Here is a 457,716-nt window from a genome sequence, read left to right as displayed (position 1 = left end):
CGTCTTGAGTAAATCCTCGCGCCTTAATCGGCTGAACCCTGATGACACAGCGCGTAGCTCACCTCCGGTATCTCGAACAAGGTCAAAAAGCCTGTCATACCCAGCATCAGTCCTGCTGTATCGGTATGCGCAGAACGAAGCGGGCCCCGACGTCCGAATCCTCGATCTTGAGAGTGCCCTGGTGGAGTCGCGCGATCTCGCGCGCGATCGACAGGCCGAGTCCGGTGCCGCCGGCGTCGCGGCTGCGCGAGGCGTCCAGCCTGGTGAAGCGCCTGAAGACGACCTCGCGCTGCTCGGGCGCGATGCCCGCGCCGTCGTCGAGGACCTCCAGCACGGCCTCGCTGTTCCGCCGCACGGTCACGAGGATCGTGCTGTCGGCGTGTCGCTCGGCGTTGTCCAGCAGGTTCGTCAGCAGGCGAGCCAGCCTGAGCCGGTCGCCCATGACGACCACGCCGGGCTGCAGGCTCGTGATGACCTTCTTCGAGCGCGGCCGGGTGGTCTCGCCGGCGATCAGCTCCGCCAGGTCGACGGGTTCGAACGCTCCGGGGGCGCCCGCGTCGAGCTTGGCCAGGGCCAGCAGGTCGGTGACGATGTTCTGCAGCCGGTTGAGGCTGGCCATCAGCCTGTCGCCGGTGTCGCACCAATCGGTCTCCTGAGGGGCGAGCATGGCCGCCTCGAGCTCGGCCCGCATGGCCGTGATCGGGCTGCGCAGGTCGTGTGAGGCGTCGGAGGCGAACCTGCGCTGCTGCTCGATCGCGGCCTCCATCTGCGCCAGCATCCGGTTGGCGGCCTCCGCGAGCGCCTTGACCTCGTCGGCGTTCTCCGGGACCGGCACGCGCATGGCCTCCTCGCGCTGGGTGATCTCGATCAGCCGCTCGGTGATCTCGTTCACCGGCGCGAGCGTCCTGGCCACGACCTTGGACACGCCGAACCAGGTGATCATGATCAGCAGCACGGACATGCCGGTCGCGAAGCCGATGGCGGCCGGGCTGACGTACCAGGGCACAGTGGGATTGAAGGCGTAGACGAGCCACTCGCCGTCGGCCCGGTCGACGCGGGAGACGACCATGATCTGGCACTGGCCGCGGAACTGCGGCAGGCCGCACGCCTCGTCCACGCGTTCGCTCCTGACCGGGTCCGGCAGCGTCCGGGACAGGCGCGGCGAGCCCGACAGGTTGGGCGTCGAGGCCGCCACCTGCCCGGCCGGGCCGATGACCTGGGCGCCCTTCAGGGGGAGGTCGAAGACGGGGGTCAGCTCGTACTGCTTGATCCAGTGGATCGGGCGCCGGGAGACGGTGATCAACTCTCTCGTGCGGAGGTCGGTCGTCGCGTCGTGTGCCACCCACAACATGGCCGAGCCGGCCATCAGGCACAGCAGGGCCATCGCGACGCTGGCCCACAGAGCCAGCCGCGCGCGAATGGACTTACCCAGCCGTGCGATCACCTCAATCCCCTCGTAATCAGGTGATCACAGTACGTGCCTCTATCTCCAATTATGGGAGATTCGACGGCAAATCACGCTATGGGTCCCTAGAACGGCGCTCTATGCGTCGTTCTAGCCGCCTGGTTAGAGTAAGTGGGCCAAAAGTAAGTGGGCGCTGATGCCAAGGAGCCGATGTGAACCTTGCTGACTACCGGCGCGCCGCCAGAGCCTGGTTGCAGGAGAACGCTCCGACGGACGACGCGCCGGAGACGGACGCGATCGCCAGGGCCAAGGAGTTCATGGCCAGGCTCCACGACGCCGGCTACTCCGGCATCACCTGGCCCAGGCAGTGGGGCGGCCAGGGGCTGACGCAGGCGGAGGAGCGCGCGTTCGCCGCCGAGGCCCGCAGCTACGCGCTCCCCACGTACGTCTTCTCGATCGGTCTCGGCATGACCGGGCCGACGCTGGTCGACCGGGGCACCGACGCGCAGCGCGAGCGGTTTCTCCGGCCGCTGCTGCGCGGCGAGGAGATCTGGTGCCAGCTGTTCTCCGAGCCTGGCGCCGGCAGTGACGTGGCCAGTCTGCAGACGAGGGCCGAGCGCGACGGAGACCACTGGATCGTCAACGGGCAGAAGGTGTGGACCTCGGTCGCCCATCACGCCGACTGGGGCCTGCTGCTGGCCCGCACCGACGTGAACGTGCCCAAGCACAAGGGCCTGACCATGTTCGTGGTGGACATGCACCACCCGGGGGTGACGGTCAGGCCGCTGAAGGACATGAGCGGCAGGTCCGGCTTCAACGAGATCTTCTTCGACGACGTCCCCATCCCCGACGAGCACCGCGTCGGCGAGGTGAACGACGGCTGGAGCGTGGCCGTCACGACGCTGCTGCACGAGCGGCTGTCGATCTCGGCGGGCGTCGGCATGGGCGGCCAGAAGGACGACCCGACCGCGCTGGAGGCGCTGCGCCAGGTGGTCGACACCGAGGACCCGCTGGTCCGGGACGAGCTCGTGGAGCTGCACATCCGCAGCCGTGCCCTGGCGCTGTTCAACCAGCGGCTGGCGCAGGAGACCGAGGCAGGGATCTTCCCCGGCGCGCGGGGCAGCGTCGCGAAGCTGCTGCTGGCCGAGCTGACCATGTTCCGGGCCGACCTGGCCACCCGGCTCGTGGGGCCCGAGGCCGTGCTGGGCGACCACCCGCTCGCGCACGCGATCTCCCTGGCCCCCGCCATGTCGCTGGGCGGCGGCACCAACGAGATCATGCGTAACATCGTGGGCGACCGCGTGCTCAACCTGCCGCCGGAGCCGAGGGTGGACAAGAACGTGCCGTTCAAGGATCTGAAGGTGGGGACGCAGGGGTGAAGCTCGTACTCGATGAGGAGCAGCGGCAGCTCCGCGACGCCGTGCGTGACTTCCTGCGCACCGCCTCGCCGCTGCCCAAGGCGCGCGACGGCTACGACCCGCAGGTGTACGCCAGGCTCAACGGCGAGCTCGGCCTGCCAGGGCTGATCATCCCCGAGGAGTACGGCGGCGCGGGCGCGGGCATGGCCGAGCTGGCGGTCGCGCTGGAGGAGACGGGCGCGGCCCTGCTGCCGGGTCCGTTCCTGGCCACCGCCTTCGCCACGATCGCCCTGGCGGGCACGCCCGACAAAGAGCTGCTCGCCGCGATCGCCGAGGGCCGGATCACGGCCACCCTCGCCCGCGACACCCTCGACCACGACGGCACTGCCGTGCGCGGCACGCCGGCGCAGGTGCTCAGCGGCATGGAGGCGGACGTGCTGGTGGCGCCCGCCCGCAGCGGCGAGGAGACCGTACTCGTGGCCGTGGAGCTGGCCGGGCCCGGCGTCACCAGGACCGCGCTGGAGACGCTCGACCTGACGCGCGGCCAGGCGCGGGTGGCGCTGGAGGGGGCGCCCGCCCGCGTGCTGGGCCCGGCGCCGCAGGTCGGCGACCGGCTGTGCGTCGCGCTGGCGGCCGAGCAGCTCGGCGTGATGCGGGCGGCGCTGGACGCCATCGTGGCCTACGCCAAGATCCGCGTCGCGTTCGGCCGGTACATAGGCTCGTACCAGGGCGTCAAGCACAAGCTCGCCGACATGCACGCCAAGCTCGAACAGGCCGAGTCCATCGTCAGATTCGCCGCCTGGGCCGCCGACGAGTCGCCGGACGAGCTGCCCGAGGCCGCCGCCCTCGCCCAGGCGTACGTCGGCCGCGCCTGCTTCGAGGTGGCCCGCGACCACCTGCTGCTGTACGGCGGCATCGGTTTCACCTGGGAGCACGACGCGCATCTCTACTACAAGCGGGCCAAGGCGGACGAGGTGCTGCTCGGCCCGCCCCGCATCCACCGCGCCCGCCTTGCGCAGCTGTTGGAGCTCTAATGGACGTCGATCAGTTGCCCGGCTTCTACGCCATCGCCGCCGCCGACCCCGGCCGCCGCGCGGTGATCGACTCCGACGGCACGGAGACGTCCTACGGCGAGCTGCTCGCCCGGGTCAACCAGGTGTCGCACGGCCTCAGGGCGCGCGGGCTCGTTCCCGGTGACGTGGTGGCGGGCGTGCTGCCCAACGGCATCGACGCCATCATCATGATCACGGCGACCGCGCAGATCGGCCTCTACTACGTGCCGATCAACTGGCATCTGACGGCGTCCGAGGTGGCGTACATCCTGGACGACTGCGACGCCAAGCTCGTGGTCACCGGCCCCGGCTTCGCCGTGCAGGGAGCCGAGATCGGGACGGCGGGGCTTGCCGAAGGCCAGTCCGCCGACGCGCCCGGCGAGCGGACGTCCGGGGCGGTCATGTGGTATACCTCCGGCACCACCGGCTTCCCCAAGGGCGTGCAGCGGCCGCTGCCCGGGGTGGCGCCCGAGCAGATGATCCCGGCGTACAGGTGGTTCCTCGGCGAGGTCGTGGACCTGCGGCCGGGCGACGACGTGCATCTCGTGACCTCGCCGATGTACCACTCGGCGCCGTGCGCGCACACCCAGTTCGCGCTCCACCTCGGGCACACCGTGGTCATCGCGCCCAAGTTCGACCCGGTGACCATCCTCGAGCTCATCGAGCGGCATCGGGTGACCAACGCGATGATGGTGCCGACCATGTTCCACCGCATGCTGCAGCTGCCGGAGGAGGTCCGGGGCACGTACGACGTGTCGAGCCTGCGCCAGGTCATCCATACCGGCGCCGCCTGCCCGGTCTCGGTCAAGCAGCAGATCATGGACTGGTGGGGGCCGGTGCTGTACGAGTACTACGGCTCCACCGAGTCGGCCATCGCGTTCGCGGTCAAGCCGAAGGAGTGGCTCGCCAGGCCGGGCACCGTGGGCAGGCCCGTGCCCATGTTCGAGGCCAAGATCGTCGATGAGGCGGGCGTGGAGCTGCCGCCCCGCGAGCCGGGCATGATCTACGTCAAGTCCGGCATGGGCACGTTCGCGTACCACAAGGACCCGGAGAAGACCGCCGCCAGCATGCTGGGGGAGTGGTATTCGCCGGGCGACATCGGCTTCATGGACGAGGACGGCTATCTGTTCCTGTGCGACCGGCGGACCGATCTGATCGTCTCCGGCGGGGTCAACATCTACCCCGCCGAGATCGAGGCCGCCCTGCTCGAGCACCCGGCGGTGGCGGACGTGGCCGTCATCGGCGTGCCCGACGAGGAGTGGGGCCACAACGTGGTCGCCCTCGTCCAGCCCGCCGAAGGCGTCACGCCCGGCCCTCAGCTCACCGCCGAGCTGCTGGAGCACTGCGGGCCGCGCATCGCCAGGTTCAAGCACCCGAAGGTGATCGAATACCGCTCACCGCTGCCGCGCACGCCCACGGGCAAGATGTCACGCACCAAGGTGCGCGAGGACTACCTGTCGGAGCTGTGAAGCCGGGGACCCGCCGCCCGCCGGTAGCGCTCGGCCAGCTTCAGCACGGCCTCGGCCAGCTCCGGCGGGTCGAGCACCTCGAAGTCCACGCCGACCATCCCGATCCACACGGCCATCCCCTCCAGGTCGTCGCCGCCCAGCCTGAGCAGGCAGGTGGACTCGTCCACCGGCTCCACCTCCAGCCCCAGCGGCAGCACCTTCACCTGCTCGGCCGGGGCGTGCAGCAGCACCGTGCCGCGGTGGCGCCACATCGCCGTGTTGACGCCCCGCTCCACGAACGCCGCCACGTCGCCGTTCCCGGGCAGCTCGCGTGGGGTGAACCTGGGCCCGGCCGGCGTGCGCGGGCGCACCCTGTCCACCCTGAACGTGCGCCAGCCCTGCCGTTCGACGTCGTATCCCACGAGGTACCAGCGGCCGCGCCGGTGCACCAGGCGGTGCGGCTCCACGTTCCGCACGGTCGTCTCACCATCGTGGCCGGTGTAGTCGAAGCGGAGCCGCTCGTGGTCGCGGGCCGCGTTCGCGATCGTGGTCAGCACCTCGGGCGCCACCGACGGGGCGGTGCCGGGGATCTGCCCTGGTATCTGAACGGTGTAGGAGTTGAGCGCGCTCACCCGGCGGCGCAGCCGGGACGGGAGCACCTGCTCGAGCTTGGCCAGCGCGCGTACGGAGGTCTCCTCGATGCCCTCCACGCCGCCACCCGCCGCCCTGCCGAGCCCGACCGCGACCGCGACGGCCTCCTCGTCGTCGAGCAGCAGCGGCGGCAGCGCGGCCCCCGCCCCCAGCCGGTAGCCGCCCGCGACCCCCGGCGTGGCGTGCACGGGATAGCCGAGCGAGCGCAGGCGCTCGACGTCGTTGCGGATCGTCCTGGTGGAGACCCCGAGCCGGGTGGACAGCTCGGGGCCTGTCCATTCCCGGTGCGCTTGGAGGAGGGAGAGGAGTTTCAGCAGGCGGGCCGAGGTTTCCAGCATGGAGACCAGTGTGCCCGCTATCGCGGCAAGGTGGCTTCCGTGTTCACCACGATCTTGCCGAGCAGGTGGCCTTCCTCGCTGCGCCGGTGCGCGTCGGCGATCCGCTCCAGGGGGAAGACCTCCGCGATCGGGATTCGTACCGCATGGGCCGGGATGGGGCCTTTCGTGCCGCCGTGGGAGAACCGTACGCCCAGCTTCGGCGCGTTGACCGGGTCCGCGATGGAGACCACCTTGGCCGGGTCGCCGGTGAGCCGCACCGACAGCTCCAGCTCGCCCCTGCCCGAGGCGTCCAGCACCCGGTCGACGGGCCCCGGGAGGCGCTCCTCCAGGCCCTCGCCGTAGGTGACCGGCTGGACGCCGAGGTCGCGGAGGTAGGGGTGGTGGCGTTCGCTCGCCGTTCCGACGACCTTGGCTCCCCTGGCGATGGCGAGCTGCGCGGCGGCCAGCCCCACACCGCCCGCGACCGCGTGGATCAGCAGCGTCTGTCCTGGCTGGAGGTCGAGCAGGTGGAGCGTGCGCTCGGCCGTCTCGACGGCGACCGGCAGCGCGGCGGCCTCCTCGTACGTCAGCTCGTCCGGCTTCGGCGTCAGAGCGGCGGCGTCGGCGATCGCGTGCGTGGCCGCCGCCCCCGGCTCGACCTGCCCGAACACCGGCTGGCCGAGCCGCCACCCGGTGACCTCCGGGCCGATCGCGTCGATCGTCCCGGCCAGCTCGAGGCCGGTGCCTTGAGGGCCGTCGACGGGGGCGCCGCGGCGGAGCTTCCAGTCGATGGGGTTCACCCCGGCCGCCCTGACCGCGACCCGCACCTGTCCGGGGCCCGGCTGGGGGAGGGGGACCTCGTCCAGTGTCAGCACCTCGGGGCCGCCGTTGGCCCGATAGCGGGCGGCCTGGGCGGTGACGAGCAGGAGTGCCTTCCCGACCAGCTCGCGCCTGTCCAGCGCCGCGTGCGCCTCGCTCGCCCGCTCCAGCGGCACGGCCAGCCCGACGACGGTGGCGATCCTGTCATCCTCCATGACTCTCCGGGCCAGCCGCCCGAACTCGTCCGGGGCGAACTGGACCTGCTCCATGCCGACCACCCTCGCCGTGCCGGGCTTGATCTGGGCGGTCGAACCGCTGGGCGCGCCGTAGGCGAAGAACGTCCCGCCGGGCTCGACCAGTTCGTACGCGGCGCCGCCGACCTCACCGCCGACCCCGTCGAACACCACGTCGAACCGCCCGCCGAGGCCGGCGTAGTCGACGGCCTCCGCCGCGCCCATGTCCAGGGCCGCCTGCCGCTTCGCCGCGCCGTGGGCCGCGGCCGTCACGTGGGCGCCGGCCGCGCTCGCGAGCCGCACGATCGGCAGTCCCAGCGCGCCTCCCGCCCCGGTGACCAGCACGCGGGCCCCGGCCTTCAGTCCGGCCGCCTCCACCAGGCTCAGTGCGGCGGGTCCCACCTGGATGAGCGAGGCCGCCCGCCACAAGGGCACCTCGCCGGGCACCTCGACCACCGTCTCGACGCCGGCCACGACCTGCTCGGCGTACCCGCCGCCGCCGGGGAGGAACGCGGCCACCCGCCGCCCCGCCCACCCGGGGTCCACGCCTTCGCCCACCGACAGCACCCGCCCGGCCACCCCGGTGCCGGGCACGAACGGCGGCTCGTTCGGGAACCACTCGCGCCCCCACCCGGTCCGCAACTGGGCGTCCAGCGACATCACGTCCACCACGGACACGCCGATGAGCACCTGGCCGGGACCGGGCTGGGGCTCCGGCGCCTGCCGGAGCTCCAGCACCTCGGGACCGCCGAACTTCGTCACCTCGATCACGTTCATGCGACCGAGTCTGATACCTCAAGTGCGGTTGAGGTCAAATTCGGGCTCCTGCTCACCCACCGCCGAAGAGCTTCTGCGCCTGCTGGATGACGACCATCACGGTCAGCGCGCCGAAGAAGGCCACCGACCACACCAGCGCGCCCAGCCGGTACGAGCGCACCTTGATGGCCTCGGGCAGCGACCGCCGGTTGAGGATGATCAGCAGGATCGAGTACACGAACATCATCACGGCCGCGAAACACGCGGAGAACACCAGCAGGATGAGCGGCTGGTCGAGGCCCGCCAGCAGGACCGCGATCCCGATCAGCGCCATGGCCCAGACCGTGTAGAAGTAGACCTGGTTCACCGAGACGGGCTTGTCACGCAGGTAGACCGTCTTGATCGTGTCGGAGGCCAGCCGTGAGGTGTAGTCGACGATGCCCATGGCCGAGGCGAACAGGGCCAGCGCCCCGATCACCCAGAACAGCACGCCGAACCACGGGGCGACGACGTCCTGCAGCACCTTGCCCTCGACCTGCAGGAACTGGATGCCGTTGGCCAGCCCCTCCCGGCCGAACACGGTGGAGTAGGCCAGCATCGACATGAACGCGATGGTCAGGAACGACACCACGGCGAACGTCCAGGCCTGCTCGATGTTCGCGAAGCGCCACCACTGCTTCCACCGGGCCAGGTTCTCCTTGGTGGGCGGGAACTGGAAGCCCGTCGAAGCGGCCGCCTCCTCCTGGCCGGTCACCGGGCTGACCAGGCGCGGCACGTACTGGCCCATGCCGAAGCCCTTGTCGCGGATCCAGTTGCTCTGGCAGAGGTTCTGGCCGCCGCCCGCGCCGGCGTACGCGATGGCGCCCATCAGCACCGAGAACTCCAGCGGCGGCACGGGGAACCTGGCCCCGACCGTCATGCCCTTGCCCAGCTCGACCCAGCTGTCGGCATTGATCGCGAACAGGACCGCGACCACGATCAGCGTCACCACCAGGGCGATCTTCACGAAGATGACCCGTTCGAGCATGGTGTAGATCACCGGCGCCAGCGTCAGGCCGAGCGCGATCACGAGGAGCATGCCGATGGCGATCCACCGCACGCTGCCCGCACCCGACCCGGTCAGGTACGTCACCATGGTCGCGGACGTGGTGACCCAGCCCGGCCAGAGGTTGGAGCAGAGCGTCATCACGACGAAGACCAGGCCCCAGTGTTTCCACATCCGGCTGAACCCGGTGAGCGCCGTCTCGCCGGTCGCCAGCGTGTAGCGCTCGATCTCCATGTTCAGGAACCACTGCGTGATGATCCCGATCGCGGCTCCCCAGATGAAGATGAGCCCGACCTGGGAGGCGATGTACGGCCAGAGGATGAACTCGCCCGACGCCAGCCCCACACCCGCGCCCACCAGCCCAGGGCCGATGATGCGCCATTTCGATCGAGGAGGTTCGGGCAGGTCGCGGATGGTGACGGACGGTAGGACTCGCGCAGGAACGGTCGGGGTGTACTCCGCCATGCGGATCTCCTTGCTCAGCGTTGCCTGACCGCCACATTACAGAGACATGACATGCGGGTGGAATAGCTGGTTAAGTCGCTTTACCACGTATTCGCCCCGGTCAGTGAACCCCACGACTCTCCCGCCGTCCTTCATCGACCCGCCAAGGGCGTCGCGTACGGCCAGCCGCCACGCCTTGGCCGCCGCCGGATCCTCCCGCCGCAGCCGCTCGACGTCGGCCGGCGTCCCCACCAGCACCGCGTCGCCCCGCGCGGCCCTGGTCACCGGCCACCCGCACTCGTCGGCGAGCAGGACCTCGCCGGGCGGCGGCTCCTCGCGCCGCTCGGGCTCGGTTATCCGCCACACCGCCAGCAACCGGTCGGAGGCGTCCCCCTCGTTGATCGCGTCGGCCATGTCCCCGTAGAAGTCCTCCAGGTACTCCTCCGGCAAGGCGCCCAGCTTGACCAGATTGAACCAAGCGTTCCTGCGTACGAGCGGGTCGAACGTCCACGTGATCCGCTCCAGCCCCCGCGCCAGGCACCAGTCCCGCTGGTGCGACTTCAACGCGTACCCGATGCCCCGCCCGACGGCGGCGCCGGTCACGTGCGAGTGCAGCGCCCCGCCGGCCGCCCTGAACCCGACGGAGGCGCCCACCAGCGTGCCTGCCTCGTACGCGCCCACCACGTAGTTGCCCGTGTGCGCGAAGCCGATCATCAGCTCCATGGTCACGGGCGGGTTGTGCGGCGCGGGATGCCAGATGTCGTCGAAGAGCCGGTAGACCTCCTGGAACTCGTCGATCTCCCGCAACTCCCTGATCACCAAACCACCACTCACCCCTCCATTTACGCACGGCGGGGCGCAGCCCGTTACGTGTGCCCTGGCGACTACTCTCAGTAGTCATTCGGATATCCGTTGACCTCGGAGGTTCCCATGACGCTCGTGCTCACCGCCGCTCGCGGACTGGCCGTGCTCGGACTGTGCGCGACGCCGTTCCTCGCCCCGCTCCCCGCCACCGCCGACGACGACGAGCCGGGCGCGGAGCTGTTCATCACCGTCAGACCGGCGTCGGGCGGCGAGTACGCGAGAACCCTCACCTGCGATCCGGACGGGGGCCTGCATCCGCGACCGGTGGAGGCGTGCGACGCGCTGCGCGAGGTGGACGGGCACGTCGAGGACCTCGACGTGGATCCCGGGCCGTGCCCGATGATCTGGGACCCGGTGACGGTCGACATCGCCGGCCACTGGCACGGCGAGGACATCTCGTTCCACCGGCAGTTCTCCAACAGCTGCGTCGCGGAGCGGAAGCTCGGCCCCCTCGTGTAGGCGTACAGCCCCCGCTCAGTGCCTGCCTGCGCAGCCCTTGCAGCCGGGCGGCGGCACGGGTCGGGCATCGCTCCAACCGGCCTTCCTGACGACCGAGGCGGACCACGGCACGCCCTGCGGGAGGCCGGGCATGGGCGCCATGTGCTGCACCGCGAGCAACTCGCCGCTCCGGGGGTCGATGACGAGCTGGACGCGGTCAGCCCCGCGGGTGGGGAGCTGCAAGGCCACCCCTTCGCGCCCCATCGGATCGCGGACGTCGTCGAGCACGCCGACGCCGGGCATGGTGGCCAGCATGCGGTAGACCGCCGCCCGGGTGCCCGGGGTGGCCGGCACATCCCGGACGAGCCGGGCACCCACCTGCATCACCCAGTCGTCCGGGCTGATCGTGGAATGGGCGGAACGGTGTCGCAGGAGCTCGGTCTTGAGCGCCTTCGCCTTCCGCGGGAGCGCGAGCAGCTCCTTCACGGTCGGCTCCCAGCCTTCCGCCAGGACCAGCATCTGCTCCGGGTCGCGGCGCGGGTAGAAACGCAGGTTCTTGTCGCAGCCTCGGGCCGGGCAGAGCCGCGGGGAGCCCGACCGCTTCCAGGCCTCGGTGTCCTCGGTGCTGTACGGCTTGGCGGAGGCGGATTCGTACCAGGTGTACCCGGTGTTGTCGCGCCCGAGGGCCAGCACGTCCCGGCCGCGTTCCTCGACGACGTAACCGCCCTCGCCCTTCCCCCGGGTGATCTCCTCGATCTCCAGCCGCCAGTAGCGTCCGGCACCCTGCGGCTGAGCCGCCAGCCTGGCGGCGGCCAGGTCGAGGAGCCGTTCGGGGGTGGACGCGACCGGCGTTGGGCTCGATCTGGGCACCATGACCACGACCGCGGCGATCACGAGAGCGACGGCCGCCGCGACGAGCACGATGCCCCTCCAGCCGCGTGCGCGTACCGCCGGAGCCGTGCGACGGGTGGCGACGGCCTCCGTGAGCCGGGCCCGCACCGCGGCGACCTGCGCGGGAGAGGGCGGCGGGACATCCGGCATCACCCGGTCGATGAACTCGAACTCCTTCATCACGCCTCCATCCCCAACGCGCCACGCAACTTGGTCCTGGCCCTGCTCAGCCGCGAGGCGACGGTCCCCTCGGCGACCCGCAACGCGCTGGCGACCTCGGCGTAACCCAGATCGCCGTACGCCACCAGCAGCACCACGTCCCGTTCTCCGGCCGAGAGCCTGGCCGGCGCCTTCGCCAGCCGCTCCACCGTCACCCCGGCCGTGAGCCGGTCGACCACCTGCTGGTCGAGCCCGTCGTCGTCAGGAGGCGGTCCCGTCCTCGCCAGCGCCCGGTAGCGGCGCAGCTCCGCACGCCGGTGCCGCCCGATCAGGTTGGTGGCGATGCCGTACAACCAGGGTTTGACCTCGCCGAACGAGGGGTCGAACCTCTCGCGCCGGTCGAACGCGATCAGAAAGGTCTCGGCCGCGAGATCCTCGGCCACGTCGAGGCCGACCCGGCGGCCGATGTAGCGGCGGATCTCCTCGTAGTGGGCGTCGAAGACCGCTTCGAACGCGTCAGGGGCAGTGATCACTCAAGGACTCCCGAATGAGGTGGACACCTCTGCTTGCCCGCCGGGAGCCGTTCCTGCCGCGAATTTCGCCCAATGTGATGCTATGAGGGCTGCGAACCCTGTCACGCACGAGGTGCCAGGCCGTGCCGCCACACGTCGAACACCAGCTCACTCCGATGGGCGCTGAACGCCTGGACGAGATCGCGGGGAAATTCGCGCAGGACGCGCCGAATAAACCTGGAGACAAGGAACTCTGAATATCGCCACCGCACCGGACGCCACTCGACGTGCGACGGAAACAATCCGACCCACCGAGAGCGTCCGGGCTCGGCTCTAATTGCGGATAGTGCGCGAAAGGAATACCGTCAGCGAACGGTCAGGCCCACAACGCCCATTTCGACCCATAGGCTTCCGTGTAGACACAGTTGTAGGAGGTCCACCATCCCCACTGGATGCCGAGGTTCCCCCCATTGAGGCAGTCGGAGTACAGGTAGTAGACGTACCTGATGCTGTCGGCCTGAGCAGGAGCGGTCCCCACCGATAGTGTCAGACCAGCGGCCAACGCCGCGGTGACGGCCAACGATCGAGCTTTGCCCATTGACTCTCCTTCGGGATTCGCGACGGACATCCCGGAAATCATGACAGCGCGGCCCGCCTCCGACGAGCCCCGGAGTTCCCGCGGCGCTCTCACAGAATCGTGAGCTTGTCAGAGATCTCCCTACGCTTTCGAGATCTCTGAAACTTTCACGTGTCGAATGCCAATCCGCCACGACGAGCACCCGAGCCGATGATCGTAACCAAAGGAGATCTGACCGACGCCGATCCGGGGGGACGCCATTCCCGGCACGGTGTACGGCGACGTTTGATGGTGATCTCAGACATGGCCGCGGAGAGTAGCGTGGGCGGCCGGCTACTGTCCGCGGCCGATCATGGACGCTAGATGTGCTCGGCCGGGTTTGCCGGGAGGTAGAAGTTCCAGCTCCCGTGTCCCTCGTGCGCACCACCCCCGGCGCAGTGGCCGTTGTCGGGCCGGCCGTTCCACCAGAGGCAGTAGCACTTGTTGCAGAACCGCCAGTTGTCCTGCTGCGTCGTCGGCGCCATGTCTCCTCCTGTGTTGTCGCGACCGGTGTGCTGTCCGGCCACCGTCAGTGTCGGACGGGACGCAGAGCGTGCGTATCCCCAGAATTGGGGGGATGACGCCGACCGGTTTCCGTGCGTACCAGGCGAGCACGGACACGCGCCTGTAACTGCCTCATGCACCGCGGCCCACGTCGTGAGGCTCTGTGGTTCGCGACAGACAGGGAGACTGGCGTGGCAGCTGTGATACAGAACTAGTGGCTCGTCTCGCATCGTTGACCGAGTAATCGACGTGCCGCCCGGCGGCCAGCAGACTATCTCCAGTGATCGATCTTGGAGGTGGTCGTGGGGCGTCGACCGAGTGTGTTCGTCCGGCCGGTCAGCATGGAGGAGGGCCGCAGGCTGCAGCGGGTCAGGGCAAGGTCTCCTGGCAGACCACGACCACCTGGAAAGCCTCCACCGACCCGGACTTCATCGCCAAGATGAACCGGATCCTGGCCTTATACGACACTCCGCCCACCGACTGCCGGGTGATATCCGTCGATGAGTTCGGCCCGCTGAACCTCCAGCCGCGCAAAGGCAAGGCCTGGCGCCCGGCCGGCAGGCCCCGCCGCCTGCGGGCGACCTACAACCGTTACGGCGGGGTGATGCACATGCTCGCCGCCCTCGACCTGGCCACCGGCAAGATCTACTACCGGATCCGCAAGCGCAAACGGTGGCGCGAGTTCCTCGGCCTGCTCAAGGCCCTGCGAGAGCGCTGGCCTGGGGAGAAGCTCTACATCGTGCTCGACAACTTCTCCCCGCACCGGCACGCCGAGGTACGCGCCTGGGCCGCCGACAACGACGTCGAGCTGGTCTTCCTGCCGACCTACGGATCCTGGCTGAACTGGATCGAATCCGAGTTCGCAGCCCTGCGCTACTTCGCGCTGAACGGCACCGATCATCGCACCCACGACGAGCAGAACGCCGCCATCGCCGCCTACATCCGCTGGCGGAACAGCCGGGCCGAGCCGAAGCCCCGCTTCGCGCCCGAGTCATCGATCCGTCAGTGGACCGAATACCCGGCCAAGGCTGCCTGACAAGCCACGAGCTCAGCCGATTGCCCCACCGCGGCAACGTGCGCCTTGCCACGGCGAAGGGGCCGATAGTCTCAGGGAATCTTGGTTCGGATATCGCTACGCACGGAGGCCATGATGATGCGGTTGGCGCGGGGTTCAAGCCGACTGTACGGCGTGATGCTCATACTGGCGGCGGTAGTCCTGCTCGCGGACCAGCTCACCAAACTGTGGGCGGTCTCCGCGCTGTCCGACAGCGAGCGCGTCGCCGTGATCCCGCCTCTGATCTACTTCCGGCTGCTGTACAACCCTGGCGCCGCGTTCTCCATAGGCATCGAGGCGACATGGGTGTTCACCCTGGCAACGGCAGCGGCAGTGGTCGGCATTCTCTACACCGCACGCCGACTGGCCTCGGCGGGCTGGGCGCTCGTGCTGGGCGTGCTGCTCGGCGGTGCGGTATCCCACCTGGGCGACCGACTCTTCCGCGAGCCCGGCCTGGGCCGCGGGCATGTTGTGGACTTCATCGACTACGGCCCATTCGTGGGTAACGTCGCCGACATCGCGCTCGTCTGCGGGTGCGCTGGATTGGTGCTGCTCAGCCTGCGTGGTGTGCAACTCGCTAAGGTGCCGGGCGAAGAATCCGCCTAGCCTCCCTGTTTCGCTTCGAGTGGCTGAGCCGGTCTGAGCTGGTGTGCAGTGGTGGTTCGGTTGCTTTTCGTCGGCAGGCATGGCCGTGGCCCGACGCGCGGGTCGGGTTCTCCAGGGTTCCTCGGGTGGTGGGCGGGCAGGGGCGCTGTCATGCTTCAGGTGGCTGGCCGGGGCAGGGCTGTGAGGCCTACGAATGCGCTGGTCAGCTCGTTTCGCCAGGGCCAGTGGTTTCGTCCGCGTCTAGCAGCAACGTTTGTCGATGAGTTTGGGCAACGCCGCTGATCGTCGGGTTGCTGTGTTGATGAGTTTCAGCAACGCTCCGGGGCTTGCGGTGAGAGTATCTGCTGTGTCACCCACCGTGAGGGGCACTTCTCATGCCACCTTGATGACAACCTTGCCCGAGGTGTGACCGTTCTCGACAGTGGCGAGGGCGGCCGGGGCGTCGGAGAGCGGGTGGACCGCGGTGATCACGGGTTCGAGAACTCCGTCGAGGGCCAGCCGGGCGGACCGCTCCAGGTTCTCGCGGTCGAGGCGACGCTCGACGAAACGCCCACCGAGATCGGGCACAGACATATCACCCACGGCGATGACGTTGCGGGGATCCCGGGCCAGCGGAGCGACCGTCCGCAGCGAGGCGCCTCCGACCAGGTCGACGATCCCGTCGAAGCCGTCTGGAACCAGCTCGCGTGCTGCGGCGACGACGTCTCCGGCGGCGTAGTCGATGAACCGCACCCCGATGGCTTCGGCGTGCTCGCGTTTGGCGGTACTCCCGGTACCGATCACACGCAGCCCGCGCCCGACGGCCAGCCGGGCGACGGCGAGGCCGACCCCGCCCCCGACCCCGTTGACCAGGACCGTGGCACCGGCCGGGAGGCTGAGCTGGTCGAGCGCATCCACCGCGGTCGTCCCGGCCACTGGCAGCGTTGCCGCCACGGTCGCGGACAGACCCACCGGGATGCGCGCGGTGTTCTGCGCGGACAGCACCGTCGTCTCGGCGTAGGTGCCGCCACCAGTGAGTGCGAAGCCGAAGACCGCGTCACCCACCTCGAGCCCGTCGACGTCCTCACCCCGGGCGAGAACGGTTCCCGCTGCCTCCATGCCCAGCACGCGGGGAAACGGACGCCCGCCGTCGAGCCCGGGGACCAGACCCGAACGCACAAGGTGGTCGAGGGGGTTCACGCCGACCACGGTGACCCGGATCAGCACCTCCCCGCGACCAGGGACGGGATCGGGACGATCGAAGAACTCCTGCACCTCGGGCCCGCCAAACCTACCGAAACCCCACGCCTGCCCCATCTTCTGCCGCCTCCCGGGTAACCGACCCGGTGGTTCCGGGCTCTGTCGCCATCCTCACCGCTCACACCGATGTCAGGGGCAACCGACTGTGGTGCAGGTCACAGCATCAGGCCGACTGTGCCACCGGTTCCAAGGTCGTGGACAGCTCCGCCCGGTGCCGGCTGTTGGCCTTGATCAGCACGTCGAGTGCATCCCGGGTCTCGATCAGGTGCGCGATGTCGGCATCGATCCGGTCGCGCTCGCGCATCATCGCCGTGAACGTCTCCTCGGCGACACCCAGGTCACCCGGGACGTCCACACACGGCAGCACAGTCGCGATCACCCGGCTGGACATACCCGCGTCGAACAGCTGTCGGATGAGCGACACGCGCTGGACCGCAGCATCGGGATAGTGACGCTGCCCCGCGTCGGAGCGTGAGCTGGTCAGCAGGCCCTGCTCTTCGTAGTACCGCAGTGAGCGCGGACTCACGCCCGTGCGCTTGGACAGTTCGCCGATCCGCATCCCTGAGAGCCTACGCCCGCGTACTCCAGGTTCAGACCCCTCCGGCGAGTCATGGACGCTCGCGGACACCGCCACGGCCGCAGGGTTGTCGTCCCGGTCCCACGACTGAGCACGTTCGTCTGTACGCGCCTGAGCACTTTTCTCAGTACGCCGGCACCACCCCACCGTCGCTGAATCTCATCGACATCACCACCCCCGCGAACCCCGGAGCCGTCGCTCAAACCGACGCACAAACGTTGCCGCTTCTCACGGTCGCAACCAGGCCAGGTTGCGGAGATGCGCAGATGGAAGCGGCGACCGCCCCGGGTGATGCGAGCGGCTGCAGGCAGCAGCCGGTAGCGGAGCTTCTTCGGCTCGGCGAGATAGTCTGCTGGCCGCCGGGCGGCACGTCGATTACTCGGTCAACGAAGCGAGACGAGCCACTAGCTCGCTCAAGGTGGGCCTGGAGCGGACGACGGACACCTTCGCCTCGCTGCTGATCGCCAAGAACGTCTCCCCCTGGTCATCCAGGCCCGCATGGGGCATGCGCCGATCACGGAGACGATGGACACGTACGGCCACCTCTACCCCGAGTCGGAAGAGGTGACCAGGAGCGCGTTCGATGACGCGTTGGGCGCGTCCGAGATCGGCTCTGTTGACACATTGATGACACGAGAGCAGTCCGCCTGACCTTCGGGAGACTGTTCTCGCTGGTAGACACCAGGGATGGGTGACGAGTCGGCCTGTAGGCCGGGTTCTAATCCGGCATGATCGTGACCTGTGGCAAAGCATGCGAAGGGCTGCCTGACCTGCAGAAACGCCGTGGTTACTTGTCGTTGTCTGACGTCATCTTGCGGTGCGATGTGCCCTGGCTGCGCCCTGCGGAGAAGCTGCGTCGTCTGGAGTCTCACGATAGGACTCGAACCAGACTTGCAGCGTGTTGATCGATTGACATTGGTTCACGTGTGAGATCGGGCCGATCCATCGAGTCCAGAGCCTTACGGCTCGCACAATGATTGCGACGACGATTGCGCCGTCCACGTGCCGGGGACAAATCGGAGGCGTTTCATGGCCGCCAGTGATGACCACCACGCCGCGCTCGATCGACAGACGGGGCCCTTCGACACACTGACCGCGGCGCTCGGGGGCCTGTTTGTCGGGCACTGTCTGGCCTCCGTGGCCAGGTTCAGCGTCGCCGACGCGCTCGACGACACGCCGCGGACGGCCCAGGAGCTGGCCGAAGTTACCGGGGCGAATCCCGAGGCCCTCAGCCGTGTGCTTCGCCTCCTCGCTGCCCATGGCGTCTTCGCGGCCAGCGACGACCGCTTCACCCACACCGGCGCGTCGCGAATGCTCCGTTCCGACCATCCCCAGTCTTGGCGTGACTTCGTGGCAACATTCGGAACCGAACGTACTGCAAAGCAACTGGGTTACTTCGACTACTCACTCCAGACTGGACTCCCGGCCACGAACAAGCTGAATCCGGACGGGTTCTTCGCCATCCTTCAGAGTGATCCCGAGGCGGGCCGGGTCTTCGACGCCGCGATGGTCTCAAAGGCGCGTATCCAGGTCGCGAGTGTCCTGGCCGCCTACGACTTCTCGGACTGCGCAACGATCGCCGACATCGGCGGCGGCCAAGGACACCTACTGCAGGCGGTGGTGGACGCGGCCGAGCGAACCACGGGCATCCTTTTCGACCTGCCACCGGTGATCGAGCGTGCCGCGGAGATCGCCTCCGATCGGCTCACGCTGCAAGCTGGCGACTTCTTCAAGGACCCGCTGCCGGTCTGCGACACCTACATGCTCATGGACGTGATCCACGACTGGGACGTCGAGCGGGCCACGGCGATCCTGGCTGCCGTACGGAAGGCCGCTCCGCCGCATGCGCGGCTGTTGTTGGTGGAGAGCGTCATCCCCGACGACCCTGGGCCCGACTGGTCTAAAGCCATGGACATCATGATGCTCATCCACACCGGGGGCAGGCAACGCACCCACAGCGAACACGAGTCGCTGTTGCAGACCTGCGGTTTCCGGCTCGAGCGGGTCGTTGCGACGACATCAGATGTGTCGATCCTCGAGGCGGTGTGTGCCTGACCGGGCACTGATTTCGGGTCCGCGTCGAGCGGGATCCTGGCCGATCCCTTGGGAGGGTCGAAAACAGCCAGATCGGGGTGTTCCTCGGCTACGCCTGCGCGGCCGGTCGGGCGCTGCTGGATGTCCGGCTTTACCTGCCGCGGTCCTGGGTCGCCGACCGGGCCGGTGTGCGGCCGCCGGTATCCCCGCCGGTATCGAGTTCGCGACCAAGCCGCAACTGGCGTTGCAGATGATCGCCGCGGCGCTGCGTGCGGGTATCACCACCACCGCCGCCGCTCCGACCCGGCCACCAGCACATAGATCACAAGTGCCGCACCGCGGAGCGGCAGCGGGCCGGCGACGGAGGTGGAAGCCCGGCTTGACGTGTCCCTTCGCCTGTGCATCTTCCAGGGTCATTGGATGCCAACGGTCACAGCCGGGCTTGCGGCGGAGGAGGCGGTCTGCTGGGCTTGCCTGGGGTCGATGGCAGACGGGATGGTTCCCAGCTATCCCACAACCCGTACGCATGTTCGAGGCCATCCCGGAGCTGGAGCGCCCCCCCGCCGGAGGCACCAACCACGCACCGGTGAGGTACGGCCGCTGGTCCACCTTGGCCCCCCGCCGCCCTGACACGAGATCTGTACCGTCGCACGGCGGCCCCCCACTTCACTCGTCCGCGCCAGCCGTCCGGCGTGGTTTTAGCCGACCGCCGGGAGCGCCAGCGGGAGGCGGCGGCGTTGCCGAGACGGCGGCGCGTGCGGCCCGGTTAGGGCCGCCTTGAAGACGTACAGAAAGTTCTCACAGAGGCGCTTCGTGCAGCGCTGTGCGACCGACGTTGATCGTTTACGCCTGGGTCTGAGCTTGAGTCTTCTGCTTGAGGCGTTCGTAGGGGGTTTGGCCACCGAGGCCGCCGTGGGGTCGATCGTAGTTGTAGTAGTCCTCCCATTCGCGGAGTTTGTCGTTGAACACCTCGGCATCGTCGATCACCACGCCGTCGAGCATGCTGTAGAACTCTTCGGCGTCGATGCGGTGTGAGCGCTCGACCTTCCCATTCAGCCGCGGGGTGCGGGGCTTGATGTAGGTATGGGCGATGCCCTTGTCCAGGACATGCCAGTGGAAGGCCGATTGGAACTCGGCGCCGTTGTCGGTCTGGATGACCTCGACCTGGAACGGCAGCCGAGACAGCACGTAGTCGAGGAACTGGATGGCGGTCTTCTGGTTGAGCTGGGGATAGATGCGCAGCACGCGCAGCCGGGTGCAGTCGTCGATGGCGGTGAACTGGTAGTACTTGTTGCGCCCGCCACGCCGGCCGGTGACGCCGGCGATGGGCTCGATGAACTTCACATCGATCTGGACGCGGTGGCCGGGCAGCTGCTTCTCATACCGCTTCCAGCGCCGGTCGTGCCGCTTGTAGCGCTGTGAGGCTGGCAGCCGGCCCATGTCCAGCCGCTTGAGGATGCGCCACACGCCCGACTTGCTGATGGTGACGTCGTGGTACCGCTTCAGGTACATCGCGATCTTCTCGGGTCCGAAGTGGTAGTTCTTCCGCAGATAGATGATCTTCCCGACGACCTCGACGTGGGTGGCGTTGGGGCTGGTCTTGGGCCGCTTGGACCGTGTGCGCAGGCCGTCGATGCCCTCGGCTTGATAGCGCCGGTACCAGATGTAGTAGGCCTGCCGGCTGATGCCGAAATACCGGCACGTCATCGCGACGTTGCCGGTGACCTCCTCGACGTGCCGGATAACCGCCAGGCGCCGCTTGGCCTCACGATCGAGCGGGGGGCTGGGCTGAGACATGTGGATCTCCGTAGTCGGTCGGAGACCCAGGTGTCAACGATGATCGTCAGTTTTAGACGCTTCGTGCAGGGCTTCCTCAGCGGTCTCGCTGTCCCGGTTTCGAGGTCGAGCTGCACGGATGATCTGGGCAGCGCGGGTCTTGCTGACGCCCCATCGCTTAGCTAGGACGCCAAAAAACTGGACTTCTCGGTCTCATAGATGCGCACGGCTACTTGCGACCTCAGGGCGGTCAGATCCTCGTAGAGCTTCCGTACATGGTCGCTGACTTGATCTACGCGGTGGAACGCTCGGTGTTGATGCCCGACACGACCTATCACGACCTGCGTCACACCTTCGCCAGCACAGCTCTTGCTTCCGGCGTCCCGATCTCGGAAGTCTCCAAGTGGCTCGGCCATGAGTCGATCACGACCACCGTGGACCTGTACGGCCACCTCGTCCCTGAAGCCTCCGCCAGGGCCAGAGAAGCGCTCGACAGGGCGTTTGGATCATCACTGGATGTGCCCTGAGCGTGCCCTGATCTTGGAGGGTGCCCGTTCCCTCCCAGGTCAGAGAGGGAACGGGCGACGAGTCGGCCTGTAGGCCGGGTTCTGTCCTTCGTGAGAAGGGGCGACCATCCATCTAGGGCCGCCGTTGCCGGCGGCCTCGAGCGGTCTACCCGCGCGGCTCGGGCGGGCAGCCCTCGAACGTCGCGCGCGGGACGCTCCGGAGAGCGTCCCTTCTTGACCTTGCTCCGGGTGGGGTTTACCTAGCCGCCCACGTCGCCGTGGGCGCTGGTGGTCTCTTACACCACCCTTTCACCCTTACCTCCCGTCAACCGGGAGGCGGTCTGCTTTCTGTGGCACTGTCCCGCGGGTCACCCCGGGTCGGCGTTACCGACCACCCTGCCCTGTGGAGCCCGGACCTTCCTCGGCGGGCCGTGAGGCCCGACGCGGTCGCCCGGCCGACTCGTCTGCAAAACTGTATCAAGACCTACGTTATCCCCGGCGCAAGTGCCCAGTGTCGTTGAACGACTTCACCACGGCCGGGCCGTCCGCGTAGTACTCGATCAGCGACAGGCACGCCAGGTCGAGGTGCATGCGGTAGAGGGACTCCAGAGGGGCCATGAGGGCCAGTCTCAGCAGCATCTTGATGGGCGTCACGTGCGAGACCGCGAGGACGGTCTTGCCCTCGTACCGCTCGATCAGCCGCTCTCCCGCAGCCTGGACGCGGCGGGCGGCCGAGGCGAAGCTCTCGCCGCCCGGTGGCGCGGTCTCGGGGTCGGCGAGCCAGGCGGCGAGCTCGGCCGGCCAGCGGCGCTGCACCTCCGTGAACGTCTGGCCTTCCCAGGCGCCGAAATCGAGCTCCCTGAGATCTTCGTCCACCTCGACGTCGAGCCCGGTCCGCTGGGCGACCGCCTCCGCGGTCTGCCTGGCGCGCTTGAGCGGCGAGGAGACGATCACATCCGGTCGGTACGGCTCGCGCGACAGCCTCTCGGCGGCGGCCGCCGCCTGGGCCAGGCCGTTGGGCGTGAGCTCGACCTCGCCCCTGCCCGAGAACCTGCGTTCGAGGGAGAGCTCGGTCTCGCCGTGCCGGAGCAGGAGCAGTGACGTGGCCACGCGGGTGGGAGGGCGCCAGCCGGTGCCCTTGCCGGTGCGCTGCTGGGCAGCGGCGATGGAGGCGGCGGGGGCGGATATTTCGGAAATGGCGCTCCCCGCGTCGAGGAGGTCCGTCTGCTGGGCGACGCGCGGAGGGGACGCGGCGGCGGAGCGGGCCGTCGCCCCAGAGGCCTTCACAGCCGGCCCCTCTGCCCCTGAGGCCCCCGATCGGGCCGGTGTGTCCCCAAGTGCGCCCGGCTCGGTCGTCCCCCCGGCCTTCCAGGTCAGCCCCTTGGCGGCGGCGTCCATGGCCTCGTTGGCCAGGCGGTCGGCGTGCTTGTTGCGCTCGCGGGGGATCCAGGTCCACTCCGTCACGCGCAGCCGCCTGACCAGCGACCCGGCCTCCATGGCGAGCGGGCGCAGCCCCTCGTTCTTGATCTTCCAGCGGCCCGCCATCTGCTCGACGACCAGCTTCGAGTCCATCCGGACGGCGACCGACGCCCCCTCGCCGCCCAGCCGGAGCGCGGCCTGGAGGCCGGCGATCAGGCCGCGGTATTCGGCGACGTTGTTGGTCGTGACGCCGATGGCCTCGGCCGCCTCCGCCAGAACCTGTCCGTCGGAGGCGTCCTTGACCACCGCGCCGTAGCCGGCGGGCCCCGGGTTGCCGCGCGAGCCGCCGTCCGCCTCGATGATGTAGGAGGTCACAGCCCTGACTCTGCCGTACGTACGAGGATGCGGCGGCACTCGTCGCAACGGAGCACCTCGTCGTGGGGCGCGGCCTTGATGCGGTTCATCTCGGCGATGGACAGGGCCACCTTGCAGCCCTGGCACCGGCCGCCGCGCAGCATCGCGGCGCCCACGCCGTACTGGCCCTTGAGCTTCTCGTAGAGCCCCAGGAGGTCGGCGGGGATGTCGGCGGCGGCGGTGGCGCGGCGGCCCTGGACCTCGCCCGACTCCTTGTCGATCTCCTTGAGCGCCTCGTCGCGGCGGGCCTCGGCGGTGGCGAGGGCGGCGGCGATCTCGTCGCGCTGGGCGACCAGGTCGGTGACCTTGGTGTCGGCCGCCTCCTTGCGCTCCATGATCTCCAGAACGACCTCTTCCAGGTCTCCCTGGCGCTTGTGCAGCGAGGCGATCTCCGACTGCAGGCCGGCCAGGTCGCGCGGCGAGGTCACGGCGCCGGAGTCGAGGCGCTTCTGGTCACGGTCGGCACGGGTGCGCACGGCGTCGACGTCGCTCTCGGCCTTGGCCTGCTCGCGCGCCAGGTCGCCGGCCTCGGTCTCGGCCTCGATCACCTGCGTGGCGAGTCTGGCGAACGACTTGGACCGCTCGTCGATCTCGGCAAGCTCGGGCAGGGTGCGGCGGCGGTGCGCCAGCCGATCAATCACGGAGTCGAGCTCTGCCAGGTCGAGCAGTCTCTTCTGGGCCTCAGGGGCTGCTTTCATGATCAATATCCTCTTGTCCAAGCATCGGTGACCGTGGCGGAGACACGCGTTTCAACGGTAACGCCACTGGAGCGCAGGATGGACGCCGCGCTCTCCAGCCAGGGCCACTCCGTCGCCCAGTGCGCGGCGTCGATCAGCGCGGGCCCGCCCGATTCCACGAACTCACTCGCCGGATGATGCCGTAGGTCCGCCGTGAGGAACACATCGACCCCCGCGGCCTTCGCCGTACCGAGGAGCGAATCGCCCGCGCCTCCGCTGACCGCCACGCGCGTGACGGGGCGGGACAGGTCGCCCGCCACACGGATGCCCCCTGACGTGCGGGGCAGGCCCTTGGCCGCCTGCGCGGCGAACTCGCCCAGCGTCATCTCCGAGGGCAGCTCGCCGATGCGGCCCAGCCCGCGCCACGGGTCGTCGGGGAACGGCTGGAGCGGCACCAGGTCGTCGACCAGGCCGACGGTTCGGGCCAGGGCGTCGGACACGCCGGGGTTGGCCACGTCGGCATTGGTGTGGGCGGTGTAGAGGGCGATGTCGTTCTTTATCAGGGTGTGGATCAGGCGGCCCTTGGGCGTGGTCGCGGCCACGCTGGTGGTGCCGCGCAGGTAGAGCGGGTGGTGGGTGACGATCACGTCGGCCTCCCACTCCAGGGCCTCGTCGGCCACGGCCGCGACCGGGTCGACCGCGAACAGCACCCGCCGCACCTCCTGCGCCGGGTCTCCGCTCACCAGCCCCACGGCGTCCCACGACTCGGCCCGGGCGGGCGGGTAGGCCGCCTCCAGCACCTCGATCACGTTCGTCAACGTCACAGCAGCCACGTGCGCAGACTATCGGCCTGGGGGAGGGTGTCGTCGGAACGGCGTTCGGCGTACTGTAAGTGGACCCTGACCTGCGGAGGGCGGCATGTCACCCAGCGTGGCGATCATCGGAGCGGGGTTCGGCGGGCTGTGCATGGCGATCCAGCTCGAACGCGCCGGGATCCGCTCGTACACGGTCTTCGAGAAGGCCGACAGTCTCGGGGGCACGTGGCGGGACAACAGCTATCCGGGGGCAGGGTGCGACATCCCCTCGCATCTCTACTCGTACTCATTCGAGAAGTACGTGAGCTGGACGCGCCGTTACCCGGAGCAGCCCGAAATTCTTGAATATCTTGAACATTGCGCTGATAAATACGACGTCAGGCGAAAAATCCGGTTCGGCACCGAGGTCGAGCGGGCCGCCTTCGACGGCACGAAGTGGCAGGTGACGAGCGGCGGCCGTACCGAGGCGTTCGACGTGGTGGTCATGAGCGTGGGCCAGCTCAACCGCCCCCGCCTCCCCGACATTCCCGGAATGTCGGATTTCGAGGGCGTCTCCTTCCACTCCGCGCGCTGGAACCACGATCACGACCTCACCGGCCGGCGCGTCGCCGTGATCGGGAACGGGTCGTCGGCGGCCCAGTTCATCCCGCGCGTCGCCGAGCAGGCCGGCCATATGTACGTCTTCCAGCGCACGCCCAACTGGGTGATCCCGAAGCCGGACACCGCGTTCGGGCCGCTGACCAGGCTCGCGTTCCGCTTCGTCCCCGGCCTCCAGCGCGTCTACCGCGAGTTGATCTACCGGTATGCCGAGGCCACTCTCTATCCCGCCCTCGCCCAGGGGTGGAGCGCGGAACTGCTCAAGAAACGTGCCCTGCGGCACCTGCACGACCAGGTGCCCGACCCGGCGCTGCGGGCCAAGCTCACCCCCGGCTACCCGCCGGGCTGCAAGCGGGTCGTCATCGACAGCACCTTCTATCCGGCGCTGACCAGGGCCAATGTCGATGTGGTGACGGACGGGATCGTACGGATCACGCCGAAGGGCATCGAGACCACCGAGGGCCGGTACGAGGTCGACACGACGGTTTACGCCACCGGCTTCAGGAGCACCGAGTTCCTGGCGCCGATGGAGGTCGTGGGCCGCGAGGGACGCACGCTCGATGAGCAGTGGAAGGGCGGGTCCGAGGCGTACCTGGGCATATCCATGCCGAACTTCCCGAACCTCTTCCTCCTGTACGGCCCCAACACGAACCTCGGCCACAACTCCATCGTGTTCATGATCGAGTGCCAGGTGAGGCATGTCATGTCCTGCCTGCCGTACCTGTCGGCCACCGGGCCGATCGAGGTGCGCCCCGAGGTCATGGCGGCGTGGCGCAGGCAGCTCGACGCGGCGATGACACGGATGGTGTGGGGCGGCGGGTGCCGGAGCTGGTACAAGACGCCGGAGGGCCGCGTGACGAACAACTGGCCCGGCACCACCACGCTCTACCGCAAACTCACCTCCAGGCCTCCTGCCCCCGCCTACCGCCCGGTCTAGCCTCCTGTTTGTCCAGCCCCGGGGCATTGGAGCAGTCCTGTCCGCGCGATAACGTCCAACTCATGACCCTTTCCCTGCACCGGCGCGCGGTCGTGGCCGACACGCACAACGACCTGCTGATGGCCGTCTCCGCGCGGCCGCATGAGCAGTGGGCCTCGTTCTTCCGCCAGAGGTGGCTGCCCCAGCTCATCGACGGCGGGGTGAATCTGCAGATCCTGCCGGTCTTCATCGACGACCAGTACCGGCCGGAGGGCGCGCTGCGGCAGACGCTGCGCATGATCGAGTGCGCGCACGTGCTGGCCGAGGGAAACTCTGACTACGTCCGCATCTGTCTGGACGCCGCCGACATCGACCGGGCACTCGACGAGGGCAAGATCGCACTGGTGATCGCGCTGGAGAGCATGCCGGGGATCGACGCCAACGTGGAGCTGATCTCGACCGTCCACCGGCTGGGCGTGCGGGTGGCGTCCATCGCCCACTTCGGCCGCACGCCGCTGGCCGACGGCAGCGGCGAGGACGCCACGGGCAGCGGCCTGACGTCCCACGGCGTGGCGGCGCTGCAGGAGATGGAGCGGCTCGGCATCGTCTTCGACATCTCCCATCTGGGCGCCTCCGGCGTGGCGCACGTCCTGGAGCTGGCCACCAAACCGGTCATGGCCACCCACTCCTCCGCCCGGGCGCTGCGCGACCACCACCGCAACCTCACCGACGACCAGCTCCGCGGGGTGGCCGCCACGGGCGGCGTGATCTGCGTCAACTTCCTGGCCCCCTTCCTCGCCGAGCGCGAGGAGGACATGACGCTCGACCGCCTGCTCGACCACATCGAGCACATCGCGTCCGTGGCCGGGATCGACCACGTCGGCCTGGGTCCGGACTTCATCCGGGAGGTCATGGACGACCTGACGCCGCCGTGCTGCGAGGGCGTCAACGCGAGAGGCGTCAACCCGAAGCTGGCCGTCGCCGGCCTGGAGGGGCCGTCGGGGCTGCCCATGGTCACCGAGGGCCTGATCGCCCGCGGCGTCCCGGAGAAGGACATTTTGAAGATCATCGGCGGCAACGTGTACCGCTTCCTCGGCGAACGACTGGTGTGACCGCCGACAGATCGGCACTTGACGGCCACGGCATCTCACCGGTCGTCGGTCGTGGTCGCGGCCTTGGCGAGGGTCTTGGCAACGAGGGCGGCGACGTGCTCCACCGCCCTCACTCCTGCTCCCATCGAGGGATGACGATCGGAGATGACGGCGATCAGGTACGTGTGCCCGTGGCCGCGTACCCGGCCGATGCTGTTGACGGTCCACCGTCCCCCGTCCCGCCGCCGGGGCAGCCAGCCGTTCTTGAGCGCGGCGTCGTGCCCGGCCGCGCTGACACCCCACGACTGCCCCCGCGCCACATGGCTCATCAGGCCCAACACGTACCGGCGGTTCCTGACGGAGAGGGGGCTCCTGGCGGAGGTGAGGGCGGTCAGCAGGCGGACCTGGTCGGCGGCGCTCGTCGTGGTCGCGCCCCACGACCCTCCAGGGCCGGGCGTGGTGCTGCGCAGCCCGAGTCTCCGGTTGGCGGCGGCCAGGCCGGACGCGCCGCCGATCGCCCGCCACAGCGCCGACGCGGCGGCGTTGTCGCTGACCCTGATGGCCCGCGCCGCCCAGCGCCGCTCCCGGGCCGTGAGGCCGCGGTGCCGGCGCTGGGCCTTGAGCAGCAGCGTGACCACGATGTCGACCTTGACGATGCTGGCCGTGGCCGTCCTGAGGCCGCGGTGGTAGGTGTAGGACAGCCCCGAGGAGAGATCGCGTACGGACACCGAGAGCCGGCCGGGGAGGTGGCTCACGTAGCGGTCGAGAGCCCTGGTCAACGCCTTCTTGTCCGGCTTACGCGCAACCGCGACGGCCGAGGACGCGGCGGCCGGACGGCCGGCGGGAAGGACGGCGGCAGGAGAGGGACCGTTCGGGAAGAGCAGGAGGAGGAGCAGGGCTACGTACGTAAGGGACAAAAGCGATAAGGAGCGCAAAGTCATACGACGCAGCATTACGACCCGGCTGTTTACTCCTTGTTGAGCCCAGGTAATTCCTCCGTATGAGCCGAGGTAAAGAGGTAAAGGTGAGGGGCGGAGGCAACCGCACAGCCTCCGCCCCTCCGGCCCCTGGGAGTCAGGACCGTCGCCGCGAGAACCTCGCCGGCGCCCGCGACACTAATCCGCCCCCATGCGCCACGTCTGCGGAGGATTACTCAGAACGGGCGGCCCACGCCGCGAGGATGGCGTCCTCCTTCTCCGGCGCCATCCCGTGCGTGCTCTTGACGCCGTAAACGCGCTGCTCCTCCGGGATCTCCCGGAGCCAGGCCCACGTGTCGCGCACGGTCTCCGCCACCGGACGGGTGCGCAGCCCCGCCGCCTGCGCCTCGGCCGTCGGCACGCTCCAGAAGTTGGCGGTCTCCTCGGACGGCGGCCCGCCCCACAGCGGCAGCTCCACCCACAACCCCGCGCCCTGCTCCACCAGGAACTCGTTCTCCACCCAGACGAACTCCGCGTCCGAGCCCGTCACCTCCTTGCAGAGACCGAGCCACCCGCCATAGGTGGCGTTGCCGGCGGGCCCCGTCACCACATGGGTGCCGGACGCGCCCCGCTCCGCCTGGTCGAGGGTGAAGATCGCCACGTCGCGCACGTCCACGAGCTGCATCGGCGTGTCCGGGTCGCCGGGCGCGAGCACCCGGCCGCCGCGCGCGATCCTGCTCAGCCACCACGGCAGCCTGCCCACCTCCTCGTACGGCCCCAGGATCAGGCCGGGGCGGACGATCAGCGCGTTGCCGTCGAACCCCTGCTCGACCGCGCGCTCGCAGCCCGCCTTCAGCACGCCGTAGTCGCCGTCGTCGGGCCCGGCGTCCGGCGCGCACGGCCACCCTGGCTTGTCCTCGGTGGCGGGCTTGCCGGGGAAGCCGTCGACGGCCGAGACGCTGGAGACGAAGGCGTACGTGCCGGCATGCCCGGACAGCGCCTCCACCGACTCGCCCACGACCCGCGGCACGTAGCCGCATGTGTCGACCACGGCGTCCCACGACCGGCCGGCGGTCAGCCGGTCGAGGTCGGCGCGCACCTCACGGTCGCCGCGCACGACCTCGACGCCGGGCACGTCGGCGTGGCTCACCCCTCTGTTGAACGTCGTCACCTCATGCCCCCGGGCCAGCGCCTCGACGACGACGGCACGCCCCAGGAACCTCGAACCACCAATAACCAGAAGTTTCACGCACTCATTGTTCGCCCATCGTCGGCCTGGGAGCCGCGTTCTTCACCCAGAGCGGAGAAGCCGGGGCGCAGCGGCGGCACGATGTGCACCCTCGCCGCGCCGATGTCGAAGAAGAGCCCCACCAGCGCCAGCTTCCCGGCGCGGACCTGTTCGTCGACCTTGCGGTAGGTGCGCAGGTTCTCCAGCTGCTGCTGGACGTTGACCCGGCACAGCACGTCCAGAGCGCCGCTGTGGAGCCGGTCGCCCTCGGTCTCGATGAACCTGGCCAGGCTGTGGTCTCCGTGCCGCAGCCACCGTCTCAGCCCCGGCAGGCTGCCTGCCTGCACGCCCGCGCTGAGCACCCCCGCCATCGCGCCGCACCCGGAATGGCCGCACACCGTGATCGTGTGCACGCCGAGGACCTGCGTGGCGTACTCGATCGCCGCCACCACCGAGTCGTCGTGCGGCTCGGAGCCCCTGCGCGGCACCAGGTTGCCGATGTTGCGCACGGTGAACAGGTCGCCGGGGCCGCTCGCGGTGATCAGGCTGGGCACGATCCGCGAGTCGGCGCACGTGATGAACAGGTGCGACGGCTGCTGCTTGCGGGCCAGCTCGGTGAAGATGGGCCGGACCAGGGGCGCCGTACGCCGGTGGAACTCCCGCGCACCGGCTGTCAGCCGGCACTCCGCCCCGGCCGTGTCCGGAGCCGCGGCGGGACGGGGCCGATGGGCCCACGGCAGCCACCAGCGGTCCGGCGCCTTGGGCGGCGACTTGACCGGGAACATGCGCGCGCCGCTGGCCGCCAGCGAGTACCACTCGTCGTGCAGTTCGTCGATGTCGACCGTGCCGCCCATGCGCTCGTGGTCGAGCCGCCAGGAGTGGATGGCCTCGAAGGCGGCGTTGTCCATGAAGTCGATGTTCAGGTCGAGGTCCACGGTGGCGCCCGAGGCGATGGTCCGCAGCTCGCGGGTCAGCCTGGGCACGCCCAGGAACGTCAGCGAGCCGGAGATCGTCACGTGCACCCGGCCGTCGTGGTCCTGCCGCTTGGTCACCGTGACCCAGGTCAGGCGGCGCAGCGCGAGCAGCGCGGCCAGCGCCAGTCCCGCCAGCACGCCTTCGGCGAGTCCGAGCAGGATCACGGCGAGCATCGTCACCACGTAGACGGGCACCTCGCCGTGGCCGTGGACTTTCTTGATGTGACCCAGGTTCACCATCTGCACGCCGATGAACACCAGCAACGCCGCCAGGGCCTCCAGCGGGATCAGCTTGATCGTCCAGCCGAACCCGATCGCGAACACCAGCACCCACACCCCGTGCAGGATCGCCGACCAGCGGGTACGCGCGCCCGCCTGGACGTTCGTGGTGCTGCGCACGATCACGCCGGCCACCGGCAGGCCGCCGAGCGCGCCGCTGACCATGTTGGCGACGCCCTGGCCGGTCAGCTCCTGGTCGAGGTCGGCGCGGCGGCCCGCGTGCTGCCCCTCGACCGCCACGCAGCACAGCAGCGACTCGCACCCGGCCAGCAGCGCCACGAGCAGCACCGCCGCCACCACCATGTGCCAGTCGCCCTGCGGCAGCACGGGGAACGCCCACGAGACGACGCTGTCGGACAGGTCCACGCGCGTGACGTCCCAGCCGAACGCCCAGGCCGTACCCGCCGCGACGAGCAGCGCCGCCAGCGGCGCGGGCACGGCCCTGATCTGCTTGGGCATCCGCGTCCACAACGCGAGCACGGTGATCGTGAGGATGCCGACGGCGACCTTGTGCCCGTGCAGGTCGGCGATCTGGCCGGGCAGCTCGATCAGGTTCGCCACGGCCGAGCGCTGCGAGCTGCCGCCGAGGACCACGTGGAGCTGGGAGAGCGCGATGATCACGCCGACGGCCGCCAGCATCCCGTGGATGACCGCCGGCGACACCGCGAGCGCCGCCCTGGCCGCCTTGAAGACGCCGAGCAGCAGTTGCACGACGCCCGCCAGCAGGGTGATCATGCAGGTGGCCCGCCACCCGTACGTCTGCACGAGATCCACGACCACCAGCGACAACCCGGCGGCGGGCCCGCTCACCTGAACGGCGGAGCCGCCCAGCGAGCCGGCCACGATCCCGCCCACCACGGCGGCGATCAGCCCGGCGGCCAGCGGGGCGCCCGAGGCCATCGCGATGCCCAGCGAGAGGGGCACCGCGACGAGGAAAACCACGAGCGAGGCGGGCACATCATGCCTGAGTGTGCCCAGCCAGTTACTCTTCGTGTCGGGGATCATGGAGCAAACCCTATTGCTCCGTCGACCCCGCTTTAAGGGTGTGTCACGCGGGTTTTACCCATTAATGGGCGCCTGAGATCACCGGTAGTAGTCGTGGGGGTGGTCCTGGTCGGCGGGCGAGCGGCGGTGGCTGCCGCTGTTGCCGTTCTGGGAGCCGTACGTCGGGCGCTGGGTCGCGCTCGACGGCGGCTCCGGCCAGGCGGCGGAGGCGAAGTCGCCGGTCTCGTAAGCGAACGAGGCAGGCGCCGGGGCCGGGGCCGGCTTCGGCGTGGGGGCCGCCAGCACGTCGTCGTAGGCCGAGACCGCCCTGCTGGGCGCGGTCGGGGTGCCGGTGGCGGGGGACGGGCCGGTGAGCGGGTCGGTGTCGTCGGCGACCGCCCAGCCGGAGCGCACCTCGTACGAGGCGGGGTACGACGAGCGCGCGGCGGGCTGCTCGAAGGCGGGCCAGGAGGGGCCCGAGACGGGGGAGGGGTCGTCGAGGATGTCGGGCTGGGCGGGCCAGGAGCCGGACGACGACGGCGTCGCGGGCAGGTTGCCGTTGACCCAGGTGGTCTCGGCGGCGTTGGTGTAGGCGGGGAACGGGTCGCTCGTGGGCGCGCCGTGGATGGCGGCGGGCTGGACGGGGAAGGAGCCGCTGGAGTTCGCCGCGGGGGTCGCCGGGTAGGAGCCGCTGCCGAATGAGCCGCCGCTCGGCGTGCTCAGAGGGTTGGGCTGGGTCACGGGAGTCGCGGAATAGGAGCCGCCGGCGGCCGGAGCGGCCGGGAAGGAGCCCGAGGCGTTGCCGGTCCCGTTGGACGACAGGGAGTCGGGGCGGGAGGGAGGCACCGGCTTGGCGCCCGCGCCGAGGATGCTCATCACGTCGGCCGTCGGCGCCGCGAACGTCATCGTACGCTGGTCCGCCATGTCCGCCTGGGACGGAGTGGCGCGCTTGGCCGGCTCCACCAGGTCGGCGAGGTTGGCGGCCGCGGCGGCCGGCTGGCGCTGCGGCAGGGGGGACTGGACGGTGGTCGCGTTGGGGTCGGCCGAGGCCGAGGCCGAGGCGGCGGCGGGCTGCGCGGTGCGTTCCCGGCGCTTGGCGGCGGGCCGCTCGGCGGGCTGCTCGGTGGGCCGCTCACGCTCGACGGGGCGGGAGGCGCCCTTCCTGGCCGCGACGGTGCCACCCGCACCGAAACCGCCCTCTTCCGCATCGCTGCGGATGTTGGCCCAGAACTCCTCGTCCTCGTCATCGGAGGTCGGGTTGCCCCACTCGTCGACGCCACGCCTGCCACGCTGACCGGTGCGCACCGGTTTGGGCTGGCGCTCCCCGATGGGGCTGAAGTCAGGGGTGAAGTTGGTCATGCGAGGCTCGTGCGAGGCGAACTCGTCAGTGGAGCGCGTCTGAGTCCTCTCCTCCTTCTCGGCCATCTCCTTCAGCCGTTCCGGAGGGAGAGAGCTCTCCCTGCGGCTCATCGAACGCATGCCCAGTGCCACGACGACGAGCACGAGGAGCACGACGGCGACCAAGCTCACTACGACCGCGATCATTGCACCACCCTCAAAGCCATGGCCTCTCTTCGGCACCGGTGAGATCGCGCGGCCATCGACGCGATCTGCCCCCTTTGATCACCAGTACCTAACAATTGGATCTGATTGTGTCGGACCACTATGAGCGTTGTCACACCCTACGTGAAGAATTGGTACACCGTATTACCTGCTGTGTTCGGGGTCTCACTGGATGTTGACCGCCGTGAGTCTGCCCCGGGCGATGGTCTTGTTGGCGATGTCCTTGAGAATGTCGGGGAGCCCGCCATCCTCCGGGACGACCACCTTGTCGTTCAGCGTGTAGACGGTGAAGCGGTAGGTGCCGCCGTCCTTGCAGGGCGGGTCGTAGCCCACCTTGCCGCTGGTCACCTTCGCCTGGCCGGAGCCCGCAGGGGGCTCGGCCGCGGCGTTGGGTCCCAGCTCGGTCGTGGTCGCAGGGATGTTGTAGAGCACCCAGTTGACGGCCGACTCCGACGGTGTATGAGAATCGACCACTATCGCGATCGACTTCGCCTGGGTCAGCGGCTGGCTCGACCAGCGCAGCGGAGGGCTGCCCTGGTCGCCTCGGCAGGAGTAGTCGGCGGGCAGCGGTTTGCCCTCGCGCAGCTCCGGGCTCGAGACGTTGATCTCCGAGATGTCCTGGGCCTGAGATCTACCGATGAGGCTGCCGCAACCCGCCGAAGCGAGCGCGGCGGTCACCACCGTCACAGTGACGGTGATGTGTCGCATGCGTGATGCCGCGTTACACAGCCCCATGCCGGATGATGCTACGCGGCTCCCGGCCATGCGCAGACCGTTTCTCGATGGTCGGTCATCGGTAAAGGATCCGAAACGAGGCAGAATCGCGGGATCCGGGTAGTGAGCTTCGACACATCGCTGCCTTTGCCGACGGCGGGGACCCGCATGGCGCCGTACTGGTGGACCCTTTGTGGCCTGCTGGTTCGCCGCGGCCGGACTTCTGGCGGGATCTCGTACGGCGCCCTGACAAAACGGACATGAGTTTCGGTCGCGGCCCTTCACCGCCGTCCGCAAAAAACATGCGCGCCGGATACGACGGGAACCGGAGGGGACGGCGGCAGACACGCCGGGCGTCCGGCGCCGGAGCCTCCGGATCCGGGCGCCCGCTGACAGATCGCCTTCGGCGGTTCGCGCCCTAAGCTGGCCTTGTGACGTCAAATGGCCCGCTGCGCGATCCGGCGAATCGCGTCTCCCCCAAGGCCGTCCGCCTCTGGCTGCTCGAGTCACTGGTCGCGTTCGTGCTCTTCCTCGGTGGCTCGCTCCTGGTGGCGCGGTGGGTCGGCGGGAGCGGGTGGTCGTGGGTGCCGGGCTGGTTCGCGGACCACTCCTGGACGCTGCCTGCCGCGGTCGTGGTCCTGATGGGGCCGTTCCTGGTGGCCGAGCCCTTCATACGGTACGCCGTGCACCGCTGGGAGCTCTCTGGGGACGTCGTCTACGCCAGGTCGGGGTTCCTGACCAGGGAGTGGGTGTTCGTGCCTGTGAGCCGCATCCAGACGGTGGACAAGGCGCAGGGCTGGATCGAACGGCTGCTCGGGCTGGCCACCCTGGAGATCCGCACGGCGTCCCACGCGGGGTCCTCGACGATCAAGGGCCTCGACTACCATGTCGCGGCCGGGCTGGCCGAGCAGCTCGCGCACCGCGCCGAAGCCCTCAGGGACGACGCCACATGACCGGCCCCGTGCCGCCCCAGGGCGACGGCGCCCCCCAGGCAGGCCCCGAGCCGATGGGTGAGGCCCCGCCTCCGGTGCGGGCGCCGCTGCGGTTGCACCCGAAGGTGCTGCTCATCGACCCCGTACGCATGCTGCCCTCGCTCCTGCTGCCCCTCGTCGGCGTGCTCTTCGTGGGCGGCTTCTCGGCCAGGTCGTACATCTGGGCGGCGCTCGGCGTGGCGGGCACCGTGGCGTTCGCCGTCGTCAGGTGGGCCACCTTCACGTACGAGATCGTCGGCGACCGGCTGGAGACCAAGCGGTCGCTGATCAGCCGCTCCGTCCGCACCATCCCGCTGGAGCGGATCCGCGGCGTCGACGTGTCCACACCGCCCATGCACCGCCTGCTCGGGCTGGCCGTACTCAAGATCGACACGGGCGCGAGCGGGGACGACGAGGAGGCCGAGCTCGACGGGGTCACGCTGGAAGAGGCCGAACGGCTCAAGTCGGTGCTCCTGCGGCGCGCGGCCCGGCCCGAGGTGCACGTGCCCCATCCGGCAGGACCCCAGGAGCGGGTGATCGTCAGCGTGCCGCGCAGGTGGCTGCTGTACGGTCCGCTGTCGGGCGCGTACCTGCTCACCCCCTTCGCCCTCGCCGGCGGCGCCATCGGGCTGGCGTTCCAGTGGGGCGACGACCTGGGGCTCGACCAGGACGCCGCCTGGAGCGCGGGGGAGTGGCTGTGGGGCCATCCCTACCTGCTGTTGGTCGCGGTGCTGCTGCTCGTGGTGGCGATGCCGTTCACGGGCGGGCTGATGTACGCGATCTTCAACTGGGACTTCCGGCTCAAGCGCCGCGACGGCTACCTGGTGGCCGAGCGCGGTCTGATCAACCGGCGCAGCGTGTCGCTGGAGTCCAGCCGCGTACGCGGCTACGAGATCGTGGACGGTCTCGCCGAGCGGTGGGCCGGGGTCGTACGTGCCTGGGCCATCGTGACAGGGCTGGGCGACTCCCAGACACGCGGCCAACTCCTGCCCGACGTGCCCCGGCCCGTGGCGCACCAGGTGACCGGCGAGGCCATCGGCCCCTACCTGGCCACCCTCCGCGCCCACCCGCCCGTGGCACGCAACCGCCGCCTGTTCCGCGCCGTCTTCCCCTGGGCCGTGCTCGCGGTGGCGAGCGTTCTCGCGGTCTGGGCCACGGGGTCGGCGCTGTGGTGGGTGCTGCTGGTGCCGGCGCTGCTGCTGGCCGGGGCCGGAGTTCCGCTGGGCCTTGACCGGTACGCCTCGCTGGGGCACGGCTACGACGGGGTACGGCTGGCGGTGCGCTCGGGATCGCTCCGGCGTTCCCAGGCCGTGGTCGAACGCCGGGCCGTGGTGGGATGGCGGCTGCGGCAGACGTGGTTCCAGCGGCGGGCGGGGGTGCTCACGCTGATCGCCGGGGTCGGGGCGGGCAAGGGCGGCTACTCGGCGATCGACGTGTCGGAGGCGCAGGGGGCGGCGTTCCCCGCCGAGGTGACGCCGGAGTGGCTCGCCCCCTTCCTCGAGCCCCCGACCCCACCCGCATCCTGACCCCTTGGTGAGTCCGGATCGTCATGCGCAGGCTGACCCGCACGTCCGGCACGGCCGCCACCGTGGCTTATCCCGGCGGTGGCGGTCATGACGGCGGCCGTGGGCTGGTGGGTCCGGTCCTGGCGGCGGTTCTGACGACGGCTGCGGTCGGTGGAGTGCGGGTCTTTTACGCGGTGGCCGTGCCGGGTGCGCGGTCAGTCCTGGCGGCGGGCGCCGAACATGATCTCGTCCCAGGTCGGGACCGAAGCCCTGCGTCCCCTTGAGCCCTTGCGCGCCTGGCGGGCGGCCGGGGCGGGCGGCGGGGACGGCACGGGCACGGCCGGCTCCTCCTTGGCCGCGGCCTTGCCCGAACGCGCTGCCGGGACTGCGGGCTTGGGCTTGGGAGCGGGCGCCGGCGGCTTGGCCTCCTCGGCCGGCTCGGCCTCCTCGGCAGCCTGGGCCTGGGCAGGCTCGGCCTCCTGAGCAGGCTCGGCCTCCTGGGCAGGCTCGCTCTCCTGAGCGGATTCGCTCTCCTGAGCAGGCTGCTCGGCCTTGGGCGGCTGGGCCTCCGACGCGGCGGGCCGGGCGGCACTCTCGGACTCCGGCGCGGCGTCCTGCTGGGCACTGCTCTCGGCCACCGCCGCAGCGGGCTGGGCTGTGCTGCCCCCGGGCTCCGGCGCGACTGGTTGCGCGGGGCTCTCGGTCTGCGGCGTGGCGGTTTGTGCGGCGTCCTTGGCCTCCGGCACGGCAGCCTGTGCGGCGTCCTTGGTCTCTGCCACGGCAGCCTGTGCGGCGTCCTCGGTCTGTGGCGCGGCGGGCTGTGCGGGGCTCTCCGGCTGTGGCTTGGCGTCCGGTACGGTCTGGGCCGTCGCGTTGCCCTCCTGCGCGGACGCCGCCGACTCGGACGAGGCCGCGTCCGCCACGACCTCCGCAGCCTTGGCGGCTTCGGCCTCCACGACGCCGGGCGTCTGAACGTCCACGGCGTCCACCTTCTGAGCGTCCCTGGTGCCGGGCGCCTGCGTGTCCACGGCAGTGGGCGGCGTGGCGTCCGCTCCGGCAGCCGCCTTGGCGTCCGAGGCGTCGGGCGTGCCGGCCTGGGCGGTGGCGGTGGTCGCCGCATTCGCTTCCGCCGATGCGGGCGTCGCGGTGCCGGGCGTCGTCGTGGAGTCCGGCTCCGTGGCGTCGCCGGACACGGTGATGGGCGCGGCGGCCGCGGGCTCGGGAGCGGACTCGGCGTTCGCAGGCGAGGCCACGTCCGGCCCGGCGCCTGCCGTGGATTCGGCGGTGGCCGCGAGCTCAGCGGCTGCCGGAGACTCGGCGCTTGCCGCGGGCTCGGTGGTGGCCGCGGGCTCGGTGCTTGCCACGGGCTCCGGTGCAGAAGGCGACTCCACCGCAACGGGCACCTGGGCCACGGCCTCGGCCTGGGCAGGCGTCTGGGCGGTGGCTTCGGCCTGGGCGGGTGCCTGGATGGCGGCCTCGGCCTGGGCAGGGATCAGGGTGCTGGCCTCGGCCTGGGCAGGCGTCTGAGTGGTGGCCTCTGGCTGAGCGAGCGTCTGGGCGGCGGCCTCGGGCTGAGTGGGTGGCTGGGTGGTGGCTTCCGCCTGGGCAGGAGGCTGCGTGGTCGCGGCGCCCTGGGTCTGCCCCGGAGCCTGGACCGGCCCCGGCTCGCGCGCGATGAAGGGGTCCCGGGCGGGCGGTTCCTCGGCGGCGGGCGGCGGAGCCGTGCGGGAGTCCGGGAACGAGGACGGCAAGGACGGCGAGACCGGAGACGACGGCGAAGCCGGGGACGAGGGTGACAACGGCGGCGTGGGGGTGGGCGCCGGGTCGGTGGCGGGGGCGTAGATCGCGTCCGGGTCGTGGTCGCCCGGGCCGGAGCCGAAGTCGGGCAGCCACGGCGAGGAGCCGCCACGGCGGGACGAGGTGTCGCCGGGGTGGGCGTAGCCGGTCTCACGCGCAGGGGGCTCCTGCCGGAAGGGCTCGCGGAACGGCGGTTCGTCCCACGGGCCGGCCTGCCTGGAGAGGTCACGCCGCAGGGACGCGGGGTCCTGGCCCGCGCCCGAGTCCCGGCGCTCGTCGGCGTCGAGCGCGTCGTACGACGACTCCCTGGTGGCAGGGGCGGCGCGGTCGAAAGGCGGCGAGGCGTCCTGGGCGCGGCCGTACGCCGGCTCCGACGACCTGGGCGGCGGGTTGTAGCCGACCGCCGGCTCCTCGGCGGCCTCGCGGCGCACCACAGAAGGGACGGAAGAGAGCGGCGGCACCGGCTGCAGCTTGGCCACCCGCGGCGCGAACGGCGTCACCGTGGTGTCCTCCACCACGGTCGGCTCTGGGTCGAAGTCGGCCGACGACAGCCGCATGGCCTCGTCGTCGTGGGGCGTCACGTGGCGCTTGCGCGGGTCGAAGAGCCACTCGGCGTGGCGCGTGTGACCGTTCCACACGTAGCCGAGCTTGACCCGCCACAGCCCGTCGTCGCGCTTGGCGGAGTCCCAGTCGATCTCGTCCGTGGGCACGCCCCGCCTGTTCAGGCGCTCGGCCACGAGGTCGCCGAGGGTGGGCCCCGGCGCCGACTCCCCAGGCATGCGTACGGCCACGCGCTGCGCCTGCTGGGCGACGTACTCCCGCTCCTGGAGCACCGGACCCTCGAACCAGCGGACACGTTCGACCGGGATCCCGGCGGTCGCGGCGATTTGCTCCGCCGTCTCTCCGGCACGGATGCGTGCCTGGATCTCCTTGGGGCGCAACGGACTCTCCACTTCGATCTCGTACTGGCCGAGACGGGAGAAATTGCCGCGGACGGCAGCACGGAGCCGGTCGTCCACGGGAAGCGTGAAGCGCGTACCTCGCCCGGCAGTAGCCAGCACGAGATAGGTGCCGTCCTCACTCACCGCGACGAGTCGGAGCTCCTGCATGCGAGTCCCTTCGTCAGCGTCGCCATTCTTCCCCCGGACCCTTGAGTCTCTCGCGTGTGCCGGTTGCCTGCCAGCACCGTACCCGGCATGTCCGAACATCGCCTTCCTGGGATACTCCCGGGATGGTGTGACGCCGGTCACATTCGTAAGATCCATCACTCTAGAGCCCGCCGTTGCGTATTTGGAGGCTAGATGCCGCCGACGGGTTCTGGCGAATCGCGTCGTCCCGGACGACGGACACGCCCGAGCGCAGCAGCGACCGTACGGCCGCGTCGAGCGCGGGGGAGCCGGAGCCGTCGAGGGACAGGTGGGCGACGGACTGGCCGCGCGCGTGGCGGTGGATCCAGTCCAGCCCGGCCAGCACGTCGGCCAGGGCGCCCGAGCCGCCGCAGCCGAGCACCCGTACCGAGGCGATCCGAGCGCCGGGCGCCGCGGTGTGGACGCGCCGGGCGACCTCCGTGCCGTGGCCGAGGCAGTCGTGCCCGGTGCCGCCGGTGGCGTCGAAGGCGCGCCAGGCCCGGTCGCCGAACTCGGCCCTGCCCGTGTCCACGCCGCTGTCCACGACGTAGAACGTGGTGGCCGAGCGGGGGAGCGTGCGGGCCTTGCCGGCGGGTACGGGGAGGATCCGGCGGTCGGGCTCGATCGCGCGTACCCGTGGGTCGGCCCGGAGCTCGGCCAGTTCGGCGGCGGTGAGGAAGGTGGCGAATCCGGGCAGCGCCGCGGTGTAGAAGCGCCGCACCCGCCATCTCACCTCGCCGACGAGGTCGCGGGCGGCCATCCGGCTGCGCGCGGTGACGATGTAGGGCCGGGTGGGCTCCGAGGGGGCGGGGCGCAGAGCGAGTCCGGAGGCGGGCGTCATGGCGAGAGGCACGGCGGTCGTGGCGGCCGTGGCCACCGCCGCGGCGAGGTACACGGAGGGCAGGCCGAGTCGTCGGGGCACGAGTTACGAGAATGCCCGCCACTCGGCTCCCAGGGACGCCGGGACACGATTTCGAAGAAGCTCTTTACCCAATGATGCGTTAGCCGAGCACAAGATCCAGGTAGTCGTTGCCGAACAGGCGTCCTGGGTCGAGCCGGTCGCGCAGGGCGGTGAAGTCCGCGAAGCGGGGATAGACCTTGCTCAGGTACGAGGCGTCCCTGGTGTGGAGCTTGCCCCAGTGCGGCCGCCCGCCCAGCCGAGTCATGATCTCTTCCACGCCCTCGAAGTACGCGGGGTTGGGCGTCGGCCGGTAGATGTGGCAGGCGATGTACGCCGACGGCCGCCCGTACGCGGTGGACAGCCAGGCGTCGCTGGGCGGCGTGACGCGCACCTCCACCGGAAAGGTGATCTTCCAGTCCATCCGCTCGATCAGGTCCCGCGTCTCGCGCAGCGCCTGGGCGAGACGCTCGCGCGGCACCGCGTACTCCATCTCGAGGAAGCGCACGTCCCGCCGCGCCGTGAAGATCTTGTACGAGGTGTCGACCGACTCCGAGTCCCCGAGCGCCGCCGCGCTGACGGCGTTGATCCGCGGGATCAGATCGGGGGAGCGGGCGCCGATGGCGCAGGCCGCGCCGAAGACGGTGTTCTCCAGGAACACGTTGTCCAGCCAGTGCCTGAACGCGCCCGGCGGCCGGGCCGGACCCGCGCTGCGGTTGTTGGTCTTGACCAGGCAGGCGTCGGTGTGCGGCAGCCAGAAGAAGTCGAGGTGCTCGTTCTCGGAGGTCAGCGTGTCGAGGGAGCCGAGGATCTCGCCGAGCGGCAGCTTGCGCCGCCGGTTGTGCAGCAGGAACGCGGGCTCGACCCGGAACGTGACGGCCGTCAGCACTCCGAGTGCCCCCAGCCCGACCCTGGCCGCGTCGAACAGGTCCTCGCCGGGACCGGCGGTCTCCACGGAGCCGTCGGCCAGCACCAGCTCCACCTCGGCGACCTGGTCCGCGAGGCCGCCGCTGTCGCGCCCGGTGCCGTGCGTGCCGGTCTGGATCGCGCCCGCGACGGTCTGCTCGGTGATGTCGCCCATGTTCGCCAGGGCCAGGCCGCGCTCGTCGAGCAGCTCGTTCAGCACGCGGAGCGGGGTGCCCGCCAGCACGGTGACGCGGTCGTCCGCCCATGATCTGATGCCGGTGAGCGCGCCGGGGCGCAGCATGATCCCGTCGGTGAGGGCCACCCCGGTGAAGGAGTGGCCCGTGCCGACCATGCGGACCCGTCGCCCTGAGGCGGCGGCGTCCCGCACGGCGCGTACGACGTCCTCGGCCGAGGCGGGCATGCGCACCTCGGCAGGAGTGGCCGACTGGTTGCGCGCCCAGTTCGCGAACGCCATGCGCACCCTTTCAAGAGCGTCGTCCGGTTAGACGCGAACGATACTCACCTCTCCCAGCCGGCGGGAACCGGGAAGGTGTCGCCGGGCTCGAGGTTCGCGTTCTCCCCCTTGAGCACCTCGGACACCGTCACCAGGTGGTAGCCCTTCTTCTGCAGGGTCTTGATGAGGGAGGGCATGCCGTCGACGGTCTGCTTCACCCAGTCGTGCATGAGGATGATGCCGTTGGGCTGGGCGACCTCGAGCGTCTTCTTCTGAATGGCCTCGACGTTCTTGGTCGACCAGTCCTCGGAGCCGGCGGTCCAGAGGATCATCGGCATGCCGAACTCGGCGGCGATCTCGGAGGTCTGCAGGTCGCCGAGCCCGTACGGCGGGCGCAGCAGCTTGGGTTCGACGCCCGCGGCCTTCTTCACCGCGTCCTGGGTCTTCTGGATCTCGGACCTGACGGTGGCGGCGTCGGACTTGGTGAAGTCGGGGTGGCTGTAGCTGTGGTTGCCGAGCTCGTGGCCCTCGGCGGCCATCCGCTTGACGAACGCGGGACGGCTCTTGACGTACTGGCCCTCGAGGAAGAACGTCGCCTTCGCGTCGTACTTCTTCAGTGTGTCGAGCAGCTTCCCCGCGTACTGGCCCGGGCCGTCGTCGAAGGTCAGCGCGAGGCACTTGACCTCCGCGCAGTCGACGGGCGCCTTCTTGGGCGTCTGTGCGAAGGCGGGCGCCGGGGCCAGTGTGACGCAGACAGCCGCGATAGCTAGAAGTGAACTGATCTGTCGGGACATAAGTAAAGCTTCCATTGTGATGGGTGTTGCGAGGGATGTCCCTGACGGTAGCGGATCAGCTCTTGGCGGGAGAAGGAGCCTCGGGAAGTCTCAGCAAACTCGAACCTGCGACGCCCACGACCGCGGCGAGGACTGCCGAGCCCCAGGAGAAGATGTACGCGTCGGACGCACCGAACGCCTCGGTGAGCCGCCCGCCGACCCAGGCGCCGACCGCCACGCCGAACCCGATCGAGGTCGAGATCCACGCCATCCCCTCGGTGAGCAGGGACGGCGGCACCAGCCGCTCGGTCAGTGAGAAGCCCGTGATGAGCGTCGGCGAGATCGCGAAGCCGGCCAGGAACAGCGCCCCCGCCATGATCCACGCGTCGTCGATGAACATGATCGGCACCAGCCCCACCACGAACAGCCCGAGCGCCCGGACGAACCGCCCGCGCAGCGAGATCTTCCAGTGCCTCGACCCGAACCACAGCCCCGACACCATCGAGCCGCCGGCGAACGCGGCCAGCAGGAACCCGGCGGACCCCTTCACGCCGTGCTCCTCCGCGAACGCCACCGAGATCAGGTCCACGGAGCCGAACACCGAGCCCAGCGCCAGGTCGACACAGGCCAGCAGGGCGATGCCGGGGATCAGGATGGGCGTGCCCGACGCCGATCTGACCGGCTGGACGGGCGGCTGGGTGCGCCGCTGCGCCGCCAGCGCCAGGCAGCCGAGGAGCATGAAGACCAGGGCCACGACCAGCCCCGCGTACGGGTTCACGGCGGTGGCCAGCACCGTGACCAGCGCGGGCCCCGTGACGAAGACCACCTCGTCCACGACCGACTCGAAGGCGAACGCGGCGTGCAGCTTGCCCGAACCGCCGAGAATGGCCGACCAGCGAGCCCGCACCATCGAGCCGATGGACATCGAGGTGGCGCCGACGAGCAGGCCTGAGGCGTACAGCGTCCAGTCGGGCAGCCCGAACCCGGCGCAGAGCATCAGCGAGACCAGCGCGAGCGCGTTGACGACGGAGAACGGCGGGATGACCTTGCTCTGCCCGAACCTGTCCACCAGCCGGCCCGACAGGGGGGCGGCGACGGCGAAGGCCACGTTGGTCATCGCGGCGACCCCGCCCGCGGTGGCGTATGACGTGGTGAGCGTGGAGATCAGGAGCACGACCCCGATGCCTTGCATGGACATCGGCATGCGGCCGACGAAACCCGCCAGCACGAACCCCTTGACGCCGGACCCGTCGAACAACCCCCGGTAAGGCCCGACCACGCCGTTTCCCCCTTATTTGAGCGAGCTAACCATTGCGCACCGTATGTCCGGATGACAACTGATTTATCGGCGGGGTGGGTTAACGTGGCCCGGTGTCCGGTCTTCCCTCGTTTCGCGCGGTCATGCTCATGGTCATCGCCGTCCTCGCGGTCACGGCCGCGGCCGGCGGCATCGTCGTGATCATGGGCGACGACGTGGTCAGGACCGCGCAGGAGCCCGTACGCAGGCAGGTCTCGCCGCGGCAGACGCAACCGGCGCCCCGCCTCGACAAGCTCGTTCCCACGGCCGAGCCGATCAAGGAGCCGGTCAAGGAGTTCGGCAAGGGGGGACCCGGGATCACCTCGACCCCGCCGCGCGTGCTGGCCATCGCCGCGGGCACCGTGCCCAAGAGGACCAGGTTCGCCCTCGGGGCGCTCAAGCACGTGCAGAAGGTGATCGTGGTGGACGCGGGCGCGGTCAAGGTGTCGGGCACCGCGCTCAACCTGCTGGCCGTCGATCCCGCCGACTTCCGCTCCTGGACGCCGCAGCCGGTCGCCGACCAGCCCGCCGTGTGGAGCGCGCTGGCGCGGGGCGAACTGGTGGCCGACGCGGGCTCGATGCGCAAGTTCGGGATGATCCTGGGCGCCATGTACCAGGTGGACGGCGGGCCCAGGCTGCGCGTCGCGGCCTCGGCCACGCTCGGGCTCACGGGCGTGGACGGGCTGGTCGGCGCGGACCTGGGCAAGGCGCTGGGGTTCGCGCCGGGGGTCGCGGTGCTGCTGCACGGCAAGGCCGGCAAGATCAGCGAGGCGGGGGTGCGCAAGCTGCTCGGCAAGGGCTCGCAGGTGGTCGTGCTGGACGCGGCGCACCGTACCGTCAAGCAGCAGCAGAAGCCGCAGACCACAGTGACCGTGGGCCGCCCCGGCAGTTACCTCGACCTGTACAAGGCCGCGGCCACCCGCTGCCCGGGGCTGTCGTGGACGGTGCTGGCGGCCATCGGGCAGGTGGAGAGCGGGCACGGGCGCAACAACGGCCCGTCCAGCGCGGGCGCGCTCGGGCCGATGCAGTTCATGCCCGCGACCTGGAAGCACTACGGCGTGGACGGCGACGGCGACGGCAAGACGGACATCTGGAGCCCGTACGACGCGGTGCCGGGCGCGGCCAACTACCTGTGCGCCAACGGCGCGGGCCAGGGCGGCGAGAAGTTACGCAAGGCGATCTGGTTCTACAACCACTCCTGGGACTACGTGAACAAGGTCATGGGGATCGCCGAGGCGTACGCCAGAACCTACGCCTGAGGACGCCTGCGGGGCGCGGGGCAGCAGGTCAGCGCGCACGGGACGGGCTCGGGCTCGTCCATCAGCTCGCGCACCATCTGGACGAAGCGCGGGTGCGTGCCCGCCGTCGCCGCCCGCTCCAGGGGCAGGCCCAGCTCGGCGGCCACCTGCCTGGCCTCCGTGTCGAGGTCGTAGACGACCTCCATGTGGTCGGAGACGAACCCGATCGGCACCAGCACGACCGAGCGGGCGTCCGTCTTGCGCAGGAAGTCGCAGACGTCCGGCTCCAGCCACGGCACCTGGGGCGGGCCGCTGCGCGACTGCCAGACCAGGTCCCACGGCTCGGTGCGCCCGAGCGCCTGGCTGACCAGCTCGGCGCTCCTGCGGAGCTGCGCCTCGTACAGCCCGCCCGACGGGCCCGCGGTCTCGGCCATGGAGACGGGGATGCTGTGGGCGGTGAACACCAGCCGGGCGTCGTCGCGGCCGAGCCGCTCCAGCGCCGCCCGCGTGTGGTCGGCCATCGCGGCCACGAACCCCGGGTGGTCGCCGAAGTGCCGCATCTTGACCAGCTCGGGGCCGCCCTCGACGGAGATCCTGGCGATGTCCTCGTAGTACTGACGGCAGCTCGAGTAGCCCGCGAACGCCGACGTCGCGAACACGGCCGCCTTCCTGACCCCGTCGTCCTTCATCCGGCGCACGGTGTCCTCGCCGAACGGGTGCCAGTTGCGGTTGCCCCAGTAGACCGGCACGCCCGCCACCGGGCGCAGCGCCTCGACCAGCTCGCGGTTCTGCTGGTTGATCGGGCTGACCCCGCCGAAGCCCTGGTAGTGCTCGGCCACCTCGAGCAGCCGCTCGCGCGGCACGCCCCGGCCGCGCACGACGTTCTCCAGGAACGGGATCACGTCGTCCGGCCCCTCAGGACCGCCGAACGACAGGACGAGCAGCGCGTCGTAATTTGCCACGTGACCACAGTATTCGGAAGTGCCGGTGCTCCTCGCGGCGAGGGAGCGCCGTCGCCTGGACTGAGGAGCGCAGGGAGCGAAGCGACCGGAGCGACGAGGGAAGGCGACGGCTCGGAAGCGACCGAGCCCGCCTCTGCGGAGCAGAGGCTATAAACAGGATAGGTTCGGTTGAGTGAGCGCATTTAACGACATACGCGACTATGTGGCCATCCCTCGGGTTCTCTCCCTGAGACTCTCGCCCGACGGCTCCAAGCTGATCTCGACGGTCCAGTCACTCAACCCCGACGGCAAGTCCTTCGGCACCGCGCTCTGGGCGATCCCGGTCGACGGCGAGCCGTACCGGCTGACCCGCTCGGCGAAGGGCGAGTCCGCCGCCGTCTTCACGGACGCGGGCGACGTGCTGTTCACCTCCGCCCGCCCCGACCCCACCGTCAAGGACTCCACCGACGAGGTGCCCTCGCTCTGGCTGCTGCCCCGTACGGGCGGTGAGGCCCGCCAGGTGGCCACGCGCCCGGGCGGCATCGGCGCGGTCCGTACGGCCGGTGACGTCGTCGTGTTCGCCGCCGACGTGCTCGACGGCGAGGAGGCGGCCGACGAGGCCAAGCGCAAGGCCCGCAAGGACGCCGGGATCAGCGCCGTCCTGCACGAGGGCTACCCGGTCCGCTACTGGGACCACGACCTCGGCCCCGGCCGCACCCGGCTGTTCGCCGCCAGGCTCGGCGCCGACCGCCTGGAGGACGTGCGCGACCTCACCCCCGACGCGGGCGAGGCGCTGCGCGACGCCGCGTTCGAGCTGACCCCCGACGGCGCCACGATCATCACGACCTGGCGCACGTACCTGCCGAAGGGCGAGAACCGCACCGACCTGGTGGCCGTCGACGTGGCCACGGGCGAGCGGCGCACCGTGCTCACCGAGGACAGCCACGACTACACCAGCCCCCTCGCGATCTCGCCCGACGGCGCCAAGGTCGCCTGCTCGCGCGAGCGCTTCACCGGGCTGGACGTCTCGGCGCGCAGCGAGCTCTGGATCGCCGACCTGGCCACCGGCGAGGGCCGCGCGTACGCGCCCGACCTGTTCCCCGCCGACATCGAGTGGGCGCCGGACTCCTCGGCCGTCTACCTCGTGGCCGACTACCAGGGCCGCCGCCCGGTCTTCCGCGTCCCGCTGGACGGCGAGGCCACGAGGCTCACCCAGGACGACGCCGCCTACGCCGGGCTCAACGTCTCCTCCGACGGCGCCTTCGTCTACGCCCTGCGCAGCGGCGTCGCTCTCGCGCCCGGCCCGGCCAGGATCGACGTCGCGACCGGCGAGATCAGCGACCTGCCCTCGCCGGCGCCGCGCCCCGAGGTGCCCGGCACGCTGACTGAGATCTCCGCCACCGCCGACGACGGCGCCACGATCCGCGGCTGGCTCGCGCTGCCCGAGGGCGCCTCCGCCGACTCGCCCGCGCCGTTCCTGCTGTGGATCCACGGCGGCCCGGTCGCCTCGTGGAACGACTGGCAGTGGCGCTGGCAGGTGTGGCTCATGACCCAGCGCGGGTACGCCGTACTCATGCCGGACCCGTGCCTGTCCACCGGCTACGGGCAGGAGATGATCGACCGCGGCTGGGGCAACTGGGGCCCGCGCACCCAGGCCGACCTCGACGCGATCGTCGACGTGGCCCTGGCCAGGGACGACATCGACAGCGAGCGCATCGGCGCGATGGGCGGCTCGTACGGCGGCTACATGGCCAACTGGCTCGCCGGCCACAGCGACCGCTACAAGGCCATCGTCACCCACGCGTCCCTGTGGAACCTCGACCAGTTCGCCGGCACCACCGACGCCTCCATGTACTGGCAGCGCGAGTTCGGCGAGCCCGGCTCCGAGCGGTACGCGCTCCTGTCGCCGCACCACTCCCTCGAGAAGATCACCACGCCGCTCCTCGTCATCCACGGAGACAAGGACTACCGCGTGCCGATCGGCGAGGGCCTGCGGCTCTGGTGGGACCTGCAGCGCACGGAGGTCGAGTCGAAGTTCCTGTACTTCCCCGACGAGAACCACTGGATCCTCAAGCCGGGCAACGCGGTCGCCTGGTACGAGACCGTGTTCGCGTTCCTGGCCCAGCACGTGCTCGGCGAGGAGTGGAAGCGCCCGGACTCGGTGGCCTGATGACGGATTTCCTGCGACTGGCCGAGGACATCGCACGCGAGGCGGGCGACATGCTGCTCGCCAAGCGGCCCACGATGTCCGAGGAGGTCGAGACCAAGTCCAGCCCCACCGACGTGGTCACCGCGCTCGACACGGCCTCGGAGGAGCTCATCCGCGAGCGCATCCTGGCCGCCAGGCCCGGTGACAGGATCCTCGGCGAGGAGGGCGGGGAGGAGCCCGGCGAATCGGACGTGCGCTGGGTCGTCGACCCGATCGACGGCACCGTCAACTTCCTGTACGGCCTGCCCGACTGGGCGGTGTCGATAGCCGTCGAGGTGAACGGCCGGGTCGTGGCCGGGGTCGTCAACGTGCCCACGCGCGGCGAGGTCTACACCGCCGCGCTCGGCGAGGGCGCCTGGCTCGGCGGTGAGCGGCTGCGCTGCAACACGGGAGTGCCGCTCGCGCAGGCGCTGGTGGCGACCGGCTTCGGCTACTCGGTGGCCAAGCGCACGGTTCAGGGGCAGGTCGTCGCGGCGGTGCTGCCCCGGGTGCGCGACATCAGGCGCGGCGGCTCGTGCGCGATCGACCTGTGCTCGCTCGCGGCCGGCCGCGTGGACGCCTACTACGAGCGCGGCATCAACCCGTGGGACTTCGGCGCGGCCGGCCTGGTGGCGACCGAGTCGGGGGCCCGCCTCGAAGGACTGCACGGCAAGCCGGTCAGCCCGGAGTTCGCGCTGTGCGCGGCGCCCGGCCTCTTCGAGGAACTGCACGACCTTCTGGCGCCACTCGACCCGGAACGCGACGCCTGACCCGCCGTACCGCCTGATGAGACGCGAAACGGCCGGAGCCCTGGGCTCCGGCCGTTTCCGTGTGGCTAGCGTGGCAACGGGATGCCGTGATCGTCGGCCAGCCGTCGTAGGTCCTCGATCTCGGCGGTGAGCGTGTCGGCGAGGTAGTCGTCGCCGGTGCTGCGGGCCTCCCGAAGGCCCTTATAAGCCTGGTCGAGGCGGTGTTCGATCGTGGTCGTGAACTCGCCCATCTCACCTTCTCTCTGGGGTCCGTTCCGTGCCTGGGGCGAAGTACGCCGCATTGCCGGGAAATGGGTGTCCCGCAGGCATACCCCGGCTTGTCGCCCCCCGAAACATGAATTTCTCTCTCCCGTGCCTGACCACGGGGTCACCCACCCCTGAACATGGCTTACCGTGCGCTTATCGACACTGTGAGCAGAATGAGTGACCACAATCGGAGAGAGGTGCATCAGGCGTGCGGGTGCTGGTGGTTGAGGATGAGCGGGTGCTCGCCGACGCGATCGCGACCGGCCTGCGGCGCGAGGCCATGGCGGTCGACGTCGCCTACGACGGGGGCGGCGCCCTCGAGCGGACCTCGTACATCGACTACGACGTGATCGTGCTGGACCGCGACCTGCCGGTCGTCCACGGCGACGAGGTGTGCCGCCGGCTGGTGGAGCAGCGGACCGCCTCACGGATCCTGATGCTGACCGCGTCGGGCGACGTGGACGACAAGGTGGAGGGCCTCGGCCTGGGCGCCGACGACTATCTGGCCAAGCCGTTCGTGTTCATCGAGCTGGTCGCCAGGGTGCGCGCGCTCGGCCGCCGCTCCGCCCCCGCCCTGCCGCCCGTCCTGGAGCGTGCCGGCATCCGGCTCGACCCGGGCAAGCGGCTGGTGGAGCGCGACGGCAAGGAGGTCGTGCTGACCAAGAAGGAGTTCGCGGTGCTCGAGGAGCTGATGCGGGCCGAAGGCGCCGTGGTCAGCCAGGAGGACCTGCTGGACAAGGCGTGGGACGAGAACATCGACCCGTTCACGAACGTGGTCCGCGTGACCATGATGACGCTGCGGAAGAAGCTGGGCGAGCCTCAGGTGATCGAGACTGTGCCCGGGGTTGGGTACAAGCTGTGACAGACAGGCCAGAGCGCGAAGCCGGGCCGACGCATCCGATGATCAGCCCGCATTCGGCGAGGAAGGCGACGCGCGTGCAGGAGGCGCCGCCGCCCAGCGGGCCGCCCGCCTGGGACGGCCCGCCTCCGCCCGGGCTGGAGCCGGCCCAGCGCACGGCGATGGAGCGGATGAAGGAGCTGTCCGCGAAGGTCAGCATCCGCTGGCGGCTGACGCTCACCTATGGCGCGCTCGTCTTCGCGGCGTCCGTGGTGCTGCTCTTCTCGGTCTACTCGATCGTCGCCCAGGCCATCGACAACAACTGGCCCACGCTCAACGTCCAGTCCATTCAGGATCAGCTCATCTGGCAGGACGCGCAGCAGCAGGCCGTGACGGCCGCGCAGAACGCGTTGGTGCGCAGCTCCTTGATGGCGCTGGTCGGCGTGGGCATCCTGTCTCTCATCATCGGCTACTTCGTCGCGGACCGCGCGCTGCGGCCGGTGGCCAAGATGACCGCCACAGCTCGCAAGCTCTCCGAGAGCACGCTCGCCCACCAGCGCATCGCCCTCGAAGGCCCCAATGACGAGCTGAAGGAGCTGGCCGACACGTTCGACGCCATGCTCACCCGCCTCAACGTCGCCTTCGACACCCAGCGCAGATTCGTGGCCAACGCCTCCCACGAGTTGCGCACCCCGCTCACGATCAACCGTACGGTCCTCGAGATCGCCCTCTCCGATCCCGAGGCGTCCGAGGATCTCAAAGCGCTCGGCCGTACCCTCCTCGAGGTCAACGCGCGTAACGAGAAACTCATCGAGGGGCTGCTGCTGCTGGCGAGGAGCGAGCGCGAGCTCGCCGTGCGCAAGCCCCTCGACGTTCAGGAGGTCGCTCAGACGGCCGTGGAACAGGTTCAGCCATTCGCCCAGGAACACGGGGTGACGGTGGTGACCGATCTGGTCAGCGCGCCTACCATCGGCGATCCCGTGCTGTTGGAGCGGTCCGTCAGCAACCTGCTGGAGAACGCGGTCAAGTACAACATTCCCGAAAACGGAAAAGTCTGGATCCGGACGGGAATGGTGGACGGTGCCTTGGTTGTTCAGGTGGCCAACACGGGGCAGCATGTCCCGGCGTACGAGGTGAACAGCCTGTTCGAGCCGTTCAGGAGGCTCCATGCGGACCGCGTGGAATCGGCCAAGGGAGCAGGGCTCGGGCTGTCCATCGTTCGTGCGGTGGTGCAGGCGCACGGTGGAGATGTGACTGCCGTGCCGCGCGATGGTGGTGGGCTGGTCGTGACCATTCGGCTACCGACACGCTGAGGCTCGTGTTGCTCCGGTGCGTTCATCCGCGTGTTGATGTACGGGGGGCGTCTCGTTCTGGCCACACATGTGGTTGGATGTGCCGTCGAACACGGTGGTGCATGGCGCCAAGGCTGTGGGTTTCGCCATATTTGGCTAACCATTGCCGACGGCAGCAGGCACTGACGTGTTGGGAGGTTCGTTGTCTGTTCCCGCGGGGTACCGATGGGAAATCTCCCCGACGGAACGGGCACAAGATGGGCTTCCTGGACGTTAGAAGACGCGCGATGAGCGCGAAGACATATAGATGAGGGGGATGGAGTAAGCACAATGGCTACCGACTACGACAGCCCGCGCAAGACAGACGACGACCTGGGTGAGGACAGCCTTCAGGAGCTGCAGGCGCGCCGCACGGACAAGTCGTCGGGCAGCATCGACATCGACGAGACCGACCTGGCCGAGTCGCTCGAGCTGCCCGGTGCGGACTTGTCGAACGAAGAGCTCTCCCTGCGGGTCATTCCCCGCCAGGCCGACGAGTTCACCTGCTCGCGCTGCTTCCTGGTGCACCACCGCAGCCAGCTGGCCTCCGAGAAGAACGGCCAGCAGGTCTGCCGGGAGTGCGCCGCCTGATCGACTGGAGCGAAATGCTCGGGGTAAGGACACGTACCGGCCCTGAGCGGTCGCGACCATGAGGACGGAGGCATCGCGTGGCCCAGCCTGAGAAGGACAAGCACACGGAGAACGAGATCGCCGACCCCGACAACGAGGTCGGCGAACTCGTAGGCAAGCTCACGGCGCCCGGCGAGCTGGAGCCGGCCGAGCGGCGCAGGCTGCTCGGCCGACTAGCCCAGGCCCTGGCCAACGGGGCGAAGAAGGCGCGAGCCAACGGCTCGGGCCGGGGGCGCTGGCTGGCCGACGTCTTCCTCAACATCGCGCCCCGCATCCCGATCAGGGACCTGCACACCCTTGCCGAGCACCACCACGGCCTGACCGGCGAGCAACTCGCCGACGATCTTGTACGCACCGCCCAGAAGGCCACGATGACCGTCGGGGCCATCGGCGGAGCGCTCGCGGCGGCGGAGTTCGCCGCACCGCCCCTTCTGCTCTCAGCCCCCGCGCAGCTCGTCGCCGAGACCATCGTGGTCGCCGCCATCGAGGTCAAGCTCCTGGCCGAGCTGCACGAGGTCTACGGTGTCCGCGTCCAGGGCTCCGGCGCCCAGCGCGCGGTCGCCTTCACGGCCGCCTGGGCCAAGCAACGTGGCATCGACCCCCTCACGCCCACGTCCGTCTCGCTCGCCCTCGGCGCGGCCACCAAGACCGCCCTGCGCAACCGCCTCCTCCGTACGCTCGGCCGCCACCTGACCACGCTCGGCCCCTTCCTCACGGGAGCGATCGCGGGCGGCGCGCTCAACCGGATGGCCACCAAGAAGCTCGGCGAAGCCGTACGCAATGACCTGCGCGTCAAGCGGCCGGCCGTGCCCCCTGCGGAGCGGCCCCATGAGTTAGACGCGTAGGCCGCTGAAGGTCATCTTGAGCAGCGCGTCGGCCAGGTCGTCCGCCGAGGCGCCGCGCGCCGGTTGATACCACTCGGTGATCGAGTTGACCGTGCCGAACAGCAGCCGGGTGACCAGGGCCGGGTCCACGTCCGGCCGGATGCTCCCCTCCGCCGCCGCCTCTTTGACCAGGTGGCTGATGAACTTGTCGAACTCCCGCCGCCGCTCCAGCGCCGCCTGCTCGGTGCCGCTGTTGCCGCGCACCCGCAGCAGCAGTGTCACGTACGGGAGCCGCTCGACGAGGATCCGCACGCTCTCCCGTACGGCCCACTCCAGCCGGTCGATCGCGGGGCCTGAAGCGGCCCGCTCGTCGGACACCACCGCGAACAGCGCGTCGAGCGCCCGGTCGAGCGCCCGCGCCAGCAGCTGCTCCTTGCCCGGCACGTGGTAGTAGATGGCCGACTTGGTGACGCCGAGCGCCCGCGCGAGATCCTCCATGCTCGTCCCGTCATAGCCGCGCTCGTTGAAGACGTCGACGGCGATGGCCAGCACGGACTCCGGATCATGTCCGCGTTTGCGCTGACGGGTGGGGGTCGGAGGGGCCATGCGCTAATTATCCCGCTTGTCGATGACTCGTTTGAGCTTGCCGACCGAGCGCTCCAGCGTCTCCGGGTCCACGACCTCGACCTCCACGCTCACGCCGACGGTGTCCTTGACGGCCTTGCGCAGCCTCTCGCCGGCCTCCGCCCCGCCCGCGAAGCCCGGTCGAGCCTCTACCCTCACCGTCATCACGTCGAGCCGGTGCGGGCGGGTCAGGTGGAGCTGGAAGTGCGGTGACAGGCCCTCGGTACGCAGCACGAGCTCCTCGATCTGGGTCGGGAACACGTTCACGCCGCGCAGGATGATCATGTCATCCGTACGGCCCGTCACCTTCTCCATGCGCCGGAACGCGGGCCGGGCGGTGCCGGGCAGCAGCCTGGTCAGGTCGCCCGTGCGGTAGCGGATGACCGGCATGGCCTGCTTGGTGAGGCTGGTGAAGACCAGCTCGCCCGCCTCCGACGGCTCGCCGGTGAAGGGATCGACCGTCTCCGGGTAGAAGTGGTCCTCCCAGACGTGCAGGCCGTCCTTGCTCTCGACGCACTCGCTCGCCACGCCGGGGCCGATCACCTCGGACAGGCCGTAGATGTCCACGGCGTGCAGGTCGAAGCGGTCCTCGAGCTCCTCGCGCATCCGCTCGGTCCACGGCTCCGCGCCGAAGATCCCGATCCGCGGCGACGACGCGCGGGGGTCGAGCCCCTGCCGCTCGAACTCGTCCAGCAGGGCCAGCATGTACGACGGCGTGATCATGACGATGTCGGGCCGCAGATCCGTGATGAGCTGGACCTGGCGGGGCGTCATGCCGCCCGAGACCGGCACCACTGTGCAGCCCAGCCGCTCGGCCCCGTAATGGGCGCCCAGACCGCCGGTGAACAGGCCGTACCCGTAGGCCACGTGCACGATGTCGCCGGGCCGGCCGCCGGAGGCGCGGATCGAGCGGGCCATGACGTCCGCCCAGACGTCCACGTCGTGCCTGGTGTAGCCCACGACGGTGGGCCTGCCCGTGGTGCCGCTGGAGGCGTGGATCCTGACCACCTGCTCGCGCGGGACGGCGAACATGCCGAACGGGTAGCAGTCGCGGAGATCCTGCTTCGTGGTGAAAGGGAATTTCGTCAGATCGCCGAGCTCCTTGCAATCGCTCGGATGAACGCCCGCATTATCGAATTTTTGCCGATAAATCGGGACATTTTGGTAAGCGTGGCTAAGCGTCCGTTGGAGTCGGTCGAGCTGGAGTGATTTGAGCTCGTCGCGGGAGGCCCGCTCAATGGGATCAAGCTCTTCCGGCGCGGGGGAATCGCCGAGTCTCACGCAAGTCTCCCTTGTCAACTGACCGAATGTTCGGTAAACACTTCACCGTCCGGACTTATCCCTGTCAAGAGGTGAACACCATGTTCGAGCAGCACCGCGAGACTCTGGAGAAGGCGCTGTCGGCCATCGCCGAGCGGGGATACTGGAGCGCTTTCCCGGAGTCGCCGAGCCCGCGCGTTTACGGCGAGGGGGCGGCCGAGCGGGGCAAGGAGGCGTTCGAGTCCTACCTCGGCAAGCCGTTCCCCCTCGACCAGCCGGGCACCGGGTCCTGGATCGGGGCGGAGCGCTCGCCGTACGGGATCGATCTCGGCGTCACCTACCCCGAGCCGCTCGTGGACGACCTGATCGCGGCGGCGAAGGCGGCGCTGCCGGCCTGGCGGGACGCGGGGCCGGAGGCCCGCGCGCTGGCCTGCGTCGAGATCGTCCACCGGATCAACCAGCGCAGCTTCGAGCTGGCCAACGCGGTGCAGCACACGACCGGGCAGGCGTTCGTGATGGCCTTCCAGGCGGGCGGGCCGCACGCGCAGGACCGCGCCCTCGAGGCCGTCGCGTACGGCTACGCCGCCATGACGTCCTCGGCCTCGGCGGCCCGCTGGGAGAAGCCCGCCAAGGGCGACCCGCTGGTCATGGAGAAGCGCTTCACGGTCGTCCCCAGGGGCGTCGCGCTGGTGATCGGCTGCAACACGTTCCCGACCTGGAACGCGTACCCGGGGCTGTTCGCCTCGCTCGTCACCGGTAACCCGGTGATCGTCAAGCCGCACCCGCGCGCGGTGCTGCCGCTCGCGATCACCGTGCAGATCGCCCGCGAGGTGCTGGCCGAGGCGGGCTTCGACCCCGCGCTGGTCTCGCTGGCGGTGGAGGAGGGCCGAGGGCTGGCCAGGACGCTCGCCACCCATCCCGACATCCGCGTCGTCGACTTCACCGGCTCGACGGAGTTCGGCGACTGGCTGGAGGAGAACGCCCGCCAGGCGCTCGTGCACACCGAGAAGGCGGGGGTCAACACGATCGTCGTCGACTCCACCGACTCGTGGCGCGGCATGCTGGGCAACCTGGCGTTCTCGCTGTCGCTCTACAGCGGCCAGATGTGCACGGCGCCGCAGAACATCCTGGTGCCCGCGAGCGGGATCGAGACCGACGAGGGGCACAAGAGCTTCGACGACGTCTGCGCCGGGCTCGCGGGCGCCGTCGGCAAGCTGCTCGGGGACGACGCCCGGGCCGTCGAGCTGACCGGAGCCATCGTCAACCCGGACGTGCTGGCCCGGGTGGAGGACGCGCCGTCTCTCGGCGAGGTGGTGCTGGAGTCGCGCGCCCTGAAGCACCCGTCGTTCCCGGATGCGATGGTGCGGACGCCGGTGATCGTGAAGGTCTCCCCGGACCAGGCCGAGGTGTACGGACGCGAGCACTTCGGGCCGATCTCGTTCGTCATCCCGACGGGATCGACGCAGGAGAGCCTCGACGTGCTGCGCCGCACCATCAAGGCCCGGGGCGCGCTCACCGCCGCCGCCTACTCGACCTCCTCCGACGTGCTCGACCAGGCCGAACGGGCCGCCATCGACGCGGGCGTCAACCTGTCGTGCAACCTGACGGGCGGGATCTTCGTCAACCAGTCGGCCGCCTTCAGCGACTATCACGGCACCGGCGCCAACCCGGCCGCCACCGCCTCGCTCACCGACCCCGGCTACGTGGCTGGCCGCTTCCACATGGTCCAGTCCCGCCGCCCGGCATGACCCCACCCGCGCTTCGCCCGCCGCCCTCGTTTCGGGGAGCGGCGGGCGTCGCCGGCGCACGGGTCGTGGTGGCGGGGGAGGCGGGTGTGCGCGGGTTGGCGCGGGAGCGGCGCCGCCGAAGGCACGCGGTGCAACCGACGGCGGCTTCGCGCCCGGCGGCGCGTTCGGCTTCGCGCTCGGGGGCGCGTTCGGCTTCGCGCTCGGCGGTGTGCTCGGGGGCGCGTTCGGCATCGTGCTCGGCATCGCGCTCGGCGGCGCGTGCCGACGCGCGTGGTCGTGGTGGCCGGGGCCCCAGCTGTGCGCGAGCGCGGCGCATCGACACTGCGCGGGTGGCGCGTGAGTCCGTGCGGCGCCCCTTGTCCCCGACGCGCGCCGTCGTGGCGGGTGAGGGCCTCGGGCGTGCAGGTCGGCGCGCGGGCGGCGGCCCCCGAGGTGGTGCGGGTGCGGCGTGCCGAGGCGGTGCGGGTGCGGCGTGCCGGAGCTGTCCCGGGGGCGCGTGAGCTGGGGCGGCGGTCTCGTTCCCGCCGCCGTGTGGAGTGCGTCGGGACGTGTGGGGCAGTGGGTCGCGCGGGGCCGGCCGAAGGGGCGGCGCCGCGCCGAGGAGGGGTGACCGCTTTTCAGGAGGAGGGGTGATGGCCAAGCCGTTCGCTTCGTCGGCGGATCTCGCGGAGAAGGAGCAGTCGCTGGAGGTGCTCGCCGAGGGCGTGTACGCGCTCACGGCCGAGGGCGACCCGAACGTGGGCGCCGTCGAGGGCGAGGACTTCCTCGTGTGCTTCGAGGCGCTGGCGACGCCCGTGGCCGCCCGCCAGTGGCTGGCCAGGCTGCGCGAGCACACCGACAAGCCAGTCAGGTACCTGGTGCTGTCGCACTATCACGCGGTCAGGGTGCTGGGCGCGTCGGCGTTCGGCGCGGACGTGATCGTGACGCACGACAAGACCCGCGAGCTGATCGCCGAGCGCGGCGAGCAGGACTGGGCCAGCGAGTACGCCAGGATGCCCCGCCTGTTCAAGGAGCCCGAGTCGATCCCGGGGCTGACGTGGCCGACGGCGACGTTCAGCGACACGTTCACCATCGACCTGGGCGGCGACCGGGGCGACCTGGTGCTGGCCCACTGCGGTCGGGGGCACACCGAGGGCGACCTGGTGGCCTGGCTGCCCAGGCAGCGCGTCATGTTCGCCGGCGACCTCGTCGAGTCCCAGGCCGCCCTCTACACCGGCGACGCCTTCCACCGCGACTGGTCTGCGGCGACCCTCGACAAGGTGGCGTCGTTCGGGGCGGAGACGCTGGTCGGCGGCAGGGGAGCGGTGGCGCGCGGCAAGGAGGGCGTGGACGCGGCCATCGCCCAGACGCGCGACTTCCTCACGGTGATGCTGCGCGAGGTGGGCGCGGCAGGAACGCTCAAGGAGGCGTTCGAGCGCACGCACGCGGCGCTGGAGCCGAGGTACGGGTCCTGGCCGATCTTCGAGCACTGTCTGCCGTTCAACGTCTCCAGGCTCTGGGACGAGCTGCACGGCGTCGAGCGGCCGCGCATCTGGACCGCCGAGCGCGACCGCGAGGTCTGGGACCAGCTGCAATCATGAACGCCCAGGTCATCGTCGTCGGAGCGGGCCCGGTCGGGCAGAGCGCCGCGCTGCTGCTGGCCCGCTGGGGCATCCAGGTGCTCGTGCTCGACGCGCGGGCGAAGCGCGACTCCACCGGGTCGAAGTCCATCTGCCAGCAGCGCGACGTGCTCGACATCTGGGCCGCCGCCGGGGCGGGCAAGATCGCGGACGAGGGCCTGGCCTGGACCACCGCCCGCACGTACTACCGCGACCGCGAGCTGTTCTCCTGGCAGTTCGAGCGGGAAGGGCCGCTGCCGGCCTGCGTGAACATCTCGCAGACCCGCACCGAGCAGATCCTGGACGAGGCCGTCGCGGCGCAGCCGCTCATCGAGGTGTGCTGGAACCACGAGGTCACCGGGCTCACCCAGGACGGCTCGGGCGTGACGGTCCAGTGCGGCCAGCGGCTGCTGCGCGCGCCCTACGTGCTGGTCTGCGCCGGCGCCAGGGCCCAGCGGGTACGCCAGGCGCTCGGCGTCACGTTCGACGGGGAGACGTTCGACGACCAGTTCCTGATCTGCGACATCAAGGCGGACCTGCCCGGCTGGGAGAACGAGCGCCGCTTCTACTTCGACCCCGTCTGGAACCCGGGCCGCCAGGTGCTGATCCATCCCTGCCCGGGGGGCACGTTCAGGATCGACTGGCAGATCGCGCCCGACTTCATCCCAACAAAAGTCGATATTTCGCGAAAAGTGCGGCAGATCATCGGCGACCGGCCGTACGAGCTGCTCTGGCACAGCACGTACCGCTTCCACTCCCGCCTCGCCTCCCGCATGCGCGTCGGCCGGGTCCTGCTGGCCGGTGACTGCGCCCACCTGGTGGCCCCGTTCGGCGCCCGGGGGCTCAACTCCGGCGTGCCCGACGCCGAGAACGCGGCCTGGAAGCTGGCCTTCGCGCTCAACGGCTGGGCGGGGCCGGGGCTGCTGGAGTCGTACCACGCCGAGCGGCACGCGGCCGCGCTGGAGAACCTCGAGATCACCGCGGCGACCATGCGCTTCCTCGTGCCGAGGACCGTGGAGGAGCGCATGCGCAGGCGGGCCGCGCTGGAGGGCGGTCTGATGGCGGAGGTGGACTCGGGGCGGTTCGCGGAGCCGTACTGGTACGTGGACTCGCCGCTGACGACGCCCGAGCCGACGCGGCCGTTCGGGGGCAGACCGCCGAAGGGGGCGCTGTGCGGGCCCGCGCCCGGTGTGATCCTGCCTGACATGCGGCTTCCCGGCGGGAGGCTGCGCGAGCTCTGCCGTGACGGTTTCCTGCTTCTACTGGGTGAAATGTGCGATTCGCGTTTGTTTGCGCAGGTCCTGGGCAAGGTCACTACGGCGCCCCTCGCTGTGCGCGGGCTCGCGGAGATCGACGGGCTCGCTGAGAGGCTCGGCGCCGGACCGGATGAGGCATGGCTCATCCGGCCCGATTCTCACATCGCTGCGATCATCCCCCATGCGGGTCCGGAGTCGGTGGCGGACGCGTTCCGCCGCGCGCTCGGTGAAGAGGAGGAGACTGCGTGACTGGCCGTAGTTCGTTTCTGATCGTCGCGAACCGCTTGCCGGTGGACCGGACGATCGAGCCTGACGGAACGGCCTCGTGGCGCAGGAGCCCAGGAGGCCTCGTCACCGCGATCGCACCGGTGATGCAGCGCCGCCACGGGGCCTGGCTCGGCTGGCACGGAGCCGCCGACGAGAAGCTGGAGCCGTTGGAACAGGGCGGCATGAACCTCATCCCGATCCCGCTCTCGGCCGACGAGGTGGAGCTCTACTACGAAGGCTTCTCCAACGCCACCCTGTGGCCGCTCTACCACGACGTGGTCGCGCCGCCCGTCTACCACCGGCCGATGTGGGACACGTACCGCGCCGTCAACGAGCGCTTCGCGAACGCCGCCGCCGAGGTCGCCGAGAAGGGGGCGGTGGTCTGGGTGCAGGACTACCAGCTCCAGCTCGTCCCGGCCATGCTCCGCAGGCTCAGGCCGGACCTGCGGATCGGGTTCTTCCTGCACATCCCGTTCCCGCCGACCGAGCTGTTCTGGCGGCTGCCGTGGCGCAAGGAGCTCGTCGAAGGGCTGCTCGGCGCCGACCTGGTGGGCTTCCAGCTGCCCGGCGGGGCCTCGAACTTCCGCCGGCTGTGCCGCAGGCTGCTCGGGCTGCCGTACAAGGGGAACGAGATCTTCCTCGACGACCGGGTCGTGACCACGCAGGCCTTCCCCATCTCCGTGGACTTCGGACAGCTCGACGCGCTGGTGCGCGACCCGCAGATCATGGCGCGGGCCAAGGAGATCAGGGTGGAGCTGGGCGACCCCGAGCACGTGCTGCTCGGCGTCGACAGGCTCGACTACACCAAGGGGATCGGGCAGCGGCTGGAGGCGTTCGGCGAACTGCTCAACGACGGGCAGCTGAAGACGAACGAGGCCGTGTTCGTGCAGATCGCCACGCCCAGCAGGGAGCGGGTGGAGGAGTACAAGCGGCTGCGTGACGACATCGAGCTGCAGGTCGGGCGGATCAACGGCGAGCACGCGCAGCTCGGCTACCAGCCGGTCCAGTATTTCCACCAGTCGTACGACCACACCGAGCTGGCCGCGCTCTACCTCGCCGCCGACGTCATGGTCGTGACCCCGCTGCGCGACGGCATGAACCTGGTGGCCAAGGAGTACGTCTCCTGCCACCACGACCTGCATGGCGCGCTGGTGCTCAGCGAGTTCGCCGGGGCCGCCGACGAGCTGCGCCAGGCCTACCTGGTCAACCCGTACGACGTGGAGGACGTCAAGCGGCAGATGCTGGCCGCGATGCGGGCCACGCCGCACGAGCTGGCCCGGCGGATGCGCACGATGCGCCGCCGGGTGGCCACCTACGACGTGGACCGCTGGGCCAGCGAGTTTCTCAGTGCCCTGGAGTCACCTGCTTCACAGACTTCCATGCGTCATAGCGCTTCTTGGCGGTCCGGTTGACCACGATCTGCGCCACGGACATGCCGACGCCCATGAGCACGGCGTAGCCGATCGCCTCACCCATGCTGACCTCGGGTGAGTCTGTGTCGAGAGGCGGCTCCTTGCCGGTCGCCTTCACCCAGACGAACCCGAGGAGTTTCCTCGCCGCCCAGGCGGTCGCCAGCCCCGTCAGACCGCCGATCACGCGCCAGGCGATATCCGGCTTGTCCTCCGCCATGCCGATCTCCCTTCCCCTTTGTAACGAACACTAGTCTGTACCGCTTGGCACGCCTGCGAAGCCGTACCATAAGGAGGCATGACTCAACAGCGACTACGCCATGCCTCCATGCCGGAAAAACCGTCTCTCGACGGCTTGGAGCAGGTATGGGTAGCGCGCTGGGAGGAGCAGGGCACCTACCGCTTCGACCGCTCCAAGTCGCGCGAGCAGGTCTACGCCATCGACACGCCGCCGCCGACCGTCTCCGGTTCGCTGCACGTCGGTCATGTCTTCTCCTTCACCCACACCGACATCATGGCCCGCTACCGGCGGATGACCGGCAAAGCGGTCTTCTACCCGATCGGCTGGGACGACAACGGCCTGCCCACCGAGCGCCGGGTGCAGAACGTCTACGGCGTGCGCTGTGATCCGTCGCTGCCTTACGATCCGGACTTCGTTCCACCAGACAAGCCCGGCAAACGCGAGGTCTCCATTTCGCGGCGCAATTTCGTGGAGCTCTGCCACAAGCTGACCGCCTTGGACGAGCAGGCGTTCGAGGAGGTCTGGCGGCGGGTCGGCCTGTCGGTCGACTGGTCGCTGCTGTACACCACGATCAGCGACGAGGCGCGGGCGGTCTCGCAGCGGGCGTTCCTGCGCAACCTGCTGCGCGGCGAGGCCTACCTCTCCGAGGCGCCGACGCTGTGGGACGTGACCTTCCGCACCGCCGTCGCCCAGGCGGAGCTGGAGGACCGCGAGTGGCCCGGCGCGTTCCACAAGATCTCGTTCTACGGCGAGAAGGGCCCGGTCTTCATCGAGACGACCCGGCCCGAGCTCATCCCGGCGTGCGTGGCGCTGGTCGCCCACCCTGACGACGAGCGCTACCAGCCGCTGTTCGGCACCTCGGTGCTGACGCCGCTGTTCGGGGTCGAGGTGCCGGTGCTGGCCCACCGGCTGGCCGAGCCCGACAAGGGCACCGGCATCGCGATGATCTGTACGTTCGGCGACATCACCGACGTCACCTGGTGGCGGGAGCTGCACCTGCCGACCCGGCCGGTCATCGGCTGGGACGGCCGGCTGCTGCCCGAGCCGCCCGAGGGCGTGGAGGCGGAGCCGTACAAGGAGCTGGCCGGCAAGACCGTGCACAGCGCGCGTGAGCGGATCGTGGAGCTGCTGCGCGAGTCCGGCGACCTCGAGGGCGACCCGAGGCCCGTCTCCCGCACGGTGAAGTTCTACGAGAAGGGCGACAAGCCGCTCGAGATCGTCACCACCCGCCAGTGGTACATCCGCAACGGCGGGCGCGACGAGGAGTTGCGCGCGCGGCTGCTGGGGCGCGGGAGCGAGCTGAGGTGGCACCCGCCGCACATGCGGGTGCGCTACGACAACTGGGTCGAGGGGCTCACCAGCGACTGGCTGATCTCGCGCCAGCGCTTCTTCGGCGTGCCGTTCCCGGTGTGGTATCCGATCGACGAGTCGGGCCAGCCCGTCCACGACGCGCCGATCGTGCCGCCGGAGGACATGCTGCCGGTCGACCCGTCCTCCGACGTGCCGCCCGGCTACGCCGAGGACCAACGCGGCGTGCCCGGCGGGTTCATGGCCGACCCCGACGTGATGGACACCTGGGCCACCTCGTCGCTGACGCCGCAGATCGCGGGCCGCTGGGGGACCGACGACGACCTGTTCAAGCGGGTCTTCCCGGCCGACCTGCGGCCGCAGGCACACGAGATCATCCGCACCTGGCTGTTCTCGACGGTGGTCAGGTCGCACTACGAGTTCGGCGAGCTGCCGTGGAGCGACGTCGCGATCTCCGGGTGGATCCTCGACCCCGACCGCAAGAAGATGTCCAAGTCCAAGGGCAACGTCGTCACCCCGCTCGCCCTGCTGGAGCAGCACGGCTCCGACGCGGTGCGCTACTGGGCGGCCAACGGCCGCTACGGCGTGGACACCGCGTTCGACGCCGGTCAGCTCAAGATCGGGCGGCGGCTGGCCATCAAGATCCTGAACGCGTCCAAGTTCGTGCTCGGGCTGGCCGAGAGCGAGGGCCCGGAGTCGAGCAGGGTCACCGAGCCGCTGGACCTGTCCATGCTGGCGGCCCTGTCAGGCGTCGTACGCGAGGCCACGGAGGCGTTCGAGTCCTACGACCACACCAGGGTGCTGGAGGCCGTGGAGCGCTTCTTCTGGGCGTTCTGCGACGACTATCTGGAGCTGGTCAAGGCCCGGGCCTACGAGTCCGGCCCGGCCGCCGCCTCCGCCCACGCGGCGCTGCGGCAGGCGCTCGACGTGCTGCTGCGGCTGTTCGCGCCGTTCCTGCCCTTCGTCACGGAAGAGGTGTGGTCGTGGTGGCGCGAGGGCTCGGTGCACGGGGCACCGTGGCCCGCTCTTGCGCCCGGTGCCGGGGACCCGGCCGTGCTGGCCGTGGCCTCGGAGGTGCTCGGCCAGGTGCGCAAGGCCAAGTCCGAGGCCAAGCTGTCCATGCGGGCCGAGGTCTCCAGGCTCACCGTCTTCGCGCCGGAGGTCGGGCTTGTCCGCCAGGCTCAGGACGACCTTTGTGCCGCGGGCAACGTGGAGGAGTTCGTCCTGGAGTATGGTGACGAGCTGAAAACCGAGGTCCACCTGGGCTGACGTCCGGATGGCAGGACGCCGGGCCGCCCCTCCGCGGGGCGCCCGGCGTCCGTGCGTTTCACGCGTCCCTGCTGGCGTCCCGGTGGATGGCCAGGAAGAGCGAGTACGCCTGACCGCCCGGCTCCGGCCGCCGCTCGCGGAACTCGTCGAACAGCTCCTGCAACCGCCGGCGCAGCTCCGCGTGCTCGTCCTCGGTGAGCCTGAGCCCGAGCCTGGTGAGATTGGCCTCCTCGAGATCGACGAGCCTGGCCTCCTCCAGGAACGCGTCCAGCATCGCCGCGCTGCCGCCCGTCACGCCGCTCTCGCGGACGTCCATCTCCCAGGACTTGCCGGTGGCCCGGTAGGGGATCTCGGTGGAGCCGCGCGGTCCCGGACGGCTGGGCTCGGCCGCGAGGAACCCCGTCTGGACCAGTTTGCGCACGTGGTGGAGCGTGGTGGCCGGGTTCGCGTCGAGGCGGCCGGCGATCTCCTTGTTGGTGAGCGCCTGGTCGAGGCAGAGCCGCAGGATGCGCAGCCGTACGGCTGAGGCGAGCGCGCGGGCCTCGGCCTCGGTGGCGGGGCGGCGTTTGGTGCCCATGAACCGCCACCCTATAACCGGTTGATTTTTCTCAATGGGTCATGGATGCTGTGGCGGGTGAGTCTGCTACGCGATCGTGACTTCCGCCGGCTGTTCCTCGCCGACACCGCCAGCCAGGCGGGCAGCCAGCTCCTCCTGCTGGCCCTGCCGCTGGTGGCCGTGTCGGCGCTGCGGGCCTCCGAGCTCGAGGTGGGCGTGCTGGCCGCGTGCCAGACGCTGGCGTTCGTGGTGATCGGGCTGCCTGCCGGGGCTCTCGTCGACCGGCTGCGCAAGCGCGTGGTGATGGTGGTCGCCGACTGGGCGCGGGCACTGGCGCTGGCCTCCGTGCCGGTGGCGTGGTGGCTGGACGCGCTGACCATCTACCAGCTGTACGCGGTGGCGGTCGTGCTGGGCGTGTTCACCGTGTTCTTCGACGTCGCGTACCAGAGCTACCTGCCCCACCTGGTCGAGCGCGAGCGGCTCGTCGAGGGCAACTCCACGCTGGAGATCGTCCGTACGGTGGCGCAGGTCGGCGGGCCCAGCGCGGGCGGCTACCTGATCCAGCTCCTCACCGCGCCCTTCGCGCTGGTCGCCACGGTGGCCGGGTTCGCCTGGTCGGCGCTGTGCCTGGGCACGATCCGCAGACGCGAGGCCCGGCAGGAGGCGCGCCGTGCCCGCCTGGGCACGGAGATCGCCGAAGGCGTCAGGTTCGTGCTCGGCCACCCGCTGCTGCGCCGCATCGCGGGCTGCACCGCCACCGCGAACCTGTTCGTGTCCGTCTCCCAGCCGATGGTCCTGCTCCTCCTGGCCAGGGAGCTCGGCCTGGACGCGGGCGCCATCGGGCTGCTCATGGCCGCGGGCGGGCTCGGCGGGATCGCCGGCGCGCTGGCCAACGCCAGGATCGCCAGGCGGCTCGGGCAGGGGCCGACGATGTGGCTGGGCATCGCCGTGCCGGCGCCGCTGGCGTTCGTGCTGCCGTGGTTGGAGGCCGACTGGCGGCTCGGGCTCTTCGTGCTGTACGAGTTCGGCACCGGGGCCGGGGTGGTGCTCTACAACGTCACGCAGCTCAGCTTCCGTCAGGCCATCACGCCCGAGCCGCTGCTCGGCCGGATGAACGCCACCATGCGCTTCCTCGTCTGGGGCACCCTGCCGCTGGGCGGGCTGATCGGCGGCGTGCTGGGCGGGGCGATCGGGCTGCGCGACACGCTCATGGTCGCCGCGATCGGGTCCTGCCTGGCGTTCCTGTGGCTGGTCACCTCACCCCTGCGTACGATGCGCGAACTGCCCGTCAGTGGTCACACCCTCGTGTAGGTAAGGTCTGCTCCTGGCTTTATCGGCGCGCATCCTGGGCGCGGACGTGCCAGTCTTGAACACGTGTTGTCCGACCGCCCCACCAAGCTCGTGCCGCCCGCGCTCGCCAAGATGGCCGCGTGGTGCGTGTGCCTGATCCTCGTCGGCGTGGTCGTCTACTTCTTCGCCCAGATCATCGCCCGGCTCACGTTCGTGGCGCTGCCCGTGGCGATCGCGCTGCTGCTGACCGCGCTGCTGTTCCCGCTGACCAACAGCCTTCGCCAGGCGGGCATGCGGCCCATCTACGCCACCTGGATCACCATGCTGGTGGCCATGGCCATCCTCGTCGGCACAGGGTGGCTGGTCGGGGCGCGGGCCAGCGACGAGTTCCCCAACCTGGTCCAGCAGGTGCAGGCGACCGCGAGGTCGGTCCAGGACTGGCTGATCACCGGCCCGCTGCACCTCAAAGAGGCGCAGATCACCGGCTATGTCGACGAGATCGCCAACATGGTCAACAACCAGCGCACGGCCATCACCGGCACCGTGCTGACGGCCGGAGCGGTCGCCTTCGAGGTGCTCGCCTCCATCGTGCTGCTGCTGTTCGTGACGTTCTTCCTGCTCAAGGACGGCGACCGGATCTGGGCGTGGATCCTGCGGGGGTTCGGCGAGGTCGCGCCGCGCGTGGACCGGGCCGGGCGGGCCGCCTGGGCGACGCTCTCCCACTACGTGCAGGGCACGGTCGCCGTGGCCGCCGTGCACGGGCTGATCATGGGCATCGTGCTGGCGGGCATGGGCGTGCCGCTGTGGGCGCCGCTGGCCGTGCTGATCTTCTTCGCCAGCTTCATCCCCATCGTCGGCATCTTCTTCGCCGGTACGATCGCCACCCTCGTCACGCTGGGCGCCAAGGGCCTCGTCTACGCACTGATCTTCCTGGGCATCCTCGTCGTCGAGCAGCAGCTGGAGAACCACGTGCTCCAGCCCTTGATCGTGGGGCGGGCACTCAACTTCCACCCGCTGGCGATCATCCTCGTGCTGGCCATCGGCGGCATCCTCGCGGGCATCGCGGGGGCCGCAGTGGCGGTGCCGGTGGCCGCGGTGATCTATCGGGCGCTGCCCGAGCTCCGGCACAAACCGCCCGCTCTGCCGCCACCGCCCCATGAACACGTCCCTCCTGAGGAGGGCCCCGGCGAGGGGGGCGCGCCTCGCGAGGGGGCAGCCGGTGAGCCGGGCGAGGAGAAGAACGAGAACGCCCCTGCCCGCCGCGAGGACGGCCGCGGGGTGGACACGGAGTAACCTCGTCACCCGTGACTCGTTCCTGCCTCACCGCCCCGCCGCCGCCCGGCATCCCCGTTCGCATGGGCACGACACTCCACCTGGGTGCCTGGTGCAACGGCATCACAGGCGGAAAGGCGTACCTTGAGGCTGAGGGGCGCATCGGCGCCCCTGACGAACACCACGACTACGAGGTGACCCTTTGAGCGACGTCGAGGTCCTCATCCACCGGCTCGACGCGGAGCTGCCGATGCCCTCCTACGCCCATCCGGGAGACGCGGGCGCCGACCTCTACGCGGCCGAGGACGTCGAGCTGCTGCCCGGCGAGCGGGCCGTCGTCGGCACGGGGGTCGCGATCGCCCTGCCCGACGGCTACGCCGCGTTCGTGCACCCGCGCTCGGGGCTGGCGGCCAGGCACGGTGTCACGCTGGTCAATGCCCCCGGCACCGTGGACGCGGGATACCGCGGCGAGATCAAGGTGACGCTCATCAACACCGACGCCAAGGAGCCGTTCCGCCTCCAGCGGGGTGACCGCGTGGCGCAGCTCGTGGTCCAGCGGGTGGAGCGCGCGGCCTTCTACGAGGTCGAACGGCTGCCGGGTTCGGTGCGCGGCGCCAACGGGTTCGGATCGACAGGACGATGATCAATGGGTCGTGCAGACGGCCCCGCGAGCAAGGAGAGTGAGGAACGTGTTCCGACGTCGCCGTCGTGAGCAGCCGGAACAGGCGGCCGAGCAGGAGTCTGCCGCCCCTGTCCGAGAGTCCGGCCCGTGGGACGCCGACGAGCCCCACCCGGAGAGCGACAGGATCGACCTCGGTGGCCTGCGGCTGCCGCACAACCCCGACTTCGACGTACGTCTGGCCTCCGTCGGAGACCAGCACGTCGGCGTCGTCGTCCTCTACGAGGAGAGCTCGCTGCAGATCCAGGCCCTGGCCGCGCCACGGAGCTCGGGCCTGTGGGACGAGGTCAAGACCAAGATCGTCTCGCAGGCCAAGCAGCTGGAGGAGCAGGAAGGCCCGTTCGGCAGGGAGCTGGCCGGCGAGATGAGGGTCGAGGGCGCCGCCCGCCCCGTTCGCTACATCGGCGTCGACGGGCCCCGCTGGTTCCTGCTCGCGGTGATCTCCGGCCCGGCGGCGCTGGATGAGTCGGTCGCGGCGGCGTACATAGACTTCTTGAAGGACGTCGTGGTGGTACGCGGCGACGAGCCGATGGCCCGTGAGGAGCCGATTCCGCTGCGCCGCCCCAACGAGCAGACGAGCGAGAAATCGGACGAGCGGCCCGGGCTCAACCCGTTCAAGCGAGGGCCGGAAATAAGCGAGATTCGCTGAGGGCTGACATCGCGCCGACATCACATAGGCTGATTCATCATGAGTACGGCAGAGCCTCCGAAACGCGGGGGATTGCGCGGGTTCTTCAGTCGGCTGGCCTCACCCCAGTCCGAGATCGAGGCCCAGGAACTTCGGGAAGACGCCGATGAGGTGGGCGCTACCCCCATCGTCTCGTGCGGCGGGCGCCGGCGCTTCTGCGTAGCAGGTACGCTACGTACAGTCACACTACGTCCGAGGGGCGGCGCTCCCGCTCTCGAGGCCGAGCTGTACGACGGGTCCGACGTGATCGACCTCGTCTGGCTCGGCCGCCGCAAGATCGCAGGCATCGAGCCCGGTCGCACGGTCAAGGCCGAGGGCCTGGTCAGCGTCCAGGACGGGCGCAAGGTGATGTTCAATCCGCGTTACGAGCTGCGCCCAGGGAGTTGACACGTGAGTGCTGAGGCGGAAGAGGTCGCCCACGACACCGTTGAAGCGGCGGTGCGAGCCCAGCTCGCCAAGGCGTTCGGCGGTGTGCGCGGCATCATCGAGGCGGCGATCCCGACGATCGCGTTCACGCTCTGCTGGGTCCTCACCGAGGACCTGAAGGTGTCGCTCATCGTCAGCGTCTCGCTGTCGGTGGTGCTGCTGCTGGTCAGGATCGTGCAGCGGTCCACGCCGCAGTTCGTGATCAACAGCCTGATCGGCATCGCGATCGGCGCGTTCTTCGCCAGCCGCACCGGTGACGCGAAAGACTACTTCCTGCCCGGCATCCTGTGGAACGCCGGTTACATGGTGGCGATGCTGCTGTCGATCGTCGCCCGCTGGCCGGTGGTGGGCTTCCTGATCGGCTCGGTCACGGGCGACCCGACCGCCTGGCACAAGGACCCGGGCATCGTGCGGCTCTGCACCAAGCTGACCTGGATGCTCATGTTGCCATGCGCGGTCCGGGTGGCCGTGCAGGCACCGGTGTACCTGTTCGGAGGCGGCGACCAAGCGGTCGCCGCCCTCGGTTTCGCGAAGATCGTCATGGGCTGGCCCCTGCAGGTGGCCGCCCTCGCCGCCATGCTCTGGGTCCTGGGCCGCGGACGCACCCCGATCAAGCCGGTGGCCCCGGCCTGACGCCGGCCATGCTTCGATCATGGCCGTAGGCTGCTGCGGGTGAACATCATGCAGGTTCCAGGATCGAAGTCCATCACCGCCCGCGCCCTGTTCCTCGCCGCCGCCGCGCGCGGCACCACGCTGCTGCGGCAGCCGCTGGTCTCGGACGACACGGAAGGGTTCGCCGAGGGACTGGCGACCCTGGGCTACCGGGTGGAGCGCGACCCCCGGACGTGGACGATCGAGGGCCGTCCCGAGGGGCCGCGCGCCGCCGAGGCCGAGGTGTTCTGCCGCGACGGCGCCACGACCGCACGCTTCCTGCCCGCGCTCGCGGCCGCCGGGCAGGGGGTCTTCCGGTTCGACGCCTCCGCCCAGATGCGCCGCCGCCCGCTCGGCCCGCTCACACAGGCGCTGCGAGAGCTCGGGGTCGACCTGGTCCACGAGGGGCAGGAGGGGCACCATCCGCTGACCGTACGCGCCCGGGGGATCAAGGGCGGGCGGATCACGCTGGACGCGGGACTCTCCTCGCAGTTCCTCACCGCGCTGCTGCTCGTCGGACCGCTCACGGCCGAAGGGCTGCACATCACCGTGACGGACCTCGTCTCGGCGCCGTACGTGGAGATCACCCTGGCGATGATGCGCCGCTTCGGTGTCGAGGTCGAGCGCGCGGGCGACACCTTCCACGTGCCGCCCCAGCCGTACGCGGCCACCGACTACACCATCGAGCCGGACGCCTCCACAGCGAGCTACCCCTTGGCCGCCGCCGCGCTCACCGGCCACAGCGTCACCATCCCAGGGCTGGGCTCGGCCTCGCTCCAGGGCGACGTGCGCTTCGCCGAGGTGCTCGGGCGGATGGGCGCGACGGTGGAGCTGCGGCCCGACGCGGTGACCGTGACCGGCAACGGCCGGCTGCGCGGCCTGACCGTGAACATGCGCGACATCTCCGACACCGTCCCCACGCTCGCCGCCATCGCCCCGTTCGCGGACGGGCCGGTGCGCATCGAGGACGTCTACAACACACGGATCAAGGAGTGCGACCGCCTGGCCGCCTGCGCCGAGAACCTGAGCCGCCTGGGAGTACCCGTACGCACCGGACGGGACTGGATCGAGATCCACCCGGCCTCGCCTCGCGCGGCCGAGATCGCCTGCCACGGGGATCATCGGATCGCCATGGCGTTCAGCATTACCGGACTGCGTACGCCGGGCGTCACGCTGGACGAGCCCGGATGTGTGAAGAAGACGTTCCCCGGCTTCCACCAGGCCCTGGCCGAGCTGCGGGCGGGCTGGGCGCTCTCATAGCGACCCGGCCATCGGTGCGGCAGAACGTCCACGAACCGTTCGGCAGAACGCCCACAGACGTATCGGCAGAACGCCCACAGATGCAGCGGCAGAACGCCCACGTATCCTTCGGCAGAACGCCCACGTCTATGCGTTCATCTGCGGTAACGTGCGAGGCATGACCAATCCGGCCCTGTTTCCAAGACGCGCCGAAGCGATGACACTTGAAGCCCTGGCGGACACGCGAGTCGTGGTCGTGAACGGTGCCCGGCAAGTAGGAAAGAGCACAATGGCCGGCTTGATCGTTGCCCAGGCAAGCAACGCCCGTAAGCTCTACCTCGACGATCCCGCGATCCTGGCTGCAGCGGAGGAGGATCCCGTTGCGTTCGTCCAGCATGACGGGCTTCTGATGATCGACGAGATCCAACGTGCGCCACAACTGCTGCTACCGATCAAACATGTGGTTGACCAGGATCCGCATCCCGGCCGCTATCTCCTCACCGGCTCCGCCCGCCTGCTTGGACTACGTGATCTTCCTGATGCGCTACCCGGTCGGACGGAAACCATCGAGTTGTGGCCACTGTCTCAAGGAGAGATCGAGTCTGCTCCAGACGGATTCGTCGACCACATCTTCACGCAGGGCGAGGATGTCAGCATGCCGCCCTGCGCGCTCCGCAAGCATGACTACGTGGACAGGGCACTGCGTGGCGGCTACCCCGAGGCGATCCGGCGGGACCCGGGACGCAGGCGCAACAGATTCTTCGACTCCTACATCACCGACCTGATCACACGAGATGTACGCCAGATCTCGGATATCGAGCGTCCAGCGGAGATGCGGAGGCTGCTGAGCGTCATCGCGGCTCGCATGGGAGGACTGGCCGTGGTGCAATCGATGGCAGGCGACGTAGGACTACCCAGGATGACGCTCTCTCGTTATCTGGACCTTCTGGAGCTGGTCTTCCTCATCAAGCGCGTACCGGCATGGTCCTCGAATCTGACGCGCCGCGCCATCTCCACGCCCAAACTGATCATCACAGACAGTGGGCTCGGCGGGAGGCTCATCGGCATGTCACCTGATCGCGCCAGGGACGTCACGGCCCCCATCGGGCCGCTGCTCGAAAATTTCGCGATCGGCGAAGTGGCCCGCCAACTCACCTGGGCCAACGAACCTGTCCAACTGTTCCATTACCGGGATCGGGACCAGGTCGAAGTGGACATGGTCCTTGAGCACGCGTCCGGTGAAGTGGTCGGCATCGAAATCAAAGCCGCAGAGACCGTCCGCGGAGATGACTTCCGCGGCTTGCGCCACTTGGCGGACCGCCTGGGAGCGAGATTCCGCGCGGGGTTCGTCCTCTATACCGGAGAACAGACGCTGCCTTTCGGCGACAAGTTCAAAGCGTTGCCCATGGCGTCCTTGTGGCAACTCGGCAGTACCCTTGGTTCCTGAATCCTGCGCCAGGGGTGCGCGGAGACCACCGGATCGCCATGGCGTTCAGCGTCACCCGACTGGGTACGCCGGGCATCCGGCTGGACGGCCCTGGAGGCGTGAAGAAGACGTTCCCGGCTTCCATCAGGCCCTGGCCGACGTGCGGGGTCGTCGCAACACAGTGATCCGTTACTGTGCGAGCAGCATAACGAGGCGCTCGGCTGGATATCCCAGCCGAGCGTCATGCGCGCTCTTACAGCTCCGACACATCGTGTCTGGGGCCGGCAATCTCGGATGGCGGCTACGAACCCTGTCTGACTGGCGCTTCGGGAAGCTGACCGACAACCTTGCCCTCGGAGTCCAGCACCTTGATCATCGGTTTGTCGTCGCCATCGATCTCCAGGACAATCCTCGGGCGTCCTCGCGAGTCGTTGAGCACCAGAAAGGCTCCTTCTGGAGTGCTGTAGCCCAACTGGACACGCGACGGCATGGCGGGCACTTGCTCGACCGGGAGCGCTGGATCAGGCATGTGCTTCATCTCCAGCATCGCCGCGCCGTGGACGCCCTGCCAGCGGGTGGCCAATGTGATCGCCTGCGCGTTGGTGTAGTCGAGTGAGAGGCTGGCCCCGACAGAGGAGGCCGTGATGCCTCCTTTCTCGTTGCCGTCCCCATCATTGAAGATCAGATAGGTGCCCTCGGGCCCTTGGCGTTGGTCGGCGGGGTACGTCTTGCCGCCAACGATCATCGGGGGTTTGCTCGAGCTCGCCAGAAAACGCTGGCGGCCTCGGCGGTCTACTACCCGGAACGACTCCCGGGCCTGCTCGCCTGAGGACTCCGCTCGGGCGGGTTCGCTGGCCGCCATCACGGTCACGCCACTCGCAAGCAGCGCGGCCGCCGTTCCGATCGCAGCGCGCCGATCACATTGCTCCATCCCTGTTGCCTTTCTCTTCGGAGGGCAACCAGTGGATCATCTGAGCGCCGCTGTGTCCCTACGGCAAGCATGAAGATCACGGGTAGGGAGAGCCTCCGCTGTTGAGAAAGGCCATCCATACGTCGCCCCGGCGTCACTCGCCCAGAGAGCTTTGACACCGGTGCCTACACTCCATCCGCAGCGCCCTCGCACGCCTGGTTGCGAGCGGATCTTGCGGATCTCGAACTCTTCCATCGCACTCCCCAGGCTGGGGTGTTGCGACGGCCGCTGGAAGGGAGGCGGTAAAGACCTCTGGGGCAATCTCTTACACAGGTGATCCACTTGCGTGGGTACGAAGGCCGGCGAACGATCAATTCACGCCGTATCGGGGGCCCGTCATGTACAGAAGCGCCATCATGGCCGTGACCGCGACCGCCTTCTTCTTCGGGGCAGCCGGGCCCGCGATCGCCGACGACGACTGGCTCGGGCCGGATCCCGCTCTGTGCGGAGGGGGCGCGGAGGTGATGCGGGGCTTCGACGTGTTCCTCATGCCGGAGGGGGCTTTTCTCGTGCCGCAGAGGGGCGCCACGGACTGCGCGGACACGAACGACCCGCATGACTCTCCATTGATGGGCTGAGCGTCCCTTGAGAGGTCCCAACAGAGGGCTGCCGTGAGCGGGCGACGACGCTGATAGGCGAACGTCCCGTTGATCATCCATGGGAGGGAGAGGGTTCACCAGTGCGGGGGATCCCTGGCCGAGGTGGCTCGGAGACGCTGGGGACATGGTGAGTGAGCGAGCTGAAGTACCTGCCCCGCGTTGGGCCATCCGAGCAGCCTACGCCTCTGCGCTTTCGGCGACGATCGGGTTCATACCGCTGCACGCGGTATGGGCTCTGGGACTCCCCCTCTGGGCTGACGAGGCGAGGTTTCGGGACTGGTACGCGCAAGGCGGCAGTCCCTATCTCTTCGTCCTCTGCGCCATGGCGATGCTGGCGGGAGTCCTGGCGCTGAGCCTGGTGCGACCATGGGGCCTGGTCTTCCCGCGCTGGGTGCCGCTGGTCTCCGGGCAGAGGGTGCCGCACCGGACGCTTGCCACCACGGCGTTCGCGGTGTCGGTCTTCTTGCTGGGGTACACGGCATGGGCCGCATGGCAGTTGGCCGCCGACTTCAGCGACGACGGCATTTTCAGTCCGTGGATCGTCGTCTACGGAATTCCGCAGTTCTTGGTCTGGGGCATCGGTCTGTTTCTCGCTGCCTGGTCCTACCGCGCCCGTGCCGCAGTGAGCGTCAGCGGACGAGGCGTCGCCAGCAGATGATCACAGCAGCGAGGGCCAGAACTTCGGCGGCGTCTTGGCCGGATCGATGAGATTTAGGCGACTGGCCGCAGTCGGATCGATACCACGCAAGGTGATCAGCCGCTGGCCATCGGACTCTTCCAGCAAGGCCAGCGCGCCAGGCAGGCCGGCCGCGACGGTCGCGATAGCGATGCCTATCCCGACCAATCCTGGGTGCTTGTGCGAATATTCGATCCGATGTATTCCGGAGGTGGCGATGGCCGCGACCTCTCGTGGACGCTGCATCTGCCGTCCGTCGTTGGTCAGGATCGCATCGAACCCATCAGCCGCAGCCCGAGGGTAGAGCGTCTCATCGCGGGTTCCAGACCAGCCATCGAGATCGAGCAGGTGCACGATTCCGTGGTTCAGGATGAATGTGGTGAGAACCTGATGGAGCGGCTTGGGGACATTCTCATCCAGCAGAAGCCTCACTCGGCTCCCTCGGGGGGTCATAGCTGTCGACGTAATCAGCGAAGTCCTTCGCGTCCAACGCCGCAGGGGCCGTCACGTTCGGGTAGTACGTGGAGATCTGCTCGGCTGGTACCCCGTCACGCAACAAGGCTGCGACCTCGTCATAGGGCACACGGGTGCCTTCGATCACAGGTATTCCGCCCCTGATAGCAGGATCGACGGTGACGTGATCACGCGGCCGAAGGAGATCGGGAATGTGCCGGCCATCTCGGTAGAACGGGCGTAGGACATCGACCATCTCATGGATGACCGCATGAGCCTTGCGACGCACAAGGTCGGTTGCCTGTCCCGGCTCGACGAGATAGACCGTGGAGCCATCGGCCACCAGGCGGTAAGCCGACAGGTGCTCACGCTCCTGTAGATCGTCACGAAGCGTGTCCAGGGCTCGCCGGATCTTCTGCAGCGAGGTGTCATTGCGCAGCTTCACGCAGGTCCGCAGCGCCACCAGGTCGCGGAAGGAGTAGAGAATGGGACGGATCTCGGAGATCTCAGGGATGAGCACAGCCCCACGGCTGGCGCTGGCCTTACGCCAGTGCGCGAGTTGGCGAAGCGTGGCGCCCGAGAGCGCCGCCGCAAGCTTTGGACTGTAGGACATCGGCTCCGCCCCTCCTCTCCTCGACCGAGAAATCCGCTTCGGAGTCATCATCGCAAAGATCTCCTCGCTGTACAGGCATTGGCCCACAGTCGGTCACGCTCTGATTGCTCATGGCTCCTGAAGTCGGGATCCGCCCAGCTCAAACCGGGAAAGCAGCGGCATCAGCCTCCACCTCGAACAGCGATGGATTCATGACGGCGACTGAGGCGTCTTCCCTGGTGAGCACTTCGGCCCACACCGCCCTGCCGCCAAGTGCGTCGTCGTGCACGCCCCATCGGATCGCGATCTCTCCGACTATCTGTAGACCTCGCCCCGAGCACTCCGTATCACTGGGGTCACGCACCCGAGGAGCGATCAGCGCACCCTGGTCAATCACGTCAATGCGGGCAATGGTGTCACCGATCTGCCGGACTGCCACCGTGACCAACCCGCCCGCCGTTCCAGAGACGGTGTGCAGGACGGCGTTTCCGACGAGTTCGCTGACCGAGCAGCGCGCCGTCGAGGCACCGATGGCCAGCTGCTTTCAGTACGTTCCTTACGCAGTGACGAGCTGCGGACACCGAACGCCGCTGACCCGGGAACACCAACTCGGCCAGGAACTCTTCGTCCATAACACCGCCTCCTTAGTTTCGTCCGGTTGCGCGTTGGCTCGGGCGCATGCACCCTCTGATCACGACCTCGGGCCTACATGTGACCCAGGTCTGTCCGTGCTCAAGGCATCACTCTTTGTAGTCGAAGCTTGACGCGATTCGCTGCAGGCTGCAAGCGAAACTGCAAATTTGCAACCTCATTCTCTCCATCGACTCCTCGTACAGATGCGGAGTACGTGCGGAACACTAGAGAGCCCAATACTGAAGGGGGTTTTCGACGATGGCCGGTGGGCGAGGCCCCACTCTTCGCCGACGCAGACTCGCGGGGGAACTCCGCCTTCTGCGCGAGCGCTCCCGACTCACCGGAGAGCAAGCAGGAGAACGGCTCGGGTGGTCCGTCAGCAAGGTCAGCCGCATCGAGACAGCACAAGTCGGGGTGCGAACCGGTGACCTCACGGCACTCTGCGATCTCTACGGGGTGTCAGGTGCAAAACGTGAGGCCCTCCACGAGCTTGCGCGGACAGCCATGCGGCGGGGTTGGTGGGAAACGTACGAGTCGATCTCAACCGACTACGCGAACTACATCGGCCTCGAATCCGAGGCCGCAGGCATCAGGTGCTTCTCGCAGACCCTCATCCACGGCCTACTGCAAACAGAAGACTACGCGCGTGCCGTCATCCGGGCGGCTCTCATGCCGTTTACGCCCGCTTCTGAGATTGACCGCCGGGTAGAGATCCGCATGACCCGACAGAAGATCCTCTATGCGGACAACCCGCTTAGTATCTGGATGGTCCTGGACGAAGCTGCGCTCAATCGCCTGGTAGGCGGCTCGGAGGTGATGAGGGCTCAGCATGAGTCCTTGATCCGGATGTCAGAGTTGCCTAACGTCACGATCCAGGTCCTCGCCTGCTCGGTCGGCGCCCATCCCGGGGCTAACACCCCGTTCTCGATCCTGTCGTTCCCCGAGGTGTACGACCCTGATGTGGTCTACATCGAGACCATGACGAGTAGTCTGTGGATCGAGGATGACAGGGAGGTTCACTCCTACAGCCTCGCCTTTGACCAAGTGCGTGCGATGGCGCTCAGCCCAGACGACTCAGCGGAGTTGATCTCAGAAGTGGTTGGACGCCTATAGATGGAAGAGGACCAGCAAGCCATGCACACGAGTCCAATCGACCCCTCAATCCTCAACTGGCGTAAGAGCCGGCGCAGTGACGGCGGCAACGGTTGTGTGGAGGTCGCGGTCGCGGACGCCGCGCCGGCCGATGCTCCTCACAAGGCCGGCCGAGGACCCTTTGTGCTCTTTCGCGACAGCGAGAACCCGACAGGACCCGTTCTGGTTTTTACCCGCCCTGAGCTTGAAGCGTTCTTTGGAGGGATCAAGGACGGGGAGTTCGACGATCTGATTTAGCCGCTCTGTCGGTGAATTGAAGCACCAACCCTCTGACGAGCGCCCGGTGCCCGCTTCCATGAGTCCTGCCGGGTAATCAGGACGAGAGGGCAGGTTTCCAGCGAGCGCAGCGAGCGGGTTTGGGGTGGGCTCCAGCAGGCCCACCCGGTAACCAGGCAACGGGTGGGGGCCGGCGAGTGGCGGAGGCCCATGCTTTTCGGGGTCGAAGGGGCGGAGCCCCTGGGAGGTAGGGCCCGAGTGCTCGCATGGCGCGTAGCGCCCCCTAATGCGAGGACCTTGCTGTCCGCCCTCGGGCCCGTACCGGCTAGTGCTGGGAGAGGAGGTGGGCGAGCTCCTGCTCCACCTCCTGGTTGGCCACGAACAGCAGTTCGTCCCCCGCCTCCAGCGGGTCGTCCGCCGTCGGCACCAGGACCCGGCCCTCTCTGAGGATCGCCACCAGGGCGGAGTCCACCGGCCAGGGTACGGAGCCCGCTCGCTGGCCCACGACCGGCGCGTCCTCCGCCAGCGTGAGCTCCACCAGGTTGGCCTGGCCCTGGCGGAAGGTCATCAGGCGGACGAGGTCTCCGACGCTGACCGCCTCCTCCACCAGCGCGCTCAGCAGGCGCGGGGTGGAGACGGCCACGTCCACGCCCCACGACTCGTTGAAGAGCCACTCGTTGTTGGGGTGGTTGATGCGGGCCACCACGCGCGGCACGCCGTACTCGGTCTTGGCCAGCAGGGAGACGACCAGGTTGACCTTGTCGTCGCCGGAGGAGGCGACCACGACGTGGCAGTTGTTGAGGCCGGCCTCGTCGAGGGAGGCGATCTCGCAGGCGTCGGCGAGCAGCCACTCGGCGCGCGGCACGCTGTCGATCTTGATGGCTCGGGGGTCGATGTCGATGAGCAGGACCTCGTGGCCGTTCTCCAGGAGCTCGGCGGCGATGGAGCGGCCGACGGCGCCTGCTCCGGCGATGGCGACGCGCATCACTCCTCCTCTTCCGGTGCCGCGGCGAGCACCTTGTTGACGCGGTCCATGTCGTTCTCCGCGGCGATCACGTGCAGCACGTCGCCCTCCTGCACCACGGTGTCGTCCGTGATGGTCAGGGCCTCGCCCATGCGGTTGATGAAGGCGACGCGCGTCCGTACGCGTGATTCGAGGTCGACGACGCGGGTGCCGATCCAGTCGGAGTGCGCGGTGACCTCGGCCAGGATGACGGTGCCCGTGGGGTCGCGCCAGAGAGGCTCGGCGCCCTCGGGGAGGATGCGCCGCATGATCTGGTCGGCCGTCCAGCGGACGGTCGCCACCGTGGGGATGCCCAGCCGCTGGTAGACCTCGGCCCGGCGAGGGTCGTAGATGCGAGCGACCACGTTGTCCACGCCGAACGTCTCGCGGGCCACGCGGGCGGAGATGATGTTGGAGTTGTCGCCGCTGGAGACCGCGACGTACGCGGCGGCGGACTCGATGCCGGCCTCGGTGAGCACGTCGCGATCGAAGCCGATGCCGGTCACCCGCCGCCCCCGGAATCCGGCGCGCAGCCGCCTGAACGCCTGCGGGTCGCGGTCGATGATGGCGACGGAATGGCCGCTGTCTTCGAGGATGTGGGCGAGAGTCGAGCCGACCCGGCCACATCCCATGATCACTATATGCATTTCCCCCCGCATGTTCGCGGTCGGCCGGTTGCTGGACACCAGTATGGCCCGAGGGGGGAGCGCCTCGTTTAGGACCTCGGCATGGGGCTAGCATCAGGTTACGTGGCGAAGGTAACGGATCTTGTCAAACGCTTGCTCGTGGGACGTGCCCTACGAAGCGGGCAGCTCCACGAGCAGCTCCTCCCTAAACGGATAGCACTACCGGTTTTCGCGAGTGACGCGCTCTCTTCTGTGGCGTATGCGCCTCAGGAGATCCTGGTCATCCTGTCACTGGCCGGCGTCTCCTTCTATACATACAGCCCGTGGGTCGCGATCGCCGTCGTGGTCGTGATGCTCACCGTCGTGGCGTCGTACCGGCAGAACGTGCACGCCTATCCCAGCGGCGGCGGCGACTACGAGGTGGCGACCACCAACCTCGGCAAGAACGCCGGGCTCACCGTCGCCAGCGCGCTCATGGTCGACTACGTGCTGACCGTCGCGGTGTCCGTCGCCAACGGCGTCGACTACGTCGGCGCCACGATCCCGTTCGTGGGCGAGCACAAGCCCGCCATCGCCATCGTCATCGTCATCCTGCTCACCGTGGTCAACCTGCGTGGCATTCGTGAGTCCGGCGTCGCCTTCGCCATCCCGACGTACGCGTTCATGATCGCCGTGCTGGGCCTGATCGCCTGGGGCGGGTTCCGGCTGCTGGTGCTGGGGGAGGAGCTCCACGCGCCGAGCGCCCAGTTCACCATCGAGCCCGAGCAGACCAACCTGGCCACCTTCGCCGCCGCGTTCCTGATCCTGCGCGCGTTCTCCTCCGGCTGCGCCGCCCTGACGGGGGTCGAGGCCATCAGCAACGGCGTACCCGCGTTCAGGAAGCCTAAGAGCAAGAACGCCGCCACCACGCTGCTGATGATGGGCCTGGTCGCGATCACCATGTTCGGCGGCATCATCGCGCTCGGCCTGGCCTCCGGCGTGAAGGTGGCCGAGCCGTCCGTGGTCGCGACCGACCTGCGCGGGCCCGACGGCGTCCCGGTCGGCCCCGGCTACTACCAGCAGCCGATCATCTCCCAGGTGGCCGACGCGGTGTTCGGCGGCGGGTCGCTGCCGTTCGTGGTGATCTCGGCGGTGACGGCGCTGATCCTCTTCCTGGCGGCCAACACCGCGTTCAACGGCTTCCCGGTGCTCGGCTCGATCCTGGCGCAGGACCGTTACCTGCCGCGCCAGCTGCACACCCGCGGCGACCGGCTGGCCTTCTCCAACGGCATCATCATCCTGGCGGCGGGCGCGTGCCTGCTGCTGTGGGGGTTCCAGGCCGACGTCAGCCGCCTGCTGAACCTCTACATCGTCGGCGTCTTCGTCTCGTTCACGCTCAGCCAGACCGGCATGGTCATCCACTGGACCCGCCACCTGAAGACCGAGACCGACCCCAAGGTGCGCCACCAGATGCACCGCTCCCGAGTGATCAACTTCTTCGGCGGCATCATGACGGGGCTCGTGCTGGTGGTCGTGCTGCTGACGAAGTTCCTGGTCGGGGCGTGGATCGTGTGCCTGGCGATGCCGATACTCTTCCTCATGATGAAGGGCATCAGGCGCCACTACGACAACGTGGCCGCCGAGCTCGAGGTCACCGAGGACTACGAGCCGACCATGCTGCCCGCGCGCAACCACGCGATCGTGCTCGTCTCGAAGATCCACAAGCCGACCCTGCGCGCGCTCGCGTACGCCCGTGCCACCAGGCCGTCCACGCTGGAGGCCGTCACGGTGGGCGTCGAGGGCGAGGAGGCGCGCAAGCTGCAGGAGGAGTGGGAGCGGCGGGGCATCCCGGTGCCGCTCAAGATGCTCGACTCCCCGTACCGCGAGATCACCCAGCCCATCCTCGACTACGTCAAGACCCTGCGGCGGGGCTCGCCGCGCGACGTGGTGACCGTGTTCATCCCCGAGTACGTGGTCGGCCGCTGGTGGGAGCACCTGCTGCACAACCAGAGCGCGCTCAGGCTGAAGGCGCGGCTGCTGTTCAAGCCGGGGGTCATGGTGACGAGCGTGCCCTGGCAGCTGCACTCCTCCGACCGGCTCAAGGGCAGGCCCGAGCCGTTCGCCCCCGGGTCCGTGCGCCGGCCCTGGCACCAGGCCGTCAAAGATGAGGAGCGGCTCCGGGCATAGGGTGTCCATGTGGAACAGGAATCTCTCGAGCTGACGGTAGGTCCGGTCGCGCACGGCGGCTGGTGTGTGGCGCGCCACGAAGGGCGCGTGGTGTTCGTCCGGCATGCCTTGCCCGGCGAGCGCGTCATCGCCCGCGTCACCGAGGAGACCGCCCGGTTCCTGCGCGCCGACGCCGTGGAGATCCTGGAGGCCTCGCCCGACCGGGTGGTGCCGCCGTGCCCGTACGCGGGCCCGGGTCGGTGCGGTGGCTGCGACTGGCAGCACGCCACGGTGGAGGCGCAGCGGCGGCTCAAGGCGCAGGTCGTGGCCGAGCAGTTGCAGCGGCTCGCGGGCATCTCGCGCGAGGTCGTGGTGGAGGAGGTGCCGGGCGCCAAGGACGGGCTCGGCTGGCGTACCCGGGTGCAGTTCGCCGCCCGGCCCAGCGGCGAGCTGGGCTTCCGCCGGCACCGGTCACACGAGATCGAGGTCGTGGACGCCTGCCTGATCGCGCATCCCGAGGTGGAGGCGGTCGGGGCCGAGCAGCGCACCTGGCCGGGGGCGGCCGGCGTCGAGGTCATCGCGTCCTCCGCCGGCGACCGGGCCGTGGTGATCGCGCCCAAACCCCGGCGGAGTGTGACGGTGCCCGATCTCGACGCGCCCGCCTCGATCCTGCTCGACGAGGGCAAGGGCCGTACGGTGCCGCGGCGCGGCTCCGGGGTGCTGCGCGAGCAGGTGGGCGACCGGGAGTTCCGGGTGGCGGGGAGCGGCTTCTGGCAGGTGCATCCGGGCGCCGCCGAGACGCTGGTGGACGCGGTGCTGGCGTACGCGGCGCCGGAGCCGGGGGAGTGGGCGCTCGACCTCTACTGCGGGGTGGGGCTCTTCGCGGCCGGGCTGGCCGAGGCCGTGGGGTCGTCCGGCGCGGTGTTCGGCCTGGAGTCGGACGCGGCGGCCGTACGCGACGCCCGGGCCAACCTCAGCGACCTGCCGCAGGCCCGGGTGGAGCGGGGGCGGGTCGAGGAGGCGCTGGACCGCTTCCAGATCGAGCGCGCCGACCTCGTGGTGGTGGACCCGCCCAGGGCCGGGCTGGGGCGCGAGGTGGTGGAGCGGGTCGCCTCGCTGGATGCGCTGCGCATCGTGTACGTGTCGTGCGACCCGGCCACACTGGCGCGCGATCTCGCCTGGCTGGCGGAGCGCGGTTACCAGCTCACTGATTTGCGGGCCTTCGATGCCTTCCCCATGACCCACCACGTGGAGTGCGTGGCGCTGCTGTCCCGAGCCTGACCTCAGTGCCTGTGAACAACCTTCTCTCGTTCCGATGACCCACGGGCCAACCTCAGCCGGCGTGCACCGTCATGACGGCAGGAAGACCGCGATCGCCTCGTCGGCGAGTACGGCGGAGTGCGGGGCGTCCGGATCGGTCTGCGCCAGGTGCAACAGCCCGAGGATGGCCGCGTAGGCGACCCGCGCCCGAGACGCCGCGCGGTCGGGCGGCAGGCCGAGCTCGCGGTAGGTACGAACCAGGAGTTCCAGCCGGGCCCGATTCACCCGGCGAACCGCATCCCTGACCCGGGGGTCGTTGCGGTCCCCGAGCAGGCTCAGGTGCACCGATGGCGCCAACGGCTGGACGGCCTGCACGACAGCGGTGAGCAGCTCGCGCAACCGCCGTGCTGGGTCGGCGATCGCGGCGAATTCGGCGAGTCCTCCCTCGCCGTGATTTCGCACCCAGTCCGCGAGTGCCGCCGCGATCAGCTCGTCCCGGTTCCGGTAGTGCGCGTAGAAACTGCCCTTGGTCACGCCGAGCGTCCGCGCCAGCGGTTCGACCGCGACCGCGGCCAGCCCGCCGTCCGCGATCGCCTTAAGTGCGGCCTGCGCCCAGTCCTGGGCGGACAGCCGGGTCGACTCCTTCACCACGCGCAACAGGATACGCCGAGGTATTGCCGGGTTCGCAGGCTCAGGATACGGTGGCGTATGAATACGCCACCGTATCCATACGCCACAGTATTAAAGGTGGAGTGCAATGAAGATTCGCCGAGTGGTCACCGGGCACGACACCGAGGGTAAGGCCCGCGTGGTCGACGACCGTGACATCGAGCCCATCACTTCCGAGCTGATGCCCGGCTATGCGGCCTACCGGCTGTGGGGCCGGGACGAGCGACCCACGTTCCCAGACGATGGCTCGCCGCGGCGCGCCGAGGCGTGGTACCCGCCCCGAGATGGATCGCGCTTCATGATCAACACGATCCCGCCGGGCGAGCTGGTCTTACCTCCGGATCTCGATATGGCCGCGGCCTTGGATGAGCTGGAGCGGCAGATGCCGGGCGCGATGGCCGCAATGGAGCCCGACGCTCCGGGGATGCACACCACCGACAGCATCGACTACGTCCTGGTCGTCTCAGGCGAGGTCACGCTGGAGCTCGACGACGGCGAGCAGACGGTGTTGCGGGCAGGCGACGTGGTCATCCAGAACGGCACCCGACACGCCTGGCACAACCATGGCACCGAGTTCTGCACGATCGTCGGCGTCGCCATCGGCGCAGACCGCACCCGGCTCACATAGTCCAGATGGACGATCCAAACCCCTGGTACCTGTGAACAAGCCCTCCGGGGTGGTGGTGACGACACGCCAAGAGGATGAAGTGGGCGAAATCCTGGCGAAGCGCCCAATCTCCATGGCAAAGGGCTTGTTCACAGCCACTCAGAGCCAGCCCATGCGCTGGGCGGTCCGGATGGCCTCCAGGCGGTTCTGCGCGTTGAGCTTGGTCATCGCGCTCGACAGGTAGTTGCGTACGGTGCCCTCGGTCAGATGCAGCTCGGCCGCGATCCGCGAGATCGTGGCCCCGTCGCCGGCCAGCCGGAGCGCGTCGCGCTCGCGCTCGGTGAGCGGGCTGTCCCCGGCGGCCATCGCCGCCGCGGCCAGCTCGGCGTCGAGGTAGCGGCCCCCGGCCTGGACCTTGCGGATCGCCATGGCCAGCTCCTCCGCCGAGGCGTCCTTGCCGAGGAAGCCGCTCACGCCCGCCGCCATGGCCCTGCGCAGGTAGCCGGGGCGGCCCAGGCTCGTCAGGATGATGATCTTGCACTGGGAGCTGATCCGCTCGGCCGCGCTGAGGCCGTCCATGCCGGGCATCTCGATGTCGAGCACGGCCACGTCGGGCCGGTGCTCGGTCACGGCGGCCGCCACCTCGTCGCCCCTGCCCACCTGGGCGACGACCTCGATGCCCTCCTCGAGGTCGAGCAGGGCCGCGATGGCGCCTCTGATCAGGTGCTCGTCGTCCGCCAGCAGCACCCTGGTCGTCATGCCGGCACCTCCGCCGGCGGCACCCTGGTCATCATGCCGGCACCGCCGCCCGCAGCAGGTAGCGGCCCTCGGGCGTCGGCGCGGCCTCCAGGGTGCCGCCCGCCGCGCGCACGCGCTGGGCCAGGCCCGCCAGGCCGTTGGGCGCGTGCTCGCCCACCGGTCCGCTCAGCCCGTCGTTGGACATCTCCAGCACTCCGTCCTCGATCGTGATCGTGCAGCGTTCGGCCTTGCTGTGCTTGAGCACGTTCGTCGCGCCCTCGCGCACGACCGTGGCCAGCAGCGTGCGGGCCTCCGGCGACAGGGAGCCGGTCTCCGCCTGCACGGTACACCGTACGTCCGCCGCCTCCAGCACCGCGCGCACGCTGGCCAGCAGCTCGTCCAGATCGACGGCCCGGTAGCTCTGCACGACCGAGCGCACCTCGCGCAGCGACTGCCTGGCCAGGTCGCGTACCGCGAACATCTCGTCGGCGGCCGCGCGGGCGTCGGCGGGCAGCACGTGTGAGGCGTTCTCCGTGCGGGTCGCGATGTCGCGGAGGCTCTGCCCGAGCAGCGAGTTGAGGTCGTGGGCGAAGCGCAGCCGCTCCTCCGACACCGCCAGCCTGGAGCGCGCCTCCTGCCCTTCGTGGGCCTCCTTGGCCACCCGCCACAGCCACAGGTTGGCCAGCATGCCGCCCACGCTGATGACGGTCAGCAGCGTCTGCACCAGGAGCAGCCCGAGCACGTCCGCGCCCTGCAGCCCCATGTAGAGGTTGAAGGCCGCGACGCTCAGCACCGACACGACGACGATGGTGCGCCTGCGGACGAACGGCGCCAGCGCCGCCAGCCACGCCGGGATGGCCCACATGAGCCCGATGGCGGCGAGGACCAGACCGATGATCCCGGTCACCACCAGGATCGCCGTCGGACGCGAGCCGCCCCTGATGGCGATCCTGTGCGGCCGGGTCGCCAGCACGTTGAAGGCCAGCAGCAGGACGGCGGCGGTCACGACGACCGGCAGGGGCACCCCCAGCTGCCGGCGGACGTACAGGTCGTAGTAGCCGATGAGGGCGGTCAGCATGATGCCGTCGGTGGAGTAGACGATCAGCCAGCGGAGCTTGTCGAGCTTCGTCGCGCGCCGCATCACGCCGGCACCTCCGCGCGCAGCAGGAACTCCCCGCCAGGGGTGGGCTCCGCGGAGAAGGAGCCGCCCGCCGTGGCCAGCCGCTCCGACAGGCCGCGCAGGCCGCTGCCGGGGACGGGTGGCTGCTCGGGCACCCCGTCGTTGAGCATCTCGAGCACGCCGCCGTCGATGGTGATCGCGCAGCGGGTGGCGGTGCTGTGCTTCAGCACGTTGGTGGTCCCTTCGCGGACCGCCCATGCCAGCAGCGTCCTGGCGGACGGCGACAGGTTGTCCGCCCTGGCGTCGATGAGGCAGCGAGCGCCCGCCGCCTCGAGCGCGGCCCGCGCGCCGGTCAGCTCCTCGTCCAGGTCGAGCGTCCGGTATCCGTGCACCGCCTGCTGCACCTCGGCCAGCGAGTCGCCGGTCAGCCGGCGCACCTGGGCCATCTCGTCGGCCGCCCGCTCGGCGTCCTTGGTCGCCAGCTTGGCGGCCAGCTCGCTCTTCAGCGTGATGACCGCCAGGCTGTGCCCGAGCAGGTCGTGCAGGTCGCGGGCGAAGCGCAGCCGCTCTTCCGACACCGCCAGCCGGGCCTTGGCCTCCTTGCTGTCGTGAGCGTCCCTGATCGTCCACCAGAGCCAGCGCCAGAGCAGCATGGCGGCGGTGAGCACGATGGCGCTGATCGTCTCGGGGATCAGCACATCCGGCCAGGTACGGTCGCTGATCGCCACGGTGTAACCGCTGACCAGGCCGACCACGCCGACGCCCAGGCAGACGGTCACGGCCAGCGGGACGTACAGCGCTGCGGCCGACAGCCACAGCACCCCCACCTCCAGCCAGGTGGGTGTTTCCTCCAGCGGCTGGTGCGGCACCAACACGACCGCCCCCACCGCGAACAGCGTCGCGATCAGCAGCTTGGGCGTGGGACGGTCCGGCCTGGCGTCATAGGCGTCCCTGAGCAGGAAGGGGAAGAGCCCGAAGAACCCGAGCAGGCAGACGATCGTGATGGTCGCGGTGAGGGGGGAGATCCGGCCGGCTGTGGTGTGCACCAGGGTGAGGGCCAGCATCATCAGCCCTAACAGGCCGATCGCGGCGTCCATCCAGTAGAGCAGGAGCTTCCGCGCCGTCTCCGGACGCGCCGCCATCACGTCTCCCCCTGCTGCCGGAACCTCATCCGTCCCGGAAATCCTATCTTCAGGGAGGGGTGCGCCAAAGAATCCGTGACACGTCGGGTTTCGGAGCGACTCCGCGCAGCGACAGCCAGGCCAGCCCGTGGCGGGCGGCGTACGCGGTCAGCGTGCGGGCGTCGACCTCGTTCAGGTCGCCCGACCCCGTCAGCACGGGGGTCAGCGCGATGCGCCCCCACGCCTCCTCCGGGTCGGCCAGGCCCAGGGCACGCGCGATCTGGTCCCTCGCGGCCAGCACGGACTCCGCCATCCGCTGCAGGCGGCCGTCGGCGGAGCCGCGCGGCTCGATCTCGGCCAGCAGGTTGACGGTGCCGATCTCGGCGCCCGCCTGGCGGGTGGCGCGCAGCATCGCCACGTCGTCCGCGTCCAGCCCGTCCTGTCCCAACGGCAGGGTGAAGCTGACCCGGAGCGGCCGTTCGCGCTGCATGGCGTAGATGGCCCGCGCCCGGCGCAGCACGGCGGCCCGGTCGTCGCTGTCGCGGACCTCGAAGTCGACGGTGGCCGCGTCGAACGCACCGACCACCCTGCGGTAGGCGGAGGCCAGCCCGCCGGGCCTGGTGCAGGTGTCGGCCAGCTCCCGCCCGTCCGGGCCGCCGAACACGGGCGCGGCGTCGCCACCCAGGGCCCTGAGCCGGCCGATCCGGTTGGCCACGGGGTTCTTGCCGGGGTCGAGCGGGTCGGAGTCGGACGGGCCGTGCCACTTGGGCACGCAGCCGTCGTCACCCGCCACGAGGTGGCCGAGCGCGTAGTGGCGCACGCCGGTGCGCCGGGACTCCTTGGGCAGGTCGAAGCCGGGTTCGCGGGCGGTGTCGACGAATTCGACGAAGCCGGCGGGCGGCTCGTCGGCCGCCGGTGGCGAGACGGCAGGGGAGTGCCTCACCACCGGCGGCGGCTTCGGTGCGGGACTGGCGTCCGCCGGGAGCATGCGCCATGCCATGGCGGTGACCCCGGTGAGCGCGAGCGCGCCGAGGATCGAGAGCGGGCGCGGGAGCATGCCTGGCTCCCTCTTGTGCCGTGGCATAGGCAACCCCGTGTGGTCAGTCGGCTACGTACCGGCGCTGCCGCGAACGCTAGCAAGCCCGCGGGGCTCCGGGCGGGGCTTTTCCGGCACGCGTCCGTTGTGTACGCATAATGGCGTCATGAAGCTGCGGATCTTCACTGAGCCCCAGCAGGGCGCGACATATGACGACCTGCTCACCGTCGCCCAGGCCACCGAACGGCTGGGTTTCGACGCTTTCTTCCGTTCCGACCACTACATGCGCATCGGCCCCGGCGACCCGGGGGTCGGCTCCACCGACGCGTGGATCACCCTTGCCGGCCTGGCCAGGGAGACCTCGAGGATCCGCCTCGGCACTCTGGTGACGCCGGCCACGTTCCGGATGCCCGGGCCGCTGGCGATCAGCGTCGCGCAGGTCGACCAGATGAGCGGCGGCCGGGTCGAGCTGGGCTTCGGCACCGGCTGGTTCGACGGTGAGCACGCGGCGTACGGCATCCCGTTCCCGCCGCAGAACGAGCGGTTCGGGCGGTTCGAGGAGCAGCTCGAGATCATCACGGGCCTGTGGACCGCGGAGAAGGGCTACTCCTTCGAGGGCAGCTACTACCGGGTCGCCGACTCGCCCGCGCTGCCCAAGCCGGTGCAGAGCCCCAGGCCGCCGATCATCATCGGCGGTTTCGGCGCCAAGCGCACGCCGCGGCTGGCGGCGACGTACGCGGACGAGTACAACCTGCCGTTCCGCACGCTGTCCGACACGGCCGAGGGCTTCGGCCGAGTGCGCGAGGCCAGCGAGGCGGCCGGGCGCAGCCTGGTCTACTCGGTGGCGCAGACCACCATCGTGGGCCGCGACCGGGCCGAGATCGAGCGGCGCGCCGCCGCCGTCGGCGAGAACCCCGACACGCTGCGGGAGAACGGCCTGGCCGGCACACCGGCCGAGGTGCTGGAGAAGATCGGGAAGTTCGCGGAGCTGGGTGCCGAGCACGTCTACCTGCAGATCCTGGATCTGCAGGATCTGGAGCACCTGGAGCTGATCGCCGCCGAGGTGCTCCCGCACGTCCGGTAATCGAATGGCGGCGCTTCGCGGGGGTACGGCAGACTTGGGGCGTGTTGCTGATGATCACGACCACCGCGAGGCCCGCCACGGACCTGGGTTTCCTCCTGCACAAGCATCCCGAGCGGGTGCAGGAGTTCAGCCAGTCGTTCGGCACGGCCACGGTGTTCTACCCCGAGGCGGGCGACGAGCGCTGCACGGCGGCGCTCCTGCTCGAGGTGGACCCGATCGCGCTGGTCAGGTCGCGCGGCAAGAGCTCGCCCGACTTCAGCCTGTCGCAGTACGTCAACGACCGCCCGTACGCGGCCTCCTCGCTGCTGGCCGTGGCGCTGGCCGACGTGTTCCGCACCGCGCGGGCCGGCCGGTGCAAGGCCAGGCCGGAGCTGCCCGGCGCGCCGCTGCCGCTTGAGCTGCGGCTGCCCGCGCTGCCCTGCAGGGGCGGGCCGGAGCTGGCGGCGCGGCTGTTCGAGCCGCTCGGGTGGGAGGTGGACGCGCAGGCGCTCCCGCTCGACGAGGGCTTCCCCGAGTGGGGCCAGTCGCGCTACGTCCGGCTCACCCTGCGCGGCACGGCGCGCCTCGCCGACGCGCTCAACCACCTGTACGTGCTGCTGCCCGTCCTCGACGACGGCAAGCACTACTGGATCGCGCCCGACGAGGTCGACAAGCTGATCAGGGCCGGTGAGGGATGGCTGCACGGTCACCCCGAGCGCGGCCTGATCAGCCGGCGCTACCTCGGGCGGCGCTGGGCGCTGGCCCGCACCGCGCTGGCGCGGCTGGCCGAGCTGGGCGACGAGACCGAGGAGGAGCTGGAGCCCGCGGTCGAGGAGGACGCGCCCGCCGGGGAGAGCGCCGCCGACGAGGCGGCCGCCGCGGAGGCCGAGGCCCAGGCCGACGCGCCTTCGGAAGAGGTCTCCTCCGAAGAAAAGGCACCCAAGAAGACGCCGCTGAACGTCACACGCCGCGAGGCCGTGCTCGCCAAGCTGGAGGAGCTGGGCGCGGTCAGCGTGATCGATCTCGGCTGCGGCCAGGGGGAGCTGGTGGGCGCGTTGCTGGCCAGGCCCAGGTTCGCCCGGGTGGGCGGCATGGACGTGTCGTCGATGGCCCTCACCATCGCCGCCCGCAAGCTGCGCCTCGAGCGCATGCCCGACAGCAAGCGCGCCAGGCTCACCCTGTTCCAGGGCGCGCTCACGTACACCGACAAGCGCCTGTCCGGCTACGACGCCGCGGTGCTCATGGAGGTGATCGAGCACGTCGACCCGCCCCGCCTGGCCGCGCTGGAGAACGTCGTGTTCGGCCACGCCCGGCCCCACCACGTGCTCGTCACCACCCCCAACATCGAGCACAACGTCCGCTACGAGTTCCTGACCGGCCTGCGCCACCCCGACCACCGCTTCGAGTGGACCCGCGCCGAGTTCGCCGCCTGGGCCGCCCGCGTGGCCGGCGAGTACGGCTACCACGTCGCGTTCGAGCCGGTCGGCGAGGACGACCCCGAGGTCGGCCCGCCCACCCAGATGGGAGTGTTCACCCGTGATCAGCGTTCCTGAGCTGTCCCTGGTGGTGCTGGTCGGCGTCTCCGGCAGCGGCAAGTCGACGTTCGCCGGGAAGCACTTCAAGCCCACCCAGGTCATCTCCTCCGACTTCTGCCGCGGCCTGGTCGCCGACGACGAGAACGACCAGGCGGCCACCCCCGCCGCCTTCGACCTGCTGCACCACATCGTCGGCGTGCGGCTGGCCAGGGGCCTGTTCACCGTGGTCGACGCCACCAACGTCCAGTACGCCGCCCGCAAGAGCCTGATCGAGCTGGCCAAGCGGCACGACGTGCTGTGCGACGCGATCGTGTTCGACGTGCCGGAGGAGGTCGCCATCGAGCGCAACGCCGCCCGCCCCGACCGCGACTTCGGCCCCGGCGTGGTGATCCGCCAGCGCAAGGACCTGCGGCGCTCGCTGAGCAGGATCTCGAACGACGGCTTCAGGCGGGTGCACGTGCTGCGCGGCCTGGACGAGATCGACAACGCGGCGATCACGTACGAGAAGGCGTGGTCCGACAGGACCGAGCTGACCGGCCCCTTCGACATCATCGGCGACATCCACGGCTGCCGCTCCGAGCTGGAGACGCTCCTGCGCAAGCTCGGCTGGGAGGGGCTCACGCACCCGGAGGGCCGCACCGCCGTGTTCGTCGGGGACCTGGTGGACCGCGGGCCCGACACTCCGGGCGTGCTGCGCCTGGTGATGGACATGGTGGAGGCGGGCACCGCGATCTGCGTGGCCGGCAACCACGAGCAGAAGCTGGTGCGCGCGCTCAACGGCCGTAAGGTCAAGGTCGCGCACGGCCTGCAGGAGTCGCTCGACCAGCTCGCCGAGCAGCCGCCCGAGTTCGTGGAGCGGGCCAGGACGTTCATGGACGGCCTGCTCAGCCACTACCGGCTCGACGGCGGCAGCCTGGTCGTCGCGCACGCGGGACTCAAGGAGGCCTACCACGGCCGCGCCTCCGGCCGGGTACGCTCCTTCGCCCTGTACGGCGACACGACCGGCGAGACCGACGAGTACGGCCTGCCGGTCCGCTACCCGTGGGCCGAGGAGTACCGCGGCAGGGCCATGGTCGTCTACGGCCACACCCCCACGCTCCACCCCGAATGGGTCAACAACACGATCTGCCTCGACACCGGCTGCGTCTTCGGCGGCCACCTGACCGCGCTGCGCTACCCCGAGCGCCAGATCGTCCAGGTCCCCGCGGAGAAGGTCTGGTACGAGCCGCTCAAGCCCCTCGGCGGCCCCGCCCGCGATCCCGGCATGCTGGACATCAACGACGTAACCGGCACCCGTTACGTCGAGACCGGGTTCGGCCCCCGGGTCAAGATCCTGGAGGAGAACGCGGCCGCCGCTCTGGAGGTCATGAGCCGGTTCGCGGTGGACCCGCGCTGGCTGGTCTACCTGCCGCCCACCATGGCGCCGCCGGAGACGTCCAAGCTGGACGGCTACCTGGAGCACCCGCACGAGGCGTTCGAGGAGTTCGCCGCCGCCGGGGTGCGCTCGGTCGTGTGCGAGGAGAAGCACATGGGCTCCCGGGCCGTCGCCGTGCTGGCCAGGACGCCGGAAGTGGCGGCGGCCAGGTTCGGCGTGACGGACGGCAGCGCGGGCGCCGTCTACACGCGCACCGGACGGCCGTTCTTCCACGACATGGCGCCGCTGGTCACGCGGCTGCGCGAGGCGTGCGAGCCGCTCTGGGGCGCGCTCGGCTCGGACTGGGTGGTGCTCGACTGCGAGCTGCTGCCCTGGTCGGCGAAGGCCGGGGAGCTGATCAGGTCGCAGTACGCCTCCGTCGGGGCGGCCGCCCGCGCCGCGCTGCCCGAGGCGGTCTCGGCCCTGGAAGCGGCGGCCGGGCGCGGGCTGGATGTGGGCGGACTGCTGGACCGCACCCGCCGCCGCTCCCACAACGCTGCCCTTTTCCGCGACGCCTACGCACGGTACTGCTGGCCGGTCGACGGCCTGGAGGGCATCCGGGTGGCGCCGTTCCAGATCCTGGCCTGCGAGGGACGGGCCACGGCGCTGGACCCGCACGACTGGCACCTGTCCACGCTGGCGCTGCTCGACTCGCCGCTGATCGCCCCTACCCGGCACGTCTTCGTCTCGCTCGACTCGCCGGAGTCCCGGGCCGAGGCGACCGCGTGGTGGGAGTCGCTGACGGCGGCGGGCGGCGAGGGCATGGTGGTCAAGCCCTTCTCTTACGCGGGCGGCCGGGTGCAGCCGGGGGTGAAGGTGCGCGGGCGCGAGTACCTGCGCATCATCTACGGCCCCGACTACACCGAGTCGCTCGACGTGCTGCGCAGGCGCTTCCTGGGCAAGAAGCGCTCGATGGCGCTGCGCGAGTACACGCTAGGGCTGGAGGCGCTGTCGCGGCTGGCCGAGGGGGAGGCGGGCTGGCGGGTGCACGAGCCGGTCTTCGCCGTGCTGGCCCTGGAGTCGGAGCCGGTCGACCCGCGGCTTTAAGGGCCTGGCCTGCGGGTATGGCCCCCGACACCCCGGGGGAGGACCTGCATGTCTACCAAGTACGCCCATCACGAGCACCTGGGCCACGTCGTGTTCATCACGGCGGCCGCGGCCATCGGAGGGTTCCTGTTCGGCTACGACAGCGCGGTCATCAACGGCGCGGTCGTCGGGATACAGAAGTACTTCCACGTGGGGCCGGTCCGGACAGGGTTCGTGGTGGCCATCGCGCTGCTCGGGTCCGCCGTGGGGGCGTGGGCGGGCGGCGGGATGGCCGACCGGCTGGGGCGTACGAGGACGATGCAGGTGGCGGCGCTGCTGTTCGCGATCAGCTCGATCGGGCAGATGCTGCCGTTCGCCCTCTGGGACCTCGCGTTCTGGCGCGTGGTCGCGGGCTTCGCGATCGGCATGGCGTCGGTGATCAGCCCCGCGTACATCGCCGAGGTGGCGCCGCCCGCCTACCGGGGCCGGCTGGGCTCGTTCCAGCAGCTGGCCATCGTGCTCGGCATCGCGATCTCCCAGCTCGTCAACTACCTGGTCGTCGAGCTGGCCGGCGGCAACGTGAACAACCCTCTGTGGGCGCTGCAGGCCTGGCAGTGGATGCTGGGCGCCTGCCTCGTGCCCGCCCTGCTCTACCTGGTGTTCGCCCTGACCATCCCCGAGTCGCCGCGCTACCTGATCATGTCGGGGCGCACCAGGAGGGCACGCGAGGTGCTGGCCGAGGTCGAGGGCGAGGACGTCGACCTCGACGCGCGCATCGCGGAGATCCAGCACGTGCTGCGCACCCAGCGCGTGCCGACACTGAAGGACCTGCGCGGTCCCGCGTACGGGCTGCTGCCGATCGTCTGGATCGGGATCACCCTGTCGGTGTTCCAGCAGTTCGTCGGCATCAACGTGATCTTCTACTACTCGTCCGTGCTCTGGCAGTCGGTCGGCATCAACCAGGCCGAGTCGCTGCTGATCAGCTTCTCCAGCTCGATCATCAACATCGTGGGCACGTTCATCGCGATCTCGCTGGTGGACAGGATCGGGCGCAGGCCGCTGCTCCTGATCGGCTCGGCCGGGATGACGGTCGCGCTGGCCACCGCGGGGTGGGCGTTCAGCGCCGCCCGGGTGGTGGGGAAGTCGGTCACGCTGCCGGACCCGCAGGGGATGATCGCGCTCGTGGCGGCCAACGTGTTCGTGCTGTTCTTCGCGCTGTCCTGGGGTGTGGTGGTCTGGGTCCTTCTGGGGGAGATGTTCCCCAACCGCATCCGCGCCGCCGCCCTGGGCGTCGCGGCGGGAGCGCAGTGGATCGCGAACTGGGCGATCACGGTGTCGTTCCCCGCGCTGGCGCAGTGGAACCTGGCGGCCACCTACGCCATCTACGCGTGCTTCGCGCTGCTGTCGTTCCTCTTCGTCGTCAAGTGGGTGCGGGAGACCAAGGGCCGCAAACTCGAAGACATGGGCTAATCTCCGGCAGGTGATAGACGACGTCTTGGGTCCCTCGCTCGACGTGCTGTTCTGCGGCATCAACCCCGGCCTCATGTCCGAGGCCACCGGCCACCACTTCGCCCGTCCGGGCAACCGCTTCTGGCCCGCGCTGCACCTGTCCGGCTTCACGCCGCGCCTCCTGGCGCCTGCCGAGCAGCATCTCCTGCCCTCGTACGGGCTGGGCATCACGAACATCGTCGCCCGCCCCAGCGCCAAGGCGTCGGAGCTGACCAGGCAGGAGCTGGTCGAGGGCGGCCGGACGCTGGCGGCGAAGGTGGCCGACGCGGCGCCCAAGGTGCTGGCCGTCCTGGGGATCTCGGCCTACCGGACGGCCTTCGCCCGCCCCAAGGCCCGCATCGGCCCTCAGGACGAGGTCGTCGGCGGGGCCAGGGTCTGGGTGCTGCCCAATCCCAGCGGGCTGAACGCCCATTGGACCCTGGCCACCATCGCCGATGAGATGGGCCGGCTCCGTGGCTACTTGGCGACGAAGTCCTGGGTCCAGTAGATCCGGCCCTGGGGGTTCTTGGCCGCGCCGACGCCGATGAGGTTGTAGTCGCAGTTCATGATGTTGGCCCGGTGGCCCGGGCTGTTCATCCAGCCCTTGACCACGGAGGCCGGGGTGGGCTGGCCGAAGGCGATGTTCTCCGCGAAGCCCGTCCCTCCGGAGAACCTGGCCCCCCGGATCCGGTCCATGAAGTCGCGGCCGTCCTTGGAGGTGTGGTCGAAGTAGTCCTGCTTCGCCATGTCGGCGGAGTGGCCGAACGCGGCCGCGCGGAGCAGCGGGTCGAACCTGAGCGGCCGGCAGCCGCCCTTCGCCCGCTCGGCGTTGGTCAGCCTGAGGACCTCGTTCTCCAGGGACGTGCCGACCGTGCTCGAGGACGGGGCCGTGCTGGGTTTCGGGGTGGGGGTGGCGGTGGGCGTGGGCGTGCTCACGGGGGCGCAGGCCAGCTTGGCGGCCTTGGACTTGGCGGTACGACCGCGGTAGTCGGTGGCGAACGCGTAGAAGGTGCCCGATTTGCAGGGGAGCGCCAGGGTGACGCGGCCGTTCTTGGTGGCCCCGCTCTTGACGACGGGATCGGTGCCGGGGACGGCGCGCATGATGCGGATGCGCATCAGCGCCGGATCGGCGCAGCCGCGACGGGTGGCGAACGAGGTGATCCTGCCTTTGGTGCCGAGCCGCGGCTTGGCCACGCGCACGCGGCACGAGGCCTCCGACGCAACGGTCGAGCCGCGTGCCGCCGATGAGCCGGGCGACGCCGAGCCCTGTGCCGCCGCCGTGCCCTGGGTTGCCGGTGGGGCCGGCGCCTCTGCCGCGCCCTGCGCCGCGGTTCCGGCCGCACAGCCGGTCGCGGAGAGCGCCGCCAGGGTCAGGAGCCCGCCGAATACCCCAAGGGGTCTACGCATAGGGGGTTGCCTCCCAGTTGGGATAGACGCTGGATGGCTAGGCATTCTGTCGGGACTGAGACCGTTTTGTCATCAAATTGGGGCATTTGCCACATAATTCCAGTAAACCAAAGTGATCGTTGAGGCGTCTGTGCTGCCGCGGCGCGGGCCGGAAGCCTTGCGCTGCCGGGCCTCCCGTCCGCGCCGCCGCCTGAAGGTACGCATCGGGCCGGCGGTCGGTTCGGAGGCCGGGCGTCCTCAGCGGTCCGGCGCGGTGGTACGGCACGGTCGGCTCTGGCGTCCGGTTTAACCGGTTAGTCAATCCGTGAGAGCGCTCGCAGCCCCCACGTCTCGAAAGCGTCACGGCCTATTGACGGCGCCGATTCAGGATTTTACGGTCACGGTACTTATCCGGTTCAGCAGGCGCAGGGCCTGCGACTACTCAAGATCGCTCACCGGTCCCCCAAGTCGAGGCGTTCTTCGCGCCCGGTCTGGGAGCGCTCCCAGACGAGCAGCCGGCCCATCGGGGTGTCGACAAGACGTGCGAACCTTCGCGCCTGGCGCGGAGGAAGGAGAGAAGCGATGCGAAACCGGGCTCGGATCATGATTCCGCTCGCGGCGGCGGGCCTGCTCGCCGCGGCCTGCTCCGGCGGCGGAGCCACGCCGACCCCGCCGGCCTCCCAGCCGCAGAGCCAGGGCGCGGTGGCCAGCGCCAACCCTGACTCGCTGCCCCGCAACGAGACGCTCTACACGACGGGCACCCAGTGGGGCCCGCCGGCCAACTTCAACCCCATCAGGGAATGGGACCACGCCACGGGCACCAAGGGCCTGGTGTACGAGACGCTGTTCCACTATGACGCGACCGCGGGCAAGCTGACCCCCTGGCTGGCCGAGAGCGGCTCGTGGGTCGATGACAAGACCTACCAGGCCAAGCTCCGCCAGGGCGTCAAGTGGTCCGACGGCCAGGCGCTGACGGCCAAGGACGTGGTGTTCTCCTTCGAGCTCGGCAAGATGGAGACGATCCCGTACCACAACCTGTGGACCTGGCTGAAGAGCGTCGAGGCCGTCGACGAGCAGACGGTGAAGTTCACCTTCACCACGGCCAACTACCAGCAATGGGACTTCAATCTCTTCAACCGCTCGATCGTCCCCGAGCACGTCTGGAAGGGCCGCTCGGAGAAGGACGTGCTCGACGGGATCAACGAGAACCCGGTGGGCACGGGCGCGTACACGTTCATCGCCAAGGACCAGGACCGCGTCGTGCTGCAGCGGCGCGACGACTGGTGGGGCAAGTCCGCGCTGAACATGGAGCCCAAGCCGCGCTACATCGTGGACATCGCCACTCCGAGCAACGAGGTCGCGCTCGGCCTGCTGCTGCAGAAGGGCATGGACCTGAGCAACAACTTCCTGCCCGGCGTGGCCAACCTGGTGAAGGGCAACTTCGGCCTGACGACCTACTACAGCGAGCCGCCGTACATGCTGTCGGCCAACACCGCGTGGCTGGTGCCCAACACCACCAAGAAGCCCCTGAACGACCCCGTCTTCCGCAAGGCGCTCGCCTCCTCGATCGACGTCAAGAAGATCGTCGAAGGCGTGTACGGCAACCTCGTCAAGGCCGCCAGCCCGACCGGCCTGCTGCCGCAGTGGGAGCAGTACGTCGACCAGAACGTGGTGGGCAGGTCAGGGTTCGCCTTCGACCCGGCCAAGGCGAAGAAGTTGCTGGCCGACGCCGGTTACAAGGACACCGACGGCGACGGGTACGTCGAGAACAAGGACGGCTCCAAGATCAGCCTGACCATCATCGTGCCGTCCGGCTGGACGGACTGGATGGAGTCGGCCAGGTCCATCGCCGCCAGTGCCAAGACCGCCGGCATCCAGGTCACCCCCGACTTCCCCGACTTCAACGCCCTGGTGGAGAAGCGCAGCAAGGGCGACTTCGACCTGCTGATCAACAACGAGCGGCAGCTGTCGAACTCGCCGTACACCTACTACGAGTACGTCTTCCAGCTCCCCGTCCAGAAGCAGCAGAACACCGTCAACTTCGCCCGCTACGAGAACAAGAAGGCCTGGGACCTGACCAAGCAGCTCGACCAGGTCAAGACCGACGATGTCGAGGGCATGAAGAAGATCATCTCGCAGCTCCAGCAGATCCACCTGGACGACCTGCCGGTGATCCCGCTCTGGTACAACGGCCTCTGGGCGCAGTCGAGCAACCAGGTCTGGAAGAACTGGCCGGCCGCGCAGGGCAGCGCGCCCAAGACTCCGGCCGTGATGTGGCACAACTGGTTCGAGCTGGGCGGCTTCGAGACCCTCACGCAGCTTCAGCCCTCCGGCTCCTGACCCCATCGTCCCCCGCTTCCTCGTACGAGCGGGGGACCCCCATGGGAGACATCACGTGCGTCGATATTTCGGCAGAAAACTGCTCATATATGGGCTGACCTTCTTCGTCGCGGTCACCGTCAACTGGATGATCCCGCGGTTCATGCCGGGTGACCCGGTGGCGAGCATGGTGGCCAGGGCCAACGTCACCCAGCCCGCCGCCGCGGAGGCGATGCGGGCCTACTACACCAACCTCTTCGGCCTCGACCAGCCCCTGATCGCCCAGTACCTCAACTTCTGGGGCGCCCTGTTCAGAGGCGACTTCGGGATCAGCATCTGGCTGTTCCCGACGCCGGTCAGCACCGTGATCGGGAGCGCGGTGCCGTACACGCTGGCGCTGATCATCCCGTCGGTGCTGCTGAGCTGGGTGGTCGGCAACCGGTTCGGCGCGTACGCCGCCCGGCGCAAGCTCCTCGACAACACCGTGCTCCCGGTCGGGTACGTCCTGACCGCGATGCCGTACATGTGGCTGGCCGTGCTCCTGGCCTGGGCGCTCGGCGTGATCGCGGGCCTGTTCCCGGTGGCCGGCGGCTACAGCTTCTCGATGCGGCCGAACTGGTCGTGGGCGTTCCTGCTCGACCTGCTGCACCACTGGACGCTGCCGTTCCTGTCGCTCTTCCTGGTGGCGCTGGGCGGCTGGGCCATCGGCATGCGCAACATGATCATCTATGAGCTGGAGTCCGACTACTCGAACTACCTGTCCGCGCTCGGCGCGCCGGCCAGGCTCATCCGCAGGTACGCCTTCCGCAACGCCGTCCTGCCCCAGATCACCGGCCTGGCCCTGCAGCTCGGCGTGATCGTGGCCGGAGCCCTGGTCACCGAGATCGTCTTCGCCTATCCGGGCCTCGGCAGCCTGATTCTCAACGCCATCAAGAACAAGGACTTCTTCCTGCTCCAGGGCACGTTCCTGTTCATCGTGCTCGGCGTGCTGATCGCCAACTTCATCATCGACATCGTCTACGTCGTGGTCGATCCGCGTACCAGGGCGGGAATGGCGGGTGCGCAGGCATGACGGCACTCCAGGAAGTCGCCCCGCGCGAGCGCGCCGGGATCCGGCGCGAGGCGCTCTACTTCGCGGTCCGCAACGGCAAGCTGATGTTCGGCTTCGGCCTCGTGCTCGTGCTGCTCCTGCTCGGCCTCATCGGGCCCGTGCTGGTCGGCGGCACCCCCAACGAGTACGGCCCCCAGCCCATGAGCCCGCCCTCGGCCGGGCACTGGTTCGGCACCACCACGTTCGGCCAGGACATCTTCCTCCAGTTCGTGTACGGCCTGCGCAGCACCTTCGCCGTCGGCGTGGTCGGCGGCGGCATCGCGGCGGCCATCGGCATGCTCGTCGGCTTCGTGGCCGGTTACCGCGGCGGCATCGTGGACGAGGTGCTCAACATGCTGACCAACGTCATCCTGGTCATCCCCACCCTGGCCGTGCTGCTGATCGTCAACGCGTACCTGGGGATCAGGAGCGTGGCCGTGCAGGGCCTGTTCATCGGCCTGACGCAGTGGCCGTGGGCGGCGCGCGCGATCAGGGCGCAGACGTTCTCGCTGCGTACCCGCGAGTTCGTGGACCTGGCGCGGCTGAGCGGCGCGGGCACCTGGAAGATCATCACCAGGGAGATCGCGCCGAACATGAGCTCCTACCTGTTCATGACGTTCATCCTGCTGTTCGGCGGCGCGATCCTCATCGCCTCCTCGCTCGACTTCATCGGCCTCGGCCCCACCGAGGGGGTCTCGCTCGGCCTGATGCTGCAGAACGCCAACCAGTGGAGCGCGCTCCAACTCGGCATGTGGTGGTGGTTCGTGCCGCCGGGCGCGGCCATCACCGCCGTCGTGGGCGCTCTGTACGTGGCCAACGTCGGCCTCGACGAGGTCTTCAACCCGAAACTGAGGGAGACATGAGCCTGCAGGTCAGCGAGCTGAGGGTGTACTACCGCACGCTCAGGGGCGAGGTCCGGGCGCTCGACGGCATGTCCTTCGAGCTGTCGGACGGCGAGATCCTCGGTCTGGTCGGCGAGTCCGGCTGCGGCAAGAGCACGCTGGGCAAGAGCCTCATCCGCATGGACGGCCGCATGCGCCACGTGGGCGGGCGGGTGGTGCTCGACGGCCGGGAGCTGCCCATCGCCGACGACCGCCGGATGAACGACTTCCGCTTCAAGGAGGTCTCCCTCATCCCGCAGTACGCCATGAGCGCGCTCAACCCCACCCGCAAGCTCCGCAAGATGGTCGGCGAGCTGCTCAGGTCGAGGGGCGCCCAGCTGGACACCGCCGAGCTGGAGCGCCGGATGGTCCAGGTCGGGCTGCCCCGCGAGGTGCTCGACCGCTATCCGATCGAGCTGTCCGGCGGCATGAAGCAGCGCATGGTGATGGTCATCTCCACGCTGCTCGATCCGTCCCTGCTGATCGCCGACGAGGTCACCTCCGCGCTCGACGTCTCCACCCAGAAGGCCGTCGCCCGCGCCCTGCTCGGCTTCCGCGAGAGCGGCTACGTCAAGAGCATGATCTTCGTCACCCACGACATCGCGCTCACCCACCAGATCGCCGACACGATCATGGTCATGTACGCGGGCCGGCTCGCCGAGAAGGCGCCCGCCGACGTGATCGTCAAGGCGCCCCGCCACCCGTACACGAGGCTGCTGCTCGACTCCCTGCCGGAGGTCGGCGTCCGCTACGCCGACCGCAGGCTGGCGGGCATCTCCGGCAGCCCGCCCTCGCTGCTCGATCCGCCCGCCGGCTGCCGCTTCCGCGACCGCTGCCCGATCGCCGCAGACGAGTGCGCCGAGGACCCGCCGCTGGTCGAGCTCGCCGCCGACCACCACGTCGCCTGCTGGAAGGCCTGATGCTGAAACTCGACGACGTCACCAAGGAATTCAGGATCGGCGCCTTCGGCGGCAAGAGCGTCACCGCCGTCAGGAACGTCAGCTTCGAGGTCGTGCCCGGCGAGGTCGTCTCCCTGATCGGCGAGAGCGGCAGCGGCAAGAGCACGATCGGCCGGATGATCCTCGGCCTGAACCCGGTCACCAGCGGCTCGATCACCTTCGACGGGCGCCCCGTGCGCGGCGGCAAGGAGTACTACCGCCACATCCAGGGCATCTTCCAGGACCCGTTCAGCTCGTTCAACCCGGTGTTCAAGGCCGACCGCGTGTTCGCCATGATCAAGGAGGTGTACCACCCGGCCCTCCCCGACCCCGAGTGGGCCGAGCGGGTCGCCGCGGCCCTGCGCGACGTGCGGCTCAACCCCGGCCAGGTGCTCGGCAAGTACCCGCACCAGCTCAGCGGCGGGCAGCTCCAGCGCCTGCTCATCGCCCGCGCGCTGCTGCTGGACATCAAGCTGCTGGTGGCCGACGAGATCACCAGCATGCTGGACGCCTCCACCCGCATCGACGTGCTCAACCTGCTGGCCGAGCTGAAGGCCAGGGGCCTCGGCGTGCTCTACATCACGCACGACCTGTCACTCGGCACCTACCTCGCCGAGCGCACGGTGGTGCTGCGCCGGGGGAGCGTGGTCGAGATGGGCCTGACGGACAAGGTCTTCGGGGACCCGCTGCACCCGTACACGCGCGAGCTGCTGTCGGCCGTGCCGCGCCTGCACGAGGACTGGGCAGACGCGGCGCCCGTGGACACCTGCCTGTACCACCGGCGGGGTGCCACGGGGGAACTGCTGGAGGCCGAGCCCGGCCATTTCGTGGCCTGCGCCAGGCTGGAGACCTGTGCACCAGTCAGACCCTGAACTCCTCGGTGCGGTGCGCGTAGGCGGGCACCGCGGCCCGCATCTCGTCGGTGACCAGGGGCGGCGGCAGCGGCACGATCTCCCGCTCGTGGAAGTCGAGGACGCATTCACCCTCGTCGAACAGCTCCCGGACCGCGCGCAGGCACGGCTCGACCACCGCGCGATCGGTGATCCGCCGGCCGCCCATGCCCCCGCCGTACCGGTCGTACAGCACTTCGTACATCAAGGACGGAGAGAAGATCACCAGCTCCGGCAGCGGGTCGAGGTCGGCCACCCGCGCGGCCCGCACCACCCGGCACGGCGAGCCGGCCCTGGCACGCAGGGCCAGCAGGTGCATCTCCCACTGCAGGTACGCGCTGATCGGGAACTCCACCACCCGCACCCGCCGGACCGGGACGCGGTGGCGGAAATAGTCGGCCACGGGCACCGCCATGCGGTCGGCCAGGGCCAGCGACCGCTCCCAGTCGCCGTCCATCATGGCCCGCCAGCTCGCCACGTCGGGCTCGTAGAAGTGCTGGGCCCGTTCCAGCTTCCACATCGGCTCGGCGCAGGCCGCGTGGTCGCGGTCGAAACCGGCTTGGTACTCCGGCACATCCAGGACGAGGCCGTCGGCGTGGGCGACCGCGGCGAACGGATTGTGACGGCGGGCCGGAGTGCCCTGCTCGGTCATAGGCGTCCCTTCGACTCTGAAGATCCGCCCCGATCATGAGATGACCCCCCGACCCGGTCAAGGCCCAAAACGATCGGGCCCAACGATCTGGACGGCCCTCAGCGGCGGGAGTGGAAGCGCCGGTGGATCGCGCCGAACAGCATGGACCCGATCCACACCACGAACAGCACCTTGAAGATCCCGAAGCCGCCGAAGATGAGCCCCAGCACCATGAACACGAAGAGCACACCCAGGAACGGGTGCGGCCCCCGGTGGTGCCGCCACGGGTGGCCCTGACGGCGCCACTGCCGCCGCATCTGGCGGTGCTGCTCGTGTATGGAGTGCCGCATGTCCCGCTGGGTCTCGCGCATCGACTGCATCTGCCGCCGGTGCGCGCTCATCGCCTCCCGCCAGCCGTCCATGTCGTAGTGGGGGACGGGCTCGCGGTAGCCGGGCGCCGGCTGGTGCGAGCCCGGCAGGTCGGCGGTCACCTTCGCGAGGTCTCGGGCCGTTTTCGAGGCCAGCGCCTGGTCGAGTCGCTCGTCGAGCTCCTCGTGGGTCAGGCGGCCCTGCGCGAAGTGCTCGCGCAGGGCTTCCATCGTCTGCTCACGCTCGGCATCACCGATGCGGAGTTCGTTCGAGTCCATGCCTGCGTCCTCCCGGAGAGAGTGGCTCACTCCTCGCCCGGTTCGCCGTCGGCCAGGATCTGGTAGAGCTTGCGCCGGGTCTCAACAAGAGTCTTACGCGCTTCGCGGATTTGTGCGTCGTTCCCGGTCTGGAGAATCTGCATCATGGCGAACGCGGACTGCCGGGCGATGTGCCAGAGGTCGGCGGTGTTGTCGTCGATGTCCGGCCGCATCTCGTCCCACGGAGCCCGGATCTCGTCCGCGTGGGCCTCGATGTAGGTGCGGCCCTCCTCGGTGAGCCGGAAGGTCTTGCGGCCCTCGTTCTCCTCCGAGATCACCAGGCCCTCGTCGGTGAGCTGCTGCAACGCCGGGTAGACGGCGCCGGGGCTGGGCTTCCAGCCGCCCTCGCTGCGCTCGGCGATCTCCTGGATGATCTGGTAGCCGTTGCGCGGCTCCTCGGAGAGGAGGGCCAGGATCGCGGCGCGCACGTCGCCCCGCTTGGCCTTGCGGCCCCTGCCCCAGCCGCGGTGGCCGCCGGGACCGCCCCAAGGCGGCCCGCCGGGCCCGCCCCACGGGCCGCGTCCCCAGTCGAACGGGAACGGCCCGGGGCCGCGCCGGCCGCGCTGCCGGTGCTCGTGATGGTGGTGGCGGCCCTCACCGAAGGCCTCGGACATGGCCCTGAACGCCTCACGGGCCGCCTGCTTGGCCTCGCGGGCCGCCTGCCGGTACTCGTGCGCGCCGGGCCAGTGCCCGCCTGCTGCTTGTGCGGAAGTCATTTTTCCTCCTATATCGCGATCTGTTCTCGATGCGTCAAAGATATATCGACAGTATGTCGTTCGCAAGCCTGGGGGTTGAGTGAGCTAGATCACGAAAAAGTTGCGGAATCCGGGAACAGGATCGGGGAGGGCCTCGTTGTTCAGAGCAGACGAGGTCGTTCCGCGTCGGCAGGGCTGGGGGGTGCTGTCGCCGCGGAAACGACCTCGTCTGCATTTGCGGGGGTTGGCCCCGTCTCCCCATGTCCTCGCAAAGTCACCTGTCCCGGACAGGCCCCGGGTCCTCGTGGCGGCCCGCCAGGCGGGTCTCACCGCGTAAAGGGATTCTTTGCCGTACAGTCCGGATCATGATGGGGCACACGCATGCGATGACCGGGGCCATCGCCTGGCTGGGGCTGGCGCCGCCTCTCGCCGCACTTCCGCTGCTGAACGAGTCCTCGCGGTTCATCGAGACCGGGATCATGGCGACCGCGATCAGCCCGCCCGAGCTGATCGCCGGGGCGATCATCTGCGCGGGCGCCGCGATGCTGCCCGACCTCGACCATCCGAGCGCGACGATCGCGCAGACGTTCGGGCCGGTCACGTGGGTGCTCAGCAAGGCCGTGTGCTGGATCAGCGGCGGGCACCGCGGGGCGACCCACTCACTGGCGTTCGCGGCTGCGCTGGGGTTCGGCACGCACTGGCTGGCCAACACCTATCCCATCGGGCGCGACATCGTGGTCGTCCTGCTCATCGGGCTGGCCCTGCGGGCGATCGGCGTCGGCATCCCCGGCAACAAGATGGGCTCCGCGCTGATCAACATCGGGCTGACCGCCGGGCTCTACGCCGTCTTCCTCTCGCTCCAGGTGGGGTACGCCTGGCTGGGGCTGGCGGTGGGGATCGGCTGTCTCATCCATGTGGTGGGTGACTGCATGACCGAGCGGGGATGTCCTGTGCTGTGGCCGTTGGGCGCCAAGTTCCTGCTGCCATGGAAGATCGGCATCAAGACGGGGAAGAAGTTCGAGCAGAAGATCCTCGCTCCGATCCTGTCCGTGGCCATCATCGGGCTGCTGTTCTGGCGGCTGGCACCCGTTTAACTTGATGTCGAGATATTCTAGAGATATCTTGACGTCGAGACATCCGCCGCGGTGCTCGCCACTTAGGGTCACCTAACGTGTTTCCCGTTGGATGAGTGCGGCAGGATTTGGTCTGAAACCTTTCTGATGGAGGAGGCGAATCACCGTGTCCGCGAACAGCTTCGGCAGCCGTGACACGCTACGCGTCGGTGACGCGTCATATGAGATTTTCCGGCTGGATGCCGTCGAGGGCGCCGCACGCCTCCCGTACAGCCTGAAGATCCTGCTGGAAAACCTCCTCCGCACAGAGGACGGCGCGAACATCACCGCCGACCACATCCGTGCGCTGGGCAGCTGGGACCCGACCGCGGCACCGAGCGTGGAGATCCAGTTCACGCCCGGCCGCGTGATCATGCAGGACTTCACCGGTGTGCCGTGCGTGGTCGACCTCGCCACCATGCGCGAGGCCGTGCGCGACCTGGGCGGCGACCCGGCCCGCATCAACCCGCTCGCGCCGGCCGAGATGGTCATCGACCACTCGGTGATCGTCGACTACTTCGGCCACCCGGACGCCTTCCAGCGCAACGTCGAGCGTGAGTACGAGCGCAACCGCGAGCGCTACCAGTTCCTGCGCTGGGGCCAGACGGCCTTCGACGAGTTCAAGGTCGTCCCGCCCGGCACCGGCATCGTGCACCAGGTCAACATCGAGCACCTGGCCCGCGTGGTCATGACCCGCGACGGCAAGGCGTACCCCGACACCTGCGTCGGCACCGACTCCCACACCACCATGGAGAACGGCATCGGCGTCCTGGGCTGGGGCGTCGGCGGCATCGAGGCCGAGGCCGCGATGCTCGGCCAGCCGATCTCCATGCTCATCCCGCGCGTGGTCGGCTTCAAGCTCAGCGGCAAGCTGCCCGCCGGGGCCACCGCCACCGACCTCGTGCTGACGATCACCGAGATCCTGCGCAAGCACGGCGTGGTCGGCAAGTTCGTGGAGTTCTACGGTGAGGGCGTCGCGTCCGTGCCGCTGGCCGACCGGGCCACGATCGGCAACATGAGCCCCGAGTTCGGCTCCACCTGCGCGATCTTCCCGATCGACGGCCAGACCATCGACTACCTGCGGCTGACCGGGCGCTCCGAGGAGCAGATCGCGCTCGTCGAGTCGTACGCCAAGACCCAGGGCCTCTGGCTCGACCCGTCCGCGCCCGAGCCGGTCTTCTCCGAGTACATCGAGCTCGACCTCGGCACCATCGTCCCGTCGATCGCCGGCCCCAAGCGCCCGCAGGACCGCATCGCGCTGTCGGCCGCCAAGGCCACCTGGCGCCACGACGTCCAGAACTACGTGAGCGACGACGTCGACGAGGAGGGCGAGGAGACCTTCCCGGCCTCCGACGCGCCCGCCTCCAACGCCCGCGCGGACGGCGCCCGGCCGCACAAGCCGGTGCCCGTCACGCTGGCCGACGGCACCTCGTTCGAGATCGACCACGGCATCGTCTCGATCGCCGCGATCACCTCGTGCACCAACACCTCCAACCCGTACGTCATGCTCGGCGCGGCGCTGCTGGCCCGCAACGCCGTCGACAAGGGCCTGACCCGCAAGCCGTGGGTCAAGACCTCGCTGGCTCCCGGCTCGCAGGTGGTCACCGGCTACTTCGAGCGCTCGGGGCTGCAGCCGTACCTCGACAAGATCGGGTTCAACCTCGTCGGCTACGGCTGCACCACCTGCATCGGCAACTCGGGTCCGCTGCCGGCGGAGATCTCCGAGGCCGTCCAGGCCAACGACCTCGCGGTCACGGCCGTGCTGTCGGGCAACCGCAACTTCGAGGGCCGCATCAACCCCGACGTCAAGATGAACTACCTGGCCTCGCCGCCGCTCGTGGTGGCGTACGCGCTGGCCGGGACCATGGACATCGACCTCGACACCGAGCCGCTCGGCCTCGGCAGCGACGGTCAGCCGGTCTACCTGAGGGACATCTGGCCGTCGCCGGAGGAGATCTCGGCGGTGGTCAACTCCTCCATCGGCCGCGACATGTTCGAGCGCGACTACGCCGACGTGTTCAAGGGCGACGACCACTGGCGCTCGCTGCCGATCCCGACGGGCGACACGTTCGAGTGGGACCCGGACTCGACGTACGTGCGCAAGGCCCCTTACTTCGACGGCATGCCGTCCAAGCCGGAGGCCGTCACCGACATCACCGGCGCCCGGGTGCTGGTCAAGGTGGGTGACTCGGTCACCACCGACCACATCTCGCCGGCCGGCTCCATCAAGGTCGGCACGCCGGCCGCACAATACCTGCAGGCCAACGGCGTCGAGGTGAAGGACTTCAACTCCTACGGCTCGCGGCGCGGCAACCACGAGGTGATGATCCGGGGCACGTTCGCCAACATCCGCCTGCGCAACCAGATCGCGCCGGGCACCGAGGGCGGCTACACCCGCGACTTCACCCAGCCCGACGGGCCGGTGTCGTTCATCTACGACGCCTCGGTCAACTACGCCGCGGCCGAGACGCCGCTGGTGGTGCTGGCGGGCAAGGAGTACGGCTCCGGTTCCTCGCGCGACTGGGCGGCCAAGGGCACGGCGCTGCTGGGCGTGCGCGCGGTCATCGCCGAGTCGTACGAGCGCATCCACCGCTCCAACCTGATCGGCATGGGCGTGCTGCCGCTGCAGTTCCCGGAGGGGGCCTCGGCCGCCACGCTCGGGCTTACGGGCGAGGAGACGTTCGACATCACGGGCGTCGAGGAGCTCAACTCGGGCGGCATCCCGAGCACCGTGCACGTCAAGGCTGGCGACATCGAGTTCGACGCGGTCGTCCGCATCGACACGCCGGGCGAGGCCGACTACTACCGGCACGGCGGGATCATGCAGTACGTTCTTCGCTCGTTGCTCGCGAAGTGACTTCCCGGGCTCACACGCGGTCATGAGCCGCGCGGGGGCCGGGAACCCTTGGCCGCTCGTTGAAGCCGGGGGTGGGGCGTGATCCTCACGCGCCCGTATCGGGGGAACCACCCGACACAAAGAAGAGCCGCCCCGCGGGACAACCCCCGCCGGGCGGCTCTTCGTCATCGGGACATCGTCCGGTAGCGGTGGACGGACAGCGACAGGAACACCAAGAGGATCGCCACCGACCAGATCAGGCTCGCGGCCACCGGGTGCTGGAGCGGCCAGGCCGAGGAGACCGAGGTGGGGTTGCCGAACAGGCCGCGGGTGGCGGCCGCGACGGCGCTCATGGGGTTCCAGTCGGTGAGGGGCTTGAGCCAGGCCGGCAGCCCCTCGGTGGGGACGAACGTGTTGGCCAGGAACGTCATCGGCATCAGCCAGCCGAAGGTGGCCGCGTCCGCCTGCGCCCCGCTCTGGATCCACAGGCCGATGTACGTGCCCACCCAGATCATCGCGAACCCGAAGAGCGCCAGCAGCCCGAACGCCGCCGCCGTCGCCCCGAGGCTCCCGTGCGCCCGCCACCCGGCCAGCAGCACTCCTGTCAGCACCATGGCCGACAGCGACAGCAGGTGCATCGACAGGTCGGCCACGCTCCGCCCGACCAGCACGGCGCTGCGGGCGATGGGCTGGGCGCGGAACCTGTCGATGATCCCGCGGGCCATGTCCTCGCCCACGGTGGTGGCGGACGAGGCCGCCGTCAGGGCCATGACCTGCATGAAGATGCCGGGCATGAGGTAGTCGCGGTAGTCGCCGCCGCTTGGCAGGGTGATCGCGCTGCCGAAGACGTAGCCGAACAGCACGGTCATGATCACGGGGAACACCAGGAACGAGGCGATCTCGACCGGCTGGGCCTTCAGCCGCGCGTAGGTGCGGCCGGCGATGGTGAGAGAGTCGTTCAGGGTCCAGCGCAGTGTCTCGTACATCTCTCCGGCTCCTTCTCAGGCCGTCAGGTGGAGGAAAACCTCGTCGAGGGTGGGCCGCCGCAGCGCCAGGTCCTCCACGGGGATGCCGGCCGCGTCCAGCGCGCCGGCGATGCGGATGAGCGACTGCGCGCCGTCGGTCGCGGGAACGGTCACCTGCCGCCCCTCGACGCTCTCGATCTCCGGTGCCCCGGTGCTCTGGAGCAGCCGTACCCCCGCGTCCACGTCTCCCGGATCCCGGAAGACGACCTGCACCCGGTCGCCCCCGATCGTCCGCTTCAGCTCTTCGGGCGAGCCTGCGGCGGCCACGACGCCCTCTCTGAGCACCACGATCTGATCGGCCAGCTGGTCGGCCTCGTCCAGGTACTGCGTGGTCAGCAGGAGCGTCGTGCCCTCCTTGACCAGGCCGCGCAGCAGCTCCCACAGCTGCAACCGGCTGCGCGGGTCGAGCCCGGTGGTCGGCTCGTCCATGAACAGCACCGGCGGCGACACGATCAGGCTCGCGGCCAGGTCGAGCCGACGCCGCATGCCCCCGGAGTACTCCTTGACCGGCCGCCGCGCCGCGTCCGCCAGCCCGAACCGCTCCAGCAGCTCGTCCGCCCTGCGCCGCGCCTCGGCTCTGGACAGGTGGTAGAGCCGCCCGAACAGCTGGAGGTTGCGCCGGCCTGTCAGCAGCTCGTCCACCGCCGCGTGCTGGCCGGCCAGGCCGATGCGGAAGCGCAGCGGGGCCGCGTCGCGGACCACGTCCAGCCCGTCGACCTCGGCCCGTCCCGCGTCGGGACGCAGGAGCGTGGTGAGGATGCGGATGGCGGTGGTCTTGCCCGCCCCGTTCGGCCCGAGTAGCCCGCAGACCGTGCCCGCGGGGACCTCCAGGTCGATGCCCTTGAGCGCTTCCTTGGCCGCGTACCGCTTACGCAGCCCCTCTGCGTGGATCATCTGAGCACCTCCTTAACGGTGTTAAATCTAACAGCGTTAAGGATGCATTGAACGTTGTTAAGCTGTCAATGTGGCACTCGAAAAAAGCACCATCGTCGCGACCGCGCTGCGGCTGCTGAACGAGGTCGGACTCGACGGGCTGACGCTGCGGCGGCTGGCGGGCGAGCTGGGCGTGCAGGCTCCGGCGCTCTACTGGCACTTCAAGGGCAAACAGGAGCTACTGGACGCGATGGCGGCCTCGATGATGGCCGCGCACCAGTCCCGCCCCCTGCTGACGGAGCCGGCCAAGTGGCGGGAGTGGGTCGCGGATTTCGCGCACACCGACCGCGCGATGCTCAACTCCTACCGCGACGGGGCCAAGCTGGTCGCGGGCACCCGGCCGTCGCCCGAGCTCTTCGCGACGGTGGAGCGGGTGATCGCGGGGCTCGAGTCGGCGGGGTTCACCGCCGGCGACGCGATGCGCGGGCTCTCCACGGTCAGCGGGTACGTGGCCGGGTTCGTGCTGGAGGAGCAGGCCGACAGGATGCGTCCGGACAAGGAGCACGCGCTGCCGGACATGGAGGAGTTCCAGGCGGCCTATCCGCGGCTGATGGCGGGCATGGCGGAGGTGGGCGACCCGCAGGGCGGCCAGGCGTTCGAGGGCGGGCTGCAGCTGATCCTGGACGGGATGGAGCTCCGCCTCAAGGCTCAGGCGACCTCGGCGGGCGGGGCCGACCACACTAGATCGAGTCGACGATCCAGTCAGTGACTTCGCGGACGAGCTCGTCAGGAGCGATCCCGATCCTCCTCGTGAACCGCCGTGGGGACACGCTGCGCACGTGCTCGACCATGGCCCAGCTGGGCTTCTCCAGGCCGGTGCCGTCGCAGCCAATGGCGACGTGGTTGTCCCATCTTCGGTCGGTCGTCGTCAGGGGCACGACGATCTTGACTGGAGCTGCGGCGTTGAACTCGTCGTTGCTGACCACGAGCACCGGGCGGGGAAAGCCCTGCTCGCGACCGACGGGTTCGCCCAGGTCAGCGAGCCAGATCTCGCCCTGGATCACCCTCATTTCTCTCCTCGGGAAACGTGATGAGCCCCTCCCACTCCGGCGCGATGCGGGTGGAGCGTGACGGCTTGCCCTGAACCACCTCGGATTCGGCGAGGTAATCGGCCCAGGCTTGCGGATCTTCTAGTCGTGTCTGCTCCATCTGCTCCGCGACGTGCTGCCAGCGCTGCTTCTTCTCCATCTCCCGGATGGCCTGGTCGATGATCGCGGTCATGGGTTCACCTGCCTTCTTCGCGAGTGCTGCGATCTTGTCGCGGGTCTTGACGCTGACGCGTATGCTCGTCGCTTTGGGCTTCATGGCCATACTCCTGAGGCTACGTCGGCGTCCTTGAATGACGTTACACGCCCACGGTCACTCTCGAAGCATAAATGGCAACAGAGCGTAAAGATGATTGACTCTTCGCCATGACTGATGCGGCATTGGTGCTGATTGTTGGTGGTCTGGCGGTCTTCGTCGGGGCGATTGTCCAAGGTGGCGTGGGTTTCGGGCTAGGGCTGGTCGCCGCCCCCGTGCTCACCATGCTGAGCCCCGACCTCATGCCCGGCGCCATCCAGGTCGTCAACGTGACCCTGCCGCTGTTCACGCTGGCCGTCGAGTGGCGCACGGTGGACTGGCGCGGACTGGGCTTCGCGGTGTTGGGGAGACTGCCCGGGAGTGTCATCGGCGCAGTCATTGTTGTCTACGTTTCCGTATACACCAGAGGCGTCTTCGTCGCCGTCATGGTGCTCATCGCGGTGGCGCTGACGGCCAGGGCGCTGAGCGTGCCGCGCAACCGCCTGACGGTCGCCTCCGCCGGCTTCGTCTCGGGGATCACCGGGACGGCCACCGGCATCGGCGGGCCGCCCATGGCCCTCGTCTACCAGCACGCCAAGGGGCCGCAGATCAGGGCGACGCTGGCGATGTTCTTCTTCCTGAGCGCCGCCCAGTCGCTGGTCATCCTCGCGATCGTGGACGAGCTCCCGGCCCGGGCGCTGCTGACGGGGGCGGTGCTGGTCGTGCCCATGGTGCTCGGGTTCCTGGTGTCGGGGCCGCTGCGCCGCTACCTCGACGGCGGCAAGGTACGGGCGGCCGTCCTCGCGGTGGCCGCCGCGTCCGCCGTGGCGCTGCTCGTGCAGACCGTGATCGCGCAGCTCGGCTGAGGTGGCGTGGGTATCGTGGTCACCGGTCCGGCCTTTCGACCGTGACCAGCACCTCGACCGGGTCGCAGTCCGGGGCGGTGGCGACCAGGCGGATGCCGCCGGGCGCGGTCGGCTTCACCACGGCGAGCGCGCGGCCCTGGTAGGTGTGGTGCTCGGCCGCGTCGAACCGTTCCTCGGTCGTCGGGTCGGCGCTGCCGAAGCCGATCAGCGTCCCGTCGCCTGAGACGTCCACCCGCATGGGCCGGTCGGCCGCGGGGTGCACTGTCCCGGCCGAATCGCCCAGGGTGACGGTGATGTACGCGAGGTCGCCGGTGCCGGCCGTGATGACCGGTCGATCGGGTTCGGCGTGCAGCACGACCGGGCCGGTCGCGGTGCGCAGGACATCGCGGCCGGATTCGACGCCGTCGCGGTAGGCGATGGCCAGCAGTTCGCCCGGCTCGTACGCGGTCTCGAACTCGGTGCGGAAGCGGTGCTGCTCGCCGACCGGGCGGCGTCCGAGGGAGCGGCCGTTGACCAGAAGTTCGACCTCGTCCGCGTCGCTGTACACCTCGACGATGATCGGGGCGCTTTCGGTTCGCGGGGCTGTACCGTGATCGGCGCGGTGTCGGACGCGACGACGGTTCCCACGGCGTCGCGGATCTCGGTGACCAGTTCGACCGTGCGGATGTCGAGCGAGTCGTTCTCGACCGTGGTCGCGACCTCCACCACCGCGCGTTCGGCGTCGATGTCCGGGGTGGTGACGTGGACGCCGTCCGCGCTGATGCGGACCACGCCGCCGACGAGCAGCCAGGTGTCCCGGTAGATACCCGCGCCGGAGTACCAGCGCGAGTCCTGATGGGTGCGGCACTCCACCCGGACCTCGTTGTTCTCGCCGAACCGCAGGAACCGGTCGACGTCGATGAAGAACCGCGAATATCCGTACGGGCGCTGCCCGGCGTAGTTCCCGTTGACGAACACGGTCGCGTCCCGGTAGACGCCCTCGAACTCCAGCAGGATCCGCTTGCCGCGGTGCTCCTCGGGTGCGAAGGACGTCTTGCGGTACTCGTACGCCCCACCGGGAAAATAAGCGGTCGCTGCGCCGTCCATGGTGGCCTCGCGGTCGCGGGTGATCATCGCGTCGTGCGGCACCGTCACCGGCTCGAACGGGACCGCGGTTCCGGCCAGTTCGGCAAAGGGATTGACCTTCGGACGGAACTGCCAGTCGTCGTTGAACGATGCGCGGATCACGTAACTCCTCGGGGCCAACTGCCGGTTATGTCAATGTCCTTCACGCGGACCGGGTGTGCTCGCGGCCGAAGGCCCGGATCTTGGCGAACATGTCCTCCAGCAGGAAGCGCACGTCGATCTCCTCGCAGACCTTGATCGGATGGTCCGAGCCGGGCAGCCAGGAGCCGTCCACGCCGAAGCGGGGAGCAGGTCGTACGCGGAAGTTTCCGCTCTCGGGGTAGAGCATCAGCGCGATGGCCGGCGAGTCGCCCAGCGAGCGGGACTCGATCGGCCAGGGGTGGTAGGTGGCGTTCACCTCGTGCAACTGCTTGATCAGGTAGCGGCCCAGCGGTCCGGCGTCACCGATCTTCTCCTCCAGTTCGGCGTAGCTCACCGAGACCTTGGTGTAGACATCCCTGGGCACCTGCCACACGGTGATGCCGGAGTCGAACACCACGTTGGCGGCGTGGACGTCGTTGGAGAGGTTGAACTCGATCGCTCGGCCCTCGTCGTACCCGCGGTAGCCCGCGCCGCCGATCCAGATCACGACCACTGGCCGGCGTACGAGCTCGGGGTCCAGCAGGATCGCCGAGGCCATGTCGGTCAGCGGCCCGAGGAACGCCACGTAGAGCGGATCCCTCTCGCTCGCGAGCTCCGACTCCTCGATGATCAGCCGGGCCCCGGGCGAGTCCACGGCGGTGTGCTCGTCGGGCAGCGCCGTCGCCGCGCCGTTCGCCACGGCGACGGAGTCCGTCAGACCGAGCAGGTCCAGGAGGAGGTCGATCTCCTCGCGGGACTCCTCCATGCTGCGCTGCGTGCGCCGGGTGCCGAAGTGGGCCGGGATCAGCCCGCGGATGTCGAGAGTCGGTGACAGCAACCCGTGGACGATGGCGAATTGGTCGTCCGCCTCGTTCTTGGCGTCACTATTGATGATCACCCTGCGTCGGCGCACTGTCGTCTCCCTTGATTTGCGTACCGGTATCAGCAGGACGTGGGCGGGGGAGAGGCGGTGGAGCGCCGGACGACCAGGCTTGGAATGACCGAGAAGTGCACCGCCGACGTGCGGCCTTCGATGCGCTCGAGCAGCAGCCGCCCGGCCATCCGGCCCATGACGACTCCGTCCTGGTCAACGGTGGTCAACGCGATGTTGGGATGGGCGGCCAGCCTGGTGTTGTCGTAGCCGGCCACGGAGACGTCACCCGGGACGGACAGGCCCGCCTCGTGCAGCGCGGCCAGTACGCCGAGAGCCGCCTCGTCGGAACCGGCGAAGATCGCGGTGGGGCGCGGAGAGCGGCTCAGCAACTCACGGGCGCCGTCGTAGCCGCCTTCCTCCGAGTACGAGGTCGCGGCGATGGCGATGTCGTCGGCGAACCCGCGATCGCGCATCACCCGCTCGTAGGTCTCGGCCCTGATGCGCGGCATCTGGTCGGCTGCCCGTCCGTGCTCCTGGTGGAAGGTGATGTGCCCGATGCGACGGTGGCCGAGCTCGATCAGGTGGTCCATGACGAGCTCGGAGCCGACCCTGTCGTCGTCGACGATCAAGTCGTACGCCGGCGACCGGTCGTGCCGGCCCAGCACCACGGTGGGAATGTCGCGCGCCACCTGCTCAAGCTGGGTGCGGCCGCCCAGCGGAGCGATCAGGAGGATGCCGTCCACCTGCCGGTCTATCAGGGCGTCCAGGGCACGTTTCTCGGTCTTGTCGCGGGTGCCACCCTGGATCATGATCGCCTGATAGTCGGACTCGGCGAGCTGATCCACCAGGCCGGTCATGATCTCGGCGTAGAACGGGATCCCGATGTGCCGCATGAGCACGCCGATGGTGAACGCCCGCCCGCGCAGCGCCCGCGCGGCGGCCTGGGGGCGGTAGCCGAGCTCGTCGATGGCCCGCTTGACGCGGTCTCGCATGGCGTCGCTGACCCCGTAGTCGTTCCGGATGACCTTGGAGACCGCCGCCTTGGAGACCCCGGCGTGTTTCGCCACGTCGGAAATGGTTACTCTTCGTCGTCGCTCCGGGGCGACCATGGGCATTCCCTTCTCAAGCCGAGTCCTGCCGATCCTATGACGCCGAGATCGTCGCGGATGTAGACCGGTCTATGAAGACTAGCGAATGACCCATGGCGCACCGCAAGGGCTAGCGGAGACGTCGTAGACCGGTACACATTTTTCCTTGACCTCCTCGCGACGTAACGGCTACGTTGACTCGCATTCGGGGCCCGCCCCGGCCTCTGCCGGCCATTTCTGCGGCACCGACACATGACTCCCTCCATCCAGTGCAGCCGAGACTGAAGAGCAAGAGGAAAGACGAGGATGTCCGAAGCAATCGACCGGCGCTCTCTCGTGCGACGGCACAACCCCGTGCTGACGTCCGCGCACCCCGCTGACGTCCTCACGGTCGGCAACGGTGATATCGCGCTCACGGTCGACATCTCCGGACTGCAGACGTTCCCGTCCTTCCATGAGCTGGTGCCCGACCCGCACCGCGTCGTCGGAGACGGGCTGTCCGGCCTGCCCGAGCAGCGCCCGCGCGCGTTCGACGCCGACGACTTCCAGATCCCCCTGCGCACGCAGTCCACCTGGGGCTGGTACGAGACGCGCACCGACCGGGAGCTCCGGCTCGAGGACGCGACCACGGTGTACGAGACCTCCCGCGGCCCGGTGCCCTACCTCGACCACATGGGTCTCCAACGGGCCGGCGACCCCATTGCCGACGAGTTCGTCGCGGGTGCGTGGCACCACTTCAACCCCCGCCGCGCTCACCTCGGCCGCCTCGCTCTGGTCCGCCCCGACGGGACGGGGCTCGACGATCCGGCCACGCTGACGGACGTCCGCACCGAGCTCGACCTGTGGACGGGAACGATCCATGCCGCGTACGTCCTCGACGGCGAGCGCGTCCGTGTCACCACCGTCGCCGACCCTCAAGATCACTGCTTCGCGGTGCGCGTCGAGTCCGCCCTGCTGCTCCGCGGATGGGGCCTCGCCTGGGTGTTCGACGAACAGCCGGACGACCTGGCCGCCTTCGAACTGCCGCTCGCGCAGGAGACGGTCTGGGACCAGCGGACGACGTGCCACTGGAACGCACGGCGCACGGTGGAAACGCTGACCTACAGCGTCGGCGTCCGCACCACCGGCAGCCTGCGTGAGGGAGCCGGGTCCGTCGTCGCGCGCACCGACGCCAGCGGTCTTGAGGTCGTGGTGACGCTGACGCCTGAGCATTGCCGGCAGCAGGACGAGCACGACTTCTCCGCCGTCAGCGACTCCGCGAGGACCTGGTGGGCGGAGCACTGGAGCACCGGTGCGGCGGTCAGCCTCGCCGGCAGCACGAATGCGCGTGCCGCGGAACTCGAACGCCGCATCGTCGTCTCGCAGTACCTCACGGCCGTCAACAGCGCCGGGTCCACGCCTCCCGCGGAGTCCGGTCTGACGTACAACACCTGGTCGGGGAAGTTCCACCTCGAGATGCACTGGTGGCATGCGGCGCATTTCCCGATGTGGGGGCGGGGGCAGCTGCTCGAGCGGAGCATGCGCTGGTATCACGGCGCTCTTGAGGCGGCGAAGGCGACCGCCCGCCGTCAGGGGTATCGCGGAGCTCGCTGGCCGAAGCAGACCGACCCGTCCGCGCGCGAGTCGCCGAGCAACATCGGCGTCTTCCTGCTGTGGCAGCAGCCGCACGTGATCTACCTGCTGGAGTTGCTGCGTGGCGAGGGGCGTGACGAGTCGTTCCTGCGTCGCCACTACCCGCTCGTCGAGGCGACCGCCGACTTCATGGCGGACTTCGCCGAGGAACGCGACGGATCGTTCGTGCTGCCGCCTCCGCTCATTCCCGCGCAGGAGAGCTACCTCGTCGACCGGGCGACGAACGCCGATCCGACCTTCGAGCTGGCGTACTGGTCATGGGCGCTCAGCGTGGCGAACGAGTGGAGAAGCGAACTCGGTCTCGAACCGAGCCAGGAGTGGGACCGGGTGGCGCGGAACATGCGCCGGCCCGCTCTGCTGCCCGACGGAACGTACGCCGCGATCGCGACGCCTCCGCTGCTCATCCGGAAGGATCACCCGTCCATGCTCATGGCGTTGGGGTGGCTTCCCGACACGCACCTCGTGGACCCGGCCACGATGTCGGCGACGCTCGACTCCGTATGGGAGCAGTGGGACCTGCAATCCAGCTGGGGCTGGGACTACCCCGTCATGGCGATGACCGCGGCCCGTCTTGGCGACGTCGGCCGGGCGATCGACGCCCTCCTGCTCCCGTCGCCCAAAAATGTCTTCCTCCCCAACGGACACAATCCGCAAATGCCGGGATTCCTCACCATTTATCTGCCGGCAAACGGAGGACTGCTGGCCGCGATGGCGCACATCGCCACGGCGGTGAACCAGGGGGCAGAGCCTCCCGACGGTTGGGTGATCACTTCAGAAGGACTGGGCGCGCTCCCCCGTCCCCGTGTCCTTTCCACACCCGAGTAACTCCCATGGACCCGGAAGGAGAATCATCGGCCGGCCGACAGCGCCGACACGGTCGGCGGCTAAAAAAGACATTGTACGGCGTCCACCGCAAAATGCCGGGGCGGGCATGGAAGAGTGGCCGCTTCCCCATCCAAGGCTTCCAAAGGTGAGGACCATGGGCACAAATCTTTCAGCACGCGGCGCTCGTCGCCGCACCATCATCGCGGCCGGGGCATTGGCGATCGTCGGGGCGTTCTCTCTGACGGGCTGTTCGTCGTCCGGCGAATCCGCCGCCGGGGACGCCGGACTGACTTTCATGAACCAGTCGCGCGGGCAAGAGGCCGCGCTCACTCAACTCGCGCAGCAGTACACCAAGAAAACCGGCGTCAAGGTCACCGTTGAGACGCCTGGGCCGGTCGACTACCTGCCCAAGCTCCAGGCGAAGGCGCAGTCCAGATCCATGCCCGACATCTATTCGTCATTCGACGCGAATCAGATGGCGCCGTTCTACAAGGCGGGCTGGGCGATGGACCTTTCTTCCGAGCTGAATGCCGGGTGGAGCAAGAACTTCAGCCCCGCCGTCCTCACGATGTCGACGTTCAAGGAAGGCAACAACCTCGGGGTCAAACCCGGCATCTACTCGGTGCACTGGGAGACGCAGACGTACGGCTTTCTCATCAACCCGGCGCTGACCGGAATATCGCCGAAAAAGCCGCCCGCGACGACGGCCGCGTTCATCGACGCGCTCGCCGCGAAGGGAGCGAAATTCTCGATCGCGGCCTCGCAGACACCGCACTTCATCCAGGTCCTCGCCTCGAACTGGCTGACGGACGCCGAGATCGAAGCAACCCTCAACGGGAAATCAAGCTGGAAACAGGACGGCTGGCGCAACGCCTTCCAAGTCCTGGCCGACCTGAAGAAGGCCGGCGTCCTCGCGAACAACTCTCTTCCCGGCGGTCAGGACGACCACCCGAAGGTGGAGTCGTCCTTCTTCACCAACTCCATGGGCGCGATCTTCGACGCCTCTCCCGGTGTCTCGGTAGGTCTGCGGACGAACCCGGAGTTCGAGGAGTACTTCTCCACCGGGCTTCCCAAGGCCCCAGGAAGCGTCCACGACCCGCGCTCACCGGGCGTCCCCGGGAAGGGCGCGGTGATCAACCCGAGGGGCAAGCATGCCAAGGAGGCGCTCGCGTTCGTGAAGTGGCTGACCGAGCCCGAGCAGCAGGCGGTGTTCGCCAAGGTCGCTCGCATCCTCCCCACCAACCCGGAACTCCTCGCCGGCACGGACATCCCCGGCCAGCTTGCGGGCTTCGCCGCCGGCGTGAAGAACATGCAGGTCATGTCAACGACCTTCAAGCCTGACGTGGACACCGCGATCAGGGCGGAGTCCCAGCGCCTGGTGCTGGGCGAGACGACGGTGGACGAAGCGCTCACCACCATCCAGGCGGCGCAGGATCGCACGTCATGACGACGCGGTCCCTTGCGGTTCCCGCGCGGCGTCCATCTCCGGCGCCGCGCGGGAGGCGCGCTCTCCGGCGCAACCTGATCGGCTGGTTGTTCCTGGCTCCGGCCATCGCGCTCATCGGCATCTTCACGATCACGCCGTTCGCGCAGGCCATCCTGTTGAGCTTCCAGTCCTGGGACGGCGTCAGCCCCGACACCCCATGGGTGGGGCTGGCCAACTACGACTTCGTCGCCTCCGACCCGATCTTCTGGGCATCCATGGGCAACGTCCTCTTCTTCGGCGTCGTCGGTTTCGTCGTCGGCAACGGAGTCGCCCTGGCCATGGCGCTGGCCGTCAACAGCATCACTCGCGGCAAGACGTTCTTCCGCACCGTCTTCTACCTGCCGGGCGTCTTGTCGGTAGTCGTCATCGGTCTGCTGTTCTCTTTCATCCTGGCCCCTGGCTCCGGCATCCTCAACCGGCTGCTCGGCCTGGTGGGGCTGGGCACGCTCCAGCAGAACTGGCTGGGCGACCCGGCCGTCGCGCTGCCCGTCGTGGCGGCGGTGTTCGTGTGGTTCCACTGGGGGTTCGGCTTCCTGCTCTTCCTCGCGGGGCTGCAGGACGTGCCGAAAGAACTGTACGAGGCGGCCGAGCTCGACGGCGCGAACCGCTGGTCGAAGTTCCGGTACATCACCTGGCCGCAACTGGCTCCGGTCACGTCCATCGTCAGCCTGCTCACGTTGCTGGCGGCCCTCCAGATCTTCGGGACCGTGCAGGTGCTGACCAACGGCGGCCCCGGCCACCACACGATGGTGCCGACCCTCGCGATCTACAACGAGGCGTTCGTCAACTGGCGGTACGGCAGCGCCGCGGCCATGTCGGTCATCTTCGGCGGCGCACTCGTGCTGCTGTCCGTGGTCCAGCTCGCGATCACCAGGCGGAGGTCCCGCATATGAGCAGTCAGACGACGCAAGGGTCACGGGTCCACAAGATCGGCCTGTACGGGCTGCTGATCGTCGCCGCGCTGACCGCGCTGTTCCCCCTGCTGTGGATGCTGTCCGGTTCTCTGCAGAGCCTCACGGAGCTGCTCTCGAACAAGAGCTTCCTGCCCGCCGACCCGCAGTGGGGCAACTACGTGACCGCATGGGTCCAGGGCGAACTCGGCATCTACCTGCGCAACAGCGTGATCTACACGGGATCCGCCGTCATCGGCATCCTGCTGGTGTCCAGCCTCGCCGGGTACGCGCTCGCGCGACTCGACTTCGCGGGCAAGGGCGTGTTCACGTTCGTCATCCTCGCCGTGATGATCATCCCCGCGCCCGCCATGTTCCTCGCACAGTACAAGCTGCTCATCTCACTGAACCTGACGAACAATCCCGTGGGCTACGTGCTGATCCTGATCACATCGGGCATCCCGATGTCGACGCTCATCATGCGCAGCTTCTTCGTCAGCCAGCCCCGCGCTCTCGAGGAGGCGGCCGCGCTGGACGGCGCCGGTCCGCTGCGCATCTTCTGGAACGTGATCCTCCCGCTGGCACGGCCCGGCCTCGCCGCCGTGGCGGTCATTCAGGGGCTGGGCGCCTGGAACGAGTACCTCATGGCGCTCGTCCTGTTCGAGGACAACTCCCTCATGCCGATCCAGCGCGGCCTGACCGCCTTCACCTCCGCCGAGACGCCACAGCAGCAGATCCTCCTGGCTGCCACGACCATCTCGATCGTGCCGGTTGTGATCTTCTATCTGATGGCGCAGCGTCACATCGTGAAGGGCATCGGCGCAGGCGCGATCAAGTAGGCAAGGCCGCCGTGAACCGAGGCACGCTAGTTGTCACTGAGGCAGGCTTGCTGTCACCAAGATCCTCGACAGGGGACGCGGCCGGGGTCGGGTAGCCGGATCAGAGGAGCACCGCGATCTCCGGCCAGGAATAGCAGACCGCGTCGGGTGGCACCTTGCCCGCGAGAACGCCGCCGAGCGAGGTGTAGAAGCGGCGGGCGCTTTCGTTGACAGCCAGTACCCGAATCACCAGCGAGCCGAACCCATCGGCAGACAGATCGGCCGCCGCCGCCCGCACCAGGGCGCAGCCGTGGCCATGGCCCTGATGGCCGGGACGGACCGCGAGGGCGTAGATCTCCGCGTCATGGCCGAGCTCCGGATCCGGGATGGCTTGCCCAGCGGGCGCCGGCTTGGGCAGCGTGTCTTCGGTGCACTCGGCTGCACTCGGCGGTGTAGCCGAGGGCTTGGGCTGCGATGGCGGGCGACATTTCCCATGACCAGGTCGCGGATGGCGCACGAGCAGCCGGGCGCGAGCCGTTTCAACCTGCAGCGCGGACGCGGGGACAAGTCCCGGGCGTCCTTAGGGGTGGTTTCCGATAAAACGGACGATGCAGAGATGATCTATTAGGGTTGCCCGCTATGACGATCTTGAGCCTGCCCGATCCGTCGGCCGCTCCCGACGCCTTCCTCGCGGCCCTACGGGCCGTGGACTGGCCGGCGTTCGTGCCGGCCGACGACCTGCCCCCGCTCCGCGCCGCGCTCGCCAGGCTGGAGCAGGTTCACGGCGTCACCGAGGCGCACTGGTTCGCCACCGAGCGGATCCGGGAGCTCGGGGCGCTCCTGCGGCACCCCGACGGGCACCCATACGGCCTCACCGGCCACGCCCTGAGCCCGTGCGGGCGCTACCTCGCGGTCGGGAGCTGGTGCGGGGACGACTACGACCACGGCGGGATGCTCCAAATATGGGAGCTGGCCAGCGCCCGGTGCGTCAACGTGCTCGACGGGATCGCGGGCGGGGTGGGCTGGCCCTACTACGCCCGGACGATCCAGTGGTCGGCCGATGGGCGGCGGATCGGCCTGGCCCACAACACCAACGCCGTGGGGGTGTGGGACCCGTTCGGAGAGGAGCCCGAGCCGATCGCCGAGGCGTACGTGACCGACGGGTACTCCCGCCCGCCCGCATGGGCCTTCGGCCCCGACGGCAGGCGCGCCTACATCGTGGCGGGATATCCGCAGGACGGGCAGGTCCAGGGGTTGGCCGTGCCGCTGGTCGAGGGGGAGGTGTACGACTCCGACGACGTCACATGGGAGCTGGCCGAACTCCTGCCGGACCAGGTCAGGGCGCTGCTGGACGACGAGCGATTCAGCTTCGACCGGGTCTTCTGGTCCCGCGACGGGCGCCGCCTCTACGGCCACATGTACGGCTGGGCCTGCGCCCTCGACGCGGTCAGCGGCCGGGTCCTGTGGTTCGTCGAGGCAGGCAAGAGCGCGGACGCCCCAGCCTGGAGCCGGAACGAGCGGTACTTCGCCCACCAGTTGCGCGGGCAACTGCTGGTCGCGGACGCCCTGACGGGGCAGACAGTGGCGGCGCTGCCGGGGCATCCGGGCGCGTCCGAGCTGTCCTGGGGCGCGCACGGCGCGGTCACCCGGCTGGCGGTGGTGGTGCCGGACGGGAACGATGCGAACGCCCGTCCCCATGTCACCGTCTACGACGACGGCCGGCACCGCTACGACCTCGACCTGCCGCTGCGGGAGGTCCGCCGGGACGACGAGGACGCGAGCACCTGGGCCTGGTCGCCGGACGGGCTGCACGCGGCGATGCTGACCGCCCACGGCCACGTGGAGGTCTGGAGCCTGAACGCCGCAGCGAGCCGGGTGGGGACCGTCGAGGCGCAGGAGAGCGCCCGCGGCCTGGTGTGGGGGGCCGACGGCGTGATCGCGATCGTCGGAGAGACCACCCTGCGCTTCTTCCAGGCGGCCACCGGCCGCGTCATCGGCGACTTCGCCTTCCTGCGCACGCCGCCGGACCCGGGTCCGCTGGAGCTGGACGGCGACGACGTCGGCGAGTGGGTGCGCGTCGCGGAGGAGGCGAGCGTCGACCCGACGTTCGCGCTCGACGATGAGACGTGGGCCGTGGCCTTCGAGCAGGGGACGGTCATCGCGCCGCCCGGCCGGGAGCACGATCTCGACGGCTTGCTGGCCTGGACGGTCGAGCGCCGCTTCGGTTGGCCGGTGCGGTGGGGCGCGCTCGACGTCCTGCCCGACGCGGCCAGCGCGGCCGAGCGGGTCGGCCCGCCGCTGGCGGAGTACCTGGAGCCGTTCCGCGGCCGCACCGAGCCGGTGGCCGAGGAATGGCCGCCGGCCAACACCGCGACCCTGGACGATCTCTTCCGGCTCGTCATCGATGCGGTCCAACCGCTACACGAGGGCTGGGATTACCACGTGAGCGAGGGGCTGCGGCACGCGGCCAGGCTCCGGGCCCGCCGCGGCGAGACGGACGGCGTTCAGGACCTGCTCGACGAGATCCCGGACGCGGCCCAGCAAGTGCGGGGCCACGCCGACGTCGCGCTGATCCTGGCCGCCGCCGGCAATGTGGACGACGCGCACGAGTTCTTCCGCCCCGTCGAGTCGATGGCCGAGGCCGTGATCGACGAGTACAACACCGCGTTCGTGGCCTCGTCGGTGGCCGGCGCGCTCGCGGCGCTGGGGGACACCGCCCGCGGCGAGGCGTGGTTCGCGCGGGCGCGGGAGGCGATCGATCCCGAGACCAACCCGGGCGAGCACCGCCTGGCGGTCGCGTGGGCGCTGATCGAGTGCGGCCGCGAGGACGAGGCGCTGGCCCTGCTGCGGCAGGCCGAGGAGAACCCCTCCGTCTTCTCAAGCAGGCCGCTGCTGGCCTACCTGATCCGAACCGGACGCGACCACCTGGCCCGTGAGCTCATCCCCATGCGGGCCGCGCAGGCCGAGGAGTGGCAGGCGCAGGGCTGGTTCGACGGCTGGGACGCGGTCGAGCTGTGCGTCACCGCGGGCCGCCCCGACCTGCTACGCGAGTGGGCACGGGTCTACGGGGACGGCTACGCCTACGAGGAGCAGCTCGCCCAGGCCGAGGCGAACGCCGCGCTCGACCCGGCCCGCGCCCGGCCGGACAGCACTGAGTTGGCCGCGCTCGCCGACGCCCACGCCGCGCTGATGAAGACGCCGCGGACGCAGCGCGAGAGCCCGACCGGGCGGCTCGTCCTCCAGTCGGCCGCTTGCGGCCACCTCGGAGCCGTGCTGGAGCGGATCGCCCACCTGCCCGAGGACGACTTCAACGGCCGCCCGGGACATGCCTTCCGCGCCCTCTGGATCGCCTCCACCGGGTTCGAGGTCGAGCCATGGTGAGCGTGCACGACAGGTGACCATTTGCCGGCGGAGGTGACTGGATGCTCGCACGCCCTGACCATCTCGTCTGCTGGGTTTTCCGACCAGCTTCCCGAGTTCTGCGAGCGGATGATCGGCCTGCCCGTTGGTTACGTCCCGTCGAGTGGTGTAGATCCGGCCTGAACGGCGCGTCCTCGCGCACGGATGTGACCGCGCCCGCTCCCACACCTGGTGGAAGAACCTGGTGGAATACGGCCCGTGGAGCGGCCCCGGCTCCACCCGTGTGCTCCCGCCCGACCTGGAGGCCATCGAGGGGATCGCCAAGCTGTTCGGCACGACTCAGGGTCAGGTGCGGGCGATGGTGGCCGCCGACTGGTACGGCGTCCACCCCAACGAGCTGTCTGCCCGCGCCTTGCGCCTGATCCCCGCCATCGACGGCCTCAGCGAGGAGGACGCCACGCGGATAGAGGACCTGATCCAGCGCTTGTCTGCGCAATGATGGCCTGCATGCCGAATAGTCCTCCGCCCGAGCACTGCCCCGTGGTCCGCATCATGGCCGAGAGTGGCACAGCCGACCTGTACGTCGACGGCATCCTTACCAAGCACAAGATCTCCGAGGAGGCTCAGGATCTCGCCTGGAAGGTCCTGGGCCGGCTGGTCCCCGAGGGTACCGAAGTGTCGATCGGTATCAATGGCTTCGGGGCCTTCGGCATCACCCGGGAGCAGGCGGAGGCGCTGGCTCCGCGGCTGGTGCAAGTCTGGCGTGCCGACTCGGGCCTGGGCCCGTTGCCTGTGGTCTCGGCCTGGTGAAGAAATTTCCAACGAAGTAGCACCTGACCTGTGGCAACGGCCGCATTTGACTGTTTAATGATCACTGCCGCTACGTTCGTTCCGGTTTCGTCCGGTAGGGCAGTTCACACGCAGTCCGAGCCGGGCACGAGTCCTGCCGCTGGACCTGCACATGGGGTGCCCGGTGTGCATGGGTAATTTCGTCGCCGTGTTCGTGGAGATAGTGATCACGACGGTTAACATGCCGGGATGGGGGTCTGGCCTTTTCAAGCAGGGGACGCCATCGCGGAGCTGGCCAAGCTCGACACCAGCGGATGGCGTCCGCTGCGGCCCGCGCAACTACGCGAGCTGGGGCTTACGCCCTGAATGGCTCTGCGCTGCGCTCTGTGAAGGAAGCGGCACAGGAGAGGGGTGGAGTAGGCCGGGGTGGCCCGAGCACGGCGCTGGCCATCTCCGTGCTCACGGCCCGATCTGGGTCGGTGCGACGATGAGGTGGAGCATGCCGTAGGCGGCCGTCATGGTGTCGGCATCGAACACGAGGGTGCGCGCGGGCCGAAGACGGGAGCGCGTCGGTTGGCCAGGGCTCGCTGGTGCGGCCGGCCAGCAGGTCCCGAAGGAAGCCAACCCCGGCCGCTGAGATCACTCAGCCAGCCCCATTTCCCGGAGCACTTCAAGGGTTTCCAGAAACCAGCGGAACTGCTTGGACCTCGTCGGAGCGACGACGACTGTCGAGTCGAAGGGTGTGAGGTTGAGCTGGTTCACCAGGATATCGGCGTCCTTGGGAAGTTCTCGCCCGTCCAGCTTGGATAGATTCTCCCGCCGCAACAGGAACTGGGTCCGCGGATCCCGCCGCACGAGATCTCCCGGCACGTAATTCAGCGACACATCGGCGAACTCAGCCTCCGAGATGTCGAGTGCCCAGTCGATCGACCGGTACGCGTCGATGAGCGCCTGTCCGGCTCCTTGCACCAGTTCTCCGTCTGGCGAGGGCAAGGGTGCCGTTATGTTCAGTGGCCCGACTCTGCCGCTGAGCTTCACGTGCGAGAGGACGCAGCCGTGGAGGTATTGGGTGCCGCCTCTGACAGAGAGACCGGCGATGGTGATGTCCTCGAAGCGCACTCCGCTGACTCTGCAGTGGTTGACTGTGCACCCGGTCGCCCTGAGGTTCCGGACTACGAGGCTCAGGTCCGGGTTGCTGTGCTGGACCAGGACCGCACTGGCGAACGTGCACCGGCTCAACTCGACGTCTTCTATGACCTGCCTGTCGTTGAGGTTCCGGACGCTCTCGAACAGCTGGTCGGCTAGTCTCATTGTCACTGCGGACGCCCTTCGTGCGCTCACTCGTAGATCTTGTCGATGAGATCCTGGCGCATGCGTGGAACTGATGATCTGCCGCTCGATTGACGCTCTTGACCTCAAGCACACTTAAGGTTCTATCGTCCACGTCATGAGCACAATGAACATTGCCGACCAGACGAGCCAGACCGACCTCGAAGCGATCAAGCAGGTGGTGGCCGCGGTTGAGCACTCCCAGAACAACGAACTCCCTGACGAGTTCGTTGCTCTGTTCCGGGCTGACGCGATCTGGACAACGGGCCACGGCAAGCGCCTCTTCGGCCGTGATGCGATCTCGACGTTCACGCACCAGGTGCTTCCCGGCGGGATGCAGGACACCACGGTCACGTTCGAGGTCGAACACGTGCTGTTCATCCGTCCCGACGTCGCAGCCGTGAAAGTGCGCCAGGTTTATCGAAACCCCGACGGAACGGAGGAGGTGGGCACGCCATTGTTCGTCATGGCAAAGGAGGGCGGGCAGTGGCGCCTGACCGCCTGCCAGAACACCAGCGTGCTCAGCAGCGACACCCCTCCAGCGACAAGCCGCGCACCAAACCGCCAAGCCGTACATCAAGACCCCGTCAGGCACGTCCGGCGGGGTCTTTTCACGCGGCTGATGAACCTCTCGACGGCCTCCTGGCGCGGCAGCCGCAGCTGACTACTTGCTCTTAACGATCCCAAGGGGCACTCTCCGCCCACCTGATTCTTCTTTGAACTCGGGCCAAGCTCGGTCAACTTGGCCTAGCTCCTGCATGACTTCACCGAGGAGGTCGGCGGTCCTTTCCGGTGCGGCGGCCAGTACGTCGGCCATGGACGGCCCGCTGGCCGGAGCGGTGAACAGCGCCGCCCCATGGACCCCGGCCAGCTCGCAGACCCGCGGCCGGCCAAGCTCGGCCGGGAACGCGAGTTGGCAGGCCTCGCGCCGCGGCAGGTTGTCGGTGCGGACCGCGTAGACGCGTTGCTCGCGCGCCACGTCCTCGAGCCGCCCATAGAGGCCGCGCAGGAGCGACACGAGCGACACGCCCAGGATCGACAGCTTGGCGTACAGGTGGCGGTCGCCTACCTGGATGCGCTGCACGTAGCCGGTGATGGTGGGTACCTGGCAGTGCACGAGGAAGGGTTCGCCCGGCCATAACGTGGCGGCGGCATCCTCGACCTGCCCGGCCGCGCAGCTGACTAGGTCGGCGGCCGGGATGGAGCCGGCGGCCGGGCCGGTCGTCGTGCGGGATCGCGTGGGTGGCATGAAAGGTCTCCCTGTTGTGGAGACGGCGGCCCACGCCCGCGGGTGGGACGTGGGTAACGGCCATGACGTGGGGCTGCCCGCCCGACCGGCCGCTGTTTCGTAGGCGGCAGGCCGGGCCGTCTCAGGTTGCTGGGACGTGCCGGCGGTGGCCGTGCTGGTTGTGGGCGCCGACGTAGTCGCGGCGAAGGCGACGTCATCCCGATCTCGGATCAACGAAGCGGGCCGGACGTCGAACAGCCATGTTGGTCCGTCTCGCAGCACCGCCAGGAAGTCCGGGACATGCTCGAGGAAGCCTTTGTCGGCCTCGAACCGCAGCCGGAATGGCTGCGGCAGGACCTCCATCACGGCGCCGGCGAAGTCCAGCGCCAGCAGCAGCTTCTGCTCCTCCAGCGACTCGAACCCGTGCATCCGGCCGGTCGACACCATGAATTGCAGGCCTGGGCGGTGGCGCTGGTTTGTTCGCCAGGAGAACTGGCGAACCGGTACGCACTCCAACGCTGGCACGGCCGCCAGGTCCCCAGATGGGCCACCTACCGCCCCCATAGGCCAACTAGCGCTCCCAATGTCACCGGCACCGCGGGTGACGTCACAACGGCGTTTCTGGATTGTTACCCGAAACAACAAACTCCCGACCGACAGGGTCTTCCAAAGCAGGCCATCCCGGAATACGTTGCCGCAAACAACATTCATCCGGGCCCCTCCGGAAGAAAGGACCCTGCACCATGCGCAAGGGGATCCTCAGCCTGACCGCCACGGCAGCCGCGCTCGCCCTCGGTCTCACCGCCTGCGGGGGCGACAGCGGTCAGACCACGTCGACCACGTCGACCTCGGCCTCAGCGGCGGCGAAGGCCGGGAAGATCGGCGTCATCCTGCCGGACAGCAAGTCCTCGGCCCGGTGGGAGACGGCAGACCGCAAGTACCTCGAAGAGGCGTTCAAGGCCGCCGGCGTCGCGTACGACATCCAGAACGCCCAGAACGACAAGACGGCGTTCCAGACCATCGCCGACCAGATGGTCACCAACGGTGCCACCGTCCTGATGATCGTGAACCTGGACAGCGGCAGCGGCAAGGCCGTCATCGACAAGGCCAAGTCCCAGGGCGTGGCCACGATCGACTACGACCGGCTGACGCTCGGCGGCGGCGCCGCGTACTACGTCAGCTTCGACAACACCAAGGTCGGCACGTTGCAGGGCGAGGGCCTGAGCAAGTGCCTGGCCGACAAGAAGGCCAGCAAGCCGATCGTGGCCTACCTGAACGGCTCTCCCACCGACAACAACGCCACTCTGTTCAAGAACGGCTACGACGGGGTGCTCAAGCCGAAGTTCGACTCCGGCGAGTACGTCAAGGGCCCCGACCAGCCCGTGCCCGACTGGGACAACGCCCAGGCCGGCACCATCTTCGAGCAGATGCTGACCCAGCAGCCGAAGATCGCCGGCGTGCTGGCCGCCAACGACGGCCTGGGCAACGCCGCCATCACCGTGCTGAAGAAGAACAACCTCAACGGCAAGGTGCCCGTCACCGGTCAGGACGCCACCGTCCAGGGCCTGCAGAACATCCTCGCCGGCGACCAGTGCATGACGGTCTACAAGGCCGTCAAGAAGGAGGCCGACGCCGCGGCCAAGCTCGCGGTGGCGCTGGCCAAGGGCGAGAAGCCGTCGGCGAGCAGCAGCGTCAAGGACCCCGAGAGCGGTCAGGACGTGCCCTCCGAGCTGATGGAGCCGCAGGCCATCTACCTCGACAACGTCAAGGACGTGGTGGCCGACGGCTACGTGACCAAGGAGGAACTGTGCACGGGTGACTTCGCCAAGAAGTGCACCGAGGCCGGCATTCAATAAGACCGAAGGGGCGCGGCCCGGACCGGCCGCGCCCCTCTTAGGGAGCCCCCATGACCCCCCTCCTTGAAGTGCGCGGGATCGACAAGAGCTTCGGCCCGGTGAAGGTGCTGCACAAGGTCGAGCTCGCGGCGTACGCCGGCGAGGTGACGGCCCTGGTCGGCGACAACGGCGCGGGCAAGTCGACCCTGGTCAAGTGCGTCGGCGGCATCTATCCGATCGACGACGGCGAGATCCTCTTCGACGGCCGCCAGGTGCAGGTCCACAGCCCGCGCGACGCGGGCGAGCTCGGGATCGAGATCGTGTACCAGGACCTGGCCCTGTGCGACAACCTCGACATCGTCCAGAACATGTTCCTCGGCAGGGAGCGCAAGAACGGGATCCTGCTCGACGAGGACAGCATGGAGGAACTGGCCGAGCAGACCCTCAGCAGCCTGTCCGTACGGACGGTGAAGTCCATCAGGCAGCAGGTCTCCAGCCTGTCAGGCGGACAGCGGCAGACCGTGGCCATCGCCAAGGCCGTGCTCTGGAACAGCAAGGTCGTCATCCTCGACGAGCCGACCGCGGCCCTGGGCGTGGCCCAGACGGCGCAGGTCCTGGAGCTGGTGCGCCGGCTGGCCGACACGGGCCTGGCCGTCGTGCTCATCTCGCACAACATGAACGACGTCTTCGCCGTCTCCGACCGGATCGCGGCGCTCTACCTCGGCAGGATGGCCGCCCAGGTCAAGACCGCCGACGTGACGCACTCCCAGGTCGTCGAACTGATCACTTCAGGCCGCAGCGGGGATCTCGGCCTCAAGAACGGGGTCACCCCATGAGCAAGGTCAAGGAACTCCCCGGCGAGGCCATCGCCGCCGCGACGCAGTCCCCGTCGATCGGCAACAGCTTCCTCGCCTACGTGGAGCGGGTACGCGGCGGGGACATGGGGGCGCTGCCCGCCGTGCTGGGCCTGATCGTGCTCTGCACGGTCTTCGCCGTCGCGCGGCCCGCCTTCGTCACCTCGATCAACTTCGCCAACCTCTTCACCCAGGGCGCCGCGATCACGCTGATCGCGATGGGCCTGGTGTTCGTGCTGCTGCTGGGCGAGATCGACCTGTCCGCCGGCTTCGCCAGCGGCGTGTGCGCGGCGGTGCTCGCCGTCACGCTCACGAGCATGGGCCTGCCCTGGTACGTGTGCGTCCTGGCCGCCATCGTCACCGGCGTGGTGATCGGCACCGTGCTCGGCACGTTGGTCGCCAAGGTCGGCATCCCGTCGTTCGTGGTCACGCTGGCCGCGTTCCTCGCCTTCCAGGGTCTGGTCCTGGTCCTGGTCAAAGAGGGCACGAACATCTCGATCAGGGACAGCGTGATCGTGGCCATCGCGAACAAGAACCTGCCGCCCTCGCTCGGCTGGGCGCTCTACGCGGTCTGCGTGGCGGTCTACGCCGCCGTCCAGCTCCTCCGGGCCAGGAAGCGCACCAAGCGCGGGCTGGTGGCCGACCCGCTGTCACTGATCGCCGCCCGCGTGGGCGCGCTGGCGGTGCTGGCCGGGCTCGCGGTCTACGTGCTCAACCTGGAGCGCAGCCGCAACCCGGCGCTGGTCTCGCTCACCGGCATGCCGATCGTGGTGCCCGTGATCCTGGTGCTGCTGGTCGTGTGGACGCTGGTGCTGCGCCGTACCGCGTTCGGCCGCCACCTGTACGCGGTCGGCGGCAACGCCGAGGCGGCGCGGCGGGCGGGCATCCCGGTCGACAGGATCAGGATCAGCGCGTTCGTGATCTGCTCCTCGATGGCCGCGATCGGCGGGATCGTGGCCGCGTCCAGGGCCAGCTCGGTCGACCCGAACACGGGCGGCAGCTCCGTCCTGCTGTACGCGGTCGGCGCGGCGGTCATCGGCGGCACGAGCCTGTTCGGCGGCAAGGGCCGGGTGCTGGACGCCGTGCTCGGCGGCGCCGTGGTGGCGGTCATCGAGAACGGCATGGGTCTGATGGGGTATGGAGCCAGTGTGAAGTACCTGGTCACGGGCTCTGTGCTGCTCCTTGCCGCGGGGGTGGACGCCCTTGCGCGCAGGCGGGCGGCGGCCGCTGGTCTAAGGTGATCAGCGACTCTCAGCCCCCCTTGAAGGAACCCCAGACGATGCGTGCCGGCCCCTCCCAAGAGGACATCAGGCGCCACAATCTCGGCGCGCTGCTACGCCATGTCCACCTGGGCGGGCCGATCTCGCGTGCCGAGCTGACCACGAAGATGGGGCTCAACCGCAGCACGATCATGGCACTGACCTCCGACCTCACCGCGGCGGGGCTGGTGCGCGAGGAACTGCCCCGCGAGACGGGCCGCGCCGGGCGGCCCTCGCTCGTGGTGCGGCCCGAGTCGGCGCGGGTCTACGTGTTCGCCTTCGACGTGGGCCCCGACCGGCTCGCGGTAGCCCGTGTGGGCCTCGGCGGCGTGATACTCGACCGCCGCGAGACGGCCCGCGAGCGTGGCCCGTTCCAGCTGGAGGAGCTGGCCGGGACGCTGGCCGGCTTCGCCAGGCAGATGCGGCGCAAGACCAGGGACGACACCGTCTGCGTCGGGGCGGCGGCGGCCGTGTCCGGCGGCGTGCGCAAGGCCGACGGGGTGGTGCGGTTCGGGCCGAACCTGCTGGCCGAGGAGGTGCCGTTCGGCGAGGAGCTGGGCCGCAGGCTAGGCCTGGGGCTGCCGGTCAGCGTGGGCAACGACGCCAACCTGGCCGCGCTCGCCGAGCACAGCCGCGGCGTCGGGGCCGCTGTCAGGGACCTCATCTACCTGCATGGTGACGTGGGCATCGGCGGCGGCATCATCGCGGGCGGCCACCTGCTGGGCGGCCACGACGGCTACGGCGGCGAGGTCGGCCACATGGTCGTCAACCCCGGGGGCCGCGCCTGCGGCTGCGGCTCGCACGGATGCCTCGAGGCGGAGGTGGGGGAGCGGGCCCTGCTGGAGTCCGCGGGCCGCGTCGGGCCCGGGCAGCACGGGCGGGACGCGGTGCGCGCCGTGGTGGAGGCCGCCGACCGGGGCGACATCGAGGCGCAGGCCGCGCTCAGCAAGGTCGGCGACTGGCTCGGGCTGGGCGTGGCGAACCTGGTGAACATCTTCAACCCGGAAATGGTGATCTTCGGGGGGATGCTGCGGGAGATCTACCTCGGGTCGGCGGCGCAGGTGCGTACCCAGCTCGCCCTGCACGCGATGGCGCCGCAGCGGGAGAGGCTGCGGCTGCGCACGTCCTCGCTCGGGGACGCCGCCACGCTGGCGGGCGCGGCCGAGCTGGCCTTCGCCCACGTCCTCGCCGACCCTCTGGAGGTCCTGGCCCGCGCCAACGCCTGACCGGGACGGTCAGGCGACCTTGGACGTGATGGCCGTCCACGTGTTGCAGAAACCCGTGGCGCCACCGCGGTAGCCGCGGTCCTGCCAGAAGGCGAGGTTGCGCGGCTTGCCGTGGATCTCGCTCTCGTCCGCCCTGCGGACGGCGTCGATCCAGTCGTCCCACTCGATCCCGGGGTTGATCGACTCGAGGGCGGAGCTGTAGAAGACGCCGGCGAAGCATTCGGCCTGCATCTCCAGCCGGTGGCTCAGCAGCGCCCGCGAGCTGTCCGAAGCGGGCCAGTACAGCGCGTTCTGCGCGTCCAGCACGCCGATGAGCTGCTGCACGTGGTGTCCCCACTCGTGGGCGACCGAGTGCGCGATGTTCATGCGGAACGGGTCGCGCAGGTCCTGCTTCATGATGCGGATGACGATCGTGCGCTGCCCCGGGCAGTACTGTGCCCCGTTGCTGGTGATCTTCCCGCAGACGGAGTCGCTCCCCGTCGTGATCGTGACCCCGGGCGAGGTGTACGTCAGGCCGGCGGCCGCGAACTGGGCGGCCCAGAAGCGGTCGGCGCATCCGGCCATCGCGCGGTGGAAGGACTTGAGCGAGGCGACGCTCCCCCCGCGGATCCGCGGGATCGCGCACTCCTGGGCGGCCACGTGACCGCCCGTCATCCCCGACAGGCCGGCCTGCGCGATGCTCGACGCTGCCCGGGCCGGCCCGGAGAAGAGAATCAGACCCGCGACCATGCCCGCTAAGAGGGAAATGCGCATGATCGCGGATCTTAGATTACTTGGTGCTGGGTTGCGCTAGAGGACCTTGGCCTTCGGGGCGGTCCAGGTGTTGCAGGCGCTCGCCGACTGGGCCTTGAAGCCGCGCTTGGCCCAGTAGGCGACGTTGGAGTCCTTGCCATGAGTCTCATCGGCGCCGCTGCGCACCTTCACGCCGATGGAGCTCAGGTTGAGCCAGTTGTGGGTGGAGTTGAGCAGGGCGTCCCATTCGGCGCTGCTGCGGCCGAGCGAGCCCCAGACACGGCCGACGAATGCCCCGGACATGCACTCCGCCTGCAGCTCGGAGCGGCGGCTCGCGTCGAGTGCGCGCGCCTCGGTCGTGCGGTAGAGGCTGTCACTGGCCTTGAGTATGCCTGTGAGCTGCTGGATGTGGTGTCCGTACTCGTGGGCCAGCACCGCCATCAGCGCCAGGTTCCGCGGCTCTTCGACGATGTCCGGGCTCAGCAGGAACGCGATGGAGTTGGATTTCGGGCAATATTCCGCCTGCGAGCCCTCTTGGAACTTGCCGCACGGCGTCTTCGTGCCCACCTTGGTGATCACCGTGAGCTTGGGTGTGCTGAAGCGGAAGCCCGCCTTCTTCACCACGGGCGCCCACGCCTGCTTGAGGCAGTCCATCACGGAGGAGAAGTAGACCTCCGCCTCCTCGACGGTCCCGTTGTTCACCGGCGGCTCGTCGCACGTCCGGGTGCCGAGCTTGCCCGCCTTGTACAGCGGGTTCTTCGTCAGGACCGGCTTGAAGGCGGGCGCGGGGGCGGTGGCCGCGTGGGCCGTGCCGGCGAAGAGCAGGCTCGCCACGGCGCCTGCCATGAGCGCCAATCGGGGGATACGCATGAGAAGGCACCCTATTAAAGAGGGAGTTCCAGGTAAAGGAAGATTAAAGTGTATTTCTGGTGGAGGCGGACCACGTGTTGCACGCGCCCGGGGTCCCGCGGTTGAAACCGCGCGTCATCCACGCGGCCTGCGTCGGGCCCCTGCCGTGGTCGTTCTGCGGCCAGCCCTTGGCGCCGTTCTTCCTGAACCAGTCCACGGTGTACGCCCAGTCGGCGTCCGTGACCAGCTCCGTGCCCTTCATCGTGCTCATGAAGACCGAGGAGAGGCATTCGGCCTGCAGCTCCGAATTGCGGGAGAGCTGCAGCCGCTTTGCCTTTCCCGCCACGGTCCTGGCGGCCCAGTAGTAATTCCAGATGCCGGAGATCTGCTGGACGTGGTGTCCGTACTCGTGGGCGATCAGGCGGGTGATGCCCAGCGGGAACGGGTTCCGCAACTGGTCCTTGCTGATCATCAGGTACATCGTGCGGTCGGTGGAGCAGTAGACGCCGTCGGCGCCGGCGTTCCACGCGCCGCAGGGCGTCTTGACCTTGGTGGTGATGATGCGCAGCCGCGGCTTGGTGAAGGGCAGGCCGGCCTTGCGGAACTGGGCGCCCCATGCCCTGTTGAGGCAGCCCGTCACGCGGGTCAGGAAGCGCCGGTACGCGGTCATGCTCCCGGCCGGCAGGTCGCCGGGCGCGCAGTTCACGTCGGTCAGGCGGCCGCTCCTGTAGAGCGGGTTCGCCGTCGCCAGCGCCCTGCCGATCGCGGGGCCCTTCTTCGCCTGGCTGGAGACCTTGGCGGGGGGAGAGGCGAGCTGCTGGGCCTCGTTCTGCGGCTCCGTCGAGGTGGTGGCCACGTCGGCCAGCACGAGCACCAAACCGGCCGCTGCCAGGGCAAGTGCCAGCATGGCGACCGCGAGTGCCGCGATTTTGCTTTTGGGGACGGAGTTCATATGTCCCGAAAGACTAGGTCAAGATCGGACATATGTGGGTGGGTTTGACTCGATGGAGTCAGTGAGGCGTCCGCGAACTAGACTCGGACCGTCGGCGCACAAGAGCAGAGGGGAGTCGGATCCGTGAGCGGGTTGCTGGGCTCGGTTAAGGGACCGCACGACGTCAAACGGCTCGCTGTCGAGGAGTTGCCACAGCTCGCAGGGGAGATCCGTGATCTGCTCGTCGACTCGTGCGCCAGGTTCGGCGGCCACCTGGGCCCCAACCTCGGGGTGGTCGAGCTGACCATCGCGGTGCACCGCGTCTTCGACTCGCCGAACGACCCCGTCGTCTGGGACACCGGCCACCAGGCGTACGTGCACAAACTGCTCACCGGGCGGGCCGCGGGCTTCGAGGCGCTCAAGCAGGAGGGCGGCCTGTCCGGCTATCCGAGCCAGGCCGAGTCCGAGCACGACTTCGTCGAGAACTCCCACGCCTCGACCGCGCTCTCCTATGCCGACGGCCTGGCCAAGGCGTTCAAGCTGCGCGGCGAGCGCGACCGCACGGTCGTCGCGGTGATCGGCGACGGCGCGCTGACCGGCGGCATGGCCTGGGAGGCGCTCAACAACATCGCCGCCGCCAAGGACCTGCCGGTCGTGATCGTGGTCAACGACAACGGCCGCTCCTACTCGCCCACGATCGGCGGCCTGGCCTCCCACCTGTCCTCGTTGCGGGTCAACCGCCGGTACGAGGACATGCTCGAATACGTCAAGGAGAAGCTGGGGAACGTTCCCGTCCTCTACGACGCGCTCCACGGCTTCAAGAAGGGCGTCAAGGACGTTCTGGCGCCGCAGGTCATGTTCGAGGACCTCGGGCTGAAGTACGTCGGCCCCATCGACGGCCACGACGAGCAGGCCATGGAGGCGGCGCTGCGCAAGGCCCGCGACTTCCGCGGCCCCGTCATCGTCCACGCGCTCACCCAGAAGGGCCGCGGCTACTCGCCCGCCGAGAACCACGACGAGGACCAGTTCCACTCGCCCGGCGCCTTCGACCGGGCCACCGGCGCGGAGAAGCCCAAGGGCCGCATCTGGACCAACGTGTTCAGCGAGGAGCTCGTCCGGCTCGGCAAGGAGCGCGAGGACCTCGTCGCGATCACCGCGGCCATGCTTCACCCGACGGGCCTCAACGCGTTCGCCGAGGCCTTCCCCGAGCGCATCTACGACGTCGGCATCGCCGAGCAGCACGCGCTGACCAGCGCCGCCGGGCTGGCCCTCGGCGGCATGCACCCCGTCGTGGCCGTCTACGCCACGTTCCTCAACCGCGCCTTCGACCAGCTCCTCATGGACGTCGCCCTGCACCGGCTGCCCGTCACCGTGGTGCTCGACCGCGCGGGCGTCACGGGCGACGACGGCGCCAGCCACAACGGCATGTGGGACCTGTCGATCCTCCAGGTCGTCCCGGGGCTGCGCATCGCCGTGCCGCGCGACGGCGACCGGCTGACCGAGCTGCTGCGCGAGGCCGTGGAGGTCACCGAGGGCCCGACCGTGCTGCGCTTCCCCAAGGGCCCGGTCGCCGAACCGGTCGAAGCGGTGGGCAAGCTGGGCGAGATGGACCTGCTGCGCGCCCCCGAGGGCGAGCCGGACGTGCTGCTGGTCGGCGTCGGCCCGATGGCGCAGGCCTGCATGGACGCCGCGGTCCTGCTCGACGCCCAGGGCATCTCGGCCACCGTGGTCGACCCCCGCTGGGTCAAGCCGCTCGACGAGGCGCTCGTGCTGGCGGCGAGCGCCCACAAGCTGGTGGCCGTCGTCGAGGACAACGGCCGCGTGGGCGCCGTGGGCGACGCCGTGGCCCGCCTGCTGCGCGACGCCGACGTGGACGTGCCCGTGCGTACGTATGGGATCCCGCAGGAGTTCCTCGACCACGCCAAGCGGGCCGTGATCCTCAGCCGGGTCGGCCTGACGGGGCAGGACCTCGCCCGCCAGATCACCGAGGCCGTCGCCAAGCGCACCTCCCACGAGGAGCCCGCCCGCCACTGACCACCGTGCGGCGCCCGCCGCCTGGTGATCAGGCGCCGCGACCCCCGACCGGCGGCACCCACCCAAGGGTGCTGCCGTGCCGGTCCTCCCGCGCCCACGTCCCTCCGCCACGTGGGCGCGCATCGAGGCGGCGCGGTCGCGTCGGCGACCGCGCCTCACACCCGCTGCTCTGGCGGGCCGTGCCGCAGCCGGACGTCGTGTGGCAGGCCGTGACGAGCGGAAAGCCGTCGCCTGCGCGTGATCAGGCATGATCGCGAAGGGTGGGGGAAGGATCACTGGTCGTGGAGATCTTTCGCACGAAGAGTGTCGAGCAGTCCATCCGCGACACCGAAGCCCCCGAGCACCAGCTGCGCAAGCGCCTGACCGCCACCGATCTGACCGTCTTCGGCATCGGGGTGATCGTCGGCACTGGGATCTTCGTGCTCACAGGGCAGGTCGCCAAGACGATGGCGGGCCCGGCGGTGGCTGTCTCGTTCGTCGTGGCGGGCATCGTCTGCGGGCTCGCCGCCCTGTGCTACGCCGAGTTCGCCTCCACGATCCCGGTCGCCGGCTCGGCCTACACCTTCGCCTTCGCGACCCTGGGCGAGTTCCCGGCCTGGGTGATCGGCTGGGACCTGACGCTGGAGCTGGCACTGGCCGCGGCGGTGGTGGCGGTCGGCTGGTCGGGCTACTTCGCCTCGATGCTCTCCTCCATCGGCGTCCACCTGCCGAACGCGATCGCGGGCGACAACCCCGTGGTGAACGTGCCCGCCATCGCCATCGTCCTCATCCTCACCTTGATCCTGGTCGTCGGGATCAAGGTGTCCTCGCGGGTCAACCTCATCCTCGTCGCCACCAAGATCGCGGTGGTGCTGCTGGTGATCGTGGCCGGGCTCTTCTTCGTCAAGGCCGCCAACTACACGCCGTTCATCCCCGAGCCGGTCCCCACGCCGCAGGTGGGCGGGCTGAAGGCGCCGCTGCTCCAGGTGCTGTTCGGCGTCACGCCCGTCGCGTTCGGCGTGCTCGGCATCTTCTCGGCCGCCGCGATCGTGTTCTTCGCGTTCATCGGCTTCGACATCGTGGCCACGGCCGCAGAGGAGACCATCAATCCGCAGCGCGACGTGCCGCGCGGCATCATCGGCTCCCTGGCCATCTGCACGGCGCTCTACGTCGCCGTCTCGCTCGTCGTCGTCGGCATGCAGCGCTACGACCGGCTGAGCGTCTCGGCACCGCTGTCCGACGCGTTCACCTCGGTCGGCTTCGCCTGGCTGGCCACGATCATCAGCATCGGAGCCCTCGCCGGCCTGACGACCGTGGTGCTGGTGCTGCTGCTCGGGCAGACCCGGGTGCTGTTCGCGATGTGCCGCGACGGGCTGCTGCCGCGCTCTCTGGCCAAGGTCCATCCCCGCTTCGGCACGCCGGCCCGGCTGACGATCATCGTCGGGGTGGTGGCGATGGCGCTGGCCGGGTTCGTGTCGTTCGGCGAGCTGGCCGAGCTGGTCAACATCGGCACGCTCTTCGCGTTCGTGCTGGTCTCGATCGGCGTGGTCGTGCTCAGGCGCACGCGGCCCGACCTGCCGCGCGGCTTCCGCGCGCCGCTGGTGCCGGTGCTGCCCATCCTGTCGGTGCTGGCCTGCTTCTACCTCATGCTCAATCTGCCGGTGGAGACGTGGCTGAGGTTCCTGATCTGGATGGCGATCGGCGTCATCGTCTACTTCGTGTACGGCTACCGCCACAGCCGGACCGCGACCCCCTGGGTCAAGAGCGACGACTGAGGGGCGGGCGCGAACCCGCCCCCCGGCGTCGGGTCAGAGGTCGAAGACCGCTCCTGTCGCGGCCTTCACCAGGCAGGCGTTGCCGAAGACCTTGCCCCAGCGCACCGGTTTGCCCTCCCAGCGGCCCTTGGCCGCGACGGCGTGCGGCTGGGCCTCGCGGGTGCAGACGGCGTCCGGCGAGACGTTGAGCTGCCCGGGGTCCCCGTTGACCTGCTCCAGCAGCTCACAGGCCGCCTGCGCGTCCGGGTGAGTGCCGCCTGCGGGCTCGCAGTGCAGCCGGGCCGTCTTGGTCTCCCCGCCCTTCACCGCGACGACGAGCTTGAGCTGGTCCTTCGGGCGCGCGGCCACCGCAGGTGACGAGGTGCCCAGCATGACGAGGCCGCAGAGCGCGAGGGCGCCTAGTGCTCGGATCATGGTTACTCTCCGTTCGTAGGAACGTTACGCAACGCTACGACGGAGCGGGGTGAGGATTAAGGAGGCCCGCCGGGCGGGCCCCCAAAAAGGATCAGACAGGCACCGAGGCGATGCCCGGAGCGAGGAAACGCGGCCGGGCGATGCCCGTCCTGTCCAGGTACGGGGTGATCCCGCCCAGATGGAACGGCCAGCCCGCCCCGAGGATCATGCACAGGTCGATGTCCTGCGGCGCGGCGACCACGCCCTCGTCCAGCATGATGCGGATCTCCGCGGCCAGCGCCGCCAGCACGCGGTCGCGTACCTGCTCGGCGGTGGACGGGGACGTGCCGCCGGAGAAGATCGCCACCGCCTCCGGGTCGAGCGTGAAGTCGGGGCGGTACACGCCCGGCTTGCCCGCCGCGACCAGCTTGGCCATGTTCTCCGAGACGCCGAACCGGTCGGGGAAGGCCTCGTGCAGCGTCTCGGCCACGTGCAGCCCGACGGCCGGGCCGACCAGCTGCAGCAGCGCGAACGGCGTCATCGGCAGTCCGAGCCCGTCCAGCGCGTGCTCGGCCACCTCCAGCGGCGTGCCCTCGTCCACGGCCGACACGACCTCGCCCATGAAGCAGGTCAGCAGCCGGTTGACCACGAACGCGGGCGCGTCCTTGACCAGCACCGACGACTTCTTCAGCGTCTTGCCCACCGCGAACGCCGTGGCCAGCGTGGCGTCGTCCGTCGCGGCGCCGCGGATGATCTCCAGCAGCGGCATGACGGCCACCGGGTTGAAGAAGTGGAACCCGACCAGCCGCTCAGGATGCTCCAGATCGGCGCCCATCGCGGTCAGGGAGAGCGAGGAGGTGTTCGTGGCCAGCACGCACTCCGCCGAGACCACGGCCTCCACCTCGGCGAACACCTGCTTCTTGACCGCCAGGTCCTCGAACACGGCCTCGATCACGAAGTCGGCGTCGGCGAAGGCGTCCTTGGTCAGCGAGCCGGTCACCAGGGCCTTGAGCCGGTTGGCCTGGTCACCGGAGATGCGGCCCTTGCCGAGGAGTTTGTCGACCTCGGCGTGCACGTACCCGACGCCCTTGTCGAGCCTGGCCTGGTCGAGGTCGGTCAGCACGACCGGCACCTCGAGGCGGCGCGCGAACAGCAGCGCCATCTGCGAGGCCATCAGCCCCGCGCCCACCACGCCGACCTTGGTGACCTTGCGGGCCAGCGACCGGTCGGGCGCGCCCGCGGGCCGCTTGGCGCGGCGCTGCACCAGGTCGAACGAGTAGAGCCCGGCCCGGAGCTCGTCGCCCATCAGCAGGTCGGCCAGCGCCTGGTCCTCGGCGGCGAAGCCCTCGTCGCGGGAGGCCGTGCGGGCCTGGCCGATCAGGTCGAGCGCGCGGTAGGGGGCGGGGGAGGCGCCGCGCAGCTTCATGTCCACCAGGAAGCGCGCGTCGCCGACCGTCTTGTCCCAGTCCTCGTCGTCGTGGGCGGGTCGCTCCACGGCCACCTCGCCGTTGACCACGCGGGCGGCCCAGCGCAGCGACTCCTCCAGGAAGTCGGCGGGCTCGAACATCGCGTCCGCGACACCCAGCTCGTACGCCTCCTTGCCCTTGACCATGCGGTTCTGGGAGAGCGGGTTCTCGATGATGAGCTTGATCGCGTTCGCCGGGCCGATCAGGCGGGGGAGCAGCTGCGTGCCGCCCCAGCCGGGCACCAGGCCGAGGAAGCACTCCGGCAGCGCCACCGCGGGCACGCCGGAGGAGATCGTCCGGTACGTGCAGTGCAGCGCCACCTCGAGCCCGCCGCCCATCGCGGCGCCGTTCACGAGCGCGAACGACGGGATCGGCAGCTCGCCGAGCCTGCGGAAGACGTAATGGCCCAGCGCGCCGATGGCCAGGGCCTCCTCGCGCGTGGTCAGGGCGGCCGCGCCCTTGAGGTCGGCGCCGACGGCGAAGATGAACGGCTTGCCCGTCACGCCCACCGCGGCCAGGTCGGTGCGCTCGGCGATCTCCGACAGTGCGCCGTTGAGCGCGAACAGGCCGCGCGGGCCGAACGTGTTGGGCTTGGTGTGGTCGAAGCCGTTGTCCAGCGTGATCAGCGCCATCGTGCCCGCGCCGTAGGGCAGCTGCACGTCGCGCACCAGCGCCTTGGTGACGACTTCGTCGCCGCTGCGCTCGCTCAGCAGGCCACGCCAGGTCTCAATACCACTCATGCCAGGTTCTCCCAGATCACAGTGCCGCCCATGCCCATGCCGACGCACATGGTGGTGATGCCGTACCGCACGTCGGGACGCTCGCCGAACTGCCGCGCGAGCTGCGTCATCAGCCGCACGCCCGACGAGGCCAGCGGGTGGCCGTAGGCGATCGCGCCGCCGTACTGGTTCACGCGGGGGTCGTCGTCGGCGATGCCGAAGTGGTCGAGGAAGGCCAGCACCTGTACGGCGAACGCCTCGTTGATCTCGAACAGCCCGATCTCCGAGATGTCCAGGCCCGCCAGCCGGAGCGCCCGCTCCGTGGACGGGATCGGCCCCACGCCCATGACCTCGGGGTCCACGCCGGCGAACGCGTAGGAGACGAGCCGCATTTTCGCGCCCAGCCCCAGTTCGTCGGCCACCTCCTTGGCCGCCACGACGCATCCGGTGGCGCCGTCGTTGATGCCGGAGGAGTTGCCCGCCGTGACGTTGCCGTGCGGCCGGAACGGCGTCTTGAGCGCGCTCAGCCCCTCCAGCGTGGTGCCCGGCCGCGGCGCCTCGTCCTCGGCCGCCAGGCCCCAGCCCTGCTCGGCCGTCCTGATCGCGGTCGGCACCAGGTCGGGCTGGATCTTGCCGTCGGCGTACGCCTTGGCCGCCCGCTCCTGCGACAGCACCGCGTACGCGTCCGCGCGCCCCTTCGTGATCGCCGGGTAGCGGTCGTGCAGGTTCTCCGCCGTCATGCCCATGACCAGCGCGCTCGGGTCGACCAGCTTCTCCGACAGGAACCGCGGGTTCGGGTCGACGCCCTCGCCCATCGGGTGGCGACCCATGTGCTCGACGCCGCCCGCGATGGCCACGTCGTACGCGCCGAACGCGATGCCGCCCGCCACCGTGGTGACCGCGGTCATCGCGCCCGCGCACATGCGGTCGATGGCGTAGCCGGGCACGCTCTTGGGCAGCCCGGCCAGCACCGCGGCCGCCCGGCCGATGGTCAGGCCCTGGTCGCCGATCTGCGTGGTCGCGGCGATGGCGACCTCGTCCACGCGCTCGGGTGGCAGGTGGGGGTTGCGCCTGATGAGCTCGCGGATGACGCGGACGACCAGGTCGTCGGCGCGGGTCTCCGCGTACAGTCCCTTCGGCCCCGACTTGCCGAAAGGCGTGCGCACGCCGTCGACGAACACGACGTCACGAGAGGAAGGCACGGATTCGCTCCTCGTTGGAGAGTGGGTTCCGTGCCTATGCTACTCGCCAGTAACTACTCCGCAGACGAGGGCAGCGGTCAGCAGTACGTAAATGACGGCCGTGCCCGGCTCCCAGAGATGGGCGCGGGCTCCGACCAGGGCCGCGACCGCCACGGCCGCGCCCGTCCAGAGCGCCGCGCCCTCTCGCGGGCGCGCGCCGTGGCCGGGGTCCCATGGATCGCCAGGTGATCCGCCCGACCGCGCGGCACGCGCCAGCATCCCCACTGCGTCACGTGCCCACCAGATGACGAACAACACCCCCGCCGCGATACTCACCACCGCCAGCGCCTCGGCGGCCCAGCGCAGGGAGTCGGCGAAGGCGTACAGGGCGGCCTCGTGGAAGAAGTGCGGCTCCGTCCAGCCGAGCAGCAACGTGACCGCCCAGCCGCAGGCCACGGCCAGTCTGCTGAGCGGCCGCGCGCGTGCCGAGGGGACGACGGCGTAGAGCTCGCGCTCTCTCCGGCGGACGAGCCGGGCGTGGGCGCCCCACACGTACTGGGTGGTCACGAGTACGGGGACCGCCGTCATGAAGATCGCCAGTGACAGCACGGCCAGCGGCAGCGTCTGCTCGTCGGTCTGGGCCCGGTCGGCCAGCAACTGGGCGGTGGTCAGCAGCGCGATGGCGGCGGACAGGGCGACGAAGGCCCGGCGGCGGGCGGCCCTGGCCGTGGCCCGCAGCTCGGCCAGTATCTGAGCGCCTGGAGGGGGCGCCGTCTCGGTCAACAGCATGGATGTCATGATGACCTCACTCCGCGTAGCGATGCCTCGCATTCGCGCGCTTTGGATGGAGCCCTCGCTGGCACGGAAGAGTGGCAGCGCAGTGGGTTGCCGTGGTCGGCCGGATGGCGCGACATTCCCTTGGGGGGCACGTTTTCTCAGTACACTGCGCGTCACCGGAGGGGGGCGTGTGAGGGAGAGCGCGAAAAGAGCGGGGGATGCTCCATCTCGGCGGCGGAGCCGCGTGCCGGGCCGGCGCCGGCGGGTCTCCGTGCTGGGGTGGGTCGGCATCGGGCTGACGTTCGTGCTGGTGGCCGTCTCGCTCGGGGGGTACGCGTACTACCGGTACATCGACGGCGGGATCATCCGCGAGCCCATCGAGCCCGGAGCGAGCCGCCCGCCGGACACCGGCGCGCTCAACGTCCTGCTCGTCGGCTCCGACTCCCGCGCGGGCGACAACAAGAAGTACGGCCCGAAGGAGGTCGGCGAGCGGACTGACACGATCATGCTGCTGCACATCTCCCCCAACCGGGACAAGGCCACCATGATCAGCTTCCCGCGCGACTCCATGGTGATGATCCCCGAGTGCCGGAGCCGGACCGGCACGGCGCTTCCCGGGGGTCTGCGCCAGATCAACTCCGCCTTCAACGACGGCGGCATCAACTGCACGATCAGAACGCTCGAGTCGCTCACCAACATCAAGATCAACCACTTCGTGAAGGTCGACTTCACCGGCTTCAAGGGCATCATCGACGCCATCGGCGGCATCGAGATCTGCCTGCCCAAGGCCGTCAACGACCCCAAGGCCAAGCTGGTGCTCGGCCCGGGCAAGCATGTGGTGAACGGCGAGCAGGCGCTGGGCTACGTGCGCACCCGCTACGCGCTGGGCGACGGCAGCGACCTGAGCAGGATCCAGCGGCAGCAGGTCTTCCTCACCAAGGTGCTCGAGGCGGTCACCAACGGCGGCCTGCTCACCAACCCGGTGAAACTGAACGCGTTCCTGGAGGCGGCCACCGCGGCCGTCACCGTGGACAGCGGGCTGACGCTGGACCGGATGCTGGACATCGCCAAGAGCGTCAAAGGCCTGACGGCCAAGGAGCTCAAGGGCATCACCGTGCCCACCGAGCCCTATCCGCCGGACAAGAACCGCGTCCAGTTCAGCGAGCCGGCCGCGCGTGACTTCTTCGAGAGCGTACGGAACGACGTCGAGGTCACCCCGGCCCCCACACCCGGCAAGGCCGCCGCCGTCAAGATCGAGAACAAGCAGGTGCGCGTCCAGGTGCTCAACGGCACGGGGGAGCGGGGCAAGGCGGTCCAGGTGGCCGACCAGCTGGCGGCGCAGGGGTTCGTGATCACGGAGGTCGGCAACGCCGCCGTGACCGACACCACCGCCATCCGGTACGCCAAGAAGGACACCGCGGACGGGCCCGGCTACGCGGACGCGGTGGCGGCGCGGCTGTCGAAGGAGAAGAAGACGCCGGTGGCGGGCAAGGTCCGGCCGGTCAACACGCAGCCGTACAAGTCCCAGGCGGGCGTCAAGGCGCCGGACGGGCCGATCGTCCAGCTCGTCATCGGCAAGGACTGGCCCGGGGTGCGCGTGGTCTCGGCGATCCCTGACTCGCTCAAGGACAAGGTCGTCGACTCCAACACCAACCCGTGCCTGTGACGCCCGGCCCTCGGGCCGGGCGGTGACGTTTCCGGTTCGTCCGGCGCCGATCCGTAGCGCTCATCCGGGCTTCTGCGCGCCTTCAGATGCAGGCCGCAGCACTGTCATAGCCCAAAGTGACGAATGTTACAGAGAGTGGTTTTAGGGAAACATGTGAAATTTCCGGACAACGTGAGGTTTAGTCTGCTAGGAAAGGGCGCGGTCCGCATTCGTACTAGAGAGGTTCCATCGTGGCGCGCGACGAGAACGACAGGCCTTACGAGGATGGGCAGGGGAGGTCGTTAAACCCTGAGATGACGGGTGACGTGCTTTCCCCACGGTGGAGCACCGAGGACACCGACGAGCAGCCCGCCATCCAGGTCGTCGGCAACGAGACCTACATCCTCCCGCTCGACAAGAGCGAGCCGCAGCTCATCGAGGGCCGCGACGTGCTCGACGACGGTCCCCACGACGTGCTCGGCGGCCCCCACGAGGTGCACGGCGGCTCGCACGACCTGTACGGCGGCCCCAGCGGCGCGCACGACGTGCTGGGCGCCCACGACCTCGGCGGCCCCAGTGGCGCGCACGACGTGCTCGGCGACCCCCATGCGAGCGCCGCGCACGACGTGCTCGGAGACCCGCACGCGAGCGGCACCCGCGACCTGCTGAGTGAGCCGAGCGGCTCGCACGGCGTCGAGGACAAGGACGAGAACCCGTATCTCCCGCTCGACCGGAGCTACGAGCCGGGCTTCGACGACGATCGCGACGACGACAAGCCCAAGCGCGGCTTCCTCGGCTCGGGCTGGACCGACGACTCGGACGAGGGGCGCTCGCGCGGCGGCCGTTCCGGTGGCGGCGAGGGCCGTGGCCGTTCCGGCGACGGTGAGGGCGAGGTGCGCCGCCGTACCAGGAAGCTGCTGGTGGCGGCCGCCGCGGTGGTGCTGGTCGGAGTGGGCGCGGGCTTCCTGCTCACCGGCAACTCCTCCGACGACCCCTGCAAGGCCGGCCAGTGCGCCAGCGCGGGCGAGGTGACCTCTCCGTCGGAGACCGCGGCCCCCGAGGACACGGCCGCGGAGGAGGAGGACACCGCCGAGCCCACCGATTCGGACAGCCCTGAGCCGACCGACACCCAGTCCGCGCGGCCGTCCACCCCGCCGACGCAGCGGGCGCGGCACACGCGCGAGCCCTCGGCCCGTCCGACGAACTCGCGCGCCGGACAGCCCACGCAGCGGGCGAGCACCAGGCCCACCCGTGCCCCGCAGAACCAGACGCCGGACGACGGCGACAACAACGTCGCCAACCCCGGTGACAACACGGTGGACACCAAGGCGCCGGAGACCAAGGCTCCGGAGTCCAAGAACACCGAGGCTCCTCCCGCCACCCAGGCGCCCCAGACCCAGGCGCCCGCGCCCACGCCCACGAAGGAGAGCAAAGGCATCCTCGACATCCTGTTCCCCTGGGCCTGAGCACCGTAGGGTGCTCACCGGGGGATGCGGATCCAGGTCCTGGTCTGGCAGACTTGGAAACCGCTTTCCGGGGAGGTCTCGTGGTCACGCTTGAAGACGTCGCCAGGCAGGCGGGCGTCTCGCTCGCGACCGCCTCGCGGGTGCTGAACGGCAGCACCCGCCAGGTGGGCGCGGCCCTGCGGGCGCGCGTCGAGCAGGCCGCCGACGAACTGGGCTATCGCGCCAACATCGCCGCCCAGACGCTGGCCCGCGGGGCGAGCAACGTCATCGGCATCGTCGTGCACGACTTGACCGACCCCTACTTCGCGGCCCTGGCCGACGGGGCGATGCGGGCGGCCACCACCGAGGGCCTGCTGGTCATGGTGGGCACCACGCATCGCGACCCCGAGCAGGAGATCGCCTACGTCGCCACGCTGCACGCCCAGCGCGTGCGGGCGGTGCTGCTGGTCGGCTCGCGCGTCGCCGACCCGGCCGTCACGGGGCGGCTCCGCGACGAACTGGCCCGATACCAGGCGGGCGGCGGCCGTGCCGCCTGCGTGGGCCAGGACCTCCTCGGCGTCGACACGGTCGCGCCCGCCAACAGGCAGGGCGCGGCCGAGCTCGCCCGCGCGCTGGCCGGGCTCGGGCACACGCGGTTCGCGGTGCTGGCCGGGCCGCCGCACCTCGTCACGGCGGCCGACCGGTGCGCCGGATTCACCGAGGCGCTGGAGGAGCTGGAGCTGCCCGCGCCGCAGGTGATCAACGGGCCGTTCGACCGTGACGGCGGCTACGCCGCGGCCCAGCAGGTCGGGGAGGCGACCTGCGTGTTCGCGGTCAACGACGTGATGGCGGTCGGGGCGCTGGCGGCCTACAGGGAGCGCGGGGTCAGGGTGCCCGAGGACGTCTCGGTGGCCGGGTTCGACGACATCGTCACGCTGCGGGATCACGTGCCCGCGCTGACGACCGTGCGGCTGCCGTTGAAGGACATGGGGGCGCGGGCGCTGGAGCTGGCGCTGGGCGAGGAGGAGGCCGTCGTGGTCGAGCAGGTGGCCGGCGAGGTCGTGCTGCGGGAGAGTGTACGGAGGCTGGCGTGAAGCTGGCGGTCAGCACGCTGGGGATGCCCGGCGAGGGACTCGACCGGGCGATCGAGGTCGCGACCGGAGGCGGCTGCCAGGGCCTCGAGCTGCGCCTGCACCCGGACACCGGGGTGCACGGCGGTCTCGACGCCGCCGGGCGTCGCTCGGTGCGGGAGCGGGTGGAGCAGGCAGGTCTCGAAATTTCGGCGCTCGCCGGATATGTCGGCATTTGTGAGCCGGGGGAGGACGAACCGGTCGTCGAGGCGCTGATCGCCGACCTTCAGCTCGCCGCCGACCTGGGTGCGCCCGGCGTGCGGGTGTTCCCGCGCGGCGACGACCCGGCCGTCGGCGCCCGCAGGCTCAAAGCCGTCTCCGGTACGGCCTCCGCGCTCGGCACGCGTGTCCTCGTCGAGACGCACGACCGCATGGCCACCGGCGCGGCGGTGGCCGGGCTGCTGGCCGAGGCGGGCTGCCCCGAGACCACCGGCGCGATCTGGGACCTGCTGCACCCGTGGCGCCACGGCGAGTCCCCGGCCGACACGCTGGCCGCGCTGGGCCCGTACCTCTCCTACGTCCAGGTGAAGGACGCCGTCTCGGCCGAGGACACCACGCCGGTGCCCATGTGGACGGGGTCGGTGCCGCTGGACGAGTCGGGCGAGCTGCTGCGCGCGGCCGGTTACGACGGGTGGGTCTCCCTGGAGTGGGAGCGCACGTGGTATCCGCAGGTCGCACCGGTAGAGGAGATCCTGCCGGGCGCGGCTGACTGGGTGCGGCGTTTCGCCTTTTAGAAGGCTTTCGCCGCTTAGATAGGGGGATGTCCCTTTCTAAGCGGAACAAGGTGCTCGTCGTCGGCATGGACGGCCTGCGGTTCGACCGGCTGCGGGCCCTGGGCGCGCCCGTGCTGGACGGGCTGATGTCCTCCGGCGCGTACGGCACCAGCAAGCTCCCCTACGGTGAGGCGGGAACGCCGCGTACGGAGTCGCCCGGCGAGGTCGTGCCCAAGAGCCCGGAGCCGGGCGGGCGGATCATCGCGTCGCGTACCGACTCGGGCCCCGGCTGGTCGTCGATCGCCACCGGGGTTTGGCCGGACAAGCACGGCGTGGTGGACAACGGCTTCACCAACCCCAATTTCACGAAATTTCCGGACTTCCTGACTCGCGCGAAGAATGCCCGACCGGAGCTGACCACCGCCGCGTTCTTCTCCTGGACGGCGCTCGACGAGCACGGCGCCTTCAGCCGGGCGATCGACCACCGGTTCGTGGTCGACGGGTACGGCATGGGCATCTGGGCCGCCGCCGACGAGCAGGTCGCCGAGGCCGCCGAGCGGCACCTGGCCGCCGCCGACGCCGACGCCGTCTTCGTGTACCTGGGCGACACCGACGAGGTGGCCCACGACCTCGGCCCCCATTGCGAGGAGTACTTCGCCGCGCTCCAGACCCAGGACGCCTACCTGGGCCGCCTGCTCGACGCCGTCCGCGGCCGGTCCACGTACCCGGGCGAGCGGTGGACGGTGCTGGTCACGACCGACCACGGGCACGTGGACGAGGGCGGGCACGGGGGGACGTCGGACGAGGAGCGCACGGTGTTCGTGATCGCGAACCGGTTGGGGGAGGACCTGGGCGGCCGCTCGCTCGCCGAGCCCCGGCTGGTGGACGTGGGGCCGACGGCGCTGGGCGTGCTGGGCATAGCAGCCGATCCCGCGTGGGATCTGGACGGAACGGATCTTTTCATCAACTGTTGAATTTCTGCCGGGAAAGCGTGAGACTGGGTGACAGGACGCTGAAGGGCAGAGGAGCACCCGATGAACACGGCACTGGACTTCGCCGAGATCGACGCGGGGATGCTGGCCGAGGTGGGCGGCAAGGCCGCGAACCTGGGTGAGCTGACCAGGGCCGGCCTGCCCGTCCCGCCAGGGTGGGTGCTGACCACGGAGGCGTACCGGCAGGTGGCGCAGGGCCTCGAGACCAGCGGCGACGACCTCGCCGAGCGGGCCAGGCGGCACCTGCTGGAGGCGCCGGTGCCGCCGGCCGTCCACGAGGCGATCGTGAAGTCCTACGCCGAGCTGGGCGACGACGTGCCCGTCGCGGTCCGCTCGTCGGCCACGGCCGAGGACCTGCCGTTCGCCAGCTTCGCCGGGCAGCAGGACACCTTCCTCAACGTGGTCGGCGCCGCGGCGGTGGTGGACGCCGTACGCCGCTGCTGGGCCTCGCTCTGGACCGACCGCGCGGTCGCCTACCGGGAGTCCAACGGCATCGACCACGCCACGGTGCGGCTCGCGGTGGTCGTCCAGACGATGGTGGACTCCCAGGTGGCGGGCGTGATGTTCACCGCCGACCCGGTGACGGGGCGGCGGCGCCAGGCCGTCATCGACGCGAACCCCGGGCTCGGCGAGGCCGTCGTCTCCGGCGCCGTGAACCCCGACCGCTTCGTCGTGTACGGCGGCGAGATCCTCGAACGCCACGCCGGCGACAAGCGCCTGACCATCCGCTCGCTCCCCGGCGGCGGCACCGAACGCGTCGAGACCCCTCACGAGGGGCTCTGCCTGACCGACGACCAGGTGCGCGCGCTGGCCGACCTGGGCGCCCGCGTCGAGGACCACTACGGCACCCCTCAGGACACCGAGTGGGCCATCGACGAGCACGGCAAGCTCTGGCTCACCCAGGCCAGGCCGATCACCACGCTCTATCCGCTGCCTGAGCAGACCAGACCAGGCCTGCGGGTGTACTTCTCGGTCAACGTCGTCCAGGGCGTCATGGGGCCCATCACTCCGATGGGGGTCTCGGCGTTCCGGCTGCTCAGCGCGGGAGCGGCGAAGGTGTTCGGCTACGGACCCGCCGACCGGCTCGACGGCGCGTCGTTCGTCGCCGTGTCGGGCGGGCGCATGTGGCTCGACCTGACCACGGCCGTCCGCAGCCGCTTCGGCCGCGCCCTGCTGCCGCGCCTGCTCACGCTGGGCGAGGCCCGCGCGGTCCCCCTCCTCGAGCAGCTCATGCAGGATCCGCGGCTCTCGCCGGCGTACACCTCGCCCCGCCCGGTCCTGCGCGCCGTAGGCAGGTTCGCGCGCGGCATCCACGCCCCCTCCCGGGTCCTGCTCGCGCTGACCAGCCCTCGCAAAGCCCTCGAGTACACCGCCCGCCTCGGCACAGAGCTGGACCGGCGCCTCGTGCCGCCCGCGTCCGCCACCCCCGAGCAGCGCCTGGACCACGCCGAGCGCCTGCTCGCCGGCACCTTCCCGGTCATCCTCTCGATCATGCCGATCGTGATCACCGGTTACGGCCTGTTCGCCCTGGCCTCCAAGCTCTCCGGCGTGCCGCTCAACGACATGCAGGACATCCTGCGCAGCGTCCCCCACAACCCGACCACGGAGATGGACCTGGAGCTGTGGGACCTGGCCACCCGCATCGAGCCGGAGCCGTTCAGGGAGCGGCCGGTGGCCGAACTGGTCCGCCTCTACCAGACCGGAGGGCTCCCGCCGGTCGCCCAGCGGGAGATCGCCGCGTTCCTGGACAGGTACGGCCACCGGGGGGTCGCGGAGATCGACATGGGCGTGCCGCGCTGGTCCGAGGAGCCCGCGCACATCCTCGGCGTGCTGGCCAACTACCTGCGGATGGACGGCGGCGCCGACCTCGCACCCTCCGCGCTGTTCGCCAAGGGCGCCGAGCAGGCGCGCTCGGCCATCGCCCACGTGGTGTCCGCGGCCGGGCGCAAGAGCCGGTGGCGCGCCTCGATGGTGCGCTTCGGACTGCGGCGTACGCGGGAGTTCGCCGGGCTGCGCGAGCTGCCCAAGTTCTACCTGGTCAAGACCCTAGCCGGGCTGCGGCGGAGCATGCTGGTGGTCGGGGAGCGCCTGGTGGAGCTCGGCGTCCTGGACTCGGCGCGCGACGTGTTCTTCCTGAGCCTGCGGGAGGCCAGGTCCGCCCTCGGCGGAGGCGACCTGCGCGCGGTCGTGGAGGAGCGGCGGGCGGCGTACGAGCAGGAGTCGCGCCGTAGGCACGTGCCCAGGATGCTGCTGTCCGACGGCACCGAGCCCGAGGCGCTCGCGTCCGCGGCCACGGACGGCGCGCTGACAGGCACGGCCGCCTCGGCGGGCACCGTCACGGGCGTGGCCAGGGTGGTGCTCGACCCCATCGGCGCCCACCTGGAGCCGGGCGAGATCCTGGTCTGCCCCTCGACGGACCCCGGCTGGACGCCGCTGTTCCTGACGGCGGGCGGCCTGGTGATGGAGATGGGCGGAGCCATGTCGCACGGCGCGGTGGTGGCCAGGGAGTACGGCATCCCGGCCGTCGTCGGCGTCCCCGACGCCACCCACCGCATCACCACGGGCCAGGAGATCGAGGTGAACGGCGCGGCGGGCACCGTGACGCCGCTGTGACCACGAGCGGCGGCACGACTCGCTCGTGCCGCCGCTCTCAAGGGGTCACGGCACGAGCACGACGTCCTCGTACCGTGCCTTCATCGTGGCCACCACCTCGTCGGGGTCGGCGGCCCAGATGTCGGCGTTGAAGATCTCCACCTCGACGTCACCGGCGTAGCCCGCCTCGAGGACCGCCCGCGTGATCGGCCGGAAGTCGATCACGCCGTCGCCCATCATGCCCCGCCCGAGCAGGATGTCCTGCGGCAGCGGGTGCAGGTAGTCGCACACCTGGTAGGAGGCGATGCGGCGGCCGGCCCGCGCGATGTCCTCGAACACCCGCGGGTCCCACCACACGTGGAACGTGTCGACCACCACGCCGACCTGCTCCTCCGGGTAGGCCAGGCTCAGATCGAGCGCCTGGCCCAGGGTGGACAGGACCGCCCGGTCGGGGCAGTAGATCGGGTGCAGCGGCTCCAGGGCCAGCTTGACCCCGCGCTCCCCGGCGTAGGGCGCCAGCTCGGCCAGCGCCTCCGCCACCCGCTCGCGCGCCCCGGCCACGTCACGCGAGAAACCGCTCGCGGGCAGGGGCTCGCCCGGTTTCACGCCGGGCAGGCCGCCGACCACCATCACCAGGCACGCCGCCGACAGCTCGGCCGCCTCGTCGACGGCCCGCCGGTTCTCGTCCAGCGCCTGGGCGAACGCACGGCGTCCCTCCTCGCCCGGCAGCCCGCCGGCCGTGAGGAAGCCGCCCCGGCACAGGGACGACACCCGCAGCCCGGCCTCGCGCACCAGCTTCACGCTCTCCGCGAGACCCTGCTCGGCGACCTTCTCCCGCCACAGCCCGACCGCCTCCAGGCCGTGCCGTACGCACCCGTCCACGGCCTCGGCCACGGACCAGCGCCTCGTCGTCCACTGGTTCAGCGAGAGACTCACAGCCCGTTCACCGCCAGCAGCGCCTTCATCCTGCGTACGGCCAGCTCCTGGTCGGCCAGCAGCCCGGCCTGGTCGGCGAGGCGGAACACCTCCGACAGATGGAGCAGCGAGCGCGCCGACTGGGCGCCGTTCACCATGGCGAACGCGTCCTGGTGACCGTTCAGCCAGGCCAGGAAGACGATGCCGGTCTTGTAGTTGTACGTCGGCGCCTCGAAGATCTTCCGCGACAGCGGGACGGTCGGGGCGAAGATCTCGTCGTAGCGGTCCAGGTCGCCGGCGTCGAGCGCGTGCAGGGCCGCCGCCGCGGCCGGGGCGATGGCGTCGAAGATGCCCAGCAGCGCGTGCGAGCCCGACTTGATCAGCGACGGATAGTTGAAGTCGTCGCCCGTGTACAGCTTCACGCCCTCGGGGAGGGCGGCGCGCAGCCGTACCTCGTGCTCCTCGTCCAGCAGCGACACCTTCACGCCGTCCACCAGCGCGGCGTGGGCGTGGATCAGCTCCAGGAACGACTCCGTCGCCGTCGCCACGTCCCGCGAACCCCAGTAGCCGGCCAGCTGCGGATCGAACATCTCGCCCAGCCAGTGCAGGATCACGGGCCGGTCGGCCAGGCCGAACAGCTTGCCGTACACCTGGTGGTAGTCCTCCGGGCCCGTCGCCACCCTGGCGAGCTGGCGGGAGGCCATCACGATCACACCGGCGCCGGCCGACTGGACGGTCTCGATCTGCTCGGCGTACGCGGCGGTGATCGTGTTCAGGTCGGCGGCCTGGGGCGCGTGGTCGGTGCCCGCGCCGCACGCGACCAGCGTCGCCGGGTCGCCGTACGGAAGGGCCTCGGCGGCGCTGCGCCGGATGAGCTCCCTGGTCGCCGCCCAGTCCAGGCCCATGTTGCGCTGGGCGGTGTCCATGGCGTCCGCGACGCGCAGGCCGTGCGACCACAGGTGGCGGCGGAAGCGCAGGGTGGCGTCCCAGTCCACGGCGGCGGGGGAGCCGGGCGTGTTGTCACCGAGCGGGTCGGCCACCACGTGGGCGGCGGCGTACACGATGCGGCCGGCGGGCGCCTTGTCCGGCACCGGCCACGTCACGGGCTCGCGCAGCTCGTAGGCGCCGATCCCCGGCAGGTCGATCGTCGTCACAGCTGCGGAACCTCGATCCTGCGGCCCTCGGCGTTCGAGCGCAGCCCCAGCTCGGCGAGCTGCACGCCGCGGGCGCCCGAGGCGAAGTCGTTGGGGAAGGGCGCGTCCTCCACCACGTGCCGGACGAACGCCTCCCACTGCACCTTGAACCCGTTGTCGAACTCGGCGTTGTCGGGCACCTCCTGCCACCCGTCCCGGAAGCGGGCGGTGGCGGGCAGGTCGGGGTTCCACACGGGCTTGGGGGTGGTGGAGCGGTGCTGCACCCGGCAGTTGCGCAGCCCGGCGACCGCGCTGCCGTGCGTGCCGTCCACCTGGAACTCGACCAGCTCGTCGCGGTTCACGCGAACCGTCCAGGACGAGTTGATCTGCGCGACGATGCCGCCTTCGAGCTCGAAGATCCCGTACGCGGCGTCGTCCGCGGTCGCCTGGTACGTGTTGCCCTGCTCGTCCACACGTGAGGGGACGTGCGTCACGGCGCGGGCGTAGACGGACTGGACGCGGCCGAACAGGTTCTCCATCACGTAGTGCCAGTGCGGGAACATGTCGAGCACGATGCCGCCGCCGTCCTCGGCCCGGTAGTTCCACGACGGGCGCTGCGCCTCCTGCCAGTCGCCCTCGAACACCCAGTAGCCGAACTCACCGCGCACCGACAGGATCCGGCCGAAGAAGCCGCCGTCGATCAGCCGCTTGAGCTTGAGCAGGCCCGGCAGGAACAGCTTGTCCTGCACGACGCCGTTCTTCACACCCTTGGCCGTGGCCGCCTCGGCCAGCGCCATGGCCTCCTGGGTCGACTCGGCCGTGGGCTTCTCGGCGTAGATGTGCTTGCCTGCCTCGATGGCCTTCAGCACGGCCTTGACGCGGGCACTGGTGACCTGGGCGTCGAAGTAGATCAGGTTGTCGTCGTCGGCCAGGGCGGAGTCCAGCTCTGTGGTGAAATCCGAAATTCCATGCTTCTCAGCGATATCTGCCAATTTGTCGGCATTTCTTCCGACAAGTACGGGCTTGAGCTTCACCCTGCTGCCGTCCGAGAGCGTGACGCCGCCCTGCTCGTTGATGGCCAGGACGGAACGGACCAGGTGCTGGCGGTAGCCCATCCGTCCGGTGACGCCGTTCATCACGACGCCGATGGTGCGCACGCTCATTGAGGATCCCTTCAGGACACACGTGGGGAAAGCGCTTTCCCGAACCGTACGGCCGCCCCGCCGACCACGTCAAGTAGCCCCGCCCTCGACCCCTGGAAACCGTGCACCCGAGCCACCCACGGCTGGGCCCTTCCGGCACGCCGCGTCGGTGGGACGTTGTGCGTCGCTGCCCGACGACCACCCGTGTTCCGCGCAACGGCATGGTCGGCCAGAGGCGCGTGCGGTGGCGCGCGGTGCCCAGCCCGCTGGTCCGCACACGGGCGTGCTCGGCCAGGGACGTGCGCGGTGGCGCGCTGTGCCCGGCCCGGCGGCACCACACGGGTGACGCCGGGCCGGGCAGCGGCCCGAGGTTACTGGTCGCCGCCGCGGGTTTCCAGGCGGGCCAGGGCCTTGGTGATCGGGTGGGCCGTCAGGGAGAGCTGCCACTCCCGGGCGCCGAGCTCGCGCAGCCGGGCGGTGACGGTCTCCTCGGTGATCTCCGCAGGCGGCTCCCACGTGAGCCGTCGTACGGCGTCCGGCTGCAGCAGGTTCTCCGTGGGCATGTGGTGCTGCTCGGCCAGCCCCGCCACCACCGCGCGGGCGGCCGCCAGGCGTTTGGCGGCGGCCGGGTCGCGGTCGGCCCAGCGGTTGGGCGGTGGCGGCCCGTCGCCGGGGGTGCTCGGCGTGGGGAGCTGGCCGTCGGGCAGTTGGCGGGCGCGGGTCACCGCGGCGAGCCAGTCGCTCATGTGCCGGCGCGCGCTGCGCCCGGTGAATGCCGATATTTCGGTCAAGGCCTTCTTGGTACGGGGTCCCTCCAGCGCGGCCGTCACGATGGCCGCATCGGGCAGCACCCGTCCGGGCGCCAGGTCGGCCTCCCGGGCGATCCTGTCGCGCATGGTCCACAGCTCCCGCACGATCGCCAGCGCCCGCACATTGCGCACCTTGTGGATGCCCGAGGTACGGCGCCAGGGATCGGACCGGGGGACGGGCGGCGGCGTGTTGAGCACGGCGGCGAACTCCTCGCGCGCCCACTCCAGCTTCCCGCTCTCCGCAAGCTCCTGATGGAGCGCGTCCCGCAGCTCGACCAGCACCTCCACGTCGAGCGCCGCGTACCGCAGCCAGTCTTCTGGCAGCGGCCTGGTGGACCAGTCGGCGGCCGAGTGGCCCTTCTCCAGCCGCAGCCCGAGCACGGTCTCGACCATCGTGCCGAGGCCCACCCGTTCGTAGCCGAGCAGCCGCCCCGCCAGCTCGGTGTCGAACATCGCCCGCGGCCTGAACCCCACCTCCAAGAGGCATGGCAGGTCCTGGGAGGCGGCGTGCAGGACGACCTCGGCGTCGGCCACGGCCGCGTCGAGGTCGGACAGGTCGGGACAGCCGATCGGGTCGATCAACGCGGTGCCCGCCCCGGCCCGGCGCAGCTGCACGAGGTAGGCGCGGTTGCCGTAGCGGTAGCCCGAGGCGCGCTCGGCGTCCACAGCGACGGGACCGGTGCCCGCCGCGAATCGCGAAACGATTTCAGCCAGCCCGGCGGCGTCCGCGATGACCGGTGGTATGCCCTCGCGCGGCTCGAGCAGCGGTTCGACGGTGCGTTCTTCTGTCATGAGCTCACCGACCTCATGACGCTGGTGCTGTCTTTACTGGTGCCCTCACTTCGTACGGTCACTCTCCGGAATCATCGCGGCGGCGGGGAAGGGCGGCCACGTCGGGCGGGAGCGGCGGGATCCCTGCCGCCAGGCACATGAGGTCGCACCAGGCGGCGACGTGGCCGGAGAGATCCTCCTGCGCGGGTGACCAGGACGCCCGCAACTCGAGCTCGGTCGTGACCGGGTCTTCGGCTTTGTTGCCGAACCCCTCGGACACGGCTCTTGTCACGGTACCGCCAGCGGCGGAGTAGTCGGCTTGGTGGGCGTCCAGAGCCTCGGTCAGCCAGCTCCAGGCGACCGGTCCGAGCAGTGGATCGGAGGTGATCTCCGGCTCCATGTCGGCCCTGACGTAGGCCACCAGCCGGAACGGGCCCTCCCACCCGCGCTGGCCGTCAGGGTCGTAGAGCAGGATCAGCCGGCCGACCGCGAGCTCGTCGTCGTCGCGGTAGACGGACGCGCCGATGGCGGCCGAGTAGGGGGCCAGCCGCTGTGGCGCGGGGAGGTCTTCGAGCTCGATCTCCGGCCTGACCTCGGCCTGCCGCATGCTCTCCGCGGCGCGCGTGAACACCGCTGGAGGAGGAGGCTGGTCACCGAGTGTCATAGCGGAAGCGTAGGTCGAAGACGGACGGAAGGGGACCACGGGGGTGCTCATCCTTCGTGATCAAGCCGCTGCCGTAACCAGCTGGCGAATCGGTCGGAGGGTTTCGGCCGTGCCGAGGATGATCGCGTGACCGCAGTCGACGCAGGCCCACTCAGGGCAGTGGCCGGGCTCGTGGCCGTCGAGGCACGGCGGTTGCTCGAACGGCCGCTCGCCTGCACAGGAAGGGCAGCGCTCACTGCGGCGCTCTGGGGAACTCCACAACGCGGTCATCGCACGAGTCATCGAACCGGGGCCTTTCTTCGGGTCGTGGCTCCGACGTTGGCACGAGCTGCTGACAATTCCCCGCAACGCGCTCGGCGTGTCCCGAAAGTGGTCCCTGAATCGGTGCCGCGCGGTGGGTTGGTGAACATTTGGCCCACTCGAAACCGGCTCTCTGGCCGGACATGGGGTGTGTTCGACCCGAGTGCGGCGCCGATGCCGAGCAGACCGGTAAACCTTCATCTGGCTATCTGATCATGCTTTGGGGTGTCCAATCGATGTTTTTCTGACACGTCACTCCCGTGTCATGACCGGCGCCCCTACATGGCACCCTTGTGGGGTGAACCTCGCCGACTCCGCTTTCCTGCGTGCGTGCCGCCGCCAGCCCGTCCCGCACACCCCGGTCTGGTACATGCGCCAGGCCGGTCGGTCGCTGCCCGAATACCTGCGGATGCGTGAGGGCGTGCCGATGCTCACGGCCTGCTCGACGCCCGACATGATCGTCGAGTTCACCATGCAGCCGGTGCGCCGGTACGGCGTGGACGCGGCGGTCTTCTTCAGCGACATCGTGGTGCCGCTCAAGGCCATCGGCGTCGATCTCGACATCAAGCCGGGCGTCGGCCCGGTCGTGGCCGACCCGATCCGTGACGCCAGGGGCCTCGAGGCGCTGCGGCCGATCGAGCCGGACGACGTGCCGTACATCACCGAGGCCATCCAGGCGCTGACCGGCGAGCTGGGCGGCACGCCGCTGATCGGCTTCGCCGGGGCGCCGTTCACGCTCGGGTCGTACCTGATCGAGGGCGGCCCGTCCAAGAACCACGACCACACCAAGGCCATGATGTACGGCGAGCCGCAGCTGTGGCACGCGCTCATGGAACGGCTCTCCACGATCGTCCTCGAGCACCTGCGCATCCAGATCGCCGCCGGGGCCTCGGCCGTGCAGCTCTTCGACTCCTGGGTGGGGGCGCTGGCGCCGGCCGACTACCGGGAGTTCATCCTGCCCCACACCCGCCGCATCTTCGAGGGCCTGCCGGACGTGCCGCGCATCCACTTCGGCGTCGGCACCGGCGAGCTGCTCGGCGTGCTCGGCGAGGCGGGGGCCGACGTGGTGGGCGTCGACTGGCGGGTGCCGCTGGACGAGGCGGCCCGCCGGGTCGGTCCCGGCAAGGCGCTGCAGGGCAACCTCGACCCGGCCGTGCTGCTGGCGCCGTGGGAGGTCGTCGAGCGCAAGGCGCGCGAGGTGCTGCGCCAGGGGCGGGCGGCCGAGGGGCACGTGTTCAACCTGGGGCACGGCGTGCTGCCCTCGACCGATCCCGACCAGCTCAAGCGCCTCACCGACCTGGTGCACGAGGCCGGCTCAGGGTCCTGATCACGCCGCCTCCGGGCCCGGGTCGCCGCGCTCCGGGCCCTGCGGGGGCATGGGGGTCCCGGGACGCCTGGAGCGGCCACGCCGTGCCAGATAGATCACCAGCGCGATCAGCGGCACCGAGACGGCCAGCCATGGCAGCACCGCGCCGAGCACTGTCACCGCGACCTTCGTGAACGACACCAGCGCGTTCCAGCCCGCCCTGAGCCCGCCGAAGAACCCCGCGGGCTCGTCGGAGGGATCCTCGACGACGGCCACCGGCCCGACCAGCCGGAGCGTCAGCGTGGCCATGGCGACCTGCGTGGCCAGCTGCTTCTGCTGCGCCTGCAGCGACTCCAGGTCGGCCTCGCGCGCGGAGATCTCCCGCTCGACCTGCAGCACCTGGCCGATGGTGCCGGCCTTCTTCAGCAGCGTACGCAGCGAGTCCAGCGACTGCTGCGCCGACTTCAGCCGGCTCTCGACGTCGGCCACCTGCATGGTGACGTCCTGGGTGCCCTGGTTCATGGACAGCTGCTTGCCCAGCTCCTTGCCGAGCCGGCCCAGCACCTCGGTGTACCTGGCCGGCGGGATCTTGAACTCCAGCGTGGCCGTGTCCTCGGTGTCGTTGGCCGAGTTGCTCTCCTCCTTGGACAGGTAGCCGCCCGCCGACGTCACGATCTGCTTGGCCTGCTGGGCGGCGGCGGTGACCTGCTTGGCCCGCACCATCAGGTCGCCGGTGTAGATGACCTGGCGATCCTGCTGCTGGGTCAGCTTGACGTTCGAGACGAGGCCGTCCTTGCCCTGCGGCTGTCTCGGCTGCTTGGCGAGGCTCCCGGCCTGGTCGGCGACCGGTGCGGCCGCGGTGCCCGAGCCGGCTTCGCTGGACATCGTGCTGGCGCTGCCACCGCAGCCTGTCAAGAGCAGGGCCGAACAGGCGGCCGTGAGTGCGACTCCGTACCGGATTCTCCTCATGCCCATAAGACGGTCACCGGAAAGCCCCGGTTTGATCGGAGGAATCACGGTCCGGTCACTGTGTGACAACGCTGCCCCACGCAGCTGAGCACTGTGGTGAGGCGGTAGCGTCAGGAGGCGTGGAAGGGAATCGGGCGCACGTGGTCGTCGTCGGCGGAGGGATCTCCGGGCTCGCCGCCGCGTGGTATCTCCGCCAGAGCGCGGGCGAGCGGGTCAAGGTCACCGTGCTCGAGGGCGGGCCGCGGATCGGCGGCAAGCTGTACGCCTCCGAGGTCGCCGGGGTGAACGTGGACGCGGGCGCGGAGGCCATGCTGGCCAGGCGGCCCGAGGGCAAGGAGCTGGCCAGGGCGGTCGGGCTCGGCGACGACCTGGTCTTCCCCGGCACCACGAGCTCGGCCGTCTACAGCAGGGGCGAGCTGCGCCCGATGCCGAAGGGCCAGGTCATGGGCGTGCCCTCCGACCTGACCGAGCTCGCCAAGTCGGGCATCGTCTCACCCGGCGGCCTGCTGCGCGTGCCGCTCGACCAGATCCTGCCGCCGACCCTCGTACGCACCGACGTGTCCGTGGCCGCCTACGTTCGCGCCAGGATGGGTGACGAGATCGTCGAACGGCTGGTCGAGCCGCTGCTCGGCGGCGTCTACGCGGGCCGTTCCGACATGCTCTCGCTGGAGGCCACGATGCCGCGCGTGGCGGCGGTGGCCCGTTCCGAGCGCTCGCTGCTGACCGGGGCCAGGCAGCTCGTCGAGGAGGCGCCGAAGGACGCGGGCCCGGTCTTCACCTCGCTGAAGAGCGGACTCGGCGGCCTGCCCGAGGCGGTCGCCAAGGCGTCGGGGGCGGACATCAGGACCGGCGTCACCGTACGCGAGCTGCACAGGGACGGCGACGGCTGGCGGCTGGTCACCGGCCCCGTCCCCAAGCCCGAGATCGTCCACGCGGACGCGGTGATCGTGGCGACGCCGGGGGCCGCCGCCGGCAGGCTGCTCAAGGCCGAGGTGCCCAAGGCGGCGAGCGAGCTGGCCAAGATCGAGTATGCCAGCATGGCCATCGTCACGCTCGCCTACCCGGTCGGCGCCTTCCCCCAGCCGCCCACCTCCAGCGGCTACCTGGTGCCGCCCGTCGAGGGGCGGCCGGTCAAGGCGGTCACGTTCAGCTCGATCAAGTGGCCGCACCTGACGAAGGACATGGTGATCCTGCGCTGCTCGATCGGCAGGGTCGGCGAGGAGCACCTGCTCCAGCGGGACGACGTCGAGCTGGTGTCGCTGGCCACGGCCGAGATGGCCGACGTGATGGGCGTGAGCGGCCTGCCGATCGACACCAGGGTCACGCGCTGGGGCGGGGCGCTGCCGCAGTACAACGTGGGCCACCTCGACCGGGTGGCCAGGGTGCACGCCGCGGTGGCCGTGGAGCCGGGGCTGGCCGTCTGCGGCGCCGCCTACGACGGCATCGGCATTCCCGCCTGTGTCAGCACGGCTCGTACGGCCGCCGCCCGGATTCTGGACCACCTGTCCCAGCGAGGAGAATAGGCGCTATGACAGACGCTGCTCCGCGGCCCAAGGCCCGCGATCTCAACCAGGTGATCCGTTACACGATGTGGTCGGTCTTCCAGGTCACCGAGCCGTGTCCCGTCGAGCGCGACGGCCTGGCGGGCGAGGTCGAGGAGCTGCTCGAGCAGGCTGCCGGCAAGGGCGTCGTGACCAGGGGGGTCTACGACGTGGCCGGGTTGCGGGCCGACGCCGACTACATGTTCTGGTGGCACGCGGCCACGCCCGAGGACCTGCAGGACGTCTACGCCCGGTTCCGCCGCACCGAGCTGGGCCGGCACAGCAGGCCCGTCTGGTCGGCGATGGCGCTGCACCGGCCGGCGGAGTTCAACAAGTCGCACATCCCCGCCTTCCTCGCCGAGGAGGAGCCGCGCGCCTACGTGAGCGTCTATCCGTTCGTGCGCTCTTACGAGTGGTACCTGCTGGACGACTCCGAGCGCCGGGCCATGCTGGCCGAGCACGGCCGGATGGCCCGCGACTACCCCGACGTGCGGGCCAACACGGTGGCGTGCTTCTCGCTCAACGACTACGAGTGGATGCTGGCGTTCGAGGCCGACGAGCTGCACAGGATCGTCGACCTGATGCGCACGCTGCGGGGCGCGCAGGCCCGCCGGCACACGCGGGTCGAGATCCCGTTCTACACGGGCGCGCGCAAGCCGGTGCGTGAGCTGGTGGCGGCCCTGCCTTAGGCCCTGGCCGTACGGCACCTCGACCTGGGGGCTCAGGGGAAAAAGAGCCAGGCCCAAGTTGGCGATCCAACGGACTTGATCTATCCCCTTTGTCACAATCAGGGAAATCCTTCGTGCGTACGGGCGTGCCTGCGGTGGCACGTTCCAGACGCGGCGGGGAGGGCGGGGTGATGGGCGGATCGGGCAGGCGGGGGAGCAGGCGGCAGTCCACCGGCCGGCATGCGGCGGAGCACTCGCCGAATGCGGCTGAGGGCTCGCCGCAGGGGGCGGGGCGTTCTCGGCATGCGCGGCGTCGTACCGGAAGGCTGCGGTGGGCGGTCGGAGCGGTGGCGCTGGCCGGCGGCGTCGCCGCGGTGCTCGGCGCGAACGGGACGTTCAGCGGGCCGCTGACCGCCGCCTCCGCTCAGCAGCCGCGCGCGGCCTCCGGGCCGCAGGGCCAGGCCGAGCGGCAGAACGGGTCCTCGGCGCTGTCCGGCAGGGCCGAGTCGGGCTCGCGGGCGAGCGCGCAGGCCAGGGCGAGCGAGCTGCCGAAGTCCCAGCCGCCCAGGGCCGCGGCGAGCGCGGCGGCCACCGGCGCGGTGAAGCCTGGGGTGGTGCAGGGGAGTGTCAGTCCTGAGGACCTGTCGGCGGGCGGCCCCGACCCCGCCGACATGGACGATTACAAGGCGGACGGTCCGTCGCGGCACACCGACCAGCAGGCGGCGGATTACTTCCGTACGCACTGGGGGCCGGACGACGCGGCGCTGAAACGCCTCAAGGACATCCGCACCATCGGCGGATATTTGCGCATTTATACGGATTTGCCGGAGACGGCGGGCAATTCCTCCCAAGCGCTGACGCTGTGCAAGCGCGGCCTGGAGTATCTCCGCTCCCTCGGGGTGGCCCGCCCCGTCGTGTTCGTCCAGGCCGAGTTCGGCGAGAACGGGAATCCCGTGCTCGCCAACATCCTCGGCCCCTCCGACACCAGTTGCCGGGTCACCCACCCCGAACCCGATTGACCCCGTTATCGCACCCGTACTCGCGTCTTGGCGCAGAGCTCGCACCGTTGCGTTACGACTCGCCCGATAGTCTCAATCGTCACCCAGCGGTGGCGAAGATGGACAAAGCGCACACGAATCTCCTACCCGAGGTAGGGGATCGGTACGCGCTGTCGTTAACCGATCACCCCTTGGGTTCAAGCCTAAGGGAGATCGAGTTGATGCAGTAACGGTCGTCGGTCGGGGTCGGGTACCCCTCGCCGTGGAAGACGTGACCCAGATGGGAGTCGCACCGCGCGCACCGCACCTCGGTGCGGACCATTCCGTGGCTGCGGTCCTCGATCAGCCGCACCGCGTCGGAGTCTCCGGGCGCGAAGAAGCTCGGCCACCCGCAGTGCGACTCGAACTTCGTGTCCGACCGGAACAGCTCGGCCCCGCAGGCGCGGCACGAGTAGACGCCCTCGGTCTTGGTGTCGACGTACTCGCCCGTGAAGGGGCGCTCGGTCCCGGCCTCCCTGAGGACGTGGAACTCCTCAGGCGAGAGCTGAACCCGCCACTCGGCCTCGCTCTTGACCACCTTTTCCATGTCTCCAGCGTACGAGATCTGGCAAAAAGAGATCTCCGAAGGGTGAAGCATCCGTTCTGGGGTGAATTCGCGTCTTTGTAGGCAAGGGGGTGTCATCGCCTCCTGCCAAGGGGTGAGATCATCCGCAGATCCCGGCGAGCGGCACAGCCCACGCCCGTGCTGGAGCCGCCGGGGGTCGCAACGGCCGGCCGGGTGGCGCGCCAGCGCCCGGAACGGCGGCGGTTGATCTAGCGGTCCGTCCCGTCGAGCCCTCGGTCCCGCCACCGAGGAGGCTCCGGGACGGGCCCACCTCTCTGTCGGTGCGACACCATAAGCTCGTGGCTATGGCATCGCCCTTCATAGAGCTCGAGGTGGGGGAGCGGACCGTCAAGGTCACCAACCCCGACAAGGTGTACTTTCCTGGGATCGGCGCCACCAAGCGGGAGCTGGTCGAATACTACGTGAGCGTCGGCGAGGGCGCGCTGAGGGCGCTCAAGGACCGGCCCACCAACCTCAAACGCCACCCCGACGGCGTGCAGACGGAGGCGATCTACCAGAAGCGGATGCCGCCCAAGCACCCCGACTGGCTCCAGCCCGTGACGGTGACCTTCCCGAGCGGCCGTACGGCGCAGTCCCTGCGGGTCACGGAGGTGGCGGCCATCGCCTACGCCGCGAACCTCGGCACCATCGACTTCCACCCCTGGCAGGTGCGGGCCTCGGACGTCGAGCACCCCGACGAGCTCCGCGTCGACCTGGACCCGCAGCCGGGCCTGGACTTCGCCGCGGCACGCAAGGCGGCCCTGCTCACGAGGGAGGTTCTGGGCGAGTTCGGGATGACCGGGTTCGTGAAGACGTCCGGCAACCGCGGCGTCCACATCGCCGTGCGCATCGAGCCGCGCTGGGACTTCATCCAGGTACGCCACGCCGGCATCGCCCTGGCCAGGGCCGTCGAGGAGCGCGATCCGGCGCTGGTGACCACGGCGTGGTGGAAGGAGGAGCGCGGCGAGCGGGTGTTCATCGACTTCAACCAGAACGCCCGGGACCGCACGGTGGCCAGCGCCTACTCCGTCAGGGCGCAGCCGCATGCCCCCGTCTCGACCCCGCTGACCTGGGACGAGCTGGCGGACGCCGACCCGCGCGACTTCGACATCCGTACGGTTCCCGCGCGGTTCGCCGAGGTGGGCGACGTGCACGCGGCCATCGACGACGTGGCGTACTCGATCGAGCCGCTGCTGGAGCTCTACGCCAAGGACGACCGGGGCGACATGCCGTACCCGCCGAACTATCCCAAGATGCCGGGCGAGCCGATGCGCGTGCAGCCGAGCCGGGCGCGGAACGCCGGCTAGCGCACGAGGTGGTGGGGGGCGAGCTCGCGGGTTTCGCCCCTCTTGAGGTAGACCACCCGGTCGGCCAGGCCGTTCTGCTCGATGTGGTGGCGGAAGTCGTCCAGCGGTGAGGTGGAGGCGGCGTAGTCGTCGTAGTGCACCGGCACGACCGCGTGCGGGTTCATCAGGTCCACCCACGAGGCGCCCTGTTCGCCGTCCATCGTGATGAGCACCAGGCCGAGCAGCCGGGTGCCGCCCAGGTGCACCAGTGCCAGGTCGATGTCGGGGAAGCGGCGCGGGATCGCGTCGAGGCGGCGGTCGAGCAGGGTGTCGCCGCTGACGTGGACGCGCAGCTCCACGCGTTCGTCCGGATTGCAGAACTCCAGCATCGTGCCGATCACGGGCGGCAGCAGCGCCTCGGCGGGGCCCGGCGCGTGCTTGGCGGGCAGCGCGGTGATCCGTACCGAGCCGTGCGGGCCGCGTAGCTCGTGCGTGCGCCACTCCTCCAGCCCCACGGTCCGGCGGAAGCCGCGGCGGCGCAGGCGGCGGGCGGCCGCGGTGGTGGTGATGACCGGGGTGTCCCGGTCCAGGCCTTTCCTGGTGACACGGTCCCAGTGGTCACCGTGCAGGTGCGACAGCACCACCGCGTCGATCGGCGGCAGGTCCTCGATCTCCAGAGCGGGATCGGTGAGGCGGCGGGTTGACAGGCCATAGCCCAGGTACGCCCGCTGGCCCTGATGCAGGAAGTTGGGATCGGTCAGCAGCGTGAGACCGTTGTAGCGGATCAGCGTCGTCGCGTTGCCGATGAACTGCAGGCTCCCTTTCACTTTCGCTCACCCCGGGTACGGAGGGCGCTGACCTGGAGGCACGCCGCCGCCCTGGCCGCCTCCCTTGCCGCCCTTGTCCATGCCATGGGGGCGGGCGGAGCGCTTGGCTCCCTGCTTGGTCTGGGGCGTGAGGTGGGCAGACTTGAACTCGGTGGGCGATTTGCCTGATCTGCGAATCTCAGGTTGCTGTGGGTTGCTCATGGCATTTGTCCCCCTTTGTGCCGTTATTTCCTGCCACGTTGGGGCGCGGTTAAACCCTCCGTGTCCGGTCAATTTCACTTCGGTCTCATTACTTGACTCGTTATCTAATAATTCGCAAAGCTCTCTTGTGCATCGGGGGCGACAAACGAGTCTGGAGCCTTCTCATGGCAAGAGCACGTCTCGCGGCGGCAGTGGCCGCCTTCGTGGTCGGAGGGGTGAGCCTGGCGGCGCCCCCCGCGTACGCCTCCACCGGCCCCGACCTGCCGGTCGAGCTGCCCACCTGCCTCCTTCCGCTGCCGCTGCTCTGCGACGAGCAGCACGAGCCCGAGCCCGAGCAGTCCTGGAGCCCGCCTCCCTCGGTCGAGCCGCAGCCGGAGGAGACCTGGCCGGGGCCGGACGAGCGCGAGGAAGAGCCGTGGCGGCCCGCGGGCGAGGAGGAGCACCGGGTGCCGAGGGGGCATCCGGAGACCGGCGGCGGCGGCCTCGCGCCGGACAACCCGGTGTGGCCGTTCGCGCTGGGCGGTGTGGCCCTGATGACGGGCGCGGGGCTGGCCGGGTTCGCGGCACGGCGCCGCAAGGGTGTCGTCTGAGCAGCGGCTGCTCCGGACCGGAGCAGTCGTCGTCTCGCTGGCGGGGTTGCTGCTGATCGGGCTCGGGATCAGCGGCATCTTCAGCGACGAGCCCGAGCCGGGTCCGGTCGCGGCCACGAACCCCGTGCCGTCGGTCCCGGGCGTGCCGTCCGGCAAGGTGGCCGCGCCCATGAGGGCCGCCAAGCCCACGGCCGTCTACATTCCGTCCATCGGCGTGGCCGCCCCGCTGATGGAGCTGGGCCTGGACGCGCAGGGCGCCATCGAGAACCCGCCGTTCGACCCGCCGAACCAGGCGGGCTGGTACCGCTACGGCCCCGTCCCCGGCCAGCGCGGCGCCGCCGTGATCACCGGTCACCTGGACACCAGGAGCGGCCCCGCCGTCTTCGCCAACCTCAAGAACGTCAAGCGCGGCGATCAGGTCCAGGTGATGCGCGCCGACCGCTCGGTGGCGGTGTTCGTCGTCGACAAGGTCGAGCACGCGCCGAAGCGGAGCTTCCCGGTCAAGAAGGTCTACGCCAAGCTCACCTATCCGGGGCTGCGGCTGGTGACCTGCGGCGGGACGTTCGACCGGCAGGCGCACAGCTACGTCGACAACACGATCGTGTACGCCCACCTCGCGGCGCCGTACTACCCCAAGAGCTGATCACGGGTCGCGGGGGAGGCCGAGCGCCCGTTCGGCGATGATGTTGAGCTGCACCTCCGTGGTGCCGCCGCCGATGGTGAACGCCCGGGTGGCGAGGATCGTACGGTTCCAGCGGCGGCTCCTCGGCGCCAGCGACCAGCAGAACTCCGAGATCGCCTGGGCGTGGCGCATACCGAGCAGCTTGCGCACGCTGGGGGCGGTCGCCGGATCGGCTCCGGCCAGCTGCGAGAGCGTGATGCGCAGGCCGAGCGCGGAGATGGCCTGGCCCTCGGCCCACAGGCGGCCCGCCTGCTCACGCTGAGACTGGCGGAGCGGCGGCAGCCCGGCGATGAGCTCGGCCATGTCGGTGTGCTGCGAGCCCGGCCCCCAGGAGTCGCCGAGCGCGACGCGTTCGTGGGAGAGCGTGTCACGGGCCACCCGCCAGCCCTCGTCCACCGCACCGACGACCAGATCGTCCGGTACGAAGACGTCGTCGAGGAAGACCTCGTTGAACACCTCGTCCCCGTTGATCTCCTTGAGCGGCCTGACGGTGACTCCCTGGGCCGCCATGTCCACCAGGAAGTACGTGATGCCGCTATGTTTCGATTTTTCGGGAGAAGTCCGGGCGAGGCAGATGCCCCAATGGGCGTACTGCGCGAGGGACGTCCAGATCTTCTGGCCTGTCAGCGACCAGCCGCCCTCCACCCGCGTGGCCTTCGTCGCCAGCCCGGCCAGGTCGGAGCCCGCGCCCGGCTCGCTGAACAGCTGGCACCACACGATCTCCCCGGTGAACGTCTTCGGCAGGAAGCGCTCCTGCTGCTCGCGCGTGCCGTACCGGACGATGGAGGGAACCGCCCAGGCCGCGATGCCCAGGTTCGGCCGCTTCAGGTCGCGGAACTCCTGGTGAATGATCACCTGCTCCAGCGGCGACGCGGCCCTGCCCCACGGTCTGGGCAGGTACGGCATGATCCACCCGTCCGCCGCGAACCTCCTCAGCCTGGCCGCCGGCTCCTCGGCCCGCAGCGACCCGGCCTCCGCCCTGATGGCGTCCCTGACGGCGGCGGCCTCCTCGGGCAGGTCCGGCTCCATCGCCCGCCGGGTCCCCGCCACCGCCAGCCTCGCCGTCTCCTCGGCCCACGGCCCCGGGTCCCCGGCCAGCATCCGGTCGGACAGGGCCCTGCGGTAGTAGCGGTGCGCGTCGTGCTCGAAGGTGTATCCGATGCCGCCGAGCACCTGGATCGCGTCCGCCGCACCTCGCACCGCCGCCTCGGGCCCCAGCACCGCGGCCACCGCCGCCGCCAGCCTGACCTCGTCGTACGACGCGGCGCCGTCCATCGCTCTGGCGCCGTCCATCGCTCTGGCGGCGTCCCACACGGCGGCGCGGGCCTGCTCGAGCGCCACGAAGGCGGCGGCCACCCGGTGCTTGACCCCCTGGAACTGCCCGATCGGCCGCCCGAACTGCTCGCGTACCTTGGCGTACCCGGCCGCCGTCGCCACGGCCCACGCCGCCACGCCGCACGCGTCGGCGCCGAGCAGCACGGCGGCGATCTCCCGTACCGGCACCTCGCCCAGCACCCGGTCGGCGGGGATGTCGCGCGTGGTGACGGAGCAGAGCGCCCGGTCGAGGTCCACGCTGTCGGCGGGCTCGGCGACGACGTCGGCACGATCGAGCACCGCCCACCGGGCGCCGTCGATGGGCACGAGAAAGAGGTCCGCGTCCGGCGCCCCCAGGGCGAGTGCGCCGCGCGGGCCGCCGCCTACGGCATTACCGTCGGATGGATCGCCCTCGGGCAGGTCGCCGTCCGACGGGTCGCCGCTCCCGCCGGGAGCACCGGCCGGATCCACGGGCAGCACGACGGCCGCGGTCATGGACCCGTCGGCCAGCCCGGCGATCAGCCCTCTCCTGCCGTCGGCGAGAACGGCCGATTCGCCGGACCGGGCGGGATCGGCTGAGTCGTAGGGCTGGACGGGACCGATGGAGGCCCCCGGCCAGGCGAGGACGGCCGAGGCGAGGACGGTCGGCAGGTACGGCCCCGGGACGCGCCGCTCGCCCAACGCTTCGAGCGCGACGCACAGCTCCAGCAGCCCGTACCCCTGCCCGCCGTACTCCTCAGGCAGATGCAGCCCCAGAATCCCCTGTCCGGCGAGTGCCGCGTGGTCGGGCGCACGCCCGGCGAGCCCGTGTACGGAGGCGGCCAGCGCCCGGTGTTCCTCGGTCAGCCCGATACCCATACGTCCGAACGTAGAAGATGATTCGGTCAAAAACCATTGGCCGCTCGCGGCCTCGCCTGGTTACGCTCCTTCGTGTCCTGACGGTGGAGCATTCGGGCAGCCATGCCCTGGGAGGGGTGGATTGATGCCTGGCACCGCGCCTTGCGCGCCTCGCCGTGCCGTGGGCGAATCCTGCCTCTGAGACCTCAGACCTGATCGGCGGATCGCCTGCCGTACCAGCATGCCCGCGTACGCCGCGAGGCTCGCTCGGCGCTCTCTTGCTGCCTTATCGAACATTCCGGCAAGGAGTACCCAGGTTGTCCACCAACAGCAAGCCCCGTTCCGTAGTGAACACCGAAATATTCCAGTGCGTGCGCTGCGGCCTGACCGTGACCGCGACCGCGCCGGACGGCACCCGCCGAAACCACTGCCCGAGTTGTCTGCACTCGAAGCACATCCTCGACCGCGCGGAAGGCGGCCCGTCGGAGTGCGGGGCGCGGATGATCCTGATCTCGATCGCGGTCCTGCGTACCGGCGACTGGATGGTCATCCATCGCTGCACCCGGTGTGGCGAGCTGACGTCCAATCCCATCTGCGGCGACGACAACCAGCTCATCCTCATGCGCATGGCCGTACGGCCGCTGGCACAGCCGCCGTTCCCGCTCGAGGCGTTCGGTGATCTCTGACATGCCGAGGAGAAAGCCGGGCCGGGAACGGCCCCAACGGCGCAAGAGCACGGGCCACGGGGAGCGCGGGGACACGTTCCGCTGCGTCGGATGCAGGCTGGACGTGCCGATGATCGCGCCGGGCACCGCCCATCGCAACCACTGCCCGCACTGCCTGACGAGCCTGCACGTCGACCACCGGATCCCGGGGGACCGGCGGGCGGGCTGCCGGGGCCGGATGGCGGCGCTGAGCGTCACCGTCCGGCACGACGGGGAGTGGCTGATCATCCACCACTGCCAGTCCTGCGACGAGCTCAGCGCCAACCGCATCGCAGGTGACGACAACGCGCTGGCCCTGCTCCGCATCGCCATCCGCCCGCTGTCCAATCCCCGCCTACGAGCGAACGCCCTCCTCACCCTCTAGCCCAGCCTTGGCAGCTTGCGACGGGTAGCGGTTGTTGCTGCTGACCGGCCGGCGGGTGCACGGCGTTGTATTACCGCTGCTCGCCGCGACGGGGGCGCTCCCGCAGCGGCCCACGTCGCTGAGACAGGCGGTCGACGCACTGCACGCCCTCGGCGACGGCGAGCCGCCAACGGCTGCTCCACGGCGAGAATCTCCGACAGAACGCTTGAGGTTCCACTAGGTGGAAGGTGCAGATTCGAGCCATGAACGACGTGACCGGTCTTTACACGATCGGACAGCTGGCCCAGCGCACGGGGCTGCAGGCGCGCACGATCCGCTTCTGGTCCGACAGCGGCGTCGTCCCGCCGGCCCAGAGATCGGAGGGCGGGTACCGGCTCTACGACGCGGAGTCGGTCGCGCGGCTGGACCTGGTCCGGACCCTTCGCGATCTCGGGCTCGGTCTGGACGCCATCCAGCAGGTGCTGGAGAAGCGGGCCACGCTGCGCGAAGTGGCGGACCTCCACGTCAAAGCGCTCGACGCCGAGATCCGCACCTTGCAGATACGCCGGTCCGTCCTGCGCATTCTCGCCAACCGTGACAGCTCGACCAAGGAGATTGCATTGATCAACGCGCTAGCCCGACTGTCGGCACGGGAACGCCAGCAGATCATCGACGACTTCGTCGACCGCGCGTTCGCCGATGTCGTCGATGAGGACGCCACGCTTGTCGCGGGATGGATGCGTGACCTCCCGTCGGATCTCCCGGAAGACCCGACCTCTGAACAGGTCAACGCGTGGGTGGAGTTGGCCGAGCTGGTGGGCGATGACAGCTTCCAGCGGACGGTCCGACGGATGGTTCTCAGCGGCGAGGAGGACAACCACCTGGAGTACGGCCTCAACCTCCGGCCGCTGGTCCTGGAGCACGCGGGCGGCGCTCTGTCGCGCGGCATCGCGCCGGAGTCGGCCGGGGCGCGCCTGATCCTGAAGCGGATCATGCCTGACGACCTTCCTGCCGAGGAGACCGCCGCCCTGATCACATGGCTGGAGATGGTCGCGGAGCCCAGGGTGGAGCGGTACTGGCAGCTCCTGAGCATCCTCAAGGGCCAAGAGCCCGCACCGCCGGCGGTCCCGGCCTTCGAATGGCTGCTGGCCGCACTGCGCGCACACCGCTGATCCGTCCGGCACCTCCCGGCCCGTATCTTTCGCCGCATCCGTGAGGAGAGCTATGCACACCCAGCTCCACATCGACTGCAGCCTGCGCCAGGACGGCTCGGTGACAGGGAGATGTGGCGGCCGGCCGGATACGACCTCGTCCGCCACCGGCCGGCGGTCACACGTCCCAGGCGACCGGGAGGCTCTTGACCCCGTAGATGTCCGCGATCTCCGTCTCGACGCGGGTCAGGTGCTGACCCAGGCACTGGTGGATGCCGTGGCCGAAGGCCAGGCGGCCGCCCTTCTGCCTGCTCAGATCGAGCACGTGGGGGTCGGTGAAGCGCCGAACATCAGCATCGTCATCAGACTGTCCCGGTGCCCTCGCCGGCGGCGCGCTCGATGGCGCTGGTGAACCGTTCTCGCTCCCGGCTGATCCACCGGCCCACGGGGTAGTTGAGGACGAACGCCTCGACGAACTCCACGGGGTCCTCCCCGAAGATCTCGCGGATCGGGGTTCCGTTCGCCGCGCTCTGCTCGAACAGATCGGCAAGATCCTCGTACATCGCCATCGCGCCGGTGCCGTCCGCCGGCCCGAAGAGCATCAGGTACCGCTCCAGCGCCTCGACTGCCGTGCGGTAGTTCTCGGGAAGCTGCTCCATGCGCGCCTTGTACCGCCGGTAGCGCCTCTTGTCCTCGAGCGACCCTGTGATGACCTCCAGGTACTGCCGGAAGCGCTTCTTCTGCTCGGCCGACTCTGTGGCCATGTCTAATTACCTCCGTTGCGGAGCTGTTCGAGCCGTTCCGTGAGGAAGCTCCAGGTCTTCCAGAACTCTGCGAGATACTCCTGTCCCTGAGCGTTCAGGGAGTAGACCTTGCGCGGCGGCCCCTTCTCGGACGGGACCTTCTCCACGTCGACGAAACCGCGCTGCTCGATCCTGACCAGGAGCGCGTAGATGGTGCCCTCGGCGATGTCGGAGAAGCCCTGGTCGCGCAGCCACGCCGTGATCTCGTAGCCGTACGCGGGCCGGCCGGACAAGATCGCCAGGACGATGCCCTCCAGCACGCCCTTGAGCATCTCCGTCGCCTGCTTGCCCATGGGACACCCTCTCCAGCTACTCAGTATTACTAACTACTAGTACAACACTGAATAGATGAAGCGCAAGCCGAGCCGTCTGGGGTGGTGTGAAGACGACATCCCGTTCGCGGAGGACGCCACGGGCAGCCGTATCGAGCAGCTCTATCGCGAGCGCCGGCCCTTGGTCTGCGGATATCTCATGCGCCGGACCACAGAATCGGTGCGGGCGAGGCGGATGCCCCCACCGAGCAGGGGCGACGCCAAGGGGAAAGCGAGTTCGCGGCATTCGGCCGGTGGCACACTGCTGTTCCCCCAGAGGCGGCGATTCACGACGGGCGGATCGGCGCCCGACGCGCAGGGCTGAACTGATCCCGGAAGTGGTCCGACGCTCAGTGGAAGTCGGTGATGCGGAGCACCGCCATCATGTCCTGCGCCCGGGAGCCGCCGGTCGAGAAGGAGGCTTCCGCGCCGACCCAGCCACGGAAGGCGCCCGTGTCGTCGATGATCTGCATGAGCGGCTTGACGTGAGAGTTGCCGGTGTAGCAGAACTCACGGCGCTCCATCGCCAGGCAGGTGCACCAGTGCCAGAGCGTGTCGCGGCGGTCGGAGTTGGAGATCTTCGTGAGGTAGTACTGGATGGAGCTGATGTTGGCGCGCGTTCCGCCGCCGTAGTGGGGGCAGCCGCCCTCCTTCTGGCACGCGCTGTTCGAGGACGGCTGCAGGTAGGTCAGGCACGTGGTGGTGGTGGAGCAGGCGCGGAAGGCGGACAGGCCGAACGGCTGGTTGCCGGCGGTGGTGATCTTGCCGCCCGCCCAGCTTGTCAGGTCCTGCCGGAGCGAGCCGGGGAACGCCTTCACCGAGCTCATCGCGCGCCGGGTGCCGAGCGCGGCGTTGCTGCCGTAGCCGTACCCGTGAGTGGCCAGCGTGCTGGACTTGAGGTCCAGGCGGGCCAGCTTCCCGTCGGGGGAAGGCCGCACGTACCACTGCTCCGTCCACGTCTGGGCGATCTTCCACCGGATGGTCAGCACGTTCCCTGACATGGTGTACGTCCCGGTGCGGCTCTCGTCGGGTGCGCCGGTGAAGCCGCCGGCGGTGAGCACCTCGCACATACGGGGGCGCGATTGGGCGCCGCCGGCCTTGGTGGTGCAGCCGGAGTCGGGGACGAGGCCGGTGCGCTGCCTGGCCACGGGGTGACGCTGCCACCACAGGTAGAGGGCGGAGGTCACCGTGCCGTTCGCGGCGAAGCGGTAGCTGCCCAGCCGTACCCAGTTCTCGTTGGAGGCGGCCTTGAGATGCCCCTGCGACACGACGTAGGTGGCCTTGCCGCCTGGCAGCTGCGCGGCGGCGGCTGGTGCGGAAGGCGCGACGATGATCGCGAGAACGAAGGAGAGGACTGCCGCTGCAGCGCGCATAGAGAGACTCCCGAAGGCTTACGGGCTTGGCCGATCGTCCACGGGCCACCATATTCGGTCTGTACCGGAAACGTCACCGAAATGGCCGCCTGGACACCATCTTCATTCCTGAGGCGCAGCAACCGGAGCGGTTTCGGCCGCGCCTCCGCGCCCGGGGCCGCCGGCGGTCCAGCCCTGTTCGAGCAGGTCGAAGACCGCCCGCGCGGCCTCACGCGGGTCGGGGTGCCTGCGGACCAGGCCCGCGGCTTCGAGGGCGAACCGGGCCAGCGCGGCGCAGGTGAGGTCATCGGCGGGGGCACCGGCCTCCTCGGCGATGGCGTGCGCGAGGGCGGTCTCGTGGCGCAGCCACATGCGGCGGGCGTACTCGCGCAAGGCGGGGGTGCCCTCGACCAGGCGGGTGATGGCGGCGGCCCGCTCGTCCTCGTCGACCTTGCCCGTCCACTCCAGGATGTGTTCCCGCAGGGCAGCGGGGATCGACCGGCCGGGGGCGCGGTCGCGCACCGCGGCGACGAGCGCGGCCTCGTGGTCGGCGTCGAGGTCGAAGAACAGGGCTTCCTTGCTGGGGAAGTGTTTGAACAGGGTGGTCACCGCCACGTCGGCGGCGTCGGCGACGTCCTTGACGCCGACATTGTCATAGCCGCGTTCGAGGAAGAGCCGCAGCGCGGCGTCGGCCAGGGCCTGGCGGGTCTGGGCTTTCTTGCGCTCGCGGCGTCCGACGGCTTCGCTCACGTACCCAGCATAGGGCAAACGTGCACCCACTACGAAGGGCTAGTCAATACACTTTTGAAGTGGATACTCTTTTGAGGAAACGTCGCGTGCCGGGCCGTCCGGCGCGTCCGTACCACGAAGGGACCCATGCGCCATGACCTCTCCCCGCCTCGCCATCGTCGGTGCCGGCATCGGCGGCCTCGCCTGCGCCCGAACCCTCCAGCAGCACGGCCACCGGGTCACCGTGTTCGAGCGCGAGACCTCTCCTCATGCGCGCTGGCAGGGCGGCATGCTGGACCTGCACGTCGACACCGGCCAGGCCGCGCTGCGCGCCGCGGGCCTGTTCGAGGAGTTCCGCGCCCTGGCCCGTCCCGAAGGCCAGGAACTGCGTGGACTTGATCCCGTCACCGGCGCACTCGTGCATCACGAGCAGCCCAGCGACGGCGCGGGCAACGCGCCCGAGATCGACCGCGGCCAGCTGCGCGGCCTGATCCTGGACTCCCTCGCTCCCGGCACCGTCCGCTGGGGACACGCGATCGACGCGGTCACCCCGGTCGGCGACGGGACCGCCCGCCTGCACTTCAAGGACGGCACGACCCAGGACTTCGACCTCGTCGTCGGCGCCGACGGCGCCTGGTCACGGACCCGACCGGCGCTCTCCGACGCGATCCCCGCCTATACCGGCGACACCATCGTCGAAACCTTCCTCGACGACGCCGACAGCCGCCATCCCGAGCTGGCACGCCTGGTCGGCAACGGCACCATGGCCGCGAAATCCCGCCAGGCCATGCTGTCGGCCCAACGCAACAGCGGCGGTCACATCCGCGTCTACGCCAGACTCCAGGTCCCCGCCGACTGGCACGTCACGGCCGGCCTGGACCTCGATGACGCCGCGGCCGTACGCGACCACCTGCTCGCGGTGCTCGACGGCTGGCACGACAGCCTGCTCGGCCTCATCCGCGAGTCCGACGGCGGCTTCGTCAACCGGCCGCTGCACGTCCTGCCCATCGGACACACCTGGGACCACGTCCCCGGCATCACGCTGCTCGGCGACGCCGCCCACCTCATGCCCCCGTACGGCATCGGCGCCAACCTCGCCATGCTCGACGGCACCCACCTCGCCACCGCCATCGCCACCCACACCGACCTCGACCAGGCCGTCCGCGCGTACGAAGATCTCATGCTGCCCCGCGCCGCGGCGGCCGCCCAAGCCTGCGCCGACCTGACCGACACCATCCCCGGGGACACGGTCATCGACGTGGACTCTGCGCGACGACACCTGAACAAGCGGATCCTGAGCGCCCAGACGCCCGGCTGAGCCAGTCACGCGTGGCCGGCCCACGACCACAGAGCGCCCGTGGCGCGTGCGGCGTCACCGCGGGCCGGGCCGGGGGTACGAGCCGGCGCCGCTCCCGGAGCTCAGGAGTCAAGCACGGCGGCGACGGCTTCGATCTCGACGAGCTGGTCGCTGTATCCGAGCACGGTGACGCCCATCAAGGTGCTCGGGACGTCATGCTCACCGAACGAGTCCCGGACCACCGCCCAGGCGGTCCCCAGGTCCTCCTGCCGGGTGGACGCGACGAGAACCCTCGTGCTGATGACATCCTGCAGCGACGCGCCGGCGGCGGCGAGAGCTTCCCGCATGTTCTCGACGGCCTTCGCCGCCTGCCCCGCATAGTCGCCGATCGCGGCCGTCGACCCGTCCTCGTTCAGCGGACACGCGCCGGCGAGGAAGATGAGCCGCGACTCGGCAGGCGCCGTGGCCGCGTAAGCGTACTGGGCGACGTCGGAGAGGGAGGCGGAGCGGATCAATGTGATGGCGCGGGGCACGGTCGTTCAGGTCCCTTCGGGGTCTTTCGCAGCAGGCATGAAGGAACCATCCTGACAGGGGCATTCTCGTCCCCGCCTCCTGTTTTCCGCCGGCCGGCTGTCATGCGGCTGCTTCGGGCGGGCGCCGTGGCCGCACCGGCTCTACGCGCCCCGTCTCTCCAGCAGACGATCGAGCCTGATCGCCAAGTCGATCATGTCCCCCCGCAGGGCCTCGCACCGCCTGAGCATCTTGCTCCGAGCCGAGGCGAACTGCTCGTCCGTCTGCCGCCGAAGACCGGCCAATTCGTCCCGCAGGGCCGCGAAGTCCTGGTTCAGCCCGATGTGAAGGTCGGCGACGTCGGCCCGCACCTCGGCGATGGCGACCTCCAGCGTGGTGGCGCCCTCCCCTAGCGTGCTCTCCTCTGCCGGGAAGTGACCGTAGAGCACGTTGGCCTGGGCGGAGGCCATGTCCTCGGAACGCATCATTGCTTCGAGGGCCGCCAGACGGTGTTTCAATTCGCGAATCGCCGCCTCTATATCCATCTCCCCCCGGCCTTTGCGCTAGTCGTAAGGGCCCATGTCCTGACGACCGGGTCCCACTGCCAGTGAGTCCATGGTGGCAAACCGATTCAAGATCGTGGCGATCGGCGGCTGGGGTGGGGTGTGGTTTCCCTCTTCCCAGGGTGACAAAAATCGCCGGCAGGATGAATTTCTGCACTTCGAGGCGGTGTCCGCCGACGAGGGGACGGCGGTCAGGCCGCGATCTGTCAGTCGCGGTCGTTAGGCTCGCGGCGTGATGAAGGAGTTCGATCTCGATCTCGGCGACGGCCGTACGCTGCACGTTTACGACACCGGCCAGCAGGACGCGCCCCATCCGCTGTCCGTCTTCTGGCACCACGGCACGCCGAACATCGGGACGCCGCCCGAGCCGCTCTTCCCCGTCTCCGAACGACTCGGCATCCGATGGGTGTCCTACGACCGGCCCGGTTACGGCGGCTCCACTCCCTCAAAGGGGAGGGACCTGGCGTCGGCCGCCGGCTACGTGTCCCGGGTCGCCGACGCGCTGGGCATCGATCGGTTCGCGGTCATGGGCCACTCCGGCGGCGGTTCACATGCCCTGGCCTGCGGCGCCCTGCTCCAGGAGCGCGTGCTGGCCGTCGTCAGCGTGTCCGGCCTGGCTCCGTACGGTGCTGAGGGCCTTGACTGGTTCGCGGGCATGTACGCCTCCGGCCAGGCGTCACTGCGCGCCGCCGTCCAGGGCCGCGCGGCGAAGGAGCGGTTCGAGGCGTCGGCCGAGTACGACCCGGAGATGTTCATCCCGGCCGATCACGCCGCGCTGGGAGGCGACTGGTCGTGGTTCGGCAGCGTCGTCGGCCCGGCGGTCAAGGGCGGCCAGGGCGGGCCGATCGACGACGACCTCGCGTACGTGAACCCGTGGGGCTGCGACCCCGCGCGGATCACGGCGCCGACGCTGCTCATGCACGGCGACCAGGACCGCGTCGTGCCCAGCTCGCACGGCACGTGGCTGGCCCGGCACTGCCCTTCGGCGCAGATCCGGAGATTTCCCGGCGACGGCCACATCTCGGTCCTCCGCTCCGCCGCAGAAGCCCTGGACTGGCTCCACGCGAACGCCCGATAGCGGACCGGCGGAAACCGCCGCCAACTACCCGGCATCCGTCGGGGTGCTGCTTGTCACCGTGCGCCTCTCCGGGCAGGGAGCACCGGGACACCTATGAGCGGATCGTGAGCAGGCTCACCAGGAGGGTGGTCAGTTCAGCCAGGGACAGTTCGCGTCCCCGGGCCGTCAGGCGTCCGTAGGCGTCCTGCGGGAGGGCTTCGCGTACGGCGGCGGCCTCGCGGGGGCCATCCATCGGGTCCATCAACTCGGGGGAGAAGCCCACCCGGCGGCCGACCGCCTCCACGCCGCCCATCAGCACGGCTGCCTGCTCGGCCTGTCCGGTCAGCACGAGGGCGTGGGCGGCGGTGTGGATGAGCACAAGTCTGGAGGTGACGTCCTGGTGACGGTCGAGCGCGTTCAGAATGCCGGCGGCGATCTCCAGGGCACGCCGGCCGTCGCCACGATCGCACGCGGTCTTCATGGCGGCCCACGCGGCAGAGCCGGCCGCCCAGTCGTGGCCGCAGGAGTCGGCGGTCGCGACGGCTTCGGCCAGGACCGCGGCGGCAGTCGGAAGATCTCCTAGAACGCGGGCGAGCGTGCCCTGAACCATCAGCGCCTCGGCCACCAGCCAGTCCTCGCCGGCCCGCCGGGCGAGTTCGACCGCGCTGCGGGCGAGCGCCGGAGCGTCGACGGGTATTCCGGCGAACACGCCGAAGTGCGCCTGGTAGACCCGTGCGGACGCCTCGACCACCAGGTCGCCGGCCTCCCGTGCCTCCTGCTCCGCCAGCACGACGGACTCGTACGCCTGCGCCGGGTTCCCGGCCAGGTAGCTGAGCCCGCTGACGGCGAGCCGGGCCCTACCCCGGACCGCCGGCTCGGCGTGCGGCGCCGCGGCGAAAGCCTTCGACATCCAGGACAGGCCTTCGGCGATGTGGCCCATGCGGTACCAGAACCAGTACAGGGCTCCGCCCAATCGCAGCGCGTAGTCGCCATCGCCAGCGGCCAGCGCGGAGTCGAAGGCGGCGCGGAACTCCGGCTGCTCCCTGGTCAGCCGGCCCAGCAGCACGGCCGCCTGAGGGCCGTGGAGCCTGCGCTCGGCGCTCTCCGCCTGGGCCAGGACCCAGGCGCGGTGCCGTTGCTGGGTCCGCGCGAGGTCGTCCGGGTCGAGTTCGCGCAGCGCGTACTGACGCAGCGTCTCCAGCAGCCGGTAGCGGCGTGGAGCGGTCCCGGGCTCGACACCGACCAGCGACTTGCGGACCAGGGCCGACAAGGCAGGCAGCACGGGAGTGTGGCCTCCGACCACGTCCGCGGCGTCGAGGTCGAACCCGGCGGCGAACACGCTCAGCCGGTGGAAGAGCCGCCGTTCCTCGGGTTCGAGCAGCCGGTGGCTCCAGGCGATCGTGGACTCCAGTGCACGATGCCGGGCGGGCAGGTCGAGAGGGCCGCCGACCAGGACGTCGAAGCGGTTCTCCAAGGCGTCGGCGATCTGGCCGATGGAAAGCATCCGGCATTGCGCGGCGGCCAGTTCGATGGCGAGCGGAATGCCGTCGAGGCCGGCGCAGAGCCCGGGGATCCGGTCGAGGTCGTCCACGTCGGGGGACCATGTGGACAGGGCGGCGGCCCGTTCCCGGAAGAGTTCGGCGCCATCGCCGTCAGGGTCGAGCGGCCGTACCTCGTAGACCGCCTCGCCCTCGACACCCAGCGGTTCGCGGCTGGTGGACAGCACCCGCAGGCCGCCGCAGCGGCTCAGCAGCACACCGGTCAGTGTGGTGACCTCGTCCAGCAGGTGTTCGCAGTTGTCGAGGACCAGCAGCAGTCGCCGTCCGGCGAGCACGGCCGACAGGTCTTCGGCCGAGGATGCCCCGGGGATGCCGACGGCGGTGCCGATCGTGGCCGGCAGCAGCTCGGGTGAGGTGAGGCCGGCCAGTTCGACCAGCCACGGCCCGTCGGTGCCGTCGGTACGGGCTCTGGCCGTCTCCAGCGCGAGGCGGGTCTTGCCCACTCCGCCCGGGCCGGTGAGGGTGACCAGCCGGTACTCGGCCAGCAGACGCTCCACGGCGGCGATGTCGTCCGTACGTCCGAGCAGGCTGGTCAAGGCGAACGGCAGGTTACCGACGGGCGCCGTCGCCGGACGGTTGTCAGAGGCGACGGGGGCGATGCGGGGCCTGGTAGTGGCGGGAGTGGCGCCGCCGACGTGAGCGCCGGCGGAGCGGGCGGGCGGCGGCGGGTCGAGCCGGGGGTCCTGGGCGAGCACCGCGGACTCCAGGTCGCGTAACGCGGGTCCGGGGTCGATGCCCAGCTCGTCAGCGAGCCGTCGCCTGGCCGTGCGCAGCGCCGCGATTGCGTCAGCCTGCCGCCCGGACCGGTACAGGGCGAGGACGAGCAGCTCCCAGCCGCGTTCGCGCAGCGGTTGCTCGGCCACCAGGGCCTCCAGCTCGCCGACCGCCGCGGTGTGCCTGCCCAGGTCGATGGTGGCGGCCAGCCGGTCCTCGTACGCGGCCGCACGCAGGTCCTCCAGCCGGGCCGCTTCCGTGAAGGCGAAACCGGCCCCGTCGAAGTCCGCGTAGGCGGGACCACGCCACAGCTCCAGCGCCTCGGTGAGCACTTCCACGGCGGAGCCCGGTCTGCGGCCGTCCAAAGCCCGCCGCCCCGCCACGGCGAGGTCGGCGAAGCGCTCGGCGTCTACCGCGGACGGATCCGTCCGCAGCGCGTATCCCGTCCCCTCACGGACCAGCAGCCGGGGCAGAGCGCCGGCCGGGCGTTCCGGCTCCAGGGCCCGGCGCAGCTCGGAGATGTACGCGTGGAGGGTCGTCGGTGAGGAGGGCGGCGAGCCTTCCCACACCTGGGACGTGATCCGCTCGGCGGAGACCGTCCTGCCCCTGGCGATCAGCAGGACAGCAAGGACCGCCCGCTGCCGCAGACCCCCCAGGCCGACTGCCCGTCCCGCCAGCTCGGCCCGGAGAGGACCGAGCACCCCGAACCGCACAATATCGGGAGCGACCCCACCCATCGGCCTCCCTCGCGCACTTTATGAAGATCTCATGCGAGAGTAACCGAAGAGCTGCGGCCCAGGAAGGGGGCGGGAAGCGGGTGGCCGGAGACGGTCAGCTCGAGCAGGTGGCCGTGACCGAGACGTACCTGCGGACGGCGCCTCCGTTCGTGGCCGTCACCGTGAGCATGTCGCGGCTGAACGCGTCGGAGTCCGTGTCCAGGCTGGTCGAGACCGACACTCCGGTGGCGGCGGTGATCTTGATCGTGTCGGTCAGCATCGTGGGGGCGTACGAAGGGCACATGACCAGGAAAGATCTGGTGGCGCCGGGCTCGACCCAGACCGCGTTGCCCGCGCCGGCCGTCGCCGCCGAGGCCGGAGCCGCGATGGCCGTCAGCCCACCGGCCACGGCGGTCGCCAGGACGATGCCCGCGGTGATGTTCTTGAACATGATGGTGTCCTTTCGTTCGGGTTTCGGATGCCGGGGCTCAGGATGAGCCGCGACGTCATTGACCGGCCGGGATCTGCTCCCGGGCCGGAAGCCGGGGGTGGGCCGGGCCGCCGCTGGGACGCGGCCGGAGCACACGGGCCAGGACGCCGGGCGACAACAGGAGCTGTGGAGGGGCCTGCAGGTTGGCGACGCTCAGGAAGGCGTGCCCGACCACCGGGTCCGCTTCCGCGGCCACGTGGAGGCGTGCGATGTAGCGGTTGAGCAGCTTCACGCGCAGCGGGCGTGGCGCCTCGACGGACGGGAACCGCAGATCACCACCGACCGACAGGTCCCAGGGCACGTCGATGATCCGCGCCGCCCGCTCGAAGAAGCGGCGGGCCAGGCCGTCGCGCCGGCCGTCCGCCAAGCACTCACGCAGGGCGACGGCCTCGCAGGCGGCCACCGTCATGCCCTGTCCGTAGCTGGGATTGAACTGGCACAGGGCGTCGCCGAACACCACATAGCCCTCGGGGAAGCGGCCCATCCGTTCGTAGCGGCGCCGGATGCTCACGGGAATGCGCATCCGCCGCGGCTCCCCCAGCGGTTCCAGGCGCTCCAGGATGCGGTGCAGGTCCGGGACCGGAAGCCGGGCGGCGAACCCGTGGTACCCGTCCGGGTCGACGGGTGGGACGTCGTCGCCCATGCCGAACAGGGTGACGAGCCAGCGGTCTCCCTCGCCGCTGAGTGCGACCCCGCCCCTGGGGACCGCCGCGCTGTGCCCCACCACCATGGCGATGAAGTCGGCGTCGCCCGGCCGCCGGCGGTACTCACGCGAGACGTACTGCAGCCGGGAGTCGACACGTTCCTCCGGCGCGGGCTCGTATCCCAGCCGGCGCAGCCACTCCGCGCCCCGGTTTCCCCGGCCCACGGCGTTCACCACGAGATCGGCCGCCATCTCCTCGGGCCGGTGCCCCGAACGCTGCAGACGTACCCCGGTGACCGCGCCGTCCCTGCCGGCGATCGGCTCGACCACCTCGCAGCGCTCGTGGATCACCACACCGGGAAGATCCGCGACCCGGGACCGCAGGTACCGTTCGAGTTCAGGCCGGCTCACCGTCAGGCCGCGCAGCCGCGAAGGCGCGGGGTGCAGCAGCCGGCCGTCGTTGTACCAGCGGACGTCGTCCTGGATGTCGCAGGTGGTGGCGCCCGCGGCGACCAGGTCCGCGGTCAGCCGGGGGAACAGCTCCTCGAGGATCTCGCAGCCCCGGGACAGCAGCCCGTGCGCGTGATGCCCCTGCGGCACACCCCGCCGGGGGACACCCTGGGCGGGCAGTGCGTCGCGGTCGATCACCGTGACCCGGTCGAACGTCTCGCGCAGCACCCGGGCCGCCAGGAGCCCGCCGATCCCCGCTCCCGCGACGACGGCGTGTCCGGTGGGCGGGTGTCCGATGCTTGTCATGGCTTTCTCACCCTTCTCTCCGGATCAGCCCCACTGGGAGGGGTCGCCGGCCACACCCCATTGGGAGGGGTCGCCGTCGGTGGCGTGGGCCGCCGCGGCACCCAGTCCGAGCAGGACTCCCAGGGCGATTCCCGCCGCCGCCGCGGTACGGATCATCCGCTTGATCATGATTCACCTCGTTGTCCGGCCGCCCGGGACCAGGCGGCGCCGCGTTCACAACAACGAGAGTGGGCCGGCCCGCTTCGAGGTCGGTGGGAACCGGCTTTCCCAGCGACTTCCAAGGCTTCCAAGCCTTCCAAGGCTCAAGGCTTGGAAGGCCACGATCAGCGGATCATCGTCCAGCGATCAACGAGGTGAGCAGGGCGCTCGCGTCCCGCCGGGACATCGCGCGCCCGCGGGCCGCATGACGTTCGTACTCCTCCGGCGGAAGTGCCCCGCGTACGGCGGCGGCCTCGCGCGGCCCGTCCAACGGGTCCATCAGCTCCGGGGAGACGCCGGCTCGCTTGCCGATGGCCTCCACGGCCCCCATGAGCACGGCCGCGTGCTCGGCCTGCCCGGTCAGCGCGAGGGCGCGGGCTGCGCTGTGCACCGTCACCAGCCAGAAGGAGATGTCTCCGTAACGGTCCATCGTGGCCAGGATGTCCGCCGCGATGGCCAGTGCCCGGGCGCCGTCCCCGCGGTCCGAGGCCGTCTTCATCTCGCACCAGGCTGCACCGTCCGCCGCCCAGTCGTGGCCACTGGCGCGAGCGGCGCCGATGGCCTCCTGGAAGACGCTGTCGGCGCCCGGCAGATCCCCCAGCACCCGCAGGACCATGCCCTGGATCATGAGCGTTTCCGCTTCCAGCCAGTCCAGGGCGCTGTGCCGGGCCACCTCGACGGCCTCGCGGGCGAGAGCCTCGGCGTCGAGCGCCGCCCCGGTCAGCAGCCCCACGTAGGCGGCGTACGCGGTCGCGACCGCCTCCGTCACCGGGTCGCCTGCCTGGCGGGCCTCCTCCATCGCCGAACGGGCCGCCTGGTACGCCTGTTGCGGCTGTCCGGCCAGGTAGTGCAGTCCCACGACCGCGAACCGGGCACGCGCCCGGACATCCGCGCCGGCTTGCGGGGCCGCCGCGAACGCCTCGGACAGCCAGGCCAGGCCCTCCGCGACATGACCCATGCGGAACCAGAACCAGAACAGCGCTCCGCCCAGCCGTAGCGCGTACTCGCCGTCACCTGCTGCCAGTGATGAGGCGAACGCCGCCCGGAACTCCGCCTGATCGCGGCTCAGCCCGTTCAGCAACGCCGCTCCCTGCGGGCCGCGGAGATGGCGTTCGGCGTTCTCGGCCCGGGCCAGGGCCCAGGCGCGGTGGCGTTCCTGCGCCCGGGCCAGCTCGCCGGTGGAGAGCGAGGCCAGGGCGTACTGGCGCAAGGTCTCCAGCATCCGGTAGCGGCGTGGTGCCGTGCCGGGTTCCGCGGTGACCAGCGATTTGCGGACCAACGCCAGCAGCGGCGCCAGGACGGGATCGACTCCTCCCACTGCGGTGGCCGCCTCCAGGTCGAAGCCGGCTTCGAACACGCCGAGCCGGTGGAAGAGCCGGCGTTCGGCCGGCTGCAGCAGTTGATCGCTCCAGGCGACCGTGTCCAGTAGCGCGCGATGACGGTCCGGCCGTCCGGCTGATCCGTCCACCAGCAAGGTGAAGCGGTCCGCTACGGCATCGGCTATCTGGGCCACGGACAGCGCCCGGCTCTGCGCGGCGGCGAGTTCGATGGCCAGCGGGATGCCGTCGAGCCGTACGCACAGGGCGGCGATCCTTTCCCTGTCGCCCGGCTCGGCCGCCCAGCCGGGCGAGACGGCTGCCGCACGGCGCAGGAACAGGTCCGCGGCCTCCGTGGCGGCATCCAGAGGCGGTACTTCGTAGACCGTCTCACCCGAGATGCCCAGGGGTTCGCGGCTGGTGCACAGTATCCGTACGGTGCCGCAGCGGGTCAGCAGGGTGTGGACCAGCATGGCGGCGGGGACCAGCAGATGCTCGCAGTTGTCCAGGACGATCAGCATGTCACGGTCGGCGATCATCCCGGCCAGCTGGTCGGGGGACGCCGCGGTGGGCAGCCCCAGGGCGGCGGCCATGGTCCCGGTGAGCAGTTCGGGTGTGTGCAGACCTGCCAGTTCCACGAGCCAGGGCCCGTCGGCGTCGGTACGGGCGCGTGCGACCTCCAAGGCCAGGCGGGTCTTGCCGACCCCGCCCGGGCCGGTGAGCGTGACCAGCCGGTGCCCGTCCAGCAGGGACGCGACGGCCGTGAGGTCGCCGCCGCGGCCGACGAAGCTGGACAGCGCGAACGGCAGATTGCCCGAGGGCTGCGCCGGAGCCGCGGCCGGAGGGTATGACATGCGGGTGGGCTCAGCCGGCACCGGGGCCAGCCGCGGGTCCTGGGCGAGTACGGCCGCCTCCAGGTCGCGCAGGCCGCGTCCCGGGTCGATGCCCAGCTCGTCGGCCAGCCTTCTGCGTACCGCTCGAAGGGTGGCGAGCGCGTCGGCCTGCCGTCCTGACCGGTATAAGGCGAGGACCAGCAGCTCCCAGCCACGCTCCCGCAGCGGTTGCTCGGCGATCACCGCCTCCAGCTCGCCTATGGCAGCGGCGTGCTCACCCGACGCGATGACGGCCGCAAGCCAGTCCTCGCGGATGGTGGCCCGCAGATCCTCCAGCCGGGTCGCGTCGGGCACCGCGAAGGCGGCTCCGCCGAAGTCGGCATAGGCCGGGCCCCGCCACAGCGCGAGCGCCTGTCCGAGCAGGTCTGCGGCGACTCTCGGTTCGCCGCCGTCCAACGCGCGCCGACCACGAGCGGCCAGATCGGTGAAGCGCTCAGCGTCAACCGCGGCGGGTCCTGCCCGAAGGGCGTAGCCGGGTCCCTCGCGCACCAGCAACCGGGCCGGGGCGCCGGGCGCTCTTTCCGGCTCCAGCGTCCTGCGCAGATCGGCGACGTATCCATGGAGTGTTGTCAGGGAGGGAGGTCGCGAGCCCTCCCACACTTCGGACAGGATCCGCTCCGCCGAGACGCTCCTGCCCCGCGCGATGAGCAGCAGCGCCAGCACGGCCCGCTGGCGAGGTCCGCCAAGCCCTGCCGGGCGACCGCCGACCTCGGCCCGGAGCGGCCCGAGAACGCCGAATCTCACGTCCTCGGTCACCACGCTCACCAGCAGACCTCCCGCCGCACCAAACGCGCTGTGAGAATATCGTCCGAATCATCCTGAAGCGCGTCAAAACTCGCGTGTCGGGCGGCTCGCTTGTGCTCGTTCGATCGATCCTCCGAGCACGCGATGCGACATGGTGACTGGAGTTCTTCGTGGGGTGTGGGAGGGCAGATGGTCGTGTTCGCGTGTGCGGGATGCGGTGCCGTGCTGACGGCGCGGGTGTCACGGGTCGCACTCCCCGTCCACGCTGGTCAGCTGTTCGGCCATGAGCTGCTGCCTGCGCTCCTGGAGCCTGGGACGTACGCGGTGAACCCTGAACCTTCCGGCCCGCCGTGGCGGCGGTGGGAGGAGGTGGGTGCGGACGAAGCGGAGGCCCGTGGCGTGTATGCGCCGGTGTTCTCCCTGTCGTACGGGCCGCCCGGGAGGGCCGGGGTCGCGCCGGGGCGATGTCCGCGGAACCGTTCTGATTCCGGAGCGGTGCGACGGTTACTGTTTGGGGCTGGACGGTCGGGCCGGTCCGAATCTGGCGTGCGAGGGGTGCGGGCAGGCGGTGGCCACCCGCATGGACGACTGCACGCTCTGGCAGGTGGTGTGGCTGGACTCGCACGCCGTGCACCCGGTCAGCGTCGAGGGCCCCGCTCGTCGGGTGGTCAGCTGGGAGGCGCTACGGGAGGAACATCCGGGCACGCCCCCGGTTGAACAGCCCGGATGGTGGAGCCCCGTGTGGACGGCGGCGATCGCGGGAGCGCTGGCCCACCTGCTGGCGGTGTCGGGCGGAAAGCGGGTGGCCGTCCCCGACGGACCGGTCGCCGAGGCGTTTCGCAGGGCGATCGACACCTTGCTCCCACCGGGACCGCCGGCACGGAACGTGGTCCTGGCCGGTCCGGGCCTGCCCGCCACGGTCACAGACATAGCCCTGGTGCCGCGGCATCCGCAGACTGATGAGGTGTGGCCGACCGATGCACGGGCCGTGGTGCCGCTGGCTGCTGACGTGTGGATGTACCTGGCCTTCCACGACGATCGGCGGCTTGTTCCAGCGGCGAGTGGGATGCCTGACGGTGTCCGCCGCGATGATCCGCCGCCACTGTTGCCGTGGAGTCCGTTCCAGCCCGATCGAGGGGTGTTCCTCAGTACATTGGCGCGCCTGCCGGAGGTTCGCCAGCCCTGGCTACGCGCCATCTATGACCAGGTGAGAGACCGCCGACACCCAAGAGCCTTCATCATTGCTGGGCCGTCCGCGCTCACAAGTCGCCGAACACCATGCGATGCCCGTTGGCGGTGTCCATGTACTCCCGTACCCGGTGGATCAGCCCGTCCCGCACGTCGAAGACGAAGCAGTAGTCGTTGCGGTAGGCGTTGCCGTTGGCGAGCGTCGCCTGCATGGTCTCCTCCACCACGACCACGTCGCCGGTGGCGTGGAACCCCCGGAAATCCACCGTCACATCGGCGACGAACAGGCGCGGGAAGTCCACGGTGAGGAAGTGGACGATGGCGTCCCTGCCCACCATGTGGTGCGACCCGCCGAGCGCCACGGCGGTCGCGTTCCCGGGTGGGGCGAGCCACTCCGCGTCCTTGGTGAAGAACGTCGCGATCAGGTCCTTGTCCCGGGTCGCGAACGATCGCCATGCCTGCTTCACCAGCGTGCGGTTCTGCTCAGAAGTCATGCGGGGCAGTGTGGCATCGTGCGGAGCAGGAAGACCGGCCGGATTCGGACAAGATCACCGGACGGTGTACTGTACCGCCCGCATACGGACAGGAGAACACGATGGCCGCCGGCATTGACAAGATCGCATGGATCCATCTGGAGGACGGCAAGATCCTCAGCACCCGGTCATACGGGAAGGACGTCTACTACCTGCCCGGTGGTAAACGCGAGCCCGGTGAGAGCGACCTCGACACGCTCGTCCGGGAGATCGACGAGGAGCTGTCCGTCGCCATCGTCCCTGCCACTGCCGCCTATCTGGGGACCTATCAGGCTCAGGCGCACGGTCATCCTGGGGGTGTCGTCGTGCAGATGGCCTGTTACACCGCCGACCACCTTGGGACGCCGACGGCCAGTAACGAGATCGAAGAGATCGCCTGGCTGACCTATGCCGACCGCCACCGCGTGTCAGCCGTGGATCAGATCATCTTCGACGAACTGCACCAGGCAGGCCGGCTCCACTGACTCGACTGGTCTCGTACACGTACGGCCGGTCAGGATTCCATGCTCGTGGACACCCTTGCACTGCTCAGTCGCCGAATTCCAGGTGGAGGGCCTGGGTGAAGTCGGAGACCGCCTCCTCGTGGCGGTCCAGCTCCTGAAGGATCTCCCCGCGCACCCGGTACGCCCAAATGTATTCGGGGTCCAGCTCGATGGCCCGGTTCAGATCGTTCAGGGCCGCCTCGTTGTCGCCCAGTTCGCTCAGCACCGCCCCTCGGCTGCCATAGGCGCGGTCGTTCTCCGGGTCCAGCTCCAAAGCGCGGCTGAGGTCTTTCAGCGCCTCCTCGTACCGGTCTGTCATGCGCAGCGCCTCGCCCCTCCGGCTCAGCGCGCGTACGTAGTCCGGACTCACCTCCAGCGCCTTCGTGTAGTCGTCGATGGCCTCGGCGTAAAGGTGCATGCGCTGGTACAGGTCGCCGCGGGCCGCCCAGGAATAGGGCAGCTCCTCGTTCAGGGCGATGATTTTCCCGTGCGCCTCCAGGGCCTCGTCCAGGCGGTCCAGGTCCACCAGGGCGTCGGCCTTCGCCTCCAGGATCCACAGGGAGTCGGGGGCGAGGGTGAGGGCGTGCTCGAAGTCCGCCATGGCGTCCTCCACGCGCCCCATCGCGGCGTACGTCTGGCCGCGCGAGCCCAGGGCGTACGCGCTGTCCGGCTCCAGCCTGAGCGCCTCGTCGAAATCCTCCAGCGCGGCCTCGTAGCGTTCGATGACGCGGTGGCTCTCGCCGCGCAGCCGCCAGGCGCGGGCGTTGTCGGGCGCCAGCGCGATCGACTCCGTCAGATCCGCGATCGCCGCGTCGTGTCTCGACAGGGCGATGTACGATTCGGCGCGGCTGCGCAGCACCGACGCACGGGACTGGGCGGCTGCCTCCGACAGGCCCGGCTGGTCCTTGATCCCCTCGCTCATGAGGGGTAAATCTATCTGACTAAATCTGGATTATGGCTGCCTTTTCGCGGGTGTACTCGAGGACCGAATCGTGCCCGTACCCGCTGTCCTTGACGCCGCCGAACGGCAGCCCGGGCGGCATCTGGCGGAACGTGTTCACCCACACCGTACCGCTCTGGAGATCGCGCACGAACCGGTGCGCCCGGCCCAGGTCGCGCGTCCAGACGCCCGCCGCCAGCCCGTAGCGGGAGTCGTTCGCGATCTCCAGCGCCTCCTCGTCGGAGGAGAACGGCATGGCCACGGCCACCGGGCCGAAGATCTCCTCCTGGCAGATCCGGAGCGAGTTGTCCGTGGTCGTGTAGAGGGTGGGGGCGACCCAGTAGCCGTCCGGGAGGCTGGGCACCACGTCGGCGCCCGTCCGGCCGCCGAAGACCAGGCTCGCCCCCTCCTTCTCCGCCAGCTCGAGGTACGACCTCACCTGCTCGTACTGCGCCGACGACACGATCGGGCCCATGGTCGTCCGCAGGTCCAGGGGGTCGTTCAGGATCAGGCCCGCGCAGGCGCGCTCGATGCGGCCCAGCATCTCGTCCCAGATCGACCGGTGGATGAGGATGCGCGAGCCTGCCACGCACACCTGTCCGGCGTTGCCGGTGTAGATCGAGTTCACGGTGACGCCCTGGGTGGCCGCGTCCAGGTCGGCGTCGGGAAAGACGATGTTGGGGGACTTGCCCCCGAGCTCGAACGTCAGCGGCTTGAGCGCGTCCGCCGACGCCCGGGTGATCGCCTGTCCGGTGGCCGTCGAGCCGGTGAGGCTGATCCTGGCCACGTCGCGGTGCCGTACGAGCGCGTCCCCGACCTCCTCGCCCAGGCCGCTGACGATGTTGAGCACGCCGGGCGGGAACACCTCCGCCAGCAGCTCGCCCAGCCGCAGCACCGACGCGCTCGCCTGCTCGGCCGGTTTGACGATCACCGTGTTCCCGGCCGCCAGCGCGTACGCCGCCTTGGCCGAGAACGTCGAGATGGGGGAGTTCCACGGGATGATGCAGACTGCCACCCCGTACGGCTCCCGCCGCGTCAGCCCGAGCGTGTCGGGGCCGAGGACGACCGTGTCGCCCTTGGCCGCGTCCAGGCACTGCCCCGCGGCCAGCTGCCACAGGTACGCCATCCCCGGCAGGTCCCTCTTCAGCGTGTCGCGCAGGATCCGGCCGTTGTCGCGTGTCTCCAGCCTCGCCAGCTCCTCGGCGTTCCCGGCGAACACCTCCGACACCTTGCGCAGGTAGCCCGCTCTGGCCAAGGCGGGCAGCGCCGACCAGGCGGGGAAGGCGCTGCGGGCCGCCGCCACGGCCGTCTCGGCGTCGCGCGGCCCGCAGGCCGGGATCCGCGCCCACGCCTCCCCGGTGGCCGGATTGATCGAGTCGAGGGTTCTGCCGTCGCTTGCGGGGACCAGCTCGCCGCCGATGAGATTGAGATAGTCAGGCACGTGCCCAAGCATACGCTTGCTTGAGGCTCTCGAACACCTAAGGTCACGTAAAGTACGCGAACAGGTACGCATGGCTACCAAGACGGCCGGGGAAGACGCTTCGCATGGCACCTCGACTGTTGGGCCGGCTGGCCTATGGCTCCCGATATGACCGCGTTCCGTGGAGCCAGCGCGTCTACATCCGCCCAGGGGAGCTGCTGGTACGCGAGGCCCAGTGGCGCTGGCTGACCAGGCGCGCTCCCGTCATGCGCCTGGCCGACTACCAGCAGCTCAGGCCGCTGAAGGCGATCGAGGAGTTCCTGAGCTGCATGATGTGCGGGGACTCCCGCCAGCAGCTGCTCTTCTCGCCCGGAGGCAACGGATGGCGCTACCACGTCGTCCGCTGTCCGGGCTGCGGCTTTCTCTACCGCAACCCGGGCATCCGTCCCGAGCGCCTCGGCGACCTGTACGCCACCGGCTACAACACCTTCCTGACCGGCAGGTACGCCGCCAACCGGCAGCGCCGCTACGAGCTGACCATGCAGGCGTTCTCGCCGGTGTTCGACGAGGGCAAGGAGCGGCGGCTGCTCGATTTCGGCTCCGGGATCGGGCTCTTCCTGGAACTGGCCGAGCAGCGCGGGTTCGACGCCTGCGGGGTGGACCTGTCGCCCGAGTCCGTCGCCCAGGCCAACGAACGGCTGAGCGGCGTGCGTACGTACCTCGGCGCGCCCGAGGACGTGCCGGAGATCGCCGCCGGCGGGTTCGACGTGATCACGCTCTGGTCGGTGCTGGCGCACCTGCCCAGGCCGCTGGACGACTTCGCGGCGTTCAGGCGCCTGCTGGCGCCCGGCGGGGTGCTGCTCATCCTGACCGTGAACGCGCGGTCGACGCAGCTCAAGGCGTACGGGCCGGCGTGGAGCGGATTCACCAAGAACCACCTGATGTTCTACTCGTCGCAGACCGTTCGCACGCTGCTGGGCCGTACCGGCTTCGCGGGCGTCGCCTTCGCCCCCCATTACGGCGACACGGTCGAGGCGGGCACGAGCCGTCTGCCCGGTGACCTGGTGCGCAGGCTGCGCCGCAACGTGGAGCTGAGCGACGGCGGGAACATGATGCGGGTCCTGGCCTTCGCCGACGAGGAGGCCATCGGCCGCTGGGGCGGCGGCCCGCTGACGGTCCACCGCCTGGGCGCCTAAAGCTTGGGAACGCCCAGGCCGAGGGCGGGTCCACCGCCTGAGCGCCTAGAGCTCGGGAACGCCCAGGTCCGGGGCGGGTCCGGCGCCGACCTGCTTGCCGAGCGCGGGGTCGAGCTGCTCGATCAGCCGCTGCACCAGCGCCGCCCGCCGCACCCGCTCACGCCCCAGCTCCCGCGGCACCGCCCCGAGGTGCGAGCCGGAGGGGTAGATGTTGGGCGCGTTGCGCAGCCCCATCTTCAGGTAGACCGGCGCGGCGGCCCGTACGATCTCCACCGCCTCGTAGAACCGTACGAACCCACCCTGGTCGTCCGGCACCTCCAGGTAAAGGTCGATCGGCAGCCTGGTCGCAGCCCGGATCTCGGCCAGGTGCGGCACGGTCAGGTCGGTGCCCACGTTCACGGTGCTCGCGCCGAGCCGCTCGAAGACCGCCGCGGTGGGGCCGTTGGTGAGCGGCATCAGCACGGACGTCTTCAGCACCAGGTTGGCGGGCAGCGTGCCGTCATCCTTCAGCGCGCGCAGCACCTCCAGCGTGCCGACGTCGCCGACGAGGAGGCTGCGGATGCCCAGCGAGCAGGCCCGCAGCGCGTCCGCCACGCACGCCGCCACCATCGCGTTCCCCCGCGCGGCCGCGCCGACGGCCTGGGTCAGCTTGGCCTGGCCGCCGGTGTCCCAGGCGGCCCGCGGCCCGAGGAACAGGTTGATCTCGATGCCCCGCTCGGCCCCGATCCTCGCCATGTCGGAGATCTCGGCGTCCGTCAGCATCATCACGCCGCTGCCCTGCGACGTCCTGGCGATCGGCACGCCCAGCCGGTCGGCCTCGGCGACCACCGACTCGAGCACGGCGGGCCCCTCGACGCTGGGGATCTCGAACCGGTACGGCGCCCCGTCCGCGAACCGCGACTCCACAGCGGAGGCGGTCCCGGCCACCGGATGCCCGAGCCGGGCCATCAGGGCGTGCAGGTCGGCAAGGTTCGTCATCGGGAAGGCTCCTCGTCATGAATACTCCGCACGCCCGAGCGTAGTGCCCGCCCCACCAGGCGGCCCTCCGGCAGGCGCTCTAGGATCGAGCCATGCAGCTGGCCCCTGGAGTGCATGTCGCCGTCACCGACCGACACGGAGGCGTCAGCGTCCCGCCGTACGGGGCGCGCAACCTCGGCGGAATGGTCGGCGACGACCCGGAGGCCGTGCGGGCCAACCGGGCAGGTCTGGCGGCCGAGCTGGGCGTGCGGGGCATCGTGTTCATGCGCCAGGTCCACGGCGCCGACGTCGCCTACGTGAGCGAGCCGTTCGGGGACGATCCGCCGGCGCTCGACGGGGTGTTCACCACCGAGCCGGGCCTGGCGCTGGCCTCGCTCGGGGCCGACTGCCCGGCGGTGCTGGTGGCCGATCCGGTGGCGCGCATGGTCGGCGCGGCGCACTCCGGCCGCCCGGGCACCGAGGCGGGCATCGCGAGCGCCCTGGTGGCGGCCATGGCGGCCAAGGGCGCGGAGCCGGGGCGGATGGTCGCGCTGATCGGGCCCGGCGCGTGCGGCCGCTGCTACGAGGTGCCCCCCGAGCTGCGCGAGCGGGTGGCCGCCCGCGTTCCCGAGACGTGGTCCACGACGTCGTGGGACACGCCCGCGCTCGACCTGCGGGCCGGGATCGAGGCCCAGCTCCGTGCGGCGGGGCTGCCGGACGTACGCCATGACGCCCGCTGCACGATCGAGTCGGAAGAGCTGTACTCGCACCGCAGAGAGCAGCCGGGCGGCCGCTTCGCCGGGCTCGTCTGGCTCGCCCGCTGACATCGGGGCCTGCGTTTGCGGTCTAGCGGGCCAGGATGTCGTCCAGGTCGTAGCTGACGGGCCGCTCGAGCTGCTCGTACGTGCATGACTCAGGGGTGCGGTCGGGCCGCCAGCGCCGCCACTGGGCGGTGTGCCGGAACCGGTCGCCTTCCATCTGGTCGTAGGCCACCTCGATCACCAGCTCCGGCCTGAGCGGGATGAACGACAGGTCCTTCTTGGCGTTCCACCGCGACACCGCGCCCGGCACCCGCTGCCCGCCGCGCGAGGGACCGGTGGCGGGCTGTCCGACGTTGGCCGCCGCCTGCTCGGCCCAGTGGCCCCAGGGGTGCTCGCTCAGCTCCGCGATGTACGGCCTGATCTCCTCCACCAGCTCGGCCCTGCGCGCCATCGGGAACGAGGCCGCCACCCCCACATGGTGCAGCCGGCCGTCGTCGCCGTAGAGGCCGAGCAGCAGCGACCCCACGACCGGGCCCGACTTGTGCTCGCGGTAGCCGCAGATCACCACGTCGGCCGTGCGCTCGTGCTTGACCTTGAACATGGTGCGCTTGTCGGGGACGTACGGCTGGTCGCCCGGCTTGACGATGATGCCGTCGAGCCCCGCGCCCTCGAACGTCTCGAACCACTCGGCGGCCTGCTCGTCGCTGGTCGTGACCGGGGTCAGCCGGATGGCCTCTCCCTTTTCCGGAAATATCCGCTCAAGACGCGCCCGCCGCTCCGAGAACGGCTCCTCCATCAGCGACTCGTCGCCCAGTGCGAGCAGGTCGAACGCGATGAACTGGGCCGGAGTCTGCTCCGACAGCAACTTCACCCGCGAGGCGGCCGGATGGATGCGCTGCTGCAGCGCGTCGAAGTCGAGCTGCGACCCCCTGGGCAGCACGATCTCGCCGTCCACCACGCACTTGTCCGGCAGCTCGGCCCTGACCGCCTCGACCAGCTCGGGGAAGTAGCGCGTGAACGGCCGCTCGTTGCGGCTGCCCAGGTAGACCTCGTCGCCGTCGCGGAACACGATGCAGCGGAAGCCGTCCCACTTCGGCTCGTAGAACAGCGTGCCGTTCTGCTTGGGCATGGCCTTGACCGGCTTGGCCAGCATGGGCGGCACGGGAGGGCGCACCGGCAGGTTGGGCACCGGCTCCGGCTCTTGCTCCTCGACGGGCCCATCGACGGGCCTCTCGACGCGCCCTTCGATGGGCGCCGGCTCTTCGACGGGCTCAGTCTGATCAGTCGGTTCGCTCATCGCTCGGCTCCCTCGTGTATTTGCAGAAGAGGACCCCCTCCTCTTCCAGCACCTGGCTGAGGCCCAGTGTGACCTGCGCGGGCTCGCCGTTGACGATGCGCGCCGCGCCGCCCCCGACCAGCATCGGGCTGATCGACAGGCAGAGCTCGTCGACCAGGTCGTCCGCCGAGAGCTGGGCGTTGACCCTGGGGCCGCCCTCGCACAGGATCCTGGTCAGGCCGCGCTCGTGCAGCGCGGCCACGGCCCGCCGCATGTCGACGCCCTCCTGTCCGGCGACGACGACGTCGGAGCCCCTGGCCGCCGCCTTGCGCCGCTCCTGCGGGGCGGCCTCACAGGTGATCACGATCGTCCTGCTGGGGGCGTCGGCGAACCGCTCGAGGTCGAAGTCCAGGCTGCGGCTGATGACCGCGATGGGGGGCACGTCGGGCCGGCCCGCGCGGATCGCGGCCCACGCCTCACGCGGCTTGATCGGGCCGTAGCCCTCCTTGCGCACGGTGGCGGCCCCCGCGACGACGACGTCGGCCAGGCCGCGCAGGATCTGGAAGATCTGCTTGTCGCCGCTGCTGGACAGGCCGCCTGACCGGCCCTTCAGCCAGGCCGCGCCGTCGGCGCTGGCCACCATGTTGAGCCGCAGCCATGGCCGGTCCTCGGGGTAGGCATACGCCTGAACGATGTCCGGATTGTCCTTTATGTCGGGATAGATGCGCCGCACTCCTCTACCTTGGCACACCCCACCGACAACCCACGCCCACGCCCCTTACCGGCCGGTCGGCCCCGACGGCGGGCATCATCGAGCCCTCGAGACGGCGTCTCCATCTCTGGCCGGGACATCGTCGGCCGGGCGCAGCACACCGAACGGGTTGTCGATCGCGTACCGCCAGCGCCCGTCCTCGCCGCGCCGGGCGACGTCGGTGGCGGTGCCCTCGATGTGGACGTGCTCGCCGTCCTTGTCTGTCCCGTCGATCGTCCAGTCCACGATGAGCAGCGCGAGGTCGCCGGTCGTGTAGACGTGCCGCGGGCGGACGCTGATCGGCACCCCGAGGCCGGCGAACGCGGCGTTGGCGGCCTGGGCCTCCGCGCCGGTCAGTGGCAGGCCCGGCTCGGGCACGAACACCGCCTCGCTCTCGTACACCTCGGCCAGCGCCGCCAGGTCGCCGCTGTTGAACCGTTCGGCGAACACCGCCGGCACGTCCTCCGCCCGCTCCGCAAGCTCCCGCATTGTCCGTCCACGTCCTTCCGCACGGTAGAAACACCTGAGATACGGAACGCTAGGAGGCGCCATCGTGGCTCACCAAATGGTTGGTCATGCGGTCAGGCCGGGCCTGCCCGACGACCCGTCGGCCGCCGTCACCGAACCCGACCCGGCGTGCCCCGTGGAGATCACCCTCGCCGTGCTGCGCGGCCGCTGGACGACCTTGGTGGTACGCGAGCTCCTGCGGGGCGAACGTACGTTCACCGAACTCCGGGACGCGCTGCCGGCGCTGTCGGACAAGGTCCTGTCGGACCGGCTGGCGCAACTGACCCAGGCCGGCGTCCTCACCCGGCACCGCCGGCCCGGCTGGCCGCCGCGCACCCGCTACCAGCTGACCCCGCAGGGGCGCGGCCTCGGGCCCGTGCTGCAGGCCCTGTGGGACTGGGGAGCCGAACACCTCCCGCCATCAGCGGAGTGACACGGCCGGGGGAGGGGTGGTTTAAGGACATGTTTCAGGACATATAGCGCTTTTGTGTATTCCGAGGACGTACGGGCGTTCATGTGCTTACCGTGACGGCAGGGATGGGGAGGGAGGCCCAGTGGGTCTGGTCACCGCTGCCGCATGGACCGTCGCCGCGCTCGCCGGGGTGTACCTGCTCTACTTCTGGCTGGCCGGAGGCGGCCTGCGCCGGGCCAAGGTGACCCGGTTCCCGGCCGCGCTGGTGTTCGCCCACCCGGCGCTGGCCGTGTCGGCGCTGGTGTGCTGGATCGCCGGGCTGGTCACGGGGAGCCAGGCGTTGGCGTGGGTGGCGTTCGGCGGACTGGCGGCGGCGGCGCTGCTCGGGTTCGCGATGTTCACGCGGTGGCTCGGAGCCGGGCGGCACAAGGTGAGCGGCCGGGGGTTCCCGGCGCTGGCGGTGACGTTGCACGGGCTGGCGGGCGTGGCGACGTTCGCGCTGGTGCTCCTCACCGCCAGTGCGCCCCGCTTCTTCTGAGCCCGACCCGTCGCGGCGCCGCCGTCTATCGGGAGTTTCCCGGAGTGCGGCGGGGCTGGCGGAGCACCTGGAGGGAACGGGACGTGACCGCCACCACGTCGCCCGCCTGCCAGCCCTCGTCCACGAACGCCTCCTCCATCGTGTCGTGGCTGGTGTCGAGCACGGGCACCCATCCCGTGCCGCACTCCTCGCCCGGCAGCGTGAACGGCATGTTCTCGTGGTGCGCGTTGATGAGCAGCAGGAACGAGTCGTCCGCGATCCGCTCGCCCCTCGGCCCCGGCTCGGTGATGGCCTCGCCGTTCAGGTAGACCATGAGCGACTTGGCGTACCCGATGTGCCAGTCGCCCGCCGTCATCTCCTTGCCGCCCGGGGTGAGCCAGACCAGGTCGCGCTTGCCGTCGTCGGGATGGCGGCCGTGGAAGAAGCGGCGGCGCTGGAAGACCGGGTGCTCGCGGCGCAGCTTCGACAGCGCCCTGACGAAGTCGAGCAGCTCCGTCTCCGTGTGCACCATCGACCAGTCGACCCAGGCCAGCTCGTTGTCCTGGCAGTAGGCGTTGTTGTTGCCGCGCTGGGTGCGCCCGAGCTCGTCGCCGTGGGAGAGCATGGGCACGCCCTGCGACAGGAACAGGGTGGCCAGGAAGTTGCGCCGCTGGCGGCGGCGGAGCCGGACGATCTCGGGGTCCTCGACGGGGCCCTCCGCGCCGCAGTTCCAGGAGCGGTTGTCGTTGGTGCCGTCGCGGTTGTCCTCGGCGTTGGCCTCGTTGTGCTTGTGGTCGTACGAGACCAGGTCGGCGAGGGTGAACCCGTCGTGACAGGTCACGAAGTTGATCGAGGCGACCGGGCGGCGTCCGGAGGACTCGTAGAGGTCGGCGGAGCCGGTCAGGCGGGAGGCGAACTCGGGGAGGGCGGAATGAGTGCCCCTCCAGAAATCTCGCACGATGTCGCGGTATTTCCCGTTCCACTCCGTCCACAAGGGCGGGAAATTTCCGACCTGGTAGCCGCCGGGACCCACGTCCCACGGCTCGGCGATCAGCTTGACCTGCGAGATCACCGGGTCCTGCTGGATCAGGTCGAAGAACGCGCTCAGCCGGTCGACGTCGTGCAGCTCCCTGGCCAGCGCCGAGGCCAGGTCGAACCGGAACCCGTCGACGTGCATGTCGAGCACCCAGTAACGCAGCGAGTCCATGATCAGCTGGAGCGCGTGCGGCGAGCGGACGTTGAGGGAGTTGCCGCAGCCGGTGTAGTCGAGGTAGTAGCGCCGGTCACCGTCGTGCAGCCGGTAGTAGGCGGCGTTGTCGATCCCCCTGAACCCCAGCGTGGGCCCCATGTGGTCACCCTCGGCCGTGTGGTTGTAGACCACGTCGAGAATGACCTCGATGCCCGCCTCGTGCAGCGCCCGCACCATGGCCTTGAACTCCAGCACCTGCTGCCCCCGCGTCCCCGCGCTGGAGTAGCCGCCGTGGGGCGCCAGGTAGGCCATGGTGTTGTAGCCCCAGTAGTTGGTCAGCCCGCGGGCCACCAGGAAGTGCTCGGGGATGTAGTGGTGCACCGGCATCAGCTCGACCGCCGTCACCCCGAGCGACAGCAGGTGCTCGATGACCGCGGGATGCCCCATGCCCGCGTACGTGCCGCGCTGGTCGGGCGGCACGTCGGGGTGGCGCATGGTGAGCCCGCGCACGTGGGCCTCGTAGATCACGGTCTGGTGGTACGGGATGCGCGGCGGCCGGTCGTTGCCCCACTCGAAGAACGGATTGATCACCACGTTCTTCGGCATGTAGGGAGCGCTGTCCTCGGTGTTGCGCCTGGAGGGGTCGGTGAAGTAGTAGGGGAACAGCGCCTGGTTCCAGGTCAGCTCGCCGTCGATGGCCTTGGCGTAGGGGTCGAGGAGCAGCTTGGCGGGGTTGCTCCGGTGGCCCTGGGACGGCTCGTAAGGCCCGTGGACGCGGAAGCCGTACCGCTGCCCCGGCTGGATGCCCGGCAGATAACCATGCCAGACGAACCCGTCGACCTCGGGCAGATCGACCCGCTCCTCGGTGCCGTCATCGTGAAAAAGGCACAGCTCGACCCGCTCGGCGACCTCCGAGAACACCGAAAAGCTGGTGCCCACGCCATCCCAGGTAGCGCCGAGGGGATAGGGCTCGCCCGGCCAGACCTCACGCATGTGACCGTATTGTCGCATGCGAACGTGCTCTTGGTCTCTCAATAACCCGATCGCCCTTCGTACAGGGGGGCACCCCAACATGCCGCAAAGGGCGCCCCCGGGCGTGTCGGCAAGCGTCGGACAGTCAGAGCAGCTCAGCCTTGAGCATGATCGTGGTGCCCGCCAGGGCCTTGCTGACCGGGCAGTTGGCCTTGGCCGTCTCGGCGGCCTCCTGGAACTGCTCGGCCGAGATGCCCGGCACCTGCCCCTTCACCGTGAGCACGATGCCCGTGATGCCCTCACCCGGCTGGAACGTCACGTCGGCGCTCGTCTCCAGCGACTCCGGCGGGGTGCCGGCGCCGGCCAGCCCGTGCGAGAGCGCCATCGAGAAGCAGGACGAGTGGGCGGCGGCGATGAGCTCCTCAGGGGAGGTCTTGCCATTGGCCTGCTCGGCCCTGGACGGCCAGGAGACCTCGAACGTGCCCACGCCCGACGAGTTCAGCGAGACCGTGCCCGAGCCGTTGATCAGGGCGCCCCTCCACTCGGTGGTGGCGGTGCGGGTGGTGGCCATGGCGTTTGCTCCCTCCGTAGTGGTCCTCCGACCTTATCGCGAGTGGGCAAAGTGCGGGCCGCCGGTCATCCGGCTCTACTTTTCCGGCGAATAATGACATGCTCGGGTCGCGGCGCACCCGCCGCCTTGGTCCGGATTACACAGGAGTGTGGTGCCAGTGGAGGCACCGTACGACGACCGCCTGTTGCACCGGCGGGTGGTCGGCGGCGACGAGTCCGCGCTGGGCGAGGTCTACGATCGGCTCTCCCCGCTGATCTTCGGTCTCGCCCTGCGGGTCACCAGGGACCGGGTGATCGCCGAGGACATCACTCAAGAGGTCTTTCTGGTCTTCTGGGAGCGGCCGCTCGCCTACGACCCCGAGCGTGGCACCTTACGCGCGTGGCTGGCGACGATCGCGCACCGCCGGGCGGTCGACCATGTACGCGCCGAGGAGCGCCGGCGGGTGTCCGCGCTGGGGCCGAGGCTGTTCGAGCGCGAACCCGCGAGACTGGAGGACACCGTGCTCGCCGCCGACGAGGCCGAGCGGGTGCGGCAGGCGGTGACGTCGCTGCCCGACGGCCTCCGGGAGGCGGTGGAGCTCGCCTATTTCGGCGGCAGGACCTACCGGCAGGTAGGAGAGGAACTGGGCGTGCCCGAGGGCACGGCCAAATCGCGCATCCGGCTGGCGCTGAGACGCCTGGCGGACGCGCTTGCGGAGGAAGAGGTGTAATGGACCCCGTCGAGCGCCTCTACCTGGACGCGATGATGGAGGACCCGGGGGTGCCGGCCCGCTCGCTGCGGCCCCAGCTCCTGGCCGGGGCCAGGGCCCGGCGCAGGCCCGCGGCTCCCACCGCGCCCTGGGCGGAGCCGTACGCGGGCCGGGTGGCCGCGATGGACGCGCTGCTCGCCTCGGCCGAGGACGACGACTGGTCGCGCGTGGTCGTCGAGGGCTGGACCCTCCAGGAGCTCGTCGCCCACCTGGCCGCCAAGGACGGCCTGCTGGCCGCCTCCGTGGGGGCTCCCGTGCTGGGCCCGCCCATGGGGGCGACGGACTCGCTGGGACGTACGAGCGACGTGCAGGCGTACGAGCGCGCCCGCAGCCCCGAGCAGACGAGAAGGGACTGGCGGGCCCAGGCCGACGCCCTCTGCCGCCACCTGGCGGACCTGCCGCCCACGACCCCCGCGACGCTGGACGGCATGGAGGTGCCGGTACGCGACCAGATCCTGGCGAGATGCCTGGAGACCTGGATCCACACCGCCGACGCCGCCCGGACCGCCCGGATCCACCTGCCCGACCCCCTCGCGGACCACATCCGCCCGACCGCCGACCTGTGCGCCCGCCTGCTGCCCTGGACGATGCTCCTGTCGGGCCTGGACGGCTCCGGCCGTACCCTCCGTCTCACCCTGACGGGCGACGGCGGGGGCGAGTGGCAGGTCCCGCTGGGTGTCGAGGACGCCGGGCCCGGCACGCCGGACGCGCACATCACGGCGGACGTGGTGGAGTTCTGCTTCCTGCTGGGCGGCAGGGGAGACCCGGCCGAGTTCCCCGCCGAGCTGGCCGGCGACCTCTCGCTGGCCAGGGACGTCCTCGCCACGGCGCCCGCGCTCTCCGGCCCCTGATTCCGATGATTTCCCGGGCGGCCGCCGGTCTGTCCTTGTGAGAATGGGAGTCGGATCGACACAGGGAGTCACGATGAGCGGTGGGCTGTCCCAGGCCGGACTCAGGCGCATGCGCAAGGCGCTCGACGACACTGTCACGCACGGGGAGGCGCCGGGGCTGGTGGCGCTCGTGCATCGGCGCGGGGAGACGTACGTGACCGAGCACGGCACGACGGAGGTCGGCGGCAGCGCGCCCATGCGGCGGGACACACTCTTCCGCCTCGCGTCGATGGGTAAGCCCATCACCGCCGTGGCCGCGATGATCCTCGTCGAGGAGTGCCGGCTGCGGCTGGACGACCCGGTGGACGACCTGATCCCCGAGCTGGCCGGGCGGCGCGTGCTGCGGCGGATCGACGGGCCGGTCGACGACACCGTGCCGGCCGAGCGCTCGATCACCCTGCGCGACCTGCTGACCTCCCGCCTCGGCCTGGGGGCGATCATCGCGCCTCCCGGCAGCTACCCGATCCAGCGGGCGATCGACGAGGCCGGGCTCGGGGTCGGGGTGGACGGGCCGACGGTCGAGCCCGATGAGTGGATCAAGCGGCTCGCCACGCTGCCGCTGGTCCACCAGCCGGGAGCCGTGTGGATGTACCACACCTCGATGGACGTGCTCGGCGTGCTGATCGCGCGTGCCGCGGGGCAGCCGTTCGACGGGTTCCTGCGCGAGCGGGTCTTCAAGCCGCTCGGCATGCGGGACACCGGCTTCCACCTGCCGGCCGCCAAGCTCGGCCGGCTGGCGGGGTCCTACGCCCTCGACCCCGCGACGGGCAAACTGGTGCGCAGGAACGGCCCTCGAGAAGGGGCCTGGGACCGTCCACCGGCCTTCCCGTCCGGCGGCGGCGCGCCGGGCCTGCTCTCGACAGCCGACGACTACCTGGCCTTCTGCCGCATGCTGCTCGACAAGGGCCGCTACGACGGCGGCCGGCTCCTGTCGCGGGCGTCGGTCGAGCTCATGACCACCGACCACCTCCTGCCGGAGCACAAGGCGGGCAGCGAGATCTTCTTCGCCTCGGGCGGCGGCTGGGGGTTCGGGGTCGGGATCAACGGCCGCCGCGTGGACCTTGCCACCAGGCCGGGACGGTTCGGCTGGGACGGCGGCCTGGGCACCTCGATGGCCGTCGATCCCACCGAGGACGTGGTGGGCATCCTGCTCACCCAGCGGGCCCTGGGCGGGCCGCGGCTGCCGCGCGCGTTCGTGGACTTCTGGACGACGGCGTACGCGGCACTCGACGACTGAGGGCCACGGGCCGTGCGGCCGGAAAGGCCGGAGTGACGCCCGCAGGACTTGACGCGTTGTTTGGCTTCGGGGAGGTAGCCGAGAATATGCGCGTGGGTACGCCTTGTTCTGTCCGAGCGCCTGCCGGTACGACCGCACGGATCAGGGCGTGGGCGGCACGAGCGAGGTCTGCTCCCCCGGCCGGGCAGGCGCCGGTGACATCTCGCACGCGAAAGCCGGTTGACGCCGTGACCGGGCGGGAGATCGTTTGAGCCATTTCGACGGCGGCGGCGGGCGAATGCCGTGACCACTCTGCTGGGTCACGGCATTCGCCGCTGGACCGGCACCACGCATTTCGCACAGAGGAAAGGGGGTCCCCGTGGATGACGAGGCGACGGGGCTGGCGGGGTTGCTGTACGAGTTCGGGCTGCTCAAGCGCTACAAGAGGACCGGGTGGCTGGTCGCGGGCGTACGCGATCCGGAGAGCATCGCCGACCACTCCTTCCGCGCGGCCGTCATCGCCGGCATGATCGCCAAGCTCGAGGGCGGCAACCCGGAGCGGGCCGCGTTCATGAGCCTCTTCCACGACACGCAGGAGACCCGCATCACCGACATCCCGTACATCGGCAAGCGTTACCTCAAAGCGGCCCGCAACGAGGACGTCACCGCCGACCAGGTGCGAGGGGTGTCCGCAGAAGTGGCGGACATGGTGGCCGACGCGGTGGGGGAGTACGAGGAGAAGGCCAGCCTCGAAGCCGTCTGCGCCCGTGACGCCGACAAACTGGAATGCCTGCTCCAGGCGGTCGAATACCGGGAGCAGGGGCACCAGAACGTCCAGGGGTGGATCGACAGCTCGCTGGCCGCGATCACGACCCCGACCGGCAAGCGCCTCGCCGAGGAGGCCCTGCGCACGGGCACCCTGGAGTGGGTGACCCGCGTGCTCAACGGCGACTGAGCCCCCGCCCGGCCGCCCTGACCCTTCGATCGCGGGGCAGGGCGGCGGCAGGTGCTGCGGTCAGTCGGTGGCCGGTTGGGTGACGAGGTCCCTGGCGTACTCGTCGTCGCTCTCCGCCAGCACCCGCGCGGCCCCCTGCTCGGCCCGGGCGTCGCCGCGGACGGCCAGCCCGCGGGTGGCCTCGGCCACCGTGGTCAGGTCCGCGTCCCCGAGCCTGTCCGCGAGGGCCTCCCTGATCTGCGGCGTGTCGGCCGACAGCCCCGCGAGCCCCGCGGTGGCCCAGTCGCGCACCTCGGCCTCTTCGTCCCGGCTCATCTCGATCAGCAGCGCCAGCCCCTCCTCGTGGTCCGGCGGCAGCACGTCGGCCAGCGCGATGGGGTCCGTCATCGTGCGCTTGTGCCCCGGGCGGCCGATGATGTCCAGGACGGCCGGCAGCGCCCGCGGGTCGCCCTGGTGGCCGAGCGCGGCCAGTACCGAGCGCAGCACCTGCGGATTGCTCTCCGTGGTGACCATCTTCAGCAGCAGCGGCAGCGTGCGCTCCAGATAGGGCTTCCCGCCTTCCCTGAACCCGAACTGGGCGAGCGCGTCCACGCCGAACTCCCGCTCCCTGGCGTCCTCGCTCACGCACAACGTGGCCAGTGCCTCGAACGTCTCGTCATCGGCCCGCTTGCCCAGCGTGTCGGCCACGACCCACCAGGTCTCGGCGTCCTCGTCGACGTCGCGGTGCGCCACGGCCCGCGCCACGAGCTGGTCCACCGGCGTGTACGTGCCCTGGGCCTCCTCCAGCAGGGTCGCGACGGCGGCGTGGCCGCGCTGGGCCTGCACCTGCTCGGTCTCGGAGCCGTCGGCCGAGCGCCCGGCCACCGTGACGAGCTCGGTGCCGTCCTTGGCGTACTGGCGGGTCACGACGTACTCCCAGCCCTCCTGCTCGATCTGGTCGAGCAGCGCGCTCTCCAGGTGCACGCCCACCCAGGAGGTGGCGATGTCGAGCGGCGTGTCGCCGTCGCCGTCGTACTTGCTGGCGTCGGCACCGGCCTCGAGCAGCACCTGGACCACGCCCAGCGCGCCGCGCCTGGCGGCCAGCGAGAGCGGGGTGTCACCGTCGTCGTTGGCCCCGTCGACCTCGGCTCCCGCCTCGATCAGCGCCTTGGCGGTGGCCGCGTGGCCGTTGGCGGCGGCCCAGAGCAGCGCCGTCCAGCCGCCGGACTCCCGGCCGTTCACGTCGGCGCCGGCCGTCAGCAGCACATCGGCCACCTCGACGCGGTCCCACGCGGCGGCCGCGCACAGCGGCAGTCCCTCGTCGCTCGCACTGTTGGGATCGGCGCCGCCGGCCAGCAGCTTGCCCACGGTCTCCGAGTCGCCGTTCAACGCCGCGCGGTAGAGCTGTTGTTCCATGACAGGGACCCTAGCGTCTTCGGCTCTCTGTGTTCACATGAGCGAAACGGACATCAGCGTGGCCTCGTCGCATGCAGGCCGACGCCAGGATGCGATCCGGTGGAAGCCGATGCCGCGTCCGTCCGGTGAGCCGGGCGGACCGTGGCTGAGAACCGCGTTGTCGGGGCCTGACTCCGCATTCCTGGAGGGAGTGCGGCTCTTGGGCCACCGCCCCGCCGGACGCTGTCCCGTTGGTGCGGACACCAATGGGGGCGGGGACCGGGCGCCCGTCAGGCACCCGGCTGTGACTGAACATTACCATTCGATTACCTTCAGTCGCAGTCGATCGCCTCAGAAAGCCCATCGCCATTCTTGGGGCAACCACAGGTTCACGTAGCGAGCGCCGTCAACAGTTCATGCCTGGCTTGGTCCGGCCGCGCCCCGGACCAAGCCAGGGGCCCGGTGTCATCGCTTGGTACGCGCCAAAGCCCCGTCTGGGTTCAAACACCTACAAGGGATGACATGTTTTCCTCCCGCGGGAGGAGGGTCAATATTCGGCAAACGCGATATGTTGCGAGTATGACTGATCCCGGGGAGCTCCGCGCGTCGGACGCCGAGCGCGAGGCCGTCGTCGAGCAGCTCCGTGTCGCCTCGGTCGACGGCAGGCTCACGCTCGCCGAGCTGACCGACCGCACGGAGGCCGCCTATTCCGCGACCACACACGCGGAGCTGGCCCTCCTCACCCAGGACCTGCCGTCAGGAGCCATGCCGGCGCCCGCCCCCGTGCACCACGAGGGCAGGAAGCGCCGGTGGTACGTGGGCGTCATGGGCGACGCCAAGCGCCGCGGCACCTGGCGGATCGACCAGGAGCTCGGCGCGGTGGCCGTGATGGGCGACGTGGTGCTCGACCTGCGTGAGGCAGAGGTGCGTACCGACATGGTGGACATCACCGCCGTCTCCGTGATGGGCGACGTGAAGATCATCGTGCCCGACGGCGTCAACGTGGACCTCGACGGCGTGGCCGTCATGGGCGACAAGAAGGTGGACGTCCTGGAGGCGGCCCCCGGCATGAACGTCCCCGTGGTGCGCGTGCGCGCGTACGCGGTGATGGGCGACGTCAAGGTGATCGGCGACTCGCGGGCGCAGCCGCTGCAGCGCGGGTTCGCGGCCTGGCGCGAGCACTGGCGGCGCCTGCACGGCGAGGACTGGCGCGCCCTCGGCAGGCAGATGCGCCAGGAGGGCCGCGAGCTGGGAAGGCAGCTCCGCGAGGAGCGTCGCAACCTCAGAAGGGGTTACTGAGCGGGCTCAGCCGACCAGCGACACCGGCTGTCGCCGCTGGGCTTGTTCGTAACGTTCCAGGAGCACGTCCACCAGCTCCGGCGCCGGGCCCAGCACGTCCGACACCACCGCGGCGCCCGCTTCCAGCGTGCTCCGCCGTACCTTGTCCGCGAAATGGCCGGGCGCCAGCAGGTACGGTGCGACGGCCACCCTTGGGGCGCCCGCCCGCCTGAGCGCGGCGACCGCCTCGGCGGGGGAGGGTCCGGCGGCCGAGGCGTAGGCGGCCGACACCGTCCACCAGCCGGAACGCCGCCACGCGCGGGCCAGGTCCGTGATCACCGCGTTGGCCCTGGCGTCGCTCGAACCCGCCGACACCAGCACCACCGCCGTGTCCGGATCGCCGGCCGGCACGCCGGACTCGGCCAGGCGCCGCTCCAGCGCCGTCAGCAGCAGCGGATGGGGCCCCAGCGTGGCGCCATAGTGCACCCGGAGCCGTGGCTCGCGTGCCCGGACGTCGTTCAGCGCCGCCGGCAGGTCCACCCGGCTGTGGTAGGCCTCCGTGAGCAGCAGGGGCAGCACGACCGCCTCCTGCAGGCCGCTCAGGGCCTGCGCGAGCGTGGGAGCGCAGTGATCGAGGTACGCCACGCGCACGTCCAGCGGCACCTGGTCGAGCAGCGCGGCCACGGTGGCGGCGGCACGCGGATCTCGCGACCCGTGCGCCACCGCCACCAGTGGCACGCGGCCGGGGGCCCTCCCGCCTGCCAACGGGACAGGTCCCCTGCTGGGGATCACAGGTGAATGCCGCATTCGACCTTCCCCAGGCCCGCCCAGCGTCCGCTGCGCGGATCCTCTCCCTCCGCGACCTGCCGCGTGCACGGCGCGCAGCCGATCGAGGGGTAGTTGTCGTAGTGCAACGGGTTGATCAGCACCCCGTTGTCGGCGATGTAGTTGTCGACGTCCTCCTGGGTCCAGGCCGCGATCGGGTTGACCTTGACCATCTGCCGCTTGGCGTCCCACTCGACGACCTTGGAGTCGGCGCGGCTGGGCGACTCGTCGCGGCGGATGCCGGAGATCCACGCCAGGTACGGCTCCAGCGCCCGGTTGAGCGGCTCCACCTTGCGCAGGTAGCAGCACAGGTCGGGATTGCGGCCGAACAGGCGCGGGCCGAGATCGCGTTCCTGCTCCTCGACCGTCCGCGACGGCTTGATGTCGATCACGTTGACGTCATAGACCTGGCGCACCGCGTCACGCGTGCCGATCGTCTCGGCGAAGTGGTAACCGGTGTCGATGAACAGCACGTCAACGCCGGGCTTGACCCGGCTCACCAGGTCGATCAGCAGGGCGTCGCTCATCGAGGAGGTCAGGCACAGCCGGTCGCCGAACGTCGCCGCCGCCCAGCGGATGATCTCGCGGGCGGGGGCGCCCTCCAGGAAGGTCGCGGCGGACTCGACGATGTCCTGCAGGTCGAGCGTGCCCCGCTGCTGTTTCAGACCGACCTCGATGTCCACCAGCGTCATATCTTCACTCCGATCCCGAGAAACTTGAGCTTGAAGGCGCGGGAGCAGGCGCGGCAGTACCAGCCGCCGTCCCCCTCGTAGGGTTCGAGGTCCTCGTCGCCGCAGTAGGGGCAGTGGAACGGGACCGCTCGCTCGCTCATTTGAGGTCCGCCTCGTCGGCCCGCTGCACCCAGTCGGCGAACGACTCGCCTTCCTTCTTCTGGGTGTCGAAGTTGCGCACGACGCGCTCCACGTAGTCGGGCAGCGCCTTGGCGGTGGTCTTGAGGCCGCGGACCTTGCGTCCGAAGCCGGAGTCGACGCCGAGGGAGCCGCCCAGGTGGATCTGGTAGCCCTCGACCTGCTCGCCGTTCTCGTCCACCACGAGCTGGCCCTTCAGGCCGATGTCGGCGACCTGGATGCGGGCGCAGGAGTTGGGGCAGCCGTTGACGTTGATGGTCAGCGGCTCGTCGAACGTGGGCAGCCGGCGCTCCAGCTCGTCGATCAGGTCGGCGGCCGTGGCCTTGGTCTCGACGATGGCCAGCTTGCAGAACTCGATGCCGGTGCAGGCCATCGTCTGGCGGCGGAACGTGGACGGCTTGACCCGCAGGTCGTTGGCCTCCAGCTCGGCCACGATCGAGTCGACCTGGTCGGGCGCGACGTCGAGGATGACCAGCTTCTGCTCGACCGTCGTGCGGACCCGGCCGGAGCCGTGCCGCTCGGCGATGTCGGCGATCACGTGCAGCTTGTCGCCGTCGACCCGGCCGACCTTGGGCGCGAAGCCGACGTAGAAGTTGCCGTCCTTCTGCGGGAAGACGCCGACGTGGTCACGGCGGCTGCTGCGCGGCTGCTCGGGGGCGGGGCCGTCGGGCAGCGGCTCCTTGAGGTACTCCTGTTCGAGGACCTCGCGGAACTTCTCCACTCCCCAGTCGTTGACCAGGAACTTCAGACGGGCGCGGTGCCGCAGCCGCCGGTAGCCGTAGTCGCGGAAGATCCCGACCACGCCCTCGTGGACGTCGCCCACCCGCTCCGGCCGGACGAACACCCCGAGCCGCTTGGCCAGCATCGGGTTGGTCGACAGGCCGCCGCCGACCCACAGGTCGTAGCCGGCCTCGCCCTGCTCGTTCACCACGCCGACGAACGCCACGTCGTTGATCTCGTGCACCGTGCAGTGCGCAGGGCAGCCGCTCAGCGCGGACTTGAACTTCCGCGGCAGGTTGGAGTACGCGGGGTTGCCCACGACCCGGTCCTGCAGCTCGCGGATCGCCGGCGTCGCGTCGAGCACCTCGTCGGCGTCGATCCCGGCCAGCGGACAGCCCAGGATGACGCGCGGGGTGTCGCCGCACGCCTCGGTGGTGGACAGGCCCACGGCCTCCAGGCGCTCCCAGATGTCCGGCACCGACTCGATCTCGATCCAGTGCAGCTGGATGTTCTGACGGTCGGTCACGTCGGCGGTGCCGCGGGCGTACTCGTTGGAGATGTCCGCGATCGTGCGCAACTGGGCGAGGTCGAGCTGGCCGCCGTCGATGCGTACGCGGAGCATGAAGTAGCGGTCGTCGAGCTCCTCCGGCTCCAGGATGGCGGTCTTGCCGCCGTCGATGCCGGGCTTGCGCTGGGTGTAGAGGCCGTACCAGCGCATGCGGCCACGCAGGTCGGCCGGGTCGATCGAGTCGAAGCCCCGCTTGGAGTAGATGTCGATGATGCGCTGGCGGACGTTGAGGCCGTCGTCGTTCTTCTTGTTCTCTTCGTTCTTGTTGAGCGGCTCACGGTAACCGAGAGCCCACTGACCTTCGCCGCGCGGGCGTTTGTGGTGCCGGCTGGCAGGAGTGCGGCTGGCAGGGGTGCTCATTGCGCGTCCTTCGGATCTTGGGCGCGCGCAGGTTTCCTCCTGCCTCGTCATCGAGGGCAGGGGTGGAGAGGAGGGTGCGACGCGCTCAGCGGTGAAAAAGGATGGGGTTACATGCGGGCGTCGCAACAGATGGCACTGCGGACACGCTGGAGGTCGACGTGGCGTCGACCGACGAGCATGGGGTCCGCTGGCATACCTAAGAAGATACTCGGGCCGTCCCGTATGTCCAAGACAGGGTCCAGAGTGTGGGACTGTCCAGTACCCTGCCGCGCGTGTTTCCTGGCACGGGGACGCCGGTAGAGTGCCGGGCATGCCCGAAGCCGCGCCGTCCCCCGTGACCGCAGAAGACCTCGACGAGGCCGTACGGCTGGCCGTCGCCACCCTGCGGCAGGCGCCCGAGAGCGCCTGGGACGGCAAGGCCGGGTCACTGGAGTGGACATGCTGGGAGACGGTCGAGCACCTCGCGGACGACCTGTTCGCCTACGCCGCCCAGCTCGGGCTCAGGACGCCACCGCTGGACACCTACGTCCCGTTCGTCCTGGAACGCCGCAGGCCGGAAGGCCCCGGCAACACGATCCAGGCCGAGCGCGAGGCCGGTCCCACCGGGCTGCTGCAGGTGCTGGAGGCGTGCGGCGCGCTGTTGTCCGCGATGGTACGCACGACGCCGCCGCAGGTCCTCGCGCACCACGGCTTCGGCGCGGCCGACGCGGAGGGCTCGGCCGCGATGGGCATCGTGGAGACGTTCGTGCACACCTACGACCTGGCCGAGGGCCTCGGTCTCGCCTGGGCTCCACCGGCGGGCATGTGCGCGCGGGTGCTGGCCCGGCTGTTCCCCGACGCCCCGCGTGACACGGATCCGTGGACCACCCTGCTGTGGGCCACCGGGCGCGCCGAGCTTCCCGGCCGCCCGCGCCTCACCAAATGGCGCTGGTACAGCGCGCCGCGGCCGTAGGGGTCACGGCCGCGCGCGCCTCAGACGATGAGGTCGTCGAACTCGCCGTCCTTGGCCCCGAGGACGAACGCGGTGATCTCCGCCTGCGTGTAGACCAGTGCGGGACCTTCAGGAAAACGTGAGTTACGCATGGCTATCTCCCCTGTGGGCAAGTTCGCGACTTCGACGCAGTTGCCGTTGGGGTTGCTCCGCTTGCTCTTGCGCCAGACGACTGGAAGGCGACCGGCGGGCGTTCCGTTCCGGAACTCATGCATGGGGGCAGCTCCTCACGATCTTACGGATGCACGTGCATCCGCGTTTGCGAGGAGACAATACGGTAACGCGTGGATCTCCATATAGCGGATGACCAAAAAACCCTGTATGGGGTGGCTCACATGAAACGGCAGCTCATCGGGAAAGCAGGCCTTCCAGGAAGCGCCTGGTCTCCTTCGGCTCCTCGGCCTGGATGCTGAGCCGGTCCATGACCTCCATGTAGTGGTCGGAGTCGGCGGGCTTGTCCAAGTAGAGGGCGCTGGTCAGCTGCTCCATGTAGACGACGTCGGGCAGCTCGGGCTCGGGGAAGCGCAGGATGCTGAACGGCCCGCCCGCCGCCGCGTGGCCGCCGCGGTCGAACGGCATGATCTGGACGGTGACGTTGCGCTCCGCCGTGAGGTCGAGGAGGTGGGCGATCTGCCCGCGCATGATCTCGGGGCCGCCCAGCGTGCGGCGCACGACGGCCTCGTCGATCACGGCCCAGACCGTGAGCCCGCTCTCCAGCCGCCTCTGCCTCGTGGTGCGCACCGCCACGCGTCGGTCGAGCTCGGCCTTCGGGGCCCTCTCGTGGGCCAGCTCGATGACCGCCCTGGCATAGGCGGGCGTCTGGAGCAGGCCGGGCACGAACTGGTTCTCGTACGTGCGCATGCTGGAGGCCGCGCCCTCGAGCCCGATGTAGACCTCGAACCAGGCCGGCAGCACGTCGCCGTATTTGTGCCACCAGCCCGGGGCGTTGGCCTGCTTGGCCAGGGCGAGCAGCGGGTCGCGCTCGGCGGGGTCGGTGACGCCGTACAGGGTGAGCAGGTCGGCCACGTCCCGCTGCTTGAAGCTGACCTGACCGAGCTCGAGCCGGCTGATCTTCGCGTGAGATGCGCGAATGGAGTATCCGGCGTCCTCGCGCGAGATACCCTTCTCCGTGCGGAGCCTGCGCAGTTGCGTTCCGAGCAGGATCCGCAGCACCGTCGGGCTTCCCGGCGAATGGCTGAGAAGTTTTCCCTCCGCGCGCTCTGCGCTCACCGCACCGCTCCTAGATCATCTGCACGTGCAGATGCGATACGCATCCGTAAACGACGAAAAGTCTTGCATCGGTAAGCACTCCCCGTAAAGATGGGCATTGGATCACCAGACCGCGCTTCGGGGGCCAGAATGACGACTTTCGACGCTCGGCCGCAAGCCGCCATCGGTTCCCGGCCACCAGGTTGGCTCTTCTCCATCCTCGTGGAGGGGCGTGCTTGGGAGTGCGACGCGGTGTTTCCCTTCCATCAACGCGTCGCGCTGGAGCCGGCCTGCGTGGCGACGGCCCGGCGGTTCGTCGATCAGACACTGGCCGCGTGGGGCGCGCTGGGGCTGGCCTTCGACGCTCAGCTCGTGGTGTCGGAGCTGGTGACCAACGCGATGCGGCACGGCGGCGGGGCGGCGCAGCTCCGGCTCCTGTCGCACGGGCCCGAGCTGGCGTGCGTGGTGACCGACCACAGCCACACGGTGCCCGTGGCGGCGGCGCCTGACGTGTTCTCGGAGTTCGGGCGGGGGCTGCGGCTGGTGGACGCCCTCTGCACCGCCTGGGGCTGGCTGTCCCCGGGCGACGCCCGCAAGCTGGTCTGGGCCGTACTCGCCGGCTGACGCCGTTTCCCTCATCTCCTCGCCTTGTCCAGGAGCCCGAGTACGTCGGCGTCGCTGAGCTGGTCGAAGTGCTCGTACCACTGGCCGACCGCCCTGAAGTCGACCGGCGTGCGCAGCACGACCACCTCGTCGGCCTCCTGCCGCAGGGAGCTGACGGTCTCGCGGGCACCCACCGGCACGGCCAGCGTCACCTTGGCGGGCCCGGCCGTGCGCACCGCCCGGAGCGCGGCCCGTGCGGTGCCGCCGGTGGCCAGGCCGTCGTCCACCACGATCACCTCCCGCCCTTCGAGCGAGGGCAGCGGCCGGTCGCCGCGGTAGGTGCGTACCCTGCGGGCCAGCTCGCGCCGCTCCCTCTCCACCACGTCGGCGACGGACTCGGGCGTCATGCCCAGGCGGCGCAGCAGCGTGTGGTCGAACACCGGCTCACCGCCCTCGGCTATCGCGCCCACGCCCAGCTCAGGGGTGGGCGGATAGCCGATCTTCCTGGTCACGAGGACCTCGAGGGGGACGTCGAGCCGCCGTGCGATGGGCTCGGCCACCGCGACCCCACCGCGGGGCAGGGCGAGCACGACGGGGTCGTGCGCGTCCTTCAGCCGCTCGGCGAGCAACTTCCCCGCCTCGGACCGGTCTCGGAAGCGCTCCATGACCTGTGACTACCCGCTCACACGCGCTCCTCGCCTCTTTCCGCCGCGCGACGTCTCGCCGACGCGGCGTGCCGAAACGGGGGCGGCACGACGCCCACCTGCGCGGGGCGGGGAGGTGGCGGCCACCGTGGTGACGCCCGTCAGGGGCGGCTGCGGCCCGAGCGGCGCATTTCCTTGGTGATGAACTTCCACCGGCTCTGCTGCTCCTTGCGCAGTCGCGCGTCCGTCCGGGAGGCCATCCACGCCGCCTCCCGCTGCAGCTTGCGCCAGCTCTCCAGCCGCCGCTCCGGCAGCTCCCCGCTCTCCAGAGCGGCCAGCACCGCGCACCCGGGCTCGCTCGAGTGCCCGCAGTCGCCGAAGCGGCACCGCGACGCCAGCGCCTCGATGTCGGAGAAGACCAGGTCGACCCCGTCGCCGATGTCGTAGAGGCCGATGCGCCGGATCCCGGGGGTGTCGATGATCAGGCCGCCTGCGGGCAGCGGGATGAGCTCCCGGTGCACCGTGGTGTGCCGGCCGCGCCCGTCGGCGGCGCGTACCTGCTGGGTCACCATGACGTGGTCGCCGGCGAGCGCGTTGACCAGGGTGGACTTGCCGGCGCCCGACGGGCCGAGGATGACGGCCGTACGGGAGCCGCCGAGGTAGTCGGCGACCAGCGGCACCCCGTCCCCGTGCAGGGACGAGACCGCGTGCACGTCGACCCCCGGCGCGGCCACCCGGACGTCGTCGAGGAGCTCGTCGAGGCCGTTCTCGAACAGGTCGGACTTGGTGATGAGCACGACGGGCGTGCCGCCGGACTCCCAGGCCAGCGCGACGAGGCGCTCGATGCGGCCCAGGTCGGCGAAGTCCGTGGAGTGCATGGACGGCTCGGCCACGAAGACGAGGTCGACGTTCGCGGCGAGCACCTGGCCCTGGCCGTCGCCCGACAGGCCGCCCACCGAGTCGCGGCTCACGCCGCCCCTGATGAACGCGGTCGTCCGCGGCAGAACCCCGTCGAGCTCGTACCGGCCCTCGGGCAGCCATCGCAGCGCGGCCCAGTCGCCGACGCAGGGCAGCGCGACGGGGTCGGCGGCCGACGCCCTGCGGACGCGGGCGCCGTACTTGACGTGATGCTGACCGTCCGCCGCGATCACCTCGGCGGCGCCGCGGTCGACGCGGGCCACGCGGGCGGGGACGGTGTCAGCGGGCAGCTCGGCGGCGCGCAGGTCGGTCCAGCCGAGCAGAGAAAGATCGTAAGACAACTGAGTGAAACCCTTTGGTCGAGAAGGAGCCGGGCGGCTCAGCGGAGCCCCCGGAAGTGAGTGGACGGCACGGTGAACAGGACAACCCGCATGGTCCTCACCTCCTCGATCAGTTCTCGCAGCGACTCTACGCACCCTGTCCGCGAGGACGCAATCGGATTACGTATCGCGATTTGTTGAACCGTGCCAGGGCCGCCGGCCGTACCACCTGCCGACGGACGCGAGAAAGGGGAATGATGCACACCAGCACGTATCCCCCGCCCTCGGCCGAGGGAGCCGCCCCCATGGGCAGACCGGGCTTTCGACACTGGATCCGCCGCGTGCGGCCGGATGACGGGGTGCCAAACGACGAGGCGGCAGTGTCCGCGCTCTACCGGGAATATCACAGGCCGCTCCTGGCCTTCGTGATCAGGTTGACGGCGGGCGATCGGCAGTGGGCGGAAGACGTGGTGCAGGAGACCATGATCCGGGCCTGGCGCAGTGCGGAGCAGCTCGATCCCGAGTCTGTCTCGCTGATGCCCTGGCTGGCGACGGTCGCCAGACGTATCGTGATCGATGACCGGCGGCGCCGGGACGCCCGCCCTCAGGAGTCGGGCGACGGGCCGCTGGCGAGCCTGCCCGTGCCTGACGAGATGGAGGGACTGCTGCACCAGGTGGTCGTGTCAGAGGCGCTGAAGGCGTTGTCACCGGCACATCGCGAGATCCTCAACGAGACGATCCTGCGGGACCGGTCCGTGAACGACGCCGCCGAGGCGCTCGGCATCCCGGTCGGCACCGTGAAATCCCGGGTCTACTACGCCGTTCGCGCGCTGCGGATCGCACTGGAGGAGAGGGGGGTGACGGCGTGACTTCGAGAGTCGAGCACACGGACGTGGGCGCGTACGCGCTCGGCCTGCTGGAGGAGGACGACAGGCAGGCCTTCGAGGCCCACCTCCTCGGCTGCGCGCCCTGCCGCTCCGAGCTGTCCGATCTGTCCGGCATGGCGAGCGTGCTGAGCGGGATCGGCCCGGTGGAGGAGTACGACGTGCCGTCCCCCGAGCCGGTGATCGACCTGCTCCAGCGCAAGAAGGCGGCCGACCGGCGGACGCGCAGGGGGACGTTCGTGATCGGGATGGCGGCGGCGGTCACGCTGGTCGCCGGCGGGCTGACGGTCGGCACGCAGCTCAACGGGGAGGCCGCGCCGCAGATCGCACAGGGCCACGCCAACCATCTGGGGCCCGCCGAGCAGTTCTACGCCGACGGCGTCCCCATCGAGGGGAAGGGCGTCGACGGGGTGACCGGCGGGCTGGTGGTCGAGTCCAAGGCCTGGGGCACGCACGCGGCGCTCAAGCTGGCCGGGGTGAAAGGGCCGCTCGAGTGCGAGCTGGTCTCGGTCGGCAAGTCGGGCGAGCGGCGGGTCATGACCGGGTGGTCCGTACCTCCAGCCGGGTACGGAGTGCCGGGTTCGCCCGATCCGCTCTACATGCACGGCGGCAGCGCGACGCCGCTGAAGGACATCGACCACTTCGAGGTGGTCACCACGACAGGTAAGAAGCTGCTCACCGTGAACGTCTGACCGACAGGCGTGCCGAGCCCTCCCGCCGCTGGTGGGAGGGCTTTTTCATGCCTCCGCCCTTGTGTGTAAATTTACGGATTCCTGGGTTGAACCTCCGTGGGTTCCGGCCGCGTACTGCCTGCCGTACCGACCGGAATATCAAACCCTTTAAGAGGTTTAGCCATGTTCATCCGAAAGTTCGGAATTCCCGGCACCCTGCTCGCCGCCGCCCTGCTCGCCGCTCCCGCGCCTGCCCACGCCTCCGGTGACGACGTGTATCTCGCGGCCGGCCTGCGCGGCGCGAACGAGGTGGGGATCAAGGGTGACGCCGACGGCCGCTCGACGGTCGTGCTCAGAATCAGCGGGAACGAGGTCACGTACGCGATCCGCTGGAACAAGATCGACACGCCTACCGCCGGCCACGTCCACCTGGGCGCCAAGGGCGCGAACGGCGACGTCAAGCTCGAGTTCTTCACCAAGCCGCTGCCCGCGACCGTCCTCGGCGTCACCGGCACCGTCAAGGCCGACAACGAGCTCGTCACGTCGCTCATCGACAACCCTGGCGGCTTCTACGCCAACCTGCACGACGCCGCGCACCCCAAGGGCGCCGTACGCGGCCAGTTCCACCGGCTGAACAGGCCGATCGACCTCAACGGCGTCCTTCAGGGCAGCAACCAGGCCACGCTCTCCGCGCGCGCCGACGGGGCGCAGGAGGTGCCGGAGAACGACGGCAAGAAGCGCGGCGACCAGGACGGCCAGGCCGTCTGGTGGCTGCGCCCGAACGGCTCGTCCATCGCCTACACCGCCTTCTGGTCGGGCCTCGGCCAAGTGGCCAACGGCCACCTGCACAAGGGCGTGACCGGCAGGAACGGGCCCGTGGTCGCGGACCTGTTCGCGGGCGCCCTGCCCGAGAACGTGACCGGCGTCGCCGGTGAGACGCCGCTTGCCGCCGCGGTGGTCAAGCGCATCGCCGCGCACCCCGACCGCTACTACTCGAACCTGCACACGCTCGACTTCGACGGCGGCGCCGTACGGGGCCAGCTGTCCGACCGGCCGTTCACCCACCCGCGCGCGCTCACCGCCGAGGTGCTGCGCGGCGCGCAGATCTACTCCTGCACGGCACAGCCGTCGGGCGGGTACGCCTTCACCCAGCTCGGCGTTTCGGCCAAGCTGCGGCGCGGGATCGACCACTCCTTCGTGACGCCCGCCGCCGGCCCGCCGCAGTGGATCGCTCCAGACGGCAGCGCGGTGCGCGGCTCGGTCGTCACCAAGACGCCCAACGGCGACGGCAACATCCCCGAACTCGTGCTCGACGCCACCCAGGCGGGCAAGGAGAGCGGGCTGCTCGCGCACGCCACGCAGATCCTGCGCCTCAACACCACGGGCGGCGTCGCGCCGACCGGCTCCTGCTCGCCCGGCTCTGAGGCCAAGGTCCCGTACGGGGCGGACTACCTCTTCCTCGGCTGAGGCTCGATCCTCTGGCTTCCGGCTTCCGAGGTGACGATTCGGTCCCGTCCCCCGGCAGGCCTTCCCCGGTCGGCCCCGGTCCACGTCCCCCGGACCGCCGGCCGGCCACCGCGAGCGAGGCACTCCGGCCCGCCCCGCTCGCCCAGAACGCCCCGCCGCACCCGGAGCCCGTGCGGCGGGGCGTTCCCGTGCGTCCGGAGCCCGTGTGGCGCGGCGTTCCCCTGCGCTTCCGCCACAGGGCGGAATACATTGGGGGAGCCCAGCCGCAATGGATGGCGACGATCAAGGGCGGCTCACCACGGTGACGGCCCTGAGCGCGCCGTGACGGCGGCCGACTCTGGCGCGGGTCAAACGGGCGTCACTTTGGCGGCCGTGAGCCCCCTGCCGTGGGCGGCGCCCACTCGGCGCCGCCGCACGGGAGAATTACAGGCCCGGGGCCGGGAACTGGGCCGTGAGCTCGCTGACCTCGCGGTGGACGCGCGTGATGACGTCCTCGGCGTCGCCCTTGGCGAGGGCGCCGACGACCTCGTCCATCCAGGCGCCGATCTGCCGCATCTCCGCCTCGCCCATCCCGCGGGAGGTGACGGACGGCGTGCCGATGCGGATGCCGGACGGGTCGAAGGGCTTACGCGGGTCGAACGGGACCGTGTTGTAGTTGGTCTCCAGACCGGCCCGGTCGAGCGCCTTGGCGGCGGGCTTGCCCGCGACGCCCTTGGAGGTCAGGTCGATGAGGATCAGGTGGTTGTCGGTGCCACCGGAGACCAGGTCGAAGCCGCGGCTGTTGAGCTCTTCTGCCAGCGCCTTGGCGTTGGCGACCACCTGGTGGGCGTAGGCCTTGAACTCGGGCTGCGCGGCCTCGTGCAGCGCCACCGCGATGGCCGCGGTGGTGTGGTTGTGCGGGCCGCCCTGCAGACCGGGGAAGACCGCCTTGTTGAGCGCGGTGGCCTTGTCGTCGTCGTCGGCCATGAGCATCGCGCCGCGGGGGCCGCGCAGCGTCTTGTGCGTGGTGGTGGAGATGACGTCGGCGTGGCCGACGGGCGAGGGGTGGGCGCCACCCGCCACCAGGCCCGCGATGTGGGCGATGTCGGCCGCCAGGATCGCGCCGACCTCGCGGGCGATCTCGGCGAAGGCGGGGAAGTCGATGGTGCGCGGGATCGCCGTGCCGCCGCAGAAGATCACCTTCGGCCGGTGCTCCAGGGCGAGCTCGCGGACCTGGTCCATGTCGACGCGGCCGGTCTCCTTGCGCACGTTGTAGGAGACGGGCTTGAACCACTTGCCGGTGATCGACACGGGCGAGCCGTGGGTCAGGTGGCCGCCGGAGGGCAGGTTCATGCCCATGAAGGTGTCGCCCGGCTGCATGAAGGCCAGGTAGATGGCGAGGTTGGCGGGCGAGCCGGAGTAGGGCTGGACGTTGGCGTGGTTGACGCCGAACAGCGACTTGGCCCGCTCGATGGCCAGGACCTCGATCTGGTCGATGACCTGCTGGCCCTCGTAGTAACGCTTGTTCGCGTAGCCTTCGGAGTACTTGTTCGTCAGGACGGTGCCGGTGGCCTCCAGCACGGCCTTGGACACGTAGTTCTCTGACGGGATGAGCTTGACGGTGTCGGCCTGACGCCGCTCCTCCGCTTTGACGAGCTCGGCGATCTGCGGGTCGACGCTAGCGAGAGAACTCATGACTCTCCTGTCATCATTGACGATGTGCGAAGACCCAGGCGCACGGCCTCCGCTCCTTTCGCTCCCTGGTGGTCGATCCCACCCAATGCGCCAGTCGCGTCACGTCCTAGACGATAGCGGATGCGCTAGCGGCCCGTTCCCCCGCTGAGCAGCCGTGTCACGACGAGGAGACGGCCACGTTCCTGATGACGCCGAGCAGCACGAGATCGACGTCGACCCGGTCGACGTCCTGCGGCACGCCCTCGAAGATCGCGTACATCCGGATCTGGTCGCCCCCGTCGAACGGCGCGGCCGGCAGGTTGGTGCACTGGCAGGCACCGTTCTTCCACGCGGGGTAGATGGGCTTCCCCACACCGGGCGGGATGAGGTTCACCCGTGACACGGTGAAGTCGAGGGTGGCGCCGCCGAACTTGTTGTAGACGGGTGCGTTCTTGCTGCCGGTGTTCTTGACCGTCCACTGCAGGCGTACCGTCTCGCCCTGCCGGGTCAGGGAGTCGATCTGGACGCTCATCGTGCTGCCGTCGGACTCGACCGTGGCGCGCGCGGACGGCGTGCCCGCCTCATATGCGGACGACTCCCACGGTCGCACGACGACGAGCGTGACAGCGACACCGAGCACCGCGGCCAGCACTCCGACGATGACGGGCAGCCACACGCTCCGCTTCACGGGCTTCGGAGCAGGCGGGGAAGGCGGGGACGCGGCGGGTGCGAGGACGATCGGCGTCCAGGTGTCGGAGACCACTCTGGTGGCCGCGTCCACCGCCACCTCGGTGCGGCCGAGCAGCCGGTCCATGAGCTGCTGCGCGGTCGGCCGCCGGGCCGGGTCCTTGTCCAGCGCCCGCTCCACCAGCGGCCTGATGCCCTCGTCGAGGCCGTCGAGCACGGGCGCGTGGTTGATCACCCGGTAGACCACCTCCGCGACCCCGCCGGTGCCGAACGGCGGCCTGCCCGTGCCCGCGTAGGCCACCAGCGCGCCCCACGAGAAAATGTCGCTGGCCGGAGTCACCTGCTCGCCCTTGGCCTGCTCGGGCGACATGTAGGCGGGCGTGCCCATGCTCTGCGCCACCGTGGGCAGCGCGCCCGCGGCGTCGGCGAGCTGGGCGATGCCGAAGTCGATGACCCGCGGTCCGACCGGGCTGAGCAGCACGTTCGACGGCTTGAGATCGCGGTGGACGACCCCGGCCTGGTGGATGGCGGCCAGCGCGGTCGCCACTCCGACGGCCAGCGCCTCCAGGTTGGAGCCGGTCAGCGGCGCCAGCCTGACCACGGCGGACAGGTCGGGGCCCTCGACATACTCGGTGACGAGGTACGCGGTGCCGGCGTCGAACCCGGCGTCCAGCACGGGCGCGGTGCAGAACCTCGCGACCCGCCTGGCGGCCTCGGCCTCCTTGCCGAACCTCCGCCTGAACTCCTCACGCGCGGCCAGCTCCGGCCGCATCGTCTTCAGCGCGACCCGCCGGCCCGCGCCGTCCTGCGCGAGGTAGACGAAGCCCATGCCGCCCTCGCCGAGCTTGCGCACGAGCGTGTAGGGCCCGACTCTCTGCTGCACCTCCATATCGGGACGACTCTATTTGGTCCGGCTCACACCCGGCCAGAGCCGGTCGACCTCGGCGTTCAGGATCGCCCCGATGAGCACGGCCAGCGCGGTGATGTAGAGCCAGAGCAGCAGGGCGATGGGCGCGGCCAGCGAGCCGTAGACGGAGACGGGGGAGAACCACGCGGCCAGCACGGCCCGCAGCACCGCCGCGCACACGATCCACAGGATCAGCGCCAGGATCGCGCCGGGCAGCTCCCGGTACCACTTCGTCCGCACCGGCACGCTGACGTGGTAGAGCACGGTCAGGAACAGCACCGAGCCGATGATCACGACCGGCCAGTAGAGGATGTCGATGAGGCCGCCGTACTGGGCCGGCAGGGCGTCCTTGAGCAGGGTCGGGCCGATGACCAGGATCGGCATGACGATGATGCCGATGATCAGGCCGACGATGTAGAGGCCGAAGGACATCAGCCTGGTGCGGATGATGCCGCGCTCCTCGCCCAGCCCGTAGGCCACGGAGATGAGGTCCACGTACACGTAGAGCGCTCTGGAGCCGGACCAGAGCGACAGCAGGAAGCCCAGCGAGATGATCGACACCTTGCCCGCGTCGTCGCTGAGCACGTCGGTGATGAGAGGGTTGATCACCTTGTTGACGGCCTCGTCGGTGAACAGCAGCCCCGCCTGGTCGATCACCCACGTCTTGACCTGCCCGACCACGGTGGAGCCCAGCCAGGTGCCGAGCTTGGCCAGCACACCGATGAGGCCCAGCACGAACGGCGGCAGCGACAGCAGCGCGAAGAACGCCGCCTCGCCGGCCAGGCCGGTCACCCGGTAGGCGACGCCCGCGTTCGTCGCCGCGCGGACGATCGCCCACGACTTCGTGTCGAGCACCCAGCTCAGCCGAGCGCGGGCGTTTGAGACGAGTCCCCTTTTCGGCCGGGAAGGCGCATCGGTGGACGTCATGGCACCCAACGGTATTCGCAGTGACTCTTCGGCACAGCTTACGTCGGGGAACTGCCCTAGTCGTTATCGACGATGCGCGCACCCAGCGGGAGCAGGGAAACCGGGATGAGTTTGAGGTTCGCGACGCCCATCGGGATGCCGATGATCGACAGGAACAGCGGGATCGAGGTGACGACGTGACCGATGGCCAGCCAGACGCCGGCCACCACGCACCAGATGACGTTCCCGATCAAGGAGAACGCGCCCGCGTCCGGGTCGCGCACCACGGTCCTGCCGAACGGCCACAGCGCGTACGCGGCGATCCGGAACGAGGCGATGCCGAACGGGATCGTGACAATCAGGATGCAGCAGATGATCCCGGCCACCGCGTACCCGATGGCCAGCCAGAGCCCCGCGAAGACCAGCCAGATGACGTTCAGGATTGTGCGCATGTGCACAGCATGTCATCGCGTGCGTCGTACGCGTCATCCGGCAAGTCCCTGACTTCACCCTGACCTGGGCTCCCTGCCCTTCCCAGGGGGCCCGGCGAACGCCTGGGCGATCTCCATCCAGGCCCGCGCGGGCTCGCCCGTCAGCTCGAGCGCGGTGTCGGACAGGTGGACGCGCTGGGTGACGGCCAGGCAGAAGTCAAGGATCGGACCGCGCACGGTGCTGTCCGCGTCGTCGGGCCCCGCCGTCCACCGGTTCCCGTCGGGCATGGTCAGCTCGGCGCGTACGGGGTCGGCCGGCACGGGGCGGCCGCGTACGGCGAAGCTGTAGGGGCGGGCGCGGAACCCCATCATGGCCACGTGCCGCAGCCGGGCCGTGGGCTCCCTGGTGACGCCGAGCGCGTCGGCCACGTCCTGGCCGTGCGCCCACGTCTCCATCAGCCGCGCCGTCACGAACGACGCGGCCGACATCGCGGGCCCGAACCACGGCACCCGTTCACGGGCGTCCAGCGTGGCGAAGACCTCCAGGCTCCGGGAGCGCGCCGCCCGGAACCACTCGCGCAGCTCGCCCGGAGAGATCCCGCGGGACTCGAGTGCGACGTCGTCCACGGAGCGGAAGTCCTTGAGCGACGCCTCATAAGCGCCGGGGTCGGTGGCCGCCAGGGCGGCGGCGTCGTCGAACCAGGCCAGATGGCTCACCTGGTCGCGGATCGCCCACCCCTCGGCGGGCGTGGGCCGCTCCCAGTCCGCGTCCCGCAGGGGCTGGAGCAGCGCTTCGAAGGACGCGGTCTCGGCACGCAGATCGTCGAGTAACTCGGCCATGAGGTCCACGCGCGCCAGCGTAACCCGAACAAGGTTCTAGGAGAATAATGCAGGCGTGATCTGCGAAAGCTGCAAGGAGAAACGTCACGAGGACTGCCGTGGCGGCTCCTGGTGCGACTGCCAGCACCAGACGGACGCGCGCAGAGAGCCGGACGAGGCCGTGACAGAGAAGTCTGTGACAGAGAAGGCAGAGATGGAGAAGCCGGAGCCGATGGTGAACTGGCTCCGGCAGGGCTGAGTGCCGCTCTGACGCTCGCGGTGGAGGGTGCGAGCGTCAGAGCTCGGTGTCCGGGGTGAGGATGTGACGCCTGATCAGGCAGTTGTCCCGACCGGGTTCGCCAGAGCCTGGACATGGAGGGCCAGGCTCTGGTTCATCGGGACAACTGCTTGATCACGCGATGATGGTGACGCTGCCGGGTGTGTCAGGCGGCGGAGATGCCGGCGCTGGCCGCGCGGCGCATGCGACGACGACGCTCGGAGGCGCGCTCGTCTTCGTTGAGACCGCCCCACGTGCCGTACTTCTCGGGCCGGGACAGCGCGTAGTCAAGGCACTCGTTGCGGACAGGGCACTGGGCGCAGATCGCCTTGGCCTTCCGCTCACGTACGTCACGCTCGGGCTGCCGCTCCCCGTCGGGGCCGAAGAAGAGCACGAGGTCCTCACCCCGGCACGCGGCATCATCCTGCCAACCCCAGCTGGGGCGCGGGCGGGCGAGCTGCCGACGTACCTGAGACATGAGAAAACCACCTTCGTGAGAGGTATTTCGGTAATTGAGCCGCATTGGACGCTTTTGGCGTCACTGTTCCAACGCAAGGTAGGGCCGCGATGTTCCCTGTTCAGGCAAGAGCGGGCGTGGCATACCGCACAGGCGTGAGCCTGTCCAGCGAAACCAGCCGGTAGGTGGTGATCGTCTCGGCGCAAGCCGTACCACACGGCGCTGTGAACGCCGATGGCTCAACCACAACCTGGAACCGGACGTCGCCGCAGCGCACAATGGCTTCGGTGACGTCACCGTCCGACCTGGAGGATTCCACGGCCACCGCGCCGACGGCGCACTCTCCCGTATGGGCTCGGGCGAAGTGCTCCACGGCTTGCAATGGCTCAGGGATGCCTGCGCGTCCCCGGTAGCGGTCGAGAATGATCTCGCCCGACCGGTACGCGTTAGCCGCTGCCAGTGCAGCAGCCTGAGACATGCTGCCGTAGAAAATTCCGTGTGGCAAGCACACGAGGTTGGCGGCGTAGCGATCGCCGCCAACGTGTGACGTTTCCCATACTCTGTCCGGCAGCGAATCGGCCAGCGACCGAGCGAGGGGTAGTCCAATGCGGGCGCAGCACGCATTGCGCTTGGCGTGCGTGCAGACCAGAAATACCGGCTCGACTTCAAGTATGCAGGACTCCGGGACCACTCCCGCCACGAACGAGTCCAGGTCAAGATCGTCAGGACCTGCGACGACACCGCTCGCCAACCAGGGACGTTCTCCAACCGCGTACGCCAATAGCACACGGATTCCCTGCTCCCCCGGGCGGGTCCGCTTGCCCGGGCGGCGGATCAGCTGGGGCCTGATACCGCGTTCGAGCGCCCGGCGGACGAGTTCGGAGATTCTTTCAGGAAGTTCGAAGCTTTCCAGGTGTGACGGCCAGGCGCCGGTGTACTCGACGAGCAGCCAGAGCCTGGCTCCCACGGTGGCGCTGGCCAACGTGGGAAACCTCCCGGTGTGGCACCCCGCCGGATGCTCGCAGCCCCTCGCCAACGCCCGATCCCCCTCCCGATCCGAATTAGGTAAGACTAACCTAACGGATTGGAGGGGTCAGAGGCGGCCCATCCGGTCCAGAGCCGCCCGTGCCGCCGCAAGCGCGCGGTCCCTGTCCTGCTTGACCAGGCCGATCCTCGTCCTCCTGTCCAGCAGGTCGCCCTCGTCGAGCGCGCCCTCGTGCCGGACCGACCAGATCAGCTCGCCCTCGGTGACGCCGAGCCCGGCCTCCTCCGGGTGCGCCTTGACGAGTTCGTGCACGGCCTCGGCCTCGCTGCCGTACCGCTCGGCCAGCCGGTGCGGCACCCCTGACGGCCGCGCTCCCGCCCCCACGAGCGGGATCTTCCTCGTACGGCACCGCCCGGCCGGCAGCTTCGCGGACGAGACCGCTCGATCCACCGCGTCCTCGGCCATGCGCCGATATGTCGTCAGCTTGCCCCCGACGACCGTGACGACCCCGTCGTGCGACAGAACCGCGTGCCTGCGGGAGATGTCCGCCGTGCGACCGTCGGCCGCCAGGAGGGGCCTGAGGCCCGCGTACGCGCCCGCGACCGCCTCTCTGGTCACCCGAGTCTCAAGAACGCCGTTCAGCACCTCCAGGAGCGTTCTGACGTCCTCCTCGGGCGCTTCGGGAACGTCGGGCACCGGCCCGTCCACCGGTTCGTCCGTGAGGCCGACGTGGACGCGGCCGTCGCGCTGGGGGAGTACGAGCGCGAATCGGCTGGTCTCTCCGGGAATGGGCACGTGCATGCCGGCGATCAGCCCGGGGAGCGTGCCGGGCGCCAGCACGAGGTGGGTGCCACGGGACGGCCGCAGCTTCACCTCGGGGTCCAGCGTGCCCGCCCACACCCCGGCCGCGTTGATCACCGTCGTGGCGCGGACGTCGAACTCCTCGCCGGTCAGCTCGTCGCGTACCAGCGCGCCCCGGTCCGTCAGCCGCAGCGCGCGGCAGCGGGTCAGCACGCGGGCGCCCTGCGCGGCGGCCGTCCTGGCGATGGCCACCACCAGGCGGGCGTCGTCGAGCAGCCGGCCGTCCCACGACAGCAGCGCGCCGCGCAGGCCGTCGCCGTCGAGCACGGGCGCCAGCGTGCGGGTGCGGGCCGCGCTCAGCCGCGTGGGTCCTGGCAGCAGCCGGCGCGGCGTGCGCGCGGCGGCCCGCAGGCTGTCGCCGAGCCGGTAGCCGCTCATCACCAGCGCCGCCTGCTGCCGCGAGACCGCCTTCGTGAGCGGCAGCAGGTACGGGTGCGCCGCGACCAGGTGCGGAGCCGTGGTGCGGAGCAGGATGCCGCGCTCGACCGCGCTCTCGTAGGCCACGTCCACCTGCCCCTTGGCCAGGTAGCGCAGGCCGCCGTGGATCATCTTGGAGCTCCACCTGGACGTCCCGAAAGCCAGGTCGTGCGCGTCGATCGCCGCTACGCTCAACCCCCGGGAGGCGGCGTCGAGCGCGGCGCCCGCGCCGGTCGCGCCGAGCCCCACCACCAGGACGTCCAGCCGTTCCTCCGCGACCTCGCGGAGCTCACGGGAGCGTCTGCGGGCGTTCAGCGAGCTGTCCAAGGTGCGCCTCCACGCGAGCTGTCCGAAGTGCCTCCACCCGGGCTACCCAAGGTAGGCCTCCAGCATGGCGGCGAGCTCGTCGTCGAGCTCGTCCAGGGTCACGGGGCCGAGCATCGTGGGCGCCGACAGCAGGAACGACTGCGCCACCAGCAGCACCGCCCGCGCCTTGCGCGGGTCGCCGACCGCCCGCTCGAGGACGCCGAGCGCGGCCTCCTGGCTCGCGCCCCGCCGGTCGATCAGGTACGGCATGAGCAGCTCGGGATCGGCCTCCACGATCTTCCGCCACAACGGGTGCGCGCGCAGCCCGCGGACCCCGGCGACGACCGCGCGCACCGGGTCGGCCAGGTCGAGCCCCTCGACCACCCGCACCCACTCCCTGGTCATCAGGTCCGCGACCAGCGTGCGCACGTCGGGCCAGCGGCGGTAGATCGTCATCCGCGACACCCCGGCCCTGCGTGCCACGTCCGTCAGGGTCGTCCTCCGCACCCCGTACGCCAGCACGCAGTCGCGCGCCGCGTCCAGCACGCCGTCATTGTGACGATTCGACGTCATGTGTCACAGTGTAAGCATGTGCGGAGAACCGATGCTGTGGTCCGGCTGGGGCGACCCCGCCAAGGCGCGCGAGCTGCCCGAGCAGGTTCGCCGGCTGCTGCGCGACTTCCTCGGCGTGCGCGCGCCCGGCACTCCCGCCGTCGCCCTGGAGTCGGTGCGCCTGCCGCCGGTCGCCCTGTCCGAGCCGCTGCTCGGCGCGCTGGCCGAGGTCGTCGGCTCCGCGCACGTGCTGACCTCCCACGAGGCCCGCGTACGCCACACCCGTGGCAAGTCCACCCCCGACCTGCTGCGGGTGCGCACCGGGGACGGCTCCGACGCCCCCGACGCGGTGGTGCTGCCCGGCTCGCACGACGAGGTGGCCGAGCTGCTGCGGGTCTGCTCCGCCGAACGCGTCGCCGTGGTGCCCTTCGGCGGCGGCACCTCCGTGGTCGGCGGGCTCGCGCCCGCGCGTTCCGGCTTCGCCGGGGTGATCGCGCTCGATCTGGGGCGGCTCGACCGGCTGCGCGCCGTGGACCTGGAGTCGCTCGTGGCCACGTTCGAGCCGGGCGTACGGGCGCCCGAGGCCGAGCGGCTGCTGGCCGGACACGGGCTGACGCTGGGGCACTTCCCCCAGTCCTTCGAGTACGCCACGCTCGGCGGCTTCGCCGCGGCCCGCTCCAGCGGCCAGGCCTCGGCGGGGTACGGGCGCTTCGACGACATGGTCGTCGGCCTCACGGTGGCCACGCCGTCCGGCACCCTGGACCTCGGGCGCGCCCCCAAGTCGGCGGCCGGGCCCGATCTGCGGCAGCTCGTGCTCGGCTCCGAGGGCGCCTTCGGCGTGATCACGTCGCTCAGGCTGCGGGTGCGGCGGGCTCCCGCCGAGCGCCGGTACGAAGGATGGCGGTTCGGGACGTTCGCGGAGGGATCGGCGGCCGTACGCGCGCTCGCCCAGGAAGGGCCGCTCCCCACCGTGCTGCGGCTGTCGGACGAGACCGAGACCATGATCGGCCTGGCCAAGCCGGAGGCGATCGGCTCCGGCGGCTCGGGCTGCCTGCTGATCGCAGGCTACGAAGGCGCTTCCGTGACGGAGCGGCAGGCGGCGGCCTCGGCCGTCCTGGAGCGGGCGGGCGGCGAGCCCCTGGGCGCGGAGCCGGGCGAGGCGTGGGAGCACGGCCGCTTCTCCGCCCCGTACCTGCGTGACTCGCTGCTCGCCGCCGGGGCCACGGTCGAGACGCTGGAGACCGCCGGGTTCTGGGCGAACCTGCCGCGGCTCTACGACGCGGTCCGGCTGGCCCTGGCGGGCGCGCTCGGCTCACCGCTGGTCATGTGTCACATCTCCCACGTGTACGAGACCGGCGCGTCGCTCTACTTCACCGTCGTCACCGCGCAGGAGGGCGACCCCGTGGCGCAGTGGGAGCGGGCCAAGGCGGCGGCGAACGCGGCCATCGTCGAGGCGGGGGGCACGATCACGCACCATCACGGGGTCGGGCGCGAGCACCGGGACGCCTACGCGGCCGAGCTGGGGCCCGTGGGGGTGAGCGTGCTGCAGGCGGTCAAGAGCCGGCTCGACCCGGCCGGGATACTCAACCCCGGCGTCCTCGTCCCGCCGGACGGCTCGCCCGCCTGACGGCCGCCACCCGCGTTCCCGCGCACTTCGGCGGAGGTCCTTCAGGGAGAGGGGCGAGGGCGCGGCAGGACCACGGCCGGGCGCCCGCGACGGCGCGGGGTCAGGGAGTCTCGGGCGGGGAGATCTGGTCGGCCTCCGCCATCGTGGCCGCGGCCTCGCTGTAGCGGTGCAGGGCCTCGTACACCTCGGCCAGGCGCATCAGCGAGTGCACCAGCGGCGCGCCGCACATCGCGCGGGTGAGCGCGGCCGCCTCCTGCGCCATCGGCAGCGCCTCCACGGCCCGGCCCCGCTTCAGCAGCAGCTTCGCCGTCAAGCGCAGGCTGCGTGCCAGCAGCGCCGTGTGCTCGGGGAACTCCGTGGCCAGCGCCCTGCTGCGCGCCACCGCCTCGCGGGCTCTGCGGAGCGCCGCGCCGCCCCACCGGGAGCTGGTTTGCGCATATGCCAGCAGGCCCTCAATAGCCTCCGCCTCGGAGGTGCCTCTTCGGGTCGCGTCGTCCGGGCTGTTACGGGTCATGGGAGCCTCCCCTCGGCGGTCCCAACCGCTTGCTTGGGGGGTGAGGCTACACCATTGCGAACCTTCTGTGTTCCTTGCAGTACGGAGCGTTCAGCGTGCGTCATGTGAAGATCGCGGTAAAGATGGGGACATGGTGGAAGTCGCGGCTGAACGCGGAAAGCATCTTTCGTCACGGGTGTCGGAGCGGGGCGCCGGGTGGGCATGTACGCAGACGGGGACGTTCGCCCAGCTCAGGCCCAATGATCAGGGATTTACCTGGTTGAATCTGGCGACCTTGTGGCGCTCGCGCAACGACATCCTCGCCTCGTTGTTCGGGGATCCGTCAGGTGAGGTTCGGGCGCGGTGGGTGGCGGCCCAGGAAGCGCGCGGGATTGACCCGGAATTTCGCATCAAGCTATCCGTTGGGGGAAATTTCAGTTTCCTTCTGCTCGGTGATACAGGAGAGGGAGATGCGTCGCAGTATGCCGTTGTTCCGGGGATGCTGAAACTGGGGGAGGACACGGCATTCGCCGTCATAGCCAGTGATGTGATCTATCCGACCGGATCGGGTAACGAGTACTGCGACAAGTTCTTCCGTCCGTACAAGGACTATGACGCCCCGATCTACGCCGTTCCCGGCAACCACGACTGGTACGACGGGCTCGGCGGGTTCATGCGGGTCTTCTGCGACGCGCCGCCACTCAAGCCGAAGCCCGACCGCGGGCTGCGCGGGCTGCTGTGGCGCAAGCCGGAGACGATCGACGAGGAGCGGCTGGCCAAGGCGCGCGAGCTCAGGGGCAAGCCGGCTCAGCAGGCCACGCAGCCGGCGCCGTACTGGGCGATCGAGACCGACAGCCTGCTGATCGTCGGCGTCGACACCGGCATCAAGAACGTCATCGACAAGGGGCAGACCGCGTGGCTGCGGCGCGTCTCGCTCGATCCGCGGCCGAAGATCCTCGTGACGGGCAAGCCCATCTACACCGGCAACGCCTACAAGCCGTCGCCTCTGGAGGAAGGCGGCACGATCGACGACATCGTGCGCGACCCGGCGCACCGGTACGTCGCGGCCATCGGCGGAGACGTGCACAACTACCAGCGCTATCCGGTCAAGGTGGGCGACCGGGTGATCCAGTACATCGTCTCCGGCGGCGGCGGCGCGTTCATGCACGCCACGCACACCATCGGCAGGGTCGACGTCGCGGGCGTGGACGAGGACGCGTTCAAGTGCTACCCGCTGCGCGGCGACTCGCTGTCCTTCTACAGCCAGCTGTACGCGCGCCGCCTGCGGATGAAGTGGATCTACCTCACGCCCTCCGAGGCCCTGTGCATCATGTCGGGCCAGATCAAGAACCGGCCGGTCAGGGCTCCTGAGGGGCCTGTGACGATCACCCGCAGGATGCGGTGGGCGGCGCGGCTGCTCGGGGCCTGGCCGTGGCCGTTCAGGCTGCCGGTGGACAAGGTGTTCCACCGCTACCTGTCGGAGCTGTCCGACTGGGACACACCACCGTTCTTCAAGCAGCTCCTGCACGTTTCGGTCACTCCTGAGGAGCTGACCCTGCGCTGCTTCGCCGCGACCGGGTGCCTGTCGCAGGAGCTCGATCCGCCGCTCGAGGACGAGGTGCGCATCACACTGTCGTAGTCGTTTGGCACCCTTGACCACGTGTATGTCGTGGTCGCCGCAGAGACGGTGCTTCCGGTCGGCGGCTCGGCACGCCGTACCGCCGACCTGGCGGGGGCCGTGCGCGAGCTGGAGGCGGCCGAGCACCCGCGGTGGGTGTGGGCCGATGCCCGGGAGGTCTATCCCGGCCTGCTTCGCGCGGGCGTGCGGGTCTCGCGCTGTCATGACCTCGCGCTCACCGAAGGGCTGCTGCTCGCGTACGAGGGCCGCTACGGCGAGCCCCGCTCGGCCAGGGCCGCCCACGCCAGGCTGCACGGGCTGCCGGTGCCCGAGGACCAGCCGAGCGCGCCCGACACGCTGTTCGCGCCCGAGCCGCTCGCGGCCGATGCGGTGGCCGAGGTGCTGGCCGACCAGCTGCGGCGGATCGAGGCGCTGCCGGAGCCCGGCAGGTTCAGGCTGCTGGTGGCGGCCGAGTCGGCCGGGGCGCTCATCGCGGCCGAGATGTCGTACGACGGCATGCCCTGGCGGCGCGACGTGCACGACGCGCTGCTGACCGACCTCCTGGGGCCGCGGCCCGTGCACGGCATGCGACCGGCCAAGCTGCAGGCACTGGCCGACGAGGTGGCCGCGGCCTTCGGCCATCCGGTCAATCCCGACTCGGTGCAGCAGCTCGTCAAGGCGTTCAAGGGGGCCGGGGTGGCGCTGAAGACCACCCGGTCGTGGGAGCTCAAGCAGATCGACCACCCCGCCGTGGCGCCGCTGCTGGCCTACAAGGAGCTGGCCCGCCTGTTCAGCTTCCACGGGTGGGTGTGGGCCGACCAGTGGGTGCGGGGCGGGCGGTTCCGGCCCGAGTACGTGGTGGGCGGCGTCGTGTCCGGGCGGTGGGCGACCAGCGGCGGCGGGGCGCTGCAGATCCCCAAGGTGATGCGGCGGGTGGTGGTGGCCGACGAGGGGTGGGTGCTGATCGTCGCCGACGCCGCCCAGCTCGAACCGCGGGTGCTGGCCGCGATGGCCGGCGACGTGGGGCTGGCCAGGGCCGCGGGGGAGATCGACCTGTATGCGGCGCTGGCGCAGTCGTTCGGGGGCGAGCGGGCCAACGCCAAGATCGCCATGCTGTCCGCCATGTACGGCGGCACCAGCGGCGACGCGCCCAAGCTGCTGGCGGTGATGCGGCAGCGCTTCCCCAAGGCGTACCAGTTCGTGGAGGACGCGGCCAAGGCGGGGGAGGAGGGGCGGCTCGTGCGCTCGTGGCTCGGGCGCACCAGCCCGCCTCCCTCGTCCCGTTGGAAGGAGCTGGTGTCGGGGCCCGAGGGCAGCCGGGCGGCCCGCGACCGTGGGCGGTTCACGCGCAACTTCGTGGTGCAGGGCACCGCGGCCGAGTGGGCCCTGGCGCTGATGGCGGTGCTGCGCGGGCTGCTGCCCGAGCCGGCCCGGCTGGTGTTCTTCCAGCATGACGAGGTGATGGTGCACTGCCCGATCTCGCAGGCCGAGGAGGTGATCGCCGCCGTCGCGTCGGCCGCCTCGGAGGCCACCCGGCTGCTGTTCGGGGCGACACCGGTGCGCTTCCCGATGGAGGCCGTGGCGGTCTCGTCGTACGCCGACGCCAAGTGACGGGGGTGAGCGGTTCAGGCGTCGGTGGTGCGCCAGATGACGGTGAGCCAGACGCCGGCGAGGGCGACCATGACCCCCACGACCAGCCCGAGCACGCCGTACCCGAGCATCCCCACGATGGCGCCCGCGACGATCGTGCCCGTGGCGCCGCAGACGTTCATCAGCAGGTCAGAAAGCCCCTGGACGGCCGGGCGGCCGTCGAGCGGGACGGACTCGGTGACCAGGGCGGAGCCCGCCACCAGGCCGCACGACCAGCCGAGCCCCAGCAGCACCAGCGCGGTCGTCACCTGCCACACCCGGTGGCCGGCCGTGCCGGCGAGGGCGGCGGCGGCCAGCAGGAGGGCCATGCCGAGCACCAGGACGGGCACCTTGCCGGCCTTGTCGGCCAGCCAGCCCACCACCGGCGACAGCACGTACATGCCCGCGATGTGCAGGCTGATCACGAGGCCGATGACGTCCAGGTTCGAGCCGTCGTGATGGAGCTTGACCGGGGTCATGGACATGACCGACACCATCGCCGTGTGGCTGACCGCGATCATGACGAGGGCGCGGCGGGCGTTCGGGGTCGTGCGGAGGGTCTGCCAGGCGGTGCGGATCGTGCCTTTGGGGGCGCGGCCGGTGCTCTGGGCGCCGGTGAGTGAGCGGGCCAGCTGGAGCGGATCGGGGCGCAGGAAGACGAAGATGACGGTCAGGGCCAGCGCGAACGCCAGCGCCGCGAACGCGAAGGGCCCCGCCTGCTGCACCAGGCCCAGCCGCATGCCGATCTGGTCGGCGGGCTTGGCGAGGTTCGGGCCGGCGACGGAGCCGATCGTGGAGGCCCAGACGACCAGAGACAGATGCCTGGCCGAGCGGCCCTGCGGCGACAGGTCCGTGGCCGAGTAGCGCGCCGCCAGGCTGCCCGCGCTCCCGCCGCCCACCAGCACGAGCCCCGCGAGGAGCAGCGGCCACGCGTGCAGGCTGATCGCCAGGACCGAGATCGCGCAGCCCACGAGCGCCGACAGGTACGCCACCGACAGCCCCGCGCGGCGGCCACCCCGGCCCGCCGCCTTGGCGGTCGGCAGGGCCAGCAGCGCCGCGCCGAGCACGGTGGCCGTGCCCGCGAAGCCGCTGATCACCGTGGACCCCGACAGCTCGTCCACGACCACCGAGCTGAGCGCGAGCCCGACGGCCACCCCCACGCCACCCACGATCTGCGTCGCCGACAGGACGGCCAGGGTCCGGCGCTGGACGCTCTGAATGCGGTCAGCGGACGAGACGGCAGGTGTTGTGGGGGCACTGGTCACGTGTGAAGTCTCGCATAACCCCCAACATCACCCAAAAGGCCGAAATATCAGAGAATGGTGACCGAATCCCCCTGAGCAATGCGCCCCGGCGTGTCCGGGATCAGGTTGATGCCGAACCACACCTTCCCGTCCCACCTGCGGTGCCGGGAGAGCGTCCTGATGGGCTCCTTGCCCTTCGTGTACGTGGCCGTGTCGATCGTGGTCAGCACGCACCGGTCGCACCCCTTGCTGACCCGGAAGTCGACCGCGCCGATGCGTACCCGCTCCCACTTGTCCTCGGCGAACGGCGTGTCCACCCCGTCGACCACCACGTTCGGCCGGAACCGGTGCATGGGCAGCGGTTCGGGCGCCTCCTCGCCGCGCTCCAGCGCGGTCTCCACGATCCAGTCGTTGAGCCGCGCGAGCGAGGCGCTGGAGGTGAGCAGCAGCGGGTAGCCGTCGGCCAGGCTCACGCGGTCGTCGGGCCGCCCGTACTCGGGGTTGACCGGACGGCGGGTCGGGTCGTCGAGCCACTTGAGCCTGAGCGGCCGCCCCACCAGCCCGGACAGCCACCGCGCCGCGTCGTCGCCGCAGTCGGTGACCTCCACGGGAGTGCGCCCCACCGTGACCGTGGACATCGAATCGGCCGGTGTGACGTGCAGCGGGTCTGCGTGCGGGCTGGTCAGCGTGAGTCCGTCGCTGTCGAGCAGGGCGACGATGGCCAGCAGGCGGGGCTCCTCGCGTGCGGTGAGGATGTCGCCGCGCTCCTCGGTGATCAGGTAGCGGCGGTCGCCGGCCAGCCCCCACGGGTGCACCTCGGCCTCGCGGACCTCGTGGCCCGCGGTGGATTTGACGGGGTAAAAGTGGATGCTCGCCAGCTTCATACGCGAGAAGGTACCTCACTGGTCTCCGCGGCCGTGGAGCGGTGCAGGGCTGCCGAGAGGGCCACGGTCGCGAGCGAGAGCACGCCGATGGCGGCGCCGATCCAGGCGACGGACGGGTAGCCGAGCCCTGCCTCGATGGCCAGCCCGCCGAGCCAGGGGCCGACGGTGATGCCGACGTTGAAGGAGGAGACGTTCACCGCGGCGGCCAGCGTGGGGGCCTCCTTGGCCAGCGAGAAGACGCGGGTGTTCAGCGCGGGGTTGGTGCCGAAGCCGAACGCGCCGAGCAGGAAGATCAGCGCGATGGCCGGCACAGTGGCCGACGCGCCCAGGGCCAGCGCCACCGAGGTGACGACGAGGCCGGTCACGCCGACGTACAGGGTGGGGAACGGACGGGCGTCGGCGATCCTGCCGCCGATGGTGATCCCGATCAGCGAGCCGACGCCGTAGAGGGCCAGGACCGCGGGCACCCAGGCCGGTGCCAGGCCCGTGGTGTCGACCAGCAGCACGCTGAGGTAGCTGAAGGAGGCCAGCAGGGCTCCCGTGGTCAGCGCGGTGGTCCCGTACGAGAGCCAGAGCCGGGGGCTCACCATGGAGCGCAGCTCGTCGGAGACGCGCGGCGCGGCACCGGCGGGGCGGCCGCCGGGGATGGTGGCGAGCACGCCCAGACCGGCCAGGGCCGACAGCGCCGCGACGGCCCAGAAGGACGCGCGCCAGCCGAGGTGCTGGCCGATGACCGTGCCCAGGGACAGGCCGATGATGGTGGCGACCGTCAGCCCGCCGGCGAGCACGCTCATCGCCTTGCCACGGGCGTTGGCGGGCACCAGGCCGACCGCGGTGCTCGCGGCCACGGCCCAGAACCCGGCGTACACGAAGGCGCCTATGACGCGGGTGGCGAAGAGCACGCCGTAGCTCGACGTCAGGGCGCCCACGATGTGCGACAGGACGAAGACCGCCATGAACGTCAGCAGCGCCGTCCGCCGGGGCCAGCGCAGCGTGGCGACGGCCAGCGCCGGAGCCCCCACCAGCATCCCCAGGGCGAACGCCGAGATCAGCAGCCCGGCGCCGGGCACGGACACGTGCAGGTCCGCGGCCATCTCGGGCAGCAGCCCGGCCAGCATGAGCTCAGAGGTGCCCTGAGCGAAGATCGCGAGTCCCAGGATGTAGACGGCCAACGGCATGGTCACACTCCCTTTTTAGATTGATCAGTTCAAAACGAGGGCGCGAAAAAGTCAGAAGACGCTCAGCGCGGTATTCGCGATCGACTCGAGCCCGTCCCGGTCCGTCCCGCCCCGGGCGGCCACGCGCAGGCCGCTGACGGTGGCGATGACGAAGTGCGCGAGGGTGAGCGGGTCCTTGCCCGGGTCGATCTCGCCCCGGGCGCGGCTGGTCTCGAGGGCGGCCCGCAGCAGCTCCCGCCGCCTGTCGTTGTCGCGCCGCAGCAGCTCGGCGATGTCCGGGTTGTGCGGGGCGAGCTCCGTCATCGAGTTGACCACCAGGCAGCCGGGCGGCTCGCCGGGGTTGGGGTCGACGGCCCACCACAGCACGGTCCTGATCTTCTCCTTGATCGGCAGGCCGGACTCCAGCAGCTCGGCCAGCGCGGCGGTGCGCTGGTCCATGTAGTGGCGCAGCGCCTTCTCGAACAGGTCGTGCTTGCTCGCGAAGGTGTTGTAGATGCTGCTGCGGCCGAGGCCGGTGGCCGCGCACAGGTCCTGGGTCGAGGTGGCCTCGTAGCCCGCGTTCCAGAACGCCCGCATGGCCGCCTCGACGGCGCGGTCCTCCTCGAACGTCCTCGGTCGCCCCATGCTCCGCACGTTAGCACGTTTTGGAACGACTGGTGCAATACGTCAGCTCGCCTGCCGGAACGTGTCCAGGAACACCTGGCGGGCCTCCGCCTGCTCGTCCCACTTGAGCTCGGGCATGTCGAACGTGATCGTGAACGCGTCCTTGTCGTCGATCGTGACGTACCTGGTCAGCGCGTGCATGGGGACGCCGCTCGAGGTGGTGTAGGTGTACTCCCAGTCGGTGGCCCGCCAGCCGCGGTAGTCGACGGCCTGGAGCTGCACCTGGATGTAGCCGTCCACGCCGCCCTTGGCCTCCCGCTTGCCCAGCTCGGCCAGGCCGCCGTCGGGCTGCGCGGCGGCCTTCTGCACCATGATCCGGATGCCGGAGTCCTTCGGTCCGCTGAACGTGGTCACGCCGCCCGACGTCCCCGCCTTCCAGCCCTCCGGCACGGCGGCGGCGAACCCGGCCATGCCGTGTTCGCTGTAGCCGCTGGGTATTACGGAGGGCTCGCCGTCCTGGGCCGTGCCGGGCGAGGTCGCCGCCTGGGTCACGGGCGCCACCGTGGGCGTCGAACCGCCCGACAGGATGACCACCACGGCGCCGACGACCACGGCGATCCCCACCAGCACGCTGACGATCATGAGCGTTTTCGGGCGGCCGCCGCCGCTCCAGAAGCCGTCGTCCTCTTCCGGCCTGCGCCTGCTCTTGCCCGTGCGCGGCGCCGCGCCGGGCAGCGTGGCCAGGCGGTTGTGGCTGAGGTCGCGGGACAGGTCGCGCGAATGCTCACGCAGGTCGTCCGCCGAGGCCAGCGGCCACGGCGTGGCGCCGGAGGAGGACGCCCGGCTGTCCGTGGTCAGCGGCAGGATCGGCGCGGGCTGCGGGCCGGAGTCGTCGTCGAATTCCCCGGCGATCCGGTGCGGCCCGGACGGCGTGCCGAAAGGCCGGCCCCCCGAGGGGCTGCCGAACGCGTCGAACTCGCCGGACGGCGTCGACAGCTGGTCGGTCCTGTGGCTGCCCGACGGGCTCTGCAGCGCGTCGTACGGCATCGAATGGCCGCCCGACGGGCTGGTCAGCGGGTCGTACGGCACGCGTACCGGACCCGAGGGGGTCTCCACGATCCGCGAGGGCATCGGCCCCGACGGGTGGTCCAGCGGCGGCAGGTTGTCCTGCGAGTGCAGCGTCTCGGCCGGGCGCGGCCGGACCGAGCCGTGCGCGCGCAGCACCGCCTCCAGCATCTCGATGACCTGGTCGGAGGTGAGCCGCTCCGCCGGGTTCTTACGCAGCAGCCCCTCGATCACCGGCTGCAGCGAGCCGGCCCGCTGCGGGGTGATCGGGTCCTGGGTGAGCACCGAGCCGAGCACCGCCACGGGGTCGGGCCCCTCGTACGGCGGCCGCCCCTCGACGGCGGCGTACAGCGTCGCGCCGAACGACCACAGGTCGGCCGCCTGGGTGATCGCCTGCCCGGACAGGCGCTCCGGCGGGATGTACGCGGGCGACCCCATGAGCAGCCCGGTCTGCGTGATCGTCACGTCGCCCTCGATGGCCGCGATGCCGAAGTCGGTCAGCACGACCCGGTCCTGGGTCAGCAGCACGTTGCCGGGCTTGATGTCGCGGTGCAGGATCCCGGCGGCGTGCGCGTGCCTGAGCGCGTCGAGCACCCGGATGCCGATCTCGGCCGCCTGGATCACCGGCAGCGGCCCGCTCTGGCGTACGGCCTGCTCCAGCGACCACGCGCGGACCAGCTCCATCACGATCCAGGGGCGGCCGTCCTCCTCGACCACGTCGTGCACGGTCACGATGCCGGGATGGGTCAGGCGCGCGGCCGACCTGGCCTCGCGCAGCATGCGCCGGTGCGCCACCTGCATGCCCGCGCGGTCGAGCCCGTACGGGAGGATCAGCTCCTTGACCGCCACGTCCCGGTCGAGCAGGACGTCGTGGGCGTGCCACACCATGCCCATGCCGCCCCTGCCGACCGGCGACATGAGGCGGTACCGCCGGCCGATCAGGCGTCCCTGGCCCTGCGGGGCGCCGCTGGGGGCACCGCCCTCCGGGCCGGGGCCGCTGAGCAAGCGGTCGCCTGCCATCTTCCCGCCCCCATCCCGCACTGAACGTAAACAAAGTGGTTCGTTACGATATCTGCGGGCAATGCGCAAGGGAAGCTGATCAACCCTGACAAGGGTCATTACCTGCTGTTATGTCGTAGTTGACATGGCCTGTTCGGCCAGCGCCAGCAGGGCAGCGGTGAACGCCTCCACGGGCGGTTTGACCAGACCCGCCCCCACCTGTCCGGTTCCAGCGACGCGGCCCGCTATGCCGGTGTTGACCACGGGCAGCAGGCCGGTCCTGGCGACGAGCGTCACGTCGATGCCGACGGGCGTGCCGCGGAAGCCCAGCCCCGGGATCTGGTAAGCGGGGTGCTCGGCGAGCGTGATCTCGTACATGGAGCGCGTGGCCCGCACCGCGTCGGACACCTCGCCGCCCACGAACCGCACGATGGCCGGCGAGGCCGCCATCGCGAACCCGCCCAGCCCCGACGTCTCCGTGATCGTGGAGTCGCCGATGTCCGGGTTGGCGTCGTCCGGCCCGTACGTGCCCAGATAGAGCCCGTCGGGCACGCCCGCCGGCCCGGTGAACCAGCGCCCGCCCAGCCCGGAGACCTGGACGCCGAAGTCGGTGCCGTTCCTGGCCATGGCCACGACCAGGGACGAGCCCGGCACGTCGCGGGCCGCGTCGGTGCTGACCTTGGCGGCGGCCATGGCGAGGTTGAGGAAGAAGTGGTCGTTGCCGTTGATGAAGCGCAGGACCTCCGCGGCGTGGCCGGGGACGGCCTCGACCACGGCGGGGGCGAGCTCGCGCAGCAGGAGCGAGGTGGCGGCGCGGTTGCGGTTGTGCAGCTCGTCGCCCATCTGCAGGGCCTGCGCGATCAGCGAGCGCAGGTCGAGGGGCCCGGTGCGCTCCAGCGTCGCCTTCAGCGCCGGGCCGAGCACCGCGTCCATCCAGCGCAGGCGCTCCAGCACCTCCGGTCCGTAGGCGCCGTACCTGAGGACCTTGCCCAGGCCCTCGTTCAGCGAGCAGTACGCGGTGCCGCCGTGCTCGTCGTCGCGTACCTCGAACAGCCACATGGACGGGCTCACCACGCCCGCCATCGGGCCCACGGCGGCGTGCTCGTGGCACGGCCGCAGCGCGATCTCGCCGGCCGCCAGCCTGCGCCCGGCGTCGTGCTCGTCGCCGGCCTGGCCCTCGAGCAGGCCCTCGAGCAGCATCGCGCCGATCAGCGCGCCGCGCATCGGGCCCGACGCGCGTTCCCAGGTGATGGGCGGGCCCGCGTGCAGGAACGTCCCCGCCTCCAGCACCTCCGACGCCCGCCGCACCCCCACCAGGTACGGGCGCGCGGAGGTCAGCCTGCCCACGGCCAGCTCGTTCGCGGCCTGCCTGCGCGGGTCGGCGAGTACCTTCGCCAGGGCCTCGGCGGTGCCGGGCAGCGGCGGGCGCCAGCTGACGGGGACGGTCCGGACGGCCTGCGCCCTCAGCGCCTCGTCGAGCAGGCCCGCGCCGACCGTGATGACCCGGGGTGGGGTGGACAGCAGGCTCATATGAGGCTCCTGGCGTGCCTGGCGGCCTGGGCGTTGGATGTGAACACGGCCGCGCCCGCCTCCCTGAAGGCGGCGGCCTGCCGGTGCAGGTCCTGCGGGTCGCCCTCGGTGCCGATGAGGGCGATCACGACGGTGGCGGGGGTGCGGGCCACGGCGTGCGCGAGCGAGGCGGCGGGGTCGGGGTCGGAGCCGTGGCCGAGCACGACGTCCATGAGCACCAGATCGGTCTCGTGAGCCCGGGAGAGCGCCTCGACGCGGAGCGTCGGGTCGATCATGGGGTGCGCCCGGCCCCTGGTGTAGGCGTCGTCGCCGTAGTCGACGAAGTCGCCCTGGCCGGCTACCAGCGCGGCCTCGGCGCTGAGCGTCCCGCCGGAGTAGACGCCCTTGATCGTCTTGACCCGGCTCTGCTTGCCCGACCACGCGGGCCAGGACGGCCACTCGGGCACGGGCCTGCCGAGCGCGCGCAGAGCCCGCTCGGTCGCCTCCGTGAGGTCGATCTCCGGGAGCAGCGCGAGCAGCACCGGCGTGCGCAGCCGCGCCACGGAGTCCTGTACGGTCCGCGCCACCTCGGGCGACGGCGGCTTGGAGATGAGCAGGATCAGCTCAGTGGCCGGATCCTCGTCCAGCATGCGCAGGGCGCGCAGCGTGGACAGGCCGCCCACCTCGGCCGACAGGTCCCTGCCGCCCACGCCCAGCACGTGGCTGACGCCGGTGCCCGCCCAGTCGAGCAGGCACGTCACCTGCTGGGCGCCGGTGCCGGAGGCGGCCACCACGCCGACGGGGCCGGGGCCGAGCACGTTCGCGAAGCCCAGGCCGACGCCGCCGATCAGGGCGGTGCCGCAGTCGGGGCCCATCACGAGGACGTCCTGGGTCTCCGCGAGCGCCTTCAGGCGGCGTTCCTCGGCCACGGGGACGCCGTCGCTGAAGATCATGACGGGGAGCCCGGCCTGGATGGCGTCCTGGGCCTCGGCGAAGGCGTACTCGCCGGGGGTCGAGACGAGGACCAGGTCGGCCCCGGCGGTCCTGGCGGCCGAGTGGGTGGTGAGCGGGGGCTGGTCGGTGGGGGCGCTCTCTGGGCGCCGGACGGCGGTCAGCCGGCGGTCGGCCTCCTCGACGGCCGCCCTGGTGTCGTGTGCGCGTACGGCTATGAGGAGGTCGCCCGGGTCGGCGGCCGGGACGGTGAAGCCGAGGTCGCGGAGGATGCCGAGGTTCAGCTCGGTGGCCATGGCGACCATGGCCACCTCCACGCCCGACATTTCAGTCAGCGCGCGACTTATGCGCATGAGGGCGACTGAGTCGTGGTACGTGCCTTTCCGTACCAGCACCGCGTCGCTGCTCATCGGGGCCCGCTCAGGGCGAGGACGGCGGACGTCCCGATGGCGATGCCCTGGGCGAGGTCCGCGCCCGAGGTGTGACCGAGACGGTGGAGCTCCCGCAGGGCCGGCTCGAGCGGCTGCCCACCGGCGATGCCGCGCAGCACGGCGGTCACCTCGGGAGTGGCCTCGCCCCTGGCGGCGCAGTGCAGGAGCGTGGCCGAGATGGGCGTGGTACGCGTGCGCGCGTCGAACGTCACGGTCGCCGCCAGCCAGTCGGCCAGCCAGACCGCACGGTCCGCCCCGGCCGCCGCGCCCAGCCGGCGCAGCGTCACCAGCAGGCCCGCCAGAACGTCGTCGCCGCTCGGCGTGAGCCCGGGACCCAGGCCCACGAGCTGCTCGGCCGCCGTCACCGCACCCAGGAGCCAGCCCTTCGCACAGCTGTCGGCCAGCGACTCGACGGCCCCGTTACCCGCCAGGCCCGGTAGCGGGGGATCCGGCGGTCGGCCCAGGCGTGCGGCGGCGTGCTCGAGGCGCGCCCGATCGATCCGGCCCAGCGGCGGGGCGGGGTCCCACCAGCGGCGGACGCTCAGGCTCAGCGGGCCCAGCTCGACGGCACGCTCGCCCACCGAGGCGTCGTCACCCACCGTGACGTGCGGCAACTGGGCGGCCAGCAGCACGGAGTTGGGCAGCCGGGTGGCCGCGCCCGTGATGACGGCGATCACCGAAGGCTCCAGGTCGGTTCTGACCTCGAGATAGATCCCCACCGGGAACACGGCGAGCACGCGGGCGGGGCGGCGCGGCGACTCCAGGAGAGGGCGCACCGCCGTGCTGGCCGCCCCCGTCACATGGATGCGGGCACGCCTCACATGAGTACTGACGGTCACCTGGCCTCCCATCCGCCCCTGGACCTGACCGTAGAACGGGCGCGGAACCCTCCGTACGGAGAAATTTGCCAACAGTCAGCGGGAAGGTTGGCTCTTCCTGACAGACCGCTTCTGGAGTCACAATCGTCCACATGGAACCCCCCGTCCGGCTCGCCAGCACCGGGACGATCATTCACGGTGTTTCCGTAGGAGAGGTGCTCGGCGTCTCGACGCTCGCCGACGCCAGGCTGATCGCGGGGGAGAGCGGGCTGGGCCGCATCGTGCAGCGGCTGAACGTCATGGAAGTGCCCGACATCCTGGCCTGGGTCAAGCCGCACGAGCTGCTGCTCACCACGGGCTACCCGCTGCGCAACACCCCGCAGTCACTCGGGCGGCTGGTGGCCGACCTGGACGAGCGCGGGCTGTCGGCGCTGGCGATCAAGCTCGGGCGATACGTGGACGAGCTGCCCGACGAGATGGTCGAGCAGGCCGACCGGCTCGGCTTCCCGCTCATCCTGCTGCCGAACGACGTCGGGTTCGACGACATCCTCAACCAGGTGCTGACGGACATCCTGAACCGCCAGGCCGCCGTGCTCGCCCGCGCCGAGGAGGCGCACCGGGCGCTCGTGCAGGTCGTGCTGGCGGGCGGCGGGCTCAACGAGGTGACCGCCGAGGTGGCGCAGCTGCTCGACGTGTCGGTGGCGGCCGTGGACGGCTCGGGCCGCGTCCTGGCCGGCGCGGGCGCCGACGATCACCTGGCGGTCCTGCGCGAGTCGATCTCCCTCGAGGGCCAGCCCCTTCCGGCCGCCCCGGGGAGGGCACGGTCGTTCGCCTCGGTGCCCGTGCTCGCCGGGGGCCACCACCACGGCAGGATCGTCGCCTACAGCCCGACGGGGGCGATCAGGGACAGCGACGTCGGCATCCTCGAACGCGCCGCCACCGTCGCCGCGCTCGTCGTGACGCGGCAGGAGGCGGTCAACGCCGTCGAGAGCAAGTACCGCGCCGACTTCCTGCGCGACGTGCTCACCGGCCGGGCGGGCACGGCGGAGCGCGTCACGGCCAGGGCGCGGGCGTTCGGCTGGGACCTGGCGCGCCCGGTGACCGTGCTGGTGGCCGAGCTGGACCCGGACGGCGACGAACGCAGCGCGCAGGACCGGCTGGTGGCCTGCTGGACGGCGGCGATGCGGCGGCACGACCCGCGCGGGGCGGTCGCGGGGTTCTCGCACGAGGTGGTGGCCGTGGTGGACGCCTCGATCGACGCCACCCGGGTGGCCAAGGACGCGGCCTCGGCCTTCGCCGACGTGCCGCCCGCGACGTTCTCCACCGGCACCTCCCGGCCGAGCCAGGGGGCGGAGACGCTGCCCGAGGCGTACTCGCAGGCGTTGAAGGCGGCCCGGGTGGGCCGCCAGCTGCACGGGCCCGGCGCGGTCGCCCACTTCGACCAGCTCGGTGTCTACCGCCTGCTGTCCCTGGTGAACGACACGGAGGAGCTGCACGCGTTCGTCCGCGAGACGCTCGGACCGCTGGCCTCCGACGTCGACGCCGAGAACGCCGACCTCCGGCGCACCCTGCAGGTGCTCCTGGAGACCAACCTCAACGTGGCGGAGACGGCCCGGCGGCTGCACTTCCACTACAACACGCTGCGCTACCGCATCGGCAAGCTGGAACGCCTGCTCGGCAACTTCACCGACGACCCCCACCTGCGCCTCAACCTCACCCTGGCCCTGCACGTGCTGCGGATGCGGGGGATCTAGGGTTGGGGCTGTGGATGTGGACTTCGAACTGCGCTCCGAGTACATCCCGCTGTGTGACCTGCTGAAGTACTGCGGGGTCACGGAGACGGGCGGGATGGCCAAGCAGCTGGTCGCCGAGGGGTTTGTGCTGGTGGACGGCGAGGTGGAGCTGCGCAAGCGCGCCAAGATCCGGTCCGGTCAGGTGGTCAGCGGCGAAGGGTTCTCGATCCGGGTGGAGTAGCAGTTTCACTGGCCCCCGGCGCAGATTTGGCAGATCATGCCCGTGTAGCACCGTCCCGGCGGGCCTAATGTGCCCGCACCGGAACGTGGCGCCAGCTGTGATGGATCCGCAGCGCAGCGAGGACATCCATCACAGCGCTCCGAGCACAGCTCGGCAGTTAGACGCTGCCCAGTACAAGAGGGGCTCTCATGGTTGTGGGATGGACAAAGCACGGTGACGGCAAGCACCTGGCTCCCGGAGAGGTGGTCAGGCCGGACGAGCGGCTGAGCTGGCCCAGAATGGTGGGGTTCGGGGCGCAGCACGTGATCGCGATGTTCGGCGCGACCTTCGTCTTCCCCCTGGTGATGGGGCTGGATCCGAACGTCGCCGTGATGATGTCCGGCGTCGCGACGATCCTGTTCCTGCTGATCGTGAAGGGGAAGATACCGTCCTACCTCGGCACCAGCGCGTCCTTCGTGGGCGGGGTGCTCGCCATCAGGGCGGCGGCGGGCGGTGACACCGCGGGCGCGGACGCGATCGTGACCGGCGCCATCCTGGTCGCCGGGTTCGTGCTGGCGCTGGCCGGGCTGGCGATCCACTTCCTCGGCGTGCAGATCATCCACCGCATCTTCCCGCCCGTGGTCACCGGCGCGGTCGTGATGCTGATCGGGTTCGGGCTGGCGTACGTGGTGGCGGACGTCTACTGGCCGCAGGACCACTGGGTCGCGCTCATCACGATGCTGGTCACGTTCGTGGTGATCGTGCTCTTCAAGGGGTTCGTCGGGCGGATCGGGGTGCTGGTCGGCCTGGTCTTCGGGTTCGTGCTCTCGTGGGTGCTGGACAAGGCCGCCGGGCCCATCACATCGGTGCTGCCCGGGGCGAACCTGCGGGACGCCGCCGGGGCCGGTTGCCCGGTCGAGGGGACGTACTGCGTGGCCACCGCCTTCCCGCACGACCGGGTGAACTTCAGCTCCCTGGAGAAGGCGCCGTGGTTCGGGGTGCCGGACTTCCACGCCCCCGACTTCAAGACCTCGGCCGTGCTGCTGGTGCTGCCCGCCGTCATCGCGCTCATCGCCGAGAACATCGGGCACGTCAAGGCCGTCGGCGAGATGACCGGGGCCGACGTCGACCCGTACGTGGGCCGGGCCGTGGTGGCCGACGGAGTCGGCACCATGGTCGCCAGCGCGGTCGGCGGGTCGCCCACCACCACGTACGCCGAGAACATCGGCGTCATGGCCGCCACCAAGGTCTACTCGACCGCCGCCTACTACATCGCCGCCGTCATCGCCATCTTCTTCGGCCTCTGCCCCAAGTTCGGCGCGCTCGTCGCGGCCACGCCGGGCGGCGTGCTGGGCGGCGTCACCGTCATCCTGTACGGGATGATCGGCCTGCTCGGCGCGAAGATCTGGATCGAGAACAGGGTGGACTTCGCCGATCCCGTGAACATGGTTCCGATCGGCGCGGGCATCATTCTGGCCATCGGACCTGTGAGCCACTACATCGGCGCGGACTTCACCCTGGAGGGGATCGCGCTCGGCACCATCGTGGTGCTGGGCGGCTATCACCTGCTCCGGGCCATCGCCGGCCGCCCCGCCGAGCCGGCCAGGAGCGAGGCCGGGTGAAGCCGCCGCCGTTCGAGTACCACGCCCCCCGCGACGTCGGCGAAGCGCTCAGGACGCTCGCCGAGGTGGGCGGGAAGGTGCTGGCCGGAGGGCAGAGCCTCATCCCCATGCTCAACATGCGGCTGGCGGCCCCGGCCCATCTCGTCGACATCAGCCGCCTGCGGGAGCTGCAGGTCATGGAGGCGACGGAGGACGGTGTCCGGGTGGGGGCGGCGGTCACGCACGCGCAGGCGGAGCGGGCCGAGGCGCATCCGCTGCTCAGCCGGGCGCTCAAGCTGGTCGCGCATCCCGTGATCAGGAACCGGGGGACCGTGGTGGGCAGCCTCGTGCACGCCGATCCGGCCGCCGAGCTGCCCGCGGTGCTGGCCGTGCTGGGCGGCTCCGTACGGGTGGCCCGCTGGGACGGGCCGGTACGCGACGTGGGCGCGCAGGAGTTCTTCGTCGGGCCCATGGAGTCGGCGGTCCAGCCGGGCGAGCTGGCCGTGTCGGCATTTTTCCCGGCATTGGGTCCGCGTACCGGGGCAGCATTCGAAGAGGTGGCCAGGCGGCACGGCGACTACGCGCTGGCCGGGGTCTGCGCCGTCGTGACACTCGGCGAGGACGGCCACGTCGAAGCCGCCACGCTCGCCTGCGTCGGCGTCGGTCCCGTGCCGGTCGTCGTGGACGTGACCGGGAGCCCCGCGGAGGCGGCGCGGGCCGTACGGGAACGGGTCGAACCGGAGGGCGACATCCACGCGTCGGCCGACTACCGCCGTCACCTCGTGGGCGTGCTGGCCGAGCGGGCGTTGCGGAACGCGACCAGGGAGGCAGGGGTTCGTGGAGCATGAGATCACGCTCGTCGTGAACGGCGCCGCGAGACGGGTCAGTGTGCCCGCCCGCCGCCTGCTGTCCGACTGCCTGCGCCACGACCTCGGCCTGACCGGCACCCACGTCGGCTGCGAGCACGGCGTCTGCGGCTGCTGCACCGTGCTGCTCGACGGGCAGCCGGTGCGGTCGTGCCTGACGTTCGCGGTCAGCGTGGACGGCTCCGAGATCACCACCGTGGAAGGGTTGGGTCCGGAGGGCGGCCTGTCGCCGGTGCAAAGGGCGTTCGCCGAGTGTCATGGGCTGCAGTGCGGGTTCTGCACGCCGGGGTTCCTGTGCACGGTGACCGCCATGCTGCGGGACAACCCGGCGCCCACGGAGGAGGAGGTGCTCGAGGGCATCTCCGGGAACCTGTGCCGGTGCACGGGCTACCAGAACATCGTCAAGGCCGTTCACCGGGCCGCCGAGCTGCTGGCGGAGGAGACATGACGACGAGGCTGTTCGGGGAGCCCGTGCAGCGGCGGGAGGACCCGAGGCTGCTCACCGGCCAGGGCCGCTTCCTCGACGACCTCGGCGGGGACGCGCTGGCCGCCGCGTTCGTGCGCTCGCCGCACGCGCACGCCCGCATCCGCGACATCGACGTGGCCGCCGCGCTCGATGTGGAGGGGCTCGTCGCCGTCTACACCTGGGAGGACCTGCCCGAGCGGGTCGGCAGGCCGCTGCCGCTGCTGATCCCGCACCCGGCCCTCACGCACGGGCGCACCGCGTACCCGCTGGCCAGGGAGGTCGTCCGGCACGTCGGCGAGCCGGTGGTCATGGTCGTGGCCACCGACAGGTACGCGGCCGAGGACGCCTGCGCGCTCATCGAGGTCGACTACGAGCTGCTCAAGCCGGTCGTCGGCCTGGAGGAGGCGGTGCAGGGCGCCCAGCTCGTGCACGAGGACGTGCCGGGCAACGTCGGCGCGCACCTCGTCCAGGAGGTCGCGGCGGCCGACGGGCGCGGCGCGCGGGAGGCGATCGAGACCGCGCCGCACACGCTGGCCTTCCGGCTCGACATCGAGCGCAGCGCCAGCATGCCCCTGGAGGGACGCGGCGTGTACGCCCGCTGGGACGGCCGGGACCTGCGCGTCTACTCCAGCACCCAGACCTCCACCAGCGTCCGCATGGCCGTGGCCGCCGCACTCGAGCTGCCGCTGCCGCAGGTCGAGGTGATCGCGCCCGACGTGGGCGGCGGCTTCGGGGTGAAGATCGTGCACCCGTGGCCCGAGGAGGTGCTGGTGCCCTGGGCGGCCATGACGCTCGGGCGCGAGATCAAGTGGACGGAGGACCGCAGGGAGCACTTCATCTCGTCGGCCCACGAGCGCGGCCAGGTGCAGTACGTACGGGTCGGCTTCGACGACGACGGCCGCGTCCTCGGCCTGGACGTGACGATCCTGCACGACCACGGCGCCTACACGCCCTACGGCATCATCGTGCCGATCGTCACCTCGACGCAGCTGCTGGGCCCGTACCGGATCGGGGCCTACCGGGTCGAGTTCACCGCCGTCTACACCAACACCGTGCAGGTCACGCCCTACCGGGGAGCCGGCAGGCCGCAGGGCGTGTTCTGCATGGAGCGGACCATGGACAAGATCGCCCGCTATCTCGGCAAGGACCGGACCGAGGTGCGCGCGGCCAACTTCATCGGGCCCGACGAGTTCCCGTACGACCAGGGGATGACGTTCCAGGACGGGCGGCCGCTGATCTACGACAGCGGCGACTACCCGGAGATGCTCCGCATGGTCAAGGAGCTGATCGGCTGGGACTCCTTCGAGCGACGCCCCGGCCGGGGCATCGGCATCGGGTGCTACGTCGAGGGCACCGGCGTGGGGCCGTACGAGGGCGGCCACGTGCAGGTGACCTCCGACGGGCGGGTGCACGTGTCCACCGGGCTCACCTCGCAGGGCCAGGGGCACGAGACGGTGTTCGCGCAGATCGCCGCCACCGAGCTGGGTGTGCCGATCGAGCGGGTGAGCGTGGTCACCGGCGACACCCGCAGGTTCGGGTACGCGGTCGGCACGTTCGCCTCGCGCGCGGCCGTCGTCAGCGGCAACGCCATCGCGCTGGCGTGCAGGAAGGTACGCGAGAAGGCGCTGCGGATCGCCGCCGACGCGCTGGAGGCCGACCCGGCCGACCTGGAGATCACCGACGGGATGGTGCACGTCGCCGGCACGCCGACCGCGTCCATCCCGCTCTCCACGGTGGCGGTGCTGGCCAACCCGCTGCGGTACGCCTTCGACGACGAGACCGCGAAGGCGACCCAGTTCTCCGGCGCCACCTCCCCCGACCGGCCGCCGGTCGCCGAGGGCGACGAACCGGGGCTGGAGGGGCGCGACTACTACTCGCCGATCAGGTCCACGTTCGCGTCCGGCATGCACGCGGCGATCGTCGAGACCGACCCGGAGACCGCCGAGATCAAGGTGGCTCGGTACGCGGTCGTGCACGACTGCGGCCGGCTGATCAACCCCATGATCGTGGAGGGCCAGATCCACGGCGGAGTGGCGCAGGGCATCGGCGGCGCCCTCTACGAGCGCATGGTGTACGACCCGCACGGCCAGCTCGTGAACGCCTCCTTCATGGACTTCCTCATGCCGTACGCCACCGAGATCCCGCACATCGAGACCGCCCACCTGGAGACGCCGTCGCCGCTCAACCCGCTCGGCATCAAGGGCGCGGGCGAGGCCGGCGTGATCCCCGTCTCCGCGGTCATCGCCTCGGCCCTCGAGGACGCCGAGGGCATCCCCATCGACCGCATGCCCATCTCCCCGTCCGAGCTCTTCGACCTGCGCTCCCGTATGCGATGATCTGTCGCTATGCGCGCTCCCGATGCCGGTCTGACCGCCTTTCCCGTCGTCCCCGACGATGTCCGGCTGATCGACCTGGCCTGGAACGACCTCTCCGAGGTCCCTGACCGGGTGGCCCGGCTCGGTGCGCTCGAGGAGCTCAGGCTCGACGGCAACCGCCTGCGCTCGCTGCCCGACCTCTCCGGGCTGACCGCGCTGCGCGCGCTGCACCTCGACGGCAACGAGCTGACGTCCTTCCCGCGCTGCCCGCCGTACCTGGAGGTCCTCTTCCTGTACGGCAACCGCGTCGGCGCGATCCCCGACCGGCTGAGCCCCCGCCTGCGGCACCTCGCGGTCGGCGGTAACGGGCTGACCGGCGTGCCGGCCTCCCTGTGGAAGCTGACCGGGCTGGAGTCGCTCAACCTGGCCGAGAACGCGCTCACCGAGGTCCCGGCCGCGATCGGCGGCCTGACCCGGCTGCGCATGCTCGACCTGGGGCACAACCGGCTCGCCTCCGTCCCGCCCGAGATCGGGGACCTGGACCTCACCGACTACCTGTATCTCAGCGACAACCTGCTCACCGAGGTGCCGGAGGCGATCGGGCGGCTGGGACGGCTCGCGTACCTCAACCTCACCGACAACCGGCTGACCCGGCTGCCCGAGTCCATCGGGCGGATGGCCGCACTGGTGGAGCTGCGGCTGTACGGCAACCGGCTGGAGGCGCTGCCGGAGTCCATCGGCGGGCTGCGGCGGCTGCGGGAGCTCCACGTGCAGGGCAACCGGCTGGCCCGGCTGCCCGCGTCGATCGCCGAGCTGGGCGAGCTGCGCGTGCTGGACCTGCGGAACAACCGGCTGCGCGAGCTGCCGGACGCGCTGCCGCCCGGCCTCCGGCACCTCGACCTCCGTAACAACCGGCTGCGTGCGCTGCCTGCGACGCTGCCCCCGCTGGAGAAGCTCGACCTGCGCTGGAACAAGCTCGACGGCGAGCTCGAGGTGCTGCGCCGGCTCCGCGATCAGGGTTGCGTCATTCTCCGCTGAACCGGGGCGATTTTCGGTGCGTACCTCCGCACATGACGACATTTCCACGTCTGGCCGCTTTCGCGCTGCTGGCCGGGCTGGTCGCCGGCTGCTCCTCAGGGGGCTGGGGCGACTACGCCGCAGCAGGCGACACCCAGAAGGCCGCCGCCCCCCTGACCGTGGAGCAGCTGTCCGCCAAGGTCGGTTGCAAGCCGAAGATGCAGGTCAACGCCGCCGACCTGCGTACCGGCTACTGCAAGACCAAGGTCGGGCAGTTCTTCGTCAACACGTTCGCGAGTGAGAAGCTCAAGGACGAGTGGATGGACCGCGCGCCCGAGTACAACCCGCACCTGGTCGGCCCCCGGTGGACGGTGCTGGGGCCGCTCGAGGTGCTGGAGCAGCTGAAGGAGCCGCTCAGCGGCGACCTGCACCTGATGGACCACAGGGTCTCCCAGACGCCGGCGCCACCGAAGTAACCAAGCCGGTATGGGATGAACCGGGGTTCGGGGGCCTGCGTACCTCCGCACATGACGACACTTCCACGTCTGGCCGCTTTCGCGCTGCTGGCCGGACTGGTCGCCGGCTGCTCCTCAGGGAGCGGAGGCGGCTACGTCGCAGCAGGCGGACAGCTGGGCGACGCCGCCGCCCCCCTCACCGTCGAGCAGCTCGCCGCCAAGGTCGGCTGCAAGCCGAAGATGCAGGTCAATGCCGCGGAGATCCGTACCGGCTACTGCAAGACCCCTGACGGAGAGTTCTTCGTCACGACGTTCAAGACCCAGGCGGGCAAGGACGCCTGGATGGACGCCGCCCCCGAGTACAACCCGCACCTGGTCGGCAGGCTCTGGACGGTGCTGTCCAGCCGCAAGGTGCTCGACCTGCTCAAGGAGCGGCTCGGCGGCGACCTCCACCTCACCGATCACCGGACGAAGAAGATGCAGACCATTTCCTAGCGCGAGCGCGCCAGCTCGTACTGGGCCCAGATCTCGACCGGGGCCGCGACCCGGTCCAGGAACATGAGCCCGTCCATCCGGCAGTCGCAGGGATTCTGCTCCCTGGTGTTCTGCGGGTAACTGCCGCCGATCTTGATGCCTCTCGGGTCGGTCGCCGAGGTGACGTCGGGCTCGGGCTCGCCCTGGACGCCCCACGGGTCGCCGGTGACCGTGTAGGAGCCGTCGAGCGGGCGGCCGTTCCTGAACAGCTTCATCGCCCCGGTGTCGAAGTCGAACGTCGCGGCGAGGAAGACCCACTGGTCGCGCGGCAGGATCTCCTGCCAGGGCTGTTTCGCGGCGAAGGTCTGGGAGCTGCCGCCGTCCACGCGCCTGGCGAGCGCCACGACCCGCAGCTCGCCGTCGACCGTGATGAGCTCCAGCAGGGCCCTGACGTCGTGCCCCTGGGAGTTGCCGCTGAGCAGCCCCGCCAGGCCGATCGCGTTGAAGCGGTCGGCCGGGTCGTCGGTGTTGGAGTTGAGCGCGGGCCCCTCGCCCTGCATCTTGAACCAGCCCATGACGGTGACGCCCTTGACGCCGTTGAACGCGTGCAGCGCCGGCACGCCGTCCGCGCCGTAGACGCCGGCCTTCCAGTCGTCGTTGCCGGCCGTGGCCGGGTCGACCTGGCGGGTCTGCAGCGCGTACGTGCTGCCCCGGTAGGCCGGGTCGGCCACGCGCATGGCGGCGCCCCCGTTGACCAGCGCGATGTTCGTGCCCGACCGGCCCTGGTCCTGCTCCTGGGCGGGGTCGCCGGGCAGCGGGTGCTCGAAGTCGTACGCGGCCACCACGTCGTCGCGCAGGGTCGGCAGCACGTCGGGCGGCGTCCAGCCGGCCTTGGTGACCTTCCAGATCTTGCCGTTCGCCTTGGACAGCACGTAGAGCTCGCCCGCGCCGTCACGGCCGAAGCGCAGGTCCACGCGGGTGTCCCCGGCCAGGTCCCGCATGGTCACCTGCTTGCCGGTCGCGTCCACCAGGCGCGGCTTGTAGATCGTGGCCCGGCGGCCGCTCCGCTCGTCCATCTGGGCGGCGACGGTGAAGAAGACCTGGCCGTCCACGATGTCGCCGAACAGATACCTGCCGTACAGCAGCGGCAGCTTCTGCCCGCGGTAGACGAACCCGCCGCCGACGGCGTGGCCGCTGTCGGAGGTGCACGAGTGGCCGGGCGGCGGGTCGTGGTCGTAGGCGGCCACCGGGTAGGTGTAGCCGTACGTCGCGTCGTCGTCCGGCAGCGTGTACAGGTGGCAGCGGTCGGCCTTGTTGAACACGAACGGGCCCTCGCGCTCGCTCCATCCCAGGTTGTCGCCCGCGCCGACGTCGTAGACGGCTTCGATGGCGTGCTCGCCGATGTGGCCGAGGAACAGCCGGTTCGTCTGCGGGTCCCAGCTGAAGCGGTGGGGGTCGCGCATCCCGTACGCGTAGATCTCGCCCAGCTTGCCGGACTGGCCGGCGAAGGGGTTCGCGGCGGGGATGCCGTATCTGCCGTTCGCGCCGTTCGTGCCCGCGGGGTCGATCCTGAGGATCTTGCCGTACGGGTTCGCCAGGTTCTGCGGGTCGTCGCTGGACACCCCGCGGCCGCCGTCACCCGAGGCGACGTAGAGCAGGCCGTAGTCCTTGTCGCCGCGGCGCGCGTTCGGGTTGAAGTCGATCTGCTGGATGCCGTGGACCTGGCCGCTGAAGCCGAGCCGCAGCACCTCCCTGCGGGTGCCGGAGAAGACGTTCGCCTTCGGGTCCGTGGCCGTCCACTCGGTGATCACGCCGTGGAACCTGGTGCCCGGCTGGGGCGCCATGTCGGGTGTCTTCGCGGTCAGCGCGTCACCCCACTCGGTGTGGATCGTGTAGAACTTGCCGTTCCTGGCGAAGTCGGGGTGGAAGGCGGCGAAGCCGAACCCGCTCCCCAAGCCGCGGCCCGAGACGAAGTCGGGGGCGAAGGTGGCGCCGACGTCGAGGTATTCGCGCGGCTGGCCCTTGTCGAGGAAGTAGAGCTTGCCGTTGAGGTCGTTGACGAACAGCCGGCGCGAGCCGTCCGGCAGCTCGCCCAGGTAGTTGATCCGCGCCCAGCGGACCAGTCGCGCGTCGGTTGGAGCGGGGGTCGTCTCGCTCTTCGGGAACGAGGCGAACTCCTCCAGCGTCAGCGTCAGGCTGGACGGGGTGGGCTTCTCGGGAATGGGATCGTCGATGGGCGTCGGCTCGGCCTGCGCGGCTGCCGGCGGCGCGCATAACGCGGTCACCAGCACCGCGGCGATCAGGCACCGGAGGGTTTTCGGCATACCTGTTCACCACCAGGGTGTCGGGGGTGTCATTGCTCGGCGGGCGGGGTGCCGTCGCAGGCCGGGGTGCCCTTGACGGTCAGGTCACGCATCCTGCCGACGTTGTCGAACGAGCCGAAGCCGACCCGGCCCGACGCGAACGTGCGGTCGGTGGCCGTGATCAGCGGGGTCGTGGCGCCGTCCACGTAGACCGCGATGCGGCCGGTGTCCACGCAGTGGGTGACGCGGACATGGTGCCACTCCATGTCGGTGACCGCGGGCGGCGCGCCCACCTGGCCGTTCCACTGGTCGTCGATGCGCAGGCGGTCGGCATGGTTGACGACGAAGATCCCGTTGTGCGGGTAGATGGTGTTGTCCTGAGAAAGGTGGACATAGTAGAACTCCGTGTCCGACCGGTAGCCGAACACGATGATCACGTCGCGGTTGCTGACGCTGGTCGGGGTGTCCAGGCGGACGTCCGCGTCGATCCGCACCGAGCCGAACTCGGGGCCGGTCCTGAGCACGGCGTACTCGAAGGGGCGGCGCGGGCCGGGGCGGGCCTCTCCCGCCTCGGCGAGGATCACCTGGTCGCCGGGGAACCGCCACTTGGACGGGGTCACGGGCGCCCAGTTGCGCTCGTCGTTCACGTGCTTCACCTTGGCGTGTCCCAGGCCGCAGTCCTGCCCGGTGGCGGCCTGGGCGGGGATCGGCACGGCCATGACGAGCATGGCCGCGAGGACGAGGGTGCGAAAGGCTGACATCCGGGATCCTCTCGCCGGGTGCGCTCTCGTAAGCGCTTCCGAAAGCGCTTTCGTTGACCCGGATCGTAACCCGGGGGATGGGGCTGTCAAGGGGGCGGTGGAGGCCGCGTCAAGATCGCAGTGGGGGCGTGGAGCGCCGCCCGTCAGACGGGCGGAGGGGCCGTGGAGGCACGTACGACCAGCTCGTGCGAGGTGCGGCGGCGGCGCGGGCGGGATGCGGGCGGCTTGAGCACGAGCTCGAGCGCCTGCCTGCCCATGCCGACCATGGGCAGTTTGATCGTGGTCAGCGCCGGATAGACGTCACGCGCCACCGGCACGTCGTCGAACCCGGCCACCGAGATCTCCCCGGGCACCCTGCGCCCGTTGCCGAGCAGCCACGACAGCGCGCCCACCGCCATCGGGTCGTTCAGCGCCACGATCGCCGTCAGATCGGGGTGCGCGCGCATCAGCCTGGCGGTCGCCGCCGCGCCGCCCTCCCTGGTGAAGTCGCCGTGCACGATGGGGAACGAGCGCCAGTCGAGCCCGGCCGCGGCGAGCGCCGCCCGCAGCCCGGCCAGCCGGTCCTCGACCGTGGTCAGGTTGGCCGGTCCGCCGAGCACGCCGAGGCGGCGGTGGCCCAGGTCGAGCAGGTGGTGCATGAGCGTGGAGCCCCCGGCCGCGTTGTCGGGCAGCACGGCGTCCACCGGCAGGTGGTGGCGGCCGATCACGGCCACCCGGCCGCCCGCCGCCGTGAACGAGCGCACCTCGGTGGCGATGTCGGCCTCGGTGCCCGCGTCGACGTATCCGGAGCCCGCCAGCACGATCGAGGTGACCCGGTGCGCGCGCAACGCCCGGAGCCTGGCCAGCTCGGCACGCGGGTCGCGCTCGGTCTGGCTGATCAGCGCCAGGTAGCCGCGGCTCTCGGTCTCGCGCAGCACGCCCCTGGCGATCTCGCCGAAGTAGGGGTCGCCGACGTCGTGCACGACCAGCCCGACCATGGACGCCTGCCCGCCGGCCAGCGCCCGCGCGTGGCTGTTGGGCACGTATCCGACCTGGGACGCGACCGCCTGGACATGGGCGGCGACCTGGGCGCTCACCCCCGTGCTGCCTGTCAGGGCCCGGGAGGCCGTCGCCAGCGAGACCCCCGCGGCCTTGGCCACATCGACGAGCCGGGGCGGATGAGGATGGTCGGCCATGTGCTGCGAACCCCCCTTGTCCGGGGCTGGATCCCGTGCAATCGTAACCGAAAGCGCTTACGAAAGCGCTTTCGTGGCGCCTCTTCTGACGGGGGTCTCCTCGATGGCAAGAGTTCTCAAGAGTCTGGCGATCATCTCAATCTGCGGTTTAGCCGTCACCGCCTGTGCGAAGACCGACGAACCCGGCGCGGCCCAGTCGCCGGGGCAGCAGCAGGGGCCGGTGAAGATCGGCATCTCGCTCCCGCTCACGGGCGACTTCGCCGAGCCCGGCAACGGCATCAAAGACGGCTACCAGGTCTGGGCCGACCGGGTGAACGCCAAGGGCGGCCTGCTCGGCAGGAAGGTCGAGCTGATCTTCCGCGACGATGCCTCCGACCCTAACCGGGTCAGCTCCGACTACGAATCGCTCATCACGCAGGACAAGGTCAACCTGGTCTTCGGGCCGTTCTCCTCGCGGCTGGTGATTCCGGCGGCGAAGGTCGCGGAGTCGTACAACATGCTCTTCGTCGAGCCGGCCGGGGCCGCCAAGGAGGTCTTCGAGCAGGGCTTCAAGCGGCTGTTCTACGCGGCGCCCGCGATCGCCAGCGACCACTACAACTACCTGGCCGACTACATCATCAAGCTGCCCGCCGACAAGCGGCCGAAGACGGCGGCGTACGCGAGCCTGGACGACCCGTTCGCCCAGGGCACCGCCTACGGGCTGAGGGACAAGCTCGCCGCGGCCGGGATCAAGACGGTCGTGGACGAGGTGTACCCGCCCGAGACCACCGAGTTCGGGCCCATCGCCGCCAAGATCGCCGCCGCCAAGCCGGACATCGTCGTGGGCGGCACCCAGTTCGAGGACTCCGTGGGCCTGGTGCGGGCGCTGCAGGAGCTCAAGGTGCAGCCCAAGCTGGCGGCCTTCTCGACCGGGCCGACGGAGCCCGAGTTCGTCACCGCGGTGAAGGGGGCGGCCGAGAACATCATCTCGCCCGTCGGCTGGTCGGCCACGGCCACCTTCACCGGCAACGAGGAGATGATCAAACGGCACAAGGAGATGTTCAACGGCGAGGCGAACGAGGACACCGCCAACGGCTTCACCGTCGGCCAGGTCGTCGAGGCCGCCGTGAACGCGGTCAAGTGCGTCGACCCGACCAAGGAGTGCCAGGACAAGCTGGCCGACCACATCAGGCAGGGCACGTTCGACACGGTCGTGGGCAAGCTCTCCTTCGACGACCAGGGCAGGCCCGAGCAGGCGCACATGATCCAGCAGTACGTCAACGGAAAGGTCGAGATCGTGCTCCCCGAGCAGGCCAAGACCGCCGACATCGTCTACCCGAAGAAGGAATGGTGAGCCTGGTCCTGCAGGGGCTGGCCCTGGGCGTGCTGACCGGCGGCCTGTACGCGCTGCTGGCCTCGGGGCTGTCGCTGTACTTCGGCGTGATGCGGGTCGTCATGGTGGCGCACCCGGCGTTCCTGTTCCTGGCCGCGTACCTGACCTACACCGTCCACACGACGCTCGGGGTGGACCCGTTCCTGGCGCTGCCGGTGACGGTGCCGCTCTTCTTCGGGCTGGGCGTGGCGGTCCAGCGGCTGCTGGTCGCCCGGCTGGCGCCGGACAACCTGGCGATGATGTCGGTACTGCTGACGTTCGGGATCGCGCTGACGATCGAGGGGCTGCTCGGGACGTTCTACACCGGCTCCTACAAGTCGGTCAGCATGGACTACGCCACGCGCTCCCTGACGATCGGCGGCGTGCACCTCCCGTACGACCGGATCATCGCCTTCTGCGTCGCGGCGATCACCCTCGCCGTGCTCTTCGCGGTGCTGGTCAAGAGCCGGTTCGGGCAGGCGCTGCGGGCCACGATCCAGCACCGGGAGGCGGCCAGGCTGGTCGGCGTCCAGACCGAGCGGGTCGCCGGGTACGGCTTCGGCGTCGGCCTCGCCACGGCCGCCGTGGGCGGGACCGTCCTCGCGCTGATCACGCCGTTCTTCCCCGCCTCGCACTGGGTGTGGATCGGCAAGCTGATGGCCGTCATCGTGGTCGGCGGGCTGGGCAGCGTGATCGGCGCGGCGCTGGCGGCCGTCATGCTCGGCCTGGTCGAGGGCGTCGTGCTGGTGACCGTGGACGCCACCTGGGCCACGATGATGTTCTACGTCTTCCTCTTCCTGACCCTGCTCGCGCGTCCCCAGGGGTTCTTCGGAGGCCGGCTTGCGCATCGCTTCTAGAGGGATCCCGCTGGCGCTCGCCTGCCTGGCGCTCGCCTATCCGTGGATCGTCCCGAACTACTACCTGGTGTACGCGGGCGCGCTGACCGTCATGTACGCGGCCATGTCGACGTCCTGGAACCTCCTGGGCGGTTTCACCGGCTACGTCTCCCTCGGCCACTCGACGTTCTTCGGCCTCGGCGCGTACGGGACCGGCCTGCTCGTGGTCCGCCTCGGCGTGCCGTGGGTCGTGGCCCTGCTGGTCTCGGCTCTGGCGGTCACGGTGTTCGCCGTCGGTGTCGGCGTCGCGGCCGTCCGGGTGCGCGGGGCGTCGTTCGTGATCGTCTCGATCGCGCTCGTGTCGATGATGAACCTCATCGTGCAGGGCTGGCGCTCGCTCACCGGCGGCTCCACCGGGCTGCAGGTGCCCTCGCCCTTCCCCGGCCTGCACAGGGGACAGACGCACATCGTCTTCTTCTACCTGTTCCTGGCGCTGCTCGGGCTCGCGCTGCTGTCCTGGTGGTACGTCTCGCGCTCGCGCTTCGGCGCGGGTCTGCGGGCGATCAGGGAGGACGAGGACAAGGCGGAGTCCCTGGGGGTGCCGACCGGGGCGTACAAGGTGACGGCCTTCGCCCTGTCGGCCCTGTTCGTGTCGCTCGCCGGCGGGTTGTACGCGGTCTGGTTCGGCAGCCTCGACCCCATCTTCGTCTTCTCCATCCTGATCGGGTCGTACATGGTGCTGATGAGCCTGCTCGGCGGGGTCAGGCACCTGTTCGGGCCGCTGCTCGGGGCGCTCATCGTGGCCCCGGCGGGGGAGTACTTCCTGATCGCGCTGGGCGAGACGCAGATCCACCTGGCCGCTACGGGCGTGGTGCTGGTGCTGGTGGTGCTGTTCATGCCGGACGGCATCCTCGCCCGGCTGACCAGGAGACGTACCGGGCCCTCCATCCCGGACGAGACGGCCGAACAGCGGCTCCAGGGGGCGGTCCGATGACCTCGTCAACCTCGTCACTGCGGACCGAAGGGCTGACCAAGTCGTTCGGCGGCGTGCTCGCCGTGGACGGGGCGACCGTCGAGCTGCGCGACGGCGAGATCAACGGCCTGATCGGGCCGAACGGCTCCGGCAAGACCACCTTCTTCAACATCGTCACCGGCATGATCAAGCCGGACTCCGGCCGCGTCCTCTACCGCGACCGCGACATCACCCGCCACTCGCCGCACCGCGTCGCGCACGCCGGGATCGGCCGCACCTTCCAGCTCTGCCGCGTCTTCCCGCGCCTGACCGTGCTGGAGAACATGCTGGTCGCCGTCCGCCGCACCCGCCTGCGCGAGCTGCTGGCCGGGCTGCGCGACAAGGGCGAGGTGGAGCGGGCCCGGCACTGGCTGCGGCGCATGGGCATCGAGCACCTGGAGGACGCCGAGGCGCGCGACCTGTCCTACGGCCAGCAGAAGCTGCTCGAACTGGCCGCCGTCCTCATGGCCGAGCCCGACCTCGTGCTCCTGGACGAGCCCGCGGGCGGAGTGAACCCGGCGCTGATCGACCGCATCGTCTCCCTCGTACGCGAGCTCAACGCGGAGGGCCGTACGTTCCTCGTCGTCGAGCACAACATGGACATGGTGATGGGCATGTGCGACCACGTGATCGTCTTCGACCGCGGCGCGCCCATCGCGTCCGGCCCGCCCGCCGAGGTGCGGGACGACCCTCGCGTCCTGGAGGCGTACCTCGGTGTCTGAGACCCTGCTGTCACTGGAAGACGTCGAGGCCGGGTACGGCAGGGCGGCGCCCGTGCTGCGCGGCCTGTCCGTCACCGTCCGCGCCGGGGAGGTTGTGTGCCTCGTCGGGCCGAACGGCGCGGGCAAGTCCACCGCGCTCAAGGTCGCCAGCGGCCTGCTCGCCCCCCGCTCGGGACGGGTCCTGCTGGCGGGACAGGACGTGACGGGCCTGTCGCCGCAGCGGCTGCTCGGGCTCGGGCTGGCCCACGTGCTGCAGGGGCACAGCGTGTTCCGCGAGATGACGGTGGCCGAGAACGTCCGGCTCGGCGGTTTCACCGTGCGGGACCCCGCGAAGCTCCAGGCCCGGATGGAGGCGGTCAAGGAGCTGTTCCCGGTGGTGGCCGAGCGGTGGGGGACCATGGCGGGGCTGCTGTCGGGCGGGCAGCAGAAGCAGGTGGAGTTCGCGCGGGCGCTCATGCTCGAGCCCTCCGTGGTGCTGCTGGACGAGCCGTCGATGGGGCTCGACCCGCGTAACACGCAGGTGGTCTTCGATCAGATCGACCTGATGCGGCGTACCGGGGTCGCGGTGCTGCTGGTGGAGCAGAACGCGCGCCGGGCGCTGGAGATGGCGGACGTCGGCTGTGTCCTGGACCTCGGCCGCGTCCACATCACGGGCCCCGCCCCGGCACTCGCCGCCGACCCCCGCCTCGGCCGCCTCTACCTCGGCGGCGCCCCGGCCACCTAGCGGCGGGGCGCGCGGGCGGGCCAAGGGGAGCGGGCCCCCGATCATGCGAGCGGGAACGCCGCTCCCGGCCGCTCCGCCGCCGCCCCGTCCACCCGCCGCCCTCGCCGCTCCGCCGCCCTCGCCGGTCCGCCGCCGCTCCGTCGGTCCGTCGCTCTCCGTCGCTCCGCCGCTCGGCTGTGCTGGGCGGCGTGGGGCCGCCGTACGGCGGGCTGATCCGGCGGCAGGCGCACCCACGCCGGCGGCCACGCACATTGCCTGCGGGCCCCTGGAGCTTGACCCTCACGTAACGTGAGGGGCCAGGCTGAGGGCGGAAGGAGGGGGAACCCGTGGGGTACTCGGTCGGGCAGGTAGCGCGGCTCGCCGGAATCACTGTGCGCACCCTGCACCACTACGACGAGATCGGGCTGCTTTCGCCCAGTAGGCACAGCGTGTCCGGTTACCGGCGCTACACCGAGCCCGACCTGGACCGGCTGCAGCAGATCCTGTTCTACCGCGAGCTCGGGTTCTCCCTGGAGGAGATCGTGGTCATCGTCGACCAGCCGGGTGAGGACGCCCTCACCCATCTGCGCCGCCAGCGTGCGCTGCTCAGCCGGCGGGTCGGCAGGCTCCAGACGATGATCGCCGCCGTCGACAAGGCCATGGAGGCACACACAATGGGAGTCAGGCTGACCCCTGAGGAGCGGTTCGAGGTGTTCGGCGACTTCGACCCGGACGAGCACGCCGAGGAAGCCGAGGAGCGGTGGGGCGGCAGCGACGCGTTCGAGCAGAGCCGCGGCCGCGCCGCCTCCTACACCAAGCGGGACTGGCAGCGGATCACCGCCGATGCCGCCGACATCCTCGCCGAGTTCGTCGCCGCACACGCGGCCGGCGAGCCGCCGCAGGGCGAGCGGGCGAGGGCCGCGGCCGAGCGGCATCGGCGGCACATCGCCGCCTGGTTCTACGACTGCTCGTACGAGATGCACAGAGGGCTGGGCGACATGTACGTCGCCGATCCCCGGTTCGCGGCCCGCTACGAGAACGCCGCCGAGGGGCTGGCCCAGTGGGTGCGCGACGCCATCCACGCCAACGCCGCGGCGGGCGGCCTCGGGAACGCCGAGGACACGGAGGAAGCAGAGAACCTGGAAAATGACTCCGGGGGTGCGGGGCGCGTTACCCGCTGATCGCGCCATGCCCGTCCGCAGTGCCGCGCCCCGCACCGCTGGGCGGCGAGCTTCCCGTTCGCCCTACGGCGTGCGGGGCCGCGCTGGGCGGTGGGCTTCCCGTTCGTTCTACCGCAGCGCAGGGCCTGGCACTACGGCGTCATGGCCGGTCGCGTACGAGGCCGGCCATGACGCTCGGTCCGATTCCCTGACACGTGAGGGCCTTGATCAGCGGGAGGGGACAACCTGGACGGGCTTCTTGGGCGGTGTCGCCTCCGTGCGGACCCGCTTCCTGAAGACCCAGTACGTCCACCCCTGGTACACCAGCACGAACGGCAGCGTGATCAGTCCGATCCAGCTCAGGATCGTCAGCGTGTACGGGCCCGAGGCCGCCTCGGCCAGGGTGAGGCCGGGGAGCGGCTGCAGGCGGAGCTCCATGAAGACCGCCAGGGTGGTCAGGACGACGGCGCCGGCCGTGGCCGCGAAGGCCCAGCCCTCGCGGCGGCGCCAGATGAGCGCCGTGGCCGCGGCCAGGGAGGCCATGGCGGCCAGCGCCGGGAGCGAGCCCAGGCCCGACAGTGCCGCCACGGCCACCGGGATGGCCGCCCCGCTCGCGGCCAGGGCGGTGACGCGGGCGCGGCGGCGTACCGGGCCCGTGGTCTTGAGCGCCAGGAAGACGGCGCCGTGCAGGGCGCACACCGCCAGCGTGAACGCGCCCCCGAGCAGGGCGGCGGGCAGGCTGTCGTAGAGGAGGTCGGCGAAGACCGCGCCCCACAGGAACGCCGGGAGCGCGCTGCCGGCCACGATGCCCAGATCGCACCAGCGCGGGTCGGCCACCTTGCCGCGCCACTCCAGGCCGACGCCGCGCACGATCAACCCCACCAGGACGAGCGTCACCGGCAGGTAGAACGTGCTGAACACGCCCGCGTACCAGGCGGGGAAGGCGGCGAACATGGCGCCGACGGCGGTGATCAGCCATACCTCGTTGCCGTCCCACACCGGGCCGATGGTCTCCAGGCTCTGCCGCCGCTCCTCGGCGCTCCTGCTCACGATCGGCGCCAGCATGCCGACGCCGAAGTCGAAGCCCTCCAGCACGAAGTAGCCCGTCCAGAGGAAGGCGATGATGACGAACCACAACTCGATCATTGTCGTACCCCTCAGTACGTCAGCTCAGTACATCAGCGACGGCTCGAGCCGCTCGGCCGCCGGTGCGGGCTCACGCTCCTCGACGCCCTTGCGGACATGCCTGGTCAGCAGCACGCCTTCGGCCACCGCGAGCGCGCCGTACAGGAGCGTGAAGATCGTCAGCGAGGTGGCCACCTCGGCCAGGCTCACGCCGGGCGACACACTGGAGGCGGTGAGCAGCTCGCCCGCGACCGTCCACGGCTGGCGGCCGATCTCGCTCAGCAGCCACCCCGAGATCACCGCGACCAGCGGCAGCGGCAGGGCGAGCAGCAGCGCCCGCGACAGCCACCTCGGGAACTCGCGCCTGCGCCGGGTCAGCCAGAGGCCGAGCACCGACAGACCCACCGTGGCCATCCCGAACACGATCATCACCCGGAACGACCAGAACACGACCGGCTGGTTCGGCCGGTAGTCGCCCGGGCCGAACTGCTGCTCGAAGCGGCGCTGCAGGTCCTCGGTGCCCTGGACGGCGGCGTCGGGGTCGTGGTCGGACAGGAGGCTCAGCAGGCGGGGGATCTCGACGCCGGGCACCACGGAGAACGCCGCGCCCGCCGTGTCGCGCTCCAGGCCCTCGGCGGAGGCCAGCTTCATGGGCTGCTGCTCGTACATCAGCCTGGCGGACGTGTCGCCGGTGCCCGCGACGACGGCCCCCGCGATCGCCGTCATCACCAGCGCGGCCCTGGCGGCGCTGCGCCACATCGGGGCGCGCGTCCTGAGCAGCCAGTAGCCGCTCACGGCCAGCACGAACCCGCCCGCCACGACGAACGCCGCCCCGATCACGTGGGGCACCTGCGCCAGCGCCGTGGAGTTGGTGAGCACGGCCCACAGGTCGGTCATCCTGGCCTTGCCGTCCACGACCTCGTAGCCGACGGGATGCTTCATCCAGGCGTTGGCCGCGAGGATGAAATAGGCCGACAAGTTGGACCCGATGGCGGCCGCCCAGATGCACGCCAGATGCGCCTTCTTCGGCAACCGCTCCCAGCCGAAGATCCACAGCCCCAGGAACGTGGACTCCATGAAGAAGGCCAGCAGCGCCTCCATGGCCAGCGGCGCCCCGAAGACGTCGCCGACGAACGTGGAGTATTCGCTCCAGTTCATCCCGAACTGGAACTCCTGCACGATGCCGGTGACCACGCCCATGGCGAAGTTGATCAGGAACAGCTTTCCGAAGAACTTCGTGAGCTTCAGGTATTGGTCCTTGCCCGTGCGGTGCCAGGCCGTCTGCAGGCCCGCCACGAAGATCCCCAGACCGATGGTCAGGGGCACGAACAGAAAGTGGTACACGGTGGTCACCCCGAACTGCCACCGCGCCAGGTCAAGTGCGTCCATCATCCTCGTCCACTGCGTGAGCTCTACAAGCCGTAGTACATCTACTTGAAGTAGTACTACAAGTCGTAGAGCTATGCGATGCGATGTGCTGCGAGCTTGGTCACATCGCTGTCCCCTGGTTGTCGCTGCGTACCGAGGATCCCGTGTCCGGCCGGCCCGGCGCGTCAGCTGACGGGTTGATTCATCCGTACGTCCGCAGGCGGACCCTCAGCGGCGGGGGGCCGCGGCGTCCAGGTACGCCTGGAGGTTGCCCAGCTCGTACCCGCGGCGCTTGATCTTGTTGACCAGAATGCGGAAGTCCCTGGCCAGGTTGGGGCGGAAGTGGAGGAGCAGGATGTCGCCCGGCCTCAACCTCTTGTCGGGCACCTGATAGGCGATCTTGCCGCCGGGCTGGACGGTGGCGGTCCAGAGCAGGACCGTCTGGATGCCGCAGCTCTTGGCGGCCCTGAGCGTGTCGGTGTTGTAGTTGCCGAACGGCGGCCTGAACAGCGTGGGCCGGTCGCCCAGCTCCTTCCTGAGGACCCGGGAGGCGCCGCAGATCTCTCGGCGCTGGGCGTCGTGGGCGAGCAGGCGGAGGTTGGGGTGGGTGAGGGTGTGGTTCTCGATGGGTACGTGGGCGTCGCGGAGCTGCCGGAAATATCCCCATTTCCCGGCGCCTACGTACCTTCCTGGGCCGCCTGCGAGGTCCGGGGTGCCCCTGGCCTCCACGGCGTCGCGCATGGCGAAGGCGGTGATGGGGACGCGCCGGTCGCGTACCTCCCTGAGGAAACCAGGGTCCTGCTCCCAGCCGTCGTCGATGGTCAGGAAGACGACCTTGCGCTTGGTGGGGATGGAGCTGATCACGGGCGGGAGGTCGCCGGTGTGCTCGATCGGGCGCACCTCACCCTTGCGCGGGCGCACGCCCGGCCGGGTCTGGGGGTCGGCGGTGGATAACTCCGACGGCTTCGCGGACGGGCCTGCGGACGGGTTCCTGGAAGGGGCGGGGGTCCCGGCGGGGGCACACGCCATGGCGAGGGCCAGCACGCACGCGACGGCAGCCGGCCGGACGGCTCCCCTCGCGGGACGCTCTACAGCCGATGTACGTAGCCCCGTGCGCATGGGGCACCATCCTGCCAGGCTTGATCGCTTAAGACGCGCCGTTCCTCTGTCAGGTGTTGCCCTTATCCGTGACGTCCCGGCTGCCTAAAGTGGCCGCATGAAAGTGGCGGGTAGTGCCGTGATCGGCGTTCAGAGGGACCGGGTGTGGGCGGCGCTCCAGGATCCCGCGGTGCTGGTGCGCACCATTCCGGGGTGCGAGCGCCTGGAGGAGACCGGGCCTGACACGTACCGGATGACGGTCAACGCGGGCGTCGCGTCCATCAAGGGGGTCTACCAGGGGGAGGTGGCGCTGGCCGATCCGCTGGCGCCCGAGAGCTTCACGCTCAAGGCGCGGGGACAGGGCGCGCCCGGGACGGTGGACGCCACCGTCCTGGTACGGCTGAGCGAGGTGGAGGACGGGACCCGGGTGGACTACGACGCCGACGCGGTGATCGGCGGGATGATCGGCGGGGTCGGGCAGCGCATGCTCGGCTCGGTGGCCAGGCGGACGGCGGGGGAGTTCTTCTCGGCGGTCGAGGATCATCTGCGTGCCGGCACGCCCGCGGAGGTCGGTGAGGCCGCGGGGGCGGGTGCGCATGTGCCCGCTCAAACGAGTGTTGGGGGTGCCGTTCACGAGCGGCCCGCCAAGCGGCACACCGAGACGCGGCCGTGGGTGATGCTGGCGTCGTTCGGGATGGGGGCGGGCATCGCGCTCACGGGCGTCGCGGTGGGCTGGCTGCTCGGACGGGCCTCCCGGCGCCCTTGAGGGGGGCTCTCGCGGAAAAGGATCTCCGGGCGTAGCGTGGCTGTATGCGGCAGGCACACGCGGAAGACGCACGGACCGAAGCCAGGCGAATCGTACGCAACCTGCTGGGCGACGAGCGCCCCACAGCCGAGACCCTGATGGCGGAGGTGCGCCCGGCGCTCGGGGAGGAGCGGACCGCCCGCGCCCTCGAGCTGGCGCTGGGCGCCTCGCTCACCCGGCGGTCGGCCGAGCTGGCGGCCGTCGCCGCGCTGCTCGTCGGCACCCGCGAGCTGGGTGAGCAGTGGTGGAGCCGGCCGAGGGGCGACAAGCTGCCGGCCCCCGACGAGGTGGTGCGTACGGCGGTCGCGATCGAGCCGTGGACCGATCTGACCGCGCTCGAGATGCTGGCCGCCTGGATCGCCGACGACGCCGCCGACCAGATGTGGGGCCGGCCGGTCGCCGAGGTCGACCTCAACTCGTGGCAGGCCGAGGACCGGTTCGAGCTGCCGCCGGGCGTGCAGCCGGGGCAGCGGCTGGTCGTCCACTTCGACGCCGGCGGGCGGCTCGACGCTGTCGTCACCCGGCGGCCCGACGACGAGCTGGGGTCCAACCTCGACTTCCACTCCCTGCGCTACTCCCGGCCCGCCGAAGCCCAGTGGAGCTGGGGCGTGGCGGCGGGGCTCGGGCCGCACCGGCTGCCGGGCGAGGACCCCGACCCGTACACCCGGGAGGTGCCCTCCGCCGCCGTGGGAGTCCTGCGTGCCTGGGCGTTGCGGCACGGCGCCACCCGCGAGCAGCTCGGCGAGCGGTGGGAGACGGTCGGCGACGTGGTGGCCGCCATCGAGCGCGTGGACTGGATGTGGCGCAGCGGCGAGTGGTTCGGGTGGTGGCGTGGCGCGTCGGCGCTGGTGGACGACTCGGCCTACCTTCCGTACCGGCTGGAGGAGCTGGCCGCGGGGTAGGAATCATCGGCGGCGCCGGGCGGTTGCCCATAGGCGTGAAGGTTGAGATTTTCTCCGACGTCGTGTGCCCCTGGTGCTACATCGGGCACGTCAGGTTCGCCAAGGCCGCCGAACGGTTCCGCGCCAAGGGCGGCACGATCGACGTGACGATGCGCCCGTACCAGCTCGATCCCGACGCCCCCGTGGAGGGCGAGCCGCTGATCCCCGCGCTGGAGCGGAAGTTCGGGCCGAACGCGCGCCAGATGGTCCAGCGGGTCACCGGCGCCGCCGCCGGTGAGGGGCTGGAGATGGACTACGACCACGCCGTCAGCGCCAACACCTTCGAGGCGCACCGGCTGATCGAGGTCGCCCACCGGCAGGGACGCGGCAAGGAGATGACCGAGCGGCTGTTCCGCGCGTACTTCAGCGAAGGGCTGAACGTGGCCGACGCGGACGTCCTGGCCAAGCTGGCCGCCGAGGTCGGGGTCGAGGACGGTGGCGAGGGCGCCGAGCAGGTGCGCGAGCAGCTCGGCAGGGCGCGGGCGCTCGGGATCAGCGGGGTGCCGCTCTTCCTGTTCGAGGGCAAGTACGCGGTGTCGGGCGCCCAGCCGGAGGAGGCTTTCGCGGCGGCGATAGACGAGGTGGCGGAGCGCACCGGCCAGACGCCGATCACCCAGCTGGCGGCCCCGGCCGACGGGTGCGACGACGACGGGTACTGCGCCGTGTGAGAATCGTGACGTGTCGCGACCTCGCCGCCTCGGTTATCTGCTCAAGCATGCCGGCCTGCGCCTGGGGGAGCTGACGGGCCCGGCGCTGGAGCCGTACGAGATCGATGGGCGCGAGTTCGGGGTGCTGTCGGTGCTCCGCACGCCGGAGCCGCTCTCCCAGCTGGAGGCCGCCCAGCGGCTGGGCATCGACAGGACGACGATGGTCGCCCTGCTGGACGGGCTGGAGCGGAAGAAGCTCGTCGGGCGCCGGCCGCATCCCGGCGACCGGCGCAAGAACATGGTCGAGCTGACCGAACACGGCCGCGAGGTCCTCGAGGGGGCCACGCGCGCCGTGGAGACGGCAGAGGAGCAGTTCCTCGCCGCCCTGCCCGGCGACGACGCGCGGCTACTCAGACAGCTGCTGGACCGCCTCGTCTGAGCCCTCTTCTGTGCCCTCGCCGAGCAGGCCGGAGCGGTGGTGGCGGCGGCAGAGCACCTGATAGCGCACGTGCGAGGCGTCGGTGTCGCCGATCACGACCTGCTCGCCCGTGCGCGCCATCACCCCGCCCACCACCCTGGCGTTGAGCTGCCCGGGACGCCCGCACCAGCACAGCACCTCGACCTGCAGCCGGCACACCTCGTCGGCCAGCTCGAACAGCCGCTGCGCCGCCGGGAACATCACCGACCTGAAGTCCGAGGCCAGCCCGAACGCGTAGACGTCCACGCCGTGCTCGTCCACCAGGTCGGCGAGCTGCTCGATCTGCTCGACGGTGTAGAAGCAGGCCTCATCGCAGATGAGATAATCGATGCGGTCGCGGGAGGTGACCAGCCGCACGAGGTCGAGCGAGTCCTCCACCTCGATGGCCTCGAGCCCGAGCCCGATCCGGCTGGTGACCTTCGGGCCGCCGGAGCGGTCGTGCTTGGTCAGCACCAGGCCGCGCCTGCCCTGACGTCCGTGGTTGTAGTTCATCTGGAGCGCCAGCGTGGACTTTCCGCAGTCCATGGGGCCGAAATAAAACTTGAGCACGGCATCCCTGGCGCCAGAGGGCACGGCAGACAACGCAGACAGTTCGGTCACGGGGGGCCAGCTTAGTGGCTTGGCTTGTTCCATGACCTCGTGGGACATTTCTCCTCTGGAGTTCGCAGGAGGAACAGTGGTCACCGGCCAACCGAGGAGCCATGCGTAACGTCCGTATCGGAGTTGACACCGGGGGAACGTTCACCGACGTGGTGGCGGTGGACGAGGAGACCGGCGAGCTCCTCAGCACCAAGACCCCTTCGACGCCCGCCAACCCGGCGGACGGGTTCGTCGCGGGCATCGCGAAGCTCGGCGCGCTCGACATCGGCTCGATCGTCCACGGCACCACCGTGGCCACGAACCAACTCCTCGAAGACCGGATCTCCAACCTCGGGTTCATCACGACCGAGGGGTTCGAGTTCGTCCTGGAGATCGCCAGACAGAGCGTGCCCGACGGCTACGGCAACTCCTACTTCTGGGTCAAGCCGCCCCGCATCGTCCCCGCGCACCTGGTCAAGACCGTCGGCGGGCGGCTCGACCACCGGGGCGAGGAGGTGTGGCCGTTCGCGGAGGAGCAGGCCGCCGAGGTGGCCCGCTGGTTCAAGGCCAAGGGCGTCACCGCGATCGGGGTCTGCTTCCTGCACTCCTACGCCAACCCCGAGCACGAGCGCCGCATGCGCGAGGTGCTCTGGCGCGAGCACCCGGAGGCGGTGATCTCGCTGTCCAGCGACGTGCTGCGCGAATACCGCGAGTACGAGCGCTCGGTCACCACCCTCGTGGACGCCGCCGTCAAGCCCGCCATGCGCGGCTACATCGCCGGCCTGTCCAACCGTCTCGGCAAGCCGTTCTCGGTCATGAAGTCCAACGGCGGCATCCTGTCCGCCCGCGAGGTCGTCAACCAGCCGATCACCACGGTCCTGTCGGGCCCGGCGGCGGGCGCGCTCGGCGCGGCGCTCATCGCCTCCACGGCGGGGCACACGTCGGTGATCACGCTGGACGGCGGCGGCACCTCGACCGACGTGGCCGTGGTGATCGACGGCGAGCCCTCCGTCACGACCGAGGGCTCCGTCGGCCGCTACCCGTGCAAGATCCCGATGATCGACATCATCACCGTCGGCGCGGGCGGCGGCTCGATCGCGTGGATCTCGCCCGAGGGCACGCTCAAGGTCGGCCCCAGGTCCGCCGGCGCCGACCCGGGGCCCATCTGCTACGGCAGGGGCGGCACGGAGGTGACGGTCACGGACGCGCACGTGTTCCTCGGCCGGATCCCGCCCCACCTGCTCGGCGGCGAGATCCCGCTGGACGCCGACGCCGCGCGCGGCGCGATCGAGGCGCTGGCGGACAAGCTCGGCCTGACCCCCGAGCGCACGGCGACCGGCATCCTGGAGATCAGCGCGTTCAACCAGAGCAACGCGATCAGGCAGCTCACCGTCAAGCGCGGGCTCGACGTGCGGGACTTCCCCCTGGTGACGTTCGGCGGCTCAGGCCCGCTGCTGGCGTGCCGGCTGATCGACATCCTCGGCCTGCCGGCCGTCGTCATCCCGCGCGACCCCGGCAACGTCTCGGCGTTCGGGCTGCTCACGGTGGACGTCAAGAACGACTACGTCCGTACGTACGTCACCCGCGAGCTCTCGCTCGGCAAGGCGGTCGAGATCTTCCACGACCTGGAGCATCAGGCGGGCGAGGCCCTCGACCGGGAGGGCTTCGACGACCCGGTCTACCTGCGCAGCGCCGACCTGCGGTATTACGGCCAGGCCTACGAGGTCAGCGTGCCCGCCCCGGCGGGCGAGATCGACGACGACTGGCAGGCCGAGGTGGTCAACCGCTTCCACGAGGCCCACGAGAAGCTGTACGGGTACGCGTACCGGGAGGATCCCCGCCACGGCGTCGAATGGGTGAACCTGCGCGTCTCCGGCATCGGCCCCATCACCCGCCCGGCCATCCGGCGCCTGGAGCAGGCCGGCACGGGCGCCACCTCGGTACGTCCGGTGCATTTCGACGAGACCCGCGACACCCCGATCCACCAGCGCGCCGCGCTCGGCCCCGGCGCCGTGATCAAGGGCCCGGCCGTGATCGAGGAGTACGGCTCGACGATCCCCGTCCACCCCGGCTTCACCGCCAAAGTGGACCAGTACGGAAATGTGGAGGTCCGCCGTGACTGATCCGATCTTGGTGGAGATCGTCGAGGGCACGCTGGCGTCCGTCGAGAAAGAGGTCGAGACGGCCATCGCGCGTACGGCCCGCTCGCCGATGATCCGCGACGCGCACGACTTCCGCGCGGGCATCCACGACGTACGCCTGCGCAAGCTCACCGGCCGCTCCTACAGCGCGCTCGTCCAGCCGGTCGTGCGCGACTTCCCGATCGAGACGATGCGGCCCGGCGACGTCTACTTCCACAACGACGTCTACCTCTCCGAGGGCGGCATCGGCCACCTGCCCGACCTGTGCGTGACCGTGCCCGTCTTCCACGAGGGCTCCGTGGTCGCGTTCGTGCAGGCGTTCGGCCACCACGACGACATCGGCGGGTCCGTGCCCGGCTCCATGCCCTCGCACGCCAGGTCGGTGTTCGAGGAGGGCCTGATGGTGCCGCCGATCAAGCTGTGGGACCAGGGCGTGCCGAACGAGGCGGCGCTGCGCATCATGACGCGCAACTCCCGCATGCCCGACTCGCTCGCGGGCGACCTCGACGCCGAGTGCTCGGCCTGCCTGATGGGGGCGCGGCGGCTGGGCGAGCTGTTCGACCGGTACGGCAGGCAGGCCGTCGAGGAGTGCTTCGACGCGATCATCTCCAGCACGACCGAGACGTTCCGCAGGGAGCTGCTGGCCAAGATCCCCGAGGGCACGTACGTGTGGGAGGACTACGCCGAGCACGACGGCGTGGACGAGCCCCGCCTGCACGCCCAGCGCATCACCCTGACGGTCGACCACGCTGCCGAATCCCCGCTCACGATCGACTTCACCGGCACGTCGCCGCAGGCCAAGGGGCCGATCAACCACGCGGGCGACTACGCCGACGGCGTCTTCCTGAAGAAGTGGCTGGCCCCGGTGCTGCGCAACCTGGCCGACACGCCGGAGCGCATGGCCGAGCTGGACGTCAACGAGGGCGTGGTCCCCCTCATCAAGATGATCTTCCCGGAGAAGGGCACCCTGCTCACCCCCGTCTTCCCGGCTCCCACGAACGCCCGCACGTTCGTCATCCTGCGCCTGCTCGGCGTGCTCGCCGGCGTGCTGGCCAAGGCCACGGGCGGGCGGATGCCGGCCGACCAGGAGACCATCCGCTACACCGGCGTGTACGGCACGGACGCGGGCGACCAGCCGTACCTGATGCGCGAGGTCCTGGGCGGCGGCTCCGGCGGGCGCTGGTACGCCGACGGCGAGGACACGATCCACGTCGTGCCCGACTCGCGCAACATCCCGGTGGAGTTCGCCGAGGCGCGCTGGCCCTTCCGGGTGGAGCGGCTGGCGCTGGCCTGCGACTCCGGCGGGCCGGGGATGTTCAGGGGCGGACTCGGCTACGACAAGCACATCAGGATGCTCAGGGACGCCTCGTACATGTCCATCGCCGACCGCTCGATCCTGTCCTGCTGGGGCGTCAACGGCGGCCTCGCCGGGCGGCCCTTCCGGGTGGAGATCGCGGGCAAGGAGATGGAGGGCCTGGTCGACGACCATCCGGTGCAGGCCGGTGAGCTGATCCGCATCCGTACGACCGGGGGCGGGGGCTGGGGCTCCCCGTACGACCGGGACCCCCGGGCGGTGGCGGCCGACGTGCGGGACGGCAAGGTGTCGATCGCGGGCGCGCTGGGCGACTACGGCGTGGTCCTCGACGGCGACCGCATCGACGAGCAGGCCACCGCCGAGCTCCGCGCCCGCCTGCGCCCGCCGGCCGACCGCTTCTTCGACCGGGGGCCGGGGTACGCGAAGCTCTCGGGCGGACGGTCGTTCGCCGAGGTGGACGAGCTGTAGAAGGAGTCCGGAACGTGCGTATCGTCCTCGCTGGCCTCGCCACCAGCCATCCGTACACCGACGCCCGCACCCTGACCCGCCACGCCGAGCTGGTGGTGTGGGAGCCGGACCCCGAGCGGCTGCGGCGCTTCACCGACGAGCACCCGGCGGCGAAGGTGGCCGGCAGCCTCGGCGAGGCGCTGGCCACCGGGCCCGACGGCGTGGTGCTGACCGTGCCCAACCCGCAGGTGCCCGAGGCCCTGGCGCGGGTGCTGGAGACCGGCGTGGCCTGCTTCGTGAACAAACCGGCCGCCGCCAGCAGGGCCCAGCTCGACGCGCTCGACCGGCTGGCGATCCACGAGCGGGTGCTGTCGGGCTCGGTGCTGAGGTTCGCTCCCGCGTTCGCCGGGACCCGGATCGATCCCGGCGAGGTGCTGGCCGTGCGGGCCACCGTACGGCACGACGTGGGGCTGTGGGCGGACGGCTACAACGCCTGGCAGGACACGCCGGGCGAGGGCGGCGGGACCATGGTGACCATGGGCGTCCACGGCGTGGAGCTGCTGGTCGCCCTGCTCGGGCCGGACGTGCGGCTGGTGGGCGCCGCCGGGGCCAAGCGGCACTACCAGGGCCTGCGCTCCGAGGACACCGGCGTGATGGCGCTGCGGTGGGGGAGCGGCGTCACCGGGACGGTCGAGATCCTCGGCGTCTCCGAGGGCGAGTCCTACGCCGTCACCGTGCACCGGCGTGACGGCTCCGACACGATCGTGATCGAGAGCGGCGACGACCCGCTCAAGGGGCTCGGGTACGAGGGGACCATCGAGGCGTTCCTCTCCATGGTGCGCGGCGCGCCCAGCCCGGTGCCCTGGGAGCAGACGAGGGCCATCCTCGAGGTGCTGGTGGCCGCCCGCGAGGTCGCCTGACGCACTTGCGCGTACCCGTTGACAGCCGAAGTCTGCGCCAGTTACGGTCTGGACCGTAACTGGAAGACGGAGGAGATACGCGCGTGCGCACGACAGCGGAACTCGAGGAGCGCCTTGCGCGGCCCAGCCCCGGGCTCGTGGACGATCTGGGCGGGCTCGACGGCGACATCCTGATCCTGGGCGCCGGCGGCAAGCTGGGGCCGAGCCTGGTGCGGCTGGCGCTCAACGCCACCGGCGGCAACCGGCGGATCATCGCCGTCTCGCGCTTCTCCGAGCCGGGGCTCGCCGAGTCGCTGGCCGAGGACGGCGCGACGGTGGTCTGCGCCGACGTGGCCGACGAGCGGGCGCTGCGGGACCTGCCCGACGCGCCCAACGTCGTCTTCCTGGTCGGCGCCAAGTTCGGCACGCAGGGGCGCGAGCACGCCACCTGGTTCACCAACGCGTACCTGCCCGGACGGGTCGCCGACCGGTTCAGGGACAGCAGGATCGCCGCCCTGTCCACCGGGAACGTCTACCCCCTCGTCCCCGTCGCCGGCGCCGGCAGCACGGAGGACTCTCCGGTCGGGCCCGTGGGCGACTACGCCATGAGCTGCCTGGGGCGCGAGCGCGTGCTGACCCACTTCTCCGAGACGTACGGCACGCCGATGTCGCTGATCCGCCTCAACTACGCGGTCGAGCTGCGCTACGGCGTACTCGTCGACCTGGCGCAGAAGGTGCTCGCGGGAGAGCCCGTCGACCTGGCGACAGGGCACGTGAACGTGGTCTGGCAGGGCTACGCCAACGAGGTGACGCTCCGGTCGCTGGCGCTGGCCGCCACGCCCCCGTACGTCCTCAACGTGACCGGCCCCGAGCTGCTCTCCGTGCGCCAGGTCGCCGAGGCCCTCGGCGCGGCGCTGGGCAAGGAGCCGGTGTTCACCGGCGAGGAGGCGCCGACCGCGCTGCTGTCGAACGCGGGGCGCTGCCACCGCCTGTTCGGCTACCCGGAGCTCACGCCCGCCGAGCTCGTCGAGCACACGGCGCGCTGGGTGGCGGACGGCGGGCCGCTGCTCGGCAGACCCACCAAGTTCGAACGGCGCGACGGCCGCTTCTGACCCGCTCACTCATGACAGAAGGGGGACCTCACGTGCTCAGCACGGCTCCAGAGGCGCAGACGTCCGTGCGCGATCTGTTCAGGCGCGGCCTGGTGATCCCGGCGCATCCGCTCGCGCTCACCGAGGACAGGAAGCTGGACGAGCGCCGCCAGCGGGCGCTGACCCGTTACTACGTCGAGGCGGGCGCGGGCGGGCTGGCGGTGGGCGTCCACACGACGCAGTTCGCCATCCACGGCACCGGCCTGCTGCCGCCCGTGCTCGAGCTGGCCGCGAGCACCGCCGGGGAGTTCGACCGCGAGGTGGTGCTGGTGGCCGGGGCGACCGGGACCACGTCCCAGGCGGTGGCGGAGGCGGAGCTCGCCAGGTCGCTCGGCTATCACATGGTGCTGCTCAGCCCGTGCCGGGAGCTCGACGAGAACGGGCTGATCGAGCGGGCCAGGGCGGTGGGGGACGTGCTGCCGGTGATCGGCTTCTACCTGCAGCCGGCGGTGGGCGGCCGCCCCTTGTCCCGAAATTTCTGGACACGGCTGGCCGCTGTGGAATCCGTGGTGGGCATCAAGGTCGCCCCCTTCGACCGGTACCGCACGCTGGACGTCCTGCACGGCGTCGTACGGGCGGGGCGGGCCGGGGAGGTGGCGCTCTACACCGGCAACGACGACCACATCCTGGCCGACCTCATCACCACCCACCGGGTGGTGGTGGACGGGCGCGAGGTGGACGTCGAGTTCGTCGGCGGGCTGCTCGGACAGTGGGCGGTGTGGGTGCGGCGGGCCGTGGAGCTGCTGGAGCAGGCCAAGCTCGCCCGGGGCGGGGACGACTCGGCGGTACGGCGGCTGCTCACGCTGGACGGCCACCTGACCGACGCCAACGCGGCCATCTTCGACTCGGCCAACGGGTTCCACGGGTGCATCCCGGGGATCCACGAGGTGCTGCGCCGTCAGGGGCTGCTGGCGGGGCGCTGGTGCCTCGACCCCGGCGAGGAGCTGTCCCCTGGGCAGCTCGACGAGATCGACCGGATCTGGGGCGCGTACCCGTGGCTCCGGGACGACGACTTCGTCGCCGCCGGGCTCGACCGCTGGCTCTCCTGACCCCATGCCTGCCCGCCCCGCGCCCGGTTGCCCTGTGCCCGCGATTGTCGCCCTCGGGACGCGCCACTGCCGCGCGGCACGTGCCCGGCCCCTGCGCGTGGGTGCGTGTTGCGCCGGTTGCCGCCGTCCCGGTGCCCGCCGCACCGGTGCTGGATGGTGGTGCGGGCCACATGGGACGCGGCGGCGGATGGGGCGCTCGCCGTCGCGGTCGTACGCGCCTGCAAGCGGCCGCGTGTCGCGAGGGCGGGTCGGTGTTGCGGGTGCGGCCCGCGTACCGTGCGGGTGGGCGCTCTCGTGGTGAGGCGTGCCGTGTGGTCGGACCCCGGCTCGTGGGCCAGGCGGGCCGGAGGGTCGAGATCAGAGGGTGAGGCGGTAGAGGGTCAGGGGGCGGCCGCTGGAGCCGCTGGTGAGGTTGCCCGTGCGTTCGGCCAGCCCCGCCAGCTCCAGCCGGTGGAGCATGCGCCGGGCCGTGCGCTGCTGGACGCCCAGCCGGTCGGCGATCTCGCGGGTCGTCAGCGGCTCCTCCCCGGCCGCCGCCCGCGCCTCCAGGAGCTTCTCCAGGGTGGACACCGACAGGCCGACGCGCCGGGCGATGACCGACAGGTTCTGCGCGCCCGCCGGGGCCGAGGTGACCGACTCCAGGACGATGTCCGTGTCCGCCCGCAGCGACAGCACCGCTGCCACCTCGCCGATCCTGCGGGCCCTGGCCAGGGCGCGGCGGGCCAGGCTCTCGGCCTCCGCCGCGCTGCGCCCCAGGCCGAAACCGACCCGGACCGCGTCGTTCTGGGCGGCCAGCCGCCCCAGCATGGGCAGCCCCGTGAAACCGCCCGTGGCGTCGTGCAGCGGGCCGCGGGTCGTCACCAGCAGGTGCGTGCCGCCGCGGAAGGCGGCCAGGGTGCCGCCGAGCGCCGTGGCCTCACGCAGCAGGCCCTCCTCGTTGGCCACCTCGATCAGTCCGAGCGCGATCTGGGCGTCCTCCTGCGCCTGCCCCTCGGCGGTCAGCATGAGCTGGCGCAGCGCCACCCGTACCGAATGGACCGACGGGACCAGGCGCAGCACGTGCAGCTCGTCGCGGAGAGCCTCGTGCACGGAGCTCAGGCAGGTGATCACCGCGTGCGCGGTGCCCTTGCGGTGGAAGGCGATGGCCTTCTTGGAGGTCATCTCCGGCCGGTACGGGAGCGTGCGCAGCTCGGCGGTCGGCAGCCCGGCCTCGGCGAACGTGGCGTTGACGTCGGCGGCCGACAGCGTGTCGATCGACAGCCGGGTGACGTCCTGGCCCTCGTGCTGCAGGCGCACCAGGGCGCTGAGCAGCGTCGCGCCGGAGTAGTCGACGAACGCGGCCGGACGGGTGAGCGCCTCGGCGTCGCGGGAGAGCATGTAGGGCACGATGCCGGTGAACAGCCATCCCTCGACGGCGGTGGCGTGCGCCTCGACGATCGCGGGCGCCTGCGACTCGTGGTCGTAGTCGAGGCGCAGCGTGCTGACGCCGGGCTGCTCCTCGCAGACGGCCGCGACGTCGTCGACCAGGTCATGCGGTCCGACGACCCCGATGACGATTCCCACCCACGCCTCCCTCTCGCTCATTTCGGTCAAGACCGCAACTATAACTTGTGAGGTGCCCCCGTGAAGTTCCCGTCCATGGCAGAGGCGGACGGCCGCACGCTCGGCGACGAGGAGGTGGCCGCCGCCGAGCGGGTGATCCGCTCCGGCATGCTCAACTCCGTCTGGGGGACCGAGGCGCGGGCGCTGGAGCGCGAGATCGCCCGCGTGTACGGCACCCGCCACGCGGTCGCCTGCAGCTCCGGCACCGCGGCCCTCCATCTGTCGGTCGTCGCGGCCGCGCCGGACCCCGGGGACGAGATCATCACGACACCGATCACCGACTTCGGGACCGTGGCCCCCATCTTGGCGCAGAACGCCGTTCCTGTCTTCGCGGACGTGGATCCATCGGACGGCAATCTCGATCCGGACGCGGTGGCCGGGCTCATCGGCCCCCGTACGAGGGCGATCATGGCGGTCCACCTGTTCGGCGCGCCCGCCAGGGTCGGTGAGCTGCGCGCGCTCGCCGACGAGCACGGCCTGACGCTGATCGAGGACTGCGCCCAGGCCTGGCTGACCGAGCTCCCGGACGGCCGGCTCGCGGGGACGGCAGGCCAGGTGGGCTGCCTCAGCCTGCAGCAGTGGAAGCACATCACCTGCGGCGACGGCGGGGTGGCGATCACCGGCGACGACGAGCTGGCCAGGCGGATGCGGCTGTTCTCGGACAAGGGCTGGGACCGCGCGGCCGGCCGGTCGCATGCCGCCTTCGGGCTCAACTACCGCATGACCGAACTCCAGGCCGCCGTGGCCCGCGCGCAGCTCGCCAAGCTGCCCGGCGTGGTCGCCGCCCGCCGCCGCACCGCCGTACAGCTGCTGGACGCACTGAAGGGCCTCCCAGGGGTACGGCTGCCGCGCCCCGAGGGCCACGCCTGGTGGCTCTTCCCGGTCGTGTGCCCGGACGGGGACGCGCCCGAGCTGGCCGCGCACCTGGCGGCGGCCGGGATCCCCGCGCGGGCCGGATACCTCGCCGAGCCGCTGAACAGGGCGCCCGTGTGGGACGCGACCGTCTACGGGACCTCCCGTTACCCGCTCGACGGCTACCGGCCGAACCCCTGCCCGCGGGCCGAGCGCATGGTGGACCGTACGCTGCTGGTGATCGACTGGAACGAGAACTACACGTCCGGGCACGTCGAGCTGATCGCCGCCGAAATGACGAAATTTCGGGCTCGACCGTAGTTACGTTCATGTATCAGGCATTGACCCGGCCAAGATGCGCTCATTAGGTTTCGGTCAGGACCGGTATTAGTCGAAAGGAAGCCGCAGATGAAGAAGGCAGCGGCAGTCGGCGTCGTGGCCGCCCTGAGCCTCGCGGCCGCCGGGTGCGGATCCAGCAGCGGCTCGGACAAGAGCGCCGTGACCCTGTGGATGTATCCCGTCATCGGTGACCAGGCCAAGAGCCAGGCGTTCTGGGGCAAGGTGGAGAAGGACTTCGAGGCCGCGAACCCCACGATCGACGTCAAGATCGACCAGCAGCCCTGGGAGGGCCGCCAGGAGAAGGTCACCACCGCGCTCGTCTCGAAGAAGGGCTTCGACCTGGTGGTGCTCGGTCCCGACCAGATCCCGCAGTACGCCCAGCAGGGCACGATCGAGGCGGTGGACGACGTCGTCGCCCCGGCCAAGGCCTCCTACCTGCCGAACTCCCTGACCGCACTCACGGTCGACGGCAAGCTGTACGGCGTCCCCATCTACCAGACGATCACCGCGCCCATCTACAACAAGAAGCTGTTCGCCGACGCGGGCGTCGAGAAGGCGCCGGAGACGCTGGCGGAGCTGAAGGAGGCCGCGCCCAAGCTGGCCACCAAGAAGGTCGCCGTCCTCGACTACCCCGGCAAGCCCGACGTCAGCCTGAACCAGAGCTTCTACCCGATCCTGTGGGCCAACGGCGGCTCGGTCTTCGCCCCCGACGGCAAGACCGTCGCGTTCAACGGCCAGGAGGGTGTGGACAGCCTGCAGTTCCTGCTCGACCTCAAGGCGGTGGGCGGCCTGCCGGAGAACACCGCCAGCAAGACCAACGACATCGAGGGCGGCCCGCTGGCCGCCGGCAAGACCGCCATGTACCACGCGGCCACCGCGGGCATGGCCGACCAGCTCGCCGCCGCCATCGGCGCCGAGAACGTCGGCGTCGGCCTGCCCCTCGAAGGCAGGAAGCGGGTCGCGTTCGGCATCCCCGGAGCCCTGGTGCTGGCCAGGCACTCCGAGAACAAGGACGCCGCCAAGAAGCTCGCCACCTACCTGGCCTCGCCCGAGGTGTCCGCCGCGCTGGCCAAGGAGTCGGGCTTCTTCCCCGCCCGTACGGACGTGACCGTGCCGGACCAGTCGGCGTCCTCCAAGGAGTTCGCCAAGTCCCTGCAGTACGCCTTCCCCGGCGACAGCCACCCCAAGGCCCGCCAGGTCATGGGCGTGCTCGCCCCGCACATCCAGGCCGCGCTGCTCGGCAAGGAGGACGCGAAGACCGCGCTCGACGCGGCCGCCAAGGAGGCCGACCAGCTGCTCGCCACCGGCGGCTGAGCGCCCGCACCCCCACCGGAAAGGAAACACCTGGTGCGTCAACGCCTGCGTGACCCGGTCACCGGCCTGCTGTTCGTGCTGCCCGTGCTCGTGCTCTTCCTGATCTTCCGGATCTTCCCGTCGCTGGGCGCGGCGGGCATGAGCCTGACGAACTGGAACATCGGCGGCGAGTGGGACTTCATCGGCGCCGACAACTACGCCCGGCTGCTCGACGACGTGAACTTCTGGCTGAGTTTACGGGTCACGCTCGTGTACGTGGCGATCTACGTGCCGCTCACGCTGCTCGTGGCGCTCGGCACGGCGCTGCTGCTCAACCAGGTGGTCTTCCTGCGCGGGCTGTTCCGCGGCATGCTCTTCCTGCCGTACGTGACCAGCTTCGTGCTGGCGGGCATCATCTGGCGCTGGATCTACGAGTTCGACGGGCTGATCAACGGCCTGCTGGCCAAGGTGGACCTCGGCCCGGTGGCGTTCCTGGAGCAGACGGCTCTCGTCCTGCCCGCGCTGGCCGTGGTGTCGGTGTGGAAGGGGTTCGGCTACTCGATGCTGATCCTGCTGGCCGGGCTGAAGTCGATCCCGTCGTCGTACCTGGAGGCGGCCAGGGTGGACGGGGCGAGCGCGTGGCAGCGCTTCCGCCGCATCACGCTGCCGCTGCTCAAGCCCACGATCTTCTTCGTCGTGGTGATCGAGACGATCAGCGCGTTCCAGACCTTCGACACCGTGTACGTGATGACCGGCGGCGGCCCGGTCCGGGCCACCTACACCCTCATCTACGGCATCTACGACCACGGCTTCCGATCGTTCGACTTCGGCTACGCCGCCACGTGGGGCATGGTGCTGTTCGCCATCGTGCTGGTCGTGTCGCTGGTCCAGCGCCGCTTCCTGGATCGGGGGACCACATGACGATCACCGCCTCCCGGCCGGTCGCCCAGGTGGGGGCGGCCCGCGCGGCCCGGCGCCGGTGGTGGCGGAGCAGGTGGCCGCTCGCGGCCCTGCTCGCGCTGCTGTCGGTGCTGACCGTCAGCCCGTTCCTGGCGATGTTCGTGGTGGCGCTGTCGCCGGCGGGCCGGCCGACCGTGCCGGCGCGGTGGCCGGACTCGCTCACGTTCGACAACATCGCGCGGGTGCTGTCGGCGTCGGGGTTCGCCACATGGACGGTCAACTCGCTGGTGTACGCCGTCGTCTCCGTGGTGATCATCCTGCTCACCTCGTCCATGGCCGGGTACGCGTTCGCCAAGAAGCGCTTCCCCGGCCGCGAGGCCATGTTCTGGACGTTCCTCGCCACCATGATGGTGCCGTTCCAGGCCACGCTCATCCCGACGTTCGTGCTGGTCAACAGCCTGGACGGGGTGGACACGTTCTGGGGGCTGATCGTGCCGACGCTGGCGAACTCGCAGGCGGTCTTCCTGATGCGGCAGTTCATCCTCGGGCTGCCGGACGAGCTGTTCGACGCGGCCAAGGTGGACGGGGCCTCCGAGTGGCGGGTCTACTGGACGATCGTGGTGCCGCTGACCAGGCCGATCCTGGCCACGCTCGGCGTGTTCGTGTTCCTGTGGCACTGGAACGACTTCCTGTGGCCGCTGGTCGTCGGGCAGAGCGACGCCACCCGCACGCTGACCGTGGGGCTGACCACGCTGCGGACCGAGGAGCTGCAGCTGTCGGTGCTCATGGCCTCGGCGGCCGTGTCGGTGGTGCCGTGCCTGCTGGTGTTCTTCCTGCTGCAGCGGTACCTGGTCAACAGCATCGCGATGACCGGCCTGAAATAAGGTCTTTCGGGTGGATGTTGCTGCACGAAACCTTCGGGACCGGCTCCGGGGCGCGCTGATCGCCGCCGCGGCCACCCCCATGACGGCCTCCGGCGAGGTGGACCTGGACGTGGTCTCGCGTTACCTCGCCGGCCTGGTGGCCGACGGCGTCACCGGCCTGGCGGTGCTGGCCCACACGGGCCGCGGCCCGTACCTCGCCCCGGACGTCCGCGCCGGGGTCATCGAGCGCGCCGTGGCTCTGGGCGTGCCGGTGCTGGTCGGCGTGGGCGGAGGACCGTCCGATCCGGCGGAGCAGGCGAGCGTCGCGGCCGAGCTGGGGGCCGGCGGCGTGCTCGTGTTCCCGTCGGACGGCGACCGGGTGGCGCTGCACGAGGAGGTGTGGCGGGCGGCCCGCCTGCCGATGATCGCCTTCGACCTCTACACCCGCCCGTGCCCGGCCGGCACGCTGGGCGAGCTGCTGCGGCACCCCGGCGTGGCGGGGCTCAAGACCGCCCTGCTGTCGGACGCGATGGGCTGCCAGCGGGCCATCGCGCTCACCAGGGAGGCGGGCAGGCTGGCGATCACGGGGGAGGACCGCATGTTCGGCCCGTCCCTGCTGTGGGGCGCCGAGGCGGCCCTGGTCGGCATCGCGGCGGCGAGCGTCGGCGTGACCGCGGCCGTCCTGGAGGCGTTCGGGGGCAAGGACCTGGGCGCCTTCGTCGCGGCGTCCGGGCGGCTGGACCGGCTGGCGCAGGCCACGTTCACCGAGCCCATGGAGGGTTACGTGCAGCGCATGCTCTGGCTGGCCGCAGCCGAGGGCCGCGTGCCCGAGTCGCACGCCTATGACCCGTACGGCCCGCCCCTGCCGGAGGAGGAGCGGGCCGGGGTGATCGCCAGCTCTCGGTGAGGCTGGGCTCGAACTCGCCCTCCAGGATGGCCTAGGACTTGGTCTGGAAGTAGACGTTGTCCATCGGCCCGCCGGTCACGACCTGACGCACCAGGTCGAGGTCCAGGCCCAGGCCATTGGCCAGCGACAGCGCCTCGGCCACGGCGGCGGTCATGGAGATGCCGTAGCTGACCGCGGCCATCGTGTTCGAGGCAGGGGACCGTCGCCTTCAGGCGACGGGTGAATGCCGAGCGGGAAGGCCCGCCAGGGCCTGAGTGTGCCGTAACCGGCTGGATGGATCGGCGAGAAACCATCGCATTATAAGAACGGCGAGTTCATAATGCCGGTGTGACTCGTCAGGTGCGCACCTCCCCCGGCGCGGCGTACGACTTGGGCTACCACGTGGTGTGGTGCCCCAAGTACCGCCGTCCGGTGCTGGGCGGGCGAGTCAAGGCCCGGCTGGAAGAGCTGATCCGCGCCAAGGCCGACGAGCACGGCTGGCAGATCATCGCCTTGGAGGTGATGCCCGACCAGGTGCACCTGTTCGTCAAGCCGCACCCGAAGAATTCGCCCTCCTATGTGGCCAACCAGTTCAAAGGGTTCACCTCCCACGTGCTGCGTGCGGAGTTCCCGCACCTGCGCTCGAAGTTGCCGACCCTGTGGTCGCGCTCCTACTTCGTGGCCAGTGTGGGAGTGGTCTCGGCTGCCATGGTGCAGCGTTATATCGAGACCCAGTACGAGCGGGTCCCCAAGAAGGGGAGCGCGGATGCGTAGATCGTTCAAGTTTGTCCTGCGCCCGACCGTCAAGCAGGCCGTGATGCTGACGATGATGGTCGAGGACCACCGGCAGTTGTACAACGCGGCGTTGGAGGAACGCCGCACCGCCTACACCAAGCGGGGCGTGTCGATCCGCTACGGTGAGCAGTCCGCCCAGCTGAAAGAGATTCGCGCCGACGACGTCGACGGGCAGGGGCGTTGGTCGTTCACCAGCCAGCAGCAGACGCTGCGGCGCTTGGACAAGTCCTTCGCGGCTTTCTTCCGCCGGGTCAGGTCGGGCCAGAGGCCGGGCTACCCCCGCTTCAAGGGCAAGGGCTGGTTCGACACGGTCACCTTCGTCGAAGGTGACGGCGCGCGCTGGGACTCCCAGCCCTGCCACCCGTCCGCGACCTTCGTCCGCCTGCACGGCATCGGGCACCTGCGGGTGCATCAGCACCGGCCGGTCACCGGCAGGGTCAAACAGATCGAGGTCAAACGCGAAGGCTCGCGCTGGTATGTGATCGTCTCCTGCGACGATGTCCCCGCCGCGCATCTGCCCGTCACCGGGCGGGAGGTCGGCCTGGATGTCGGGGTGGCGCATTTCGCCACGCTCAGCCAGCCGATCGACGGCGTGACCGACGCGTGTGGACACATCGCGAACCCGCGCCACCGCAAGGCCGCCCGCGAACAACTCGCCGCCGCGCAACAGGCGTACGCGCGCACTCGGCGCGGATCGAAAAGGCGGCGGAAAACCGCACAGAAAATCGGGCGGCTGCATCGTAAGGTGGCGCGGCAGCGGACTGATCACGCCCACAAGGCGGCGCTCGCCCTGGTCCGTACCTGTGACGTGATCGTGGTCGAAGATTTGAAGATCGTGAACATGGTCCGGCGGGCGGTACCCCGTCCGAACGGCGACGGAACCTTCGCGCCCAACGGGGGATCAGCCAAGTCCGGGCTCAACGACAGTATTACCGACGCGGGTTGGGGGGTGTTCCTGACGATTCTCGCGTACAAGGCTGAAAGCGCTGGTCGCGACGTGATCTTGGTGAACCCCGCCAACACTTCCCGCACCTGCCCGAAATGCGGGCACGTCGCCAGGGAGAACCGCAAAACCCAAGCCGAGTTCGTCTGCGTCCGCTGCCGCTACAGCGCGAATGCCGACGTGGTCGGCGCGAGCAACATCAAGAGGGCCGGGCTGATCCTCCGCGACGCCCGCGCGGCGTAGCGAGAAGCCGCTCCCTTCAGGGAGCGGAGGAGTCACGAACACCACCCTACGGGCGCGTCATCGGCCCGCGATGGCCACCCGCACGAGGTCGCGGCCGCGTACCGCGTACAGGGCCCGGTGGGAGGGATCCAGCGCCAGCTTGGGCTCGCCGCCGAACCACTGCCCGGCCAGCCCCTCCACGATGGGCTTCGCGGTGAACGCGACCAGGTCGATCTTGTATATGGCTTCGCCGTCCGTGCAGTACGCCACCCGGCCGGTCACGAACAGCTCGCCGCCCTTCGCCCCCACCTTGATCGTCCTGGTGACCTTCCTGCTCCGCAGGTCGAACTCGAACACCTCGCCCGTGCTCGCCATGCCGTACAAGGTGCCCGTCCTGCCGAGGGAGAGCGAGGAGATCTGGCGGGCGCCGGGCACCGGCTCCAGCTGCCAGAGCAGCTTCCGCCTGACGAGGTCGAAGGCGGCCAGGCGGGCGGTCGTCGTGACCGGCGGCAGGCCGAGGCCCTCCTGGATCAGGGTGCCGAGGTAGGCGACGCCGTGCCGGGCTGCGACAGAGCAGACCGTCTGGCGCTCCACCACCGGCCGGTACGTCTCGAACGTGCCGGTGCCGGGCGAGTAGAGCGAGAGCGCGCCGTTCATGTGGCCGGGCTCCGGCTGGGTGGGCATCACGATCAGGCCTGTCGCGGGGTCGTGGGCGAGGTCGCGCGGGCGGTCCTGCTGGTTGCCCGTGCGGGCGATCAGCCTGGCCTCGGTCTGGCCGGGGCGGTGCGCGTACAGGGCCGCCTGGGTGTAGACGCCCAGGTACGTGGTGTCGCCGACGGTGATGAGCGTCTTCGGCTCGCCCGCGATGGCCAGCCGGGTCACCTTGCCGGTCGCTACGTCGTGGATGTCGGCGCCGCCCTTGCCGCCGACGTAGACCCGCCGGCCGTCGGAGTGCACGGACATCGGCTCCTCGGGCGCTGACCTGAAGCCGCGCTGCACGAGGTTGACGTAGTCGAGCGAGCCGGTCGCCGGGTCGTAGACGAAGACCGCGCTGTCCTGGATGCCGTAGATCCGGCCCTCGTGGGCCAGCAGGCGGTGGGTGGCCGCCTCGAAGTACGGGACGCCGAGCACCTCCAGCTGCTCCGTGGCCAGGTTGTAGCGGTAGAACGTGCCGGAGGGGCGGCCCGCGAAGTAGACGTGCCCGTCGTGGATCAGGACCGAGACGATGTACTTCTCGCCCGCGGCGGTGGCCTTGACGACCTTGTGGTTCTGCGGCGCGGCCTTCTCCAGCACGAGCAGCTCGGCCAGCGAGTTCATGCCGCCGGCCAGATGGGTGTCCGACATGGCCAGGCTGGCGACCCAGTCGCGGTCGGCCACGGCGGGCGGCAGGAGCTCGCGCTTCTCGCCGGTCGCGCGGTCGATGGCGATGAGGTGGGCGTGGGTGCCGATCCCGGCGTAGACGTACCTGTCGTCGGCCTGGATGCTGCGGACGTACGCCTCGCCGGGGGCGGGCTGGCCCAGGTCGCGGCTCGTGCCCGTGGCCGGGTCGTACTCCCAGACGCGGCCCGGCTCGGACGTGCCCAGGTAGACCTTGCCGTCAGGGGAGGAGGCCATGGTCCAGATGTAGTGGTCGGGGTATTCGGCGACCTTGGTGACCTGGTTCGCGACGGTGTCGATCCGGTACAGGTCGGATCTCGCGTGGGTGCCGACGTAGACGTCGGTGCCGACCCTGCACATCGCCCAGATGCCCACGCCTGTCGGGATGTCGAAATGGGCCGTGACCGAATCCTGGGCGAGGTCGTACGCGCCGACCACGTTGGGCGACAGGCCGCGCGAGCCCGCGTAGAGCACGCCGCCGACGAACTCGCCGTTGCCGAGCGGGCTGGCGACGCTCGCCGGGCCCAGGTCCGTGAGCGTGCCCTCGGACTGCGCGCGGGTGGCGGCGCGGGCGGGCGTGGCGGTGAGAGTGGCGGCCGCCGTGGTCGCGGCGGCCGCCTGGAGGAAACGACGGCGGGGGATCATGCGCGGGCTCCCTTGGTGAAGTCTGGCCGCACGCTATAACGGACTAGGCCGTAATGTCTAGATCCGGAACAGGGCCGCGGCGTTGCGCCAGGCGACGCGCTCGGCGGTCTCGCCGGTGAGCCCCGCCGCCGCGACCGCTCCGAACGCCGACGACGGGTCGATCAGCGTCGCGTCGGTGCCGAACAGCAGCTGCGCCGGGTCCACGCCCGCCACCACCTCCGCGATGCGGCCGGCGGGGGCGTGCGACCAGCAGGGCTCCAGGTAGAGGCGGTCGCAGGCGTTCGCGGCCTCGATGGCGTGCCGGAAGCCGTCGGCGCCCATGTGCCCGGCGATCACCCGCAGGCCCGGGATGTCCTGGCAGACCTCCGCCAGGGCGAGCACCGACGTGCCCCAGGTGTGCACGAGGGCGGGCCGGCCGGTCGCGGCGACCAGCGTGAGCGCGTCGCGGAGCTGCGGAGAGGCGACGGGCGAGCCGGTGTAGTCGGTGTGGATCTTGACGCCGACGAACCGCCCGCCCGGCAGGTACGCCGCCAGGTCCGCCTCCGCCTCGCGCAACCGGCGCGGGTTGACCGTGACGTAGCCGAGCAGGCGGTCCTGCGTCTCCAGGTACGCGGCGAGGGCGCGGTTGCCGGCCTGCGCGTCGTAGATGACGGCCTCGGTGGCGGAGACGATCGCCCGGTCGATGCCGTAGCGGTCCATGGTGGCGAGGTTGGCCTCGGCCACGTCCATGGTGAAGAACCACGGGCCCCAGTGGGCGTGCACATCGATGATCACGGTTGGGACCTCCCCAGAAGTCTTTTCGCGTTGCCGCCTGCCACGGCGGCGATCTCCGCCGGCTTCAGCCCGCTGGTGGCCAGGCGCAGCAGGGGCACGAGGGGCTCGTAGTGCGGGGTGCGCGAGCCGTACAGGAGGCGGTCGGCGCCGAGTTGGGCGGTGGCGAGCTCCAGCGCGTCGGGGGAGTTGAGCAGGCGGGTGGAGGTGTGGAAGCCGGGCTCGTCCGCGGCGGCCACCAGGAAGTCGCCCAGGTGGTAGAAGTGCGTGTCGAGGAAGACCACACTGGCCCCGAGCCCGGCGAAGGGCTGCCAGAACCTGCGCACGTCGCCACCGGTGAGCACCACCAGGCCGAGCCGCGCCGCCTGCCGGGCGACGTGCCGCACGGACGGGAACCCCGCCTCGACGCCCTGCTCGTCGGGGAACAGCCGGACGGCCCGGACGCCTTCCGAGGCCAGCCGGTCCAGCTCGCGTGCCGCGCCGATCGGGTCGCGCAGGTCCACGGCCCCGACGGGAACGACCTGCGGGGCCTCCCGCGCGAGCAGCTCGTCGTTGCCCGAGCGCACGTCGAACAGCGCCGCCCGCAGGCTCGCCACCGCCCCCGCGCGGATCCGGTGCCCGCCCAGCAGCCCGAGCACCAAGTCAGGCGTGCCGGGTGGTCCGTCGCGGTCCGGGTACGCCCCGAACAGCACGTCCACGTCGAGCGCCACCTCCAGCTCGCCGACCAGCCGCCACGCGTCGAACGGCATACCGGTCCGATCCTCAATCGCCATGCCGCACATCATGCCATTGACGAACCATGCTTATAAAGTTACGGTCTGGGCCATAATTGCTCAGCAATGAACGCGAGGTGCGACTGTGCTCCGCTCTGTCCTGGTCATCCTGTCGGCGCTCTTACCCGCGCTCCTCACCGGCCCGGTCGCCCGGGCGGCCTAATGCGACGCCCCGGCGGTGGAGCGGTTCGGCCCGGCGTCGGTCACCGGCGCCATCGTGGGCGCCGCCGTGCACGACGGGCACGCCTACGTGGTGACCCGCGGCCTGAAGCCGCCCGTGCTCGCCGACATCGACCTCGCCACCCGGAAGGTCGTCAGGAGCGTCACCCTGCCCGACGGCCCGGCCGCCGGTGAGCCGGAGGGCGCGTGGGCCACGGCCGTGTCCGGCGGCAAGATCTATGTCGGCACCTATCCGGTGCCCGACCTCTACCGCTTCGACCCGGCCACGGGCGCCGTGGAGCGTCTGGCGTCGTTCGGGAAGAACGGCGGCTTCATCTGGAGCCTCGCCGCCGCGCCCGACGGCACGATCTACGCGGGCACCTACCCGGACGGCAAGGTCCGTGAGTACGTCCCGGCCACCGGCGCGGTGCGCGACTTCGGCGTGCTGGTCCAGGGCGAGCGGTACGTGCGGGCGGTCGCCGCCGACGACACCTACGTGTACGCGGGGCTGCTCGACAAGGGCAGACTCCTCCGGATCACCCGGGCGGACGGCACGGTCAAGGAGCTGGCGAGCGCCCCGACCGGCGTCGGCGCCGTCACCGTCCACGGCGACCGGGTGCTGGCCGCCGCCGGCGACGTGCTGATCGACGTGCGCGCGGACGGCACGGACGAGCGCCGCGCGACCCTCGGGAGCGGCACGATCGACATGCCGACCGTGGCCCCCGATGGCACCGTCTACGCCACCTCCCGGCCCGACGGCGCCGTCCACCGCTACCGGACGGGCGACACCGCCTTCGCGAAGGTCGCCGACCCGCCGTCGCCGGGCGACGAGACCAGGCGCCTGCAGCAGCTCGACGAGAACACCCTGCTCGGCTTCGCGGGCAGCGGCGGCATGTGGTGGCTGGACCTGCGTACCGGGAAGTCCGAGTTCGTCGACCTGATCGACGCCGGCCTGCCCAGCGGCCCGGAGCGGCCGCAGAGCATGCTCCTCGTGCCGAACCGCGCCGTCTACATCGGTGGCCACTTCTCCATGGAGGTACGCGACCTGCGTACGGGCGAGCGGCGCAGGTTCCGGATGCCCGGCGAGCCGAAGGACCTCGTACGGCGGGGCGACAAGATCTACGCCGCCGTCTACCCGAGCGGTCAGATCGTCTCCGTCGACCTGCGCACGGACGAGGTGCGCAGCGTCGGCTACCTGGGACACGGCCAGCAGCGCCCCTGGGACATCGAGTACGACCCTGTCACCGACAAGCTCGTGGTCGCCAGCGCCCCGCTCGGCGCCAGGCTGAACGGCGCCCTGTCCGTGGTCGACCCGCGCACCGGCCGCATCGACGTCTACGAGGGCGTCATCCCCGACGAAAGCCTCATGAGCCTCTCGCTCGACCCCCGGGGCGGAGTCGTCTACCTGGGCGGCGACGTGCTCGGCGGCGGCGGGACCCCGCCGGTCAGGACGTCCGCGTCCGTGGCCGCCTTCGACCTGCGCGCCCGCAAGGTGCTCTGGCAGGTGGACCCGGTCCCGGGACACCGCACGTTCCAGGACGTCAAGGTGCACGACGGGCTGCTGTACGGCGTCTACAAGCGCGACACGGGCACCTGGATCGCCATGGACCTGGCCACCAGGCAGGTGGTCCGGCAGGGCAAGCTCTCCGGGTACGGCGAGCTGACCGTGCACCGGGGCAGGGTGTTCGCGTCCACGTTCTTCGGCGGCGGGAACGCGTACGAGCTGGGCGCTGAGGCGAAGCTCCTGGCCACCGGGCTCGGCGACGAGTGGTACACCAACCCGCAGCTGCACTTTGAGCCCGGCTCCTGGCGGGCGTGGGCGCTCGTGGGCAGGGACCTGGCCAGGATCAGGCTCGATCCCGGCTGCCCGGCCTTGACCGTCAATCAGTGACCCCATTAAGTTTCGGTCTGTGCCGAAATATGTGATCGATGCCCACCGGCTCATCGGTCCCGTGCCGTTCGACGACCTGCCGAACGACCCCCGGGACGAGATGGGCCGGCTGGGCATCGACCGGGCCTGCGTCACCCACACGCTCAGCCTCTACTCCGACCCGCGGGCGGGCAACGAGGCGCTGCTCGCGCTCGGCGACCCCCGGTTGATCCCCGTGCCCGTGGTGGTGCCGGGGGCCGGGGGCGAGCCGGAGGGGCCTGACACGGTGGCGGCCTGGGGCGTACGGATGATCAGGCTCTGCCCCGAGCGCCACCGCTTCGACCTCACGGGACCGACCGCCGTGCGCTGGCTGGCCGAGATCGGCCTGCCCGTGGCGATCGACCTGGACGAGACCTCGCCCGCCCAGCTCCGCCACCTCGCCGAGCGCCTGCCCGGCCTGCCCGTCCTGGTGCTCAACCCCGGCTACCGCAGGCTTCGCGCGCTGGCCGAGCTGATGACCGAGGCGCCTAACGTCCTGGCCGAGATCGGCGCCGTCAACACCCAGGGCGGCGTCGAGTGGCTGGCGGCGCGGTTCGGGGCGGAGCGGCTGGTGTTCGGCACGGGCGCGCCGGTGTCCGACGACTGCGGTCCGCGCTTCCTGCTCGACCACCTCGACCTGCCGCCGGAGGACGTCGAACGGATCGCCGCCGGGACGCTGGAGGCGCTGCTGTGATCCTCGACGCCCACGGCCACGTCGGGACCTGGCCCGACTTCCTCATCCCGCATCCCACCGCCGAGCACCTCGTGGCCGCGATGGACCGGATCGGCGTCACCGCGATGGGCATCAGCCACCTGCTCGCCGTCGGCCCGGACGCGGTGCGCGGCAACGACCTGGCCATCGAGATCGCCGAGCGCTTCCCCGGGCGGTTCGGCGTGTGGCAGGTCTACAACCCGCACCACCGCACCCCGCTGGCCCGCGACGGCGTGTGGGGGGTCAAGCTCCACCCCGACGTGCACCAGTGCCGCCTCGACGACCCCCTGTACGAGCCGGTCTGGCGGCTCGGCCTGCCGGTGCTCGCGCACGGCCAGACGGACTCGCCGTGGAGCGATCCCGCCCAGTTCGCCGCCGTCGCCGCCCGCCACCCGCACGTGCGGCTGATCATGGGGCACACGGGGCTCTGGGCGTACGGTTTCGGCCGGGCGGCCCGCCTCGTGGCCGAGCACCCGAACGTGTTCCTGGAGACGTGCGGCTCGAAGATGACCGGCCGGTGGATCGCCCGGCTGGCCGCGCTGGCGGGCGCCGACCGGGTGCTGTTCGGCTCGGACGCGTGCTTCCTCGACCTGCGCACGGGCTACGGCCGCGTCGCCCTGGCCCCGCTCGGCGACGCCGACCGCGCCCTCGTCCAGGGCGCCAACCTGGCCCGCCTGCTCGGGTACGGCTCCTCATGAAGGGACGGCTCCCGTGACACTCGCCATCCGCGGCGGCATCCCCGTCCGGTCGGCCCCCTGGCCCTCCTGGCCGCCGCCCCTCGATCCCGCGCAGCGCGAGCTCGTCACCAAGGTGCTCGAGAGCGGCCTCTGGGGGGCCACGCAGGGCGGCTCCGTGGTCGCGGACCTGACCGCCGCGTTCGCCCGGCTCTCCGGCGTTCCGTACGGCGTCGCGGTCGGCAACGCCACGCTCGGCCTGTTCGCCGCGCTGCGCGGTCTCGGCGTGGGCAGAGGGGACGAGGTGGTCGTCCCGGCGTACACGTTCGTGGCGTCGGCCACCGCCGTGCTGCTGACCGGCGCCACGCCCGTCATCGCCGACGTGGACCCGGCCGACCTGCACCTGTCCGCGCAGACCGTACAGGACGCCCTGACCGGCAGGACGGCCGCGATCATGCCCGTGCACCTGGCGGGCAGCCCGGCCGCCATGGACCCCCTGAACGCCCTGGCCGCCCGCCACGGCCTCGCGGTCGTCGAGGACGCCGCCCAGGCGCACGGCGCCACGTACCATGACCGGCCCGTCGGCGGCCTGGGCGACGCGGGCGTCTACAGCTTCCAGTCCAGCAAGGCGATGACCGCGGGCGAGGGCGGTCTGATCGTCTGCCGCGACGAGGCCGTGCACGGTCGCGTCTGGTCGGCCTGCAACGTCGGCCGCGAGCTCGGCGGGCGCTGGTACGGCCACCCGTCCGTGGGCTGGAACCTGCGCCTCACCGAGATCCAGGCGGCACTCCTGCTGCCCTGGCTGGACCGCCTCGACGAGGAGATCGACCGCAGGAACGCCTTCTGCGCCGCTCTCGAACACGAGCTGGCCGCCGTCCCCGGGGTGAGCGTGGTGCCCCGGCCCGAAGGCACGACCCGCGACTCGCGCCATCTCCTGATGCTCCGCCTCGACCCCGGCGTGGACCGCGCGTTCGTGCTCGCCGCCATGGCCGCGGAGGGAGTGCCGCTCGACGCCGGGTATCCGCCGCTCGGGACCATGGCCGCCCTCACCGCCGAGGGCGCCCGCGCCGAGCCCTGCCCGGCCGCCGAGCAGGCCGCCAGGACCGTCGTGTGGGTCCGCCAGGCGATGCTCATGACCGCCCCGGAGGCGGCCGCCGACGTCGCCGAGGCGCTCGCAAAGGTGCTGTCCGCTCGCTGATCAGCCGGTGGGCAGGTCCGTGACAAGATGGCGGAATGGCCCCGGAGCGGATCATCGCGGTGCGACACGGACAGAGCGCGGCCAATCTCGCCCACCAGCAGGCCGGCGACCGGCCGCTGTTCTACGAGCCGGGCGACCACGAGGTCACGCTGACGGAGCTGGGCAGGCGGCAGGCCGCGGCGCTCGGCCGGTTACTGGCGGGCATGCCCGCGGCCGAGACCCCCGAAGTGGTGTGGTGCTCGCCCTACCTGCGGGCGCTCGACACCTGGCGGGTGGCCCTGGAGGCGTGGGGCGCCGGCCCGCTCCCGGTGACCGTGGACGAGCGGCTCAGGGACCAGGAGGCGGGGGCGTTCGCGCACTACAACCTGGCGGCGATCAGGGAGAGGTTCCCCCAGGAGCTGTTGCGGCGGGAGGCCGAGGGGCCCTACGCCTTCCGGCCGCCCGGCGGCGAGTCCCTGGACGACGTCGTGGCCAGGCTCCGCGACCTCCTCGCCGACCTGCGCGAGCACGCGGCGGGGCGGCGGGTGCTGATCGTCGCCCACGACTCGGTGGTGCTGGGGCTGCGCCATGTCATCGGGGGCGGCCCTGACGCGGAGCTGGCCGCCGTGCTGGACTTCGCGCCGGTGCTGAACGGCTCCGTGTCCGTCTGGGACCGTTCCGGGCTCGTCCGGTTCAACGACGTCGCGCATCTCTGAGTCGCTCATCGGTGGGGACGACCAGGTCGGCCCGCTCCCGGGTCCGGTCATCGGCGAACCACTCCTCCTCCGCCGCGAACCACTCCCGCCACCGCGGCTCCAGCTCGGCCCCGTCCCGCTCCATGACCCGGGCGAACCGCAGCTCCCGAGGAGCCTCCAGCCAGACGGTGAAAGCCAGCGAACGGGCGATGGAGGCGCGGGCCGTGCCGACGCCCTCGATGACCAGGGCTGGTGCGACCGGGACGGAAACGCGCTCGGCGTATTCGCCGCGTACCCAGTCGTACCTGCGAAAACCTCCAGGCAGACCGTCCCGCAGCGGGACGAGCACCTGCGACTCCAGCGCGTGGAACCAGCCGCCGGGGCCCTCCTCCCACGGCACGGGGAAGTCGTCGCTGTGGATCACCTGGCAGCCCAGCGCCGCACCCAGCCGGATCGCGAACGTCGTCTTGCCCGCCCCCGCCGGACCGTCCACCGCCACCAGCCGGACGGGGCCGCACGAAGGGCGCAGGCTCATGATGCGCTCGGCCAGGTGATTCACCGGACCCAGGGTAGGCCACCGGGTGCGTGCAACTGAGAGAATGTTCTTTCGCCCCGAACGCAAGCGGGAGGTTGATCTTGCTCGGACCCCTCGGCGACATCGTCGTGCCCGACCTGTCCAGGGCCCTGGCCGGGCCGCACGCCGGGCAGCTGCTCGGTGACCTGGGCGCTCGGGTGATCAAGGTGGAGCATCCGGACGGGCGCGAACGATGATCCGCATTCGACGGCACCGGAGGGCGCTTTCATGCGTCAACATTGCAATGTGGCTGACATCTAGGGAGCGATAGTGAGCCGTCCGGACGCGCGCACACTGATCGAAACGGTCCTCGACCGGGGGTCGTGGAAATCGTGGGACGCGCCGCCCGCCGACCCCGCGCAGCCCGGCTCCTCCTACGCCGACGAACTGGCCGCGGCCCGCGCCAAGTCCGGCTACGACGAGGCGGTCATCACCGGCGAAGGGCTGCTCGGCGGCCGCAGGGTGGCCATCGCGGCCTGCGAGTTCTCGTTCATGGCGGGCTCGATCGGGGTGGCGGCGGCCGAGCGGCTCACGGCCGCGATCGAGCGGGCCACCCGCGAGCGGCTGCCGCTGCTGGCCGCGCCCGCGTCGGGCGGCACGCGCATGCAGGAGGGCGCGCTCGCGTTCGTCCAGATGGTGAAGATCGCCGCCGCGATCCAGGCGCACCGGGCCGAGGGCCTGCCCTACCTGGTCTACCTGCGGCATCCGACGACGGGCGGGGTGTTCGCGTCGTGGGGCTCGCTCGGGCACGTCACGCTGGCCGAGCCCGGTGCGCTGATCGGCTTCCTGGGGCCGCGGGTGTTCGAGTCGCTGCACGGCTACCCGTTCCCCGAAGGCGTTCAGGTCGCCGAGAACCTGCACCGCAAGGGGCTGCTCGACGCGGTGGTGCCGGCCGAGGAGGCACGGGAGATCGCGATCAAGGCGCTCGGCGTGCTCGCCGACGACAGGTCGGGCGTCGTGGCCGGCGACCCTCCGGAGGAGGACCTGCGGCCCGTCGAGCCCTGGGAGGCGATCACCCGCTCCCGCCGCGACGACCGGCCCGGCGTGCGCGCGCTGCTCAAGCTCGCCGCCACCGACGTGACCCCGCTCAGCGGCAGCGGGGAGGGCGAGAACGAGCCGGGGCTGCTGCTCGCGCTGGCCAGGTTCGGCACGGTGCCGGCGGTGGTGCTCGGCCAGGACCGGCGGGTCCAGCGGGCCAACTCGCCGCTCGGCCCGGCCGGGCTCAGGGTGGCCAGGCGCGGCATGCGGCTGGCGGCCGAGCTGGGCCTGCCGCTGATCACGGTGATCGACACGGCCGGGGCCGACCTGTCGAAGGCGGCCGAGGAGGGCGGGCTGGCCGCCGAGATCGCCCGCTGCCTGGCCGAGCTGGTCATGCTCGACGCGCCGACCGTGTGCCTGCTGCTCGGCGAGGGCGCCGGCGGCGCCGCCCTGGCGCTGCTCCCCGCCGACCGGGTGCTCTGCGCCCAGCACGCCTGGCTGTCGCCGCTGCCGCCGGAAGGCGCCTCGGCCATCCTCTACCGCTCGGTGGACTTCGCGCCGGAGATCGCCCAGGCCCAGCGCATCCGCGCCACCGACCTGCGGCAGGACGGCATCGTGGACCGGGTCGTCCCGGAGCTGCCCGATGCCGCCTACGAGCCGAGGCAGTTCTGCGAGCGGGTGGGGCGGGCGCTGGAGTACGAGACCGCGCGGCTGCTGGAGGCGAGCCCGGCGGACCGTTTCGCGGCCCGCCAAGCCCGCTTCCGCAACCTCGGCACTCAGGGGTCGAACCGCCCCGGCCGGTAGGTCCACACCAGCTGGCCGCCGGCGTCGTACCCGGTGAACCGCATACCCGGCCAGGTGATCCCAGGCTTGCCCGCCTTCTCAGGGACAGCCCCGCTGAACCACAGCACGCCCTGCTTCCACGGGTCCGGGACGGTCTCGGCGGTGGCGGTGCCGCCGTCCTTCAGCGTGACGGTGACCTTGGCCGTGCCGGGGAGCGTGAAGCCGTACCAGTCGGTCTTCTCCTGCCCCCACTGCAGCGGCCGCTCGGGCCCGATCATGGTGCTCAGCTTCCCGCCGGGGATGGGCTCGTACGCGCCGGGCAACTCCTTGGTCCCCTTCCAGAACCGGGCGCAGTTCTCCATGACCAGCGCGGCCGTGATGCCTCTGGGCAGGGCGTGGGTGCGCCCCTGCGGGGTCTTGACGTCCCAGCAGTCGTGAGAGGTGAGGTAGACGGTTTCCAGCCGCCTGCCCTTGACCTTGACGACGTGGGCGGCGATGTCGGTGCCGTACGGGTACTTGACGTACCAGACACGGGCGGGGGCGCCGGGGGCGGACACGAACGCGCCGTGGATGCGCCGCCCGTCCCTGAGCACCGCGTCAACCGACTCCCATTCGGGCAGGGCCGTGCCATAGGAGACGGTCGTGCCCGGTTCGGGGAGGAAACTGTTCGCGGAAGCGCTGGTGAAGCTGTTCGGGTCGTTGAAGGAGGCGGTGCCGCAGCCGCCGCCCTTGCGTCCGTCGAAGCCGACACCGCCGGAGTTGCAGAACATGATCTGTCCGGCGTCCTCCCCCTTCGACCTGACGAACCAGACGCGGACAGGGCCGTAGCCGAAGTCCTCCGTGCCGGGAAGGAAGATCGTGCCGCCGACCTGATCGCCGTACTTCGGCTCATCTTGTCGCGGGGACCAGTCCCTGCGCCAGATCTCCTTCCCCGTCGCGTCGTAGGCGACCAGGGTGTAAGGCGTGTCCGCGCTCGTTCGCGTCCTCATGGTGAACAGCCTGAGGCCGAGGTTCCACGGGTCGGGTCTGGTGTCCACGGTGACCTCGCTCTGCCCGGAGACCACCATCCGCAGCCTGGCGACGTCGTTTCTTGCGGCGCCCACGCCCTGGTCGTCCGCGGGGGAATAGCTCACCGGCGCGTCCTTGAACAGATACTTGGGCTCCAAACTCATTCTGGAGATGTCCACGCCCTGGCGCAGCCAGACCAGCACGCGGCCGATCTTGTCCTTGTAAGGCGCCACGGTGACGCCGCTCCCCAGTTCGACGGGCTTGCCTTGCCGCTGATCGGCGTCGGTCAGCCCCCGGGTGAGCATGCGGCGCGGCATGTCGTAGTCGGCGCGGCCCGGCCTGCTGAACACCACCTTGGAGACAGGGTCCTGGGTGGCGTACGTGACCGTCCAGATCTGGAACGGCGCACCCTCGGGGCGCAGCAGCGTGGCCGGGATCTTCGCGCCGCTCTTGGTCACCGCGCGGACGGCCGTGACGTCCTGGCGGGCCGCGCCGTAGTCCATGGCCCTGGTCGCTCCGTCTTTCGCCGTGCTGCCCTCGAACCAGCCTGTCCACGAGATGCTCGCGTTCTGCATCCCGCCGCAGGACCCGTACGGATCCGCGGCCGCACGCTCGGTGACGTAACAGAGCTCGGGCTGGCCCATGCCGCCCTTGGCGAACCAGAGCCGCAGCGGCTTGCCCTCGGCCGGGTTGTCCACCGTCACCTGCTCACCGGCGGGCGTCCTGTCGTGCATGAGCTGCCGGTAGACCTCCTCGGGATCGGTCGCGGTGTTCCTGCCCAGGCCCCCGTTGAGCAGGACGGGAACGAACGCGGCCAGCAGCGCCGCCGGCAGCGCGGCCAGCATCCACCGGACGGGGGAGCGGCGCGGCCTGCGGCTCTGCACGCGGGCCCAGGCGTGCGGACTGGCCTCGAAGGTCCGGGCGCGGGCGTCCAGCGCGGATCGCAGGCGCTCTTCCAGGTCGTTCACGCGTCCTCCTCCGTCAACGCCTTGCCCAGGGCGGCCAGCGCCCTGCTCGCGTGGGTCTTCACCGATCCGGGCGACACGCCCATGGCCTCGGCGATCTCGCGTTCCGACAGGTCCAGCCAGTAACGCAGGACGAGGGCCTCGCGCTGGCGGCGCGGCAGGCGGTCCACGGCGGCCAGCAGTTCGCGGTGCTCCTCGGAGACGATGACCGCGTGTTCGCTGCTGCGGGCCGGTTCGGGCGGGTCGGGGCGGCGCAGTCGTACGAGCCTGAGATGTCGCAGGCGGTTACGGGTGAGGTTGCAGACGGTCGCGCGCAGGTACGACAGGGCCGCCCCGTCGTCGCGCAGGCGCCTGGTGTGCAGCCGGGCGAACGCCTCCTGGGCGATGTCCTCGGGGTCGTCCGCGCCGAGCAGCCCGGCCAGGCGTACCAGGGAGTGGTACTGGGCCGCGAACAGATCGGCGAACGACGGCTGCGCCATGGTCGCTGTTTCGGTCACGCCATAGAGACACCCGGAACGGCGGCCGGTTGACTTACGGGACCGGAATCCGTTCGACGCGGATCGAGAAGACCTCCTCGCGGGGGACCACGACCTCGTAGGCGCCGTGGTCGACCATCCAGTAGCCCAGTGCCTCCGCCTTCATCCCGCTGTGGCCCGTGTAGGCGATGTGCAGCCCGTCGTCGTCCTCGTCCAGCACGATGCAGGGCTCGCCGCCGAACGCCCCCACCGTGCGGATCAGCACCAGCCACTCGACCTGCGACTTGGCCACCACCCGCCGCCAGTAGCCCGACGCGGGCTCGAACCCCTCCAGCTCGGTCTCGCTGAACAGCACCACCTGGTCGCTGTCGGGGCCCAGGGCGGCGGGCAGCGTGCGATCGCCGAAGCGGGCCACGAAGCCGGACGCCACCGGCGTGATCGTTTCACTCATGCGGCACGCCGCCAGGTCAGGCCGTCGTACTCGGCGAAGGGCCGTTCGCCGTCGGCGGTGACGTGCACGATCTCCGCCCCGGCCGGGATCGGCATCGGAACGGTGTGGAACTGCGGCACCACGTGATCCGACGACGTCGTGAACCCGTTGCCCGCGAACGGCGGCGTGTCGCTCCAGTCGCCACCCATGTGCGGCCCGTACGGCACCGCGTACGTGTCGACGTCGCGCGCGTACCAGCGCATGACGTAGAGCTCGGGCACCTCGGCGAACAGCTCCGACCCGTCGAACGACAGGTCGAGCCCGAAATAGAGCGACTCGGGCGTGGTCAGTCTGACGCAGTCCTGGACGCGGTAGACGTAACCCGAGATGACCGTGCGCTTGCCCGACAGATATGGCACGAGCAGACGCGGCGGGACAACCTTCTGCATCTGCGTTCCGCTCACGGTACTACTTTACGATTGGTTGAACCTCAGAGGACCCGGTGTTCGAGGCATGGCAGGGTTGTTCTGGCGGTGGACGTCCATTCGTGGTCCACGCGTACTACCTGGACGCCGGCCGCCGTGCCCAGGTCGGCGCGGACCACGCCCAGCGGATCGACCAGCATGCTGCGGCCCACGCCGTAACCGTCGGACGACTCGGCCGGGTTGGGCGCCTGGCCGACCGCCGCGGTCCACATGGTGTTCTCCAGCGCGCGGGCCCTGACCAGGGTGACCCAGTGGTCCTCCTTGAGCGGCCCCGAGCCCCAGGCGGCGATCACCGCGAACAGCTCGGCGCCCTTGTCCACCAGCGCCCTGGCCAGCTCGGGGAAGCGCACGTCGTAGCAGGTGATGAGGCCGACCCTGAGCCCGGCGAGCTCGACCACGGTCGGCTCCGCGCCGGGCGCGACCAGGTCGGACTCCTTCGCGCCGAACGAGTCGAACAGGTGGATCTTCCGGTACGCCGCCCGCACCGCGCCCTGCGCGTCGATGGCCACGGCCGTGTTGTGCACCCGGCCCTCGCCCGGCTCGAAGACCCCGGCGATCACCGACAGCCCGTGCTGCTTGGCCGCCTGCGCCAGGCCGGACACGAACGGGCCGTCCAGCGGCTCGGCCAGGTCGGTGATGCGCCTGCCGTAGCGGGTGAGCGTGGCCTCGGGGAAGATCGCCAAGTCGGCCCCCTCGGCTCTGGCGAGCGCCTCCGTGGCCCGCATGAGGTTCGTGGCGGGATCAGGTGAGACCGGGATCTGGCAGAGGGCGATTGTGGTCACGGACCGACTCTAGCCGGTTGGGCACCGGTCGAAACCAGGTCAGGCATCGCCAGATCCATTCGAGGGGGCCGTACCTGAACCTGCTCAGCCACCACCTGCTGAACAGCACCTGCGCGGCCACCGTCAGCGCCGCCAGCGCCACCACCGACCAGCGGGTCGGGTCGGCGTTCAGCAGCGGCAGCGCCAGGACGATCACCGCGGTGCCCGAGACGTAGTTGGTCAGCGCCATCCTGCCCAGCGGCTCCAGCACCGCCGACAGTCGTGCCGACAGCCGTGCCTGCGGCCGTGCCTGCAGCTGGGGCCGCAGGATGAGCAGCAGTCCCAGCGAGTACGCCGCCGCGGCCGCCAGCGCGGCCACGCTGTAGAGGATCCAGGCCTGCGCGCTCGTGTGCCCGCCCGCCTGGGTGCGCACGCTCGCCCAGGCGGCCGTCAGCAGCACGGCGGCCAGCGCCGTGACCGCGAACGACGGCAGCAGCAGCCACCGGGGCGGACGCAGCCGGCACAGCCCCATGCCGACCAGGAACAGGCCGGGGATCAGGTACGGCCCGGCGCCCACCTGAAGCCCCCAGACCATCGCCGCCAGCCCCAGCAGCAGCACCGGCAGACCGCCGGACAGGAAGGAGGCGGGCAGCAGCACCGCCGCGCCATAGACGGCGTAGTCGGTCAGCACCTCGCCCTCGTAGAACAGGTGCTGCGCCATCCCGAAACAGAACAGCCAGAACAGCCTGCTCAGCAGCGCCCAGCGGCTGTTGCCGCGCAGAAACAGCACGAAGCTGACGCCGAACAGCAGCGAGAAGATCGGGTAGAACCGGCTCTGGAACAGGGCGTCGATGGTCCAGTCGACCGCGTTGCGCGCACCCTTGTCGGTGTGCTGCCACGTGTTGACCAGCATGATCCCACCCACCGCGAAGCCGCGTAGGGCGTCGAGCTCACGGATGCGCGTCACAGGAACCAGGTGAACCACCATACGAGGAATCCGGCGCCGATGACGGCCGCCGCGATCTGCGGCCACCGGCGGTGGCGAAGGAGCGCCGCGGCGGTCAGCACGGCCGAGGCGGCGGCGATCCAGGTGTAGACGGTGACCACGCTGGGCACGCCGACGGCCAGCGCGGTCTCGTTCCTGCCGGCCAGGGCGTAGACGGACTGGCCGACCAGCCCGGCGAACGCCACGCCCGACAGCCCGCCGAAGGCCCCCAGCGCCCTGCCCTTGAGCGCGCCCGCGACCAGCTGGATCAGGGAGACGAGCGCGAACAGGGCGAAGGGCGCGGCCAGCCACGGGGACTTCGAGATCTGGTACGGGGCCCCGGTCACGTGCAGGTCGCCCGGCCGTACGGCGGCGGTGTCGTCGTCGCGGCAGGGGGAGGCCGTGGGCTTCGCCGGGTCGTTCACGAACTCGAGGATCTTGCGCCGGCCGCAGGCGCTGCTCAGGAAGACGGCGTGGGAGGCGCCGGGGAACTCCTCGAAACGGGCGTCGGGGAGGGCCTCCGCGGCGGGCTTGCTGGTCCTGGCCGGGGTGGTCGGGTCGTACTGCCCGCCCACCACGTACACCGGGGCCTTGGTGGTGGCGTTGACGGGCTGGGCTTTGGGGAGCTGCCAGGCATCACACACCGCCTTGTCCACATTTACTGTGAAAAGTCGGGGCTTAGGGGTGAATGTGTTGAACGGGACCTCGTCCTGGCACTGCACCGCGTGATACAGCCCGAACTCGTGCGACACCAGCCCCCCGCCCACGGCGTCGGCCAGCGGCTGCAGCAGCTCGTCGTGGCCCTCGGCGAGCGCGCCGACCATCGCGGGCGCGACCGCCGCCACGTCCGCCTCGTGCAGCGCCTCGGCCATGATCGTGGCCAGGTCGTCGCCGCTGATCCGTGCCTGGAACGCCCTGCCGAGGATCGGGTCGGTGGTGGTCACCTGGGCGGGTTTCGCGTTCAGCCGGGCGACCGCGGCGTCGAACGCGTCTTTAATGCCGAGCCTGGTCGCCGAATCCGCCAGGTTCCTGGCGGCGTCGTCGTACCAGTTGACGCTCTCCGGCAGGTACGAGTCCAGTACCACCGACCGCGTCCCCTTGGGGTCGGCGGCGGCCACGTCCACCATGACCCGGGTGGAGTAGCTGACGCCGAACAGGTTCCAGGACTCGTACCCGAGCTTCTGACGTAACGCGACGACGTCGGCCGCGATCTCCTTGGTGTTGTATCCCCGCAGGTCGACGCCCTGCTCCTGCAGCCTCGCCCGGCACTGTCCCGCGGCCGCCGCGGCGTCGGCGGTCGGCCGCCTGAGCTGCCCGAGCAGCGCCTCGGCCGTCTCGGGGCAGCCCAGGACCGGCTGGGAGTACCTGTTGCCGCGCTGCTCGACCGCCACCACGTCGCGGTCGGGGAACATCTGGCTCAGGAACCCGGTGAGCTGCATGGACGCCGACGCCGGGCCGCCGCTCATGTACACGACGGGGTCCGGTCTGCGGTTCTTGGCGGTCGAGGTGTGGACCGCGTACCCCACCTTGATCGTCCGCCCGGGCGCGTCCCTGCGCTCCGGGACCTCCAGGAAACCGCAGGCCGTCCGCTCCGGTACGGCGACCGGACACGGGGACGCGCCGGCGTCGCTCGGGGTCATGACGGGAGGGACGGTCAGGGCAAGGGCGAGCACGACCCGGGTGATCATGGGATGAGACTAATAGTGTGGCGTTGTGACCGAACCACTTGTTGCCAGGATGCGCGCCTTCGGCACGACGATTTTCGCGGAGATGAGCGCGCTCGCCGTCGAGACCGGATCGATCAACCTCGGTCAGGGCTTCCCCGACACCGACGGGCCCGCGGCGATGCTCGACCGCGCGGTCCAGGCGATCAACTCGGGCGCGAACCAGTACCCGCCGGGGCCGGGCACGCCGGAGCTGCGCCGGGCCGTCTCGGAGCACCGCGCGGCCCACTACGGCCTCTCGTACGATCCGGCGGGCGAGATCCTGATCACGGTGGGGGCCACGGAGGCCATCGCGGCGGCCGTGCTCGCCCTGTGCGAGCCGGGGGACGAGGTGATCGCCTTCGAGCCGTACTACGACTCCTACGCGGCGTCGATCGCGCTCGCCCAGGCGCGGCTGGTGGCGGTGACGATGCGGCCGGTGGAGGGCCGCTTCACGTTCGACCCGGACGAGCTGCGCGCCGCGGTCACGCCCCGCACCCGCGCCATCCTCGTCAACTCGCCGCACAACCCCACCGGGACCGTGTTCACCCGGGCCGAGCTGGAGGTCATCGCCACGCTCTGCCAGGAACGCGACCTGGTCGCGGTGACGGACGAGGTGTACGAGCACCTGACGTTCGACGGGGTCGAGCACATCCCGCTGGCCACGCTGCCCGGCATGCGCGAGCGCACGGTGATGATCTCCTCCGCGGGCAAGACGTTCTCGGTCACCGGCTGGAAGACCGGCTGGGTGTGCGCCCCTCCCGCCCTGGTCGCGGCGGTGCAGACGGTCAAGCAGTTCCTCACGTTCACGGCGGGCGCGCCGTGGCAGCTGGCGGTGGCGTACGGGCTGCGCAACGAGCTGGAGTGGGTCTCCGCCCTGCGCGCGGGGCTCCAGGACAAGCGCGACCGCCTCATGGAGGGACTCGCGGCCGCCGGTTTCTCTGTCCTGCGGCCGTCCGGCACGTACTTCGTCCAGACGGACATCCGCCCCCTGGGCTTCTCGGACGGCCTCGAGCTCACGCGCCGCCTCCCCGAGCTCGCCGGGGTGGTGGCCATCCCGACCCAGGTCTTCTACGACCACGCCGAACGCGGCCGCCACTTCGTCCGGTTCGCCTTCTGCAAGAAGGACGAGGTCATCGACGAGGCGGTGACCCGCCTCAAACACCTCTCGGCCTGACCTCTAAGTCGACGGGCGCAGGCCGTCGAAGACGATGGCGAGCGTCCTGGTACGCAGGCTCTCGTCCCATCCGTGATGCTGCGCCGCCAGACAGGCGGCACTCAGCAGGGCGAGCAGCTCCGCCATCCCCACATCCCCCCGTACCGCCCCCGCCTCCTGCGCACGCACCAGCAGCGTCTCGATGGACCCCCGGATGTCGGGCGTCCCGGCCTTGGCGTCGATCCCCGCGGCGGCCAGGGCATCCACGAGCACCTTCTTGACGGTCGAGTCCTCCACGATCGTCGTGAAGTACGCGAAGAAGGCAGCTCCGGGGTCAGAGGCGGAGGCCAGTTCATCGGCCAGCGCCGCCAGCCGCCGCATCCTGTCGACGACGATCGCCTGGTAGAGGTCCTCCTTGGCGGGGAACTGGCGGTAGATCGTACCGACCCCCACCCCGGCCAGCGCGGCGATCTCGCGCATCGAGGCGGACAGCCCGTCCCTGGCCAGCACCACTTCGGCGGCCTCCAGCACCCGGGCACGATTGCGTTGCGCGTCCGCACGCATCAAGGAGAGCCCCTTCCCGTTGACAACCGGAACGAATGTTCCGTATGGTCGAGAACGCATCCGGAACACGCATTCCGATTATAGGGGACTCCCATTGGATCATCTGAACCTGGGCCGTTCCGGCCTGCGCGTCTCCAGGGCCTGCCTGGGCACCATGAACTTCGGCACCGAGAACGGCCTGGCCGCCGGCGACGAGGCCGAGGCGGGCCGGATCATCGACGCCTTCCTCGAAGCGGGCGGCAATTTCATCGACACCGCCGACCTCTACCACCGGGGCGAGACCGAGGAGATCGTCGGCCGCGCGCTGAAGGGCAGGCGCGAGTGGGTCGTGCTGGCCACCAAGGGCGCCATGCCGGTGGGCACGGAGGGGCGCGGCCTGTCGCGGCGCCACCTCACCAGGGCGCTCGACGCCAGCCTGCGCCGGCTCGGCACCGACTACATCGACCTCTACCAGTGCCACCAGTGGGACCCGGCGACTCCGATCGAGGAGACGATGGCCACGCTGGACGGGTTCGTCAAGGCGGGCAAGGTCCGCTATCTCGGTTGCTCCAACTTCACCGCGGCCCAGCTCGTCGAGTCGCAGTGGGCCGCCGCCCGGGTGGGCGGCACCCCGTTCGTCAGCCTGCAGCCGCAGTACTCGCTGATCCAGCGGGTGATCGAGGCGGAGATCCTGCCGGCGTGCGGGCGGCACGGCATCGGCACGGTCGTGTACGGCACCCTCGGCGGCGGCGTGCTGACCGGCCGCTACAGGCCCGGCCGTCCCCTCGACCCGGACAGCCGCATGGGCAAGCTGCTCGGCTCGTCCATGCCCGGCGCGAACCGCTGGGCCCGCTCGCTGCTCAACGACCGCAACCTGGACATCGCCGAAGGACTGGCCGAGGTCGCGGCCGGGCTCGGCGCCGCACCGGCCGGGGTGGCCCTGGCCTGGGCGGCGCGGCATCCCGGGGTGACCTCGGTGCTGATCGGGCCGCGATCGGTGGAGCAGCTGCGGGAGAACCTGGCGGCGTTCGACCTGGACCTGCCGGAGGAGGCGGCGGCCAGGCTGGACGAGATCTCCCACGTCGACCTCGGGCCGATGGACGGGTCGTTCTTCCATCTCGTCCCGCGCTGACACCCGCATAGAAACGGGTATTTCGTGGTATGCCTGGCGGGATGAGACGCCGGCATGTCGCGATGGCCCTCCTGCTCGGGCTCACCGCCGCCTGCCAGGCCCCGGCGCGCGACCACGGGGTCCAGCCGCCCGCCGTACCCACCACCTCTCAGGCCGCCCCCACGCCCGCGACGGGGGAGAGCCCCGCCGTCCCGCCCGCGGCGCCCGGCGGCTGGCGTTACGCCTACGTCGGCGCGGAGCCCGGCGGCGAGCTCTGGGACGTCGTCGCCACCGGCCCCCGCGACGCGTGGGCGATCGGGGTGCGGGACGGCAAGGCGTTCCTGCTCGGCTACGACGGCAGCACCTGGCGACCGGTCCCGCTGCCCGACGGCCTCGGCGACGTGGAGGTGATCGGGGATCTCCGTCTTGGCGCGTCGGGCCCCGGCGGCCTGTGGTTGTTCCGGTCGGACGACCAGGGCACGCGCGTGTTCCGCCGGGACGGCACGGGCTGGCGCCCGCTGCCGCCCTACCAGTGGCACGTGAGTGACGCGCAGGTGTTCTCGCCCGACGACGTCTGGGTCATCGCCGAGGAGCGCAGGGCGGGCCACTGGGACGGCGCGCGCTGGCGAACCGTCACGCTCCCCGCCCAGGCCAGTGCCCTGGACGCCACCGCGCCTGACGACATGTGGGCGGTCGGCCACCGGACATCGAGCACGACACCGGGCCCGCTCACCCAGCCGGCCGCCATGCACTGGAACGGCCGCGCCTGGCGCCTGGTCCCCACCCCCGCCTACCGCTTCCCCGATCCCGCGCCGCCCGAGGAGGACGCCTTCCTCACCGACGTCGTGGCCCTGTCAGCGAAGGAGGCGTGGGCGGTGGGCGAGCACACGTTCAACCACGGGGAGGGCGGCCCCGACCCCGCCGACCCGCCGCCGATCGTGCTGCGCTGGAACGGCTCCACCTGGAACCGCCACCCGGTGCCCACCCCGCCGATCTGCTGCCCGAAACTCGCCCAGGACGGCTCCGGCGGCGTCCTGCTCGGCTCGAGCGGTCCGGGCCTCGGCAACACCTGGCGCCTCGCCCCCGACGGCGCCGCGACCCGCCTGCCGCGGATGAAGGTGGATGCCAAGGCGTCACGCAAGCAGTACGGGTCCATCGAGGCCATGACCCACATCCCTGGCACCTCCACGGTCCTCGCCGTCGGCAGGCTGAGCGCGCGCAGCTGGTCCCGGGCCGCCATCGCCGAATTCGATGCCAACGGAGAGTAACGAAGGGTAAACTGCTAGCGGTGGTATCCCGGTGATACCACCTTCAACCTACGATGGGGGGTATGGCTATGACCCTTCGCTTGACCGACGAGCAGACCGAGGCCCTCCGTAAGCGTGCCGAGTTCGAGGGGCGCAGCATGCAGCAGGTGGCCCTGCACGCGATCGACTATTACCTCGAGCACGTCTCCGACGACGAAGTCACCGACGCGCTCGCGGAGAAGGGCGCTCGGCGCTTCGCCGACCTGTTGCGGAGGCTAGGCGAGTGACCCGTTATGTCACTCTCGAGCAGGGGCTGCGCATCGCCCGCACTGCCGTGGGCGGCCCCATCCAGATGCGCGATCTCGGGCTTCTCGAGGCGGCGCTCCTGCGGCCGCAGACGTCTCTGTTCGGCCACGACGCCTATCCCGATGTGTTCGTGAAAGCCGCGGCCCTGCTCCATTCGATCGTCACCAATCACCCTCTCGTTGATGGGAACAAACGGGCAGGGTGGCTGACGACGTATGTCTTTCTCGCCAAGAACGGGATCGAGCTCGATCCGGTCGACGACTCTGCCTACGACCTCGTCATCGCCGTCGCATCCGGCAAGCTCACTGAGGTGGACGAGATCGCGGACGTCCTGCGTACCTTCACGACGCCGTCCTGACCGGCGCGCACCTCAGCTACGTGAGCCCTCGTTGCTCGCCGCGTCCAGCGGCGTCAGCGTGTCCGTGGCGGCCTCGTGCTCCATCCCCGTCGCCTGCAGCAGGTCCACGACCACCGAACGCAACTGCGCGATGATCACGTGCGCCGAGAAGCCGAGCCCGTCGGGCCGTTCCCGGGCCGCGACGGCGAGCAGCGCCTGCCGGGCCAGCGTCGGTTCGCGGCCCGCCCCGAGCTCCAGTTGCAGCAGCAGCGCCGCCTCCGAGACCTCGCGCAGCGCCTCCGCCAGGGCTGGGGGCGGCGGGCTGGCCTCGCCGAGCGCCGCGAGGGTGCGCCTGGCCAGGACCCGCGCGTTCCGCAGCGCCAGGTCCACCGGCACGGCCGCGGTCTCGTACCGTGCCAGGCTGGTCTTGCGGTGCCAGTGCAGCGGCGAGATGAGCGTGATCTCCTTGGCGGTCTCCAGCGCCTGCTCGTACTCGTGGACCGCGTCCTGCGTGGTGCGCGCCTCCTCCAGCGCCTCGGCCGCCAGGTCCACGTCCCGCTTCTCGATCGCCTCCGCGGCCCGCTCCAGCACCGTGGACAGCGCGTCGAGCACCCCCGACAGGTGCTTGGCCGCGATCGTGAACGGGCTGGCGGGCAGCAGCGCCACCGCCAGGATCCCGACGACGCCCCCGGTGAGCGCGTCGACCATCCGGTCCAGGCCCCCGCCCCCGTCGCCGGGCACCAGGGCGGCCACCAGCACGGCCGACGAGCCGGCCTGCGCGACGAACAGCGCCCCGCTGTTCAGCAGCACCGCCACGGTCATCGCCAGCGCCACCACGAGCGCGAGCTGCCATGCGCCCGAGCCGATCCACGACACCAGCAGGTCGCCGATGCCCACTCCGAGGCTGACGCCGATCACCAGTTCGGCCACCCTGCGCAGCCGCTGCCCGAGCCCGACGCCCACGCAGATCAGCACGGAGATCGGGGCGAAGAGCGGGTGTGGGTGGCCGAGCAGCTCGATGGCGATGATCCAGGCCAGTGCGGCGCCGATCGCGCACTGCGCGATGGAGGGTGCCATGAGGCCGAACGTGCCCAGTCGTTCCTTCACATGATCGCTGAGCCTGGTTCGCACCCTTCTACCTTGGCGGATCTTTATGACATTGAGGTCACGTTCGCCCTATCTAGGCCCTTTTGGTCGGAGCGTTTCCCGGTGGAGCGGAACGCGGCGCTTTCCCGTCGGCGTCGGCGTCGTGGGTGGGGACGTCGGGTGGCGGCAGGGCCGCCATCGCCTCCTCGCGCTCGGTGCCGGTCGCCTGGAGCAGGTCCACGATGATGGACCGCAGCTGGGCGATCATCACGTCCGCCGAGAAGCCCCACCGCTCCGACCTCTGACGGGAGGCCACCTCCAGGACCGCCTTGGTGACCTTGTCCGGCGGTCGTTCGGCGGCCAGCTCGTCCCGCAGCAGGAGAGCGGCGTCCGCCAGATCGCGTAGCGCGCCGGGCAGCCACGGCGGGAGCGGGCTGCCGCCGTCGAGCGCCACGATGGCCCGCCTGGCCAGCACCCTGGTGTTCCTGAGCGCGTGATCGAGCGGCACGGCCGCTTTCTCGTACCCCTCGAGGGTGGGGCGGCGGTGGCGGTGCAGCGGCGAGATGGTGGCGATCTCCTTGCTCGTCTCCAGCGCCTGCAGGAACTCCTCCACCTTCTTCTGGCTGCTCCGCGCCTCCTCCAGCGCCTCGCCGGCCAGGCGCGCGTCGCGCTGCTCGATGGCCTCGGCGATCTGCCGCAGCGAGTCGGCCAGTGTGCTGAACATTCCTCTGGCGTGCCGCTTGGCGAGCGCGGACGGGCTGGCGGGCAGCAGGGCCACCGCCGCGAGCCCCACGAGGCCGCCGACCAGCGCGTCGACCATCCTGGCGAACCCGCCGGCGCCGCTCGGCGGCAGGAGGGTCGCGACGAGCACGGCCGAGGAGCCCGCCTGCAGGACGATCACCGAGCCGCGGTCCAGCAGCACCGCCGTGGCCATCGCGATCGCCACCACGAGCGCGATCTGCCACGCGCCCGAGCCGATCCAGGACACCAGCAGGTCCCCGACGCCGATGCCGACGCTGACCCCCGCGACCAGCTCCACCACCCGCCGCAGCCGCTGCCCCAGCCCCACGCCGATGCAGACCACGACCGCGATGGGCGCGAAGAACGGGCGGCTGTGGCCGAGCAGATCCTTGGCCACGAGCCAGGCGATCGCGGCACCGACGGCGCACTGGCCGATGGAGGGGGCCATCAGCCTCAGCCTCTTCAGGCGCTGGTGTACGTGCATGTCAAACACGCCACTACCCTGGCCCGGAAACGTGACACCAAGGTTACGGCCCGATGAGCTCGGGCGGCTCAGCCGTTCAGGAAGGCGTCCACGGCCTCCAGGAACGGCCCCCGGGCGGTCACATGGATGAGGTGGCCGACCTCGATCGTGACCAGCCGCGCGCCCGGGATCCGCTCGGCCACCGCCTCGGTGCCGACATGGCTCAGCTCCCCGCCCGACAGCACCAGCGTGGGCGCCGTGATCTTCCCGAGCCTTTCCAGTAGGGCGGGGTCGGGGTCGGTCAGCTGCCGCTCGGTCTGGTGCATCATCCGCCAGTCGAACGTGGCGGAGTCGTCCTCCACGATCGGCGGGCGGTTCTCGAACGGGAGCGGCGGCGGCGCGTCCTCGAGCACCAGCCGCTCGACGCGCTCCGGATGGTCCATCGCCATCCGGTACGCCACCACGCCGCCCAGCGAGTGCCCGATCACCGTGGCCCGCTCGATGCCCAGATGGTCGAGGAGCGCGACGACGTCCGCCGCCATCTCGCCCAGCTCGTACGAACCGGGATGGTCGCTCGCCCCGTGCCCGCGCAGGTCGAGGGCGAGCACGCGGTAGCGGGCCGCGAAGTGCTGGGTGATGCCGTTCCAGTCGTTGTGATCGGCGGTCCGGCCGTGGATCAGGACGAGTGGGGGAGAGGCGGGGTCGCCTTCCTCGCGATAGACGAGCTTGATCCCGTTGACGTGTGCTTCGCGAATCACAACGAGGACCATACCGGCCGCCCCGCGGTGGCGCTGAGCGCACCTTGACATCGTCGGCGGCGTTCGTGGGCAGACATTGACATGTGTCCCGCCGACCACCTCGGCTAGCGTCGCCAAGCGGGACGGGTAGCGGAGAAGGAGGCGTCACATGCCGGACCCGATTGACGTGCGCAAGGTGCCGATCGAGAGCGTCACCGACGCCTCCGGCCTGTCACGGCTCATCGCCGACGGGGTGATCGAGGCACACCGGGTGCTCGCCGTCATCGGCAAGACCGAGGGCAACGGCGGCGTGAACGACTACACGCGTATCCTCGCCGACCGAGCCTTCCGCGAGGTGCTGGCCGAGCACGGGCATCCGTCCCCGGACAGCGTGCCCTTGGTGTGGTCGGGCGGCACCGACGGCATTCTCAGCCCGCACGCCACCGTCTTCGCCACCACGGCCGACGCTCCCGCCTCCGACGAGCCGCGGCTGTCGGTGGGCGTGGCGATGAGCGAGGTGATCCTGCCCGAGGACATCGGCAGGCCCGCCATGGTGGAGAAGGTCGCGGCAGGCGTACGCGAGGCCATGAAGATCGCGGGCATCGACGACCCGCGCGACGTCCACTACGTACAGACCAAGACGCCGCTGCTCACCCTGGCCACCATCACCGATGCCAAGAGCCGCGGCCAGGACACCGCCATCGAGGAGACCGGTCCCTCCATGGACCTGTCCAACTCCACCACCGCCCTCGGCATCGCCGTCGCGCTGGGCGAGATCGACATGCCGCGCGCCGACCAGATCCACAAGGACCTGTCGCTGTACTCGTCCGTGGCCTCGTGCTCGTCGGGGGTGGAGCTGGACCGGGCGCAGATCGTGCTGGTGGGCAACGTACGCGGCATCGGCGGCCGCTACCGCATCGGCCACAGCGTCATGAAGGACGCCCTCGACGCCGACGGCATCTGGGAGGCCATCAGGGACTCCGGCCTGCCGCTGCCGGAGCGCCCGCACCCCTCGGACCTCGGCGGCCGGCTGGTGAACGTGTTCATGAAGTGCGAGGCCGACCCGTCAGGACGGGTGCGCGGACGGCGCAACATCATGCTGGACGACTCCGACGTGCACTGGCACCGGCAGATCAAGGCCGCGGTCGGCGGGGTGGCGGCCTCGGTCACGGGAGACCCGGCGGTCTTCGTCTCGGTGGCCGCCGTCCACCAGGGCCCCTCGGGCGGCGGCCCGGTGGCGGCCATCTCCGACCTGGGATAGCCGGGCCGGCCGCGTCCGGCTCGAGGCAGGGCGACGACTGCTCTCAGGGCCAGCGATGGGCGGTGAGCTCGGGCCAATCCCTGGTCCACCGCGCGACCTTCGCCTCGTACACGTGCCGGGGCGCCTGCCGGGGATTGGGCCGCAGCACCAGACCGAACGCGTCGGCCACGCCGTAGGGCGCGTACACCTTCCACTCGCCTGACGGCGAGGTACGGGCATGTGGCCGAAGCGCAAGGAGCCGGGCTTGTCCTAGCTATGTAGAGTACGAGATATGAAGAGAAGCCTGCGGATGACCATGCCGACGCAGGCCGTCCTGCGGGCCCTGCTCCAGGATCCCGGGCGTGATCGCTACGGGCTCGAGGTGTGTGAGCTGGCTGAGCTGCCGAGCGGGACGGTCTACCCGATCCTGGCCAGACTGGAGCACGCCGGCTGGGTGGAGAGCCGGTGGGAGGATCCGGAGACGCACGTGGCGGAAGGACGTCCGCGCCGCCGCTACTACCGGATCACCGCGGACGGGGCGGAGCAGGCGCGTGACGCCGTCGCGCGGGCGTACCGGTCACGCAGGCAGCAGGTGCCCGGCTGGCTGAACCGCCCGGGCCCGGCCGGCGGCCGGTTGTGAACGGCTCGCTCCAGCCGCTGCTGGAGGTCGCCGGCGACACCCTGACCGGCGAGCGGCTGCGTATGGTCGAGCGGGCCTACCTGACGGCCGCCCACTGGCATCGCGGCCGGCGGCGGCGCAACGGCGAGCCCTACATCACCCACCCGGTCGCCGTCGCCGCGATCCTGGCCGAGCTGGGCATGGATCACGAGGTGCTCTGCGCGGCCCTGCTGCACGACGTGCTGGAGGGCACCGACTGCCCGGAGCAGGCGTTGGTACGCGACTTCGGCGAGCCCGTCGTGCGCTTGGTACGCGACATGACCGCGCTGCAGGATCCCCGGCAAGCGCCCGCGATCTGGGCGAGCGAGACGGGCGAGCGCGTGCTGATGCTCAAGCTGGCGGACCGGCTGCACAACCTGCGGACGCTGCGCTGGCTGCCCGAGGCGAAGCGCCGGCGGACAGCGCGGCAGACGCTGGAGACTTTCGCGCCGGTCGCCGGCAGGCTCGGTCTAGGTCACCTCGAACAGGAGCTGGAACGGCTGGCCATCGCCAACCTCCCCGGCGGGGAAGGCGTTCAGGCATCCTTCGGCGTCATCTCCGCGGGCGCCACCCTGCTTCCACGCGAGTCGCGTGCCCGCTGGCTGGAGGAGTGGCTCGGAGAACTGCACACGCTCCCGGGCAGGTGGCCCAGGATACGGTTCGCCGTGCAGCTGGTCAGCGGGATGCCGCGGCTGGCGATCACCCTGCGGCGGTGGGACGCCCAGGACGGCCGCCACCGGCCAGGCGTGGGCGCAGTGCGGGGAGCCGGTCTCCGATGCCTGCGGTGGGTGCTGGCGTCGGACGTGCGGACCTGGGGTCTGCTCATGCCGCTGGTCGCCTGGCTGGTGCTCGACACGGCGGGGGAGCGGCTCGGTGACGCGGTGACCATCCTGATCACCGTGCCTCCGGTGCTCGCCGCAGGGGTGCGGGCGCTCCGGGCCCGGCTCGGAGACCGGGACGGGCGCGGGTAGTCTCGGGCTGTGCCGAGCATCCCGCGACCTCTCGATCCCAGCGACGACGGCAGCGCCGCGCCCGCCGTCGCGGCCGCGCTCGCCTCCTACCAGGCGGGCACGGCCGACGCCGCCGCCGTGCTGAACGCACTCGGCGGGGCCAGGCTGCTGGTGCCCGTGGTGGCGCTGCTGACCGAGAGCGAGGTCGGCGCGCACGGGCTGCGTCAGGAGAAGGAGAGCGAGATGGCGCTGCCCAAGCTCGTCGGGGCGGACGGCAGGCAGGCCGTGCTGGCCTTCACCGGCGCGGACGCGCTGGCCAGGTGGCGGCCCGACGCCCGGCCGATCCAGGCCACGGCGCTGCAGGTGTGCCAGGCGGCCGTGCAGGAGAAGGCGGCGGCGGTCGTGGTGGACGTGGCGGGGCCGGTGCAGTTCGTGATCGAGGGAGCGGTGCTGGAGGCGCTGGCGGCCGTCGAGTCGGGGACCGTCGATCGGCTCGACGGCGTGACCGTGGCCAGGGTGGAGCCCGCACGGCGCCGCCGGTGGTTCTCCAAGAAGGTCCGCTGACTCTCTCCATACGGGCGGTGGTCGCGCGAGTGGCGCATTAAGGTCGGCTCGTGGTCGCACTCATGGCGCTCGCCGGGCTGATCTGCGGACGCTACATCCGGGCGCTGGCCGACTCCTACGACGAGAGCCCGCTCTACTACGACGACCAGGGCGCGGCGCGCCTGTCCGGGTGGTTTCCCGGCGTGGAGGTGGTGACCGCCGCCGTGACCGCCCTCGTCGCCTGGCGGTTCGGGTTGCCGTACGTGACGGGAGCCCTCATCGGCACCGCCCTGGCGGTCATCGACTGGCGTACCAGCCTGCTGCCCGACGCGATCACGCTCCCGGCGTACCCCGTCATGGCCCTGTCACTGGCGCCGACGGGAGAGCTGCCCAGGGCGCTGGCCGGCGCGGTGGCCCTGACGGCGGTGTACGGGGTGCTCTGGTTCATCAGGCCGGAGGCGATGGGACTGGGGGACGTCAAGCTGGCCGGGCTCATCGGCATGGCCGCCGGGGCGCTCGGCTGGCAGGCGTGGATCGTGGCGGCCTTCTGCGGGCAGTTGCTGGGCGCCCTCTACGGCCTGGCGATTCTCCTGACCAAGCGCGGCACCAGGCACACCCAGTTCCCCTTCGGGCCGTTCATGCTGCTGGGCGCGTTCACCACACTCTGTCTCGGCTGGTGAACGCGGGACATCTCACTAGGCAGCACGTGGAAGACTTGTACGCATGTTGCGCTGGTTGACCGCCGGAGAGTCCCACGGCCCCGAACTCGTCGCCATCCTCGAAGGCCTCCCGGCCGGGGTGGAGGTGACCACGGCCGCCATCGACGAGGCCCTGCGCCGCCGGAGGCTCGGCTATGGCCGCGGCGCGCGGATGAAGTTCGAGCAGGACCAGGTCACGATCGTGGGCGGCGTCCGCCACGGCCGCACGATGGGCAGCCCCGTCGCCATCCGCATCGGCAACACCGAGTGGCCCAAGTGGGAGAAGGTCATGGCGGCCGACCCGGTCGACCCGGCCGAGCTGGAGGGCCTCGCGCGCAACGCGCCCAGGTCCCGTCCGCGCCCGGGCCACGCCGACCTGGCGGGCATGCAGAAGTACGGGTTCGACGACGCCAGGCAGGTGCTCGACCGGGCCAGCGCCCGCGAGACGGCCGCCCGCGTCGCGCTCGGCGAGGTCGCCAGGCGCTTCCTCAAGCAGGCGCTGGGCGTCGACATCGTCAGCCACGTCACCGAGATCGGCGGCGCGAAGAGCCCGGCCGACACCCTGCCGGGGCCCGGCGACCTGGCCAGGATCGACGAGGACCCGGTGCGGTGCTCCGACCCCGACGGCAGCGCCGCCATGATCGCCGTGATCGACAAGGCCCACAAGGACGGCGACACGCTCGGCGGCGTCGTCGAGGTCCTCGCGTACGGCCTGCCGCCCGGCCTCGGCAGCTACACGCACTGGGACCGCAGGCTCGACTCTCGCCTCGCCGGCGCGCTCATGGGCATCCAGGCGATCAAGGGCGTCGCGGTCGGCGACGGCTTCGAGACCGCGCGCAGGCCGGGCTCCCAGGCTCACGACGAGATCGAGTACACCACCGAAGACGGCGTACGACGCATCACCAACCGCGCGGGCGGCGTCGAGGGCGGCATGACGAACGGCGAGATCCTGCGCGTGAGCGCCGCCATGAAGCCGATCTCCACCGTCCCCAGGGCGCTGGCCACCATCGACGTCAAGACCGGCGAGGCGGCCAAGGCCCACCACGAGCGCTCCGACGTGTGCGCCGTCCCGGCAGCAGGCATCGTGGCCGAGGCCATGGTCGCGCTGGTGCTGGCCGACACGGCGCTCGAGAAGTTCGGCGGCGACTCCGTCGAGGAGGTCGCCCGCAACCTGTCCGGCTACCTGTCTTCGATGGTGATCAAATGACTCTCGCCGTGCTGATCGGTCCCCCTGGATCCGGTAAGACGACACTTGGGCAGCTGCTCGCCGAGCGGCTCGGCGTCGGGTTCCGCGACACCGACTCCGACGTGGAGGCCGTGGCGGGCAAGCCCGTCTCCGACATCTTCGTCGAGGACGGCGAGGCCCGCTTCCGCGAGCTGGAGCACGAGGCCGTGCGCCGGGCGCTGGCCGAGCACGACGGCATACTCTCGCTCGGCGGCGGCGCCGTGCTCAACGAGGAGACGCAGGCCCTGCTCGACGGCCACCACGTGGTCTACCTGCAGGTGGGGCTGTCCGACGCGGTCCAGCGGGTCGGACTCGCCTCCGCCAGGCCGCTGCTCGTGCTCAACCCGCGCAGCCAGCTGAAGAAGCTCATGGAGGAGCGGCGGCCGGTCTACGAGCGGCTGGCGTCGGTCACCGTGGTGACCGACAAGCGTGAGCCCGAGGAGCTCGCCGACGAGATCGTCAAGGGGCTGCCCGCATGAGTGAGCGGAGCGAGCGACCAATCAAACACAGCCGCCTTGTCGCGCTCATGCGACCGACGGAGGAGGGCGCATGAGCGCGACGCGGATCACCGTACGCGGTGACAGCCCGTACGACGTGGTGGTCGGCAGCGGCGTGCAGGGCGAGCTGACCACGCTGCTCAAGCCCGGCGTGCGCACCGTCGCCGTCATCCGTCCTGAGACCCTGCCGGAGATCTCCGGCCCGGTAGGCGCGGCGCTGCGCGAGGCCGGCTACGAGGTGGTCGAGCTGCCCGTGCCCGACGGCGAGCACGCCAAGACCGTCGAGGTGGCCGCCGGGCTCTGGTCGGCGCTCGGCCGCCACGGCGTGACCCGCTCCGACGCCGTGGTGGGCGTGGGCGGCGGCGCGACGACCGACCTGGCCGGGTTCGTGGCGGGCACGTGGCTGCGCGGCGTGCAGGTCGTGCTCGTGCCGACGACGCTGCTGGCCATGGTCGACGCGGCGGTCGGCGGCAAGAACGGCATCGACACTCCCGAGGGAAAAAACCTCGTGGGGACGTTCCTGCCGCCCGCCGGGGTGCTGTGCGAGCTGTCCACGCTGGCGAGCATGCCGAAGCGGGACTACGTGGCAGGCCTGGCCGAGGTCATCAAGGGCGGCTTCATCGCCGACCCGGAGATCCTCCGGCTGATCGAATCCGACCCGGAGGCCGCCACGAGGCCCGACGGCCCGCACACCCGCGAGCTGATCGAGCGCAAGATCCAGATCAAGGCCGACGTCGTGGGCGCCGACCTGCGCGAGGCGGGCCTGCGCGAGATCCTCAACTACGGCCACACCCTCGCCCACGCCATCGAACGCGAGGAGCACTACGCCATCCGCCACGGCGAGGCCGTCGCCATCGGCATGGTCTACGCCGCCGAGCTCTCCAGGCTCTCCGGCCGCGCCGACCTCGTCGAGCGCACCCGCTCCATCCTCACCAGCGTCGGGCTGCCCATCACCTACCGCGCCGACGCCTGGCGGTCCCTGCGCGACCACATGCGGCTGGACAAGAAGAACCGCGGCGCCAAGCAGCGGTTCGTCGTGCTCGACGGCCTGGCCAGGCCGGGCCGGCTCGAAGGTCCCGCAGAAGAGCTGCTCGAAGCCGCCTACAAGGAGATCTCCGGATGATCCTGGTGCTCAACGGACCCAACCTGCGCCGGCTCGGCACCCGCGAGCCCGACGTCTACGGGGCGGAGACGTTCGACGACCTGGCCGCCCTCTGCCGCGACACGGGCAGGAAGCTCGGCGAGCACGTCGAGGTGCGCCAGACCGACGACGAGGCCGAGCTGATCGGCTGGATCCACGAGGCCGCCGACGGCCGCATCCCGGTGGTGCTCAACCCGGCCGCGTTCACCCACTACTCCTACGCCCTGCGCGACGCCATCAAGCAGCGCACGGCCCCGCTCGTCGAGGTGCACATCAGCAACCCCGCCGCGAGGGAAGAGTTTCGCCATAACTCGGTCGTCGCCGGGGTGGCGACGGGCACGATCGCGGGGTTCGGACTACAGTCATACGTTCTTGCGCTGCACGCTCTCGCGGAGATGAACACCACCTCATGAGGCACTACAAGTCCTTCGTCGCCGTCGGCGACAGCTTCACGGAAGGACTGAACGATCCCGGCCAGAACGGTCACTACCGTGGCTGGGCGGACCGGGTGGCCGAACGGCTCGCCGCCGACGAACCCGGCTTCCGCTACGCCAACCTGGCCGTGCGCGGCAAGCTGCTCGACCAGATCGTCACCGAGCAGGTGCCGCTGGCCGTCGAGATGGCGCCCGATCTGGTCAGCTTCTGCGCGGGGGGCAACGACCTGCTCAGACCGGGCAGCGACCCCGACGAGATGGCCAAGAAGCTCGCCCGCGCCGTCCGCGACCTGCGGGCGGGGGGCGCCGACGTGGTGCTGTTCACGGGGGTGGACCCGCGCGACACGCCGCTGATGCGACGGCTGCGCGGCCGCTTCGCCATCTTCTACCTGCACATACGCTCCATCGCCGACCTGTACGGGTGCCGGCTGGTTGACCTGTGGTCGATGCAGGGGCTGCGCGACTGGCGGGCGTGGAGCGCGGACCGGCTGCACATGAACGCGGACGGGCATCGGCTGGTGGCGGCGCGGACGCTGGACGTGCTGGGGGTGCCGTTCGAGGACTGGCGCATGGACTGGCCGCCGCAGAGCGTGGATCCCCGGGCTCGGCGGCGCGAGGACGCCCAGTGGATCCGCGAGCACCTGGTGCCGTGGATGTCCCGCCGCCTCCGCGGCATCTCCTCGGGCGATGGACTCTCCCCCAAGCGCCCCAATCTGACTTCTTGGTCCTGATTCGCTGCGGCTTGGTACAGGGTTGATGGCCTTTCATCTTGTACGGCTGCGCACGGGCAGGCCACCCGCCGTACTTCGGCTGATGGCCTTCCAGGAAACGGCCTCTGACCCTTCACCGGCTGAGCGCCGCTACGGAGCGCACTCTTGACCGGCTGGGTGGTGCGCCCCCTTGCCCGCCGCACACGTTGCGCCGAGCCCCCACCGCGCAACTCCTCGCCGCACCGGCGCCCGAGAACGCCGGCACCAGCGACGCCTCCGTCGTGAGGGGCGCCGGTCGTGAGGCACGTCGGTCGTGAGGCACGCTGCCGCGATGCGCCCACCCGTGCTGACGATGCGCGCCGCACCAGGCTCGCCCTCGAGGCGCGTCAGCGTCGTGATTCGCGACCCGGAGCGGCGTCAGCGTCGCGATCCGCGCCCGGAGCGGCGTCAGCGTCGCGATCCGCGCCCGGAGCGGCGTCAGCGTCGCAATTCGCGCCCCGGAGCGGCGTCCGCGTCGCAGCGCGCCCCCGAAGTGCGGCCCCGTGGTAACCCCGCGCCCCGATGCCGCGCAGCGAGTGGGTGGGGTCAGTTCGTTGACTCCGCTGCCAGGCGCTTCAAGGCGGCCCTGGGGATGGCCGGGTCCGTGGTGCGCCAGAACGGGGGGAGGGAGCCAAGGAGGAAGCCGCTGTAGCGGGCCGTGGCGAGCCGGGGGTCGAGGACGGCGATGACGCCCTTGTCGTTCTGCGCCCGCAGCAGCCGCCCCGCCCCCTGGGCCAGGAGGAGGGCGGCGTGGTTGGCGGCGACCGCCATGAAGCCGTTGCCGCCCCTGGCCGCCACGTGGCGCTGACGGGCCGACGTCAGCGGGTCGTCGGGGCGGGGGAACGGCACCCGGTCGATGATGACCAGGCGCAGCGAGGGCCCGGGAACGTCCACGCCCTGCCAGAGCGACAGCGTGCCGAACAGGCATGTCGGCTCGTCCTCGGCGAACTGCTTGACCAGCAGCATCGTCGAGTCGTCCCCCTGGCACAGCAGCGGCACGTCCAGCCGCTCGCGTAGCGCCTCCGTGGCCGCCTTGGCCGCGCGCATCGACGAGAAGAGGCCGAGCGTGCGCCCCCCGGCCGCCTCGATCAGCTCGACGATCTCGTCCAGGTACTGCTCGGGCAGCCCGTCACGCCCCGGCTGGGGCAGGTGCTTGGCGACGTACAGGATGCCCGCGCGCGGGTGGTCGAACGGCGAGCCCACGTCGATGCCCTGCCAGCCCTTGCCCTCGCCCAGCCCCCACTGCGCGGCGAGGCCGTCGAACGTGCCGCCCAGCGCCAGCGTGGCGGAGGTGAGGATCACCGTGCGCTCGCCGAACAGCTTGTCGCGCAGCATCCCGCTGACCGTCAGGGGCGCGACCCGGAGCATGGGCGGGCGACGGTCGGTGCCGGCGTCGAGCCAGACCACCTCGGCCCGGTCGGACTCCGAGTCGTGGCCGTACGCCTCCAGCATGCGCACGGCAGTGTCGTGCACGTCGTCCAGGGTCGAGAACGCGGCCTTGCGCTGCCCCGCCTTGTCGGGGTCGTCCTTGTCGGCGCCGCGCGGCCCCAGGGCCGTGATGCACCGCCAGGCGGTGTCGCGTACGAGGGCCAGGGTGAGCGCGAGCACCTGCGGCAGCTCGTCGATGCGCCCGGGCGGTGCGGCCGTCAGCAGCGCCTTGAGGTCCTCGCCCGCCTCCTGGAGCTGGTCGGCGATCGCCTGCTCGATCAGCCGCCCCACCCGGCGCACCGCCAGCGACACGGTGAGCTCCGACAGCTCGCCGGTCACCACCGACGTCACCCGGTCGACCAGCTCGTGGGCCTCGTCCACGACCACGACCTCGTGCTCGGGCAGCACCGGCAGGTCGCCCATGGCGTCGATGGCCAGCAGCGCGTGGTTGGTCACCACGACGTCCACCTCGCCCGCACGGGCGCGGGCCAGCTCGGCGAAGCACTCGGCGCCGCTCGGGCAGCGCTGGGCGCCCAGGCACTCCTGGGCGCTCACCGAGAACTGCCGCCACGCCTGCTCGCTCACCCCCGGCACCAGCTCGTCGCGGTCGCCGGTCTCGGTCTCGTCGGCCCACTCCTGGATGCGCTGGACCATGCGGCCGGTCGCGCTCACCTCTCGCGGGTCGAAGAGCTGGTCCTGCTCGTCCTCCTCGGGCCAGCCCGCCGTGGCCTTGTAGCGGCACAGGTAGTTGCGCCGGCCCTTGAGTATGGCGAACGTCGGCTCGTGCGGCAGCTCCTTGCCCAGCGTCTCGGCCAGCCGGGGCAGGTCGCGGTCGACGAGCTGGCGCTGCAGCGCGATCGTGGCCGTGGAGACCACGACGGGGGAGTCGCTCTCCATCGCGTGGCGGATCGACGGCACGAGGTAGGCCAGCGACTTACCGGTGCCCGTGCCGGCCTGGACGGCCAGGTGCTCCTCGTCGTCGATGGCCTGCTGCACGGCGTGGACCATGGTGAGCTGGCCCTGCCGTTCGCTCCCTCCGAGAGCGTTTACCGCGACCTTGAGCAGTTCGTCCACTGACGGGAGATGGGAGTCCGGCACGGCAGTAAACGCTACCCGCATTCCGGGGTCGCCGTGCCGAACGCGCTGTGATCGGCCAGACGCATCCCGGCGTTCCCGGGACGCTCCTGGCGGGTCCCATGGCACACTGGGCGACCGGGACTCCGGCTGGGTGAAGAAAGTTCTTCACGGACTGTGACCAGTGGGGTTCCCGGTGTAGGTGGGAAGTCCGGTTTCCAGAGGGTTTTCCGGGGTTGAGTGGACGGATAAAGGCTGGTTAAAGCAGTATGTCTGCCATGTCGGAAGTTGTCCCGTTGCCGTCGTTCGGCGAAGTGTTCTTCGATGCACGAGGTCAGGAGCGGTGTCTCCGTGTCACGTGGCATGAGGGCACGCTGGTTCTCAGCCTCTGGCGCGGCGAGATGTGCACAGCGAGCTTCCGTATGCCGATGGAGGACGTCGGCCGCCTGCTCGACACGCTCGACGAGGGATTCGCGGAGGCCACGGGCGAGCAGCCCGCCGTGCCCGCGCACGACCCGGGCACCGAGGTCATCCCGGGCACCGGCCAGTACCACCGGCCGCCCCAGCAGGCCTCGGCGCCGCCGCAGCAGCACCAGCCCCAACACCAGCCCGACGACCGGCCCACGGCCGCCCTTTCGCCCAACGACGTCCTCGTGGCCAGAGGCGCTCCCTCCACCCACCAGGACAAGCTGGTGGCCTCGTACAGCGAGACCACGGCGCCCCGGGACAGCATGCCCCCGGCGTACGGCGAACCGCCCCGGGAGGCGGCTCCCGTCTATGGCGAGCCCTCCAGGGAGAATCCGGCCTACGGCGAGCGCAACCCCTTCACCGGGCCCCAGTACGTGGACAGCACCGGGCCCCAGCAGCGATACACCGGCGACCCCTTCAGCGGTCCTCAGTACACCGGCGATCCCTTCAGTGGCCCGCAGTACACCGCCGACGCGCCCCAGTACGCCGCCCAGCCCGAGCCCTTCGCCGGTCCGCAGTACTCCGACACCGGCCCCGTCTACCAGATGCCCGGCGAGCAGCGCGGCCAGTCGCCGCTGAGCACCGACCCGCTCGGCTTCCCCTCCCAGGCGTCCGCTCCCCACCAGCCGTCCCAGCACCGCGCCGACCCGTTCCAGAACGACCAGTACCCCTCCGACCCCTACGCCCGGCGGCCTGAGGCGTACCAGCAGCCCCAGCAGCCCCAGCCCCAGCCCCAGCCCCAGCAGCCGCAGCAGGGCCCGGGCGCCGCGGGCCTGGGCACCCCCATGCACGGCATCCCCGGCGCGGGCAGGCGCCGCTCCGCGCCCCAGCCCGTCCGCGATGACTACGGCTCCTACCAGCAGAGCCCGCCGAACCCCGTGGACCCGCTGCTTGCCATGGGGCGGCCGGAGCCCCCGCAGGCCGACCCGCTGTCCCGCCCCTACGTCGTCGGGGACCCCATGTTCTCCACGGGCGAGCGCCTACGTCCCGAGCAGCAGCCGGACTACCACGAGCGGAGCGACCGCAGGGAGTGGTGACACACTCCTGAGCACCGGCAGGTACGCTCCTGGCGAGGCGATCGGGCCGAGGCAGAAGGAGCGCCGGTGAATCCGAGCATGGGCCTGCAACTGCTGCTGCTGGCCGGGGGCGCCATCGGCGTCGCGGCCGTGGCGCGGCGCAAGGGCTGGCCGGCCCCGTTGCTGCTGGTGGCGGCGGGGCTCCTGGTCTCGCCGCTGGTGCCGTCGGTGCCACTGCAGCCGGAGCTGGTGCTGTACGTGTTCCTGCCCCCGCTGCTCTACTCCGCCGCGCTCGACAGCTCCTACCTGAGCCTGCGCGAGGTCAAGCGGGCCGTGGCGCTGCTGTCTATCGGGCTCGTGCTGTTCACCACGGCCGTCGTCGGGCTGGTCGTTCACCTGATGCTGCCCGCTCTGCCGCTGGCGCTGGCGTTCGCGCTGGGCGCCATCATCGCGCCGCCCGACGCCGTGGCCGCCGTCGCGGTCGGCCGGCGGCTGGGCCTGCCGCGCAGGACGCTGACGATCCTGGTGGGGGAGAGCCTGTTCAACGACGCCACGGCGCTGACGGCGTACCGGGTGGCCATCGGGGCCGCCGTCGGCGGGACCGTCGACCTGTGGCACAGCGTCGGCCAGTTCCTCTACTCCGCGGCGGTCGGCGTGGCGATCGGGCTGGCGCTGGCGTTCGTGCTGGCCTGGCTGTTCCGGCACACGCGTGACTCGCTGGTCGAGAACACGCTGATGCTGCTCATCCCGTTCGCCGCCTACCTCGCGGCGGAGTCGGTGCACGCCTCCGGCGTGATCGCCGTGGTGATCGTGGGCCTCTACCTGGGCAACCGCATGCACCTGCAGGGGTTCGGGACGCGGCTGGTGTCGGACGCGGTGTGGAAGGTCACCGACTTCTTCCTCGAGACGATCGTCTTCGCCCTCATCGGGCTGCAGCTCTCGACCGTGGTCCAGGGCATCTCCGGCTACAGCCCGTGGGCCGTCGCGGCGTACGCGGCCGTCGTGCTGGCGGTGACGATCGCCAGCAGGTTCGTGTGGGTGTTCACGGTGTCGTACCTGATCAAGCTGGCGGGCAGAGGTGATGCGCGGCCCACCGTCCAGCAGACGGTGATTCTCGGCTGGGCCGGCATGCGGGGCGTGGTGTCGCTGGCGGCGGCGTTCGCCATCGATCCGAGGGTCGCCGAGCGGGACCGCGCGATGCTGCTCTTCCTGACGTTCACGACCGTGATCGGCACCCTGCTCATCCAGGGCACCACGTTCCCCGCGCTGATCAGGCGGCTGGGCGTGTCGAGCGAGCGGGAGCAGTACGAGGACCGCCTGGCCGAGGCGGCGGCCCAGCAGGCCGCGCTGGAGGCGGGCCTCTCGGAGCTGGACCGGCTGGTGCGCGAGGCGGGCGAGCCCGACGAGATCCAGAAGCAGGTCATCGACCAGCTCAGGGAGAAGTCGTGGCGCCGCTCGCTGACCGCCTGGGAGCGCCTGGGCGGCGGTAGCGGGCAGGGCGGCGCGGAGACCCCCAGCGCGCTCTACCGCCGCCTTCGCCGTGACATGCTCCAGGCCGAGCGGCAGGTGTTCGTGCGCCTGCGCGACGAGCGCCGCCTCGACGACGAGGTGCTCCGTGACGTGATGAGCGAGCTCGACTTCGAAGAGGCGATCCTGGAGCGCTAGCCCATCTGGCTGTCGACGAAGCACCACCGCCAGTCCTCGCCGCGTTCGTACGACTGGATCACCGGGTGGCTCGTGTCGTGGAAGTGCTTGGTGGCGTGCTTGCCCGGCGAGGAGTCGCAGCAGCCGATGTGGCCGCACTCCAGGCAGCGCCGCAGGTGCACCCAGCGGCCTCCGATCGCCAGGCACTCCTCGCAGCCCTCTGGCGTCTTCGGCGCCGGGTCGCCCGTCTCGGAAAGATGTTCGCAAATTGCCATACCAGAAATCCTAGGACCAGAGCCGCAGCGGTCGTGGCGGGCCCCTCGCCGGGAGCCCCCGGAGGCGTCCCGTTATTTGTTTCACCGATTGACGTAACTAGAAACGCCGTCGTAACGTGGCCCTCGTCGCTCCAAGCGCACACGGCTGCGTACGCGGCGTGATCAAGTTCGACGCGCGCAGCGGCAGCCCCCCTATGCCCGAGGACCCCCCACCGAAGGGACTGCGCCCCCATGACCGATCGAGTCACCCCGAAGGCACTGAGCCGCCGGGACCTGGTGAAGCTGGTCGGCCTGTCCGGCCTTGGTGCCGGCTTGACGGCGTGCGGCCGCGGATTCGGCGGCGGAGGCGACGGGCCCGGGGGAGGGGGCGTCCAGCTGAACATGGTCTGGTGGGGCGACGCCAACCGCGCCAAGCTGACCCAGGCCGCGCTGGACGTCTTCCAGAAGAAGAACCCCGGCGTCACGGTGAAGACGGAGTACCAGGACAGCGGCCCGTACAAGGACAAGCTGGCCACGCGCTTCGCGGCCGGGAACCCGCCGGACCTGATGATGATGCGCATGGACAGCCTGCGCGAGTACGCCGACCGCGGGGCCCTGCTCAACATCAAGGACCACGCCGGCGCGGTGGACACCTCCGGGCTGAGCGAGAGCGCCGTCAACCTCGCGACCGTCGGCGACAAGATCTACGGCATCCCCTCCGGCCTGAACACCGTCGGCTTCGTGGTCAACAAGACGCTGACCGACAAGTTCGGCGTGGAGATCCCGGACGGGGACACCTGGAGCTGGGACGACCTGTCCACGTTCGCCAAGAAGATCACGCAGGCCAGCGGCAAGAAGGTGTACGGCACCCACTTCAGCGCCTACACCCTGGCCAATCTCATCGTGTTCGTCCGCCAGAGCGGTGAGGACTTCTACACCGCCGACGGCCGCCTGGGCGCGAGCGAGGCCACGCTCACCGCCTGGTTCGCCATGATCGAGAAGATGCGGGCCGACGGCGCCATGCCACCGGCCGGCTTCATCGACCCGAACGCCGGATCCTCGCCGGACCAGTCCTACCTGGCCAAGGGGGCGATCGCCGCGCAGATCATCCCCACCAACAACCTGGCGGGCTACAACACCGCCGCGGGCGGCAACCTGGTGCTGCTGCGCATGCCGGGTGAGACCACCTCCAAACGGCGCGGCCAGTCGATCGACACGCCGGCGCTGTGGTCGATCGCCGCCAAGTCCAAGCACCCCGCCGAGGCGCTGAAGCTGCTGCAGTTCCTCATCAACGACCCCGAGGCCTCCAAGGCCATGGGCACCACCCGCGGTGTCCCGGCCAACGGGAAGATCGCCGAGGAGATCAAGCCCGCGCTCTCCAAGGACGACCAGGTGGCCACCGACTTCCTCATCGGGCTGCAGAAGGAGACGCTGCCGCGCGCCTACTCCTACCCGCCCGGCTCCAGCGCGATCCAGTCCAGCCTGGAGACGATCGCCACCGAGGTGGAGTTCAAGCGGATGACTCCCCAGGAAGGCGCCAAGAAGGTCATCGAGGATGCCAGGAAGGCGCTCGGCGGGTGAGCCGCACAGAAGCCGCGCCGGTCATCGACCGGCCGATCACGCGCGAGCCCGCCGTCGCTCCGAAGAAGAAGCCGCCCCAGGACCGGGCCGGGTACCTCTTCCTGCTGCCCTGGTTCATCGGGATGCTCTTCACGGTCATCCCGTTCTTCGCCTCGCTGTATCTGGCGTTCACCGACTACAACCTGCTCAACGCGCCGAAGTGGATCGGGCTGGACAACTTCGCGGAGATGCTCCGCGACCCGGTGCTGCACCAGTCGCTCAAGGTCACCTTCGTCTACACGTTCGTGTCGGTGCCGCTGTCGCTGGCGGCCGCGCTCGGGGTGGCCATGCTGCTCAACCGCGGCGTCCGTGGTCTGCCCGTCTACCGGGCGGTGTTCTACCTGCCCTCCCTGCTCGGCGGCAGCGTCGCGATCGTCCTGCTGTGGCGCTACATCTTCGGCCTGCACGGCGTCGTGAACGCGTTCCTCGGCTGGTTCGGCATCGAGGGGCCCGGCTGGACGTCCGACCCCGACTACGCGCTCACCACGCTCATCGTCCTGCACATCTGGACCTTCGGCTCACCCATGGTGATCTTCCTGGCCGGCCTGCGGCAGATCCCCGGCATGTACTACGAGGCCGCGGCCATCGACGGCGCCTCCAGGTGGCGGCAGTTCCGCTCGATCACCCTGCCGCTGCTGAGCCCGATCATCTTCTTCAACCTGATCCAGTCGCTGATCTCGTCGTTCCAGACCTTCACCCAGGGTTTCGTCATGAGCGGCGGCACCGGCGGGCCCGCGGGCTCCACGCTCTTCTACAACCTGTACCTGTACCAGCAGGGGTTCTCCCAGTTCCACATGGGCTACGCCTCGGCCATGGCCTGGATGCTGCTGGTGATCATCGCGGCCTTCACCGCGATCAACTTCCTGGCCGCGAAGTATTGGGTCTTCTATGACAACTGAGGAAACCTTCGTCGAGCGCGTGGGCCGGACCCGCCGGTCCCGGTACGCCAAGCACGTGCTGCTCTGCCTGGCCGGCGCGGTCATGCTGTACCCGCTGGCGTGGCTGGTCTCCAGCTCGCTCAAACCGAACGGGCTGATCTTCACCGACCTGTCGCTCTGGCCCTCCGAGTGGAGCCCGCGCAACTACTCCGACGGGTGGACGGCCCTCGAGCAGCCGTTCAGCGTCTACCTGGTCAACTCGTTCGTGATCGTCGTGCTGAGCATCATCGGGAACCTGGTGTCGTGCTCCCTGGCGGCGTACGGCTTCGCCCGGCTGAGGTTCACCGGGCGCAAGCTCTTCTTCACCCTGATGCTCGGCACCATGATGCTGCCCGGTCACGTGCTCCTCGTGCCGCAGTACATCGTCTTCGCCAAGCTGGGGTGGCTCAACACCTACTACCCGCTGCTCGTGCCCAACTTCCTGGCCACCAACGCCTTCTACATCTTCCTGATGGTGCAGTTCATGCGCGCCCTGCCCAAGGAGCTCGACGACGCCGCCCGCATCGACGGCTGCGGGCCGTTCCGCACCTTCTGGAAGGTGATCATGCCGCTGTGCATGCCCGCGTTCGCCACCACGGCGATCTTCACGTTCATCTCGGTGTGGAACGAGTTCTTCGGCCCGTTGATCTACCTGACCGACTCGGAGCTGTACACCGTGCCCCTGGCCCTGCGGCAGTTCATCGACTCCGAGGGGCAGTCGCAGTGGGGGCAGATGTTCGCCATGTCGTTCCTGTCCCTCGCACCCGTGATCGGGTTCTTCATCGCCGGTCAGAAATACCTGGTCAAGGGCATCGCCACCACCGGGCTGAAGTAGGGGAAGGTACGCCCGCCGATCTTGAAACCGAGGAATCCGGGAAGTGTCGTACGCTCAAGAAGCACAGCGATCCTGGGGAGAGATCCTCGGCCTGGTCGAGGCCAAGAGAGGCGGCGACACGCCCATGCACGCTCCCGGCGTACAGCCCGCGCACGCCGACCGGCGGCGAGGCGTCGCCGTGCTGCGGCTGCACGGGCGCGACGTCGCCCAGTACGTCTGGGAGCCGGACCTGCCGCTGTCCGCCTCCCCGCGCCCGTACCTGCATCCCGTCCGCACGCTGGCCGGCGTGACCGTCACCGACGCGGCCCCCGACTCGCACCCCCACCAGTTCGGCATCAGCGTGGCCGCCCCCGACCTCGACGGGCGCAACTTCTGGGGCGGGCGCACCTTCGTCGCCGGCCACGGCCCGGCCTGGCTCGACAACCACGGCACGCAGCGCCATCGACGGTGGCTGCGCCGTACGAACACCGCGCTGCACCACGCCCTCGACTGGACCGGCCCGCGTGAGACGACGCTGCTGCGGGAGCAGCGGTCGATCACCTGCCGGTGGGTGAACGAGACCGCGTGGGCGCTGGGCATCCGCACCCGGCTCACCAACGCGACCGACCGGCCGCTGCCGTGGCGCACCCCGGCGGCGCTGGGCCGGGTCGGCGCCGGCTACGGCGGCGTCTTCTGGCGCGGCCCCGCCGTCGCCGGCGCCGCCCAGGTGCTCAGTCCGGTGGGCTCCGGCGTCCAGAGCGTCCACGGACGCACCGCCGCCTGGGTCGCCGTCACCGGCGCCGACCGCCTCTGGACAGTGCTCTTCACCTCCGCGGACGAGAACACCGCGCGGGACCGATGGTTCGTCCGGGCCCGCGACTACCTCGGTGTGTGCTCGTCGCTCGCCTGGGACGAGCCGCTGGTCCTGGAGCCCGGCGAGACCGTCGACAGGCACGTCGTCGCCGTGGTGATCGACGGCGACATCTCCGCCGCCACGGCCGCCGAGCTCGCCGACGGCGCCCGGTCGGCCGCATGACGGCGCATGTCCGGCCGAGCAGCCCCCGGCAGCCGGAGCAACCCGTACGCCAGGAGAACCTGCGCACGCTCAACCTTGAGCTCGTCTTCCGCCACATCGTCTCCGCCGCGGGGCCCATCTCCCGCACCGAGCTCGCCACGCTCACCGGCCTGACCCGCCCCACCATCACCCGCATCGCCGAGGAGCTCCTGGCCGGCCACCTCATCACCGAGGCCGGTCTGTCCCACAACGGGCGCGCGGGCCGCCCCCGCGTCGGTCTGACGCTCTCCGAGAAGGGGCCCGCCGGCCTCGGCCTCGACATCCGCGCGGACGGCCTGGCGGCCTGCGTGGTCGACCTCACCGGCACCGTGCGCCACATGGCGTTCGACCCCGCGACCTACTCCGGACGGGGCGCTCCCGACGTGGTCGCGCACCTGGCCCGCATGGCGCGGGCCGCGATCGACGCCATCGTGGCCGAGGACCTCACCGTCGTGACCGCGACCCTCGCCGTCCCGGGGCCCGTGCAGGCCGGCACCGTGCAGTCCGCACCCGAGCTCGGCTGGCGCGGCGTCGACGCCCAGGCCCTGCTGCGCGCCGCCCTCCATCCCGTCGACCTCCCGATCACCGTCGAGAACGAAGCCAACCTGGCCGCCCTCGGCGAGCTCTACGCCAGCGACAACAGGCTCGACAGCTTCGTCTACGTCTCGGGCGGGCTCGGCATCGGCGCGGGGATCGTCCTGGACGGACGGCTCATGCGCGGCGCCCGCGGCTGGAGCGGCGAGCTCGGCCACGTGGCCGTCTACCCCGACGGCGACGCCTGCCCGTGCGGCTCGCGCGGCTGCCTGGAGGCGTACGCCAGCCTCCAGGCCATCCTCGGCGACGAGGCCGCGCCCGCCGGCACCACCCCCGACGCCGCCGTCACCGGCCGGGCCGAAGCGGGCGATCCCGCCACCATCGCCGCGCTCGACACCGCCGGCACCGCGCTGGGCATCGCCCTGGCCGACATGCTCAACATCCTCGACATCGACACCGTCCTGCTGGGCGGCAGCTTCGCCCTCCTGGCGTCCTGGCTCACCGCCAACGCCAGAGCCGAGATCGACCGGCGCGTCCTGACGGCCGCCTGGGCGCCCATCACCGTCCGGCCCGCCCTGCTCGGCCCGGACGCCGCCGTCATCGGCGCCGCCCTGACCTCCATCGACCAGATCCGCCGGCATCCGACCGCCTGGCTCGCCCGCCAACCGGCCCATTCGGCGGCGCCCTGAGGCCACCATTGTCGTGCGATTCCCCACGCTCCGCGCACCGGCCACGTCCCGGTCGGTGATCCCCGCGCGGAAGCAGGACGCCTATCCCGGGCCGGCCGTCGTCGTGTGGGACGGCAAGGCAGGCGACGGGCCCGGCGACCCCCGGGCCCGGATCATCGACCCCACTGTCCTGATCCCGCGCGACTCCTGGCGCCTCACCCGGACTCGGCGCGCCCGCCCGTACGCAGCCGTGACGCGTGAGGCGTGCCGTCAGAGTTTGCCGAGGCCGCGGGCCAGGATGGTGGCGGTGCGGGCGAGCGCCGTGTCGTCACCGGCCTCGCCGGCGGCCCGGTTGGTGTAGACCGCCATGATGATGGGGGCGGCGTCCTTGGCGGGCCAGACGACCGCGATGTCGTTCGCGCCGCCGAACGCCGAGTTCGTGCCGGTCTTGTCCCCGACCGTCCAGGTCTTGGGCAGGCCGGCGCGGATGCGGGCGTCACCCGTCTTGGTCGCGAGCAGCCAGGCGTTGAGCTGCTCCCGGTCCTTGGCGTCGAGCGCGTTCCCGGTCGTGACCGCACGCAGGTCGCGGGCGATGGCCGCGGGCGTGGTGGTGTCGCGCTTGTCCTTGGGCGTCCAGTCGTTCAGCTCGGTCTCCCAGCGGTCCAGGCGGGAGATCGGGTCCTTGAGCGTCCGGAAGTACCGGGTCAGCCCGGCCGGTCCGCCGAGCTGCTTGAGCACCATGTTGCCCGCGGTGTTGTCGCTCAGGGTGATGGCCGCCTCGCACAGCTGGCCGACCGTCAGCCCGTCCTTCACGTGCTTCTCGGTGGTGGGGGAGTTCGGCTTGACCTCGTCGGCCGTCCAGTGCACGACCTTGTCCATCAGCCCCGGCTCGGAGGTGCGCGCCTTCTGCAGCACGGCCGCGCAGGCCATCGCCTTGAACGTGGACAGCAGCGGGAAACGTTCGCCCGACCGGTACGCGATCGTCTTCCCGGTGGCGGTGTCGATGGCGTACGCGCCGATGCGGCCCTTGAAGGAGACCTCCAGCGCGCGCAGCTCCTTGCGGGCCTGGGCCTCGCCGGAGAGCACCTGCACCGAGGTCCCGGCGTAGGCCGCGCCCGCCGGGAGGGCGCCGCCCGCCAGGAAGGAGATCGTCAACGTGGTCACGGCCGTGAGGCGGCGGTTGCGCATGCTCTGTCCTTGCTGTCGTCCGTCAGTGGGCAAGGAGCAAAGCAGATGTGATCACGTCGTGTCTAATAGCGATATCGCGAAGGGATCGATATCGGCTCACGCATGATCCCAGGTCAGAACCATGATGCCGGCGGCGATGAGCCCGGCGGCGTGCAGGCACAGCGCGGGCACCACGCCGATCGTCCCGCCGAGCATCCCGGCCAGCACCATGCCGGTCAGCGCGGTGGCCGCCTGGGCGCTGCCCAGGATCCCGAACACGCTTCCCCGGCGGTCATCACCCGCGACGCTCTGGGCCAGCGTGGTGAACCCGGCCATCGCGGCCGCCGCGGGCACCCCGGCCAGGCCGATCAGCACCAGCGCTGGCCAGAGCGCCGGCACCGCCAGCGGGTACGCGAACAGGGCCAGATCCATCACCCCGAACACGACCGTCGCGCCGCCCAGCAGCACTCGCGGGGCGGCGCGGCCGGGATGGAGGGCGACCACGAGCCCGCCGGCGATCCCGCCCACCGCCTGCACGGACAGGAACAGCCCGTACGCGCCGCCGTCGCCCCCGAGCACATCGGAGACGAAGGGCGCCGCGAGCGTGGCGAAGATCCCCTCGCCCAGCCCTGTGATCACCATGTACGCCACCAGCAGGCGAACTCCCGCGTCCCGCGTGGCCAGACGCAGCCCGGCGATCCACTGCCCGCCCATCGTCGCCGCTCTGGCGGGGCGTCCGGGCGTACGGAGGGTGGCCTGGAGCATCGCGGAGATCAGGAAGCTCGCCACGTCGATCAGGACGACCGCGGCCAGTCCTCCGGCGCTGACGGCGACGCCGCCCAGCATCGCGCCCAGCAGGCGGGCGACCTGACCGGTCTGGCCGTGCAGGGCGTTGGCCCGTACCAGCTCGGAGTCCGCCACGACCTGGGGCAGGAGCGCCTTCTGCGCGGGTGCGAGCACCGTGCTCAGGACGCCGGTCCAGAGGGCGACGGCGTACACGATCCACACCTGGTCCGGCTCGCGTACGGTGAGCAGGGGCAGCAGGCCGAGCGCGAGCAGCACGTCGGTGACGACCAGCAGCCGGCGGCGGTCCCACCGGTCGGCCAGCACCCCGGCCACGGAGCCGAGCACCACGTCGGGCAGCCGCGAGGCCAACAGCATGATCGCGGTGGACAGCGTCGAGCCGGTGAGGCGGTAGACGTGGAAGGCCAGCCCGGTGCCGACCACCCAGTCGCCGCTCTGCGAGATCAGCCCGGCGACGAGTAATCGCCGGTAATCCCGGTTGCCGCCCAGCATCGCCCGGATGCCGGGCCGGGTCTCAGTCACCGGAGCCGGTGGGTGGGAGGGGGACGACCAGCTGGGTCAGGAGCACCGGCCGGGCGTCCACCGGCCGTGCCGAGGGGTCGTCGACGCGCGACATCAGCGGTCCCAGCAGCTCCGCGATGGCGGCGCCCACCGCCGTCAGCTCGTCCGGCGTGGCGTAGAGGTACGCGTTGCCCACGCCGCCGATCCGCCGCCAGGCCTCGGGCTCGTCGGGGCGCCGCTGCTGCCACTCGACCAGCCGCGACAGGGCCCGCTCGGCGATGACCTGCTCCAGCAGGCTCCGGGCGGCCGCCTGCTCCGGTGCCGTCGCGCCGTCGTCCCACTCCTGGACGGTCTCGGTCACCTTCCACGGCCGCTCGCGCTCGTCCCTGGCCTCGGCCTGCTCCACGAAGCCGTACTTGGCCAGTTGCCGCAGGTGGTACGAGGCCAGCGCCTGGCTGACGCCGACCTCCCGCCCGGCCTCGGCGGCGGTCATGGCGCCCGACCTGAGCAGCAGCTCGTGCAGCGCCAGCCGCACCGGATGTGCGAAGGCCCGCATCGCCGCCGCGTCGTCGAGCAGCCGCCGCGAAGACCCCGAGGGCGGCGAAGATTCCAAAGACATGCTTGGAATCCTCGATCGCCGACGGAGAAGATGTCAAGGGAACCTTTGGAATGCGTTGGGTAGGGTCGAATCATGCGACTCCTCAAGAGCCGGTTCTTTCCCCTGACAGCCTTTGCCGCGTGCGTCCTCGTCGCCGGATGCGGCGAGGTCAACAACACCATCGACAAGGCGCAGGCCTGCCTCGAAGCCCCGAAGATCGTCACAGAGCTGGCCGCCCAGGTCACCAAGCTCACCGACGACCCCAAGGCCATGGACAAGGCCATCGACGACGCCGCGGCCAAGCTCAACGGCGTCGCCGACAAGGCCGCCAACACCACGCTCAAAGAGGCCTCCGACGACCTGGCCAAGACGTTGAGCAGCATCAGCGTCAAGGACGTCAACGACGCCGTGGACGCGGCCCAGAAGGTCGGCACCGAGAGCGCGGCCTACGTGGAGAAGGTGGCCAAGGCCTGCGGCAGCTGAATCCCGGCTTCTCTAGGGGAAAAGGGGACGAACTAGCGTTTGTCCCATGGAACCCGACCCGCGTTTCACCTTGGCCAACGAACGGACCTTCCTCACCTGGCTGAGCACGGCGCTGGCACTCAGCGCGGGTGGAGTGGCGATGGCGGCGGTGCCGCCGCACGTGTTCGTGCCGTGGATCCGTACGGCGCTGGCCGTCATACTCGTGACGCTCTCCGCGCTGGCCGCGGGCATGGCGTACCCGCGCTGGCGGCACATCCAGCGCGCGCTGCGCCAGCAGGCGCCGCTGCCGCCGCCCGCGCTGGCGGCCGTCTTCGGGTACGGCGTGGCGGCGGTGGCGGTGATCGCCCTGATTCTGATCATCCTGGCAGCCTGAGCGCCATCGGGATGGCGCCGGAAAAGGAGATCACCGGCAGGGCGCCGGAAAAGGAGATCACCGGCAGGGCGCCGGAAAAGGAGACGGCCAAGGTGGCGCCGGAGAAGGAGATCTGGGACAGCGGGCTGCAGAGTGAGCGGACCCGGCTGGCCTGGGTGCGCACGGCCGTCGCGCTGTGCACTGGCGGCCTCGGTGCGGCCGGCCTGTCGCTCAGGCAGGGCCTGCCCCTGCCCGCCGCCGCGGCCTTCGCGCTGGCCGCGCTCTGCGGCAGCCTGCTGCTCATCAGGACCGGGGCGCGGTGGCGCCGCGTGCAGGAGGCCCTGCACGGCGGCAGGCCCCTGGACCCCGGCCTCGATGTGTTCCTCGCCTGGCTCGGCACGATGAGCGTGGTGGCGGGCGCCTTCACTTTTGTGTTCGTGGTTCGGTGACACGGGTTGCGAGATCCGGACAAATAGGCACAAACTCAAAAGGGTAAGGGGGTGACCTCGTTGGAGGAAGAACGCAGGAACGTACCATTCGAGTGCCGTGGTTGCTGGCACGTCTGGGAAGAGGAGTACCTCGTCAGGCACTTCAGTGATCGTCACGGAAACGAGTGCCAGATCTGGCTGCGCGGCGGGCTGCCCGTGCTGCCGCCGTCGCCGGGCGCCGTCATCTGCCCGCGCTGCGGGAGTCAGCAGGCCACGACGTTCCCGGACGGCTATCTGGCGCGCCATCCGGAGCTGATCCCGCCGGCCCACCCACCGGTGCCCGACGACACGCCGCTGCGCAGCCCGGTCAAGTATCCGCTCTTCTATGAACGAGTAACCTGACACTTGGTGAGCATTTCATAACGGCAAGTGTCATAAAGCCCCGTCTTGCGGCGCCGCGGGACTCGGCGGACACTCAGGATCGGACGGCGATCTGAAGCCGGGGGTGGTCCTGTGGCCGATAAGTTCGAGACCCGCGAGGCGTGGCCTTTCGAATGCCTGTGTTGCCTGTACGTCTGGGAAGAGGATTTCGTCGTCAGACACCTCACCGACGTCCACGGCAACGACGTAGAGATCTGGCTCAGCTCAGGAGTGGCGGTGCAGCCGCCCTGGTCGGGCACCTGCTGCCCGCACTGCGGCGCGTACCGCGTCACTTCCTTCCCCTCGGGGTACCTGGCGCGACATCCGGAGCTCGTGCCCGACCCCGCGCCGGAGCCCGCGCCGGTCTTCGCGCCGGCGGCCGGGCGGCCGGGCAGGGTGTCCGCGTCGCGGACGAACCTGCCCGGCCGGTTATTGGTCGCGCTCGGGGTGCCGCTGGCGATGTTCGTCGGCTATGAGCTGTACGCGAACACCCTGGCCGTGGCGCACCACCACTAGGGCTCTCAGCTGAGACTCTCCAGCCAAGCCCGGTGCAGCCCGGCGAACCGGCCCGAGGCGGCGACGAGCTGGTCCGGCGGCCCGTCCTCGACGATCTCGCCCCGGTCCATCACCAGCACCCGGTCGGCGATCTCCACCGTCGAGAGCCGGTGCGCGATGATCAGCGCCGTCCGGTCGGCCAGGATCGTCCTGAGCGCGCGCTGCACCAGCCGCTCGCTCGGCACGTCGAGGCTCGAGGTGGCCTCGTCCAGGATCAGCACGGCCGGATCGGCGAGGAAGGCCCTGGCGAAGGCGACGAGCTGGCGCTGACCGGCCGACATGCGGCCGCCGCGCTTGCCCACCTCGGTGTCGTAGCCGTCGGGCAGGCTCGAGATGAAGTCGTGCGCGCCGATCGCCTTGGCCGCCTCGCGTATCTCCCGGTCGGTGGCGTCCGGCCGGCCGAACCTGATGTTGTCGGCGACCGTACCACTGAACAGGAAGTTCTCCTGCGTCACCATGACCACGGCCTGGCGCAGGGTCGGCTCGTCCAGCGTGCGCAGATCGACACCGTCGAGCAGCACGCGGCCGTCGGTGGGGTCGTAGAAGCGGGAGATCAGCTTGGCCAGCGTCGTCTTGCCCGCGCCCGTCGCCCCGACCAGCGCCACGCTCTGCCCGGCCGGGACGGTCAGGTCGAGGTGGGGCAGGATCGGCATCTCCTCGACGTAGGCGAACCTGACGCCCTCGAAGCGCACCTTGCCGCGCGCCCTGCCCTGCGGCAGCGCCGTGGGCTTGCGCGGCTCCGGCACGGAGGGCTCCTCCTCCAGCACGCCCGACAGCTTCTCCAGCGCCGCGCCGGCGGACTGGAGCGTGTTGTAGAACTGGCTGATCTCCTGCATCGGCTCGTAGAACTGCCGCAGGTAGAGCAGGAACGCGGCCAGCACGCCGACCGTGACCTCCTGGTTGAAGGCCAGGTAGCCGCCGTAGATGAGCACGCCGCCGACCGTCATGTTGCCGATCAGCTTGATGCCGGGCATGAAGACCGCGATGAGCTGCATGCTCCGGGCGTTCGCGTCGCGGTAGTCGTCGTTGAGCTGCTGGAAGATCTCCTGGTTACGCGGCTCCCTGCGGAAGGCCTGCACCGCGCGGATGCCGGTCATCGACTCCACGAAGTGCACGATCACCAGGGCCACCGTCTCCCGCGTACGCCGGTAGACGATCGCCGACTGCCGCCTGAACCACCTGGTGAACAGCAGCAGCAGCGGCAGCGGGATCAGCGCCACCAGGCCCAGGTGGACGTCCAGCACCAGCAGCAGCGCCGCCGTGCCGAACATCGTCAGCACCGCCGTCACCAGCCCGTCGAAGCCCGACTGGAGCAGCTCGGCGATGGCCTCGATGTCGGAGGTGAGCCGGGAGATGACCCGGCCGGAGGTGTACTTCTCGTGGAAGCTCAGCGACAGCCGCTGGAAGTGGTCGAACACCCTCCTGCGCAGCTCCAGCAGGATGCTCTGGCCGATCTTCCCCGACAGCCGCAGGAACGCCTGCCTGGTCAGCGCCTGCGTCACCGCGGCGGCCAGGATGACCCCGACCACCGTCAGCAGCGTGGCGGGGCCGCTGCCGCGCAGCATCGGCGGGATGCCCGCGTCGATGCCCACCTTGACCAGGTAGGGGATCGCGAGCCCCGCCAGGTTGGAGACGATGATGATCGCCGTCAGCAGCGCGATCTGCTTCCGGTACGGCGAGAGCAGGTCGCCCAGCAGCCTGCGGGAACGTTCCCGCAGCAGGACGGAGACCTTCTCCGACAGCTCGTCCTGGTCCTCGGAGGCGACGCCGCGCCAGTCGGTCGTGGTGGCGGTCAACGCAGCGCTCCTTCCGTGGGGTCGAAGTCGGCGTCCTGCGCGAGCAGCTCCCGGTACTCGGGCACCTCGGTCAGCAGCTCGTTGTGGTGGCCGACGTGCGTGATCGTGCCGTCGCGCAGCAGCGCCACCTTGTCGGCGAGCAGCACGGTGGAGGCCCGGTGGGCCACCACGATGCCGGTGGCGTCACGCAGCACGTGGCGCAGCGCCTCCTCCACCAGCGCCTCGGTCTCGACGTCGAGCGCGGACAGGGTGTCGTCGAGCACGAGGATCCGCGGCTTGCTCAGCACGGCCCTGGCCAGGGCGAGCCGCTGCCGCTGGCCGCCGGAGAGCGACAGGCCCTGCTCGCCGATGCGGGTGTCGAGGCCCCACGGCAGGTCGTACACGAACATCGCCTGCGCGGTCTGGATGGCCGCGGCCAGCTCCTCCTCGGTGGCGTCGAGCCGGCCGAGGGTGAGGTTCTCGCGCACGCTCATCGAGAACAGCGTGGGCTCCTCGAACGCGGTGGCCACCACGGAGCGCAGGGTGGGCAGGGTCAGGTCGCGCACGTCGTGGCCGTCGATCGTGACGCGCCCCTCGGTGGGGTCGATCAGCCGGGGCACCAGCGCGGTCAGCGTGGTCTTGCCCGAGCCGGTCGCGCCCACGATGGCGACCGTCTCACCGGGCCGCACGTCCAGCCAGACGTCGCGCAGCACGGGCCGGTCGGAGCCGGGGAAGTGGAACCCGACGCCCTCGAAGCGCAGGTGGCCGCGCGGCCTGTCGACGGTCTCCGCGCCGCCCTCGATGGACGGCACGGTGTCCATGACCTCCATGACGCGGTCGGCGGAGGTCATGGCCTCCTGGGCCATGGCCAGGATGTAGCCGAGGCTCGCGATCGGCCAGACCAGCTGCAGCATCAGCGTCGTGAACGCGACCAGCCCGCCCAGCGTGAGATCCCCGGACCCGACGGCCAGCGCGCCGAGCAGCAGCACCAGGGCGAGCGTGATGTTGGGGATGACCTCGAGGAAGGCGAAGAACTTCGCCGACAGGCGCACCTTGTCCATCGAGGTGCCGTAGACCTTTCGCGCGGCGTCGTCGTAGGTGTCGTAGACGTGGTGACGGCGGCCGAACGCCTTGATCGTCCGGATGCCGATGGCCGACTCCTCGACGAGCGTGGCGAGGTCGCCCTGCTCGTCCTGGACCTGGCGGGAGACCTTGATGTAGCGCTTCTCGAAGCGGAGGGAGGTCCACACGATCGGCACGGCCGAGGCCGCGACGAGCAGGCCCAGCGGCCAGTACTTGTTCAGCAGCAGCACGGTCACCGTGATCAGCTGGAGCACGTTCATGACCAGGAAGAGCATGCCGAAGCCGAGGAAACGGCGGATGGTGGACAGGTCGGTCGTGGCCCGCGACAGCAACTGGCCGGACTGCCAGTCACCGTGGAATCCCATCGGCAGGCGCTGCAGGTGTTCGTAGAGGTCGTCTCGGATGCGGGTCTCGAGCCCCAGCACGGGCGTGATCTGCGACCAGCGCCTGAAGAAGATCAGGAACGCTTCGACGGCGCCCACGCCGAGCGCCAGCAGCCCGAGCGGGAGTAACGCTCCGTGATCGCCATGGAGGATCGGGCCGTCGATGACCTTCTCGCTGACGAGGGGCATGGAGATCCCGGCGGCGATCGTGACGATGGCGGCCAGCCAGATGAGGATCAGCCTGACGGCGTACGGGCGGAGGTAGGACTTCATCCGCCACAGGGAGTTGGAGGAGAGCAGGGGACGACGAGGTATGTGCGTATCGGGAGGCATCCCTTCTAGGCTAATACGTCGGATCAACCGATTTTCAGTAGCCTCGGCGCGAGGTTTTCTCTCCGTGACGTGCGGAAATAGTGAAACATCATGAATTTTCGGAGGACCGCTACCTTTGTTGTGATGTGTGCAGGAATCTTCTTCGTCCTGCTCGACGTCACCATCGTGAACGTGGCCCTGCCCGCCATCGGACGCGGCACGGGGGCCCCGCACCTCGCCGACCTCCAGTGGGTGGTCGACGCCTACCAGCTCACGCTCGCCGGCCTGCTGCTGGCCGGCGGCACGCTCGGCGACCGGTACGGGCACAAGCGCATCGTCACCGCCGGTTTCATCGTCTTCGGCCTGGCCTCCGCGGCCTGCGCGCTCTCCCCGGGGATCGGGCCGCTCGTGGCCGCCCGCGTGGTGCAGGGGATGGGCGCCGCCCTCCTCCTGCCCGGCACCCTGGCCGTGATCACCCGCCTGTACGCCGACCGCGAGGAGCAGGCGCGGGCCATCGGCGCCTGGGCCGCGATCGGCAGCCTGGCGCTGCCCGCAGGGCCGGTGCTCGGCGGCCTTCTGGTCGAGCTGGCCGGCTGGCCGTGGGTGTTCTGGATCAACGTGCCGGTCATCGCCGCGGTGGTCGCCGTGATCCTGCGCATGGTGGAGGAGGACGAGCCCGCGCCGCGCCGGCTGGACGTGCCCGGCGTGCTGCTCGGGACGGCGATGCTCGCGCTGGTCACCTTCGCCGTCATCGAGGCGGGCCGGGCCGGGCTCGGCTCCTGGATGGTGATCGTGGCGGCCGTCGCGGCGCTGGCCGCGGGCGTGGCGTTCGTGATCGTCGAGCACCGCCGCGAGGAGCCCGTACTGCCCCTGCCGCTCCTGCGCAGGCGGCCCATCGCGGTCAGCACGGCCGTGGCCGCGACCATGAACTTCGGCATCAACGGCGTCATGCTCCTGTTCACCCTCTACCTGCAGACGGTCCGCGACCGCACCCCGATCGAGGCGGGGCTGTCGCTGCTGCCCCTCTTCCTCCCGCTGGTCCTGCTGCCCGCCCAGGCGGGCAAGGTCGCAGGCAGGCGCGGCCCGGCCCCGGTCATGCTCGCGGGCCTGGCCCTGCTGGTGGCAGGCTTCGCGCTGCTGCTGCCGCTCCGCGCGGATTCCGGATTCATCACGCTGTTCGCGGCCATGGCGGTGATCGGTGTGGGTGCGGCCCTGCTCACCCCCAGCGTGGTGGCCCTGGCCATGGGCGCGGCCCCCGACGGCAGGGAGGGGCTGACCAGCGCGCTGAACAACACCGCCAGGAAGGCGGGCGGCGCGGTCGGCGTCGCCGCGCTCGGCGCCATCGCGGGCGACCCGGCGCGGCCTCCGGCGTTCGTGTCAGGGATCCATCACGCGGCCGTCGTGGCGGCGGTGGCCTACTGCTGCGCGGCCGTGCTCACCTTCACCACCTCTAGAATGAGTGCCTCATGATCATGGATTCGGAAATGCCGCACCTGCGGCGCTGTGTCGAACTGGCCACCCGGGCGCTGGAAATAGGCGACGAGCCGTTCGGCTCGGTGCTGGTCTCGGGCGACGGGACCGTCCTGGCCGAGGACCACAACCGGGTGGCCTCGGGCGACAACACCCAGCACCCCGAGTTCGCCCTGGCCCGCTGGTCGGCCGCGCACCTGACACCCGCCGAGCGGGCGGCCGCCACCGTCTACACCTCGGGCGAGCACTGCCCGATGTGCGCCGCCGCCCACGCCTGGGTGGGGCTGGGCCGCATCGTGTACGTGTCGTCGTCGGAGCAGCTCGCCTCGTGGCTGTCGGAGCTCGGCGCCCCGCAGCCGCCCGTACGCACGCTCCCGATCAACGAGGTCGCCCCCGGCGTGCTGGTCGAGGGCCCGGTGCCGGAGCTGGCCGAGGAGGTGCGCGAGCTGCACCGCCGCAGCTTCCTCAGCTGACGGCGTATGCCGTTTTACCTGGGGTTTGTTCGGTCCGTGGCACAGTACGGACCATGGTGTTGGGCCGCTCCATCAGGGCCCGGATGACCATCGCGACGGTGGTGGTGTTCGGCGCCGTCGTCTTCGCACAGGTGCTGGCGATCTCGCTGACGTACCCGGTGCGGGCGCGGGCCGACCTCGTCGACCAGGCCGACGAGGCCAGCCGCCACCTCGCCGGAATCATCGGCGAGCACCGGTTCACCGGCCCGATCCCGCCCACGAAGGGCGTGGTCACCATGCAGGTCGTGGACCGCGGCGGACACGTGCTCGCCGCCAGCGCGGCGCTCGCCGGCCGGCCGCCCATCACCCGGGCCTGGCCGACCGGTCAGGACATGCGGGTCCAGGACAGGGTGTGCCCGCCTGACGGATGCATGGTCGTGGTGGGGATGCGCAACTCCGCCAGCGTGTACGGGTCCGTGGTCGCCTACGCCGCCATGCGCGAGCCGTTCCTGCTGCGCTCGCCGTTCCTGCCCGTGCTCCTGTCCGGCTCGGCGGCCCTGATCGTGGCGCTGCTGGGATGGGGCGCCTGGTACGGGACCGGCCGCGTGCTGGCCCCCGTGGAGCGGATCCGCTCAGGACTGGAACGCATCAGCGGCCAGGACCTGAGCCGGCGCGTCGACGTGCCCGGCACGCAGGACGAGGTCGCCCGGCTGGCCGCCACGGTCAACGACACCCTGGCGCGGCTGGAGGACGCCGTGGAAGGCAACCGGCGCTTCGTCTCGGACGCCTCCCACGAGCTGCGCTCGCCGATCACGGGCCTCATGATCCGGCTGGAGGCGGGGATGGAGAACCCGGACGCGGCCGACTGGCAGGCGGCGTACGACGACGCGCAGCGGCTGTCGGACATCGTGCACGACCTGCTGCTGATGGCCCGGCTGGACGCGGGGGCGGAGACGGCCGAAGAGCGGCTCGATCTGGGGGTGCTGGTCGAGGAGGAGGTCGCGCGGCGTCACTCGCGGCTCCCCCTGACCATGGACGTGGAGCCGGAGCTCTTCGTCCGCGGGAACCGGCTGCGGCTCTGCCGGGTGCTGACCAACCTCCTGGCCAACGCCGACCGGTACGGCGACACCCGGGTGTGGGTCTCCGCGCGGGGCGAAGGGAACCAGGCCGTGGTGGAGGTGCGGGACGACGGGCCGGGCATTCCCGTGGAGATGCGGGAGCGGGTGTTCGAGCGGTTCACCCGGCTCGACCAGACCCGGTCGCGCGACAGCGGGGGGAGCGGGCTGGGGCTCCCGATCGCCCGCGACATCGCCAGAGCCCACGGGGGGACGCTGGAGGTTGGCGACGGAGGGCCGCAGACCCGGCTCGTCCTGCGCCTGCCTCGCGATTAAGACGTGGGGATCAGGAGCTGCCCAGCTCGACGGTCTCCGCCACCTCGGCGTGCCGCTCGGCCTCCTCCTGCGCGAACCGCTCCGCGTCGAGCTTGTCGGCGATCTCCTCGTCCTGCCGCATCAGCGCCTCCAGGGACTGGCCGGCCATCTCCAGCACGCCCATCTCCGCGTACGCCTGCCGCAACCGCGGGCTCCACAGCCCGATGTCCTTCACGCACGGCACGATCCGGCTGAACAGCAGCGACCTGAACAGCTTCAGGTAGTCCGAGTGCTCCGTGGCCTCCATGGCCTCCTCGACCTCGGCCTTCGACAGGCCCAGGTTCTCCCAGGTCTCGCGTCCGCGCAGCCGGTCGCGCATCAGGTAGCAGCCCTCGATGACGAAGTCCTCGCGCTCGCGCCGCTCGCCCTCCGACAGGTTCCGGTAGTAGTCGCGCAGCGCCATCCGGCCGAACGCCACGTGCCTCGCCTCGTCCTGCATCACGTACGCGAGGATCTGCTTGGGCAGCGGCTTGGTCGTGATGTCGCGCATCACCCCGAACGCCGCCAGCGCCAGCCCCTCGATCAGCACCTGCATGCCGAGATAGGGCATGTCCCAGCGCGAGTCGCTCAGCGTGCTGTCGAGCAGGGCCTTGAGATGCTCGTTGATCGGGTACGCCAGGCCCACCTTCTCCTGGAGGAAGCGCGCGTACGTCTCGGCGTGGCGGGCCTCGTCCATCGTCTGCGTGGCCGCGTAGAACTTCGAGTCGAGGTCGGGGACCGACTCCACGATCTTGGCCGAGCAGATCATCGCGCCCTGCTCGCCGTGCAGGAACTGGGAGAACTGCCACGCCGCGCCGTGCCGCCGTACCTCCTTACGGGTCTGCTCGCTCATCCGCTCCCAGAGCGGGGTGCCGTAGATGGCGATGGTCTGGTCGGGGATGCCGAGGACGTCGTACGGATCGACCTCGATGTCCCAGTCGATGCGCTTGGTCGAGTCCCACTGCTTGTCCTTGCCCTTCTGGTACAAGGCCAGCATGCGATCTCTGCCGTCGTCGTACTCCCAGGTGAACCGGCTCGCGCCGGACATCTCGACGTCCCAGGTGGAGAGCTCGGTGGGGATGGTGTAGAGATCGTGCGTCGACATCGGACCTCCGAGGGGGGCTACGTACACCGTACGTCCACGCTGTGAGACTTGCACGTACGCCGTACGTGAGTCAATACAATGGACCATGCCCACGGAGCCACTGTCGCGGGGCCGCATCGTCGCCGCGGCCATCGACCTCATCGAACGCGAGGGCGCCGACGCGGTCTCCATGCGGCGCATCGCGGCCGAGCTCGGCGTCGGCGTGATGTCCCTCTACAACCACGTGCCCAACAAGGACGCCCTGCTCAACGGGGTGGCCGAGGCGGTGCTGAGCGAGATCGAGTTCACCGACGACCCCGACGCCCACTGGACCGATCGGGTGCGCACGCAGGCGCGGGCGTTCCGGCAGATCGCGCACGACCACCCGCGCTCCACCATGCTCGTGGTCAGCCGCCAGCTCCACTCCACGGCCGGGCTGCTGCCGGTCGAGCGGGCGCTCGCGACGCTGCGCAGCGCCGGGTTCGACGGGGCCGACGCGGTCAGGATGCTGCGGATGTTCATCGCGTACATCGTGGGCTCGCTGCTGCGGGAGGTCGGGGTGACGCCCACGTTCGCGCCTGTCCACAACCGTCTGGTCAAGGCCGAGAGCGTCGATCCGGCGCTCTTCCCCGAGGTCAGCTCGCTGGCGCCGCTGCTGGACCAGTGCGACCACGAGGCGGAGTTCGAGTTCGGGCTCGAGCTGCTGATCCAGGCGATCTCGGTGCACGCGGCGCGCCGGGAGGGCACGCGGTAGCGGCCCTCAATACACGAACGGTACGAGCCTGGCGGTGCGGCGCTGGTAGGCGGTGTACTCGTCGCCGAAGGTGTCGATCAGCAGCCGCTCCTCCGAGCTGATCCGCCAGCCGTAGGCGGCCAGCATGAGTGCGGCGACGGCGGCGAAGACGATCCAGTTGCCGCTGCCCACGCAGAAGCCCGTCCAGATCAGGAGGCTGCCGGCGTAGCCGGGGTGGCGGATGAGCCGGTACGGCCCCGCGGTGACCACCCGCTGATCGCCGGTCACGCGCAGGGTGCGGGTGTAGTACGCGCCGAGCGTGCTCATGCCCCAGGCACGTAGCCCGAGCCCGGCCGCCGTCATCGCGACGCCGATCCAGCGCGCTGCGACGGGCAGGCTTCCGACACCCGCCAGGCCCAGCACGATGATCAGCACGATGGCCAGGTTGTACGCGGCGACCAACAGCAGCGTGCTGCCCCGGTCGGTGTCGCCGCCGCTCGGGGCGTCAGTGCGGCGGCGTAGTGCGATCTCGTATCCCAGCCAGAGGAGAAGGCCGGCGATGGCGAGCCAGTTGGTGATCGGCACAGCGCCATCCTCGCCCAGGACTCCGGGCGGCCGTCAAGCAGATTCGGCCTCAGCGCAAAGAGGGAGGGCAACCGGCGGACGTTCGCCCCGGTTGCCCTCCGGTCATCGTGCTCAGTACCAGTTGTGCGATCTCCAATGTCCCCAGGCGCCGCAAGGCCTGCCGTACCTCCCCTTGATGTAGGCGAGTCCCCACCGGATCTGCGTCTCCGGGTTGGACTTCCAGTCGCTGCCGGCGCCCCGCATCTTGCCCCCGGGCAGTGCCTGCGGGATGCCGTACGCGCCGGACGAGCGGTTGTATGCGTGGTGGTTCCAGCCGCTCTCCCTGGTCCACAGGTTGTCCAGGCAGCGGAACTCCTGAAGGTTCCACGATCGCTGGACCACCTGGTCCAGCGCGATCCTCTTGTTCCTGTTGGGCATCGCCACCGGGATCTTGGGCTTTGCCGATGTCGTCCACGTCTTGGTCCTGACCACGGGCGGGCGCTTGGCCCAGGCCGCCGGGGTGTCGATCACGTTGATCGCGGTGAACGTGGTGACGAAGATGAGTGTGCCACTGAGGGCGCGTTTGCTGTCCAAGTCGATCCTAGCTATCGGGTCGCGTGCGGACAGGCCCGCATTCCCAGCGGCGCCCTTGCCGGTCCGCGTCCGTGGCTCGGGCGCGGAGGGTCCGCGCGGCCCCCCGGGAATCCGTAACCGCCCGATCATGCTGGGCGGCCCGGAGGGCGCCGCGACGTGTCCTCTAGCACGATTCCTATTACGGACCGTCACCGCTGGTCATACATCTCGACACGCGGTGGAGAGGTGTTTGCGTGATCGTTGCCGGCAAAAACCTCTCTCGCGGCCTCGCCCTTGCCCGCCCCGCCCCGCACCTGGGCCGCGCTTGCCGAAAGGCGCGACGAAATATGGGGTTTGCGCAAGCGCGAACAGCGGGTACACGGTCACGCTGCGTAGCGCCAGGGCGGCGGCCCGCGGCTCGGACGTCCTTCTGTAGGGTCGGGACATGAGCCTCAGTGACATCCAGCTCCGCACCCTCGACGACGCCCCCACCACCTTGGGGGAGCTGGCGGCCGGCAAGGCCGTGCTCGTCGTCAACGTGGCCTCGCGATGCGGCCTGACCCCGCAGTACAGCGCTCTGGTCCAGCTCCAGGAGCAGTACGGCCCCCGCGGCTTCACGGTGATCGGCATGCCGTGCAACCAGTTCGCCGGCCAGGAGCCGGGCACGGCCGAGGAGATCCAGGAGTTCTGCTCCACCACGTACGGGGTGGACTTCCCGCTGCTGGAGAAGGCCGACGTCAACGGCCCGGACCGGCACCCGCTCTACGCCGAGCTGACGCGGACGCCCGACGAGCAGGGCGAGGCGGGCGACGTCCAGTGGAACTTCGAGAAATTCCTCGTGGACCGGGACGGAAGGGCCGTGGCGCGCTTCCGTCCCCGCACCACGCCGGACGACCCGGCGATCACGTCGGCCATCGAGAAACTGCTCTGAAGCCTCACCGTACGGGCTGGTCCGCCGTGTGCGCGAGGACGGCCTCGGCCAGTTCCTCGTGCACCTCCGGCGGGAGGGTGCGCCCCATGCCCGCCACCATGAGCAGCCGCGCCCGGGGGATCCGGTCCGCATGATCACTCCGCCCTCACCGCCGCCGAGCGGCGACGAGCCGACGACGGTGAGCGTCCGCACGCGCTCCGGCCGCTCCACCGCGACCATCGGTCGCGGCGCCGAACTCTTCACTCCAGATGTTCGGTTGCATGCTCAAAGCATGTCCTGGGGAGTTACCGGTGCCTTCCGTAGAACTACCAGGCGCGCCAGTTCAGTACGGGTGCCGATGCCGAGCTTCGGATAGATCTTGTACAGGTGGTATTCGACCGTACGGGGGCTGAGGAAGAGCTGGGCGGCGATCTCCTTGCTGGACAGGCCGTCCGCGACCAGGCCCGCGATCCGCAGCTCCTGGGGCGTCAGCGCGTCGAGCGCGGCGTTGCGCGGGGCCTGCGCGCTCTCGCCCGCCGCCCGCAGCTCGCCCCGAGCCCGCCGCGCCCACGGCTCCGCGCCCGCCCCCTGGAACGTCTCGTACGCCGCCCGCAGGTGCCTGCGCGCCTCTCCAGGCCGCTGCGCCCGGCGCAGCCGCTCGCCCAGCAGCAGCCCGGTCCTGGCCGACTCGAAAGGGTTGACGTGCAGTCGCAGCGCCTCCTCGAAGGTGGCCGACGGCCCGTCGCCGGCGTCGTCGGCCGCCACCAGCGCGCGGCAGCGGGCGAGGAGCGCACGTGACTCCGGCGTGCCCGCGTGCGCCGACCAGCGCTCGTACGCCTCCAGCGCCGCCCGCGCCGCCTCCCGATCGCCCGCCCCCACGGCGGCCTCGATGCGGTCGGGCGTCGAACGCCACACCACCGTCGGATTTCCGGCCCCGGGACCGGCGGCCACGATCGCGGTGAAGCGCTCGTGCGCCGCGGTGTAGCGGCCCAGGCCCAGATCGAGCATGGCCAGCGCGTACGAGGCCACCCCGGCGCGCAGGCCCACCCGGTGGGGGATGGCGATGGCCAGCGCGTCCCGGGCGTACCGGCGGCAGGACTCCTCCTCGCCGCGCAGCGCCGCCACGGCGGCGAGGTTGGCCAGGTGCGCCGCCGCCGTGTTGGTGTATCCGGCCTCGCGGGCCAGCTCGAGCCCCTCCTCCGCGATCGCCTGGCTCTCGGCGAGCCGCCCGGCCAGCCGCTCCGCCGTGGCCACGAACTCCAGCACCACGGGAAGCTGGCCCACCATCCCCGACATCCTGGCCAGCCGCCCGGCCCGCTCGACCAGCTCGGCCGACAGGTCGGCCTCGCCCAGGGAGCTGGCCGCCGCCGACGCCCACATGAGCTCCGCCGGCTCGCCCAGCTCCGCCACCTGCCCGAGCGCCCGTCTGAGCAGGTCGTGCCCGCCGGCGCCGTCGAGCATCGCGCCGATGCCCACGACCACGTCGCGCAGGAACCCCTCGGGGAACGCCGCCGCCTGCCGCCCGATCTCCACGATGGCCGCCGTGTCACCCACGTACGAGGCCGCCTCCGCCGCGTCGGCCAGCATGCTCAGGCTCTCGCCCGACCGCAGGATCCGCACGGCCTCGGCGGCGTCCCCGGAGTTGAGCTCGAACCGTCCTCGCAGCTGGGCCAGCTCCATCGACAGCGCGGCGTTCGAGCCCGCGTGCTCGCGCGCCTCGGCCAGCAGGGACTCCGCCTGGCCGGGCCGGCCTCCGAGCCAGGCGTTCACGGCGGCGTCCTTGAGGCGTCCGGCTCGGGTGAGAGGCGAGGGGGTGAGCTCGGCGGCCCTGGCGAGGGCGGTGGCGGCGTCGCCGTAGCCTCCGCGGTCGCGGGCCCGCGCCGCGCTCTCGGCCAGCGCGGCGGCGACGGCCTCGTCAGGGCCGAGGGCGGCCTCGGCCAGGTGCCTGGCCCGGCGGTCGCCGTCCGTCAGCTCCGCCAGGGCCGCGTGCGCCTCCCGGCGGGCGGCGGGGGCCGCGCTCTCGTACACCGCCGACCGGACGAGGGGGTGGCGGAAACGTACGTGCCCGCCCGAGGCCGTCGCCAGTCCGGCGGCCTCCAGCTCGTCCAGCGCCGCCCGGCTCGCGCCCAGCCGGTCGGCGGCGCGGAGCACGAGATCGAGGTCGCCTTCGACGGCGGCCACGAGGGCCAGCAGCCGTGCCGGGGCGGACAGCGCGGCCACCTGCTCGCCGAAGAGCTGCCTCCCGCCGGGCAGCGGGTCGGGGAGCGGCTCGCGCCCGGCGAGCTGTCCGGGCGTCAGCCGCCCGACCGTCTCGCGCAGGGCCAGCGGGTTGCCCCCGGTCAGCACGACGAGGTCGCGCCGCACCCGCTCAGAAACCGCGCCGCCGTCTTGTTCCCGCCCGAAGCCGCCGTCCTTTTCCCGCCTGGCGTCGCCATCCTTTTCCCGCCTGGCGTCGCCGTCCGTCGTGGTCCGCGCCGAAAGGAGCTCGGCGGCGGCGGCGTCGTCCAGGCCGCCGACGGTCACCGACGGCAGCCCCTTCACCGGCGCGTCCCCGCGTACGGCGAGCAGCATCGCGACGCGCTCGGTGCCCAGCCGCCTGGCCGCGAACAGCAGCGCGTCGGCCGACGCCCGGTCCACCCACTGGAAGTCGTCGACCACGCAGATCAGCCCGTCCGGCACCGCCGCCTCGGCCAGCAGCGACAGCACCCCGGCCGCCAGCAGGAACCGGTCGCCGGACGCCGCCAGCCCGAGCGCGCCGCGCACGGCGTCGCGCTGCGGCTCCGGCAGCGTGTCCAGCAAGCCCATCACCGGCCGCAGCAGCTGGTGCAGCGCCGCGAACGCCAGGTCCGACTCCGGCTCCACGCCGGTGGTCCTGAGCACCCGCATGGCGCCGCCCCGTGAGGCGGCCAGGTCCAGCAGGGCCGTCTTGCCCACGCCCGCCTCGCCGCGCAGCACCAGAGCGCTCCCACTGCCGCCGAGCGCCCGGGCGATCACGTCATCGAGTGCGGCGATCTCCACCGCCCTGCCGTAAAGCACAACAGAACACTGTATTGCCGGCTCACAAAACCCTTCGACGCCGGAACCGGGCATCGGAGAGGATGACCGGATGGAGTCGAGGGTTGCCATCGTGACCGGCGTGAGCAGGCGGATCGGCATCGGGTACGCCATCGCGCAAGAGCTGCTCGCCACCGGTGCCAGAGTGCTGGTGCAGTCGTGGACCCCGCACGACGCCGAGATGCCGTGGGGCAGCGATCCCGCGGGCATGGACGGCGTGCTGGAGTCGCTGGGCGGCGTCGGCGACCGGTTGCACCACGTCGAGGCCGATTTCGCCGAGCCGGAGGCGCCCGCGTGGGTGATGGAGCAGGCGGTCGCCAGATTCGGGCACGTGGACGTGCTGGTCGCCAACCACGCGCGCAGCTGCAGGCAGTCGCTGGAGGAGCTGACGGCCGCCGAGCTGGACCTGTCGTGGGCGGTGAACGCCCGGGCCAGTGCGCTGCTGACGAAGGCGTTCGCGGCCCAGCACGACGACCGGCGTCCAGGCGGGAGGGTCATCCTGTTCACCTCCGGCCAGCACCTGGCCCCGATGCCGGGCGAGCTGCCGTACGCGATCAACAAGGGCGCGAGATCCAGCAGATGACGCTCAGCGTCTTGAATTCTCTATAGTCCCCTGAAGGAGTCAGGCAACTCGGACAAGCGTAACCTGGCCCACGCCACCCCTGCGCACGGCAAGTGCGAGCACAGGGGTGGCGTGGGCGCGGTGGAAGCCGGTCCGGTGGTGAGAATTCCTGTCATGCCCTGTCCGGGACGGCTGGTGCCGTTGCGGCTGGGGTGCATGGCCCGCCGGACGCTGTCCACTCCTTGCGGGGAGTGGGGCGGGCACCGTGCGCCGGTCGGGCACACGGCTGGAGGTCATCGACGTGGTCGCCGCGTTCGTCACATTCGTTGTGGTGCGGGCCGGTCGTTTGGGGGTGGGACGGTTCTTGGATCTGTCCCGTGCGGCCGGGCGGGGATGTAGGTCGGTTCGGGTGCGGCGGGCGCGCCGGGCCGCCCTGGTGGGCCTGCGGGCCGGGCGGGCGCGGGCCACGTTGCCCTCCACCACCGTGGGGATGGTGCGGGCGCCGGTGGCGCGGTGGGTGCGGGTAGCGTCTTGGCCGAGCAGGCCGCGCGCGAGAATCCGCTCGGCCGCCGCCCAGTCCCGGTCACAGGAAAGACCACAGGCGGGGCAGTAGGCCCATGCCCAGCCCCGCTCGCCAAGCCGATCAGGGGCCGGGCAGTGCCGCAACAGCGACGTGCCGTCCCCGCAGCGGGGACAGCATTTGGAGGTGCCACGCGCGGGGACGGTGACCACGGCGATGGTGTGCTTGGCCGCCAGATGCCGGATCGCCTCGACGATCTGCCCGCGCACCTGCCCCGACAGCCGCGCGTTCGCTCTCCCCCGGCGCCCGCGCGCTTCCAAGGTGGCCAGGTCCTCCAGGTAGATCACCGTCGCTCTGGCGGCGACGGCCTGGTCGACCGCCCAGCGTGCCGCCGACCAGGCCAACGCCTTGTTCAGGTTGCGGATACGTGCACACACGCGCTCATGCTCGACCCCGATGATCCGATAAGCCGTGCTCAGCTTGGCGAACCTGGGATCGGCTTCGGTGATCCCGGTCAGGAGCCGTTCCTGGTGGCGGTGTTTGGCGGTCAGGTGCTCGCGCTCCGTCCGTAGCCGGTGCAGCTTGGCCGAGACCCCGCTGGCGTCGTAGACCAGCGGCCGCCCATCGCTGAGCACCCGGCCTCCGGTCAGGCGTCCGGTCACACCGGTCAGGAGCGTGTTGACGCCCCAGTCGAACCCACATGCGACCACGTGACCGGTGGCGGGCGCGACCTCGATCGGAATCTGGAACGGCAGATCGAGGCGCACCCGGCCGTTTTTCACGCGCAGGGTGGGCGTGCACAGTGTCGCCTGCGGCGGGACGGTCGGCGGCAGGGTGATCGGCAGCACGTGCCAGGCCCAGTCCCGGCGCGAGGCGGGAGACTCGTTGAGCGGAAGCCGTACCCGCAGGCGGGCACTGCGGGGGCCGGTGCGCTCCAGGGTGGCCAGTTGCCGGTCGGCCGCGGCCAGCACGATCTGCGCCGCAACGTTCGGGGGTTCCTCCAGGTCGGTCAGGTCGGCCGGGAACGCGTCATGCTCGTCCCGGTAGGTGAGGATCTGCCGGGTCCGGTTACGGATGTCCGCCGCGCCCACCCCGTCCGGCAGCAGCGCGCGTAGCGCCTGCCACTCGGCATGCGTCCGCGCCCGCAGGTCGGCCGGCCAGGTCGCCACGATCGCCGCCACCAGACGGCGCCGATGCAGCGCCAGCCGCAACATCCGAGCGGCTTGCTCCTGCACGCATCGCAGCACCCGATCGCACACGTACACGCCCGGCCCCGGGCCCAGGCCCCAGCCCAGCCGGCGCACGGCCATCCAGCCCTTCGTTGGCAACGCCCGCCCATCCAGCCCCACCCCGGACGCCAGCGCATCCAGATCCGCCGCAGACCACCGTGCCGCGACCAGGGGGGTGGTCAGATCCTGCGCCAGGCCGGTCAACCAGCCGACCCGCCGCGCCAGCAACTCCTGGGGGACGATCTCGCTGGTCTTTTCCACCATTGCGGTGTGGGCGGTGCAGGGGGCGGTCGCGGTGAGTGTGCTCATGCACCGCTCCCTGTCCGGAGGCGGCATCGATGTGTGGGGTCGCACGTGCTGCACTCTGCTCACCCCGCCTTCCGCACGATTTGTGACTGTCATGTTACCAACAGTTTGCATCCTGGGATAGAACGTTTGAGCGATAAACTCCGACGGACACCTTGCTCGCCTGAGCTCATTGAGGGACCGAATCCGCACTCAAACCACAAGGACCGCTTCTTGGCCGCGCGGCACCGCACCCTGGCCTATGCCTGCCGGATCACTCTCCGGCCGCCCAACTTCAGCAACCCGTACGGATCATGTCAGCACTTGAGGTTTTCATAGCGAATATGAGGAACGGTTCGTACCCTGGCCGACGCGCTCGCGGGCCGGGGCATCACCGTCAACACCGTCAACCCGGGACCGGTCGACACCGGCTGGGCCGACCCCGAGCTCACCCGGCACGTCGGCCGGGCCCTGCCGGCGGGGCGCTGGGGGCGGCCGGAGGAGGTGGCCCGGCTGGTCCGCTGGCTCGCCTCGGATGAGGCGGCCTGGATCACCGGGCAGGTGATCAACTCCGAGGGCGGGTTCCGGCGCTGGGTCTCGTAAAGCAGAATGATCGTGTGGCGGATGTCATCCAGGCCGAGCGCATGCCGGCCGCCATGCCGGCCACCGTGCGGGCCGCCAGGTTCGTCCTGACCCTCCAGGTGGCGTTCGGCATCGTGGGCGTCGCCTTCGTCGGCGCCATCGTCTTCGCCTCCGTGGGTGCCGCACCCATTCTGCTGATGGTGCTCTTCCAGGCCGCGATCACGGCGCTCCAGGGCTGGCTGGTCTCCCGCTGGCCGTCACGGAGGAGGCTGGTGCGCTGGGGCGCCGTCGCCGTCGAGGTGGTCTCGGCGGGTGCCGCGCTCGCGATTGTCGCGATCGACGGCGACCTCCGCTGGGCCGCCTTGCTGCCCCGCGTGCTCTTCCCGCTGGCGGTCGTCATCCCGCTGCTCACGCCCCCGGCGGGACGGTGGTTCGACCGCTGACCGCCGTTACCGGCGCGGGCCGCAGCTGCCCCTGATGATGAGCTCCGTCGGCAGGATCACGCTGCGCGGTCTCCTGGATCCCGCCCGGAGCACGAGCTCCGCCGCCCGGTAGCCCATGTCCCTGCCCGGCTGGGCGATCACCGTCAGGGGAGGGGCGCACAGCTCGGCCCAGGGCACGTCGTCGTACATCACCAGCGACACGTCCCTCGGCACCCGCAGGTCCAGCTCCCTGGCCGCCAGCACCGCCGCCTCCCCCAGCACGTTGCCGCCGGCGACCACGGCCGACAGGTCGGGGCGGGTCTGGAAGAGGCCCGAGGCGGCGGCGTAGGCGGAGTCGCGGCTGCCGGTGCCGAACACGACCAGCTCCTCGTCCACGGGCGCCCCCACCGCCTCCCTGAACGCGGCCACCCGGCGGTCGTGGCCGGGCCCGCCGAGGAACGCGATGCGCCTGTGGCCCAGCCCGCGCAGGTAGCGCACGGCCGTGCGGATGCCGGCCCGGTCGTCCGCCAGCACGGCGGGCACGTCCAGCGGGCGGGTCTGCGGGGCGGGGGAGAGGCCGTCGAGGGCCATGAGGTCGGCGATGGCCGCCGCCCCGACGTCCTCGTGGGACGACTGGACCGGGAGGCGGTCGGCGAAGACCACCGTCATGCCCGCGCGGATCGCGGGGGCCCAGGTCTCCGCGTCGCCCGACGGCACGGCTATCAGGCGGTCCACGCTCTGCTCCAGGAGCATGCCGATCAGATCGGCCTCCTGCTCCGGGTCGCCGCCCGTGGAGCCGAGCACGACGGGCTCGCCGGCCGATCGGGCGCAGGCGAGCACGCCCTCCGCCAGCTGGCCGTAGAAGGTGTCCGTCAGGTCGGGGACGAGCAGGCCCATGCCGCCTGTGCGGCGTTGGCGCAGGTTACGGCCCAGGGCGCTCGGGCGGTAGTCGAGCTGGGCGGCCACGGCCAGGACGCGATCCCTGGTCGCCGGGCTGGCCGAGCCGCCCGACAGCACCCGGGACACGGTCGCGACGCCCACACCCGCCGCCTCGGCCACGTCCTTGATCGTCGCCCGCTTCTCCATGGAAACGATTCCATCATGGTTTCCGGGAAACGGGAAGTCACGGAATCCACAACGGCTGGTCACGCGGTAACCCTTGACACCGATGTCCGTTTCGGGTGAGATGCTTGAAAACGTATCCACGTGAGTGGGTCACGGCAATACCATCCGGGCACCCCCGCCCTGGAGCGCGAAGGAATGTCATGGCATCCATCGTTCTGACGAACGTCGACAAGGTCTACGCCGGTGGCGTAAAGGCCGTGAACGGGCTCAACCTTGAGATCAAGGATGGCGAGTTCATGGTGCTGGTCGGCCCCTCCGGTTGCGGTAAGTCGACCGCGCTCCGGATGATCGCGGGCCTCGAGGACATCAGTGGCGGCGAGATCGCCATCGGCGACAAGGTGGTCAACCACCTGCCGCCCAAGGACCGCGACATCGCGATGGTCTTCCAGAACTACGCGCTCTACCCCCACATGACGGTCGAGGAGAACCTCGCCTTCGGCCTCAAGCTCCGCAAGATGCCCAAGGCGGAGATCTCCAAGCGCGTCAACGAGGCCGCCAAGATGCTCGGCCTCGAGACCTACCTCAAGCGCAAGCCGGCCGCCCTCTCCGGTGGTCAGCGCCAGCGTGTCGCCATGGGCCGCGCCATCGTGCGTGAGCCGCAGGCCTTCCTCATGGACGAGCCGCTGTCCAACCTCGACGCCAAGCTCCGCGTCTCCATGCGCGCCTCGCTCAACACGCTGCACGAGCGCCTCGGCGTCACCACCGTGTACGTCACCCACGACCAGGTCGAGGCCATGACCCTCGGCGACCGCGTCTGCGTGCTCCGCGACGGTCTGCTCCAGCAGGTCGACACCCCGCAGAACCTGTTCGACAAGCCGGTCAACCTGTTCGTGGCCGGGTTCATGGGCTCGCCCTCGATGAACTTCGTCACCGCCGAGCTCGTCCGCGACGGCGGCGCCGCCGTGACCTTCGCCGACATCAAGCTGTCGATCCCCGACTCGACCTTCTCCGAGAAGCCGGGCCTCGACCAGTACATCGGCAAGAAGATCATCCTCGGCATCCGCCCGTCCGACTTCGAGGACGCGGCCTCCGCCGGCAACCACGCCAACGGCTGGGCCACGCTGCCGGTCAAGGCGGAGGTCACCGAGGAGCTGGGCTCCGAGATCAACGTGCTGTTCCTGATCGACGCCCCGCCGGTCGAGCACGCCGACACCACGGCCGCGCAGGACAACGACGACGACGAGGCGGCGCTGCCGCTGGTGGGCGACAAGTCCCTGTGGACCGCCCGCGTCAACGCCCGCAGCCACGTCCGTCCCGGCCAGAACATCGACCTGGTCGTCGACACGCACAACCTGCACTTCTTCGACCCGGCCAGCGGCCTCGCGATCGGCCACGAGGCCAACCGCTAAACGCCACTGTCTTCTCGTTCCCGGTCGTGAGCCCAGCTCACGGCCGCTCGGGCCCCCACCGCGACCCCCTCCCGCGGCGGGGGCCCGTTCTCTTCGCCGCCGCCGCGGCAGGATCCGGTAATCCGGTACGGCCTCAGCGGCCGAGGCTCGCCGACACGCGGGACTGCACGCTGCGCGGCACGTACTTGCCGAGCGCCACGATGGCCTTGTAGCGCAGGTCGGGCACCGACACCCGCTTGCCGAGCGCCAGATCGCGCATCGCCTCCCGCACCACGTCGTCGGCCTTCAGCCAGAGGAAGTCGGGGATCCCCGACGTGTCCATCGAGGCCCGCTGGTGGAACTCGGTCCGCACGAAGCCGGGGCAGAGCGCCATGATCTTGATGCGCGGGTTGCCCACCTCGTTCGCGGCGGACTCGCTGAAGTTCACCACCCACGCCTTGGACGCGCTGTACGTGCCGTGTGTGAAGAACGCCGCCACGGACGCCACGTTGACGATCGCGCCCCGGTCGCGCTCCCGCATGCCGGGCAGCGCGGCCAGGGTCAGCCTGAGCACGGCCTCGCAGTGCACCTTGAGCATGCGCGTCTCGTCCTCGACGGGCACCTCGGTGAAGCGGCCAGGGTGTCCGAAACCGGCGTTGTTCACCAGCAGGTCGACGCCGTCGGCGACCCTGGACTCGACCCTGGCCAGCCCCTCCTCGGTGCCGAGGTCGGCGGGCAGCACCTCGGCGGCGACCCCGTACCTGAGCTTGAGCTGGTCGGCGCTCTCGGAGAGCCGGTGCTCGTCGCGGGAGACCAGGACGAGTGAGAAGCCGTCGGCGGCCAGCCGCCGGGCGAAGGCGGCGCCGATGCCGGAGGCCGGTCCGGTGATCAATGCGGTAGGCATGCCAGAACCCTAACGCCGTGCGCGAGGGCGGCGCGTCCCGCCACGACGGCGACTTGTACGCGCTCAGCCCGCGGGGCCCTCTGTGTCGGATCGAGCCCGCCTGACCCGCTCGATCAGCTCTTCGACCTGGTCGTTCAGCTTGCTGCCCCGGGCCCAGCCCGCGTAGTGCGTCAGGAAGACGACCACCTCGCGCAGCTCCGTCTCGGTGAGCTCTCCCGCCCGCAGCGCGGCGTCGAGGTGGAGGTCCGCCTGGTCGTGGAGCCCCTGGCCGACGAGCAGCCCGAGAAGGAGCAGGCGACGTTCCTTCACCGAGAGGACCTCCCTCGACCAGAGATCGGCGAACTGCCGTTCCGCGGTCAGCCCGAAGGAATCGACGGTCTCCATTGCCGGTTCTTTCATCGCGCGCTCCCGGGGCGGTCGGAAGGGATCCTCATATCTTTCGCTACTTCCTGAGTTGAACCAATGGGGGTTGCATGAACGTTGTAGTCATCCCCCGTCACGGACCGCGACGCCCCGGCCACGATGACCGAAATTGATCTGTAACAAGTAAAGCCAATGGACGGCCAAGATTTGGTCAAGATTTTTAACCGTGCGCCGGGCTCATTCAGCCTGAAAGCGGGCACAACAACTCCGTTGGTCCGTAAAGCGGAGGTAAGCCCTGGTGAAAAAGGCACGGGGTTTGATCGCGGTCACGGTCGCGATCCTGATGCTGTCCGCGTGTGCCGGACAGCCCGATTTCCACTACGTACGTGACAGGGCCGGCACCACCTACTTCAAGGTGCCCTCCTCGTTCACGCAGCTCAACGCCGATCCCATCGAGTCGTATCTGTCCGGCGACCACCCGAACTCGGCGGCGGCGCTGGTCCGGGCCCAGCGGGTCTGGTCGACAGCCTTCGACCAGTCCGCGGAGCCGTCGGTCGACCATCTGCTCGGCTCGACGGATCCGTTCGTCTACGCCACCGTGCACCAGCTCACGGAGGAGCAGCGGGACGCGATCTCGCTGAACAGGCTGCGCGACTTCGTGCTGCCGGTGACGGATCAGGTGCGTGAGCTCTACACGCAGCAGGCCGCGGCGACGGGTCAGCCGCCGATGTTCCGGAACTTCGAGCTCCTCAACGACGAGGTCCTGACCCTGGACGACGGCGCCAGGGGGGTCCGGGTCCGCTTCAACTACCAGATCGGCAACGACGTCCAGACGTTCGACCACACCGCCATCCTCGACGAGAAGGGCGCCACGGTCTCCGTCATGCTCATCGGCTGCCAGTCCGTCTGCTTCAGGAAGCGCGCCGCCGAGTTCGACAAGATCGAGAGTACGTTCAAGCTGCTCCGGCTGCCTGGATGAGGGAGCACCATTGACCACGACCATTCCCCATGAAGGGCTGCGTGCCCCCGGCAGCGGGCCCTCCGATCCCGAATCCGTGACCAGGAAGAAGATGCAGTTCTGGGATCGGAGCAAGTTCCTCATCGCCCTGGTGGCCGCGTACCTCATCCTCACCTGGAAGGTGATGGCCGACTTCGCGGGCGTCGCCACGTTCCCCGAGGCCGCGCAGGCGATCGCGTACGCGTACCAGTGGATCTTCTGGCTGCTCGGCGTGGAGGTCGTGCGCCAGCTGCACTTCTTCGTCAGCGAGCACTGGTCGGCCTACCACCGATTCTGGAGTCACCGGGTCTTCGGCGGGTTCGAGCGCTGGACGCACCGCCGCTTCGACGACTGGACGAGATACCGCCTCTCGCGCGCACTCAAGGTCGCCTTCTTCATCGTGCTGACCGCGCTGGTGCTGGGAGCGGTGCTGGACGTCAGCCCGTTCATGGCGGTGATGCAGGCGCCGACGCTGCTCTGGAACGCGATGCCGTTCCTGATCCAGATCGTCTTCCTGTTCTTCGTGGTCATCATCCAGTTCGTGGGCCTGTTCTGGTTCCTGTCCAGGGGCGGTGTGGAGACGTACTTCCCCGACGACATCAAGACCCGCTTCCAGGACGTGTGGGGGCAGGACCACGTGGTCGAGCGCGTCCGGGAGAACATCGTCTTCCTGGAACGCCCCGACGAGATCGAGCGGCGCGGCGGGTACGTCCCCAGCGGCCTGCTGCTGTGGGGGCCGCCCGGCACCGGCAAGACCCTCATGGCCGAGGCCGTGGCGGGCGAGACGGGCAAGCCGTACGTGTTCGTGGATCCGGGCGCGTTCACGAACATGTTCATGGGCATCGGCATCCTGAAGGTCAAGTCGCTGTTCAGGAAACTGCGCAAGCTGGCTCTCAGGTACGGCGGCGTGATCGTCTTCTTCGACGAGGCCGACTCCCTCGGCAAGCGCGGCCGGCTCGCGCAGCAGGGTCCGCCCGGACAGGGCGGCTTCTCCGGGCTGTCGGGCTCCCACGGTTGCCACGGGCTCAACTACCTGTCCGAGGAGACCCGCCAGATGCTGGCCTTCCGCGGCGCCCGCGGCGCCGATGAGGAGCCGGGCCGGCGCAACCGCTTCGTCATGGGCGGCGGCATGATGAACAGCGGCGACCCCGGCACGCTGCAGGCCCTGCTCACCGAGCTGTCCGGGCTCAAGAAGCCGCGCGGGTTCTTCAACCGGCTCGTGCGCCGGGTGCTCGGCATGCGGCCCAAGCCGCCGCCCAAGTACCGCATCCTCGTCATGATGGCCACGAACCGGCCCGACGCCCTCGACGAGGCGCTGCTGCGGCCGGGCCGTATCGACCGCATCTACAAGGTCGGCTACCCGTCCAAGGCAGGCCGGGTCCGTACGTACCAGGGCTATTTCGACAAGGTGTGGCATGAGCTGACCCCGGAGCAGATCGACAAGCTGGCCACGATCACCCCGTACGCCACCGGCGCCACGATCAAGGACCTGGTCAACGAGTCCCTGATCACCGCCATCAGGGACGGGCGCGAGGTCATCACCTGGTCGGACGTGCTGCGGGCCAAGCGGCTCAAGCAGCTCGGCCCGCCCGAGGACGTCGAGTACATCGAGCGCGAGCGGCACGCCGTGGCGGTGCACGAGGCGTGCCACGCCGTCGTGGCGTACGTGACCCGCTTCCACCTCGAGATCGACATCGCCACCATCGAGAAGGGCGCCGACTACCTGGGCATGGTCGCCTCGATCAAGCCGGAGGACCAGTTCACCAGGTGGAAGTCCGAGCACGAGGCCGACATCATGGTCTCCCTGGCCTCGCTGGCCGGCGAGCGGATGTTCTTCGGCGAGGACAACTCCTCCGGGGTCTCCGGCGACCTGTACTCGGCCACGTACCTGACCGCCATGATGGAGTCGTACTGGGGGATGGGCACCGGCGTCACCTCGCTGCCCGCACTCCAGGAGCTGGAGATCATGGGCGGCAAGGCGATGCGCAAGTCCCGCCCAGGCGGCTCCATCGGCATCACCGAAAGGGAGCCGGCCAGGCGCGACCAGGACCTGACCCCCGACGTGCTGGGGGAGCGGATCGAGTTCAACCTGGTGCGGCTGCTGGAGAAGACCCAGGAGCTGCTGGAGGAGCACCGCAGGGAGGTGCTCTGCGTGGCGCACGCGCTGGAGACGCACAAGACGCTCAACGGCGACGACGTGGTGGCGATCATCCGCAGGGAGCCAGGTCCGCTCATCGACGGCACGATCTACGGCTCCGACGAGCTCTACCACGAGCTGGAGGACTACCACCGCGACGCGGCCAGGGCGCACAAGGAGCACAGCCACATCGAGCGGGAGCTGCCCGGGCCGGCCGAGGAGCCGGTGGAGCTGCAGCCGGTCGCCTACGGTGGTTCCGGCGGCCACGCCGTCCAGCTGACGGTGCCGCCGGCCCCGGTGATCCAGGCGTCGCCCGTCGTTCCCATGGTGGCCGCTTCCGCCGTCCCTGCCGGGGCCGTCGAGCCGTCCGACCGGCCCGAGTTCGTGCCGTGGGCGGCGGCGTCCCCGCCCCCGCCCGCGCCTGTGTCCGTCGTGGTCGGCCCGCCCACGGACGCTCCCGCCCCGCCGCCCGCCCCGGCTTCCGGGCGGCGCCGGCGTGCGGGCCGGGTCTGGCTGGTCGTCGCGAGCCTGCTGGGGCTGGTGGCGCTGTCCATCATCGCGGCGCTCGCGGTCACGGGCACGGTGGCGGGCGGCGGCCCGAACGCGACGGCCTCGGCCGTGGCCTCGCCTGGGCTGCTGCTCCTGCTGTTCGTGGTGGTCGTCGCGGTGATCGTGGGGGCCGGGCTCGCTCTCGTGGCCATCAAGGGGGTACGCGCCGCGCAGGCCAAGGCCGAACGCGAACGCGACCAGGCCCACGCCCGTGCCCAGCTCCTGGCCGCGGCGATGGACCCGGACACGGCCATGCGGCTGCTCGGCTACGACGGCAACGGGACGGAGGGACGTACGTCAACGACCCAGGGCTGAAGCCCTGGGTTTGCGCCTCGCGGTCCGGTCTGGCTGACCGGCTCGGGACGCATTGAGCCCGCTTTCCACGGCGGGTTCGTTGGGCATGTTGACGAATGCCCACACCGTGCTCGCGCGTCGGGAGACGTTGAGCGCGGCGATGTGGTCGGCCGGTCCAGCGAACCCGCACGACCCACAGCGAAAGCTGTCCCTGCTGGGACGGTTTCCTCGCCCGGTGTGCCCGCACCAGCGGTTCGGGCACATCTGCGAGGTGTAGGCCGGATCCACGTGCACGAAGGCGACACCGGCGCGATGTGCCTTGTACGCGAGGAACTCGCCCAGTTGGTGGAACGGCCAGGACGAGAGCGTGGCCCGCTGGGATGGCCAAAGCCGTACCCGGTCGCGGATCCCCGCCAGTTCCTCGACGGCGATGCCGCGTCCGGTGCGCTGCGCATCGGCCACGATCTCGTTGGCGATCACATGATTGGTGTGGGCGGCGAAACGGCGCTCGCGCTTGGCGCGCCGCTTCAGCTTCCGGCGGGCGGACTTGGTGCCGCGCGCCTGCAACTCGGCCCGCACCCGGGCCATCCGGCGGCGGTAGCGGGTGAGCTTCTCACCGCTGTAGTTGATGCCGTCGCTGGTGGTGGCCAGGTTGACGATCCCCCGGTCCACCCCGATCCACCCCACCGGCTCAGCATTGAGCAGGGCTTGGGGGATCTCACAGGTGGCGAGCAGATACCAGACACCATCACGCAGCAGCAGATCCGACTCGCCCCGCCGGTAGGCGGCCAGTGTCTTGAGCTGGGTGGGTGAGCCGGTGAAGGCGATGTTCTTCACCCGGCCGCGCACGGTCCAGATGGACACGGTGCGGGCGTCGTGCAGCCAGGACAGGCAGCGGTCGTCGAACGGGTGGGCGGCCTCGGCCCGGAAGGCGATCGGCTTGGAGGTGGCCTGACGCCGCCGCCCGCCCGTCAGCCGGCCGTTGCGGATCAGCCCCCGCAGGGTCGTGTAGGCGTCGACCACCTTTTTGATCACGTGCTGGGCCTGCTGTGCCCCGAGCCCGGCGGCTTTCAGCTCGCCGTAGACGCGGCGGCGCAGGCCGAAGATCTGGAAGGTCCTGGTATGGAAGGCGAGCTGGGAGACCTGGTTGGCGGCCTGGTTGAGCTGGTGCAGGGTCGCCTCCAGCGCCTCGGCCTGCTCAGGCGTAGGCAGAAGCTTCACCTGCACCACCAGTTTCACGTCGAACATACTATCGTGTGACCCAGGTCACCGAGAGAGGAAACCGAACCCCGATATTCCACAAGGCCGCACCGTGGTCCACAGCCTCCATGCCCACCTGACCCTCACACACCGAACCATCAGCAGGCATATTCGCCGACGAATCGCTTTGCAGTTGCGAGAAGATCATGACTGAGGGGTGCGACAGCTTCAGCGCACACCGGAGGCGAGTTCAACGGCGAGCAGAACCACGTCCACCTGCTGGCGCACTACCCACCCAAAGCCGCCCTGCCGGTACACCAGCGTTAACACAGGTGGGGCCTGATTAACACGGCGTTCACATATGGGCAAAAATCGGGAAACGGCCATCCGTAAGACTCGGCGTGGCTGTGAAACACCCCGAGAAAAGGACCGCCGTGAGCTACAAGGCTGAGTACATCTGGATCGACGGCACCGAGCCGACCGCTCTGCTGCGCTCGAAGACGAAGATCCTCGCCGACGGGGCCGAGCCGCCGGTCTGGGGCTTCGACGGGTCCAGCACCAACCAGGCCGAGGGTCACTCGTCGGACCGGGTGCTCCGCCCCGTGCTCGTCTGCCCCGACCCGATCCGCGGCGGTGACAACGTCCTCGTCCTGTGCGAGGTCGAGGAGATCAACGGCGAGGCGCACGTCAGCAACACCCGCGCCCTGCTCCGCCCGATCGCCGAGAAGTACGCCGAGCAGGACTCCTGGTTCGGCATCGAGCAGGAGTACACCTTCTTCAAGGGCAGCCGCCCGCTCGGCTTCCCCGAGGGCGGCTTCCCCGCCCCGCAGGGCCACTACTACTGCGGCGTGGGCGCCGAGGCCGTGTTCGGCCGCGAGATCGTCGAGCTCCACCTCGACCGCTGCCTCGCCGCCGGCCTGAAGATCTCCGGCATCAACGCCGAGGTCATGCCCGGCCAGTGGGAGTTCCAGGTTGGCCCGGCCAACCCCGTCGAGGTCTCCGACCACCTGTGGCTCGCCCGCTACCTGCTCTACCGCACCGCCGAGGAGTTCGGCGTCGAGGCCACCCTCGACCCCAAGCCCGCCCGCGGCGACTGGAACGGCGCCGGCGCGCACACCAACTTCTCGACCAAGGCCATGCGCGAGAACTACGACGCCATCATCACCGCCTGCGAGGCGCTCGGTGAGGGCGACAAGCCGATGGAGCACGTCACCCAGTACGGCGCCGACATCGAGTCCCGCCTCACCGGCCACCACGAGACCGCCCCGTGGAACAAGTACACCTACGGCGTGTCCAACCGCGGCGCGTCCGTGCGCATCCCGTGGCAGGTCGAGGTGGAGAAGAAGGGCTACATCGAGGACCGTCGCCCGAACGCCAACATCGACCCGTACGTGGTCACCCGCCTGCTGGTGAACACCTGCTGCTCGGCCCTGGAGAAGGCCGGCCAGGTCTGACCCCCGCTCGCTGAAAAGAACGGGCCCCTCGTCGCCGAGGGGCCCGTTCTTGCATCGAGACGAGACGATTATGGCAGGCGGAAGTTCAGGTCGGGCTCGATTTCCGCGACATCCATCTGGGCTTTCTGCAGGCGGCCCGAATGGTCCCAGTTCATCGCCTGCCAGCGGGTGAACTGGTCGAGCACCCACATGCCCGACTGGCGGCTGCCGTTGCCCGACTTGCCGTTGCCGCCGAACGGGAGGTGGGCCTCGGCGCCCGAGGTGGAGTTGTTGACGCTGACCATGCCCGCCGAGATGCCCTCGCGGAAGCGGAAGGCGTGCTGCGGGTCAGTGGTGTAGATGGAGCTCGACAGGCCGTAGCCGGGCAGGTTGGCCAGCTCGATGGCCTCGTCCAGGGTCCTGAACGTGGTCACGCCGACGATCGGGCCGAACGTCTCCTCCAGGAACAGCCGGTCGGTGGGCTGGACGCCGTCCACGACGACCGGGTGGTAGTAGAGGCCCTGCTCGCCGTCGAAGTCGCGGCGCGGGTTGTCCTTCGTGATCCGCCCGACATTTCCAGACACGACCTTGTGGTGGGGCTGGATCCAGGTCAGGAACTCCTCGTACCGGTCGGCGAACTTCTGGTCGAGCAGCGGACCCGCCAGCACGTCCCCGTCAGGGTGGCCGATCTTCGACTCGCGTACGGCCCGCGCGTACCGCTCCACGAACTCGTCGTGCACGCTCTCATGCACGATCACCGTGCCCAGGCTCGTGCAGCGCTGGCCGGCCGTGCCGAAGCCCGAGAACAGCGCGCCCTCGACAGCCAGGTCGAGGTCGGCGTCCGGCATGATCACCATCGGGTTCTTGCCGCCGAGCTCCAGGCAGGCCGACTGCAGGTGCCGCCCGGTCAGCTCGCCGATCTTCCGGCCCACCTCGCTGGAGCCGGTGAATCCGACCTTCTGCACGCTCCCCTCGCCGAGGGCCTGCTCCAGTCCCTCGAACGTCTCGGCGCCGTCGGCGAAGACGATGTTCAGCACGCCGTCGGGCAGCCCGGCGGCCACGAAGAGCTGGAACATGGCGTGCGCGGAGGCGGCGGCGTACTCGGCGGGCTTCCAGACGACGGCGTTGCCGCAGAGCAGCGCCGGGACCAGGTACCAGGAGGGCACGGCGACCGGGAAGTTGCCGGCGGTGACGACCGCCGCGACACCGACGGGGTTCCGGAACGTGAACAGGTTCTTGTCCGGCATCTCCGACGGGACCGTCTGCCCGTACAGCCTGCGGCCCTCGCCGAGGAAGAAGTCGCAGGTGTCAACGATCTCCCGCACCTCGCCCAGGGCCTCGGCGTACGGCTTGCCGATCTCCTCGGTCACCAGGCGGGCCAGCCGCTCGGCGTTGGCCTCGACCAGCCGCCCGATGGAGGCGATCACCCGCCCGCGCACAGGGGCGGGCACCTTGGCCCACTCGCGCTGGGCCTCCTTGGCGGCACGGCAGGCGGCGGCGAACGTGCCGGCGTCCGCCAGACCGACGTGGGCCACGACCTCGCTGGTGCGCGAGGGGTTGGTGGACTCGTACGTGGCGGTGGTGCCCGCCTCCTTGCCACCCACTATGGAAACGATCTGACGGCTCACCGGTGCCCTCCTCGTAGTTTCTCCGGACAGACAATCATCTCGCCGGAAAAAACCCAAGGCGCGCTCAGGGTGCCGCCGCGCCGTCGCTCTCCTGCGCGAGCCTGCGCAGCTCGGGCCCGTACTCCGGGTGCGCGAGCGCGGCGGCGAACTGCGCCTTGAGGTAGTTGAGCGGCGAGCCCGTGTCCCACCAGGTTCCGTCGATGACCTGCCCGTACACCGGGTGGCCGGCGGCGTGCCGGTTCAGGGCGTCGGTGAGGTAGATCTCGCCCTGCGGGTTCCGGTGCCACCTGCGTGTCTGCTCCTGGAGCTCTTCGACGACGCCGGGGGTGACGACGTACCCGCCGATGGCGGCGTAGCGTGAGGGCGCCTCCTCGGGGGACGGCTTCTCCACCAGCCCGGAGATCAGCAGGCGGCCGTCGCCGAGGTCCTCCTTGACGATCGGCACGCCGTACCGCGAGGCGTCCTCGACGGCCATCGGCATCAGGGCCAGCACGGGCGCCCCGGTGGCCTCGTACGCGGCCTTGAGCTGCTTGGCCCTGGGCACCTCCGCCACGAACACGTCGTCCGCCCACAGCACCATGAACGGCTCGTCGCCGATGACGCGGGCGGCGTTCAGCACGGGGGTGCCGTTGCCGTACGGGCCGTTCTGGTACAGGTACGTGATGTGGGCCAGCGACGACAGCTCCGCGACCGCGTCGGCCAGGTCGTCCTTGCCTGCGGCGCGGAGCTGCAGCTCGAGGTCGGTGTCGGGCGCGAAGTGCCGCTGGATGAGGTCCTTACGGGGCGAGGTGACGATGGTGATCTCGTCGATGCCGGAGTCCACGAGCTCGCGGATGGTGTGCTCGATGACGGGCTTGTCGCCGATCGGCAGCATCTCCTTGGGCAGCGCCCTGGTCAGCGGGAGCAGCCGGGTGCCGAGTCCGGCCACGGGGATGACGGCTTTGTGGACCATGCGTCTCTCCTTGATCTGGCGGCTTGATCGTACGGGGAGCGAGGCCGACGTTACCTCAGCCGTTTTGCGACGTCTTCTCCAGGATGATCTCGCCGACCTGGCGCGGCAGTGATCGCGGTAGCCCGAACGACGGAAGGACGCTGTTCTCGAAGCGGGTCATGGCGCAGATCCGGTCGCCTCGGAGGGTGAGGACGTGCAGGCCGGTCCCGTGCCGGATGCCGGTAGGAGCACGCAGGTAGGCGCCGAACGCCGGCTGACCGTTGGCTCGCGTCGGCACGAGGTCGAACCTGCGGCCCGAGCCGAACAGGTCGGCGCAGAAACCGGCCACGACGTCTCGGCCCTGGTATTCGAGGGGCAGCGGCGGCATGGATATGAAGACGTCGTCGGTCAGCAGAGCGACCAGCGCGTCGATGTCGGCGGACTCGTACGCGCTGACGAACTTCGCGACCAGCGCGTCCTCGGCGGGTGAGCCGGCGGCGGGAGGCGGTTGGAGTGGGGTGGCCGACGGTCGCCGGCGCTCCAGGCCGGCGCGCGCCCGCTTGAGAGCGCTTTTGACTGATTCGACGGTCGTGTCCAGCATGTCGGCCACCTCGCCTGCGGGGAATCCCAGGACGTCGCGCAGGACGAGGACGGCGAGCTGGCGAGGCGGCAGGACCTGAAGCGCGGTCACGAAGGCCAAGGAGATGGATTCGGTCTGCTCGTAGCGGGCCTCCGGGCCGAGCGGCACAGTGATCGCGCCTTCGAGGAGGGCGTCGGGATACGGTTCGAGCCAGACGACTTCGCCGAGCCTGGTGGGCTCGGGCGGTTCGATCCCGGGGATGTCCCACTCCTTGGCCGGGCGCCGGCTGGCCGAGCGAAGCGCGTCGAGGCATCGGTTGGTGGCGATCCGGTAGAGCCAGGTGCGGATGGAGGCGCGGCCGTCGAAGCCTCCCAGACCTCGCCAGGCGGCCAGCAAGGCCTCCTGCAGGACATCCTCGGCGTCCTGGAACGATCCGAGCATCCGGTAGCAGTGCACCTGTAGTTCGCGGCGGTGCGGCTCGGTGAGCGCGCGGAACGCCTCGCCGTCCCCGCCTTGCGCCCTGCTGATCAGGTCGGCTCTCCCCAGCTCCACTCTGGCCGCCTCTCTTGTACGCCTTGTGCTTCCTCTTCGTATGGACGCCGGTCGAGGGGCGAAAGGGGCGCTGGATGTGCGCCCCTTTTCCCGGCGTGACGTCGTCTGGACCAGTGATAGCCGACAACACGGTGAAGGAGAACCGACATGGGAAAGATCGTCATCAGCGAGAACGTCTCCCTCGACGGAGTCATCCAGGACGCGACCGGTGAGGAAGGCCTCGGGCGTGGCAATTGGTTCACGCACATCTCGGATGAGGACCGTCAGGAGTGGACCAAGGTCGAGCTCGAGGAGGCGCTGGGCGCCGAGGCTCTGCTGCTGGGGCGCCGCACCTACGCGTGGTTCGTCGCACGTGGCTGGGTGTCCCGGAGCGGTGAGTGGGCGGACCGGCTGCGCAGCCTGCCCAAGTACGTCGTCTCGGCCGGCGCGCTCGAAGATCCCACGTGGATCAACTCAGTGGTCCTGAAGGGCGACGTGGTGAAGGAGGTCGCGAAGCTGAAGCGACAGATGGACGGTGACATCGTCGTCTACGGCAGCGGTCGCCTCGTGCACACGCTGATGGAGCACGACCTGGTCGACGAACTGCGGCTGATGACCTACCCGATCGTGGTCGGGGCAGGCGCGCGGCTGTTCGGCGAGACCAGCGGCGTCAAGCCCATGCGCCTGGTCGGCACCCGCGCCGTCGGTGACGGACTCGCCTTCCTCACCTATCAGCGCGTCTGACCGGTCGTGGCTGGAGCTCTTAGGCCGTGAAGTCGGCGAAGTCGAAGCCCGGTGACACGATGCAGCTCACCAGTACCGGCTCGTCGGAGGCCGGGCGGGCCGACTGCCACACGCCGCCGGGCACGGTCGCCTGGGGGACCTCACCGTCCTCCACGCGCGGTCCCAGGGTGATCGTGGTGTCGCCGATCGTCAGGCTCAGCGGGCCGCCTCGGTGCCACAGCCAGACCTCGTCCGACCTGACCCTGTGCGGCACCGACGCCTCGCCCGGGTTCAGCAGGAAGTAGATGCCGGTGGCACTGGCCCGCGGCCCCGGGTACCCGTCCGGCCGGAACGTCACGGCCGTCCTCCACGTCTCCCTGAACCAGCCGCCTTCGGGGTGGGGGAGCAGGTCGAGGGCCTCTGCGATGGGCGGGCGCGTGACGAACGCGGCCGGAGCGCCCGTGACGTCCCTGCGCAGGAAGCGGTTGCCGTCCAGGACGAGCTGCCCGTCGAGCGGGGCGGCGAGGGCCGCTGCCTCGTCGGGCACCTCTATGGACGGGCCGTCGGGGTACGTGCGCAGCTCCACTTGGCAGAGTTTATGCCAATAAATCGGGACAAGGGGGGTGACGCATACCGGGTCTCTGGGCAGCTCGCGAACTTAACGCGAAATGTCGGTCGAGGTGGCTAGTCTGCGGCAGGTGATCGAACGGTGGAGCCGTGATCAGGTCCTCGCCCTTGCCCCCGACGCGTCGTCCCAGAAGGCGGCTCAAGGGGTGGCGACGCCCGGGAAATGGTCGTTGCGCGGCACGACAGGCACGATCTTGTACGGCGAGTGCAAGGGGAGCGGGGCCAGGCCCTACCTTGCCTGCGTCGACCTGACCGAGCCCGCGTACCGGTGCAGTTGCCCGAGCCGGAAGTTCCCGTGCAAGCACGCGCTCGGACTGCTGCTCATGTGGTCCGCTGACGGGCTGCCCGTCACGGAGGGCGCCCCGCAGTGGGTGACCGAGTGGGTCGAGGGGCGGGCCGAGCGGGCCGCCAAGGCGGCGGCCAAGATCGAGGCTGCCCGCGCCAGGAAAGCCGCGGAGAGCGATGTTCCCGATGGCGGGGGGAGCAGCGCGGCCTCCGGGAGCGGGGCCGCCGGGGGCGGGCGGTCGCGGGCCGATGGGGAGGTCGCGGCGGCGTCCGAGAGGCGCCCCGAGTCCGTACGGCATGGTCGCGTCGCCGCCGGGCTGACCGAGCTGGAGCGGTGGCTCGATGACCAGGTGCGGCAAGGGCTGGCGGGGGCCGCCGAGCACGAGTGGGAAGGGCTGGCCAAGCGGCTCATCGACGCTCAGGCACCCGGCGTGGCGGGGATCGTGTCCAGGCTGGGCCGGGTCCGGGCGGACGCCGACTGGCCGGGGCGCCTGCTCGAGGAGTACGCGCTGATCCGGCTGCTCGCCATCGCCTACCGGCGGCGGGCGGAGCTGCCCGCGCCACTGGCCGAGACCGTGCTGGGCCGGGTCGGGTTCCCGGTAGGCCGGGACGAGGTGCTGGCCGGGCCCGGGGTGCGCGATCGGTGGGACGTGCTGGGCAGGCGCGACGAAGTGCAGGACCGGCTGACCGCCCGTCGGGTGTGGCTGCGAGGGCGCCACACCGGACGGGCGGCGCTGGTGCTCTCGTTCGCGCCGCAGGGGCAGCCGCTCGACGCCTCCCTGGTCACCGGGACGACGATCGATGCCGACCTCGGTTTCTACCCGGGCGCCGCCCCGTTGAGAGCGCTCGTCGCCGCCCGCTACGACTCGGGCGAGGACCACGTCTCCAGGGGAGCGCCGCCGGCCGACGACGGTGGCTCCACGGGGGCGCCGCCCGGCGTGTCGCCGGATGGGGCGCTCGACGAGGTGGCCAGGGTGCTGGCCGAGGATCCGTGGACCGAGTCGTGGCCGCTCGTGCTGGCCGGGGTGGTGCCCGGGCGGGCCTCGCTCGGCGGCCTCCCGCTGCACCCCATGGCGCGTGATCCGTGGCGGCTGATCGCCGTCTCCGGGGGTCGCCCGCTCACTGTGGCGGTGGAGTGGACACCCCGGGGGTTGCGGCCCCTGACCACCTGGGACGACGAAGGAACGGCGGTGATCCTGTGACCGGCTGGGAAGAGCTGGCATCCACGGCGCTCGTGGGCACCGATCGCAGGCCGTACCAGGGAGATCTGCTCGAAGCCGCGGCCGTCGAAGTGGCGCGGCGCAGGGCCGGGCGCAGGGTCGGGGAGGCCGAGCGGCAGGACCCCGCGCCCGATGAGGAGCGGGCGGCCGTGGGACGGCGGGCGGCCGAGCGGCTGGCGCGGATCATGGGTGGCGAGCACGAGAGGCTGCTCCCCGAATGGCTGGCCGCGGCCGCAGGCACCGGCAGGAGGGTGCCGCCTTACGTGCTGCCCGAACTCCTGGACAGAGGGCGGCGGGACCGTTCGATCCGGGTGCATCTCGGGGTGCTGGCCGGGCAGCGGGGGCGGTGGCTGGCCGGGGTCAATCCCGCCTGGGACTACCTGCTCGAGGAGCCGACCGGGGAGACGTGGGAGCTGGGCGGCGCCGCGGATCGGCGTGAGCACCTGCGTGCCCTCAGGAAGGCCGATCCCGGCCGGGCCAGGCGGCTGCTCGAGAGCACGTGGGAGCGGGAGACGCCCGACGATCGGGCCGAGTTCGCGGAGGTGCTGGCCGACGGGCTGAGCATGGAGGACGAGCCGTTCCTGGAGAGCGCGCTCGACGACCGCCGCCGAGAGGTGCGCCAGGCCGCCGCCAACCTCCTCACCCGCCTCCCCGGGTCGCGCCTGTCCCAGCGCATGGCCGAACGGGCGCGCGCCTGCGTGGCCATCAAGGGGAACGTCATCGCCGTCGAAGCCCCCGAGGCCTGCGACAAGGCGATGGAGCGCGACGGCGTGCGCCCCAAACCGCCGAGAGGCATCGGCGAGCGGGCCTGGTGGCTGCAGCAGGTCCTCGCCCGTGCTCCGCTGGGGGTCTGGGGCCACCCGCCCGCGCGGCTGCTCAAGATGAGGATCCCCGACTGGGACGCCGAGGTGAAGGCGGCCTGGGTACGTGCCGCGATCCTGCAGAAGGATCCAGGGTGGGCACGGGCGATGTTCGGGTGGGACCCGATCGCGGACCTGCTGGATTCTCTGCCGCCCGACGAGCAGCAGGAACTCGCCGCCGATTTCGTGAAAAAGCATGACCTGGACAGTCAGTTGATCATGGTGTTGGGCGGAGTGTCGTCCCACTGGCGCGAGGGCCTGGCCACGGCCGTCCTCCGCAAGATCGTGAAGGTGGCCACCACGCAGCCCTGGAACCTCGGGGAGCTGGTCAAGATGGCGGGCGAGCGCATCGACCCGGCCCTGTTCCCGCTGGTCCTGAGCTACTCACCCGTGGAGTCCATCCAGCAGGTGGCCGCCCTGCTGCGTTTCCGTGCCGAAATGTACAAGGAGCTTTGCCCATGACCGTTCTGCGTCCGCACGCGGAAGACCAGTACGCCGAGGAGCTGGCCGTCCTGGCCAAGGACGACGACCGGCCCAGGCCGCCTGGCTGGAAGCTGTCGCCGTGGGCCGTGACCACGTACATCCTGGGCGACGGCGACCGCATCACCCCCAAATACGTGGGCGCGCGCCGCATCGTCGAGGTCGCCGTCGCCACGCTGGCCACCGACCGCGCGCTGCTGCTGCTCGGCGTGCCCGGCACGGCGAAGACCTGGCTGTCCGAGCATCTGGCCGCCGCCATCAGCGGCGACTCCACCCTGCTCGTGCAGGGCACCGCGGGCACCGCCGAGGAGGCCATCCGGTACGGCTGGAACTACGCGAGACTGCTGGCCGAGGGCCCCTCGATCGAGGCGCTGACCCCGTCGCCCGTGATGCGCGCCATGGCCGAGGGCCGGGTCGCCCGGGTGGAGGAGCTCACCCGCATGCCGTCCGACGTACAGGATGCCCTGATCACCGTCCTGTCCGAGAAGACGCTGCCGATCCCCGAGCTCAACCGCGAGGTCCAGGCCGAACGCGGCTTCAACGTCATCGCCACGGCCAACGACCGCGACCGGGGCGTCAACGAGCTGTCCAGCGCGCTGCGCCGCCGCTTCAACACGGTCGTGCTGCCGGTCCCGGCCACGGCCGAGGAGGAGGTGGACATCGTCTCGCGCCGCGTCACCCAGCTCGGGCACGCGCTGGAGCTGCCCGAGACGACGACCGGACTGGCGGAGATCCGGCGGGTGGTGACGGTCTTCCGCGAGCTGCGCATGGGCGTCACCGAGGACGGGCGCACCAAGGTCAAGTCGCCCAGCGGCACCCTGTCCACGGCCGAGGCCATCTCGGTGCTCACCAACGGCATCGCCCTCGCGGCCCACTTCGGCGACGGGGTGCTGCGTCCCTCCGACGTGGCCGCCGGGATCGTGGGGGCGGTGGTGCAGGAGCCGGTGTCGGACCGGGTGGTGTGGCGCGAATACCTGGAGACGGTGGTCCGCGAGCGCCCCGACTGGCGCGACTTCTACCGCGCCTGCCGCGAGGCCATATGAGCACCACACCGACCTCTGACCCCATGACCCCCACCACCGGGACTTCGGTCAGTGGGGCCGACGTCTTCGTGCTGGGAGTGCGGCATCACGGGCCGGGCTCGGCGCGGGCCGTGCGGCGGGAGCTCGAACGCCTGCGCCCCCACGCCATCCTCATCGAGGGACCGCCCGAGGCCGACGCCCTCGTGGCGCTCGCGCCCGAGCTGGAGCCGCCCGTCGCGCTCCTGGCCCATGTCCCGGGGGCCCCGGCGCGGGCCGCGTTCTGGCCGTTCGCCGCCTTCTCGCCCGAGTGGCAGGCCATCCTGTACGGCACCTCCACCGGCATCCCGGTGAGCTTCTGCGACCTGCCCGCGGCCCATTCGCTGGCGACGGAGGCGGACGAAGAGCACGAAGACGGCATGCGGGCCGACCCCATCGGGAGTCTCGCCGCGGCGGCCGGATACGACGACCCGGAACGCTGGTGGGAGGACGTCGTAGAACACCGGGGCGACACCCCCTTTGAAGTGATCGCCGAGGCCATGGCCGCCGTACGCGAGGGCTACGAGCCGGACGCGCGGGAGGCCAGGCGCGAGGCGTACATGCGCAAGACCCTCCGCGCGGCCGTCAAGCAGGGCTACGGCCGGATCGCGGTGATCTGCGGCGCCTGGCACGTCCCGGCGCTGACGGGCAGGCTGCCGACCGTCGCGCAGGACAACGCGACGCTGCGCGGGCTCCCCAAGGTCAAGGCCGAGCTGACGTGGGTGCCGTGGACGTACGGGCGGCTGGCCTCCTGGAGCGGCTACGGCGCGGGGATCACCTCGCCCGGCTGGTACCACCACCTGTTCGGCGCGCCGGACCGGCCCGTGGAGCGGTGGCTCGCCGAGGCCGCCGCGGTGCTGCGCGACGAGGGGCTGGCCGTGTCGTCCGCGCACGTCATCGAGTCCGTACGCCTCGCGCACAGCCTGGCCGCCCTGCGCGGCCGGCCCCTGGCCGGGCTCGGCGAGGTCACCGAGGCGGCCAGGGCCGTGCTGTGCGAGGGCGACGACCTGGCCGTCGAGCTGATCCAGCGGCGCATGGTCGTCGGCGACCGGCTCGGCCACGTCACCGACGGCACGCCGATGGTGCCGCTCCAGCGGGACCTGCGCGAACAGCAGCGACGGCTCAGGCTCAAGCCCGAGGCGCTCGACCGCGAGATCGACCTCGACCTGCGCAAACCGCTCGACCTCGACCGCAGCCACCTGCTGCACCGGCTCAGGCTGCTCGGCGTCGGCTGGGGCACGCCGGGCGAGTCACGGGGGAAGGGCACCTTCAGGGAGACCTGGACGCTGCAGTGGCGGCCCGAGCACGACCTGGCGCTCATCGAACAGGCCGCCCTCGGCACCACGGTGGCCGGGGCGGCGGCGCAGCGGGCCAGGGACCTGGCCGCGACGGACAAGACCGCACTGGCGGACCTGACGTCGCTGGTCGAGCAGTGCCTGCTGGCCGACCTGCCGCAGGCGCTGCCCGAGGTGCTGGCCGCCCTGTCGGCCAAGGCGGCGCTCGACACCGACGTGACGCACCTGATGGCGGCGCTGCCGGCGATGGTACGCGCCCACCGGTACGGCGACGTCCGTGGCACCCCGGCCGAGGGGCTGGCGGTGATCGTGCGCTCGATGCTGGACCGGATCCGCGTCGGCCTGCCGGTCGCGGTCACGGGAGTGGACGACGAGGCGGCCGCCGACCTGCTCAAACACGTCGACGCGGTGCACGCGGCCGTCGCCCTCCTGACGACCGGCGACAGCGGCGACAGCGGCGACAGCGACGGCAGCGGCGACAGCGGCGACAGCCACGACAACGCCTCGCCGCGCAGCCGCTGGCTGGTCACCCTGCGCGGCATCAGCGACCGGCAGGACCTGCACGGTCTCATCGAAGGACGGCTCACCAGGATCCTGCTGGACTCCGGTGAGCTCGACGACGCGGCCGACCGCATGGCCAGGGCCATGTCCAGGGGGCAGACCCCGGCCAGGGCGGCGGCGTGGGTGGAGGGGTTCCTGGCGGGCGGCGGGCTGCTGCTGGTGCACGATCCCCGGCTGCTGAGCCTGGTGGACGGGTGGCTCACGGGGCTGTCCTGCGACCAGTTCACCGACGTGCTGCCGCTGCTGCGCCGTACGTTCGGCGGGTTCGCCGCGCCGGAGCGCAGGGCGATCGGGCAGCGCGTCCGCTCGGCCGGGGGCGGCCGGCGGGAAGGGGAGCAGGACGTGGACGAGCGGCGCGCGGCGGCGGCCGTCGCGACCGTGCTCGCGATTGTCGGCAAGGCAGAGGGAGAGTCGGACGGATGAGCGCGACCAGCGAGGGGAACGACGAGCGCCTGCGCAGGTGGCGGCTGGTGCTGGGCGGCGGCGACGCCGACGGCACCGGATGCGGGCTGGAGGGCGTCGACGCGCGGATGGACTCCGCGCTGTCCGCCGTCTACGACCAGGACGGCGGCAGGGAGGGCGGGCTCGGCGCGTCAGCGCCCCGGGTGGCGCGCTGGCTCGGCGACATCCGCACGTACTTCCCCTCCACGGTCGTCCAGGTCATGCAGAAGGACGCCATCGAGAAGCTCAACCTCACCCGGCTCCTCCTGGAGCCGGAGATGCTCGAGGCCGTCGAGCCGGACGTGCACCTCGTCGGCACCCTGCTCGCGCTCAACCGGGTCATGCCCGACCAGGCCCGCGAGTCCGCCAGGGCCGTGGTGCGCAGAGTGGTGGACGAGCTCGAACGGAGGCTGGCCCAGAAGACCAGGGCGGCCGTGGCCGGCGCGCTCGACCGTTCGGCCAGGACCCACCGCCCCAAGAGGGTGGCCGACATCGACTGGGACCGCACGATCCGGGCCAACCTCAAGAACTACCTGCCGGAGAAGAACACGGTCGTCCCCTCGCGGCTCGTCGGCTACGCCCGCAGGCAGCGGTCGGTGCAGCGCGAGGTCGTGCTCTGCATCGACCAGAGCGGGTCGATGGCGGCGTCGGTGGTGTATTCGAGCGTGTTCGGGGCGGTGCTGGCGTCGATGCGCTCGCTCAAGACGTCCCTCGTGGTGTTCGACACGGCGGTGGTGGATCTCACCGAGCAGCTGCACGACCCGGTGGAGCTGTTGTTCGGCACCCAGCTGGGCGGCGGCACCGACATCAACCGGGCCATCGCGTACTCCCAGGGCCTCATCACCCGGCCGACCGACTCCATCTTCGTCCTGATCAGCGACCTGTACGAGGGCGGCGTCAGGGAGGAGATGCTGCGCCGGGTGGCCGCGATGACGCAGGCGGGCGTCCAGGTGATCGTGCTGCTCGCGCTCTCGGACGAGGGCGCGCCGTTCTACGACCACGAGAACGCCGCCGCGCTGGCCGCGATGGGCGTGCCCGCGTTCGCGTGCACGCCCGACGCCTTCCCCGACCTGATGGCGGCCGCGATCGAGCGGCGCGACATCGTGCAGTGGGCCGAACGTCACATCGCGGTGTGACGTGCCCGGCCCCGCTCTCAATGGCCCTGGCCGTCCGCCCTGGCCTTGCGCGGCAGCAGGTACGACAGGGCGAAGGTCAGGGCCAGCAGCCCCACCTCGACCCAGACCGTGACCTGCATCGAGGAGCCGAAGCTCCACCGGTTCTGGAGCAGGTTGAAGAAGAGCGTGCCCAGCACGGCGGTGCCGAGCGCGCCGCCGAGCTGCTGGATCGCGGTCAGCGTGCCGGAGGCGGAGCCCGACTCGTGCGGCTCGACCCCCGCGAGCACGATGTCGAAGAACGGCGCCATGGTCAGCCCCATGCCGATGCCGACGAGAGCGAGCCCGGGAGCCAGCTGCCAGCTGCCGACGTCGAGCCCGGCCAGGTGGATGGTCAGGGCGAGCACGGCGGCGCCGGCCGCCATGACGACGGTGCCGATCTGCAGCAGGCCGCGGCCCAGCTTCTCCTGCAGCCCGGACATCGCCAGCCCGAAGCCGATCACGCCGCCGATCGCCTGCGGCAGACCGGTGAGGCCGGCCTGGAGCGGGCTGAAGCCGAGGCCGAGCTGGGTGTAGAGGTTGAAGACCAGGCCGAAACCCATCATGCCGGAGAAGAACGCCAGCCCGGCCACCAGACCGCCGGTGAAGGCGCGCTTGCGGAACAGCCCGGGCGTGACCAGCGGGTCCTTGCCGGAGGCCGCCCGGCGGGACTCGTAGCGGGCGAAGACGGCGAAGAGCACGATCGAGGCCGCCATCGACACGTACGTCCACACGGGCCAGCCCAGCTCGCGGCCCTGGATGAGGGGGTAGATCAGCAGGAACGAGGCCACCGAGACGAGCGCGACGCCGACGAGGTCCAGCCTGGTGGCGTTCGAGAGGCGGTATTCGGGCAGGAAGCGCATCCCGGCCAGCGCGGCGGCCAGGCCGATGGGCAGGTTGATCAGGAAGATCATGCGCCAGCCCGTACCGAAGAAGTCGGCGTCGACCAGCCATCCGGCCAGCACGGGACCGCCCACGGACGAGATGGTCATGACCGGGCCGAACATGCCGAACGCCTTGCCCATGTCCTGCGGCGGGAACATCTCCCTGATCAGCCCGAGGCCCTGCGGGAGCATCACGGCGCCGAACAGGCCCTGCAACACCCGGCTGGCGATCAGCATCTCGGGCCCGGCCGAGACGCCGCAGAGCAGGGAGGCGGTGGTGAAGCCGAGCGCGCCGATCACGAACATGCGCTTCCTGCCGAACAGGTCGCCGAGCCGGCCGCCGGTGATCAGCCCGACGGCCATGGCCAGGGTGTATCCGGCGCCGAGCCACTGCACGATGCTGTCGCCGCCGCCGACGTCCTTCTGGATGCTCGGTGCGGCGATCGTCGTCACGAGCGCGTCGAGCAGGTCCATGACCTCGGCGGCCAGGATCACGAAGAGGGCGGCCCAGCGCCAGCGGTAGGGCTGGACCTCGGTCGTCGCCTCTGAGGAGGTGACTGTCATGGGGGGACTCCTTAAAACGGTGTTCTATTTAACGAACGCTGTTCGTTACGAACACTGTTTTAAGGCCGAACACTGTTCGTGTCAAGTACAGCGTTCGTATACTGGTCGCATGGCAGGATCCGAGGACGTCCCCACGCCCCCATGGCGCAAGTCACGCAAGCCGACGCCGCTCAAGCGGCAGCTCAGCCAGGACCTGATCGTCGACGCCGGCCTGCGGATCGTCGACGCCGAGGGGCTCGACGCGCTGAGCATGAGACGCGTCGCCCAGGAGTTCGACACGGGGCCCGCCTCGCTCTACGCGCACGTGGCCAACAAGGAGGAGCTGCTCGAGCTCATCTACGAACGGGTCCTCGGCGAGATCGAGCTGCCCGAGCATGATCCGAGCCGCTGGAAGGAGCAGCTCCGGGCGTACGTCATGGAGGTGCACCGGGTGCTGACCGCCCACGCCGACGTGGCGCGGGTGGCGCTGGCCAACATCCCGTCGGGGGAGCACTCGATCCTCGCGGGCGAGTTCGTCTTCGGGCTGCTGATCAAGGCCGGCATGTCCCCGCGGGACGCGTCCCTGTCGATGGACCGGATCCACCTGTACGTCACCGGCGACGCGTACGAGGGCTCCCTGCACTACACGCGCATGCGCGCGGCCGGGCTGGACGACCCGCGGGAGTACTTCGAGCACTTCGCCAGGCAGCTCGCCGACTACTACCGTGCGCTGCCGTCGGAGCGCTTCCCGCACATCCAGAAGTTCGTGGACGACCTGATCGCCGACGACGGCGAGGAGCGCTTCCGCTACGGCCTCGAGCTGCTCCTCGACGGCATCGAGGCCCGCATGCCCTAGGCCCAAATGCCTAGGCCCCGCGCCCGATGTGCTGGCATGCGGTTTCGCCATAGTTTTCCGCGTATGACGACGACAACGGTTGAGAGATCTACGGCGGGCGTGGTGTCCGCGCAGTACCGCGCGCTCAGCATCGGGCTGGTCGCGCTGGTTATGCTGGTGGCTTTCGAGGCGATGGCGGTGGCCACGGCGATGCCGGTGGTGGCCCGCGAGCTCGACGGCATGCATCTGTACAACCTGGCCTTCAGCGCCACCCTGGCGGCCGGCGTGATCGGGACGGTCCTGGGCGGGCGGTGGAGCGACGTCCGCGGGCCGCTGCAGCCGATCGCGGTCGGTGTGGCGGGCTTCGTGGCCGGGCTGCTGCTGGCGGGGCTCGCGCCGACCATGGAGCTGTTCGTGGCGGGCCGGTTCGTGCAGGGGCTCGGGGGAGGGCTGATCCAGGTCTCCCTGTACGTGCTCGTCGCCCGGGTCTATCCGCCGGCCATGCATCCCAAGGTGTTCGCCCTGTTCTCGGCCGCCTGGGTGGTGCCGTCCATGGTCGGCCCGGCCATCGCCGGTTTCGTGGTCGAGAACGCCGACTGGCGGTGGGTCTTCATCGGCGTGGCCTTGATCGTCATCCCGTCGGCGCTGCTGCTCTGGCGCGGCACCGCGGGCCGCGAGGTGGAGAGCGGCATCGCCGGGCCCGCTCCGGGCCTGGGCCGCAAGCTCGTCTGGGCCACGCTGACCGCCGTCGCCGCCGCCTTGATCCAGTACGGCAGCGCGCTCAAGCTCGCCGGCCTGCCGCTGCTGCTCGGCGGCGTCGTCCTGGTGGCCGTGGCCCTGCCCAGGCTGCTGCTGCCCGGCTCGCTCAGGGCCGCCCCCGGCCTGCCGACCGCGCCCGTGCTGCGCGGCCTGGCCTTCGGCTCGCTGACGGCGTCCGAGGTGCTCATCCCGCTCATGCTGATCAACGAGCGCGGCCTGACCGCCACCGGCGCGGGCGTCGTCCTCACCGTCGGCGCCCTCGGCTGGTCCACCGGTTCCTGGATCAAGGGCCGCGGCACGATCAGCAACATGACCGCCATCCGGGGCGGCACCGCCATGGTCGCCATCGGCATCGCGCTGATGATGCTCGTGCTCATCGACTCACTGCCGGTCGCGGTCGCGTACGCGGCGATGGCCGTCGCGGGCCTCGGCATCGGCGCGGTGCACCCGACGGTGTCCGTGCTGGTGCTGGAGATGTCCAAGGAGGGCGAGGAGGGCCAGAACAGCGCGGCCGTCGGCGTGGGCGAGTCGGTGTTCACCGTGGTGGCCGTCGCGCTCAGCGGAGCCCTGTTCACCGCCACGGGGGAGAGCTACGCGATCGGCCTGTCGTTCACCGCGGCGCTCGCGGTCGCGGCCTTTCTGCTCGCCCCGCGTTTTGTCCACCGGCGCGCAGCAGGCACTATGGAGGGAGCCGCGTCATAAAGGGGGGTACATGCCGCGAGTGCGGGAGCTTGAGGTCTTCCGACTGGTTCTGCCGTACGGCAGGAGGTCGGAGACCCTGCTCGTGAAGCTCACCGACCACGGCGGCATGACCGGCTGGGGCGAGGCCATCTCCCCTCAGCCGAAGACGTGGTCACGGCTGGAGGAGTCGCTGGCGTCGCTGCTGATCGGCGTCGACTGGGAGCACCCCGACACGGTGCCGAGCGGCGACCCAGCGGTCGACATGGCCTGCTGGGACCTGTGGACCAGGATGCGCGGGGTGCCGCTCGCCGAGGCGATCGGCGGCACCCGCACCTCCCTCATGGCCACCGTGCGGCTGACCCCCGACGCGTCCGTGGAGAGTCTGGTCTCCCGGGTCAACCAGCAGGTCTGCGCCGGGTACGGGCACGTCACGCTGGACATCAGGCCCGGCTGGGACGTCGAGCCCGTACGCGCGGTGCGGCAGGCGTACCCGGCCCTGACCCTGGCCGTCGACTGCGGCAACGCCTACACCGACCTCGGCCAGCTCGTCGCCCTCGACTCCTACGGCCTGGAGGTCATCGAGCGGCCCTTCGCCGCCGGCGACGTCTTCACGCACGCCTCGCTGCAGGACCAGGTGTCCGCCTCGGTCGCGGTCGAGGTCACCTCCACCGCCGAGCTGGACGACTACCTGACGCTGCGGGCGGCGAAGGTGCTGCTGCTGCGGCCCACCCTGTTCCCCTCGCTGTCGGAGTCCCGCCGGGCGCACGACCGGGCCGCGGCGGCGGGCTGGGACATCCAGTGCGCGGGCGGCCAGGGCGCGGGGCTGGCCAGGGCGGCGACGGTGGCGATCGCCAGCCTGCCCGGCTGCACGCTGCCGTGCGATGTGACGCAGCCGCCACGCCAGAACCAGATCGTCAACCCGATCGTGGGCGCGAACGCGGGCGTCATCGCCGTGCCCCTCACCCAGTCGGGGCTGGGACACGACATCGACGAGACGCGGCTGCGGAGATTGGCGAAGGAGTCATTCCACGCGTAGGGTCCCTACCCGAGGGGCTCCACCCGCTTCAGGATCACCGCGTACGTGAACGCGCCCAGCAGCGCCACGCACGAGATCACCATCAGCGGGACGGTGAACGACGACGTCTTGTCCACCAGGAAGCCGACCATGATGGGGCTGATGATGCCGGCGAAGTTCGAGGCGAAGTTCTGGATGCCGCCGATCGAGGCCACGTGCCGGTCGGCCGGGGCGACGTCCGCGGGGAGCGCCCAGATGTTGGAGGCGGCGAACGTCGAGCCCGCGTACGCGATCGACAGCAGCGCCAGCGCCATCCACGCCTCCGGCACCCAGACCGCGACGCCGATCACCGTCGAGACCAGGAACCCGCCGGAGATGAAGAGCTTCCTGACGCGGGTGAGCGAGTCGCCCCGGGTGATGCGGCGGTCGGACAGCCAGCCGCCCAGCCACTCGCCGCCGATGGCCACCAGACCCGGCAGCGCCCCGAACAGGCCCAGCTTCAGCAGGCTGAACCCGCGTTCCTCCACCAGATAGGTCGGGAAGAACGTGAGGAAGAAGTAGACGACCATGTTGAGGCAGAAGAAGCCCAGCATCATCGCCCAGATCGTGCGATAGCGGAACAGGTCCCGCCAGCGGAGCTTGGTCGCGCCTTCATCGTCGCCCTCGAAACGGGCGCCGCCCTCGCGCAGGTAGGCGAGCTCCTCCTCGGTGATCTTCGGATGGTCCTGCGGGTCCCGGTACGTGCGCCACCACCCGAACGCCCAGAACAGCCCGATCACACCGATGATCGCGAACGTCCACCGCCAGCCCAGCCAGCCGATCAACGCGGTGACCACGGGCAGCGCGATGACGGCACCCACCCGCGAGCCGGAGTCCCAGATCCCGGTGGCCAGCGCCCGCTCGTGCCGGGGGAACCACCGGCCGGTGACCTTGGCGCTGGTCGTGGCGGCCGGGCTCTCGCCGATGCCGAGCAGCAGCCGTACGCCGAAGAGCGTCCCGAAGCTGCTTGCCAGCGCCGTCAGCGAGGTGAACAGCGACCACCAGATGGAGGCGAACGTGAACGTCCTGCGCGGCCCGAACCGGTCCACGAACCAGCCGGCGGCGAGCTGGAAGAAGTCGTAGGACCAGAAGAAGGCGGCCAGGATCATGCCTTCTTCGGTCTTGGAGAGCTTGAAGGTCTCTCCCATGAACGGCAGGGCCACACCCAGGCTGGCACGGTCGAGATAGTTGATGACGAGCCCGGCGAAGACATAGCTGATCATGTACCAGCGCAACCGGCCGCGGACAGTGGTTCGGAGGGTGGTGGCCATCGCGATCCTCAGTAAAATTTCCTATTGGATATTTCCGCTATGTTGCATACAACGCACGGTGCCCGTCAAGACCCCCTCAAACCAGGCCTCGGAGTGTGAAGTGTGGCTAATGAGCTCGAAAACCGCTTAAAGGGCCGCGTTCCGGCAGCCCGGCGCAGCGTCCTCACCGAGGACGTCTACGAGCGCGTCAAGAGTCTGATCATGAACGGCGACCTGGAGCCCGGTGCCCGCGTCAACATCTACGCCGTCGCCCGGCTCCTCGACGTCTCGCAGACGCCGGTGCGCGAGGTGCTGTCCGCGCTGGAGTCCGAGGGCCTGCTGACCAAGGAGGCGCTGCGGGGCTACTCGGTGGCGCCCCAGCTGAGGCCGGACCAGATCGCCGACCTCTACCAGCTCAGGCTGCTCCTGGAGCCGTGGGCCGCGGCGCGCGCGGCCGAGCGGGTGACGGCCGAGGCCCGCGAGCGCGTGCGCGCCGAGCTGGCCAGCGTCCCGCAGGCGCCCCAGGGCACGAGGTATGAGGAGTACCACGGCCTGGCCGAGCACGACGCGCGCTTCCACGACCTGATCGCCGAGCTCTCGGGCAGCGAGGCGCTCAGGGAGTCGCTCCGGCGTACCCACGGCCACCTGCACCTGTTCCGCATCGGCTACGCGGGCAGGCGCACCGGGGATCCCACGCTGGCCGAGCACGCCCGCGTCGTCGAGGCGGTCGCCGCGGGCGACGCGGAGGCGGCCTCGGAGGCGATGCGCGCCCACCTCGCCGCCGCCCGCGACCGCTTTCTCGAGCTCGGCCCCTGACCTGCCGGAATCGCCGGCTGCGCTGGACGCGACGCGGCGCTCTAGACGACGGCGCTCAGGTGTTTCGGCCGGCCGGCCGGAGGGCCGTCGAGACGCGGGAGCCGCAGGACGAACCTGGCGCCGCGCGGCGCCTCCTCGGCCTTGAGCGTGCCGCCGTGGCTCAGGGCGATGTCACGTGAGATGGCCAGCCCCAGCCCGCTGCCGCCGGCGTCGCGGCGGCGGCCGTCCTCGAGGCGGGTGAACCGTTCGAAGATCCGCTCGAGGTCGGCGGGCGCGATGCCCGCGCCGTCGTCCGCCACCGTCAGCACGGCCTCGCCGCCCGCGGCGGCCACGGAGACGTCCACGGCGCTGCCGGCGTGCCGGACCGCGTTGCTCACCAGATTGGCGAGCACCCGTACGAGCTGGATACGGGATCCGCGGACCCAGACCTCCGGGGCCGCGTGGACGCGCACGGGTACGCGGCCCGCACGCGGCGCCTCCTGGCTCACCAGCCGCCCGAGGTCGATCGGCTCGGGCGGCGCCGGGTCCCCGGCGCCCAGCCGCGCGAGCACCAGCAGGTCGCCGACGATGGCGTCGAGCCGGTCGGTGACCGACAGCGCTGAGCGGATGGCCTCGTGCGGATCCACCTCGCCGGGGTGGAGCAGCGCCTCCTCCAGTTGCACCCGCAGGCCGGCGATCGGGTTCCTGAGCTCGTGCGAGGTGGTGGAGGCGAACCTGCGCTGCTGCGCCACCGCCTCGTCGAGCCGGTCCAGGGTCTGGTTGGCGGTACGGACGAGCATGGCGACCTCGTCGTCGGCCGGCGGCACGGGCATCCTCAGGCTGAGGTCGCTGACGGTGATCTCGGCCAGGCGCGCGCGGATCGCCTCGATCGGACGCAGGGTGCGGCCCACCGTTCTCCATGAGGTCCAGGAGACGATGGCGAGGAGGGCGAGTGCCGCCGCTGTGAGCGCGTACTCCAGGTTGTGGCCGCGCAGCAGGGCCGGCTCGCGGCGCTCCGCCAGCACGACCGGGGCGTCGGCCGCCGTGGTGATGCGGACGGCCACCAGGAGGCGGAACCCGTCGGTCCGCCGCTGGACGCGGTCGTCGACGGGCGGCCGCAGCGTGCTCAGCGCCGGGCGTCCGCGCGCGGAGCGGCTGGCGGCGAGTACCCGGCCGCGCGGGTCGACCAGCTGGATGAGAGCGAGGTCGCCCGAGGTGGGGATCACCTCGGGAAGCGTGCCGGCCCGGGCCGCCGCGCTCCACTGGCTGGCGACCTGTTCGACCCGGTTGAAGGCGTCGTCCTCGACGCGGTAGCGGATCGCCAGCGACGAGGTGACGCCCACCACGGCCAGCGCGACCAGGGCGAGCAGCGACGTGACCACGGTGGAGCGCGCTCGGATGGACCGGGGGCGAGAAATCACGGTCGTCGTCTCCTTTTCCGTCATGTCGACGGTAAGGCGGGACGAGGTGAGGAGGGTGGGTGTGTGACGCCCAGGAAACACGTACACCTGGATGAATGCCGACGGACGCGGCGGTGCCGCCTCAGCCTGGTAGTGACACACCCACCCTGGCTCTCAAATCCCGACATATCGTAATGAAATGGACAGCCGTAAGTTGTTGGGCGAGTTTCTCCGCGCGCGCAGAGAGATCACGACGCCTGCGCAGGCGGGGCTCCTCGATGTGGGCCCGCGCCGGACGCCGGGGCTGCGGCGCGAGGAGGTGGCGATGATGGCCCACCTCAGCACGGATTACTACATCCGCCTCGAACAGGGCAGGGAGCGCCACCCGTCCGAGCGCGTGCTCTCGGCCCTGGCCCGGGTGTTCGGGCTGACGCCCGAGGCCACGGCCCACATGCACGCGCTGGCCCATCCCATGCTCCAGCTCCGGCGGCCGCCTGCCCGGCGGGTCAGTGCCGACCTGCGTACGCTGATCGGCGGCTGGCCCGGCACGCCCGCGCTGATCTGCGACGGCCTCATGAACGTCCTGGCCGCGAACTCTCTCGCCGACGCCCTGTACGACGGGTTCGAGGACCGCGACAACCTGCTCCGCATGATCTTCCTGGATCCCGTGGCCCGCGAGTTCTATCCCGAATGGGAGAAGTCGGCCCGTTCCAAGGTCGCCCACCTGCGCCTCGTCGCAGGGTCGCAGCTCGACGACCCCCACCTGGCCGAGCTCGTGGGGGAGCTCTCGGTCAAGAGCCCCGACTTCCGGAGGCTGTGGGCCCGCCACGACGTCTTCCCCAAAGTGGGCGAGGTCAAGCACATGCGCCACCGGGAAGTGGGGGAGCTGGAGCTGACCTGCGAAGTCTTCTCGGTGAACGGCTCCGACGGCCTGCAGCTCATCACTCTGCTGGCCCAGCCGGGCAGCCCGTCCGAGGAGGCGCTGAAACTGCTGGGCAGCCTCGCCGCACCCGTTCGCGGCTGAAGTCGCCTTTTCACTGGCTGTCGTCCCCGCGGAGGCGGGACGCGGCGCGCATCGCGGCGCGGCGGATGCCCGCGTACCCGGTGCAGCGGCACAGGTTCGAGGCGAGGAGTTCGTCGAGCCGCCGCTCGTCCTTGTCCAGCTCCGGCTCCTCGGCCAGCGCGCCGGCGAGCAGCATGAGGAAGCCGGGGGTGCAGAAGCCGCACTGCAACGCGTGCTCGGCGGCGAACGCCTCCTGCAGCGGGTGCAGCCGGTCGCCGACAGCCAGCCCTTCGACGGTGCGGATGTCGGCGCCCTCCATCTGAACGGCCAGGGCGAGGCAGGAGCGGATGGCGGTGCCGTCGATCAGCACGGTGCACGAGCCGCACACCCCGTGCTCGCACCCCAGCGTGGTCCCGGTGAGCCCGAGCCGGTCGCGCAGCACGTCGGCCAGGCTGGTCCGGGGCTCGACGTCGAGCCGGTGGGTCCGGCCGTTGACCATGAGTTCGACGTTCATGGGTTCCCCGAGTCCGCGCTGCCTGTCGCTTTCCGGATGGCGCGGGTGAGGCAGCGCCGTACCAGAGTGGCGAGCGCGTGCCTGCGGTAGGCGGCCGGCGCGTGCGGCTCGTCGGGCGGGTCCGTCTCGGCGGCGGCCCGCACGGCGGTCTGCGCCAGCAGCTCGGGCTCCGGGAGCTCGCCGGTCATGAGACGCTCGGCCTCGACGGCGCGGAGCGGCACGTCCGCCGCGTTCGCCAGGCCGATCCGTACCCAGTCGACCCGGCCACCGGAGAGCCGCAGCATGACCAGGGCGGCGGCGAGGGCGAAGCTGCCGTGCGTGCGGCGGAGCTCGGCGAACGCCGCGACGGCCCCGGCGGGCGGACGCGGCAGCCGGACGCCGGTGACCAGCTCCTCCGGCAGGCAGGCCGTGGAGAAGGCCCCGCGGAACCACGAGTCCGCGGGCACCGTGCGCCCTCCCGCCGGGCCTGCCACCTCGATCCCCGCGCCCATGGCCATGGCCAGCGCGCACCACTCCGACGCCGGATGCGCCCACGCCAGGCTCCCGGCGAAGGTGCCGCGCGCGCGGATGGGCGGGTGGGCGACGTACGGCGCGACCTGGCGGAACAGCTCGGCCAGCGGGTCGTCGAACCGGGCGTGCTCCAGCTGGACGTGCCGGACCAGCGCGCCGACGTGGACCGAGCCGTCCTCGACCGCGATCTCCGACAGCCCGGGGACGCGGTTGACGTCCACCAGCAGGGCCGGGCGCGTGGTCCGGCAACGCAGCTCGATGAGCAGGCTCTGACCGCCTGCCAGCACCCGGCTCTCCGGCCCGCGCTCGGCCAGCACGGCCACCGCCTCCGGCACGGAGGCAGGAGCGACGTAGGCGAATTGTGCCGGTTTCATGTCACCCATCCCGGGAATCCGATATCGACGTTGGTACCGAAAGCGGGGGTGTCCAAACATTGCGGTACATCGGGATGCCGCTCGCGCGGCGTGAGGATCGCGACCTGGTCACCGGCCAGGCGCGCAGGGTCGCCGATCTGGACCTCACCGGCACGCTCGAACTCGCCTTCACCCGGAGCCCGGTGCCGCACGCGCTGATCCGCGGGGTGGATGTCGCCGCCGCGCTCAAGGAGGCGGGTGTGGCGGGCGCATGGTCCGCCGCCGACCTGCCGTACCTCGCCGGCCGTGACCTGCCCGGCGAGGACGGCGCGCCACCGTGGCCGCTGCTGGCCACCGGCCGCGTCCGCTACCCGGGCGAGGCGCTCGCCGTCGTGGCCGCCGGTACGCGCGCCCAGGCCGAGGACGGCGCCGAAGCCGTCCGCCTCAACCTCGAGCAACTGCCCTTCACCCTCACCCCCCGCACCGGCGACTGTGACAACCTGGTGGTCGAACGCACCTTCGGCGAGCCGGCCGACGACGTGTTCGCGACCGCCCCGGTCGTGGTCGAGGCCGCCTACCGCGAGCAGCTCCTGCTCCCCACGTCGCTGGAGCCGAGGGCCGTGCTGGTCGATCCGGGGCGCGACGGCCGTCTCACCGTGTACGCCTCGCACCAGGCCCAGCACCGGCTGCGCGACTCGCTCGCCGCGGCGCTCGGGCTCGGCAGGGACCGGATCCGGGTGATCGTCCCGGCCACCGGCGGCGCGTTCGGCGCCAAGAGCCAGACCTACCCGGAGTACGTCGTCGCCGCCCTGCTGGCCGTCCACCTGCGCCGGCCGGTCCGCTGGTGCGAGGACCGCGCCGAGGCCATGCTGGCCGGCCCTCGCGGTCGCGGCCAGACCCAGCGCGTACGGCTGGCGGCCGACGAGGACGGCGTCTTCCTCGCGTACGAGCTCCTGATAGACGCCGACATCGGCGCGTACCCGCACACGGGCGCCTTCGTCCCCATGATGACCGGAGCCATGAGCACCGGCGCGTACCGCACCCCGAGAGTGCACACCCGGGTCCGCTGCGTGCTCACCAACACCGCCCCGACCACCTCCTACCGCGGCGCGGGCCGCCCGGAGGCCGCCTACGCCCTCGAACGCACCGTGGACCGGCTGGCCCGCCGGCTCGGCATGGACCCGGCCGAGCTGCGCCGCCGCAACTTCATCCGCCCCGACCAGTACCCGTACCTGACGCCGACCGGCCGCACCTACGACTCGGGCGACTACGCCGCCGCGCTCGACCAGGCCCTCGCCGCCGTCGGCTACGACGAGGTCCGCGCCGAGCAGGCCCGCCGCCGCGAGGAGGGCGAGCCGCCGATCGGCGTGGGCATCGCCACGTACGTCGAACGCTCGGGCGGGCCGCCGGACAGCGACGAGTTCGGCAGCGTGGAGGCCTGCCCTGACGGCACCTTCATCGCCCGCGTCGGCTCGACCTCCACCGGGCAGGGCCACTTCACCGCGTTCGCGCAGGTGGTGGCCTCGGTCCTGGACGTGGACGTCGATCGGGTCCGCGTCGTCGAGGGCGACACCGGCGAGGTGCCCTACGGCTTCGCCACGTTCGGCAGCCGCTCCATGCAGGTGGGCGGGGCGGCGCTGTGGCGTGCCGCCGAGTCCCTCGTCGCCACCGCCCGCCGCCGCTGCGCCGAGCTTCTCGGGGTGGAGGAAGAGGAGGTCTCGTACGCGGCGGGCCGCCTGGTGGTCGGAGGCGACACGTGCGCCGAGCTCCTGGCGGACGATTTCACGGCCGGTGTCGCGGCGGGCCCGCTCCCCGGGCTCCCCATCGGCGAACTGGTCGCCCGCACCGGCCCCCTACGCGCCGACGAGATCGTCGCCCCACCGCAGGCCTTCCCGTACGGCGCGCACGTCGCCGTCGTGGAGGTGGACCCGGACCTCGGCACCGTCCATGTGCGCCAACTGGTGGCGGTGGACGACTACGGCGTGGTCGTCAACCCCATGATCGTCAGCGGCCAGACCCACGGCTCGATCGCCCAGGGCCTCGGCCAGGCCCTGTACGAGCAGGCGGTCATAGGCGAGAACGGCCTCCCGTACGCCACGACGCTCCTGGACTACCTGCTCCCGACGGCTGCCGACATGCCCCCGGTCACCCTCCTGGAGACCACCACCCCCAACCCCAACACACCGCTGGGCGCCAAGGGCGCGGGCGAGGCCGGCTGCATCGGCATCCCACCCGCCATCGTGAACGCCGTCTGCGACGCCTTGAACATCGACCACATCGACATGCCCCTGACCCCCGCGGCCGTATGGTCAGCCCTTCCGACAACATCATCGCCCCGGTAATCTTGCGGAACTCTCTGACTCCGGTGGAGAGTCACCCCCCAATCCCCAGGAGGTGGAGCCGTGGGCTCCGGCAAGAAGAGGTGGACGGCGGCGTTGCTGGCCACCGCTGTGCTGTCGATCACTGCGGCCTGCGGCGGCGAAGGCGCCGGCGGCGACGTCAAGCTGCGTTTCTCCTACTGGGGCAGCGCCGCGAGGCAGAAGATGACGCAAGAGGCGATCAAGAAGTTCGAGGCGAAGAACCCGAACATCGACATCGAGGAAGAGTTCTCCGACTTCGGCAGCTATTACGACAAGCTGGCCACGAAGGTCGCGGGCGACGAAACGCCGGACGTCATCACCCTCGAGATCCGCGGCCTGCGGGAGTACGCCGAGCGCGGCACGCTCACCGACCTGTCCAGCACGGTCAACACCGCCGACATCGACAGCAAGGTGCTCGCCACCGGTGCCATCGACAAGAAGCAGTTCGCCATCCCCACCGGCGTCAACGCCTGGTCCCTGGTGGTGGACCCGAAGGCGATCAAGGACGCGGGGCAGCAGTTACCCGACGACACCACGTGGACCTGGGAGCAGTACGCCGATCTGGCGGCGAAGATCACCGCAGCGACCAACGGCAAGGTCTACGGCACGCAGCAGAGCTTCAACCCGGCCTTCCTGCAGATCTTCGCCGCTCAGCGGGGCGAGTCCTTCTACGAGGGCGACAAGATCGGCATCTCGCCCAATACGCTCAAGGCGTGGTGGGCCGTCCACCGGAAACTGATCAACACCAAGGGCTCTCCTGACGCCGCCAAGAGCGTCGAGCTCGGTGCCCTGGGCGAGGACAAGTCCCTCTTCGCCACCGGCAACGGCGCGATGGGGATGTGGTGGAGCAACCAGCTCGGCTCGATCAACAAGGCGTCGGGCAAGGAAGTGGACCTGCTGCGGATGCCGAAGCCACAGGGCGCCGCGACCGGTGGCATGTTCCTGCAGCCCGCGATGTTCTACACCGCCTCGTCGAAGTCCGAGCACGCGGCCGAGGCCGCCAAGTTCATCGACTTCATGATCAACGACCCGGAGGCGGGCCAGATCATCCTCAGCGACCGCGGCCTGCCGGCCAGCTCCAAGGTGCTGGCGGCAGTGAGGGACAAGCTTCCGGAGACCGACAAGAAGACGCTGGCCTTCCTCGACAAGGTCAAGGACGAGCTCACGGACTCGCCCGCCGCCCCGCCGAAGCACGCCAGCGCCATCGAAGACATCCTCAAGCGGTATACGAACGAGGTCCTGTTCGGCCGGATGGCCCCTGACGATGCCGCACGCAAGCTCATCACGGAGGCCAACGCCCTCATCGCAGGCTAGAGGACCGCACACGTCGACGCGCTGCCAGGGGAGTGGCGCGTCGCCGGCAGAGACGACCTGCAACGCCGTAAAAGGGGATGAACCTTTCCAGGCTCGGTGCAAGGCTGGGCTCGTGAGCGACACGCAAACCGTGGTCCTGGTCGAGGGCGCCAGTGACAAGTCGGCGATCGAAGCGCTGGCCGAGCGCCGTGGCCGGAACCTGGCGGCCGAAGGCATCTCCCTGGTGGCGATGGGCGGCGCCACGAACATCGCGGCGTATATACGGAGGTTCGGCCCTTCCGGTCACAATCTCCGGCTGGCCGGTCTGTGCGACGTCGGGGAGGAAGGCGATTATCGAAAGGCCCTCGAGCGCGCCGGCCTTGGAGCCGATCTCAACCGCAGCGATCTGGAGGCGCTCGGATTCTTCGTGTGCGTCGCCGACCTGGAGGACGAGCTGATCCGCGCCCTCGGCACGGACACGGTCGAGCGCGTTGTCGATGCCGAGGGCGAGCTCAGCTCATTTCGTACGCTCCAGAAGCAACCCGCATGGCGCGAGGGCGCCACTCACGACCAGTTGCGCCGGTTCATGGGAGCGGGCAGTGGCCGCAAAATTCGCTACTCCGGCCTGCTCGTCGGGGCTCTCGACCTCGATCGCGTGCCGAGGCCGCTGGATATGCTGCTGGCCCACCTCTGAGGCAGTCGGAGAACGGGGCGGAGCTGTTTGCGGTAGACCTTCTCCGTGACCACGGCGTCCTTGTGGCCGACGAGCCGGGCGATGCCCTCCGGTATCGGGGAGAGGGGCCGTGGGAAGCGACGACCGCAGGGTGCGGCACGGCGACGGGACCGCCGCCCTCACACAGTTCGTAGAACACGGCTCGGCATGTACACGTCCACGCCACGACGCGGACACGGTCCAAGGCACCACATGCTTCCAGCCACTCTTCCTTTCCCCCCGCGCCACCCAGCCCCTGGCGTCACCCACCGTCACTCCAAGACGATCAACAACCGTGATCAACCCACGGCGCCGGCCCCGCAAAGCGCGAAGAGCCCCCAAACTGGGGCAATTTCACAAAGTGATCTAGAACTGATTTAATCCGCAAATTCAACGCTATGAGAGGAACTTTGCCTGATGGAGCCGAAGAGCCCGGATGTGCGGCGGCGGGCGTTGTGGGGCGCTGCCGCAGGCCTGGCGGGTGCTGCCATGATCGCGAGAGCCCCGTCTGCGGCGGCAGACACGATCCCGCTGGACTGGTTCAACGTGAAGGGCTACGGCGCGGTCGGCAACGGATCCGATGACGACACCTCGGCAGTCCAGGCAGCGATCGATGCCGCAGCGGCGGCTGGGGGCGGAACCGTGTACTTCCCCGCCGGGAAGTACCTGGTCACCCCGACGACCAGCGACCCGGCCCTGTCCATCAACGGCAACGGAGTGCGACTGGCCGGCGCGAGCAGCAAGGCCTCCATGCTGGTCAAGAAGGCGAACGGCATCCTGTTGCGCATGTCCGGAGCCCCTACCGACACGAGCGGGGCCAGGCATCGGCGCTACTGTTCGATTGAAAACCTCGGGTTCAACGGCAATGGCAAGACCGGACTGCTGCTCGAGCTCTACTACAACGATAATTCCTACTTTCGCGATGTTTTCATGTCGAGCAACAACGACGTGTGCATCGACGCCGTCGAGTTCTGGGACTCCCGGTTCTACAACCTGGTGATCGAAGAGAGCACCGGCACGGCGAACAGCAGTACCCAGCCCAACGTGTGGCTTCGCAACTCCTCGGCCACGAGCGGCTGGGGATACAGCGCCGACAACATCAACCAGATCCATTTCATCGGATGCCGCATGGAGGCATTCGGCACCGGCGCCCTGTGGATCACCCAGGGCACCGCGAAGAAAAATAATCCCAACGGGATCTACCTGACGGACTGCAAATTCGAAACCTCCCAGATGCAGGGCGGCCCTCATCTGAAGGTCGACGCTTCCTGCAAGCACGTCTATGCGACCAATATCTATGCCTACGCGGGTGGTTTTGCCTCTGGGTATTCCACTGCGCAGAACATCATCGCCTGGGCGGGAAGTGCCGGCGCCCTGGAGAACGTGCTGATCGCCAACGTCTCGTCGACGGCGACGGTCAACTCAGGGGTCGATCTGTACTCCGGCCCCGGCTCGACCGCCGTCCTGCGCAACGTCGTGGGACAATACGCCACGAGGCCGACCGGCAGTCATATTTACTACGAGGCCTCGAGCACCGGCGATTTCTGGGTGGAGAACTGCCACGCGAACATCGGAGTGCAGTCCGGCGGTGCCATCCCGACCAAGAACCAGGCGAACCCGCCGCTGCGCATGGTCGCGGGCGCGGTCAGCGACTCCTCGTTCACGCACACCCCGGTCGACGGGACACTTGCCGTCGACTCGACCAACAAACGCCTTTACGTACGGGTGGGCGGCAAGTGGCTGTCGACGGCGCTGAGTTAGTGGCGACGCGAAAGCGTGACGCATTAGTTTGAGGGCTCTTCGCGCTTGACGGGGCCAGCGCTGTGGGAGCGCTATTTCTGCGCCTGTCCGAGCGGAGTGCCGGCATGCAGAGTGGGCTGTTCATGCTTGGGCTCTTGCGCCAATTTATCTGCTTGCCCGGGCGGTTCCCGGGTCTGGCCGGGCGGGGTATGTTGCCAGCCCTTTTCTGGAGATGCGCTCGGTGATGGTTGGGGTATTTCGGTGGTGGCGGATTTCGTCGTCTTGGTGGGTGCATTCGAGGGGACGGCCGCCGTTTCCGACGTTTGCCGCGGCTGAGTCATACGGGCCGCGGCGGGGGGTGTGGTCCGGTTTCGGCGTGCGGCGGATGTCGTAGGCGGGGCAACGGGGCGGGTGGCGGTGGGGCCGGTGGCCGGGTGCGTGCGCGGGTTCGGTCTGACCGGTGTGGCGGTGGCATGGCCGGCCAGGGCAGCCGGGGATGGCGTGGTGGCGACGCCTTCGGGGACGGGCACTTCGTCGAGAGTGGGGGAGCCGGCGGGGATGCCGATCAGGAGGGCGGCGAGGACGAGCTGAGCAAAGCCGGCCAGAACGGTGGCGATGCGGATCGCCCGTCCGCGGCTGTGCCGCTGCAGCGTGCTCGCCTCATGAGGCTGGATCTTCACCGTGGGGGTGTTCCGGCCGCGGGCATGGGTTGTCCTCCTGAGGGTGCGGGGCGGGCAGCGGCAAACCTTATCGATCTACACATGGATGGCGGCAGCGGTCAAGAGCCCGGGCTGAAGCGGAGGAGGCCCGCCGGACCTGAGTGGTTGCTGTGAGTTTCCTGGGAGTCACTCATGCCTCGCTCGCTTTTGGAACGAGCTGACCTGCTGCGTTTACCGACAGTGACCTTGACGGTCGGTGGGTGAAGTCGTCGGCGCCGGAGGGATCTTCGCAGGCTGGAGCCCCAGACGAAGTCTTTCGGTGGTGTGTTCGTAAGTCCTCGTATGTCACGTTGCGTGGATCTTGACCGAATGTCCCGGTTTGTGGCGTGATTCGGATGTTTTGCTCTCGTGGATCTTTAGATCCTCCTTATCCGCCTATGTGGAGTGTGCTGGTGTTTGACCTGCGTTCAAGACGGCCTCGGCCGGTCACAACCCGTCGCCGTCGAAGTCACTTACGGTTAAAGCGCCTGCTTGGGGCGGCCGTGGCGGTGACGCTGACCGCCTCGTTGGCCTCACCGCCGCCTGCCTCGGCGCAGACCGCCACCGTTGCGTCTGCCGAGCCGAATCTGATCTCCCGCGCCGCCGGCTGGCTGACCAGCCAGGTGGCCGGCTGGTTCGCCGAGGAGCCCGAGCTCCGCTCGAGCACCCAGAAGATCACCCTTCCCGGCCGTGACGGCAGCCCCGTGGCCGCCGCGCAGGCGGCACCGCCCGGCAAGCGGGTCAAGGAGCTGACCGGCAAGCGGTGGCGGTACGGCACCGTGTACGAGCTGGAGGACGGCCGCTCGCAGGCCGAGCTCTCCACGCGGCCGGTGTACTACCAGGATTCCTCCGGCGACTGGCAGCCCATCGACACCACGGTCGGCTCGGCCGAGGGGGACGGGTTCGTCCAGGGCAACGACAAGGCCGGGTTCGAGTCCCGCTTCGGCGACAAGAGCGACAAACTCGCCCGGATCGCGGTGGGCAAGCGGCAGGTCACCTTCGGCGTGGCCGGGGACGCGCGTCAGATCACGCCGCAGGCGAACGGCTCGACCGTCACCTACCCCGGCGTGTGGGACGGCGCCGACCTGGTCTACACGGTCACCGCCTCCGGGGTGAAGGAACACATCGCGCTGTCCAAGCCGCCCGCGGCCGGCACGGTGTACGCGTTCACCGTCAAGACCGGCGGCGGCGTGCAGGCCCGGCAGAACAGCGACGGGTCGATCTCCTTCACCGACCAGGACGGCAAGAAGGCGTTCGCCATCCCGCGCCCGTTCATGTTCGACAGCGAGAACGACGCGGCCTCGCCGTACGGCAAGCGCGCCGGCGCCATCACCCAGGAGCTGTCGGAGCAGCAGGGCGGTGAGGTGACGATCACGCTGAAGCCGGACGCCGCCTGGCTGGCCGCACCCGAGCGCAAGTGGCCGGTGGTGATCGACCCCACCATCAAGATCAGCGACTGGGCGCCCAACAACGTTTTCGACACCTACGTCACCAACGCCGCCGCCACCGGCAACTTCGCCGACTCGTGGAAGCTGCCGGTGGGCAAGACCTCGGCCGGCCTGAACCGGGCGCTGCTGTACTTCGGCGCCGCCGACGCGGACGTGCTGCCGATCGGCACCCGCATCGACCAGGCCAAGCTGGAGCTCTACTTCGACCAGGCGCTGGGCGAGAGCGCGGCGGTGACGCTGGCCGCACACGAGATCACCGACGACTCCTGGACCTGGGACCCCCTCAGCGTCTCCTGGAACAACCAGCCCGCCTTCGCCGCCACCGCCGCCTCGACGGTGACCCGCAACGTGAACGAGCTGTCACGCTGGCACAGCTTCGACGTGACCGCGATGGTCAACGCCTGGTACTCCTCGGCCGGAGCGCCCATGGGCGGCATCCTGATCAAGGCGGCCAACGAGGCCAAGACCGCCCCGGTGGGCGGCGTCTCGTACCAGGCGATGGACGACTTCACCGCGGTCGATCCGCTGACCGTCGACCCGACCGCGCACCCGCGCCTGCTGGTGACGTTCGGCAAGCCGTCGGTGACGCTGGACCAGCCGACGGTGGCGACCTCGGTGGGCGCGTCGCTGTCGTGGTCGGCCTACGCTGACCCGACCCCCGGCGACGCCTCCGACGATCTGGCCGAGTACCGGCTGCGCCGCACCTGCCCCAGCGGGTGCCAGATCACCTCCAACACCACTGGCGGCGGCGTGGACGACCTGGTGGCGACGTTGCAGCCGGGTGCCACCTCGTACGTGGACACCAGCAGCGGCGCCGACCCGGACGCGGCGGCGGACCCGTCGTACACCCACAGCGCCGACTACTGGGTGGAGGCGGTGCTGAAGAACGGCGAGGTCGTGACGTCGCAAAAGGCGCGGGTGTTCCTGCCCAAGCCCGGCTACGTCACCAAGACCCTGTACGGCAGCGCCGACACCACCCTCGCTTCGGGCGAGCCCACCGCCGGACATGACCTGGTCAGCGGGCAGAAGCGGCTCCAGGTCGGCAACACCGCCACCGCCCTGGTCAACACCCGCGCCGTCGTCAAGTTCGACGACTACACCAGCGAGATCCCGTCCGGCGCGCAGATCGCCGACGCCCAGCTGTCGCTGTGGCAGGCCACCGCCACCGGCACCGGCGCGTCGTTCACCGCACACAAGGTCACCAAGACCTTCGACGAGGCGGCGACCTGGAACAGCCCGTGGACCACCCCGGGCGGCGACTTCGATGCTGCCGCGCTGGCCACCGTCTCCGGCCTGACCGACACCGCCGGCTGGCGGCGGTGGAGCGTCACCGACGCCGCCAAGGCATGGACCGCCGACGCGGCCGCCAACAAGGGGCTGCTGGTCAAGGTCGGCAACGAGGCCGGCACGGCCAAGCAGTCGGCCCAGTTCCTGGCCACCGAGACCGGCGAGCCGCTGCTGCGGCCCAAACTCGCCGTCACGTACGCCGAGAGCGGCACCGGGTCGACCTCGTTCTATGCGCCGGGCACCCCGGAGCGACTGGACGCCGGCGCCACCGCCTCGATCACCGTGATGGTCAAGAACACCACCACCGAGACCTGGCCGGCTGCCACCACCCGGGTGTCATACCACTGGATGCTGCCCAACGGCACCGACATCTCCACCCCGGACAACCAGATCAAGACGCCGCTGCCGTACGACCTGGCACCCGGCGCCGCCGTCACGGTGGACGCCCAGGTCAAGGCGCCAGCCGCGAGCAGCAACCTGGCCGAGGGCGCCCAACTGGTGTGGGACGTGCAGGACACGACCACCAACAACTGGAAGTCGGCCACCCACCACCTGCCGCAACTGCCGCAGCAGATCCGCATCGACTCCCCGACCAGTGACCTGCTCGGTCTGGAGAAGTTCTACTCCTACACCGGCAAGAACACCGGCGCCGGCGCTACAGCGCTGGTCAACCCGTACGCCGGCAATGTGGTCTGGGGATACAACGCCTTCTCCAACCCCTCCCGCGGCGCGCAGACGTTCGCCCGGATGACCTACAACTCGCTGGATACCTCCACGGCCTCCCTCGGCTACGGCTGGAGCCTGCAAACCTCGACGCTGGCCAAGCTGGGCTCGCAGCTGCAGTTCCAGCCGCCCGGCCAGCGCTGGCCCACCCAGATCAGGCTGACCGATGGTGACGGCACCACGCACGTGTGGACGCTTTCGGCTGAGGACCCCCACACCTGCCTGCCCGACACCTGCGCCTACACCAACCCACGCGGCGTGCACCTGTACCTGCAGCGCGTACCGGAATCAGCGGCCGAACCGAGCCGCTACTCGCGGGACCCGGCCCGGCAGTGGGTGTTCACCAAGCCCGACCGCACCCAGTTCTTCTTCGACGAGGAGGGCTTCCAGTCGGCGATCGTGGACAAGAACGGCAACACCATGTCGTTCACCTACGAACGGCGGCACTCCAACAACAAGCCCACCAAGTTCCTGCAGTTCATCACCGACGCGGCCGGCCGCCAGACCCTGACCTTCGACTACTACGCCAAGGGCCAGGACTACACCTACGTCGACGACGCCGGCCAGGAAGTCAGCGACACCAAGCTGACCAACCCGCACATCATCGACAACGTCGAGTCCATCACCGACATCGCCGGCCGGAAGGTGACCTTCACCTACACCGACAAGGGCCTGCTGGCCAAGATGGTCGACGGCGCGGGCGACGACGAGGCCAAGACGTTCGGCTTCACCTACGACGCCACCCAGGGCACCAAGAACGTCAAGCTGGTCGCGGTCAAGGACCCGCGCGGCAACAGCACCAAGCTGAAGTACTACGAGGCACCGGTCGACCCCAAGGACCTGTGGAAGGCCGAAACCCTCACCGACCGGCTCGACGGCGTGACCAAGTTCGACTACGTCGACCCGGACGGCCCAGATGGCGCAGTGATCGATGCCACCATCACCGACCCGCTCCAGCACCAGACGAAATACCTGCTGGACGCCTACGGCCGGCCCGACAAGATCACGAACGCCAAGGGCGAGATCACCGATCTGGACTGGGATCCCGACCATAACGTCACCACGCTGATCGAGGACAACGGCGCCACCACCACGTGGGAGTACGACCAGAAGACCGGCTACCCGGAGAAGATCACCGACGCGGAGGCCAACAAGAACTCAACCCCGCCCACGGTGCTGACGTACCAGAGGGGTCTGAACGGCTACGTCGCCGACCTGACCGGCAAGACCAGCCCGAAGGGCAACGCGTGGAAGTTCGTCTACGACGCCAACGGCAACCTCACGAAGGTCACCGACCCGCTCGGCGTCCTGACGTCCGGCGATCCTGACGACTACACCACCACCTACGAGTACGACGGACTGGGTCAGCTGACCAAGGCGATCGACGCCAAGGACAATCCCACCACGTTCAGCGACTACCACCCGACCGGCTACCCGCAGAAGATCACCGACGCGTACGGTGTGGAGACCCCTGCTGAGGGCGATCACACCACCACAACCGAGTACGACGTGCGCGGCAACGTGCTGTCGGTGACGGACGCGCTGGGCAAGAAGACCACCCAGACCTACGACGTCTTCAAACGCCCGCTGGAGTCGAAGGTCCCCAAGGACCAGGACAAGAACCAGTTCATCGTCACCCCGGCGCCGATCTACGACCGTAACGACAACATCACCAAGACCACCGCACCCAACGGCGCCGTCGCCACCGCCGACTACGACAAAGCGGACCAGCTGATCGAGTCGATCCTGCCCAAGGACACCACCGACGGGCCGGAGCGCAAGGCCACCTTCACCTGGGACCTGGCCGGCAACCTCAAAACCCAGACCGAACCCAAGGGCAACCTCGCAGGCGCGGTCCCGGCCGACTTCACCACCACCTACATCTACGACCCGATCTACCAGCTGACCGACGTCATCAACGCCAAACAGCACAAGATCACCTACGAGTACGACAACGTCGGCAACACCACCAAGGTCGTAGACCCGCGCAAGAACGCCACCGCCGACACCGGCGACTACACCACGTTCTCCACCTACGACCTCAACCACCGCGTCACCGCCGTCAAGGACGCCGCCGGCTTCGAGGTCTCCTCCGAGTACGACCTCGATGGTCAGGTCGTGGGCCAGACCGACCAGGACAAGAACAAGACGATCATCGTCTACAACGAGCGTGGCGACGTCATCGAAACACGTGTCCCGCACTCGGGGACCGGCGACGCCCTCAAGTACGTGATCACACAGTTCGCGTATGACGAGGTCGGCAACAAGACCAAAACCATCACCCCGCGTGGTGTCGAGACCACTGACGACCCCGACGACTTCGTCGCCGAAACCACCTACGACAAGCTCAACCGCCCATATGAGCAGATCTACCCCTTCGACAAGGACGACCCCGTCTACAACACGGCAGACAAGGTCATCTACACCTACGACGACGTCTCACGGCTGAAGACGATCTCCCATCCGCCGTCGCATGGCCAGAGCATTCGCAACCTCACCACGATGACCTACTGGGACAACGGTTGGTCCAAGACCACCACCGACCCGTGGGACATCAAGACGACCTACGACTACAACGACCTCGGCCTGCAGAAAAACCGCACCGTCACCAGCGCGGGCGGCTCGTCGCAGCGGGCTTTGGACTGGGACTACTACCCGGACGGCAAACTCAAGACCCACTCCGACAACGGCGTCCCGCTCGGCCTCGACGTCGTCCTGTCCGACAACTCCGACACCGGCCAGGTCACCACCGCTGGTACCTGGACCCCCGGCTCAGGCGGCAGCTCAGCGTCGAACATCGTGGGACCCCAGGTCGAGGCGGCGACCGGGTTCGTCGGGTACGACTACGCCACCGCCCCCGCGGGCACCGGCCAGTCCTCCTTCACCTGGAACCTGACCACCCCCACCGCCGGCACTTACAAGGTGCAGGTGCAATACCCGACGGGTGCCACGGCCACCAACGCCAAGTACACCGTCAAGCACCAGGGCGGCCAGGAGACCGTCACACTCGACCAGACCAAGAACGCCGGCACCTGGGTTGAGCTGGGCAGCTACACCTTCACCGCCGGCACCACCCACAGCGTCACCCTCACCGACGACGCCAACGGCACCGTGGCGGCCGACGCCATCAAGCTGGTGCGCGACAACAGCGGCGACACAGACACCGAGAAGAAGGACTTCACCTACACCTACGACGCCAACGCCAACCTCACCAAAATCGAGGACAAGTCCCCGACCGCCAAGATCGACGTGTGGGACATCGCCTACACCAACCTCAACCAGATCGACACGATCAAGGAGTCGCTCAACGGCACCCTGAAGAACACCACCGGTTACAGCTACAACGAAAACAGCGCCGTCATCGAGCGCACCCACGACAAGACCCTGGCCACCTACCGCTACGACGTACGTGACCTAGTCGATGAAGTGGTCAACAAGAAGTCGGCCACCGACCCGGCACCGAAGACCACCCGCTACAGCTACACCAAGCGCGGCGAACGCTTCACCGAGACCAAGGCCAACGGCAACACCGTCACCTACGACTTCTTCTTGTCCGGCGTCCTGCGCCAGTCGATCGAGAAGAAGCCCAACGCCACGGTCGTGGCCGAGCACACCATCGGCTACCAGGGCAACCTGCAGCGCGCCAGCGACCACGCGAAGATCCAGAACGCCGACAGCCCCGGCGCCTACCTGGAACATGACTACGTCTACACCTACGACCCCCGCGACCGCATCACCAAGACCGTCAAGACCCCGGTCGGCGGCGGAGCCGCGGAGACCGAGACCTACTCCCACGACCCCAACAGCAACGTCTGGGAAGAAGAGGTCCTCGGCAAGAAGACCACCTTCACCTACGACCGCAACCGTCTGATGACCTCCGTCACCAACGGAGCCACCAGCACCTACACCTACGACCCCTACGGGCGGCTGCGCACCATCCAGGGCGGCGGCAAGACCTGGGAGAAGTACACCTACGACGGCTTCGACCACGTCACCCGCCACGAGAAGCTCGGTTCCGACGGCACCACCAACACCGTCACCACCTACACCTACGACCCGCTCGACCGCACCACCGCCAAGACCGAAAAGGAAGGCACCGCAAACGCCAAAACCACCACCTACTCCTACCTCGGCATGTCCGCCGAGGTCCTGGACGAAGAGGTGGCCGGCAAACTCACCAAGTCCTTCCAATACTCGCCGTGGGGCGAGCGCCTGTCCCAGGTCAAGGTCAAGGCCGATGGGGCGGAGGAGTCCTCCTACTACGGCTACAACCCGCACACCGACGTTGAGCAGATCACCTCGGATGCGGGTGACACCCGTGCGACGTACGGCTACACCGCCTATGGCAAGAACGACGACAAGCTCTTCACCGGCGTCGACAAGCCCGACCCTGTCGACCCCACCAGCAAGGAGGAGTACAACCCCTACCGCTTCAACGCCAAGCGCTGGGACAACTCCACCGGCATGTATGACATGGGGTTCCGCGACTACAACCCCGGCCTCAACCGCTTCCTCAACCTCGACACCTACAACGGCGCCCTCGACGACCTCTCCCTCGGCCTCGACCCCTGGACCGCCAACCGCTACGCCTTCACCGGCGGCAACCCCATCAACAACGTTGAAATCGACGGTCACAGTCCGGATAACTGTCTATATGGAGTATGTTCTGATCAAGTAGCGCAGGATGGTCCTCTTAACACCGGGCCAAAGATGGCCCCGACCCCCGAAGCTAAGCCCACATCGAGCACCGAGAAAGAGGTAATACCAGAACCGGCTCCGGCAAGCCCCGGGCCCCGCGACCCCGCCAAGTACGGAGAGATGTGCAAGGCGATTCCGAAGGCGTGCGGGTCTACATGGCAAGAGGCTTCACACGCTCTGTTCGGGCCACTGTCCTTAATCCCTGGACCAACTGGAATACTCGGTGCCATTGGAGAAGCCGTAACCAGCTTGTCGGAAGGGAAGAAAGAAGACCTCCTATTGCTGGCTGCTGCGTTTTTACCTGTTCGCCAGCTGAAGCTTACGGGGAAGGCAGCAGGCGCGACCCGCCTAGGACGTTATCTCGTCGGCAAGGGGGATGACCCTCTCGTTCCGGAGTTAGTAACAGAGATCGAACGACGCCACCCTGGACATGTGGTTGCACAGGGCATCGATATCATCGGATCCGACGGAAAGGTGCTCACTGACTTCGATATCGTCACCAGAAACGCGGTAATCCAAGTGAAATCGGGAAGCGGAAAAGGCGCCTTGAAGCAAGCGCTGGCGACCCGAAAGCTTACGGGATATCCGGTCATAATCTATCTGCCGGGGGCAGGCAAGCATGTAGTCCAAGGGCTTGAAAGGAACGGCTTTCTGGTCGCAAGAGACCTGGAAACACTAATGGCGGTGATCAAGCCTTGAGTCGTTCATAAGTCCAACCATGCCCTTTGTGCTCCCCGTTTTTCATGATAGCCTGGGAGCGCAAAGGGCATCTTTTATGCGTGTCATCCTACTGTCAGGAGTGATTTATGCGCCCTACAATTGTACTACTTGGCTCTTCCGACACGATGGCCATTATTGCAGCCCGATTGAAATCGTATGGAACGTATGAGGAAATGGATATTTGGGATCGACTATCTGCAGATGGCTGCATATATGGAATCGATGTGTCCGGAGATGTCTTCGATGAATACGATGAAGGCGAGCTGGAGGGCCTGCATATCGAAGATATGAATGCTATCCTCATTGAATACCAATCCGCATCGTGCATTAGAAATCTATTGCTAACCATTCTGGCCGGACAAAGAGGCTTCCTGGATACAAATTATGGAAGAATTATTGGCTTCGACGAGGTATGTGACCGCTATAATCGAGAGCCAAGCTGGGATTGGAGACGTGAAAGCTAGTGCTCCCGAGGAAGCTATAGATGACTTTGGGCTGCCTCTGGCCTGCGCACTGATCTGCTGGCGACGCCTCACTTCATTGCGTTAGAAGCTCTAAGGGGTATCACCCTCAAGCGGTAGCGGATTCGCAGAGTGCTCGCCGTACCGCTCGATCAAGGCAGCCACCTCGCCGGCCTCCGACGACGAGATGGCGTCCAGGACCTCCAGGGAGCGGCGCCAGGCATCGAGGGCCGCGGGGAGGTTCCCGGCGTCGCGGTGGACCTCGCCCAGGGCGCGCAGGGCGTGGCCGCGGCGGCGGGGTAAGGGGGTGGCCTCGCAGATCGCCACGACGTCGGTCAGCGTCGCCACCGCCTCGCCGAAGCGCTGCTGCAGGCGCCGGAGCTCGGCGAAGGTGAGCAGGACGCGGGCCTCGCCCAGTCGCTCCCCGACGTTCCGGTAAATGGCCAAGGACTGGTGCAGGAGGCGTTCGGCGGCGGCGAAGTCGCGCTGGGCGAGCCGGGCCGAGGCCAGCGCCAGGGACGCGTACGCGGTGCCCCTGGGGAAGCCGAGCGTGTCGAAGCAGGCCATCGCCTGGCTGAAGCAGTCCTCGGCGGCGGCGTGGTCGCCGCGGGCGAGCTCGATCTCTCCGAGGAGCACTCTGGCGAACTCACGGGAGCGGACGTCGCCGATGTCCTCGGCCAGCCGCATCGCCCGGCGGACGTACGGGGTCGCGAGGTCGAGGCGGCCCTGGCTGACGTGGATGCGGCCGATGCCCCGCACGATGGTGATCTCCGTGCCGCGGTCGCCGGTTTTCGCGAGGGCGTCGGCGGCCTGGTTGTAGCAGGCCAGCGCGTCCGTGTGGCGGCCCTGGAGGCCGCGGAGCTCGCCCATGTTGACCAGGGCCAGGGCATGCCCGTGCCGTTCCTCGGCCTTCTCGAACAGCTCCAGGGACTCCTCCAGGAGCCGCTCGCTGCGGAGCATGTCGTACTGGGCGATGGACAGCCTCGCCAGCCCGTTGAGCACGCTCGCCTGGCCGCGGACGTCGCCCGACGCGCGAGTGGCGCGTAGAGCCGTCTCGTGCGTCGTGCGCCACTCGTCGTAGAGGCTGCGGGTTTCGAACAGGCTCACGGCGCTGGCGGCGAGCTCCCAGCACAGCTCGTCGGCGTCCAGCGCCGCGCTCTGGCGGACGCCGGCGACGATGCTCGCCCGCTCGGCCTCCACCCAGGTGAGCGGGTCGCGTATGACGATCTCGGGCTGCCAGAGCGGGCTGTCGCCGCGCAGGAGGCGGTAAGCGCCGCCGCACAGCCGTACGTGCGCCTGCCGGGTCAGGGTGAGGCAGGCGCTCAGGGCGCGTCGGACGGCCGCGGTCCGCTCGTCCTCGGGCTCGTCGGCTTCGGCGCATTCGCGGGCGTACATGCGGGTCAGGTCGTGGAAGCGGAAGCGCGTGTGGCCGGATGGGTCGGGGTGCGTCGTTTCCGGGAGGCGCGCGGATGGGTCGGGGTGTGCCGTTTCCGGGAGGCGCGCGGACGGGTCGCGGGCCGCCACGTCCAGGAGACGTGCGTCGGCCAGCTCCTCGATCAGGTCCTCGGCCTCGTGGTGCGGCAGGTCGAGCAGGGCGGCGGCGGTCCAGACGGCGAAGTCCGGCGCCTCGAGCAGGCCGAGCAGCCGGAACAGCCGCCGCGCCGCCGGCGTCAGGCCCTGGTAGCCCACGGCGAGGCTGGCCCGCACCTCCTGGGAGCCGTGGGAGAGCTGGCGCAGCCGGCTGCCGGTGTCGTTCAGCCGGGTGACCAGCCGGCTCAGGCTCCAGTGCGGCCGCGCGGCCAGCTTGGCGCCGGCGATGCGTACCGCGAGGGGCAGGCCGCCGCACAGGTGGACGAGCATGTCGGCCTCGCCCGGCGCCTCGGCCGCCCGGTCGGCGCCGATGAGGTGCCGCAGCAGCTCCAGTGCCTCGCCGGAGGGCATCACCGGGAGATCGATCATCCGCGCCGCGGGCAGCGCCGACAGCCGGTGCCTGCTGGTGATCAGGACGGCGCATCCCGGCGTGCCCGGCAGCAGCGGCTGGATCTGGCCCTCGTCGGCCGCGTCGTCGAGCACCACCAGGTAGCGGCGGTTCGCCAGCTTGTCGCGGAACAGTTCGGCGCGCTGGTCCAGGCCGCTCGGCACGGCGGCGCTGTCGACCCCGAGCGCGCGCAGGAACCGGCCCAGCGCCTCCTCCGGATCCACCCGGTGGTTCCCGGCGCTGCGCAGGTTGATGTAGAGCTGCCCGTCAGGGAAGTCGTGCCGTACGAGGTGGGCGACGTGCACGGCCAGGGCCGTCTTCCCCACGCCCCCTTGGCCCGAGATCGCGCAGAGCGGCACCGCCGGCGCCCGGTACTCGCACAGGGCCTCGACCGCCGCCGCCACCTCCTCGCCCCTGCCGACGAAGTCGGCGATGTCAGGAGGCAGCTGGCACACGGCCTGCGGCCCGGCCGCGGCGGACGGCAGCTCGCCGCGCAGGATCGTGGCCTGCAACCGCCGCAGCTCCGTGCCCGGCTCGATGCCGAGTTCCCGTACGAGGACCTCGCGGGCCTGCCGGTACGCCTCCAGCGCCTGGTCCCGCCGGCCCGTCCGCGCGAGCGCCAGCATGAGCAGGTGCCAGGCCCGCTCCCGCAGCGGCTGGTCGGTCAGCAGGTGACGCAGGTCGTCGATGACCTCCCGGTGAGGGCCGACGACGAGCCTGGTCTCCGCATAGTCGAGCCGGGCCGCGGTACGGCGTTCCTCCAGCTCGCTCACCATTGCCGGCATGTCGCCCCCGAGCCGGGCGCCCTCGGCGGGACTTCCCCGCCACAGGGCCAGCGCTCGCCGGAATCCCTCGGCCGCGGCCCGGGCGTCGCCCCGCTCGACGTTCAGCCTCGCCTGCCGTACGCCTTCGTCGAACACGAGCAGATCGACCTCTCCGGCGCCGGTCTGCAGGAGGTAGCCGGACCCTTTGGTGAGGAGGCGCGAGCCCGGCGGCAGCGTCTTTCTCAGCTGGGCGACGTACGACTGGAGGTTGGCCACCGCGGACGGCGGAGGCTTCTCCCACAGCGCGGCGAGCAGGCGGTCCTGGGAGACGGGGGAGTTGACGTTGAGCAGCAGACTGGCCAGCAGCGCGCTCTGCTTGCCGCTCAGCTCGACCGGCTGCCGATCGCCCACCCGGACGAACACTGGTCCCAAGACGCCGAAGGTCACATCCGCCACATCGTGCTCCCACGTGGGGTGATCCAAGGACTCCGGGGCAATTCTTCATCCGGTGGGGGCCGCCAGTCGAGCCGTGCGCCGCTCCCGTGCTCAGCGCCCCCGGCTCTCGGCGAGGACCTGCGCCAGCGCGTGGGACGTCTGGCGGACCATGCCCGGGTTGGTGTCCCAGTAGTACGCCAGCGCGTTCACGGCCTGGGAGAGCGCCCAGCCGCGACCGCGCAGCCACGACGCGTCGTCGACGCCGAGCTCGGCGCGGAAGCGCCGGCGGCTCTCGCCCGCGAACACGTTCCACGCCGGTTGGAGGTCGCAGGCGGGGTCGCCCACGTTGAGTCCGCCGAAGTCGATGACCGCGGACAGGCGGCCGTCGACCACGAGCAGGTTGCCCGGCAGCAGGTCCCCGTGCACCCAGACCTCCGCGCCGTCCCAGACGGGGGCGCTGAGCGACTCCTCCCATGAGCGGAGGGCCGCGGCGCCGTCGATGCGGTCGCCGAGCTGAGTGATCGACCGTCGGACGAACTCGTCCCCTTCAGCGAGCGGAGCGCCGCGAGCGCCACGCGGACGCGGATGCGCGCCGGCCTGGTCGACCTTGCGCAGCGCCGTCACGAATGCCGCGAGATCGACGGCCGCCTGCTCCAGGTCCGTGATCGTGCCGTTGGCGTTCGCGCCGGGCAGCCACTCGTACACGGACCAGGTGAAGGGATAGCCCTCGGCCGGATCTCCCATCGCCAGCTGCACCGGGACGGCGAGCGGCAGGTGCGGCGCCAGCTTCGGCAGCCACCGCGCCTCCTTGGCCGCCTGCCCGGTGGCCCATCCGATGCGCGGCATGCGCACGGACAGGTGGTCGCCCAGTCGGTAGATGTCGTGGTCTGTGCCGTAGGAGTCGACGGGTTCTATTCGCAGGCCGGCCCACTGAGGGAACTGTCCCTCGAGCAGCCGGCGAACGAGCTCGGCGTCGGTCTGGACCTCGTCGGCGTGCATCTTCGTCCTGCTCATCGCCGCCCATCCTTGACCGGCTGCGGCGGCTGCGGCAATCGATTTTCAGTGACGGACGCTCTTGCGACATGAAATACTTAGAGTGCACGTTCGACTACAGAGGAGGAAGGTCCGCGTCTATGCGGTGGGCCGAGTGCCGATCTACCTGCTGATCGATCCCATCGGCAAGACCCCTTGCGTCACCGTGTTCAGTGACATCAAGGACCACACCTATCGGACGATCGTCAAGGTGGGCATGGGGGCGCCGATCAGACTGCCCGCCCCGGTCGACTTCGAGCTGGACGCCTCGATCTTCAAGATGTGACCTTCAGAGCGGCCTCCAGGAGGAGGGTGCCCGCACCCAGCAGCGCCGCGTCCCGCCCCGCCCGCGCCGGGGCGATCTCCAGGTCCCTCGTCGCCAGCGGCAGGCAGCGTTCCCAGACCGCGGCCCTGATCGACGTGAGCAACGGTTCCGCCGCCGACAGGCTCCCGCCCACCGCCACCACGTCCGGGTTGAAGAAGTTCACCAGGACGGTGAGGACCTCGCCGATGCGGCGGCCGGCGGTGCGGACCAGGCTGGTGGCCTCCGGGATGGCGTCGTCGACCAGGGTGACGATGTCCGCCGTGCGGGTCGCCTCGATGCCGGACTCCTGCAGGGCCGCCATCAGGGCGGCGCCGCTCGCGTACGCCTCCAGGCAGTCCGGATGGCCGCAGGCGCACACGATCGAGGAGTCCGAACGGACCCGCACATGGCTGATGTCGCCGGCCGCGCCCCGGCCTCGATGCAGCCGGCCGTTGACGATGACGCCGCAGCCTATGCCCGTGCCGGCCTTGACGACCATGAGGTTCTCGCTGCCGGGCCACCATCTCGCCTCGCCCGCCGCCATCAGGTTGGCGTCGTTCTCCACGAGGACCGGCAGGTCGTAGCGGGCGGCGAGGTGGTCGGCGACCGGGAAGCCGTTCCAGCCCGGCATGCGGGAGGGGGTCACCACGCGCTGGCTGGAAGGGTCCACCGGGCCCGGGATGCCGGTGCCCACCCCCCTGAGCGGGACGGAAGGGGGGACGTGGGCGGCCAGCAGCTCGTCGAACGCGTCCGCGATGCGGTCCAGGGTGACCTGCGGACCGTCGGCTATCTCGCAGCCGCGCTCCTCGATCACGAGCGGCGCGCCGCTGAGGTCCAGGAGGCCGAGCCGTACGTGGTGGGCGCCCAGATCGGCCACGGCCAGGACGCCGGCACCGGGGGAGAGGCGCAGGCGGCGGGGGCGGCGGCCGCCGCGCGAGGTGCCCGAACCCTCCTCGGCGAGCAGGCCCGCGTCGATGAGCTCCTCCACGCGCAGCGACACGCTGGACGCGGCCAGGCCGGATAAGCGGGCGAGCTCGGCGCGTGACTCGGCCTTGCCGGTGGCGACGAGTCGCAGCAGGTCGCCCTGTGCCCCCTGCACGGGCAGCCGCTGATTCATGTGAGATACCTACCACGTCCAGACTTACGACGACAACGTATTGACTTGCTACGAAATCTCCCACTACGGTCCGGCTTATCTTCGAAATCGAAGGAAGTGACCGTTCATGAAGAGGCTTGTCGCCGTCGTCGCCATCTCGCTCTTAGGGCTGGCGGCCTGTGGTGAGTCGAGTAGCCCCGCCGTGCCGGGGGAGTCGTCCCAGAAGAGCGGCGACGTGCTGGCCAAGGCGCCCGTCGCGGCGGCGGCCGACATCCTGCCCGGCTCCACCATGGAGAAGATCAAGCAGCGCGGCGAGCTCCTCGTGGGCGGCTCGCTGGACGCGCCCCTGCTATCCCAGCAGAACCCCGTCACCGGCCAGGTCGAGGGGTTCGACGCGGACATGGGCAAGGCGCTGGCCAAGTACATCCTGGGCGAGCCCAAGGTGAAGATCGTCAACTCGGCGTCGGAGACCCGCGAGGCGTTGCTGGCCAACGGCACCGTGGACGTGGTGTTCCAGACGTACACGATCACGGAGGAACGGGCCAAGCAGGTCGCGTTCGCCGGCCCGTACTACACCTCGGGGCTCACCATCGCCGTGAAGAAGGGCACCTCGGGCATCACCAAGCCGGAGGACCTGAACGGCAAGAAGGTCCTGGCGGGCGCGAACACTCCGGCCATCCCCGCGATCAAGAAGCTGGCGCCGCAGGCGGAGATCATCACGTTCGGCAGCGACCCCGAGTGCGTCCAGGCGCTCAAGCAGGATCGGGGCGTGGCCTACGTGCAGGACGAGACGCTGCTGATCGCGGACGCCCAGAAGGACCCGTCGATCGAGATCGTGACCAAGCCGTTCACCGTGGACCCGTACGGCATCGGGCTCAAGCACGGTGACGACCAGTTCAAGAAGTTCGTCAACGACTGGCTGAAGAAGACCCAGGATGCCGGGCTCTGGCAGGAGATCTGGAAGAAGTCCATCGGCACCGTCGTGACCGGCGAGCCTCCACAGCCGCCGCAGATCGGCTCCGTGCCGGGGTCCTGATGTCCGTGCTCCTCGATCACCTGCCCGAGCTGTGGCAGGGGCTGATCGTGACGTTCCAGCTCACCGCCGCGTCGTTCGCCGGCGCGGCGGTGCTGGGGGTGGTCGTGTGCGCCCTGCGCGTCAGCCCCGTGCGGGTGCTGCGCGCCATCGGCACGGCGTACGTGGAGGCGGTCCAGAACCTGCCGCTCCTGGTGCTGCTCGTCCTGTCCTTCTTCGGTCTCCCGGAGATCGGCATCAAGGCCGAGCCGCTGGTCACGGCCATCGTGGTCATCGCCGTGTACGAGGCCGCGTACGTCGGCGAGGCCCTGCGCTCCGGCGTGAACTCGGTGGGCAAGGGTCAGGGTGAGGCGGCGCGGGCGATCGGGCTGACGTTCAGCCAGTCGCTCAGGCACGTCATCCTGCCCCAGGCGCTGCGCACGGTCGTCCAGCCGCTCGGCAACATCTTCATCGCGACCGCCATGAACACCGCGCTCGCCGCCGCCGTGGGCGTCGTCGACCTGACGGCCGCCGCCAACCGGGTGAACCTCATCGAGGCGCAGCCCATCCCGATCTTCGTGGGGGCAGGTGTGGCGTACGCGCTGATCGCCGCGGCGGCGGGGTTCGTCACCGGCAGGCTCGAACGCAGGCTGGTGATCCTCCGATGAGCGTCCTTTTCGACGAGCCCGGGCCCAGGGCGCGCGGGCGCATCCGTGTCGCGACCGTGCTCGGCACGCTGGCCGCCGTCGCGCTCGCCGTGCTGGCGGTGCGGCAGTTCGCGGCGAACGGGCAGCTCGACGCCGCCCGCTGGCAGCCGTACGCGACCTGGCCCATGTGGCGATATCTCCTGACAGGTCTGTGGTCCACGTTCCTGGCGGCAGTCGTGTCGGCGGCGCTGTCCATGGCGTTCGGCCTGCTCCTGGCCCTCGGACGGCTCTCCGACCGACGCTGGCTGCGCCTCGCGTCGGCCGCCTACGTGGAGGTCGTCAGAGTCATCCCGGCGCTGCTGCTGGTGTACGTGGTGCTGTTCGCGCTGCCGCGCTACGGCCTGGACCTGCCGCTGTTCTGGAAGCTGTGCGTGCCCCTGACGGTGTCGAACGCCGCCGCCTTCGCCGAGATCTTCCGCGCCGGCATCAACTCCGTCGAACGCGGCCAGACCGAGGCGGGCCTGGCCGTCGGCCTCACCCGGCTCCAGACGATGCGCCTCATCGTGCTGCCGCAGGCGGCCCGCAGGGTGCTGCCGTCGATCGTCAGCCAGTCCGTCGGCCTGCTCAAGGACACCTCGCTGGGTTTCGTCGTCAGCTACGGCGAGCTGCTCTACAGCGGCAAGGTCCTGGCCGCCTACAACGGCCTGCTCATCCAGACGTACCTCGTCGTCGCGCTGGTCTACCTGGTGGTCAACGCGTCGCTGTCCAAGCTGGCCCGCACGCTGGAGTCCCGCCAGTCAGTCTCACTGAGAAGGAGAGCCGCACGTGCCTGACTACGCCGTCCTAGCCGAGGTCATCCGCTCCGGCTTCGTCGAGAGCGTCCACTACGGCAGCGCCGTCGGCCTGGACCCGTCCGGGCGCGCCGAGGTGGCGCTGGGGCAGGTGGACGCGCCGGTGCTGCCGCGCTCGTCGGCCAAGCCGTTCCAGGCCCTGGCCTGCCTCACCGCGGGCGCGGCCCTGGCCGGGCCGCGGCTGGCCATCGCCGCGGGCAGCCACACGGGCGAGGACTTCCACGTGCGGCTGGTACGCGAGATCCTCGAGGACTACGGCCTGGACTTCGGCGCGCTGGCCTGCCCGCCGTCGTGGCCGGAGGACACCTCCACCATGTACGGGCTCGTCAGGCAGGGCGCGGAGCCCTCCCGCGAGCGCATGAACTGCTCCGGCAAGCACGCCGCCATGCTCGCCGCCGCCGTGGCCAACGACTGGGACGTGCCCGCGTACCTGTCGGCGGACCATCCCCTGCAGCTCCGGGTGCGTTCGGTCACCGAGGAGCTGGCGGGGGAGAAGGCCGCGCACGTGGCGGTGGACGGCTGCGGCGCGCCCCTGTTCGGCCTGTCGCTGACCGGCCTGGCCCGGGCCGTGCGGTCCCTGGTCCTGGCCGCGCCGGGCACCGCGCCACGCCAGGTCGCCGACGCGATGCGCGCGCACCCCGAGTACGTGGGCGGGAGCGGCCACCAGAACACCGAGCTGATGCGGGCACTCCCGGGCGCCCTGGCCAAGGGCGGCGCTGAGGGAGTGCTGGTGGTGGCCCTGGAGTCGGGCCACTCGGTGGCGGTGAAGGTCATCGACGGCAGTCCCCGCGCCACCACGGCCATCGCCCTGGCGGTGCTGCGGCGCATGGGCTGCGACGTCACTCCGGCCGCCGCCTTCGCAGAGGTGGACGTGCTGGGCGGCGGCGTCCCGGTGGGCCGGATCATCGCGAAGGCGGAGTGAGGCCGCCCGTCAGAGCGGCCCGCCGCAGCCTTCCGTGAGGCCCTTGGCCGGGCTCTGGCTGCTCTTCTTGGCGACCGCCGACTTCTTCGGGGACGGCGAGGCCGATGCCGAAGGCGAAGGGTCGGCGGAGGCGGCGACCGGGGAGTCGGCGTGCGCCGAGTCGCGCAGCGCCTTGCCGGCGATGTCGCGGATCTTCTCCCAGTCGGGATAGCCGGTGCTGATCAGCGGGGGCACGAACTGCACGCTCGTCACCTTCGCGTTCTTGACCTTCAGCGCCAGCGGCACCAGGTTCTTGAGCATCGACCGCGGGATGTCGGTCCTGATCAGTTCCTTGGTGGCCAGCGCGATCCGGTTGAACCTGGCCAGCACCGTCGCCGGGTCCGCCTGGTCGAGCAGCGCGCCGAGCACGCAGCGCTGGCGGCGCATCCGGGTGTAGTCGTCGCTGTACGTGCGCGAGCGGGCGTACCACATGGCGTCGGCGCCCTTGAGCTTGCGCGTGCCGGCCTTGACCAGGCCCTCGTTGTACTTGCCGAACACCACGTCCTGCTCGACCGTGATCCGGATGCCGCCGATGGCGTCGATGAGCCGGGCGAACCCCCACATGTTGACCAGGGCGTACCAGTCGACCTTGACCCCGAGGGTGTAGCCGATGGTGTCCATCAGCACCTTGGGGCCCTGGTGCTGCCTGCCGCCGAAGAGCTCCGGGTGCGCGTCGGCGTACTCCCAGACGCTGTTGAGCAGGTCGCTGCGCCCGCCCCCCGGGTCGGCCGGGAGCCGGAAGCCGCCGGGGAACTGCTGCGCCATCGGGGTGCCGGGGCGGAAGCGCACGTTCTCCAGGTTGCGCGGGAGGCTGAACAGCACGGTGTTGCCGGTCCGCACATCGACGCTGGCCAGGTTCATGCTGTCGGTACGCACGCCGATGCGGTTGTCGTCGGCGTCGCCGCCGAGCAGCAGGATGTTGACCCGCTGCCGCCCCGCCCACGGGTCCTCCGGCTTCTCCCCGGCGGCCGCGGCGGAGGACGGCGAGTCGGACGGCGTCTCCTGGAAGATGTCGTTGAGCGTCTGCCGCGAGGTCCACACGGCCTGCGCGGTCCAGCCGAACGGGAGCACCATCACGACGGCGAGCAGCCCCGCCAGCGTGCCGCTGAGGATCTGCCCGGACTGCGGCAGCCGCCCGGGACGCAGCACGACGAACGAGTGCACGATCAGGGCGAACCACGCCATTCCCAGCACGGCGGCACTCACCATGATCGCCGTCAGCCAGGAGTTCTCGGTCAGCGAGCCGATCAGGTTGTCGGTCGTCAGGCCCAGCGCGAGCAGTGCCAGCAGCCCGGCGATGTAGCAGGAGAGCAGCACCAGCCCGGTCTTGCGCCAACCGGCACGCAGATGGGCGGCCCCGGGCGCGAGTGCCGCCAGCACCAGCCAGCCGAGGACCGCTCCGGCACTCGCCGGTTCCTTTGCCTGCCGCACGCCTTCCCCGTTTCCCCGAACTCCACGGAAAATCTCAACCCCCATGGAGGTGCCTACCGTAGGCCTCAATTGAGGCGGCAGCCTACGCACCGAATACGAAATATGTCTTTATCGGAGCATGAACATCAGTAGCCAAACAGACAGCATTGAGATCGTGCGAGGTCACCGACGGGATCGCCATCGTCACATTGAACCGCCAGGAGCGGCCGAACGCCTTCACCTTTACGATGCGCGGGCGATCAACGGCCGAAAGTAAGCAATGGTGTGCCGCCCGATGTCCCGTCATGGCCGGACAATCTCTATGGTGTCTAACATGTACGAGATCACCGTGCTGAACATGCCGGACGACTTCGAGGGCGAGGTCGTCGCGACGCTGGTCGCCAGGAAGGCCGGATCCCGCAGAGCGGTGCTCTACCTGCACGGGTTCACCGACTACTTCTTCCAGGACCACCTGGCCGACCACTACGTCCAGCGCGGCATCGACTTCTACGCGCTCGACCTCCGCAAGTACGGCCGCTCGTTACTGTCGCACCAGACCAGGGGCCTGATCAGGAGCGTCACCGACTACTTCCCCGAGATCGACGAGGCCGTCCGCGTCATCCGGCAGGACCACGACGAGCTGACGATCAACGCCCACTCCACCGGCGGGCTCGTCGCCTCCCTGTGGGCCGACCGGGTCCGCGGCCGGGGTCTGGTGGACGGGCTGGTGCTCAACAGCCCGTTCTTCGACCTGAACGTGCCCGCCCCGCTCCGGCTGGCCGCCGATCTGCTGAAGACGCCGCTCTCGTACACGAAGAGGGCGCTCCCGCTGGGCATCAGCACGGCCTACGGGCAGACGCTGCATCGCAGCGAGGGCGGCGAGTGGGACTACGACCTGACGCTCAAGCCCCTGGAGGGCTTCTCGGTGCACGCCATGTGGCTGGCCGCCATCCGCAGGGCGCAGCGGCGGCTGCACGCGGGGCTCGCGGTGGACGTGCCCGTGCTCGTGCTCGCCTCCACCAACGGGCTCCGGGTACGCGACTTCGTACCGGAGGCCCGCTCGGCCGACATCGTGCTCGATCCGCGGCAGATCGCCCGCTGGGCCACGTCGGTGGGCCCGCACGTCACCTGCGTGCGCATCCCGGACGGCGTACACGATCTCGTGCTGTCGGCCGAGCCGGCGCGCAAGCAGGTGTTCGCCGAGCTGGACCGCTGGATGAACGCGTATCTTGGTCCGCGTTCAGCGGACCAGGACAGGTAGCGGAGTCTGACACGCCGGCCAAGGAAGAGCCGGTCGCGGAGGTGTTCAGATACGCGTTTCGGACCCGCTGTCGTTTCCGTCCAAGACGGCTACCGCGGCCGTGATCTAGCGTGGACCCGGCAGTTCCCCCGAGCATGAGGAGACGGCACAGTGCGTAACTTGGTCTACACCGGTTTCATGTCGCTCGACGGCGTCGTGGACTCGCCTGGCGGCGGGCCGGGGGAGGAACACCGCAGCGGCGGGTGGGTGTTCAAGGACCTCGAGTTCGTCCCCGAAGCCTGGTCGTTGAAGGGTGAGGAGCTCGCCGACACGACGGCGCTGATGTTCGGCCGTCGCAGCTACGAGACGTTCGCGGCGTTCTGGCCCGGCTCGGAGGATCACGCCGGCTACAAGGAGCTGCCCAAGTATGTGGTGTCGGCCACGCTGTCTGACGACGCCATCGTCGACGGGTGGGGGCCGACCACGATCCTGCGCTCGACCGAGGACGTCGCCGCGCTCAAGGAGGGCGAGGGCGGCGCGATCTTCATCCACGGGAGCGCGGAGCTGGCCAGGCGGCTGTCAGACGCGGGTCTGATCGACCAGTACAACCTGCTCGTCTTTCCCGTGCTGCTCGGTGCCGGGAAGAGCCTGTTCGGCCGGGCCGACCGAGACAAGCACATGCTGACGCTGCGGGAATCGGAGAGCTACTCGAACGGGATCCTCAAGCTGGTCTACGACGTCAAGCGCTGATCCAGGTCGAGGGCGATCGCGCCGCCGGTGCCCTCGCGCAGCTGCCTGACGGTGCGTCCGACGTAGGAGCGCAACGCCCGGGCCAGGTGCGGCTCGTCGAAGTAGTCGAGCTTGGCGACGACGTCGGCGGCCGGGTCGCCGGCAGCCAGCAGCTGCGCCGCCGTGCGGGCCCGCTCGATCTGCCGGACCGCGCCGCGCGTCAGTCCAGTCGCGGCGCGGAACCGGCGTTCGACCGTGCGCCCCGAGACGGCCGGGCGGTGACCCCGCACCACGTCGGTGACGAGCGGGTCACGGAGCACGATCCCGGCCCGGACGAGACTCTCGACCAGAGCCTCGGCGTCGTCGGGGCCGGGCGTCTCCCAACGCGCGCCGTCCAGCCGGAACGTCCGGCGCGTGGTGTCGGGGAGCCCGATGCCCCCGTCGACCAGCGCCGGCGTGGGCACGGCCCGCAACGAGGTGCCCACGGCGAACTCGATGCCGGTAAAGGCCGCGCCCTCCGGCACCGGCGCCGTGCCGGTCCGGGTCTCTGGACCGGTGACGCCCGCGTACGCCCGGCCGGCGTGCTCCCAGAACACCAGGCCCCAACGCGCCCCTGCGACGGACGTCATCGCAGTGACCTGCTCGCTGGTGCATGTCCACACGGTGTCGACCCACGCCGAGTCCGACTCGCGCGTCTTGAACCGCAGTCCCACGGGCGAAGGATACGTCGCTTCGCGTTGTCCGTGGCTTGCCTGGCTACGCGGCTACCGGAGCGGTCGCCGTCTTCCGGCAGGGCGGCAAGAACGACGGCACTATCACCGTGCTCGATGTGACTACGTGGTGGCTCCTTTCGGTGACTACTCCGGATACGGCCGGTTCTGGGATGACTCCACAAGCACCATGGGTCGCCTATCCACACGTCAAGTGACCGCACGCGGGGGAGGCCGGTCACGTTCCGTGGTGCGGGCGGCTCCAGCGGGGGCTCCGCCCGTGTCCGGCAGAGGTGATCCGGAGCGGTCCGGTGGTGGTGATCGGCGCGGGCCGGGCCGACGAGGTGCGGTGGAGCTGTGGGATCGTGGAGGCTTTGACACCACGTCCTGCCCGCCGTACCCGGGGATTTGTCATGGAATTTCGGATTATGGGGGCATTGTCGGTACGTGACGGCGCCGAGGATCGCACTCCCACCGCCCCGAAGCACCGTGACTTGCTGGCGATGTTCGTGCTCAACGCCCGCCGCCCGCTCACCGTCGAGCGGCTGCGACAGCTGCTGTGGCCGCTGGAGGAGGGCGACCGGTCAGACTCGCTGATCCGCGGCTACATCGGCCGGCTCCGGCAGCTGATCGGCAAGGACGTCATCACCACCGTGTCCGGCACGTACACGCTGGCCATCAACGACGATCAGCTCGACGTCGGTCGCTTCCGCCGGCTCATACAGGAGGGGCTGTCCGGGCGTGACGGCGGCAAGCTGCGGGAGGCGCTGAGCCTGTGGCGCGGGCCGGTTCTGGCGGACGTGGACCCTGACGCGAGGCGCTGGGCCGAGACCGGGCGGCTGCGCGAGGAGCTCGAAGAGCTTCGCCTGCTCGCCCTGGAGCGCCGGATCGAGCTCGACCTGGACGCGGGCCGGCACCGCGAGCTGCTGTCCGAGGTGCGGAAGCTGGTCGCGCAGCACCCGCTCTGGCAGCGTTTCCGCGGCCAGTTCATGCTGGCGCTCTATCGCAGCGGGCGGCGCGTGGAGGCGCTGGACGCGTACACGGCGCTGCGCGACGAGCTCGACGGCGGGCACGCCATCGAGCCCGATCCCGAGCTGCAGCTGCTGTATCACCGCATGCTGCACGACGACGTGATGCTGCACGTCTCCGCGGGGCCGCCGGTGCTGTTGCCGCGGGACGTCGCCCACTTCACTGGTCGCGCCGACCTGCTCGACCAGGTGTTCTCCGGCCTGGTCGTCGTGCACGGCCCGGCCGGGGTGGGCAAGTCGGCGCTCGCCGTACGCGCCGCCTGGCGGCACAGGGAGCGCTTCCCCGACGGGATCCTGTACGCGGACCTGCGCGAGTCCACCCGGCCCGGCGCGATCCTGGAGGACTTCCTGCGCTGGCTCGGCTGCCCGGCCCAGGCGGTACCGGCATCGGAGGGCCAGCGGCAGCGGCTGCTGCGCACTTACACCGCCAACCGCCGCATGCTCGTCGTGCTGGACGACGCCGCCGACGAGTCTCAGGTACGGCCGCTGCTCACCTCGTGCCCCACCGTGATCACCAGCCGGTCGGCGCTCGGCGGGCTGACCGGCGCCGTACGGCTGCCGCTGGGCGTCCTGGACGACGACGAGGCCCGTGACCTGCTCGTCAAGCTCATCGGCGAGGAACGGGCGGACGACGGCGGGTTGCGGGAGCTGATGCGGTTCTGCGGTGGGCTGCCCATCGCGCTGCGCATCGCCGGATCCCGCCTGGCCACCAGACCAGGCTGGACCCCTGGCTACCTCGCGGGCCTGCTGGAGGACGAGCGCGGGCGGCTGGACCGCCTTCACTCGGGCGACCAGACGGTCCGCAGCGTGTACGCGGTCGGCTACGAGGGCCTGCCCGCGCCGGCGCGCCGCATGGTGCGGCTGCTGGGCGCGCTGTCGGCCCCCGACGTCGCCGACTGGGCCGCCCAGGTCTTCGGTGACCAGGCCGACACGCTCGTGGACGCCGGCCTGCTGGAGGCGCACACCGTGGACGTGGCGGGCCAGGTCCGCTACCGCATGCACGACCTGGCCCGGCTCTACGCCCGCGAGCGGCTGGTGGAGGAGGAGGGCGTGCATGCGGTACGGGACGCGCTCGCGCGGCTCCAGGCCGTCGTGATGGCCCGGGTGCAGGCGTCCCGGTTCCCGCTGGTCTCCGGTGAGCCGACCATGCGCAGCTTCGTGACCAGGGACATCAAGGAGTCGGTCGAGTGGCTCGTCGCCGAGCGCGCGTTCCTCGCCGCCCTGGTCGGCGACTTATACGGAGCCGGGCTCGACGAGGGCGCGTGGCGGCTCGCGCATCTGCTGGGCCCGTTCCTGGAACGGCGGCGCTTCCTGGACGACTGGCGGCTGGTCGCCGAGACCGGCCTCGCGGCGGCGCGGCGCACGGGTGACGCTCGCGCCGAGGCCCTGCTCCTGCGCGACCAGGGCGACCTGTGCCGGGCCGAGGGCCGGTGGGCGGAGGCGCTGGATCTGCTCACCCGGGCGCTCGAGGCGTTCACGAGCCTCGGTACGTCCAGCGGCAAGGAGGCCGCGCAGGTCCGGCGGAGGATCGGCCAGGTGTACCTGGGACAGGGCCGTCTGGACGAGGCAGAACGCCAGCTGACCTCCTCTCTGCACGCCTTCAGCGGCGGGAGGGCGGGCGCCGAGGCGCAGCAGGCGCTTGGCGCGGTGCTGCGGCGGGCCGACCGCCCCGACGAGGCAGCCGACCGGCTCGCCGCCGCCGCGGGCTTCTTCGATGCTCTGGGCGACCGGCACCGGCACGCCGACACCCTGCTGGAGCTGGCCGCGGCACGGCTGGCGCAGCGGCGGGTGCCCGACGCCAGGGACTGCGCGCAGCGGGCCAGGTCCATCGCCGTACGGCTCGGCGACCGGCTGCTGGACGCGCACGCGCTGCTGGCGCTGGCCCGGGTCAACCGGGCTGAGGGCGACCGCGACGCGGCGCGCAAGCTGGCCGAGGACGCGTTCAAGATCTTCGACGGCATCGCCGACGAACCCGGCAGGGCGACCGCGCTGGACCTACTCGCCGCCCTGGTGTGACGCCCCGGTGTGACGCCCCGGTGTGACGCCCCGATGTGACGGCCTGCTCTGACGACCTCGTGTGTCGGCCTGCTCCGCGCCTCAACACCGCCTCAACACGGCTTCAACATCACCCGGACTAGCTTCCTCTCGTCAGTCCAATGGACACATGAGAGAGGAAGATCACGATGGCGTTCATCACCTTCCGCACCTCGATCGCCGCCCTGGCCGTCGCCGGGGCCGCAACAACCGGTCTCGCCGCCCTCCCCGCTGTCGCGGATGCTTCGGGGGCGACCTCGGCCTCCGCGATGGGGACCGCCTCCGGCTCGTGCAGCAAGGGCGGCCCGTACATCAACTTCACCGGGCACTACCACAACAGCAGCCGGTACCACGTCTTCACCAAGTTCTCCTGGACGATCGGCGGGAGCGGCGTGCGCAACAAGAACAACGTCGAGTTCCGGGTGAAGCACGACAACCGCCTCGGCCACGACCCGATCTACTGGACCTGGAAGTCCCCGGACAACATCCGCAAGGGGTACTCCGAGGTCAACTCCGGCACGCAGAATGGCGGGAACCCTGTCCCGAGGAGCGGCATCAGGGTGCCGAAGAACAAGGCGGCGTATGTGGAGTTCAAGGTCGTCTTCGACAAGAGGGGCACCGACCCGCGCTGCAGCGGTCACACGCGCAACGTCTGATCCCGTTCGCTGGGGCAGGGCCGTGTCCTCCAGGGCGCGGCCCGGCCCTGGCCGGTCGAGGGAGGTTGTCATGCGTCGTCGTCGGGTGGCGCTCGCCGGTCTCATGGTCGCGGCGGTTCTCGCCGGTGGCTGTGCCGCCGTGGAGCCGGCCCGTCCGTCCGCTCAGCCGTCGCCCGCCCCGTACGGGACCGCGCCGATGATCGTCGCGGTCTCGTCCGATGGTGTGGTGGTGGCGGATCCCGGCAGCGGGTCGTACCGGGGCTACTCCTCACGCGGGGAGCTGCGCTGGACGGACCGGGAGGCGTACCGCCAGGACGCGGACGCCGTCTGCGCGGCGCGCTGCCCTGACGCGGTGCTGTCCGCGCCCGCGGGCGACGTGCCGACCTGGCGGCGGCTGATGGGGCGCGCCGCGCTGGTGGGCGGTGCAGGGAAGCGGGTGCTCAGCGTACGGGGGCCATCGGACGCTGTGCTGGCCGAAAGCGCGCCGGGGAAGGGCGGCTGGCTCACCGTGCTCGGGAACGGCGTGAAGCGAACGCGGATCCCGATCTCCAGCGCGGCGGGGCTCCTCTGGGTGGAGGACCCGGCGCGGTCGGCCGCCCTCATCGCGTACGACGACCCGGACGTCGCGGGGGCCGACATCCGCTGGTTCCGGCGCGACCGGCACGGCTGGCGGCCGACTGGACGCACGGCGCCCGCGGCGGGCGTGTGGGGGGCCTGCCTGGCGGACGGCGGCGATCTGACCGTGCTCACCGGCCCCAGCGCGCGGATGCTGGTGAACGGCCGCACAGTGCCGCTCCGGACCGATCTGAGGGTCGCCGCGGAGTGCGCGGCGGGCCGGGCCGGCGCGGTCGTGCTGGACCGCTGGGTGGACGAGCGGGGCGTGCGGCACACGGCCGTCCGGGGTGTCGGTGTGGACGGGCGTCAGATCTGGGCCAGGGAACTCGCGACGGAGGCGACGGTCGCCGCCGATCCGGACGGTCGCCGGTTCGCGCTGGTCCACGATGGGACGGCGGAGATCGTCGATGCGCGGGGACGTACGACGTCACGGTTCGGCGGGGTGGTGGCCGCCGCGTTCGCGGGGAAGGGCGAGCTCGTCACATTGGACGCAGGGGCGCGGCCTGGACGTCTCACACTTGGTTGAGTGGATCAGTACCGTATGGGGCATGGTTGCCCCTCTGGCCTCTGAGGATCCTCCGCGTCTGGGTGAGTTCGAGCTGCTGGGCCGGCTCGGTGAGGGCGGCCAGGGGATCGTCTACCTGGCCCGCGATCCAGTTGGGCAGCAGGTGGCGGTGAAGGTGCTGATCAGGGCCGACGCCGAGGCCCGCGCCCGTCTGGCCCGCGAGCTGGCCGCGGTGGAGAGCGTGGCGCCCTTCTGCACCGCCCGCGTGCTCACGGCCGTGCCGGACGGGCCGCGGCCGTACGTGGTGAGCGAGTTCGTGGACGGGCCGACGCTGGCGGAACGGGTGCACGAGCACGGCCCCCTGCACGGCGGCGAGCTGGAACGGCTGGCCGTCGGCACCACGACGGCTCTGGCCGCCATCCACGCGGCCGGCGTCGTGCACCGCGACTTCAAACCGAGCAACGTGCTGCTCGGCCCGGACGGTCCCAGGGTGGTCGACTTCGGCATCGCCCGCGCGGACGGTGTCACGACCATGACCAGCGGACTCATCGGCACCCCCGCCTACCTCGCGCCCGAACAGCTGAGCGGCGCCCCCGCCTCGCCCGCCTCCGACGTCTTCGCCTGGGCGGCCACCATGGTCTTCGCCGCCACCGGCACCTCCCCGTTCGCCGCCGCGGGCATCGCGGACGTGCTGAACCGCATCGTCACCCACGAACCGGATCTGTCAGCGGTCCCGCCGCCGTTGCGCGACTCGATCGCGGCCGCCTTGGAGAAGGACCCTTCGCACCGGCCGGCGGCGGGCGAGCTGCTGTCCCGCCTGATCGACCCGGTCTCCGGTGGCCGGGGCCGGTCGATCGTGGAGCTCACCAGCCTGGGCAGCCGCCTCGCCGCCGAACCGGCCGACGATCGGGGAACGTCGGACGCGGCCGGCGGCCGGGGAACGTCGGACGCGGCCGGCGATCGGGATCTTGCCGGGGCGGCCGGTCGTGGGGACACCACGGGACCCGCCGGTCGTGGGGGCGCCGCGGCACCGGCCGGGGAGCCGACGGCCCCGCCCTCCTCGCGGGTCCCGGTGCTCATGGGGCGGACCGCTGGGCGGGGCCGCCGTGTCGCGCTCGCCGTGGCGGTGGCGCTGGTGGCGGTCGTGGTGGGGGCGCTCGCCTGGTTGCGGCCGTTCGGCGGGACGGGCTCACGGGAGGTCTCGCCCAGCGGGTCGGCGAGTCCGGGTGTGTCGGCGGTCCCGGGCGGGGGGCTGCGGGTGTCCGACACGTTCGGGCGCACGGTCAGCACCGGATTCGGTACGACGGACGACGGGAAGCGTCACTGGTCGGTCGGCCTTCCGGCGAGCGGCTACTCGGTGGACGGCAAGAAGGGCCGGATCACGATGCCCCCCGGAGTCGGATCCAGCGCGTACCTGGACGGGGTGAAGGAGACCAGAACCGACCTCGGCTTCACCTTCGCCGCGGACAAGCCCCCCACCGGCGGCGGGATCTACGTGTCCGCCGTGGGACGCAGGGTCCCGACAGTGGGGGCTTACCGGGCGCACGTGAGCCTGCGGCCCAACGGCAAGGTCCTGTTCCAGCTGATCCGCGCCGAGGCGGGCCGCAGTGAGATCGACCTCGCACAGCCACTGCGGGTCCCCGGGCTGACCGCGGGCGCGGGCATCGCGATGCGGGTACGCGTCCAGGTCACCGGCACGTCGCCGACCACGATCCGCGGCAAGGTCTGGGCCGTCGGCGCGCCCGAGCCGGACTGGCTGCTCTCCGTCACGGACGCGACCCCCGGACTCCAGGTCCCGGGTGGGGCCGGCGTCCTGACCTACTTGTCCCGTACAGCCACCGACACCCCCGTCACGGTGACCGTGGACAACCTCGCCCTGACCGCGACCCCGGGGTGAAGTGCCTGGCGACCTCCTGGAACGTGACCAGCCGAGCTGATCAGCAGCCGCCCGGCCATCCGGCCGTCCACGGCGCTTTTCCACCCGGCGCACCAGGCCCTGCCGGGGACGTCCGCCCCGTAGCCGGCCCCGTACCCGAATCGAGGTGCACGAGCTTGGCACTACGAGGGTTCGGTCGCTCATGCAGGTCGCCGATCCACGCAGCGACCGAGGCGTCCCTACGTCTACCAGGGGAAGGAGAACAGCCCGTAGTAGGCCGCCGCCACCAGCAGGAGCCCGGTGCCGCCCAGCACGCCGGCCACGGTCACGTGCTGCCAGCGGCTCGGCCGCATGCCCTCACGCAGCGCCGACACGAACGCCGCCACCGCCGTGACCTCCTGGATCAGCATCAGCACGGCCAGCAGCCGCACGACCAGCCAGCCCGCCAGCACGGCCGGCCAGGCGCCCGCCTGGTTGAGCGAGAACAGCACCAGCAGGGTGATGAACGCCACCACCGACGCCAGCAGGCCCAGGCCGGTCCAGGCCATCCGGCGCAGCCTGCGCCTGATCGGCGGCCACAGCGTGGCGTTGATCTCGGCGCGTAGGTGGTCGCGGCCGCGCAGGCGTACGACCATGGCCGCGACCGGCCCCGCCACGTAGCCGACGGCGGCCAGGCAGATCGTCAGCCCGAGCATCGTGCCGCCCGCGTACCAGGGGGCGGCCGGCACGTCGCTGGCCTCGAACCGCTGCACCGGCGTGGCGCCCGCCATGTGCAGCGCGGGCCTGCCCGTGCCCGGCAGGCCGGTGATCCAGTTGGCGAGGGTCTCGAGATAGCCCTTGGTGAAGTCGCCGCCGTTCACCCGCATGGCGTGGTCGCCCTTGGCCATGAACCGGATCGTGTAGTTGTCGTTGCCCGCCCTGTTCAGCCCCTTGAGGAGCGCCTGGGTGGACTCGACGAAGGGGATCGAGGGGTCCGTGGTGCCGTAGAACGCCAGGACCGGCTGCTTGACCCCGCTTAATGCGGGCATCGCGTCGTATCTCAGGAAGTTGAAGCCGACCCCGCCCATCGCCCTGGTCAGCAGGTCGCGGGCGCCGATCGGGGCGTGCAGCCTGAGCAGCTGCTCGTTCAGTGCCCAGGCGACCTGGCGGAGCGGGGAGACATTGGGGGACGACACCAGGACCACGAACCCCACCGCCGTGCTCTTGGCCGCCGCGATCGGCACCACCCAGCCGCCCTCGCTGACGCCCCACAGGCCGATCCGTGCCGGGTCCACCTCGGGACGCGCGCGCAGGAGCTCCACCATGCGCAGCGCGTCGTCGGCGAGCAGCGAGAAGTCGCGGTGGCGAAAGTCGTAACCGATCGTGCGCTTGTCGAACGCGAGCGTCGCGACGCCCACCTTGGCCAGGAACTCCGCCTGCGGCGTGAACTCCGTACGCGATCCGTTGCCCGACCCCGACACGAACACCAGCGCCGGATGGCGCCCCGGTGTCAGCGGCACCCGCAGCGTGCCCTCCAGGCGCTGGCCCTCCGCCGAGACGGAGATCTCCTCCCTGCGGATCGGATCGGCTGCCACCACCGGCCGCAGCTCGCCAGGCGGCTGCGCCGGAACGGACCGGAAGGTTGGGTCCACCTTGAGCGGCGGCGGATCGAACGCGGGTGGCAGGACATATCCGACCGTCGCAAGAGCCACCAACACCAGACCGGCGGCGACGCTCAAGGTGCCACGGCCAGTGCGCATCGGCCTCCCCATGTGCGTTGGTTTGCCCGCCGATCTTCTAGCCTACTCCCGGCCTCTGAGACAGGTGAGGCCTTATTTGTCGGTGAGACCTGTTAGCTTCCTGCGACATGCGGATCCTGCACACCTCCGACTGGCACCTCGGGCGCGCGTTCCACCGCGAGAGCCTGCTCGCCGGGCAGGCGGCGTTCGTCGATCACCTGGTGGAGACGGTGCGGTCCGAGCGGGTCGAGGTCGTGGCGGTCGCGGGCGACGTCTACGACCGGGCGCTGCCGCCGGTCGACGCGGTGGCGCTGCTCGACGAGGCGCTGGCGCGGCTGCGCGCGGCCGGGGCACGGGTGGTGCTGATCAGCGGCAACCACGACTCGGCGCTGCGGCTGCGCTTCGGCTCGGCGCTGTTCGAGGCCGCAGGGGTGCATGTGCGTACCTCGCCCGACCTCTCCTGGGAGCCGGTGCTGGTGGACGACGTGGCCTTCTACGGCATCCCGTACCTCGAGCCCGAGCTGGTGCGCGCCGCCTGGGAGCTGCCCGATCGCAGCCACACGGCGGCGCTGACGTACGCGATGGACCGCATCAGGGCCGATGCGGCGCGTCATCGTGCCTCGGTGGTGCTGGCGCACTGCTTCGTCACCGGTGGTCAGGCCAGTGACAGCGAGCGCGACATCAGCGTGGGCGGCGTGTCGCACGTTCCGCTGCCGGTCTTCGACGGGGTGTCGTACGTCGCGCTGGGGCACCTGCACGGGCGGCAGCGGATGTCGGAGACCGTGCGTTACTCGGGCTCGCCGCTGGCCTACTCGTTCTCGGAGGTCGGGCAGGTCAAGGGGTCGTGGCTGGTGACGCTCGGCTCCTCCGAGGCCGAGTTCGTGCCCGCTCCGGTGCCGCGGCCCGTCGGGCGGTTGCGGGGGGAGCTCGAGGAGCTGCTGGCAAATCCGAAATATGCCTCTTTCGAGGATCACTGGCTGCAGGTGATCCTCACCGACGCCGTCCGCCCCAAATCCGCCATGGACCGGCTCCGCGCCCGTTTCCCCCACACCCTCGCCCTCTCCTTCGACCCGGTCGGCGCGGCGCCGGCCGCCCAGCCCGTACGCCTCAGCGGGCGGCCGGAGGCGGAGGTCGCCCTCGATTTCGTCAGGGAAGTACGCGGCGAGCCTGCCGCACCTGAGGAGGAAGACCTGCTAAGACAGGCCATCGAGGCGTCGAGGGTGAAGGAGACGATGGCGTAGATGCGGCCGCACCGGCTCTCGCTGACGGCGTTCGGGTCCTTTCCCGGCTCCGAGACGGTCGACTTCGACGCGCTGGCCGAGGCGGGCCTGTTCCTGGTCCACGGACCCACGGGGGCGGGCAAGACCACGATCCTCGACGCGCTCTGCTTCGCCCTCTACGGCCAGGTGCCCGGGCAACGCAACAGCGCCCGCAGCCTCCGCTGCGACCACGCCCCGCCCTCGGCCGGGCCCTCGGTCACGCTGGAGGTGTCCATCCGCGGCCGCTTACTCCGCATCCAGCGCTCACCGGCCTGGCAGCGGCCCAAGCTGCGCGGCACCGGTTTCACGGAGGAGAAGTCCAAGGTCGTCGTCTCGGAGTGGCACGGGTCCGACTGGCAGGGGTTGACGACCCGGCTCGACGAGGCGGGCGACCTGGTGGGCGGGCTGCTGGGCATGAACGCCGACCAGTTCTGCCAGGTGGCGATGCTGCCCCAGGGGGATTTCGCCAAGTTCCTGCGCGCGGACGGGGACGATCGGGCCAAGCTGCTCGAACGGCTGTTCACGGTCAAGGTCTTCACCCAGGCGGAGTCGTGGCTGGCCGAGCACCGGAAACTGGCGGGGCGGGAGGCACAGGAGCTCCGGCAGCAGGTGGACTTCGCCGTCAAGCGGGTGGAGGAAGCGGCGGGCGACGACCTGGTGGATCACGACGCGGCCGACGTCGGGGTGCTCACGCCCGATACGGACCCCCTGCGCTGGGCGGGCGCGCTGCTCGACGCGGCGCGGGCTGTCGTGAAGCGGGCGGGCGAGCAGCACGAGACGGCCGGGCGGGCGCTGCGTTCGGCGCGGCTGCGGTTCGAGCAGGCCGCCGCCCTCGCCGACCGGCAGCGCCGTTACGCCGAGGCGCTCACCCTGCGCCGCACCCTCGACGAGCGGGCGGACGAGCGGGCCGACCTGCAGGCGATCCTCGACGACGCCGCCAGGGCCGACCGGGTGCTGCCCCTCATCACGGCGGCCAGGCAGCGTTCGGAGGCCGCCGGCAAAGCACGCACCCTGGCCGCCGACGCCCTCGCCCGAGCGCGCCCCCTCTTGGCGCGGCAGGCAGCCAACCCCACCGGCCCCTCGGAGGGCGGTTCCCGGGCCGCGGCGGGCCGCGACGTCGGCCTTTCGGTGGGCGGGCCCACGGCGGTTGAGCTGGCCGCGTTGGAGCGGGAGCGTCAGGCGGAGATCGCGCGCTTGTCGGAGCTGCTCACCGAAGAGGCCAGGCTGTCGGTGGTCCGGCGCGACCTGCTGCGCGTCCAGGAGGAACTGGCCGAGCTGATCGGCGCCGATGAGGCCGTAGGAGCAAGGCTGGCCGTGCTGCCAGGGCTCATCGAACAGGCCGAGGGCAGGCTGGCCGAGGCGCGGATGGACGCCGCCAGGATCCCGGCCGCGCAGGCCGTACGGGATGCCGCCGCCCATCTGATCGAGATCGACGACGAGCTGGCCAGGCTGGCCGTCGAACTGGACGCGCTGGCGCAGCGCGAGGCCGAGGTGTCGGCCGCCGAGGCCGAGCTGCCCGGACGCATCGCCGAAGCCGGCGCGGCACTGAGCGAGGTGCAGGCACAGGCGGCGGCCATCCCGGCGGCGTCCGCGGGACTCGACGCCGCCAGAGCCGCTTTGGAGGCCACTCGCCGCCGCGAGGCCTTGGTCGTGGAGCTGGAGGCGGCCGTCAGCGCCCACCAGGCGCTCGTGGACCATGCCCAAGCCCTGCGCGAACGCTGGCTCGACCTGCGCCAGGCCCGCATCGACGGCATGGCGGCGGAGCTGGCCCGCGACCTGTCCGAAGGCCGGCCCTGCGCGGTCTGCGGCTCCGACCACCACCCCGACCCCGCCTCTCCCGCTCCCAGCGCCCCTTCGGCCGAGGACGAGCACGCGGCCGAGACCGCCCACGAAGCCGCCCTGGCCGAACGCGAGGCCGCCGAACGCGCCCTCGCCTCCCTCGAGTCCCGGCACGCCGACGCGGTCGAGGCCACCGGGGGCCTGGACGTCGAAACGGCGGAGGCGCACGTTGCGGGGGCCGAGGAGGAGCTGGCCCGGCTGCAGGCGGTGGCCGACCGGGAGCCCTCGCTGGCGGCCGCCCTCGACCGCATCGAGATCGAGCGCGAACGGGTCCGGGACCGGGCCAGGGAGATCGCCGAGGCCCTCGCCGCCCATCGCGCCCACCGTACCCACCTGGAGTCCGAACGCGTCCGGCTCCGGACCCGCCTCACTCGAGCGCCCGCCCAGGACCTCGGGGAGACCGCCCCGGGCGACGGCTCCATGCAGTCGGCTCCTGCGGTGGGGCGCGTCAGGGCTTGCGACGAGGCCGGCCCCGGCTCGCTCGGCCGCGCCGACACGATGTCCGGGGAGCCTGGCCGCGCCGACGCGGTGTCCGGGCAGGCCAGCGGCGCCGACGCGGTGCCCGGGCAGGCCAGCGGCGCCGACGCGGTGCCCGGGCAGGTCGGTGGCGCGGACGTGGTGTCCGGGCAGGTCGGCCGTGCCGACGTGGACGCGGCGGTGCCGGGGGCGGCGGGTGCGCGCGATGCGCAGGGCGAGGCGCTCGCCGGTGAGGGCTCCGGGCAGGCAGACCTGGACGGGCCCGCCGTGCTGGCTCGGGCCGAGGGTGAGCTGCGCAGGCTGCGCGCGTCGGCCGGCAAGGAGCCGGTGCTGGCGCGGGAGGCGGCCGCGCTCAACCGGGAACGGCTGGAGCTGGAGGAGCGCGCGCGGCGGGTCGCCGCCCGGCTGGCGGCCGGCCGTACCAGGCATGAGGAGCTGAGCGCGGACGCCGGGCGGTTGAGCGCGCGGCTGGACGCGGCACGGGGCGATGACCCCACCCTCACCGCCCGCCTGTCCAGATTGCACGACGAGGCCGAGCTGCTACGGGAGGCGCTGGAGGCCACGCAGGCGGCGATGGCCGCCGAGGACGAGCTGGTCAGAGCCGGGCAGGCCGCGTCCGAGGCGGCCGTCGAGGCGGGGTTCGCGGACGTGGCGGAGGCGGAGGCGGCGTTCAGGAGTCCGGCGGAGAGGGAGCGGAAGGCCGAGGCGCTGCGGCGGCTGGACGACGAGCACGCCGCCGTCACGAGCGTCCTGGCCCAGCCCGACCTGATCGCGGCCGCCGCCGAGCCCGCGCCCGACCTGGCGGCGATCGAGGGCGAGCGGGACCGGCTGGAGGAGGCGTACACGAGGCTGTCGAGCGAGCGGGACCGCGCCGTGGCCAGGGCGGAGCGGCTGGAGGAGCTGTACGGCGAGCTGAACGACCGCATCGAGCGGTGGCGTCCGGCGGCCGAACGGCACCGGCTCGCCGAGCGGATGGCGGCGCTGGCCAGCGGCACGTCCAGCGACAACCAGTGGAGCATGAGCCTGTCGTCGTTCGTGCTGGGGGAGCGGCTGCGGCAGGTGGTGGACGCCGCGAACGAGCGGCTCGACCACATGTCGGCGGGACGTTACCTGCTGCGGCACGATCTGCGGAAGACGGCGGGTTCCCGGGGGCGTTCGGGCGGCGGCCTGGGGCTGCGGGTGGCCGACGGGTGGACCGGCGTCGACCGCGATCCGGCCACGCTGTCCGGCGGCGAGAGCTTCATCACCTCACTGGCGCTGGCCCTGGGCCTGGCCGACGTGGTCACGGCCGAGGCCGGGGGCACGGAGCTCGGCACGCTGTTCGTGGACGAGGGCTTCGGCACCCTGGACGAGGACACCCTCGACGGCGTGCTGGACATCCTCGACGGGCTGCGCGACGGAGGGCGGGCCGTGGGCATCGTCAGCCACGTCGCCGAGCTCCGCTCGAGGATCACCGCCCAGCTCAAGGTCACCAAGACCCGCACCGGCTCGACCCTGGCCCTGGCCGGAGTGGGCTGAGGGCCTCTCCCACAGCGGAAATGATCTCGCGTTAGATTGCTCGCACCGAAACCGGTTAAGGAGTGGAGCACATGCGCGTCGTCGTCACCGGAGCCCACGGCAAGGTAGGCCGCGCGGCCGTCAAGGCGCTGGCCGAGGCCGGTCACGAGGTGACCGGCGTGGATCTCACGCGCCCCGTCTTCGAACGGTCCGAGCCCGGCCAGCCCCGCTACCAGCAGGCCGAGCTGACCGACGCCGGGCAGGCGTTCGCCGTCGTGCGCGGGGCCGACGCGGTCGTGCACGCCGCCGCCATCCCCGACCCCACCTCCAACCCGCCGCACGTGGTCTTCCAGAACAACCTGATGGCGACGTTCAACATGATCGAGGCCGCGGTCCGCTTCGGCGTCCCGCGCTTCGTGAACATCTCCAGCGAGACCGTGCCCGGCTTCTTCTTCCCCGAGCGCCCCTTCCTGCCCGACTACGCGCCGGTGGACGAGGAGCACCCGATCCGGCCGCAGGACCCGTACGCGCTGGCCAAGCACTTCGGCGAGCAGCTCATGGACGCGGCGGTGCGCCGCTCCGACATCAGGTGCATCTCGCTGCGGCCGAGCTGGGTGCAGCACGAGGGCAACTACGAGCGCAACCTCGGCCCGCAGGTGCGCGACGCGTCCGAGATCGGCGCGGGCCTGTGGAGCTACATCGACGTGTACGACCTCGCGGACGCGATCGTTCTGGCCGCCGAGTCCGACCTGCCCGGCCACGAGGTGTTCTACATCGCGTCGCCGGACAACGCGGGCGGCCACGACTTCGCCGCCGTCCTGCGCGAGCACTATGGCGACCAGATCGAGCTGCGCCCGCTCGCCAGCCAGGACGCCTCGGGCATCTCCTGCGCGAAGGCCCACCGCCTGCTCGGCTGGAACCCGAAGCGTTCCTGGCGCGACTACCTGGACGAGAACGGGCGCGCCCGGCAAAAGCGCTGATCATCCCCTTTCGAACGAACCGATCAGGTCGGGGATCGCGGTCGGGTGGTGGAAGAGTGTGGCGCCCAGGCCGGTGAGGCGGGCGGCGGGAGTGAGACCGCCGGCGAAGGCCAGGCAGCGCATGCCCGCGTTCATGGCCGCCGTCACCCCGAACGGGCTGTCCTCCACCACCACGCACCGCTCCGGCGCCACCCCCATCGTGGCCGCCGCGTGCAGGAACAGGTCCGGCGCCGGCTTGCCCCTGGCCACGTCCTCGGCGCTGAACACCCGGCCGTGGAACCGCTCGGCCAGTCCGGTCAGCTCCAGGCTGCGGCGGATCGTGGCGTGCCGCCCGTTCGAGGCCACGCAGGTCGGCATGGTCAGCTGGTCGAGCGCCTCCTCGATGCCCTCGATCACGCAGAGCTCGGCCTTGATCGCGGCCGTGTAGTCGGCGATGAGCTGCTCGCGCCAGCCCGGCGGCGTCTCACCCACCGCCTCGTTCCAGTACTCGTTCGTACAGCCCACGAACCGCTCGGCGTACTCCGCCTCATCGATCGACCAGCCCAGGCGCCGCAGCGCCGCCGTGCCCACGCGTACGGAGATCGGCTCGCTGTCCACGAGCGTTCCGTCGCAGTCGAAGATGACCAGCTCGACAGCCAAACCCGTTCCCTTCAGAGGTGACATTTCGCAGGTGAAAGCTTCTCGGTGTCACTTCACAAGACGCCATTTCGCATAGTGCGACAAGTATGGCAACGTCCTCCCAAGTCGCCGCACCCACCCGGTCGAGGATCGCGGCCGCCAGCCGCATCGGCACCGCGATCGAGTTCTACGACTTCTACATTTACGGCACTGCGGCGGCTTTGGTGCTCAACACCGCGTTCTTCCCCAAATTGGACCCGGCTGGCGGCCGCGGGTGGCGGGCAGCCTGGCCGCGTTCGCGTCGTTCGCGTCGTTCGCGGTGGCCTTCATCTCGCGCCCGCTCGGCTCGGCCGTGTTCGGGCACTGGGGGGACCGGGTCGCGCCGCCCGGCAAGCGCGGGCACTACGCGATGTTTCCGCAGCTCGGTCCGTCGGTTCGCTTCATCCTGGCGAACGGGCCCTTCCTTGTGCTGGGCGAGGTGCTCGACGACGGGGACTTCAGAGCGTGCGATGTGTTCCCGTCTCTGGGTTCGAGAAGTACATCAGGTCTTGTTCAGATAGGTGAGGACGGCGAGGACGCGGCGGTTGTTGTTGTCGTCATCGGTGATGCCAAGTTTGTCGAACATGGTGGTGGTGTACTTGCTGATGGCGCTTTCGCTGAGGAAGAGCCGCTGGCTGATGGCCTGGTTGGACAATCCTTCTGCCATGAGGCTGAGCACGGAGTGTTCGCGTTCGGTGAGCTGTTCGAGTCGTCGGTTGGAGGATCCGCTGGACAGCAACCTGGCGATGACGGCCGGGTCCATGGCGGTCCCGCCATTGGCGACGCGTTCCACAGCATCGATGAACTGATCGGCGTCGAACACGCTCTCCTTGAGGAGATAACCGATGCCGCCGGCGCCGTCGGCCAGGAGTTCGCGGGCATACAGCTGTTCGACGTGCTGAGAAAGGATCAGGACCGGCAGTCCGGGCAGTTCGCTGCGGGCGGCCAGAGCCGCCCGCAGGCCCTCGTCCGACTGGGTCGGCGGCATGCGGACGTCGACGATGGAGACGTCCGGCCGCCACGTCAGCAGCGCGTCGAGTGTCTCGGGTCCGGTGGTCGCCGTCGCCACCACCTCGTGTCCGTACGCCTGGAGGAGACGGATCATTCCGTCGCGCAGCAGGTAAAGGTCTTCGGCTACAACGATGCGCATGGCACCATCATCCTCGCGCGGGTGGGACCGCCTTCGGGGCTGGTGATCTCGAGGGTGCCGTCGAAGACGGCGATGCGGCGGCGTAGCCCCGCGAGCCCGCCGTCGGCTCGCACGCCTGCCCCACCTCGGCCGTTGTCTTCGACGTCAATGACGATGTCGGTGTCGTCCTGGGCGATGGAGATTCGCGCCTGGGTCGCATGGGCGTGCTTGACCGCGTTGGTCAGCAGTTCGGCGATTCCGAAGTACAGGGCGGACTCGATCGGCGGGTCCAGGCGTAGCCGAAGGTCGGCGCTGACAGCCGTTTCGAGCGGGCTGTCCAAGGCAAGAGCGCGAACGGCATCGACGAGCCCTCGCTCGCTCAGCACCGGCGGGTTGATGCCCTTGACCAGGTCACGTAGCTCGGTCAGTGACGTGGCGGCACCGGCTCGCGCTTCTCGCAGCAACGCCATGGCCTGGTCGGGGTTGGTTTTCAGCACCTTCTCCACAGTCGCCAATGACAGTCCGAGCGCGACCAAGCGTGCCTGTGCTCCGTCGTGCAGGTCCCGCTCGATCCGGCGGATCTCGGCGGCCTGTGCGACCGTGGTGTCCGCGCGCTGGGCCGTCAGCTCCTCGACCCGGTCGGCCAGCGTCATCGCAGGTGACGCGCGCAGGAAGCGGACGGCTACCGGCTCGAGGGCGCGCCAGGCGTACGGGGCGCTAGCGACGGCCATGACCGCGCCGAGCACGCCGATGACGCGCATGGCGAGCGACGGCTGGAAGAGCCCGACGACTGCTCCCGCGGCGCCGGCCGGCGGGACGGCGGCGATCACGCCCGCGGTGAACGGCACTATCCCTGTGAAGCGCAGGTCACGCCAGGTCGCGGGGTCGCTCCACCGGAGCCGCATCTTCTGATCCATGAGGGCGTCGCGGCTGGTGCGCTCGTAGCTGAAACCGTTCCACCAGTACCCGGTGGACAACCGCGTCACCGGCCCGGCCTGCCGGTACCCGGCGGGGATGACGGTGCCGGTCCACCTCGCGACGAGGAAGCGGACGATCCGGCAGATCGGGCGGGACAGAGCGAGCGTGCCTGTGGACACCAGCACGAACGGCGCTACCCACGACCATGGGTTTCCCGCCCCCCACCAGATGCCCAGCGCCACGGCGGCGGCCCACACGGCCGGGACCAGCATGCTGACGGCCACCACGACGCAGGCCCGCCCGAACCCCACGCCCGCACGCGCCGGCCACGAACCCAACTGTCTCGTAATTTTCTCTTCGCTTTCCGTTCGGTGCTTCGGCCCTCGTACCAGCCGGTTCATCGTCAACCGATCCGAACTGCGCGCTGCCTTCCCCAGGTCACGCTGACCCCGTCAATCCTGCATGCTCCCTGAGCCATTTCACTTCTTCTCGGGGAAGGCGGCGCTCAGCGCGGAACCGCGGGTAATGAAGGCGACACCGATCAGGGCCAGCGCAGACAGGCCCTGGAGCACGGCGTACCACGCTGGGCAGAGGCCGGGGATCAGGTCGACGCCGATGATCGCGATCGGCATGATGGTGGACAGGGTGCGCACGCGGTCGAAAGCCTTGTACGACCCCTCCGAAGCGCGGACAGCCATCCGGTAGATCAGCGGGGTGATCGCGAGCAGGATGGCTCCCCGGATCCACATGAACGAGGTCGCCTCGTGGCCGGTGAACGCCATCACGGCAACCACTCCAAGGGTGATGGCGCTGACGGCGCCGAAGAGCATGATGCACTTCTTCACCGTGGTGAAGGCTTCCTCGGTGCGGGCGTCGCCGATGTGCGCCGTCGCGGTCGTGATGTCGCCGGCGTTCGCCATGATCTTTCTCCTCCGTGTCGTTGTGGTAGCGATGTTAGGTAGCGCCTGGTCAGGCCAATATGGGCTTGGCCGTACGGGTGGGTGGGGCCAGACACACTTCTGGATCGGTGGCCGGCTTCGGCCACCAGGATCAACGCGAACGACCACCTGGAACAATGACATCCTGCGCAAGGCAGCATTAACGTCCGGGTTAACGCGCTGTTCCTGTGGGCGCGTACCTGCCTAAGCTCTTCACGACCCAGTTCCGCTACAGCGGCGCCTCGGTGGCCTACAGCCTCGGCGGCGTGCTCAGCGGCGCGGTGTCGCCACCAGCATGCAGGCCAGTGGGCTGGACGTCATGGCCGTAGGAGCGTACGTCGCGGCGATGGCCCCGTTAGGGGTGCTCGTAGCCGGGGAACAGCAGGGACAGCTCGCGCGGGTACGCGGCGATCAGGCGGAGCTCGTCGTCGGTGAGCGGGCGGCCGGTCATGGCGTTGCAGAGCTGCACCAGCCGGAACGCCAGGTCCTCCTCGCGGATCTCCACCCCCAGCCCGTCCATGACGTGCCGGAAGCCGGCCTTGCCGCCGTACTCGCCGGTCAGCACGACCCGGCCGTCCCGCGCGTGCCAGTCCTCGGGGAACGGGCCCAGCGTGGCCTCGTCGTACAGCTCGTAGTTGCCGTGGTCCTTCAGCGCGCCGTCGGCGTGGATGCCGCTCTCGTGCGCGAACGCGTTCCGCCCGACCCCGACCTGGTTGTACGGCAGCGGCCGCCCGAACGCGTAACTCGCCCACAGCGCGAACCTGCGGGCCCACGACAGGTCGAGCGCGTCGCCGATCTCCGCGTCGAGGCCGAATCCGTGCTGGAAGGCCAGGATCGTGGAGAGCAGGTCGGCGTTGCCCGAACGCTCGCCGATGCCGTTCACGCACGTGTTGATCCAGGCGTCCTGTCCCACGTCGAGGTCGCCGAGGGCGCCCGAGACGGAGTTGGCCACGGCCATGCCCAGGTCGTTGTGGCAGTGGGTCTCGACCGGCATCGCGACGGCCGAAGCCAGCTTGGCGAAGCGCTCGCGGATCCTGTCAGGCGTGTCGCCGCCGATCGTGTCGCAGTAGCGCACCCGGTCGGCGCCCGCCTCCTTGGCCGCCAGCGCGAACTCCAGCAGGAAGCCGTCGTCCGTCCTCGAACCGTCCTCCGCGTTCACCCCCACGGTCTGCGCGCCCGCGGCCTTGGCCGTGCGCACGGCGGCCGTCATCTCCCTGACGATCGCGTCCCTGTCCAGCCGGCCCCGGAACTTGTTCTGGATCATGTAGTCGGACGTCGAGATGGACAGGTTGTAGTGCCTGAGCCCGAGCGGGGCCGCCTTCTCCACGTCCTGCGGCACGCCGCGGCACCATCCTGAGAGCCGCAGAGCGCCGAACGCCCCCGCCTCGGCCAGCGCCACCTGCGCCTTGACGTACGGGACCTCGTGGAACAGGAACGGGAAGCCGATCTCGGACTGCGCCACCCCGAGCTTGGCCAGATAGAAGTTGACCATGGTCTTGCCGAACTTCGACAGGCCGGTGCGCGCGGTCTGCACGCCGTCCCGGTTGGTGACATCGAGAAAGTGAACTTTTGGCATGCCCTCACGTTGACATGTGCTTTCAATGTGTATCAATATTGATTTTCATCAACATGCATCGGAAGGGGCCTGTCCGGGTGGAGTGGATCGACGCGGCCACCGCCGCCGAGCGGCTCGGCGTCAAACCCGCCACGCTGTACGCGTACGTGAGCCGGGGCGTGCTGCAGCGGCGGCACAGCGACGACGGGCGGCGCAGCCTCTTCTCGGAGGAGGAGATCGAGCGCCTCGCCCGGCGGGGGCGGCCCCGCAGCCAGCCGCCCGAGTTGGTGATCGAGTCGGCCATCACGGCGCTCGGCGTTGACCGGCACTACTACCGGGGGCTCGACGCGCTGGAGCTGGCGCGGACCGGCGACTTCGAAACGGTCGCCGACTGGCTCTGGACCGCCGACCCGGAGAGCGGCAGTGGGGCGCGGACTTCGTGGCCGGTGCCGTGGCGGTGCGAGCCGGACGCGCTGGCCGCCGCCGTCGCCGCACAGCGCGGACTTCCGGAGGATCTCCTGCCCCTCGACCGCCTCCAGGTGATCACGACGGTCCTCGGCGCGTCCGACTCCCTCCGCCACCAGCTCGACCCCGCGTCCGTCGCCGCCACGGGCCGCCGCATGATCGCGGGCCTCGTCGACGCCCTGCCGCAGCTCAGCGAGCCCCAAGGCGAGTCGATCGCCGAGCGCCTCTGGTCCCGCCTGTGCCCGCATCCCGCAAGCCTCGCGCTCCTCGGCGTGCTCCAGGCCGCACTGGTGCTGCTCGCCGACCATGAGCTGGCCGCCTCCACCTTGGCCGCCCGGGTCGCCGCCTCCGCCAAGGCCGACCCGTACGCCGTCGTGCTGACCGGGCTCGGCGTGCTGGGCGGCCCGCTGCACGGCGGCGCGTCGTACGGCGCGGAACGCCTCCTCGCCGAGGTCGCCGAGCCGCACCAGGCCGCACGGGTGATCGCGGAGCGGGTACGCCGTGGCGAGCGCATCCCCGGCTTCGGCCACAGCATCTACAAGAACGGCGACGGACGCGGCGGCCTCCTGCTCGACCTCATCAAGGAGGCCGCGCCGGGACACGACGGGCTCGCCGCCGGAGCGGCCGTGCTGGAGGAAATGCGCCGGCGGCGCCTTCCGGAGCGGAACATGGATTTCGCCCTCGCCACCCTCACTGCCGTGAGCGGCATGGTGGCCGGCGCGGGCGAGGCCGTCTTCGCGGTGGCCAGGGTGGCGGGCTGGCTGGCGCACGCGATGGAGGAGTACAGCCGAGGCACCCTCCTCCGCCTCCGCGCCTCCTACACCGGCCCGCCGCCCAGGTGACCCACCCTGACCCGTCCACCACGGCCCGGCCCATGGTGCTGATCGGCCAGAACGACGACGGCCGCGGGCAGCCTGCCTTGCCCGGGCTCGCAGTCAGAAGGTCTCATCCAACTTTTCGGCCAGCTGCTCCAGCCCACCCTTGATGAGCTGCCCATACTCGTCGTCGCCAAGGGCGCCGATCCCCGCCCTTGCCTGCCGGAGGTGCTCACGGGCGCGATCCAGATCGCCCAGCTTGCGATAACACTCACTCAAGTTCAGATGCAACGACGGATACAGGCCGGCCACCGAAAGCGGCACCCCGGCTTGTGCCACCCGCTCATCAGTGATCAGGCCGGCTGCGGCAAGCGCTCGCAGATCCCACATCAGTTCCTGGTGCACGTCGTCCTGCACATCGGCCATCGAGTGGGCAAGGACGCAAACATGCAGCGGGTCGCCTTGCTCGCCGCCGATGTCGTCCCAGATCTGCGCGAACAACTCGCGGGCGGCTTCACGCTGACCTTGGTGGTGATGCAACTCCACCCCCTGGCCGATCCGGGTCATCGTCGGGTCGGCGGTCATGAGCGGCTCCTTCCTTGTGGTAGGCGGGCTGACCAGCAGGCTCGCCGGACAACCCCAGATCACCGCAGGGTCCTGCTCCCTAGGTTCCCGTGACGTTATCCGAAGTCGCGGCGGCGCAGGGCGAGCAGCCCGCCGCCGAGCAGGATCGCCGTGACGGCGAGCAGGGCCAGGAGCGGTCTGATGTCGAAAGATGCCGCGGTGAAGGGGTTGGGGAGGTGCGAGAACGGCTCCAGCGGGCTCCCGTCCCACGCTCCGTACAGGGGACCGGCGACCTTCCCGAGCCCGGCGGTCAGGATCCAGACGGCCCAGGAGATCGCCGCGCTCGCCCGCGGCAGCAGCGCGTACGCGAACACGGACACCGCCCCGACGCTCCACGCCGCGGGCACGGTGCTCAGCGCCCCGGCCAGGAAGCGTGGCAGGTCGGTGGTGAAATCGCCCACGAGCAGGGAGTACAGCGCCCCGTAGACGAGCCCGGCGACGGCCATCAGCAGCGTCGTGCCGAGCCCGGTCAGCAGCACGTGCGCGCCCGCCCACCGCAGCCGGCTCACCGGCGTGGCCTGCACGGCCTCCGCGCGGCCCGACGCCTCCTCCGCGCGCAGCCGCAGGGTCATGAGCACCGGATACAGCGCGACGGCGTACGCGAGGATCAGAATGAGGTACCACGAATAGGCGCCGAGCGCCTCGTCCCCGTGGACGCCGAGGAGCTTCACGATGTTGTTCACCACGATGCTCGGCCGCGAGAGCAGATCCTGCGCGAGCGGGCTCAGGCCGGCGGCCACAGCCGCGAAGAACGCGACCCCGGCCGTCCACTTCACCAGCAGCCCGCGGTGGAGCCGCCAGGCCAGACTGATCGGACCGCGCAGCTCCGGAGCCCTCTCACGCCCGAGGCGTTCCGGCAGCATCCCGGCACCCAGGTCGCGGCGGCCGGACAAGTGGTAGCCCACGGCGAACAGGAGTGCGGCGACGAGCGTCGAAAACATGAGCATCCACCAGCGTTCGTCCTGGTACGGCTTCACCAGATGGCTCCAGCCGATCGGGGACAGGTACTTCAGCCAGGCTTGTCCCGTCGCGTCACCGGCGTAACGCATCACGTACGAGATCCCGAGCACGGACAGGCCGATCACGGTGGCCGTGTGGGCTTCGCGGGCCAGCTGGGCGGCGACCGCGGCGACGCCGGCGAACACCCAGCCCGCCGTCATGATGGCGGCCCCGTAGACGAGCGAACCGATCGGTTCGAGCCCGGCCCCGATCAGCGCGACGGCGGTCACCAGGCCGCCGATCAGGTTGATCCCCGCCGCCACCAGCAGGGCGGCGGTCAACTGGGCGTGCCGGCCGACCACGGCCGAGCGGACCAGCTCGCTGCGGCCGGACTCCTCCTCCCTGCGGGTGTGCCGGACGACGGACATGACGGCCGCGAACGCGCTCGCGACATAGAGGAACCCGCCGCTGCGCCACGTGGCGAACACCTCCAGCCGCGGTTCGGGAACTCCGCCGCCGAGCGCCTGGAAAAAGCCGCTGCCGCGGATGACGTCCAGGTAATTGAGCTTGAGCTCGTAGGTGGGCATGAACCTGTTGATGTAGGAGACCAGCGTCAGGGCCAAGGCCACGAGCAGCAGGATCCACCAGGGGGCGATGCTCCTCTCGCGGCGCAGCGCCAGGCGGACCAGGTGGCCGACGCCGTTCATCGTGCCGCCTCCGTGTGCTCGCCGGTGCGGTCGTAGTGCCGCAGGAACAGCTCCTCCAGCGTGGGCGGCCGGCTGACGAGAGCGCGTACGCCGATGTCGGTGAGGCGGCGCAGCACGGTGTCCAGGGCGGTGGTGTCGACGTCGAACCGCACCCGGCCGTTCTCGGCGCGCAGGTCGTGCACGCCGGGCAGGCCGGCCAGCCCGTCCGCCGGCGCCGCCAGGTCGGCCTGGATCGAGGTACGGGTCAGATGCCGAAGATCCGCCAGCGTTCCGCTCTCGATCGTGCGCCCGCCGCTGATGATGGTCACCTTGTCGCACAGGGCTTCGACCTCGGCCAGGATGTGGCTGGACAGCAGCACAGTGCGGTTGTCCTGCCGTATCACCTCCCGGAAGACCTCCTCCATCAGAGGGTCCAGGCCGGAGGTGGGCTCGTCGAGGATGAGCAGCTCCGCGCTGGAGGCGAGCGCGGCGATCAGGGCGACCTTCTGCCGGTTGCCCTTGGAGTAGGTGCGGCACTTCTTGCGCGGGTCCAGGTCGAAGCGCTCCAGGAGGTCGGCGCGGCGCCGCTCGTCGAGCCCGCCGCGGAGCCGGCCGAGCAGGTCGATCACCTCGCCGCCGGACAGATTCGGCCACAGGGTGACGTCCCCCGGCACGTAGGCCAGCCTGCGGTGCAGCTGGGTCGCGTCAGCCCAGGGGTCGCCCCCGAGCAGCCGCGCGGTGCCCGCGTCGGCGCGCACCATGCCCAGCAGGACGCGGATCGTGGTGCTCTTGCCCGCGCCGTTGGGCCCGAGGAAGCCGTGCACCTCTCCGGCGCGTACGGCGAGATCGAGCCCGTCCAGCGCGCGGGTGGCGCCGAACGTCTTGACTAAGCCGCTTACTGATATCGCCTCACTCATCGGTGTGCTCCTTTGATGGCGCCGTTTGCCTGGGCCGGCTCTTTTCCAGGGCGTCGCGGTACACCGCGGCCTCTTCCGGGCTGACCCAGGGGTGGGAGTAGATGTCGAGTACGGTCAGCGCGAGCCGGTGGGAGCCTTCGTCGCCGAGCACGTCGACGCCGAGCCCCCGGGACACGTGCTTGTGCAGGATCCCGATGGCGAGCGCCATGGCCGTGCCCACCGTCGCACGGGCCCGGCGATCGGCGAACGGGAGATCGGAGCGGCGCTCGTCGAGCTCCGCGAGCCACTGCTCGCTCATCTGGACCATCGCGTCGAACACCGGCTCGGCCCACCCCTCCGTCAGGGCGCGGGCCAGGTATCGCTGATAGGGCCCGAGCGCCGCCATCGCGGCCGCGACGTGGTTCATGCCGCTCGTGGCCGGGCTGTTCCTGGCCTGCTCGTTGATCCTGCCGATCAGCTTGACCAGATGGTCGTCGCATGCCTCGCGCAACGCCTGCTTGGACCCGAAGTGGTGACGGAGCAGCCCCCGGGACACTCCCGCGGTCTCGGCGATGCCACGGGTTGTCGCGCCCTGGAACCCGTACTCACCGAAATGCCGCAGGGCCGCGTCCCTGATCCGGGCACGAGCGGTCAGGTCCTCAGGGTCTGGCTTGAGATCTACGCTCTCCATGTCTCCTAATCCAGCCGCATAGGAACTTATCCGTGTGGACATACTACTATGCGCTTGCATAGTGGCGATGGCAGAGGCTATCCCGGCTGTGATCGTGCTGCTCAGCCAGCCATGGATCCCGTCGTGGTGGCCGGCGGGGCGGACCCGGAGGCCGGTGGCGAAGGTGGGCTCGATCGTGGCCTTTGGGGAGCTTCGCGCCGCGTGTGAGGACCATATGCGCGACCAGGAGATCCCCACGGGGTCGCCTGCCCTCGTTCGACGAGGACACCGTGCTCGTGATCGCCCGTTGGAGGCGCATCATGCGCCGTGATCAGCGGCCTACCGGCGCAAGGCGACCAAGCCGAACGAGATCGGGCAGGCCGGCCACACCCAGCTGGAAAGGGAAAGGGGGCGCGTCAACCGGCCGTCCTGTCGACGTACGCGGCCAGCGCCCGCACCCGTTCGGCGTGCTGGTCGTGCCCGACGATCACCGGCGGCTCGTTGTACGGCATCGCGTCCGACGAGCGCCGCAGCTTGACGTACTGGCCACAGGCGTCGATCGCGTACGGCTCCATGTCGTCCTGCAGCGCCCCGATCACGGTGATCCCGTACGTCTCCCCGATCCGCCTGAACAGCGCCACCGCCTCCCTGCGGTGCTCCTTGCCCAGGTTGCGGCCGAGCTCGTCGAGCACCAGGCACAGATGCCCGCCCCCGGACGAGGCGATGGCCGCCGCGCACACCAGCTTGACGGCCTTCTCGTCCATGAGCGCGGTGTTGGCCCGCCGGTTGTACGGCACGAACCCCTGCCCCTCGCCGCGCCGCCACTTCGGCGTCACCCGCCACTGCCAGCGCTGCTCGGGGTCGGCGGGCGCGGGCGGCACGGGGAACTCCAGCGTCGCCCCGTAACCCCCGTAAGACGTGTCCAGCTTCTCGAACTCCTCGGCCACCCGCGTGAGCCGCGCCTTGATCGCCGCGGTCAACGCCGCCCGGTGCACGGCCGTCGACTGCGCCGCCTCCTCGGCGCCGCGCGCCGCCGCCGCCAGGTCCCGCTGCCTGGTGACGACCTGGGCCTCGATCTGGCGCCGCTGGTGCCGTTCGTACTCCTCCTGGCCCCGCAGGTAGGAGGCCAGCGCCCCGCACACCGCCGCGAACGTCGCCTGTTCCCGCGCCGCGCTCCCGCCCCGCTCGCTCAGCAGGAACCGCAGCTCCTCCGGGATCTCCGCGTCCTCCTCCGGGAACGTGTCACGCAAGGCCTGGTCGAAGAGGCGCTCGGCGATCCGCCACCACTCCTCGGCCGCTCGCGGCCGCTCCTCCTCGGGCAGCGCGTTCAGCCATTCGCGTGCCGTCTCGACCGTGCCGCCCCAGTCGGCGGCCAGCGCGTCGAGCTTGAGCGACTCGCGTTCGGAGGTGACCTTGGTCTCCTGGTCGCGGGCCTGCGCGCGCTCGGCCTCGTGCCGGTGGCGCCGGCCCTCCAGGCGTTCGATCTCCATGTCCCTGGTCCTGGCCCGGAAGTCCAGTGCTCCGGCCTGCCGCTCGGCCTCGGCGACCTTCGGCGCGACCTCCTCGATCGCGGCGGTCAGCCCGGCCAGCCTGGCCCGCCGCTCGGCCAGCTTCTCCTCCAGCTCGGCCAGGCGCACCCCGGCCCTGGCCCCTTCCAGCCGCCGTTGCGCCTCGGCGACGGCTTCCTCCCCATCGCGTACGGCCTGCGCCGCCGTCTCCTGCACGTCCTTCGCCCGGTGGAGCCGCTGCTCGGCGGCCTTGATCCGGGCCTCGCGCCCGGTGGCCACGCCGTCGAACGCGCCCACGACGCTCACCCCGGCCGAGCTGACCAGCACGGAACCCGGCAACGCGGCCAGCGCGGCAGCGGCGGCATCGAGCTGCGCCGCATCCACGATCACCGCATGCTCGTTCGGCCATCCCCGCAACTCACCCAGCACCAGACCACCGACACCGACACCGGCACCGGCATCGGCACCGGCCCCGGCACTGGCCCCGGCACTGGCACCGCCGTCCGCCTTGTGCTCGGCGTCGTTCGTCTTCCCATAGCGGGCCTTGAGGGCGGCGCCCAACGCCTCGACGTCACGCGCCCCGCCGCCTCCGGCGCCACTCGCACCGGGCGTGACCTCCCCATCGGCGGCGACACCCACGCCGGCAGTGCTCCCGCGTAGTGCGCGGCCGGAGGGGGGTGTGTGGGCGGCGTCGCGGGCCTGCTCCGCCACGTCGAGGGCGTCGAGCAGGCCGGTCGCGCCGATGCCGGCCGCTGCCAGCGCGTTGAGCTGCGCCGCCGCAGGACCGCCCTCCGCGTCGTCCAGCGCCGCCTGAGCGGAGGCCACCTCCTGGTCCGCCACCCCGAGCGCCTTGAGCGCCTCGTTGAGGCGCAGCCGGACCTCCCCGAGCTCCCGCTCGGCCGTGGGCACGTCACGCCCGTCCGCGAACCTGCGCGTCTCCTCCAGCGCCGGGATCAGCCCGCGCAGCTCGTCGGCGGAGTTCTCGGCCACCGCGCGATCCGCGTCCAGCTTGGCCGCCCTCGCCTGGAGCGCCGCCAACTCCTTGCGGGCCTGCGAGACCTGCCGGTCGAGGGTGTCCTCCCGCAGCGTGGCGATCTCCGCCTTGACCATGGCGATCGCCTCGGCGGCCGCCTCACCGGCCACGTGGTGCCGTTCCAGGTCGGCGGCCAGCGACTCGTCCTTGGCCGCCGCGTCGGCCAGCTTGCGCGCCTGCCGGCCCCGCCAGCACCGCAACGCGTCCGCCAGCCGTACTCTCGCCTGATCACGCCGGTCGAACGTGGTCAGCAGCGCCTTCGACTCCGACTCGAACTCGGCCAGCCGCTCGCCCGCCTGCGCCGCGCGTACCCGCTTGGCGTGCTCGTCGCGGCGGGCCTCTCGTTCCTGCTCCAGCTCGGCGTCGAGGCCGGTGAGGGCGGCGATGGCCTCGAAGACGCGTTCGGGGGAGATCTCGTTGAGTGGCTGGGAGAGCAGGTTGGTGGCGACCTTGCTCCGTACGGACGTGGACAGGAACGACACACACCTGACGCGGTCGCCGTAGAGCACCTTGGTCAGGTCGCGCGCCACCACGTCACGCCGACCGGCCGACTTGGGCAGGGACGCCCAGATCTCGTCGGCCCGCGCCACCCGTTCGGCCTCGGACGGGGACGCCGCCAGGTGCACCCCTTCCCGCCAGCGGATCTCCAGGTGCGGCGCCTCCTGGTTGACCTTGAGCCACACGGTGAGCGCCCCGCCCGAGGTGTCGGGCACCTCGAACAGCTCCCCGCCCAGCTCATCTCCGGCCACGTGATCCTCGAGAATGAGCTCACCGTCCGCCGTGCCCGCCGCCCCGCCGTCCGGTGCGGCGCCGTTCGCCGAGGTGCCGGCCGCCGCCCCGCCGTTCGCTGACGTGCCGGTCGCCGTCCCGCCGTCTCGTTCCGCGAGGCCGCCCGGCGCGCCTCCGCCGTGGTGGTCGGGGCCGTCCAGCGCGGGTGGCGTCGGTGATCCGTCCGAGCCGGGCGGGGCGAAGCCGTCCATGCCCGGCGGGGCGAAGACGCCCACGATGTAGCCGTGGTCGGCGCTCGCCCACTGGCGGGCGCCGGCGCCGCTGGCCAGCTCGGCGTTGAAGAGCAGCTCGGACACCGCCTTGGCGCCTGAGGCGAAGCGCCACTGTTCGTCCCCGAGCAGCGCCGTGATCGAGGCGATGAACGACGACTTACCCGCGCCGTTGGAGTCCTTCGGCCCGGCGCCGGCCACGACGATGAGCGTGCCGGGGACGGTGGGCACCGGATGGGTCGAGAGCCGCGAAATGTTGACCGCCTGCACGGCGATCAGCACCCGGTCCCCGACGACGTTCTCCATCTGCGACACCTGAAACCCCCGTAGTCCTTCCATTCGTCCTGACGCTGAACCCGCCGCACTCGGCTGCGATCACTTCGCCGATCTTCGAGCTCGTACGGCCGCCGCCAGCGGCGTGTTCGGCCCGGCCGCCAGGATCAGCTCCTCCTGCAGGCGCCGCCGTGCGGCCGGCGTGAGCCGGTGGAACTGCGGCCCCGGCACGTAACCGCCCGCCTCCTCACCCGCCTTGACCTGGCCCAACAGCCCTGAGTGCCGCAATGTCCGCAGCGCCGCCTCCAGTTCGCCGATGGGCAGCTGGGTGTGGCGGCGCAGCTCGTCCACCGGTGTGGGGTGGGGCGACAGCCAGGAGTCCTCGGGCAGCAACCCTTCGGCCCTCGGGATCGCCACCGAATGCACCAGTACGAGCGTCAGCACCGCCCGCTCGCTCACCCCCAGCCGCACGGCCGCCGAGCCGCCGCCACCTGGACCCGACGACCGGACCGCCTGCGCGGAGACCGGGGCACGGTCCGATCCGGAGACACCGGCGACCGCACCCGCTCCACGACCACCCGCCGTGGCCGCTCCGGGCACATCGCCCGCCTTTGCGGCTCCGGGCACGTCGCCCGCCGTGGCCGTGCCGCGCGCGTCGGCTGCCGTGGCCGCGCCCGGCGCGTCGCTCGCCGTGGCCGTGCCCGTTCTGGCCGCCTCAGGCGCATCGCTCGCCCTTGCCGCATCGGCCACATCGCCCCCACCAGCGGCGTTGATCGCGCTCGCTCCATCGGCCGCCTCCGCTGCCTCGACGGCTGCGGGCGTCGCGTCTGCGGTGCCGCTCTCGTCCGTGCTCGATGGGGCTGGGCCGTGGCCCGGACGAGGCTCGTGCGTGGACTCGGTCTCGAGCGCCGCGAGCGCGGCGGCGTGGGCGTCGTCGTAGCCGGAGGTCCAGCGGTCGCGCTGCTGGATCAGCGTACGGCCGCGCCTGCCCAGCAGCTCGCCCAGCGTATGGCGGAGCGCCGGGTCACGCAGGGCGGCGAAGCGGGCCTCCTGCACCGGCTCGGCGGCGTACTCCACCGCCATGAACGCCGCCACCAGCTCCGCCCGCCGCCGCTCGTCGTAAGCCCCCAGCGCATCGTCGAACTCCGCCGAAGCGGCCTCCACCCGTCCGCCGCCGCCCTCGGGAGCCGTCTCGGCGGCGGCCACGATGTCGGCGTCGCCCACCACGGTGAGCTCGGGGCGTTCGGGGTCGGGCAGGCGGCGTACCAGCTCCTGCAGCTGCGCGTGCGACTCGACCGGCCACAGGGCGCAGCGCGGGCCGAGCGTGACCACGCCGTCGTCCATCACGATCCACGCCGAGTCGTGCAACCGCCGCAGCGCGCCGATCGCCCAGTTGCGCATGAGGTCGTCGGTGCGGCCGATCAGTGCGCGGTACGTGTCGAGCACCAGCTCCACGGGCGCGGGCTCACCGGGCCACGGGTCCACGGACAGGTCGGTCCAGCAGCACTTGAGCACGGCCGCCAGCACCCGCCGGGTCTCCCCGGACCGCTCCACGGCGACCGGCGCCACCTGGTACTCCTCCAGCAACGACGGCGTCACCCCATCGGGCCACACCGGCAGCGCCTGCCCCGTGGAGTCGGAACGCGTCAACCGCACCATCCCGGGCGGCGCGGGCACCCCGGCGTCCAGCCACAACGGCCCGCCCGATCGCGCCCGCACGTGAGCCAGGGCCGCGTCCATGCCCCTCGGCCGGCCCGGTGTGACGCCCTTGGAGCGGGTCCCCGCAGGTGCGTCGCCCGCCGCGCGCTTCCGCGCCCCACTGCCGCCCTGCTCACCGGGGCGGCGCACCGGCGCACCCGCGTGGCCGGGCTGCTCCTGAACTCGCGGAGGTGTGCCGCCCTGAACGGTCGCGTCCTGGACTGGCGGGGGTGTGCCTCCCCGAACGGTCGCGGCTGACGCGGCCGAGTCGTCGTCCATCGCCGCTGAGGCCGCGCCGCCTTCCGCCACGTGATGGGGTGCGGGCACGTCGCCCTCACCGCGGGCTCGCGGCGGGCCGGCCGCTCCGGCGCCTCCCACAGCCGCGTCCGACGCAGACGACGCCGCCGGAGCGGCCGGAGCCGCCGGACCCGCCGCAGCGGCCGTGGCCGGAGTGGCGGAGGCGGCTCGTGCGGCCGAGGTCGCCGGCGTGGCCGACGCAGCAGACGCCGACAGGTGGTCGCCGTTCGAGGGCTCGGGACGTTCCGCGATGGCCATCAGGTGCGCTCCAGGTAGCCGTGCGAGAGCCAGGCCGGCTCGCGGTCCGGGTCGATCGTGAGCCCGTCGGACCACGTCAGCCGGTAAGGCAGCTCGGGCCGCAGGTCCACGGTCGTCAGGTCGGCCAGCACGCGCCGGGCCGAGGGCCAGTCGGGGCCCAGGACGTCGGCCAGCGCCACCTGCGAGGCGTCGCCGAGCAGCGACTCCGCCACCTCGCGCAGCCGCTCCATGGCCGCGTTGGGCGAGGAGTCGAGCGAGGAGCCGGGCCCGTCGTCGGGGAGATGGGAGCGCGGGGGAGTGGGCTGGGCGGGCGCGGGGCGCGGGGCCTCGTCCACGGCGCGCGCGATGGCGGCCGGGTCGTGCCACGGCGCGGGCGCGTCGAACACGAACCCGTCGAGCACCGCCGCCAGCCGCTCGCGTGACGAGGTCTGCGCGAACGTGCGCCACGTCTCCGTGGGCAGCAAGGTCAGGTTGCGCGTGGTGCCCGCCGAGTCGGCCAGGCGGCCGGCGGCGCGGCGCGAGGCGTCGCTGTAGGAGTAGATGGCCGCACGCAGGTCGGTGCAGACGCGGTCGAGCTCCGGCCATCGGGTGAGGATGGTGCCGTGGAGGCCTTGGGCGCGCCGCGCGATCTCCTCGGTGCCCCACAGCTTGGGCGCCTGCTCGCGCAGCTCCTCGATCGTGCCCGTGGTGAGCGTGATCAGCTCCAGCGCCCAGAGCCGGAACGCCCGCGCCAGGTTGACCGCGCTCTGCCTGGCCTCCTCCATCGTCGTACGCGGATCGGCGACGTTGAGGTCTTCGAGCGCCAGCAGCCGGTGCATCTCCGACTGGCCGCCGTCGGCCATCATCCGCCTGATGAACATCAGCCCGACGACACTGGTGAACGAGGCCCGGTAACGCAACTGGTTGGGCTTGGGGAACACCTCGCGGATCGCCCCCAGCCCCTTGAGCACCCGCAGCCGGTTGTCGAACTGGTCGGTCGGATAGGCCCGGCACGCGAAACGCATCTGCTCGTGCGTCAGCCACTCCTCGCCCGCCTCCGCGAACGCCGAGAACAGCGTCTCGGCGATGTCGACCAGGGCCGGGTCGTCGACCACGGCGCCGCTGTCGCGCGCCAGCGCGGCGAACATGCGGCGATAGGTCGACAGGACCGCCTCGTCGGTGAGGACGGCGTCGAGGGTCAGGGGCTGTTCGGACACGGGCACTAAGGTACGGCTTCGCACCGACAGTCTCGGCACGCGACAGCAACCCCGGCCGTAACTACCAGTGAGTACGTACGCACAAGGTACCGCTGAACGCTAGTGTGATGCCCGGTAATACGGGGGCAAACGCTGTGTAATCGTACATACGGGGTGAGTTACGGGTGCGCATGCTCCGGGGTGACCGACCCACCGCGGTGATCGCCGGTGTGGTGGCCACGCTCCTGGTGGCCGCGGCGGTGTGGTTCGGCGTGGGCGTGTCCAGCGCCAACCCGAAGCTGGCCGACGTGGGCGCGTGGCTCTGGACCTCGGCCAAGGGCAAGGTCGTGCACGTCAACGGCCTGTCCGGCGAGGTCGACGGCTACCTCGACGACAAGGCGGGCAGGCGGTTGCGTGTCGTGCAGGACGGCGGGAACGTGCTGCTCGTCGACGACGGCACCGGCTACGTCAGCCGCATCGAGCCCAGCCAACTCACCGTCTCCCAGACCCGCGACTTCGGCGCGGCCGGGCTGCAGCTGGCGGTCTCGGGGACGGCCGGGTACGCGGTGGACCCGGCATCCGGCAAGATCCAGCAGATCGACCCGGTCACGCTCAACTCGGTCGGAGCCCCGATCACGCTGCCGGGCCCGCTCGGCGCGGCCCGCATCGACGGCGGCGGGCGGCTGTGGGTTCCGGTGACCGCGAAGGGCGAGGTCGTACCGGTGACCAAGGGGGTGGCGGCGAGCCCGCTCAAGGTCGGCGAGCCGGGCGAGGAGCTGGCGATCACGATCGCCGGCGGCCTGCCGGTCGTGGTCAACAGCCGCGCCGCCACCGCCACGATCATCGGCTCGGACGGCGGCGTCGGCGAGATCACGCTGCCCAAGGGCGTGGCCCAGGCCGCCAAGGGCGGCGTGCTCACCCCCGCCGCGACGGAGGGCTCCCTGGTCCCGATCCTGACGGCCGGCGACTCGGGCCTGCTCGTGGTGATCGACACCGCGTCGAACTCGGTGCTCAGCACCAAGTTCGAGTCGGACGATCCCACGAAGCTCGGCGTGCCGCAGGTGCTCGGCTCCAAGGTGTACGTGCCGGACCAAGGCCGCGGCTCGGTGATCATCTGGGACAGCGCGGCCGGCGGCCGGCCGAGCACCCTCCAGGTGGCCCAGGAGCCGGGGCCGGTGGACGTGTTCGTCAAGGACGGCCTGCTCTGGGCCAACGACGAGAACGGCGACAAGGCCGTCGTCATCGACCCGGAGGGCCGCAAGCACGACGTCGACAAGGACGACTCCGACGTACCGGGGCCGACCAGCACGCCCAAGCCCAAGCAGACGCCGCGCCCGGACCCCTCGAAGACCGACACCCGGCCCGATCCCGTTCCGACGCACACGGAGCCGCGCCCCACGCGGACGCGCGAGAGCGAGCCGGCCCGCGAGGAGACGCCCACCCCCACCCCGACCCGTGAACCCACCAGGACGCCGACCTCGACGCCGTCGGCCAGTGCGCCGTCCGCGCCCGGCGCCGTGACCGCCAGGTCCGGGCCCGGCAAGGTGACGGTGAGCTTCAGCCCGTCCGCCGGCGGGAAGGTCCAGCGCTACACGCTGAAGACCTCGTCGGGCGGCGGCAGGTCCGTGCCGCAGTCGGTGGACGCGAACGGGCCCTTCCAGTTCGAGTTCACGGGCGGGGACTGCGCGAACGAGTACACGTTCGTGGTGGTCGCGCACTGGTCGGGCGGCGAGGTCGAGTCGGAGGCGAGCGCCGGGGCCAAGCCCTGCGTGGCGCCCGGCTCGCCGTCCGGCTTCGCGGCCAAACCCAGGAACCGGGGCGCCGAGCTGAGCTGGAGCGCCCCCGCCAACGCCGACGACGGCGTCACCTACGAGCTGACCGGCGCCGCGACCAACAGCGGCATCAAGGGCACGTCGTTCACCGTGGAGGGGCTGAAGAACAACCAGAAGCACGCGTTCAAGCTCAAGGCCAAGAACGCGGCGGGGGAGAGCCCGGACGTCGCCACCGCCGAGGTGGATCTGGCGTATCCGCGGCAGCAGTACAAGAACGCCAGCAACGAGGACAACAACACGCTCATCCGTCCGGGTCCATCCGCAGCCGGAGAAGCCGGGAGAATCCCGCAGAAGGTGTACATCACCCTGACGGTGATCTGCCAGGTCAAGGGCGCGAGCTACACCGACACGTCCACCGGCAAGTCCAGCGACATCTGGAACCGGATCGAGAGCCAGTACGGCAACGGCTACCTGAACGACACTCTGGTGGCGACTCCGGACGGGGGATTCCCCGAGGCGCCGCTCTTCGAGTGCACCGACTGAGAAGGGGACTCAGTTGAGCCAGTACAACTACCAGGACCAGTTCGAGCAGACCGCACAGCCGTACCAGCAGCAGTTCGAGCAGCCGTATCAGCAGCAGCCGCAGCAGCTCGAGCAGCCCTACCAGCAGCAGCCGCAGCAGAGCGCGCAGCTGGCCGGGCAGTTCGCCCAGCGCTTCCAGTTGCTCGCCACCAACATCGAGCGCATCATCCGCGGCAAGCACGAGGCGATCGAGCTGGCCCTGATCTGCCTGTTCACCGAGGGCCACCTGCTCGTCGAGGACGTCCCCGGCACCGGCAAGACCACGCTCGCCCGCTCACTCGCGGCCAGCGTGGACGCCGAGTGGCGGCGCATCCAGTTCACCCCCGACCTGCTGCCCAGCGACATCACCGGCGTGTCGATCTTCAACCAGGCGCACCAGAAGTTCGAGTTCCACCACGGTCCCGTCTTCGCGAACATCGTCCTCGCCGACGAGATCAACCGCGCCTCCCCGAAGACCCAGGCGGCGCTGCTCGAGGTCATGGAGGAGCGCAGGGTCACGGTGGACGCGGAGCCGCACCCGGTGCCCAGGCCGTTCATGGTGGTGGCCACGCAGAACCCGGTCGACATGGACGGCACGTACCCGCTGCCCGAGGCCCAGCTCGACCGGTTCCTGATGAAGATCTCCGTCGGCTACCCGGACCACGTCTCCGAGGTGGAGGTGCTCAAGGGCATGCCGACGGGGCCCCAGGTGGAGCGGCTGCCGGTGGTGGCGCGGGCGTCGGACGTGTCCGGGATGATCGACTTCGCCTCGCGGATCCACGTGGCCGACCCGGTGTACGACTACATCGTCGCGCTGTGCGCGGCCACCCGTACGAGCCCGCACCTGCGGCTCGGCGCCAGCCCACGCGGGAGCCTGGCGCTGCTCCGCGCGGCCAGGGTCAAGGCGGCCGCCGCCGGGCGGCACTACGTGGTGCCGGAAGACGTGAAGGCGCTGGCCGAGCCCGTGCTCGCGCACCGCCTGATCCTCACCCCCGAGGCCGAGCTGCGCGAGGTCACCGCCGCGGCCGCGCTCGGCGAGATCCTCGCCGGGATGCCGGTGCCACAGGCGGCGTAGTGCGGCTCTCGCCATCGGCCCGGCTCACCGGGGTGCTGACCCCGCTGGGCTGGGGAACGCTCGCCGGCTCCGTCGCGCTGTACGCGGCCGGGTTCGCGCTCGGCTACCCCGAGCCCGTCGTGCTCGCCACCGGCGGCCTGCTCGCGCTGGCCGCCGCGCTCGCCTGGACCGCCCCCAGGCCCAGGCTGGAGGTGCGCCGAGAGGTCATGCCGCTGAAGGTGCCGCGCGGGGACGCCGCCGTGGCCGTACTGAACGTCGTCAACCTCGGCCGCCGGGGCCTGTCCGGCCTGCGGGCCCAGGACCGGATCGGCGCGTCGGAGCACACCGTGGACCTGCCCAGGCTGCCGAAGGGCGGGGCGCGCACGGTGTCGTACCCGCTGCCGACGGACGTCCGCGGCGAGATCCCGGTGGGGCCGCTGCTGCTGGTCCGGGCCGACCCGTTCGGGCTCACGCGCCGCGTCAGGTCGTACGGGTCGCCCGTCACCCTCCTGGTACGGCCCCGCACGGTCGCGCTCCCCGTCCCCCCGTCCGGCAAGGCCCACCACCTGGAGGGCCCCACCAGCGACAGCGCGCCGAGCGGCACGGTCACCTTCCACACCCTGCGCGAGTACGTCGTCGGCGACGACCTGCGCCACGTCCACTGGCGCTCCAGCGCCCGCACGGGAACGCTCATGGTCCGCCAGCTCATCGACGCCAGCCTGCCCACCACCACCGTGGTCCTGGACACCCGGGACCTCACCGAACTGGCCGTGGACGCCGCCGCCTCGGTCGCGCTGGCCGCCGCCAGGGCCGGTTTCCCGGTACGGCTCCTCACCGGCGACGGCCCCGTCCCGGACGCCAAGGACCCGGAGAGCGTGCTGGACCGCCTGGCCCTGGTACGGGCGGGCACGGAAGGCGTCACGGAGCCGTTGCGGCTGGCACGTGGGGGCGGCTCCCTGGTGCTGGTCACGGCGGACCCCGAGGAGGCCGGCCGCGCGGCCGGTGCGCGCCGGCGCTTCGACCGGGTGATCTGCGTGTACGTCGGTCCCGGCGGCCCGGTCGCGGTCCCGGGGGTCCGGGTTCTCCCGGTTGGCTCCCTGGACGCGCTCCCGCTCGCGTGGGGGTCCCGATGACCCACCACGCCCCGGACCCGCCGGGCACGCACGGCGGGCCGCCATCGCCCCCTTGGGCGGAGACTCCGGCGGCGCCGCCGAGAGGACGCCGCCGGCGCGCGACGGACACGGGAGCATCCGGCGGGACGGCGTCGGGAGGTGCTTCGACCCCGCGCCATGGCGGCGAACCGTCACGCGAGCGAGTGCATGAGGGCCCGCATGGCGGCACCGGTAAGGGCGCGCATGCGGCAGGGAGTGCTGTGCCGGGTGCTCATGCGGCGGGCGGTGCCGTGCAGGGCGCGCACGCGGCAGTGGGCGCTGTGCAGGGGATCCTCGGCCAAGAGGGCCGGGACGAGACGGCGTTGTGGCGGCGACCGGCCGGGTTGGCGTTGGTGGCGGCCATCGCGGGCACGGCAGGTTGGGGGTTCCATCGCGTCTTCCCCGGCACCGAGCTCCTGGTCGCCGTGGTCCCGGCGGCCACCGCCCCCGCCGTGGTGGCCGCGCTCGTCCGCAGGCGCCCCCTGTGGCTGGCCCTGACCCTCGACCTGGTCCTCTGGCTCGCCGGCACCGTCCCCCTTTACAAGGGCCTCCAGCCGACCGTCTTCGCCGACGCGGCGAACTCGTGGCCCGCCCTGCTCACCACCCTCCTCCCCGCCCAGCCCGAGCCGCACCTCCTCGTCCTCGTCCACACCCTGGTCTGGGCGGCCGCCACCATCGGCGCCGAGACCATGGCGAGGACCCGCACCAGGATCGCGGCCGCCGTCCCCGCCCTCCTCGTCTTCGGCGCGGCGCTGCTCCTGGGCGTGGACGGCGAGGGGTCGAACCTGCCGGTGGCAGGCGCGCTGTTCGTGCTCATCGCCGCCCTGGCGATCCTGCGCGAGGACCGCCCCCCGGTCTGGCTGCTCGCCGGGATGCCGGCCGCCGCCGCGCTGGCCGCGCTGGCGCTGGTCGTGGGCCCGCTGCTGCCGATCGCCGCCCGCCCGTACAACCCCCGCGACGACGCCGACCTCCCCCCGCCCGTACGCGTCGACAGCGTCAGCCCGCTGGACCGGGTCTCGGCGTGGCTGCAGATCCCCGACAGGGAGCTGTTCACCGTCAAGGCCGACAAGCCGCTCAACTGGCGGCTGGCCGTGCTCGACCGGTACGACGGCGTCCGGTGGACCACCGGCGCCCGCTTCCAGCCCACCGGCGGCCGGGTGCCCGAAGGCGACTGGACGGGCAAGGTGGACGTCGTACGCCAGAAGGTGACGTTCGTCGGCCTCCCGGGCACCTGGCTGCCGGCGGCCGAGCGGCCCGAGCAGGTCAGCGGCGTACGCGGACTGGTGGTTGACCCCGAGAGCGGGGCGCTGCTGGCGGCCGAGAGACCCGCCAAGGGGACGGGCTACGAGGTGACCTCGCGTGTCCCCAAGCCGACCAAGGACGAGCTGCTCGCGGCCGCCCCTGTGCATGACCCGGGCCTGACCGCGTTCCCCGCAGGACCGCAGCAGCGGCTGTTCCGCAAGCTCGCCCAGGAGGCCACCAAGGGCGCGACCACGCCGATCACGCAGGCGTACCGGCTGCAGAAGTACCTGCGCACCAACGCCAGTTACGACGTCACCGCGCCCCCCGGGCACTCGCTGAAGGGGCTGGAGTTCTTCCTGCAGACGACGCATCGGGGCACGTCGGAGCAGTTCGCGACCGCGTTCGCGCTCATGGCCAGGACACTCGGGCTGCCCTCGCGGGTGGTGGTGGGGTTCCGGCCGGGGGAGGCGTCCGGCGGGATGTACCACGTCAAGTCGGGCCATGTGCTGGCGTGGGCGGAGATCAAGTTCGACAAGCTGGGCTGGCGGCCGTTCTACCCCACGCCGGGCCGGAGCGGCGCCAAGGACGACCACGACGTCGTGTCGTCGGCCATCGAGGAGAGCGAGGAGCTGGAAGGCGAGTTCACGCGGGGCGGGAGCGACCGGCCCAAGACGTCGCAGCCGCAGGCCACGGGCAACGGTGAGGAGCCCGGGAGCGGCCCGGCGATGTGGGTGGTCGCGTCGGTGGCGGGCGGGGCGCTGCTGGCGGCGTACGCGTGCGTGGTGGTGGCCCTGCCGTGGTGGCGCAGGCGCAGGCGCCGCCGGGCCCAGGGGCCCGAGCAGCGGGTGCTCGGCGCGTGGCGGCAGACGTGCGACGACCTGGGCCTGAAGGGCGAGGACGCCCTGACCGCCGCAGAGGTCGTCGCCCGGCAATCAGCCGAAATATCGCCACACATCCTGGCGTTGGCGGAAATTTCCAACTTCGTCAGGTACGCTCCCGACGCCGTCACCGAGGACGCCGCCACCGAGGCCTGGCAGCGCAGCGACGCCATCCGCGGGGCCGTGCGCGCCAGGACGCCCCTCACCACCCGCCTGCTCAACCGCCTCCTCCTGCGATGATGCGCGCATGAGAAGCGTCGAGGCCCAGCTCCTGCACCGCCCGCCGGGCCTGGCCGCGGGCGAGGTCGTCAGGCGGCTGGGGGCGATACAGGCCCAGGACGTCCCCGCCGCGCTGCTCGCCTTCCGCGCCCGCTCCGCCGTCCTCACCAGGCAGGACGTCGAGGCCGCCTGGCACGGACGCGAGATCGTCAGGACCTGGGGCCCGCGCGGCACGCTCCACTTCGTGCACGCCGACGACCTCCCCTGGCTGCACGCCCTCACCCGGCGCGCCACGAACACCCTGCGCCGTCTCCGCGAGGAGGGCGTCACCGGCGACGACCTGCCCGCGCTCATCGGCCGCGCCCTCGAGGGTCAGGGCCCGCTCACCAAGGCCGAGCTGGAGGAGCGCCTGGCAGGCCGGGCCCGCGGCCAGGGCGTCGTGCACCTGGTGGCGCTGGCCGCGTACCACGGCCTGGCCGTCCTGGGCCCGCTGCGCCGGGGCAAGCCCACGTACGTGCACGCCGCCGACTGGCTGGGCGCCCCGATCGCCCCCGAGCCCGACCGCGACCGGGCGCTCAAGGAGCTGGCCACCCGCTACCGCCGCGCCCACCAGCCCGCGCAGCCCGAGGACCTGGCCGCCTGGTCGGGCCTGCCGCTGGGCGAGGCCCGCGCCGCCTGGAGCCTGAGCGCCGCCGGCCCGCCGCCCGCCGAGGAGGAGCCGGTGGTACGCCTGGCGCCCGCCTTCGACGAGTACCTGATGGGCTGGCGCAGCCGCGACCCGATCCTGGCGGCCGAGCACGCGCGGAAGGTGTTCCCCGGCGGGGGCGTACTGCGGCCCGTCTTGCTGGTGGGCGGCGTGATCAGGGGCGTGTGGGGGCGGAAGGGCGCGCAGGTGAGCGTGGAGCCGTTCGACGAGCTTCCCGGCGGTCTTCTCGACGCCGAGCTCGCCGACGAGATCGCCGACGTGCGCCGCTTCCTGCAATGACCGCGGCGTGAAAGTGATCCGGCGTATCGGGTGATAACACATGACCACTGATATGTCGGAAGGTTGCACATGACGGGGGAGACGATCGCGACCCAGGTGCCCTGGGCGGCCCGCGCGCCCGGCGCCCTGGACGGGGAGGGGTTCGCCGAGGCGTTCGACGCCCACTTCGGCGAGATCCACGCCTACGTCGCCCAGCGGCTCGGCCCGGACAACGCCGAGGACGTCGTCGCCGAGACGTTCCTGACGGCGTTCCGCAAACGCGCGCACTACGACCCCTCCCGCGCCGGCGTGCGGGCCTGGCTGTACGGGATCGCCACGAACCTCATCGGCAAGCACCGCCGCCTGGAGGCCCGCACCCTGCGCGCGCTCGGACGCTGCGGCCCCGAGCCCGAGTCCCCCGGGCACGAGGACTCGGTCGCGGTCCGCGTCAGTGCCCAGAGCCTGCGCCCGGAGCTGGCCGCCGCCCTGGCCGAGCTGGACCGCCGCGACCGCGACGTCCTGCTGCTCGTCGCCCTCGCCGGGCTGAGCCACGACGAGATCGCCACCGCGCTCGGCATCCCGTACGGCACCGTCGGGTCCCGCCTGAGCCGGGCGAGGAAGAAGCTGCGCGCCCAGCTCGGGGAGGTGCTGGTCCGTGGATGACCTGGAGCGCATCAGGGAGCTGTACGGCACGCCGCAGGCGGACCCGCACGCCCAGGCCAGAGTGTGGGGGCGCGTGACGGCCAGGCGCCGGCGCAGGCGGCTGTCGTGGCTGATGGTCCCGGTCGTCGCGGCGGCCGTCGCGCTGGCGTTCGTGCTGCTCAAGCCCCCCATCCACGAACCGCACGTCTCCGGGCGTTCCGTGCTGCTGGCGGCGGCCACCAGCGCGGCCTCAGGTCCCGCCGCCCGGGGGACGTACTGGCACATCAAGAAGGTGCGGGACGGCTCCGAGGTGTCCGAGCTCTGGGCGGCCAGGGACGGCCGGGCGTGGACGTCGGACGGGGGCCGTGTCTCGCCGGTCACCAGCGGGTCGCCGTTCAGCATGGCGGGGCGCGACCTGACGTTCGAGCAGATCCAGAGCCTTCCCGCGGACCCGGCGGCGCTCAAGGAGCGGGTGGCCGCGATGCTGCCGCCGGACGCCCAGGGCCTGCTCGCCGACGCGCTCAGCGGCCTGCTGTGGACCAAGCCGTCCCCGCCCGCGGTCCGCGCCGCCGCCTACCGCGCCCTGGCCGACCTGCCCGAGGTGCGCTACCTGGGGGCGAGCGGTCGCGGCGAGGCGTTCTCGTACGAGCTGCCCAGCGGCGTCCGGCGCACGCTCGTCATCGACCCGGAGACCTCGCAGGTGCTCTCCTGCACCGACAGCAGGCCGTCCCCGCGCACCGAGCGTGTGATCGAGGCGGGCTGGACCGACCGAGGCCCCCGCTAGAACCTTCCGACGACGACGGTGGCGGCGCGTGGGTTTCGCGCTGCCAGAAAACAGGAGCCACGACGTGTTCTGGCGTGCCCGCACGACCTCAGGCAGGGCCATCTGCCTGAGCGACCAGTTTCCCGCGATCAAGGTGGAGGAGGTGATGCGAGGGCAGGTCACGTTCGCCGGCCGGCCGCCGGTCGAGCTCGGCACGGACGTCGACTGGACCGCGAACCCGCACGGCAACCGCTCCTGGGCGCTGAACCTGCACGCGCTGCGCTGGATGGGCCGCCTGGTCGCCGAGTACGAGCGCTCGGGCGGCCGCGCGTACCTCGACCGCGCCTCCGACCTGGCCGAGCAGTGGATCCGCGGGAACCCGCGCGGCCGCCCCCACGTCAGCCCGTGGGCGTGGGCCGAGCACGCGGTCGCGTTACGCGCCCCTGCGCTCGTGTGCCTGAGCGAGCACGTGCGGACCCCGCTGCTGTGGGAGAGCCTGGCCGAGCACGGCGAGATCCTGGCCGACCCCGCCCTCTACCGCGCGGGCCACAACCACGGCCTGGACCAGGACATCGCGCTGCTGGTGGTCGGCTGCCGGCTCGGCCGGGCGCGCTGGCGCGACCTCGCCGTCCGCAGGATGACCGCCTCGGCCGAGCTGGCCATCGACGAACAGGGCGTGCTCCAGGAGCAGGCCCCCCGCTACGGCCTGTACGTGCACCGCCGGCTCGGTGTGGCGCTGCGGGCGATCGGCGAGAGCGGCGCGGAGCCGCCTCAGGCCTTGATCGCCCGGCGGAAGGCGCTGGAGGCGTACGTGGCGCACGCCACTCAGCCCGACGGCTGCCTCGCCCCCATCGGCGACAGCCCCGCCGACGCCCGCGCGGACGGTTTCCCGCACGAGGGGCCGGTGGTGCGGGTGTTCGACGGCGGGTACGTCTTCGGCAGGACCGCCTGGGACGACCCGGGCTCGGCCTTCTACTCGATCAGGTTCGGCCCCGGCCGGCGGCTGCACGGGCACGAGGACCACCTGGGCGTCACCTACAGCGCCCAGGGCCGGCGGATCCTGGTCGAGGCCGGGTTCCACTCCTACGAGCGGACCGGGTACACGGAGTGGACCCGCTCGCCCGAGGCGCACAACGTGCCGATCCCGGAGGGCACCTTCCGCCCCGGCACCCCCACGCGGCTCGTCGGCTCGTCCGTCGGGCCGTCGCGCCAGAGCTTCGAGCTGGCCGACGACGCCTACGGGCCGGAAAGGACCCGGCACGTCCGCGTCGACCACGGGCCCGACCTGATGGCCGTGCACGACTCCGTCGCCCGCGGGACCCTGCGCAGCCTCTGGCACTTCGACCCCTCGCTCGAGGTGGTCGCGCGCCGCGACGGCGCGGTGGTGCTGGGAGCGGGGGACTGGCGGGTGACACTCCTGCAGTTCCCCGGGCGGGGGATGGCGGTGCGCCCGGGGCTGATCTCGACGGGCTACCTGCGTACCGCCGAGGTGGTGACCGTGCTGTCGCCTCCCGCGGCAGGCGTGCTCACCGTGATCGTGCCCGGCGCCGCCGACCCCCGCGTGTCGGTCTCGGACGACACCCTGACCGTCCACACCCCGGGCGGCCCCGTCACGCTGCACCCGCTGTAGACGCGGACCTCGCTAGGTCGACCCCTGGCACGCGAGCAACTTCGGGCTGCGTCAGTTGCGCCGCAACGGCACCCCGGTCAGCGAATACGCCGACGACGTCCACGCCCTTGCCGCCGCCCTGGTCACCTAGACCGAGGCGAACGTTGACAGCTACTGCGACGACGCCACCGCTGTCGTCATCCAGCCCGCGCCCTGACCGCCTACGGGTACGCGCTTCTTCGGAACCTGATCCCTGACTTCGCGCTGCAGGGTGTCCGTCCGATATTGCATGCTCGTCGTGCCGGCCTCCCTGCTCACCCGGACCTTCCCATGGACAATCTGAGACTGACGGAGCTTATCGACGCCGTGGACTGGGCGTTGCCCTTGTTCTCCTGGTAGTTCAGGGCGGTAGTTGATCTCTTCGTCGGCGGGCAGATCGGCGTCCGGCACACTCGAGGTCTGTACCTCACAGGAGGGTTTCCAGCGGTGATCCGGTTTCGCACCTGTTTCCAGCGTGATGCCGCGAACTGCAGCGAGTGGTGAATCAGCACGAGATCAAGTGGCCGATCGGTGCGATCGGCCGACCAGCGACCGGCGTTGCAGCAGTGGCACAAGTCAGTGGTGGTACGGCACCGCGGTGGCGGAACCCCACAGGGCCCACCGGGGAAGGGGGGGGTAGGCAGCGGGGGTGA

Annotated in this window: 412 protein-coding genes, 1 other RNA gene, 5 pseudogenes and 1 riboswitch (1 of these 419 only partly in view); of the genes and pseudogenes, 225 read left to right on the top strand and 193 right to left on the bottom strand. The window is 70.5% G+C overall.

Annotated features, from left to right (window positions below; all coding sequences use genetic code 11):
- On the bottom strand, positions 1-48 hold the 5' portion of the coding sequence (locus tag AB0J64_RS02090; protein WP_364019110.1) for a TetR family transcriptional regulator C-terminal domain-containing protein. Its footprint begins 552 nt before the window's first position; only the first 48 of its 600 coding nucleotides appear in the window; the start codon lies at positions 46-48; the stop codon falls past the left edge of the window.
- 58 nt (positions 49-106) lie between these two features.
- A complete protein-coding gene (locus tag AB0J64_RS02085; protein WP_364019107.1) occupies positions 107-1,444 on the bottom strand; it encodes a HAMP domain-containing sensor histidine kinase in 1,338 nt (445 codons plus the stop codon).
- A gap of 173 nt (positions 1,445-1,617) precedes the next feature.
- On the opposite strand from AB0J64_RS02085, the gene AB0J64_RS02080 reads away from it, so the two are divergent.
- Genes AB0J64_RS02080 through AB0J64_RS02070 form a run of 3 tightly spaced genes read left to right on the top strand, consistent with a single transcriptional unit; the run spans position 1,618 to position 5,284 of the window.
- Positions 1,618-2,784: an acyl-CoA dehydrogenase family protein gene (locus AB0J64_RS02080; RefSeq protein WP_364019104.1), complete on the top strand. Its 1,167-nt coding sequence runs from the start codon at positions 1,618-1,620 to the stop codon at positions 2,782-2,784.
- Positions 2,781-3,797 (top strand): acyl-CoA dehydrogenase family protein, encoded by a 1,017-nt coding sequence (locus tag AB0J64_RS02075; protein WP_364019101.1) that lies wholly within the window; start codon positions 2,781-2,783, stop codon positions 3,795-3,797. Before AB0J64_RS02080 ends, AB0J64_RS02075 begins: the two co-directional genes overlap by 4 nt.
- Positions 3,797-5,284 carry an AMP-binding protein gene (locus AB0J64_RS02070; RefSeq protein ID WP_364019099.1) on the top strand — a complete coding sequence of 496 codons (1,488 nt, stop codon included), beginning with the start codon at positions 3,797-3,799 and terminating at the stop codon, positions 5,282-5,284. The genes AB0J64_RS02075 and AB0J64_RS02070 overlap by 1 nt, the downstream gene beginning before the upstream one ends.
- Here the strand turns inward: AB0J64_RS02070 and AB0J64_RS02065 are convergent.
- Genes AB0J64_RS02065 through AB0J64_RS02050 form a run of 4 tightly spaced genes read right to left on the bottom strand, consistent with a single transcriptional unit; the run spans position 5,266 to position 10,362 of the window.
- Complete coding sequence (locus AB0J64_RS02065) at positions 5,266-6,252, bottom strand: YafY family protein (protein ID WP_364019096.1); 987 nt, start codon at positions 6,250-6,252, stop codon at positions 5,266-5,268. The two genes, AB0J64_RS02070 and AB0J64_RS02065, sit on opposite strands and share 19 nt — an antisense overlap.
- 17 nt (positions 6,253-6,269) lie before the next feature.
- Positions 6,270-8,060, bottom strand: a complete 1,791-nt coding sequence (locus tag AB0J64_RS02060) for a zinc-binding dehydrogenase (protein WP_364019093.1) — start codon at positions 8,058-8,060, stop codon at positions 6,270-6,272.
- 52 nt (positions 8,061-8,112) lie between these two features.
- Complete coding sequence (locus tag AB0J64_RS02055; protein WP_364019090.1) at positions 8,113-9,549, bottom strand: Nramp family divalent metal transporter; 1,437 nt, start codon at positions 9,547-9,549, stop codon at positions 8,113-8,115.
- Positions 9,550-9,585: 36 nt separating this feature from the next.
- Positions 9,586-10,362, bottom strand: a complete 777-nt coding sequence (locus tag AB0J64_RS02050; RefSeq protein ID WP_364019087.1) for a GNAT family N-acetyltransferase — start codon at positions 10,360-10,362, stop codon at positions 9,586-9,588.
- A gap of 96 nt (positions 10,363-10,458) precedes the next feature.
- Between AB0J64_RS02050 and AB0J64_RS02045 the strand changes: the two genes are divergently transcribed.
- Complete coding sequence (locus tag AB0J64_RS02045) at positions 10,459-10,851, top strand: SSI family serine proteinase inhibitor (protein WP_364019084.1); 393 nt, start codon at positions 10,459-10,461, stop codon at positions 10,849-10,851.
- 15 nt (positions 10,852-10,866) lie between these two features.
- On the opposite strand, the gene AB0J64_RS02040 is transcribed toward AB0J64_RS02045, so the two are convergent.
- The 4 genes from AB0J64_RS02040 to AB0J64_RS02025 all read right to left on the bottom strand — a co-directional run bounded on the left by AB0J64_RS02040 (position 10,867) and on the right by AB0J64_RS02025 (position 13,493).
- Entirely contained in the window at positions 10,867-11,901 is a 1,035-nt protein-coding gene (locus AB0J64_RS02040) for a CU044_5270 family protein (RefSeq protein WP_364019081.1), read from the bottom strand.
- Positions 11,901-12,413 (bottom strand): RNA polymerase sigma factor, encoded by a 513-nt coding sequence (locus AB0J64_RS02035; RefSeq protein ID WP_364019078.1) that lies wholly within the window; start codon positions 12,411-12,413, stop codon positions 11,901-11,903. Before AB0J64_RS02035 ends, AB0J64_RS02040 begins: the two co-directional genes overlap by 1 nt.
- 355 nt (positions 12,414-12,768) lie before the next feature.
- Positions 12,769-12,990, bottom strand: coding sequence for a hypothetical protein (locus AB0J64_RS02030; RefSeq protein WP_364019075.1), 222 nt, complete (start codon positions 12,988-12,990; stop codon positions 12,769-12,771).
- Between the two features lie 338 nt (positions 12,991-13,328).
- Positions 13,329-13,493 (bottom strand): hypothetical protein, encoded by a 165-nt coding sequence (locus AB0J64_RS02025; protein WP_175587364.1) that lies wholly within the window; start codon positions 13,491-13,493, stop codon positions 13,329-13,331.
- 299 nt (positions 13,494-13,792) lie between these two features.
- Between AB0J64_RS02025 and AB0J64_RS02020 the strand changes: the two genes are divergently transcribed.
- Both AB0J64_RS02020 and AB0J64_RS02015 read left to right on the top strand, forming a co-directional pair.
- Positions 13,793-14,548: an IS630 family transposase gene (locus AB0J64_RS02020; RefSeq protein ID WP_364019072.1), complete on the top strand. Its 756-nt coding sequence runs from the start codon at positions 13,793-13,795 to the stop codon at positions 14,546-14,548.
- A 111-nt stretch (positions 14,549-14,659) separates the two neighbouring features.
- The gene (locus tag AB0J64_RS02015) at positions 14,660-15,172 is read left to right on the top strand and encodes a signal peptidase II (RefSeq protein WP_364019069.1); all 513 of its coding nucleotides are present in this window, start codon (positions 14,660-14,662) and stop codon (positions 15,170-15,172) included.
- 372 nt (positions 15,173-15,544) lie between these two features.
- Here AB0J64_RS02015 and AB0J64_RS02010 read toward each other — a convergent pair whose 3' ends face one another.
- Positions 15,545-16,426: an NADP-dependent oxidoreductase gene (locus tag AB0J64_RS02010; RefSeq protein WP_364019066.1), complete on the bottom strand. Its 882-nt coding sequence runs from the start codon at positions 16,424-16,426 to the stop codon at positions 15,545-15,547.
- Positions 16,427-16,574: 148 nt separating this feature from the next.
- Positions 16,575-16,970, bottom strand: coding sequence for a MerR family transcriptional regulator (locus AB0J64_RS02005; protein WP_364019064.1), 396 nt, complete (start codon positions 16,968-16,970; stop codon positions 16,575-16,577).
- Positions 16,971-17,486: 516 nt separating this feature from the next.
- Between AB0J64_RS02005 and AB0J64_RS02000 the strand changes: the two genes are divergently transcribed.
- The 3 genes and pseudogenes from AB0J64_RS02000 to AB0J64_RS01990 form a co-directional block, all read left to right on the top strand.
- Complete coding sequence (locus AB0J64_RS02000) at positions 17,487-17,639, top strand: hypothetical protein (RefSeq protein WP_364019061.1); 153 nt, start codon at positions 17,487-17,489, stop codon at positions 17,637-17,639.
- Positions 17,640-18,017: 378 nt separating this feature from the next.
- Entirely contained in the window at positions 18,018-19,043 is a 1,026-nt protein-coding gene (locus AB0J64_RS01995) for a methyltransferase (protein ID WP_364019058.1), read from the top strand.
- Positions 19,044-19,087: 44 nt separating this feature from the next.
- Positions 19,088-19,278: pseudogene (locus AB0J64_RS01990) on the top strand (transposase); the annotation flags it as partial.
- 587 nt (positions 19,279-19,865) lie between these two features.
- Here AB0J64_RS01990 and AB0J64_RS01985 read toward each other — a convergent pair.
- Positions 19,866-20,819, bottom strand: a complete 954-nt coding sequence (locus AB0J64_RS01985; RefSeq protein ID WP_364019055.1) for an IS481 family transposase — start codon at positions 20,817-20,819, stop codon at positions 19,866-19,868.
- A 254-nt stretch (positions 20,820-21,073) separates the two neighbouring features.
- On the opposite strand from AB0J64_RS01985, the gene AB0J64_RS01980 reads away from it, so the two are divergent.
- Positions 21,074-21,325 (top strand): tyrosine-type recombinase/integrase, encoded by a 252-nt coding sequence (locus tag AB0J64_RS01980; RefSeq protein ID WP_364019052.1) that lies wholly within the window; start codon positions 21,074-21,076, stop codon positions 21,323-21,325.
- A gap of 54 nt (positions 21,326-21,379) precedes the next feature.
- On the opposite strand, the gene rnpB is transcribed toward AB0J64_RS01980, so the two are convergent.
- The 4 genes from rnpB to AB0J64_RS01960 all read right to left on the bottom strand — a co-directional run bounded on the left by rnpB (position 21,380) and on the right by AB0J64_RS01960 (position 24,638).
- An RNA gene (rnpB, locus tag AB0J64_RS01975) (RNase P RNA component class A) lies at positions 21,380-21,767 on the bottom strand.
- A gap of 26 nt (positions 21,768-21,793) precedes the next feature.
- The gene (locus AB0J64_RS01970) at positions 21,794-23,098 is read right to left on the bottom strand and encodes a bifunctional RNase H/acid phosphatase (protein WP_364019049.1); all 1,305 of its coding nucleotides are present in this window, start codon (positions 23,096-23,098) and stop codon (positions 21,794-21,796) included.
- A complete protein-coding gene (locus AB0J64_RS01965) occupies positions 23,095-23,835 on the bottom strand; it encodes a C4-type zinc ribbon domain-containing protein (protein ID WP_364019046.1) in 741 nt (246 codons plus the stop codon). Before AB0J64_RS01965 ends, AB0J64_RS01970 begins: the two co-directional genes overlap by 4 nt.
- 2 nt (positions 23,836-23,837) lie before the next feature.
- Positions 23,838-24,638, bottom strand: coding sequence for a Nif3-like dinuclear metal center hexameric protein (locus AB0J64_RS01960; protein ID WP_364019220.1), 801 nt, complete (start codon positions 24,636-24,638; stop codon positions 23,838-23,840).
- A 94-nt stretch (positions 24,639-24,732) separates the two neighbouring features.
- On the opposite strand from AB0J64_RS01960, the gene AB0J64_RS01955 reads away from it, so the two are divergent.
- Together AB0J64_RS01955 and AB0J64_RS01950 are read left to right on the top strand one after the other, a co-directional pair.
- Positions 24,733-26,163: an NAD(P)/FAD-dependent oxidoreductase gene (locus tag AB0J64_RS01955; RefSeq protein WP_364019043.1), complete on the top strand. Its 1,431-nt coding sequence runs from the start codon at positions 24,733-24,735 to the stop codon at positions 26,161-26,163.
- 62 nt (positions 26,164-26,225) lie between these two features.
- The gene (locus AB0J64_RS01950; protein ID WP_364019040.1) at positions 26,226-27,254 is read left to right on the top strand and encodes a membrane dipeptidase; all 1,029 of its coding nucleotides are present in this window, start codon (positions 26,226-26,228) and stop codon (positions 27,252-27,254) included.
- A gap of 35 nt (positions 27,255-27,289) precedes the next feature.
- Here AB0J64_RS01950 and AB0J64_RS01945 read toward each other — a convergent pair whose 3' ends face one another.
- The 5 genes from AB0J64_RS01945 to AB0J64_RS01925 all read right to left on the bottom strand — a co-directional run bounded on the left by AB0J64_RS01945 (position 27,290) and on the right by AB0J64_RS01925 (position 33,886).
- Positions 27,290-28,150 carry a serine hydrolase gene (locus AB0J64_RS01945; protein WP_364019037.1) on the bottom strand — a complete coding sequence of 287 codons (861 nt, stop codon included), beginning with the start codon at positions 28,148-28,150 and terminating at the stop codon, positions 27,290-27,292.
- Between the two features lie 232 nt (positions 28,151-28,382).
- Positions 28,383-29,399 (bottom strand): NAD-dependent epimerase/dehydratase family protein, encoded by a 1,017-nt coding sequence (locus tag AB0J64_RS01940; RefSeq protein ID WP_364019034.1) that lies wholly within the window; start codon positions 29,397-29,399, stop codon positions 28,383-28,385.
- On the bottom strand, positions 29,396-31,636 hold the full coding sequence (locus AB0J64_RS01935) for a SulP family inorganic anion transporter (RefSeq protein ID WP_364019031.1): 2,241 nt from the start codon (positions 31,634-31,636) through the stop codon (positions 29,396-29,398). The genes AB0J64_RS01940 and AB0J64_RS01935 overlap by 4 nt, the downstream gene beginning before the upstream one ends.
- Before the next feature lie 78 nt (positions 31,637-31,714).
- Positions 31,715-33,160: a hypothetical protein gene (locus AB0J64_RS01930; RefSeq protein ID WP_364019029.1), complete on the bottom strand. Its 1,446-nt coding sequence runs from the start codon at positions 33,158-33,160 to the stop codon at positions 31,715-31,717.
- Between the two features lie 183 nt (positions 33,161-33,343).
- Complete coding sequence (locus AB0J64_RS01925; protein ID WP_364019026.1) at positions 33,344-33,886, bottom strand: YbhB/YbcL family Raf kinase inhibitor-like protein; 543 nt, start codon at positions 33,884-33,886, stop codon at positions 33,344-33,346.
- Positions 33,887-34,323: 437 nt separating this feature from the next.
- Here AB0J64_RS01925 and AB0J64_RS01920 point away from each other — a divergent pair, with 437 nt between their 5' ends.
- Entirely contained in the window at positions 34,324-34,845 is a 522-nt protein-coding gene (locus AB0J64_RS01920) for a PH domain-containing protein (RefSeq protein ID WP_364019023.1), read from the top strand.
- Positions 34,842-36,389: a PH domain-containing protein gene (locus tag AB0J64_RS01915; RefSeq protein WP_364019021.1), complete on the top strand. Its 1,548-nt coding sequence runs from the start codon at positions 34,842-34,844 to the stop codon at positions 36,387-36,389. The genes AB0J64_RS01920 and AB0J64_RS01915 overlap by 4 nt, the downstream gene beginning before the upstream one ends.
- Before the next feature lie 194 nt (positions 36,390-36,583).
- Here the strand turns inward: AB0J64_RS01915 and sepH are convergent, their stop codons facing one another.
- From sepH to AB0J64_RS01890, 5 genes are all read right to left on the bottom strand, one after another.
- Positions 36,584-39,274, bottom strand: a complete 2,691-nt coding sequence (gene sepH / locus AB0J64_RS01910) for a septation protein SepH (RefSeq protein ID WP_364019018.1) — start codon at positions 39,272-39,274, stop codon at positions 36,584-36,586.
- Between the two features lie 160 nt (positions 39,275-39,434).
- Positions 39,435-40,214, bottom strand: coding sequence for a S8 family serine peptidase (locus AB0J64_RS01905; protein ID WP_364019015.1), 780 nt, complete (start codon positions 40,212-40,214; stop codon positions 39,435-39,437).
- A gap of 79 nt (positions 40,215-40,293) precedes the next feature.
- On the bottom strand, positions 40,294-41,571 hold the full coding sequence (locus tag AB0J64_RS01900) for a D-arabinono-1,4-lactone oxidase (RefSeq protein ID WP_364019012.1): 1,278 nt from the start codon (positions 41,569-41,571) through the stop codon (positions 40,294-40,296).
- Positions 41,572-41,615: 44 nt separating this feature from the next.
- The gene (locus AB0J64_RS01895) at positions 41,616-42,344 is read right to left on the bottom strand and encodes a polysaccharide deacetylase family protein (protein WP_364019009.1); all 729 of its coding nucleotides are present in this window, start codon (positions 42,342-42,344) and stop codon (positions 41,616-41,618) included.
- A gap of 55 nt (positions 42,345-42,399) precedes the next feature.
- Positions 42,400-43,602: an MFS transporter gene (locus AB0J64_RS01890; RefSeq protein ID WP_364019006.1), complete on the bottom strand. Its 1,203-nt coding sequence runs from the start codon at positions 43,600-43,602 to the stop codon at positions 42,400-42,402.
- 92 nt (positions 43,603-43,694) lie between these two features.
- Here AB0J64_RS01890 and AB0J64_RS01885 point away from each other — a divergent pair, with 92 nt between their 5' ends.
- Positions 43,695-44,879 (top strand): lytic murein transglycosylase, encoded by a 1,185-nt coding sequence (locus AB0J64_RS01885; RefSeq protein ID WP_364019003.1) that lies wholly within the window; start codon positions 43,695-43,697, stop codon positions 44,877-44,879.
- Here AB0J64_RS01885 and AB0J64_RS01880 read toward each other — a convergent pair.
- On the bottom strand, positions 44,870-45,820 hold the full coding sequence (locus AB0J64_RS01880; RefSeq protein WP_364019000.1) for a ferrochelatase: 951 nt from the start codon (positions 45,818-45,820) through the stop codon (positions 44,870-44,872). The two genes, AB0J64_RS01885 and AB0J64_RS01880, sit on opposite strands and share 10 nt — an antisense overlap.
- Positions 45,821-45,992: 172 nt before the next feature.
- On the opposite strand from AB0J64_RS01880, the gene AB0J64_RS01875 reads away from it, so the two are divergent.
- Together AB0J64_RS01875 and AB0J64_RS01870 are read left to right on the top strand one after the other, a co-directional pair.
- On the top strand, positions 45,993-47,969 hold the full coding sequence (locus AB0J64_RS01875; protein ID WP_364018997.1) for a prolyl oligopeptidase family serine peptidase: 1,977 nt from the start codon (positions 45,993-45,995) through the stop codon (positions 47,967-47,969).
- The gene (locus AB0J64_RS01870; RefSeq protein ID WP_364018994.1) at positions 47,969-48,757 is read left to right on the top strand and encodes an inositol monophosphatase family protein; all 789 of its coding nucleotides are present in this window, start codon (positions 47,969-47,971) and stop codon (positions 48,755-48,757) included. The genes AB0J64_RS01875 and AB0J64_RS01870 overlap by 1 nt, the downstream gene beginning before the upstream one ends.
- Before the next feature lie 65 nt (positions 48,758-48,822).
- On the opposite strand, the gene AB0J64_RS01865 is transcribed toward AB0J64_RS01870, so the two are convergent.
- Positions 48,823-48,987, bottom strand: coding sequence for a hypothetical protein (locus tag AB0J64_RS01865; protein ID WP_165969927.1), 165 nt, complete (start codon positions 48,985-48,987; stop codon positions 48,823-48,825).
- A 224-nt stretch (positions 48,988-49,211) separates the two neighbouring features.
- Here AB0J64_RS01865 and AB0J64_RS01860 point away from each other — a divergent pair, with 224 nt between their 5' ends.
- From AB0J64_RS01860 to AB0J64_RS01845, 4 genes are all read left to right on the top strand, one after another.
- A complete protein-coding gene (locus AB0J64_RS01860) occupies positions 49,212-49,865 on the top strand; it encodes a response regulator transcription factor (RefSeq protein ID WP_138693059.1) in 654 nt (217 codons plus the stop codon).
- Positions 49,866-49,939: 74 nt separating this feature from the next.
- Complete coding sequence (locus tag AB0J64_RS01855) at positions 49,940-51,154, top strand: HAMP domain-containing sensor histidine kinase (RefSeq protein WP_364018990.1); 1,215 nt, start codon at positions 49,940-49,942, stop codon at positions 51,152-51,154.
- A gap of 309 nt (positions 51,155-51,463) precedes the next feature.
- Entirely contained in the window at positions 51,464-51,763 is a 300-nt protein-coding gene (locus AB0J64_RS01850; protein ID WP_020542847.1) for a DUF4193 domain-containing protein, read from the top strand.
- Positions 51,764-51,840: 77 nt separating this feature from the next.
- Positions 51,841-52,647: a hypothetical protein gene (locus tag AB0J64_RS01845; protein ID WP_364018987.1), complete on the top strand. Its 807-nt coding sequence runs from the start codon at positions 51,841-51,843 to the stop codon at positions 52,645-52,647.
- Here AB0J64_RS01845 and AB0J64_RS01840 read toward each other — a convergent pair.
- Both AB0J64_RS01840 and paaK read right to left on the bottom strand, forming a co-directional pair.
- The gene (locus AB0J64_RS01840; protein WP_364018984.1) at positions 52,636-53,232 is read right to left on the bottom strand and encodes a TetR/AcrR family transcriptional regulator; all 597 of its coding nucleotides are present in this window, start codon (positions 53,230-53,232) and stop codon (positions 52,636-52,638) included. The genes AB0J64_RS01845 and AB0J64_RS01840 overlap by 12 nt on opposite strands.
- A gap of 3 nt (positions 53,233-53,235) precedes the next feature.
- Positions 53,236-54,531 carry a phenylacetate--CoA ligase PaaK gene (paaK, locus tag AB0J64_RS01835; RefSeq protein WP_364018981.1) on the bottom strand — a complete coding sequence of 432 codons (1,296 nt, stop codon included), beginning with the start codon at positions 54,529-54,531 and terminating at the stop codon, positions 53,236-53,238.
- Between the two features lie 80 nt (positions 54,532-54,611).
- Between paaK and paaN the strand changes: the two genes are divergently transcribed.
- From paaN to AB0J64_RS01815, 4 genes are all read left to right on the top strand, one after another.
- The gene (paaN, locus tag AB0J64_RS01830; RefSeq protein WP_364018978.1) at positions 54,612-56,258 is read left to right on the top strand and encodes a phenylacetic acid degradation protein PaaN; all 1,647 of its coding nucleotides are present in this window, start codon (positions 54,612-54,614) and stop codon (positions 56,256-56,258) included.
- 632 nt (positions 56,259-56,890) lie between these two features.
- Positions 56,891-57,838 (top strand): MBL fold metallo-hydrolase, encoded by a 948-nt coding sequence (locus AB0J64_RS01825; protein WP_364018975.1) that lies wholly within the window; start codon positions 56,891-56,893, stop codon positions 57,836-57,838.
- Positions 57,835-59,361, top strand: a complete 1,527-nt coding sequence (locus AB0J64_RS01820) for an FAD-dependent monooxygenase (protein ID WP_364018972.1) — start codon at positions 57,835-57,837, stop codon at positions 59,359-59,361. Before AB0J64_RS01825 ends, AB0J64_RS01820 begins: the two co-directional genes overlap by 4 nt.
- The gene (locus tag AB0J64_RS01815; RefSeq protein WP_364018969.1) at positions 59,358-60,791 is read left to right on the top strand and encodes a trehalose-6-phosphate synthase; all 1,434 of its coding nucleotides are present in this window, start codon (positions 59,358-59,360) and stop codon (positions 60,789-60,791) included. Before AB0J64_RS01820 ends, AB0J64_RS01815 begins: the two co-directional genes overlap by 4 nt.
- Here the strand turns inward: AB0J64_RS01815 and AB0J64_RS01810 are convergent.
- On the bottom strand, positions 60,724-61,008 hold the full coding sequence (locus AB0J64_RS01810) for a DUF4235 domain-containing protein (RefSeq protein ID WP_364018966.1): 285 nt from the start codon (positions 61,006-61,008) through the stop codon (positions 60,724-60,726). The genes AB0J64_RS01815 and AB0J64_RS01810 overlap by 68 nt on opposite strands.
- A 78-nt stretch (positions 61,009-61,086) precedes the next feature.
- Here AB0J64_RS01810 and valS point away from each other — a divergent pair, with 78 nt between their 5' ends.
- Complete coding sequence (gene valS, locus AB0J64_RS01805; protein ID WP_364018963.1) at positions 61,087-63,606, top strand: valine--tRNA ligase; 2,520 nt, start codon at positions 61,087-61,089, stop codon at positions 63,604-63,606.
- A gap of 58 nt (positions 63,607-63,664) precedes the next feature.
- Here the strand turns inward: valS and AB0J64_RS01800 are convergent, their stop codons facing one another.
- The gene (locus AB0J64_RS01800; protein WP_364018960.1) at positions 63,665-64,183 is read right to left on the bottom strand and encodes a winged helix-turn-helix domain-containing protein; all 519 of its coding nucleotides are present in this window, start codon (positions 64,181-64,183) and stop codon (positions 63,665-63,667) included.
- A gap of 57 nt (positions 64,184-64,240) precedes the next feature.
- Here AB0J64_RS01800 and AB0J64_RS01795 point away from each other — a divergent pair, with 57 nt between their 5' ends.
- From AB0J64_RS01795 to AB0J64_RS01755, 9 genes are all read left to right on the top strand, one after another.
- The gene (locus AB0J64_RS01795) at positions 64,241-65,473 is read left to right on the top strand and encodes an MFS transporter (RefSeq protein WP_364018957.1); all 1,233 of its coding nucleotides are present in this window, start codon (positions 64,241-64,243) and stop codon (positions 65,471-65,473) included.
- A 63-nt stretch (positions 65,474-65,536) separates the two neighbouring features.
- Positions 65,537-66,745, top strand: a complete 1,209-nt coding sequence (locus AB0J64_RS01790) for an AI-2E family transporter (protein ID WP_364018954.1) — start codon at positions 65,537-65,539, stop codon at positions 66,743-66,745.
- Between the two features lie 11 nt (positions 66,746-66,756).
- Positions 66,757-66,930, top strand: a complete 174-nt coding sequence (locus AB0J64_RS01785; protein WP_364018951.1) for a hypothetical protein — start codon at positions 66,757-66,759, stop codon at positions 66,928-66,930.
- Positions 66,927-67,367: a dUTP diphosphatase gene (dut, locus tag AB0J64_RS01780; RefSeq protein ID WP_345002409.1), complete on the top strand. Its 441-nt coding sequence runs from the start codon at positions 66,927-66,929 to the stop codon at positions 67,365-67,367. Before AB0J64_RS01785 ends, dut begins: the two co-directional genes overlap by 4 nt.
- 46 nt (positions 67,368-67,413) lie before the next feature.
- Positions 67,414-68,052 carry a DUF3710 domain-containing protein gene (locus tag AB0J64_RS01775; RefSeq protein ID WP_364018948.1) on the top strand — a complete coding sequence of 213 codons (639 nt, stop codon included), beginning with the start codon at positions 67,414-67,416 and terminating at the stop codon, positions 68,050-68,052.
- 39 nt (positions 68,053-68,091) lie between these two features.
- Positions 68,092-68,478 (top strand): OB-fold nucleic acid binding domain-containing protein, encoded by a 387-nt coding sequence (locus AB0J64_RS01770; protein ID WP_345002411.1) that lies wholly within the window; start codon positions 68,092-68,094, stop codon positions 68,476-68,478.
- A gap of 3 nt (positions 68,479-68,481) precedes the next feature.
- Positions 68,482-69,150, top strand: coding sequence for a DUF3159 domain-containing protein (locus tag AB0J64_RS01765; protein WP_364018944.1), 669 nt, complete (start codon positions 68,482-68,484; stop codon positions 69,148-69,150).
- A gap of 48 nt (positions 69,151-69,198) precedes the next feature.
- Positions 69,199-70,428, top strand: coding sequence for a 3-phosphoshikimate 1-carboxyvinyltransferase (gene aroA, locus AB0J64_RS01760; protein WP_364019217.1), 1,230 nt, complete (start codon positions 69,199-69,201; stop codon positions 70,426-70,428).
- Between the two features lie 157 nt (positions 70,429-70,585).
- On the top strand, positions 70,586-71,854 hold the full coding sequence (locus AB0J64_RS01755) for an ATP-binding protein (RefSeq protein WP_364018941.1): 1,269 nt from the start codon (positions 70,586-70,588) through the stop codon (positions 71,852-71,854).
- Positions 71,855-72,134: 280 nt separating this feature from the next.
- On the opposite strand, the gene AB0J64_RS01750 is transcribed toward AB0J64_RS01755, so the two are convergent.
- Positions 72,135-72,764 carry a hypothetical protein gene (locus AB0J64_RS01750; RefSeq protein WP_364018938.1) on the bottom strand — a complete coding sequence of 210 codons (630 nt, stop codon included), beginning with the start codon at positions 72,762-72,764 and terminating at the stop codon, positions 72,135-72,137.
- Positions 72,765-73,159: 395 nt separating this feature from the next.
- On the opposite strand from AB0J64_RS01750, the gene AB0J64_RS01745 reads away from it, so the two are divergent.
- Together AB0J64_RS01745 and AB0J64_RS01740 are read left to right on the top strand one after the other, a co-directional pair.
- A complete protein-coding gene (locus tag AB0J64_RS01745) occupies positions 73,160-73,381 on the top strand; it encodes a hypothetical protein (RefSeq protein WP_364018935.1) in 222 nt (73 codons plus the stop codon).
- A 343-nt stretch (positions 73,382-73,724) separates the two neighbouring features.
- Complete coding sequence (locus tag AB0J64_RS01740; protein WP_364018932.1) at positions 73,725-74,060, top strand: hypothetical protein; 336 nt, start codon at positions 73,725-73,727, stop codon at positions 74,058-74,060.
- Here AB0J64_RS01740 and AB0J64_RS01735 read toward each other — a convergent pair whose 3' ends face one another.
- The 3 genes from AB0J64_RS01735 to AB0J64_RS01725 all read right to left on the bottom strand — a co-directional run bounded on the left by AB0J64_RS01735 (position 74,061) and on the right by AB0J64_RS01725 (position 75,562).
- Positions 74,061-74,510, bottom strand: a complete 450-nt coding sequence (locus AB0J64_RS01735) for a hypothetical protein (RefSeq protein WP_364018929.1) — start codon at positions 74,508-74,510, stop codon at positions 74,061-74,063.
- Complete coding sequence (locus AB0J64_RS01730) at positions 74,491-75,144, bottom strand: DUF433 domain-containing protein (protein WP_364018926.1); 654 nt, start codon at positions 75,142-75,144, stop codon at positions 74,491-74,493. The genes AB0J64_RS01735 and AB0J64_RS01730 overlap by 20 nt, the downstream gene beginning before the upstream one ends.
- 139 nt (positions 75,145-75,283) lie before the next feature.
- Positions 75,284-75,562: a hypothetical protein gene (locus AB0J64_RS01725; protein ID WP_364018923.1), complete on the bottom strand. Its 279-nt coding sequence runs from the start codon at positions 75,560-75,562 to the stop codon at positions 75,284-75,286.
- Positions 75,563-76,014: 452 nt separating this feature from the next.
- Here AB0J64_RS01725 and AB0J64_RS01720 point away from each other — a divergent pair, with 452 nt between their 5' ends.
- Together AB0J64_RS01720 and AB0J64_RS01715 are read left to right on the top strand one after the other, a co-directional pair.
- Positions 76,015-76,869: a helix-turn-helix transcriptional regulator gene (locus tag AB0J64_RS01720; RefSeq protein ID WP_364018920.1), complete on the top strand. Its 855-nt coding sequence runs from the start codon at positions 76,015-76,017 to the stop codon at positions 76,867-76,869.
- A complete protein-coding gene (locus AB0J64_RS01715) occupies positions 76,870-77,145 on the top strand; it encodes a DUF397 domain-containing protein (protein WP_364018917.1) in 276 nt (91 codons plus the stop codon).
- A 304-nt stretch (positions 77,146-77,449) separates the two neighbouring features.
- Here AB0J64_RS01715 and AB0J64_RS01710 read toward each other — a convergent pair whose 3' ends face one another.
- Complete coding sequence (locus tag AB0J64_RS01710) at positions 77,450-78,109, bottom strand: TrkA family potassium uptake protein (protein WP_364018914.1); 660 nt, start codon at positions 78,107-78,109, stop codon at positions 77,450-77,452.
- The gene (locus AB0J64_RS01705) at positions 78,109-78,774 is read right to left on the bottom strand and encodes a TrkA family potassium uptake protein (protein ID WP_364018911.1); all 666 of its coding nucleotides are present in this window, start codon (positions 78,772-78,774) and stop codon (positions 78,109-78,111) included. Before AB0J64_RS01705 ends, AB0J64_RS01710 begins: the two co-directional genes overlap by 1 nt.
- 102 nt (positions 78,775-78,876) lie before the next feature.
- Between AB0J64_RS01705 and AB0J64_RS01700 the strand changes: the two genes are divergently transcribed.
- On the top strand, positions 78,877-80,919 hold the full coding sequence (locus tag AB0J64_RS01700; RefSeq protein WP_364018908.1) for an APC family permease: 2,043 nt from the start codon (positions 78,877-78,879) through the stop codon (positions 80,917-80,919).
- Between the two features lie 9 nt (positions 80,920-80,928).
- Entirely contained in the window at positions 80,929-82,179 is a 1,251-nt protein-coding gene (locus AB0J64_RS01695) for a class I SAM-dependent RNA methyltransferase (protein WP_364018905.1), read from the top strand.
- A 69-nt stretch (positions 82,180-82,248) separates the two neighbouring features.
- Here AB0J64_RS01695 and AB0J64_RS01690 read toward each other — a convergent pair whose 3' ends face one another.
- Complete coding sequence (locus AB0J64_RS01690) at positions 82,249-82,809, bottom strand: TetR/AcrR family transcriptional regulator (protein ID WP_364018903.1); 561 nt, start codon at positions 82,807-82,809, stop codon at positions 82,249-82,251.
- A gap of 106 nt (positions 82,810-82,915) precedes the next feature.
- Between AB0J64_RS01690 and AB0J64_RS01685 the strand changes: the two genes are divergently transcribed.
- On the top strand, positions 82,916-83,455 hold the full coding sequence (locus tag AB0J64_RS01685) for a cupin domain-containing protein (RefSeq protein ID WP_364018900.1): 540 nt from the start codon (positions 82,916-82,918) through the stop codon (positions 83,453-83,455).
- A 138-nt stretch (positions 83,456-83,593) separates the two neighbouring features.
- Here the strand turns inward: AB0J64_RS01685 and AB0J64_RS01680 are convergent, their stop codons facing one another.
- From AB0J64_RS01680 to AB0J64_RS01665, 4 genes are read right to left on the bottom strand one after another with little or no spacing between them, the layout of a single operon-like run.
- The gene (locus AB0J64_RS01680) at positions 83,594-84,193 is read right to left on the bottom strand and encodes a response regulator transcription factor (RefSeq protein WP_345002430.1); all 600 of its coding nucleotides are present in this window, start codon (positions 84,191-84,193) and stop codon (positions 83,594-83,596) included.
- Between the two features lie 31 nt (positions 84,194-84,224).
- On the bottom strand, positions 84,225-85,313 hold the full coding sequence (locus AB0J64_RS01675) for a histidine kinase (RefSeq protein ID WP_364018896.1): 1,089 nt from the start codon (positions 85,311-85,313) through the stop codon (positions 84,225-84,227).
- Positions 85,313-86,434, bottom strand: a complete 1,122-nt coding sequence (locus AB0J64_RS01670; protein ID WP_364018893.1) for a histidine kinase — start codon at positions 86,432-86,434, stop codon at positions 85,313-85,315. Before AB0J64_RS01670 ends, AB0J64_RS01675 begins: the two co-directional genes overlap by 1 nt.
- Positions 86,435-86,483: 49 nt before the next feature.
- Positions 86,484-87,470, bottom strand: a complete 987-nt coding sequence (locus AB0J64_RS01665; RefSeq protein WP_364018890.1) for a hypothetical protein — start codon at positions 87,468-87,470, stop codon at positions 86,484-86,486.
- Between the two features lie 145 nt (positions 87,471-87,615).
- On the opposite strand from AB0J64_RS01665, the gene AB0J64_RS01660 reads away from it, so the two are divergent.
- Genes AB0J64_RS01660 through mug form a run of 5 tightly spaced genes read left to right on the top strand, consistent with a single transcriptional unit; the run spans position 87,616 to position 94,483 of the window.
- Positions 87,616-88,533 (top strand): LLM class F420-dependent oxidoreductase, encoded by a 918-nt coding sequence (locus AB0J64_RS01660; RefSeq protein WP_364018887.1) that lies wholly within the window; start codon positions 87,616-87,618, stop codon positions 88,531-88,533.
- 50 nt (positions 88,534-88,583) lie between these two features.
- Positions 88,584-90,065, top strand: a complete 1,482-nt coding sequence (locus tag AB0J64_RS01655) for a 3' terminal RNA ribose 2'-O-methyltransferase Hen1 (protein ID WP_364019214.1) — start codon at positions 88,584-88,586, stop codon at positions 90,063-90,065.
- On the top strand, positions 90,049-92,508 hold the full coding sequence (locus AB0J64_RS01650) for a polynucleotide kinase-phosphatase (RefSeq protein ID WP_364018884.1): 2,460 nt from the start codon (positions 90,049-90,051) through the stop codon (positions 92,506-92,508). The genes AB0J64_RS01655 and AB0J64_RS01650 overlap by 17 nt, the downstream gene beginning before the upstream one ends.
- Positions 92,509-92,556: 48 nt before the next feature.
- Positions 92,557-93,957, top strand: a complete 1,401-nt coding sequence (locus AB0J64_RS01645; RefSeq protein ID WP_364018881.1) for a sugar porter family MFS transporter — start codon at positions 92,557-92,559, stop codon at positions 93,955-93,957.
- A gap of 10 nt (positions 93,958-93,967) precedes the next feature.
- Complete coding sequence (gene mug, locus AB0J64_RS01640) at positions 93,968-94,483, top strand: G/U mismatch-specific DNA glycosylase (protein ID WP_364018879.1); 516 nt, start codon at positions 93,968-93,970, stop codon at positions 94,481-94,483.
- Here the strand turns inward: mug and AB0J64_RS01635 are convergent.
- Entirely contained in the window at positions 94,453-95,382 is a 930-nt protein-coding gene (locus tag AB0J64_RS01635) for a CAP domain-containing protein (protein WP_364018876.1), read from the bottom strand. The two genes, mug and AB0J64_RS01635, sit on opposite strands and share 31 nt — an antisense overlap.
- A gap of 561 nt (positions 95,383-95,943) precedes the next feature.
- Between AB0J64_RS01635 and AB0J64_RS01630 the strand changes: the two genes are divergently transcribed.
- From AB0J64_RS01630 to AB0J64_RS01610, 5 genes are read left to right on the top strand one after another with little or no spacing between them, the layout of a single operon-like run.
- Positions 95,944-97,701, top strand: coding sequence for an ABC transporter substrate-binding protein (locus AB0J64_RS01630; protein ID WP_364018873.1), 1,758 nt, complete (start codon positions 95,944-95,946; stop codon positions 97,699-97,701).
- 55 nt (positions 97,702-97,756) lie between these two features.
- Positions 97,757-98,752, top strand: a complete 996-nt coding sequence (locus AB0J64_RS01625; protein WP_364018870.1) for an ABC transporter permease — start codon at positions 97,757-97,759, stop codon at positions 98,750-98,752.
- Positions 98,749-99,633: an ABC transporter permease gene (locus AB0J64_RS01620; RefSeq protein WP_364018867.1), complete on the top strand. Its 885-nt coding sequence runs from the start codon at positions 98,749-98,751 to the stop codon at positions 99,631-99,633. Before AB0J64_RS01625 ends, AB0J64_RS01620 begins: the two co-directional genes overlap by 4 nt.
- Positions 99,630-100,571 carry an ABC transporter ATP-binding protein gene (locus AB0J64_RS01615; RefSeq protein WP_364018864.1) on the top strand — a complete coding sequence of 314 codons (942 nt, stop codon included), beginning with the start codon at positions 99,630-99,632 and terminating at the stop codon, positions 100,569-100,571. Before AB0J64_RS01620 ends, AB0J64_RS01615 begins: the two co-directional genes overlap by 4 nt.
- Positions 100,571-101,461: an ATP-binding cassette domain-containing protein gene (locus AB0J64_RS01610; RefSeq protein WP_364018861.1), complete on the top strand. Its 891-nt coding sequence runs from the start codon at positions 100,571-100,573 to the stop codon at positions 101,459-101,461. Before AB0J64_RS01615 ends, AB0J64_RS01610 begins: the two co-directional genes overlap by 1 nt.
- On the opposite strand, the gene AB0J64_RS01605 is transcribed toward AB0J64_RS01610, so the two are convergent.
- From AB0J64_RS01605 to AB0J64_RS01595, 3 genes are all read right to left on the bottom strand, one after another.
- The gene (locus tag AB0J64_RS01605) at positions 101,451-102,131 is read right to left on the bottom strand and encodes a DUF6879 family protein (protein WP_364018858.1); all 681 of its coding nucleotides are present in this window, start codon (positions 102,129-102,131) and stop codon (positions 101,451-101,453) included. The genes AB0J64_RS01610 and AB0J64_RS01605 overlap by 11 nt on opposite strands.
- 98 nt (positions 102,132-102,229) lie before the next feature.
- Positions 102,230-102,757: a DUF1707 domain-containing protein gene (locus AB0J64_RS01600; RefSeq protein WP_364018855.1), complete on the bottom strand. Its 528-nt coding sequence runs from the start codon at positions 102,755-102,757 to the stop codon at positions 102,230-102,232.
- A 26-nt stretch (positions 102,758-102,783) separates the two neighbouring features.
- Positions 102,784-103,512: a PadR family transcriptional regulator gene (locus AB0J64_RS01595; RefSeq protein ID WP_364018852.1), complete on the bottom strand. Its 729-nt coding sequence runs from the start codon at positions 103,510-103,512 to the stop codon at positions 102,784-102,786.
- 344 nt (positions 103,513-103,856) lie between these two features.
- On the opposite strand from AB0J64_RS01595, the gene AB0J64_RS01590 reads away from it, so the two are divergent.
- Together AB0J64_RS01590 and acnA are read left to right on the top strand one after the other, a co-directional pair.
- Positions 103,857-104,585 carry a metal-dependent hydrolase gene (locus tag AB0J64_RS01590; protein WP_364018849.1) on the top strand — a complete coding sequence of 243 codons (729 nt, stop codon included), beginning with the start codon at positions 103,857-103,859 and terminating at the stop codon, positions 104,583-104,585.
- A gap of 145 nt (positions 104,586-104,730) precedes the next feature.
- The gene (gene acnA, locus AB0J64_RS01585) at positions 104,731-107,460 is read left to right on the top strand and encodes an aconitate hydratase AcnA (RefSeq protein ID WP_364018846.1); all 2,730 of its coding nucleotides are present in this window, start codon (positions 104,731-104,733) and stop codon (positions 107,458-107,460) included.
- A 164-nt stretch (positions 107,461-107,624) separates the two neighbouring features.
- On the opposite strand, the gene AB0J64_RS01580 is transcribed toward acnA, so the two are convergent.
- Both AB0J64_RS01580 and AB0J64_RS01575 read right to left on the bottom strand, forming a co-directional pair.
- The gene (locus AB0J64_RS01580) at positions 107,625-108,425 is read right to left on the bottom strand and encodes an ABC transporter permease (RefSeq protein WP_364018844.1); all 801 of its coding nucleotides are present in this window, start codon (positions 108,423-108,425) and stop codon (positions 107,625-107,627) included.
- Positions 108,426-108,440: 15 nt separating this feature from the next.
- Positions 108,441-109,358, bottom strand: a complete 918-nt coding sequence (locus AB0J64_RS01575; protein WP_364018842.1) for an ATP-binding cassette domain-containing protein — start codon at positions 109,356-109,358, stop codon at positions 108,441-108,443.
- Between the two features lie 70 nt (positions 109,359-109,428).
- On the opposite strand from AB0J64_RS01575, the gene AB0J64_RS01570 reads away from it, so the two are divergent.
- On the top strand, positions 109,429-110,106 hold the full coding sequence (locus AB0J64_RS01570; RefSeq protein ID WP_364018840.1) for a TetR/AcrR family transcriptional regulator C-terminal domain-containing protein: 678 nt from the start codon (positions 109,429-109,431) through the stop codon (positions 110,104-110,106).
- On the opposite strand, the gene AB0J64_RS01565 is transcribed toward AB0J64_RS01570, so the two are convergent.
- Together AB0J64_RS01565 and AB0J64_RS01560 are read right to left on the bottom strand one after the other, a co-directional pair.
- Positions 110,078-110,401 carry a type II toxin-antitoxin system PemK/MazF family toxin gene (locus AB0J64_RS01565; protein WP_364018838.1) on the bottom strand — a complete coding sequence of 108 codons (324 nt, stop codon included), beginning with the start codon at positions 110,399-110,401 and terminating at the stop codon, positions 110,078-110,080. The two genes, AB0J64_RS01570 and AB0J64_RS01565, sit on opposite strands and share 29 nt — an antisense overlap.
- Positions 110,373-110,708: a hypothetical protein gene (locus AB0J64_RS01560; protein WP_364018836.1), complete on the bottom strand. Its 336-nt coding sequence runs from the start codon at positions 110,706-110,708 to the stop codon at positions 110,373-110,375. Before AB0J64_RS01560 ends, AB0J64_RS01565 begins: the two co-directional genes overlap by 29 nt.
- A 101-nt stretch (positions 110,709-110,809) precedes the next feature.
- Between AB0J64_RS01560 and AB0J64_RS01555 the strand changes: the two genes are divergently transcribed.
- Positions 110,810-111,544: a sulfite exporter TauE/SafE family protein gene (locus tag AB0J64_RS01555; RefSeq protein ID WP_364018834.1), complete on the top strand. Its 735-nt coding sequence runs from the start codon at positions 110,810-110,812 to the stop codon at positions 111,542-111,544.
- A gap of 19 nt (positions 111,545-111,563) precedes the next feature.
- Here AB0J64_RS01555 and AB0J64_RS01550 read toward each other — a convergent pair whose 3' ends face one another.
- Positions 111,564-112,091, bottom strand: coding sequence for a DUF4982 domain-containing protein (locus tag AB0J64_RS01550; protein ID WP_364018832.1), 528 nt, complete (start codon positions 112,089-112,091; stop codon positions 111,564-111,566).
- Positions 112,092-112,145: 54 nt separating this feature from the next.
- On the opposite strand from AB0J64_RS01550, the gene AB0J64_RS01545 reads away from it, so the two are divergent.
- Positions 112,146-112,346: a hypothetical protein gene (locus tag AB0J64_RS01545; RefSeq protein ID WP_364019223.1), complete on the top strand. Its 201-nt coding sequence runs from the start codon at positions 112,146-112,148 to the stop codon at positions 112,344-112,346.
- Between the two features lie 38 nt (positions 112,347-112,384).
- On the opposite strand, the pseudogene AB0J64_RS01540 reads toward AB0J64_RS01545, so the two are convergent.
- The 3 genes and pseudogenes from AB0J64_RS01540 to AB0J64_RS01530 form a co-directional block, all read right to left on the bottom strand.
- Positions 112,385-112,630: pseudogene (locus tag AB0J64_RS01540) on the bottom strand (sugar-binding domain-containing protein); the annotation flags it as partial.
- A 181-nt stretch (positions 112,631-112,811) separates the two neighbouring features.
- Positions 112,812-113,687 (bottom strand): nucleoside hydrolase, encoded by an 876-nt coding sequence (locus tag AB0J64_RS01535; protein WP_364018830.1) that lies wholly within the window; start codon positions 113,685-113,687, stop codon positions 112,812-112,814.
- 44 nt (positions 113,688-113,731) lie between these two features.
- The gene (locus AB0J64_RS01530; RefSeq protein ID WP_364018828.1) at positions 113,732-114,730 is read right to left on the bottom strand and encodes a LacI family DNA-binding transcriptional regulator; all 999 of its coding nucleotides are present in this window, start codon (positions 114,728-114,730) and stop codon (positions 113,732-113,734) included.
- 327 nt (positions 114,731-115,057) lie between these two features.
- On the opposite strand from AB0J64_RS01530, the gene AB0J64_RS01525 reads away from it, so the two are divergent.
- The 4 genes from AB0J64_RS01525 to AB0J64_RS01510 all read left to right on the top strand — a co-directional run bounded on the left by AB0J64_RS01525 (position 115,058) and on the right by AB0J64_RS01510 (position 120,423).
- Positions 115,058-117,208, top strand: a complete 2,151-nt coding sequence (locus tag AB0J64_RS01525; protein ID WP_364018826.1) for a hypothetical protein — start codon at positions 115,058-115,060, stop codon at positions 117,206-117,208.
- A 106-nt stretch (positions 117,209-117,314) separates the two neighbouring features.
- Positions 117,315-118,655: an ABC transporter substrate-binding protein gene (locus AB0J64_RS01520; protein WP_364018824.1), complete on the top strand. Its 1,341-nt coding sequence runs from the start codon at positions 117,315-117,317 to the stop codon at positions 118,653-118,655.
- Positions 118,652-119,587 (top strand): sugar ABC transporter permease, encoded by a 936-nt coding sequence (locus AB0J64_RS01515; protein WP_364018822.1) that lies wholly within the window; start codon positions 118,652-118,654, stop codon positions 119,585-119,587. Before AB0J64_RS01520 ends, AB0J64_RS01515 begins: the two co-directional genes overlap by 4 nt.
- Complete coding sequence (locus AB0J64_RS01510) at positions 119,584-120,423, top strand: carbohydrate ABC transporter permease (protein WP_364018820.1); 840 nt, start codon at positions 119,584-119,586, stop codon at positions 120,421-120,423. The genes AB0J64_RS01515 and AB0J64_RS01510 overlap by 4 nt, the downstream gene beginning before the upstream one ends.
- 100 nt (positions 120,424-120,523) lie before the next feature.
- Here AB0J64_RS01510 and AB0J64_RS01505 read toward each other — a convergent pair whose 3' ends face one another.
- Positions 120,524-120,919, bottom strand: a complete 396-nt coding sequence (locus AB0J64_RS01505) for a GNAT family N-acetyltransferase (RefSeq protein WP_364018818.1) — start codon at positions 120,917-120,919, stop codon at positions 120,524-120,526.
- A 122-nt stretch (positions 120,920-121,041) separates the two neighbouring features.
- Between AB0J64_RS01505 and AB0J64_RS01500 the strand changes: the two genes are divergently transcribed.
- The 3 genes from AB0J64_RS01500 (at position 121,042) to AB0J64_RS01490 (ending at position 124,572) form a co-directional block, all read left to right on the top strand.
- Entirely contained in the window at positions 121,042-123,783 is a 2,742-nt protein-coding gene (locus AB0J64_RS01500) for a WD40 repeat domain-containing protein (protein WP_364018816.1), read from the top strand.
- A gap of 223 nt (positions 123,784-124,006) precedes the next feature.
- On the top strand, positions 124,007-124,261 hold the full coding sequence (locus tag AB0J64_RS01495) for a hypothetical protein (protein WP_364018814.1): 255 nt from the start codon (positions 124,007-124,009) through the stop codon (positions 124,259-124,261).
- A gap of 41 nt (positions 124,262-124,302) precedes the next feature.
- Positions 124,303-124,572 (top strand): hypothetical protein, encoded by a 270-nt coding sequence (locus AB0J64_RS01490; RefSeq protein ID WP_364018812.1) that lies wholly within the window; start codon positions 124,303-124,305, stop codon positions 124,570-124,572.
- 618 nt (positions 124,573-125,190) lie between these two features.
- Here AB0J64_RS01490 and AB0J64_RS01485 read toward each other — a convergent pair.
- The gene (locus AB0J64_RS01485) at positions 125,191-125,862 is read right to left on the bottom strand and encodes a hypothetical protein (RefSeq protein WP_364018810.1); all 672 of its coding nucleotides are present in this window, start codon (positions 125,860-125,862) and stop codon (positions 125,191-125,193) included.
- A gap of 136 nt (positions 125,863-125,998) precedes the next feature.
- Between AB0J64_RS01485 and AB0J64_RS01480 the strand changes: the two genes are divergently transcribed.
- Positions 125,999-126,544, top strand: a complete 546-nt coding sequence (locus tag AB0J64_RS01480; protein WP_364018808.1) for an SgcJ/EcaC family oxidoreductase — start codon at positions 125,999-126,001, stop codon at positions 126,542-126,544.
- Here the strand turns inward: AB0J64_RS01480 and AB0J64_RS01475 are convergent, their stop codons facing one another.
- Positions 126,545-127,555 carry a hypothetical protein gene (locus tag AB0J64_RS01475; RefSeq protein WP_364018806.1) on the bottom strand — a complete coding sequence of 337 codons (1,011 nt, stop codon included), beginning with the start codon at positions 127,553-127,555 and terminating at the stop codon, positions 126,545-126,547.
- Between the two features lie 296 nt (positions 127,556-127,851).
- Here AB0J64_RS01475 and AB0J64_RS01470 point away from each other — a divergent pair, with 296 nt between their 5' ends.
- The 4 genes from AB0J64_RS01470 to AB0J64_RS01455 are packed head-to-tail and all read left to right on the top strand — an operon-like array spanning position 127,852 to position 132,282.
- On the top strand, positions 127,852-128,964 hold the full coding sequence (locus AB0J64_RS01470) for a substrate-binding domain-containing protein (protein WP_364018804.1): 1,113 nt from the start codon (positions 127,852-127,854) through the stop codon (positions 128,962-128,964).
- 50 nt (positions 128,965-129,014) lie between these two features.
- Entirely contained in the window at positions 129,015-129,779 is a 765-nt protein-coding gene (locus tag AB0J64_RS01465; RefSeq protein ID WP_364018802.1) for an ATP-binding cassette domain-containing protein, read from the top strand.
- Entirely contained in the window at positions 129,776-131,038 is a 1,263-nt protein-coding gene (locus AB0J64_RS01460) for an ABC transporter permease (protein WP_364018800.1), read from the top strand. The genes AB0J64_RS01465 and AB0J64_RS01460 overlap by 4 nt, the downstream gene beginning before the upstream one ends.
- 38 nt (positions 131,039-131,076) lie before the next feature.
- Positions 131,077-132,282 carry an ROK family transcriptional regulator gene (locus AB0J64_RS01455; protein WP_364018798.1) on the top strand — a complete coding sequence of 402 codons (1,206 nt, stop codon included), beginning with the start codon at positions 131,077-131,079 and terminating at the stop codon, positions 132,280-132,282.
- Positions 132,283-132,291: 9 nt separating this feature from the next.
- On the opposite strand, the gene AB0J64_RS01450 is transcribed toward AB0J64_RS01455, so the two are convergent.
- Genes AB0J64_RS01450 through AB0J64_RS01440 form a run of 3 tightly spaced genes read right to left on the bottom strand, consistent with a single transcriptional unit; the run spans position 132,292 to position 134,815 of the window.
- On the bottom strand, positions 132,292-133,035 hold the full coding sequence (locus AB0J64_RS01450; protein ID WP_364018796.1) for a neutral zinc metallopeptidase: 744 nt from the start codon (positions 133,033-133,035) through the stop codon (positions 132,292-132,294).
- A gap of 36 nt (positions 133,036-133,071) precedes the next feature.
- Entirely contained in the window at positions 133,072-133,884 is an 813-nt protein-coding gene (locus tag AB0J64_RS01445) for a neutral zinc metallopeptidase (RefSeq protein WP_364018794.1), read from the bottom strand.
- 43 nt (positions 133,885-133,927) lie between these two features.
- Positions 133,928-134,815, bottom strand: coding sequence for a neutral zinc metallopeptidase (locus AB0J64_RS01440; RefSeq protein WP_364018792.1), 888 nt, complete (start codon positions 134,813-134,815; stop codon positions 133,928-133,930).
- 132 nt (positions 134,816-134,947) lie between these two features.
- Here AB0J64_RS01440 and dxs point away from each other — a divergent pair, with 132 nt between their 5' ends.
- Both dxs and AB0J64_RS01430 read left to right on the top strand, forming a co-directional pair.
- Positions 134,948-136,828, top strand: a complete 1,881-nt coding sequence (dxs, locus tag AB0J64_RS01435) for a 1-deoxy-D-xylulose-5-phosphate synthase (RefSeq protein ID WP_364019211.1) — start codon at positions 134,948-134,950, stop codon at positions 136,826-136,828.
- A 281-nt stretch (positions 136,829-137,109) separates the two neighbouring features.
- Positions 137,110-138,582 carry an amino acid permease gene (locus tag AB0J64_RS01430; protein WP_364018791.1) on the top strand — a complete coding sequence of 491 codons (1,473 nt, stop codon included), beginning with the start codon at positions 137,110-137,112 and terminating at the stop codon, positions 138,580-138,582.
- Between the two features lie 33 nt (positions 138,583-138,615).
- Here the strand turns inward: AB0J64_RS01430 and AB0J64_RS01425 are convergent, their stop codons facing one another.
- The 4 genes from AB0J64_RS01425 to AB0J64_RS01410 all read right to left on the bottom strand — a co-directional run bounded on the left by AB0J64_RS01425 (position 138,616) and on the right by AB0J64_RS01410 (position 143,130).
- Positions 138,616-138,996, bottom strand: coding sequence for an SSI family serine proteinase inhibitor (locus AB0J64_RS01425; protein WP_364018789.1), 381 nt, complete (start codon positions 138,994-138,996; stop codon positions 138,616-138,618).
- Positions 138,997-139,087: 91 nt separating this feature from the next.
- Positions 139,088-141,181: a 3-hydroxyacyl-CoA dehydrogenase NAD-binding domain-containing protein gene (locus tag AB0J64_RS01420; protein ID WP_364018787.1), complete on the bottom strand. Its 2,094-nt coding sequence runs from the start codon at positions 141,179-141,181 to the stop codon at positions 139,088-139,090.
- Positions 141,178-142,362, bottom strand: coding sequence for a thiolase family protein (locus AB0J64_RS01415; protein ID WP_345002462.1), 1,185 nt, complete (start codon positions 142,360-142,362; stop codon positions 141,178-141,180). The genes AB0J64_RS01420 and AB0J64_RS01415 overlap by 4 nt, the downstream gene beginning before the upstream one ends.
- 39 nt (positions 142,363-142,401) lie before the next feature.
- Positions 142,402-143,130 carry a hypothetical protein gene (locus AB0J64_RS01410; RefSeq protein WP_364018785.1) on the bottom strand — a complete coding sequence of 243 codons (729 nt, stop codon included), beginning with the start codon at positions 143,128-143,130 and terminating at the stop codon, positions 142,402-142,404.
- 232 nt (positions 143,131-143,362) lie between these two features.
- Here AB0J64_RS01410 and AB0J64_RS01405 point away from each other — a divergent pair, with 232 nt between their 5' ends.
- The 6 genes from AB0J64_RS01405 to AB0J64_RS01380 all read left to right on the top strand — a co-directional run bounded on the left by AB0J64_RS01405 (position 143,363) and on the right by AB0J64_RS01380 (position 151,656).
- Positions 143,363-144,784, top strand: a complete 1,422-nt coding sequence (locus tag AB0J64_RS01405) for an LCP family protein (protein ID WP_364018783.1) — start codon at positions 143,363-143,365, stop codon at positions 144,782-144,784.
- 305 nt (positions 144,785-145,089) lie between these two features.
- On the top strand, positions 145,090-146,229 hold the full coding sequence (locus AB0J64_RS01400) for a hypothetical protein (RefSeq protein ID WP_364018781.1): 1,140 nt from the start codon (positions 145,090-145,092) through the stop codon (positions 146,227-146,229).
- Between the two features lie 80 nt (positions 146,230-146,309).
- Positions 146,310-147,302 carry a LacI family DNA-binding transcriptional regulator gene (locus AB0J64_RS01395; RefSeq protein ID WP_364018779.1) on the top strand — a complete coding sequence of 331 codons (993 nt, stop codon included), beginning with the start codon at positions 146,310-146,312 and terminating at the stop codon, positions 147,300-147,302.
- The gene (locus tag AB0J64_RS01390) at positions 147,299-148,072 is read left to right on the top strand and encodes a sugar phosphate isomerase/epimerase family protein (protein WP_364018777.1); all 774 of its coding nucleotides are present in this window, start codon (positions 147,299-147,301) and stop codon (positions 148,070-148,072) included. Before AB0J64_RS01395 ends, AB0J64_RS01390 begins: the two co-directional genes overlap by 4 nt.
- A gap of 26 nt (positions 148,073-148,098) precedes the next feature.
- Positions 148,099-149,025, top strand: coding sequence for an alkaline phosphatase family protein (locus tag AB0J64_RS01385; protein ID WP_364018775.1), 927 nt, complete (start codon positions 148,099-148,101; stop codon positions 149,023-149,025).
- A 60-nt stretch (positions 149,026-149,085) separates the two neighbouring features.
- A complete protein-coding gene (locus tag AB0J64_RS01380; RefSeq protein ID WP_364018773.1) occupies positions 149,086-151,656 on the top strand; it encodes a PEP/pyruvate-binding domain-containing protein in 2,571 nt (856 codons plus the stop codon).
- 45 nt (positions 151,657-151,701) lie between these two features.
- Here the strand turns inward: AB0J64_RS01380 and AB0J64_RS01375 are convergent, their stop codons facing one another.
- The 5 genes from AB0J64_RS01375 to AB0J64_RS01355 form a co-directional block, all read right to left on the bottom strand.
- Positions 151,702-152,571 carry a sugar phosphate isomerase/epimerase gene (locus AB0J64_RS01375; protein WP_364018771.1) on the bottom strand — a complete coding sequence of 290 codons (870 nt, stop codon included), beginning with the start codon at positions 152,569-152,571 and terminating at the stop codon, positions 151,702-151,704.
- Complete coding sequence (locus tag AB0J64_RS01370) at positions 152,568-153,665, bottom strand: dihydrodipicolinate synthase family protein (RefSeq protein WP_364019208.1); 1,098 nt, start codon at positions 153,663-153,665, stop codon at positions 152,568-152,570. The genes AB0J64_RS01375 and AB0J64_RS01370 overlap by 4 nt, the downstream gene beginning before the upstream one ends.
- Positions 153,666-153,700: 35 nt before the next feature.
- Positions 153,701-154,846 carry a Gfo/Idh/MocA family oxidoreductase gene (locus AB0J64_RS01365; RefSeq protein WP_364018770.1) on the bottom strand — a complete coding sequence of 382 codons (1,146 nt, stop codon included), beginning with the start codon at positions 154,844-154,846 and terminating at the stop codon, positions 153,701-153,703.
- Between the two features lie 350 nt (positions 154,847-155,196).
- Positions 155,197-156,426: a ribonuclease D gene (locus AB0J64_RS01360; protein ID WP_364018768.1), complete on the bottom strand. Its 1,230-nt coding sequence runs from the start codon at positions 156,424-156,426 to the stop codon at positions 155,197-155,199.
- Between the two features lie 58 nt (positions 156,427-156,484).
- Entirely contained in the window at positions 156,485-157,069 is a 585-nt protein-coding gene (locus AB0J64_RS01355; RefSeq protein ID WP_364018766.1) for a DUF3000 domain-containing protein, read from the bottom strand.
- A gap of 565 nt (positions 157,070-157,634) precedes the next feature.
- Here AB0J64_RS01355 and hemE point away from each other — a divergent pair.
- Positions 157,635-158,696: a uroporphyrinogen decarboxylase gene (gene hemE, locus AB0J64_RS01350; protein WP_364018764.1), complete on the top strand. Its 1,062-nt coding sequence runs from the start codon at positions 157,635-157,637 to the stop codon at positions 158,694-158,696.
- Here the strand turns inward: hemE and AB0J64_RS01345 are convergent, their stop codons facing one another.
- The gene (locus AB0J64_RS01345) at positions 158,697-159,560 is read right to left on the bottom strand and encodes a DUF4349 domain-containing protein (RefSeq protein ID WP_364018762.1); all 864 of its coding nucleotides are present in this window, start codon (positions 159,558-159,560) and stop codon (positions 158,697-158,699) included.
- A gap of 203 nt (positions 159,561-159,763) precedes the next feature.
- On the opposite strand from AB0J64_RS01345, the gene hemG reads away from it, so the two are divergent.
- The 3 genes from hemG to AB0J64_RS01330 all read left to right on the top strand — a co-directional run bounded on the left by hemG (position 159,764) and on the right by AB0J64_RS01330 (position 162,872).
- Positions 159,764-161,167, top strand: coding sequence for a protoporphyrinogen oxidase (hemG, locus tag AB0J64_RS01340; protein ID WP_364018760.1), 1,404 nt, complete (start codon positions 159,764-159,766; stop codon positions 161,165-161,167).
- A 5-nt stretch (positions 161,168-161,172) separates the two neighbouring features.
- Positions 161,173-161,874, top strand: a complete 702-nt coding sequence (gene hemQ, locus AB0J64_RS01335; protein ID WP_364018758.1) for a hydrogen peroxide-dependent heme synthase — start codon at positions 161,173-161,175, stop codon at positions 161,872-161,874.
- Positions 161,875-162,200: 326 nt separating this feature from the next.
- Complete coding sequence (locus AB0J64_RS01330) at positions 162,201-162,872, top strand: hypothetical protein (protein ID WP_364018756.1); 672 nt, start codon at positions 162,201-162,203, stop codon at positions 162,870-162,872.
- 163 nt (positions 162,873-163,035) lie between these two features.
- Here AB0J64_RS01330 and msrB read toward each other — a convergent pair whose 3' ends face one another.
- Entirely contained in the window at positions 163,036-163,437 is a 402-nt protein-coding gene (gene msrB, locus AB0J64_RS01325; protein ID WP_364018754.1) for a peptide-methionine (R)-S-oxide reductase MsrB, read from the bottom strand.
- Between the two features lie 323 nt (positions 163,438-163,760).
- Here msrB and ligD point away from each other — a divergent pair, with 323 nt between their 5' ends.
- Positions 163,761-164,762, top strand: a complete 1,002-nt coding sequence (ligD, locus tag AB0J64_RS01320; RefSeq protein ID WP_364018752.1) for a non-homologous end-joining DNA ligase — start codon at positions 163,761-163,763, stop codon at positions 164,760-164,762.
- Here ligD and AB0J64_RS01315 read toward each other — a convergent pair.
- Positions 164,759-165,568 carry an MBL fold metallo-hydrolase gene (locus AB0J64_RS01315; RefSeq protein ID WP_364018750.1) on the bottom strand — a complete coding sequence of 270 codons (810 nt, stop codon included), beginning with the start codon at positions 165,566-165,568 and terminating at the stop codon, positions 164,759-164,761. The two genes, ligD and AB0J64_RS01315, sit on opposite strands and share 4 nt — an antisense overlap.
- 365 nt (positions 165,569-165,933) lie before the next feature.
- On the opposite strand from AB0J64_RS01315, the gene AB0J64_RS01310 reads away from it, so the two are divergent.
- Positions 165,934-166,359, top strand: coding sequence for a hypothetical protein (locus AB0J64_RS01310; protein WP_364018749.1), 426 nt, complete (start codon positions 165,934-165,936; stop codon positions 166,357-166,359).
- Positions 166,349-167,002: a class F sortase gene (locus AB0J64_RS01305; protein ID WP_364018747.1), complete on the top strand. Its 654-nt coding sequence runs from the start codon at positions 166,349-166,351 to the stop codon at positions 167,000-167,002. The genes AB0J64_RS01310 and AB0J64_RS01305 overlap by 11 nt, the downstream gene beginning before the upstream one ends.
- Here the strand turns inward: AB0J64_RS01305 and AB0J64_RS01300 are convergent, their stop codons facing one another.
- Positions 167,003-169,213 carry an acyl-CoA dehydrogenase gene (locus AB0J64_RS01300; RefSeq protein ID WP_364018745.1) on the bottom strand — a complete coding sequence of 737 codons (2,211 nt, stop codon included), beginning with the start codon at positions 169,211-169,213 and terminating at the stop codon, positions 167,003-167,005.
- Positions 169,214-169,509: 296 nt separating this feature from the next.
- Here AB0J64_RS01300 and AB0J64_RS01295 point away from each other — a divergent pair, with 296 nt between their 5' ends.
- The 3 genes from AB0J64_RS01295 (at position 169,510) to AB0J64_RS01285 (ending at position 171,432) form a co-directional block, all read left to right on the top strand.
- Positions 169,510-169,878, top strand: coding sequence for an RNHCP domain-containing protein (locus tag AB0J64_RS01295; RefSeq protein ID WP_364018743.1), 369 nt, complete (start codon positions 169,510-169,512; stop codon positions 169,876-169,878).
- 1 nt (position 169,879) lies between these two features.
- Positions 169,880-170,281 (top strand): RNHCP domain-containing protein, encoded by a 402-nt coding sequence (locus tag AB0J64_RS01290; protein ID WP_364018742.1) that lies wholly within the window; start codon positions 169,880-169,882, stop codon positions 170,279-170,281.
- A 242-nt stretch (positions 170,282-170,523) separates the two neighbouring features.
- Positions 170,524-171,432: a MerR family transcriptional regulator gene (locus AB0J64_RS01285; protein WP_364018740.1), complete on the top strand. Its 909-nt coding sequence runs from the start codon at positions 170,524-170,526 to the stop codon at positions 171,430-171,432.
- Between the two features lie 157 nt (positions 171,433-171,589).
- Here AB0J64_RS01285 and AB0J64_RS01280 read toward each other — a convergent pair.
- The 3 genes and pseudogenes from AB0J64_RS01280 to AB0J64_RS01270 form a co-directional block, all read right to left on the bottom strand.
- Positions 171,590-171,754, bottom strand: a pseudogene (locus AB0J64_RS01280) (cytochrome P450); the annotation flags it as partial.
- A gap of 19 nt (positions 171,755-171,773) precedes the next feature.
- Positions 171,774-172,175 (bottom strand): DUF1048 domain-containing protein, encoded by a 402-nt coding sequence (locus AB0J64_RS01275; RefSeq protein ID WP_364018738.1) that lies wholly within the window; start codon positions 172,173-172,175, stop codon positions 171,774-171,776.
- A gap of 2 nt (positions 172,176-172,177) precedes the next feature.
- The gene (locus AB0J64_RS01270; RefSeq protein WP_364018736.1) at positions 172,178-172,507 is read right to left on the bottom strand and encodes a PadR family transcriptional regulator; all 330 of its coding nucleotides are present in this window, start codon (positions 172,505-172,507) and stop codon (positions 172,178-172,180) included.
- A 55-nt stretch (positions 172,508-172,562) separates the two neighbouring features.
- Here AB0J64_RS01270 and AB0J64_RS01265 point away from each other — a divergent pair, with 55 nt between their 5' ends.
- Positions 172,563-172,850: a hypothetical protein gene (locus AB0J64_RS01265; protein WP_364018734.1), complete on the top strand. Its 288-nt coding sequence runs from the start codon at positions 172,563-172,565 to the stop codon at positions 172,848-172,850.
- Between the two features lie 25 nt (positions 172,851-172,875).
- Here the strand turns inward: AB0J64_RS01265 and AB0J64_RS01260 are convergent, their stop codons facing one another.
- Entirely contained in the window at positions 172,876-173,898 is a 1,023-nt protein-coding gene (locus AB0J64_RS01260; protein WP_364018732.1) for a hypothetical protein, read from the bottom strand.
- Positions 173,899-174,000: 102 nt separating this feature from the next.
- Positions 174,001-174,627, bottom strand: coding sequence for a TetR/AcrR family transcriptional regulator (locus AB0J64_RS01255; RefSeq protein ID WP_364018730.1), 627 nt, complete (start codon positions 174,625-174,627; stop codon positions 174,001-174,003).
- A 133-nt stretch (positions 174,628-174,760) separates the two neighbouring features.
- Here AB0J64_RS01255 and AB0J64_RS01250 point away from each other — a divergent pair, with 133 nt between their 5' ends.
- Positions 174,761-175,924 (top strand): NAD(P)/FAD-dependent oxidoreductase, encoded by a 1,164-nt coding sequence (locus AB0J64_RS01250; RefSeq protein ID WP_364018728.1) that lies wholly within the window; start codon positions 174,761-174,763, stop codon positions 175,922-175,924.
- Positions 175,925-176,025: 101 nt separating this feature from the next.
- Here the strand turns inward: AB0J64_RS01250 and AB0J64_RS01245 are convergent, their stop codons facing one another.
- Both AB0J64_RS01245 and AB0J64_RS01240 read right to left on the bottom strand, forming a co-directional pair.
- Positions 176,026-176,436, bottom strand: a complete 411-nt coding sequence (locus tag AB0J64_RS01245; protein ID WP_364018726.1) for a Rid family hydrolase — start codon at positions 176,434-176,436, stop codon at positions 176,026-176,028.
- Positions 176,437-176,577: 141 nt separating this feature from the next.
- Positions 176,578-176,901, bottom strand: a complete 324-nt coding sequence (locus tag AB0J64_RS01240) for a hypothetical protein (protein ID WP_364018724.1) — start codon at positions 176,899-176,901, stop codon at positions 176,578-176,580.
- A 310-nt stretch (positions 176,902-177,211) separates the two neighbouring features.
- Between AB0J64_RS01240 and AB0J64_RS01235 the strand changes: the two genes are divergently transcribed.
- Positions 177,212-178,054, top strand: a complete 843-nt coding sequence (locus tag AB0J64_RS01235) for an alpha/beta hydrolase (RefSeq protein ID WP_364019205.1) — start codon at positions 177,212-177,214, stop codon at positions 178,052-178,054.
- Positions 178,055-178,145: 91 nt separating this feature from the next.
- Here the strand turns inward: AB0J64_RS01235 and AB0J64_RS01230 are convergent, their stop codons facing one another.
- From AB0J64_RS01230 to AB0J64_RS01200, 7 genes are all read right to left on the bottom strand, one after another.
- Positions 178,146-181,043, bottom strand: coding sequence for a BTAD domain-containing putative transcriptional regulator (locus tag AB0J64_RS01230; protein WP_364018722.1), 2,898 nt, complete (start codon positions 181,041-181,043; stop codon positions 178,146-178,148).
- A 94-nt stretch (positions 181,044-181,137) separates the two neighbouring features.
- Complete coding sequence (locus AB0J64_RS01225; protein ID WP_364018720.1) at positions 181,138-181,473, bottom strand: hypothetical protein; 336 nt, start codon at positions 181,471-181,473, stop codon at positions 181,138-181,140.
- 55 nt (positions 181,474-181,528) lie between these two features.
- Complete coding sequence (locus AB0J64_RS01220) at positions 181,529-182,911, bottom strand: FAD-binding monooxygenase (protein WP_364018718.1); 1,383 nt, start codon at positions 182,909-182,911, stop codon at positions 181,529-181,531.
- A gap of 24 nt (positions 182,912-182,935) precedes the next feature.
- The gene (locus tag AB0J64_RS01215; protein ID WP_364018716.1) at positions 182,936-183,079 is read right to left on the bottom strand and encodes a hypothetical protein; all 144 of its coding nucleotides are present in this window, start codon (positions 183,077-183,079) and stop codon (positions 182,936-182,938) included.
- Between the two features lie 163 nt (positions 183,080-183,242).
- Complete coding sequence (locus AB0J64_RS01210) at positions 183,243-186,083, bottom strand: BTAD domain-containing putative transcriptional regulator (protein WP_364018714.1); 2,841 nt, start codon at positions 186,081-186,083, stop codon at positions 183,243-183,245.
- Positions 186,084-186,566: 483 nt separating this feature from the next.
- The gene (locus tag AB0J64_RS01205; protein WP_364018712.1) at positions 186,567-186,992 is read right to left on the bottom strand and encodes a hypothetical protein; all 426 of its coding nucleotides are present in this window, start codon (positions 186,990-186,992) and stop codon (positions 186,567-186,569) included.
- Between the two features lie 329 nt (positions 186,993-187,321).
- The gene (locus AB0J64_RS01200) at positions 187,322-187,744 is read right to left on the bottom strand and encodes a nuclear transport factor 2 family protein (protein WP_364018710.1); all 423 of its coding nucleotides are present in this window, start codon (positions 187,742-187,744) and stop codon (positions 187,322-187,324) included.
- A gap of 101 nt (positions 187,745-187,845) precedes the next feature.
- On the opposite strand from AB0J64_RS01200, the gene AB0J64_RS01195 reads away from it, so the two are divergent.
- Complete coding sequence (locus AB0J64_RS01195; protein WP_364018708.1) at positions 187,846-188,247, top strand: NUDIX domain-containing protein; 402 nt, start codon at positions 187,846-187,848, stop codon at positions 188,245-188,247.
- A 64-nt stretch (positions 188,248-188,311) separates the two neighbouring features.
- Here AB0J64_RS01195 and AB0J64_RS01190 read toward each other — a convergent pair whose 3' ends face one another.
- Positions 188,312-189,187: a tetratricopeptide repeat protein gene (locus AB0J64_RS01190; protein WP_364018706.1), complete on the bottom strand. Its 876-nt coding sequence runs from the start codon at positions 189,185-189,187 to the stop codon at positions 188,312-188,314.
- Between the two features lie 19 nt (positions 189,188-189,206).
- On the bottom strand, positions 189,207-190,646 hold the full coding sequence (locus AB0J64_RS01185) for an aldehyde dehydrogenase family protein (protein ID WP_364018704.1): 1,440 nt from the start codon (positions 190,644-190,646) through the stop codon (positions 189,207-189,209).
- A 104-nt stretch (positions 190,647-190,750) separates the two neighbouring features.
- Here AB0J64_RS01185 and AB0J64_RS01180 point away from each other — a divergent pair, with 104 nt between their 5' ends.
- Complete coding sequence (locus AB0J64_RS01180; RefSeq protein ID WP_364018702.1) at positions 190,751-191,821, top strand: class I SAM-dependent methyltransferase; 1,071 nt, start codon at positions 190,751-190,753, stop codon at positions 191,819-191,821.
- A 45-nt stretch (positions 191,822-191,866) separates the two neighbouring features.
- Here AB0J64_RS01180 and AB0J64_RS01175 read toward each other — a convergent pair whose 3' ends face one another.
- Positions 191,867-192,799, bottom strand: a complete 933-nt coding sequence (locus AB0J64_RS01175; protein WP_364018700.1) for a hypothetical protein — start codon at positions 192,797-192,799, stop codon at positions 191,867-191,869.
- Positions 192,800-192,891: 92 nt separating this feature from the next.
- Between AB0J64_RS01175 and pgeF the strand changes: the two genes are divergently transcribed.
- Positions 192,892-193,602: a peptidoglycan editing factor PgeF gene (gene pgeF, locus AB0J64_RS01170; protein WP_364018699.1), complete on the top strand. Its 711-nt coding sequence runs from the start codon at positions 192,892-192,894 to the stop codon at positions 193,600-193,602.
- A gap of 22 nt (positions 193,603-193,624) precedes the next feature.
- On the opposite strand, the gene AB0J64_RS01165 is transcribed toward pgeF, so the two are convergent.
- The 3 genes from AB0J64_RS01165 to AB0J64_RS01155 all read right to left on the bottom strand — a co-directional run bounded on the left by AB0J64_RS01165 (position 193,625) and on the right by AB0J64_RS01155 (position 196,055).
- Entirely contained in the window at positions 193,625-194,836 is a 1,212-nt protein-coding gene (locus AB0J64_RS01165) for an ATP-dependent DNA ligase (protein ID WP_364018697.1), read from the bottom strand.
- On the bottom strand, positions 194,820-195,548 hold the full coding sequence (locus tag AB0J64_RS01160; protein ID WP_364018695.1) for a pyrimidine reductase family protein: 729 nt from the start codon (positions 195,546-195,548) through the stop codon (positions 194,820-194,822). The genes AB0J64_RS01165 and AB0J64_RS01160 overlap by 17 nt, the downstream gene beginning before the upstream one ends.
- A gap of 75 nt (positions 195,549-195,623) precedes the next feature.
- Positions 195,624-196,055 (bottom strand): DUF4440 domain-containing protein, encoded by a 432-nt coding sequence (locus AB0J64_RS01155; protein ID WP_364018693.1) that lies wholly within the window; start codon positions 196,053-196,055, stop codon positions 195,624-195,626.
- Positions 196,056-196,119: 64 nt separating this feature from the next.
- Here AB0J64_RS01155 and AB0J64_RS01150 point away from each other — a divergent pair, with 64 nt between their 5' ends.
- Positions 196,120-196,506, top strand: coding sequence for a helix-turn-helix domain-containing protein (locus AB0J64_RS01150; protein WP_364018691.1), 387 nt, complete (start codon positions 196,120-196,122; stop codon positions 196,504-196,506).
- Positions 196,507-196,627: 121 nt separating this feature from the next.
- Complete coding sequence (locus AB0J64_RS01145) at positions 196,628-197,023, top strand: hypothetical protein (RefSeq protein ID WP_364018689.1); 396 nt, start codon at positions 196,628-196,630, stop codon at positions 197,021-197,023.
- 25 nt (positions 197,024-197,048) lie between these two features.
- Here the strand turns inward: AB0J64_RS01145 and glgX are convergent, their stop codons facing one another.
- The gene (gene glgX, locus AB0J64_RS01140) at positions 197,049-199,184 is read right to left on the bottom strand and encodes a glycogen debranching protein GlgX (RefSeq protein ID WP_364018687.1); all 2,136 of its coding nucleotides are present in this window, start codon (positions 199,182-199,184) and stop codon (positions 197,049-197,051) included.
- A gap of 124 nt (positions 199,185-199,308) precedes the next feature.
- Entirely contained in the window at positions 199,309-199,734 is a 426-nt protein-coding gene (locus AB0J64_RS01135) for an OsmC family protein (RefSeq protein WP_364018685.1), read from the bottom strand.
- Positions 199,735-199,885: 151 nt separating this feature from the next.
- Here AB0J64_RS01135 and AB0J64_RS01130 point away from each other — a divergent pair, with 151 nt between their 5' ends.
- The 4 genes from AB0J64_RS01130 to AB0J64_RS01115 all read left to right on the top strand — a co-directional run bounded on the left by AB0J64_RS01130 (position 199,886) and on the right by AB0J64_RS01115 (position 203,543).
- Positions 199,886-200,443 (top strand): sigma-70 family RNA polymerase sigma factor, encoded by a 558-nt coding sequence (locus AB0J64_RS01130; RefSeq protein WP_345002511.1) that lies wholly within the window; start codon positions 199,886-199,888, stop codon positions 200,441-200,443.
- Entirely contained in the window at positions 200,443-201,333 is an 891-nt protein-coding gene (locus AB0J64_RS01125) for a maleylpyruvate isomerase family mycothiol-dependent enzyme (protein ID WP_364018683.1), read from the top strand. Before AB0J64_RS01130 ends, AB0J64_RS01125 begins: the two co-directional genes overlap by 1 nt.
- A 73-nt stretch (positions 201,334-201,406) precedes the next feature.
- Positions 201,407-202,609 carry a serine hydrolase domain-containing protein gene (locus AB0J64_RS01120; RefSeq protein ID WP_364018681.1) on the top strand — a complete coding sequence of 401 codons (1,203 nt, stop codon included), beginning with the start codon at positions 201,407-201,409 and terminating at the stop codon, positions 202,607-202,609.
- A gap of 358 nt (positions 202,610-202,967) precedes the next feature.
- Positions 202,968-203,543 carry an HD domain-containing protein gene (locus AB0J64_RS01115; protein ID WP_364018680.1) on the top strand — a complete coding sequence of 192 codons (576 nt, stop codon included), beginning with the start codon at positions 202,968-202,970 and terminating at the stop codon, positions 203,541-203,543.
- Positions 203,544-203,603: 60 nt separating this feature from the next.
- Here AB0J64_RS01115 and AB0J64_RS01110 read toward each other — a convergent pair whose 3' ends face one another.
- Positions 203,604-204,938: an ankyrin repeat domain-containing protein gene (locus AB0J64_RS01110; RefSeq protein ID WP_364018678.1), complete on the bottom strand. Its 1,335-nt coding sequence runs from the start codon at positions 204,936-204,938 to the stop codon at positions 203,604-203,606.
- A 558-nt stretch (positions 204,939-205,496) separates the two neighbouring features.
- On the opposite strand from AB0J64_RS01110, the gene AB0J64_RS01105 reads away from it, so the two are divergent.
- On the top strand, positions 205,497-206,216 hold the full coding sequence (locus AB0J64_RS01105) for a DUF1707 domain-containing protein (RefSeq protein ID WP_364018677.1): 720 nt from the start codon (positions 205,497-205,499) through the stop codon (positions 206,214-206,216).
- Positions 206,217-206,222: 6 nt separating this feature from the next.
- On the opposite strand, the gene AB0J64_RS01100 is transcribed toward AB0J64_RS01105, so the two are convergent.
- The 5 genes from AB0J64_RS01100 to AB0J64_RS01080 all read right to left on the bottom strand — a co-directional run bounded on the left by AB0J64_RS01100 (position 206,223) and on the right by AB0J64_RS01080 (position 209,731).
- Positions 206,223-206,924 carry a sirohydrochlorin chelatase gene (locus AB0J64_RS01100; RefSeq protein ID WP_364019202.1) on the bottom strand — a complete coding sequence of 234 codons (702 nt, stop codon included), beginning with the start codon at positions 206,922-206,924 and terminating at the stop codon, positions 206,223-206,225.
- A gap of 59 nt (positions 206,925-206,983) precedes the next feature.
- Positions 206,984-207,712 (bottom strand): phosphoadenylyl-sulfate reductase, encoded by a 729-nt coding sequence (locus tag AB0J64_RS01095; RefSeq protein WP_364018675.1) that lies wholly within the window; start codon positions 207,710-207,712, stop codon positions 206,984-206,986.
- On the bottom strand, positions 207,709-207,852 hold the full coding sequence (locus AB0J64_RS01090) for an Insertion element protein (RefSeq protein WP_364018673.1): 144 nt from the start codon (positions 207,850-207,852) through the stop codon (positions 207,709-207,711). Before AB0J64_RS01090 ends, AB0J64_RS01095 begins: the two co-directional genes overlap by 4 nt.
- Positions 207,849-209,537 carry a nitrite/sulfite reductase gene (locus AB0J64_RS01085; protein ID WP_364018671.1) on the bottom strand — a complete coding sequence of 563 codons (1,689 nt, stop codon included), beginning with the start codon at positions 209,535-209,537 and terminating at the stop codon, positions 207,849-207,851. The genes AB0J64_RS01090 and AB0J64_RS01085 overlap by 4 nt, the downstream gene beginning before the upstream one ends.
- 107 nt (positions 209,538-209,644) lie before the next feature.
- The gene (locus tag AB0J64_RS01080) at positions 209,645-209,731 is read right to left on the bottom strand and encodes a putative leader peptide (RefSeq protein ID WP_357600959.1); all 87 of its coding nucleotides are present in this window, start codon (positions 209,729-209,731) and stop codon (positions 209,645-209,647) included.
- 116 nt (positions 209,732-209,847) lie between these two features.
- Here AB0J64_RS01080 and AB0J64_RS01075 point away from each other — a divergent pair, with 116 nt between their 5' ends.
- Positions 209,848-210,489, top strand: coding sequence for a maleylpyruvate isomerase N-terminal domain-containing protein (locus AB0J64_RS01075; protein WP_364018670.1), 642 nt, complete (start codon positions 209,848-209,850; stop codon positions 210,487-210,489).
- Between the two features lie 20 nt (positions 210,490-210,509).
- Here the strand turns inward: AB0J64_RS01075 and AB0J64_RS01070 are convergent, their stop codons facing one another.
- Positions 210,510-210,743 (bottom strand): DUF397 domain-containing protein, encoded by a 234-nt coding sequence (locus AB0J64_RS01070; RefSeq protein WP_127935054.1) that lies wholly within the window; start codon positions 210,741-210,743, stop codon positions 210,510-210,512.
- Positions 210,744-210,876: 133 nt separating this feature from the next.
- Complete coding sequence (locus tag AB0J64_RS01065) at positions 210,877-211,758, bottom strand: helix-turn-helix transcriptional regulator (protein WP_364018669.1); 882 nt, start codon at positions 211,756-211,758, stop codon at positions 210,877-210,879.
- Positions 211,759-211,959: 201 nt separating this feature from the next.
- On the opposite strand from AB0J64_RS01065, the gene AB0J64_RS01060 reads away from it, so the two are divergent.
- Entirely contained in the window at positions 211,960-212,361 is a 402-nt protein-coding gene (locus AB0J64_RS01060) for an ATP-binding protein (protein WP_364018668.1), read from the top strand.
- An 11-nt stretch (positions 212,362-212,372) separates the two neighbouring features.
- Here the strand turns inward: AB0J64_RS01060 and AB0J64_RS01055 are convergent, their stop codons facing one another.
- Positions 212,373-213,005: a phosphoribosyltransferase family protein gene (locus AB0J64_RS01055; protein ID WP_364018667.1), complete on the bottom strand. Its 633-nt coding sequence runs from the start codon at positions 213,003-213,005 to the stop codon at positions 212,373-212,375.
- Positions 213,006-213,145: 140 nt separating this feature from the next.
- Entirely contained in the window at positions 213,146-214,243 is a 1,098-nt protein-coding gene (gene rsgA / locus AB0J64_RS01050; RefSeq protein ID WP_364018666.1) for a ribosome small subunit-dependent GTPase A, read from the bottom strand.
- 338 nt (positions 214,244-214,581) lie between these two features.
- On the opposite strand from rsgA, the gene AB0J64_RS01045 reads away from it, so the two are divergent.
- The 3 genes from AB0J64_RS01045 to AB0J64_RS01035 all read left to right on the top strand — a co-directional run bounded on the left by AB0J64_RS01045 (position 214,582) and on the right by AB0J64_RS01035 (position 217,244).
- Positions 214,582-215,091, top strand: coding sequence for a sigma-70 family RNA polymerase sigma factor (locus tag AB0J64_RS01045; RefSeq protein ID WP_364018665.1), 510 nt, complete (start codon positions 214,582-214,584; stop codon positions 215,089-215,091).
- Positions 215,088-215,798, top strand: coding sequence for a zf-HC2 domain-containing protein (locus tag AB0J64_RS01040; protein WP_364018664.1), 711 nt, complete (start codon positions 215,088-215,090; stop codon positions 215,796-215,798). The genes AB0J64_RS01045 and AB0J64_RS01040 overlap by 4 nt, the downstream gene beginning before the upstream one ends.
- Positions 215,799-215,960: 162 nt before the next feature.
- A complete protein-coding gene (locus tag AB0J64_RS01035; RefSeq protein ID WP_364018663.1) occupies positions 215,961-217,244 on the top strand; it encodes a CHRD domain-containing protein in 1,284 nt (427 codons plus the stop codon).
- Positions 217,245-217,667: 423 nt separating this feature from the next.
- Here the strand turns inward: AB0J64_RS01035 and glyA are convergent, their stop codons facing one another.
- From glyA to AB0J64_RS00990, 9 genes are all read right to left on the bottom strand, one after another.
- Positions 217,668-218,918, bottom strand: a complete 1,251-nt coding sequence (glyA, locus tag AB0J64_RS01030; protein WP_364018662.1) for a serine hydroxymethyltransferase — start codon at positions 218,916-218,918, stop codon at positions 217,668-217,670.
- 25 nt (positions 218,919-218,943) lie between these two features.
- Positions 218,944-219,026, bottom strand: a riboswitch (ZMP/ZTP riboswitch).
- A 49-nt stretch (positions 219,027-219,075) separates the two neighbouring features.
- Positions 219,076-220,473 carry a serine/threonine-protein kinase gene (locus tag AB0J64_RS01025; protein WP_364018660.1) on the bottom strand — a complete coding sequence of 466 codons (1,398 nt, stop codon included), beginning with the start codon at positions 220,471-220,473 and terminating at the stop codon, positions 219,076-219,078.
- A 12-nt stretch (positions 220,474-220,485) separates the two neighbouring features.
- Positions 220,486-221,346 (bottom strand): YihY/virulence factor BrkB family protein, encoded by an 861-nt coding sequence (locus AB0J64_RS01020; RefSeq protein WP_364018658.1) that lies wholly within the window; start codon positions 221,344-221,346, stop codon positions 220,486-220,488.
- Between the two features lie 128 nt (positions 221,347-221,474).
- Positions 221,475-221,849, bottom strand: a complete 375-nt coding sequence (locus AB0J64_RS01015; RefSeq protein ID WP_364018656.1) for a YccF domain-containing protein — start codon at positions 221,847-221,849, stop codon at positions 221,475-221,477.
- A gap of 54 nt (positions 221,850-221,903) precedes the next feature.
- Positions 221,904-222,668 carry a TIGR03084 family metal-binding protein gene (locus AB0J64_RS01010; protein WP_364019198.1) on the bottom strand — a complete coding sequence of 255 codons (765 nt, stop codon included), beginning with the start codon at positions 222,666-222,668 and terminating at the stop codon, positions 221,904-221,906.
- 422 nt (positions 222,669-223,090) lie between these two features.
- Entirely contained in the window at positions 223,091-223,402 is a 312-nt protein-coding gene (locus AB0J64_RS01005) for a WhiB family transcriptional regulator (protein WP_080036407.1), read from the bottom strand.
- A 100-nt stretch (positions 223,403-223,502) separates the two neighbouring features.
- Positions 223,503-224,363, bottom strand: coding sequence for a sucrase ferredoxin (locus AB0J64_RS01000; protein WP_364018654.1), 861 nt, complete (start codon positions 224,361-224,363; stop codon positions 223,503-223,505).
- Positions 224,364-224,474: 111 nt separating this feature from the next.
- Positions 224,475-225,971, bottom strand: a complete 1,497-nt coding sequence (locus tag AB0J64_RS00995; protein WP_364018652.1) for a glycerol-3-phosphate dehydrogenase/oxidase — start codon at positions 225,969-225,971, stop codon at positions 224,475-224,477.
- A gap of 42 nt (positions 225,972-226,013) precedes the next feature.
- Positions 226,014-226,523, bottom strand: coding sequence for a helix-turn-helix domain-containing protein (locus tag AB0J64_RS00990; RefSeq protein WP_364018650.1), 510 nt, complete (start codon positions 226,521-226,523; stop codon positions 226,014-226,016).
- A gap of 31 nt (positions 226,524-226,554) precedes the next feature.
- Here AB0J64_RS00990 and AB0J64_RS00985 point away from each other — a divergent pair, with 31 nt between their 5' ends.
- Positions 226,555-228,129, top strand: coding sequence for an FAD-binding oxidoreductase (locus AB0J64_RS00985; protein ID WP_364019195.1), 1,575 nt, complete (start codon positions 226,555-226,557; stop codon positions 228,127-228,129).
- Positions 228,130-228,229: 100 nt separating this feature from the next.
- Here AB0J64_RS00985 and AB0J64_RS00980 read toward each other — a convergent pair whose 3' ends face one another.
- Positions 228,230-228,643, bottom strand: a complete 414-nt coding sequence (locus AB0J64_RS00980) for a hypothetical protein (protein ID WP_364018648.1) — start codon at positions 228,641-228,643, stop codon at positions 228,230-228,232.
- A gap of 346 nt (positions 228,644-228,989) precedes the next feature.
- Here AB0J64_RS00980 and AB0J64_RS00975 point away from each other — a divergent pair, with 346 nt between their 5' ends.
- Positions 228,990-230,261: a metallophosphoesterase gene (locus tag AB0J64_RS00975; RefSeq protein ID WP_364019192.1), complete on the top strand. Its 1,272-nt coding sequence runs from the start codon at positions 228,990-228,992 to the stop codon at positions 230,259-230,261.
- Between the two features lie 21 nt (positions 230,262-230,282).
- The gene (locus AB0J64_RS00970; protein ID WP_364018646.1) at positions 230,283-231,851 is read left to right on the top strand and encodes a bifunctional 3'-5' exonuclease/DNA polymerase; all 1,569 of its coding nucleotides are present in this window, start codon (positions 230,283-230,285) and stop codon (positions 231,849-231,851) included.
- A gap of 14 nt (positions 231,852-231,865) precedes the next feature.
- Here AB0J64_RS00970 and AB0J64_RS00965 read toward each other — a convergent pair whose 3' ends face one another.
- The 8 genes from AB0J64_RS00965 to AB0J64_RS00930 form a co-directional block, all read right to left on the bottom strand.
- Positions 231,866-233,134 carry an MFS transporter gene (locus AB0J64_RS00965; RefSeq protein ID WP_364018644.1) on the bottom strand — a complete coding sequence of 423 codons (1,269 nt, stop codon included), beginning with the start codon at positions 233,132-233,134 and terminating at the stop codon, positions 231,866-231,868.
- Positions 233,135-233,181: 47 nt separating this feature from the next.
- Entirely contained in the window at positions 233,182-233,997 is an 816-nt protein-coding gene (locus tag AB0J64_RS00960; RefSeq protein ID WP_364018642.1) for an MOSC N-terminal beta barrel domain-containing protein, read from the bottom strand.
- The gene (locus tag AB0J64_RS00955; protein WP_364019189.1) at positions 233,994-235,175 is read right to left on the bottom strand and encodes a Cmx/CmrA family chloramphenicol efflux MFS transporter; all 1,182 of its coding nucleotides are present in this window, start codon (positions 235,173-235,175) and stop codon (positions 233,994-233,996) included. Before AB0J64_RS00955 ends, AB0J64_RS00960 begins: the two co-directional genes overlap by 4 nt.
- 51 nt (positions 235,176-235,226) lie before the next feature.
- Positions 235,227-235,799 carry a TetR/AcrR family transcriptional regulator gene (locus AB0J64_RS00950; RefSeq protein WP_364018640.1) on the bottom strand — a complete coding sequence of 191 codons (573 nt, stop codon included), beginning with the start codon at positions 235,797-235,799 and terminating at the stop codon, positions 235,227-235,229.
- Positions 235,800-235,841: 42 nt separating this feature from the next.
- On the bottom strand, positions 235,842-237,863 hold the full coding sequence (locus tag AB0J64_RS00945; RefSeq protein ID WP_364018638.1) for a serine/threonine-protein kinase: 2,022 nt from the start codon (positions 237,861-237,863) through the stop codon (positions 235,842-235,844).
- Positions 237,864-237,971: 108 nt separating this feature from the next.
- A complete protein-coding gene (locus AB0J64_RS00940) occupies positions 237,972-239,372 on the bottom strand; it encodes a DUF1116 domain-containing protein (protein ID WP_364018636.1) in 1,401 nt (466 codons plus the stop codon).
- On the bottom strand, positions 239,369-240,712 hold the full coding sequence (locus AB0J64_RS00935; protein WP_364018634.1) for an FdrA family protein: 1,344 nt from the start codon (positions 240,710-240,712) through the stop codon (positions 239,369-239,371). The genes AB0J64_RS00940 and AB0J64_RS00935 overlap by 4 nt, the downstream gene beginning before the upstream one ends.
- Positions 240,709-241,572, bottom strand: coding sequence for a DUF2877 domain-containing protein (locus tag AB0J64_RS00930; protein ID WP_364018632.1), 864 nt, complete (start codon positions 241,570-241,572; stop codon positions 240,709-240,711). Before AB0J64_RS00930 ends, AB0J64_RS00935 begins: the two co-directional genes overlap by 4 nt.
- A gap of 131 nt (positions 241,573-241,703) precedes the next feature.
- Between AB0J64_RS00930 and AB0J64_RS00925 the strand changes: the two genes are divergently transcribed.
- The 9 genes from AB0J64_RS00925 (at position 241,704) to AB0J64_RS00885 (ending at position 250,719) form a co-directional block, all read left to right on the top strand.
- Positions 241,704-243,305, top strand: a complete 1,602-nt coding sequence (locus tag AB0J64_RS00925; RefSeq protein WP_364018630.1) for a PucR family transcriptional regulator ligand-binding domain-containing protein — start codon at positions 241,704-241,706, stop codon at positions 243,303-243,305.
- A 10-nt stretch (positions 243,306-243,315) separates the two neighbouring features.
- Positions 243,316-243,525 carry an RNA-binding S4 domain-containing protein gene (locus AB0J64_RS00920; RefSeq protein ID WP_364018628.1) on the top strand — a complete coding sequence of 70 codons (210 nt, stop codon included), beginning with the start codon at positions 243,316-243,318 and terminating at the stop codon, positions 243,523-243,525.
- Between the two features lie 188 nt (positions 243,526-243,713).
- On the top strand, positions 243,714-245,126 hold the full coding sequence (locus tag AB0J64_RS00915) for a solute carrier family 23 protein (RefSeq protein WP_364018626.1): 1,413 nt from the start codon (positions 243,714-243,716) through the stop codon (positions 245,124-245,126).
- Positions 245,123-245,953, top strand: a complete 831-nt coding sequence (locus tag AB0J64_RS00910) for an FAD binding domain-containing protein (protein ID WP_364018624.1) — start codon at positions 245,123-245,125, stop codon at positions 245,951-245,953. Before AB0J64_RS00915 ends, AB0J64_RS00910 begins: the two co-directional genes overlap by 4 nt.
- Complete coding sequence (locus tag AB0J64_RS00905; protein WP_364018622.1) at positions 245,943-246,419, top strand: (2Fe-2S)-binding protein; 477 nt, start codon at positions 245,943-245,945, stop codon at positions 246,417-246,419. Before AB0J64_RS00910 ends, AB0J64_RS00905 begins: the two co-directional genes overlap by 11 nt.
- Positions 246,416-248,773: an aerobic carbon-monoxide dehydrogenase large subunit gene (cutA, locus tag AB0J64_RS00900; protein ID WP_364018620.1), complete on the top strand. Its 2,358-nt coding sequence runs from the start codon at positions 246,416-246,418 to the stop codon at positions 248,771-248,773. The genes AB0J64_RS00905 and cutA overlap by 4 nt, the downstream gene beginning before the upstream one ends.
- Before the next feature lie 9 nt (positions 248,774-248,782).
- Positions 248,783-249,790, top strand: a complete 1,008-nt coding sequence (locus tag AB0J64_RS00895; protein WP_364018618.1) for a hypothetical protein — start codon at positions 248,783-248,785, stop codon at positions 249,788-249,790.
- Positions 249,791-249,822: 32 nt separating this feature from the next.
- Positions 249,823-250,245, top strand: a complete 423-nt coding sequence (locus AB0J64_RS00890; RefSeq protein ID WP_345002556.1) for a hypothetical protein — start codon at positions 249,823-249,825, stop codon at positions 250,243-250,245.
- A 51-nt stretch (positions 250,246-250,296) separates the two neighbouring features.
- A complete protein-coding gene (locus AB0J64_RS00885) occupies positions 250,297-250,719 on the top strand; it encodes a hypothetical protein (protein ID WP_364018616.1) in 423 nt (140 codons plus the stop codon).
- On the opposite strand, the gene AB0J64_RS00880 is transcribed toward AB0J64_RS00885, so the two are convergent.
- The 3 genes from AB0J64_RS00880 to AB0J64_RS00870 all read right to left on the bottom strand — a co-directional run bounded on the left by AB0J64_RS00880 (position 250,716) and on the right by AB0J64_RS00870 (position 254,937).
- A complete protein-coding gene (locus AB0J64_RS00880; protein ID WP_364018614.1) occupies positions 250,716-253,022 on the bottom strand; it encodes a PQQ-dependent sugar dehydrogenase in 2,307 nt (768 codons plus the stop codon). The genes AB0J64_RS00885 and AB0J64_RS00880 overlap by 4 nt on opposite strands.
- Positions 253,023-253,051: 29 nt before the next feature.
- Positions 253,052-253,762 carry a hypothetical protein gene (locus tag AB0J64_RS00875; protein ID WP_364018612.1) on the bottom strand — a complete coding sequence of 237 codons (711 nt, stop codon included), beginning with the start codon at positions 253,760-253,762 and terminating at the stop codon, positions 253,052-253,054.
- A gap of 143 nt (positions 253,763-253,905) precedes the next feature.
- Entirely contained in the window at positions 253,906-254,937 is a 1,032-nt protein-coding gene (locus tag AB0J64_RS00870; RefSeq protein ID WP_364018610.1) for a LacI family DNA-binding transcriptional regulator, read from the bottom strand.
- Between the two features lie 103 nt (positions 254,938-255,040).
- Here AB0J64_RS00870 and AB0J64_RS00865 point away from each other — a divergent pair, with 103 nt between their 5' ends.
- From AB0J64_RS00865 to AB0J64_RS00840, 6 genes are all read left to right on the top strand, one after another.
- Positions 255,041-256,270, top strand: a complete 1,230-nt coding sequence (locus AB0J64_RS00865) for an amino acid ABC transporter substrate-binding protein (protein WP_364018608.1) — start codon at positions 255,041-255,043, stop codon at positions 256,268-256,270.
- Entirely contained in the window at positions 256,264-257,145 is an 882-nt protein-coding gene (locus tag AB0J64_RS00860) for a branched-chain amino acid ABC transporter permease (RefSeq protein ID WP_364018607.1), read from the top strand. The genes AB0J64_RS00865 and AB0J64_RS00860 overlap by 7 nt, the downstream gene beginning before the upstream one ends.
- Positions 257,129-258,118 carry a branched-chain amino acid ABC transporter permease gene (locus tag AB0J64_RS00855; RefSeq protein WP_364018605.1) on the top strand — a complete coding sequence of 330 codons (990 nt, stop codon included), beginning with the start codon at positions 257,129-257,131 and terminating at the stop codon, positions 258,116-258,118. The genes AB0J64_RS00860 and AB0J64_RS00855 overlap by 17 nt, the downstream gene beginning before the upstream one ends.
- Entirely contained in the window at positions 258,115-258,858 is a 744-nt protein-coding gene (locus AB0J64_RS00850; RefSeq protein ID WP_364018604.1) for an ABC transporter ATP-binding protein, read from the top strand. Before AB0J64_RS00855 ends, AB0J64_RS00850 begins: the two co-directional genes overlap by 4 nt.
- Positions 258,851-259,582, top strand: a complete 732-nt coding sequence (locus AB0J64_RS00845; RefSeq protein WP_364018602.1) for an ABC transporter ATP-binding protein — start codon at positions 258,851-258,853, stop codon at positions 259,580-259,582. Before AB0J64_RS00850 ends, AB0J64_RS00845 begins: the two co-directional genes overlap by 8 nt.
- 326 nt (positions 259,583-259,908) lie before the next feature.
- Positions 259,909-260,742, top strand: coding sequence for a MerR family transcriptional regulator (locus AB0J64_RS00840; RefSeq protein ID WP_364018600.1), 834 nt, complete (start codon positions 259,909-259,911; stop codon positions 260,740-260,742).
- A 207-nt stretch (positions 260,743-260,949) separates the two neighbouring features.
- Here the strand turns inward: AB0J64_RS00840 and cydB are convergent, their stop codons facing one another.
- The 3 genes from cydB to AB0J64_RS00825 all read right to left on the bottom strand — a co-directional run bounded on the left by cydB (position 260,950) and on the right by AB0J64_RS00825 (position 264,258).
- Entirely contained in the window at positions 260,950-261,867 is a 918-nt protein-coding gene (gene cydB / locus AB0J64_RS00835) for a cytochrome d ubiquinol oxidase subunit II (protein ID WP_364018598.1), read from the bottom strand.
- Positions 261,868-261,891: 24 nt separating this feature from the next.
- Positions 261,892-263,235, bottom strand: a complete 1,344-nt coding sequence (locus AB0J64_RS00830; protein WP_364019186.1) for a cytochrome ubiquinol oxidase subunit I — start codon at positions 263,233-263,235, stop codon at positions 261,892-261,894.
- Between the two features lie 207 nt (positions 263,236-263,442).
- On the bottom strand, positions 263,443-264,258 hold the full coding sequence (locus tag AB0J64_RS00825) for a polysaccharide deacetylase family protein (protein WP_364018596.1): 816 nt from the start codon (positions 264,256-264,258) through the stop codon (positions 263,443-263,445).
- 172 nt (positions 264,259-264,430) lie between these two features.
- Between AB0J64_RS00825 and AB0J64_RS00820 the strand changes: the two genes are divergently transcribed.
- The 4 genes from AB0J64_RS00820 to AB0J64_RS00805 are packed head-to-tail and all read left to right on the top strand — an operon-like array spanning position 264,431 to position 267,144.
- On the top strand, positions 264,431-265,078 hold the full coding sequence (locus AB0J64_RS00820; RefSeq protein ID WP_364018594.1) for a carbon monoxide dehydrogenase subunit G: 648 nt from the start codon (positions 264,431-264,433) through the stop codon (positions 265,076-265,078).
- 44 nt (positions 265,079-265,122) lie between these two features.
- Complete coding sequence (locus AB0J64_RS00815) at positions 265,123-266,019, top strand: hypothetical protein (RefSeq protein WP_364018592.1); 897 nt, start codon at positions 265,123-265,125, stop codon at positions 266,017-266,019.
- Between the two features lie 35 nt (positions 266,020-266,054).
- Entirely contained in the window at positions 266,055-266,726 is a 672-nt protein-coding gene (locus AB0J64_RS00810; RefSeq protein WP_364018590.1) for a DsbA family oxidoreductase, read from the top strand.
- Between the two features lie 10 nt (positions 266,727-266,736).
- Positions 266,737-267,144 carry a MarR family transcriptional regulator gene (locus AB0J64_RS00805; RefSeq protein ID WP_364018588.1) on the top strand — a complete coding sequence of 136 codons (408 nt, stop codon included), beginning with the start codon at positions 266,737-266,739 and terminating at the stop codon, positions 267,142-267,144.
- Here AB0J64_RS00805 and AB0J64_RS00800 read toward each other — a convergent pair.
- Positions 267,112-267,732 (bottom strand): thymidine kinase, encoded by a 621-nt coding sequence (locus AB0J64_RS00800; RefSeq protein WP_364018586.1) that lies wholly within the window; start codon positions 267,730-267,732, stop codon positions 267,112-267,114. The two genes, AB0J64_RS00805 and AB0J64_RS00800, sit on opposite strands and share 33 nt — an antisense overlap.
- A gap of 152 nt (positions 267,733-267,884) precedes the next feature.
- Here AB0J64_RS00800 and AB0J64_RS00795 point away from each other — a divergent pair, with 152 nt between their 5' ends.
- The 5 genes from AB0J64_RS00795 (at position 267,885) to AB0J64_RS00775 (ending at position 274,764) form a co-directional block, all read left to right on the top strand.
- Positions 267,885-269,885: a hydantoinase/oxoprolinase family protein gene (locus tag AB0J64_RS00795; protein WP_364018584.1), complete on the top strand. Its 2,001-nt coding sequence runs from the start codon at positions 267,885-267,887 to the stop codon at positions 269,883-269,885.
- Positions 269,878-271,686, top strand: a complete 1,809-nt coding sequence (locus AB0J64_RS00790; RefSeq protein ID WP_364018582.1) for a hydantoinase B/oxoprolinase family protein — start codon at positions 269,878-269,880, stop codon at positions 271,684-271,686. The genes AB0J64_RS00795 and AB0J64_RS00790 overlap by 8 nt, the downstream gene beginning before the upstream one ends.
- Positions 271,687-271,700: 14 nt before the next feature.
- Positions 271,701-272,585, top strand: a complete 885-nt coding sequence (locus AB0J64_RS00785; protein WP_364018580.1) for a Gfo/Idh/MocA family oxidoreductase — start codon at positions 271,701-271,703, stop codon at positions 272,583-272,585.
- Positions 272,586-272,668: 83 nt separating this feature from the next.
- Complete coding sequence (locus tag AB0J64_RS00780; RefSeq protein ID WP_364018578.1) at positions 272,669-273,676, top strand: NAD(P)-dependent oxidoreductase; 1,008 nt, start codon at positions 272,669-272,671, stop codon at positions 273,674-273,676.
- Positions 273,677-273,708: 32 nt separating this feature from the next.
- Entirely contained in the window at positions 273,709-274,764 is a 1,056-nt protein-coding gene (locus AB0J64_RS00775; RefSeq protein WP_364018576.1) for a dihydrodipicolinate synthase family protein, read from the top strand.
- A gap of 357 nt (positions 274,765-275,121) precedes the next feature.
- Here the strand turns inward: AB0J64_RS00775 and AB0J64_RS00770 are convergent, their stop codons facing one another.
- Positions 275,122-276,348, bottom strand: coding sequence for a hypothetical protein (locus AB0J64_RS00770; protein WP_364019184.1), 1,227 nt, complete (start codon positions 276,346-276,348; stop codon positions 275,122-275,124).
- A gap of 39 nt (positions 276,349-276,387) precedes the next feature.
- Between AB0J64_RS00770 and AB0J64_RS00765 the strand changes: the two genes are divergently transcribed.
- The 5 genes from AB0J64_RS00765 (at position 276,388) to AB0J64_RS00745 (ending at position 281,520) form a co-directional block, all read left to right on the top strand.
- Entirely contained in the window at positions 276,388-277,539 is a 1,152-nt protein-coding gene (locus AB0J64_RS00765) for a DegT/DnrJ/EryC1/StrS family aminotransferase (protein ID WP_364018574.1), read from the top strand.
- A gap of 87 nt (positions 277,540-277,626) precedes the next feature.
- The gene (locus tag AB0J64_RS00760; protein WP_364018572.1) at positions 277,627-278,871 is read left to right on the top strand and encodes an extracellular solute-binding protein; all 1,245 of its coding nucleotides are present in this window, start codon (positions 277,627-277,629) and stop codon (positions 278,869-278,871) included.
- A gap of 33 nt (positions 278,872-278,904) precedes the next feature.
- Entirely contained in the window at positions 278,905-279,771 is an 867-nt protein-coding gene (locus AB0J64_RS00755) for a sugar ABC transporter permease (RefSeq protein WP_364018571.1), read from the top strand.
- The gene (locus AB0J64_RS00750) at positions 279,768-280,634 is read left to right on the top strand and encodes a carbohydrate ABC transporter permease (RefSeq protein WP_364018569.1); all 867 of its coding nucleotides are present in this window, start codon (positions 279,768-279,770) and stop codon (positions 280,632-280,634) included. The genes AB0J64_RS00755 and AB0J64_RS00750 overlap by 4 nt, the downstream gene beginning before the upstream one ends.
- Before the next feature lie 10 nt (positions 280,635-280,644).
- Entirely contained in the window at positions 280,645-281,520 is an 876-nt protein-coding gene (locus AB0J64_RS00745) for a dihydrodipicolinate synthase family protein (protein WP_364018567.1), read from the top strand.
- Positions 281,521-281,551: 31 nt separating this feature from the next.
- Here the strand turns inward: AB0J64_RS00745 and AB0J64_RS00740 are convergent, their stop codons facing one another.
- A complete protein-coding gene (locus tag AB0J64_RS00740; protein ID WP_364018565.1) occupies positions 281,552-281,701 on the bottom strand; it encodes a hypothetical protein in 150 nt (49 codons plus the stop codon).
- Positions 281,702-281,847: 146 nt separating this feature from the next.
- On the opposite strand from AB0J64_RS00740, the gene tnpA reads away from it, so the two are divergent.
- Positions 281,848-282,273 carry an IS200/IS605 family transposase gene (tnpA, locus tag AB0J64_RS00735; RefSeq protein WP_364018563.1) on the top strand — a complete coding sequence of 142 codons (426 nt, stop codon included), beginning with the start codon at positions 281,848-281,850 and terminating at the stop codon, positions 282,271-282,273.
- Entirely contained in the window at positions 282,266-283,480 is a 1,215-nt protein-coding gene (locus AB0J64_RS00730) for a transposase (protein WP_364018561.1), read from the top strand. The genes tnpA and AB0J64_RS00730 overlap by 8 nt, the downstream gene beginning before the upstream one ends.
- Before the next feature lie 57 nt (positions 283,481-283,537).
- On the opposite strand, the gene AB0J64_RS00725 is transcribed toward AB0J64_RS00730, so the two are convergent.
- From AB0J64_RS00725 to AB0J64_RS00715, 3 genes are read right to left on the bottom strand one after another with little or no spacing between them, the layout of a single operon-like run.
- A complete protein-coding gene (locus tag AB0J64_RS00725; protein ID WP_364018560.1) occupies positions 283,538-285,481 on the bottom strand; it encodes a hypothetical protein in 1,944 nt (647 codons plus the stop codon).
- 57 nt (positions 285,482-285,538) lie between these two features.
- A complete protein-coding gene (locus AB0J64_RS00720) occupies positions 285,539-286,255 on the bottom strand; it encodes an amidohydrolase family protein (RefSeq protein WP_364018558.1) in 717 nt (238 codons plus the stop codon).
- Positions 286,252-287,025, bottom strand: a complete 774-nt coding sequence (locus AB0J64_RS00715) for an amidohydrolase family protein (RefSeq protein ID WP_364018556.1) — start codon at positions 287,023-287,025, stop codon at positions 286,252-286,254. The genes AB0J64_RS00720 and AB0J64_RS00715 overlap by 4 nt, the downstream gene beginning before the upstream one ends.
- Before the next feature lie 178 nt (positions 287,026-287,203).
- Between AB0J64_RS00715 and AB0J64_RS00710 the strand changes: the two genes are divergently transcribed.
- The 5 genes from AB0J64_RS00710 to AB0J64_RS00690 are packed head-to-tail and all read left to right on the top strand — an operon-like array spanning position 287,204 to position 292,372.
- Entirely contained in the window at positions 287,204-289,075 is a 1,872-nt protein-coding gene (locus AB0J64_RS00710; RefSeq protein WP_364018554.1) for a hypothetical protein, read from the top strand.
- Between the two features lie 19 nt (positions 289,076-289,094).
- On the top strand, positions 289,095-289,787 hold the full coding sequence (locus AB0J64_RS00705) for an amidohydrolase family protein (protein WP_364018552.1): 693 nt from the start codon (positions 289,095-289,097) through the stop codon (positions 289,785-289,787).
- Positions 289,784-290,503, top strand: coding sequence for an amidohydrolase family protein (locus tag AB0J64_RS00700; protein WP_364018550.1), 720 nt, complete (start codon positions 289,784-289,786; stop codon positions 290,501-290,503). The genes AB0J64_RS00705 and AB0J64_RS00700 overlap by 4 nt, the downstream gene beginning before the upstream one ends.
- Before the next feature lie 13 nt (positions 290,504-290,516).
- Positions 290,517-291,677 carry a DegT/DnrJ/EryC1/StrS family aminotransferase gene (locus AB0J64_RS00695; protein ID WP_364018548.1) on the top strand — a complete coding sequence of 387 codons (1,161 nt, stop codon included), beginning with the start codon at positions 290,517-290,519 and terminating at the stop codon, positions 291,675-291,677.
- 35 nt (positions 291,678-291,712) lie between these two features.
- Entirely contained in the window at positions 291,713-292,372 is a 660-nt protein-coding gene (locus tag AB0J64_RS00690) for a histidine phosphatase family protein (protein ID WP_364018546.1), read from the top strand.
- Here the strand turns inward: AB0J64_RS00690 and AB0J64_RS00685 are convergent.
- The gene (locus AB0J64_RS00685) at positions 292,350-292,910 is read right to left on the bottom strand and encodes a hypothetical protein (RefSeq protein WP_364018544.1); all 561 of its coding nucleotides are present in this window, start codon (positions 292,908-292,910) and stop codon (positions 292,350-292,352) included. The two genes, AB0J64_RS00690 and AB0J64_RS00685, sit on opposite strands and share 23 nt — an antisense overlap.
- A gap of 77 nt (positions 292,911-292,987) precedes the next feature.
- On the opposite strand from AB0J64_RS00685, the pseudogene AB0J64_RS00680 reads away from it, so the two are divergent.
- Together AB0J64_RS00680 and AB0J64_RS00675 are read left to right on the top strand one after the other, a co-directional pair.
- A pseudogene (locus AB0J64_RS00680) lies at positions 292,988-293,104 on the top strand (CoA transferase); the annotation flags it as partial.
- Between the two features lie 91 nt (positions 293,105-293,195).
- Positions 293,196-294,707: a carboxyl transferase domain-containing protein gene (locus AB0J64_RS00675; protein WP_364018542.1), complete on the top strand. Its 1,512-nt coding sequence runs from the start codon at positions 293,196-293,198 to the stop codon at positions 294,705-294,707.
- Here the strand turns inward: AB0J64_RS00675 and AB0J64_RS00670 are convergent.
- Genes AB0J64_RS00670 through AB0J64_RS00640 form a run of 7 tightly spaced genes read right to left on the bottom strand, consistent with a single transcriptional unit; the run spans position 294,680 to position 301,484 of the window.
- On the bottom strand, positions 294,680-296,662 hold the full coding sequence (locus AB0J64_RS00670; RefSeq protein ID WP_364018540.1) for a hypothetical protein: 1,983 nt from the start codon (positions 296,660-296,662) through the stop codon (positions 294,680-294,682). The genes AB0J64_RS00675 and AB0J64_RS00670 overlap by 28 nt on opposite strands.
- A complete protein-coding gene (locus AB0J64_RS00665) occupies positions 296,659-297,156 on the bottom strand; it encodes a sigma-70 family RNA polymerase sigma factor (protein ID WP_364018538.1) in 498 nt (165 codons plus the stop codon). Before AB0J64_RS00665 ends, AB0J64_RS00670 begins: the two co-directional genes overlap by 4 nt.
- Before the next feature lie 34 nt (positions 297,157-297,190).
- Complete coding sequence (locus tag AB0J64_RS00660) at positions 297,191-297,586, bottom strand: hypothetical protein (RefSeq protein ID WP_364018536.1); 396 nt, start codon at positions 297,584-297,586, stop codon at positions 297,191-297,193.
- Entirely contained in the window at positions 297,583-298,029 is a 447-nt protein-coding gene (locus tag AB0J64_RS00655) for a hypothetical protein (RefSeq protein WP_364018534.1), read from the bottom strand. The genes AB0J64_RS00660 and AB0J64_RS00655 overlap by 4 nt, the downstream gene beginning before the upstream one ends.
- Before the next feature lie 26 nt (positions 298,030-298,055).
- Positions 298,056-298,832 (bottom strand): carbon-nitrogen hydrolase family protein, encoded by a 777-nt coding sequence (locus AB0J64_RS00650; RefSeq protein ID WP_364018532.1) that lies wholly within the window; start codon positions 298,830-298,832, stop codon positions 298,056-298,058.
- A complete protein-coding gene (locus AB0J64_RS00645; RefSeq protein WP_364018530.1) occupies positions 298,792-299,778 on the bottom strand; it encodes a DUF418 domain-containing protein in 987 nt (328 codons plus the stop codon). The genes AB0J64_RS00650 and AB0J64_RS00645 overlap by 41 nt, the downstream gene beginning before the upstream one ends.
- Entirely contained in the window at positions 299,775-301,484 is a 1,710-nt protein-coding gene (locus AB0J64_RS00640; protein WP_364018528.1) for an alpha/beta hydrolase, read from the bottom strand. The genes AB0J64_RS00645 and AB0J64_RS00640 overlap by 4 nt, the downstream gene beginning before the upstream one ends.
- A gap of 25 nt (positions 301,485-301,509) precedes the next feature.
- On the opposite strand from AB0J64_RS00640, the gene AB0J64_RS00635 reads away from it, so the two are divergent.
- Positions 301,510-302,676, top strand: a complete 1,167-nt coding sequence (locus AB0J64_RS00635; protein ID WP_364018526.1) for a pyridoxal phosphate-dependent aminotransferase — start codon at positions 301,510-301,512, stop codon at positions 302,674-302,676.
- Between the two features lie 3 nt (positions 302,677-302,679).
- Here AB0J64_RS00635 and AB0J64_RS00630 read toward each other — a convergent pair whose 3' ends face one another.
- Entirely contained in the window at positions 302,680-303,219 is a 540-nt protein-coding gene (locus tag AB0J64_RS00630) for a helix-turn-helix domain-containing protein (protein WP_364019181.1), read from the bottom strand.
- Positions 303,220-303,313: 94 nt separating this feature from the next.
- Here AB0J64_RS00630 and AB0J64_RS00625 point away from each other — a divergent pair, with 94 nt between their 5' ends.
- The 4 genes from AB0J64_RS00625 (at position 303,314) to AB0J64_RS00610 (ending at position 306,220) form a co-directional block, all read left to right on the top strand.
- Positions 303,314-304,330 (top strand): aldo/keto reductase, encoded by a 1,017-nt coding sequence (locus tag AB0J64_RS00625; RefSeq protein ID WP_364018524.1) that lies wholly within the window; start codon positions 303,314-303,316, stop codon positions 304,328-304,330.
- Between the two features lie 41 nt (positions 304,331-304,371).
- Entirely contained in the window at positions 304,372-305,577 is a 1,206-nt protein-coding gene (locus AB0J64_RS00620) for a hypothetical protein (RefSeq protein WP_364018522.1), read from the top strand.
- 62 nt (positions 305,578-305,639) lie between these two features.
- The gene (locus AB0J64_RS00615) at positions 305,640-305,843 is read left to right on the top strand and encodes a CopG family transcriptional regulator (protein ID WP_364018520.1); all 204 of its coding nucleotides are present in this window, start codon (positions 305,640-305,642) and stop codon (positions 305,841-305,843) included.
- The gene (locus AB0J64_RS00610; RefSeq protein WP_364018518.1) at positions 305,840-306,220 is read left to right on the top strand and encodes a type II toxin-antitoxin system death-on-curing family toxin; all 381 of its coding nucleotides are present in this window, start codon (positions 305,840-305,842) and stop codon (positions 306,218-306,220) included. Before AB0J64_RS00615 ends, AB0J64_RS00610 begins: the two co-directional genes overlap by 4 nt.
- Before the next feature lie 12 nt (positions 306,221-306,232).
- Here the strand turns inward: AB0J64_RS00610 and AB0J64_RS00605 are convergent, their stop codons facing one another.
- From AB0J64_RS00605 to AB0J64_RS00595, 3 genes are all read right to left on the bottom strand, one after another.
- Entirely contained in the window at positions 306,233-307,330 is a 1,098-nt protein-coding gene (locus AB0J64_RS00605; protein ID WP_364018516.1) for an FUSC family protein, read from the bottom strand.
- A 49-nt stretch (positions 307,331-307,379) separates the two neighbouring features.
- Entirely contained in the window at positions 307,380-308,474 is a 1,095-nt protein-coding gene (locus AB0J64_RS00600) for an FUSC family protein (protein WP_364018514.1), read from the bottom strand.
- A 104-nt stretch (positions 308,475-308,578) separates the two neighbouring features.
- Entirely contained in the window at positions 308,579-309,247 is a 669-nt protein-coding gene (locus tag AB0J64_RS00595) for an alpha/beta fold hydrolase (protein ID WP_364018512.1), read from the bottom strand.
- 148 nt (positions 309,248-309,395) lie between these two features.
- Between AB0J64_RS00595 and AB0J64_RS00590 the strand changes: the two genes are divergently transcribed.
- On the top strand, positions 309,396-310,487 hold the full coding sequence (locus AB0J64_RS00590; RefSeq protein ID WP_364018510.1) for a ring-opening amidohydrolase: 1,092 nt from the start codon (positions 309,396-309,398) through the stop codon (positions 310,485-310,487).
- A gap of 43 nt (positions 310,488-310,530) precedes the next feature.
- On the opposite strand, the pseudogene AB0J64_RS00585 reads toward AB0J64_RS00590, so the two are convergent.
- A pseudogene (locus tag AB0J64_RS00585) lies at positions 310,531-310,689 on the bottom strand (nucleotidyltransferase family protein); the annotation flags it as partial.
- 69 nt (positions 310,690-310,758) lie between these two features.
- Here AB0J64_RS00585 and AB0J64_RS00580 point away from each other — a divergent pair.
- The 9 genes from AB0J64_RS00580 to AB0J64_RS00540 all read left to right on the top strand — a co-directional run bounded on the left by AB0J64_RS00580 (position 310,759) and on the right by AB0J64_RS00540 (position 317,343).
- Positions 310,759-311,106 carry a helix-turn-helix transcriptional regulator gene (locus tag AB0J64_RS00580; RefSeq protein WP_364018508.1) on the top strand — a complete coding sequence of 116 codons (348 nt, stop codon included), beginning with the start codon at positions 310,759-310,761 and terminating at the stop codon, positions 311,104-311,106.
- Positions 311,103-312,095, top strand: a complete 993-nt coding sequence (locus AB0J64_RS00575; RefSeq protein WP_364018506.1) for an HD domain-containing protein — start codon at positions 311,103-311,105, stop codon at positions 312,093-312,095. The genes AB0J64_RS00580 and AB0J64_RS00575 overlap by 4 nt, the downstream gene beginning before the upstream one ends.
- Positions 312,096-312,104: 9 nt before the next feature.
- A complete protein-coding gene (locus tag AB0J64_RS00570) occupies positions 312,105-312,638 on the top strand; it encodes an SseB family protein (RefSeq protein ID WP_364018504.1) in 534 nt (177 codons plus the stop codon).
- A 50-nt stretch (positions 312,639-312,688) separates the two neighbouring features.
- Positions 312,689-313,297, top strand: coding sequence for an A24 family peptidase (locus tag AB0J64_RS00565; protein ID WP_364018502.1), 609 nt, complete (start codon positions 312,689-312,691; stop codon positions 313,295-313,297).
- Positions 313,298-313,340: 43 nt separating this feature from the next.
- Positions 313,341-314,522 (top strand): chorismate synthase, encoded by a 1,182-nt coding sequence (gene aroC, locus AB0J64_RS00560; protein ID WP_364018500.1) that lies wholly within the window; start codon positions 313,341-313,343, stop codon positions 314,520-314,522.
- A complete protein-coding gene (locus tag AB0J64_RS00555) occupies positions 314,519-315,019 on the top strand; it encodes a shikimate kinase (protein WP_364018498.1) in 501 nt (166 codons plus the stop codon). The genes aroC and AB0J64_RS00555 overlap by 4 nt, the downstream gene beginning before the upstream one ends.
- Positions 315,020-315,089: 70 nt before the next feature.
- Positions 315,090-316,160, top strand: a complete 1,071-nt coding sequence (gene aroB / locus AB0J64_RS00550; protein WP_364018496.1) for a 3-dehydroquinate synthase — start codon at positions 315,090-315,092, stop codon at positions 316,158-316,160.
- Positions 316,157-316,591 carry a type II 3-dehydroquinate dehydratase gene (gene aroQ / locus AB0J64_RS00545; protein ID WP_364018494.1) on the top strand — a complete coding sequence of 145 codons (435 nt, stop codon included), beginning with the start codon at positions 316,157-316,159 and terminating at the stop codon, positions 316,589-316,591. Before aroB ends, aroQ begins: the two co-directional genes overlap by 4 nt.
- On the top strand, positions 316,588-317,343 hold the full coding sequence (locus tag AB0J64_RS00540) for an SGNH/GDSL hydrolase family protein (protein WP_364018492.1): 756 nt from the start codon (positions 316,588-316,590) through the stop codon (positions 317,341-317,343). Before aroQ ends, AB0J64_RS00540 begins: the two co-directional genes overlap by 4 nt.
- Before the next feature lie 564 nt (positions 317,344-317,907).
- On the opposite strand, the gene AB0J64_RS00535 is transcribed toward AB0J64_RS00540, so the two are convergent.
- A complete protein-coding gene (locus AB0J64_RS00535) occupies positions 317,908-319,908 on the bottom strand; it encodes an ATP-dependent DNA helicase (protein WP_364018491.1) in 2,001 nt (666 codons plus the stop codon).
- 377 nt (positions 319,909-320,285) lie between these two features.
- On the opposite strand from AB0J64_RS00535, the gene AB0J64_RS00530 reads away from it, so the two are divergent.
- Positions 320,286-321,368 (top strand): hypothetical protein, encoded by a 1,083-nt coding sequence (locus tag AB0J64_RS00530; RefSeq protein WP_364018489.1) that lies wholly within the window; start codon positions 320,286-320,288, stop codon positions 321,366-321,368.
- A 66-nt stretch (positions 321,369-321,434) separates the two neighbouring features.
- Positions 321,435-323,012, top strand: coding sequence for a Na+/H+ antiporter (locus tag AB0J64_RS00525; protein ID WP_364018487.1), 1,578 nt, complete (start codon positions 321,435-321,437; stop codon positions 323,010-323,012).
- On the opposite strand, the gene AB0J64_RS00520 is transcribed toward AB0J64_RS00525, so the two are convergent.
- Complete coding sequence (locus AB0J64_RS00520) at positions 323,009-323,266, bottom strand: UBP-type zinc finger domain-containing protein (RefSeq protein WP_364018485.1); 258 nt, start codon at positions 323,264-323,266, stop codon at positions 323,009-323,011. The two genes, AB0J64_RS00525 and AB0J64_RS00520, sit on opposite strands and share 4 nt — an antisense overlap.
- Positions 323,267-323,497: 231 nt before the next feature.
- Between AB0J64_RS00520 and AB0J64_RS00515 the strand changes: the two genes are divergently transcribed.
- From AB0J64_RS00515 to AB0J64_RS00495, 5 genes are all read left to right on the top strand, one after another.
- On the top strand, positions 323,498-324,826 hold the full coding sequence (locus AB0J64_RS00515) for an extracellular solute-binding protein (RefSeq protein ID WP_364018483.1): 1,329 nt from the start codon (positions 323,498-323,500) through the stop codon (positions 324,824-324,826).
- Between the two features lie 35 nt (positions 324,827-324,861).
- Positions 324,862-325,764 carry a sugar ABC transporter permease gene (locus AB0J64_RS00510; RefSeq protein WP_364019178.1) on the top strand — a complete coding sequence of 301 codons (903 nt, stop codon included), beginning with the start codon at positions 324,862-324,864 and terminating at the stop codon, positions 325,762-325,764.
- Between the two features lie 82 nt (positions 325,765-325,846).
- Entirely contained in the window at positions 325,847-326,617 is a 771-nt protein-coding gene (locus AB0J64_RS00505; RefSeq protein ID WP_364019175.1) for a carbohydrate ABC transporter permease, read from the top strand.
- A gap of 43 nt (positions 326,618-326,660) precedes the next feature.
- Positions 326,661-327,632, top strand: coding sequence for a PmoA family protein (locus tag AB0J64_RS00500; RefSeq protein WP_364018481.1), 972 nt, complete (start codon positions 326,661-326,663; stop codon positions 327,630-327,632).
- Entirely contained in the window at positions 327,629-328,873 is a 1,245-nt protein-coding gene (locus AB0J64_RS00495; RefSeq protein WP_364018479.1) for an ROK family transcriptional regulator, read from the top strand. The genes AB0J64_RS00500 and AB0J64_RS00495 overlap by 4 nt, the downstream gene beginning before the upstream one ends.
- Positions 328,874-329,122: 249 nt before the next feature.
- On the opposite strand, the gene bla is transcribed toward AB0J64_RS00495, so the two are convergent.
- The 3 genes from bla to AB0J64_RS00480 form a co-directional block, all read right to left on the bottom strand.
- The gene (bla, locus tag AB0J64_RS00490; protein WP_364018477.1) at positions 329,123-330,040 is read right to left on the bottom strand and encodes a class A beta-lactamase; all 918 of its coding nucleotides are present in this window, start codon (positions 330,038-330,040) and stop codon (positions 329,123-329,125) included.
- A gap of 96 nt (positions 330,041-330,136) precedes the next feature.
- On the bottom strand, positions 330,137-331,345 hold the full coding sequence (locus AB0J64_RS00485; RefSeq protein WP_364018475.1) for an MFS transporter: 1,209 nt from the start codon (positions 331,343-331,345) through the stop codon (positions 330,137-330,139).
- Positions 331,338-331,943 (bottom strand): helix-turn-helix domain-containing protein, encoded by a 606-nt coding sequence (locus tag AB0J64_RS00480; RefSeq protein WP_364018473.1) that lies wholly within the window; start codon positions 331,941-331,943, stop codon positions 331,338-331,340. The genes AB0J64_RS00485 and AB0J64_RS00480 overlap by 8 nt, the downstream gene beginning before the upstream one ends.
- A gap of 72 nt (positions 331,944-332,015) precedes the next feature.
- On the opposite strand from AB0J64_RS00480, the gene AB0J64_RS00475 reads away from it, so the two are divergent.
- From AB0J64_RS00475 to AB0J64_RS00455, 5 genes are all read left to right on the top strand, one after another.
- A complete protein-coding gene (locus AB0J64_RS00475; protein WP_364018471.1) occupies positions 332,016-332,405 on the top strand; it encodes a hypothetical protein in 390 nt (129 codons plus the stop codon).
- Between the two features lie 46 nt (positions 332,406-332,451).
- Positions 332,452-332,778 carry a DUF202 domain-containing protein gene (locus AB0J64_RS00470; RefSeq protein WP_345002634.1) on the top strand — a complete coding sequence of 109 codons (327 nt, stop codon included), beginning with the start codon at positions 332,452-332,454 and terminating at the stop codon, positions 332,776-332,778.
- Between the two features lie 11 nt (positions 332,779-332,789).
- Positions 332,790-333,206, top strand: coding sequence for a DUF202 domain-containing protein (locus tag AB0J64_RS00465; RefSeq protein WP_364018468.1), 417 nt, complete (start codon positions 332,790-332,792; stop codon positions 333,204-333,206).
- A gap of 51 nt (positions 333,207-333,257) precedes the next feature.
- The gene (locus AB0J64_RS00460; RefSeq protein WP_364018466.1) at positions 333,258-333,587 is read left to right on the top strand and encodes a hypothetical protein; all 330 of its coding nucleotides are present in this window, start codon (positions 333,258-333,260) and stop codon (positions 333,585-333,587) included.
- Between the two features lie 111 nt (positions 333,588-333,698).
- Positions 333,699-334,121 carry a hypothetical protein gene (locus AB0J64_RS00455; protein ID WP_364018464.1) on the top strand — a complete coding sequence of 141 codons (423 nt, stop codon included), beginning with the start codon at positions 333,699-333,701 and terminating at the stop codon, positions 334,119-334,121.
- Between the two features lie 5 nt (positions 334,122-334,126).
- On the opposite strand, the gene AB0J64_RS00450 is transcribed toward AB0J64_RS00455, so the two are convergent.
- Together AB0J64_RS00450 and AB0J64_RS00445 are read right to left on the bottom strand one after the other, a co-directional pair.
- Entirely contained in the window at positions 334,127-335,956 is a 1,830-nt protein-coding gene (locus AB0J64_RS00450; RefSeq protein ID WP_364018462.1) for an ABC transporter ATP-binding protein, read from the bottom strand.
- On the bottom strand, positions 335,953-337,734 hold the full coding sequence (locus AB0J64_RS00445; RefSeq protein ID WP_364018460.1) for an ABC transporter ATP-binding protein: 1,782 nt from the start codon (positions 337,732-337,734) through the stop codon (positions 335,953-335,955). The genes AB0J64_RS00450 and AB0J64_RS00445 overlap by 4 nt, the downstream gene beginning before the upstream one ends.
- 123 nt (positions 337,735-337,857) lie before the next feature.
- Between AB0J64_RS00445 and AB0J64_RS00440 the strand changes: the two genes are divergently transcribed.
- The 3 genes from AB0J64_RS00440 to AB0J64_RS00430 are packed head-to-tail and all read left to right on the top strand — an operon-like array spanning position 337,858 to position 341,026.
- On the top strand, positions 337,858-339,183 hold the full coding sequence (locus tag AB0J64_RS00440) for an MFS transporter (protein ID WP_364018458.1): 1,326 nt from the start codon (positions 337,858-337,860) through the stop codon (positions 339,181-339,183).
- On the top strand, positions 339,180-339,656 hold the full coding sequence (locus AB0J64_RS00435) for a nucleoside deaminase (protein WP_364018456.1): 477 nt from the start codon (positions 339,180-339,182) through the stop codon (positions 339,654-339,656). Before AB0J64_RS00440 ends, AB0J64_RS00435 begins: the two co-directional genes overlap by 4 nt.
- A gap of 53 nt (positions 339,657-339,709) precedes the next feature.
- On the top strand, positions 339,710-341,026 hold the full coding sequence (locus tag AB0J64_RS00430; protein WP_364018455.1) for a HAMP domain-containing sensor histidine kinase: 1,317 nt from the start codon (positions 339,710-339,712) through the stop codon (positions 341,024-341,026).
- 10 nt (positions 341,027-341,036) lie between these two features.
- On the opposite strand, the gene AB0J64_RS00425 is transcribed toward AB0J64_RS00430, so the two are convergent.
- Positions 341,037-342,149 carry a ferritin-like domain-containing protein gene (locus AB0J64_RS00425; protein ID WP_364018453.1) on the bottom strand — a complete coding sequence of 371 codons (1,113 nt, stop codon included), beginning with the start codon at positions 342,147-342,149 and terminating at the stop codon, positions 341,037-341,039.
- Positions 342,150-342,234: 85 nt separating this feature from the next.
- Here AB0J64_RS00425 and AB0J64_RS00420 point away from each other — a divergent pair, with 85 nt between their 5' ends.
- Positions 342,235-342,882 carry a TetR/AcrR family transcriptional regulator C-terminal domain-containing protein gene (locus tag AB0J64_RS00420; protein WP_364018451.1) on the top strand — a complete coding sequence of 216 codons (648 nt, stop codon included), beginning with the start codon at positions 342,235-342,237 and terminating at the stop codon, positions 342,880-342,882.
- 6 nt (positions 342,883-342,888) lie between these two features.
- Here the strand turns inward: AB0J64_RS00420 and AB0J64_RS00415 are convergent, their stop codons facing one another.
- Positions 342,889-343,446, bottom strand: a complete 558-nt coding sequence (locus AB0J64_RS00415) for an isoprenylcysteine carboxylmethyltransferase family protein (RefSeq protein ID WP_364018449.1) — start codon at positions 343,444-343,446, stop codon at positions 342,889-342,891.
- A 111-nt stretch (positions 343,447-343,557) separates the two neighbouring features.
- On the bottom strand, positions 343,558-344,019 hold the full coding sequence (locus AB0J64_RS00410) for a lytic transglycosylase domain-containing protein (RefSeq protein WP_345002647.1): 462 nt from the start codon (positions 344,017-344,019) through the stop codon (positions 343,558-343,560).
- 424 nt (positions 344,020-344,443) lie between these two features.
- On the opposite strand from AB0J64_RS00410, the gene AB0J64_RS00405 reads away from it, so the two are divergent.
- Positions 344,444-344,929 carry a glutathione peroxidase gene (locus tag AB0J64_RS00405; RefSeq protein ID WP_364018447.1) on the top strand — a complete coding sequence of 162 codons (486 nt, stop codon included), beginning with the start codon at positions 344,444-344,446 and terminating at the stop codon, positions 344,927-344,929.
- A gap of 264 nt (positions 344,930-345,193) precedes the next feature.
- On the opposite strand, the gene AB0J64_RS00400 is transcribed toward AB0J64_RS00405, so the two are convergent.
- A complete protein-coding gene (locus tag AB0J64_RS00400) occupies positions 345,194-347,944 on the bottom strand; it encodes an AAA family ATPase (RefSeq protein WP_364018445.1) in 2,751 nt (916 codons plus the stop codon).
- A gap of 70 nt (positions 347,945-348,014) precedes the next feature.
- Here AB0J64_RS00400 and AB0J64_RS00395 point away from each other — a divergent pair, with 70 nt between their 5' ends.
- Positions 348,015-348,545: an SDR family NAD(P)-dependent oxidoreductase gene (locus AB0J64_RS00395; protein WP_364018443.1), complete on the top strand. Its 531-nt coding sequence runs from the start codon at positions 348,015-348,017 to the stop codon at positions 348,543-348,545.
- 39 nt (positions 348,546-348,584) lie between these two features.
- Here the strand turns inward: AB0J64_RS00395 and AB0J64_RS00390 are convergent, their stop codons facing one another.
- The gene (locus tag AB0J64_RS00390) at positions 348,585-350,582 is read right to left on the bottom strand and encodes a transposase (protein WP_364018441.1); all 1,998 of its coding nucleotides are present in this window, start codon (positions 350,580-350,582) and stop codon (positions 348,585-348,587) included.
- Between the two features lie 339 nt (positions 350,583-350,921).
- Between AB0J64_RS00390 and AB0J64_RS00385 the strand changes: the two genes are divergently transcribed.
- Both AB0J64_RS00385 and AB0J64_RS00380 read left to right on the top strand, forming a co-directional pair.
- Positions 350,922-351,161: an SDR family oxidoreductase gene (locus AB0J64_RS00385; RefSeq protein WP_364019172.1), complete on the top strand. Its 240-nt coding sequence runs from the start codon at positions 350,922-350,924 to the stop codon at positions 351,159-351,161.
- A gap of 14 nt (positions 351,162-351,175) precedes the next feature.
- Complete coding sequence (locus AB0J64_RS00380) at positions 351,176-351,583, top strand: hypothetical protein (RefSeq protein ID WP_364018439.1); 408 nt, start codon at positions 351,176-351,178, stop codon at positions 351,581-351,583.
- Between the two features lie 6 nt (positions 351,584-351,589).
- On the opposite strand, the gene AB0J64_RS00375 is transcribed toward AB0J64_RS00380, so the two are convergent.
- Positions 351,590-352,648, bottom strand: coding sequence for a LacI family DNA-binding transcriptional regulator (locus AB0J64_RS00375; protein WP_364018437.1), 1,059 nt, complete (start codon positions 352,646-352,648; stop codon positions 351,590-351,592).
- A gap of 179 nt (positions 352,649-352,827) precedes the next feature.
- Here AB0J64_RS00375 and ugpC point away from each other — a divergent pair, with 179 nt between their 5' ends.
- Positions 352,828-354,036 carry a sn-glycerol-3-phosphate ABC transporter ATP-binding protein UgpC gene (ugpC, locus tag AB0J64_RS00370; RefSeq protein WP_345002654.1) on the top strand — a complete coding sequence of 403 codons (1,209 nt, stop codon included), beginning with the start codon at positions 352,828-352,830 and terminating at the stop codon, positions 354,034-354,036.
- Positions 354,037-354,169: 133 nt separating this feature from the next.
- Here ugpC and AB0J64_RS00365 read toward each other — a convergent pair whose 3' ends face one another.
- Together AB0J64_RS00365 and AB0J64_RS00360 are read right to left on the bottom strand one after the other, a co-directional pair.
- Complete coding sequence (locus tag AB0J64_RS00365; protein WP_364018434.1) at positions 354,170-354,919, bottom strand: SDR family oxidoreductase; 750 nt, start codon at positions 354,917-354,919, stop codon at positions 354,170-354,172.
- 63 nt (positions 354,920-354,982) lie between these two features.
- The gene (locus AB0J64_RS00360) at positions 354,983-355,318 is read right to left on the bottom strand and encodes a carboxymuconolactone decarboxylase family protein (protein ID WP_364018432.1); all 336 of its coding nucleotides are present in this window, start codon (positions 355,316-355,318) and stop codon (positions 354,983-354,985) included.
- 262 nt (positions 355,319-355,580) lie between these two features.
- On the opposite strand from AB0J64_RS00360, the gene AB0J64_RS00355 reads away from it, so the two are divergent.
- Together AB0J64_RS00355 and AB0J64_RS00350 are read left to right on the top strand one after the other, a co-directional pair.
- Entirely contained in the window at positions 355,581-356,261 is a 681-nt protein-coding gene (locus AB0J64_RS00355) for a hypothetical protein (RefSeq protein ID WP_364018430.1), read from the top strand.
- Between the two features lie 10 nt (positions 356,262-356,271).
- Positions 356,272-359,280, top strand: a complete 3,009-nt coding sequence (locus AB0J64_RS00350) for an AAA family ATPase (RefSeq protein WP_364018428.1) — start codon at positions 356,272-356,274, stop codon at positions 359,278-359,280.
- On the opposite strand, the gene AB0J64_RS00345 is transcribed toward AB0J64_RS00350, so the two are convergent.
- Positions 359,263-360,507 (bottom strand): transposase, encoded by a 1,245-nt coding sequence (locus tag AB0J64_RS00345; protein ID WP_364018426.1) that lies wholly within the window; start codon positions 360,505-360,507, stop codon positions 359,263-359,265. The genes AB0J64_RS00350 and AB0J64_RS00345 overlap by 18 nt on opposite strands.
- A gap of 386 nt (positions 360,508-360,893) precedes the next feature.
- Here AB0J64_RS00345 and glnII point away from each other — a divergent pair, with 386 nt between their 5' ends.
- A complete protein-coding gene (gene glnII / locus AB0J64_RS00340; protein WP_364018424.1) occupies positions 360,894-361,913 on the top strand; it encodes a glutamine synthetase in 1,020 nt (339 codons plus the stop codon).
- Between the two features lie 68 nt (positions 361,914-361,981).
- Here glnII and AB0J64_RS00335 read toward each other — a convergent pair whose 3' ends face one another.
- From AB0J64_RS00335 to AB0J64_RS00325, 3 genes are all read right to left on the bottom strand, one after another.
- Complete coding sequence (locus AB0J64_RS00335) at positions 361,982-363,520, bottom strand: aldehyde dehydrogenase family protein (RefSeq protein WP_364018422.1); 1,539 nt, start codon at positions 363,518-363,520, stop codon at positions 361,982-361,984.
- Between the two features lie 64 nt (positions 363,521-363,584).
- A complete protein-coding gene (locus AB0J64_RS00330; RefSeq protein ID WP_364018420.1) occupies positions 363,585-364,472 on the bottom strand; it encodes a UTP--glucose-1-phosphate uridylyltransferase in 888 nt (295 codons plus the stop codon).
- Between the two features lie 55 nt (positions 364,473-364,527).
- Positions 364,528-365,583, bottom strand: coding sequence for a sigma-70 family RNA polymerase sigma factor (locus AB0J64_RS00325; protein WP_364018418.1), 1,056 nt, complete (start codon positions 365,581-365,583; stop codon positions 364,528-364,530).
- Between the two features lie 147 nt (positions 365,584-365,730).
- On the opposite strand from AB0J64_RS00325, the gene AB0J64_RS00320 reads away from it, so the two are divergent.
- On the top strand, positions 365,731-366,306 hold the full coding sequence (locus AB0J64_RS00320) for a dihydrofolate reductase family protein (RefSeq protein ID WP_364018416.1): 576 nt from the start codon (positions 365,731-365,733) through the stop codon (positions 366,304-366,306).
- A 19-nt stretch (positions 366,307-366,325) separates the two neighbouring features.
- Here the strand turns inward: AB0J64_RS00320 and AB0J64_RS00315 are convergent, their stop codons facing one another.
- Complete coding sequence (locus AB0J64_RS00315; protein ID WP_364018414.1) at positions 366,326-366,871, bottom strand: cupin domain-containing protein; 546 nt, start codon at positions 366,869-366,871, stop codon at positions 366,326-366,328.
- A gap of 112 nt (positions 366,872-366,983) precedes the next feature.
- Here AB0J64_RS00315 and AB0J64_RS00310 point away from each other — a divergent pair, with 112 nt between their 5' ends.
- From AB0J64_RS00310 to AB0J64_RS00290, 5 genes are read left to right on the top strand one after another with little or no spacing between them, the layout of a single operon-like run.
- Positions 366,984-368,399 (top strand): SWIM zinc finger family protein, encoded by a 1,416-nt coding sequence (locus AB0J64_RS00310; RefSeq protein ID WP_364018412.1) that lies wholly within the window; start codon positions 366,984-366,986, stop codon positions 368,397-368,399.
- Positions 368,396-369,739, top strand: a complete 1,344-nt coding sequence (locus AB0J64_RS00305) for a DUF5691 domain-containing protein (protein WP_364018410.1) — start codon at positions 368,396-368,398, stop codon at positions 369,737-369,739. Before AB0J64_RS00310 ends, AB0J64_RS00305 begins: the two co-directional genes overlap by 4 nt.
- Positions 369,736-370,800, top strand: a complete 1,065-nt coding sequence (locus AB0J64_RS00300) for an AAA family ATPase (RefSeq protein WP_364018408.1) — start codon at positions 369,736-369,738, stop codon at positions 370,798-370,800. The genes AB0J64_RS00305 and AB0J64_RS00300 overlap by 4 nt, the downstream gene beginning before the upstream one ends.
- A gap of 23 nt (positions 370,801-370,823) precedes the next feature.
- Entirely contained in the window at positions 370,824-373,094 is a 2,271-nt protein-coding gene (locus AB0J64_RS00295; protein WP_364018406.1) for a DUF5682 family protein, read from the top strand.
- A complete protein-coding gene (locus AB0J64_RS00290) occupies positions 373,091-374,248 on the top strand; it encodes a VWA domain-containing protein (RefSeq protein ID WP_364018404.1) in 1,158 nt (385 codons plus the stop codon). The genes AB0J64_RS00295 and AB0J64_RS00290 overlap by 4 nt, the downstream gene beginning before the upstream one ends.
- Positions 374,249-374,265: 17 nt before the next feature.
- Here the strand turns inward: AB0J64_RS00290 and AB0J64_RS00285 are convergent, their stop codons facing one another.
- Entirely contained in the window at positions 374,266-375,711 is a 1,446-nt protein-coding gene (locus AB0J64_RS00285; RefSeq protein WP_364018402.1) for an MFS transporter, read from the bottom strand.
- Positions 375,712-375,820: 109 nt separating this feature from the next.
- On the opposite strand from AB0J64_RS00285, the gene AB0J64_RS00280 reads away from it, so the two are divergent.
- The 3 genes from AB0J64_RS00280 to AB0J64_RS00270 all read left to right on the top strand — a co-directional run bounded on the left by AB0J64_RS00280 (position 375,821) and on the right by AB0J64_RS00270 (position 379,001).
- Positions 375,821-376,546: a TetR/AcrR family transcriptional regulator gene (locus AB0J64_RS00280; RefSeq protein WP_364018400.1), complete on the top strand. Its 726-nt coding sequence runs from the start codon at positions 375,821-375,823 to the stop codon at positions 376,544-376,546.
- A gap of 63 nt (positions 376,547-376,609) precedes the next feature.
- Complete coding sequence (locus AB0J64_RS00275) at positions 376,610-377,986, top strand: MFS transporter (protein WP_364018398.1); 1,377 nt, start codon at positions 376,610-376,612, stop codon at positions 377,984-377,986.
- Between the two features lie 10 nt (positions 377,987-377,996).
- Positions 377,997-379,001, top strand: a complete 1,005-nt coding sequence (locus AB0J64_RS00270) for an enolase C-terminal domain-like protein (protein ID WP_364018396.1) — start codon at positions 377,997-377,999, stop codon at positions 378,999-379,001.
- Between the two features lie 5 nt (positions 379,002-379,006).
- On the opposite strand, the gene AB0J64_RS00265 is transcribed toward AB0J64_RS00270, so the two are convergent.
- Positions 379,007-380,290 (bottom strand): MFS transporter, encoded by a 1,284-nt coding sequence (locus tag AB0J64_RS00265; protein ID WP_364018394.1) that lies wholly within the window; start codon positions 380,288-380,290, stop codon positions 379,007-379,009.
- Positions 380,291-380,392: 102 nt separating this feature from the next.
- Between AB0J64_RS00265 and AB0J64_RS00260 the strand changes: the two genes are divergently transcribed.
- Complete coding sequence (locus AB0J64_RS00260; protein ID WP_364018392.1) at positions 380,393-381,085, top strand: GntR family transcriptional regulator; 693 nt, start codon at positions 380,393-380,395, stop codon at positions 381,083-381,085.
- Between the two features lie 41 nt (positions 381,086-381,126).
- On the opposite strand, the gene AB0J64_RS00255 is transcribed toward AB0J64_RS00260, so the two are convergent.
- Positions 381,127-382,485 carry a HAMP domain-containing sensor histidine kinase gene (locus tag AB0J64_RS00255; RefSeq protein ID WP_364018390.1) on the bottom strand — a complete coding sequence of 453 codons (1,359 nt, stop codon included), beginning with the start codon at positions 382,483-382,485 and terminating at the stop codon, positions 381,127-381,129.
- A gap of 178 nt (positions 382,486-382,663) precedes the next feature.
- On the opposite strand from AB0J64_RS00255, the gene AB0J64_RS00250 reads away from it, so the two are divergent.
- A complete protein-coding gene (locus AB0J64_RS00250) occupies positions 382,664-383,488 on the top strand; it encodes a helix-turn-helix transcriptional regulator (RefSeq protein WP_364018388.1) in 825 nt (274 codons plus the stop codon).
- 10 nt (positions 383,489-383,498) lie between these two features.
- Here AB0J64_RS00250 and AB0J64_RS00245 read toward each other — a convergent pair whose 3' ends face one another.
- Positions 383,499-383,981: a (2Fe-2S)-binding protein gene (locus tag AB0J64_RS00245; RefSeq protein ID WP_364018386.1), complete on the bottom strand. Its 483-nt coding sequence runs from the start codon at positions 383,979-383,981 to the stop codon at positions 383,499-383,501.
- A complete protein-coding gene (locus AB0J64_RS00240; protein WP_364018384.1) occupies positions 383,978-384,865 on the bottom strand; it encodes an FAD binding domain-containing protein in 888 nt (295 codons plus the stop codon). The genes AB0J64_RS00245 and AB0J64_RS00240 overlap by 4 nt, the downstream gene beginning before the upstream one ends.
- 59 nt (positions 384,866-384,924) lie before the next feature.
- Between AB0J64_RS00240 and AB0J64_RS00235 the strand changes: the two genes are divergently transcribed.
- From AB0J64_RS00235 to AB0J64_RS00210, 6 genes are all read left to right on the top strand, one after another.
- The gene (locus AB0J64_RS00235) at positions 384,925-387,186 is read left to right on the top strand and encodes a xanthine dehydrogenase family protein molybdopterin-binding subunit (protein ID WP_364018382.1); all 2,262 of its coding nucleotides are present in this window, start codon (positions 384,925-384,927) and stop codon (positions 387,184-387,186) included.
- A 60-nt stretch (positions 387,187-387,246) separates the two neighbouring features.
- Positions 387,247-388,518: an extracellular solute-binding protein gene (locus tag AB0J64_RS00230; protein WP_364018380.1), complete on the top strand. Its 1,272-nt coding sequence runs from the start codon at positions 387,247-387,249 to the stop codon at positions 388,516-388,518.
- A gap of 112 nt (positions 388,519-388,630) precedes the next feature.
- A complete protein-coding gene (locus AB0J64_RS00225; protein ID WP_364018378.1) occupies positions 388,631-389,191 on the top strand; it encodes a TOPRIM nucleotidyl transferase/hydrolase domain-containing protein in 561 nt (186 codons plus the stop codon).
- 435 nt (positions 389,192-389,626) lie between these two features.
- Positions 389,627-390,970, top strand: a complete 1,344-nt coding sequence (locus AB0J64_RS00220; RefSeq protein WP_364018376.1) for a glycosyl hydrolase family 28-related protein — start codon at positions 389,627-389,629, stop codon at positions 390,968-390,970.
- Positions 390,971-392,150: 1,180 nt separating this feature from the next.
- The gene (locus AB0J64_RS00215; RefSeq protein ID WP_364018374.1) at positions 392,151-400,502 is read left to right on the top strand and encodes a DNRLRE domain-containing protein; all 8,352 of its coding nucleotides are present in this window, start codon (positions 392,151-392,153) and stop codon (positions 400,500-400,502) included.
- A gap of 107 nt (positions 400,503-400,609) precedes the next feature.
- Positions 400,610-400,987 (top strand): hypothetical protein, encoded by a 378-nt coding sequence (locus AB0J64_RS00210; RefSeq protein WP_364018372.1) that lies wholly within the window; start codon positions 400,610-400,612, stop codon positions 400,985-400,987.
- Between the two features lie 90 nt (positions 400,988-401,077).
- Here AB0J64_RS00210 and AB0J64_RS00205 read toward each other — a convergent pair whose 3' ends face one another.
- Both AB0J64_RS00205 and AB0J64_RS00200 read right to left on the bottom strand, forming a co-directional pair.
- Positions 401,078-404,182 (bottom strand): BTAD domain-containing putative transcriptional regulator, encoded by a 3,105-nt coding sequence (locus AB0J64_RS00205; RefSeq protein ID WP_364018370.1) that lies wholly within the window; start codon positions 404,180-404,182, stop codon positions 401,078-401,080.
- A 90-nt stretch (positions 404,183-404,272) separates the two neighbouring features.
- Positions 404,273-405,175: an aminoglycoside phosphotransferase family protein gene (locus tag AB0J64_RS00200; protein ID WP_364018368.1), complete on the bottom strand. Its 903-nt coding sequence runs from the start codon at positions 405,173-405,175 to the stop codon at positions 404,273-404,275.
- 133 nt (positions 405,176-405,308) lie between these two features.
- Between AB0J64_RS00200 and AB0J64_RS00195 the strand changes: the two genes are divergently transcribed.
- Positions 405,309-405,479: a hypothetical protein gene (locus tag AB0J64_RS00195; RefSeq protein WP_364018366.1), complete on the top strand. Its 171-nt coding sequence runs from the start codon at positions 405,309-405,311 to the stop codon at positions 405,477-405,479.
- On the opposite strand, the gene AB0J64_RS00190 is transcribed toward AB0J64_RS00195, so the two are convergent.
- Positions 405,469-406,614 (bottom strand): ROK family transcriptional regulator, encoded by a 1,146-nt coding sequence (locus tag AB0J64_RS00190; RefSeq protein WP_364018364.1) that lies wholly within the window; start codon positions 406,612-406,614, stop codon positions 405,469-405,471. The two genes, AB0J64_RS00195 and AB0J64_RS00190, sit on opposite strands and share 11 nt — an antisense overlap.
- 106 nt (positions 406,615-406,720) lie before the next feature.
- Here AB0J64_RS00190 and AB0J64_RS00185 point away from each other — a divergent pair, with 106 nt between their 5' ends.
- From AB0J64_RS00185 to AB0J64_RS00170, 4 genes are read left to right on the top strand one after another with little or no spacing between them, the layout of a single operon-like run.
- A complete protein-coding gene (locus tag AB0J64_RS00185; RefSeq protein ID WP_364018362.1) occupies positions 406,721-407,629 on the top strand; it encodes a glutamate ABC transporter substrate-binding protein in 909 nt (302 codons plus the stop codon).
- Complete coding sequence (locus AB0J64_RS00180; protein ID WP_364018360.1) at positions 407,629-408,273, top strand: amino acid ABC transporter permease; 645 nt, start codon at positions 407,629-407,631, stop codon at positions 408,271-408,273. The genes AB0J64_RS00185 and AB0J64_RS00180 overlap by 1 nt, the downstream gene beginning before the upstream one ends.
- Positions 408,270-409,085: an amino acid ABC transporter permease gene (locus AB0J64_RS00175; protein ID WP_364018358.1), complete on the top strand. Its 816-nt coding sequence runs from the start codon at positions 408,270-408,272 to the stop codon at positions 409,083-409,085. The genes AB0J64_RS00180 and AB0J64_RS00175 overlap by 4 nt, the downstream gene beginning before the upstream one ends.
- Entirely contained in the window at positions 409,078-410,025 is a 948-nt protein-coding gene (locus AB0J64_RS00170; RefSeq protein ID WP_364018356.1) for an asparaginase, read from the top strand. Before AB0J64_RS00175 ends, AB0J64_RS00170 begins: the two co-directional genes overlap by 8 nt.
- A 9-nt stretch (positions 410,026-410,034) precedes the next feature.
- Here AB0J64_RS00170 and AB0J64_RS00165 read toward each other — a convergent pair whose 3' ends face one another.
- Complete coding sequence (locus tag AB0J64_RS00165) at positions 410,035-411,495, bottom strand: LCP family protein (protein ID WP_364018354.1); 1,461 nt, start codon at positions 411,493-411,495, stop codon at positions 410,035-410,037.
- 313 nt (positions 411,496-411,808) lie between these two features.
- Here AB0J64_RS00165 and AB0J64_RS00160 point away from each other — a divergent pair, with 313 nt between their 5' ends.
- Both AB0J64_RS00160 and AB0J64_RS00155 read left to right on the top strand, forming a co-directional pair.
- Positions 411,809-412,735 (top strand): alpha/beta hydrolase, encoded by a 927-nt coding sequence (locus AB0J64_RS00160; protein WP_364018352.1) that lies wholly within the window; start codon positions 411,809-411,811, stop codon positions 412,733-412,735.
- 150 nt (positions 412,736-412,885) lie between these two features.
- Entirely contained in the window at positions 412,886-413,464 is a 579-nt protein-coding gene (locus AB0J64_RS00155; RefSeq protein ID WP_364018350.1) for a dihydrofolate reductase family protein, read from the top strand.
- On the opposite strand, the gene AB0J64_RS00150 is transcribed toward AB0J64_RS00155, so the two are convergent.
- Complete coding sequence (locus tag AB0J64_RS00150) at positions 413,446-414,156, bottom strand: helix-turn-helix domain-containing protein (protein ID WP_364018348.1); 711 nt, start codon at positions 414,154-414,156, stop codon at positions 413,446-413,448. The two genes, AB0J64_RS00155 and AB0J64_RS00150, sit on opposite strands and share 19 nt — an antisense overlap.
- 410 nt (positions 414,157-414,566) lie before the next feature.
- Here AB0J64_RS00150 and AB0J64_RS00145 point away from each other — a divergent pair, with 410 nt between their 5' ends.
- From AB0J64_RS00145 to AB0J64_RS00130, 4 genes are all read left to right on the top strand, one after another.
- Positions 414,567-417,197, top strand: a complete 2,631-nt coding sequence (locus AB0J64_RS00145; protein ID WP_364018346.1) for a BTAD domain-containing putative transcriptional regulator — start codon at positions 414,567-414,569, stop codon at positions 417,195-417,197.
- A 167-nt stretch (positions 417,198-417,364) separates the two neighbouring features.
- On the top strand, positions 417,365-417,871 hold the full coding sequence (locus AB0J64_RS00140; protein WP_364018344.1) for a hypothetical protein: 507 nt from the start codon (positions 417,365-417,367) through the stop codon (positions 417,869-417,871).
- Between the two features lie 70 nt (positions 417,872-417,941).
- Complete coding sequence (locus AB0J64_RS00135) at positions 417,942-419,012, top strand: hypothetical protein (RefSeq protein ID WP_364018342.1); 1,071 nt, start codon at positions 417,942-417,944, stop codon at positions 419,010-419,012.
- Positions 419,013-419,034: 22 nt separating this feature from the next.
- The gene (locus AB0J64_RS00130; RefSeq protein ID WP_364018340.1) at positions 419,035-420,888 is read left to right on the top strand and encodes a serine/threonine-protein kinase; all 1,854 of its coding nucleotides are present in this window, start codon (positions 419,035-419,037) and stop codon (positions 420,886-420,888) included.
- 224 nt (positions 420,889-421,112) lie between these two features.
- On the opposite strand, the gene AB0J64_RS00125 is transcribed toward AB0J64_RS00130, so the two are convergent.
- On the bottom strand, positions 421,113-422,606 hold the full coding sequence (locus AB0J64_RS00125) for a prolyl oligopeptidase family serine peptidase (protein WP_364018338.1): 1,494 nt from the start codon (positions 422,604-422,606) through the stop codon (positions 421,113-421,115).
- A 107-nt stretch (positions 422,607-422,713) separates the two neighbouring features.
- On the opposite strand from AB0J64_RS00125, the gene AB0J64_RS00120 reads away from it, so the two are divergent.
- From AB0J64_RS00120 to AB0J64_RS00110, 3 genes are all read left to right on the top strand, one after another.
- On the top strand, positions 422,714-423,826 hold the full coding sequence (locus AB0J64_RS00120) for an exonuclease SbcCD subunit D (protein ID WP_364018336.1): 1,113 nt from the start codon (positions 422,714-422,716) through the stop codon (positions 423,824-423,826).
- Positions 423,827-427,678, top strand: coding sequence for an SMC family ATPase (locus AB0J64_RS00115; RefSeq protein WP_364018334.1), 3,852 nt, complete (start codon positions 423,827-423,829; stop codon positions 427,676-427,678).
- 71 nt (positions 427,679-427,749) lie between these two features.
- Positions 427,750-428,637, top strand: coding sequence for an NAD(P)-dependent oxidoreductase (locus AB0J64_RS00110; RefSeq protein ID WP_364018332.1), 888 nt, complete (start codon positions 427,750-427,752; stop codon positions 428,635-428,637).
- On the opposite strand, the gene AB0J64_RS00105 is transcribed toward AB0J64_RS00110, so the two are convergent.
- The 5 genes from AB0J64_RS00105 to AB0J64_RS00085 form a co-directional block, all read right to left on the bottom strand.
- Positions 428,638-429,276: an HAD family hydrolase gene (locus AB0J64_RS00105; RefSeq protein ID WP_364018330.1), complete on the bottom strand. Its 639-nt coding sequence runs from the start codon at positions 429,274-429,276 to the stop codon at positions 428,638-428,640. It lies immediately after the preceding gene.
- 520 nt (positions 429,277-429,796) lie between these two features.
- Positions 429,797-430,444 carry a response regulator transcription factor gene (locus tag AB0J64_RS00100; protein ID WP_364018328.1) on the bottom strand — a complete coding sequence of 216 codons (648 nt, stop codon included), beginning with the start codon at positions 430,442-430,444 and terminating at the stop codon, positions 429,797-429,799.
- Positions 430,429-431,679: a histidine kinase gene (locus AB0J64_RS00095; RefSeq protein ID WP_364018326.1), complete on the bottom strand. Its 1,251-nt coding sequence runs from the start codon at positions 431,677-431,679 to the stop codon at positions 430,429-430,431. Before AB0J64_RS00095 ends, AB0J64_RS00100 begins: the two co-directional genes overlap by 16 nt.
- A 141-nt stretch (positions 431,680-431,820) precedes the next feature.
- Positions 431,821-432,261, bottom strand: a complete 441-nt coding sequence (locus tag AB0J64_RS00090) for a hypothetical protein (RefSeq protein WP_364018324.1) — start codon at positions 432,259-432,261, stop codon at positions 431,821-431,823.
- A 373-nt stretch (positions 432,262-432,634) separates the two neighbouring features.
- The gene (locus AB0J64_RS00085) at positions 432,635-433,855 is read right to left on the bottom strand and encodes a hypothetical protein (protein WP_364018322.1); all 1,221 of its coding nucleotides are present in this window, start codon (positions 433,853-433,855) and stop codon (positions 432,635-432,637) included.
- A gap of 77 nt (positions 433,856-433,932) precedes the next feature.
- On the opposite strand from AB0J64_RS00085, the gene AB0J64_RS00080 reads away from it, so the two are divergent.
- On the top strand, positions 433,933-435,141 hold the full coding sequence (locus AB0J64_RS00080; RefSeq protein ID WP_364018320.1) for a citrate synthase: 1,209 nt from the start codon (positions 433,933-433,935) through the stop codon (positions 435,139-435,141).
- Between the two features lie 93 nt (positions 435,142-435,234).
- Here the strand turns inward: AB0J64_RS00080 and AB0J64_RS00075 are convergent, their stop codons facing one another.
- The 7 genes from AB0J64_RS00075 to AB0J64_RS00045 all read right to left on the bottom strand — a co-directional run bounded on the left by AB0J64_RS00075 (position 435,235) and on the right by AB0J64_RS00045 (position 446,190).
- The gene (locus tag AB0J64_RS00075; RefSeq protein WP_364018318.1) at positions 435,235-435,699 is read right to left on the bottom strand and encodes a hypothetical protein; all 465 of its coding nucleotides are present in this window, start codon (positions 435,697-435,699) and stop codon (positions 435,235-435,237) included.
- A gap of 95 nt (positions 435,700-435,794) precedes the next feature.
- Positions 435,795-437,384, bottom strand: a complete 1,590-nt coding sequence (locus tag AB0J64_RS00070; RefSeq protein WP_364018316.1) for a polyketide antibiotic transporter — start codon at positions 437,382-437,384, stop codon at positions 435,795-435,797.
- Positions 437,381-438,280 (bottom strand): ABC transporter ATP-binding protein, encoded by a 900-nt coding sequence (locus AB0J64_RS00065; RefSeq protein WP_364018314.1) that lies wholly within the window; start codon positions 438,278-438,280, stop codon positions 437,381-437,383. The genes AB0J64_RS00070 and AB0J64_RS00065 overlap by 4 nt, the downstream gene beginning before the upstream one ends.
- Entirely contained in the window at positions 438,273-438,950 is a 678-nt protein-coding gene (locus tag AB0J64_RS00060; protein ID WP_364018312.1) for a TetR/AcrR family transcriptional regulator, read from the bottom strand. The genes AB0J64_RS00065 and AB0J64_RS00060 overlap by 8 nt, the downstream gene beginning before the upstream one ends.
- Positions 438,951-439,345: 395 nt before the next feature.
- Positions 439,346-442,774, bottom strand: coding sequence for a chromosome partitioning protein ParA (locus tag AB0J64_RS00055; RefSeq protein WP_364018310.1), 3,429 nt, complete (start codon positions 442,772-442,774; stop codon positions 439,346-439,348).
- Between the two features lie 69 nt (positions 442,775-442,843).
- On the bottom strand, positions 442,844-444,994 hold the full coding sequence (locus AB0J64_RS00050) for a hypothetical protein (RefSeq protein ID WP_364018308.1): 2,151 nt from the start codon (positions 444,992-444,994) through the stop codon (positions 442,844-442,846).
- Entirely contained in the window at positions 444,994-446,190 is a 1,197-nt protein-coding gene (locus AB0J64_RS00045; protein ID WP_364018306.1) for a hypothetical protein, read from the bottom strand. Before AB0J64_RS00045 ends, AB0J64_RS00050 begins: the two co-directional genes overlap by 1 nt.
- Positions 446,191-446,354: 164 nt before the next feature.
- Between AB0J64_RS00045 and AB0J64_RS00040 the strand changes: the two genes are divergently transcribed.
- From AB0J64_RS00040 to AB0J64_RS00005, 8 genes are all read left to right on the top strand, one after another.
- Positions 446,355-448,484, top strand: a complete 2,130-nt coding sequence (locus AB0J64_RS00040) for a hypothetical protein (protein ID WP_364018304.1) — start codon at positions 446,355-446,357, stop codon at positions 448,482-448,484.
- 13 nt (positions 448,485-448,497) lie between these two features.
- Positions 448,498-449,577, top strand: a complete 1,080-nt coding sequence (locus AB0J64_RS00035) for a MoxR family ATPase (RefSeq protein ID WP_364018302.1) — start codon at positions 448,498-448,500, stop codon at positions 449,575-449,577.
- Positions 449,577-450,689 carry a DUF58 domain-containing protein gene (locus AB0J64_RS00030; RefSeq protein WP_364018300.1) on the top strand — a complete coding sequence of 371 codons (1,113 nt, stop codon included), beginning with the start codon at positions 449,577-449,579 and terminating at the stop codon, positions 450,687-450,689. The genes AB0J64_RS00035 and AB0J64_RS00030 overlap by 1 nt, the downstream gene beginning before the upstream one ends.
- 239 nt (positions 450,690-450,928) lie before the next feature.
- Positions 450,929-453,067, top strand: a complete 2,139-nt coding sequence (locus AB0J64_RS00025) for a DUF3488 and transglutaminase-like domain-containing protein (protein ID WP_364018298.1) — start codon at positions 450,929-450,931, stop codon at positions 453,065-453,067.
- A gap of 7 nt (positions 453,068-453,074) precedes the next feature.
- On the top strand, positions 453,075-454,031 hold the full coding sequence (locus AB0J64_RS00020; protein ID WP_364018296.1) for a winged helix DNA-binding domain-containing protein: 957 nt from the start codon (positions 453,075-453,077) through the stop codon (positions 454,029-454,031).
- Between the two features lie 69 nt (positions 454,032-454,100).
- Entirely contained in the window at positions 454,101-454,673 is a 573-nt protein-coding gene (locus AB0J64_RS00015) for an RNA polymerase sigma factor (RefSeq protein ID WP_364018294.1), read from the top strand.
- The gene (locus AB0J64_RS00010) at positions 454,666-455,436 is read left to right on the top strand and encodes a hypothetical protein (RefSeq protein WP_364018292.1); all 771 of its coding nucleotides are present in this window, start codon (positions 454,666-454,668) and stop codon (positions 455,434-455,436) included. Before AB0J64_RS00015 ends, AB0J64_RS00010 begins: the two co-directional genes overlap by 8 nt.
- Positions 455,437-455,500: 64 nt before the next feature.
- Positions 455,501-457,045, top strand: a complete 1,545-nt coding sequence (locus AB0J64_RS00005; protein ID WP_364018290.1) for a heparinase II/III family protein — start codon at positions 455,501-455,503, stop codon at positions 457,043-457,045.
- The last annotated feature ends 671 nt before the right edge of the window (positions 457,046-457,716 follow it).

The organism is Nonomuraea sp. NPDC049695, from assembly GCF_040674955.1.
Taxonomy (GTDB): Bacteria; Actinomycetota; Actinomycetes; order Streptosporangiales; family Streptosporangiaceae; genus Nonomuraea; species Nonomuraea helvata.
This window is presented reverse-complemented; position numbering and strand designations above follow the sequence as displayed.

Excerpts from the sequence above, each read along its gene's own strand:
- AB0J64_RS01055 (WP_364018667.1), bottom strand. The coding sequence starts at position 213,005 with ATGGAGCGCTTCCGAGACCGGTCCGAGGCGGGGAAGTTGCTCGCCGAG.
- valS (WP_364018963.1), top strand. The coding sequence starts at position 61,087 with ATGACTCAACAGCGACTACGCCATGCCTCCATGCCGGAAAAACCGTCT.
- AB0J64_RS00020 (WP_364018296.1), top strand. The coding sequence starts at position 453,075 with ATGAGAAGCGTCGAGGCCCAGCTCCTGCACCGCCCGCCGGGCCTGGCC.
- AB0J64_RS00065 (WP_364018314.1), bottom strand. The coding sequence starts at position 438,280 with ATGAGTGAGGCGATATCAGTAAGCGGCTTAGTCAAGACGTTCGGCGCC.
- AB0J64_RS00530 (WP_364018489.1), top strand. The coding sequence starts at position 320,286 with ATGCCGATGGAGGACGTCGGCCGCCTGCTCGACACGCTCGACGAGGGA.
- AB0J64_RS01300 (WP_364018745.1), bottom strand. The coding sequence starts at position 169,213 with ATGGGTATCGGGCTGACCGAGGAACACCGGGCGCTGGCCGCCTCCGTA.
- AB0J64_RS00725 (WP_364018560.1), bottom strand. The coding sequence starts at position 285,481 with ATGATCCCCCGCCGTCGTTTCCTCCAGGCGGCCGCCGCGACCACGGCG.
- AB0J64_RS01275 (WP_364018738.1), bottom strand. The coding sequence starts at position 172,175 with ATGGCCACAGAGTCGGCCGAGCAGAAGAAGCGCTTCCGGCAGTACCTG.
- AB0J64_RS00715 (WP_364018556.1), bottom strand. The coding sequence starts at position 287,025 with ATGGCGATTGAGGATCGGACCGGTATGCCGTTCGACGCGTGGCGGCTG.
- AB0J64_RS00955 (WP_364019189.1), bottom strand. The coding sequence starts at position 235,175 with ATGCCGTTGGCCGTCTACATCCTGGGACTCGCGATCTTCGCTCAGGGC.
- AB0J64_RS01480 (WP_364018808.1), top strand. The coding sequence starts at position 125,999 with ATGAGCACAATGAACATTGCCGACCAGACGAGCCAGACCGACCTCGAA.
- AB0J64_RS01235 (WP_364019205.1), top strand. The coding sequence starts at position 177,212 with ATGAAGGAGTTCGATCTCGATCTCGGCGACGGCCGTACGCTGCACGTT.
- AB0J64_RS01590 (WP_364018849.1), top strand. The coding sequence starts at position 103,857 with ATGATGGGGCACACGCATGCGATGACCGGGGCCATCGCCTGGCTGGGG.
- AB0J64_RS01525 (WP_364018826.1), top strand. The coding sequence starts at position 115,058 with ATGTCCGAAGCAATCGACCGGCGCTCTCTCGTGCGACGGCACAACCCC.
- AB0J64_RS00630 (WP_364019181.1), bottom strand. The coding sequence starts at position 303,219 with ATGCGTGCGGACGCGCAACGCAATCGTGCCCGGGTGCTGGAGGCCGCC.
- AB0J64_RS00210 (WP_364018372.1), top strand. The coding sequence starts at position 400,610 with ATGCGCCCTACAATTGTACTACTTGGCTCTTCCGACACGATGGCCATT.
- AB0J64_RS01985 (WP_364019055.1), bottom strand. The coding sequence starts at position 20,819 with ATGTCTCAGCCCAGCCCCCCGCTCGATCGTGAGGCCAAGCGGCGCCTG.
- AB0J64_RS02025 (WP_175587364.1), bottom strand. The coding sequence starts at position 13,493 with ATGGCGCCGACGACGCAGCAGGACAACTGGCGGTTCTGCAACAAGTGC.
- AB0J64_RS00220 (WP_364018376.1), top strand. The coding sequence starts at position 389,627 with ATGGAGCCGAAGAGCCCGGATGTGCGGCGGCGGGCGTTGTGGGGCGCT.
- AB0J64_RS00940 (WP_364018636.1), bottom strand. The coding sequence starts at position 239,372 with ATGAGCCTGCTGTCCACCCCACCCCGGGTCATCACGGTCGGCGCGGGC.
- AB0J64_RS01575 (WP_364018842.1), bottom strand. The coding sequence starts at position 109,358 with ATGATCCACGCAGAGGGGCTGCGTAAGCGGTACGCGGCCAAGGAAGCG.
- AB0J64_RS01445 (WP_364018794.1), bottom strand. The coding sequence starts at position 133,884 with ATGCGTATCCCCCGATTGGCGCTCATGGCAGGCGCCGTGGCGAGCCTG.
- AB0J64_RS01195 (WP_364018708.1), top strand. The coding sequence starts at position 187,846 with ATGGCCGCCGGCATTGACAAGATCGCATGGATCCATCTGGAGGACGGC.
- AB0J64_RS00420 (WP_364018451.1), top strand. The coding sequence starts at position 342,235 with ATGCCCACGGAGCCACTGTCGCGGGGCCGCATCGTCGCCGCGGCCATC.
- AB0J64_RS01310 (WP_364018749.1), top strand. The coding sequence starts at position 165,934 with ATGGCAAGAGCACGTCTCGCGGCGGCAGTGGCCGCCTTCGTGGTCGGA.
- AB0J64_RS01090 (WP_364018673.1), bottom strand. The coding sequence starts at position 207,852 with ATGAGCGAGCGAGCGGTCCCGTTCCACTGCCCCTACTGCGGCGACGAG.
- pgeF (WP_364018699.1), top strand. The coding sequence starts at position 192,892 with ATGCAGCTGGCCCCTGGAGTGCATGTCGCCGTCACCGACCGACACGGA.
- AB0J64_RS00330 (WP_364018420.1), bottom strand. The coding sequence starts at position 364,472 with ATGGTCCACAAAGCCGTCATCCCCGTGGCCGGACTCGGCACCCGGCTG.
- AB0J64_RS02005 (WP_364019064.1), bottom strand. The coding sequence starts at position 16,970 with ATGCGGATCGGCGAACTGTCCAAGCGCACGGGCGTGAGTCCGCGCTCA.
- AB0J64_RS01820 (WP_364018972.1), top strand. The coding sequence starts at position 57,835 with ATGAACGCCCAGGTCATCGTCGTCGGAGCGGGCCCGGTCGGGCAGAGC.
- AB0J64_RS01005 (WP_080036407.1), bottom strand. The coding sequence starts at position 223,402 with ATGTCTCAGGTACGTCGGCAGCTCGCCCGCCCGCGCCCCAGCTGGGGT.
- AB0J64_RS00270 (WP_364018396.1), top strand. The coding sequence starts at position 377,997 with ATGCCGCGAGTGCGGGAGCTTGAGGTCTTCCGACTGGTTCTGCCGTAC.
- AB0J64_RS00935 (WP_364018634.1), bottom strand. The coding sequence starts at position 240,712 with ATGAGCAGCGACGCGGTGCTGGTACGGAAAGGCACGTACCACGACTCA.
- AB0J64_RS00395 (WP_364018443.1), top strand. The coding sequence starts at position 348,015 with ATGGAGTCGAGGGTTGCCATCGTGACCGGCGTGAGCAGGCGGATCGGC.
- AB0J64_RS00405 (WP_364018447.1), top strand. The coding sequence starts at position 344,444 with ATGAGCCTCAGTGACATCCAGCTCCGCACCCTCGACGACGCCCCCACC.
- AB0J64_RS00245 (WP_364018386.1), bottom strand. The coding sequence starts at position 383,981 with ATGAACGTCGAACTCATGGTCAACGGCCGGACCCACCGGCTCGACGTC.
- AB0J64_RS00915 (WP_364018626.1), top strand. The coding sequence starts at position 243,714 with ATGGTTGTGGGATGGACAAAGCACGGTGACGGCAAGCACCTGGCTCCC.
- msrB (WP_364018754.1), bottom strand. The coding sequence starts at position 163,437 with ATGGAAAAGGTGGTCAAGAGCGAGGCCGAGTGGCGGGTTCAGCTCTCG.
- AB0J64_RS01105 (WP_364018677.1), top strand. The coding sequence starts at position 205,497 with ATGACTGATCCCGGGGAGCTCCGCGCGTCGGACGCCGAGCGCGAGGCC.
- AB0J64_RS00690 (WP_364018546.1), top strand. The coding sequence starts at position 291,713 with ATGGCCCCGGAGCGGATCATCGCGGTGCGACACGGACAGAGCGCGGCC.
- AB0J64_RS01710 (WP_364018914.1), bottom strand. The coding sequence starts at position 78,109 with ATGCGCGTCGCCATCGCCGGAGCAGGCGCCGTCGGCCGCTCCATCGCC.
- AB0J64_RS00620 (WP_364018522.1), top strand. The coding sequence starts at position 304,372 with ATGAGACGCCGGCATGTCGCGATGGCCCTCCTGCTCGGGCTCACCGCC.
- AB0J64_RS00480 (WP_364018473.1), bottom strand. The coding sequence starts at position 331,943 with ATGTCTTTGGAATCTTCGCCGCCCTCGGGGTCTTCGCGGCGGCTGCTC.
- AB0J64_RS01595 (WP_364018852.1), bottom strand. The coding sequence starts at position 103,512 with ATGACTTCCGCACAAGCAGCAGGCGGGCACTGGCCCGGCGCGCACGAG.
- AB0J64_RS01120 (WP_364018681.1), top strand. The coding sequence starts at position 201,407 with ATGAGCGGTGGGCTGTCCCAGGCCGGACTCAGGCGCATGCGCAAGGCG.
- AB0J64_RS00140 (WP_364018344.1), top strand. The coding sequence starts at position 417,365 with ATGGCGTTCATCACCTTCCGCACCTCGATCGCCGCCCTGGCCGTCGCC.
- AB0J64_RS02060 (WP_364019093.1), bottom strand. The coding sequence starts at position 8,060 with ATGAACGTGATCGAGGTGACGAAGTTCGGCGGTCCCGAGGTGCTGGAG.
- AB0J64_RS00240 (WP_364018384.1), bottom strand. The coding sequence starts at position 384,865 with ATGAAACCGGCACAATTCGCCTACGTCGCTCCTGCCTCCGTGCCGGAG.
- AB0J64_RS00160 (WP_364018352.1), top strand. The coding sequence starts at position 411,809 with ATGTACGAGATCACCGTGCTGAACATGCCGGACGACTTCGAGGGCGAG.
- AB0J64_RS00520 (WP_364018485.1), bottom strand. The coding sequence starts at position 323,266 with ATGGCAATTTGCGAACATCTTTCCGAGACGGGCGACCCGGCGCCGAAG.
- AB0J64_RS01705 (WP_364018911.1), bottom strand. The coding sequence starts at position 78,774 with ATGCATATAGTGATCATGGGATGTGGCCGGGTCGGCTCGACTCTCGCC.
- AB0J64_RS01500 (WP_364018816.1), top strand. The coding sequence starts at position 121,042 with ATGACGATCTTGAGCCTGCCCGATCCGTCGGCCGCTCCCGACGCCTTC.
- AB0J64_RS01645 (WP_364018881.1), top strand. The coding sequence starts at position 92,557 with ATGTCTACCAAGTACGCCCATCACGAGCACCTGGGCCACGTCGTGTTC.
- AB0J64_RS00430 (WP_364018455.1), top strand. The coding sequence starts at position 339,710 with ATGGTGTTGGGCCGCTCCATCAGGGCCCGGATGACCATCGCGACGGTG.
- AB0J64_RS00440 (WP_364018458.1), top strand. The coding sequence starts at position 337,858 with ATGTGTGCAGGAATCTTCTTCGTCCTGCTCGACGTCACCATCGTGAAC.
- AB0J64_RS01620 (WP_364018867.1), top strand. The coding sequence starts at position 98,749 with ATGACGGCACTCCAGGAAGTCGCCCCGCGCGAGCGCGCCGGGATCCGG.
- AB0J64_RS00375 (WP_364018437.1), bottom strand. The coding sequence starts at position 352,648 with ATGGAGAAGCGGGCGACGATCAAGGACGTGGCCGAGGCGGCGGGTGTG.
- AB0J64_RS00750 (WP_364018569.1), top strand. The coding sequence starts at position 279,768 with ATGACGATCACCGCCTCCCGGCCGGTCGCCCAGGTGGGGGCGGCCCGC.
- aroA (WP_364019217.1), top strand. The coding sequence starts at position 69,199 with ATGCAGGTTCCAGGATCGAAGTCCATCACCGCCCGCGCCCTGTTCCTC.
- AB0J64_RS01135 (WP_364018685.1), bottom strand. The coding sequence starts at position 199,734 with ATGGCCACCACCCGCACCGCCACCACCGAGTGGAGGGGCGCCCTGATC.
- AB0J64_RS00110 (WP_364018332.1), top strand. The coding sequence starts at position 427,750 with ATGCGCGTCGTCGTCACCGGAGCCCACGGCAAGGTAGGCCGCGCGGCC.
- AB0J64_RS01665 (WP_364018890.1), bottom strand. The coding sequence starts at position 87,470 with ATGCTCCCGCGCCCGCTCTCGATCCTCGGCGCGCTCGCGCTCACCGGG.
- AB0J64_RS02000 (WP_364019061.1), top strand. The coding sequence starts at position 17,487 with ATGGGGCATGCGCCGATCACGGAGACGATGGACACGTACGGCCACCTC.
- AB0J64_RS01190 (WP_364018706.1), bottom strand. The coding sequence starts at position 189,187 with ATGAGCGAGGGGATCAAGGACCAGCCGGGCCTGTCGGAGGCAGCCGCC.
- AB0J64_RS01270 (WP_364018736.1), bottom strand. The coding sequence starts at position 172,507 with ATGGGCAAGCAGGCGACGGAGATGCTCAAGGGCGTGCTGGAGGGCATC.
- AB0J64_RS00445 (WP_364018460.1), bottom strand. The coding sequence starts at position 337,734 with ATGCCTCCCGATACGCACATACCTCGTCGTCCCCTGCTCTCCTCCAAC.
- AB0J64_RS02065 (WP_364019096.1), bottom strand. The coding sequence starts at position 6,252 with ATGCTGGAAACCTCGGCCCGCCTGCTGAAACTCCTCTCCCTCCTCCAA.
- AB0J64_RS00300 (WP_364018408.1), top strand. The coding sequence starts at position 369,736 with ATGACCGTTCTGCGTCCGCACGCGGAAGACCAGTACGCCGAGGAGCTG.
- AB0J64_RS02070 (WP_364019099.1), top strand. The coding sequence starts at position 3,797 with ATGGACGTCGATCAGTTGCCCGGCTTCTACGCCATCGCCGCCGCCGAC.
- AB0J64_RS00465 (WP_364018468.1), top strand. The coding sequence starts at position 332,790 with ATGGCGCCGGAAAAGGAGATCACCGGCAGGGCGCCGGAAAAGGAGATC.
- AB0J64_RS01230 (WP_364018722.1), bottom strand. The coding sequence starts at position 181,043 with ATGGGTGGGGTCGCTCCCGATATTGTGCGGTTCGGGGTGCTCGGTCCT.
- AB0J64_RS01010 (WP_364019198.1), bottom strand. The coding sequence starts at position 222,668 with ATGGCCGAGTTACTCGACGATCTGCGTGCCGAGACCGCGTCCTTCGAA.
- AB0J64_RS01555 (WP_364018834.1), top strand. The coding sequence starts at position 110,810 with ATGACTGATGCGGCATTGGTGCTGATTGTTGGTGGTCTGGCGGTCTTC.
- AB0J64_RS01750 (WP_364018938.1), bottom strand. The coding sequence starts at position 72,764 with ATGGAGCAATGTGATCGGCGCGCTGCGATCGGAACGGCGGCCGCGCTG.
- AB0J64_RS00515 (WP_364018483.1), top strand. The coding sequence starts at position 323,498 with ATGACCGATCGAGTCACCCCGAAGGCACTGAGCCGCCGGGACCTGGTG.
- AB0J64_RS01175 (WP_364018700.1), bottom strand. The coding sequence starts at position 192,799 with ATGACGAACCTTGCCGACCTGCACGCCCTGATGGCCCGGCTCGGGCAT.
- AB0J64_RS01895 (WP_364019009.1), bottom strand. The coding sequence starts at position 42,344 with ATGTCCCGACAGATCAGTTCACTTCTAGCTATCGCGGCTGTCTGCGTC.
- AB0J64_RS00600 (WP_364018514.1), bottom strand. The coding sequence starts at position 308,474 with ATGGCCCCCTCCATCGGCCAGTGCGCCGTCGGTGCCGCGATCGCCTGG.
- AB0J64_RS00660 (WP_364018536.1), bottom strand. The coding sequence starts at position 297,586 with ATGAGTGAAACGATCACGCCGGTGGCGTCCGGCTTCGTGGCCCGCTTC.
- AB0J64_RS00285 (WP_364018402.1), bottom strand. The coding sequence starts at position 375,711 with ATGACAGTCACCTCCTCAGAGGCGACGACCGAGGTCCAGCCCTACCGC.
- AB0J64_RS01125 (WP_364018683.1), top strand. The coding sequence starts at position 200,443 with ATGGACCCCGTCGAGCGCCTCTACCTGGACGCGATGATGGAGGACCCG.
- AB0J64_RS01635 (WP_364018876.1), bottom strand. The coding sequence starts at position 95,382 with ATGCGTAGACCCCTTGGGGTATTCGGCGGGCTCCTGACCCTGGCGGCG.
- AB0J64_RS00880 (WP_364018614.1), bottom strand. The coding sequence starts at position 253,022 with ATGCCGAAAACCCTCCGGTGCCTGATCGCCGCGGTGCTGGTGACCGCG.
- AB0J64_RS01200 (WP_364018710.1), bottom strand. The coding sequence starts at position 187,744 with ATGACTTCTGAGCAGAACCGCACGCTGGTGAAGCAGGCATGGCGATCG.
- AB0J64_RS00980 (WP_364018648.1), bottom strand. The coding sequence starts at position 228,643 with ATGACCCGTAACAGCCCGGACGACGCGACCCGAAGAGGCACCTCCGAG.
- AB0J64_RS01015 (WP_364018656.1), bottom strand. The coding sequence starts at position 221,849 with ATGCGCACAATCCTGAACGTCATCTGGCTGGTCTTCGCGGGGCTCTGG.
- AB0J64_RS01800 (WP_364018960.1), bottom strand. The coding sequence starts at position 64,183 with ATGGGCACCAAACGCCGCCCCGCCACCGAGGCCGAGGCCCGCGCGCTC.
- AB0J64_RS01965 (WP_364019046.1), bottom strand. The coding sequence starts at position 23,835 with ATGAAAGCAGCCCCTGAGGCCCAGAAGAGACTGCTCGACCTGGCAGAG.
- AB0J64_RS00740 (WP_364018565.1), bottom strand. The coding sequence starts at position 281,701 with ATGGCCGCGGTCAGCTACGGCATCTCCATGACCGCCGCCGTGGCCGAG.
- AB0J64_RS01660 (WP_364018887.1), top strand. The coding sequence starts at position 87,616 with ATGAAGCTGCGGATCTTCACTGAGCCCCAGCAGGGCGCGACATATGAC.
- AB0J64_RS00145 (WP_364018346.1), top strand. The coding sequence starts at position 414,567 with ATGGAATTTCGGATTATGGGGGCATTGTCGGTACGTGACGGCGCCGAG.
- AB0J64_RS00760 (WP_364018572.1), top strand. The coding sequence starts at position 277,627 with ATGAAGAAGGCAGCGGCAGTCGGCGTCGTGGCCGCCCTGAGCCTCGCG.
- AB0J64_RS02030 (WP_364019075.1), bottom strand. The coding sequence starts at position 12,990 with ATGGGCAAAGCTCGATCGTTGGCCGTCACCGCGGCGTTGGCCGCTGGT.
- AB0J64_RS01180 (WP_364018702.1), top strand. The coding sequence starts at position 190,751 with ATGGCACCTCGACTGTTGGGCCGGCTGGCCTATGGCTCCCGATATGAC.
- AB0J64_RS01825 (WP_364018975.1), top strand. The coding sequence starts at position 56,891 with ATGGCCAAGCCGTTCGCTTCGTCGGCGGATCTCGCGGAGAAGGAGCAG.
- AB0J64_RS01685 (WP_364018900.1), top strand. The coding sequence starts at position 82,916 with ATGAAGATTCGCCGAGTGGTCACCGGGCACGACACCGAGGGTAAGGCC.
- cutA (WP_364018620.1), top strand. The coding sequence starts at position 246,416 with ATGACGACGAGGCTGTTCGGGGAGCCCGTGCAGCGGCGGGAGGACCCG.
- AB0J64_RS01610 (WP_364018861.1), top strand. The coding sequence starts at position 100,571 with ATGCTGAAACTCGACGACGTCACCAAGGAATTCAGGATCGGCGCCTTC.
- AB0J64_RS02015 (WP_364019069.1), top strand. The coding sequence starts at position 14,660 with ATGATGATGCGGTTGGCGCGGGGTTCAAGCCGACTGTACGGCGTGATG.
- AB0J64_RS00200 (WP_364018368.1), bottom strand. The coding sequence starts at position 405,175 with ATGAGCAGGACGAAGATGCACGCCGACGAGGTCCAGACCGACGCCGAG.
- AB0J64_RS00535 (WP_364018491.1), bottom strand. The coding sequence starts at position 319,908 with ATGCGGGTAGCGTTTACTGCCGTGCCGGACTCCCATCTCCCGTCAGTG.
- AB0J64_RS00860 (WP_364018607.1), top strand. The coding sequence starts at position 256,264 with ATGGTGAGCCTGGTCCTGCAGGGGCTGGCCCTGGGCGTGCTGACCGGC.
- AB0J64_RS01720 (WP_364018920.1), top strand. The coding sequence starts at position 76,015 with ATGGCCGGTGGGCGAGGCCCCACTCTTCGCCGACGCAGACTCGCGGGG.
- AB0J64_RS00280 (WP_364018400.1), top strand. The coding sequence starts at position 375,821 with ATGGCAGGATCCGAGGACGTCCCCACGCCCCCATGGCGCAAGTCACGC.
- AB0J64_RS00250 (WP_364018388.1), top strand. The coding sequence starts at position 382,664 with ATGGACAGCCGTAAGTTGTTGGGCGAGTTTCTCCGCGCGCGCAGAGAG.
- AB0J64_RS01365 (WP_364018770.1), bottom strand. The coding sequence starts at position 154,846 with ATGAGCGTGCGCACCATCGGCGTCGTGATGAACGGCGTCACCGGACGG.
- AB0J64_RS01915 (WP_364019021.1), top strand. The coding sequence starts at position 34,842 with ATGACCGGCCCCGTGCCGCCCCAGGGCGACGGCGCCCCCCAGGCAGGC.
- AB0J64_RS00470 (WP_345002634.1), top strand. The coding sequence starts at position 332,452 with ATGGAACCCGACCCGCGTTTCACCTTGGCCAACGAACGGACCTTCCTC.
- AB0J64_RS01715 (WP_364018917.1), top strand. The coding sequence starts at position 76,870 with ATGGAAGAGGACCAGCAAGCCATGCACACGAGTCCAATCGACCCCTCA.
- AB0J64_RS00100 (WP_364018328.1), bottom strand. The coding sequence starts at position 430,444 with ATGCGCATCGTTGTAGCCGAAGACCTTTACCTGCTGCGCGACGGAATG.
- hemE (WP_364018764.1), top strand. The coding sequence starts at position 157,635 with ATGACCGGCGCCCCTACATGGCACCCTTGTGGGGTGAACCTCGCCGAC.
- AB0J64_RS00345 (WP_364018426.1), bottom strand. The coding sequence starts at position 360,507 with ATGTTCGACGTGAAACTGGTGGTGCAGGTGAAGCTTCTGCCTACGCCT.
- AB0J64_RS00875 (WP_364018612.1), bottom strand. The coding sequence starts at position 253,762 with ATGTCAGCCTTTCGCACCCTCGTCCTCGCGGCCATGCTCGTCATGGCC.
- AB0J64_RS00580 (WP_364018508.1), top strand. The coding sequence starts at position 310,759 with ATGAAGAGAAGCCTGCGGATGACCATGCCGACGCAGGCCGTCCTGCGG.
- AB0J64_RS01075 (WP_364018670.1), top strand. The coding sequence starts at position 209,848 with ATGCCCGAAGCCGCGCCGTCCCCCGTGACCGCAGAAGACCTCGACGAG.
- AB0J64_RS01225 (WP_364018720.1), bottom strand. The coding sequence starts at position 181,473 with ATGTTCAAGAACATCACCGCGGGCATCGTCCTGGCGACCGCCGTGGCC.
- AB0J64_RS00850 (WP_364018604.1), top strand. The coding sequence starts at position 258,115 with ATGACCTCGTCAACCTCGTCACTGCGGACCGAAGGGCTGACCAAGTCG.
- AB0J64_RS01515 (WP_364018822.1), top strand. The coding sequence starts at position 118,652 with ATGACGACGCGGTCCCTTGCGGTTCCCGCGCGGCGTCCATCTCCGGCG.
- AB0J64_RS01935 (WP_364019031.1), bottom strand. The coding sequence starts at position 31,636 with ATGATCCCCGACACGAAGAGTAACTGGCTGGGCACACTCAGGCATGAT.
- AB0J64_RS00185 (WP_364018362.1), top strand. The coding sequence starts at position 406,721 with ATGAAGAGGCTTGTCGCCGTCGTCGCCATCTCGCTCTTAGGGCTGGCG.
- AB0J64_RS00390 (WP_364018441.1), bottom strand. The coding sequence starts at position 350,582 with ATGAGCACACTCACCGCGACCGCCCCCTGCACCGCCCACACCGCAATG.
- AB0J64_RS01980 (WP_364019052.1), top strand. The coding sequence starts at position 21,074 with ATGGTCGCTGACTTGATCTACGCGGTGGAACGCTCGGTGTTGATGCCC.
- aroQ (WP_364018494.1), top strand. The coding sequence starts at position 316,157 with ATGATCCTGGTGCTCAACGGACCCAACCTGCGCCGGCTCGGCACCCGC.
- AB0J64_RS00075 (WP_364018318.1), bottom strand. The coding sequence starts at position 435,699 with ATGACCGCCGACCCGACGATGACCCGGATCGGCCAGGGGGTGGAGTTG.
- AB0J64_RS01740 (WP_364018932.1), top strand. The coding sequence starts at position 73,725 with ATGGCGATGCTGGCGGGAGTCCTGGCGCTGAGCCTGGTGCGACCATGG.
- AB0J64_RS00540 (WP_364018492.1), top strand. The coding sequence starts at position 316,588 with ATGAGGCACTACAAGTCCTTCGTCGCCGTCGGCGACAGCTTCACGGAA.
- AB0J64_RS01455 (WP_364018798.1), top strand. The coding sequence starts at position 131,077 with ATGCGTGCCGGCCCCTCCCAAGAGGACATCAGGCGCCACAATCTCGGC.
- AB0J64_RS00895 (WP_364018618.1), top strand. The coding sequence starts at position 248,783 with ATGCGCGCTCCCGATGCCGGTCTGACCGCCTTTCCCGTCGTCCCCGAC.
- AB0J64_RS01360 (WP_364018768.1), bottom strand. The coding sequence starts at position 156,426 with ATGACAGAAGAACGCACCGTCGAACCGCTGCTCGAGCCGCGCGAGGGC.
- AB0J64_RS01410 (WP_364018785.1), bottom strand. The coding sequence starts at position 143,130 with ATGCTGTTGACCGAGACGGCGCCCCCTCCAGGCGCTCAGATACTGGCC.
- AB0J64_RS00950 (WP_364018640.1), bottom strand. The coding sequence starts at position 235,799 with ATGGGGCGACCGAGGACGTTCGAGGAGGACCGCGCCGTCGAGGCGGCC.
- AB0J64_RS01745 (WP_364018935.1), top strand. The coding sequence starts at position 73,160 with ATGGCCGTGACCGCGACCGCCTTCTTCTTCGGGGCAGCCGGGCCCGCG.
- AB0J64_RS00990 (WP_364018650.1), bottom strand. The coding sequence starts at position 226,523 with ATGACGTCGAATCGTCACAATGACGGCGTGCTGGACGCGGCGCGCGAC.
- AB0J64_RS01345 (WP_364018762.1), bottom strand. The coding sequence starts at position 159,560 with ATGTCCAGCGAAGCCGGCTCGGGCACCGCGGCCGCACCGGTCGCCGAC.
- AB0J64_RS01465 (WP_364018802.1), top strand. The coding sequence starts at position 129,015 with ATGACCCCCCTCCTTGAAGTGCGCGGGATCGACAAGAGCTTCGGCCCG.
- AB0J64_RS00820 (WP_364018594.1), top strand. The coding sequence starts at position 264,431 with ATGAAAGTGGCGGGTAGTGCCGTGATCGGCGTTCAGAGGGACCGGGTG.
- AB0J64_RS01095 (WP_364018675.1), bottom strand. The coding sequence starts at position 207,712 with ATGACGCTGGTGGACATCGAGGTCGGTCTGAAACAGCAGCGGGGCACG.
- AB0J64_RS00815 (WP_364018592.1), top strand. The coding sequence starts at position 265,123 with ATGCGGCAGGCACACGCGGAAGACGCACGGACCGAAGCCAGGCGAATC.
- AB0J64_RS00130 (WP_364018340.1), top strand. The coding sequence starts at position 419,035 with ATGGTTGCCCCTCTGGCCTCTGAGGATCCTCCGCGTCTGGGTGAGTTC.
- paaN (WP_364018978.1), top strand. The coding sequence starts at position 54,612 with ATGTTCGAGCAGCACCGCGAGACTCTGGAGAAGGCGCTGTCGGCCATC.
- AB0J64_RS00425 (WP_364018453.1), bottom strand. The coding sequence starts at position 342,149 with ATGTCGACGCACGATCTCTACACCATCCCCACCGAGCTCTCCACCTGG.
- AB0J64_RS00830 (WP_364019186.1), bottom strand. The coding sequence starts at position 263,235 with ATGGACGCACTTGACCTGGCGCGGTGGCAGTTCGGGGTGACCACCGTG.
- AB0J64_RS00290 (WP_364018404.1), top strand. The coding sequence starts at position 373,091 with ATGAGCGCGACCAGCGAGGGGAACGACGAGCGCCTGCGCAGGTGGCGG.
- AB0J64_RS01460 (WP_364018800.1), top strand. The coding sequence starts at position 129,776 with ATGAGCAAGGTCAAGGAACTCCCCGGCGAGGCCATCGCCGCCGCGACG.
- AB0J64_RS00865 (WP_364018608.1), top strand. The coding sequence starts at position 255,041 with ATGGCAAGAGTTCTCAAGAGTCTGGCGATCATCTCAATCTGCGGTTTA.
- ligD (WP_364018752.1), top strand. The coding sequence starts at position 163,761 with ATGGCATCGCCCTTCATAGAGCTCGAGGTGGGGGAGCGGACCGTCAAG.
- AB0J64_RS01955 (WP_364019043.1), top strand. The coding sequence starts at position 24,733 with ATGTCACCCAGCGTGGCGATCATCGGAGCGGGGTTCGGCGGGCTGTGC.
- AB0J64_RS00015 (WP_364018294.1), top strand. The coding sequence starts at position 454,101 with ATGACGGGGGAGACGATCGCGACCCAGGTGCCCTGGGCGGCCCGCGCG.
- AB0J64_RS00090 (WP_364018324.1), bottom strand. The coding sequence starts at position 432,261 with ATGGCGAACGCCGGCGACATCACGACCGCGACGGCGCACATCGGCGAC.
- AB0J64_RS01215 (WP_364018716.1), bottom strand. The coding sequence starts at position 183,079 with ATGATCAAGCGGATGATCCGTACCGCGGCGGCGGCGGGAATCGCCCTG.
- AB0J64_RS01680 (WP_345002430.1), bottom strand. The coding sequence starts at position 84,193 with ATGACGACCAGGGTGCTGCTGGCGGACGACGAGCACCTGATCAGAGGC.
- AB0J64_RS00505 (WP_364019175.1), top strand. The coding sequence starts at position 325,847 with ATGCTGTACCCGCTGGCGTGGCTGGTCTCCAGCTCGCTCAAACCGAAC.
- AB0J64_RS00945 (WP_364018638.1), bottom strand. The coding sequence starts at position 237,863 with ATGGCAGGCGACCGCTTGCTCAGCGGCCCCGGCCCGGAGGGCGGTGCC.
- aroC (WP_364018500.1), top strand. The coding sequence starts at position 313,341 with ATGTTGCGCTGGTTGACCGCCGGAGAGTCCCACGGCCCCGAACTCGTC.
- AB0J64_RS00190 (WP_364018364.1), bottom strand. The coding sequence starts at position 406,614 with ATGAATCAGCGGCTGCCCGTGCAGGGGGCACAGGGCGACCTGCTGCGA.
- AB0J64_RS00055 (WP_364018310.1), bottom strand. The coding sequence starts at position 442,774 with ATGGAGAACGTCGTCGGGGACCGGGTGCTGATCGCCGTGCAGGCGGTC.
- AB0J64_RS01470 (WP_364018804.1), top strand. The coding sequence starts at position 127,852 with ATGCGCAAGGGGATCCTCAGCCTGACCGCCACGGCAGCCGCGCTCGCC.
- AB0J64_RS01250 (WP_364018728.1), top strand. The coding sequence starts at position 174,761 with ATGACCTCTCCCCGCCTCGCCATCGTCGGTGCCGGCATCGGCGGCCTC.
- AB0J64_RS01655 (WP_364019214.1), top strand. The coding sequence starts at position 88,584 with ATGATCACGACCACCGCGAGGCCCGCCACGGACCTGGGTTTCCTCCTG.
- AB0J64_RS00275 (WP_364018398.1), top strand. The coding sequence starts at position 376,610 with ATGACGACGACAACGGTTGAGAGATCTACGGCGGGCGTGGTGTCCGCG.
- AB0J64_RS01870 (WP_364018994.1), top strand. The coding sequence starts at position 47,969 with ATGACGGATTTCCTGCGACTGGCCGAGGACATCGCACGCGAGGCGGGC.
- AB0J64_RS00885 (WP_364018616.1), top strand. The coding sequence starts at position 250,297 with ATGACGACACTTCCACGTCTGGCCGCTTTCGCGCTGCTGGCCGGACTG.
- AB0J64_RS00360 (WP_364018432.1), bottom strand. The coding sequence starts at position 355,318 with ATGAAAGAACCGGCAATGGAGACCGTCGATTCCTTCGGGCTGACCGCG.
- AB0J64_RS01730 (WP_364018926.1), bottom strand. The coding sequence starts at position 75,144 with ATGTCCTACAGTCCAAAGCTTGCGGCGGCGCTCTCGGGCGCCACGCTT.
- AB0J64_RS01865 (WP_165969927.1), bottom strand. The coding sequence starts at position 48,987 with ATGGGCGAGTTCACGACCACGATCGAACACCGCCTCGACCAGGCTTAT.
- AB0J64_RS01615 (WP_364018864.1), top strand. The coding sequence starts at position 99,630 with ATGAGCCTGCAGGTCAGCGAGCTGAGGGTGTACTACCGCACGCTCAGG.
- AB0J64_RS01930 (WP_364019029.1), bottom strand. The coding sequence starts at position 33,160 with ATGATCGCGGTCGTAGTGAGCTTGGTCGCCGTCGTGCTCCTCGTGCTC.
- AB0J64_RS00870 (WP_364018610.1), bottom strand. The coding sequence starts at position 254,937 with ATGGCCGACCATCCTCATCCGCCCCGGCTCGTCGATGTGGCCAAGGCC.
- AB0J64_RS00085 (WP_364018322.1), bottom strand. The coding sequence starts at position 433,855 with ATGCCAAAAGTTCACTTTCTCGATGTCACCAACCGGGACGGCGTGCAG.
- AB0J64_RS01260 (WP_364018732.1), bottom strand. The coding sequence starts at position 173,898 with ATGCGCGCTGCAGCGGCAGTCCTCTCCTTCGTTCTCGCGATCATCGTC.
- AB0J64_RS00590 (WP_364018510.1), top strand. The coding sequence starts at position 309,396 with ATGCCGGACCCGATTGACGTGCGCAAGGTGCCGATCGAGAGCGTCACC.
- AB0J64_RS01290 (WP_364018742.1), top strand. The coding sequence starts at position 169,880 with ATGCCGAGGAGAAAGCCGGGCCGGGAACGGCCCCAACGGCGCAAGAGC.
- AB0J64_RS01475 (WP_364018806.1), bottom strand. The coding sequence starts at position 127,555 with ATGGTGTCGACCGGCCGGATGCACGGGTTCGAGTCGCTGGAGGAGCAG.
- AB0J64_RS00640 (WP_364018528.1), bottom strand. The coding sequence starts at position 301,484 with ATGATCACCCGGGTCGTGCTCGCCCTTGCCCTGACCGTCCCTCCCGTC.
- AB0J64_RS01155 (WP_364018693.1), bottom strand. The coding sequence starts at position 196,055 with ATGCGGGAGCTTGCGGAGCGGGCGGAGGACGTGCCGGCGGTGTTCGCC.
- AB0J64_RS01670 (WP_364018893.1), bottom strand. The coding sequence starts at position 86,434 with ATGGCGGCGCGTCCGGAGACGGCGCGGAAGCTCCTGCTCTACTGGATG.
- AB0J64_RS01770 (WP_345002411.1), top strand. The coding sequence starts at position 68,092 with ATGAGTACGGCAGAGCCTCCGAAACGCGGGGGATTGCGCGGGTTCTTC.
- AB0J64_RS00320 (WP_364018416.1), top strand. The coding sequence starts at position 365,731 with ATGGGAAAGATCGTCATCAGCGAGAACGTCTCCCTCGACGGAGTCATC.
- AB0J64_RS01900 (WP_364019012.1), bottom strand. The coding sequence starts at position 41,571 with ATGGCGTTCGCGAACTGGGCGCGCAACCAGTCGGCCACTCCTGCCGAG.
- glyA (WP_364018662.1), bottom strand. The coding sequence starts at position 218,918 with ATGAGTTCTCTCGCTAGCGTCGACCCGCAGATCGCCGAGCTCGTCAAA.
- aroB (WP_364018496.1), top strand. The coding sequence starts at position 315,090 with ATGAGCGCGACGCGGATCACCGTACGCGGTGACAGCCCGTACGACGTG.
- AB0J64_RS00175 (WP_364018358.1), top strand. The coding sequence starts at position 408,270 with ATGAGCGTCCTTTTCGACGAGCCCGGGCCCAGGGCGCGCGGGCGCATC.
- sepH (WP_364019018.1), bottom strand. The coding sequence starts at position 39,274 with ATGCAGGAGCTCCGACTCGTCGCGGTGAGTGAGGACGGCACCTATCTC.
- AB0J64_RS01240 (WP_364018724.1), bottom strand. The coding sequence starts at position 176,901 with ATGATGCGTTCCGAGGACATGGCCTCCGCCCAGGCCAACGTGCTCTAC.
- AB0J64_RS01605 (WP_364018858.1), bottom strand. The coding sequence starts at position 102,131 with ATGACCGAGCAGGGCACTCCGGCCCGCCGTCACAATCCGTTCGCCGCG.
- AB0J64_RS00120 (WP_364018336.1), top strand. The coding sequence starts at position 422,714 with ATGCGGATCCTGCACACCTCCGACTGGCACCTCGGGCGCGCGTTCCAC.
- AB0J64_RS00115 (WP_364018334.1), top strand. The coding sequence starts at position 423,827 with ATGCGGCCGCACCGGCTCTCGCTGACGGCGTTCGGGTCCTTTCCCGGC.
- AB0J64_RS01995 (WP_364019058.1), top strand. The coding sequence starts at position 18,018 with ATGGCCGCCAGTGATGACCACCACGCCGCGCTCGATCGACAGACGGGG.
- AB0J64_RS00050 (WP_364018308.1), bottom strand. The coding sequence starts at position 444,994 with ATGGCCATCGCGGAACGTCCCGAGCCCTCGAACGGCGACCACCTGTCG.
- AB0J64_RS00495 (WP_364018479.1), top strand. The coding sequence starts at position 327,629 with ATGACGGCGCATGTCCGGCCGAGCAGCCCCCGGCAGCCGGAGCAACCC.
- AB0J64_RS01850 (WP_020542847.1), top strand. The coding sequence starts at position 51,464 with ATGGCTACCGACTACGACAGCCCGCGCAAGACAGACGACGACCTGGGT.
- AB0J64_RS00435 (WP_364018456.1), top strand. The coding sequence starts at position 339,180 with ATGATCATGGATTCGGAAATGCCGCACCTGCGGCGCTGTGTCGAACTG.
- AB0J64_RS01810 (WP_364018966.1), bottom strand. The coding sequence starts at position 61,008 with ATGGCGGAGGACAAGCCGGATATCGCCTGGCGCGTGATCGGCGGTCTG.
- glgX (WP_364018687.1), bottom strand. The coding sequence starts at position 199,184 with ATGCGTGAGGTCTGGCCGGGCGAGCCCTATCCCCTCGGCGCTACCTGG.
- AB0J64_RS00730 (WP_364018561.1), top strand. The coding sequence starts at position 282,266 with ATGCGTAGATCGTTCAAGTTTGTCCTGCGCCCGACCGTCAAGCAGGCC.
- AB0J64_RS00295 (WP_364018406.1), top strand. The coding sequence starts at position 370,824 with ATGACCCCCACCACCGGGACTTCGGTCAGTGGGGCCGACGTCTTCGTG.
- AB0J64_RS01560 (WP_364018836.1), bottom strand. The coding sequence starts at position 110,708 with ATGGCCATGAAGCCCAAAGCGACGAGCATACGCGTCAGCGTCAAGACC.
- AB0J64_RS01440 (WP_364018792.1), bottom strand. The coding sequence starts at position 134,815 with ATGAACTCCGTCCCCAAAAGCAAAATCGCGGCACTCGCGGTCGCCATG.
- AB0J64_RS01085 (WP_364018671.1), bottom strand. The coding sequence starts at position 209,537 with ATGAGCACCCCTGCCAGCCGCACTCCTGCCAGCCGGCACCACAAACGC.
- AB0J64_RS01110 (WP_364018678.1), bottom strand. The coding sequence starts at position 204,938 with ATGGAACAACAGCTCTACCGCGCGGCGTTGAACGGCGACTCGGAGACC.
- AB0J64_RS00960 (WP_364018642.1), bottom strand. The coding sequence starts at position 233,997 with ATGAAGCTGGCGAGCATCCACTTTTACCCCGTCAAATCCACCGCGGGC.
- AB0J64_RS01510 (WP_364018820.1), top strand. The coding sequence starts at position 119,584 with ATGAGCAGTCAGACGACGCAAGGGTCACGGGTCCACAAGATCGGCCTG.
- AB0J64_RS01285 (WP_364018740.1), top strand. The coding sequence starts at position 170,524 with ATGAACGACGTGACCGGTCTTTACACGATCGGACAGCTGGCCCAGCGC.
- AB0J64_RS01165 (WP_364018697.1), bottom strand. The coding sequence starts at position 194,836 with ATGAGCGAACCGACTGATCAGACTGAGCCCGTCGAAGAGCCGGCGCCC.
- AB0J64_RS00070 (WP_364018316.1), bottom strand. The coding sequence starts at position 437,384 with ATGAACGGCGTCGGCCACCTGGTCCGCCTGGCGCTGCGCCGCGAGAGG.
- AB0J64_RS01385 (WP_364018775.1), top strand. The coding sequence starts at position 148,099 with ATGTCCCTTTCTAAGCGGAACAAGGTGCTCGTCGTCGGCATGGACGGC.
- AB0J64_RS00615 (WP_364018520.1), top strand. The coding sequence starts at position 305,640 with ATGGCTATGACCCTTCGCTTGACCGACGAGCAGACCGAGGCCCTCCGT.
- AB0J64_RS01025 (WP_364018660.1), bottom strand. The coding sequence starts at position 220,473 with ATGGAGGTGCAGCAGAGAGTCGGGCCCTACACGCTCGTGCGCAAGCTC.
- AB0J64_RS01630 (WP_364018873.1), top strand. The coding sequence starts at position 95,944 with ATGCGAAACCGGGCTCGGATCATGATTCCGCTCGCGGCGGCGGGCCTG.
- AB0J64_RS02055 (WP_364019090.1), bottom strand. The coding sequence starts at position 9,549 with ATGGCGGAGTACACCCCGACCGTTCCTGCGCGAGTCCTACCGTCCGTC.
- AB0J64_RS01580 (WP_364018844.1), bottom strand. The coding sequence starts at position 108,425 with ATGTACGAGACACTGCGCTGGACCCTGAACGACTCTCTCACCATCGCC.
- AB0J64_RS00555 (WP_364018498.1), top strand. The coding sequence starts at position 314,519 with ATGACTCTCGCCGTGCTGATCGGTCCCCCTGGATCCGGTAAGACGACA.
- AB0J64_RS02040 (WP_364019081.1), bottom strand. The coding sequence starts at position 11,901 with ATGAAGGAGTTCGAGTTCATCGACCGGGTGATGCCGGATGTCCCGCCG.
- AB0J64_RS01450 (WP_364018796.1), bottom strand. The coding sequence starts at position 133,035 with ATGCGCATTTCCCTCTTAGCGGGCATGGTCGCGGGTCTGATTCTCTTC.
- AB0J64_RS00125 (WP_364018338.1), bottom strand. The coding sequence starts at position 422,606 with ATGCGCACTGGCCGTGGCACCTTGAGCGTCGCCGCCGGTCTGGTGTTG.
- AB0J64_RS00180 (WP_364018360.1), top strand. The coding sequence starts at position 407,629 with ATGTCCGTGCTCCTCGATCACCTGCCCGAGCTGTGGCAGGGGCTGATC.
- AB0J64_RS01600 (WP_364018855.1), bottom strand. The coding sequence starts at position 102,757 with ATGGACTCGAACGAACTCCGCATCGGTGATGCCGAGCGTGAGCAGACG.
- AB0J64_RS01380 (WP_364018773.1), top strand. The coding sequence starts at position 149,086 with ATGAACACGGCACTGGACTTCGCCGAGATCGACGCGGGGATGCTGGCC.
- ugpC (WP_345002654.1), top strand. The coding sequence starts at position 352,828 with ATGGCATCCATCGTTCTGACGAACGTCGACAAGGTCTACGCCGGTGGC.
- AB0J64_RS00135 (WP_364018342.1), top strand. The coding sequence starts at position 417,942 with ATGCGTCGTCGTCGGGTGGCGCTCGCCGGTCTCATGGTCGCGGCGGTT.
- AB0J64_RS00925 (WP_364018630.1), top strand. The coding sequence starts at position 241,704 with ATGGAACCCCCCGTCCGGCTCGCCAGCACCGGGACGATCATTCACGGT.
- AB0J64_RS01840 (WP_364018984.1), bottom strand. The coding sequence starts at position 53,232 with ATGGCCCCTCCGACCCCCACCCGTCAGCGCAAACGCGGACATGATCCG.
- AB0J64_RS01265 (WP_364018734.1), top strand. The coding sequence starts at position 172,563 with ATGAAGCGCAAGCCGAGCCGTCTGGGGTGGTGTGAAGACGACATCCCG.
- AB0J64_RS02045 (WP_364019084.1), top strand. The coding sequence starts at position 10,459 with ATGACGCTCGTGCTCACCGCCGCTCGCGGACTGGCCGTGCTCGGACTG.
- AB0J64_RS00265 (WP_364018394.1), bottom strand. The coding sequence starts at position 380,290 with ATGGCCACCACCCTCCGAACCACTGTCCGCGGCCGGTTGCGCTGGTAC.
- AB0J64_RS01220 (WP_364018718.1), bottom strand. The coding sequence starts at position 182,911 with ATGACAAGCATCGGACACCCGCCCACCGGACACGCCGTCGTCGCGGGA.
- AB0J64_RS00365 (WP_364018434.1), bottom strand. The coding sequence starts at position 354,919 with ATGCCTACCGCATTGATCACCGGACCGGCCTCCGGCATCGGCGCCGCC.
- AB0J64_RS01925 (WP_364019026.1), bottom strand. The coding sequence starts at position 33,886 with ATGCGACACATCACCGTCACTGTGACGGTGGTGACCGCCGCGCTCGCT.
- AB0J64_RS01755 (WP_364018941.1), top strand. The coding sequence starts at position 70,586 with ATGACCAATCCGGCCCTGTTTCCAAGACGCGCCGAAGCGATGACACTT.
- AB0J64_RS01425 (WP_364018789.1), bottom strand. The coding sequence starts at position 138,996 with ATGATCCGAGCACTAGGCGCCCTCGCGCTCTGCGGCCTCGTCATGCTG.
- AB0J64_RS00770 (WP_364019184.1), bottom strand. The coding sequence starts at position 276,348 with ATGAGCGAGAGGGAGGCGTGGGTGGGAATCGTCATCGGGGTCGTCGGA.
- AB0J64_RS00475 (WP_364018471.1), top strand. The coding sequence starts at position 332,016 with ATGCGACTCCTCAAGAGCCGGTTCTTTCCCCTGACAGCCTTTGCCGCG.
- AB0J64_RS00795 (WP_364018584.1), top strand. The coding sequence starts at position 267,885 with ATGCGTAACGTCCGTATCGGAGTTGACACCGGGGGAACGTTCACCGAC.
- AB0J64_RS00060 (WP_364018312.1), bottom strand. The coding sequence starts at position 438,950 with ATGGAGAGCGTAGATCTCAAGCCAGACCCTGAGGACCTGACCGCTCGT.
- AB0J64_RS01355 (WP_364018766.1), bottom strand. The coding sequence starts at position 157,069 with ATGACACTCGGTGACCAGCCTCCTCCTCCAGCGGTGTTCACGCGCGCC.
- AB0J64_RS01205 (WP_364018712.1), bottom strand. The coding sequence starts at position 186,992 with ATGTCTGTGACCGTGGCGGGCAGGCCCGGACCGGCCAGGACCACGTTC.
- AB0J64_RS01035 (WP_364018663.1), top strand. The coding sequence starts at position 215,961 with ATGTTCATCCGAAAGTTCGGAATTCCCGGCACCCTGCTCGCCGCCGCC.
- AB0J64_RS01520 (WP_364018824.1), top strand. The coding sequence starts at position 117,315 with ATGGAAGAGTGGCCGCTTCCCCATCCAAGGCTTCCAAAGGTGAGGACC.
- AB0J64_RS01420 (WP_364018787.1), bottom strand. The coding sequence starts at position 141,181 with ATGAGTGGTATTGAGACCTGGCGTGGCCTGCTGAGCGAGCGCAGCGGC.
- AB0J64_RS01080 (WP_357600959.1), bottom strand. The coding sequence starts at position 209,731 with ATGCCAGCGGACCCCATGCTCGTCGGTCGACGCCACGTCGACCTCCAG.
- cydB (WP_364018598.1), bottom strand. The coding sequence starts at position 261,867 with ATGATCGAGTTGTGGTTCGTCATCATCGCCTTCCTCTGGACGGGCTAC.
- AB0J64_RS01950 (WP_364019040.1), top strand. The coding sequence starts at position 26,226 with ATGACCCTTTCCCTGCACCGGCGCGCGGTCGTGGCCGACACGCACAAC.
- AB0J64_RS00890 (WP_345002556.1), top strand. The coding sequence starts at position 249,823 with ATGACGACATTTCCACGTCTGGCCGCTTTCGCGCTGCTGGCCGGGCTG.
- hemQ (WP_364018758.1), top strand. The coding sequence starts at position 161,173 with ATGACAGACGCTGCTCCGCGGCCCAAGGCCCGCGATCTCAACCAGGTG.
- AB0J64_RS01675 (WP_364018896.1), bottom strand. The coding sequence starts at position 85,313 with ATGCGGCGCGCGACGAAGCTCGACAAGCTCCGCTGGCTGATCGTCTAC.
- AB0J64_RS01070 (WP_127935054.1), bottom strand. The coding sequence starts at position 210,743 with ATGCATGAGTTCCGGAACGGAACGCCCGCCGGTCGCCTTCCAGTCGTC.
- AB0J64_RS00985 (WP_364019195.1), top strand. The coding sequence starts at position 226,555 with ATGCTGTGGTCCGGCTGGGGCGACCCCGCCAAGGCGCGCGAGCTGCCC.
- bla (WP_364018477.1), bottom strand. The coding sequence starts at position 330,040 with ATGCGCAACCGCCGCCTCACGGCCGTGACCACGTTGACGATCTCCTTC.
- AB0J64_RS01485 (WP_364018810.1), bottom strand. The coding sequence starts at position 125,862 with ATGAGACTAGCCGACCAGCTGTTCGAGAGCGTCCGGAACCTCAACGAC.